Origin of the sequence: Mesorhizobium sp. C372A (genome assembly GCF_030323245.1) — a bacterium.
GTDB lineage: Bacteria > Pseudomonadota > Alphaproteobacteria > Rhizobiales > Rhizobiaceae > Mesorhizobium.
The window spans coordinates 5,942,526-6,398,623 of sequence record NZ_CP100475.1; the positions used below are offsets into that span (position 1 = coordinate 5,942,526).

The 456,098-nt window shown below is 63.5% G+C and carries 429 protein-coding genes and 8 pseudogenes (1 of these 437 only partly in view); 214 read left to right on the top strand and 223 right to left on the bottom strand.

The window, feature by feature from the left end; translation table 11 throughout:
• The 6 genes from NLY42_RS28700 to NLY42_RS28725 form a co-directional block, all read right to left on the bottom strand.
• Nucleotides 1-338 carry the 5' portion of a DUF1801 domain-containing protein gene (locus NLY42_RS28700; RefSeq protein ID WP_023735570.1) on the bottom strand. 121 nt of this gene lie to the left of the window's left edge, so 338 of the gene's 459 nt are visible here — the first part of the coding sequence; the start codon lies at nt 336-338; the stop codon falls past the left edge of the window.
• A gap of 3 nt (nt 339-341) precedes the next feature.
• Entirely contained in the window at nt 342-563 is a 222-nt protein-coding gene (locus NLY42_RS28705) for a hypothetical protein (RefSeq protein ID WP_023668396.1), read from the bottom strand.
• Between the two features lie 26 nt (nt 564-589).
• Nucleotides 590-982 (bottom strand): VOC family protein, encoded by a 393-nt coding sequence (locus NLY42_RS28710; protein WP_023668397.1) that lies wholly within the window; start codon nt 980-982, stop codon nt 590-592.
• Nucleotides 983-1,039: 57 nt separating this feature from the next.
• Complete coding sequence (locus tag NLY42_RS28715) at nt 1,040-1,465, bottom strand: SRPBCC family protein (protein WP_023668398.1); 426 nt, start codon at nt 1,463-1,465, stop codon at nt 1,040-1,042.
• The gene (locus tag NLY42_RS28720; protein WP_023668399.1) at nt 1,462-1,785 is read right to left on the bottom strand and encodes an ArsR/SmtB family transcription factor; all 324 of its coding nucleotides are present in this window, start codon (nt 1,783-1,785) and stop codon (nt 1,462-1,464) included. The genes NLY42_RS28715 and NLY42_RS28720 overlap by 4 nt, the downstream gene beginning before the upstream one ends.
• 199 nt (nt 1,786-1,984) lie before the next feature.
• The gene (locus tag NLY42_RS28725) at nt 1,985-2,716 is read right to left on the bottom strand and encodes a hypothetical protein (protein ID WP_023687159.1); all 732 of its coding nucleotides are present in this window, start codon (nt 2,714-2,716) and stop codon (nt 1,985-1,987) included.
• A gap of 128 nt (nt 2,717-2,844) precedes the next feature.
• Between NLY42_RS28725 and thrC the strand changes: the two genes are divergently transcribed.
• The 4 genes from thrC to NLY42_RS28745 are packed head-to-tail and all read left to right on the top strand — an operon-like array spanning nt 2,845 to nt 9,052.
• A complete protein-coding gene (gene thrC / locus NLY42_RS28730) occupies nt 2,845-4,242 on the top strand; it encodes a threonine synthase (protein WP_023754850.1) in 1,398 nt (465 codons plus the stop codon).
• 14 nt (nt 4,243-4,256) lie between these two features.
• Entirely contained in the window at nt 4,257-5,549 is a 1,293-nt protein-coding gene (locus NLY42_RS28735; RefSeq protein ID WP_023668402.1) for a M16 family metallopeptidase, read from the top strand.
• A gap of 14 nt (nt 5,550-5,563) precedes the next feature.
• Nucleotides 5,564-6,160: a GNAT family N-acetyltransferase gene (locus tag NLY42_RS28740; RefSeq protein ID WP_023668403.1), complete on the top strand. Its 597-nt coding sequence runs from the start codon at nt 5,564-5,566 to the stop codon at nt 6,158-6,160.
• 3 nt (nt 6,161-6,163) lie between these two features.
• Nucleotides 6,164-9,052: an EAL domain-containing protein gene (locus NLY42_RS28745; RefSeq protein WP_023754851.1), complete on the top strand. Its 2,889-nt coding sequence runs from the start codon at nt 6,164-6,166 to the stop codon at nt 9,050-9,052.
• Between the two features lie 195 nt (nt 9,053-9,247).
• Here NLY42_RS28745 and NLY42_RS28750 read toward each other — a convergent pair whose 3' ends face one another.
• Nucleotides 9,248-9,856 carry a YqgE/AlgH family protein gene (locus NLY42_RS28750; RefSeq protein ID WP_023698524.1) on the bottom strand — a complete coding sequence of 203 codons (609 nt, stop codon included), beginning with the start codon at nt 9,854-9,856 and terminating at the stop codon, nt 9,248-9,250.
• A gap of 215 nt (nt 9,857-10,071) precedes the next feature.
• On the opposite strand from NLY42_RS28750, the gene NLY42_RS28755 reads away from it, so the two are divergent.
• The 3 genes from NLY42_RS28755 (at nt 10,072) to NLY42_RS28765 (ending at nt 12,039) form a co-directional block, all read left to right on the top strand.
• The gene (locus tag NLY42_RS28755; protein WP_023706670.1) at nt 10,072-10,878 is read left to right on the top strand and encodes a protein-disulfide reductase DsbD domain-containing protein; all 807 of its coding nucleotides are present in this window, start codon (nt 10,072-10,074) and stop codon (nt 10,876-10,878) included.
• Nucleotides 10,879-10,989: 111 nt separating this feature from the next.
• Nucleotides 10,990-11,472 carry a peroxiredoxin gene (locus NLY42_RS28760; RefSeq protein ID WP_023698522.1) on the top strand — a complete coding sequence of 161 codons (483 nt, stop codon included), beginning with the start codon at nt 10,990-10,992 and terminating at the stop codon, nt 11,470-11,472.
• 87 nt (nt 11,473-11,559) lie between these two features.
• Complete coding sequence (locus NLY42_RS28765) at nt 11,560-12,039, top strand: DUF2938 domain-containing protein (protein ID WP_023687155.1); 480 nt, start codon at nt 11,560-11,562, stop codon at nt 12,037-12,039.
• Nucleotides 12,040-12,111: 72 nt separating this feature from the next.
• Here NLY42_RS28765 and NLY42_RS28770 read toward each other — a convergent pair whose 3' ends face one another.
• The 13 genes from NLY42_RS28770 to coxB all read right to left on the bottom strand — a co-directional run bounded on the left by NLY42_RS28770 (nt 12,112) and on the right by coxB (nt 22,051).
• Complete coding sequence (locus NLY42_RS28770; protein ID WP_023698521.1) at nt 12,112-12,696, bottom strand: histidine phosphatase family protein; 585 nt, start codon at nt 12,694-12,696, stop codon at nt 12,112-12,114.
• A gap of 29 nt (nt 12,697-12,725) precedes the next feature.
• Nucleotides 12,726-13,271, bottom strand: coding sequence for a ribonuclease HI (gene rnhA / locus NLY42_RS28775; RefSeq protein WP_023698520.1), 546 nt, complete (start codon nt 13,269-13,271; stop codon nt 12,726-12,728).
• Entirely contained in the window at nt 13,268-14,230 is a 963-nt protein-coding gene (locus NLY42_RS28780; RefSeq protein WP_023698519.1) for a homoserine kinase, read from the bottom strand. Before NLY42_RS28780 ends, rnhA begins: the two co-directional genes overlap by 4 nt.
• 7 nt (nt 14,231-14,237) lie before the next feature.
• Complete coding sequence (ispH, locus tag NLY42_RS28785) at nt 14,238-15,248, bottom strand: 4-hydroxy-3-methylbut-2-enyl diphosphate reductase (protein WP_023692071.1); 1,011 nt, start codon at nt 15,246-15,248, stop codon at nt 14,238-14,240.
• Between the two features lie 161 nt (nt 15,249-15,409).
• Nucleotides 15,410-16,165: an SURF1 family protein gene (locus tag NLY42_RS28790; RefSeq protein WP_023692072.1), complete on the bottom strand. Its 756-nt coding sequence runs from the start codon at nt 16,163-16,165 to the stop codon at nt 15,410-15,412.
• Nucleotides 16,162-16,548, bottom strand: a complete 387-nt coding sequence (locus NLY42_RS28795; RefSeq protein ID WP_023685423.1) for a DUF983 domain-containing protein — start codon at nt 16,546-16,548, stop codon at nt 16,162-16,164. The genes NLY42_RS28790 and NLY42_RS28795 overlap by 4 nt, the downstream gene beginning before the upstream one ends.
• Before the next feature lie 13 nt (nt 16,549-16,561).
• Nucleotides 16,562-16,702, bottom strand: a complete 141-nt coding sequence (locus NLY42_RS28800) for a hypothetical protein (protein WP_023698518.1) — start codon at nt 16,700-16,702, stop codon at nt 16,562-16,564.
• Nucleotides 16,703-16,778: 76 nt separating this feature from the next.
• On the bottom strand, nt 16,779-17,660 hold the full coding sequence (locus NLY42_RS28805) for a cytochrome c oxidase subunit 3 (RefSeq protein WP_023668416.1): 882 nt from the start codon (nt 17,658-17,660) through the stop codon (nt 16,779-16,781).
• Between the two features lies 1 nt (nt 17,661).
• A complete protein-coding gene (locus tag NLY42_RS28810) occupies nt 17,662-18,288 on the bottom strand; it encodes a cytochrome c oxidase assembly protein (RefSeq protein WP_023754852.1) in 627 nt (208 codons plus the stop codon).
• Between the two features lie 8 nt (nt 18,289-18,296).
• On the bottom strand, nt 18,297-18,452 hold the full coding sequence (locus tag NLY42_RS28815; RefSeq protein ID WP_023668418.1) for a cytochrome c oxidase system small membrane protein: 156 nt from the start codon (nt 18,450-18,452) through the stop codon (nt 18,297-18,299).
• Complete coding sequence (locus NLY42_RS28820) at nt 18,449-19,393, bottom strand: heme o synthase (RefSeq protein WP_023668419.1); 945 nt, start codon at nt 19,391-19,393, stop codon at nt 18,449-18,451. Before NLY42_RS28820 ends, NLY42_RS28815 begins: the two co-directional genes overlap by 4 nt.
• 70 nt (nt 19,394-19,463) lie before the next feature.
• Entirely contained in the window at nt 19,464-21,116 is a 1,653-nt protein-coding gene (ctaD, locus tag NLY42_RS28825) for a cytochrome c oxidase subunit I (RefSeq protein ID WP_023668420.1), read from the bottom strand.
• Between the two features lie 38 nt (nt 21,117-21,154).
• On the bottom strand, nt 21,155-22,051 hold the full coding sequence (gene coxB / locus NLY42_RS28830) for a cytochrome c oxidase subunit II (protein WP_050485823.1): 897 nt from the start codon (nt 22,049-22,051) through the stop codon (nt 21,155-21,157).
• 363 nt (nt 22,052-22,414) lie between these two features.
• On the opposite strand from coxB, the gene NLY42_RS28835 reads away from it, so the two are divergent.
• The 5 genes from NLY42_RS28835 (at nt 22,415) to NLY42_RS28855 (ending at nt 25,697) form a co-directional block, all read left to right on the top strand.
• Nucleotides 22,415-22,999: an invasion associated locus B family protein gene (locus NLY42_RS28835; protein WP_023754099.1), complete on the top strand. Its 585-nt coding sequence runs from the start codon at nt 22,415-22,417 to the stop codon at nt 22,997-22,999.
• A gap of 69 nt (nt 23,000-23,068) precedes the next feature.
• Entirely contained in the window at nt 23,069-23,266 is a 198-nt protein-coding gene (locus NLY42_RS28840) for a hypothetical protein (RefSeq protein WP_155923284.1), read from the top strand.
• A complete protein-coding gene (tldD, locus tag NLY42_RS28845; protein ID WP_245263500.1) occupies nt 23,263-24,966 on the top strand; it encodes a metalloprotease TldD in 1,704 nt (567 codons plus the stop codon). The genes NLY42_RS28840 and tldD overlap by 4 nt, the downstream gene beginning before the upstream one ends.
• 79 nt (nt 24,967-25,045) lie before the next feature.
• Nucleotides 25,046-25,321 carry an AbrB/MazE/SpoVT family DNA-binding domain-containing protein gene (locus NLY42_RS28850; protein ID WP_081725433.1) on the top strand — a complete coding sequence of 92 codons (276 nt, stop codon included), beginning with the start codon at nt 25,046-25,048 and terminating at the stop codon, nt 25,319-25,321.
• Nucleotides 25,308-25,697, top strand: coding sequence for a type II toxin-antitoxin system VapC family toxin (locus NLY42_RS28855; RefSeq protein ID WP_023727489.1), 390 nt, complete (start codon nt 25,308-25,310; stop codon nt 25,695-25,697). Before NLY42_RS28850 ends, NLY42_RS28855 begins: the two co-directional genes overlap by 14 nt.
• 66 nt (nt 25,698-25,763) lie before the next feature.
• Here the strand turns inward: NLY42_RS28855 and NLY42_RS28860 are convergent, their stop codons facing one another.
• Together NLY42_RS28860 and NLY42_RS28865 are read right to left on the bottom strand one after the other, a co-directional pair.
• The gene (locus tag NLY42_RS28860; protein ID WP_023668426.1) at nt 25,764-26,999 is read right to left on the bottom strand and encodes a class I SAM-dependent RNA methyltransferase; all 1,236 of its coding nucleotides are present in this window, start codon (nt 26,997-26,999) and stop codon (nt 25,764-25,766) included.
• Nucleotides 26,996-27,790 carry a TlyA family RNA methyltransferase gene (locus NLY42_RS28865; protein ID WP_023702017.1) on the bottom strand — a complete coding sequence of 265 codons (795 nt, stop codon included), beginning with the start codon at nt 27,788-27,790 and terminating at the stop codon, nt 26,996-26,998. Before NLY42_RS28865 ends, NLY42_RS28860 begins: the two co-directional genes overlap by 4 nt.
• Before the next feature lie 146 nt (nt 27,791-27,936).
• On the opposite strand from NLY42_RS28865, the gene NLY42_RS28870 reads away from it, so the two are divergent.
• The gene (locus NLY42_RS28870; RefSeq protein WP_023692079.1) at nt 27,937-28,338 is read left to right on the top strand and encodes a GFA family protein; all 402 of its coding nucleotides are present in this window, start codon (nt 27,937-27,939) and stop codon (nt 28,336-28,338) included.
• Here the strand turns inward: NLY42_RS28870 and NLY42_RS28875 are convergent.
• The 8 genes from NLY42_RS28875 to NLY42_RS28910 all read right to left on the bottom strand — a co-directional run bounded on the left by NLY42_RS28875 (nt 28,335) and on the right by NLY42_RS28910 (nt 34,954).
• Complete coding sequence (locus tag NLY42_RS28875) at nt 28,335-28,619, bottom strand: hypothetical protein (RefSeq protein WP_023735582.1); 285 nt, start codon at nt 28,617-28,619, stop codon at nt 28,335-28,337. The two genes, NLY42_RS28870 and NLY42_RS28875, sit on opposite strands and share 4 nt — an antisense overlap.
• Before the next feature lie 146 nt (nt 28,620-28,765).
• Nucleotides 28,766-30,679, bottom strand: a complete 1,914-nt coding sequence (dxs, locus tag NLY42_RS28880; protein ID WP_023685414.1) for a 1-deoxy-D-xylulose-5-phosphate synthase — start codon at nt 30,677-30,679, stop codon at nt 28,766-28,768.
• Nucleotides 30,680-30,779: 100 nt separating this feature from the next.
• The gene (locus tag NLY42_RS28885; protein WP_023685413.1) at nt 30,780-31,700 is read right to left on the bottom strand and encodes a pirin family protein; all 921 of its coding nucleotides are present in this window, start codon (nt 31,698-31,700) and stop codon (nt 30,780-30,782) included.
• A gap of 10 nt (nt 31,701-31,710) precedes the next feature.
• Nucleotides 31,711-31,977, bottom strand: a complete 267-nt coding sequence (locus tag NLY42_RS28890) for a DUF2277 domain-containing protein (protein ID WP_023668432.1) — start codon at nt 31,975-31,977, stop codon at nt 31,711-31,713.
• 38 nt (nt 31,978-32,015) lie between these two features.
• Nucleotides 32,016-32,267: an exodeoxyribonuclease VII small subunit gene (locus NLY42_RS28895; RefSeq protein ID WP_023668433.1), complete on the bottom strand. Its 252-nt coding sequence runs from the start codon at nt 32,265-32,267 to the stop codon at nt 32,016-32,018.
• Nucleotides 32,268-32,270: 3 nt separating this feature from the next.
• On the bottom strand, nt 32,271-33,197 hold the full coding sequence (locus NLY42_RS28900; protein ID WP_023754097.1) for a histone deacetylase family protein: 927 nt from the start codon (nt 33,195-33,197) through the stop codon (nt 32,271-32,273).
• A 71-nt stretch (nt 33,198-33,268) separates the two neighbouring features.
• Nucleotides 33,269-34,252: a hypothetical protein gene (locus NLY42_RS28905; RefSeq protein WP_023747549.1), complete on the bottom strand. Its 984-nt coding sequence runs from the start codon at nt 34,250-34,252 to the stop codon at nt 33,269-33,271.
• A gap of 93 nt (nt 34,253-34,345) precedes the next feature.
• Entirely contained in the window at nt 34,346-34,954 is a 609-nt protein-coding gene (locus NLY42_RS28910) for a TetR/AcrR family transcriptional regulator (protein ID WP_023747550.1), read from the bottom strand.
• Between the two features lie 118 nt (nt 34,955-35,072).
• Between NLY42_RS28910 and NLY42_RS28915 the strand changes: the two genes are divergently transcribed.
• Entirely contained in the window at nt 35,073-36,296 is a 1,224-nt protein-coding gene (locus NLY42_RS28915) for an MFS transporter (protein WP_023747551.1), read from the top strand.
• Between the two features lie 323 nt (nt 36,297-36,619).
• Here NLY42_RS28915 and ribB read toward each other — a convergent pair whose 3' ends face one another.
• A complete protein-coding gene (gene ribB, locus NLY42_RS28920) occupies nt 36,620-37,720 on the bottom strand; it encodes a 3,4-dihydroxy-2-butanone-4-phosphate synthase (protein WP_023668438.1) in 1,101 nt (366 codons plus the stop codon).
• Between the two features lie 74 nt (nt 37,721-37,794).
• On the bottom strand, nt 37,795-38,910 hold the full coding sequence (gene aroC / locus NLY42_RS28925; RefSeq protein ID WP_023830036.1) for a chorismate synthase: 1,116 nt from the start codon (nt 38,908-38,910) through the stop codon (nt 37,795-37,797).
• 183 nt (nt 38,911-39,093) lie between these two features.
• Here aroC and NLY42_RS28930 point away from each other — a divergent pair, with 183 nt between their 5' ends.
• The gene (locus NLY42_RS28930; RefSeq protein WP_023685405.1) at nt 39,094-39,348 is read left to right on the top strand and encodes a DUF1344 domain-containing protein; all 255 of its coding nucleotides are present in this window, start codon (nt 39,094-39,096) and stop codon (nt 39,346-39,348) included.
• 82 nt (nt 39,349-39,430) lie between these two features.
• Here NLY42_RS28930 and NLY42_RS28935 read toward each other — a convergent pair whose 3' ends face one another.
• The 3 genes from NLY42_RS28935 to mddA form a co-directional block, all read right to left on the bottom strand.
• The gene (locus tag NLY42_RS28935) at nt 39,431-40,018 is read right to left on the bottom strand and encodes a histidine phosphatase family protein (RefSeq protein WP_023668442.1); all 588 of its coding nucleotides are present in this window, start codon (nt 40,016-40,018) and stop codon (nt 39,431-39,433) included.
• 46 nt (nt 40,019-40,064) lie between these two features.
• Entirely contained in the window at nt 40,065-40,886 is an 822-nt protein-coding gene (gene fabI / locus NLY42_RS28940) for an enoyl-ACP reductase FabI (RefSeq protein WP_023727494.1), read from the bottom strand.
• Nucleotides 40,887-41,110: 224 nt separating this feature from the next.
• The gene (gene mddA / locus NLY42_RS28945; protein WP_023754096.1) at nt 41,111-41,845 is read right to left on the bottom strand and encodes a methanethiol S-methyltransferase; all 735 of its coding nucleotides are present in this window, start codon (nt 41,843-41,845) and stop codon (nt 41,111-41,113) included.
• A 187-nt stretch (nt 41,846-42,032) separates the two neighbouring features.
• Here mddA and NLY42_RS28950 point away from each other — a divergent pair, with 187 nt between their 5' ends.
• Nucleotides 42,033-42,668: a TetR/AcrR family transcriptional regulator gene (locus NLY42_RS28950; protein ID WP_023692089.1), complete on the top strand. Its 636-nt coding sequence runs from the start codon at nt 42,033-42,035 to the stop codon at nt 42,666-42,668.
• Between the two features lie 19 nt (nt 42,669-42,687).
• Here NLY42_RS28950 and NLY42_RS28955 read toward each other — a convergent pair whose 3' ends face one another.
• Nucleotides 42,688-43,617, bottom strand: coding sequence for a DnaJ C-terminal domain-containing protein (locus NLY42_RS28955; RefSeq protein ID WP_023692090.1), 930 nt, complete (start codon nt 43,615-43,617; stop codon nt 42,688-42,690).
• Between the two features lie 124 nt (nt 43,618-43,741).
• The gene (locus NLY42_RS28960; protein WP_023687129.1) at nt 43,742-44,203 is read right to left on the bottom strand and encodes an RT0821/Lpp0805 family surface protein; all 462 of its coding nucleotides are present in this window, start codon (nt 44,201-44,203) and stop codon (nt 43,742-43,744) included.
• A 40-nt stretch (nt 44,204-44,243) separates the two neighbouring features.
• On the opposite strand from NLY42_RS28960, the gene pdxH reads away from it, so the two are divergent.
• Nucleotides 44,244-44,861, top strand: a complete 618-nt coding sequence (pdxH, locus tag NLY42_RS28965; protein ID WP_023754095.1) for a pyridoxamine 5'-phosphate oxidase — start codon at nt 44,244-44,246, stop codon at nt 44,859-44,861.
• Between the two features lie 8 nt (nt 44,862-44,869).
• On the opposite strand, the gene NLY42_RS28970 is transcribed toward pdxH, so the two are convergent.
• A complete protein-coding gene (locus tag NLY42_RS28970) occupies nt 44,870-45,622 on the bottom strand; it encodes a crotonase/enoyl-CoA hydratase family protein (RefSeq protein WP_023754094.1) in 753 nt (250 codons plus the stop codon).
• Between the two features lie 31 nt (nt 45,623-45,653).
• Nucleotides 45,654-47,423, bottom strand: coding sequence for an acyl-CoA dehydrogenase family protein (locus NLY42_RS28975; protein WP_286488915.1), 1,770 nt, complete (start codon nt 47,421-47,423; stop codon nt 45,654-45,656).
• 446 nt (nt 47,424-47,869) lie between these two features.
• On the opposite strand from NLY42_RS28975, the gene NLY42_RS28980 reads away from it, so the two are divergent.
• Nucleotides 47,870-48,982: a glycoside hydrolase family 25 protein gene (locus tag NLY42_RS28980; RefSeq protein ID WP_023723281.1), complete on the top strand. Its 1,113-nt coding sequence runs from the start codon at nt 47,870-47,872 to the stop codon at nt 48,980-48,982.
• Nucleotides 48,983-48,985: 3 nt separating this feature from the next.
• On the opposite strand, the gene purD is transcribed toward NLY42_RS28980, so the two are convergent.
• Together purD and NLY42_RS28990 are read right to left on the bottom strand one after the other, a co-directional pair.
• Nucleotides 48,986-50,272: a phosphoribosylamine--glycine ligase gene (gene purD, locus NLY42_RS28985; protein WP_023754093.1), complete on the bottom strand. Its 1,287-nt coding sequence runs from the start codon at nt 50,270-50,272 to the stop codon at nt 48,986-48,988.
• Between the two features lie 133 nt (nt 50,273-50,405).
• The gene (locus tag NLY42_RS28990; protein WP_023754092.1) at nt 50,406-51,200 is read right to left on the bottom strand and encodes a phytanoyl-CoA dioxygenase family protein; all 795 of its coding nucleotides are present in this window, start codon (nt 51,198-51,200) and stop codon (nt 50,406-50,408) included.
• Between the two features lie 91 nt (nt 51,201-51,291).
• Here NLY42_RS28990 and NLY42_RS28995 point away from each other — a divergent pair, with 91 nt between their 5' ends.
• Both NLY42_RS28995 and ubiA read left to right on the top strand, forming a co-directional pair.
• A complete protein-coding gene (locus tag NLY42_RS28995; protein WP_023668455.1) occupies nt 51,292-52,203 on the top strand; it encodes a LysR family transcriptional regulator in 912 nt (303 codons plus the stop codon).
• Nucleotides 52,204-52,254: 51 nt separating this feature from the next.
• Nucleotides 52,255-53,238, top strand: a complete 984-nt coding sequence (gene ubiA / locus NLY42_RS29000; RefSeq protein ID WP_023754091.1) for a 4-hydroxybenzoate octaprenyltransferase — start codon at nt 52,255-52,257, stop codon at nt 53,236-53,238.
• A 173-nt stretch (nt 53,239-53,411) separates the two neighbouring features.
• On the opposite strand, the gene NLY42_RS29005 is transcribed toward ubiA, so the two are convergent.
• The 3 genes from NLY42_RS29005 to NLY42_RS29015 form a co-directional block, all read right to left on the bottom strand.
• Nucleotides 53,412-53,978, bottom strand: coding sequence for a DUF6101 family protein (locus NLY42_RS29005; protein ID WP_023684357.1), 567 nt, complete (start codon nt 53,976-53,978; stop codon nt 53,412-53,414).
• A 184-nt stretch (nt 53,979-54,162) separates the two neighbouring features.
• Entirely contained in the window at nt 54,163-55,593 is a 1,431-nt protein-coding gene (locus NLY42_RS29010; RefSeq protein WP_023754090.1) for an FAD-binding oxidoreductase, read from the bottom strand.
• An 18-nt stretch (nt 55,594-55,611) separates the two neighbouring features.
• The gene (locus NLY42_RS29015) at nt 55,612-56,577 is read right to left on the bottom strand and encodes an L-threonylcarbamoyladenylate synthase (protein WP_023754089.1); all 966 of its coding nucleotides are present in this window, start codon (nt 56,575-56,577) and stop codon (nt 55,612-55,614) included.
• Between the two features lie 371 nt (nt 56,578-56,948).
• Between NLY42_RS29015 and NLY42_RS29020 the strand changes: the two genes are divergently transcribed.
• Entirely contained in the window at nt 56,949-57,401 is a 453-nt protein-coding gene (locus tag NLY42_RS29020; protein ID WP_023754088.1) for a hypothetical protein, read from the top strand.
• A gap of 159 nt (nt 57,402-57,560) precedes the next feature.
• Nucleotides 57,561-57,950: a hypothetical protein gene (locus NLY42_RS29025; protein ID WP_023754087.1), complete on the top strand. Its 390-nt coding sequence runs from the start codon at nt 57,561-57,563 to the stop codon at nt 57,948-57,950.
• An 80-nt stretch (nt 57,951-58,030) separates the two neighbouring features.
• On the opposite strand, the gene glyS is transcribed toward NLY42_RS29025, so the two are convergent.
• Nucleotides 58,031-60,535: a glycine--tRNA ligase subunit beta gene (gene glyS, locus NLY42_RS29030; RefSeq protein ID WP_023754086.1), complete on the bottom strand. Its 2,505-nt coding sequence runs from the start codon at nt 60,533-60,535 to the stop codon at nt 58,031-58,033.
• A 68-nt stretch (nt 60,536-60,603) separates the two neighbouring features.
• The gene (locus tag NLY42_RS29035; protein ID WP_023754085.1) at nt 60,604-61,005 is read right to left on the bottom strand and encodes an endonuclease domain-containing protein; all 402 of its coding nucleotides are present in this window, start codon (nt 61,003-61,005) and stop codon (nt 60,604-60,606) included.
• 223 nt (nt 61,006-61,228) lie between these two features.
• Between NLY42_RS29035 and NLY42_RS29040 the strand changes: the two genes are divergently transcribed.
• Complete coding sequence (locus tag NLY42_RS29040; RefSeq protein WP_023702047.1) at nt 61,229-61,399, top strand: hypothetical protein; 171 nt, start codon at nt 61,229-61,231, stop codon at nt 61,397-61,399.
• 3 nt (nt 61,400-61,402) lie between these two features.
• Here the strand turns inward: NLY42_RS29040 and NLY42_RS29045 are convergent, their stop codons facing one another.
• Nucleotides 61,403-62,323, bottom strand: a complete 921-nt coding sequence (locus tag NLY42_RS29045) for a glycine--tRNA ligase subunit alpha (protein WP_023696573.1) — start codon at nt 62,321-62,323, stop codon at nt 61,403-61,405.
• Nucleotides 62,324-62,523: 200 nt separating this feature from the next.
• Between NLY42_RS29045 and NLY42_RS29050 the strand changes: the two genes are divergently transcribed.
• Nucleotides 62,524-62,985, top strand: coding sequence for a GNAT family N-acetyltransferase (locus NLY42_RS29050; protein ID WP_023687114.1), 462 nt, complete (start codon nt 62,524-62,526; stop codon nt 62,983-62,985).
• A gap of 368 nt (nt 62,986-63,353) precedes the next feature.
• Here NLY42_RS29050 and NLY42_RS29055 read toward each other — a convergent pair whose 3' ends face one another.
• The 5 genes and pseudogenes from NLY42_RS29055 to NLY42_RS29075 form a co-directional block, all read right to left on the bottom strand.
• Complete coding sequence (locus NLY42_RS29055) at nt 63,354-65,129, bottom strand: tetratricopeptide repeat protein (protein ID WP_023754084.1); 1,776 nt, start codon at nt 65,127-65,129, stop codon at nt 63,354-63,356.
• A 191-nt stretch (nt 65,130-65,320) separates the two neighbouring features.
• A complete protein-coding gene (locus tag NLY42_RS29060) occupies nt 65,321-65,737 on the bottom strand; it encodes a DUF1284 domain-containing protein (RefSeq protein WP_023740684.1) in 417 nt (138 codons plus the stop codon).
• 109 nt (nt 65,738-65,846) lie between these two features.
• Complete coding sequence (locus NLY42_RS29065; RefSeq protein ID WP_023754083.1) at nt 65,847-66,437, bottom strand: biotin transporter BioY; 591 nt, start codon at nt 66,435-66,437, stop codon at nt 65,847-65,849.
• A 352-nt stretch (nt 66,438-66,789) separates the two neighbouring features.
• Nucleotides 66,790-67,457, bottom strand: a pseudogene (locus NLY42_RS29070) (GntR family transcriptional regulator).
• Nucleotides 67,458-67,544: 87 nt separating this feature from the next.
• The gene (locus NLY42_RS29075; RefSeq protein ID WP_023668471.1) at nt 67,545-68,561 is read right to left on the bottom strand and encodes a polyprenyl synthetase family protein; all 1,017 of its coding nucleotides are present in this window, start codon (nt 68,559-68,561) and stop codon (nt 67,545-67,547) included.
• Between the two features lie 221 nt (nt 68,562-68,782).
• Between NLY42_RS29075 and NLY42_RS29080 the strand changes: the two genes are divergently transcribed.
• The 7 genes from NLY42_RS29080 (at nt 68,783) to NLY42_RS29110 (ending at nt 73,056) form a co-directional block, all read left to right on the top strand.
• Entirely contained in the window at nt 68,783-69,007 is a 225-nt protein-coding gene (locus tag NLY42_RS29080) for a putative signal transducing protein (protein ID WP_023692106.1), read from the top strand.
• On the top strand, nt 69,007-69,801 hold the full coding sequence (locus tag NLY42_RS29085) for a tRNA1(Val) (adenine(37)-N6)-methyltransferase (protein WP_031244562.1): 795 nt from the start codon (nt 69,007-69,009) through the stop codon (nt 69,799-69,801). The genes NLY42_RS29080 and NLY42_RS29085 overlap by 1 nt, the downstream gene beginning before the upstream one ends.
• Before the next feature lie 120 nt (nt 69,802-69,921).
• Nucleotides 69,922-70,779, top strand: coding sequence for a S49 family peptidase (locus NLY42_RS29090; RefSeq protein ID WP_023668474.1), 858 nt, complete (start codon nt 69,922-69,924; stop codon nt 70,777-70,779).
• Nucleotides 70,780-70,851: 72 nt separating this feature from the next.
• Nucleotides 70,852-71,037 (top strand): NfeD family protein, encoded by a 186-nt coding sequence (locus tag NLY42_RS29095; RefSeq protein WP_023754082.1) that lies wholly within the window; start codon nt 70,852-70,854, stop codon nt 71,035-71,037.
• A 26-nt stretch (nt 71,038-71,063) separates the two neighbouring features.
• Nucleotides 71,064-71,957 (top strand): 4-(cytidine 5'-diphospho)-2-C-methyl-D-erythritol kinase, encoded by an 894-nt coding sequence (locus NLY42_RS29100; RefSeq protein WP_023754081.1) that lies wholly within the window; start codon nt 71,064-71,066, stop codon nt 71,955-71,957.
• Nucleotides 71,944-72,498 (top strand): molybdenum cofactor biosynthesis protein B, encoded by a 555-nt coding sequence (moaB, locus tag NLY42_RS29105; RefSeq protein WP_023692108.1) that lies wholly within the window; start codon nt 71,944-71,946, stop codon nt 72,496-72,498. Before NLY42_RS29100 ends, moaB begins: the two co-directional genes overlap by 14 nt.
• A 126-nt stretch (nt 72,499-72,624) precedes the next feature.
• Nucleotides 72,625-73,056 carry a GFA family protein gene (locus NLY42_RS29110; RefSeq protein ID WP_023754080.1) on the top strand — a complete coding sequence of 144 codons (432 nt, stop codon included), beginning with the start codon at nt 72,625-72,627 and terminating at the stop codon, nt 73,054-73,056.
• Here the strand turns inward: NLY42_RS29110 and NLY42_RS29115 are convergent.
• Nucleotides 73,046-74,020: a hypothetical protein gene (locus NLY42_RS29115; protein ID WP_023754079.1), complete on the bottom strand. Its 975-nt coding sequence runs from the start codon at nt 74,018-74,020 to the stop codon at nt 73,046-73,048. The two genes, NLY42_RS29110 and NLY42_RS29115, sit on opposite strands and share 11 nt — an antisense overlap.
• A gap of 252 nt (nt 74,021-74,272) precedes the next feature.
• Nucleotides 74,273-74,776: a glycosyltransferase gene (locus NLY42_RS29120; RefSeq protein ID WP_023684377.1), complete on the bottom strand. Its 504-nt coding sequence runs from the start codon at nt 74,774-74,776 to the stop codon at nt 74,273-74,275.
• A gap of 150 nt (nt 74,777-74,926) precedes the next feature.
• On the opposite strand from NLY42_RS29120, the gene NLY42_RS29125 reads away from it, so the two are divergent.
• Together NLY42_RS29125 and rnhB are read left to right on the top strand one after the other, a co-directional pair.
• Nucleotides 74,927-76,081, top strand: a complete 1,155-nt coding sequence (locus NLY42_RS29125) for a PA0069 family radical SAM protein (RefSeq protein WP_023754078.1) — start codon at nt 74,927-74,929, stop codon at nt 76,079-76,081.
• A gap of 154 nt (nt 76,082-76,235) precedes the next feature.
• Nucleotides 76,236-76,934 (top strand): ribonuclease HII, encoded by a 699-nt coding sequence (gene rnhB / locus NLY42_RS29130; protein ID WP_023726390.1) that lies wholly within the window; start codon nt 76,236-76,238, stop codon nt 76,932-76,934.
• Nucleotides 76,935-77,187: 253 nt separating this feature from the next.
• On the opposite strand, the gene NLY42_RS29135 is transcribed toward rnhB, so the two are convergent.
• From NLY42_RS29135 to NLY42_RS29165, 7 genes are all read right to left on the bottom strand, one after another.
• Nucleotides 77,188-77,679, bottom strand: coding sequence for a F0F1 ATP synthase subunit B (locus tag NLY42_RS29135; protein ID WP_023754077.1), 492 nt, complete (start codon nt 77,677-77,679; stop codon nt 77,188-77,190).
• Nucleotides 77,680-77,689: 10 nt separating this feature from the next.
• Entirely contained in the window at nt 77,690-78,289 is a 600-nt protein-coding gene (locus NLY42_RS29140; RefSeq protein ID WP_023754076.1) for a F0F1 ATP synthase subunit B, read from the bottom strand.
• Nucleotides 78,290-78,381: 92 nt separating this feature from the next.
• Complete coding sequence (locus NLY42_RS29145) at nt 78,382-78,606, bottom strand: F0F1 ATP synthase subunit C (protein WP_006206606.1); 225 nt, start codon at nt 78,604-78,606, stop codon at nt 78,382-78,384.
• Between the two features lie 68 nt (nt 78,607-78,674).
• Entirely contained in the window at nt 78,675-79,433 is a 759-nt protein-coding gene (locus NLY42_RS29150) for a F0F1 ATP synthase subunit A (protein WP_023668485.1), read from the bottom strand.
• A 65-nt stretch (nt 79,434-79,498) separates the two neighbouring features.
• Nucleotides 79,499-79,891 carry an AtpZ/AtpI family protein gene (locus tag NLY42_RS29155; RefSeq protein WP_023756381.1) on the bottom strand — a complete coding sequence of 131 codons (393 nt, stop codon included), beginning with the start codon at nt 79,889-79,891 and terminating at the stop codon, nt 79,499-79,501.
• 265 nt (nt 79,892-80,156) lie between these two features.
• Nucleotides 80,157-81,341 (bottom strand): cell wall hydrolase, encoded by a 1,185-nt coding sequence (locus tag NLY42_RS29160; RefSeq protein ID WP_023668487.1) that lies wholly within the window; start codon nt 81,339-81,341, stop codon nt 80,157-80,159.
• Nucleotides 81,342-81,478: 137 nt separating this feature from the next.
• Nucleotides 81,479-82,774: an MFS transporter gene (locus NLY42_RS29165; protein WP_023754075.1), complete on the bottom strand. Its 1,296-nt coding sequence runs from the start codon at nt 82,772-82,774 to the stop codon at nt 81,479-81,481.
• A 117-nt stretch (nt 82,775-82,891) separates the two neighbouring features.
• Here NLY42_RS29165 and NLY42_RS29170 point away from each other — a divergent pair, with 117 nt between their 5' ends.
• Nucleotides 82,892-83,800, top strand: a complete 909-nt coding sequence (locus NLY42_RS29170; protein ID WP_023732130.1) for a LysR substrate-binding domain-containing protein — start codon at nt 82,892-82,894, stop codon at nt 83,798-83,800.
• Nucleotides 83,801-84,033: 233 nt separating this feature from the next.
• On the opposite strand, the gene der is transcribed toward NLY42_RS29170, so the two are convergent.
• Both der and NLY42_RS29180 read right to left on the bottom strand, forming a co-directional pair.
• Nucleotides 84,034-85,464, bottom strand: coding sequence for a ribosome biogenesis GTPase Der (gene der / locus NLY42_RS29175; RefSeq protein ID WP_023668490.1), 1,431 nt, complete (start codon nt 85,462-85,464; stop codon nt 84,034-84,036).
• A 76-nt stretch (nt 85,465-85,540) separates the two neighbouring features.
• A complete protein-coding gene (locus NLY42_RS29180; protein WP_023754074.1) occupies nt 85,541-86,203 on the bottom strand; it encodes a tetratricopeptide repeat protein in 663 nt (220 codons plus the stop codon).
• 193 nt (nt 86,204-86,396) lie between these two features.
• On the opposite strand from NLY42_RS29180, the gene NLY42_RS29185 reads away from it, so the two are divergent.
• Nucleotides 86,397-87,401 (top strand): polysaccharide deacetylase family protein, encoded by a 1,005-nt coding sequence (locus NLY42_RS29185; protein ID WP_023756380.1) that lies wholly within the window; start codon nt 86,397-86,399, stop codon nt 87,399-87,401.
• 26 nt (nt 87,402-87,427) lie between these two features.
• Here NLY42_RS29185 and sbmA read toward each other — a convergent pair whose 3' ends face one another.
• From sbmA to NLY42_RS29200, 3 genes are all read right to left on the bottom strand, one after another.
• Complete coding sequence (gene sbmA / locus NLY42_RS29190; RefSeq protein WP_023687099.1) at nt 87,428-88,696, bottom strand: peptide antibiotic transporter SbmA; 1,269 nt, start codon at nt 88,694-88,696, stop codon at nt 87,428-87,430.
• Between the two features lie 115 nt (nt 88,697-88,811).
• Nucleotides 88,812-89,969 carry a YbfB/YjiJ family MFS transporter gene (locus NLY42_RS29195; RefSeq protein ID WP_023754073.1) on the bottom strand — a complete coding sequence of 386 codons (1,158 nt, stop codon included), beginning with the start codon at nt 89,967-89,969 and terminating at the stop codon, nt 88,812-88,814.
• Nucleotides 89,970-90,050: 81 nt separating this feature from the next.
• Entirely contained in the window at nt 90,051-90,266 is a 216-nt protein-coding gene (locus NLY42_RS29200; protein ID WP_023668495.1) for a hypothetical protein, read from the bottom strand.
• A 94-nt stretch (nt 90,267-90,360) separates the two neighbouring features.
• Between NLY42_RS29200 and NLY42_RS29205 the strand changes: the two genes are divergently transcribed.
• From NLY42_RS29205 to NLY42_RS29215, 3 genes are all read left to right on the top strand, one after another.
• Complete coding sequence (locus NLY42_RS29205) at nt 90,361-91,275, top strand: LysR substrate-binding domain-containing protein (RefSeq protein ID WP_023754072.1); 915 nt, start codon at nt 90,361-90,363, stop codon at nt 91,273-91,275.
• Nucleotides 91,276-91,361: 86 nt separating this feature from the next.
• Nucleotides 91,362-92,618 (top strand): aminopeptidase, encoded by a 1,257-nt coding sequence (locus NLY42_RS29210; RefSeq protein WP_023754071.1) that lies wholly within the window; start codon nt 91,362-91,364, stop codon nt 92,616-92,618.
• 17 nt (nt 92,619-92,635) lie between these two features.
• Nucleotides 92,636-92,992, top strand: coding sequence for a DUF488 domain-containing protein (locus tag NLY42_RS29215; RefSeq protein WP_023716129.1), 357 nt, complete (start codon nt 92,636-92,638; stop codon nt 92,990-92,992).
• 136 nt (nt 92,993-93,128) lie between these two features.
• Here NLY42_RS29215 and NLY42_RS29220 read toward each other — a convergent pair whose 3' ends face one another.
• A complete protein-coding gene (locus NLY42_RS29220; protein WP_023754070.1) occupies nt 93,129-93,476 on the bottom strand; it encodes an ArsC family reductase in 348 nt (115 codons plus the stop codon).
• A gap of 164 nt (nt 93,477-93,640) precedes the next feature.
• On the opposite strand from NLY42_RS29220, the gene NLY42_RS29225 reads away from it, so the two are divergent.
• Entirely contained in the window at nt 93,641-93,997 is a 357-nt protein-coding gene (locus NLY42_RS29225) for an ArsR/SmtB family transcription factor (protein WP_023687094.1), read from the top strand.
• On the top strand, nt 93,994-94,473 hold the full coding sequence (locus NLY42_RS29230; RefSeq protein ID WP_023668501.1) for an SRPBCC family protein: 480 nt from the start codon (nt 93,994-93,996) through the stop codon (nt 94,471-94,473). The genes NLY42_RS29225 and NLY42_RS29230 overlap by 4 nt, the downstream gene beginning before the upstream one ends.
• A 91-nt stretch (nt 94,474-94,564) precedes the next feature.
• On the opposite strand, the gene NLY42_RS29235 is transcribed toward NLY42_RS29230, so the two are convergent.
• A complete protein-coding gene (locus NLY42_RS29235) occupies nt 94,565-94,918 on the bottom strand; it encodes a nuclear transport factor 2 family protein (protein WP_023754069.1) in 354 nt (117 codons plus the stop codon).
• Nucleotides 94,919-95,105: 187 nt separating this feature from the next.
• Here NLY42_RS29235 and NLY42_RS29240 point away from each other — a divergent pair, with 187 nt between their 5' ends.
• On the top strand, nt 95,106-95,810 hold the full coding sequence (locus NLY42_RS29240; RefSeq protein WP_023668503.1) for an SOS response-associated peptidase: 705 nt from the start codon (nt 95,106-95,108) through the stop codon (nt 95,808-95,810).
• 440 nt (nt 95,811-96,250) lie between these two features.
• Here the strand turns inward: NLY42_RS29240 and NLY42_RS29245 are convergent, their stop codons facing one another.
• The 6 genes from NLY42_RS29245 to NLY42_RS29270 form a co-directional block, all read right to left on the bottom strand.
• Nucleotides 96,251-97,336: an ABC transporter ATP-binding protein gene (locus tag NLY42_RS29245; RefSeq protein ID WP_023668504.1), complete on the bottom strand. Its 1,086-nt coding sequence runs from the start codon at nt 97,334-97,336 to the stop codon at nt 96,251-96,253.
• Nucleotides 97,326-97,925, bottom strand: a complete 600-nt coding sequence (locus NLY42_RS29250) for a helix-turn-helix domain-containing protein (protein ID WP_023668505.1) — start codon at nt 97,923-97,925, stop codon at nt 97,326-97,328. The genes NLY42_RS29245 and NLY42_RS29250 overlap by 11 nt, the downstream gene beginning before the upstream one ends.
• Before the next feature lie 279 nt (nt 97,926-98,204).
• A complete protein-coding gene (locus NLY42_RS29255; RefSeq protein WP_023668506.1) occupies nt 98,205-99,311 on the bottom strand; it encodes an ABC transporter substrate-binding protein in 1,107 nt (368 codons plus the stop codon).
• Between the two features lie 25 nt (nt 99,312-99,336).
• On the bottom strand, nt 99,337-100,164 hold the full coding sequence (locus tag NLY42_RS29260; protein WP_023709184.1) for an ABC transporter permease: 828 nt from the start codon (nt 100,162-100,164) through the stop codon (nt 99,337-99,339).
• Complete coding sequence (locus NLY42_RS29265; RefSeq protein WP_023754068.1) at nt 100,161-101,042, bottom strand: ABC transporter permease; 882 nt, start codon at nt 101,040-101,042, stop codon at nt 100,161-100,163. The genes NLY42_RS29260 and NLY42_RS29265 overlap by 4 nt, the downstream gene beginning before the upstream one ends.
• Before the next feature lie 96 nt (nt 101,043-101,138).
• Nucleotides 101,139-102,416 (bottom strand): NAD(P)/FAD-dependent oxidoreductase, encoded by a 1,278-nt coding sequence (locus NLY42_RS29270; protein ID WP_023754067.1) that lies wholly within the window; start codon nt 102,414-102,416, stop codon nt 101,139-101,141.
• A 176-nt stretch (nt 102,417-102,592) separates the two neighbouring features.
• Between NLY42_RS29270 and NLY42_RS29275 the strand changes: the two genes are divergently transcribed.
• The 7 genes from NLY42_RS29275 (at nt 102,593) to NLY42_RS29305 (ending at nt 110,739) form a co-directional block, all read left to right on the top strand.
• On the top strand, nt 102,593-103,750 hold the full coding sequence (locus NLY42_RS29275; RefSeq protein WP_023740667.1) for a fumarylacetoacetate hydrolase family protein: 1,158 nt from the start codon (nt 102,593-102,595) through the stop codon (nt 103,748-103,750).
• Nucleotides 103,751-103,887: 137 nt separating this feature from the next.
• Entirely contained in the window at nt 103,888-105,432 is a 1,545-nt protein-coding gene (locus tag NLY42_RS29280) for a sugar ABC transporter ATP-binding protein (protein ID WP_050591081.1), read from the top strand.
• Nucleotides 105,429-106,457 (top strand): ABC transporter permease, encoded by a 1,029-nt coding sequence (locus NLY42_RS29285; protein WP_198022180.1) that lies wholly within the window; start codon nt 105,429-105,431, stop codon nt 106,455-106,457. Before NLY42_RS29280 ends, NLY42_RS29285 begins: the two co-directional genes overlap by 4 nt.
• A 296-nt stretch (nt 106,458-106,753) precedes the next feature.
• Complete coding sequence (locus NLY42_RS29290) at nt 106,754-107,686, top strand: substrate-binding domain-containing protein (RefSeq protein WP_023687083.1); 933 nt, start codon at nt 106,754-106,756, stop codon at nt 107,684-107,686.
• Nucleotides 107,687-107,794: 108 nt separating this feature from the next.
• Nucleotides 107,795-108,781: an ABC transporter permease gene (locus NLY42_RS29295; RefSeq protein ID WP_023696604.1), complete on the top strand. Its 987-nt coding sequence runs from the start codon at nt 107,795-107,797 to the stop codon at nt 108,779-108,781.
• A 4-nt stretch (nt 108,782-108,785) separates the two neighbouring features.
• Nucleotides 108,786-109,580 (top strand): ATP-binding cassette domain-containing protein, encoded by a 795-nt coding sequence (locus NLY42_RS29300; protein WP_023668515.1) that lies wholly within the window; start codon nt 108,786-108,788, stop codon nt 109,578-109,580.
• Nucleotides 109,581-109,716: 136 nt separating this feature from the next.
• Nucleotides 109,717-110,739, top strand: coding sequence for a LacI family DNA-binding transcriptional regulator (locus NLY42_RS29305; RefSeq protein WP_023668516.1), 1,023 nt, complete (start codon nt 109,717-109,719; stop codon nt 110,737-110,739).
• A gap of 336 nt (nt 110,740-111,075) precedes the next feature.
• Here NLY42_RS29305 and NLY42_RS29310 read toward each other — a convergent pair whose 3' ends face one another.
• Nucleotides 111,076-111,657 carry a TetR/AcrR family transcriptional regulator gene (locus NLY42_RS29310; protein WP_023668517.1) on the bottom strand — a complete coding sequence of 194 codons (582 nt, stop codon included), beginning with the start codon at nt 111,655-111,657 and terminating at the stop codon, nt 111,076-111,078.
• 242 nt (nt 111,658-111,899) lie between these two features.
• On the opposite strand from NLY42_RS29310, the gene NLY42_RS29315 reads away from it, so the two are divergent.
• The 8 genes from NLY42_RS29315 (at nt 111,900) to NLY42_RS29350 (ending at nt 122,203) form a co-directional block, all read left to right on the top strand.
• Nucleotides 111,900-112,160, top strand: coding sequence for a hypothetical protein (locus NLY42_RS29315; protein ID WP_023668519.1), 261 nt, complete (start codon nt 111,900-111,902; stop codon nt 112,158-112,160).
• On the top strand, nt 112,154-115,342 hold the full coding sequence (locus tag NLY42_RS29320; protein WP_023687080.1) for an efflux RND transporter permease subunit: 3,189 nt from the start codon (nt 112,154-112,156) through the stop codon (nt 115,340-115,342). Before NLY42_RS29315 ends, NLY42_RS29320 begins: the two co-directional genes overlap by 7 nt.
• A 14-nt stretch (nt 115,343-115,356) precedes the next feature.
• Nucleotides 115,357-116,511, top strand: a complete 1,155-nt coding sequence (locus tag NLY42_RS29325; protein WP_023740662.1) for an efflux RND transporter periplasmic adaptor subunit — start codon at nt 115,357-115,359, stop codon at nt 116,509-116,511.
• A 180-nt stretch (nt 116,512-116,691) separates the two neighbouring features.
• Nucleotides 116,692-117,399, top strand: a complete 708-nt coding sequence (locus tag NLY42_RS29330) for a GntR family transcriptional regulator (RefSeq protein WP_023709916.1) — start codon at nt 116,692-116,694, stop codon at nt 117,397-117,399.
• A 17-nt stretch (nt 117,400-117,416) separates the two neighbouring features.
• Complete coding sequence (locus NLY42_RS29335; RefSeq protein ID WP_023754063.1) at nt 117,417-118,520, top strand: mandelate racemase/muconate lactonizing enzyme family protein; 1,104 nt, start codon at nt 117,417-117,419, stop codon at nt 118,518-118,520.
• Between the two features lie 161 nt (nt 118,521-118,681).
• A complete protein-coding gene (locus tag NLY42_RS29340; RefSeq protein ID WP_023709918.1) occupies nt 118,682-120,004 on the top strand; it encodes an NAD(P)H-dependent oxidoreductase in 1,323 nt (440 codons plus the stop codon).
• 20 nt (nt 120,005-120,024) lie between these two features.
• Nucleotides 120,025-121,512, top strand: a complete 1,488-nt coding sequence (locus NLY42_RS29345; protein ID WP_023754062.1) for a xylulokinase — start codon at nt 120,025-120,027, stop codon at nt 121,510-121,512.
• Nucleotides 121,513-121,669: 157 nt separating this feature from the next.
• A complete protein-coding gene (locus NLY42_RS29350; protein ID WP_023754061.1) occupies nt 121,670-122,203 on the top strand; it encodes a hypothetical protein in 534 nt (177 codons plus the stop codon).
• 17 nt (nt 122,204-122,220) lie between these two features.
• Here the strand turns inward: NLY42_RS29350 and NLY42_RS29355 are convergent, their stop codons facing one another.
• Nucleotides 122,221-123,183 carry a sugar-binding transcriptional regulator gene (locus tag NLY42_RS29355; protein WP_023668527.1) on the bottom strand — a complete coding sequence of 321 codons (963 nt, stop codon included), beginning with the start codon at nt 123,181-123,183 and terminating at the stop codon, nt 122,221-122,223.
• A 287-nt stretch (nt 123,184-123,470) separates the two neighbouring features.
• Between NLY42_RS29355 and NLY42_RS29360 the strand changes: the two genes are divergently transcribed.
• The 11 genes from NLY42_RS29360 (at nt 123,471) to NLY42_RS29410 (ending at nt 135,151) form a co-directional block, all read left to right on the top strand.
• Entirely contained in the window at nt 123,471-124,454 is a 984-nt protein-coding gene (locus tag NLY42_RS29360) for an ABC transporter permease (protein ID WP_050589004.1), read from the top strand.
• 129 nt (nt 124,455-124,583) lie between these two features.
• A complete protein-coding gene (locus tag NLY42_RS29365; RefSeq protein ID WP_023668529.1) occupies nt 124,584-125,522 on the top strand; it encodes a sugar ABC transporter substrate-binding protein in 939 nt (312 codons plus the stop codon).
• Between the two features lie 29 nt (nt 125,523-125,551).
• Nucleotides 125,552-127,060 (top strand): sugar ABC transporter ATP-binding protein, encoded by a 1,509-nt coding sequence (locus NLY42_RS29370; protein WP_023696615.1) that lies wholly within the window; start codon nt 125,552-125,554, stop codon nt 127,058-127,060.
• 106 nt (nt 127,061-127,166) lie between these two features.
• Nucleotides 127,167-127,931 carry an SDR family oxidoreductase gene (locus NLY42_RS29375; RefSeq protein WP_023754060.1) on the top strand — a complete coding sequence of 255 codons (765 nt, stop codon included), beginning with the start codon at nt 127,167-127,169 and terminating at the stop codon, nt 127,929-127,931.
• A complete protein-coding gene (locus NLY42_RS29380) occupies nt 127,909-128,727 on the top strand; it encodes an SDR family oxidoreductase (protein WP_050588669.1) in 819 nt (272 codons plus the stop codon). Before NLY42_RS29375 ends, NLY42_RS29380 begins: the two co-directional genes overlap by 23 nt.
• A 425-nt stretch (nt 128,728-129,152) precedes the next feature.
• Complete coding sequence (locus NLY42_RS29385) at nt 129,153-130,127, top strand: ABC transporter substrate-binding protein (protein ID WP_286488922.1); 975 nt, start codon at nt 129,153-129,155, stop codon at nt 130,125-130,127.
• Between the two features lie 69 nt (nt 130,128-130,196).
• Complete coding sequence (locus NLY42_RS29390; RefSeq protein WP_023754058.1) at nt 130,197-131,276, top strand: quaternary amine ABC transporter ATP-binding protein; 1,080 nt, start codon at nt 130,197-130,199, stop codon at nt 131,274-131,276.
• Nucleotides 131,273-133,252: an ABC transporter permease gene (locus NLY42_RS29395; RefSeq protein WP_023754057.1), complete on the top strand. Its 1,980-nt coding sequence runs from the start codon at nt 131,273-131,275 to the stop codon at nt 133,250-133,252. The genes NLY42_RS29390 and NLY42_RS29395 overlap by 4 nt, the downstream gene beginning before the upstream one ends.
• 7 nt (nt 133,253-133,259) lie before the next feature.
• Nucleotides 133,260-134,060 (top strand): hypothetical protein, encoded by an 801-nt coding sequence (locus NLY42_RS29400; RefSeq protein ID WP_023726365.1) that lies wholly within the window; start codon nt 133,260-133,262, stop codon nt 134,058-134,060.
• A gap of 4 nt (nt 134,061-134,064) precedes the next feature.
• The gene (locus tag NLY42_RS29405) at nt 134,065-134,202 is read left to right on the top strand and encodes a hypothetical protein (protein WP_023726364.1); all 138 of its coding nucleotides are present in this window, start codon (nt 134,065-134,067) and stop codon (nt 134,200-134,202) included.
• A 154-nt stretch (nt 134,203-134,356) separates the two neighbouring features.
• Complete coding sequence (locus NLY42_RS29410; RefSeq protein WP_023754056.1) at nt 134,357-135,151, top strand: hypothetical protein; 795 nt, start codon at nt 134,357-134,359, stop codon at nt 135,149-135,151.
• A gap of 41 nt (nt 135,152-135,192) precedes the next feature.
• Here the strand turns inward: NLY42_RS29410 and NLY42_RS29415 are convergent, their stop codons facing one another.
• Nucleotides 135,193-136,551, bottom strand: coding sequence for a trimethylamine monooxygenase (locus NLY42_RS29415; RefSeq protein ID WP_023754055.1), 1,359 nt, complete (start codon nt 136,549-136,551; stop codon nt 135,193-135,195).
• Between the two features lie 265 nt (nt 136,552-136,816).
• Here NLY42_RS29415 and NLY42_RS29420 point away from each other — a divergent pair, with 265 nt between their 5' ends.
• Both NLY42_RS29420 and NLY42_RS29425 read left to right on the top strand, forming a co-directional pair.
• On the top strand, nt 136,817-137,527 hold the full coding sequence (locus NLY42_RS29420; RefSeq protein ID WP_023687066.1) for a helix-turn-helix domain-containing protein: 711 nt from the start codon (nt 136,817-136,819) through the stop codon (nt 137,525-137,527).
• 154 nt (nt 137,528-137,681) lie between these two features.
• A complete protein-coding gene (locus tag NLY42_RS29425) occupies nt 137,682-138,053 on the top strand; it encodes an endonuclease domain-containing protein (protein ID WP_023701508.1) in 372 nt (123 codons plus the stop codon).
• Between the two features lie 117 nt (nt 138,054-138,170).
• Here the strand turns inward: NLY42_RS29425 and NLY42_RS29430 are convergent, their stop codons facing one another.
• From NLY42_RS29430 to NLY42_RS29445, 4 genes are read right to left on the bottom strand one after another with little or no spacing between them, the layout of a single operon-like run.
• Nucleotides 138,171-139,211 (bottom strand): heme-dependent oxidative N-demethylase family protein, encoded by a 1,041-nt coding sequence (locus NLY42_RS29430; RefSeq protein WP_023754054.1) that lies wholly within the window; start codon nt 139,209-139,211, stop codon nt 138,171-138,173.
• Between the two features lie 9 nt (nt 139,212-139,220).
• The gene (locus NLY42_RS29435) at nt 139,221-140,186 is read right to left on the bottom strand and encodes a PDR/VanB family oxidoreductase (RefSeq protein ID WP_023754053.1); all 966 of its coding nucleotides are present in this window, start codon (nt 140,184-140,186) and stop codon (nt 139,221-139,223) included.
• Nucleotides 140,183-140,779: a dimethylamine monooxygenase subunit DmmA family protein gene (locus NLY42_RS29440; RefSeq protein WP_023754052.1), complete on the bottom strand. Its 597-nt coding sequence runs from the start codon at nt 140,777-140,779 to the stop codon at nt 140,183-140,185. The genes NLY42_RS29435 and NLY42_RS29440 overlap by 4 nt, the downstream gene beginning before the upstream one ends.
• A 41-nt stretch (nt 140,780-140,820) precedes the next feature.
• Nucleotides 140,821-141,954, bottom strand: coding sequence for an aminomethyl transferase family protein (locus NLY42_RS29445; protein ID WP_023684428.1), 1,134 nt, complete (start codon nt 141,952-141,954; stop codon nt 140,821-140,823).
• A gap of 284 nt (nt 141,955-142,238) precedes the next feature.
• Between NLY42_RS29445 and NLY42_RS29450 the strand changes: the two genes are divergently transcribed.
• The 16 genes from NLY42_RS29450 to NLY42_RS29525 all read left to right on the top strand — a co-directional run bounded on the left by NLY42_RS29450 (nt 142,239) and on the right by NLY42_RS29525 (nt 160,075).
• The gene (locus NLY42_RS29450; protein WP_023668544.1) at nt 142,239-142,526 is read left to right on the top strand and encodes a hypothetical protein; all 288 of its coding nucleotides are present in this window, start codon (nt 142,239-142,241) and stop codon (nt 142,524-142,526) included.
• Between the two features lie 28 nt (nt 142,527-142,554).
• Nucleotides 142,555-142,932: a hypothetical protein gene (locus tag NLY42_RS29455; RefSeq protein WP_023668545.1), complete on the top strand. Its 378-nt coding sequence runs from the start codon at nt 142,555-142,557 to the stop codon at nt 142,930-142,932.
• Between the two features lie 27 nt (nt 142,933-142,959).
• Nucleotides 142,960-143,121 carry a hypothetical protein gene (locus NLY42_RS29460; RefSeq protein WP_023668546.1) on the top strand — a complete coding sequence of 54 codons (162 nt, stop codon included), beginning with the start codon at nt 142,960-142,962 and terminating at the stop codon, nt 143,119-143,121.
• A 14-nt stretch (nt 143,122-143,135) separates the two neighbouring features.
• On the top strand, nt 143,136-144,530 hold the full coding sequence (locus NLY42_RS29465) for an APC family permease (protein ID WP_023668547.1): 1,395 nt from the start codon (nt 143,136-143,138) through the stop codon (nt 144,528-144,530).
• A gap of 42 nt (nt 144,531-144,572) precedes the next feature.
• Nucleotides 144,573-145,262 (top strand): hypothetical protein, encoded by a 690-nt coding sequence (locus tag NLY42_RS29470; RefSeq protein WP_023754051.1) that lies wholly within the window; start codon nt 144,573-144,575, stop codon nt 145,260-145,262.
• On the top strand, nt 145,259-145,576 hold the full coding sequence (locus NLY42_RS29475) for a hypothetical protein (protein WP_023668549.1): 318 nt from the start codon (nt 145,259-145,261) through the stop codon (nt 145,574-145,576). The genes NLY42_RS29470 and NLY42_RS29475 overlap by 4 nt, the downstream gene beginning before the upstream one ends.
• Before the next feature lie 84 nt (nt 145,577-145,660).
• Nucleotides 145,661-146,557, top strand: a complete 897-nt coding sequence (locus NLY42_RS29480) for a class II glutamine amidotransferase (protein ID WP_023668550.1) — start codon at nt 145,661-145,663, stop codon at nt 146,555-146,557.
• A gap of 4 nt (nt 146,558-146,561) precedes the next feature.
• Nucleotides 146,562-147,290, top strand: a complete 729-nt coding sequence (locus NLY42_RS29485; protein WP_023668551.1) for a GltB/FmdC/FwdC-like GXGXG domain-containing protein — start codon at nt 146,562-146,564, stop codon at nt 147,288-147,290.
• 6 nt (nt 147,291-147,296) lie between these two features.
• Nucleotides 147,297-148,625: an FMN-binding glutamate synthase family protein gene (locus NLY42_RS29490; protein ID WP_023687061.1), complete on the top strand. Its 1,329-nt coding sequence runs from the start codon at nt 147,297-147,299 to the stop codon at nt 148,623-148,625.
• Between the two features lie 30 nt (nt 148,626-148,655).
• Nucleotides 148,656-149,963 carry a type III glutamate--ammonia ligase gene (gene glnT, locus NLY42_RS29495; RefSeq protein WP_023684436.1) on the top strand — a complete coding sequence of 436 codons (1,308 nt, stop codon included), beginning with the start codon at nt 148,656-148,658 and terminating at the stop codon, nt 149,961-149,963.
• Between the two features lie 36 nt (nt 149,964-149,999).
• The gene (locus NLY42_RS29500) at nt 150,000-151,253 is read left to right on the top strand and encodes a sarcosine oxidase subunit beta family protein (RefSeq protein ID WP_023668554.1); all 1,254 of its coding nucleotides are present in this window, start codon (nt 150,000-150,002) and stop codon (nt 151,251-151,253) included.
• A gap of 15 nt (nt 151,254-151,268) precedes the next feature.
• Entirely contained in the window at nt 151,269-151,544 is a 276-nt protein-coding gene (locus NLY42_RS29505) for a sarcosine oxidase subunit delta (RefSeq protein ID WP_023684437.1), read from the top strand.
• A 199-nt stretch (nt 151,545-151,743) separates the two neighbouring features.
• The gene (locus NLY42_RS29510; RefSeq protein ID WP_023754050.1) at nt 151,744-154,725 is read left to right on the top strand and encodes a sarcosine oxidase subunit alpha; all 2,982 of its coding nucleotides are present in this window, start codon (nt 151,744-151,746) and stop codon (nt 154,723-154,725) included.
• Nucleotides 154,718-155,335, top strand: a complete 618-nt coding sequence (locus NLY42_RS29515; RefSeq protein WP_023754049.1) for a sarcosine oxidase subunit gamma — start codon at nt 154,718-154,720, stop codon at nt 155,333-155,335. The genes NLY42_RS29510 and NLY42_RS29515 overlap by 8 nt, the downstream gene beginning before the upstream one ends.
• A 354-nt stretch (nt 155,336-155,689) precedes the next feature.
• On the top strand, nt 155,690-158,059 hold the full coding sequence (locus tag NLY42_RS29520) for a trimethylamine N-oxide demethylase (RefSeq protein WP_023754047.1): 2,370 nt from the start codon (nt 155,690-155,692) through the stop codon (nt 158,057-158,059).
• A 306-nt stretch (nt 158,060-158,365) separates the two neighbouring features.
• Nucleotides 158,366-160,075: a trimethylamine N-oxide permease gene (locus tag NLY42_RS29525; RefSeq protein ID WP_023668560.1), complete on the top strand. Its 1,710-nt coding sequence runs from the start codon at nt 158,366-158,368 to the stop codon at nt 160,073-160,075.
• Between the two features lie 61 nt (nt 160,076-160,136).
• Here the strand turns inward: NLY42_RS29525 and NLY42_RS29530 are convergent, their stop codons facing one another.
• The 5 genes from NLY42_RS29530 to NLY42_RS29550 form a co-directional block, all read right to left on the bottom strand.
• Nucleotides 160,137-161,492 carry an LLM class flavin-dependent oxidoreductase gene (locus NLY42_RS29530; protein WP_023754046.1) on the bottom strand — a complete coding sequence of 452 codons (1,356 nt, stop codon included), beginning with the start codon at nt 161,490-161,492 and terminating at the stop codon, nt 160,137-160,139.
• A 275-nt stretch (nt 161,493-161,767) separates the two neighbouring features.
• On the bottom strand, nt 161,768-164,905 hold the full coding sequence (locus NLY42_RS29535) for an efflux RND transporter permease subunit (RefSeq protein ID WP_023754045.1): 3,138 nt from the start codon (nt 164,903-164,905) through the stop codon (nt 161,768-161,770).
• 248 nt (nt 164,906-165,153) lie between these two features.
• Entirely contained in the window at nt 165,154-166,293 is a 1,140-nt protein-coding gene (locus tag NLY42_RS29540) for an efflux RND transporter periplasmic adaptor subunit (protein WP_023754044.1), read from the bottom strand.
• A 58-nt stretch (nt 166,294-166,351) separates the two neighbouring features.
• Nucleotides 166,352-166,957 (bottom strand): TetR/AcrR family transcriptional regulator, encoded by a 606-nt coding sequence (locus tag NLY42_RS29545; protein ID WP_023668564.1) that lies wholly within the window; start codon nt 166,955-166,957, stop codon nt 166,352-166,354.
• A gap of 153 nt (nt 166,958-167,110) precedes the next feature.
• Nucleotides 167,111-168,751 carry an acyl-CoA synthetase gene (locus tag NLY42_RS29550; RefSeq protein ID WP_023754043.1) on the bottom strand — a complete coding sequence of 547 codons (1,641 nt, stop codon included), beginning with the start codon at nt 168,749-168,751 and terminating at the stop codon, nt 167,111-167,113.
• 190 nt (nt 168,752-168,941) lie between these two features.
• Here NLY42_RS29550 and NLY42_RS29555 point away from each other — a divergent pair, with 190 nt between their 5' ends.
• The 5 genes and pseudogenes from NLY42_RS29555 to NLY42_RS31870 form a co-directional block, all read left to right on the top strand.
• Entirely contained in the window at nt 168,942-169,913 is a 972-nt protein-coding gene (locus NLY42_RS29555) for a sugar-binding transcriptional regulator (RefSeq protein WP_023754042.1), read from the top strand.
• A 94-nt stretch (nt 169,914-170,007) separates the two neighbouring features.
• Nucleotides 170,008-172,062: a bifunctional aldolase/short-chain dehydrogenase gene (locus tag NLY42_RS29560; protein ID WP_023709180.1), complete on the top strand. Its 2,055-nt coding sequence runs from the start codon at nt 170,008-170,010 to the stop codon at nt 172,060-172,062.
• 214 nt (nt 172,063-172,276) lie between these two features.
• Nucleotides 172,277-172,611: pseudogene (locus tag NLY42_RS29565) on the top strand (D-alanine--D-alanine ligase A); the annotation flags it as partial.
• Between the two features lie 94 nt (nt 172,612-172,705).
• Complete coding sequence (locus tag NLY42_RS29570) at nt 172,706-172,966, top strand: ribbon-helix-helix domain-containing protein (protein ID WP_023704832.1); 261 nt, start codon at nt 172,706-172,708, stop codon at nt 172,964-172,966.
• Nucleotides 172,959-173,129: pseudogene (locus NLY42_RS31870) on the top strand (type II toxin-antitoxin system RelE/ParE family toxin); the annotation flags it as partial. The gene NLY42_RS29570 and the pseudogene NLY42_RS31870, both read left to right, overlap by 8 nt.
• Before the next feature lie 182 nt (nt 173,130-173,311).
• Here NLY42_RS31870 and NLY42_RS29580 read toward each other — a convergent pair.
• The 3 genes from NLY42_RS29580 to NLY42_RS29590 all read right to left on the bottom strand — a co-directional run bounded on the left by NLY42_RS29580 (nt 173,312) and on the right by NLY42_RS29590 (nt 176,992).
• Nucleotides 173,312-174,364 (bottom strand): substrate-binding domain-containing protein, encoded by a 1,053-nt coding sequence (locus NLY42_RS29580; RefSeq protein WP_023692173.1) that lies wholly within the window; start codon nt 174,362-174,364, stop codon nt 173,312-173,314.
• Between the two features lie 46 nt (nt 174,365-174,410).
• Nucleotides 174,411-175,406: an ABC transporter permease gene (locus NLY42_RS29585; RefSeq protein WP_023687048.1), complete on the bottom strand. Its 996-nt coding sequence runs from the start codon at nt 175,404-175,406 to the stop codon at nt 174,411-174,413.
• Nucleotides 175,407-175,480: 74 nt separating this feature from the next.
• Complete coding sequence (locus NLY42_RS29590) at nt 175,481-176,992, bottom strand: sugar ABC transporter ATP-binding protein (RefSeq protein WP_023754041.1); 1,512 nt, start codon at nt 176,990-176,992, stop codon at nt 175,481-175,483.
• Between the two features lie 137 nt (nt 176,993-177,129).
• On the opposite strand from NLY42_RS29590, the gene mtnK reads away from it, so the two are divergent.
• The 4 genes from mtnK (at nt 177,130) to fba (ending at nt 182,043) form a co-directional block, all read left to right on the top strand.
• Nucleotides 177,130-178,398 (top strand): S-methyl-5-thioribose kinase, encoded by a 1,269-nt coding sequence (mtnK, locus tag NLY42_RS29595; protein ID WP_023754040.1) that lies wholly within the window; start codon nt 177,130-177,132, stop codon nt 178,396-178,398.
• Nucleotides 178,395-179,489 carry an S-methyl-5-thioribose-1-phosphate isomerase gene (gene mtnA, locus NLY42_RS29600; protein WP_023754039.1) on the top strand — a complete coding sequence of 365 codons (1,095 nt, stop codon included), beginning with the start codon at nt 178,395-178,397 and terminating at the stop codon, nt 179,487-179,489. Before mtnK ends, mtnA begins: the two co-directional genes overlap by 4 nt.
• Nucleotides 179,490-179,689: 200 nt before the next feature.
• Nucleotides 179,690-180,664: an IS5 family transposase gene (locus tag NLY42_RS29605; RefSeq protein WP_023754038.1), complete on the top strand. Its 975-nt coding sequence runs from the start codon at nt 179,690-179,692 to the stop codon at nt 180,662-180,664.
• Nucleotides 180,665-180,978: 314 nt separating this feature from the next.
• A complete protein-coding gene (fba, locus tag NLY42_RS29610; RefSeq protein ID WP_023687044.1) occupies nt 180,979-182,043 on the top strand; it encodes a class II fructose-bisphosphate aldolase in 1,065 nt (354 codons plus the stop codon).
• 161 nt (nt 182,044-182,204) lie between these two features.
• On the opposite strand, the gene NLY42_RS29615 is transcribed toward fba, so the two are convergent.
• The 5 genes from NLY42_RS29615 to NLY42_RS29635 all read right to left on the bottom strand — a co-directional run bounded on the left by NLY42_RS29615 (nt 182,205) and on the right by NLY42_RS29635 (nt 186,967).
• A complete protein-coding gene (locus NLY42_RS29615) occupies nt 182,205-183,311 on the bottom strand; it encodes an isopenicillin N synthase family dioxygenase (RefSeq protein ID WP_023687043.1) in 1,107 nt (368 codons plus the stop codon).
• A gap of 136 nt (nt 183,312-183,447) precedes the next feature.
• Nucleotides 183,448-184,104 (bottom strand): methionine ABC transporter permease, encoded by a 657-nt coding sequence (locus NLY42_RS29620; RefSeq protein ID WP_023668578.1) that lies wholly within the window; start codon nt 184,102-184,104, stop codon nt 183,448-183,450.
• Nucleotides 184,085-185,173 carry a methionine ABC transporter ATP-binding protein gene (locus NLY42_RS29625; RefSeq protein ID WP_023709948.1) on the bottom strand — a complete coding sequence of 363 codons (1,089 nt, stop codon included), beginning with the start codon at nt 185,171-185,173 and terminating at the stop codon, nt 184,085-184,087. The genes NLY42_RS29620 and NLY42_RS29625 overlap by 20 nt, the downstream gene beginning before the upstream one ends.
• 83 nt (nt 185,174-185,256) lie before the next feature.
• Nucleotides 185,257-186,111 carry a MetQ/NlpA family lipoprotein gene (locus NLY42_RS29630; RefSeq protein WP_023754037.1) on the bottom strand — a complete coding sequence of 285 codons (855 nt, stop codon included), beginning with the start codon at nt 186,109-186,111 and terminating at the stop codon, nt 185,257-185,259.
• Nucleotides 186,112-186,283: 172 nt separating this feature from the next.
• Nucleotides 186,284-186,967 carry an SDR family NAD(P)-dependent oxidoreductase gene (locus tag NLY42_RS29635; RefSeq protein ID WP_023754036.1) on the bottom strand — a complete coding sequence of 228 codons (684 nt, stop codon included), beginning with the start codon at nt 186,965-186,967 and terminating at the stop codon, nt 186,284-186,286.
• A 213-nt stretch (nt 186,968-187,180) separates the two neighbouring features.
• Here NLY42_RS29635 and NLY42_RS29640 point away from each other — a divergent pair, with 213 nt between their 5' ends.
• Nucleotides 187,181-188,296 (top strand): anhydro-N-acetylmuramic acid kinase, encoded by a 1,116-nt coding sequence (locus NLY42_RS29640; RefSeq protein ID WP_023709949.1) that lies wholly within the window; start codon nt 187,181-187,183, stop codon nt 188,294-188,296.
• Here NLY42_RS29640 and NLY42_RS29645 read toward each other — a convergent pair.
• Both NLY42_RS29645 and NLY42_RS29650 read right to left on the bottom strand, forming a co-directional pair.
• Nucleotides 188,293-188,712 (bottom strand): GNAT family N-acetyltransferase, encoded by a 420-nt coding sequence (locus NLY42_RS29645; protein ID WP_023754035.1) that lies wholly within the window; start codon nt 188,710-188,712, stop codon nt 188,293-188,295. The genes NLY42_RS29640 and NLY42_RS29645 overlap by 4 nt on opposite strands.
• On the bottom strand, nt 188,709-189,950 hold the full coding sequence (locus tag NLY42_RS29650; protein ID WP_023754034.1) for an MFS transporter: 1,242 nt from the start codon (nt 189,948-189,950) through the stop codon (nt 188,709-188,711). The genes NLY42_RS29645 and NLY42_RS29650 overlap by 4 nt, the downstream gene beginning before the upstream one ends.
• A 48-nt stretch (nt 189,951-189,998) precedes the next feature.
• Here NLY42_RS29650 and NLY42_RS29655 point away from each other — a divergent pair, with 48 nt between their 5' ends.
• The 6 genes from NLY42_RS29655 to NLY42_RS29680 all read left to right on the top strand — a co-directional run bounded on the left by NLY42_RS29655 (nt 189,999) and on the right by NLY42_RS29680 (nt 198,064).
• Nucleotides 189,999-190,538, top strand: coding sequence for an Lrp/AsnC family transcriptional regulator (locus NLY42_RS29655; RefSeq protein ID WP_023687041.1), 540 nt, complete (start codon nt 189,999-190,001; stop codon nt 190,536-190,538).
• A 98-nt stretch (nt 190,539-190,636) separates the two neighbouring features.
• Entirely contained in the window at nt 190,637-192,040 is a 1,404-nt protein-coding gene (locus NLY42_RS29660) for an SWIM zinc finger family protein (protein ID WP_023754033.1), read from the top strand.
• Nucleotides 192,037-193,470 (top strand): DUF5691 domain-containing protein, encoded by a 1,434-nt coding sequence (locus NLY42_RS29665; RefSeq protein ID WP_023754032.1) that lies wholly within the window; start codon nt 192,037-192,039, stop codon nt 193,468-193,470. The genes NLY42_RS29660 and NLY42_RS29665 overlap by 4 nt, the downstream gene beginning before the upstream one ends.
• 19 nt (nt 193,471-193,489) lie before the next feature.
• Entirely contained in the window at nt 193,490-194,569 is a 1,080-nt protein-coding gene (locus tag NLY42_RS29670; RefSeq protein ID WP_023754031.1) for an ATP-binding protein, read from the top strand.
• Nucleotides 194,570-194,573: 4 nt separating this feature from the next.
• The gene (locus tag NLY42_RS29675) at nt 194,574-196,826 is read left to right on the top strand and encodes a DUF5682 family protein (protein WP_023754030.1); all 2,253 of its coding nucleotides are present in this window, start codon (nt 194,574-194,576) and stop codon (nt 196,824-196,826) included.
• 2 nt (nt 196,827-196,828) lie between these two features.
• Entirely contained in the window at nt 196,829-198,064 is a 1,236-nt protein-coding gene (locus NLY42_RS29680) for a VWA domain-containing protein (protein ID WP_023704819.1), read from the top strand.
• Here the strand turns inward: NLY42_RS29680 and tssH are convergent, their stop codons facing one another.
• Entirely contained in the window at nt 198,065-200,839 is a 2,775-nt protein-coding gene (gene tssH / locus NLY42_RS29685) for a type VI secretion system ATPase TssH (RefSeq protein ID WP_023756334.1), read from the bottom strand. It abuts the gene before it with no gap.
• Nucleotides 200,840-201,164: 325 nt separating this feature from the next.
• On the opposite strand from tssH, the gene tssA reads away from it, so the two are divergent.
• The 18 genes from tssA to NLY42_RS29775 all read left to right on the top strand — a co-directional run bounded on the left by tssA (nt 201,165) and on the right by NLY42_RS29775 (nt 221,281).
• Nucleotides 201,165-202,343, top strand: a complete 1,179-nt coding sequence (tssA, locus tag NLY42_RS29690; protein ID WP_023754029.1) for a type VI secretion system protein TssA — start codon at nt 201,165-201,167, stop codon at nt 202,341-202,343.
• A 6-nt stretch (nt 202,344-202,349) separates the two neighbouring features.
• A complete protein-coding gene (tssB, locus tag NLY42_RS29695) occupies nt 202,350-202,886 on the top strand; it encodes a type VI secretion system contractile sheath small subunit (protein ID WP_023673718.1) in 537 nt (178 codons plus the stop codon).
• A gap of 3 nt (nt 202,887-202,889) precedes the next feature.
• Nucleotides 202,890-204,395 carry a type VI secretion system contractile sheath large subunit gene (gene tssC / locus NLY42_RS29700; RefSeq protein WP_023682611.1) on the top strand — a complete coding sequence of 502 codons (1,506 nt, stop codon included), beginning with the start codon at nt 202,890-202,892 and terminating at the stop codon, nt 204,393-204,395.
• A 52-nt stretch (nt 204,396-204,447) separates the two neighbouring features.
• Nucleotides 204,448-204,897, top strand: coding sequence for an Hcp family type VI secretion system effector (locus NLY42_RS29705; RefSeq protein WP_023673716.1), 450 nt, complete (start codon nt 204,448-204,450; stop codon nt 204,895-204,897).
• Nucleotides 204,884-205,639 (top strand): type VI secretion system baseplate subunit TssE, encoded by a 756-nt coding sequence (gene tssE / locus NLY42_RS29710; protein WP_023673715.1) that lies wholly within the window; start codon nt 204,884-204,886, stop codon nt 205,637-205,639. Before NLY42_RS29705 ends, tssE begins: the two co-directional genes overlap by 14 nt.
• Nucleotides 205,640-205,642: 3 nt before the next feature.
• Nucleotides 205,643-207,517: a type VI secretion system baseplate subunit TssF gene (gene tssF / locus NLY42_RS29715; RefSeq protein WP_023754028.1), complete on the top strand. Its 1,875-nt coding sequence runs from the start codon at nt 205,643-205,645 to the stop codon at nt 207,515-207,517.
• Nucleotides 207,481-208,524, top strand: a complete 1,044-nt coding sequence (gene tssG, locus NLY42_RS29720; RefSeq protein ID WP_023673712.1) for a type VI secretion system baseplate subunit TssG — start codon at nt 207,481-207,483, stop codon at nt 208,522-208,524. The genes tssF and tssG overlap by 37 nt, the downstream gene beginning before the upstream one ends.
• On the top strand, nt 208,521-209,996 hold the full coding sequence (tagH, locus tag NLY42_RS29725; RefSeq protein WP_023754027.1) for a type VI secretion system-associated FHA domain protein TagH: 1,476 nt from the start codon (nt 208,521-208,523) through the stop codon (nt 209,994-209,996). Before tssG ends, tagH (NLY42_RS29725) begins: the two co-directional genes overlap by 4 nt.
• A 3-nt stretch (nt 209,997-209,999) precedes the next feature.
• On the top strand, nt 210,000-210,452 hold the full coding sequence (gene tssJ, locus NLY42_RS29730) for a type VI secretion system lipoprotein TssJ (protein WP_023682615.1): 453 nt from the start codon (nt 210,000-210,002) through the stop codon (nt 210,450-210,452).
• Nucleotides 210,453-210,608: 156 nt separating this feature from the next.
• Complete coding sequence (gene tssK / locus NLY42_RS29735) at nt 210,609-211,943, top strand: type VI secretion system baseplate subunit TssK (RefSeq protein WP_286488924.1); 1,335 nt, start codon at nt 210,609-210,611, stop codon at nt 211,941-211,943.
• Between the two features lie 4 nt (nt 211,944-211,947).
• The gene (gene icmH / locus NLY42_RS29740) at nt 211,948-213,273 is read left to right on the top strand and encodes a type IVB secretion system protein IcmH/DotU (protein ID WP_023754025.1); all 1,326 of its coding nucleotides are present in this window, start codon (nt 211,948-211,950) and stop codon (nt 213,271-213,273) included.
• Nucleotide 213,274: 1 nt separating this feature from the next.
• Complete coding sequence (gene tssM / locus NLY42_RS29745) at nt 213,275-216,811, top strand: type VI secretion system membrane subunit TssM (protein WP_023754024.1); 3,537 nt, start codon at nt 213,275-213,277, stop codon at nt 216,809-216,811.
• Nucleotides 216,793-217,329: a type VI secretion system-associated protein TagF gene (tagF, locus tag NLY42_RS29750; protein ID WP_023754023.1), complete on the top strand. Its 537-nt coding sequence runs from the start codon at nt 216,793-216,795 to the stop codon at nt 217,327-217,329. Before tssM (NLY42_RS29745) ends, tagF begins: the two co-directional genes overlap by 19 nt.
• 5 nt (nt 217,330-217,334) lie before the next feature.
• The gene (locus tag NLY42_RS29755; RefSeq protein WP_023682619.1) at nt 217,335-218,201 is read left to right on the top strand and encodes a DUF4150 domain-containing protein; all 867 of its coding nucleotides are present in this window, start codon (nt 217,335-217,337) and stop codon (nt 218,199-218,201) included.
• A gap of 3 nt (nt 218,202-218,204) precedes the next feature.
• On the top strand, nt 218,205-218,654 hold the full coding sequence (locus NLY42_RS29760; RefSeq protein WP_023682620.1) for a hypothetical protein: 450 nt from the start codon (nt 218,205-218,207) through the stop codon (nt 218,652-218,654).
• A gap of 18 nt (nt 218,655-218,672) precedes the next feature.
• Nucleotides 218,673-219,152 carry a hypothetical protein gene (locus NLY42_RS29765; protein WP_023682621.1) on the top strand — a complete coding sequence of 160 codons (480 nt, stop codon included), beginning with the start codon at nt 218,673-218,675 and terminating at the stop codon, nt 219,150-219,152.
• A 3-nt stretch (nt 219,153-219,155) separates the two neighbouring features.
• Nucleotides 219,156-220,247, top strand: a complete 1,092-nt coding sequence (locus NLY42_RS29770; RefSeq protein WP_023754022.1) for a DUF2169 family type VI secretion system accessory protein — start codon at nt 219,156-219,158, stop codon at nt 220,245-220,247.
• Nucleotides 220,235-221,281 (top strand): hypothetical protein, encoded by a 1,047-nt coding sequence (locus NLY42_RS29775; protein WP_023754021.1) that lies wholly within the window; start codon nt 220,235-220,237, stop codon nt 221,279-221,281. Before NLY42_RS29770 ends, NLY42_RS29775 begins: the two co-directional genes overlap by 13 nt.
• A gap of 33 nt (nt 221,282-221,314) precedes the next feature.
• Here the strand turns inward: NLY42_RS29775 and NLY42_RS29780 are convergent, their stop codons facing one another.
• The 3 genes from NLY42_RS29780 to NLY42_RS29790 are packed head-to-tail and all read right to left on the bottom strand — an operon-like array spanning nt 221,315 to nt 225,255.
• Complete coding sequence (locus tag NLY42_RS29780) at nt 221,315-222,478, bottom strand: hypothetical protein (RefSeq protein ID WP_023704807.1); 1,164 nt, start codon at nt 222,476-222,478, stop codon at nt 221,315-221,317.
• 10 nt (nt 222,479-222,488) lie between these two features.
• On the bottom strand, nt 222,489-222,914 hold the full coding sequence (locus NLY42_RS29785; protein ID WP_023682625.1) for a DUF6484 domain-containing protein: 426 nt from the start codon (nt 222,912-222,914) through the stop codon (nt 222,489-222,491).
• Nucleotides 222,915-222,921: 7 nt separating this feature from the next.
• Complete coding sequence (locus tag NLY42_RS29790) at nt 222,922-225,255, bottom strand: type VI secretion system Vgr family protein (protein WP_023754020.1); 2,334 nt, start codon at nt 225,253-225,255, stop codon at nt 222,922-222,924.
• Nucleotides 225,256-225,525: 270 nt separating this feature from the next.
• Here NLY42_RS29790 and tagH (NLY42_RS29795) point away from each other — a divergent pair, with 270 nt between their 5' ends.
• The 8 genes from tagH (NLY42_RS29795) to NLY42_RS29830 all read left to right on the top strand — a co-directional run bounded on the left by tagH (NLY42_RS29795) (nt 225,526) and on the right by NLY42_RS29830 (nt 239,866).
• Nucleotides 225,526-226,548, top strand: a complete 1,023-nt coding sequence (gene tagH / locus NLY42_RS29795; protein ID WP_023754019.1) for a type VI secretion system-associated FHA domain protein TagH — start codon at nt 225,526-225,528, stop codon at nt 226,546-226,548.
• A gap of 249 nt (nt 226,549-226,797) precedes the next feature.
• Nucleotides 226,798-228,324, top strand: a complete 1,527-nt coding sequence (gene tssL / locus NLY42_RS29800; RefSeq protein WP_023754018.1) for a type VI secretion system protein TssL, long form — start codon at nt 226,798-226,800, stop codon at nt 228,322-228,324.
• Entirely contained in the window at nt 228,321-231,842 is a 3,522-nt protein-coding gene (gene tssM / locus NLY42_RS29805) for a type VI secretion system membrane subunit TssM (protein ID WP_023754017.1), read from the top strand. The genes tssL and tssM (NLY42_RS29805) overlap by 4 nt, the downstream gene beginning before the upstream one ends.
• A 157-nt stretch (nt 231,843-231,999) precedes the next feature.
• Nucleotides 232,000-232,758, top strand: a complete 759-nt coding sequence (locus NLY42_RS29810; RefSeq protein WP_023687014.1) for a PP2C family protein-serine/threonine phosphatase — start codon at nt 232,000-232,002, stop codon at nt 232,756-232,758.
• Complete coding sequence (locus NLY42_RS29815; protein ID WP_023754016.1) at nt 232,755-235,124, top strand: serine/threonine-protein kinase; 2,370 nt, start codon at nt 232,755-232,757, stop codon at nt 235,122-235,124. The genes NLY42_RS29810 and NLY42_RS29815 overlap by 4 nt, the downstream gene beginning before the upstream one ends.
• A gap of 59 nt (nt 235,125-235,183) precedes the next feature.
• Nucleotides 235,184-235,597, top strand: coding sequence for a DUF1036 domain-containing protein (locus NLY42_RS29820; protein WP_023754015.1), 414 nt, complete (start codon nt 235,184-235,186; stop codon nt 235,595-235,597).
• Nucleotides 235,594-237,987, top strand: a complete 2,394-nt coding sequence (locus tag NLY42_RS29825; protein ID WP_023754014.1) for a M23 family metallopeptidase — start codon at nt 235,594-235,596, stop codon at nt 237,985-237,987. Before NLY42_RS29820 ends, NLY42_RS29825 begins: the two co-directional genes overlap by 4 nt.
• A 223-nt stretch (nt 237,988-238,210) precedes the next feature.
• Entirely contained in the window at nt 238,211-239,866 is a 1,656-nt protein-coding gene (locus NLY42_RS29830) for a caspase family protein (RefSeq protein WP_023754013.1), read from the top strand.
• Nucleotides 239,867-239,945: 79 nt separating this feature from the next.
• On the opposite strand, the gene NLY42_RS29835 is transcribed toward NLY42_RS29830, so the two are convergent.
• A complete protein-coding gene (locus tag NLY42_RS29835) occupies nt 239,946-240,482 on the bottom strand; it encodes an OmpA family protein (RefSeq protein ID WP_023682635.1) in 537 nt (178 codons plus the stop codon).
• A gap of 229 nt (nt 240,483-240,711) precedes the next feature.
• Here NLY42_RS29835 and NLY42_RS29840 point away from each other — a divergent pair, with 229 nt between their 5' ends.
• Entirely contained in the window at nt 240,712-241,275 is a 564-nt protein-coding gene (locus tag NLY42_RS29840) for a DUF6931 family protein (RefSeq protein ID WP_023687008.1), read from the top strand.
• A 58-nt stretch (nt 241,276-241,333) separates the two neighbouring features.
• Here NLY42_RS29840 and NLY42_RS29845 read toward each other — a convergent pair whose 3' ends face one another.
• The 3 genes from NLY42_RS29845 to NLY42_RS29855 all read right to left on the bottom strand — a co-directional run bounded on the left by NLY42_RS29845 (nt 241,334) and on the right by NLY42_RS29855 (nt 244,522).
• Complete coding sequence (locus NLY42_RS29845) at nt 241,334-242,578, bottom strand: caspase family protein (protein ID WP_023695269.1); 1,245 nt, start codon at nt 242,576-242,578, stop codon at nt 241,334-241,336.
• 56 nt (nt 242,579-242,634) lie between these two features.
• Nucleotides 242,635-243,741, bottom strand: a complete 1,107-nt coding sequence (locus NLY42_RS29850) for an OmpA family protein (RefSeq protein ID WP_286488929.1) — start codon at nt 243,739-243,741, stop codon at nt 242,635-242,637.
• Between the two features lie 139 nt (nt 243,742-243,880).
• A complete protein-coding gene (locus NLY42_RS29855; protein ID WP_023754011.1) occupies nt 243,881-244,522 on the bottom strand; it encodes a ThuA domain-containing protein in 642 nt (213 codons plus the stop codon).
• A 258-nt stretch (nt 244,523-244,780) separates the two neighbouring features.
• On the opposite strand from NLY42_RS29855, the gene NLY42_RS29860 reads away from it, so the two are divergent.
• The gene (locus NLY42_RS29860; RefSeq protein WP_023754010.1) at nt 244,781-245,425 is read left to right on the top strand and encodes a YjbE family putative metal transport protein; all 645 of its coding nucleotides are present in this window, start codon (nt 244,781-244,783) and stop codon (nt 245,423-245,425) included.
• Here the strand turns inward: NLY42_RS29860 and NLY42_RS29865 are convergent.
• Complete coding sequence (locus tag NLY42_RS29865) at nt 245,422-246,825, bottom strand: FAD-binding oxidoreductase (RefSeq protein ID WP_023754009.1); 1,404 nt, start codon at nt 246,823-246,825, stop codon at nt 245,422-245,424. The genes NLY42_RS29860 and NLY42_RS29865 overlap by 4 nt on opposite strands.
• A gap of 227 nt (nt 246,826-247,052) precedes the next feature.
• Here NLY42_RS29865 and NLY42_RS29870 point away from each other — a divergent pair, with 227 nt between their 5' ends.
• Complete coding sequence (locus NLY42_RS29870) at nt 247,053-248,138, top strand: LacI family DNA-binding transcriptional regulator (protein ID WP_031244422.1); 1,086 nt, start codon at nt 247,053-247,055, stop codon at nt 248,136-248,138.
• On the opposite strand, the gene NLY42_RS29875 is transcribed toward NLY42_RS29870, so the two are convergent.
• The 3 genes from NLY42_RS29875 to NLY42_RS29885 form a co-directional block, all read right to left on the bottom strand.
• A complete protein-coding gene (locus NLY42_RS29875; protein WP_023754007.1) occupies nt 248,126-249,106 on the bottom strand; it encodes an alpha/beta hydrolase in 981 nt (326 codons plus the stop codon). The two genes, NLY42_RS29870 and NLY42_RS29875, sit on opposite strands and share 13 nt — an antisense overlap.
• Nucleotides 249,107-249,120: 14 nt before the next feature.
• A complete protein-coding gene (locus tag NLY42_RS29880; RefSeq protein ID WP_023754006.1) occupies nt 249,121-250,269 on the bottom strand; it encodes a Gfo/Idh/MocA family protein in 1,149 nt (382 codons plus the stop codon).
• Between the two features lie 255 nt (nt 250,270-250,524).
• Nucleotides 250,525-251,286, bottom strand: coding sequence for a DeoR/GlpR family DNA-binding transcription regulator (locus NLY42_RS29885; protein WP_023682641.1), 762 nt, complete (start codon nt 251,284-251,286; stop codon nt 250,525-250,527).
• Between the two features lie 158 nt (nt 251,287-251,444).
• On the opposite strand from NLY42_RS29885, the gene NLY42_RS29890 reads away from it, so the two are divergent.
• The 9 genes from NLY42_RS29890 (at nt 251,445) to NLY42_RS29930 (ending at nt 260,298) form a co-directional block, all read left to right on the top strand.
• Nucleotides 251,445-252,245 carry a beta/alpha barrel domain-containing protein gene (locus NLY42_RS29890; RefSeq protein ID WP_023667906.1) on the top strand — a complete coding sequence of 267 codons (801 nt, stop codon included), beginning with the start codon at nt 251,445-251,447 and terminating at the stop codon, nt 252,243-252,245.
• Nucleotides 252,246-252,248: 3 nt separating this feature from the next.
• Nucleotides 252,249-253,199, top strand: a complete 951-nt coding sequence (locus NLY42_RS29895; RefSeq protein WP_023754004.1) for a PfkB family carbohydrate kinase — start codon at nt 252,249-252,251, stop codon at nt 253,197-253,199.
• 89 nt (nt 253,200-253,288) lie between these two features.
• Entirely contained in the window at nt 253,289-254,434 is a 1,146-nt protein-coding gene (locus tag NLY42_RS29900) for an ABC transporter ATP-binding protein (protein WP_023686996.1), read from the top strand.
• A gap of 115 nt (nt 254,435-254,549) precedes the next feature.
• Complete coding sequence (locus NLY42_RS29905) at nt 254,550-255,797, top strand: ABC transporter substrate-binding protein (RefSeq protein ID WP_023754003.1); 1,248 nt, start codon at nt 254,550-254,552, stop codon at nt 255,795-255,797.
• Nucleotides 255,798-255,936: 139 nt separating this feature from the next.
• Nucleotides 255,937-256,833 (top strand): carbohydrate ABC transporter permease, encoded by an 897-nt coding sequence (locus tag NLY42_RS29910; protein WP_023754002.1) that lies wholly within the window; start codon nt 255,937-255,939, stop codon nt 256,831-256,833.
• 4 nt (nt 256,834-256,837) lie between these two features.
• Nucleotides 256,838-257,680: a carbohydrate ABC transporter permease gene (locus tag NLY42_RS29915; protein WP_023686993.1), complete on the top strand. Its 843-nt coding sequence runs from the start codon at nt 256,838-256,840 to the stop codon at nt 257,678-257,680.
• Between the two features lie 38 nt (nt 257,681-257,718).
• Entirely contained in the window at nt 257,719-258,540 is an 822-nt protein-coding gene (locus NLY42_RS29920) for a sugar phosphate isomerase/epimerase family protein (protein ID WP_023754001.1), read from the top strand.
• Between the two features lie 4 nt (nt 258,541-258,544).
• Entirely contained in the window at nt 258,545-259,270 is a 726-nt protein-coding gene (locus tag NLY42_RS29925; RefSeq protein ID WP_031244424.1) for a ribulose-phosphate 3-epimerase, read from the top strand.
• A complete protein-coding gene (locus NLY42_RS29930) occupies nt 259,270-260,298 on the top strand; it encodes an ROK family protein (protein WP_023753999.1) in 1,029 nt (342 codons plus the stop codon). Before NLY42_RS29925 ends, NLY42_RS29930 begins: the two co-directional genes overlap by 1 nt.
• Nucleotides 260,299-260,376: 78 nt before the next feature.
• Here the strand turns inward: NLY42_RS29930 and frp are convergent, their stop codons facing one another.
• The 3 genes from frp to NLY42_RS29945 all read right to left on the bottom strand — a co-directional run bounded on the left by frp (nt 260,377) and on the right by NLY42_RS29945 (nt 262,074).
• Complete coding sequence (frp, locus tag NLY42_RS29935; protein ID WP_023753998.1) at nt 260,377-260,712, bottom strand: fluorescence recovery protein; 336 nt, start codon at nt 260,710-260,712, stop codon at nt 260,377-260,379.
• Between the two features lie 79 nt (nt 260,713-260,791).
• On the bottom strand, nt 260,792-261,067 hold the full coding sequence (locus NLY42_RS29940) for a hypothetical protein (RefSeq protein WP_023753997.1): 276 nt from the start codon (nt 261,065-261,067) through the stop codon (nt 260,792-260,794).
• 95 nt (nt 261,068-261,162) lie between these two features.
• Entirely contained in the window at nt 261,163-262,074 is a 912-nt protein-coding gene (locus NLY42_RS29945) for a LysR substrate-binding domain-containing protein (protein ID WP_023699792.1), read from the bottom strand.
• 102 nt (nt 262,075-262,176) lie between these two features.
• On the opposite strand from NLY42_RS29945, the gene NLY42_RS29950 reads away from it, so the two are divergent.
• The 3 genes from NLY42_RS29950 to NLY42_RS29960 all read left to right on the top strand — a co-directional run bounded on the left by NLY42_RS29950 (nt 262,177) and on the right by NLY42_RS29960 (nt 264,371).
• Nucleotides 262,177-262,815 carry a DsbA family protein gene (locus NLY42_RS29950; protein WP_023740596.1) on the top strand — a complete coding sequence of 213 codons (639 nt, stop codon included), beginning with the start codon at nt 262,177-262,179 and terminating at the stop codon, nt 262,813-262,815.
• A 52-nt stretch (nt 262,816-262,867) separates the two neighbouring features.
• Nucleotides 262,868-263,476: an NAD(P)-dependent oxidoreductase gene (locus NLY42_RS29955; protein ID WP_023667893.1), complete on the top strand. Its 609-nt coding sequence runs from the start codon at nt 262,868-262,870 to the stop codon at nt 263,474-263,476.
• A gap of 163 nt (nt 263,477-263,639) precedes the next feature.
• Nucleotides 263,640-264,371, top strand: coding sequence for an SDR family oxidoreductase (locus NLY42_RS29960; RefSeq protein ID WP_023753996.1), 732 nt, complete (start codon nt 263,640-263,642; stop codon nt 264,369-264,371).
• On the opposite strand, the gene NLY42_RS29965 is transcribed toward NLY42_RS29960, so the two are convergent.
• Nucleotides 264,322-265,254: a LysR family transcriptional regulator gene (locus NLY42_RS29965; RefSeq protein WP_023753995.1), complete on the bottom strand. Its 933-nt coding sequence runs from the start codon at nt 265,252-265,254 to the stop codon at nt 264,322-264,324. The two genes, NLY42_RS29960 and NLY42_RS29965, sit on opposite strands and share 50 nt — an antisense overlap.
• Before the next feature lie 264 nt (nt 265,255-265,518).
• On the opposite strand from NLY42_RS29965, the gene NLY42_RS29970 reads away from it, so the two are divergent.
• The 4 genes from NLY42_RS29970 (at nt 265,519) to NLY42_RS29985 (ending at nt 270,945) form a co-directional block, all read left to right on the top strand.
• A complete protein-coding gene (locus NLY42_RS29970; protein WP_023692224.1) occupies nt 265,519-266,433 on the top strand; it encodes a dihydrodipicolinate synthase family protein in 915 nt (304 codons plus the stop codon).
• A 235-nt stretch (nt 266,434-266,668) separates the two neighbouring features.
• Entirely contained in the window at nt 266,669-268,531 is a 1,863-nt protein-coding gene (locus NLY42_RS29975; RefSeq protein ID WP_023695248.1) for an ABC transporter ATP-binding protein, read from the top strand.
• On the top strand, nt 268,531-270,417 hold the full coding sequence (locus tag NLY42_RS29980; protein WP_023699801.1) for an ABC transporter ATP-binding protein: 1,887 nt from the start codon (nt 268,531-268,533) through the stop codon (nt 270,415-270,417). Before NLY42_RS29975 ends, NLY42_RS29980 begins: the two co-directional genes overlap by 1 nt.
• Nucleotides 270,418-270,780: 363 nt before the next feature.
• Nucleotides 270,781-270,945, top strand: coding sequence for a DUF3309 family protein (locus NLY42_RS29985; RefSeq protein ID WP_023667887.1), 165 nt, complete (start codon nt 270,781-270,783; stop codon nt 270,943-270,945).
• A gap of 314 nt (nt 270,946-271,259) precedes the next feature.
• On the opposite strand, the gene NLY42_RS29990 is transcribed toward NLY42_RS29985, so the two are convergent.
• Together NLY42_RS29990 and NLY42_RS29995 are read right to left on the bottom strand one after the other, a co-directional pair.
• Nucleotides 271,260-272,441: an MFS transporter gene (locus tag NLY42_RS29990; protein ID WP_023753992.1), complete on the bottom strand. Its 1,182-nt coding sequence runs from the start codon at nt 272,439-272,441 to the stop codon at nt 271,260-271,262.
• Nucleotides 272,442-272,543: 102 nt separating this feature from the next.
• Entirely contained in the window at nt 272,544-272,771 is a 228-nt protein-coding gene (locus NLY42_RS29995; protein ID WP_023729208.1) for a DUF1127 domain-containing protein, read from the bottom strand.
• A 252-nt stretch (nt 272,772-273,023) separates the two neighbouring features.
• On the opposite strand from NLY42_RS29995, the gene NLY42_RS30000 reads away from it, so the two are divergent.
• A complete protein-coding gene (locus tag NLY42_RS30000; protein ID WP_031244425.1) occupies nt 273,024-274,541 on the top strand; it encodes a winged helix-turn-helix domain-containing tetratricopeptide repeat protein in 1,518 nt (505 codons plus the stop codon).
• Nucleotides 274,542-275,068: 527 nt separating this feature from the next.
• A complete protein-coding gene (locus NLY42_RS30005) occupies nt 275,069-276,565 on the top strand; it encodes an aldehyde dehydrogenase family protein (protein WP_023753990.1) in 1,497 nt (498 codons plus the stop codon).
• Between the two features lie 25 nt (nt 276,566-276,590).
• Here the strand turns inward: NLY42_RS30005 and doeB are convergent, their stop codons facing one another.
• From doeB to ehuR, 10 genes are all read right to left on the bottom strand, one after another.
• On the bottom strand, nt 276,591-277,595 hold the full coding sequence (gene doeB / locus NLY42_RS30010) for a N(2)-acetyl-L-2,4-diaminobutanoate deacetylase DoeB (protein WP_023667881.1): 1,005 nt from the start codon (nt 277,593-277,595) through the stop codon (nt 276,591-276,593).
• 5 nt (nt 277,596-277,600) lie between these two features.
• Nucleotides 277,601-278,779 carry an ectoine hydrolase DoeA gene (gene doeA / locus NLY42_RS30015; protein ID WP_023667880.1) on the bottom strand — a complete coding sequence of 393 codons (1,179 nt, stop codon included), beginning with the start codon at nt 278,777-278,779 and terminating at the stop codon, nt 277,601-277,603.
• A gap of 129 nt (nt 278,780-278,908) precedes the next feature.
• A complete protein-coding gene (locus NLY42_RS30020; RefSeq protein WP_023827982.1) occupies nt 278,909-279,901 on the bottom strand; it encodes a cyclodeaminase in 993 nt (330 codons plus the stop codon).
• A 232-nt stretch (nt 279,902-280,133) separates the two neighbouring features.
• A complete protein-coding gene (gene eutB, locus NLY42_RS30025) occupies nt 280,134-281,120 on the bottom strand; it encodes a hydroxyectoine utilization dehydratase EutB (protein ID WP_023753988.1) in 987 nt (328 codons plus the stop codon).
• Between the two features lie 5 nt (nt 281,121-281,125).
• Nucleotides 281,126-281,905 (bottom strand): ectoine utilization protein EutA, encoded by a 780-nt coding sequence (eutA, locus tag NLY42_RS30030; RefSeq protein ID WP_023753987.1) that lies wholly within the window; start codon nt 281,903-281,905, stop codon nt 281,126-281,128.
• 8 nt (nt 281,906-281,913) lie between these two features.
• On the bottom strand, nt 281,914-282,573 hold the full coding sequence (ehuD, locus tag NLY42_RS30035) for an ectoine/hydroxyectoine ABC transporter permease subunit EhuD (protein ID WP_023729203.1): 660 nt from the start codon (nt 282,571-282,573) through the stop codon (nt 281,914-281,916).
• A 34-nt stretch (nt 282,574-282,607) separates the two neighbouring features.
• Complete coding sequence (gene ehuC, locus NLY42_RS30040) at nt 282,608-283,267, bottom strand: ectoine/hydroxyectoine ABC transporter permease subunit EhuC (RefSeq protein ID WP_023667875.1); 660 nt, start codon at nt 283,265-283,267, stop codon at nt 282,608-282,610.
• Nucleotides 283,268-283,473: 206 nt separating this feature from the next.
• Entirely contained in the window at nt 283,474-284,325 is an 852-nt protein-coding gene (gene ehuB / locus NLY42_RS30045; RefSeq protein ID WP_023753986.1) for an ectoine/hydroxyectoine ABC transporter substrate-binding protein EhuB, read from the bottom strand.
• Nucleotides 284,326-284,388: 63 nt separating this feature from the next.
• A complete protein-coding gene (ehuA, locus tag NLY42_RS30050) occupies nt 284,389-285,174 on the bottom strand; it encodes an ectoine/hydroxyectoine ABC transporter ATP-binding protein EhuA (RefSeq protein ID WP_023753985.1) in 786 nt (261 codons plus the stop codon).
• 124 nt (nt 285,175-285,298) lie between these two features.
• Nucleotides 285,299-286,684, bottom strand: a complete 1,386-nt coding sequence (ehuR, locus tag NLY42_RS30055) for a MocR-like ectoine utilization transcription factor EhuR (RefSeq protein WP_023753984.1) — start codon at nt 286,682-286,684, stop codon at nt 285,299-285,301.
• Between the two features lie 82 nt (nt 286,685-286,766).
• Between ehuR and NLY42_RS30060 the strand changes: the two genes are divergently transcribed.
• From NLY42_RS30060 to NLY42_RS30075, 4 genes are all read left to right on the top strand, one after another.
• Nucleotides 286,767-287,255, top strand: coding sequence for an Lrp/AsnC family transcriptional regulator (locus tag NLY42_RS30060; RefSeq protein WP_023686966.1), 489 nt, complete (start codon nt 286,767-286,769; stop codon nt 287,253-287,255).
• A gap of 129 nt (nt 287,256-287,384) precedes the next feature.
• A complete protein-coding gene (locus NLY42_RS30065) occupies nt 287,385-288,878 on the top strand; it encodes an NAD-dependent succinate-semialdehyde dehydrogenase (protein ID WP_023753983.1) in 1,494 nt (497 codons plus the stop codon).
• Between the two features lie 32 nt (nt 288,879-288,910).
• Nucleotides 288,911-290,290 carry an aspartate aminotransferase family protein gene (locus tag NLY42_RS30070; RefSeq protein ID WP_023682678.1) on the top strand — a complete coding sequence of 460 codons (1,380 nt, stop codon included), beginning with the start codon at nt 288,911-288,913 and terminating at the stop codon, nt 290,288-290,290.
• A gap of 9 nt (nt 290,291-290,299) precedes the next feature.
• Nucleotides 290,300-291,409 carry an alcohol dehydrogenase family protein gene (locus NLY42_RS30075; RefSeq protein WP_023753982.1) on the top strand — a complete coding sequence of 370 codons (1,110 nt, stop codon included), beginning with the start codon at nt 290,300-290,302 and terminating at the stop codon, nt 291,407-291,409.
• Between the two features lie 10 nt (nt 291,410-291,419).
• Here the strand turns inward: NLY42_RS30075 and NLY42_RS30080 are convergent, their stop codons facing one another.
• Nucleotides 291,420-291,578, bottom strand: a complete 159-nt coding sequence (locus NLY42_RS30080; protein ID WP_196814892.1) for a hypothetical protein — start codon at nt 291,576-291,578, stop codon at nt 291,420-291,422.
• 178 nt (nt 291,579-291,756) lie between these two features.
• Here NLY42_RS30080 and NLY42_RS30085 point away from each other — a divergent pair, with 178 nt between their 5' ends.
• From NLY42_RS30085 to NLY42_RS30110, 6 genes are read left to right on the top strand one after another with little or no spacing between them, the layout of a single operon-like run.
• Nucleotides 291,757-292,428, top strand: a complete 672-nt coding sequence (locus tag NLY42_RS30085) for an amino acid ABC transporter permease (protein WP_023682680.1) — start codon at nt 291,757-291,759, stop codon at nt 292,426-292,428.
• On the top strand, nt 292,428-293,099 hold the full coding sequence (locus NLY42_RS30090; protein WP_023753981.1) for an amino acid ABC transporter permease: 672 nt from the start codon (nt 292,428-292,430) through the stop codon (nt 293,097-293,099). Before NLY42_RS30085 ends, NLY42_RS30090 begins: the two co-directional genes overlap by 1 nt.
• A 1-nt stretch (nt 293,100) precedes the next feature.
• On the top strand, nt 293,101-293,835 hold the full coding sequence (locus NLY42_RS30095) for an amino acid ABC transporter ATP-binding protein (RefSeq protein WP_023682682.1): 735 nt from the start codon (nt 293,101-293,103) through the stop codon (nt 293,833-293,835).
• Between the two features lie 2 nt (nt 293,836-293,837).
• Nucleotides 293,838-294,764: an isoaspartyl peptidase/L-asparaginase gene (locus tag NLY42_RS30100; RefSeq protein WP_023667864.1), complete on the top strand. Its 927-nt coding sequence runs from the start codon at nt 293,838-293,840 to the stop codon at nt 294,762-294,764.
• 11 nt (nt 294,765-294,775) lie between these two features.
• Entirely contained in the window at nt 294,776-295,567 is a 792-nt protein-coding gene (locus NLY42_RS30105; protein WP_023682683.1) for a transporter substrate-binding domain-containing protein, read from the top strand.
• Nucleotides 295,561-296,583, top strand: a complete 1,023-nt coding sequence (locus tag NLY42_RS30110) for a LacI family DNA-binding transcriptional regulator (RefSeq protein WP_023732245.1) — start codon at nt 295,561-295,563, stop codon at nt 296,581-296,583. Before NLY42_RS30105 ends, NLY42_RS30110 begins: the two co-directional genes overlap by 7 nt.
• An 81-nt stretch (nt 296,584-296,664) precedes the next feature.
• Here NLY42_RS30110 and NLY42_RS30115 read toward each other — a convergent pair whose 3' ends face one another.
• Genes NLY42_RS30115 through NLY42_RS30140 form a run of 6 tightly spaced genes read right to left on the bottom strand, consistent with a single transcriptional unit; the run spans nt 296,665 to nt 301,004 of the window.
• Nucleotides 296,665-297,924 (bottom strand): ABC transporter substrate-binding protein, encoded by a 1,260-nt coding sequence (locus NLY42_RS30115; protein ID WP_023667861.1) that lies wholly within the window; start codon nt 297,922-297,924, stop codon nt 296,665-296,667.
• Nucleotides 297,925-297,960: 36 nt separating this feature from the next.
• Nucleotides 297,961-298,389, bottom strand: a complete 429-nt coding sequence (locus tag NLY42_RS30120) for a hypothetical protein (RefSeq protein ID WP_023667860.1) — start codon at nt 298,387-298,389, stop codon at nt 297,961-297,963.
• Nucleotides 298,386-299,441 carry an aldo/keto reductase gene (locus tag NLY42_RS30125; protein WP_023667859.1) on the bottom strand — a complete coding sequence of 352 codons (1,056 nt, stop codon included), beginning with the start codon at nt 299,439-299,441 and terminating at the stop codon, nt 298,386-298,388. Before NLY42_RS30125 ends, NLY42_RS30120 begins: the two co-directional genes overlap by 4 nt.
• Complete coding sequence (locus tag NLY42_RS30130) at nt 299,438-299,791, bottom strand: TIGR04076 family protein (RefSeq protein WP_023667858.1); 354 nt, start codon at nt 299,789-299,791, stop codon at nt 299,438-299,440. Before NLY42_RS30130 ends, NLY42_RS30125 begins: the two co-directional genes overlap by 4 nt.
• The gene (locus tag NLY42_RS30135; protein ID WP_023667857.1) at nt 299,792-300,280 is read right to left on the bottom strand and encodes a DUF3830 family protein; all 489 of its coding nucleotides are present in this window, start codon (nt 300,278-300,280) and stop codon (nt 299,792-299,794) included.
• Between the two features lies 1 nt (nt 300,281).
• Nucleotides 300,282-301,004, bottom strand: a complete 723-nt coding sequence (locus NLY42_RS30140) for a GntR family transcriptional regulator (RefSeq protein ID WP_023753980.1) — start codon at nt 301,002-301,004, stop codon at nt 300,282-300,284.
• Nucleotides 301,005-301,128: 124 nt separating this feature from the next.
• Here NLY42_RS30140 and NLY42_RS30145 point away from each other — a divergent pair, with 124 nt between their 5' ends.
• Genes NLY42_RS30145 through NLY42_RS30165 form a run of 5 tightly spaced genes read left to right on the top strand, consistent with a single transcriptional unit; the run spans nt 301,129 to nt 305,848 of the window.
• Complete coding sequence (locus NLY42_RS30145; protein WP_023753979.1) at nt 301,129-301,932, top strand: ABC transporter ATP-binding protein; 804 nt, start codon at nt 301,129-301,131, stop codon at nt 301,930-301,932.
• Nucleotides 301,925-302,671 carry a branched-chain amino acid ABC transporter ATP-binding protein gene (locus tag NLY42_RS30150; protein WP_023753978.1) on the top strand — a complete coding sequence of 249 codons (747 nt, stop codon included), beginning with the start codon at nt 301,925-301,927 and terminating at the stop codon, nt 302,669-302,671. The genes NLY42_RS30145 and NLY42_RS30150 overlap by 8 nt, the downstream gene beginning before the upstream one ends.
• A complete protein-coding gene (locus tag NLY42_RS30155; RefSeq protein WP_023753977.1) occupies nt 302,668-303,576 on the top strand; it encodes a branched-chain amino acid ABC transporter permease in 909 nt (302 codons plus the stop codon). Before NLY42_RS30150 ends, NLY42_RS30155 begins: the two co-directional genes overlap by 4 nt.
• On the top strand, nt 303,573-304,556 hold the full coding sequence (locus tag NLY42_RS30160) for a branched-chain amino acid ABC transporter permease (protein ID WP_023692250.1): 984 nt from the start codon (nt 303,573-303,575) through the stop codon (nt 304,554-304,556). Before NLY42_RS30155 ends, NLY42_RS30160 begins: the two co-directional genes overlap by 4 nt.
• The gene (locus NLY42_RS30165) at nt 304,553-305,848 is read left to right on the top strand and encodes an NAD(P)/FAD-dependent oxidoreductase (protein ID WP_023753976.1); all 1,296 of its coding nucleotides are present in this window, start codon (nt 304,553-304,555) and stop codon (nt 305,846-305,848) included. Before NLY42_RS30160 ends, NLY42_RS30165 begins: the two co-directional genes overlap by 4 nt.
• A gap of 130 nt (nt 305,849-305,978) precedes the next feature.
• Here the strand turns inward: NLY42_RS30165 and NLY42_RS30170 are convergent, their stop codons facing one another.
• The 9 genes from NLY42_RS30170 to NLY42_RS30210 form a co-directional block, all read right to left on the bottom strand.
• The gene (locus NLY42_RS30170; protein ID WP_286497578.1) at nt 305,979-306,851 is read right to left on the bottom strand and encodes a molybdopterin dinucleotide binding domain-containing protein; all 873 of its coding nucleotides are present in this window, start codon (nt 306,849-306,851) and stop codon (nt 305,979-305,981) included.
• Between the two features lie 38 nt (nt 306,852-306,889).
• Nucleotides 306,890-308,815, bottom strand: a complete 1,926-nt coding sequence (locus NLY42_RS30175) for a molybdopterin-dependent oxidoreductase (RefSeq protein WP_286497552.1) — start codon at nt 308,813-308,815, stop codon at nt 306,890-306,892.
• A 3-nt stretch (nt 308,816-308,818) separates the two neighbouring features.
• Nucleotides 308,819-309,148 carry a nitrite reductase small subunit NirD gene (gene nirD, locus NLY42_RS30180; protein WP_023686954.1) on the bottom strand — a complete coding sequence of 110 codons (330 nt, stop codon included), beginning with the start codon at nt 309,146-309,148 and terminating at the stop codon, nt 308,819-308,821.
• 5 nt (nt 309,149-309,153) lie between these two features.
• Nucleotides 309,154-311,604 carry a nitrite reductase large subunit NirB gene (nirB, locus tag NLY42_RS30185; protein WP_023708118.1) on the bottom strand — a complete coding sequence of 817 codons (2,451 nt, stop codon included), beginning with the start codon at nt 311,602-311,604 and terminating at the stop codon, nt 309,154-309,156.
• 4 nt (nt 311,605-311,608) lie between these two features.
• Complete coding sequence (locus NLY42_RS30190) at nt 311,609-312,406, bottom strand: ABC transporter ATP-binding protein (RefSeq protein ID WP_023682696.1); 798 nt, start codon at nt 312,404-312,406, stop codon at nt 311,609-311,611.
• Between the two features lie 10 nt (nt 312,407-312,416).
• Nucleotides 312,417-313,307 carry a nitrate ABC transporter permease gene (gene ntrB, locus NLY42_RS30195; protein ID WP_023682697.1) on the bottom strand — a complete coding sequence of 297 codons (891 nt, stop codon included), beginning with the start codon at nt 313,305-313,307 and terminating at the stop codon, nt 312,417-312,419.
• Between the two features lie 94 nt (nt 313,308-313,401).
• The gene (locus NLY42_RS30200) at nt 313,402-314,730 is read right to left on the bottom strand and encodes a CmpA/NrtA family ABC transporter substrate-binding protein (protein ID WP_023667844.1); all 1,329 of its coding nucleotides are present in this window, start codon (nt 314,728-314,730) and stop codon (nt 313,402-313,404) included.
• A 338-nt stretch (nt 314,731-315,068) separates the two neighbouring features.
• The gene (locus tag NLY42_RS30205) at nt 315,069-316,307 is read right to left on the bottom strand and encodes a CmpA/NrtA family ABC transporter substrate-binding protein (RefSeq protein ID WP_031244426.1); all 1,239 of its coding nucleotides are present in this window, start codon (nt 316,305-316,307) and stop codon (nt 315,069-315,071) included.
• 2 nt (nt 316,308-316,309) lie between these two features.
• Nucleotides 316,310-316,912: an ANTAR domain-containing response regulator gene (locus tag NLY42_RS30210; protein ID WP_023667842.1), complete on the bottom strand. Its 603-nt coding sequence runs from the start codon at nt 316,910-316,912 to the stop codon at nt 316,310-316,312.
• A 282-nt stretch (nt 316,913-317,194) separates the two neighbouring features.
• Between NLY42_RS30210 and NLY42_RS30215 the strand changes: the two genes are divergently transcribed.
• Complete coding sequence (locus tag NLY42_RS30215) at nt 317,195-319,483, top strand: mechanosensitive ion channel family protein (RefSeq protein ID WP_023753973.1); 2,289 nt, start codon at nt 317,195-317,197, stop codon at nt 319,481-319,483.
• A gap of 175 nt (nt 319,484-319,658) precedes the next feature.
• On the opposite strand, the gene NLY42_RS30220 is transcribed toward NLY42_RS30215, so the two are convergent.
• From NLY42_RS30220 to NLY42_RS30230, 3 genes are all read right to left on the bottom strand, one after another.
• Entirely contained in the window at nt 319,659-321,146 is a 1,488-nt protein-coding gene (locus NLY42_RS30220) for an aldehyde dehydrogenase (RefSeq protein WP_023753972.1), read from the bottom strand.
• A complete protein-coding gene (locus NLY42_RS30225; protein WP_023753971.1) occupies nt 321,143-322,336 on the bottom strand; it encodes a cytochrome P450 in 1,194 nt (397 codons plus the stop codon). Before NLY42_RS30225 ends, NLY42_RS30220 begins: the two co-directional genes overlap by 4 nt.
• 63 nt (nt 322,337-322,399) lie before the next feature.
• The gene (locus NLY42_RS30230; RefSeq protein WP_023726270.1) at nt 322,400-323,848 is read right to left on the bottom strand and encodes an APC family permease; all 1,449 of its coding nucleotides are present in this window, start codon (nt 323,846-323,848) and stop codon (nt 322,400-322,402) included.
• A 166-nt stretch (nt 323,849-324,014) separates the two neighbouring features.
• Here NLY42_RS30230 and NLY42_RS30235 point away from each other — a divergent pair, with 166 nt between their 5' ends.
• Genes NLY42_RS30235 through NLY42_RS30260 form a run of 6 tightly spaced genes read left to right on the top strand, consistent with a single transcriptional unit; the run spans nt 324,015 to nt 330,466 of the window.
• On the top strand, nt 324,015-324,785 hold the full coding sequence (locus tag NLY42_RS30235; RefSeq protein ID WP_286441247.1) for an IclR family transcriptional regulator: 771 nt from the start codon (nt 324,015-324,017) through the stop codon (nt 324,783-324,785).
• Entirely contained in the window at nt 324,785-326,068 is a 1,284-nt protein-coding gene (locus NLY42_RS30240; protein WP_023740567.1) for a Tm-1-like ATP-binding domain-containing protein, read from the top strand. The genes NLY42_RS30235 and NLY42_RS30240 overlap by 1 nt, the downstream gene beginning before the upstream one ends.
• The gene (locus NLY42_RS30245) at nt 326,065-326,727 is read left to right on the top strand and encodes an HAD family hydrolase (protein WP_023726267.1); all 663 of its coding nucleotides are present in this window, start codon (nt 326,065-326,067) and stop codon (nt 326,725-326,727) included. The genes NLY42_RS30240 and NLY42_RS30245 overlap by 4 nt, the downstream gene beginning before the upstream one ends.
• A 20-nt stretch (nt 326,728-326,747) precedes the next feature.
• Complete coding sequence (locus NLY42_RS30250; protein WP_023708115.1) at nt 326,748-328,097, top strand: aminotransferase class III-fold pyridoxal phosphate-dependent enzyme; 1,350 nt, start codon at nt 326,748-326,750, stop codon at nt 328,095-328,097.
• Nucleotides 328,098-328,130: 33 nt separating this feature from the next.
• Nucleotides 328,131-329,438 (top strand): aminotransferase class III-fold pyridoxal phosphate-dependent enzyme, encoded by a 1,308-nt coding sequence (locus NLY42_RS30255; protein ID WP_023753970.1) that lies wholly within the window; start codon nt 328,131-328,133, stop codon nt 329,436-329,438.
• Nucleotides 329,435-330,466: a phosphotransferase enzyme family protein gene (locus NLY42_RS30260; RefSeq protein WP_023753969.1), complete on the top strand. Its 1,032-nt coding sequence runs from the start codon at nt 329,435-329,437 to the stop codon at nt 330,464-330,466. The genes NLY42_RS30255 and NLY42_RS30260 overlap by 4 nt, the downstream gene beginning before the upstream one ends.
• A gap of 17 nt (nt 330,467-330,483) precedes the next feature.
• Here NLY42_RS30260 and hpaH read toward each other — a convergent pair whose 3' ends face one another.
• Genes hpaH through NLY42_RS30285 form a run of 5 tightly spaced genes read right to left on the bottom strand, consistent with a single transcriptional unit; the run spans nt 330,484 to nt 335,102 of the window.
• Entirely contained in the window at nt 330,484-331,293 is an 810-nt protein-coding gene (hpaH, locus tag NLY42_RS30265) for a 2-oxo-hept-4-ene-1,7-dioate hydratase (protein WP_023756339.1), read from the bottom strand.
• Nucleotides 331,287-332,162 (bottom strand): fumarylacetoacetate hydrolase family protein, encoded by an 876-nt coding sequence (locus NLY42_RS30270; protein ID WP_023753968.1) that lies wholly within the window; start codon nt 332,160-332,162, stop codon nt 331,287-331,289. Before NLY42_RS30270 ends, hpaH begins: the two co-directional genes overlap by 7 nt.
• 29 nt (nt 332,163-332,191) lie before the next feature.
• A complete protein-coding gene (gene hpaD / locus NLY42_RS30275) occupies nt 332,192-333,172 on the bottom strand; it encodes a 3,4-dihydroxyphenylacetate 2,3-dioxygenase (RefSeq protein ID WP_023667829.1) in 981 nt (326 codons plus the stop codon).
• Nucleotides 333,173-333,186: 14 nt separating this feature from the next.
• The gene (gene hpaE / locus NLY42_RS30280) at nt 333,187-334,704 is read right to left on the bottom strand and encodes a 5-carboxymethyl-2-hydroxymuconate semialdehyde dehydrogenase (RefSeq protein WP_023667828.1); all 1,518 of its coding nucleotides are present in this window, start codon (nt 334,702-334,704) and stop codon (nt 333,187-333,189) included.
• An 11-nt stretch (nt 334,705-334,715) separates the two neighbouring features.
• Nucleotides 334,716-335,102, bottom strand: coding sequence for a 5-carboxymethyl-2-hydroxymuconate Delta-isomerase (locus tag NLY42_RS30285; RefSeq protein WP_023686935.1), 387 nt, complete (start codon nt 335,100-335,102; stop codon nt 334,716-334,718).
• Nucleotides 335,103-335,301: 199 nt separating this feature from the next.
• Here NLY42_RS30285 and hpaR point away from each other — a divergent pair, with 199 nt between their 5' ends.
• Nucleotides 335,302-335,697: a homoprotocatechuate degradation operon regulator HpaR gene (hpaR, locus tag NLY42_RS30290; protein ID WP_023704722.1), complete on the top strand. Its 396-nt coding sequence runs from the start codon at nt 335,302-335,304 to the stop codon at nt 335,695-335,697.
• A 10-nt stretch (nt 335,698-335,707) separates the two neighbouring features.
• On the opposite strand, the gene NLY42_RS30295 is transcribed toward hpaR, so the two are convergent.
• Both NLY42_RS30295 and NLY42_RS30300 read right to left on the bottom strand, forming a co-directional pair.
• Entirely contained in the window at nt 335,708-336,217 is a 510-nt protein-coding gene (locus NLY42_RS30295; protein ID WP_023753967.1) for a flavin reductase, read from the bottom strand.
• 6 nt (nt 336,218-336,223) lie between these two features.
• Complete coding sequence (locus tag NLY42_RS30300) at nt 336,224-337,768, bottom strand: 4-hydroxyphenylacetate 3-hydroxylase N-terminal domain-containing protein (protein ID WP_023704721.1); 1,545 nt, start codon at nt 337,766-337,768, stop codon at nt 336,224-336,226.
• Nucleotides 337,769-337,860: 92 nt separating this feature from the next.
• Here NLY42_RS30300 and NLY42_RS30305 point away from each other — a divergent pair, with 92 nt between their 5' ends.
• The 3 genes from NLY42_RS30305 (at nt 337,861) to NLY42_RS30315 (ending at nt 339,991) form a co-directional block, all read left to right on the top strand.
• Nucleotides 337,861-338,730, top strand: coding sequence for a helix-turn-helix domain-containing protein (locus NLY42_RS30305; RefSeq protein WP_023667823.1), 870 nt, complete (start codon nt 337,861-337,863; stop codon nt 338,728-338,730).
• A 266-nt stretch (nt 338,731-338,996) separates the two neighbouring features.
• The gene (locus NLY42_RS30310; RefSeq protein ID WP_023753966.1) at nt 338,997-339,743 is read left to right on the top strand and encodes an IclR family transcriptional regulator; all 747 of its coding nucleotides are present in this window, start codon (nt 338,997-338,999) and stop codon (nt 339,741-339,743) included.
• A 116-nt stretch (nt 339,744-339,859) separates the two neighbouring features.
• Entirely contained in the window at nt 339,860-339,991 is a 132-nt protein-coding gene (locus NLY42_RS30315) for an AraC family transcriptional regulator (RefSeq protein ID WP_245263496.1), read from the top strand.
• An 83-nt stretch (nt 339,992-340,074) separates the two neighbouring features.
• On the opposite strand, the gene NLY42_RS30320 is transcribed toward NLY42_RS30315, so the two are convergent.
• Nucleotides 340,075-340,800, bottom strand: coding sequence for an SDR family oxidoreductase (locus NLY42_RS30320; RefSeq protein WP_023682721.1), 726 nt, complete (start codon nt 340,798-340,800; stop codon nt 340,075-340,077).
• Nucleotides 340,801-340,948: 148 nt separating this feature from the next.
• On the opposite strand from NLY42_RS30320, the gene NLY42_RS30325 reads away from it, so the two are divergent.
• Nucleotides 340,949-341,845: an AraC family transcriptional regulator gene (locus NLY42_RS30325; protein ID WP_023686927.1), complete on the top strand. Its 897-nt coding sequence runs from the start codon at nt 340,949-340,951 to the stop codon at nt 341,843-341,845.
• Nucleotides 341,846-341,915: 70 nt separating this feature from the next.
• Here NLY42_RS30325 and NLY42_RS30330 read toward each other — a convergent pair whose 3' ends face one another.
• Both NLY42_RS30330 and NLY42_RS30335 read right to left on the bottom strand, forming a co-directional pair.
• Nucleotides 341,916-342,935, bottom strand: a complete 1,020-nt coding sequence (locus NLY42_RS30330) for an NAD-dependent epimerase (RefSeq protein ID WP_023667818.1) — start codon at nt 342,933-342,935, stop codon at nt 341,916-341,918.
• Nucleotides 342,936-342,966: 31 nt separating this feature from the next.
• On the bottom strand, nt 342,967-344,247 hold the full coding sequence (locus tag NLY42_RS30335) for a nucleotide sugar dehydrogenase (RefSeq protein WP_023686926.1): 1,281 nt from the start codon (nt 344,245-344,247) through the stop codon (nt 342,967-342,969).
• A gap of 102 nt (nt 344,248-344,349) precedes the next feature.
• On the opposite strand from NLY42_RS30335, the gene NLY42_RS30340 reads away from it, so the two are divergent.
• The 3 genes from NLY42_RS30340 (at nt 344,350) to NLY42_RS30350 (ending at nt 347,875) form a co-directional block, all read left to right on the top strand.
• On the top strand, nt 344,350-344,532 hold the full coding sequence (locus NLY42_RS30340) for a hypothetical protein (protein WP_023667816.1): 183 nt from the start codon (nt 344,350-344,352) through the stop codon (nt 344,530-344,532).
• 179 nt (nt 344,533-344,711) lie between these two features.
• Nucleotides 344,712-345,689 carry a UDP-glucuronic acid decarboxylase family protein gene (locus tag NLY42_RS30345; protein ID WP_023667815.1) on the top strand — a complete coding sequence of 326 codons (978 nt, stop codon included), beginning with the start codon at nt 344,712-344,714 and terminating at the stop codon, nt 345,687-345,689.
• Nucleotides 345,690-345,913: 224 nt separating this feature from the next.
• A complete protein-coding gene (locus tag NLY42_RS30350; protein ID WP_023699851.1) occupies nt 345,914-347,875 on the top strand; it encodes a 3-hydroxyacyl-CoA dehydrogenase NAD-binding domain-containing protein in 1,962 nt (653 codons plus the stop codon).
• Nucleotides 347,876-347,882: 7 nt separating this feature from the next.
• On the opposite strand, the gene NLY42_RS30355 is transcribed toward NLY42_RS30350, so the two are convergent.
• The 5 genes from NLY42_RS30355 to NLY42_RS30375 form a co-directional block, all read right to left on the bottom strand.
• Nucleotides 347,883-349,103 carry a cysteine desulfurase-like protein gene (locus tag NLY42_RS30355; RefSeq protein WP_245259894.1) on the bottom strand — a complete coding sequence of 407 codons (1,221 nt, stop codon included), beginning with the start codon at nt 349,101-349,103 and terminating at the stop codon, nt 347,883-347,885.
• 96 nt (nt 349,104-349,199) lie between these two features.
• Nucleotides 349,200-349,874, bottom strand: coding sequence for an amino acid ABC transporter permease (locus NLY42_RS30360; RefSeq protein WP_023667812.1), 675 nt, complete (start codon nt 349,872-349,874; stop codon nt 349,200-349,202).
• Between the two features lie 150 nt (nt 349,875-350,024).
• Nucleotides 350,025-350,822, bottom strand: coding sequence for an ABC transporter substrate-binding protein (locus NLY42_RS30365; protein ID WP_023682726.1), 798 nt, complete (start codon nt 350,820-350,822; stop codon nt 350,025-350,027).
• 76 nt (nt 350,823-350,898) lie between these two features.
• Nucleotides 350,899-352,098, bottom strand: a complete 1,200-nt coding sequence (locus tag NLY42_RS30370; protein WP_023753963.1) for a pyridoxal phosphate-dependent aminotransferase — start codon at nt 352,096-352,098, stop codon at nt 350,899-350,901.
• A 156-nt stretch (nt 352,099-352,254) separates the two neighbouring features.
• The gene (locus NLY42_RS30375; protein WP_023753962.1) at nt 352,255-353,016 is read right to left on the bottom strand and encodes an HpcH/HpaI aldolase family protein; all 762 of its coding nucleotides are present in this window, start codon (nt 353,014-353,016) and stop codon (nt 352,255-352,257) included.
• A gap of 121 nt (nt 353,017-353,137) precedes the next feature.
• Between NLY42_RS30375 and NLY42_RS30380 the strand changes: the two genes are divergently transcribed.
• A complete protein-coding gene (locus NLY42_RS30380; protein ID WP_286489270.1) occupies nt 353,138-354,229 on the top strand; it encodes an LLM class flavin-dependent oxidoreductase in 1,092 nt (363 codons plus the stop codon).
• Nucleotides 354,230-354,252: 23 nt separating this feature from the next.
• On the opposite strand, the gene NLY42_RS30385 is transcribed toward NLY42_RS30380, so the two are convergent.
• From NLY42_RS30385 to NLY42_RS30445, 14 genes and pseudogenes are all read right to left on the bottom strand, one after another.
• Nucleotides 354,253-354,648: a RidA family protein gene (locus NLY42_RS30385; protein WP_023753961.1), complete on the bottom strand. Its 396-nt coding sequence runs from the start codon at nt 354,646-354,648 to the stop codon at nt 354,253-354,255.
• 54 nt (nt 354,649-354,702) lie between these two features.
• Nucleotides 354,703-355,851, bottom strand: a complete 1,149-nt coding sequence (locus NLY42_RS30390; RefSeq protein ID WP_023753960.1) for an acyl-CoA dehydrogenase family protein — start codon at nt 355,849-355,851, stop codon at nt 354,703-354,705.
• Nucleotides 355,851-356,663, bottom strand: a complete 813-nt coding sequence (locus NLY42_RS30395) for an enoyl-CoA hydratase family protein (protein WP_023753959.1) — start codon at nt 356,661-356,663, stop codon at nt 355,851-355,853. The genes NLY42_RS30390 and NLY42_RS30395 overlap by 1 nt, the downstream gene beginning before the upstream one ends.
• Entirely contained in the window at nt 356,660-357,130 is a 471-nt protein-coding gene (locus tag NLY42_RS30400; protein ID WP_023667803.1) for a MarR family winged helix-turn-helix transcriptional regulator, read from the bottom strand. The genes NLY42_RS30395 and NLY42_RS30400 overlap by 4 nt, the downstream gene beginning before the upstream one ends.
• A complete protein-coding gene (locus NLY42_RS30405) occupies nt 357,124-357,897 on the bottom strand; it encodes an SDR family NAD(P)-dependent oxidoreductase (protein WP_023753958.1) in 774 nt (257 codons plus the stop codon). Before NLY42_RS30405 ends, NLY42_RS30400 begins: the two co-directional genes overlap by 7 nt.
• Nucleotides 357,894-360,188, bottom strand: coding sequence for a bifunctional salicylyl-CoA 5-hydroxylase/oxidoreductase (locus tag NLY42_RS30410; RefSeq protein WP_023753957.1), 2,295 nt, complete (start codon nt 360,186-360,188; stop codon nt 357,894-357,896). The genes NLY42_RS30405 and NLY42_RS30410 overlap by 4 nt, the downstream gene beginning before the upstream one ends.
• A 141-nt stretch (nt 360,189-360,329) precedes the next feature.
• Nucleotides 360,330-360,929, bottom strand: a complete 600-nt coding sequence (locus NLY42_RS30415) for a VOC family protein (protein ID WP_023699864.1) — start codon at nt 360,927-360,929, stop codon at nt 360,330-360,332.
• Between the two features lie 77 nt (nt 360,930-361,006).
• Entirely contained in the window at nt 361,007-361,837 is an 831-nt protein-coding gene (locus tag NLY42_RS30420; RefSeq protein WP_023753956.1) for an ATP-binding cassette domain-containing protein, read from the bottom strand.
• Entirely contained in the window at nt 361,830-362,708 is an 879-nt protein-coding gene (locus tag NLY42_RS30425; RefSeq protein WP_023753955.1) for an ABC transporter ATP-binding protein, read from the bottom strand. Before NLY42_RS30425 ends, NLY42_RS30420 begins: the two co-directional genes overlap by 8 nt.
• Nucleotides 362,705-363,553, bottom strand: coding sequence for an ABC transporter permease (locus tag NLY42_RS30430; protein ID WP_023753954.1), 849 nt, complete (start codon nt 363,551-363,553; stop codon nt 362,705-362,707). The genes NLY42_RS30425 and NLY42_RS30430 overlap by 4 nt, the downstream gene beginning before the upstream one ends.
• The gene (locus NLY42_RS30435) at nt 363,546-364,553 is read right to left on the bottom strand and encodes an ABC transporter permease (protein WP_023753953.1); all 1,008 of its coding nucleotides are present in this window, start codon (nt 364,551-364,553) and stop codon (nt 363,546-363,548) included. The genes NLY42_RS30430 and NLY42_RS30435 overlap by 8 nt, the downstream gene beginning before the upstream one ends.
• Nucleotides 364,554-364,595: 42 nt before the next feature.
• A pseudogene (locus NLY42_RS32040) lies at nt 364,596-364,708 on the bottom strand (endonuclease domain-containing protein); the annotation flags it as partial.
• A gap of 33 nt (nt 364,709-364,741) precedes the next feature.
• Nucleotides 364,742-366,271, bottom strand: a complete 1,530-nt coding sequence (locus NLY42_RS30440; protein WP_023686913.1) for an ABC transporter substrate-binding protein — start codon at nt 366,269-366,271, stop codon at nt 364,742-364,744.
• A 112-nt stretch (nt 366,272-366,383) separates the two neighbouring features.
• Nucleotides 366,384-367,958 (bottom strand): phytoene desaturase family protein, encoded by a 1,575-nt coding sequence (locus NLY42_RS30445; protein WP_023753952.1) that lies wholly within the window; start codon nt 367,956-367,958, stop codon nt 366,384-366,386.
• 119 nt (nt 367,959-368,077) lie between these two features.
• Here NLY42_RS30445 and NLY42_RS30450 point away from each other — a divergent pair, with 119 nt between their 5' ends.
• The 5 genes from NLY42_RS30450 to NLY42_RS30470 are packed head-to-tail and all read left to right on the top strand — an operon-like array spanning nt 368,078 to nt 374,690.
• Nucleotides 368,078-368,869: a cyclase family protein gene (locus tag NLY42_RS30450; protein WP_023753951.1), complete on the top strand. Its 792-nt coding sequence runs from the start codon at nt 368,078-368,080 to the stop codon at nt 368,867-368,869.
• Nucleotides 368,870-368,883: 14 nt separating this feature from the next.
• Nucleotides 368,884-370,455 (top strand): phytoene desaturase family protein, encoded by a 1,572-nt coding sequence (locus NLY42_RS30455; protein ID WP_023753950.1) that lies wholly within the window; start codon nt 368,884-368,886, stop codon nt 370,453-370,455.
• The gene (locus NLY42_RS30460) at nt 370,455-370,937 is read left to right on the top strand and encodes a MarR family winged helix-turn-helix transcriptional regulator (protein ID WP_023753949.1); all 483 of its coding nucleotides are present in this window, start codon (nt 370,455-370,457) and stop codon (nt 370,935-370,937) included. The genes NLY42_RS30455 and NLY42_RS30460 overlap by 1 nt, the downstream gene beginning before the upstream one ends.
• A gap of 44 nt (nt 370,938-370,981) precedes the next feature.
• On the top strand, nt 370,982-373,135 hold the full coding sequence (locus NLY42_RS30465) for a thiamine pyrophosphate-dependent enzyme (protein ID WP_023753948.1): 2,154 nt from the start codon (nt 370,982-370,984) through the stop codon (nt 373,133-373,135).
• Nucleotides 373,128-374,690, top strand: a complete 1,563-nt coding sequence (locus NLY42_RS30470; RefSeq protein ID WP_023753947.1) for an indolepyruvate oxidoreductase subunit beta family protein — start codon at nt 373,128-373,130, stop codon at nt 374,688-374,690. The genes NLY42_RS30465 and NLY42_RS30470 overlap by 8 nt, the downstream gene beginning before the upstream one ends.
• 160 nt (nt 374,691-374,850) lie before the next feature.
• Here NLY42_RS30470 and NLY42_RS30475 read toward each other — a convergent pair whose 3' ends face one another.
• On the bottom strand, nt 374,851-375,747 hold the full coding sequence (locus NLY42_RS30475; RefSeq protein WP_023667788.1) for a LysR family transcriptional regulator: 897 nt from the start codon (nt 375,745-375,747) through the stop codon (nt 374,851-374,853).
• A 228-nt stretch (nt 375,748-375,975) separates the two neighbouring features.
• Between NLY42_RS30475 and NLY42_RS30480 the strand changes: the two genes are divergently transcribed.
• The 4 genes from NLY42_RS30480 to NLY42_RS30495 all read left to right on the top strand — a co-directional run bounded on the left by NLY42_RS30480 (nt 375,976) and on the right by NLY42_RS30495 (nt 378,914).
• Nucleotides 375,976-376,710, top strand: coding sequence for an SDR family NAD(P)-dependent oxidoreductase (locus NLY42_RS30480; RefSeq protein WP_023667787.1), 735 nt, complete (start codon nt 375,976-375,978; stop codon nt 376,708-376,710).
• Between the two features lie 50 nt (nt 376,711-376,760).
• Nucleotides 376,761-377,513, top strand: coding sequence for an SDR family NAD(P)-dependent oxidoreductase (locus tag NLY42_RS30485; RefSeq protein WP_023753946.1), 753 nt, complete (start codon nt 376,761-376,763; stop codon nt 377,511-377,513).
• A 32-nt stretch (nt 377,514-377,545) separates the two neighbouring features.
• The gene (locus tag NLY42_RS30490) at nt 377,546-378,145 is read left to right on the top strand and encodes an NADPH-dependent F420 reductase (protein WP_023753945.1); all 600 of its coding nucleotides are present in this window, start codon (nt 377,546-377,548) and stop codon (nt 378,143-378,145) included.
• Between the two features lie 136 nt (nt 378,146-378,281).
• Nucleotides 378,282-378,914 (top strand): class I SAM-dependent methyltransferase, encoded by a 633-nt coding sequence (locus NLY42_RS30495; protein WP_023753944.1) that lies wholly within the window; start codon nt 378,282-378,284, stop codon nt 378,912-378,914.
• A 269-nt stretch (nt 378,915-379,183) separates the two neighbouring features.
• On the opposite strand, the gene NLY42_RS30500 is transcribed toward NLY42_RS30495, so the two are convergent.
• The gene (locus NLY42_RS30500) at nt 379,184-379,777 is read right to left on the bottom strand and encodes a DJ-1/PfpI family protein (RefSeq protein ID WP_023686902.1); all 594 of its coding nucleotides are present in this window, start codon (nt 379,775-379,777) and stop codon (nt 379,184-379,186) included.
• Nucleotides 379,778-379,936: 159 nt separating this feature from the next.
• The gene (locus NLY42_RS30505; protein ID WP_023753943.1) at nt 379,937-380,635 is read right to left on the bottom strand and encodes a GntR family transcriptional regulator; all 699 of its coding nucleotides are present in this window, start codon (nt 380,633-380,635) and stop codon (nt 379,937-379,939) included.
• Nucleotides 380,636-380,809: 174 nt separating this feature from the next.
• On the opposite strand from NLY42_RS30505, the gene NLY42_RS30510 reads away from it, so the two are divergent.
• The 3 genes from NLY42_RS30510 to NLY42_RS30520 are packed head-to-tail and all read left to right on the top strand — an operon-like array spanning nt 380,810 to nt 384,367.
• Entirely contained in the window at nt 380,810-382,036 is a 1,227-nt protein-coding gene (locus tag NLY42_RS30510; RefSeq protein ID WP_023745680.1) for an iron-containing alcohol dehydrogenase, read from the top strand.
• A gap of 58 nt (nt 382,037-382,094) precedes the next feature.
• Nucleotides 382,095-383,543, top strand: coding sequence for an NAD-dependent succinate-semialdehyde dehydrogenase (locus tag NLY42_RS30515; RefSeq protein WP_245261330.1), 1,449 nt, complete (start codon nt 382,095-382,097; stop codon nt 383,541-383,543).
• Nucleotides 383,540-384,367: an alpha/beta hydrolase gene (locus NLY42_RS30520; protein WP_023753941.1), complete on the top strand. Its 828-nt coding sequence runs from the start codon at nt 383,540-383,542 to the stop codon at nt 384,365-384,367. The genes NLY42_RS30515 and NLY42_RS30520 overlap by 4 nt, the downstream gene beginning before the upstream one ends.
• Nucleotides 384,368-384,700: 333 nt before the next feature.
• On the opposite strand, the pseudogene NLY42_RS30525 reads toward NLY42_RS30520, so the two are convergent.
• Nucleotides 384,701-385,596 (bottom strand): annotated as a pseudogene (locus NLY42_RS30525) (NAD(P)/FAD-dependent oxidoreductase).
• Nucleotides 385,597-385,725: 129 nt separating this feature from the next.
• Between NLY42_RS30525 and NLY42_RS30530 the strand changes: the two are divergent.
• The 3 genes from NLY42_RS30530 (at nt 385,726) to NLY42_RS30540 (ending at nt 388,617) form a co-directional block, all read left to right on the top strand.
• A complete protein-coding gene (locus tag NLY42_RS30530) occupies nt 385,726-386,355 on the top strand; it encodes a TetR/AcrR family transcriptional regulator (protein ID WP_023753940.1) in 630 nt (209 codons plus the stop codon).
• Between the two features lie 527 nt (nt 386,356-386,882).
• On the top strand, nt 386,883-388,058 hold the full coding sequence (locus NLY42_RS30535) for a zinc-dependent alcohol dehydrogenase (protein WP_023667775.1): 1,176 nt from the start codon (nt 386,883-386,885) through the stop codon (nt 388,056-388,058).
• A 10-nt stretch (nt 388,059-388,068) separates the two neighbouring features.
• Nucleotides 388,069-388,617, top strand: a complete 549-nt coding sequence (locus NLY42_RS30540) for a hypothetical protein (protein WP_023667774.1) — start codon at nt 388,069-388,071, stop codon at nt 388,615-388,617.
• 256 nt (nt 388,618-388,873) lie between these two features.
• Here NLY42_RS30540 and NLY42_RS30545 read toward each other — a convergent pair whose 3' ends face one another.
• Entirely contained in the window at nt 388,874-389,098 is a 225-nt protein-coding gene (locus NLY42_RS30545; RefSeq protein ID WP_155922421.1) for a hypothetical protein, read from the bottom strand.
• A 1,123-nt stretch (nt 389,099-390,221) separates the two neighbouring features.
• Here NLY42_RS30545 and NLY42_RS30550 point away from each other — a divergent pair.
• The gene (locus tag NLY42_RS30550) at nt 390,222-390,479 is read left to right on the top strand and encodes a hypothetical protein (RefSeq protein ID WP_245260390.1); all 258 of its coding nucleotides are present in this window, start codon (nt 390,222-390,224) and stop codon (nt 390,477-390,479) included.
• Nucleotides 390,480-390,761: 282 nt separating this feature from the next.
• Here the strand turns inward: NLY42_RS30550 and NLY42_RS30555 are convergent, their stop codons facing one another.
• Nucleotides 390,762-391,229 carry a hypothetical protein gene (locus NLY42_RS30555; RefSeq protein WP_023753939.1) on the bottom strand — a complete coding sequence of 156 codons (468 nt, stop codon included), beginning with the start codon at nt 391,227-391,229 and terminating at the stop codon, nt 390,762-390,764.
• Between the two features lie 416 nt (nt 391,230-391,645).
• On the opposite strand from NLY42_RS30555, the gene NLY42_RS30560 reads away from it, so the two are divergent.
• Nucleotides 391,646-392,245 carry an EF-hand domain-containing protein gene (locus NLY42_RS30560; RefSeq protein WP_023756341.1) on the top strand — a complete coding sequence of 200 codons (600 nt, stop codon included), beginning with the start codon at nt 391,646-391,648 and terminating at the stop codon, nt 392,243-392,245.
• 208 nt (nt 392,246-392,453) lie between these two features.
• Here the strand turns inward: NLY42_RS30560 and NLY42_RS30565 are convergent, their stop codons facing one another.
• The gene (locus NLY42_RS30565) at nt 392,454-392,618 is read right to left on the bottom strand and encodes a hypothetical protein (RefSeq protein WP_023667766.1); all 165 of its coding nucleotides are present in this window, start codon (nt 392,616-392,618) and stop codon (nt 392,454-392,456) included.
• Nucleotides 392,619-393,626: 1,008 nt separating this feature from the next.
• Here NLY42_RS30565 and NLY42_RS30570 point away from each other — a divergent pair.
• The gene (locus NLY42_RS30570; protein ID WP_023686888.1) at nt 393,627-394,286 is read left to right on the top strand and encodes a L,D-transpeptidase; all 660 of its coding nucleotides are present in this window, start codon (nt 393,627-393,629) and stop codon (nt 394,284-394,286) included.
• Between the two features lie 10 nt (nt 394,287-394,296).
• Nucleotides 394,297-394,809 (top strand): OmpA family protein, encoded by a 513-nt coding sequence (locus NLY42_RS30575; RefSeq protein WP_023732303.1) that lies wholly within the window; start codon nt 394,297-394,299, stop codon nt 394,807-394,809.
• A 306-nt stretch (nt 394,810-395,115) separates the two neighbouring features.
• Here the strand turns inward: NLY42_RS30575 and NLY42_RS30580 are convergent, their stop codons facing one another.
• From NLY42_RS30580 to NLY42_RS30625, 10 genes are all read right to left on the bottom strand, one after another.
• Nucleotides 395,116-395,985 (bottom strand): SDR family oxidoreductase, encoded by an 870-nt coding sequence (locus NLY42_RS30580; protein WP_023667763.1) that lies wholly within the window; start codon nt 395,983-395,985, stop codon nt 395,116-395,118.
• A gap of 1 nt (nt 395,986) precedes the next feature.
• On the bottom strand, nt 395,987-396,151 hold the full coding sequence (locus NLY42_RS30585) for a hypothetical protein (RefSeq protein WP_023686884.1): 165 nt from the start codon (nt 396,149-396,151) through the stop codon (nt 395,987-395,989).
• A gap of 25 nt (nt 396,152-396,176) precedes the next feature.
• Entirely contained in the window at nt 396,177-397,943 is a 1,767-nt protein-coding gene (locus NLY42_RS30590) for a thiamine pyrophosphate-dependent enzyme (RefSeq protein WP_023753937.1), read from the bottom strand.
• Between the two features lie 9 nt (nt 397,944-397,952).
• The gene (locus NLY42_RS30595; protein WP_023667760.1) at nt 397,953-398,114 is read right to left on the bottom strand and encodes a hypothetical protein; all 162 of its coding nucleotides are present in this window, start codon (nt 398,112-398,114) and stop codon (nt 397,953-397,955) included.
• An 82-nt stretch (nt 398,115-398,196) separates the two neighbouring features.
• A complete protein-coding gene (locus tag NLY42_RS30600; protein ID WP_245262521.1) occupies nt 398,197-398,496 on the bottom strand; it encodes a hypothetical protein in 300 nt (99 codons plus the stop codon).
• Between the two features lie 32 nt (nt 398,497-398,528).
• Nucleotides 398,529-398,774, bottom strand: coding sequence for a hypothetical protein (locus NLY42_RS30605; protein WP_023686880.1), 246 nt, complete (start codon nt 398,772-398,774; stop codon nt 398,529-398,531).
• Nucleotides 398,775-398,787: 13 nt separating this feature from the next.
• On the bottom strand, nt 398,788-399,003 hold the full coding sequence (locus NLY42_RS30610; RefSeq protein WP_023686879.1) for a hypothetical protein: 216 nt from the start codon (nt 399,001-399,003) through the stop codon (nt 398,788-398,790).
• Nucleotides 399,004-399,190: 187 nt separating this feature from the next.
• Complete coding sequence (locus tag NLY42_RS30615) at nt 399,191-400,318, bottom strand: NAD(P)/FAD-dependent oxidoreductase (protein ID WP_023695155.1); 1,128 nt, start codon at nt 400,316-400,318, stop codon at nt 399,191-399,193.
• 60 nt (nt 400,319-400,378) lie between these two features.
• Nucleotides 400,379-401,920, bottom strand: a complete 1,542-nt coding sequence (locus tag NLY42_RS30620) for an amino acid ABC transporter permease/ATP-binding protein (RefSeq protein WP_023695154.1) — start codon at nt 401,918-401,920, stop codon at nt 400,379-400,381.
• A 94-nt stretch (nt 401,921-402,014) separates the two neighbouring features.
• A complete protein-coding gene (locus NLY42_RS30625; protein ID WP_023692311.1) occupies nt 402,015-402,857 on the bottom strand; it encodes an ABC transporter substrate-binding protein in 843 nt (280 codons plus the stop codon).
• Nucleotides 402,858-403,070: 213 nt separating this feature from the next.
• Here NLY42_RS30625 and NLY42_RS30630 point away from each other — a divergent pair, with 213 nt between their 5' ends.
• Nucleotides 403,071-404,165, top strand: a complete 1,095-nt coding sequence (locus tag NLY42_RS30630) for a LacI family DNA-binding transcriptional regulator (RefSeq protein ID WP_023753936.1) — start codon at nt 403,071-403,073, stop codon at nt 404,163-404,165.
• 177 nt (nt 404,166-404,342) lie between these two features.
• Here the strand turns inward: NLY42_RS30630 and NLY42_RS30635 are convergent, their stop codons facing one another.
• The 8 genes from NLY42_RS30635 to NLY42_RS30670 form a co-directional block, all read right to left on the bottom strand.
• Nucleotides 404,343-405,761, bottom strand: coding sequence for an NAD(P)/FAD-dependent oxidoreductase (locus tag NLY42_RS30635; protein ID WP_023753935.1), 1,419 nt, complete (start codon nt 405,759-405,761; stop codon nt 404,343-404,345).
• Entirely contained in the window at nt 405,758-406,621 is an 864-nt protein-coding gene (locus NLY42_RS30640) for a PfkB family carbohydrate kinase (protein ID WP_023695150.1), read from the bottom strand. Before NLY42_RS30640 ends, NLY42_RS30635 begins: the two co-directional genes overlap by 4 nt.
• Nucleotides 406,618-407,472 carry a sugar phosphate isomerase/epimerase family protein gene (locus NLY42_RS30645; RefSeq protein WP_023686872.1) on the bottom strand — a complete coding sequence of 285 codons (855 nt, stop codon included), beginning with the start codon at nt 407,470-407,472 and terminating at the stop codon, nt 406,618-406,620. The genes NLY42_RS30640 and NLY42_RS30645 overlap by 4 nt, the downstream gene beginning before the upstream one ends.
• 21 nt (nt 407,473-407,493) lie before the next feature.
• A complete protein-coding gene (locus NLY42_RS30650; protein WP_023753934.1) occupies nt 407,494-408,354 on the bottom strand; it encodes a carbohydrate ABC transporter permease in 861 nt (286 codons plus the stop codon).
• Nucleotides 408,351-409,310, bottom strand: a complete 960-nt coding sequence (locus NLY42_RS30655) for a carbohydrate ABC transporter permease (RefSeq protein WP_023682778.1) — start codon at nt 409,308-409,310, stop codon at nt 408,351-408,353. Before NLY42_RS30655 ends, NLY42_RS30650 begins: the two co-directional genes overlap by 4 nt.
• Before the next feature lie 11 nt (nt 409,311-409,321).
• Nucleotides 409,322-410,644 carry an ABC transporter substrate-binding protein gene (locus NLY42_RS30660; protein ID WP_023753933.1) on the bottom strand — a complete coding sequence of 441 codons (1,323 nt, stop codon included), beginning with the start codon at nt 410,642-410,644 and terminating at the stop codon, nt 409,322-409,324.
• Between the two features lie 28 nt (nt 410,645-410,672).
• A complete protein-coding gene (locus NLY42_RS30665) occupies nt 410,673-411,686 on the bottom strand; it encodes an SIS domain-containing protein (protein ID WP_023753932.1) in 1,014 nt (337 codons plus the stop codon).
• Nucleotides 411,687-411,859: 173 nt separating this feature from the next.
• On the bottom strand, nt 411,860-412,882 hold the full coding sequence (locus NLY42_RS30670) for a LacI family DNA-binding transcriptional regulator (protein ID WP_023753931.1): 1,023 nt from the start codon (nt 412,880-412,882) through the stop codon (nt 411,860-411,862).
• A 1,012-nt stretch (nt 412,883-413,894) separates the two neighbouring features.
• Between NLY42_RS30670 and NLY42_RS30675 the strand changes: the two genes are divergently transcribed.
• The 6 genes from NLY42_RS30675 (at nt 413,895) to NLY42_RS30700 (ending at nt 420,795) form a co-directional block, all read left to right on the top strand.
• On the top strand, nt 413,895-414,974 hold the full coding sequence (locus NLY42_RS30675) for a substrate-binding domain-containing protein (RefSeq protein WP_023692318.1): 1,080 nt from the start codon (nt 413,895-413,897) through the stop codon (nt 414,972-414,974).
• Between the two features lie 363 nt (nt 414,975-415,337).
• On the top strand, nt 415,338-416,330 hold the full coding sequence (locus NLY42_RS30680) for a substrate-binding domain-containing protein (protein WP_023753930.1): 993 nt from the start codon (nt 415,338-415,340) through the stop codon (nt 416,328-416,330).
• Nucleotides 416,331-416,410: 80 nt separating this feature from the next.
• Nucleotides 416,411-417,925, top strand: a complete 1,515-nt coding sequence (locus NLY42_RS30685) for a sugar ABC transporter ATP-binding protein (protein ID WP_023753929.1) — start codon at nt 416,411-416,413, stop codon at nt 417,923-417,925.
• A complete protein-coding gene (locus NLY42_RS30690) occupies nt 417,918-418,925 on the top strand; it encodes an ABC transporter permease (RefSeq protein WP_023726211.1) in 1,008 nt (335 codons plus the stop codon). Before NLY42_RS30685 ends, NLY42_RS30690 begins: the two co-directional genes overlap by 8 nt.
• Nucleotides 418,922-419,947 (top strand): ABC transporter permease, encoded by a 1,026-nt coding sequence (locus NLY42_RS30695; protein WP_023753928.1) that lies wholly within the window; start codon nt 418,922-418,924, stop codon nt 419,945-419,947. Before NLY42_RS30690 ends, NLY42_RS30695 begins: the two co-directional genes overlap by 4 nt.
• Complete coding sequence (locus NLY42_RS30700; RefSeq protein WP_023753927.1) at nt 419,944-420,795, top strand: sugar phosphate isomerase/epimerase family protein; 852 nt, start codon at nt 419,944-419,946, stop codon at nt 420,793-420,795. Before NLY42_RS30695 ends, NLY42_RS30700 begins: the two co-directional genes overlap by 4 nt.
• A gap of 203 nt (nt 420,796-420,998) precedes the next feature.
• On the opposite strand, the gene NLY42_RS30705 is transcribed toward NLY42_RS30700, so the two are convergent.
• Nucleotides 420,999-421,532 (bottom strand): ABC transporter permease, encoded by a 534-nt coding sequence (locus tag NLY42_RS30705; protein ID WP_050591080.1) that lies wholly within the window; start codon nt 421,530-421,532, stop codon nt 420,999-421,001.
• A 120-nt stretch (nt 421,533-421,652) separates the two neighbouring features.
• On the opposite strand from NLY42_RS30705, the gene NLY42_RS30710 reads away from it, so the two are divergent.
• Nucleotides 421,653-421,982, top strand: a complete 330-nt coding sequence (locus tag NLY42_RS30710) for a GMC oxidoreductase (protein ID WP_023753926.1) — start codon at nt 421,653-421,655, stop codon at nt 421,980-421,982.
• A 10-nt stretch (nt 421,983-421,992) separates the two neighbouring features.
• Here the strand turns inward: NLY42_RS30710 and NLY42_RS32045 are convergent.
• Together NLY42_RS32045 and NLY42_RS30715 are read right to left on the bottom strand one after the other, a co-directional pair.
• Nucleotides 421,993-422,117, bottom strand: a pseudogene (locus NLY42_RS32045) (aldehyde dehydrogenase family protein); the annotation flags it as partial.
• A 16-nt stretch (nt 422,118-422,133) separates the two neighbouring features.
• Entirely contained in the window at nt 422,134-422,298 is a 165-nt protein-coding gene (locus NLY42_RS30715; protein WP_023704359.1) for a hypothetical protein, read from the bottom strand.
• Between NLY42_RS30715 and NLY42_RS30720 the strand changes: the two are divergent.
• A pseudogene (locus NLY42_RS30720) lies at nt 422,258-422,511 on the top strand (MBL fold metallo-hydrolase); the annotation flags it as partial. The gene NLY42_RS30715 and the pseudogene NLY42_RS30720 overlap by 41 nt on opposite strands.
• Before the next feature lie 23 nt (nt 422,512-422,534).
• Here the strand turns inward: NLY42_RS30720 and NLY42_RS30725 are convergent.
• The 7 genes from NLY42_RS30725 to NLY42_RS30755 all read right to left on the bottom strand — a co-directional run bounded on the left by NLY42_RS30725 (nt 422,535) and on the right by NLY42_RS30755 (nt 430,190).
• A complete protein-coding gene (locus NLY42_RS30725; RefSeq protein ID WP_023686849.1) occupies nt 422,535-423,278 on the bottom strand; it encodes an ATP-binding cassette domain-containing protein in 744 nt (247 codons plus the stop codon).
• Nucleotides 423,279-423,287: 9 nt separating this feature from the next.
• A complete protein-coding gene (locus tag NLY42_RS30730; protein WP_023753925.1) occupies nt 423,288-424,487 on the bottom strand; it encodes an alanine racemase in 1,200 nt (399 codons plus the stop codon).
• A gap of 12 nt (nt 424,488-424,499) precedes the next feature.
• Nucleotides 424,500-425,468 (bottom strand): ABC transporter permease, encoded by a 969-nt coding sequence (locus NLY42_RS30735; protein WP_023686847.1) that lies wholly within the window; start codon nt 425,466-425,468, stop codon nt 424,500-424,502.
• A gap of 35 nt (nt 425,469-425,503) precedes the next feature.
• Nucleotides 425,504-426,565, bottom strand: a complete 1,062-nt coding sequence (locus NLY42_RS30740) for a substrate-binding domain-containing protein (RefSeq protein ID WP_023735717.1) — start codon at nt 426,563-426,565, stop codon at nt 425,504-425,506.
• Between the two features lie 67 nt (nt 426,566-426,632).
• The gene (locus NLY42_RS30745; protein WP_023753924.1) at nt 426,633-427,694 is read right to left on the bottom strand and encodes a substrate-binding domain-containing protein; all 1,062 of its coding nucleotides are present in this window, start codon (nt 427,692-427,694) and stop codon (nt 426,633-426,635) included.
• A 31-nt stretch (nt 427,695-427,725) separates the two neighbouring features.
• Nucleotides 427,726-428,979, bottom strand: coding sequence for a M20 family metallopeptidase (locus tag NLY42_RS30750; protein ID WP_023753923.1), 1,254 nt, complete (start codon nt 428,977-428,979; stop codon nt 427,726-427,728).
• On the bottom strand, nt 428,976-430,190 hold the full coding sequence (locus NLY42_RS30755) for an ROK family transcriptional regulator (protein WP_023753922.1): 1,215 nt from the start codon (nt 430,188-430,190) through the stop codon (nt 428,976-428,978). The genes NLY42_RS30750 and NLY42_RS30755 overlap by 4 nt, the downstream gene beginning before the upstream one ends.
• Nucleotides 430,191-430,855: 665 nt before the next feature.
• Here NLY42_RS30755 and NLY42_RS30760 point away from each other — a divergent pair.
• Entirely contained in the window at nt 430,856-432,202 is a 1,347-nt protein-coding gene (locus NLY42_RS30760; protein ID WP_023667728.1) for a family 1 glycosylhydrolase, read from the top strand.
• Between the two features lie 270 nt (nt 432,203-432,472).
• The gene (locus NLY42_RS32050) at nt 432,473-432,781 is read left to right on the top strand and encodes a MucR family transcriptional regulator (RefSeq protein WP_155923233.1); all 309 of its coding nucleotides are present in this window, start codon (nt 432,473-432,475) and stop codon (nt 432,779-432,781) included.
• A 172-nt stretch (nt 432,782-432,953) separates the two neighbouring features.
• On the opposite strand, the gene NLY42_RS30770 is transcribed toward NLY42_RS32050, so the two are convergent.
• The 7 genes and pseudogenes from NLY42_RS30770 to NLY42_RS30800 all read right to left on the bottom strand — a co-directional run bounded on the left by NLY42_RS30770 (nt 432,954) and on the right by NLY42_RS30800 (nt 439,030).
• Nucleotides 432,954-433,502, bottom strand: a complete 549-nt coding sequence (locus tag NLY42_RS30770) for a hypothetical protein (protein WP_023753921.1) — start codon at nt 433,500-433,502, stop codon at nt 432,954-432,956.
• A 234-nt stretch (nt 433,503-433,736) separates the two neighbouring features.
• Nucleotides 433,737-433,967, bottom strand: a pseudogene (locus tag NLY42_RS30775) (Arm DNA-binding domain-containing protein); the annotation flags it as partial.
• Nucleotides 433,968-434,258: 291 nt separating this feature from the next.
• The gene (gene guaA, locus NLY42_RS30780) at nt 434,259-435,821 is read right to left on the bottom strand and encodes a glutamine-hydrolyzing GMP synthase (protein WP_023732330.1); all 1,563 of its coding nucleotides are present in this window, start codon (nt 435,819-435,821) and stop codon (nt 434,259-434,261) included.
• A gap of 55 nt (nt 435,822-435,876) precedes the next feature.
• Nucleotides 435,877-436,545: a 5'-methylthioadenosine/S-adenosylhomocysteine nucleosidase gene (locus tag NLY42_RS30785; protein WP_023753920.1), complete on the bottom strand. Its 669-nt coding sequence runs from the start codon at nt 436,543-436,545 to the stop codon at nt 435,877-435,879.
• A gap of 127 nt (nt 436,546-436,672) precedes the next feature.
• Entirely contained in the window at nt 436,673-437,131 is a 459-nt protein-coding gene (locus NLY42_RS30790; RefSeq protein ID WP_023753919.1) for a PaaI family thioesterase, read from the bottom strand.
• Nucleotides 437,132-437,215: 84 nt separating this feature from the next.
• Nucleotides 437,216-437,668, bottom strand: coding sequence for a TspO/MBR family protein (locus NLY42_RS30795; RefSeq protein ID WP_023753918.1), 453 nt, complete (start codon nt 437,666-437,668; stop codon nt 437,216-437,218).
• Between the two features lie 72 nt (nt 437,669-437,740).
• Nucleotides 437,741-439,030, bottom strand: a complete 1,290-nt coding sequence (locus NLY42_RS30800) for an RsmB/NOP family class I SAM-dependent RNA methyltransferase (protein ID WP_023753917.1) — start codon at nt 439,028-439,030, stop codon at nt 437,741-437,743.
• A 319-nt stretch (nt 439,031-439,349) separates the two neighbouring features.
• Here NLY42_RS30800 and NLY42_RS30805 point away from each other — a divergent pair, with 319 nt between their 5' ends.
• Entirely contained in the window at nt 439,350-440,027 is a 678-nt protein-coding gene (locus NLY42_RS30805; RefSeq protein ID WP_023681822.1) for an MIP family channel protein, read from the top strand.
• 64 nt (nt 440,028-440,091) lie between these two features.
• Here the strand turns inward: NLY42_RS30805 and katG are convergent, their stop codons facing one another.
• A complete protein-coding gene (gene katG, locus NLY42_RS30810; RefSeq protein ID WP_023753916.1) occupies nt 440,092-442,287 on the bottom strand; it encodes a catalase/peroxidase HPI in 2,196 nt (731 codons plus the stop codon).
• A gap of 140 nt (nt 442,288-442,427) precedes the next feature.
• On the opposite strand from katG, the gene NLY42_RS30815 reads away from it, so the two are divergent.
• Nucleotides 442,428-443,336 (top strand): hydrogen peroxide-inducible genes activator, encoded by a 909-nt coding sequence (locus NLY42_RS30815; RefSeq protein ID WP_023667719.1) that lies wholly within the window; start codon nt 442,428-442,430, stop codon nt 443,334-443,336.
• A 107-nt stretch (nt 443,337-443,443) separates the two neighbouring features.
• Here the strand turns inward: NLY42_RS30815 and NLY42_RS30820 are convergent, their stop codons facing one another.
• The 5 genes from NLY42_RS30820 to hisS all read right to left on the bottom strand — a co-directional run bounded on the left by NLY42_RS30820 (nt 443,444) and on the right by hisS (nt 450,133).
• Nucleotides 443,444-444,547: a calcium:cation antiporter gene (locus tag NLY42_RS30820; RefSeq protein ID WP_023701299.1), complete on the bottom strand. Its 1,104-nt coding sequence runs from the start codon at nt 444,545-444,547 to the stop codon at nt 443,444-443,446.
• Between the two features lie 96 nt (nt 444,548-444,643).
• A complete protein-coding gene (locus NLY42_RS30825) occupies nt 444,644-446,404 on the bottom strand; it encodes an AMP-binding protein (RefSeq protein WP_023667717.1) in 1,761 nt (586 codons plus the stop codon).
• 234 nt (nt 446,405-446,638) lie between these two features.
• A complete protein-coding gene (hisG, locus tag NLY42_RS30830) occupies nt 446,639-447,340 on the bottom strand; it encodes an ATP phosphoribosyltransferase (protein WP_023667716.1) in 702 nt (233 codons plus the stop codon).
• A complete protein-coding gene (locus NLY42_RS30835; RefSeq protein ID WP_023667715.1) occupies nt 447,337-448,455 on the bottom strand; it encodes an ATP phosphoribosyltransferase regulatory subunit in 1,119 nt (372 codons plus the stop codon). Before NLY42_RS30835 ends, hisG begins: the two co-directional genes overlap by 4 nt.
• 172 nt (nt 448,456-448,627) lie before the next feature.
• Nucleotides 448,628-450,133, bottom strand: a complete 1,506-nt coding sequence (gene hisS / locus NLY42_RS30840) for a histidine--tRNA ligase (protein ID WP_023701297.1) — start codon at nt 450,131-450,133, stop codon at nt 448,628-448,630.
• 203 nt (nt 450,134-450,336) lie between these two features.
• On the opposite strand from hisS, the gene NLY42_RS30845 reads away from it, so the two are divergent.
• The gene (locus NLY42_RS30845) at nt 450,337-450,582 is read left to right on the top strand and encodes a hypothetical protein (protein ID WP_023701296.1); all 246 of its coding nucleotides are present in this window, start codon (nt 450,337-450,339) and stop codon (nt 450,580-450,582) included.
• Nucleotides 450,583-450,707: 125 nt separating this feature from the next.
• Here NLY42_RS30845 and NLY42_RS30850 read toward each other — a convergent pair whose 3' ends face one another.
• Nucleotides 450,708-451,346 (bottom strand): DNA-3-methyladenine glycosylase I, encoded by a 639-nt coding sequence (locus NLY42_RS30850; RefSeq protein ID WP_023670545.1) that lies wholly within the window; start codon nt 451,344-451,346, stop codon nt 450,708-450,710.
• A 209-nt stretch (nt 451,347-451,555) separates the two neighbouring features.
• Between NLY42_RS30850 and NLY42_RS30855 the strand changes: the two genes are divergently transcribed.
• Both NLY42_RS30855 and NLY42_RS30860 read left to right on the top strand, forming a co-directional pair.
• Nucleotides 451,556-452,302: a L,D-transpeptidase gene (locus NLY42_RS30855; protein WP_023670546.1), complete on the top strand. Its 747-nt coding sequence runs from the start codon at nt 451,556-451,558 to the stop codon at nt 452,300-452,302.
• Between the two features lie 271 nt (nt 452,303-452,573).
• Nucleotides 452,574-453,494 (top strand): bifunctional 5,10-methylenetetrahydrofolate dehydrogenase/5,10-methenyltetrahydrofolate cyclohydrolase, encoded by a 921-nt coding sequence (locus tag NLY42_RS30860; RefSeq protein ID WP_023670547.1) that lies wholly within the window; start codon nt 452,574-452,576, stop codon nt 453,492-453,494.
• A 4-nt stretch (nt 453,495-453,498) separates the two neighbouring features.
• On the opposite strand, the gene glcF is transcribed toward NLY42_RS30860, so the two are convergent.
• Together glcF and NLY42_RS30870 are read right to left on the bottom strand one after the other, a co-directional pair.
• Nucleotides 453,499-454,824 carry a glycolate oxidase subunit GlcF gene (glcF, locus tag NLY42_RS30865; protein WP_023753914.1) on the bottom strand — a complete coding sequence of 442 codons (1,326 nt, stop codon included), beginning with the start codon at nt 454,822-454,824 and terminating at the stop codon, nt 453,499-453,501.
• Between the two features lie 4 nt (nt 454,825-454,828).
• Nucleotides 454,829-456,040 (bottom strand): FAD-binding protein, encoded by a 1,212-nt coding sequence (locus NLY42_RS30870; protein WP_023704472.1) that lies wholly within the window; start codon nt 456,038-456,040, stop codon nt 454,829-454,831.
• Nucleotides 456,041-456,098 lie beyond the last annotated feature (58 nt).

The window sequence follows — 456,098 nt, forward strand, 5'->3', positions numbered from 1 at the left end:
GGAGGCACAGGATCGAGCGACGTGCCGCGAAAGAAGGCGACTTTGACGTATCTGGTGAAGCAATGCAGGCTGAGGAACCAACCCTCGCCCTCGATGCCATAGAACGGTGAGTTCCACTTCACCGCCTTGTAGACGCCGGGGACGGCGCTGACGATAAGTGCGTCGATCCGGCGCCCGACATCGCTTTTCCAGCCCGGCATGGCAGCAATATACGCCTGCACCGGAGCGTCCCCATAGGCCTTCGGGATCTGCGGGTTGCCGCCCGAAAGCAGGACCGGCTTTTCCGGCTTGTCTGGGGCCGGTTTTGCGACCTTCGATTTTCCCAGCGCCTTGGCCATGTCCTACCCTTGCGCGCCCTGCTCGCCACGCGATCTCGCGACGTAAGGCAGCACGAACATGTAGAGGCCGCTGAACAGCAGCAGGAAGAGCGGCAGCAGCGGCGAATAGACCACCCAGGCCGGAGGTTGCCCGAACGCCATGGTGATGAAATTGGCTGCCACGGTCAGCGTGAAGATGATCGACAGCCAACGATGGGTTTGACGTATCCATTTGCTCAAGTTCATTGCAACCCTCCTCTTGAAACCAGCGCCTACCAACGCGCCAGTTGGGTGATCTGGATGAGATTGCCGCAGCTGTCGTTGAGCTGGGCGATGGTCGAGCCGGTCACTTCTGTCGGCGCCATGGCGAACGCACCGCCGCGTCCCTTGATGCGCTCGTAATCACCCTTGACGTCGTCGGTGAACAGCATGAGCGCGGGCTGCCCCTGCTTGAAGATGGCCTGCTGGTAGGCCTTGGCGGCCGGGTTGTCGTTGAGCGCCAGCTGTAGCTCGGCTCCCTCGGGCTCATCGGGTGAGATGACGGTCAGCCAACGAAAAGGCCCATTGCTGAAGTCGGCCTTCACGGCAAAGCCCAGCACGTCGGTGTAGAAGCGCAGTGCGTTGTCCTGGTTGTCCACATAGACGCTGGTCAGCTTGATCTTCATCGATTTACTCCTTTTTGCATTCGGTGCCCCGCGATCAGGGCATGGTACCGGCAGGCTTCAATCCGGCTTCGCCAGGACCTGCTCCAGCTTGGTGAGGAATTGCTGCCACCCGGCCCTGGCGCCGCCATAGGCCTGCTTCTGGCTCGGATGGAAGCCCGACTGCTCGACGCGCAGATGGGTTCCCGAGCTCGTGGGTGTGAGCGTGAACGTCACCACGCTCGTCAGATTGTAGGCGGCATCCTCATGCGCAAAATCCCAGCTGTAGGACAGCGTCCTGTTTTGCTCGATGGCCAGCACCTCGCAGTCGAGCACGCCGCCCCAGTCGCCGCGAAGATTGAAGCTGTGGCCGACGACAGGCTTGAAATCGTTCTTCATGAGCCATTCCTCAATCAGATGCGGCTGCGTCAACGCGCGCCAGATCTTCTCCGCCGGCCAGGATATTTCACGTTCGACGACGACGGTGCGCAGCTCGGGATTGCTCACTGGTCCATCCTTTTCAGCAGGCTCTCGAGATCATCGAAGCGGCTCTCCCAGAATCCAGTCATTTGAACTGTCCAGTCGGTCAGCGGGCCAAGTGCCGCGGGCTGGGCGCTGTAGTGGGTCTGGCGTCCGGCGTGGCGGTCACGCACCAGGCCGGCCAGCTTCAGGACGCCGAGATGCTTCGACACCGCCGGTTGCGAGACCCCGGACTGCGCCGTCAGCGCCCCCACGGTCTGCTCACCTTGGCGGCACAAGCGCTCGAAGATGGCCCGCCGGGTCGGGTCGGCAAGCGTTCTGAACAAAGTATCGTGGGCGTCCGGCATCGGGATCAATAACCTGCGAGCTATTGATTGACGTATAACCGCCGGGATATGGATGAGTCAAGTGCGCTGGCGGAATGGATCGAGATTAAAGCGCAGACGCGACCTGCCGCAGGCGCACGCCTGCAGGATTACGATCGGATCGTTTGGATCTTTCAAAGAGTTGACCGGCACCGTCGCAGCAGCGGCGGCGCCCAGGCGCTTAGTTCGTCGCCGGAGCGCGCTTCTTTTTCTTGCCGGACTTCTTGTCCACCGCCGCCGGCGCGGTGTCGTCATAGCCGGCATAGACAGTGTAATCCCGGGCGGAGGGTTCGGGCACGACGACGTTGGGATCGGTGAACACGAACTGGGTGGCGGTCGAGGGATCGCTGACCTGGATCTGATAGGGGTGGATCTGCGAATAAAGTACGTCGGGGCCGTGCATGACGGCAATGCGGATCGGCATGGTGATGGTGCCGGGGGCGAACAGCGGTCCCGGCACGATCTTGCCGGCAACCCCAACCTTCATCGTCAACTGGCCGTTGGCACGGCTGCAATCGCGGCTCACATCGCTGATCGAGGCCTGGTAGATGATCTTGGCCGGATCCTTGTTCGGATCGACGATGGAGCCGTCAGGCGCCGTCTGCGCGGCGGCAGCGGCCTCGGCATCCTGTGTTGCATCAGCCTTTTTCTTTTTCGGCTGCGGCGCGCCCTTGGCGTAGGTATTGAAGTATGCGGTGCCGTCACGCACCGTCACTTTCGGGCAGTAGGCCTGCAACTGGCTGGCGAGAACCTTGGGATCCTGAGGCGGTATTGGCGCATTCGGGTCGGTCTTCTTGCCGAAACCGAGATTGAGGATGCCATTGTCGCTGGATTGGCAACCGGCGGCGGCAAGCATAAAGCCGGTTAGCGCCAGACCCGCGACAAAGCGACGGTTGAACTTATGAAACGCCATGAAACTGCACTTCCCTCTCGCAAAGTTGGTGACGTATAGCAACGCCACGGCAAAAATGCGACTGAGGCGGCTCGGAAAATTAACCAATTGCCGTGGATGAAACCGGCGGCAGCAATGGACCTTTGACGATGCGCTATGTGAGTACCCGCGGGGATGCGCCCGTGCTTGGATTTGCCGATGCGGTGCTGGCGGGGCTGGCCCGCGACGGCGGGCTTTATGTGCCGCAGACATGGCCGCAGTTTTCGGCAGCCGAGATCCGCGCCATGCGCGGCCTGCCCTATGCGGACCTCGCCATCCGCGTGCTGACGCCCTTCCTCGGCGGCGAGATCGCCGCACCCGTCTTCGAGCGCCTGGTGCGAGAAGCCTATGCCACCTTCCGCCACCGGGCCGTCTGCCCGCTGGTGCAGACCGGCGCCAACACGTTCATCCTCGAGCTCTTCCACGGTCCGACGCTGGCCTTCAAGGACGTTGCCATGCAGCTGCTTGCCCGGCTGATGGACCATGTACTGACTGAGCGTGGCCAGCGCGCCACCATCGTCGGCGCGACCTCGGGTGACACTGGCGGCGCCGCCATCGATGCCTTCGCCGGCCGCGACCGAACTGACATTTTCGTGATGTTCCCGCATGGCCGCGTCTCGCCGGTGCAGCAGCGGCAGATGACGACATCGACTGCCGCCAACGTCCAGGCGCTGGCGATCGAAGGCAATTTCGACGATTGCCAGGGCCTGCTGAAGGATATGTTCAACGATCATCGTTTTCGTGATCGCGTGTCGCTGTCGGGCGTCAATTCGATCAACTGGGCCCGCATCATGGCCCAGATCGTCTATTATTTTTCCTCGGCGCTTTCGCTCGGCGCGCCGGACAGGCCGGTCTCCTTTACCGTGCCGACCGGCAATTTCGGCGATATTTTCGCCGGTTACGCCGCCAAGAAGATGGGCCTGCCGATCGAGCGGCTGATCGTCGCCACCAACGACAACGACATATTGGCGCGCACTTTCGCGACCGGTGAATACCGCACCAAGGGTGTGTTTGCGACGACGTCGCCATCGATGGACATCCAGGTATCGTCGAACTTCGAGCGACTGCTGTTCGAGGCCTGCGACCGTAACGCAGAGACGGTGCGGCGTTACATGGCCGGCCTCAAGCAATCCGGCGCCTTCACCATCGAAACCGCGGAAATCGACCGGATGCGGTCCGAATTCGACGCCGGACGCGCTGATATGGACGAGGTTGCCGCCACCATCCGTTCAACGCTCGAATCCAGCAATTATCTGCTCGATCCGCACACGGCCGCGGCCGTGCATGTCGCCGCCGGCAAGGCTGACGGTGCAGTGCCGATGGTGGTGCTGGGCACGGCGCACCCGGCCAAGTTCCCGGCCGCGGTCGAAGCCGCCTGCGGCGTGTCGCCGGCCCTGCCCGCATGGCTGGGGTCCTTGATGTCAGCCGACGAAAAGTACACGGTACTTCCATCCGACCTGAAAATGGTGGAAGATTACGTGAGCCGCCACTCAAGGGCAGCGCGTTAGGGAGTACTTGCCATATGGGTGTTGAGGTAAGCCGTCTGTCGAACGGCCTGACAGTCGCCACCGAAACCCTTCCAAGCCTCGAATCCGTTGCCCTTGGCGCCTGGGTCAAGTCCGGCGCCCGCAATGAGCGTGACGACGAGCACGGAATGGCCCATCTGCTCGAGCATATGGCCTTCAAGGGTACGAAAAGGCGGACGGCCTTCGAGATCGCCTCGGAAATCGAGGATGTCGGCGGCGAGATCAATGCCGCCACATCAGTCGAGACGACGTCCTATTACGCCAGGGTGCTGTCCGACGATGTGCCGCTGGCGGTGGATATCCTTGCCGATATCCTGCAGGAGTCCGAATTCGACCCGGAGGAACTGGAGCGCGAGCAGCATGTGATCCTGCAGGAGATCGGCGCCGCGCACGACACACCCGACGACATCGTCTTCGACCGTTTCACCGAGACCGCCTTCCGCCACCAGACGATCGGCCGCTCGATCCTCGGCACGCCGGAAACCGTCAAATCCTTCACCTCCAAACAGCTACATGATTTCATCGAGCGCCAATATGGCGCCGAGAAGATGGTGATCGTGGCGGCCGGCGACATCAAGCACGACAATTTCGTGCGCGAGGTCGAAAAGCAGCTCGGCGGTTTCCGCAGCAAGTCCGACAGCACGATGCCGCAATATGCGCAGTATGTCGGCGGCGATTTCCGCGAGGATCGCGACCTGATGGACGCGCAGATCGTGCTCGGCTTCGAAGGCCGAGCCTATCATGTGCGCGATTTCTACGCTTCGCAGGTGCTGTCGATGATCCTCGGCGGCGGCATGTCGTCCCGGCTGTTCCAGGAGGTCCGCGAAAAGCGTGGCCTGTGCTATTCGGTCTATGCCTTCCACTGGGGTTTTTCCGATACCGGCATCTTCGGCGTTCATGCCGCGACCGGGCAGAGCGACATTGCCGAACTGGTGCCGGTCATTATCGACGAGCTGCAGAAGGCCGGCGAGAATATCCTTCAGGAAGAGCTCGACCGCGCCCGCGCGCAATATCGCGCCGGCCTGATCATGTCGGCTGAAAGCCCGGCCAGCCGCGCCTCGCAGATCGCCAGGCAGCTGCTTCTGTTCGGTCGGCCGATCGCCAAGGAGGAGTTGATGGAACGGCTGTCGGCGCTGACCGTCGAGCGGCTGACCGACCTTTCGTCCCGGCTGTTTTCGACCAAGCCGACGCTGACCGCGGTTGGACCGGTGGGTACGCTCGCGCCCTATGAGGCGATTCTCGATTCGCTTGCGGGCACGCACACCACGGCCCGCAAGCTCGCCGTCTAAGCCTTCAAGCGCCGGTGTTCGCGCTCCCTTTCTTTCGCCGTGACCTGCCGGCACTGAAAGGCGACCGGGTCATGCTGCGCGTGCCCTACACCAACGACTATCGCGAATGGTCAGCGGTGCGCGGCGAAAGCCGTGCCTTCCTCGAACCGTGGGAGCCGCGCTGGACGCCCGATGAACTCGACCGCACCGCCTGGCGGCTGCGCATCGGCCGCTACCGCGAAGACTATGCGCAGGGGACAGCCATCGCCTTCTTCATCTTCGAGAAGGCGAGCGGCAAGCTTGCCGGCGGCATTACGCTCGGCAATATCCGCCACGGCGTCTCGCAAAGCGGCCATGTCGGGTACTGGATCGGGGAGCGGTTTGGCGGCCGCGGCCTGATGACCGACGCGGTCAAGGTGGTCTGCCGCTTCGCCTTCGATACGCTGAGGTTGCACCGGATCGAAGCTGCCTGTATTCCCGACAATGTCCGGTCGATCCGCGTGCTTGAAAAAGCCGGATTCCGGCGCGAAGGACTTCTGCGATCCTACCTCAGGATCAACGGCATCTGGCAGGACCACTACCTCTACGCCCGGATCGCGGACGATCCGCCGGGCGCTGGAACGAAGGACTGATTTTTGACGAATTTCCTGCGAAACGGGTCGCTGTTGGCCTTTGTTCTGGCGGTTGTCGTCACGCTTTGCGCGGCGCTCCCGGCCTTCGCCGTCGAACCGATCAAGATTGCCCGCGACGATGTCGCGCTCGACCTGTCGCGCGCCGTCGAGATTTACCGCAACCAGGGCGAAAACTTCCAGGTGTCGACCGCACCCGGCCCCGATGGCATCGTCCGGCGCATCGAGGTCGAGGCCAATGACGCGCGCTCGAGCGGTGACTGGGCGGTGTTCGCGCTCGCCAACACCACCGACCAGCAGCTTGACCGGCTGATCGTGGCGCCGCATTTCAGGCTGGTGAATTCCGGCATCTTCTGGCCCGATCTCGGCGCCACCCGCATCGCCGCGATCACACCCAGCGAGGGCTTCGCGCTCGACCGCCAGTCAAGCTCCGACGCCGACGTGTTCCGGGTGACGCTGAACCCGGGAACGGTGATCACCTTCATCGCCGAACTCGCCTCGCCGAAGCTGCCGCAGGTCTATCTATGGGAGCCGGAAGCCTACAAGGACTCGGTCAATTCCTATACGCTGTTTCGCGGCATCGTCATCGGCATCGCCGGGCTGCTGGCGCTCTTCCTGACCATCCTTTTCGTCGTCAAGGGGACCTCGATGTTTCCGGCGACAGCCGCACTTGCGTGGGCGGTACTTGCCTATATCTGCGTCGATTTCGGCTTTCTAAACAAGATCATAGAGATATCGCCCGGCAACGAGCAGATGTGGCGAGCGGGAACCGAGGTGGCGCTTGCGGCGACCTTCGTGGTGTTCCTGTTCGCCTATCTCAACCTCAACCGATGGCACGGCCATTTCAGCTATGGCGCGCTGGTCTGGATTCTCGGCCTGGTGCTGATCGCGGGTGTGGCCATCATCGATCCGGCCGTCGCCGCCGGTATTGCCCGGCTGTCCTTTGCCGCCACCGCGCTGACCGGGCTCGGCCTCATCATCCTGCTCGGTCTTCGTGGTTACGACCGTGCGATCATGCTAGTGCCCAGTTGGGTGATGGTGCTGCTATGGCTGTGCGGGTCGTGGATGGCGATCACCGGCATGCTCGACAACGACATCGCCCAGCCAGCATTGGGCGGCGGGCTGATCCTGATCATCCTTTTGATCGGCTTCACCGTCATGCAGCATGCCTTTGCCGGCGGCGCGCTGCATCAGGGCCTGTTCTCCGATCTCGAGCGCCAGGCGCTGGCCGTCGCCGGCTCCGGCGACACGGTGTGGGACTGGGACGTGCTGCGCGACCGCGTCGTCACCAAGCCCGACGTCAGCATCCAGCTTGGCCTCGCTCCCAACAGCCTGGGGGGTGCGGCCCGCAACTGGCTGCCGGTGCTGCATGCCGACGACCGCGACACGTTCCGCACCACGCTCGACGTGGTGCTCGAACATCGGCGCGGCCGGGTCTCGCAGAATTTCCGCCTGCGCGGCGCCGACGGGCACTACCACTGGTTCTTGCTTCGGGCGCGGCCGGTGATCGGCTCGGATGGCGAAGTGATTCGCTGCGTCGGCACCATGGTCGACGTCACCGAGCAGAAAAAGTCCGAGGAAAGGCTGCTGCACGATGCCGTTCACGACAATCTGACCGGCCTGCCCAACCGCGAACTTCTGATGAACCGGCTGGAAGCCATCATCTCGATCGCGCGCACCGAAGAGAAGGTGCGCCCCACCGTCTTCGTCATCGACATCGACCGTTTCAAGCAGGTCAATGACGGGCTTGGCATCTCGGCCGGCGACACCATCCTGCTCACCATTGCGCGCCGCTTGCACCGGCTGTTGAAACCGAAGGATTCGCTGTCGCGCTTTGCCGGTGACCAGTTCGCCCTGATGCTGCTCTCCGAACAGGAACCCTCCCGCATCGCGGCGGTGGCAGACGCCATCAAGCACGCGATCAACAACCCGATCACCTTCGCCAAGCGCGAGATCGTGCTGACTGCCTCGATCGGCCTGATCACCTGGACCTCGGCGCAGACTTCGGCAGAAGACATGGTCAAGGACGCCGAGCTTGCCATGCACCAGGCCAAGCGCTTCGGCGGTGACAGGATCGAGCCGTTCCGGCCGGCCTTCCGCACCGTCGGCACCGACCGGCTGCAATTCGAATCCGATCTGCGCCGCGCCATCGAGCGGCGCGAATTCACCCTTGCCTACCAGCCGATCGTGCGGCTGGAGGATGGCAGCATTGCCGGCTTCGAAGCGCTGCTGCGTTGGGACCATCCGCGCCGCGGCATGATCCCGCCGGGCGATTTCATTCCGGTCGCCGAAAGCTGTGGCCTGATCGTGCAGCTTGGGCTGTTTGCCATGCAGCAGGCGGCCGAAGACCTCGCCGGCTGGCAAAAGCAGATCGGCGACACCCCGCTGTCAGTGTCGGTCAATCTGTCCAGCCGCCAGCTGATCCGCCGCGACCTGGTCAGCGATGTCCGCTCGGTCATCGCCCGCGCCAATCTGAAGCCGCGCTGCTTCCGGCTCGAACTTACCGAATCGCTGGTCATGGACAATCCAGAGCAGACCTCGCATGTGCTGACCAAACTCAAGCAGCTCGGCATCGGCCTGTCGCTGGACGATTTCGGCACCGGCTATTCCTCGCTCGCCTATCTGACCCGCTTCCCCTTCGACACCATCAAGATCGACAAGAGCTTCGTCGACGACGCGACGCCGAAGCGGGCGGTGCTGCTCAAATCCATGGTCAACATGGCGCATGAACTCGGCCTGTCGGTGGTGGCCGAGGGCATTTCCGACGAAAGCGATGCGCTGGAATTGCGCCAGATGGGCTGCGAATATGTGCAAAGCTTCATGTTCGGCGCGCCGATGCCAGGCGACCAGGTGCTGAAGGCGTTGAAAGAGCAGTACCCGATGACGCAGGCGTGATGGGTGAGGCATGCGTCGTGCAGGCGAGTGGTTACATTGAAATGAACCCCGAAAATTAGCTGAAGCGACCGCGCCTTCGTCATCCTAGGGCGAAGCAAGGAGCGCTGCGACGCAGCGCAGACCCTAGGATGACGAAAGTGGCGGGCGGCTTCGGCTAGTCGCGAAGGTTCGGCGGAACGTCGGCGAGGCGAGGCCTCAGGCGTGCCCCGCGGCCAGGCTCAAATGCGCCAGATCAATCCCGATCGATGCCAGGATGCGGTCGTACTTCCGCTCGATGTCGGCGTCGAACAGCAGCTCCGGCGTGGCCGGACAGGTCAGCCAGCCATTCTCAGCGATCTCGGTTTCCAGCTGGCCGGCGCCCCAGCCGGAATAGCCGAGCGCCATCAATGCGCGCCGCGGGCCGCGGCCGGACGAGATGGCGCGCAATATGTCGACCGTCGCGGTCAGGCAGATATCGTCGGAGACGGTGAGCGAGGATTCCACCCGGTAGTCGCCCGAGTGAAGGACGAAGCCGCGGCTGCGGTCGACGGGGCCGCCATTGCGCACCACGAAGTCGCGAGCCTGCGCCGGCAGCCTGATCGCCTCCTGCTCGTTCATGATGCCGAGCTGCACCAGAAGATCGGGAAACAGCATCTGCTGCGTCTGGTTGATGATCAGGCCCATGGCGCCTTCATCGCTGTGCGCACAGATGTAGATGACCGAGCGCGTGAAGCGATCGTCCTTCATGCCGGGCATGGCAATCAGAAACTGGTCGTCAAGAAAGCCGCGTCCACCGGCCGTCTTTTTGTGGCGCAAAAAGTCCATGAACGGGAGCGTAACGCGTTTCCGGGACGCCGAAAAGATGCGCCGCGTGCGATTCGGCCAAACCCCGACGGTTGGAACAACGGATTCCTGGCTGTAAACTTTGCTCGGCCGATTGCTTGAACCCAACTGTTCCTTGCCCGAAGGTCACGCAAATATGATACGCAGAGCGCCATGAAAACATTGCGCGGCCATGAACTGACGATCAAATCAACGCCATGCAAAGCTTGAAAATCCTGCTGCTCGGTATTGCTATCGGATGCGGAGCAGTCCTGCCCGCCGCCGCCTCCTCGTCGGAATGGTACAACAGCGAAGGCGGCAAGGTGCGGCTGGTGACAACAGGCAAGGCCGACGAGGCCGGTCGCATACAGGGCGTGCTCGACATCGCGCTCAAGCCCGGCTGGAAAACTTATTGGCGCGATCCGGGCGACGCCGGCGTGCCGCCGCAGATCGACGTTTCGGCCAGCACCAACATCACCGATGCGGCGTTTTCCTTCCCGCCGCCGCAGCGCCATGACGACGGCTACGGCAAATGGGCCGGCTACAACCATCCGGTCTCGCTGCCGGTGACATTCACTTTGTCGTCGCCTGGGGATGCGGCCGTCATCGATGCCGACATCTTTCTCGGCATCTGCGAGACGATCTGTATTCCGGTGCAGACGCGGCTGAGCGTCGATCCCGCCGCCGATCCCGACAATGCCGAGGATGCGGCGCTGGTGAAGGCTGCACTCGCCACCTTGCCCGCGCCTGCCAAGCCCGATTTCGGGATCAAGGTGCTGCCGGGCGACCATGAGACGCTGATGGTCGAGGCGACTTTTCCCGGAGATCCGGAGGCGGCGGATTTATTCGTCGCCGGGGGACGCGATTATATGTTCGGGGCGCCTGCACGCAGCGAAAAGGACGGCCGGCTGGTATTTACCATTCCGATCCTCGACCGGCCGTCGACGACACCGACCGATGGCGGGTTGTATTACACCCTGACAAGTGCCGAAGGCGCGGTCGAGGGCGTTCTGCCGTTCCCCTGATACCGAACCCGATCCGGGCTTTCCCTTGATCCAGGCCTTGTCGGCGGTTGCGGGAGATGCCCGATTTCGCTATCGCAAGAAACCTTCCCTGCTTTTCACACGAGGACCATCATGACGATTGCCGTTGGCGACAAACTGCCCGATGCGACCTTCAAGGAAATGACCGCCGACGGCGCCAAGGTGATCACCTCGGCCGAGATTTTCGCGGGCAAGAAGGTCGTGCTGTTCGGCGTTCCAGGCGCCTTCACGCCGACCTGCAGCAACAATCATCTGCCGGGCTATCTCGAGAACCACGATGCCATCCTGGCCCGCGGCGTCGACACCATCGCCGTCGTGTCCGTCAACGATGTCCATGTCATGGGCGCCTGGGCCAATTTCACCGGCGGTCAAGGCAAGATCCTCTATCTCGCCGACGGCAATGGCGACTTCGCCAGGTCGATCGGCCTCGACTCCGACTATTCCAGCGGCGGCATGGGATTGCGCTCGAAGCGCTTCTCGATGATCGTCGACAACGGCAAGGTCACCGCGCTCAATGTCGAGACCAAGCCAGGAGTCGACACATCGGGTGCCGCTCACATTCTGAGCCAGCTCTAAACCGCAGCGGCCGCGTCGGCTCATGAGCGCCATGGCCTGACGACCACGCGCTTCCAGCCGGATTGCCTGCTTTGGGGGAAATCGACGATGTTTGACATCATCTGGCGCAGCATTGCGATCGGCATCGGCGCCACGGTGCTGATGGATCTTTGGGCGCTGTTCCTGCATCTGGCGCTCAGCCAGCCGCGGCCGAACTGGGGGCCGCCCGGCCGCTGGGTCTGGCACCTTAGGGAAGGCAAGGTTTTCCACGACGATATCGCCCAAGCCGCACCCTATGCGCATGAGCAGGCGCTGGGCTGGGCTTTCCACTATGTCACCGGCATCGTCTACGGCTTCATCCTGGTGGCGCTGGTGGGCACGGCATGGCTGGACGCGCCGACCTTCCTGCCGGCCTTCATCCTCGGCATGGTCACCATCGGCGCCGGCTGGTTCCTGCTGGCGCCCGGCATGGGCGCCGGCTGGGCTGCCTCAAAGCGCCCCAACGCGATGCAGATCCGCGCCTTCAATGTGATCTCGCACACGGTGTTCGCGCTCGGCCTCTACGGCACGGCCCTGCTGATCCGCTGAGGACAGGTTCTATCCGCTGGTCGCGCGCGGCTTCATCGCCGCTACGGTGTCGATGATCTCCTGACATCCGCTTTAGCGCGGCGCCAGACTGTCTATCGGCCGCCATCCGTGGACGACGCGGCGCGTGCCGACATCATAGGCGAAGTAATTGCCGCCGCCGGCCGGCTGATCCGCCTCGCGGCTGATTGCGCGATCGCTGAGCGAGAGCAGCAAGAGCGTTCCGACGCCGCCATGGCCGACGAAGGCAATGTCGCCGCCATCGGCAGCACCCAGCACCGTTTCGACCTCGCTGACAATGCGTTGCTGGGCATCGATGGCCCGCTCCCAGCCGCGGATGCTTTTGTGCGGGTTGGCGAAGAACTGGTCGGCGACCGCCTCGAACTCCGGCGGCGGCAGGAAGCCGGTTGCCGACCGATCGTTCTCATGCATGCGCTCCCGCACCTCGACCGCGAGGCCGAGGTGTTTGCCAAGAATCTCGGCGGTTTCGATCGCCTTGCGTTCGGCCGACGAGACGACCCGCCGGATCGACCCGACCCATGGCTGCTCGAGCATGGCTGATGCTCGAGCCCGTCCGATCTCGGACAGCCCCCAGTGCGGCACGGGAACGTTGGCATCGATCTGAACCTGGGGATGGGTGATGTAGTATACGATCGGCATGAGTGAGATCCCCTGCCGATAGCTTGAGCTCAATAGCTTTGGGTCGAGCGCCGTGCCCGTGGCGCCGCAGGCTGCTTCTCGGATGCCGCCGGCTTCAGCGCCGCCGCAGGCTTCGGCGCCACAGGTTTTAACGGACTCTTCTTGAACGGCGCCATGCCTTCCCTTGCGAGTTCGTCGGCGCGTTCGTTCTCGGTATGGCCGGCATGGCCCTTGACCCAGTTCCAGGTCACCTTGTGGCGCCGATTGGCCTCATCCAGCGCCTGCCACAGTTCACCGTTCTTGACCGGCTTCTTGTCGGCGGTCTTCCAGCCATTTTTCTTCCAGCCGTGGATCCATTTGGAGATACCGTCCATGACATATTTGCTGTCGGTGTGAAGCTCGACGGAGCACGGCTCCTTCAGCGCATTCAGCGCCGAGATGGCGGCCAGCAGCTCCATACGGTTATTGGTCGTCTCGGCCTCGCCGCCCGACAATTCCCTGGTCTTGCCGTTGAAGCGCAGGATGGCGCCCCAGCCGCCGGGACCGGGATTGCCCGAGCAGGCACCGTCGGTGAAGATTTCAACCTGCTTGGTCATGTCAGTCCGTATTCCGAAGGCGACCTGATCGCGCGGTGGAAGCGCATGCGGCGGATATATTCGGTCGGATCGCGCTTCATGACCAGCCCGCCCTCGGGAACCGTCAGCCAGTCATAGAGCCGGGTCAGCATAAAGCGCAGCGCCGAGCCGCGCGAAAGCATCGGCAGCGCTGCTTTCTCGCCCTCGCTCAAAGGCCGCACGCTCTGATAGCCGGCCAGCAGCGCCGTGCCTTTGGTCAGGTTGAAGGAGAAATCCTTCTCGAAACACCAAGCATTGAGGCAGGTGGCGACGTCATAGGCGTAGAGGTCGTTGCAGGCGAAATAGAAGTCGATGAGGCCGGACAGTTTCTCGCCGAGGAAGAAGACATTGTCGGGAAACAGATCGGCATGGATGATGCCTGCCGGCAGGCCTTGCGGCCAATGGCGTCCGAAGTCGGCGAAATCCGCGTCGACCTCGGCCGCCAGTCCCGGCTCGACCTCGTCGGCGCGGTCGCGCGAGGCGTTCCACAATTTGCGCCAGCCCTCGATGGCCAGTGCGTTGTCACGCGTCATCGCAAAATCCTGGCCGGCGAGATGCAGGGCGGCGAGCGCCTTGCCGACCTCCGCGCAATGCGCCGCTGTCGGCCGCCGGAGCGACAGGCCTTCGAGGAAGGTGATGATGACCGCGGGACGGCCGGCCAGCGTGCCGATGACGGTGCCGTCATGCGCGGTCACCGGCAACGGGCAGGAAATGCCTTTGCGGGCGAGATGGCCCATCAGGCCGAGGAAGAACGGCAGGTCGGCCTTGTCGACGCGCTTCTCGTAGAGCGTCAGTATGTAAGAGCCGCTTGAGGTGTGCAGCAGGAAATTCGAATTCTCCGTGCCTTCGGCGATACCCTTGTAGGACAAGAGTTCGCCGACCGGATATGCCCTCAGGAACGCGCCGAGTTCGCCCTCATTGACGTCGGTGTAGACCGCCATGGGCTGTTCACGCGGCTCCGTTGACGAAGGCCATGTCGGCCCGCGTCAGTTCGACATCGCGCAGAACCCGCATGACTGGAAAATCCTCCGTTTCGGTGGCCGTGATCGCCAGGTCGATGTTCACCTCGAAGCGCTGGCGGAAGGCGTCGATGATCTCGTCGACGATGATCTCCGGCGCCGACGCGCCGGCAGACAGGCCGAGCGTCGAGATATTTGTGATGTCATTCCACGGAATTTCGGCGGCGCGCTGTACGAGAAGCGACATGGTGGCGCCGGCGCGCTCCGCCACTTCGACAAGACGGCGCGAATTGGAGGAATTGGGCGCACCGACGATCAGATAGAGATCGGCGCCGGCGGCGGTTTCCTTGACCGCTTCCTGGCGGTTGGTGGTGGCGTAGCAGATCGATTCGGCGGCCGGTGCATGCAGTTGCGGGAAGCGCTCCTGCAGCACCCGCAATATGCCGGCAGTGTCTTCGACCGACAACGTTGTCTGGCTTACGAAGCCGAGCGCTTCCGGGTCGGCGGGGGCAAAGGTCCCAGCGTCGGCTTCGGTCTCGATCAGCGTGACGGCGCCTTCAGCCAGTTGGCCCATGGTGCCGATCACTTCGGGATGGCCGGCATGGCCGATCAGAAGCACATGGCGGCCGAGCCGCTGATGGCGCATCGCCTGCTTGTGCACCTTGGACACCAGCGGGCAGGTGGCGTCGAGATAGAAGAGCTCGCGTGCCTTGGCGTCGGCCGGCACCGATTTCGGCACGCCGTGGGCTGAGAAGACAACCGGCGACTTGCGGTGCTCGGCCGGGATTTCCGAGAGTTCCTCGATGAAAACCGCGCCAAGGCTTTGCAGGCCCTCGACGACATAGCGGTTGTGCACGATCTCGTGGCGGACATAGACCGGCGCGCCGTATTTCTTCAACGCCAGCACGACGATCTGGATCGCGCGGTCGACACCGGCGCAAAAGCCGCGCGGCTGGCAGAGCCGGATCGTCAGCGGTGGTTTTGTGGCGGTCTGCAGCATGATTCCAGATCGGTTGATCGTATCGTTTGGCGAAATGAGGTGTGCACCCCTGCCCTGTCAAGGGCAGTTGGATCAGGTTGAATGGTCAACCTGATCTAACTCTTTGTTGGAGCATGATCTTGTCCGAAACCGGTTCCCACTTTTCGGGATCATGCTCTGGATCATTCAGTCTTTGCCGGACGGCGCAGCCTGATGATCAGAACCGCGGCAAGAGCCGCCGCCAGGCCATACCAGGTGAAGGCATATTGCAGATGAGAATTCGGCAGGTCGATGATGGTGACGCCGCCGACCGGCAGCCCGCCCGGGTTCGGCGTCTTGTCGGCGTCGATGAAGATCGGCACCAGCACGGCACCGGCCGGCAGGCCGGCACTCGCCGCCATGACGTCACGATCCTTCCAATAGAAGATGTTCTTGGCCACGTCATTGTCGGGCAGCATCATCGACGGCTTGGCCGGCAGCGGGTTGCGCGCCAGGCCGGTGACCGTGACCTTGCCGGTCACCTGCCCTTGCGGGCGCTTGGCGGCATCCTTGACATCATAGGGAACGAAGCCGCGGTTGATCAGGACATAGCGGCCATCGTCGAGGGCCAGCGGGGTATAGACGTTGAAGCCGGCGTCGCCGTCCCATGTGGCGTAGAAATGCCGCTCGCCGGAGTGCAGGAACGTCCCGCTGACGGTGACCGGCGTGTAGTCGACATCACCGGTGGCGGCGAATTCCTTCTCGACGTCCGCCAGCGGCTGCGGCGCTGAATGGGTGCGCTGGTCGATGGTCTGCAGAAGGGCTTCCTTCCAGTACAGGCGCTGCACCTGCCATGTGCCAAGCCCGAGCAGGATGACGAACACCACCAGGCCGAGGCCGAGCAGCAATGCCGTCTTCGGCCGCGAGCGGCCGGCGGGCTTGGTCAGCGCCTCGCTCATTGCCCCTGGTCCAGGCGGCCTTCGGCCGCCTTGTTGGCGTATTGAAGCGTCAGCAGCACCCCCTTGATCAACCTCAGCGCCGTCAGGCACAGTCCCACGGCCAGCGGTATCCAGATGATGAAATGCAGCCAGAGCGGCGGGCTCAGCGTCACCTCCACCCACAGCGCCAGCCCCACGACGATGAAGCCGATGATCAGGATGACGAACACCGCCGGGCCGTCGCCGGCATCGGCGTAGGAATAGTCGAGGCCGCAATTGTTGCAGCGCTTGCCGACGGTGAGGAAGCCGGAAAACAGCCGTCCTTCGCCGCAGCGCGGGCAGCGTCCGTGCAGGCCGGCCGAGATCGGCTCGATGGGTGGCCAGATCGCCCTGTCTTCACTCATGGATAGTCATGCTTTATGGCTCGATTTCGATCAGCGTTCCATCCGGCACCATAGTCCAGATTTCGTCCATGTCGCAGCCGGTAACCCCAATGCAGCCATCGGTCCAGTCGACCAATTGAAGCAGCCAGCCCGACCAGCCGAATCCGTTGGCCATTGATGGGCGCCGAAAAGAAGAAAGGCGACCGCGTTGCCGCGACCGCCCTTCTGATTTGTCGGTTCGGTGAAAGCCGTCAGTGGCCTTCGATCACCGCGCCGACCGATCCCCAGACGTAGATCGATGCGAACAGGAACAGCCAGACCACGTCGACGAAGTGCCAGTACCAGGCAGCCGCCTCGAAGCCGAAATGCTGCTTGGGCGTGAAGTCGCCTTTCCAGGCGCGGATCAGGCAGACCAGCAGGAAGATGGTGCCGATGATGACGTGGAAGCCATGGAAGCCGGTCGCCATGAAGAAGGTGGCGCCGTAGATGGAATCCTTGAAGCCGAACGGAGCGTGCATGTACTCGTAGGCCTGCACCATGGTGAACAGCATGCCGAGGCCGACGGTCAGCACCAGGCCGTTGATCAGGCCCTTGCGGTCGCCATGGATGAGCGAATGGTGCGCCCATGTCACCGTGGTGCCCGACAGAAGCAGGATGATGGTGTTGTAGAGCGGCAGATGGAACGGATCGAGGACTTCGAGACCCTTCGGCGGCCAGACGCCGCCAGTGAAAGCGGTGCGGGCGTAATTCTGCACTTCGCTCGGAAACAGGCTGGCATCGAAATAGGCCCAGAACCAGGCAACGAAGAACATCACTTCCGAAGCGATGAACATGATCATGCCGTAGCGCAGATGCAGCGACACGACGCGCGTATGGTGGCCCTCATGCGCTTCCTTGATGGTGTCCGACCACCAGGCAAACATCGTGTAGAGGACGATGACGAGCCCGATGAAGAACAGCCATGGATTGGCGATGTTGTGGCCGAAAATTGGAAAATCGCCGTTCTTGAGATACTGCATCAGGGCGACGCCGCCGACTGCAGTCACCAGCGCGCCGATCGACCCCAGGAAGGGCCACGGGCTCGGGTTGACGAGATGGTAGTCGTGTTGTGGTTTTGCGTGCGCGTCTGCCATATCAACCCCCGAGATTTGCTTCGGTATCTGAAACTTTGCTGCTGCTGTCCGGCGTCGATGACGCCACCGGCTTGTTCTTTTGGACCGGGAACATCGTGTAGGACAGGGTGATCGTCTTCAAGTCCTTCAGTTCCGGCACGTTGACGATATCGGGATCCACATAGAACACGACCGGCATGTCCAGCGTCTCGCCGGGCTTCAGCGTCGTGTCGGTGAAGCAGAAACACTCGACCTTGTTGAAGTAGGGGCCCGCCAGTTCCGGCTGCACGTTGAAGGTGGCGCGGCCGATAACGGCGCGGTCGAACTTGTTGGTGGCGCTGTAATGCGCCTGCGTGGTCTCGCCGATCTTGATGGTGACCGAGCGGGCGACCGGCTGGAACTGCCAGGGAATGCCGTTGGTGTTGGCGTCGAAGCGCACGGTGATGTCGCGGTCAAGGATGCGGCCGGCATATTGCTTTTCGGCGCGCTGCGTCGTGCCGCCATAGCCGGTGGCCTGGCAGAACATCTTGTAGAGTGGCACCGCGGCGTAGGCCATCCCGATCATGCCGCCGAAAAAGGCGACGCAGACGGCGGCGACGACGCGGTTGGTGTTCTTCTTCCTGGGATCGGTCACGGTCTGGCGGGTCATCATCGGCCTCATCCGGTATGGCCGAATTTCACGATGGTCGCGACGTAGAAGATGACGACCAGAATCGCCAGCGCGACGCCGATCGCCGCCGAACGGTTGCGACGCGCCTTCTTCTGGCTTTCGGTCAGCGTGACCAGTTCAAGCTTCTTGTCGATCATGGTCATGCTCCACCGATGGCCAAAGCGCGACCGACGACACAGTCGGCAAGATAGATGGCGAAGATGGCGAAGAGGTAGAGCAGCGAATAGGCGAACAGAGCCTTGGCCGGCTTCATGACGCGATCGCTATCGGTCATGCACAGCACTTTCCAGGCATACCAGACGAAGCCGGCGCCGAGAGCCACTGATGCGACGCCATAGAAGGCGGTGGTGAAACCGAGCACCCAGGGCAGCACGCCGATCGGCGCCAGGATCAGGGCGTAGGCAAAGATCTGGCGGCGGGTCGAGGCCTGGCCGGCAACGTTCGGCATCATCGGGATGCCAGCCTTGGCGTAGTCGTCGGACTTGAACAGCGCCAGCGCCCAGAAGTGCGGCGGCGTCCACAGGAAGATGATCAGGAACAGGACGAGGCTTTCCAGGCTCACCGTTCCGGTCACCGCGGCCCAGCCGATGACCGGCGGGATGGCGCCGGCGGCGCCGCCGATGACGATGTTCTGCGGCGTCGAGCGCTTCAGCCACATCGTGTAGACGACGGCGTAGAAGAAGATGGTGAAGGCAAGCAGCGCCGCCGACAGCCAGTTGACCAGCACGCCCAGCGTCATCACGGACAGCACCGAAAGCACAAGGCCGAAGCTCAGGGCTTCGCCGGGCAGGATGCGGCCGGAGGGTACCGGGCGGCCGGCGGTCCGGCTCATCACCGCATCGATGTCGGCGTCGTACCACATGTTGAGCGCACCCGAGGCGCCGGCGCCGATGGCAATGGCCAGGATGGCGATCACCGCCAGCAGCGGGTTGATGGTCACGGGCGCAGCGACCATGCCGACAAAGGCCGTGAACACCACCAGCGACATGACGCGCGGCTTCAGCAGGGCGAAGAAATCGCCCGACGTGGCTTCCGACATGCGAAAGCCCGCTTCGTCAATCATTGGGTCGTCGACAAGGGCCATGCGTACATAAGTCCAATCATTCCGTTGGCCGAAACCGCCGGCGGGCCGGCGGTTTCGTATTCGGGCTGCCTTACTTGATCTTCGGCAGCTGTTCCCACTGGTGGAAGGGCGGCGGCGAAGGCAGCTGCCATTCGAGCGTCGTTGCACCCTCGCCCCACGGATTGGCGCCGGCGACGCGCTTCTTCTGGAAGGCCTCGAACACGCCATAGAGGAAGATCACCACGCCGACGGCCGATATATAGGAGCCGTAGGACGACACCATGTTCCAGCCGGCGAACGCGTCGGGATAGTCGATGGTGCGGCGCGGCATGCCGGCGAGGCCGAGGAAATGCTGCGGGAAGAAGATCAAATTGACGCCGACGAAGGTGACCCAGAAGTGGGTGTTGGCGATCACCGGCGAGTACATGTAGCCGGTCATCTTGGGGAACCAGTAGTACCAGCCGGCGAAGATGGCGAAGACCGCGCCCAGCGACAGCACATAGTGGAAGTGGGCAATGACGAAATAGGTGTCATGCAGCGAGCGGTCGAGGCCGGCATTGGCGAGCTGGACGCCGGTGACACCGCCGACCGTGAACAGGAAGATGAAGCCCAGCGCCCACAGCATCGGCGTCTTGAACGAGATCGAGCCGCCCCACATCGTCGCGATCCAGGAGAAGATCTTCACGCCTGTCGGCACGGCGATGACCATGGTGGCGAAGACGAAGTAGCGCTGCGTGTCGAGCGACAGGCCGGTCGTGTACATGTGGTGCGCCCAGACGATGAAGCCAACGGCGCCGATCGCGACCATGGCGTAGGCCATGCCGAGATAGCCGAACACCGGCTTCTTCGAGAAGGTCGAGACGATGTGGCTGATGATGCCGAAGCCCGGCAGGATCAGGATGTACACTTCGGGGTGACCAAAGAACCAGAACAGATGCTGGAACAGGATCGGATCGCCGCCGCCATCCGGGGCGAAGAAGGTGGTGCCGAAATTGCGATCCGTAAGCAGCATGGTGATGCCACCGGCCAGAACCGGAAGCGACAATAGCAGCAGGAAGGCGGTGATCAGAACCGACCAGGCAAATAGCGGCATCTTGTGCAGCGTCATGCCCGGCGCGCGCATGTTGAAAATGGTGGTGATGAAGTTGATGGCGCCGAGGATCGAGGACGCGCCGGCAATGTGGATCGACAGGATCGCCAGATCCATGGCCGGCCCGGGCTGGCCGGAGGTCGACAGCGGCGGATAGAGCGTCCAGCCGCCGCCAACGCCATAGGCGCCGGGCGCGCTCGGCATGAAGGCCGAAGCAATCAGCAGCAGGAAGGCCGGCGGCAGCAGCCAGAACGAGATGTTGTTCATGCGCGGGAAGGCCATGTCGGGGGCGCCGATCATGATCGGCACCATCCAGTTGGCGAAGCCGCCGATCAGCGCCGGCATGACCATGAAGAAGATCATGATCAGCGCGTGCGCGGTGCCGAAGGCGTTGTACATGCTCTTGCCGCCGTCGATGGCGGCATCGCCGTTCATGCCGTAGACCATCTGCGCCAGACCGGTGAAGATCTGGATGCCCGGCTCCTGCAGCTCCATGCGGATGACGACCGAAAGCGCGCCGCCGACGATGCCCGCGAAGATCGCAAAGATCAGGTAGAGCGTGCCGATGTCCTTGTGGTTGGTGGAGTACACCCACCGGACCCAGCCATGATAGGGCTTGTGGTCGTGGTCGTCGTGAGCTGCAGCTTCTGCCATGGTCGGCTCCGTTCCCTAATTCTTGCTAACCCGCGGCATCAATTGCCGGCGGCCGCTACCTTGTTGGTACCGTCGACCTCGGCCATCAGCGCCTTGTTGGCGCCGGGGAGGTCGGTCTTGGCTGCTGCCAGCCAGGTCTTGTACTGCGCATCGGATACGACGCGGACGGCGATCGGCATGAAGGCATGGTCCTTGCCGCAGAGCTGCGAGCACTGGCCGTAATAGATGCCTTCCTTTTCCGCCTTGAACCACGTCTCATTGGTGCGGCCGGGAACCGCGTCCATCTTGATGCCGAAGGCCGGAACGGCAAAGGAATGGATCACGTCGGCTGCGGTAACCAGGACGCGCGTCATGGTGTTGACCGGCACGACCAGCTCGTTGTCGACCGCCAGCAGGCGCGGATAGACCTTGCGGTCTTCCTTGCCGATCGCGGCGCGGTCGGCGTCCTGCAGGATGGCCGAGTTGAAGGAGAGCGTGTTCTCGGTCTGGTACTCATAGTCCCAGTTCCACTGATTGCCCGTTACCTTGACGGTCAGCTTGGCCTCTTCCGGCGGCGTGTACTGCGCCGTCAGCAACTGGAACGAGGGAATGGCGATGAACAGCAGGACGACGACCGGCCCGACTGTCCAGATGATCTCGATCAGCGTGTTGTGGCTGGTCTTGGACGGAACCGGGTTTTTGCTGGCGCGGAACCTGAAGATGCACCAGGCGAGAAGCGCCAGAACCAAAGCAGTGATCGGGACGACGAACCACATCGTGTAGTTCCCGAACCACTCGATCTGCCGCATCATGTCTGTCGCCGGCGGCTGAAAAGTCATCTCCCACGGCTGCGGCTGGGCCGCATGGGCGGAGGCACCGGCGAAAAATGCGGCGGCGGCGCCTGCCGTTGCCATCAATTTGGCGCTTGCTGGGAATTTTCTCATCGCCCTCTTCATCTCCCGGTTCCTCGCGATCGCGACGCAAGAATATCGAACAATGCCGGGATGGGAATCCCGGACAGTCCCAAGGGTGGTTCAAACCATACTCTATTTCCCTCCGCAAGAAAGGAGCGGGCGAAACCGTGCGGCATTTTTGCGCGCAAGTGCTGCCGCGCTGTTTCGACGGCCTCGTGGCCCGCGCGGGTCGTCGACAGACAGGCTATGCGGGCTTGTGTCCGGAATGCGCCCGACGGTCGCAATTCGGGCGAATTTGCTAGGGAAAAGCGCATTATTGCGCCTGCCGGGGCTGACCGGCGGTCGCCCTATCCTTTACTTGGCCTTGGCGCGGCTTAAAGTGCCGTGATTCGCAATGGAGCCGTCATGACCTCTTGGCTTTCGAGAAACGCCTGGCATTCGAAGAGCGCCTGGCATTCGAAAAGCGCTTGGCTTTCGAGAAGCGGGGCGAAGGTCGTTTTTCTCGCCGCCCTGATCGGTATCGGCTCGTCCGCAACCGGCGTCGCCAATGCAGCGCAGCCCAGCGGCACGGTCAAGTCAACGCATGGCGCGTGGTCGATCATCTGCGACACGCCGGCCGGCGCCACCTCGGAACAATGCGTGATGATGCAGAACGTCGTTGCCGAGGATCGCCCGGAAATGGGACTGTCCGTCGTCGTCCTGCGCACCGCCGACAACAAGGCCGAGATCCTGCGCGTGCTGGCCCCGCTCGGCGTTCTGCTGCCCAATGGCCTGGGCCTCAATGTCGACGGCAAGGATATTGGCCGCGCCTATTTCGTGCGCTGCTTCCAAGACGGCTGCTATGCCGAGGTCATTCTCGAAAAGCAGCTGCTCGATACGCTGAAGACCGGGACGTCGGCCACCTTCATCGTCTTCCAGACGCCGGAAGAAGGCATCGGCATCCCCGTCGACCTCAAGGGCTTCGCCGACGGTTTTGCCGCCCTGCCCTGAGCTTGATGCTTGCGAAACCGTCTTTCCTCACAATTCCCACGGGTTTGATCTTTGGCTGTGGGGGTCATCATGCGTGCTTGTTCTTTGCTTTTGTCGACCGGTCTAATCCTGACCGGCGCCGTTTCCGTCGCCTTTGCCGAGGATTCCGAAATCATCACGGCGCCCGATCCGGCCGTCATTTTCGAGCTTGCGAAAGGCTATGGCTCGGCCAAGATGGACAAGGACGACGGGGCGATCCGATGGTCTCGGGCCGGCTTCAGGGCATGAAATATGTCATCTACTTCTATGGCTGCGAAAACCATGAGAAGTGCAAGTCGATCCAGTTCTCCTCGGGCTATACCGACCCCTTCACGGCCGACCAGGCCAATGAATGGAACAAGAAATATCGCTGGGTGAAGGCCTTTTCGGGTGACGGGTCGAACTTCAAGATGGATGTCATGTTCAGGGGCGGGGCTACCCGCTCCTACCTGCTGCGGATCGTCATTGCGGATTGTGCAGGCGCGTCTTCGCGCCTACATCGTGGCAACACCATTCCTCCTGTGAGCGGACCTGCCATGAACAGCCTGACCGGCCAATTCGACATTTCAGACGATCGCATCAAGCGGATCGTCGCCGACACACTGAACGGCGCCGACGACGGCGAACTGTTCCTCGAATACAGCGAGAGCGAAGCGCTGATGTTCGACAATGGCAGGCTGAAGACCGCCAATTTCAACACCGACCAGGGTTTTGGCCTGCGCGCCGTGGCCGGCGAGGCCAGCGGCTACGCCCATTCCAGCGATCTTTCGGAGGCGTCGCTGCTGCGCGCCGCCGACGCGGTCTCGACCGTCAAGGGCGGCTATTCCGGCACGCTTGCCGCGGCACCCGCGCGCACCAACCGCCATCTCTATGGCGAGGAGAACCCGATCCCCTCGCCTTCCTTCGAGGTCAAGGCCAAGCTGTTGCAGGAGATCGACGCATGGCTGCGTGCCGAGGACCCGCGCGTGCGTCAGGTGACGGCCTCGCTCGCGGCGTCCTGGCAGCATGTCGAGATCGTGCGCGCCGACGGCCAGATCGTGCGCGACATCCGCCCGCTGGTCCGCATCAACGTTTCCGTCGTCGTCGGCGACGGCGACCGCCAGGAAAGCGGCTCCTATGGCATGGGCGGGCGCAAGGCGTTCGGCGAGTTCCTGGTCGAGGAAGCCTGGAAGCATGCTGCCAGGGAGGCCCTCAGGCAGGCGCTGGTCAATCTCGAAGCCATTCCCGCGCCGGCCGGAACGTTCGACATCGTTTTGTCCAGCGGCTGGCCGGGCGTGATGCTGCACGAAGCCGTCGGCCACGGGCTGGAGGGCGACTTCAACCGCAAGAAGACCTCCGCCTTTGCCGGCCTGCTCGGCCAGCAGGTCGCCGCCAAGGGCGTTACCGTGGTCGATGACGGCACCATGCCGGAGCGGCGGGGTTCGCTGACCGTCGACGATGAAGGCACGCCTTCGGCCCGCAATGTGCTGATCGAGGACGGCAAGCTTGTCGGCTACATGCAGGACCGCCAGAACGCCCGGCTGATGGGCATGAAAGCCACGGGAAACGGCCGGCGCGAAGGCTATGCGCACCAGCCGATGCCGCGCATGACCAACACCTATATGACGGCAGGCGACATGGAGCCGGACGAGATCATCGCCTCGGTCAAGAACGGCATCTATGCCGTATCCTTCGGCGGCGGCCAGGTCGACATCACCTCGGGCAAGTTCGTGTTCGGCTGCACCGAGGCCTACATGATCGAAAATGGCAAGGTGACGCAGCCGATCAAGGGCGCCATGCTGATCGGCAACGGACCGGACGCCATGCACCGCGTTTCGATGATCGGCAACGACATGAAACTCGACACCGGCATCGGCATGTGCGGCAAGGCCGGACAAGGCGTGCCGGTCGGCGTCGGCCAGCCGCATCTCAGGATGAACCAGATGACCGTCGGCGGCACCAGGGTTTGAGCGAGGAGACGTCGGCGGGCTTGAATAGTTCCCCTCACAGGGATATCTTACCTTTGTCTTACACAAGGGTAATACCGCAATGGGTGCAATAGAAAAGCTTATAACGACCGTCTCGACCAAGGGACAAGTCATCCTGCCCAGCGCTATCCGCAAACGGAGGGACTGGGGCGCGGGCACGCGCCTGCAGGTCGAAGACACACCGGACGGTGTACTTTTGAGACCGGCGCCTGCCTTTGCCCCGACACGACCAGAAGATGTCTTTGGTGTCCTGCCGCACAGTGGCAGACCGAAGACCTTGGAGGAGATGGACGCAGCCGTCCTTGCTGAAGCACGGCGGCGCCATGCTCGCGATTGATACCAACGTTGTCGTCAGGTATCTGACGAACGACGATCCCGAGCAGTCCCCGCGAGCCCGGCGGCTGATCGACGGTCAGCCCGTTTTCGTCGCCGTCACGGTGATCCTGGAGGCTGAGTGGGTGCTGCGCAGCGGCTATGGTTATGATCAGGCCTCGATCGTCAATGCACTGCGGGTGTTCGGCGGGCTTCCCACTATCGAGATAGAGGATGCTGCGATGGTCTCTTCCGCGGTCGATCTAGCCGAGACGGGAATGGATTTCGCCGATGCGCTCCATCTGGGCAAGTCCTCGCACTGCTTAGCATTTGTGTCCTTCGACCGTAAGTTCATCAAGGCCGCACAAGCGGCCGGGTACGAAAGCGTTCGCGAAGGCTAGTTTGCCAGCCGGCTACGTCTTGCGGGGGGCGGCAAACTCAAGCACGGCCTTGTGAAAATCGGCGGATTAACGTCGCCGTTTCGGCTTCTCCAGCAGCGCCACGGCCTCGACATGCGGCGACCACAGGAACTGGTCGATGGGCGTGACGCTCTTCAAGATGTAGCCGCCGTCAATCAGGATGCGCAGGTCTCGTGCCAGCGTCACCGGATTGCAGGAGACGGCGGCGACGAACGGCACATCCGAGCGGGCGATCTGCTTCGACTGGTCCTCGGCGCCGGCGCGCGGCGGGTCGAAGACGACGCCATCGAAAGCATTCAGCTCCTTGAACGTCAGCGGCCGCCGGAACAGGTCGCGGCGTTCGCCGGTTACCCGCTTCAGGCCGGTGGCGAAGCGCGATCCGCGGTCGAGCGCCGAAAGGGCTGCCGCGTCGCCTTCGACCGCGTGGACTTCGGATTTGGCCGCCAGCCGAAGCGCAAAGCTGCCGCAGCCGGCGAAAAGATCCGCGACTTTCCTGGCACGCTTCAGATGTCCGCCAACGAGATCGGCCATCGTCTGTTCGGCGGCTTGCGTTGCCTGCAGGAAGGCGCCAGGCGGTATGGCGACAGCGACGGTGCCGAACATGACCACCGGCTTTTTCGGCTCGATGACAATCTCGTCGTCGATCGAAAGCCGGGCAAAGCCATTGGCCATGATGAAGTTGGAGGCGACCCGGCGCTGGTTCTCGCCCAGCTTGCCCGACTCATAGACAGCGACGTCAAGCCCCGAGCCCGTCACAGTGACCGCCATCCGGAACGATTTGGTGGTGGCGCAAACCAGGTCGGCGACCGACCTCAAGCGATCGAGCGCGGCAACGATCTCCGGCAGCGAGATCGGACATTCCTCGATGGGGATGATTTCCGGCGACAGATGGCGATGGAAGCCAAGCAGCATGCCTGTGTCGGCGCGCCTGGCGGCAAGCACGACGCGGCGGCGTGTGTGTGGCGCACACGGCACCAGGGCGCCGATGTCGCCGGCAATGCCTTTCAAGGCATGCACGACCTTGTCGCGTTTCCATTGCTGGTAAGCGTCGGCTTGCAGATGCTGGACGGCGCAGCCGCCACATTCGGTGAAATGCCGGCAGGCCGGATCGATACGCAGCGGCGACGTCTCCAATACCGCCATCAGCATGGCGCGATCCCTCTCGCGCGCGGCGGTGACGGTCTCGCCGGGCAGGGTGAAGGGAATGAACAGCTCGCCGGTTTCCGTCTCGGCGACGCCGTCGCCCTGCGAACCCAGTCTCTTGATGGTGAAGCCCGTGCTCATCGGTCCTTGGTCCCGGCATCCTTGGTCCCGGCATCCTTGATCCCGGCAAGCAGGAATTCGCGGTTGCCGTCCCCGCCTTCGATCGGCGACATGTGCAAGCCCAATGTACGCCAGCCAGGGACGCCTTCGAGCCATTCCTGCAGCAAGCCGGCCACACGGGCGGCGTCATAAGGGTCTTTCAAAAGACCGCCCTTGCCGATCGCCTCGCGGCCGGCCTCGAATTGCGGCTTGACCAGAAACACCGCACGAGCGCCGTCCCGTGCCAATGCCAACGCCGGTGGCATCGCCAGTTTCAACGAGATGAAGCTGACATCGGAGACGATGAAATCGGGGATACGGCCGCCGAGATCGGCAGCCGCGAGCTCGCGAGCGTTGAGGCCCTCGATCACGGTGACGCGCGGGTCGGACGAGACACCGGGATGCATCTGGCCGTGGCCGACATCGATGGCAGTGACATGGGCCGCGCCGCGTTCGAGCAGCACCTGGGTGAAGCCGCCTGTCGAGGCGCCGATATCGAGGGCTTCACTGCCCGCGGGATCGAGACTGAAATGGTCGAGCCCGGCGATCAGCTTCAGCGCCGCGCGTGAGACATAACCCTGCGCCGGGTCGTCGATGACGATGAGACAGTGCGGCAGAACCGTCTGGCCGGGCTTGCGGGCGACCACGCCGTCGACCGTCACGGTGCCGCGCTCGACCGCGTCGCGGGCGCGCGAGCGGCTCGCAAACAGGCCGCGCTGGACGAGCAATTCGTCGAGCCGCTGGCGTGTGCTGGCTGGCAGAGGGGAGTTCATCGGCCTTCATGGCGAAAGCCGGCCGCGAAGGCAAGGACATTGGCATAGGAGGACGTCGAGACCCGGGCCGCAAGCCAGTCCGCCCGGTTGAATAGCGCAGCCAGTCCGGCAAGATGTAGAGGCTCAGGCAATGCGGAGGAAGACGAATGCTGACGGGAACCTGCCATTGCGGCGCCGCCCACTGGACCCTGGAAGGCGATCCCGGCCCGATCACGGCCTGCAATTGCACGCTTTGCCGCCGCTATGGCACACTCTGGGCCTATGACTTTGTCGACGAGCGTATCCGGCTTGTGGGGCCTGTGCAGTCCTACACCCGCGCTGGCAAGGAGACGCCGTCGCTGGAAATACTGTTTTGCCCGACATGTGCCTGTGTGCTTGCCTGGCGCGGTTTGCGCCGCAGCGACAGCGGCCGCACGCGGATCGCCGTCAATGTCAGGCTGGCACCGCCGGAGGCGGTCGCCGACCTGCCGATCGACCATTTCGACGGGCTGGACACTTATGACGACCTGCCGCGCGATGGGCGCTGCGTGCGCGATATGTGGTTTTAGAAGATCGTCCGTGAGACCTGCCGTTCAACGGCCGGCATCAGGCCGTCGCTTACGTCATCTGAAGCCTGCTTGCGCGGGCGCTCGACAGCAACGACTGGTGCGTCCGGCACGACGACAAGCTGCGGAACCTGCTTGTAGGAAAAAGCGCCCCTGATATCGCCCATCTTGCCGGCGACGATGCCTGCCACCGCCTGTTCGAGCTTGCGGTCATAGCGCGTCTCGGCCATGGCCGGCGCGGCGATGACGGCCAAAAGGGCCGCGCCGCACAGAAGCGTTCGCATTGTTTTTAACTCCCTGCCTGGCTCTCGTTCTAGCAGGGGGGCGTTGAAAAACGGCCAAAAGACACGGTAAGCAAAACGCCAAAAGGAAGCGTTAACACAGCGTTAGGGTTGCTGCCGACAACCGCTTCAGAGGCGTGAGGTTTGATTCAGGCGCGCTGCGCGCGCGCGGAATGGCCGAGCGCGACGAACACGGTGCGCACGATGCCGGCCGCGTCGAGCCCGGCATCGGCATACATTTTTTCCGGCTTGGCGTGGTCGGTGAACTCGTCCGGCAGCACAAGCGGCCGAACTTTCAGACCGCTTTCCAGCAAGCCTTCATGGGCGAGGAACTGCAGCACGTGGCTGGCGAAACCGCCGACAGCGCCCTCTTCCACCGTCACCAGCACTTCGTGCGAGCGGGCGAGACGGCGGATCAAATCCTCGTCCAGCGGCTTGGCGAAACGGGCGTCCGCAACCGTCGTCGAAAGCCCTGCCGCGCCGAGTTCCTCGGCCGCCAGCAGACAGTCCTGCAGTCTTGTGCCAAAGGACAGAAGCGCCACCTTGGTGCCTTCCCTGACGATGCGGCCCTTGCCGATTTCGAGCACCGAGCCGCGCTCCGGCATGTCGACGCCGACGCCATTGCCGCGCGGATAGCGGAAGGCGATCGGGCCTTCGTCATAATAGGCGGCGGTGCGCACCATGTGGCGAAGCTCCGCCTCGTCGGCGGCCGCCATCACCACGAAGCCCGGCAGCGTCGCCAGGAAGGTGGTGTCGAAGGCGCCGCAATGAGTGGCGCCGTCGGCGCCGACGAAACCGGCGCGGTCGATCGGGAAACGCACCGGCAGTTTCTGGATCGCCACATCATGGACGACCTGATCGTAGGCGCGCTGCAGGAAGGTCGAATAGATGGCGGCGAAGGGCTTGTAGCCCTCGCTGGCGAGGCCGGCGGCGAAGGTCACGGCATGTTGCTCGGCAATGCCGACATCGAAGGTCCGGGTCGGAAACGCTTCGCCGAACAAATCGAGGCCGGTGCCGTTCGGCATGGCGGCGGTGACGGCGACGATACGTTCGTCCAGGCGGGCTTCCTGGACCAGGCTTTCGGCAAACACCTTGGTGTAGGCCGGCGCATTGGCCGGGGCCTTGGTCTGCGCGCCGGTGATGACGTCGAACTTGTTCACGCCATGATATTTGTCGGCCGCAGCCTCGGCCGGCGCGTAGCCCTTGCCCTTCTGGGTCACGACATGGATCAGCACCGGACCGTCGGCATGGTCGCGGACGTTCTTCAGCACCGGGATCAGATGCTCGAGATTGTGGCCGTCGATCGGGCCGATATGGTAGAAGCCAAGCTCCTCGAACAGCGTGCCGCCGGTGACGTAGCCGCGCGCATGCTCGACCGCCCGCTTGATGGCGCGATCGGCACGCTTGCCGAGATAGGAGGTCAGTTTCTTGCCGAAGTCGCGCAGGCCAAGATAGGTCTTGCCAGAGGCAAGCCGCGCCAGATAGGCGCTCATGGCGCCGGTCGGCGGCGCGATCGACATGTCGTTGTCGTTGAGAATGACGATCAGGCGAGCATCGAGCGCGCCGGCGTTGTTCATGGCTTCATAGGCCATGCCGGCAGACATGGCGCCGTCGCCGATGACGGCAATGACATTGTTGTGGCCGCCGGAGAGGTCGCGCGCCATGGCCATGCCGAGGCCAGCGGAAATGGAGGTCGAGGAGTGCGCGGCGCCGAACGGGTCGTATTCGCTCTCGGCGCGACGGGTGAAGCCGGACAGGCCGCCTTCTTGCCTGAGCGTTCGGATGCGGTCGCGGCGGCCGGTCAGGATCTTGTGTGGATAGGCCTGGTGGCCGACATCCCAGATCACGCGGTCTTCCGGCGTGTTGAAGACATAGTGCAGCGCCACCGTCAGTTCGACGACACCTAGGCCAGCGCCGAGATGCCCGCCCGTATGCGAGACGGCATCGATCAGCTCGGCGCGCAGCTCCGAGGCCAGCTGCGGCAGCTCGCTTTCGTCAAGCTTCTTCAGGTCGGCTGGAATGCGGACCTTGTCGAGAAGCGGCGTATGCAGCGTTGCGTTCACTGTTAAGGGCCTGCTCAGCTATGATGCGCGTCGATCATGGCGAAATATGCCTGCGTCGCCCGAATGTAAATGCGTGTCAGTGACGCGGGTGATGCTGACGTTAATTGTCCGGTAACGGAATGAACTCTTCCTCATCTCCAGGAACGATATCGAAGCGGCCCGTCTTCCATTCCTGCTTGGCCTGTTCGATGCGTTCCTTCGACGACGAGACGAAGTTCCACCAGATGTGGCGCGGAGAGCCGAGCGAAGCGCCGCCGAAGAGCATGAAATGGGCGCCGCGCTCGGACGACACGACGATCTCGTCGCCAGGCCGGAACACCAGCAGCCGTTCGGCCGGAAAACGGTCGCCCGAGATTGAGACATCGCCGTCCAGCGTGTAGATGGCGCGTTCCTCGGCGTCGGCGGGAATTTTGACGCTGGCGCCGGGCGCCAGCCTCAGATCGGCGTAGAGCGTCTCGGTGTCGGCTCTTACCGGCGAGCGCAGTCCCTGGAAATCGCCGATCACCACGCGGCCGGAAACACCTTCGGCGTCGATCTCGGGCAGAAGGAGCGCGGCCGTGTTCTCGAACACCGGCGCCACTTCCTCCTTGCCGTCGGGCAAAGCCAGCCATGTCTGCAGGCCGGAGACCGACATCGGCGCGCCGCGCAGTTCTTCGGGCGTGCGCTCGGAATGGACAATGCCGCGGCCGGCGGTCATCAAATTCACGTCGCCGGGCTGGATGACCATCTCGGTGCCGAGCGAATCGCGGTGCCTGATATTGCCGTCGAACAGATAGGTGACGGTGGAAAGCCCGATATGCGGGTGCGGGCGCACATCCATCGCCTGGCCGGCGCGCAAGATCGCCGGCCCCATGCGGTCGAAGAAGATGAAGGGACCGACCAGCCGCCGCTTTGCCGTGGGCAGAGCGCGACGAACCTGGAAGCCGCCAATGTCCTTGGCGTTTGGAATGACCATGAGCTCGATCTGGTCGCTGGCGAAGGCATCGCCAGGCTCAGGGTCCTTGCCGGGGAAGAAACTCATCTGGATGTCCTCAGGCGAAGCGGAGCGCCGATTTGGCTTTTGCCTTGGCCGCCACCTCTTCACGATTGCGCGGATGATGCGTGGTTTCCAGCGAATGCAGCAATTCATGCGCCGATTCGGCGATCGCCTCGACGGCACGGTCGAAGGCTGCCTGGTTGCGCTGCGAGGGCCGCGTCGTTCCGCTCAGTTTGCGCACGAATTGAAGGGCGGCGTCGCGGATCTCGTCATGGGTCGCCGGCGGCTCGAAATTGAACAGGGTCTTGATGTTTCTGCACATGCTTGAACTCCTATCTGCTTTATGCCCGCCCCATTCCACTACTCCGCGTCGAGCGGCTCCGTTCCGACCGGTTTGCCATCACGCGACAGCCTGATCTTCTCGACCTTGTCTTCGGCCGCCTTCAGCAGCCGGTCGCAATGGGCCTTCAGCGCCTCGCCGCGCTCATAGATCTTGATCGATTGGTCGAGCGGCACGTCGCCGCGTTCCAGATCATCGACGATCTTTTCCAGCGCGTCGAGTGCCTGCTCGAAGCTCATCGCCTTCACGTCTTCATTTGCTTCGCCAGCCATACTTTACCCCTTCATCAGCCGCCCGACATGGGCGGCGACCGAAAATGCCAGTCCCTGCAGATCGTAGCCGCCCTCAAGCAGGCTGACGAGCCGGTTGCCGCTGTGGCGCCCGGCGCGTTCCAGCAACTGGCCTGTCGCCCAGTCGAAATCGTCCTCGCTGAGGTTGATCTCGGCCAGCGGGTCGCGATGGTGAGCGTCGAAGCCTGCGGAAATGATGATCAGATCGGGCGCGAAATTGTCGAGCGCCGGCAGGACGCGCGACAGCAAGGCATCGCGAAACATGTCCGAGCCGGTCTGCGGCGCCAGCGGGGCGTTGACGATGTTGCCGGCGCCGGTTTCGCTCTTGGCGCCGGTGCCGGGATAGAGCGGCATCTGGTGCGTCGAACAATAGAGCACCGAGGGATCGTCCCAGAAGATGTCCTGCGTGCCGTTGCCGTGATGGACATCCCAATCGACGATAGCGACGCGCTCGGCGCCGTGTTTCTTTTGCGCATAACGCGCGGCAATCGCCGCGGTGTTGAACAGGCAAAAGCCCATCGCCGTGGTCTTTTCGGCGTGGTGGCCGGGCGGACGTGAGGCGACGAAGGCATTGGCGACGCGGCCCTCGAAGACGTCGTCGACAGCGGCGTTGGCGGCACCGATGGCGGTCACCACCGCCTGCCAGCTTTTCGGGCTGGCGCTGGTGTCGGCGTCGATCGAGCCAATGCCGCTTTCAGGGATCGCGGCGCGGACGCGGGCGACGAAATCCTCGGGGTGGGCGTAGAGGATTGTGGCCTCGTCGCCTTGCGGCGCCGTTACCCGATCGAGTGCGGTGAAGGCCTCGTCGTCGAGCACGCGCTCGATAGCGCGCAAGCGGTCCGGCCGCTCCGGATGACCGGGGGGCGTCAGATGTTCGAGGAAGATCGGATGGGTGTAGAGCCTGGTGACCATGACCCGATATAGGCGCGCCCGGCCGCTTTGACCATGGTTTGACGCCTCACCGCCCCGACGTTCAACAGGGATTACACCCCGGGCGCCGGCTGCGTCCAGCGCGAGCCGCCGAAGGAGGCCAGCGCCTTATCCCTGAGTTCCCTGAACTTGGACGACCCCTCGGCCAGCCGCTGGTCCCATTCGGCGTTCGGCACCTGGCCTTCGATGGTCTTGAAATAGACCTGCATCAGGCAGGCTATGGCGAAGGGTTCGATGAAGGCCGCCTTGAAGGCCCAGGCAAGGAGGATGGCGAGCACGAAGGCCCAGCCGCCGAGCTGCCCCGGAATGAACCACATGATGGCGGCGGCCGGCGCCAGCATCAAAAGGAAGATGACGAAGGACACACCCCACATGATGACCGCCAGCCAGACGGCGTTCTTGACCATGGTCTTGCCGTTCTGGGCATAGAGCACGACGCCTTGCCGGGCGGTTTCGAAGGGCGACGACGAGTTGATACGGATGTTGTAGCCGAGGATGATCTCGTCAACATAGGTCAGCGACAGGCGGATGACCGTATTGATGAAAGCGACCAGGCCGCCGAGGCCCGGAATGGGCAGGAAGGCGGCGATGCCGCCGATCAGGCCGGTGATGGCGCGGATGGCGCCCTTGACCAGCTGGTCGACCACGAAAAGGATGTTGGCCTCGGCGAAACGTTCCTTCACCACATCCTTGGCGTAGGCGATCTGGTCCTGGCCATTGGGAATCTCGCGGCCATCGATCAGATGGACCATGACGGCGATATGGCCGGCCTTGACGACATAGAGGATGTATTCGCGGATCCAGTACAGCGCGATCGAAACGACGCCGATGCCGACGATGCCGCCCCAGAGCGCAAAGGACAGCGGCCCGTCGGGATCGGTGGAGACATGGCCGACGCCATAGCCGACGGAGGCGCCGCTGCCGGTCGCCACGATATAGGCGAGCGTGATGCCGAAATAGATGATCATGCGAAGGGCAATGAAAGGCCATGTCCTGATCATGATGGACACCGACCTGCCGATTTCGAAATCCCACATGCGCCCGAATCTCCCCTCAGAGATGGACGGCGAGGATGAACCCGGGCCGGGAATTGTCAATCTCGGCAATGCCGGGGATCGGCTGGCGAGATTTCAGACCGGCTGCGAGTCCTGCTTTTTAAGCAAGCCTTCAAGCAACTGCTGGAAGGCCGCCACCACGGTCTTCGACGTGGCTTCGGGGTCGTTCGAATTGGCGATGCGCTGTGCCGCCTGGCTGCTGGCGCCGTTGATTAGTCTTGCGGCGGTTTCCGGGTCGACGCCGGGGACGACCACCCCCTCCTGCTGCAGCCTGGTCAGATGATCGGTCATTGAACCGACGCAGGCATTGGCATTCGGCCATTGCGCCGGATCGCCGAGCACAGCCGGACCGTCGCGAAACATGATGCGCTGGATTTCCGGCTCCAGCGCCATCTCGATATAGGTCGTGCATTCGTCGACGAAACGCTGCCAGCGGCTTGGCGCCCGCGACGCAATCTCATGGATGCGGACGGCCATCTCGCCATCGATTTCGGCGATGACGGCCTGCAGCAGGCCCTTCTTGTCGCCGAAATGATGATAGAGCGCACCGCGCGTCAGCCCGGCCGAGGCGGTGAAGTCGTCCATCGACGCGTCGGCATAGCCGATCGTGCCGAAAGCGTGGCGGGCCGCCGTGATCAGCTTGGCGCGCGTTTCGGCAATCATCTCCTTGCGGGGTCTGTGCATGGTTCTGGCCTTATTCACATACGCTTCGTATGCCAATTGACATACGTGGCGTATCGACTACCTATATTCATACGCATCGTATGTAATTGTCGAATTGGCCTTTGTCGAGGAACCAGCCATGCAAAACCCATACTCGGAAATCTTTCGTGCCCCTGGAGCCAAGGGGTTTGCCGCCGCGGGCTTCCTCGCGCGGCTGCCGATCGCCATGGCGCCGATCGGCATCGTGGCCATGCTCTCGCAGACGCGTGGCGAATACTGGCTGGCGGGAGCTGTCTCGGCGACGTTCGCGCTGAGCAACGCTTTCGTGGCGCCGCAGATATCACGGCTGGTCGATCGCCTCGGCCAGACGCGGATCGTGATTCCGACCACCATCCTCACCGTGCTCGCCTTCGCGGTGCTGATTGCCGCAGCCAATCAGGACTGGCCGGTGTGGACGCTGTTTGTGTCGGCACTGGCGGCCGCCGCCATGCCCAGCATGCCGGCGATGGTGCGCGCGCGCTGGACCGAGATTTTTCGCGGCCGGCCGCAGATGAACACCGCATTCGCCTTCGAATCGGCGGCGGACGAACTCGTCTACATTGCAGGCGCATCGCTGTCGGTGGGCTTGAGTGCCGCTCTGTTCCCGGAAGCCGGTGTCCTGGTCAGCACGCTATTCCTCGCCCTTGGCTCGGCAGCCTTCATCCTGCAGCGTTCGACCGAACCACAAGTGCGGCCGGTGGACCATGTCTCGAGCGGCTCGGCAATCCGGCTCAGGCCGGTGCAGATCATCACCTTCGCCCTGATCTTCGTCGGCGCCACCTTCGCGACGACGGAAGTGACCACGGTGGCGATCACCAAGGAACTCGGCCAGCCGGGCGCCGCCAGCCTCGTCATCGGCGTCTATGCGCTGGGATCGTTCGTGCTCGGCCTCGTCGTCGGTGCGCTCAACCTGAAAGCGGCGCTGCAGCGCCAGTTGGCCCTCGCGGTCGCCCTCGTCGCGCTCGGCACGCTGCTGCCGCTCACCGCCGACACGGTGCCGCTGCTGGCGCTGACCGTTTTCATCAGCGGCGTGGCGATCTCGCCGACCTTCATCACCGCCTTCGGCCTGATCGAGCGGCACGTGCCGGAAGCGATGCTGACCGAAGGCATCACCTGGGTGATGACCGGCATCGGCATCGGCATGGCGCTCGGGTCGTTTGCCGCCGGCGCGGTGGTGGATGAGTTCGGCGCCAGGAACGGGTTCTGGGTCTCGGTGGCGGCCGGCGTCATCGCATTGGTCACGGTGTTGCTGGGCCAGCGCAGCCTGGCCACCCACACATGCGAGCTGGACGGATGCGACGCTGCCGCCGTTCCCGCGGAGTGAGGATAGGCCTGACGTTGGCTTTGGAGACCACCGCAAACGTTCGGAATTAGGTGAGGCCTCTGGCGTCGTCATCCACGGGCGAAGCGGGAGCGAAGCGGACGCGCAGACCCGAGGAGCCATTCCGTTACCGTAGGGTGCAGCGGAGCAGAATTCTGCACCGTTGCAACGCGTCGAAGTCGCGGCATGGATCCTATGGTCTGCGCCGCGTCGCTTCGCTCCTTGCTTCGCCATAGGATGACGAACGCGTGGAGGCTTCAGCAAATCGCAGAAGCAGGCGACCTGCCCGCGCAATTTTTTCGGCAGCGTCGCTCTTGCGCGACGAACTAGATAATCTCGGTCTTGGCGATATGTATGCCAAAGCCTTCAAGCCCGACATAGTGGCGCTCGCGCGAGGCGATCAGGTTGATCGAGGAAATGCCGAGGTCCTTCAGGATCTGGGCGCCGAGGCCGATTTCTCGCCACTCGTTCTCACGGCGGCGGGCCTCTTCGTGGTCCTCACGGTCGGCACTCATCGGCCGGTTGCGCTCCTGATGGGCGACGCCGACCGAACCCTCCCGGAGATAGACGATGACGCCGCGCTTGCGTTCGCCCATCGCCTTCATAATGGCGTCGAGCCGGTGGCTGGTGCCGAACACGTCGGTCACCACATCCTCCGAATGCAGCCGCACCGGCACGTCCTCGCCGTCACGGATGTCGCCGAAAACGACCGCGACATGGTGCATGGAATCCCAGGGCAGCGTGTAGGTGAAGACCTGTGCCTTGCCGCCGAGTGTGTCGATTTCGGAGCAGGCGACGCGTTCGACCAGCGTTTCCTTGCGCTGCCGGTAGGCGATGAGGTCGGCGACCGAAACCTGCTTGAGGCCATGTTCCTCGGCAAAGCTCGCCACCTGCGGGCCGCGCTTGACGGTGCCGTCGTCATTGACCAACTCCGAGATCACGCCAACCGGCGGCAGGCCGGCAAGTTTGCACAAATCAACCGCGGCTTCGGTATGGCCCGAACGCATCAGCACGCCGCCTTCCCTAGCGATCAGCGGGAAGATGTGGCCGGGCCGGACGAAATCCGAACCGCCGACATTGCCGTTGGCCAGGTTGCGCACGGTCAGCGTGCGGTCCTCGGCCGAAATGCCGGTGGTGGTGCCATGCTTGAAATCGACGCTGACGGTAAAGGCCGTGGTGTGGGCGGAATCATTGTCGGCGACCATCGGCTGCAGATTGAGCCGCTTGGCCTCCTCGCGCGGCATCGGCGTGCAGACGATGCCGGAGGTGTGACGGATGATGAAGGCCATTTTCTCCGGGCTGCAATGCACGGCGGCAACGATCAGGTCGCCCTCGTTCTCACGCCCGTCATCGTCCATGACGACGACGATCTCGCCGCGTTCGAAGGCGCGGATGGCTTCGACGATTTTCTTCTGATCGTATGGCATTGGCTCGCTTCGCTCGCAGGGAATAGGGGTTGGGCAGTAGGAGTTAGGGAAGGAAGGACGGGCTGGCCTATTGCCTAATCCCTACTGCCTAATCCCTGGCCTGTCTGTCCCCGGTGCCGCAGATAATGGTCCGCGATGGCGCAGGCAACCATGGCTTCGCCTATCGGCACGGCACGGATGCCGACGCAGGGATCGTGGCGGCCCTTGGTCATGACGTCGACGTCGTTGCCGTCCTTGTCGATGGATTTGCGCGGCGTCAGGATCGACGAGGTCGGCTTGACGGCGAACCGGGCGACGATCGCCTGGCCGGTCGAGATGCCGCCCAGAATGCCGCCGGCATTGTTGGACAGGAAGACCGGCTTGCCGTCATTGCCGATGCGCATCTCGTCGGCATTCTGTTCGCCGGTGATGCGCGCGGCCTCGAAGCCGTTGCCGATCTCGACGCCCTTGACGGCGTTGATCGACATCAGGCCGGACGCGATGTCCTGGTCGAGCTTGGCATAGATCGGCGCGCCAAGGCCGGCTGGCACGCCGTCGGCGATGATTTCAATAACCGCGCCCACCGAGGAGCCGGATTTGCGGATGCCGTCGAGATAGCTGGTGAAGACCGGAACCGAGGCCGGATCGGGGGTGAAGAACGGGTTTTCGGCGTCACCGATGAAATTCCAGTTCCAGTTGGCGCGGTCGATGGATTTCTCGCCCATCGAGACCAGTGCGCCGCGCACCACCATTCCGGGCACCACCTTGCGCGCCAAGGCGCCGGCCGCCACGCGAGCGGCGGTCTCACGGGCCGAAGAACGGCCGCCGCCGCGATGGTCGCGCAGACCGTATTTGACGTCATAGGTGTAGTCCGCATGGCCGGGGCGGTACTGGCGGGCGATCTCGCCATAGTCCTTGGAGCGCTGGTCGACATTCTCGATCAGCATCGAGACGGGCGTGCCGGTGGTGATCATCGTCTCGCCGTTCTCGTCGAGGATGAAGCCGGACAGCACCTTCACCTCGTCCGGTTCGCGGCGCTGCGTCACAAAACGTGACTGGCCGGGGCGGCGCTTGTCGAGTTCGGCCTGGATTTCGGCCCGTGTGAAGCGGATGCCGGGCGGGCAGCCGTCGACGACACAGCCGAGCGACGGGCCATGGCTTTCGCCCCAGGTGGTGACGCGGAAGAGATGGCCGAACGTGTTGTGAGACATGAATTTTAGCCCTGCCCGGCAGCGGACCGGATCAAAGGTGCGTTCTATTGGCGTTTTCCACAGCGGTCAAACTGTGATCCGGCGGTTTTAGTTTTGACACATTCGGTTGGTTTCTGCTCTCTTCCATCCGCCCGTTGAAAGCTCGCCGCCATCCGTGCAGGCGCAATGACAAAGAGGACGACGATGCGTACCCTGATTGGCGCTGCTGCCGCCATGTTGCTGATTTCCACCGCCGCCTATGCCGGCCAGACCGAAGGCCTGATCAAGAAGGTCGACAAGGACGCGCTGACGCTGACGCTGGAGGACGGCAAGTCCTTCAAGCTCAACGCCGAGACCGATCTCGATTCGCTGAAGCCGGGCATGGATATCGTCATTGCCTATGACGTGACGAATGGCGAGAACGTCGTCACCGATATGGAACTGCCCGACACCGAATAAGACCGACGCCGAACAGGGTCTTGCCGCTCGGCGGAGCCCTGCCCAGATAAACAGGACAGTCGTCCTGTTTATCTGCTCCAACCTAAAGCCAATCCAGACGCCCGTCCTGCAGCCTGAGCACCCGGTCCTGCCGCACTTCCAGGTTTGCCGCTTCGTGTTCGGAAACACCCTTGACCATCCGAAACAGGGTCCGCACGACGCCACCATGCGTGACGCAGACCGTCTGGCGGTCGAGCGCGTCGAACCACGGCTTCACCCGTTCGAGCAGCATCTGGTAGCTTTCGGCGCCCTCGCCCGGCGGCTGGAAATTCCATTTGTTGCGCCGTCGCGCCTTCGCCGAGCCCGGCATTCGCGCATCGAGTTCGGCATAGGTAAAGCCTTGCCAGTCGCCAAAGTGCACCTCGACCAGACGCGGGTCGATGCGGTAGGCATCGGGATCGAGCTGCATCGCCAAGCGCAGCCGCTGCATCGTCTCGCGCGTCCGCTTCATCGGGCTGGCGACAAAGTCGAAATCCTCAGGGTTCTGGATCAGTTCGGCCAGCCGCCGTCCATTGCGGGTCGCCTGCTCGCGGCCGAGCGCGTTGAGATCGGTGTCGGCCTGGCCCTGCAGCCGCGACTCGGCATTCCACTGCGTCTGGCCATGGCGCACGATGTAGACGAGCGGAACCATCAGGTCTTCCGGAAATCAGGACAGGCAGGCGGAAACCGCGGCAGAACTATTCCTTGACGGTCGAAATATCCGGCGCGTCGACCGCCTTCATGCCGACGACGTGATAGCCGGAATCGACATGGTGCACCTCGCCGGTGACGCCACGCGACAGGTCCGACAGGAAATAGACGGCGGAATCGCCGACTTCTTCCTGGGTGACGGTCTGCTTCAGCGGCGAATTGTATTCGTTCCACTTGAGGATGTAGCGGAAGTCGCCGATGCCCGAAGCAGCCAAGGTCTTGATCGGCCCGGCCGAGATGGCGTTGACGCGGATCTTCTTGCCGCCGAGGTCGACGGCGAGATAGCGCACGCTGGCTTCGAGCGCGGCCTTGGCGACACCCATGACGTTGTAATGCGGCATGACCTTTTCGGCGCCGTAATAGGTCAGCGTCAGCAGCGAGCCGCCGTCGGTCATCAGCGCTTCGGCGCGCTTGGCGATGGTGGTGAAGGAATAGACCGAAATGTCCATGGTGCGCAGGAAATTGTCGCGCGTCGTCTCGACATAGCGTCCGGTCAGCTCGTCCTTGTCGGAAAAAGCGATGGCATGGACGAGGAAGTCGAGCTTGCCGCCCCAATGCTTGGCGACATTGGCAAACACCTCGTCGAGGCTCGCCGGATCAGTGACATCGCAATGACCGGCGACAAAGGCGCCCAATTCCGCAGCCAGCGGCTCGACGCGCTTCTTGAACGCCTCGCCCTGATAGGTCAGCGCGATCTCGGCGCCATGGTCGACGCAGGCCTTGGCGATGCCGTAGGCAATCGATCTGTTGTTGGCGACGCCCAGTATAAGGCCGCGCTTGCCGGCCATAAGGCCCTGTCCACCCGCCATGTCAGCGCTCTCCGAAAGATTTTCTGCTTTGGAGTGCCTATCGCACAGGCAGAAAGGCGCATCAAGCGCAGACGGGGCGCGCGTTCAATTCAGACACTCGGCGTGACAACGAATGGGGGATAATAAGGTTGTTGTGAGATTTGAACGCCTCACTGCGGCCAGCGCGCCTTGATGGCCCAGGCCCGGCCGACCAGCCGAATCGGCTGGCCGGCAACGCATCGGCCCTATCCAGCCATTTTGCGCCAGGGAATGAGCATTCCCACCTGCTTGCGGTAGCTTCGGTACTGATCGCCGAACATCGCGACGAGATCGCGTTCCTCGAGGAAGATGCCGAGCAGGATGTAGCCGGTGCTGCCCACCGCGAACAGGAGATGGCCCCATGTCATGGACGGCGTCGCCCAGAAGGCCAGGAGGAAGCCGACATAGAGCGGGTGCCGGACCCATTTGTAGAACAGCGGCGTCCTGAACACGGGCGGCGCCGGTTCGCTCTTGCGCAAAGCGGCGAGAACCTGGCGCAAGCCGAACAGTTCGAAATGGTTGATCAGAAAGGTGCTGGTCAACAATACCGCCCAGCCGAGCCAGAACACGCCATGGATGACGGCGACCCAGACCGGGTTCTCGACCGTCCAGACGAGACCGGGAGTCGGCCGCCATTGCCAGTAGAGCAGCAGCAGGATGAGGCTGGCCAAAAGCACATAGGTGCTGCGTTCGGCCGCGTGCGGGACAATCCGTGTCCACCAGCGCTTGAAAACCGGCCGCGCCATGATGCTGTGCTGGGCGGCGAAAAGGCCGAGCAGCAGTGCATTGACGATGACGGCTTCGACCGGACTTCCAGCGACTCCGGAATCGATCGATTTCGGCACGACCATGTTGCCGACGAAACCGACCGCATAGAGAAACGAACCGAGAAAAATCAGGTATGCGGCAACGCAGTAGATAAGGGTGATTACGCCCGCCATGACTGCCCCTCCATGCAAGCATCAGGATTCGGTCGGTCGACCGAATTCAGCGTCAAAAACCATAAATTTTCTGACGAGTCAACTTGATCGGTCGCTCGACCGAGATAGAGTGGAGGGACGTCCAGCCCCGGACAGGAGAAGCTATGATCCGCCCAGATTGCACCGCTAACAGCGGCAGCCACGCCGCATGACGGACGCTGCCGAAGCCGTTACCCCGCCGCAGAACAAGCAAAAGCGCGACACGCGCGCCGAACTGATTTCGGCTGCCGAGTTATGCCTCCATCGAGGCGGTTATGCCGATCTGTCGACGCGCCGCGTTGCCGAGATCGCCGGCGTTCCGCTCAGCCAGATCCATTACCATTTCGGCTCCAAGGAACGGCTGTTCCTGGCCCTGCTGGACCATCTAAACGAGGGCCTGCTGAAGCGCCAGGCGGAGACTTTTGCGGCACCGATGCCGCTGTGGCAACGCTGGGAGCGCGCTTGCGATTTCCTCGACGATGATCTGGCGTCCGGCTATGTCCGGATCCTGCACGAGATGATCGCGGCAAGCCTGTCGAGCCCCGAGATCGCCAAGGCGGTGCGCCGCGACCTGCGCGGCTGGTTCGAACTTCTGGACGGACTGGCGCAAGAGGCGGAGCGGCGGTTCGGCGGCCTCGGGCCATTCTCCGCCGCCGAAGTAACCAGCCTGGTCAGCGCCGCATTCCTCGGCAGCGAGACGATGATCCTGCTTGAGATCGAGAGCCCGCATGTCCCGGTGCGGCAGGCGTTGCGCCGTTTCGGCGAAACCATCCGGCGGATGGAGGAAGCAGCGCCCGGCAGCTAGCCAGACAAGTCGAGCCGCGTCAGCCTTTGCGGCTGCGCATCAGCGCTTCGAGTTCGCTGTCGCCGCCTTCCGGCAGCATGATGCGGACATGGGCGTAGAGATCGCCATGGCCACCCGCCTTTTCCGGCAAGCCCCTGCCCTTCAGGCGCAGCACTTTATCGGAGCTCGACCAAGCCGGAATGTTGACCGCCAGCCTGCCGGTCGGCGTGTCGACCGGCACCTTGGCGCCCAGCACCGCATCGGCAAGCGCTACCTCCAGATCGGCATGCAGGTCACGGCCCTCGATGCGGTAGCGCGGGTGCCTGCGGATACGGATCTTGACCAGCGCATCGCCCGGCTGTCCCGGCCCCTGCTCGCCCTGGCCCTTCAGCCGGATGGTCTGGCCATCCTCGACATAGACCGGCAGCTTGACCGCGATCTTGCGGCCGTCGGGGAACATCGCCGTCACCTTTTCGGCGGTCGCTATCTCCTCGATGGTGACGTCGAGCGTGACGTTCAGATCGGCGGCGGTCGCCTGCTGGCGGCGGTCGCCTGTTCCGGCGCCGCGCGCGCCGGAAAAGGCGTCGCCGAAGATCTGGCTGAAGATGTCGCTGTTGCCGTCGAACGGATCGCCGCCCGGACGCCCCGATCGGAATTCGAAGCGCGAGCCGCCGGCGCCCTGCTGGCGGCGGAAGCCACCGAACGGATCGCCGCCGCCGGCTGCACCCTCGAAGCCCTGGAATTTCGGCTTGCCGTCGGCGTCGATCTCGCCGCGGTCGAAGGCCGCACGGTTCTTCTCGTCGCCGACGACCTCATAGGCCTGATTGGCGGCGGCAAAACGGTCCTTGGCCTTGGGATCATTCGGATTCTGGTCCGGATGATACTTCTTGGCGAGCTTGCGGTAAGCCGATTTTATGTCCTTGGCCGATGCGTTCTTGGCAACGCCCAGCACCTCATAGGGGTCGCGCATGCGTCCTGCCCTGGAAAATGAGTTAAATCCACGTTGGCCCTTATATGCGCTCCCATAGGAAGAAATTCCAGTGGCGCGCAGGCTTATCGAGGGTTGAAATTGCGATCCCCGCAAACCTCGAAAATCAGAGCGGTTTGAAGTCCTGCATGTGCCAGCCGCCGGCCGCGGCGATGCACAATTGCCCCTTGAACAAAGCGACGCCGTCGAAGCTTTCGCGCGAGGCGGTAAAGCTGCGGCAGGCCTGGCCGTTGTCCTGCACTTCGGCGAGTTCGGTGATGGAGCCCCGCGAGCCGGTGTCGGCATTCGCCCACGGCACGGCCTGGCCGCGAAGCTCCTCGATGTCGGCCGAAGACACCGCATTGCCGATCGTGGTCTGGTCGGAAGCGCTGTCGGCGTCCGTCGATGTCACCCTGGCCGGCGCGCTTGAGGTGACGATGGAACGATCGACCTCGGCCTTTTCCAGGCTGAAGCCGCCCGCGCCGCAGGCGGCAAGCGGCAGTGCGATGATCACGATCACGGCTTTCGAACTGGCCGAAGCGATAACGCTCCATTGCCCGCTGTCAAAAGCTTGCGCGATACGCGACAATCGGCAACCTCCTGAAGCTCGAGACAATTTGAGAAAAACTATGAGTGACACTGAGTTAACAACTAGTGACTTTACCGAAGCCGCCGAGCCGTTCCGGCTCTTTGCTGAGTGGCTGGAGGACGCCAAGAAAAGCGAAATCAACGACGCCAACGGCGTGGCACTTGCAACCGTCGATGCCGACGGCATGCCGGATGTGCGGATGGTGCTGCTCAAGGGTTTCGATGAAAGCGGCTTTGTCTTCTACACGAATTTCGAGAGCGCCAAGGGCCGCGAGATTCTTGGCAGCATGAAGGCGGCGATGTGCTTCCACTGGAAATCGCTGCGCCGCCAGGTGCGCATACGCGGTCCGGTGGAGATCGTCAGCGACGCTGAAGCCGACGCCTATTACGCGACGCGGCCGCGCGGCAGCCGGATCGGCGCCTGGGCTTCGAAACAGTCGCGGCCGCTGGAAAGCCGCTTTGCCCTGGAGAAGGCGGTGGCCGAATACACGGCGCGCTACCCTATCGGCGAAATCCCGCGGCCAAAGCACTGGTCGGGCTTCCGCATCGTGCCGCAGGCGATCGAGTTCTGGCATGACCGGCCATTCCGGCTGCACGATCGGCTGGTCTTTTCGCGCAACGCCGAAGGCGGCTGGGACAAGACACGGCTTTATCCCTGAGGATAAGTTCAGGCCTTCTTCCTAGTCATAAACGCGGTCAACGCGGCGCGCGCTTCGTCGGACTTCAGCCGCTCGGAGAAATGCTCGCTCTCCACCTTGATGCGGGCGACAAGCTCGTCGCGCGGGGCGCGCATCAGGTCACGAGCGATCTTCAGCGCCTGCGGCGGCTTGGCGGCGATCTCGCCGGCCGCGGCGAGTGCCGCGGCTTCTAGCCCGTCCTCCTCGACCACCTCATAGATCAGGCCGGCGGCCTTGGCGCGTTCGGCGGAAAAACCTTCGCCGAGTCCAAGCAGCGCGAAGGCGCCCTGCCTGCCGAGGATGAGCGGCGCCAGCAGGCTGGAGCCCGCCTCCGGCACCAGGCCGAGGTCGACGAAGGGTGTGCGGAACACCGTGCGCGGCGTGGCGAAAGTCAGGTCGCAATGCAAATTGAGCGTGGTGCCGATGCCGACCGCAATGCCGTCGACGCCGGAGACCATCGGCTTCTCCGTTTTGGCCAGCGCCATCAGGAAGTCCCAGACCTCGTTGCCGCCCTCACCGCCGGTGGCGATGACCAGGAAATCGGCGAGATCGTTGCCGGAAGAGAAGGCGCCAGGCACACCGAGGAAGACATGGACGCGAACCGCCGGGTCGGCATCGCCCTCGGCCAGCGCCTTGGACATTGTCGCGTACATGGCGCGCGTCAGTGCGTTCTTCTTGTCGGGACGGTTCATGCGGATGATCTGGATGGCGCCCTGGCGCTCGACGAGAATATGGTCTGTCACGGTCATTCTTCCCTGGTGAGCGCTCTGGTATTCAGGCCGTTATCAGCGCCTTGCCGGCGGTAGCGAGGCTCTCGGCGCCATCGATGACGCGTTCCTTCAAGGCGCTGACTTCGCCGAGCAGGTTTTCGGCGAAAAAGCGGCAAAGGGCGATGCGGCTCTGCTGGGCAAGTCCGCCACGCGCCAGATAAGCGCCGCCGGCAGTAAGCGAGATCAGCCTGAGATAGGGGGTCGCACCGGCTTGCGCTTCGTCCAGACGGCCGTCGGCCAGCAGCTTCTGCAGGAAGCGCGTCGCCTCGGTGAGATCGTCGAACGCCTGGTCAAGCGCTTCGGCCGTGCGGCCGAAGCCCTGCAGGTTCGAGGTCCGCACCTCGTCGGCGATGGCCTTCAGTTCGGCGATATAGCCGTGCACATGCTCGCCGCCGCCAAGCGGCAATTTGCGGGCTACAAGGTCGATCGCCTGGATGCCGTTGGTGCCTTCATAGATCGGCGCAATGCGGGCGTCGCGATAGAGCGCGGCCGCGCCCGTCTCCTCGATGAAGCCCATGCCGCCGTGGACCTGGACACCCAGCGACGCAACGTCGACGCCGATATCGGTGGAAAAGGCCTTGGCCAGCGGCGTCAGCAGATTGGCGCGATCGCGCCAATGCGCGGCCTCCTCGCCTGTCGACACACGCGCGAAGTCGATGGCATAGGCGCAGGAATACGAGATGGCGCGGGCGATCTGGGTCAAAGCCTTCATGGTCAAGAGATTGCGCTGCACGTCGGGGTGATGGACGATCGGCGCCATCCCGGCGCCTGAAAAGTCCGATGCCTTGCCCTGGCGGCGCTCATTGGCATAGGCGATCGCCTTCTGCGTCGCGGCTTCGGCCACTGCCACGCCCTGCATGCCGACGCAAAGCCTCGCGTTGTTCATCATGGTGAACATGCAGGCGAGCCCCTTGTTCTCCTCGCCGATCAGCCAACCGATGGCGCCGGGCGCAGCACCCTGGAACCCGTCGCCATAGATCATGGTGCAAGTCGGCGAGGCATGGATGCCGAGCTTGTGCTCGAGGCCCGAACAGAAGACGTCGTTGCGGGCGCCGAGCGACCCGTCTTCGTCGACCAGGAATTTCGGCACCAAAAACAACGAAATGCCGCGCGTGCCGGCCGGCGCATCGGGCAGCCGCGCCAGCACCAGATGGACGATGTTGTCGGTGAAATCGTGCTCGCCATAGGTGATGAAGATCTTCTGGCCGAAGATGCGGTAGGTGCCGTCGCCGGCAGGCTCGGCGCGGGTGCGCAGAGCGGCGAGATCGGAACCGGCCTGCGGCTCGGTCAGGTTCATCGTCCCCATCCATTCGCCGGAAACGAGCTTCGCCAGATACCTTGCTTTGAGCGCCTGGGAAGCATGCTTGTCGAGCGCCTCGACCGCGCCCATGGTCAGCGTCGGGCCGATGCCGAAGGCCATGGCGGCGGAGTTCCACATTTCGAGCGCGGCAACGCCGAGCATGGTCGGCAGGCCCTGGCCACCGAATTCTTCCGGTCCCGACAGCGCGTTCCAGCCGCCGTCGATCCAGCTGCGGTAAAGCGCCTTCCAACCGGGCGGCATGGTCACGGCTGCATCCTTCAGCACCGCACCGTGCTGGTCGCCGATCTTGTAGAGCGGCGCCACCTCCTCGCTGGCGAAGCGGCCGGCCTCGGCCAGGATGGCGTCGACAAGGTCTTCGCCGAGGTCCCCGAACGCGCCGCTGTCGAGTGCCGGCTTGAGCCCGGCGACATGCTTGAGCGTGAACGAAATGTCGTCGACCGAGGCCTTGTACATGCCGCTTCTCCTCCGCTGCTCCGATCGCTCGATCCTAGGACCCGGGCCGATGCGAAACCATCCGCCTCTGGGCGGCCTCCGACCTTCTTTTTACGTAAACGTCAAACTTTGTCACGCGGATTTTCATCGAACTTCGTCGTCCACAGGTGGAGCGGGAGCGTAGCGGACGCCGAGTACCATGTCGCGACCTCGCGCTAGGGCGCAACGGTGCAGAATTCTGCGCCGTGGCAACGCTTCGAAGTCGCGGAATGCATACTATGGTCCGCCCCGCGTCGCTTCGCTCCTTGCTTCGCCATAAAATGAAGAAGTCGCGAGAGCGACAGGACTCCTGCCCGAAAGCACTTCCTTAACCATACCGGTCCACCATCGGTGTTTGGTCAGCGGGGATCCCCTGTTTGAAAACGCCGGCGCATCTTCTTCGCCGCTCAGCGATCGCTCTCGCGGCGATGATGGCGCTGACGTCAGCGGCTACAGCCTCGGACTTTTCCGAGCCTTGGCGGGATGGCGACCGCGCGCTGGTGGTCGACGCCTATGAATACAATTCCATCGACTGGGCGCAGCTTGCAACCGACAAGCGCATTGTCGGCTTCATCAACAAGGCCTCCGACGGGCTGCCGCCGCCCTATTTCTGCTACGGCGACGAGCCTACGGTCAAACTCTGCAAGACATTGTGGAAACGCTTTGCGGTGACGCGCGAGCTGTTTCAGACGCGCAAGGTGGTGGCCAAGGCGCTCGGCCTGAAATGGGGCGCGTATCATCTTGCCCGCCCCGGCAATCCGCTCGAGCAGGCCAACAGTTTCATCGATTTCGCCGAGCCAGCCCCTGACGATCTGCTCGCCCTCGATCTCGAAGGCAACGACCCCTCGCAATGGATGTCGCTCGAGGATGCCGAGGAATTCGTGCGCCAGGTGCACCGGCGGCTCGGCCGTTTCCCGATCCTCTACACCAACGGCAAGACCGCCCAGTACATCGCCGACAACCGCTACCAATACCGTCTGCTGTCGCGGCTGCCGCTCTGGTATGCGCGCTACAAGCCCGACATCGACGTGCATTTTCCGATGGGCAACTGGCAGGGCTATGCGCTGTGGCAGTTCTCGGCGCAGGCCAATTGCGGGCGCCTGCGCTGCCCCTACCGCGTCGCCGGCACGCCCAACGACATCGACGTCAACGTCGCGCCGATGGACGCGGCGGCACTGCGCCAGCAATGGCCCTTCGGCGGCCTGATCGACGTGCCGCCCGACTACCTCGCCTCAATACCGGTGCCGGTGTCGCGCGCGGCCGGGCTCGCTGGCAAAGTCACCATCACATACGCCGATGTGGCGACGCCACCGACGGTCGAGGAAATGGTGGCGGTGCTCGGCGCGCGCTGGCAGACATTCCGCGCCGCCTTCCGCATGCCGGTGGTCAAGACGGTGCCGCGCCGCGCGCGCTTCGGCATTGCCGAGTATGTCGCCTGGAAGCGGACCACGTATCGTTCGGAGGCTCTGCTCGAGGCCGCCTTCTCGCAGGCCGCCGACCCGGTCAGCACCGCTTCGACGGAACTGGTTCGCGAGCGCTGAGGCTTATGTGGCGGCGCTGGCCTTTTCCCGCGCCACCGCCTGCCAGCCTATGTCGCGGCGGCAGAAGCCTTGCGGCCAGTCGATACGGTCGAGCGCGGCGTAAGCGCGGCTTTGCGCTTCGCCCACCGTCTTGCCTGATGCCGTGACGTTGAGCACGCGGCCGCCATTGGCGACCAGCGCGCCGCCATTGATGGCAGTGCCGGCATGGAAAATCTCAACGCCTTCGCCAGCGGCTTCGTCGAGACCCCGAATGACCGAGCCTTTTTCCGGCGTCCCGGGATAGCCCTGTGCCGCCATCACCACGGTCAGCGCGGCATCGTCGCGCCAGCGGATCGAACTGTGCGCCAACTGGCCGTCGACGGCGGCGTTGAGCAGCACCAGCAGATCGTCCTTCAGCCGCATCATCAGCACCTGACACTCGGGATCGCCGAAGCGGGTGTTGTATTCGATCAGCTTCGGCCCCTTGTCGGTGATCATCAGCCCGGCAAACAGAATGCCGGCGAACGGCGCGCCAAGCTCGGCCATGCCGCGCATGGTCGGCTCGACGATCTCGCGCATGGTGCGCTCGACCATTTCGGGGCTCATCACCGGCGCCGGCGAATAGGCGCCCATGCCGCCGGTGTTGGGGCCGGTATCGCCATCGCCGACGCGCTTGTGGTCCTGCGCGGTGCCAAAGGGAAGTGCGGTCGTGCCGTCGCACAGGCAGAAGAAACTCGCCTCCTCGCCGGTCATGAATTCCTCGACTACTACCTCAGCGCCGGCGTCACCGAATGCGCCGTCGAAACAAGCATCGAGGGCGGCGCGCGCCTCGTCCAGCGTCATGGCGATGGTGACGCCCTTGCCGGCGGCAAGCCCGTCGGCCTTGATGACGATCGGCGCGCCGACCTTTTCGACATAGGCTTTCGCCGAGGCAAGATCGGTGAAGCGGCCATAGGCGGCGGTCGGGATGCCGTATTTGGCGCAAAGGTCCTTGGTAAAACCTTTCGAGCCTTCGAGCCGCGCTGCCCGCTTCGACGGGCCGAAGACGCGGATGCCCTGCTCACGCAGATCGTCGGCAATGCCGGCGACCAGCGGCCCTTCCGGCCCGACGACGACGAGATCGATCGCGTTGTCCTGGCAGAAGCTGGCAACAGCGGCATGGTCGGCGATGTCGAGCTTGACCAGTTCGGCCTCGTGGGCGATGCCCGGATTGCCGGGCGCGGCATAGAGCCTGGTCAAAAGCGGCGAGGCCGCGATCTTCCAGGCCAGGGCATGTTCGCGGCCGCCGGAGCCGATCAACAAAACGCGCATGCCGATGTCCCTTGTCATTTCACGACAGGGACTGCGCTATTGCGCTGCGCAGCGCGGGTCAAGACTTTTGGTCCGCTGCTTGCCGGTTGCGCACGGCAACGTCGCGCCGAGAGCACGGCGTCCCCGGCCGGTATCAGCTCTGGAAGACGACCGGGAACCAGTCCTCGCGCAGTTTCTGGCCGGGCTTCATGTCATGGCCGGGATAGGGCGGCGAGGTACGGCCGGGGCGCTCGACATAGCGCGCATCGTCGCCGACCCAGCGCAGCGACAGCGCCCGGCGACGCGCCGCGGTGGGATTGCCGCGCGCACCATGCGCGGTGCGGAAGTCGAACAGGATGGCGTCGCCCGGCTCCATCTCCCATTCGAGCACCTTCAGCGACGGGTCCTTGTCGGGATCGGGCACGGGGAGGTAATCGCCCTGGCCGGCATAGAAATTGCTGTCATCGAGCCAGCGCACCGGCAGGATCATCTTGTCCCATTTGTGCGAGCCGGCGATCAGCCGCAGCGTCGCTTCCTTGACCGGATCGATCGGAATCCAGAAGCTGACGGTCTGGGTGCCATCGACGAAGTAATACGGGATGTCCTGGTGCCAAGGCGTCGGCTTTTGCGTGCCCGGTTCCTTGACCAGCACATGGTCGTGGAAGAACTGGGCGCTGCGCGACTGCATCGCCGCTGCCGCGAGTTCCGCGGCCGGGGAATTGCGCACCACGTCGACGAATTCGGGAATGCGCTCCCAATTGCAGTAATCGTCGAAGAAGCTGCCCTTGCCGTTGGCGATGTCCGAGGCCGTGGCGCTGCGGTTTTGCATGTTGCGCTCGATGCCGGCGGCGATGGTGCCGACCCAGTCCTTGAAGGCGCCGCGTATGCAGACCGCGCCGTCGCGCTGGTAGTCGGCAATCGCTGCGGCATCAATATGTCTGGCGGCCATCTCATGTCTTCCCTGTTTCGATGACCGACTATCGCAGCCGCCGCACATCGCGTAAAATAATAACTTCTCATCTCTCTTATAGTTTTAGACTATGAATCTGACCCTCACCCAGCTGCGTTACCTCGTCGCCGTCGCACGGCATGGCAGCGTCACCGCGGCCGCGCGGATGCTGAACGTCTCACAGCCGTCGATCTCGGTGGCGATCGACAATGTCGAAGCGACGCTCGGCCAGAAACTGTTCGTGCGCCAGCGCGGCAGCGGCATCGCGCTGACCTCGTTCGGCCGCAGCGCGGTGGCGAAGGCAAAGCAGGTGCTGGCCGAAGCGGACGAACTGGTTGGGCTCGGGACGCGCGACGCCGATGTCGGGGGCGAACTTGTGCTCGGCTGTTTCGAGGATCTGGCGCCCTATTTCGCGCCGGCGCTGATCCGCGCTTTTTCGCAACGCTGCCCGGCGGTCACCGTGGTGGTCCGCGACGAGACCTTCGAGACGCTGGGCCGGCGGCTCGGCGATGCGGCAATCGATCTCGGCCTGACCTACGATCTCGGCCTGCCCTCGCACTTCGCCCGCATCCTGCTGCATGAGCTGCGGCCACACGCGCTTCTGCCGCAAGGCCACGCACTGGCCAGCCAGGCGAGCGTCAGCCTGGCGGAGCTGGCGACCCATCCCTTGATCACCACCGACCAGCCGCATAGCTGGCAGCATATGCTGGACCTGTTCCTCAGCCGCGGCCTGTCGCCGGTCTCGCAATCGACGGCGAGTTCGTTCGAACTGCAGCGCAGCATGGTCGCCAACGGCTTCGGCGTCGCGGTGAGCTACACCAGGCCCTATGGCGACAGGAGTTATGACGGGCTGCCGCTGGTCTGCAAGCCGCTGTCCGATCCGCTGCCGATGCAGCGCATCATCCTCACCCATGACACAAGGCAAAGGCTGTCGAAGGCGGCGCTGGCCTTCACGGAGGTGGCGAAGGAATGGTTTGCCAGCCACGATATTTTCACCGCCTGAGCGACAATGCGGCCGCTTGACGGCGCACGCCGCTGCTGCCACTCCAGCACGATGGAAACCATCCAGTCGAAAGCCGCACAGGGCCGCGTCGCCGACGCGCCGAGCGGCCATTGGGTCTACAAGATATTGCCGCGCTGGCTGTGGCCTTACGCGCAGCTTGCGCGCTGGGACCGGCCGATCGGCTGGCAATTGCTGCTGTGGCCCTGCTGGTGGTCGGCAGCGCTTGCGGCCAGCGCCTATCCCCGCCCGGCAGACCCGTTGCTCACATTGCTGCCGTCGCCGTGGTTCCTGTTCCTGTTCTTTGTCGGCGCCGTCGCCATGCGTGGCGCCGGCTGCACCTATAACGACATTGTCGACCAGGACATCGACAACAAGGTCGAGCGCACGCGCTCGCGGCCATTGCCGGCCGGCAAGGTGACGCGCCGCCAAGCCTGGGCGTTCCTGGTCATCCAGGCCTTGCTGGGCCTCGTCGTGCTGCTGCAGTTCAACGACTTCGCCATTCCGCTCGGCATCGTCTCGCTGGTCATCGTTGCCGTCTATCCCTTCATGAAGCGCTTCACCAACTGGCCGCAATTGGTGCTCGGGCTCGCCTTCTCTTGGGGTGCGCTGATGGGCTGGGCGGTCGAGTTCGGCGATCTCGATGGCCCGGCCATCATGCTCTATATCGGCTCGATCCTGTGGGTGATCGGCTACGACACCATCTATGCACATCAGGACAAGGAAGACGACGCAATCGTCGGCGTGCGCTCGACGGCGCGGCTGTTCGGCGACAACACCAAGACCTGGCTGGTCGGGCTTTATGGCGGCACGCTGGTCTGCTTCGCCATCGCCTTCGCCTCGGCGCAGGCGCCGGTGGTGGCGCTGGCCGGGCTGATCGCGGCCGGCGCCCATATGGCGCGGCAGATAGCGGTTCTGGATATCGACGATCCCGATCAATGCCTGCGGCTGTTCAAATCCAACAACCAGGTCGGCTGGTTGATCTTCATCGGCCTGATCGGCGGTGCGCTGTGGGTGGCGCTAAAGCCGCTGGTGTAGGCTCCCTCTTCCTTCTCCCCTTGTGGGAGAAGGTGGATCGACGCGCAGCGCCGAGACGGATGAGGGGTGCTCCAGCGGAGTGAGGCGTTGGCGTTCCCTGGAACACCCCTCATCCGTCTTGCCGCTTCGCGGCAATCCACCTTCCCCCACAAGGGGGGAAGGAGAAGAGCGCTCTATTCTCTCGAAATAATCTCCTGGCCATCAATAACCAGCCTCAGCCCGAGGTCGCCGGCCCTGCGGCGGGCGAGGAAGCGCGGGCGGCGCGTGGTCGAGACCCGGCCCTTGCGGCGATCCTTGGCCGGCAGCGCCTTGATGGCGGCGCCGAGCGATTCCTCAAGCGTGCGGGCAATGCCGTCGGATTCGATCAGCAGCATCTGCAGCCGGTAGGCGTCGGCCCAGGCGCGCCAGTCGGCGGCGACGTCGTCGAGATCGTCGGCCACCAGCAGCGGCACCGACAGCATCGGGTCGTTGTGCAGGAGTTCGAGGGTTACCGTGACATTGCCTTGCGCATCCTCCATCGCGCGGGCGGCGACGCCGCGAAACGCGTTGGCGGGCAGCGCGATGATCGCCGGCACGCCGCTCATCTCGAGCGTGCGGCGGATGACGGCGCCGCGCTGGTCGATGGTAAAGGTAACGTCGCCATAGTCGTCGCGCGTGGCATAGCTCACCACTTGCGGCAGGCGGAATGGGTCGAGGCGCATGTTGCGCCCGGCCCAGACGGGCTTCAATACACTGTTCATCTGCTGCCTTCCTGTGTTTCTCCTGAGAGCCGCTTTCACGGATCCCACCGGGCCAGTTTTCCCGGCCTCGTTGTGTGAAACATTAGCGCGAGCTTCTGCCGCGCGGCTTAAGAAAGTCAGTTAAATTTTGCTGATCTCAGGCGATGGTTATCGGAATGAGACCAGCCACAAAATGTTGAAAGGATCAGATAACCTTACCGGGATTCATGATGCCGGCCGGATCGAAGACGGCCTTCACCCGGCGCATCAGTTCGATCGCCATTGGCGGCGCGGTGGCGATCAGTTCGTCGCGCTTCAACTGGCCGATGCCATGCTCGGCCGAGATCGAACCGTGGAAGGAGCGCACGACATCGTGCACGGCATGGTTCATGGCGTGGTAGAGGCCGAGAAACGCTTCGTCGTCACCGCCCTCCGGCCGGGAGATGTTGTAGTGCAGATTGCCGTCGCCCATATGACCGAAGCAGACCACGCGCGCCTGCGGACTGACCGAAGCCACTGCACCGGCCGCCTTTTCGATAAACGCCGGGATGGATGCCACCGGCACCGAAATATCATGCTTGATCGAAGCACCTTCGGGCTTTTGCGAATCCGGCAGCACCTCGCGGAAGTTCCAGAACGCGTCGCCCTGCGCCAGGCTGGCCGCGATCACCGCGTCGCCGACGATGCCTTGTTCGAGGCCTGCCGACAGCACTTCTTCGATCAGCCCCCTGGCGTCCTCGGCCGAACGGCCCGACGACACCTGCATCAACACATACCATGGCCAATCCTGCGCCAGCGGCCGCGTGACGCCCTGCGCATGGCGCAGCGTGAAATCATACGGACGCCGGCCGATCAGCTCGAAGGCGGTGAGTGCCGCCCCTGCCCGGTCCATCGCCAGGCTGAACAGCGAAAGCGCTGCTTCCGGCGACGACAGGCCGGCAAAGGCCACTTCGCGCCCCTTGGGCTTGGGAAACAGTTTCAGCACCGCCGCGGTGATGATGCCGAGCGTGCCTTCGGCGCCGACGAACAGGTTCTTCAGATCGTAACCGGTGTTGTCCTTCTTCAGTTTGCGCAGATCGTCGAAGACCTCGCCGGTCGGCAGCACCACTTCGACGCCGAGGCAGAGTTCGCGCGCATTGCCATAGGCGAGCACGCCGGTGCCGCCGGCATTGGACGAGAGGTTGCCGCCGATCTGGCAGGAGCCCTGCGCGGCGAGCGACAGCGGAAACAGCCGGTCGGTGGCATCGGCCGCTTCCTGCAGCGTCTGCAGGATAACGCCGGCCTCGACTGTTACCGTGTTGGACAAGACGTCGATCTCGCGAATGCGGTTCAGCCGCGACAAAGAAAGCACGATCTCGCGGCCGGATGCGTCAGGCACCTGGGCGCCGACCAGCCCGGTGTTGCCGCTTTGCGGCACGACCGGCGTTCCCGTCTCGCTCGCCAACCGCATGATACGGCTCACCTCGTCGACGCTGCCGGGACGCAGCACCAAGGCGGTCCTGCCATGCCACAGACCGCGCCGCTCGGTCAGATACGGCGCAATATCGGCCTGGTCGCGCAGCGCGTATTTGTCGCCGGCGATTGCCGCGAAGCGGTCGATGAGGGTGGGGTCGAGATCGAAGGGGGAGTCGTTCATGGGCGCAAACTATGGCGCTCAGTCGAGCTTGTCACGTGGGGCAGCGGCACGAAACAGCCGATCGTTGATCGCCTCGCCCAAGCCGTCGAACGGGATCGGCTCGACGGCGATCGTCGCCGCGCCGCTGCGGTCGAGTTCCTGCAGATACGCGAACAGATTGCTTGCGGCTTCGCGCAAATCGCCCGATGCGGACAGGTTGCGCAAGGCCGCGGCCGCTTGCCAGCCTTCCGCGCGCTGCTCGCCAAAGGCCAGCAAAGCCTCGCCTTCAGCCACACTCTGTGCATCGAGCCGCACCGATGCGCGCGGCGCATAATGCGACGCCAGCATGCCGGGCGCCTCGATGCCGGCTGTCGCGCCGCGCTGCAGCTTAATGCCGGTGACGGCCTCGATATCGGCGGCAGCGATGCCGCCTGGCCTCAGCAACCGCACGCTGTTGCCTTCGACCTTGACGATGGTCGATTCCAGCCCGACCGGGGTGGCGCCGCCATCGACCACCAGCTGGATTTTGGCGCCGAGATCGGCCGCGACGGCTTGCGCCGTCGTGGCGCTGATCTTGCCCGAAGAGTTCGCGCTGGGCGCGGCCAACGGCCGGCCGAGTCTGGCGATCAGCTCGCCGCCGAACCCCCTGGGCATGCGCAGCGCGATCGTGTCCAGCCCGGCGGTGACCAGCGGATGGATGCCGTTGCCGGGTTGGAGCGGCAGCACCAGCGTCAGCGGCCCCGGCCAGAACGCCTCGGCCAGCCGTTTCGACAGCGGATCGAAGGCCGCAATGCGCTCGGCCATCGCCAGATCGGCGACATGGGCAATCAGCGGGTTGAAGCGCGGCCGGCCCTTGGCTTCGAAGATGCGGGCGACGCCGACGCCATTGGTCGCGTCGCTGGCCAGTCCATAGACGGTCTCCGTCGGGATGGCGACGACGTCGCCGCCCTCAAGCAGCGCCAACGCCTGCTCCATCGCTTCGCCGACGGATAGTATCTCAGCCACTCGCTTCACCTCACAGGCGCCGGACCTAAAGCGCGTCGCGCTGAACCGGATTCATGCGACGCGCTTTAGGTCTTTGTTTGATGCATGTCGTTCTCTCAAAACCGGGGCCACTTTTGAGCGACATGCATTAGAGCGGTTCAGCTGTTCGCTGAAACGCTCTAAGTATTTGTTTTTGCGCAATTCCGGACGGAAAACCGCTACTCACTTTTCCTGGAATTGCTCTAATACGGCAGTGGTTTTCGGGCAAGCCGGCGTTGGCGAATTATCAATGCCTAAAATGCTACGTTTCCCTGCAAGCCGGCATCAATCCACTGGGGTTAAGGCTATTTGCGGTTAGGGCTGGCGGCTTGTCGGGCAAGGGGACGGTTTCGATGTCGATGCGTGTGCTTGGAGCGCTTGGTTTCACCCTGGCGGCGATGACCGGTGGGGCGCACGCCTCGTCGATCGTCTTTCTCGGCGTCTCGACCTCGACGCCATCGGTCATCAAGGTTGGCGGATCCGAACCGGTCAGGATCGCTTCGTCGCCATCGATCGTCGCGCTCGGCGATGCCCAGCCCGATGTGACTTATGAAAAGGTCGCGGCGATCCCCGAAAAGCCTAGGCAGGATCCGATGATCATTCGCGGCGGCGTCGTCGGCGGTGCCTTCGCCGCGCCGGCTCCGGCCAGGGCGAGCACTTCAGCGCCGGCAGCGGAGACGACGGCAGAGACCGCACCAGCAGGAACTGCAACGGCATCGAACGGCAAGCCCGAGTCGGAACCGGCAGCGCCGCAGCCGGCAGCAACACCGCAGCAGCCGATCGAGGGCGTCGGCAAAGCCGAGTAGGCCATTCAGCCAAGACAGTCGGCCAAGACAGTCGGCCGATCCATTCCGCTTGACGCCGATCGACGCCCCGGCGCACGATCGGCTTGGCGGCGGCGGCCCCAATTTCGCCAATCGGGTTTGGCATGAGCGCGCCGGGTTCTAGGAGAGCGAGGGGTTATCATGAACATGACGAAATCTTTGACTATTGCCGGCCTGTTGCTGGCGTCACCTATAGGTGTCGGCGGCGCGCAGGCCGGTGACGAGCTAGGGTCCTACGTCGCGCGCATTTCCGATCGCGACCACCATGCCAGCGACGGCTATGAGCTGAGCAGCGCAGCACAGATGGTGCGGCAGGACCGTGCCAACTGGCACAAGTTCCACCGGCGCGACGCCGACGACCAGGGCGATGACTGGTTCCGCAGCAACGATGATCGCGCGTATCTGGAACGCATGCTGAAGCGCAGTGGCGCGATGAGCTCCTCGACACGGAACGCCATCGTCAATGGCGAGCCGCTGATCCAGGTCGACGTCTATTCAGACAGCGTGCATGTCAGCATTTTGGAGGACTGACGGAGTCAGCCTCGGGAGGACTGAAAACAAGACGGGCGGCGTGTGAACGCCGCCCGTGTTCGGGCTTGTCCGTCCCTTAGCTAGCCAGCTATTCTGGAGAAATCAGCCACCTGGTCGGTGGCCGTGCGGATGCGGGCGAGCAATGCCAGACGGTTGGCGCGCACGGCCTGGTCCTCATCATTCACGAGAACACGTTCAAAGAATGAATCAACCGGTTCGCGCAGCACGCTAAGCGCCAGCATGGCGGCGGAAAAGTCTTCGTTTTGAATCGCTTCGCCGGCTTCTCTCTCCGCCTGATTCACCGCTGCAAACAGCGATTTCTCGGCCTCCTCGCGAAACAGCGCCGGCTCAACAGTCTCGGCGACGCGCGTTTTCTTCTTCTCCTCGGCCGCCAGAATGTTGGCCGCGCGCTTGGTGCCGGCGAGCAGGTTCTTGCCGTCCTCGGTGTCGAGGAAGGACCCTAGAGCTTCGACGCGGCGCACGATCTGCAGGAGGTCGTCCGACTGCGGCGTGATGACCGCATCGATGAGATCGTGGCGGGCGCCCTGGTCGCGGAGATAGACTTTCAGGCGGTCGTGGAAGAAGGCGATGAGGTCGGAGAGAACTTCTAACGAGCCTCGAAACGTATACACCTCCGCGATCTGACCGCTTTCAAAACGTGCATAGTTACAGCCGTCTGTTAGGTAAATCTCCCGACCTTCGTCCGAAAAATCATACTGCCCCCAAAGGGTGTCCGGATGGTCCTCTGGCAATTCAAAGTCCGTCGGATCTATCTCCGTTACCACTAGCTTGCGGCTGTGCAGCCGGTCGTATTGGGCGGTATGAGCAGCTCTTAGCAAACTCAACATTGCCAGCTTGATGCCATTCTCGACCAATATCCTGACTACACCCAGTGCGGCCCTTCTCAGCGCGTAAGGGTCCTTAGACCCCGTCGGCTTTTCATCGATCGCCCAGAACCCGACCAGCGTATCGATTTTGTCGGCGAGTGCGACGGCAATCGACACCGGATCGGTCGGCACGCTATCCGACGGCCCTTGCGGCTTGTAATGTTCCTCGATCGCCGCGGCCACGGACGGATGCTCGCCCTGCAGCAGCGCGTATTTGCGGCCCATGGCGCCTTGCAGTTCGGGGAATTCTCCGACCACTTCGGTGGTGAGATCGGCCTTGGCGAGCACCGACGAACGCCCGGCGAGCGCGGCAATCTCCCCCCTTGAGGGGGAGATGTCGCCGAAGGCGACAGAGGGGGTCGTCTCGCGTGGAGCGCCAACTCCCTCTTTCTTCGAGAGACCGGACGGCGTCGCGGCAGCCGAAGCGACCCCCTCTGGCCTGCCGGCCATCTCCCCCTCAAGGGGGGAGATCGACTGCGCCACTGTTGGCGCCAGCTCTTCCGCCAGCCGCTTGATCCGCTCCACCCGCTCGCCTTGCGTGCCGAGCTTGGCGTGGAAAGTCACCCCGAGATGGTCGAGGCGGGCCATGCGTTGGTCGAGCGGCTTTTTCAGATCGAGCCCGAACTTTTCCGCCGATGCTTCAAGCTGCTCGAGATCGGGCAGATCGCCCTGGTCGGTGCGCCAGAAGTACAGCGCATCCGACAGGCGCGCGCGCACCACCTTGCCGTTGCCGTGCGCGATCTCCTTGCCGCCGTCCTTGGCCTCGATGTTGGCGGTGAGGATGAAGCGGTTGGAAAGGTTTTCGCCGTCGCCCTGCGGCCGGGTGACAAAGCATTTCTGATTGGCGCGGATGGTCAGCCGGACCACTTCTGGCGGAATGGCAAGAAAGGCCTGCTCGAATTCGCCCATCAGCACCACCGGCCATTCGACCAGGCCCGACACTTCTTCCAGCAGCCCTTCGTCCTCGACCAGATCGAGCCCGTTGGCGAAGGCGAGGTTGCGGGCGTCGGCAAGGATGATCTCCTTGCGCCGGTCGCCATCGAGCACGACCTTCGCTGCTTCGAGCTTGGTCACGTAATCGTCGAAGCGACGCACGGTGATTTCACCCGGCGCCATGAAACGATGGCCGTAGGTGATATTGCCCGAGCGGATGCCATCGATCTCGAAATCGACCACCACCGGCTCCTCGGTCTCCGGGCCGAAGGTGCACAGGATCGTCTGCAGCGGCCGCACCCAGCGCAGCGAACCGGGCTTGGCCGAAGCCGGCCCCCAGCGCATCGATGTCGGCCACGGGAAGCTGCGAATGATGGCCGGCACCAGCTCGGCGATGACTTCTTCCGCCGCCCTGCCCGGCTTCGAAATATGGGCGACGTAGAAATCGCCCTTCTTCGGATCGGAATGAACATGCGCCTCGGCAGCCGAGGCAAGACCTGCCTTGCGCAGAAAGCCCTGCACCGCCTGTTCCGGCGCCGTCGTCGACGGCCCCTTGATTTCCTCGTGGATGTCCTTCGAGCGCGCGGTCAGGCCCCTGACATCGAGCGCCAGGCGCCGCGGCGTCCAGTATTCGCGCGCGGCGTCATAGGTCAGACCCGCCGCGACCAGACCGTCGGTCAGCATCTTCCTGAGATCGCCCGCCGCCTTGCGCTGCATGCGGGCGGGAATTTCCTCGGAGCGAAGTTCTAAGAGCAGGTCTGGCATGGTTAAGCTCCCACCCTCCCCTTGATGGGGAGGGTCGGCGCGTAGCGCCGGGGTGGGGTGGCGACCTCTCAGCCGCCGATACCTTCGGCACCATCGCGCAAACGCAGGTGTGATTTTCGTTCTTCCACCGCCGCATAGATCGTATCGAGCACGGAATCCAGTTCGTTTTTGATTTCATGGTTCCAGAAGCGAATGACGCGGTAGCCTTGGCTCTCGAACCATTTCGTTCGACGCTCGTCATGGCGCAGCTGGTCATCGAAGCTGTGACGGGCACCGTCCACCTCAATGATCAGCTTCAGCCGGTGGGAGATGAAATCAGGGAAGTAAACGCCTACCGACGCCTGCCTGCGAAAATGAGTGCCTTCTACTGGAATGCGCCACAGATGCCGCCACAGGATGCGTTCCTCGTCGGTCATCGCCGCGCGAAGCCTTTGCGCAGACTGCAGCTTGAATCGATCGAGTTTTGGCATGGAACGTCGCGCTGTCACCCCCACCCGCCGCTTCGCGGCGACCTCCCCCATCTAGGGGGAGGTAAGAGGGCATAGCAACTCGGCTGACCGCTGTTTCCAGGAATTTTGACCGCCCCTGTCGGGCCGCAACCAGCCCGCCCGTCCTTGGATCAAAGATTTCCATGAACCAAACGCAGCGCTGAAGCGACCAACGCTCAGGCAGGGACCTATTGGCTGAACGACCATGAAAACGGCATCGAGACTTCTCCAGATCATCGCGCTCAGCGCCTGTTTCGCCGCGCAGGTGCATGGCGCCTTCTCGATGCCGGGTGTGCGGCAGGCTATGCGGACCATGGCGGGATCGTCTGGCCAGTTCTCGGCGCCAATCAACATTTCCCCCGAAATGATGAAGTGAGCCTCAGGCGGCGAGCCCGCCGGCCTGGGTCTGCAAAAATGCCTCGCCGCAGGCTTTCGCCAGATTGCGCACCCGCAGGATGTAGCTCTGCCGCTCGGTCACCGAAATCACGCCGCGCGCGTCGAGCAGGTTGAAGACGTGGCTGGCCTTGATGCACTGGTCATAGGCCGGGAAGACCATGCGGTGCATCGGCAGATTGTCGTTCGAAGCCGGGGCGCCGGCCGCGAGCAGCGCCTTGCATTCGGCTTCGGCGTCCTCGAAATGCCTGAGCAGCATGGCGGTGTTGGCATATTCGAAATTGTGCCTGGAATATTCCTGCTCGGCCTGCAGGAAGACATTGCCATAGGTGACTTTTTCGGCGCCTTCTCGGCCATTGAAGTTGAGGTCGTAGACATTGTCGACGCCCTGCACATACATGGCCAGCCGCTCCAGGCCGTAGGTCAGTTCTCCCGCCACCGGCGCGCATTCGATGCCGCAGACCTGCTGGAAATAGGTGAACTGCGACACTTCCATCCCGTCGCACCAGCACTCCCAGCCGAGCCCCCAGGCGCCAAGCGTCGGGCTTGCCCAGTCGTCCTCGACGAAGCGAATGTCGTGCAGCAACGGATCGACGCCGATTGCCTTGAGCGAGCCGAGATAGAGTTCCTGCAGGTTCGGCGGGTTGGGCTTCAGGATCACCTGGTACTGGTAATAATGCTGCAGCCGGTTGGGGTTTTCGCCGTAGCGGCCGTCCTTGGGCCGGCGCGAGGGCTGGACGTAGGCGGCGTTCCAGCCCTTGGGCCCGAGCGCGCGCAGCGTGGTGGCCGGATGGAAGGTGCCGGCGCCGACTTCCATGTCGTAAGGCTGCAGGATGACGCAGCCATAGGCGGCCCAGTAATTGTGCAGGGTCAGGATCAGCCCCTGGAACGAGCGGCTGGGATGCATATGGACTGGACTGTCTGACGTCACGGCGGCCTCGGAAAGCGCTGAAATGATGCCATTCCCTAGTTGCCGGGCCGGTAGGCGTCAAGGCAGCGCCTATCGCCGCCTTGATGAGAGGTTGAACGCTTTGCTTCGGACTGGCCCATTGCCGGACGGTGCCGGTGGCCGTTTGCTCGCCCAGCTTCAACGACAAAGGTTCAGCCATGCAAGGCCAGTTCACCGTACGCCCCGTCACCCGAGAGGATTACGAGCAATGGCTGCCGCTGTGGGACGGCTACAATGCGTTTTACGGCCGCTCGGGCGAGACCGCCTTGCCCGGTGACATCACTGCAATGACATGGTCGCGCTTCTTCGATGCCTATGAGCCGATGCATGCGCTGGTCGCCGAGAGCGAAGGCAAGCTTCTCGGCCTTGTCCACTATCTCTACCACCGCACCACGACGGCGATTTCGCCGAACTGCTATCTGCAGGATCTCTTCACCAATGAGGCGTCGCGCGGCAAGGGCGTCGGCCGGGCACTGATCGAAGACGTCTATACCAGGGCGCAAACCGCAGGCTCCAGCCGCGTCTACTGGCTGACACACGAAACCAACCACACGGCGATGAAGCTCTACGACAAGATCGGCGATCTCTCGGGGTTCGTCGTCTACCGAAAGCTGTTCTAGAATGAGCGCCAACGCTGGAGATTGGCTGAAAGCCTTCCCGACTTCGTCATTCCAGGGCGAAGCAGCCGCGAAGCGGCGTCGCGCAGACCCTGGCATCCATTCCGTGACCTTGATCGAAGAACGCAGCGGAGCAGAATTCTGCACCCTCGCAACCCCTTAAGGTCACGGCATGGATTCTATGGTCTGCGCCGCGTCGCTTCGCTCCTTGCTCCGCCATAGAATGACGATCGCGATAGGGCGTCTCTATCTCTTTGTTTCTGTCGCAATTCCGAACGGAAAACCGCGCACATTTTCCTGGAATTGCTCTAAGACGCCAAGCCGAAAAAACGGGGCTCAGCGAGCCCCGTTTCATCAGAAGTATGGCCCGATCACCCCTTCGGCGCTGGCGGGGTGGCCGGCTTGACCTTCGGGGTTTCCTGCGCCGTGTTGGATTCGATCGGCGGCAGGCCCTTCATCAGCTTCTGCTGCAAAATGGCAAGCACATCGGGATCCGGCTTCAGGTCGCGCGCCTGATTCCACTGGAAAGTGGCTTCGAGCTTGCGGCCGACGCGCCAATAGGCATCGCCGAGATGGTCGTTGAGCACCGGATCTTCCGGCTTGAGCGACACGGCGCGCTCCATTTCGCGCACGGCGTCGTCGAACCGGCCCATGCGGAAATAGGCCCAGCCCAGCGAATCGACGATGTAGCCGTCGCTCGGCCTGAGGTCGACGGCCTTCTGGATCATCGCCAGGCCTTCCTTGAGGTTCATCTTCATGTCGACCCAGGAATAGCCGAGATAGTTCAGCACCTGCGGTTGGTCGGGGAACAGCTCAAGCGCCTTGAGGAAGTTCGGTTCGGCCTTCGGCCATTCCTTCAGCCGCTCATAGGCGATGCCGCGCTGATAGTAGATGTTCCAGTTGGCATTGGTCGGCGTCTTCAGCACCGCGACCGCCTTGTCGTAGAGAGTGGCGGCGGAGCGGAAATCCTCCTTCGAGGCATAGACCCCGCCCAGCGCCAGATAGGCGCGCATGTCATCGGGGTGAGCTTCGACGAATGCTTTGAGATGGGCGATAGCCTCGTCGTGACGGTTGAGATCGGCAAGGTTGAGGCCGAGCTGCAGGTCGGAAAGCTCCTTCAGCGGCGAGGAGGCTGGAATGCGGCTATAGAGCGCAATGGCGCCTTCGCCGTCCTTCAGCTGCTCCGCAACGGCGGCAAGCTGCACCAAAGCGGCGTCGCTGTCGGGCTTGAGCGCGAGCGCATATTGCAGATAGAGGCGCACGAACGGCTCGCCGCCGCCGCGATTGAGCGCGATGGCGAGGTCGAGCAGGATTTCAGCGGCGCCTTCGGAGGGACTGGCGACGAAGGGCTCGATCTTGTCGCCCTTGCTGATCCTGTCGCGAAGCGCCTGGATGTCGAGCTTGCCGGGCGCGAACGCCTCGGCCTTGTCGAGCACGTAGAGCGCCTTGTTCTTGTTTCCCTTGCGCGCCAGGAAAGACGCGTAGGCCTGGGCGTTGCGCATCCATGTCTCGGGCGCGGCACCGCCGGCCGTGACGTCGGTCAGGGTCGCGTCATAAAGCGCGTCGGCCTTGTCCGATAGGCCTGCGGCATCGGCGATCAGCGCGCGGTGGAAGGACTTGAACAGGCCGAACCAGTCAGGCCCCTGCAGTTTGTCGATCGAGGCCATCGCCCCGGTGGGGTCGCCGGCGCCCTCTTGTGCCCAGCCGGACATGACGCCGGAAATCAGCCGGTCGAGATCGGATTCGAGCGACAGCTTGAGCCAGTACTGCGCCTTGGTGAAATCCTTCTTGTGGAAGGAATCGACCGCCAGAGCCAGACGCGAGAAGCGCTCGACGTCGGGAACTGCCTTGAGCTTGTCGGCATAGACCAGCGATTCCTCGAAGCGGCCTTGCGCGATCAGCGACAGCATCAGGCTTTGCTGCAGCGAGGTGTCGCCGGGATTGAAGGCGAGCGCCTGCTTGTAATAAGCGATGGCATTGTCGAGGTCGTTGTCGCCTTCGGCGATGCGGGCGGCGAGATAGGCGCCCGAGAAGGAGGTGATCTTGACCGGGTCGGTCGATTCCTTGGCGTAGGCAGGCAGCGGAGAAATCGCCATTCCTGCCACAATTGCCAGCCCCGCGAGCCAGCGCGCACGTCCTTGCCGCATCGTATCCCTTTCAGCCAAGCGCCATCCCGCGTCGGCGCGGAGAAGCCATAGACTCGATGTTTCCTGACAAAGCATGGCCTTTTTGGGGTCAGGCTTCAATCCGGGCCGAATTCACAATCGGGTCACCCGATTAACAAACCATGGCGACGCAGACACTGTCAGTTCCGACAATAGCAGATCGGGGTTGGGAGCTACAGCCTGACATCGCGATATCCGCCTGCCGCTATCGTGCTGCACAGGCCGGCCCACTCGCAACCCTGGCAGGCCTCACGCGTCACGCCGGCTGAAAAGGCCGCGCGCAAGGCGGCAAGCGTTGCCGCGTCGAGGCTGAAGCGGACGCCGGCCCGGATCGGCCGGGTCAGCAGCTTGCCGACATCGCGTGCTGCCAGTTCGTCCCGGCCTGCGGCGCTTTCGCGCAAGCAGTGGGGCTCGGCCTCGCCGAGCAGCGGCCGACAGATGTCGTCGGGGCCGGAGACGATCAGAATATCCTCGCCCCGGCCCAGACGTTTCGCGATCACGTCATAGTTGGCGACGAAGGCTGCGCTGTACCCTTCGCCGATATAGGTCAGCAGGCAAAGCAGATGGTGGGAGCGCAGCCGGACGGTCATCGGTCAGGACGCGCCAGCGGAGCCTGTTCCATCCCGATGGTATCGGGATGGGGCTCCATCTTTTTGTTTGAGCATGATCTCTTCCGAAAACCGGACTCATTTTTCGGGATCATGCTCCTGCCGGGTCCGCCTTACCGGAAAACAGCTTGAGCGTCGCGGCGCCGAGCGCCGATTTCAGCAGGCCGCCGACGAGGAACGGCAGGAAACCGAAGGCGATGGCCTGTTCGAGGCCGATCATGACGGCGAGCCAGGCCGTTCCGAGAACCAGGCAGGCGAGGTTGCCGAGGACCATGCCGGCGAAGGCGAGCAGCACGCGGTTGCCGTTCCAGCCGCGCTCGGCCAGCCAGCCGACAAGCGCGCCGACGAGCGGGAAGGCGAAGAGATAACCGCCCGTTGCCCCGACGAAATACGACGCGCCCGCTGCCCCTCCGGACAGGACAGGAAAGCCCACGGCGCCCTCGGCGAGCCAGGCGATGATGGTCATGGCGCCAAGCCGCCAGCCATAAAGTGCGCCGACCAGCGTCACGGCGAAGGTCTGCATGGTGACCGGCACCGGCACCATCGGCACCTCGATCTGGGACAACAGCGCCAGAAACAGCGTACCGAGGACGACGGCCGCGGCCTGCCAGCTATGCGAGCGGGTTTGCAGGCGCAACGGGCTGAAGGACGGCTTGGACGGCGAAAAGTCGATGTCGGTCATGGTTGCTTCCTAGCTGGTTTGAAATTATAGATAATTTTGTTGTTCGATCTATTATCGAATCCATATTTGCGCGGGAATGGCAACCCTCACCCTAAAAAGGCTTGGGCTTGCGTGTCGGAATAAAGGACATTTGGAAAGGCTGGCGGGACAGCACCCCCCTCTGGCCTGCCGGCCATCTCCCCCGCAAGTGGGGAGATCGGATGTCGCCTTTGCTTTCGCCAATGGCCGACGTTGCAGGACTAACGCAACGGCAAAGCTGTTGATCTCCCCGCTTGCGGGGGAGATGTCCGGCAGGACAGAGGGGGTGTGAAGGATCGCTACGCGCGGAATCCGACGACTTGTCCCTTCGTCCCTACCCGACGATGGCAAACGCTTCGCGCATCTTGCCCGACGCGGTCTTGACTGGTTTCTGGCCGATCCACTGCACGTGCCGGCCAAGCGTGGCGGCGGCCGATTCGGTGTTGCCTTGCCGCAGCGCGCTGAGGATCGCGCGATGATCCTGGTCGGTGCGGATTTCCCATTCCGAGCGCCAGGCGGCGAACAGGAAGCGGGCGCTTGCTGCGTGCAAATCGTCGATGGTGGCGATCAGCCGCGGCATGCCGCAGGGCGCCAGGATCAGCCGGTGGAAGGTGCGGTTGGCCTCCTCCCAAGAGCGGACATCGCGGGATTTGTCGCCGGCCTTTGTGGCTTCTTCGGCAAGATTGAGAATGGAAGCCGTCAGATGCGGCGCGGCATGGCGCAGCGCCAACACTTCGAGCGCTGCCCGCATTTCGGCGACTTCCCTTACCTCGCCGAGATCGAAAGCAGCGACGCGTACGCCCCGCCTGGGCTCACTGGCCGCCAGCCCTTGCGCCTCCAGGCGCCGAAAGGCCTCGCGCACCGGGACATGGCTGGTCTGGAATTCCTCGGCGATGTGATCCTGCCGCAGCCGGGCGCCGGTTCGATCGCACCCGATATGATGCGATCCGCCAGCACCTTGCTGATGCGCACGGCGATGGTGTCGTCTGCGGTCTTTGCCATGTTTTATAGATAATTTGCGCCGCAACCGATTGTCGAGCGGTGATTGCCCGATTTTGCGTGCAAACTTGCTTTGGCGCCAGGCGCGGGTCAGTTCACCCGGCTGATGCAGAAGTCGATGACGTCGATCAGCGCCGATTTCTGCGGCGTCGCCTCCAGCGGCGCCAGCGCGTCGCGGGCGATCTCGCCGAAATGGCGGGCGCGGCCGATGGTGTCGGCAATGGCGCCATGGCGGGTCATCAGGCCGATGGCCTTTTCCAGTCCGGCATCGTCGGTGACATTGTCCTCGATGGCGCGCTTCCAGAAGGTGCGCTCGGCCTTGGTGCCGCGCCGGTAGGCGAGGATGACCGGCAGCGTAACCTTGCCTTCGCGGAAATCGTCGCCGACATTCTTGCCCAGCTCCTGGCTGGAGCCGCCATAATCCAGCGCATCGTCGATGAGCTGGAAGGCAAGGCCGAGATTCATGCCGTAGGAGCGCAATGCGGCGCGATCGTTGCGCGTCGCCGATGCGATGACCGGACCGACCTCGGCGGCAGCCGAGAACAGCGCCGCGGTCTTGGCCTTGATGACGGCGAAATGCTCGTCCTCGGTGGTATCGAGGTTCTTGGCGGCCGCCAGCTGCATCACCTCGCCCTCGGCGATGATCGAGGCGGCGCTGGACAGGATGTCGAGCGCTTCCAGCGAACCGACATCGACCATCATGCGAAAAGCCTGGCCGAGCAGGAAATCGCCGACCAGCACGCTCGCCTGGTTGCCCCAGATCATGCGGGCAGTCTTTTTGCCGCGCCGCATGCCGCTCTCGTCGACGACGTCGTCATGGAGCAGCGTGGCGGTGTGCATGAACTCGACCGCGGTGGCGAGCTTGACGTGGCCCTCGCCGGAATAGCCGAACATCTGGGCCGCCGCGAGCGTCAGCATGGGACGCAGCCTTTTGCCGCCCGACGAGATCAGATGATTGGCGACCTCCGGGATCATCTCGACGTCGGAGCCGGCCTTGGACAGGATCAGTTTGTTGACGCGCCCCATATCGGCTGCTGTCAGGTCGATGAGATCCTTGATGGAGGCGGGTTCCCGCTTCCCGTTTTCGATGTTGAGAACGACACCCACCAACAAACACTCCCGTCTTTGATCACGCGTGCGACGGCACCCTGGTCCCGCCTGGGACTCTAGGGCGGCACATACGGGCACGGCAAGAGGCGAATTGGCGCGGCTGCGGTGACGGCGTGTCAACCTTAGCGACCGCATGCCGTTGCCCGAAAACCGCTCCACACTTTTCGGCGCCATGCTCCAGCGTTTACATCAACGCTGCAACCTGCGAACTTCGTCCGATGATAGAACTCGTGCGCACCAACGATGCCGTGATCATCTCCTTTGTCGAATCGCTGATGCGCGATGCCGGGATTGCCTGCTTCGTCGCCGACCAGAACATGAGCATTCTCGAAGGGTCGATCGGTCTTTTGCAGAAGCGCGTCATGGTCGATGCCGACCAGGCCGATCAGGCGCGGCGCATCTTGAAAGACGCCGGCATCGAGAACGAAATCCGCCAGACATAATGGCTGAAGCGAGCGCGCTTACCAGCGATACGCCGGCCCATACGGTCGATGCCTTCCATCGCGGCCGCTTCTGGCTTGTCCAGCCCAGGACAGGGCATCGCGCCGGGATGGATGCCATGATGCTGGCGGCAGCAGTTTCATCCGGCTTTTCTGGACGCCTCGCCGATTTCGGCGCCGGCGCCGGTGCGGCGGGTCTCGCCGTGCTGTCGCGCTGCCCAGAGGCGCAGGTCGTGCTCGTCGAACGGTCGGCCGAGATGGCAGGCTTCGCCACAACCACGCTCGCCCATCCCGGCAATGCGCATCTCGGCAATCGCGCCTCGGTGCTGACCGCCGACGTCACGCTGTCAGGCCGGGCGCGGACGCAAGCCGGCCTCGCCGACAATTCCTTCGATTTCGTCATCATGAACCCGCCCTTCAACGCGGCGCAAGACCGCGCCACGCCAGATCCGCTGCGGCGGCAGGCGCATGTCATGGACGACTGGCTGTTCGAAAGCTGGATCCGGAGTGCGGCTGCCGTCGCCAAGCCGCGCGGGGGCCTGGCCGTCATTGCGCGGCCGGAACAGCTTGGCGACCTCCTCGATGCGCTGTCGGGCCGCTTCGGCGACGCCGAGATGCTGGCCGTGCATCCGCGCCCGGAAGCAGCCGCAATCCGCATTGTGGTCAGGGCAGCGCTCGGCGCGCGCGGCAAGCTGTCGATCCGCCCGCCTTTGATGCTGCATGGGCAAACGGGCGACGGCCCGTCGGAACGAACCGAGATGATCAACAACGGACTGGCGTCGCTGTTTGGCGATTGATTTGGGCCCGTCAGTGTCGTTGCCGCAAAACCGGCACACAGTTGGCTGAGATGGATTGCAGCATTGCCGTTGACCGGCAAATCCCTACATGCGTTGAAGCCATTTGGAGACAGCCACCTCGTGAAACGCCTTTTCAACCGCCTGCTGCCGAAATCCTGGCGATCCAGCGTCGTCACCATTCCCGTCATCAGGCTGCATGGCACCATCATGGCCGGCGGCGGCCCGTTCCGGCCGAGCCTGTCCTTGGCGTCCACTGCCGCCCTCATCGAAAAGGCGTTCCTGTTCGATGCGCCCGCCGTCGCCATTTCAATCAATTCGCCTGGCGGCTCGCCGGTGCAGTCGCGGCTGATCTTCAAGCGCATCCGCGACCTCGCGGTCGAGAAGAACAAGAAGGTGCTGGTCTTCGTCGAGGATGTGGCGGCCTCGGGCGGCTACATGATCGCGGTCGCCGGCGACGAGATCTTTGCCGATCCGTCCTCCATCGTCGGTTCGATTGGTGTCGTCTCGGCCTCGTTTGGTTTTCCCGAGTTGATGAAGAAGATCGGTGTCGAGCGCCGTGTCCACACCGCCGGCCAGAACAAGGCGGTGCTCGACCCGTTCAAGCCGGAGAAGAGGGAAGACGTCGAGCGCCTGAAGGCGCTACAGCTGGAAGTGCACGAGACCTTCATCGACCTGGTCAGGGAACGCCGTGGCACCAAGCTGAAGGACGATCCGGACCTGTTCACCGGCCTGTTCTGGACCGGCAAGAAAGGGCTGGAGCTTGGCCTCGTCGATGCGTTGAGCGACATGCGCACGGTACTGAAAACCCGCTTCGGCGCGAAAACCCAGCTCAGGCTGGTCACCGCGCCGCGTGGCCTGTTTGGCCGCATCGGCCTGTTCGGCTCGAACTTTTCAGCGCCCGATATTGCCGCCGCCGCCGCAAGCGGCGTGATCGATGCGGCGGAAGAGCGCGCATTGTGGGCTCGCTTCGGGCTTTGAAAAAGCAGGGAAAGCGTCTAGCATGAGGGCTTGACAGTCTGCCTTGCCGCCTTGCGAGGGAGGAGCTTTGAAATGCCACAGATCATTTTCTTCGCAGTTGTCGGCGCAGCCGCTTATTTCGGCTACCGCACCTTCGTCCGCGAGGCCGAACGTGTGACCGCCAAGGTGCGGCGCACCGAAAAGCAGGCAGCCAACGGCACCAACGGCACGCTGGTCCAGGATCCCGAGACCGGCGAATACCGCCTGGCCAAGGACTGAGCATCATCCCGTCAGCAGCCGACAGTTTGGATGCCGCAGCCCGGACGTGGCTTGCGCCCGCCAAGATAAATCTGGCGCTGCACGTCACCGGCAGGCGCGCCGACGGCTACCATCTGCTCGAGAGCCTGGTCGTTTTCACCCGCTTCGGCGACAGGGTCGAGATCGAGCCTGCCGACGCCGACCGGTTCTCCGTATCGGGCCGTTACGCGACTTCCGTGCCGATCGACGACAGCAATCTGGTGGTGAAGGCGCGCGAGGCGCTGCGCAGGCAGGCCGGCCAGCAGCGCACGCCGCCGGTTGCCATCCGGCTGGAAAAGAACCTGCCGGTCGCATCCGGGGTCGGCGGCGGCTCGAGCGACGCGGCGGCGGTATTGCAGGGTCTTGTCCGGACCTGGGGGCTCGACATCGGTGAGGCCGAACTGAGCCGGATCGGTCTCACGCTCGGCGCCGACGTGCCGATGTGTCTTGCGGCAAAACCGCTGGTTGCGCGTGGCGTCGGCGATGAGCTGTCGCCAATTGCGGATTTTCCTGCGCTGGCCTTGGTGCTGGTCAATCCCGGCGTCGCCGTCTCCACGCCTGATGTGTTCAACGCACTTGAGAAACGCGATAATGAGGGATTGCCGCCGCTGCCGCGTGCATTTGACTTCCACAGTGTCCGCAATTGGCTGGAGATCACCCGCAACGATCTTGAGGAACCGGCGCAAGCAATACAGCCGCCCATCGGCAGAGCGCTTTCCCTGCTGAACAGGGCCGGATCTGGATTCTCGCGCATGTCGGGATCCGGCGCGACATGCTTCGGGCTGTTCGAGACCGGCAATGTCGCCAAGCGCGCCGCCGCCGAGATTCGCAGTCGCGAACCGGAGTGGTTTGTCGCCGCGACACGAAGCATCGCTTCGGAGGGGGCCGATGGCCAAAATTGACGAGAGCCGGCCGTTCATCCCGGTGCGCATCGCGGTGCTGACGGTGTCCGATACGCGCAGCCTTGCCGACGACAAATCCGGCCAGACGCTGGCTGATCGCATCGCCGAGGCCGGCCATGTCCTGGCCGCGCGCGACATCGTCACCGACGACCGGGAGAAAATCCGCGACAAGGTGCTGGGCTGGTCGCGCGACGAAGACATCGATGTCGTCATCACCACCGGCGGCACCGGTTTTACCGGCCGCGACGTGACGCCGGAGGCGCTGGAGCCGATCTTCGAGAAGCGCATGGATGGCTTTTCCGAAGTGTTCCACCGCATTTCGTACGACAAGATCGGCACCTCGACAGTGCAGAGCCGAGCGACGGGCGGCGTCGTCAACGCCACCTTCGTCTTCGTGCTGCCGGGCTCGCCCGGCGCCTGCAGGGACGCCTGGGACGGCATCCTGAAACCGCAGCTCGACTACCGCCACATGCCCTGCAACTTCGTCGAGATCATGCCGCGCCTGGACGAGCATTTGCGGCGCGGCAAGGCCGCCTCGTAAACCAAGGCAAAGTGCCGGCCAAGTGCTGCCTTTGTCAGGCAGAATGGCGGCTGCGCCTTCGAGAGGTCATTTCCTCCGGGTCGTCGGGCGGATAGTCTGTCGCCAAGTCAAGACGGAAGAGATCCAATGAGCGCGCACCGCGGCGGCTGCCATTGCGGCAACATCCACCTGACCTTCGAAACCGGAATTGAGCCGTCCGAGATGGAGATCCGCGCCTGCCAATGCGCCTTCTGCGTCCGGCATGGCTCACGCGCCGCCGCCGATCCGCAGGGGCGATTGATCGTCGCGGCCGAGGACGAGGCCCGGCTGCACCGATACCGGTTCGGATTGCGCACCGCCGATTATCTCATCTGCCGGGACTGCGGCGTCTATGTCGCTGCTGTGACCACCGACGGCGAACCGAGAGCGATTGTCATCGTCAATGCGCTGGATGACCGGCCGCGGTTCAACCGCGAGCCGGTCCCAATGGACTATGATGCCGAGAACAAAGAGGTTCGCATTGCCCGGCGGCAAGCGCGCTGGATGCCGGTCGAGATCCGCTCCGGCCTCAGCGGATGACCGGTTCGCCGTGGAAGCGGCGGCGCGAGGGCGGCGAGACGCCGAAGCCGACCTCCATCATCAGCCGTGGCGTGGTGGACGGCACGGTGCCCATGTGGAAGCCGAACGGGTCCTCGACGAAGCCGAGGCCGGCCTCGCCGGTCAGCGTGACCGGGCTGTCGTCGCCATAGACCTTGAGCACGTCTTGCGCCGGATGGCCGACCAGCAGCGTCAACTGGTGCTTGAGGCTGCGCCTGTTGTGGCTGCCTTTGACATAGACATGCGGGCCGGTGCCGGCATCGCAGGGCTTGAGATAGAAGAAGAATTTCAGCATCCGCCAGTCGTCGAGATCGAAATGATATTTGCCGAGCGAGGCAAGGTTCTTGTCGGCGTCGGAAGCCTCGCCGGTCGGAAAGCTCCACCAGACACGCGTGGTGATCAGCTTTGCCTGCCCGCCCAGATAGTGCTGGGCGATGTCGAGCAGCAGCGGATCGTTTTGGATGGCGAGTGCTGCCTTGCAGCTGAGGATGCGCTCGAAATAGTGGCCGCTGAGCAAAGAGCGGCCGAACCGCTTCTCGGCTTCTGCGTGTTCTCCGGGCATGAATTCGAGCCGGCGGTCGAAATTGCCGAAGCACGGCGTGCTCTGAGCAAAGCTAGCGATCTCTTCGTGGATTGCCTGCGGAAGGACCAGTCCGGAGAACAGGCCATCGGCGCGCAGCGCCGCGACGATCGACTTGAGGTCGACGCCCCTGAACATCGTCGCTCCGGCACTCTGCGCAGGGCGCGCGGCTTTGGCGCCAAGCCAGTGCAGCTTGCGCGCCGGCATGGTGCGGGCAAGCACGAACATCGGCAGCCATGCGGGATTTTCGCGCAGGTCGGACAGATAGGTCGGGATACGCACCGCAATGCGGCGGAGCAGGCTGCCGTTGCGGGCAATGGCTTCCAGACTGGGGGCGCCGGATTTGTCAGGGGACGAAAGGTTCATCGGGGTCCTCAGATATGAACGGCAGCAACGACGACGCGGCGCTTGCTTACCGCTCCGGCACTACCCAAACCCCGATATCCCGCATCAACGGAATGCTAATCCCGCGTCAGCTTTTGTGCAATGCACAATAGCTTTTTGCGGCGAAAAAGAGGGATGGTGCTGCGACCGTGCCAATGCGGATGAGACGCCGACGCTGCCCCTCATCCGCCCTTCGGGCACCCTTCTCCCTGGGAACGGGAAAAGGGAGAAACATCACTTCTTCGGCGCCAGCCAGATTTCGGCGTCGAGCCGCCTGGTGGCGAGACCGCGCGCAAGGGCTTCGGCGCTGTGCGCGTTCTTCGACAGGGCAGCGGCCTGGCGCTTGCTGATGACCAGCCCTTCGGCCAGCGCCCGGTTGCCCGAAAACACCCGTGACAGGAACGGCGTGCGGCTGCCGCGCGCACGGGAAAAGCGCGCCGGCATGGTTTGCCGCGCCGTGTGAGCGACAACGTCGTCGATCCAGCCCTCCGCCAGCCTTGCGCCGGGTTCCAGAAACAGCAGCCAGTCACCCTTCGCCTGCCTGATTCCCGCGGCAATGCCGCCGGCCACGAAGTGGCAGCCGGCATGATCGGCAACCCGATGCGTCTGGTCGGTCGAGCCGGTGTCGCAGACGATGACATCGCGCACCACGCCCTCGACCGCGCCGCCGATCAACGAGGCGAGCGTGCGGGCAAGGCCTTCTTCGTCATCCCGGGTTTCGATGAGAACGCTGAGCATTTTTAGCCGAATAGCGGAAAGCCCGGCGCAGCGCCAGTTTTGCCTGGCCCAACGAAAAAGTTCTTGCTTTGTTCTCATCAGCGAAATAGGATTATTTTCATGAACAGAGCGATTCGACAGCCAGCCGACAGTCCTTGGGAAAGGGCCAAAATGGAACATATCGTGCGTGCGGACATTGCTGCTTTCGGAGCAGGGCGAGCCGAGATGGCCAATGCGATGATCGAACAGAGCGGCATGCGCGTCCGTCCGGATCGCAACCGCGGCCGTTCCGCGGGCATCAACCCGTCCGGCCGGTTCGAGCCGGTCAGCCGGGATGTGTTCGACGACGGCTGGAATTCGCTGGAGGAATTGCCGCCGTTCAAGACCGAAGTGCAGGTCGAGAAGCCGCGCACCATCATCACCCGCAACGAATCGCCCGACATTTCCTTCGACCGCTCGATCAACCCCTATCGCGGCTGCGAGCATGGCTGCGTCTATTGTTTCGCCCGGCCGACGCATTCCTTCATGGGCCTGTCGCCGGGGCTGGATTTCGAAGCGAAGCTGTTTGCCAAGCCGGATGCGGCGCGGCTGCTCGACAAGGAACTGTCGAAGGATGGCTATCAGCCGCGCACCATCGCGATCGGCACCAACACCGATCCCTACCAGCCGATCGAGAAACAATACCGGATCATGCGCGAGATCCTCGAAGTGCTGGAGGCGCGCGGCCATCCGGTCGGCATCGTCACCAAATCCCATCTGGTGACGCGCGACATCGACATCTTGTCGCGCATGGCCGAACGGGGCTTGGCCAAGGTGGCGCTGTCGGTGACAACGATGGACCGCATGCTGGCGCGCACCATGGAGCCACGCGCGTCGACGCCGACCAAGCGGCTTGAGGCGATCCGGCAGCTTTCCGATGCCGGCATCCCGGCCTCTGTCATGGTGGCGCCGATCATTCCCGGCCTGACCGACCAGGAGATGGAGCGCATCCTCGATTCGGCACGCGCCGCAGGCGCCCGCGAGGCCGGCTATGTCATCCTGCGCCTGCCGCTCGAGGTGGCGCCGATCTTCAAGGACTGGCTGCTGCGCCATTATCCCGACCGCTACCGGCACGTGATGTCGCTGATCCGTTCGATGCGCGACGGCAAGGACTATGATTCGGAATGGGGCAAGCGGATGAAAGGCGCCGGCCCCTATGCCTGGCAGATCGGCCGGCGCTTCGAGATCACGGCCAAGCGGCTCGGCCTCAACGCCGAGCGGCGCACGCTCCGAACCGACCAGTTTGTCGCCGCCGCCAAGGCGACCGAGCAGCTGATGCTGCTCTGAGAGTAGCGCTTGCCCTGCCCTCGTGGCTGTCAGGCGACCCAAGAATCCCGTCCGGCCTGTCCCCCGGCCTGCAGACGGTGCCCTCCCGGTCTTGCCCCACTCGACCCTGGAGGGACTTGCGGAGAATCGGAGCCGATGCGAACCTCGCCGCAACATGGCTCGCGCACGTTCCGATTCTCCGCTTCTTTTCGAAATCGTCGAAAAGCCCGATTTCTCCTTCGAGACGAAGGCGATGGCCGAAGGCCTGTGGCCGGTGGCAGGCATGGACGAGGCCGGCCGCGGTCCGCTGGCGGGGCCGGTGGTGGCGGCGGCCGTGATCCTCGATCCCGCCAACATTCCCGACGGGCTCGACGATTCCAAACGGCTCAACCATTTGCAGCGCGAGGCGCTGTTCCTGAAAATCCTGGGGTCAGCGCTCGGCGTGTCGATGGCCTCGGTCAGCGCCGAAGGCATTGACGGCAGCAACATCCTCAAGGCCAGCCTGGAAGCCATGCGCCGCGCCCTTGCCGGCCTGCCGATCCAGGCGAAGCTGGCGCTGGCCGATGGCCGCGATGTGCCGCCGGGCCTCCTCTGCGAAGGCCGCGCGCTGATCAAGGGCGACCAGCGCTCGCAATCGATCGCCGCCGCCTCGATCGTCGCCAAGGTGATGCGCGACCGCATGATGTGCGGCTGCGGCAGCCATCACGAGCGCTACGGGTTCGAGGTCCATATGGGCTACGCCACCGTGCGGCACCGCACCGCGATCGAAGCGCATGGGCCGGTGGCAAGGCTGCACCGGGCATCATTCGCGCCGTTCAGGCTGGGTGGGGTTGAGGTGGTGGAAGAAGAAGGGTTTGTCGGGTTGGACAGCTAATCTCCCCCCTTGAGGGGGAGATGGCCGGCAGGCCAGAGGGGGGCGCGAAGGAACGCGACCTTTCAGTAAACCTGCCGATGCAAGGAATCCGTAACACGAAATAGAAAATCTGGAAACGCCGGCGGGACAGCGCCCCCCTCTGCCCTGCCGGGCATCTCCCCCACAAGGGGGGAGATTGGCGGCTTCGACGCCTCGCCAAACAAAAAAGCCGCCAGGTCACCCAAGCGGCTCGATGTCAGCGAGCTAATCCCGCTCAGTTCAGCTTGGCTTTCACATCCTGCAGCGCGGATTTGAACAGGTCGGCGCCGGCCTTGGCGTCGATCTTGCCGGCAAGCAGCGTGCGGGCCGCCTCGACGGCGATGTCGACGGCGCTGGCGCGCACTTCGGCGACGGCTTCGCGCTCGGCCTGGCCGATCTTCTGCTCGGCAAGCGCGGTGCGGCGGGTGACATAGTCTTCGGTCTTCTTGTGCGCCTCGGCGGCAAGCATGTCGGCCTCGCGCTTGGCGGCAGCGACGATGGCTGCGGCCTCCTGCTCTGCTTCCTTGCGCTTCTTCTGGTATTGGCCGAGCAGTTGCTGGGCCTCTTCGCGCAACCGGCGGGCTTCCGCAAGCTCGTCGCTGATCTTGGTCGCACGGGCGTCGAGCGACTTGGCGATCAGGCCTGGCACCTTGATGTAAACGGCAACGCCGAGGAAAATGACGAGGGCAACCGTTGCCCAAAGCGTTGCGAGAGATGTGGCGTCCATGATGTGCTCCTCACCGGGCCACGGATTTGACCGCAGCCGAGACCTCGGCCTTGCTCGTCTTGCCGCCGACAAGCGCATCGACGATGGCTGAAGCGGTGTCCTCGGCAATCGTGCCGACTTCCTTCATGGCGTTGGCCTTGATGGAAGCAATGCTGGCCTCGGCCTCGCCGAGCTTCTTGTCGAGGGCGGCCTCGACCTTCTTGCGGGCAGCCTCGGCTTCAGCCTTGGCAGCGTCGTTGGCCTGCTGGCCTATCGCGTTGGCCTTGGCCTTGGCTTCCGCAAGTTCCTGCTCGTAAGCGGCAACGGCGGCGTCGGCCTCGCCCTTCAGCCTGGCGGCCTGGTCGAGGTCCTGCGTGATGCGATCGCTGCGGACGTCGATGATGCCGCCAAGGCGCGGCATCACCACCTTCTTCAGGAACAAATAGAACAGCCCGAACGTGATCGCCAGCCACAGAAGCTGGGACGGAAACGTCGCCGGATCGAATGGCGGGAACGTGCCGTGCGCCTCGGCAGGCACGCCGGCGCCGGAATGCGTGCCGCCTTCCGTACCGGTATGGGCGCCTTCAGCGGCGGGTGCGGACTCTTGCGCAAACGCAGATGTCACGAACATGGACTATCCCCTGATATCAGGCATGGCCGCAGGAATGCGGCCAGCCAATTCTTCCCAATGCTCGTCCGACCGATAATTGGCCGAACAGGGGCTCAGCCGAACAGGGCGAGAAGCGCGATGAGAAGCGAGAAAATGCCCAGAGCTTCGGTCACGGCGAAGCCGAAAATCAGGCGGCCGAACTGGCCATCGGCGGCCGACGGATTGCGCAGGGCGCCCGCCAGGTAGCTGCCGAAGATGTTGCCGAGGCCAATGCCCGCGCCGCCCATGCCCAGGCAAGCGATACCGGCGCCGATGTACTTTGCTGCTTCTGCGTCCATTTTAAACTCCTTTGGATCTGTAATTCCGTTGCAATTCCATCCGGCGAAAGATGCCGGAAATTCTAAGGTCAGTGCCCGGGATGCAGGGCGTCGTTCAGATACATGCAGGTCAGCACCGCAAAGACGTAGGCCTGCAGGAAAGCGACCAGCAATTCCAGCGCGGTCAGCGCGACTGCCATGGCCAGCGGCAACACCGAACCGGCAACGCCGACGGCGCCGAGCGCGCTCAGGCTGACGACGAAGCCCGAAAACACCTTCAGGGTGATGTGGCCGGCCAGCATGTTGGCGAACAGACGAACCGAGAGGCTGACCGGGCGCGACACGAAGGAGATCACCTCGATCAGCACCACCAGCGGTAACAGGAACACCGGAACGCCGTGCGGCACGAAGAGCTTGAGGAAGCCCAGACCGTGCTTCGTGAAGCCGTAGACAACGACGGTTCCGATCACCAGGGCTGCGAGGCCGAAGGTGACGATGATGTGGCTGGTGACGGTGAAGAAGTAGGGGAAAAGGCCAAGCAGGTTGGCGACCAGCACGAACATGAACAGCGAGAACACGAAGGGGAAGAACTTCATGCCCTGCGTTCCGGCGGCGTCGCGCAGCATGTTGGAGACGAACTCGTAGCCCATTTCCGAAACCGACTGCAGGCGCCCGGGAACAAGGCTGCGGCTGGAGGTCGAGAGGTACAGAAACGCCGATGCGACGAGCACGGTCGCGACCATGAACAGGGACGAATTGGTGAAGGACAGGTCATAGCCTCCGATATTGATCGGAATCAGCTTGACGATATGGAACTGGTGGATCGGATCGACCTTGTCAGCAGCCATTTACATCCCCGTCAAAACCGCGAGCGGCCTTAAGTGTCCTTGTGCGCCATTGGCGGCGCGCCATTTCATTCTTTCGGATCGTGCGACTTCTCGCTTTTTCCGAATTCCGCCACAACACCTGACGAACGCAGGACATTGAGCACGCCGGCGCCAAAGCCCAGCAACAAGCCGACGACCAGACCCCATGGCGAGGTTCCCGCCACGCGATCCAGAAACCAGCCAAGGCCCACACCCACCACTATCCCGGCGATGAACTCGCTGGACAGCTTGAGCGCCTGGCCATATCCGGCCGTCGCTTTCGCGCCGTCATTCCCCTCGAGCTGATCCGGCCGTCTTGTCGCAAGCGATGCTCCAAGCTCACGCCGGCGGCGTTCGAGATCTTCGTCGCGGATGTCGGCCTCGTGCTTGCTGCCGCGGCCGGTTTCTCCGGTTCCGTCTGGCCCGTTCTTGTCGACCATCGTAACCCCCCTGCCCGGTCAGACCGTCACCGTCCGTCCGCTTCTAAAGTCGCCGGCAACATAGTTAGAGGGTTTGCGCCCGTCAAGCCACGGGCGGGACTTCAAAGCCATGTATTTTTTCTATTGGAATCAATTACTTGGCGAGGTGCGACATCGTGCCCGGCACTATCGGGTCGGCACATGCCCCGAATCCGTCCGGCGACCGCTGTCCGATTTCGGCTTCCAGGGCCTTTGCGGTTCGTTTGCGACAGGCAAGCCGAAGGGCTCAGCTCCAGCCGCCGCCATAGGTGCGGTAGAAGATATGCAGGCCGATCTTGGTCATCTTCTGCATCGTGCGCGCCCAGCCCGGATGGACGTAGTTGGCGTAGTAGTGGGTCGATGAGCCGACTTCGGGAATGAATATCTTGCCGGCGGTGACCGCCATCGCGACGTCCTGCGCGGTCTTGTAATGGGCGGGGCTCTCGATGCGCTTCTTGCGGCCGTCGCAGGCGAAGGAGAACTGGCAGCGGTTCAGCCAGTTGTCGTTCTGGTAGACGACGCCGCAAATCGAGTTCGGATAGGCCGGATTGCGGACGCGGTTGAGAATGACCTGCGCGACGGCGGCCTGGCCGCGCACGGATTCGCCGCGCGCCTCGAAATAGATGCCGTTGGCGAGGCAGGCCTGCTCCTTCGTGGAGAAGACGCTGGCCGGCAGCGGGTTCTGGATCCACGAGTGGTCACCCTTGGCCATCGGCGGAATGAAGCGCCCGCTGCTCGGCTCCTCGTCCTGCAGCAGCGCTTCGAAGGGTGAGGCCTTGGCGTAATCGGGTTCGGCCTGGGCATAGGCGGTGGCCAGCACGTCCGGTCTGTCATTGTTGACCAACGCGGCAAGCATGGCCGGCACGCCGGGATCGGGCTTCTTGTCCACGTTGGTGTGGAAGGCCTGGGCGATCTGGATTTCCTTGCCCTTGATGCCGGGCTTGGCGAAGGCGAGCTTCAGGCCGCTGTCCATGCTCGGCCGCAGCAGCGAGGACGTGCGCTGAAAGATCGAGCCGGCATTGAAGTTCTTCGGCGGCGCCACCGGCGAGACCTGGATGATGCGGCCCTTCTTGTCGGCGCGCATGATGCGGTCCTCGTCGGGCGTGATGCCGGCGACATTGCCCTTGCCGCGAAACGAGACCTTGCCGACGCCGGGCAGGCGCACGCCCGAACCCGAGAGCGAACCGGTGGTGACGGAATCGATGAAAGGCATTTCGGCGGCATGAACCGAGCCGGCGACGGAGCGCTCGACATAAGAGTTCCAGCGGGTGCCCGAGGCTTCGAGGCCGGAAATCAAGCTGCCCATGTCCTGGTAGGCGACGACAGTTGGAAAGCCGATCCAGATGCCGAGCCCGATGACCAATGGCGATACGAAGGAACGTTTTTTCTCACCGGCGGCGGCGGCCAGCCGCTTCAGGACACGTCGATGCACGGGGAACTCTCCAGAAACGCCACTGAGCCACTGGAGAGCCAAAGTGAAGCATTAACCTTGATGCGGGGTTAACGCGGTTGATCGTGTTTTTCCGAAGCGGCCCGAAATGGGACGCCGCTTGCAGGCCGGCCAACCCGTCAGTTCGGCCGCAGGAAAATTGGCCATGCAATCATGGCGCAGAGCGCGCCCACCAGCCAGACGCCAGGCCACGACCAGATGAGCAGCAAAGCCGGAATGGCGGTCGGCACCACGAAGAAGGCGATGAAGACGAAGCTGTTGGCAAGACCGAGCGCGGTTCCGGCGCGGCTGGCGCCGGCAAGCGTGGCGAGTTCGGTGTAGGCGACGCCATGCCAGGCGGAGACCGAAATGCCGGCAACGACCAGCAGCACGTCGATCGCCGGGATCAACGCGGCATGGGCGTCTGGCGTGGCTCCTGCCGCCAGGACCAGCAGGCAGACGGCCGCGAAGCCAAGCGCGCTCGTCATGCTGCAGAGGCGCAGGAACCAGCGGCGGTTGCCATGGCGGTCGGTGAAGCGGCCGCTCCAGACGCGCATCACCATCGCGCCGGTCTGCACCGCGGCAAGGCTGGCGCTGATCGTGAGCGTGGCCATGCCGGCGAAATCGTGCAGGAAGACGGAGGCGAAGGTGAGCACCGCCACTTGCGGAAAGCAGAGCAGGCCGATGGCGGTGGCGATGCGCCAGACCTCGACATTGCGCAGCGGCGCCGGACCGCCCGACTTTGCCATGGCCATGCTGCCGGCATTGTCCAATTCCGGCGGCTGGTGCAGCCATCGCCAGGCAAACAGCGCAGAGACGGCGTTCATGGCGGCCAGCAGCCCGAAGACCGCCGCGAAACCGTGCACCGATGCCAGCGACGGCAGGACCAGCGCGCCGAGCCCGCCGCCGAGCGGCACCGCGGTCTGCCTGATGCTCATGGCAAAGCCACGTTCGCCTTCGTGGAACCAGGCCATGATGGCGCGGCCGCTGGAACCGTTGACGCTGCCGCCGAGCAGGCCGGTGACCAGAAGGCATGCGGCCAGCATTGCGACGCCAGGCACATAGGTCACTGAGGGCACGATGAACAACGCCATCAGGGCGAGCCACGCCGCGGTCGCACCAAGGCCGGTCAATAGCACGCCGCGATCGCCCCAGCGGTCGGTGAGCAGACCCCAGGGCAGTTCGCTCAAGGCAACGCCCAGTCCGAGAAGGCCGAGGACCAGGCCGAGATTGCCATTGCTCAAGTGATAGCCCGACCGCAGAAACACCGCCGCCGCCGGTATGCCGGCGAAGGTGGCGGAGAAACTGGCATTGGCGGCAACGCCGATGCCAAGCACCTTCCAGCGATGATTGGCGCGAAATCGTTCAGCCTTCGACCTGACGGCGGCGGCTCGGCCAACCCGGCCTGGCTCACAATTTGCGTCGGCAATCGACATGGCGGGACTCCTGTTGATGCCCTCTCGGGACCTTGACACCTCGTCTTTACCGCCATAACTTCATCCCGAATATCGGGAATTTTTTGACAATCGTTCCCGAAAAACAGGATCGTTGAGATGCGCCGCGTAACCTTCGACCTCGATGTCCTCCGAAGCTTCGTCACCGGCATGGAACTCGGCAGCTTCGCCAAGGCCGCCGACCGGCTTGGACGCTCGACCTCGGCGGTGAGCGCGCAACTGAAGAAGCTGGAGGACCAGGCGGCGACGCCGATCTTCCGCAAGTCGGGCCGCGGACTGGCGTTGACCGAAGCCGGCGAAACCATGCTCGGCTATGCCAGGCGGCTGCTCGAGTTGAACGACGAGGCGGCCTCGGCCATCCACGACGTGGAACTGGAAGGCTGGGTCAGGCTCGGCCTGCAGGAGGATTTCGGCGAGGCGGTGCTGCCGGAGGTGCTCGGACGCTTCGCCCGCGCGCACCCCAAGGTCAAGATCGAGGCGCGGATCGGGCGCAGCTATGAACTCGCCGAGCGGATCACATCAGGCAATCTCGACATTGCGCTGGCCTGGGACAGCGGCCAGGCGCTGCCTTACAGCCGGCATGTCGGCGGCGCGCAATTGCGCTGGATCGGGCCGGCAAAGCTGATCGAGACCAGGCTGCGCGAGGGCGAGGCACTGCCGCTGGTGGCGCTGGAAGCGCCATGCCTGCTGCGCACAGTGACGACGGAAACGCTCGACCGCGCCGGCCTGCCATGGCGGATGGCCTTCTCCAGCCCCAGCCTTGGCGGCATCTGGGCGGCGGTCGCCGCCGGCCTCGGCCTGACGATCCGCACCGATATCGGCCTGCCGGCCAATGTCAGGGCGATGGCGCCGCAAACGCTGGGCTTACCCGCGCTGCCGACCATGGCGCTGGTGCTGCACCAGAAAGACGCCGAACTGGACCCGGTGGCGGCGCGGCTGGCGGATATATTGTGGCACGCGGCGGTGGCGGCGCTGCCGCAGGACGAGCGGTTGAGAGAGGTCGCTTAGACGGAAGCGGCTGTCCAGCGTAGCGTTCCGTCACACCCCCCTCTGTCCTGCCGGACATCTCCCCCGCAAGGGGGGAGATTGGATCTCGCGAATGCTTTCGCCAATTTTCAACGTTGCAAGAGAGGCTCCAAAGACGAAACGACTGATCTCCCCCCTTGCGGGGGAGATGCCCGGCAGGGCAGAGGGGGGTGCTGTCCCGCCAATCTTGCGGAGAATTCCGCAACCGTCATCGCTCACTTGCGCTTGTTCGCTCTCCCCGCGAACGGGTTGTCCGAAGTCCGCAGCGCTATCCGGATCGGCACGCCGGGCATGTCGAAGGCTTCGCGCAGGCTGTTGGAGAGGTAGCGCACGTAGGATTGCGGCATCGCGTCGGGCCGCGAGCACTGGACGACGAAACCCGGTGGCCGGGTCTTGGCCTGGGTGACATATTTGACCTTGAGCCGGCGGCCGGCGACGGCGGGTGGCGGGTGATGCGCCAGAATGCTTTCCAGCCAACGGTTGAGCTTGCCGGTGGAAACGCGGCTGTTCCACACCTTGTGCGTCTTGATGACGGCATCCATCAGCTTGTCGAGGCTGCGGCCGGTCTCGGCCGAAACCGTCACCGCCTGGATGCCGCGCACCTGCGGCAAAAGCCGTGTGGTCTTTTCGCGCAGTTCCGTCAGCAGTTCCTGCGGATTGTCGATCAGGTCCCATTTGTTGAAGGCGATGACCGGCGCCCTGCCCTCGCGGATGATCAGGTCGGCGATCTGCAGATCCTGCTTCTCGAACGGGATGGTGGCGTCGAGCACGATGATGACGATCTCGGCAAAGCGGATGGCGCGCAAGCCGTCCTGCACCGACATCACTTCCAGCTTCTCGTGGATCCTGGCCTTGCGGCGCATGCCGGCAGTGTCGAACAGTTTTAGCCGGCGGCCATGCCAGTCCCAGTCGACGGAGATGGAATCGCGGGTGATGCCGGCTTCCGGGCCGGTCAGCAGCCGCTCCTCGCCGATCAACGCGTTGATCAGCGTCGACTTGCCGGCATTGGGCCGGCCGACGACGGCGATGCGCATCGGCTTGGTGTCGTCATAGGCGGGTTCGGCGTCGGGATCGGTGATGTCCTCGCCGATCAGCACCTCGCTGGCGGCGACGTCCTCGGCCTCGTCTTCTTCCTCGCCGAAGGCGCGGTCTTTGCCCAGCGCCTCGATCACCGCGTCGCGCAGATCGGGCATGCCCTGGCCGTGCTCGGCCGAGACCGGGATCGGCTCGCCCAAGCCCAGTTCCCAGGCTTCCAGCATGCCGCCCTGGGCGCCCTTGGCCTCGGCCTTGTTGGCGACCAGCACGACCGGCTTGCCGGACTTGCGCACGATTTCGGCAAAGGTGCGGTCGTCGGGCAAAAGCCCGGACTTGGCGTCGATGGTGAAGAAGATCAGGTCGGCTTCGCGGATCGCGATCTCGGTCTGCGCGCGCATGCGGCCGGGCAACGTCGAGGCGGCGGCGTCTTCGAAACCGGCGGTGTCGATGACATCGAAATGCAGATCGTAGAGTTTGGCCGCGTGGACGCGACGGTCGCGGGTGACGCCCGGCGTGTCGTCGACAAGCGCCAGCTTCCGTCCCACCAATCGGTTGAAAAGCGTCGATTTGCCGACATTGGGCCGGCCGATAATGGCGACTTTGAAGCTCATCCGGCTATCCATATCATCGCCCAAACCGCAGCGCGCCCTTGGGTCAGGCCCGAGGGCAGGCTTTGGGCGATGCGTATCATGACGCGCCCGAGCCGCGGATCAATTCCGACATCAGCGTCGCCCGCTGGCGCGCGTTGCGCGGGGCGCCGTCATCGGCGGCGATCTGGTCGAACAGTTTCAGCGCATCCTGGGTCTTGCCTTCCTTCCAGGCGGCAAGGCCGAGCGCTTCGCGCGCTGTGTGGCGCAGCGTGTTGTTGTCGGCGGTCAGCGCCTCGACGCGGCTGGAGACGTCGGCGAAGGAGCCGTGATCGACGAGCAGCAGGGCGGCCCGCAGGCGCGCCATGTCGCGAATGCCCTGCGGAATGGCGGTGTCGGCGGCGACGCCATCGAAATCCGTAGCGGCGGCGGCAAAGTCGCCCTTGTCGGCCTTGACGGTTGCGGCGCGCATACGGGCGAGCAGTGGATAGGCGCCGTAGCCATCCTTTTCCAGCTGTTCGAGTGCTGTCAGCGACTCGTCGCTCTTGCCGTCATTGGCAAGCTTCAGCGCCTGCGAAAACGCATCGCCCGAGCGGTTGGCGCGGGTCTCGTCCCAATAGCGGTAGCCGACGAAGGCAGCGGTGCCGAGCACCACCAGGACGGCGAGGACAAGGATCGCCGGGCCGAAACGATCCCAAAGCACCTGCGCCTTTTCGCGACGGATCTCGTCGTTGACTTCGCGGATAAAACTGTCGTCGGACATCAATCAAAACCATTGCTGCCCCAACAGGGGCGCTTCTTGAGCCCGCGTTTTAGCGAAATTTCGCGGGCATGGAAGGGGCTCGGCAGGAAAATCGGCTAATCGCCGGGCGCATAGCTCCCGACATTGATCGCACCCACGCCACATTTTGCCGATAGCCGGCTTGGACTGCCTCCAGATCAAGCCCAGATTGCCGATGCCACGTTTGTCCCGCGTTGTTGCGTTTTCCTCAGCCGTGCTTGGCATGGCGGGCACTGCTTTCGCCGACCCGCCGGCGCCGCCTGCCCCGGCAAAGCCGAAGCAAATCGTCATCATCTCGTTCGACAGCGCCCGGGAGATCTCGCAATGGCAGCGCAGCCGGGCACTGGCCAAGCGCACCGGCGCGCATTTCACCTACTTTCTGTCCTGCGTGTTCCTGTTGTCGCAGCAGACGCGCGCCGAATACACCGCGCCGGGCAAGTCCGCGGGCAAATCCAACATCGGTTTTGCCGCCTCGAAACAGGAAGTAGCCGATCGGCTCGACCAGATCGGGCTTGCCGCGGCGGAGGGCCACGACATCGCCAGCCATGGCTGCGGCCACTTCGACGGCAAGGACTGGAGCAAGGCCGACTGGCTGAAGGAATTCGCCTCGTTCGGGCACATTCTGGAGAACGCCTATGCGATCAACGGCATTGCGCCCGAGCCGGCAGGCTGGCGCGCTATCGCCCATGCCGTTGTCGGCTTTCGCGCACCCTACCTCTCGACCGGCAAAGGTCTCTACGAGGCCCTGGCTGAAGCCGACTACCACTATGACGCCAGCGGCGTTTCGAATGGCCCGGTCGAGCCGCCGACCGGCGGCGGCCTGACCCGCTTTTCGCTGCCACAGATCCCGGAAGGCCCGAATTCAAGGCCGGTGATCGCCATGGACTACAATCTCTATGTCCGGCATTCCGGCGGCTTCGAGCGGCCGAGCCAGGCAGCCGAGTTCAGCGATCGGACCTACCAGGCGTTCCGCGCCGCCTTCGACAAGCAATATCAGGGCAAGCGCATCCCGCTGGTGCTGAGCTTCCATTTCACGCTGATGAATGACGGCGCCTACTGGAACGCGCTGGAGCGCTTTGCCGACGAGACGTGCGTGAAAGCCGACGTCGAATGCATCAGTTTTCGCGATTATGTGCAGCGGCAACGTGGTAGCGAGAGGCAGGCGGCGGTGGGCGGCTGAGCCGCCAACCGTCTGTGCAAATAGGATCAAGCCGGGTCGGGTTCCTTTGCCTGTTCCTGACGCTCCATGAAGTGGCGGTCAATGTCGGGCAGCGGCTCGCCGCGAATCGTCGCCTCGAAGGCGCGAAGGCGCTTGTGAACTGACAGAAGCTCGACAATCGTCGACCAAGAATTGACGAGATACTGGAATGAGTTGGTTACCTGACTGAAGGCTGAACTGACCTGGTTGATGAGACCCAGCGTCAGCGTTCCAGCGATCATGGAAGGCACCATCAGGAAGTAGGAGAAGACGTTGTTGGTCTGAAGATAAAGATAGCGGACCACGTTGAAATACACATAGTGGAAATACAGGCGAAAGTAGTTTTGCCGCACACTCGCAAACAGCTCCGCGACGGTCTGCGGCTGCGCCCGGGCCGGATCGTCCTCACCGTAGACGAGTTCCTTGCGATATGCTGCCTCGACGCGCTGGTTACGAAACTGCAAGCCAGGAAGCTTGATGCCTGCGGTCGCAATGATGACTGTACCGAAGACTGCCCAGAAGATCGCAGCCAAAACCAGCGGCTGAGGAACATGACCGATCAATGGCAACTCTGTGACATGCTTAGAATAACTGAGCAGGATCGGCATGAAAGCGATAAGCGTCATGATGGAATCGACGAAGCTAGTGCCAAGGTCTTCCATTATCTTGGAAAACCGCATCGTGTCTTCCTGCACACGCTGTGCAGCGCCCTCAATATGGCGCAGCTTCGGCCAATAGGACATGTAGTAATTGTTCATCGCAGTGCGCCAGCGAAACACCCAGTGGCTGACGAAGAAGTTTGTCAAAACGAACACGGTAACCGCGACAAGAGCGATACCGAGGAAAGTGATTATTTGAGCGTAAAGATCAGCCTCGGTTGCCTTGACCGTTTTGCTAACGATGCCCTGAATGAGGTCCCAGAATGGTCCATACCATGCGTTGATCGCCACGCTTACCTGCACCTGAAAGTAGGTCGTGAACAGGAGCAGCGAACTGCCGAGGATAGACCATTGGTCCCACGGGTGCGGAGAATACCAGTGCCAGAAGCCATAGAATATCAAAACGCCAAGCGCATAGTAGATGTAGAACCAGAGGAACGGAGGCGACCAGAACACCGAGACGCCTATGATGGGCGGCGCGTCGGCAAGAGCCGGAGGCAAGCCGAGAAACGCGCCAAGCTGGTCAGCACCGAGGAACCAGGCTGCCACGAGAACCGCAGTCCAGACGACGGCCGAGATGAAAAACAGCTTCGGCTGCGGGAAGAAGGATACGAACACTGTGGTGAAATCCTCGGTCGGTGCGCAAATCAGCGGGGTTCGGCGGGCATAAAGTCACACATTAGGTGGAAAGCAAATGCCCGTACCCGATGCCCGGCATCGAGCAAGACCACAATCATGGCGATTTTGGCGCGGCCGACCAGGTGATCCCAGCAGATACCAGCAATACGCCAGCAGCGACGATCGAGGCCAGGAAGAAGTTGCCCGAGGCTTGCGCCAGCAGTCCGGCGACGATCGGGCCGACGATCTGGCCGATGCCGAAGGAAGCGGTCATCAGCGCAAAAATCCGGCGCGGCGCCTCCGGCACGAGCTGCCTTGCCGTCTGCAGGCCGAGCGCGGTGATGGCGATGAAGGTGCCGCCGAGCAGGACGCCCGCCAGCAGCGGCCCGGCGGTGCCGCCGATGGCGACGCTGGCGGTGACGCCGACCACCTCGACCAGGCAGCCCACGGCATAGGCGGTATAAAGCCCGATCCGTGCCGCTACCTTCTGCCACAGCCAGACCGAGGGAAAGCCGGCAAGGCCGGTGACCATCCAGACGCTTGCCTCGAAGACGCGGCCGCCGCCGCCCTGGCGCACGATGGCGACCAGGAAGGTCGCCGTCACCACATAGCCGAAGCCGAACAGGCCGTAGGCAACGATGACTTTTGCCAACGACCGGTCCCTCGGCAGTGCCGGTTCGCGGTCGGCCACGCCGCGGCCAGGTGCGGTGCCGCCGGCGAGCAAGGCGACCATCGCAAGGCCGCCGGCGGAAATCGCTGCCGACCACAGCCAGCCCGAAGCCCAGCCGGCATGTTCGGTGACCAGAACCGCCATCAGCGCTGAGGATGCCGCGATGCCGAGGCCGACGCCGCCGAAATGCAGCGCCTGCAGGTCGCTTCTGTTGGCGGCTGCCAGGTGACCGAAGACGATCGAGGCCATGAACACCATGACGAAGGCGCTGGCGAGACCGGCAAGGAAGCGGAGGACGACAAAGGCGGTCATCGTCTCACTCAGCCCCATCAGGGCGGCGAGCGCAGCACTGGCGGCAAGGCCGCCAAACATCAGCAGGCGCTCGCGCCCATGCGCCCAGCCGCCTGCCGCCGCAAGCGCGCCGACGAGGTAGCCGAGATAATTGGCCGACGCGATCCAGCCGGCATCGGCCGGCGACAGATGCAGTTCTTCCATCATTCCGGGCAGGATCGGCGTGTAGACGAAACGGCCAATGCCCATGGCGACGGCCATGGCGATCATGCCAGCGAGAGCAAGGCGCAAGGGTGATGGAGCGGCGTTCATTGCAGCGCACCATAGAATTGGCGACCGATGAAACAATCCGCTTTGTGTTGGGCCAGCGGGCGCGACTAACGCCCCCGCATCTCAGCCGCAGCCGACCGCCCCGGTCTCGTAGGCGGTGCGGCGCGCCGTCAGCCGGAACGGGATATCTCCGAGTTCGCGTTCCGACATGGTGTCCAGCACCGGATGCGACAATGGGTCGGTAACCCAGTCGATGACATCGCCGCCGTGCATCCCATCATAGCGGTCCGGCCGGAGGCCGGCAGCGGCTAAGATCTTGAACAATGATACGATCGTCATCCTCGCCTCCTCGGTCTGACTGTCCCACTAAAATCTGCCTTGTCGGGCTGTCTTTCAATTGAGATTTCAGCCGCGCCGGTTTAGAAAAACTGGAATGGCTATGCTGAACCGCGTCCATCTCAACGGCCTGCGCGCCGTCGAAACCGTCGCCCGCCTCGGCTCGCTGGCGGCCGCTGCCGGCGAGCTCAACGTATCCGTCAGCGCCGTCAGCCAGCAGATCAACCGCACCGAAAAGCAGCTTGGACAGGCGCTGTTCGAACGAACGGCGAGCGGGCTGGTGCTGACCGAGTTCGGCACGGTTTTTTCCGCCCGGCTGGGCGCCGGTTTTCGCGAGCTGGCGCAAGCGGTGGCGCTGGCCGACGAGGCAAGCCAGTGCACGCTGGTGGTTTCGGTGGCGCCGGCCTTCGCTTCGAAATGGCTGCTGCCGCGATTGTCGCGGCATTTCGACCGCCATCCCAACGTGCTGCTGCGCATCGACGCCTCGGTGCGGCTGGCCGATCTCGAGCGCTCCGACATCGACATCGCCATCCGGCTTGGCGACGGCAAATGGCCGAGCGGGCGGGCGGAGCTGCTTCTGGCGCAGGAAGTCTTCCCGGTCTGCGCGCCGGTGATCGCCGAGAAACTGAAATCGATCGAAGACCTCGCGCAGACCTGCGCCATCACCGACGAGCGGGCGATGATCAACTGGGAGAGCTGGTTCAAGGCTGCCGGGGCCGAGCCGGTCAGCTTCCGCAAGGGCGCGCGCTTCACCGACCCGATGCTGTGCCTGGAATCGGCGATCGCCGGCCATGGCGTCATGCTCGGCTGGCAATTGCTGGCCGCCGATGCGCTGGCCGACGGCCGCCTCGTCGCGCCTTTCGGCGTGCGGGCGCAGAGCGGCCTCGGCTACTGGCTGGTGACCTCGGCGACCAAGACCGAAAGCCGCAAGGTGCGCGATTTCAAGATCTGGATCCGCGAGGAAATCGCGGCGACCGTGGCGCAGTTCAGCGCGCTGGAAAGCGCTGCCTAGGGCTGTCCGTCGCGACAGTGCTGGAAAGCACAGCCGCGCCGATCTATGTTGGAAGCTTCACCCCCTAGACCAAGACAGGCAGGATCATGACCACACATTCGCGCGGCGTTTCCGCAACGATCGACCCGGTGAAGCTCGACAGGCTGGCGGAAGTCGCCATCAAGGTCGGGCTGCAATTGCAGCCGGGGCAGGATCTGGTGCTGACCTCGTCGATCGCAGCCCTGCCGCTGACCAGGCGCATCGTCGAGCACGCTTACAAGGCGGGCGCCGGGCTGGTAACGCCGATCTTCAACGATGACGAGATCACGCTGGCGCGCTTCCGCTACGGGGCGGATACCGGCTTCGACCGCGCCGCCGGCTGGATGTATGAAGGCATGGCGAAGGCCTTTTCCAACAATGCGGCGCGGCTTGCCGTGCGCGGCGAGGACCCGTCGCTGTTGTCGGCGCAGGACCCGGCGAAAGTGGCGCGCGCCAACAAGGCGAACTCGATGGCCTACCAACCGGCGCTGGAAAAGATCACCGGCTTCGACATCAACTGGAACATCGTCGCCTACCCGGATCTCGCCTGGGCCAAGCAGGTCTTCCCCGGCGATGCCGACGATGTCGCCGTGGTCAAGCTTGCCGATGCGATCTTTTCGGCATCACGGGTCGATGTGGAAGACCCGATCGCAAACTGGACGGCGCACAATGCAGCGCTGCGCGGCCGCACAAAGTGGCTGAACGAGCACAATTTCCATGATCTGCATTTCAGCGGCCCGGGCACCGACCTCACCGTCGGGCTGGCCGATGGCCATGAATGGATGGGCGGCGCCTCGACTGCCAAGAACGGCGTCACCTGCAATCCGAACATCCCGACCGAGGAGGTCTTCACCACGCCGCATGCACGGCGCGTCTCCGGCCATGTCTCCTCGACCAAGCCGCTGTCCTACCAGGGCACGCTGATCGACGATATCTCGGTGCGCTTCGAGGACGGCAGGATCGTCGAGGCCAAGGCTTCGAAGGGCGAGGACGTGCTGAAGAAAGTGCTCGACACCGACGAGGGTTCGCGCCGGCTCGGCGAGGTGGCGCTGGTGCCGCATTCCTCGCCGATCTCGGCCAGCGGCCTGCTGTTCTTCAACACGCTGTTCGACGAGAACGCCGCCTGCCACATAGCGCTCGGGCAGTGCTATTCAAAATGCTTCGTCGACGGCGCCTCGCTCAGCCAGGACGAAATCGCCCAGCGCGGCGGCAACAAGAGTTTTATCCACATCGACTGGATGATCGGCTCGGACAAGATCGACATAGACGGCGTCCACGAGGATGGCCGCAAGGTGCCGGTGATGCGCAAGGGTGAGTGGGCGTAAAGTTCGCGGAGGGGCGGATGGCCTTCGACTTGACGGTCAAGCGAATTTACGAAGCACCCGCGCCCGATGACGGGCAGCGGGTGCTGGTCGATCGCATCTGGCCGCGCGGCGTCAGCAAGGAGGATGCCGCGCTGACGCTGTGGCTGAAGGACATCGCGCCGAGCGATGAATTGCGGAAGTGGTTCGGACATGAGCCGGCGCGGTGGGCGGAGTTTCAGGTGCGGTATTCGGTCGAACTGGATGGGAATAGCGAAGCGGTGGCGCAACTGCGTGGCTTGCTCGGCAAGGCCAAGGTGACGCTGCTTTATGGCGCACATGACGAGGCGCATAACAATGCGGTGGCGTTGGCGGGGTATTTGCGCGGGACGGGTTGAGAGACAGCGAACCGCTGCATACGCCGCAAGCGAAAGCCTTCACAGTTAGCGATCGCCCCACGCGTTCGTCATCCTCGGGTCTGCGCTGCGTCGCTTCGCTCCTTGCTACGCCATAGGCTGACGAGGCAAGGCTACGCTACTTCACCACCCCTTCATAAGCCTTCGGCTTGAACCCCACCAAAATCTCATCCCCGACCTCGAGCACCGGGCGCTTGATCATCGTCGGGTTGGCCAGCATCAGCTTCCTGGCCTTCTTCTCGTCGAGCCCTTGCTTGTGCTTGTCGGGCAGTTCGCGGAAGGTCGTGCTGCCCTTGTTGAGCAGCTTTTCCCAGCCAACCTTGCCGATCCATCCATCCAGTCTGCCCACCTCTATCCCCTCGGCCCGGTAGTCGTGAAAACGGTAAGGCACATCGTGGCCCTCCAGCCAGGTGCGCGCCTTCCTGATCGTGTCGCAGGTGGTGATGCCGTACATGGTGATCGTCAAAACGCACTTCCTTGGGCTGGTGGTCGAATCCGCCGGACAGCCTAAAACCGTCCTTCCCGCTTTGCCAGCACCCCGGTCACATCAGCCCATTTTTAGGGCTTGCCAATACTAAGGAATTTTCCTAAGTATCTTTCCATACCCGTCGACGGACCTCAGGATCGCCCATGCCAAGCCTCCACGCCCCAACTACAAGTCTCCCGCCGATCGACGGCATCTTCCGCGCGCTGGCTGACCCGACGCGGCGGCGCGTGGTCGAGCGGTTGAACCGCAGTCCCGCCTCGGTCAGCGAGTTGGCGCAGCCTTTCGAGATGGCGCTGCCTTCCTTCATCGAGCATCTGAAAGTGCTGGAAGGCTGCGGACTGGTGCGATCGGAAAAAATCGGCCGCACCAGGACCTATCAGCTGGCGCCCGAACCGCTGCAGCTCGCCGAAAACTGGCTGGCCGAACAGCGCACGCTGTGGGAGCGCCGACTCGATCAATTTGACGCCTATGTGATGAGCCTCAAGGAGCAAGAAAAGTGAGCTATCCCTTCAAGCCCGACCCCAGACTGGACCTTGTGCTGGAGCGCAAGCTCGACGCGCCGCGCGAACTCTTGTGGAGCGCGATGACGGTGCCGGAGCATGTCAAGCAATGGTTCACGCCCAAGCCCTGGCTGATCACCGATTGCGAGATCGACCTTCGTCCGGGCGGACTGTTCCGGACGCGCATGCAATCGCCCGACGGCAAGGAGGTCAACGACCGCCATTGCTGCTATCTCGAGATCGTGCCGAACGAGCGGCTGGTGTGGACCGATGCGCTGCTGCCGGGCTATCGGCCCTCGGGCGAGCCCTTCATCACCGCAGTCATTTCGCTTCAGTCGGATGACAAGGGCACGCGCTACACGGCAACGGCCATCCATCGCGACGAGGCTACCCGCAACAATCATGAAGAGATGGGGTTCTTCGACGGCTGGGGCACGGTGGCCGATCAGCTGGCGCAGTATGTGAAGACCATTTGAGCTTTTCCCACTGCGGCCAGGACTTTGTCCCGGCCGCCTGGTTTTTGGGTCGTGCAGCGAAGCGCGCGCCGGAACCCGACGGCACCCGGGCTCAGTAGTAGAAGCGCTCTTCGGTGATCTTGCCGTTCTTGACCGTGTACAGGCCAACCTCGTCCATGGTGACCCGTTCGCCGGTGGCCTGGGGCGTTATGTCGAACTTGAAGCGCACCGCGAACTGGTCGCCGTTGACATAGGGGCCTTCGACAGAGCCGCCATGGACTTCGTGGTTCGCTTGCCACCATTCGCCCTTTTGCCTGAGAGCCTCCTTGCCACGGGCGATGGCCATCGGCCCCTCCATGGCTTCGAGGCTGACGATATCATCGGCATTGTACTTTTCACCAGCACCCAGGTGATCCCCCTGCTGGAGCATTTCGGTGAAATCCTTGGCAACATCCGCGATGGTCATGTGTGTTCCTCCTGTTCAGACTGGTTTGAAGTAGGGAAGCGCTTGCCGGCCCGCCACCTTTACCCGCACGACAGCTGACACGGTGTGTCAGGACGATGGATATAGCGCGGCTGTGTGACGACGATTGCGGCGGCGTCGGACAGCGACTTCGGTTGCAGACAAAAGCCAATTCCGCAATGCTGGGTGCATGTGCAACCTCTACAACATCACGACGACGCAAGAGGCGGTCCGCCAATGGACCCGCACATTGCACGATATCAGCGGCAACCTCGAACCTTCGCTTGATGTCTATCCCAATCAACCTGGGCTTGTCGTTCGCAACAGGGCGGATGGGGAGCGTGAACTGGCGAAACTGCTTTGGGGTTTGCCAACGCCGCCCGAGCGCATGAAAGGTAAGGCCGACTACGGCACCACCAACGTTCGCAATCCGCAATATTCGCACTGGCAGCAATATGTGGGGGTCGAGCACAGATGTGTCGTGCCGGTGACCAGCTTTGCCGAGCCCAGCCCTGCGGCGAACGATAAAGACCCGGAAACAGGAATCCAGCGAAATTACTGGTTTGCCCGTGGCGAGAGCCGGCCGTTGTTCTTCTTCGCTGGTTTCTGGACGTCTTGGCAGGGCGTGCGAAAGGTCAAGGACGGTCCCGGCGACTTCGAGCTATACGCCTTCATGACCACCAAGCCTAATGCTCTCATTGCGCCGATCCATGAGAAGGCTATGCCCGTGATCCTCACCACGCCGGAGGAAACCGAGGCTTGGCTGACGGCGCCATGGTCGAAAGCACGGCATTTGCAGCGGACGGCGCCCAACGACGCGTTGGTGATCGTTGAGAAGCCAGCCACACAGATCAAGTTCCCACCACAGGCCCCGGCCCAAGGGTCTCTGTTTTAGCCCGAAATCGGCTCTCCTCAATCGTCGTCTCGCCAGATTACCCGGCGAACCATGCGGATTTCGACAAGACGTCTGACGCGAATTTTAAGGCGTTCAGCAGCGCTTGGCAGAATGATGCCTGCATCGAGCTCACGACCTTTGCAGCGCTCGCACCGCATGTGCCGCTCCACATCCCAAAAGGGGATATCACCAACCAGCTTTGCGAGATCGCCAGGCAGATAGTGTCGAGTGATGTTGCAGTTCCGACATCGAACACGAATTAGCTGCCCGACTTGATGCGCCAAGCAGAGGGTTTGCACATTTCGGCGCGGTCGGGTGCTTAGTTCGGGCATCCCGCAAAGTAGGAATATGTTCCTTTGCGAGTCAATTCACACTTAATTCCACCTTGGCGATCTTCACAGCAGGTTAAATCCAACCGTCGATGAAGGGATTGGGTTGGATCAGCTTGGCAGCATAGGGCAGTTGGCACCACGGCGCAGGCTGATATGCGCCACGTCGCCGACGCTGAATTGAAAGCCCTCGGCCTGGCGCGGCGCATCGATCACCACCGGCAATCCCTGCCCCAGCTCAGCATGCAGCCGCAGCGTGCGGCCGTGGAAGACGATGGAGTTGACGCGCGCCGGCGCGGTGCCGGCGGCGGCATCGGTGGTGGCCAGCAAGTCCTCGGGGCGAACGCCGATGGTGCGCTCAGTGCCTTCGCCGGGTGTGTCGCCGGTTTCAGATGTTGCTTCCAGCGAAAGCCCGCCAGCGGCGAAGCGCAGGCGGTCGCCGTCGCGGCCGATGAAGCGCGATTGCAAGAGGTTCATGGTGCCGATGAAGCTTGCGACGAATTTCGTCGCCGGCCGGTCGTAAAGCGTAGCCGGCGGCGCGATCTGCTCGATGCGGCCCTTGTTCATGACGACGATGCGGTCGGAGATCGACAGCGCTTCGGTCTGGTCGTGGGTGACCATGACGAAGGTGGTGCCGAGCCGCGACTGCAGCCGCTTCAGTTCGACCTGCATCTGTTCGCGCAGATGCGCATCGAGCGCCGACAGCGGTTCATCGAGCAACAGAACGCGCGGCTCGCAGACTATGGCGCGGGCGAGCGCGACGCGCTGGCGCTGGCCACCCGACAGTTCGGAAACGCGGGCGCCGAGCTTGTCGGCGAGGCCGACCATGTCGAGGGCTTCGCGGACGCGCTTTGCCTGCTCGGCGCCGGACAGTTTGCGCAGCGACAGGCCGAAGCCGACATTCTCGGCGACCTTCATATGCGGGAACAGCGCATAATCCTGGAACACGGTGTTGACGGGACGGTCGAACGGCCTGAGCGCGGTGATGTCGCGACCATCGAGCAGCACCTTGCCGCTCGACGGGCTCTCGAAACCGGCAATGACGCGCAGGCTGGTGGTCTTGCCGCAGCCCGAGGGCCCGAGCAGGGTGATGAACTCGCCGCTGATAATGTCGAGATCGACGGCGTCGAGCCCGACAATGCCGCCGGGGAAAACCTTCGAGACCGTGTCCAGGCGTACCAGCGCATCAGGCGCCATCGCGAACCTCGGACGGCTTGGTGGTGTTGACCCAGAGGATCTGGCAAGGCTCGGTGCCGGGATTGCGGAAGGCGTGCAGAAGCGTGCTCTTGAAGGCAAAGGAGTCGCCGCTCTTCAGCACGTATTTTGTCGAGTCCACCACCAGTTCGACCTCGCCCGACAGGACATAGCCGAACTCGTGACCGATATGCGCATAGGCTTCCGCCGTGCCGCCATCGGCTTCCACGGTCACCAAGAGGCCGGTCAGCGCCGCGCCCGGCGGCGACAGCAGCGCCTTGGCGATGCCTTCCGACTTGACCGGGAGCTGCCGCCTTTTGTCGGCGCGCACGCAATAGAGATCGTTGGCGGCTTCGTTGCCGTCGGTGATCAGCGCCAAAGGCTCGATGTCGAGCGCGGCCGCAAGCGGCCAGATCACCTTGACGCGCAGCGAAGACAGGCCGCGCTCGATCTGGCTCAGCGCACCAATGGAGACGCCGGCTTTTGCTGCCAGCTCGGCCAACGACAAATTGCGCTCCAGCCGCAGCGCCCGCACGCGCCGGCCGACGCGAATGTCGGCGTCGGCCTTTGGTTTCGCTTCAAGCATGTCCATCAGTTGGTCCTTGTTGCAGTCTTTGGCGCGGCGGCAAGACCCGCGGCTTCAGGAGATTAGTCACAATTACCTGCCGTCGGCGCTGCCCTCATTGTCCTGCCGGACATTTCTCCCCGTATAGTGACGGGGAGAAAGCGGCTGGTCGCAAACTCGGCGCCATTTCTGCAACGTTTGCGATTTGCGAAATCGCTGGTGACAGCGCCCCTCTCCCCGTCACTATACGGGGAGAGGATGCCGGCAGGCAGGTGAGGGGCAGCGCAACCGTCGGCGATGGATCCCTCACCCGCCCGCCTTCACTTTCTCGAACATCTTCGCCACATCGTCGTTCTGCTTCATCGGGCCGGTGAAGATGGTGGTCTTCAGCATCACCTCCGGGTCCGCCGGCAATTGCAGCTTGTCCAGTTCGTCCTTCGCCACGCCGGCGAAGGCGGTGCTCAGCGAGCTGCCATAGCCGTAGGCCTGGATCAGGTACTTACCCGAGTCGGCGTCGAGCCGGCTGTTGATGAAGTCATAGGCGAGGTCGACGTTTTTGGCGTCCTTGAGCATGACGAAGCCGCAGGCCCAGGTCAGCATGCCCTCCTTCGGCTTCATGAACTCGACCGGCACGCCCTGCTTCTTCAGCGAGGTTGCCGACGCGTTCCAGGTCATGGCGGCGACCAGCTGGCCGCTGGCCAGCGCCTGTTCGACCGAGGTCATGTCGGTGGTGTAGTTGGAGAGCAGCGGACGCTGCTCGCGCAATTTTTCCGCCACCTTGTCCATCTGCTCCGGCGTCATATCGAAGGGGTTTACGCCGGCCAGAAGTGCTGCAACGATCGGCGTGTCATGCACGGCATCGATGGTCGCCATGCGGCCGGCATATTGCTTGTCCCACAGAAGGTTCCAGCTCGCTTCCGGGTTCTTCACCAGATCGGTGCGGTAGAGGATCGAGGTGTTGCCCCAATCCCACGGCACCATCCAGACCTTGCCGTCGCCGGCCTGGATGTCGGGCAGGTTCTTGAACACCGGGAAGATCGAATCCCAGTTCTTGATGCGCTTGGTATCGATCGGCTGCAGCAGGCCTTCCTTGTTCCAGCGCGCCACCTTGTCGTAGCAGGGATGGGCGATATCGGGGCGGAAGCCGGCCTTGACCTTGGTGAAGGCATCGTCGTCGTCGCCGAAGATCGAGGCCTCGACGCCATCGGGATGGGCCGTCAGGAAGCTCTTGTTGAAGTCTGGCAGTTCATAGCCGGACCAAGTGAAATATTGCAGCTTGTCGGCGGCGAAGGCGACAGTCGACGACAGGACGATTGCAAGCGCGGCAAGCCCGGTGCGGGCTGTCTTTGCAGTGATCGATTTCGGGCCAGTGATCGATTTCAGCCCAGTAATTGATTTCGGGTCGAATGCCATTTCGGTTCTCCTCTTTTGTTATGGTTCAGGCTGGACTGGTGGGCGCCGTCCGACGGGCTGTGCTCAGCCCGCGATGGCGCAGGATTTCGGCGATGCCGGCGATGATGACTGACACAGCAAGGATAGCTGTCCCCAGCGCCATCACGGTCGGCAGCGAGCGAGGAAAACGCAGTTGGCTCCAGATGTAGAGCGGCAGCGTCGGCTCGGTGCCGGCGAGGAAGAAGACGACGATGAACTCGTCGAAGGAAATCAGAAAGGCCAGCATGAAGGCCGAGACGATGGCCGGCAGCGAGAGCGGCAACATCACCCGCCGGAAGGTCGTCCAGTCGGAAGCGCCGAGATCGAGTGCGGCCTCGCGAATGGTTTTCGGAATTGCGGCAAACCGGCTGCGCATGATCACCACGGTGGTCGGCAGCGCCACCAGTATGTGGCCGAGAACGATGGCGATGCGCGACGGGCCGAGGCCGATGAGATTGACGAGGATCAGCAACGATATGCCGACGATGACGCCGGGGATCAGGATCGGCAGCCTGGAGATGGCGCTGATGGTGGCGGCGAGCGGCGAACGACCGTAGAGGTCCATATAGGAGACGGTGATGCCGCAGAGCGTGGCGCCGGCGGCGGCCACGACGCCAATGACGAGACTGTTCAAAAGCGCGCCGGACAGCGCCGGATTGCCATAGAGCGTGGCATACCATTCGAGCGTGAAGCCCTGCAGCGGAAACGCGGCCTGGATGGAGTTGTTGAAGGAAAACAGCGGGATCAACAGCACCGGCAGATAGAGGAAGACGAGATAGGCAAGCACATAGACGCCGAGCCAGCCGCGGCCATCATCTCTCCGCGCGGCGCTCATGTGCGGCTGCCGAATCTGCGGTCGGCGCCGCGTGCGACCAGCACCACGCAGAGGATGACCAGCATCACGCAGACTGAAAGTGCCGCCCCGAACGGCCAGTCATTGGCCTTGCCGAACTGCGACTGGATCAATGTGCCGATCATGGTGCTGGCGGGACCGCCGACCATGGCCGGGGTGACATAGTCGCCGACCGTCGGCACAAAGACGACGAGGGCGGCCGCCAGAACGCCCGGCATCGAATTGGGCAAGACGACGCGGCGAAACGCCGTGAACGGTCTGGCGCCGAGATCGGAGGCGGCTTCGAGCAGTGATTTCGGGATGGTGTCCAGCGCCACATAGATCGGCAGGATGGCGAAGGGCGCATAGGCATGCGCCAGCGTGACGACCACCGCCGCCGGCGTGTTGAGGAAGGCCAGCGTCGGCTCCGACCAGATGCCGCTTTCGATCAGCGCCGAGTTCAAGACGCCGTTGTAGGCGAGCACGATCTTCCAGGCGAAGACGCGCAGGAGATAGCTGGTCCAGAACGGCAGGGTCACCAGAAACAAAAGCAGGCTGCGGCGGCGGCCGGCATGGAAGGCGAGATAGTAGGCGACGGGATAGGCGGTGACGACGGTCGCCAGCGTCACCAGGCCGGCGATCACCAGCGAGCGCAGCGTCACCGTCCAGTAGAGCGGATCGGAGACCACGGTGATGAAGTTGCCTGCCGTGAAGCCGACGCCGAGCAGCGAGCCGTCATTGCCGCGCAAAGCGAGGAACAGCACCAGGCCGAGGGCAAACAGGATCAGGAAGAAGGTGACCAGCCCGCCCGGCAGCAACATGGCGAAGCGGAAGCCCCGGGCGGAGCCTGCTGGCGCTTCAGACGCAACGACGGTCGACATCAGGCTGCTCAATGGAAATATGAAATCGACTTAGCTTTTTTCATATTCATGAAACTGTCAAGCTGAATCCACGAGGCCTAAACGGCCGGCGCGCAATCAGCGCTCGAAGGCGTCGAGCATGCGGTACCAGGCGATCGTCGCGGCGACGCCGATCTGGCGAAAGGCGTGGAACGGAATCGGCCGGATCGGCGACAGCGGGAACGGCAATTGCGCTGCCTCACCGTTTGCCAAATAGCCCGCCATGCGTTTTCCCAGCGCGGTCATCAGGCCGACGCCCCTGCCCTGGCAACCGACCACGGCGAGCAGGCCCTTTTCAGGTTCGTGGATGTGCGGCAGATGATCCGGCGTCATCGCCACGCGACCGAACCAGCGTTTCTCGATGGCGACATCGGAGAGCGCGGGATAAAGCCGCACCAGCGCGCGCTGCAGATGCGCCCAGTCGGCCTCGCTCCTGGGAAGCGCCATGCGGCCACGGCCGCCAAGCACCAGCCGGCCGTCGACGGTCTTGCGGTAATAGACGAGGATGCGGCGCGAGTCCGATACGGCTTGTCCCTCGGGCAGGATCGTTGCCGCAAGGTTGGATGACAGCGGCGCGGTGGCGACCTGGAAGGAATGCAGCGGCACGATCGTTTCGGCGAGGCCCGGAAGCAGTCCATCGGTATAGGCGTTCGTCGCCAGGACAATCGCTTTCGCCCGCACCTCGGCGCCGTTTTCGGTTGAAACACGCCAAAGGCCGGCCTCCTTGCGGAGTTTCACCACCTTCTGCCGCTCGGCAATGCTGGCGCCGGCGGCGGCAGCGATGCGCGCCAGTTCCACTGTATAGGCGAGCGGATCGATGACGCCGGCGCGGCGGTCGAGCCAGCCGCCGAGATAGCCTTGCGCGCCGGTCATATCGGCGATCTCGCTTTCATTCAGAAGCCGGACATCGGCGCCACGCGCCCGCCATTGAAGATCCCTGTTCGCCGCCGCTTTCAATGCGGTTTCGGTATGCGCGGCCTGGATCCAGCCCTTGCGCGTGAACGGCACCGCCAGCTTTTCGTCGCGGATGAGATCGAACACCGTATCCGCCGCCGAGGCGGCGAAATCGACCAGCGCCCGGCCACGCTCGGGGCCGAAATGCTCGAGCAGCCATTCGGGATCATATTTCAGGCCGGGAATGACCTGGCCGCCATTGAGGCCCGAGGCGCCCTGGCCGATCCCGCCGGCCTCCAGCACCTGTACACCGAGACCGAGCCGGGCTGCGTGCAAGGCGGTCGACAGGCCCATGAAGCCGCCGCCGACGATGGCAACGTCGACCGGCGCAGTGACGAGCAACTGGAAGGCGGATGCGGTCTGCGGCTTCTGCCAGATCGGAACGGAAAACGGTGTGGGCAAGGCTTCACCTGGAGTATGCGGAAAATGAAAATTCTAGTGCTAGTTTCATTTTTTTGAAAGAGCGGGCCTCATGTCAGAACCGACAATTGCCTGCGCCACGGGATAGACCTTTGGCGTGAATCCGGTGAAAGTGCCGCGGCCCAGCTGCCATCTCGATCATCAAAGGACCGTAAGCCATGACGAACCCAACGCAGCTTCCCGCCGACGGGCTCTTCATCGGCCGAGCCAGGGCAAGCGATGCCTCGCATCCTCTGGTGGTCACCGTGCGCGACGGGATCGTTTTCGACGTCACCTCGACCACCGCACCCACAGTGCGCGACATCTGCGAGATGGCCGATCCGGCCGGACACGTGCGCTCTGCCAAGGGCGAACCGATCGGCTCGCTCGACGCGATCGCCGCCAACAGTTTTCAGGCCACCCGCGATCCGGCAAAACCCTATCTGCTCTCGCCTGTCGACCTGCAGGCGGTGAAGGCGTCGGGCGTGACCTTCGTGGTCAGCCTGCTCGAACGCGTCATCGAGGAGCAGGCGCGCGGCTCGGCGGAAAAGGCCGACGCCATCCGCGCCGACATTGCCGGGCTGATCGGCCACGATCTGTCGAAGCTGAAGCCCGGCTCACCCGAAGCGATTGAGATCAAGGCCAAGCTCATCCAGCGCGGCGCCTGGTCGCAATATCTGGAAGTCGGCATCGGCCCCGACGCCGAGATCTTCACCAAATGCCAGCCGATGGCGTCCGTCGGCTTCGGCGCCGATGTCGGGCTGCATCCTGTCTCCACCTGGAACAACCCCGAGCCGGAGATCGCCATGATCGCCGCCAGCACCGGCAAGATCGTCGGCGCGACCATCGGCAACGACGTCAATCTGCGCGACGTCGAGGGACGCTCGGCGCTGCTGCTCGGCAAGGCCAAGGACAACAATGCCTCGGCCTCGCTTGGGCCCTTCATCCGGTTGTTCGACGCAAGCTTTTCCATCGACGATGTCAAGCGCGCCACTGTGCGGCTGAAGGTCGAGGGCGAGGACGGGTTTTCGCTGGAGGGCGCGAGCTCGATGGCCGAGATCAGCCGTTCGCCCGAAGAGCTGGTCGCGGCCGCCATGGGGCCGCACCACCAGTATCCCGACGGCTTGGCGCTTTATCTCGGCACCATGTTCGTGCCGTCGAAGGATCGCGGCGAGAAGGGCAAGGGATTCACCCACAAGATCGGCGACATCGTTACCATCTCGTCGGAGAAATTCGGCGCGCTGGTGAACCGCGTGCTTCTGTCGCCCGATTGCCCGCACTGGACCTACGGCGCCAGCCATCTCATGCGGGACCTCGCCAAGGCCGACCTGATCTGATTTCGGAGCAGCGGGACGAACGGATAGCCGATAAACGTTCCTATCCGGTCCCTGTAAGCCGTTTGTTAGCGGAATCCGGGTGACTGTATCGGAAATTCGCTCCAGGATCGGGGCGCGGTCTGTGGGGGCCGAATCGCATGCTCGGTTTGCCGATGATATCGGTGCGCAATCTCGCCATGCGTTATGGCGGCGTTGTCGCGCTCAGAGATATGAACCTGTCTGTCGGACAGGGGACCATCCATGCTGTCGTCGGTGAAAGCGGCGCCGGAAAGTCGACGCTGGTAAAGGTGCTTGCCGGCGTGCTCCGGCCCAACAGCGGCACCATCCGCGTCGGCGACCAGATGGTCACCGTCGACAGCCCGATCGCTGCACGCAAGCACAGCTTCGGCGTCGTCCACCAGGGGCTCGGCCTGTTTGCCGACCGCTCGGTGCTGGCCAATCTGTTCGTCAATCGCGAGCCGTTGCGCAATGGCTTCGTCTCCAGGCGCGAGATGGAGGCACGCAGCCGCACCTTGCTTCGGCAACTCAAGCTCGACGTCGATGTCCACGCTCCTGTGGGACAACTCGGCATGGGCGAACGGCAATATGTCGAACTCGGCCGCGCAATTCTGGAAGGCCCGAGGCTGCTGATCCTCGATGAACCGAATTCTGCGCTCGACCGGCGCCAGACCGAGCACCTGTTCACCGTACTAAGTGACCTCAAGGCCAAGGGCACGAGCGTGCTCTATGTCTCGCACCGGCTGGAGGATGTGTTTGCGATCGCAGACCAGGTCACCGTGATGCGCAACGGCCGTGACGTGCTGACAAGTGAGCGCTCGGCGTTGAGCGAAGCCGATGTGATCGACGCCATGATCGGCCAGCAGCGCGGCAGCCTGTTCCCGCCTGCACTGCCGGCCAATGCCAGCACGATAAGGCCGCGGATCACGGTGGAGGGTCTGAGCGGCGGCCGGATTTCCGGCGTCAGCTTCACCGCCCGCTCCGGCGAGATCCTCGGCTTGGCCGGGCTTGAGGGGTCAGGCGTTGAACACCTGTTCGAGATGCTGTTTGGCCTGCGCAAGGCGCAAAGCGGCAGGGTGCGGCTCCCCGACGGCTACGGCTTGCCTGGAAATCCGACCGAAGCGGCGCGGCGCGGCATCGGCCTGGTGCCGGCCAACCGCCTGTGCAACGGCCTGATGCCCGACCGGTCGCTGGCCTTCAACATAGGCAACATCGCTACCGGCGCCCGCAACTGGGGGTCGCGCCGCTACTCGCCCAAGGCCGCGCTCGCCGCCGCCGCAAGGCAGATCGATGCGCTGCGCATCAAGGGCCTGCCGGACGCGCCGGTGAATTCGCTGCTGGCCGGCGATCAGCAGAAGATCGTAATCGCCAAATGGCTGGAGACGGCGCCGCAAGTGCTGCTCCTAGACAATCCGGCTGGCGGTATCGAGGCGGCTGCCAAGCGCAAGATCTATGCGCTGATCCGGCAGATGGCAGCCAATGGCTGTATCGTTTTGCTGCGTTCGGTCGAGCCGTCCGAACTGACCAACCTCAGCAACCGCGTCCTTGTCTTCCACCGCGGCCGGGTCGCCGGCGAGCTGTCCGGCGCCGAGATGAAGCGAAGGACAGTGCTGCAACTGACCACCACCGGCGAGATGCCGGAGGCGGAGCGGCCGAAAAAGAAACTCGTGGGAGCCATGGCATGACACGATTGGATCCCATGCTACAGCTTGCCGGTTCGGCTGCCCACCCGAAGCGCAGCCTTCGCCTGCCCGTCGAACTCAGGCCGCTCATCGGGCTCGTTGTCCTTGTGGCGATTACAGGCTTTGCCCGGCCGGATTTCCTCGACGAGGCCAATGTGCTGTCGTTGCTGGAAACCGCTGCGTATCCCGGCATGCTGGCGATCGGCATGGTGTTCGTGCTCGCACTCCGCGAGATCGACCTTTCCGTCGGCTGGATATTCCATCTCGCGGCCCTTCTCACCGCATTCCTTCTGGCCGCCGGCATCGACCCGTGGCTTGCCGCCCTTGCCGGCGTGCTGCTCGGCGCCGGGCTCGGCCTCGTCAACGGCCTGCTGGTGGTGGCGCTGCGACTGCCGGCCATCGTCGTTACGCTGGGCACCTTTGCAATGTTCCGGGGCCTGGCGGCGGTGGCCGTCAAGATGCAAGCGACAGCTCCGGCCAGCCCAGGCGGCGACTTCTTTGAGATCGTTCACGGCAAGCTGTTCGGCCTTGTGCCGACGGCTGTCTTTGTCTTCGTCGCAATGGCGGTGGTGATGCACCTCGTGCTTCACCGCAGCCGCTTCGGCTACCGGATCCAGGCCGTCGGCAGCAATCCGCAGGCGGCGCTCTATGCCGGCATCCCGACAGGTGCTGTGCGGCTGCAGACGCTGGTGCTGATGGGCGTCGTCTCGGGGCTGGCGGGCGCGCTGTGGCTTGGCTCTCCCGTTACCGACGTCGACCAAGGCGGCGGTTTCGTGCTGATGGCGATTGCCGCGGCGATCATCGGCGGCACCTCGCTTTCCGGCGGGCGCGGCACCGTCTTCGGTGCGGTGATCGGCATGCTGATCGTCCAGGTCATCTTGAGCGGCGTGACCCTGTTCGGCATCGACGCCGCATGGAGCCCCTTCGTGATCGGCGCGGTGATGGTGCTGGCGCTCGCGCTCGACCGGCTGGCCAAGGTGCTGCCCAACCGCCAGGCCGAGCGCTTCCAGGAAAATCCGCGCGCCTGAGTTTAAGCCCCGCCTGCTTGCCGGGAAATATCTCTATCTCATGGTTGACGCAATTCCGGACGGAAAACCGTTTCACACTTTTCCTGGAATTGCCCTCTAACTGATGCGATCTGATGGGATCGATGATGGCGCGTTGCATCGCGCCACCATCCATTGGGCGGATAGAGGCTTGCCATCGGCCGCAAAAGAAGATGCTCTGCGCATCCGGGTCGGCGCTGGCAGGAGGAGAGGATCAAGGGCATGGCCCGGATCATCGCCGGACGTGGAGGTCGTTTTTCAACATGGGAGGAAAGCAAATGCTGACGAGGCTACGATTACTCGTGCTTGGCTTGATTGTGGCGCTGGCCGTTCCGGCGGCGGCACAGGCCAAGACGTTCTACTGGATTTCGCATGGCGGCCCGGCCGACCCGGTATGGACCTACTTCCTGGCCGGCGCCAAGCAATGGGCGAAGGACACCGGCAACACCGTCAACACTTCGTTCCACAATGGCGACGTTGCCTCGCAGCAGGAGGCCGTGCGCGCCGCGATCTCGGCAAAGGCCGACGGCATCGTTACCACCAGCCCCGATCCGGGCAGCCTGATCGAAATCGCCAAGGAAGCCAACACCGCCAAGATCCCGATCATCAACTTCAACACGCCCGATCCCAAGGCAAGCTTCGACGCCTATGTCGGCGGCGACAACGTCACCTTCGGCAAGCACTGGGCGCAATATCTGGTCGACAAGGGTCTGGTGAAGAAGGGCGACTTCGTCTGGATGCCGGTCGAAATCCCCGGCGCCACCTACGGCGTCCAGGAAGAGGAAGGCATCAAGAGCGTCTTCGAACCGCTGGGGATCACCTATGAGATCACCGAAGCGACGCTCGACCAGGCCGAAGCCATCAACCGCATGGTCGACTATCTCACCGCGAACAAGGCCAAGGTCAAGGCAATCATCGGCCTCGGCGATCTGGTCACCGGCTCGATCAAGCGGGTGTTCGACCAGGCCGGCATCAAGCCGGGCGAAATCCCGGTCGTCGGCTGGGGCAACTCGCTCGACACCACCCAGGAAGTGCTGACCGGCTACGTCAATGCCGGCCAGTGGCAGGACCCGCAGGCGACCAGCTACGTCGCGCTGTCGCTGGCCAACATGGCGGCGTCAGGCATTCCTCCGGGCTTCAACGTCATCACCGGCGCGCTCTATGAAAAGGACACCGCGCAGGTCTACGACGACATCCTGTCCGGCAAATAACCCAGACCTTCAACAGTCGCGGCCGCAGCCGCGGTCGCGACTGTCTTTCGCCGAGCCCTTCGCGTTGCGCGCTGGGCTCAGCCTTCCCCTTCCTGTCGCAGGTTATCAGTGGAAAACCGTTCGCTCATCCAACGCCAGATCGCGAGGCCGGAATTCGGGCCCTTCGTTCTGCTCATCGTCGAAATCGCGGTGTTCTGGAGCATCAACCACGATTTCCTGTCGCCGCAGAACATCTCCAACACGCTGGCCTTCACCGTCGAGCTCGGGCTGATCGCGCTGGCGATGACGCTGTTGATGACGTCGGGTGAATTCGATCTGTCGGTCGGCTCGCTGTTCGGCTTTTCGCCGGTGCTGATGTGGACGCTGTTCAACAGCGGCCTGACCTCGCTGGAGGTCGGCTTCCTCGCCGCGCTGCTGATCGCGGCCTTCATCGGCCTGGTCAATGGCTGGTTCGTCACGCAGCTGAAAATCCCATCCTTCCTGGTGACGCTCGGCATGCTGCTGGTGGTGCGCGGCACCGCGCTGTTCGTCACTGACGGCTTTCCGCAGCGGACGTGGAGCGCCGAGGGCAGCTGGCTGGCCGAAGCGCTGGTCGGTGATTTCTTCATCGGCCCGTTCCGCATCTACATGTCGCTCTTCTGGTTCATCGCGGCGGCCATCGCGCTGGGCTACGTGCTGACGCAAAGCCGGACCGGCAACTGGATCCAGGCAGCCGGCGGCAATCCAGGCGCCGCAAGGGCGCGCGGCGTCAACGTCAGCGGCGTCAAGATCGGCCTGTTCGTGCTGTCGTCGGTGATGGCTTCGCTTGCCGGCGTCATCTCGTCGCTGCGCACGTCGGCCGCCAACCCCAACAGCGGCACCGGCTACGAGCTCGAAGTCATCGCCATGGTGGTGATCGGCGGCACGGCGCTGACCGGTGGGCGCGGCACCATCATCGGCACCGTGCTCGGCATCCTCATCCTGCGCGTCATGCGCAACGGCATCGTGCTGATCGGCGTGCCCGGGCTGGCCTACAACATCTTCATCGGCGCCATCATCCTCGGCATGATGGCGCTGCACTCATGGCTGGAACGCCGGCATCAGGCAGGGACCTAGAACCATGGCTGAACCGCTCATCCGCATGTCCAACATCAAAAAGTCCTACGGGCGCGTGCAGGCGCTCGAAGACGCCAATTTTCATGTCAACGAAAGGGAGATCGTCGGCCTGCTCGGCGACAATGGCGCCGGCAAATCGACGCTGATCAAGGTGTTGTCGGGGGCGGTGCCGCTGACCAGCGGCGACATTTTCATCCGCGGCAAGAAGGTCAATCTGCGCAGCACCAGCGACGCCATCGCGCACGGCATCGAGACGATCTACCAGGATTCGGCACTGGTGACGCAGCTGTCGATCGCGCGCAACCTGTTCCTCGGCCGCGAGCCGATCAAACCGCCGCGCTTTTTGAACCGCATGGACCAGGAGGCGATGAACAATGTCGCCCGCGACCTGTTGAAACAGGTCGGCATCTCCAAGAACATCCCGCCGACGACGCCGATCGGCTCCCTGTCCGGCGGCGAGCGGCAGGCCGTCGCCATCGCGCGCGCCATGCACTTCGACAGCGACCTGATCATCCTCGACGAGCCGACCAACAATCTCGGCGTCGCCGAGACGCAAGGCGTGCTGAGCTTCGTGCGCAACGCGCGCGATTCCGGGCATTCCTGCATCTTCATCGCCCACAACATCCACCATGTCTTCCAGGTGGTTGACCGCATCGTCGTCATGCGCCGGGGCAAGGTGGTGGCCGACGACATCGACCCGAAGAAGACCAGCGTGGCCGAGGTCGAACGCATCATCACCGGGATGTCGGACAAGGAGATCCGCGACGCCATCATCGAAGGCGGGCCATCGCACGGCTGAACCGTCTTCGCGCCGTCTGGCACGGAAACGCATCCGCTCTAACTCGTTGTAGAGCATGACCTTTTGACAAAACGGTTCCCGTTTGTCCGAGAAAACCGGTTCCCACTTTTCGGGATCATGCTCTATGACTGCAGCCATGAAAGCCACCGTTGCCGACATAGCCAGGAGCTGCGGCCTGTCGACCGCGACCGTCGACCGGGTTCTGAACAACCGGGCCGGCGCGAGCGCCGCCAACCGCCAACGGGTGATGGAGGCGGCCAAGCAGCTCGGCTATTTGCCGGTGGTCGATCAGGTGACGCTGCCGTCGCGGCCGGCGCATCTTGAATTCTTCCTGCCGATCGGCGCCAACGGTTTCATGATCGACCTCGCCGGGCACATCGAGGACTATGCGGGACGCCTGCCGCTGGTCGCCTCGTGCCGGATCCACAATCTCGGCGGCATCTCGCCGGCAGCGCTGCAGGCGGCGGTTGAAAATCTGTCGCTGAAGGCCAATGGCGTCGGCGTCATTGCCGTCGATCATCCGCGAACGCGCAACATATTGCGCGATGTGGTCGAGGCAGGCATCCGCCTTGTCACCCTGGTCTCCGACGTTCCAGCCGCCCCGCGTTCGGCCTATGTCGGCATCGACAACCGGGTTGCCGGACGCACGGCGGCGCTGTTGATGGGGCGCTTCCTCAACGGCCGCCAGGGTCATCTGGCGATGGTCGTCGGCTCGCGTTCCTATCGCGGGCACGAGGAGCGCGAAATGGGTTTTCGGTCGGTGCTGACAGAGGAATTCCCCAATCTCACGGTCTCGAGTGCGGTCGAGATCAATGACGAACCCGAAGGCAGCTACACAGCAACGATGCAGGCGCTGCACAACGAGCCGGAACTGCTCGGCATCTATTGCGTCGGGGCCGGGCGCTCAGGTGTGGCGAGAGCGCTGCTCGAGGCCAAGCCAAAGAAGAAGCCGGTCTTCATCTGCCACGACCTGACCAAGGAAACGCGCGGCTATCTCGTCGACGACCTCGCCGATGTCGTCATCGACCAGAATGCGCGGCTGATCGCGGAGCAATCTGTGATCCGCCTGCTCGGCTCGATCGCGTCCGCCGCGCCCTACCTGACGAAGAAGTTCATCGAGCCACGGCTGATCTTCAAGGAAAACGTGCCGGTGCAGTGAAGTCGCGCCGTGGCGGTTTCTCCGATTTGTACGACAAGTCGGGGTAGATGCCGCAAATCTGCACAGCAGCCATGCAACTTTCATTGTTGCCGAATCATTGGGCAACCCGTACTCATCTGGGTGTCGGCCATCTACTCCTCCCAGATGCGATGCCGACGCTGAGCGCGGTGCACCTCCTCCCGCATCTCGCTCGAAATCGAGCCCGCTGCCACCTCCTCCCGGCAGCGGGCTTTTTTCATTCTCAAATGAATCTAAATTAAAGTTGACGGGCAAGTTCGGAGAATAGCCAAAAGCCCCGCCGGATGATGGGGACTCCTCAACTCCGAAAGCTGGAATTCAGCGCGCCCTGAAAGAGCTGATCAGGCCTTCAGCCATGCGCACGAACTGCGTGCTGGGGCCCTGGCAGCCCATGGTCTGCACGCTGACGCGCGCCCCTTCGAACAGCAGCGACAGCGTATCGGCCAGAAGCTCGGCCTGACCGATGCCCGCATCCCGGCACAGCGCAACGAGGCGATCGCGCTGAGCGCTCTTGAGCTCCTTGATCACGCTCCTGGCGGGATGGTCCGGCTCGGTCAATTCGGCGGCGGCATTGGCCATGTCGCAGCCGCGACCGTCAGCCGCCAGGCAAGCAGCGGCCATGCGAATCCAGGCATGCAACTGGGCGAGCTTGTCGCCGGGATGCTCCGCCTCGAATTGGTCCCACATCGCGGCCCCTTTAGCCGCCGACGCGCGCAGGCACTGGACGATCAGTTCGTCCTTGGACTCAAAATGACGGTAGAGCGTCATCTTGTTGGTGCCGGCGGCTTCCGTGATGGCGTCGACACCGACGCCCTTGATGCCATGCTTGTGAAACATGTCCTGCGCCGTCTCCAGGATTCGATCCCGGGGGCGCACACGATCGGTAATGCCGTCTGCCATCGCAGTCTCCTTGTCTCCCTAAAAATTCGGTTCACCTCTTGACTAGGGTGTTACCGGTCTGTAACTATCCGAATGTTACTTACTGGTAACACCTATGTGGCCTTCCGTCAATAACAAGGCCGTGAACTGGTCCTGCCAGATCACACGGGGTGAAAATTGCAGGTCATGCGGCTCCGGCCGGTGAAGAGATGAAAACCGGTTCGCGATCGTCCGATGCGGGCCGCTGGAATGGAGACGCTCCAATGTCGCAGCGCAAGGATTTGACCATCGATGAAGCCATCCGGGATCCGATGATCCGGCTGGTGATGAAAGCGGACCGCGTCAACCCGCGCGCCTTCGAAGCGATGCTGAGGACCGTTGCCGATGAGCAGGGCCTCAGCGGCGCGGCGCCGTCTTCGTATTTTTTGCAGGACCCGGGTTCGGTGCGCAGCAGGCGGCTGTCCCGGTCTGCCCATTCTTTTAAAGAGGCCGGTTCTTCTAAAGAGGTTTGCGTGTCGTGGTAAACTTTTTCATCCATCGTCCGATCTTCGCCTCGGCCATCGCCATCATCATGGTGCTCGCCGGGACGATTTGTTATTTCCTTTTGCCGGTTTCGCAGTTTCCCGACATCACGCCGCCGCAGGTCGTGGTCAGCGCCCATTATCCGGGCGCCAGCGCGCAAGTGGTCGCCGATACGGTGACGACGCCGCTGGAGCAGCAGATCAACGGCGTCGAAGGCATGACCTACATGTCGTCGTCGAGCTCCAATGACGGCTCCTCGACCATCACCATCACCTTCGATGTCGGCTATTCCTTGAGTACCGCGGCCGTCGACGTCCAGAACCGCGTCTCGCAAGCGGCCTCCTCGCTGCCGGCGATCGTCAACCAGGGCGGCGTGACGATCAAGAAGCAGAACCCAAATTTCGTCCTCATCGTCAACCTGACCTCGCCCGACAGTTCGGTCGATCCGGTGGCGCTGAGCAACCTCGCCTATCTGCAGGTCGTCGATCCGCTGAAGCGGCTGCCTGGCGTCGGCGACGTCCAGATATTCGGCGAGCGCCGCTACTCGATGCGCGTCTGGCTCGACCCGGACAAGCTCGCCAATCTTGGCATCACCGCCGTCGACGTCCAGAATGCCATCTCGGAACAGAACGTCCAGGTGGCCGCCGGCAAGATCGGCCAGTCGCCGGCGCCCGCCGGCACCGCCTTCGAGATGCAGGTCAACGCCGTCGGCCGCCTGAGCGACCCCAAGGAGTTCGGCGACATCGTCGTGCGCGCCAACACCGGCACCGGCTCGCTGGTGCGGCTCCGCGACGTCGCCCGCATCGAACTCGGCGCGCTGCAATATTCGTCGTCGGCCTTCTTCGGCAAGGACCCGACGGTGGTGCTCGCCGTCTACCAGATGCCGGGTTCCAACGCGCTCGATCTGCAGCAGCACGTCAAGGACAAGATGCAGGAACTGTCGGCCCGTTTTCCCAAGGGCGTCAGCTACGCCATGCACTACGACACCACGCGCTTCGTGTCGGCATCGATGCATGACGTGCTGATCACGCTTGGCGAAGCGCTGGTGCTGGTCGTGGCCGTGGTGTTCATCTTCCTGCAGAGCTGGCGCACGACGATCATCCCGACCATCGCCATTCCGGTGTCGCTGGTGGCGACGATGGTGGTCATGGAAATGATGGGCTTCTCGCTCAACATGCTCTCCCTGCTCGGCATGGTGCTGGCCATCGGCCTCGTCGTCGACGACGCCATCGTGGTGGTCGAAAATGTCGAGCGACAATTGGAGGCGGGCCTCAAACCGCTGGCGGCGACCAAGGCCGCGATGGCCGAGGTCACCGGACCGATCATCGCCACCACCGCAGTGCTGATGGCCGTCTTCGTGCCCGTTGCCTTCATTCCCGGCGTCTCCGGCAAGCTCTACAATCAGTTCGCGCTGACGGTGGCGATTTCGGTCGGCATATCCGCCTTCAACTCGCTGACGCTCAGCCCGGCGCTGAGCGCCGCCTTCCTGCGCCATCGCGGCGAGACGCAGTTCGCCCCGTTCCGCTGGTTCAACACGGGCTTCGACAGACTGTCGCATGCCTATGCGCACGGCGTGCGTATCCTCATCCGGCTGCGCTGGATCATGCTCGGCCTGTTCGCGGCCGGCCTGGTGGCCACCTACTTCGTCTGGCAGAAGTTGCCCTCGACCTTCCTTCCGGTCGAGGACCAGGGTTACTTCTTCGTCGTCATCCAGCTGCCTGACGGCGCCTCGCTGGAACGCACCGATGCGGTGGCGCAGAAGGCGCGCGACATCCTCCAAGCTACGCCCGGAGTCGAGATTGTCGGTTCGATCAGCGGCCTGAACTTCCTGACCAGTGCGGCGCAGTCGAACTCGGCTGTCGAGTTCGCCATCCTGAAGCCGTGGGAAGAGCGCGGCCCCGACCAGAGCGCGTCGAAGCTCGTCGCCGACGTGCGCGGCAAGCTGATGCAGATTCCGGAAGCCTTCGCGCTGTCCTTCGATCCGCCTTCGATCCCGGGTATCGGCACCACGGGCGGCTTCGAATTCGTCGTCGAGGACCTCACCGGGCGAGGCAGTTCAGCCCTCAACGACGCGACGCAAGCCGTGATCGCCGAGGCGCGCAAGCAGCCGGAAATCAACCCGCAGCAGCTGTTCTCGCCGTTCTCGACCTCGACGCCGCAGTTCAACTACGACCTCGACCGCAGCAAGGCCAAACTGCTCGGCCTCAACCTGCCCGACGTCTTCAACACGCTGCAGATCTATCTCGGCTCGCTCTACGTCAACGACTTCAACCTGTTCGGCCGCACCTTCCGGGTGACCATCCAGGCCGACAAGGATGCACGTGCCGACGCAGGCGACCTTTCGCGGCTCTATGTGCGCAACGCCTCCGGCGGCATGGTGCCGCTGAGCACACTGGGCAAACTGGTGCCGTTCGTCGGCCCGGAAACCGTGCCGCACTACAACAACAACGCCTCGGCCACGATCAATGGCGGCGCAGCCCCCGGCTTCTCGTCGGGCCAGGCGGTTGCCGCGATGGAACGGGCCGCCGCCACCGCTTTGCCCAGGGATTTCGGTTTCGAATGGACCGGCATCACCTTCCAGGAGCTCAAGGCAGGATCGATCGCGTCGGTCGTCTTCGGCCTCGCCATCGTCTTCGTCTTCCTGATCCTGGCGATGCAGTATGAGAGCTGGGCGATGCCGTTCATGGTGCTGCTGGCGGTGCCACTGGCCCTGTTCGGCGCCTTCGCAGCCCTGTTCCTGCGCGGCATGCAGATCGACGTCTACTCGCAGATCGGCTTCGTCATGCTGATCGGCCTCGCCGCCAAGAACGCGATCCTGATCGTCGAGTTTGCAAGGCGGCGGCGCGAGGAAGGCTTGAGCATTGTCGACGCGGCGATGGAAGCCGCGCGGCTGAGGCTGCGGCCGATCCTGATGACGGCCTTCGCCTTCATCCTCGGCGTGCTGCCGCTGATGTTTGCGACGGGTGCGGGTGCGGCAAGCCGGCAGTCGATCGGCACCACCGTGTTTGGCGGCATGGTCGCGGCGACCATCCTGTCGCTGGTGTTCGTGCCGGTCTTCTACGCGGTCATCGAGCAGCTGCGCGAAGGCCGCGTGCGCAGCGAACCGAACGCCGCTCATGACCAGGACAATAATGAACCGACTGCCGAACCAGCGCCGATGCGCCTGGCCGAAGCAGCCGAATAGAATTGGAGACCAAAATGCGTAAATGGAAAATAGCTTTGGGAACGGCCGTCGCCCTGGGAGCGATCTCGGTGGCAAGCGTCCACTTCCTCGACATGGGCAATCTCAGCCTCAATGCCGGCACGGCGGCAGCGACGGCAGCACCTGCGGCATTCGTCATGCCGGTGCCGGTGACGAGCGTGGTCAAGAAGACGATCCCGATCTACCTTGACTACGCCGCCCGCATCGAGGCGATCCGCAGCGTCACCTTGCAGGCCCGCGTGCCCGGCTATCTGCAGGAGCAGACGGCTAAGGACGGCGCGGATGTGCGCCAGGGTGATCTGCTCTACAAGATCTCGCCTGACGACTTCAAGGCGGCTCTCGACCAGGCCAAGGCCGAAGTGCAGCGCGACCAGGCGAGCCTCGACTATGCGCGCTCCAATCTCGGCCGCGGCTCCGAACTCGCCAAGAGCGGCTATCTGGCCAAGGATGGGTTCGACCAGCGTACGAGCACCTTGCGCCAGGCCGAAGCGTCGCTTGCCGTCAACCAGGCGGCGGTGCGCACGGCCGAGCTCAATTTGAGCTACGCCGAAATCCACGCTCCGTTTGCCGGCCGCGTCGGCCGCAACCAGGCTTCGGTCGGCACGCTGGTCAGCGTCGCCGGCACGGTGCTGAACACGCTGGTGCAGCTCGACCCGATCTACGTCACCTTCAATCCGAGCGAGACGGACCTGGCCGAAATCGAACAGGCCCGCGCCGCCGGCCCGATCGAGGTCGAGGTGCTGCTGCCCGGCGAGACCGAAGCCAGCCAGAAGGGCGAACTCACCTTCATCGACAACACGGTCGACCACTCGACCGGCACGATTACGGCGCGCGCCACCATTGGCAATGCGAAGTTCTCGCTGCTGCCGGGCCAGTATGTCCGCGTGCGGCTGCACATCAAGCAGCTGCCCGACGCGCTGATGGTGCCGCAGGTGGCGCTGGGTTCGAGCCAGCTCGGCAAATATGTCTATGTCGTCGGCAAGGGCAACACGGTCGACCAGCGCATCGTCTCGCTTGGCGCGACCAGCGGCGACCTTGTGGCGGTCCTCAGCGGCGTTGCCGAAGGCGACCAGGTGATAACGGGCAATCTGCAGAAGATCGGACCAGGAATGCCGATCTCGCCGTTGCCCCAGGAGAAACCGGCCAGCTGATAACCCCCATCAGCCCCGGTCCTGCGGCGCCTTCGGCTTCCACGCCGAGGGCGCCGTTTTTTTATGGAGCGCCGCACGCCGTTTTTGGAGTAACCGCAAGGCACAAGAATCCGGAATAGACATATTGTAGGATTGTCGACAATCTGCTTGTCTGTTTCCGGCTCTCACTGGAGTGACGGAATGGCCAAGCTGGACTTCAATCCGATCGCGGATACGACACGCCGAGCCGAGATCGTTGCGCTGTTGCGGCGGGCGATCCTGATCGGCCAGCTGGAACCCGGCCAAAAGCTGAGCGAGCTGAGGATCGCTGAGCAGATGCGGGTCAGCCGCGCGCCTTTGCGCGAAGCTATGCGCGAGCTGGTGCAGGAAGGCATCCTGACCAGCATTCCCTATGCCGGCACCTTCGTCATCGATGTCACCGCCAAGGACATTGACGACGCCTACTCGCTGAACAAGGTGCTCGATGAATTCGCCATGGAGCGGACATGGAAGCTGCGCGACCAGCGCTTCTTCGATGAACTCGACCGCCGCCACGAAGCGGTGAAGCAGGCAACGCGCGCGCGCGACACCACCCGCCAGATCGAAGCCGCGCTGCAATTGCACGGGCTGATCTATGAATGGGCCGACAATTCGGTGCTGCTGGAAACCTGGCAGCGGCTGACCAGCCGGCTGCAGATGTATTTTGCCCTGCACCAGCGGGCCCGCAACGAGCCGGTGCCGGCCGAAGATCTCCACGAGACCTATGTGCGGTTCTTGAAGGGCGCCGACATGCGCGCTGCCCAGCGCCATGCGCGCGAGCATATCGACCTCGATTTCGAAGAGCTGCTTGCCTATGCGCGTGGCCTCGAGCAGCGGAACATCGAAGGGCTGACCCTCCTCAACACCTAGAGACAACGGACAGACAAGTGCAGATCAAATCCATCAAGGCCTATCGCGTCGTGCAGCCCTTCGTGGACGGGCCTTACCGCATGTCCAAGGGGCGTGTGGCCGACTGTTTCGACGCGGTGATCGTCGCCATCACCTCCGACAGCGGCGTGACCGGCTGGGGCGAGATGGCGCCGCTCGGCAATTTCTATTCGGCCGCGTTTCCGGCGGGAACGCGCGCGGGCGTGGTCGAGATCGCGCCGCACCTGATCGGCCAGGACCCGCGTGCTCTCGCCGGCATCGGACGGCTGATGGATACGGTGTTCAAGGGCCATCCCTACATCAAGTCGGCGCTCGACATGGCCTGCTGGGATCTGGCCGCCCGCGCCGCCGACGTGCCGCTTGTGACCATGCTTGGCGGCCGCGAGAGCGACATGGCGGAGACCTACCGCGTCGTCACCCACGGCACGCTCGACCAGATGGCGGCACTGGCCAAAAGGATCATCGCGGAAGGCTGCCGCCGGCTGCAGGTCAAGGTCGGCGGCAATGTGCATGAAGACATCGAGCGGGTGAGCGCAGTCGCTTCGGCCGTGCCGAAAGGCACGGTGATTTTCTGCGACGCCAATGCCGGCTGGACACCCTACCAGGCGCGGCAGTTCGCCGACGCCACGCGCGGCATCGACTACACGTTCGAGCAGCCCTGCACGTCGATTGAGGAGAACATGTCGGTGCGCCGCATGCTCGACAAGCCGATGGTGCTGGACGAGAGCGTCATCTCGCTCGAGGCGATGCTGGAAATCCACCGCCTGGGCGCCGCCGACGGGCTGACGCTGAAGATCTCGCGGCTTGGCGGCGTAACCAGGACAAGGCAAATCCGCGACGTCGCCGTCGATCTCGGTTTCATGATCACCGTCGAGGATACGGGCGGCGCCGAGATCGACACGGCGGCGATGGCACATCTGTCGCTGTCGACGCCGGAAGAACGCCGGCTGCACGCCATCGCCTTCCATGAGTGGGTGACGGTGCGCACGGCCTCCAACGCGCCACCGGTCACCGGCAGCCACATGGGCATTCCCGACGGGCCCGGCCTCGGCGTCGATGTCGTGCCCGACCTGCTCGGCAAGCCTTTCCTAGAGATCGGCTGAGATCAAGCCCAGCATGAAGCTGTCACCCGACGAATCCTCCGTGGGAGGTTTGGCCCTGCAGCCATTCTCCGATTTGCGGGTTGAAATATTTTTCAAATGGAAATAGGAATGTTCAAAATGATGATTTGACGCTGCGGCGCGTCATGACTGGAGGAAGCGATATGGCCCATCCGCAATTTGCAGCGGAACTTCTGCAGCGCGCTGAAGCCCAAGGGCCTATCACCATCGGACTCGCCGGCGCCGGGCAGATGGGCACCGACATCGTCGTCCAGGTGGCGCTGATGCCGGGCATGCGGATCGGTGCCATTTCCGAGGTGCGGCCGCAAGCGGCGATCGATGCCGCACTGCTCGCCGGCCATGACCGCTCCGGCATCGTCCAGGCTGCGAACGCCTCTGCCATCGACCGCGCCATCGAGGCCGGCAAGATCGCTGTCACCGAAGATCTGCATGCGCTGGCCGCGGCCGGCCGCATTGATGTCATCATCGACGCGACAGGCAATCCCAACATCGGCACGCTGTTTGCGCTCGAAGTGATGAAGAACGGCAAGCACATCGTTATGCTCAATGTCGAGGCGGACATTACGATCGGCCGCTTCCTCAAGGAGGAAGCGCGCAAGGCCGGCGTGGTCTACACCGGTGCGGCCGGCGACGAACCCGCCTGCACGCTGGAGATCATCGGCTTCGCCAAGAGCCTCGGCTTCAACATCATCGCCGCCGGCAAGGGCAAAAACAACCCGCTCAAGATCGACGCCATGCCCGCCGACTACGAGAAGGAAGCGGCCGAGCGCAACATGAATGCGCGCATGCTGGTCGAGTTCGTCGACGGTTCCAAGACGGCGATCGAGATGGTGGCTATCGCCAACGCCACCGGGCTGGTGCCCGACGTGCCGGGCATGCACGGCCCGACGGCGACGCTGGAGGAACTGGCCAGCGTGCTTTGCCCGCGCGAGGATGGCGGCGTGCTGCATCGCAAGGGCGTGGTCGACTATTCCATCGGCAAGGGCGTGGCGCCCGGCGTGTTCTGCATCATCGAAACGAGGCATCCGCGCGTGCTGGAGCGCATGGTCGACCTCAAGGTCGGCAAGGGCCCCTATTTCACGATCTACCGTCCCTATCACCTGACAAGCCTTGAAGTGCCACTGTCGGCGGCGCGCGCCGTGGTCTACAAACGCGCCGACATGGAGCCGCTCGACCACCCGGTGGCCGAAGCGGTGGCGGTGGCCAAGAGCGATCTCGGCGCGGGCCAATCGCTCGGCATGATCGGCGAGAACGACTATCGCGGCTTCGCCATGACCTGGGAGGACGCCCGCGCCAAGGGCGCGCTGCCGCTCGGGATTGCCGAACGCGCCAAGGTGGTCAAGCCGGTCAAGACCGGCGACTTCCTCACCTATGAAAATTGTGTACCCGACGATTCGATGGTGATAACGCAGATCCGCCGCCGTCTCGACCAGTCGGACGGACAGTTTGTGACCAACGCCGCCTGAACCTTCGGGATCTCCCTGTGATGGACGATGTCGTTATCGGGATCGATGCCTCGACGACGGCGGTGAAGGCAATCGCCTTCACCCGCGACGGCGCGGAGCTGTTCCAGGCGCGCGAGGCCTATCCGCTGGCCAATCCGAAGCCCGGCCATTTCGAGCAGGATGCCGAACATTGGTGGGCAGCCCTCATCAGTGCGCTGAAGCAGGTCGCCGACAAGGTCGGCGCCGCGCGCGTGGCGGCAATTGCCATAGCCCATCAGCGCGAGACCTTCACCCTGATCGATCAGGCCGGCACGCCGCTCATCCCGGCGATCCTGTGGCTTGACGAGCGCGCCCGGCCTCAAGTCGCCAAGCTGTCGGCCGAGCTTGGCCGCGAGACGATCCGCGACTGGAGCGGCAAGCCGCCGGATCCGACGCCGGCGCTCTATGCCATCGCCTGGCTGGCGGAACACCAGCCGCAGGTGCTGGCCAACGCCGCCGCCCTGGTCGATGTTCATGGCTTCTTCGTTCACCGGCTGACCGCACGGCTGGTAACCAGCACGGCAAGTGCCGACCCGCTCGGCTTGCTCGATGTCGCGACAGGCGAATGGCACGCTGAGCTTGTGGCGGCTGCAGGGCTGCAGCCACGGCAGTTGCCGGCGCTGATCGGCCCAGGCGAAATCTGCGGCGGCCTTGCCGAAAGCATTGCCCAGCTGACTGGCCTCAAAGCGGGCACGCCAATTGTCGCCGGCGCCGGCGATGGCCAGGCCATGGGTCTCGGCATGGGCGTCTATGGTGCCCGCAAGAGCTATCTCTCGCTCGGCTCCGGCGTCGTCAGCGGCTGCTATTCCGGCACGGTCACCACATCGGACGCGTTTCGCACGCTGGTCTCGCCCACCGGTTCGGGCTTCATGCTGGAAACCGTGCTGCGCTCGGGCATGCAACTGGTCGACTGGATCGTGCGCACCACCGGCGCGTCTTCCGCGGCAGAACTGGAGAAGGGTGCGGTCGATGTTGCGGCCGGCAGCGACGGTCTTTTGGTCATGCCCTATTGGGCCGGCGTCATGAGCCCCTATTGGGATGGCGCGGCGCGCGGCGCCGTTGTTGGCCTGTCGCTCGACCATGAGCCCAGGCATCTCTTCCGCGCCACGCTGGAAGGCATCGCTTTGGAGCAGGCCATCGCCAGCGAGGCGATGGAGGCCGAAAGCGGCGGCAAGCCGGGAGAGATGATTGCCGCCGGCGGCGGCACCAATTCGGCGCTGCTGATGAAGATCATGGCCAGCGTGCTGGAGCGGCCGCTGTTCGTGTCGCCGGTCAACGAGGCGGCGGCCCTTGGCGCGGCGATGCTGGCGGCTTCGGCGATCGGCTGGTTCGCCTCGGCGGAAGACGCCGCCAAGGCAATCGCGGCGGCGCCGGCCAGGCGTGTCGATCCTGACATGACGCTGGTGCCGGCTTACCGGGCGCGCAAGGCGATCTACCGCGACCTCTATCACGCGACACGCGACATCCACGCGCGGCTCGGTGCGATCTGAGTTCAAGCGCAGCTTGCCTGCGTGAGGCTCCCATGCCCAACCTGCCCAGCTTGCCGATTTTGCGTCCTGCCCGGCCAATGCTAGACTCATCGGGCTAATGAAAGCAGTATTTCACCTTGCCGCCCTGCCCTGGATTGTCGCGCTTGCGGCAGCTCCAATGACGGCGCGTGCGCAGGACGAGCCGCCCTTCGAGGTCACGCTCGACATGGACAATGACGGCAGGATGGATCGGGCCGCGATCGCGGCGGATTCCGACAGCGGGCTGGCGGATCTCTCGATCCATCTGGCTGCCGGCGAAGGAAAGCTCGATCCTTCGCGCAAGCCTGACTTCGTCAAGAAGGCGCTGACGCAGGACCGTATTCTCGGGCTCGAAAGCAAGGGCAAGGGATCGCTTGTCGTCACCTCGTGCTTCGGCTGCGGCGCCAACAAATCATGGGATACAACGCTGACCATCGTCTGGCGCGGCGGTAAATTCCTTGTCGCCGGCTACAGTCGCGACTGGGACTGGAATGTGCAGAAAGCCGACGGCTCGGTCGAGACGACGCTGGGCGGCTGCGACATCAATTTTCTCACCGGCAGAGGCGTTGCCTCAAAGGACCTGGACGACGGCAAACCGGTCGCGGGAAAATTCGTGCCGATCGCACTGGCCGACTGGTCGGACGACAGTCGTCCGGAGCCCTGCGAATTCTGACCGACGCCGGACAGCGCTCAACGATTGAGCAGGCCTTTGGCCGCATCCTCATCGGTGATCAGCACCGAAATCCTGGTGTTGGCCAGCGCCGCGCGCATCACAGCGACCTTCTCCTGACCACCTGAAACCAGTATGATGCTCGGAATATCGGACAAATCCTGCAGCGGATAGGCGCAGACGCGGCGGTTGACCTCATGGTCGACCGGGTGGCCCTCGGCGTCGATGAAATGGCACAAGAGGTCTCCGACCGCGCCGGCGGCCTGCAGTTCCTCAAGTTCGCTCGGCTTGATGAAGCCGTAATTGGCGATCGGGCTGTCCTTGGAAAACGAGCCGACGCTGAGCACGGCGATGTTGGCGCGGCGCGCGCGGAAGACGACATCCTGGACGCTGCGCTGGCTCATGAAGGCATCGCGCTGTTCCGGCTTGTCGGCATAGACCGGCACCGGCAGCAGGAAACATTCAGCGCCGATCTTTTCGGCGAACTCCCAGGCGCTTTCGGTCGGGTTGAGCGGCTGCGCATGGGTGAGGCCGCCGAGCATCGAGACGACCGTCGTCCTGGCGATCGGCCGCCTCGGCAATTCGTTGATGGCGAATTTCAGCGTGCGGCCCCAGCCCAGCGCAATGACGTCGCCGGCATTCACATTGTCGGCGAGATAGGCGGCAGCCGCGTGGCCGATCATCAGCGGCGCGTTGCTGCGATCAGCGGCTGATGGCACCACGACCGCCTGGCTGAGCCCGAAACGCTGCTTCAGGCTCTCCTCGAGCTGCACGCATTCGACGACACTGTCGCGAATGCGGAACTGCACGATGCCCTCCTCTCGCGCAGCGGAGAGAATGCGGTGCACCTTGATGCGGCCGACGCCGAGGATCTCGGAAATGCGCTCTTGCGTCAGACCTTCGACATAGTAATGCCAGGCGGCCCGGGCCTTGAGCTCGGCATCGGGGAAGCGCGAGGCCTTCTCATTTTCGACGGTCGCCATGCTCGTGCTCTCCCGCGGCAGATTTCGGAAATCTTTTCCGCAAAGCGCCGCCCCCTGGCCTTCCCTAGGACAAACCGCCCGGTGGCGCAAACCTTCGCCGAATGGCGCAACGGCTCTTGACAATTTTCTAATGAACAGTTTAGCTGAACAAAATTGCATATCAAAGATAAATTGTTCACAGGGAGGTGCCTGGTGAACAAGAGCGGACGGCAGGCCATCGTCGTTTCGCTGACGGAGGAGACGAAGTGGCCGTGAGTAATGATGCAAGCGAGTCGAAGGCTGGCGAGTTGAAAGCCGCGCCCGGCGCTCAAGGTGCGACGGCCGCGAAGCTTTCGGCGCTGTTTGCCGGAACCATGGGGCCGCTGATCGGGCTGCTGCTGCTTTGCCTGGCGCTGACGCTGACCACCGACACGTTCCTCACCGTGCGCAACATCCTCAACGTACTTGACCAGATCACGGTGCTCGGCATCATGGCAATCGGGATGACGCTGGTGATCCTGATCGGCGGCATCGATCTCTCGGTCGGCTCGGTGCTGGCGCTGGCCGCCATGGTGATGGGCTTTGTCTCCCACCCCGACTATCTCAATCTCGGCCTTGCGGCCGGCGTCGTCGCAGCACTGGTCGTCGCCGGCCTTTGCGGACTGGTGTCCGGCCTGCTGGTGACCGTCACCCGGCTGCCGCCGTTCATTGCGACGCTGGCGATGATGTCGGTGGCGCGCGGTCTTGCCAACATGATCACCGACGGTTCGCAGATCGTCGGCTTTCCCGACTGGTTCACCAGCCTGTCGATCATCCGCCATTTCGGCTTCCTGTCGGTCACAGTCGGGGTGATGATGGTGCTGGCGATCGTCTTCGCCATCTTCCTCAACTACCGCGCCACCGGCCGCAGCCTTTACGCCATCGGCGGCAGCGCCGAGGTGGCGCGGCTCTCCGGCATTCCGGTGAAGTCGCTGACCAACTGGGTCTATGCCATCTGCGCCGTGCTTGCGGGTCTTGCCGGCATCGTGCTCGCCGCGCGGCTGGATTCGGTGCAGCCGAGTTCCGGCCTGGGCTATGAGCTCGACACCATCGCGGCGGTGGTGATCGGCGGCGCCAGCCTGTCGGGCGGCATCGGCTCGATCGGCGGCACCGCGGTCGGCGTGCTCATCATCGGCGTGCTGCGCAACGGGCTCAATCTGCTCGGCGTCTCGCCCTTCATCCAGCAGGTGGTGATCGGCGTGGTGATCGCGCTGGCGGTCGCCAGCGATACCTGGCGGCGCAGGGCGCGATAGAGAACGGGGCACAATTGAGAATTCGCCCGGAGCGTCCGGGCGATAGACGGATCGGTCGATCCGAAACTGGGATGTTCCAAGGGGCGCGATGCGCTGGCGGGACAGTTTGACTATCAACGGAGGAAACACATGCTGACCAAACGTTCATTGCTGCTTGCCGCTGCCGCCATCATTCCTATGCTCGGGCTGACCGACATGGCCTCGGCCAAGGAGGCCAAGAAACTCGGCCTCGCGGTGGCCAATTTGCAGGCCGACTTCTTCAACCAGATCAAGCAGTCGGTCGAAGCCTACGGCAAGGAGAAGGGCATCGAGATCGTCACCGTCGACGCCAAGGGCGATTCAGCGACCCAGGTCAGCCAGGTGCAGGATCTGATCACGCAGAACATCGACGCGCTGATCTACATTCCGGCCGGCGCCACAGCCGCCACCGTGCCGACCAAGACCGCCAAGGCCGCCGGCATTCCGGTGGTCAATGTCGACCGCAACGCAGACGGCGCGCCCGGCGACACCTTCATCGCCACCAACAGCGTCGCCTCGGCGCAGGCGGTGTGCGACTACATCGCCAAGCAGGCCGGCGGCAAAGGCGAACTGATCATCATCCACGGCCAGAAGGGCACGACGCCGGAAGTGGATCGCTCGAAGGGCTGCGGCGAAGCGCTCAAGGCCTATCCCGATATCAAGGTGGTCGGCGAATTGTGGAGCGAAGGCTGGCACCAGGACGAAGGCTTCAAGCTGACGCAGGACCTGCTGCAGTCGCATCCCGATGTCTCCATCGTCATCGGCCAGGCCGATGCGCTGGCGCTGGGTGCGGCACAGGCGGTCAAGGTCGCCAATCCCGGCCACAAGGTCTGGGTTGCCGGCTTCGATGGCGACGTGGCCGCACTCAAGGCGCTGAAGGACGGCGTGTTCGACGTCACCGCGACGCAGCAGACGCAAGGCATGGGCCGGCTCGCCGTCGATGCGGCGATCAAGCTGGTGGCCGGCGAAAGCGTTCCGGCCGAACAGCTGCAGGATGCGACGCTGACCACCAAGGACAATGTCGAGCAGTTCATCGCCAAGCATCCGTAACGACCGGCACCGCTTAAGAGAGCGCCACGATGTCTCCTGATCCTCGCCACAGCGAAAGCCCGCACAACGGGCTCTTCGTCAACGGCCTTTGCAAGAGCTACGGACCGGTCCAGGTCCTGGCCGATGCAAGCTTTGAGGTGCGGCCGGGCGAGGTTGTGGCGCTGCTCGGCGAAAACGGCGCCGGCAAGTCGACGGTGTCCAATATCATCGCCGGCTCGACCCGGCCCGACGCGGGCACCATCATCTGGCGGGGGAAGCCCTATTCCCCCGCCTCGCCCGCCGCGGCAATCGATGCCGGTGTGGGCATGATCCATCAGGAACTGAAGCTGCTGCCGGATCTGTCGGTGGCGGAAAACGTCTATGTCGGGCGCCTGCCGATGCGCGGCGGTCGCATCGACCGCGCAGCGATGAACGCCAAGGCCTCGGCGCAGTTGAAGCGGCTTGGCCTCGACGTCTCGCCCGAGCGCAAGGTGGGCACACTGCGCATCGCCGCCCAGCAACAGGTCGAGATCGCCAAGGCGTTGACGCTCAATGCCGAATTGCTGATCTTCGACGAACCCACCGCAGCGCTCGGCGGCGAGGAAACGGAGCTTTTGTTCCAGCAGATCCGCAAGCTCAAGGCGGAGGGCATGTCCTTCATCTACATCAGCCATCGTCTCGACGAGATCGCGCAGATTGCCGACCGCGTGGTTGTGATGCGCGACGGACGCATCGTCGCCCGCCACGAGCGCGCCGATATTCCCGTGCGCACAGTGGTGGAGCAGATGGTCGGCCGCTCGGTCGAGCGGATGTTCCCGCATCTGTCGCCACCGCGCGAGGAGACGCTGCTCGAGGTCGACAACCTGTCTTCGCCGGAGAAAAGTTTCAACAACGTTTCCTTCTCGGTCAAAGCAGGCGAGATCCTCGGCATTGCCGGGTTGATCGGCGCCGGCCGCACCGAACTGGTGCGGGCGATCGCCGGCGCCGATCCGATCTCGTCGGGCTCGGTGCGCGTTGCCGGCAAACCGGTGCATCTCAGCGGGCCGGCGGCAGCCATCAAGGCCGGCGTCGTGCTGGTGCCGGAAGACCGCAAGGCGCAAGGCGTCGTGCTCGACCAGACCATCGGCGAGAATTTGGCGTTCGGCAATTTCGACCATGTCGCGCCGAAGGGCTGGGTGTTTCCGAAAGCGGTGCAGAAATTCGCCGAAGCCGGCATCGCAAGGCTCGGGGTCAAGGGCAAACCTGGCCAGGCGGTCAGCAAGCTTTCCGGCGGCAACCAGCAGAAGGTGATCATCGCCAAATGGGTGTCACGCCCGCCGAAGGTGTTCATCCTCGATGAGCCGACGCGCGGTATCGATGTCGGTGCGCGCGCAGCGATCTACGACGTCATCGCCGACCTCGCCCGTTCCGGCATGGCGGTGGTGGTGGTGAGCTCCGACCTCGAGGAGGTGCTGGGTCTGTCGCACCGGGTGCTGGTGCTGAGCCGCGGCCGCCAGCGCGGCATTCTCGGCCGCAGCGAGGCCAGCAATGTCGCGGTGATGGAACTCGCCACGAGCTGAGGACAGGAGTCGGAACAAAGCGCAGCAGGTGGTATCCTCCCAAGGACCGGACCGCGCGGGGCGCCAGCAAAGACTGGCGCCCCTTCATTTCAGGAGGGGGAACAACATGAAACTATTCGATCTCAGCGGCGACGTAGCGCTGGTAACAGGCGCCGGCAGCGGCATCGGGCAAGCGATCGCCATTGGATTGGCCGAAGCCGGCGCCGATGTCGTCTGTTTCGGCCACACCTCCAAGGGCGGGCTGGACGAGACGGCGCACAAGATTTCGGCACTTGGCCGCAAGGCGCTGGTGCTGACCGGCACGGTGACGTCGGAGGCCGATCTCGCGTCAGCGATCGAGCGCACCGAGAACGAACTCGGCGCGTTGACCATCGCCGTCAACAATGCCGGCATCGCCGGGGCCGAGCCGGCCGAGACGCTGCCGCTGGAGACGTGGCAGAAAATCTACGACGTCAATGTCAGCGGCGTGTTCCTGTCCTGCCAGGCCGAAGCGCGCGCCATGCTTTCACGACGCAAGGGCTCGATCATCAACATCGCCTCCATGTCGGGTTCGATCGTCAATCGCGGCCTGACCCAGGCGCATTACAATTCGTCGAAGGCGGCCGTTATCCATATGTCGAAGAGCCTCGCCATGGAATGGGCCGATCGCGGCCTGCGCGTCAATGTGGTGAGCCCCGGCTACACGCTGACGCCGATGAACAAACGGCCTGAGGTCGCCGAACAGATCAAGATATTCGAGCGCGACACACCAATGGGCCGCATGGCGACGCCGGAAGAGATGGTCGGGCCGACCGTGTTCTTGGCCAGCCGCGCCGCGAGTTACGTCACCGGCATCGACCTGATCGTCGATGGCGGCTTTGTCTGCTGGTAGGAGAAGAAAAGTGCAGAAGCGTTTTGAAGGCAAGACTGCGGTCATCACCGGCGCGAGCGGCGGCATCGGCGCGGCGATGGCGAAGCGCTTTGCCGAAGAAGGTGCGGCGGTCGTGGTCAGCGCCATCGATACCCGCGTCGAGGACGTCGCCGCCGGCCTGAAAGCGGAAGGCGCCAAGGTCGCGTCGATGCGCATGGACGTTACCAAGAAGGATGAGGTCACCGCGCTTTACGACCTCGCCGAGAAGGAATTCGGCCGCGTCGACATTTCGGTGCAGAATGCCGGCGTCATCACCATCGCCCGGATCGAGGCGATGACCGAAGCCGAGTGGGACAAGGTGATGGCGGTCAACACAAAGGGCGTGTTCCTGTGCTGTCAGGAAGCGATCGCCCGCATCCGCAAGCATGGCGATGGCGGCCGGCTGATCAACACGGCATCGGGCCAGGCGCGGCAGGGTTTCATCTACACACCGCACTACGCGGCGTCGAAGTTCGGCGTCGTCGGCATCACCCAGAGCCTGGCCAAGGAAGTGGCCAAGGAAAAGATCACCGTCAACGCCATCTGCCCCGGCATCATCGACACGGACATGTGGGCCTATAATGACGCGGCGTGGGGCAAGCTGATGGGCGACTACAAGCCCGGCGAGCTGATGGCCGAATGGGTGAAGAACATCCCGATGGGCCGCGCCGGCAGCGGCGAGGATGTTTCCGGCCTGGTGAGCTTTCTCGCCAGCAACGACGCCACCTACATCACCGGCCAGACCATCAATGTCGATGGCGGCCTGATCATGTCGTGAAGTCCGCTCCGGCGGTTGGCAATCGACCAGTCTGAAATTCGGCGCAGCACAGGGCATCAGCCGTTGCGCCGCATGAACGTTGGTATATATAATTTCATCCCATGAAACGGCCTTGGCGAGGACGGGGCTCGCCGGCCGAGATCATGGGACCTTGATGGCTCGCACGTCTGAGAGCGCCGCTGGAGCGGCGATCGATCTGTTGACGATTGCTCACGCAGCAATCCATCCGATGCCATGACGCGGGCCCGCCCGGCATCACATAAACACCAAGTCGAGCAACCATTTCGCCTGCGCAAGTTGCGGCCGCGGCACTGGCTTGGTGCGAACGAGCTTGCGTAACGACCCCCCCTTTCCAACACAATCAAGAAAAGACGCAAGAAGGGAACGATCAAGAAATTTCCACATGGTTTGACAGGAGAACAAGCATGTCATTTCGCAGTGTGATTTCGAACCTATCAATGGGAGCCTTGGCGCTTGCCACCGCAAGTGCGCTTACATCACCGGTCCACGCAGCAGCACCTGAATCCAACGACCCGATCAAGATCGCGCTGTTCGACTGGACCAGCGTCAACCTCAACGCCAAGATCCTTGGCGGTATCCTCGAAAAGCTCGGCTATACCGTCGAATATCCGACCGCCGACTACCTCTCCAGCCTGACCACCGGCCTCACCAATGGCGACCTCGATGTCGGCCTGGAGTTCTGGGACACGACGGCCGGCGAGGCGATGAAGGCTTCAGACGCCACCGGCCAGACCGAGCGGCTCGGCAAGCTCGGGCCGAAGGCCAAGGAGGAATGGTGGTTTCCCGAATATATGAAGGAGAAATGCCCCGGCCTGCCCAATTGGGAAGCGCTGAAGGACCCGAAATGCGCCGAGGCGTTCTCGACAGCGGAGACGGCGCCGAAGGGCCGCTATCTCGGCGGCCCGGTAACCTGGGAAGGCTTTGACGACGAGCGCGTCGAGGCGCTGAAGCTGCCCTTCACCGTCATCCATGCCGGCACCGACGCGGCGATGTTCGCCGAGTTGGACTCGGCCTATCAGCGCAAGGCGCCGATCATGCTGTGGATCTATTCGCCGCATTGGGCGCCGGCCAAGTACAAGGGCGAGTGGGTCGAATTCCCGGAGTATACGCCCGAGTGCTACACCGACCCGAAATGGGGCACCAACCCGGATGCCAAATACGATTGCGGCAAACCGCATGGCGAGATCTGGAAATACTCCTGGTCCGGCATGAAGGACAAATGGCCGATCGCCTACAAGGTGACCAAGGCCTACACGATCGACACCGATGAGCTCAACAAGATGAGCGGCGAGATCGATCTTGGCGGCAAGACGTCGGAAGACGTTGCCGCCGCCTGGATCGCTGCCCACGAAGCCGACTGGAAAGCCTGGGCGCAGTGATCGCCTGACTGGAAGCCGGACCCGGCCTAGCGGCCGGGTCTTATCTCCATTTTCCAGAAGGACCATTGGATGACGGAAGCGACTGAACCGCAGGCAGTTGGCACGCCAAAGGATGCGCGGCCGATAAAGCTTGCTTGCCGCAATGTCTGGAAACTGTTCGGATGGAACGCGGCCAGCTTCATCCGCGAGCGTGACGGCAAGGCCAGCATGGCCGATGTCGCTGCCGCAGGACTGGTGGGTGCGGTGCGCGCCGTCGATCTCGAAATACGCCAGGGCGAGATCTTCATCATCATGGGGCTATCCGGCTCCGGCAAGTCGACGCTGGTGCGCTGCATGTCGCGGCTGGTCGAGCCGACCCACGGCAAGGTCGAATTCGAAGGCAACGACCTGCTCAAGATTTCCGATGCGGCGCTGATCGAACTGCGGCGTCATCGCATGGGTATGGTGTTCCAGAATTTTGCGCTGCTGCCGCATCTTAACGTGCTCGACAACATTGCCTTTCCCCTGAGCATCCAGGGCCAGGACCGACCGACGCGCGAAGCGAGAGCGCGGGAGGTGATCGATCTCGTGGGCTTACGCGGCCGCGAGCATTTCTATCCGCGCGAACTCTCCGGCGGCCAGCAGCAGCGCGTCGGCATTGCCCGCAGCCTCGCGACCAAGCCGGAGATCTGGTTCCTCGACGAGCCGTTCTCGGCGCTCGACCCGCTGATCCGCCGCGAGATGCAGGACGAGCTGATGCGGCTGCAGACCATGCTGCACAAGACCATCGTCTTCATCACCCATGATTTCGACGAGGCGATCAGGCTCGCCGACCGCATCGCCATCATGAAGGATGGCGAGGTCATCCAGATCGGCACGCCGGAACAGCTGGTTGTCAACCCGGCGACCGACTATGTCGCCGAGTTCACTAGAGACGTCGACCGCGCCAAGGTGATTTCGGCGCGCAGCCTGATGCGTGCCTGCGATGGCGCCGAACATGGCGGCACGGTTTCGCCCGACGCCAGGATCGCCAGCTTCTCGGCCAGCATCGTCGCTTCGGGAAAACCGTTCGCGGTGGTCAACGGCAGCGGCAAGCCGATCGGCGAGGTGACGCCGCAAGCCGTGATCGGACTGCTGGCCGGCATCGACAAGCAAAGAGCTGGCGCATGACGGTCACGGCAAGCGCCAGCCAATCGAGGCCGCCGGTTCAGCGCTGGCTGCTGGTCTGGGCGCTGGCGCTGGCCGCCGTGCTGGTGGTATTCCTGCTGCAGGAGAGGCTGCCATGGGCGGTCGACTATCCGGCCGAGGCGGTTATCCCGGTCGCCGACTGGGTCAGTGCGCTGATGCGCTGGATCAAGTCGAACTTGTCCTGGCTGACCCGCTCGATCACCGCGGTGCTCGGCGTTCCCCTCGATTTCGCGCTCGACCTGCTGGCCAAGAATTTCAAGATTGGTCACGGTGCCGATGCCTATGTCCTGCCGCGCCTGTCCTGGATCGGCGTCTGCGTAGCCGCCTTCATCGCCGGGCACGCCGTGGGCGGTAGAAAACTCGGCATGCTGGTCGGCGGCTGCTTCCTCTACACCGCGCTGTTCGGCCAGTGGACCAGCGCCATGCTGACACTGGCACTGATTTCCATCGCGGTGCCGTTCTGCATCGTCACCGGCCTGTTCGCCGGCATCTGGGCGTGGCGCAAGCCATGGGCCGAGCGGCTGATCATCTCCCCTGCCCTCGATTTGATGCAGACCATCCCGACCTTCGCCTATCTCATCCCGATGCTGCTCCTGTTCGGCAACAGCCCGGTCTCGGCGATGATCGCCACCGCCATCTTCGCCACGCCGCCCATGGTGCGGGCAACGATGCTGGGTCTGTCGCGGGTGCCCTCCGAGATCGACGATTTCTCAGAGATGGCCGGCTGCACGGCGCGGCAGAAATTGTGGCGCGTGCAGCTGCCGTCGGCGCGGCCGACACTGATGATCGGCGTCAACCAGGTGATCATGCTGGCGCTGAACATGGTGATCATCGCCTCGATGATCGGCGCCGGCGGCCTCGGCTATGATGTGCTGCTGGCGCTGCGTGCGCTGAAGGTCGGCGAAGCGATGGAAGCCGGGCTCGCCATTGTGGCGCTCGCAATCGCGCTCGACCGGCTGAGCCAGGCGATCGCGCATAAGCAGGCAAAAGGCCACGTTCAACGGCAGGCGAACCAGAGCGTTTGGCGGCGCTATCCCAATCTGTCGCTGGCCATCGCCATCCTGGTCGTGACGACGCTGCTCGGCCTGTTCGTACCGGCCTTCGCAGCGGTGCCGAAGGAGATCACCTTCACCACCGCGCCACTGTGGAAGGCGGCGGTGAGCTGGGTGACGATCAACTTCTTCGACGTGATCGAAGCGTTTCGCGTGGCGCTCATCCTCAATGTACTGAACCCGCTGCGCGCCTTCTGCGAAGGCTTTCCGTGGCTCGGCGCGGTGGCCCTGCTCGGCCTCGCCGGCTATCAGCTCAGTGGCCTGCGTTTGGCCGCCCTTGTCGCGGCGCTGACCGCCTTCTGCGCCGTCACCGGCCTTTGGGAAAAGACTATGGCCACAGTCTATCTCTGCGGCATCTCGGCCTTCATCGCCTGCCTGATCGGCATTCCGATCGGTCTCGCGGCCGCCCGCAGCGACCGCTTCGAAAAGATCGTCACGCCCATCATCGACACGCTGCAGGTGCTGCCGTCCTTCTGCTTCATCATTCCCGTGGTGATGCTGTTCCGGGTCGGCGACGTCACCGCCATGATCGCAACGGTCGCGTTCGCCGTGGTGCCAGCGATCCGCTACACCAATCACGGCATCCGGCAAGTGCCGCCGGCGCTGATCGAGGCGGCGAAGGTTTCCGGCTGCACGCCGCGCCAGACCTTCTTTCGCGTGCAATTGCCGCTGGCGCTTCCCGAAATCATGCTGGGCGTCAACCAGACGATCCTGATGGCGCTGGCGATGATCATCATCTGCGCCATGGTCGGCACACGCGACCTCGGCCAGGAAGTCTTCATCGCGCTGTCCAAGGCCGATTCCGGACGCGGCATTGTCGCGGGTCTCGCCATCGCTTTCATCGGCATCGTCGCAGACCGGCTGTTCAATGCCTGGACGGCGAAGGCGCGGGCAAGACTAGGATAATTGTTGAATGTCCAATCCCGGCGAACCGCCTTTTGCCGTACTCGTCTTCGACATGGCCAAGACCGGCGAGCCGGACGGGGAGCACGTAGTTTCGGGGTTTGAGACGCTGGAGGCGGCGACGTCCTACGCCATTGCGCGGGTTCGCGCCTCGGTGGAGGAGTTGCGCAAGCCCGGCATCGCCACTGCTGAGCTTCGCCAGCTCTGGCACCTCTATGGCGAAGACTGTTCGGTGCTGAACGCCGGAGTGCGCGGCAGCGATCTACTCGACGATTTCATTGCGACGCCGTCGATGCCGGCCGAATGCAACTGGCAAGTTCTCGCGCCAAGGCTGCGCCGCTTCCGCGCCTCGCTGCTGATCTCCAACGGCAACAACGAATCCGTCTGGGCGGGCGGCTTCTTTCGCTCGACCTACAGGCTGACGCGAGACGGCCTCCTCGAGCGCTTTGGCGACGACGCCATTGCCGCCTTCAAGGCCAAGGGGATCGAGCCGGCGGAGCCGACGAAGCTCATGGTCGCCAATTACTTCGAGCTTCCCGACCCGCCCTACCCGCCGCCAGGCGTGACGCTGCGATCCTGGAAGGTCGAGGTCGGTTTTGTCTGCCATGACGTGAAGTTCGGCGGCGACGCCGCCGGAATCTTCGCCTGGCCGCAAGAGCCCACCGACTGGGCGCTCAGAACCATGCAGTTCCTGCTGATGGCCGACATGATGGCCATGCGCGGCGATGGCCCCGACTGGGCAAACGACTGCGAGATACTAACCGCCAAGGTGACCGAGACGGAGGCGCCTCCCGACTATCCGCTGGATTGAAGTGATGATCATCACCTGCCCCGTGGCCGGCACACGCGATCTCGGCCAGGAAGTGTTGGTCGCACTGTCCAAAGTCGCGGCATTGTCGCGGGCTGGCAACAACCTGCCATCGACATCATCGCGGTCGGTCTTCGACCCCTGAGCCGCGAAAGCTCAAGCACGGCTCGGATAGACGGTTTCGCCTCTTCTGGAGTTCGCCTCTTCTGGAAATGGCAGGCCGCGCTCCAGCTCTTGACTTTGACGCATTTTCGCGCGGAAAGCTGCTTCATCCTCGACCAGCCTGAGCTTGCTGCCGAATGCCCGATCAGCGCAAACCGCCTTTTACTGTCGTCGTCTTCGACATGGCCAAAACCGGCGAGCATGTGGTTTCGGGGTTTGAGACGTTGGATGCGGCTACGTCCTACGCGATTGCTCGGGTTCGCGCCTCGGTGGAAGAGCTGCGCAAGCCTGGCATCGCAGCAGCCGAGCTCCGGCGGCACTGGCATATCCATGGTGAGGATTGCACGGTGCTGAACGCCAATGTGCGCGGCAGCGATCTGCTTGACGATTTCATCGCGACGCCGGGGACACCGGCCGAATGCGACTGGCGGGCGCTGGCGCCACGACTGCGCCGTTTCTACGCCGCTGTGAACGTCTTCAACAACGATGGCAAATCTATCCGGGTCAGCGGCTTTTTCCGCGCGACCTACCGGTTATGGCACGCTGGCCTGCTCGCACGATTTGGCGACGACGCCATCGCCTCCTTCAAAGCCAAAGGCATCACGCCGGCAGTGCCGACGAGAGTCTCGGTCGACCATCACTTCGAGCAGCCCGATCCGCCGCGCCCGCCGCTCAGCGATATCAGGCCGTTGCTGTCGTGGAAGGTCGAGATCGATTTCGGATGCACCGATGTGAGGTTCGGCGCCAAAACCGACGGCGTCTTCGCCTGGCCCGAGGAGCCGACCGGCCGGGCACTCAACGACATGACACATCTGCTGATGGCTGACAGGCTGTCTATGTACGGCACCGGCCCGGAGGGTGCCTATTATAGCGAATTGGTGTGGGTCAAGGTGACGGAGACCGATGCGGCTCCCGACTACCCTCTGAATTGAAACTGGGCCGGTGCCGGCGCATTGTTTTGCATCACGCCGACCTATTCCGCCGCCACGCCCTTCACCTGGAGATAGCTTTCCATCGAGTCGTCCAGCGCCTGCAGCCAGGGCGTATGGTGCAATGGCGCCATGGTGCCGGTCATCAGCGAGCGGTAGGCGTGGTCGCGAAAGCTCATAATGTCTTCCGCCTTGTGGTGCTCCCATTCCATGAAGGTCTGGTTGACCGCCTCGACGTCGAAGCCGGGATAGTCGGTCTGGTCCATCAGTTCCTTGGTGTAGTCGCCCTGGAACCAGATCATCTGCTCGGCGTCTTCCAGCGTCTCTTCGCGTGCCCGCCACTTGGCGCCGTGCTCGGCCATCGCCTGTCCCGACGGCAGCTTGATGCGGCCCATGATGACGTCACGGGCGAACCAGGCCTGGGCGTCGAACATGTTGAAAGTGTAGAACTGGTCCTGCATGCCGATATAGGACAGTTTCGGGTTCTTCTCCCACACGACGCCCTCATAGAGCCCGTCCGGCCACATGCGGTTGGCGGTCTTCAGCTTCAGCTCTTCCGTGAGGAACGGGAAGGAATGCAGATAGCCGGTGCACAGGATGATGGCGTCGACGTCCTTGGTGGTGCCATCCTTGAAGTGCGCCGTCTTGCCGACGACCTTCTGCAGCAGCGGCACTTCCTTCCAGTTCTCCGGCCATTTGAACCCCATCGGCTTGGAGCGGTAGCTGGAGGTGATAGATCTGGCGCCGTATTTGTAGCATTGCGAGCCGATGTCCTCGGCAGAATAGGAGCGGCCGATGATCAGTATGTCCTTGCCCTTGAACTCCATGGCGTCGCGAAAATCATGGCTGTGCAGGATGCGGCCGTTGAATGTCGAAAAGCCTTCGAAATAGGGAACGTTGGGAACGGAAAAATGCCCTGAGGCGACGACGACATTGTCGAACTCCTCGGAGTAGGTGACGTCGTTGGTGCGGTCATGCGCGGTGACGGTGAATTTCCTCGTCTCGTCGGAGAAAGTCACCATGCGCACCGGGCTGTTGAAGCGTACCCATTCGCGCAGGCCTGATTTCTCGACGCGACCCTTGATGTAATCCCACAGCACCGCGCGCGGCGGGTAGGATCCGATCGGGCGGCCGAAATGCTCCTCGAACGTGTAGTCGGCGAATTCCAGGCACTCCTTCGGTCCGTTCGACCAGAGGTAGCGGTACATCGAGCCGTGGACGGGATCGCCGTGCTCGTCGAGGCCGGTGCGCCAGGTGTAGTTCCACAGGCCGCCCCAGTCGGACTGCTTTTCGAAGCAGACGATTTCGGGTATCTCGGCGCCCTTGTCGGCAGCCGACTTGAAGGCCCTGAGCTGGGCCAGACCGGATGGCCCCGCTCCAATGACGGCAACGCGCGTTTTCATGGCAGGCCTCCCGGTGTCATTCGATTTTTGGAATTGCTCTTACGAAACAAATTTCACTCACAGGACAGTAATTGCCTCTTGGATGCTGTCAACAGGCCTTGTGGAGAAACCGCGTTTCGCCCCAGAGGATTTCCGGAAACGGATGACGGCGCAAATCCGGTGCGGACACCATTCGACTTAACGGGCTTGCTGCGCGGTTGCGTTTCTGTATCGGCACCGAATATCTTCACCTGGAGTGAAATAATCATGGGGATTCGGGGGCGAGATGGCGAAGACAAGTTCCGACTCCAAGACTGCTTCGACAAGGGCAAAGCCACCGGCGAAGGCATCCGTGGACGGGAAGACCATCCGCGCGCCGCTGACGCAGAACCCGCATGCCATTCGCGACACCCGCGAAAAAGTGCTGGAGGTGGCGATCGGGCGCGAGGTGCGCGCCTTCCGCAAGAAGCTCGGCATCACCGTCGCCGATCTCGCCGTCGCCACCGATATTTCGCTGGGCATGCTGTCGAAGATCGAGAACGGCATCACCTCGCCGTCGCTGACCACACTGCAGGCGCTGTCGAGGGCGCTCGGCGTTCCCGTCACCGCCTTCTTCCGCCGATTCGAGGAAGAGCGCAGCGCCGTCTTCGTCAAGGCCGGCGAAGGGCTAGATGTCGAACGCCGCGGCACCCGCGCCGGCCATCAATACAATCTGCTCGGCCATATCGGCTCCAACACCAGCGGCGTCGTCGTCGAGCCCTATCTGATTACGCTGACCGAGGATTCGGATGTGTTCCCGACCTTCCAGCATGAGGGCATGGAATTCCTCTATATGCTGGAGGGCGAGGTGGTGTACCGGCACGGCAGCAACCTCTATCCGATGAAGCCGGGCGACAGCCTGTTCTTCGACGCCGACGCGCCGCACGGGCCGGAGCAACTGACGAAACTTCCGATGCGGTATCTGTCGATCATTTGCTATCCGCAGAGCGCGGGGTAGGAGTTCGATCTTCCCTTGATCCTCTCGTGCGGAGATCAGTAGTTCCGCGACGGCCCCCCCTTTGCAACATCGGCGATCGGCGAAAGCCGACGTGACATCCGATCTCCCCACTTGAGGGGGAGATGTCCGGCAGGACAGAGGGGGGCGAACCGCGATGACGCATAATCTGGTTTCCGCCAACAACCGCCGCAATGCCCGCAGGATGCGCAAGGTGATGACCGATGCCGAACTCAAGCTTTGGAACGAGATCAGGGCACACAGGCTGATGGGACTGAAGTTTCGGCGCCAGATGCCTATCGATGGCCATATCGTCGATTTTGCGTGCCCGGACAAAAAGCTGATCATCGAGCTTGATGGTTCCCAGCATGGCCAAGCCGAAACGTCGGAATCGGACGCCGCAAGAACCGCCAAGTTTGAAGCTCTGGGCTGGACGGTCCTGCGCTTCTGGAACGACGATGTCATTCGCGATATCGACAATGTCTGCCAGCATGTCGTGATTGTGGCTGGGCTGAGCGGCGCGCCGTGAGCTTCGCCGAAGCGCTGGGATGGACATTGGGCAAGGGCCGGCACTCTACGGCGCCCCCCTCTGCCCTGCCGGGCATCTCCCCCTCTTGGGGGGAGATCAGCAGCTTTGTGGGCATCTTTAGTCCGGCCCGAACCCCGGTGACGTCGCACTGCCATCATCCAGCTTCGACAGCCATTCCACCAATGTCGGCCGATACCGCGTCAGGCCCTTGTAGGTGGCCAGCTCTTCCGGCAAATCCCGGATCACCCGGTGCAGTCGTCTTGCCCATTTCGGCTGTGTCACCAGTTCGTCCATCTTGATGAGATAGCAGCGGATCGGGAAGACGATGCCGTTCGAGCGCGGCAGCCGCCAGAAGCTTTGCAGTTCGACGCGCAGATGCACCTTGTCGCCGACATTTTCGGGCGTCACCGTCGCGCGGTCCGGGCCCCATTTGTGGTAATTCTCCGGGCTGGTGTCGAGGCGCGGGTTGATGGTCATCGTCCAGTTGAGACGCCGCGCCGGCTTGCCCTGCTGGATGTTGGTGAGGAACTTCAGCGCCCTGACGAAAATCCCCTTCTCATGCGCCAGCGGCACCGGCGCGTGCCATTCGAAGAAATTCATGCCGATGTCGAAATCGAGCGACCAGTCGGCCTGGGTGGTGACCATGCCGGCGTCCATCCACAGATTGCCGTCGCGCTGATCGAGGATGCAGAAATCGCCCTGGCTCTGGCGGGTGATGTACTCCATCGGCCCGTAAGGCAGTGTCGAGGTGTCGCCGAAGGTGAAGGTGTCGTCGATGCCGAGCGGTCGGTTGATCCAGCGCCAGCGGTCGCCGTCGCGGGTCAGGGTGAAATGCTCGGGATAGCCAAGTGCCTGTTGCTCCATCAAAAGTTCGAGCAGGTCCCAGCCGGCCAGCGTCATATGCGGCAGCGACTGGCAGCGCAGCGGATCCTCGGCCAGCACCAAAGCGCGGTCCTGCATCTCGGCGACATAGTGCTCGTCGACGTCTATCAGGTTTTCCAGCACGCTGCCCTTGGGACCGACGACATGCGGCTCGATGTTGACCGCGTACATGTAGGCGTCTTCGTGGAACGGAAACGGAAACCGCCTGATGTGCTCCGGGCTGTTGTTGAAGGTGAAATCGTCGCGAAACGTTTCCTTGCGAAAGGTGATGCCCAAGCTCGCCTCCTATCTTTCCAGGACCAGCGACTTGCCTTCGAAGCGCGACACGCACGGCATGATCTTGCAGCCGGAACGGTGGTCTTCCTCACTCAGCCAGTGGTCGTTGTGGATGAACTTGCCGTCATGCGAGATGACGTTGGTCTCGCACTGGCCGCAGACACCGCCGCGGCAGAGATAGGGCGGATCGACGCCGGCGGCCTCGATCGCTTCGAGCAGGCTCTGCTGCTCGCCGACGCGGATGGTCTTGCCGCTGACGGCAAGTGTGACGTCGAACGGCAGGCCGGGCTGGGGTGCCGCGAAATGCTCGTAGTGCACGGTCTCCGCCGGCCAGCCGAGAGCCGCAGCGCGCTCGCGCACCCAGTTGATCATGCCGGTCGGGCCGCAGACATAGAGATGGGTGCCGAGCGGCTGCGAGGACAAGAGACGGTCGAGTTCGATGCGCTCGTCGCGGTCGTCCTGATAGAGCCGGACGCGACGGCCATAGCGCTCCTGCAGCACATCGGCATAGGTGCCGAGCGAGGCGGTGCGGCAGGTGTAGTGCAGCTCGAAATTGCCGCCGGACCCGGCGAGCTGCGAGGTCTGCGCCATGAACGGCGTGATACCGATGCCGCCGGCAAGCATCAGATGCTTCTTGGCCCTGAGGTCGAGCGAGAACAGATTGACGGGGTAGCTGACCACCATCTCCAGGCCGGGGTTGACGCTCCGGTGCATGAACAACGAGCCGCCGCGGCCGACATCGTCGCGGCGCACCGAGATGGTGTATTCGCGGGTGTCGAGCGGCGATCCCATCAGCGAATAGGGATTGAGCCTTGTGCGGTCGCCATCGCGCATCTCGACCACGACATGGGCGCCGCCGGAAAAGGTCGGCAAAAGCTCACCGTCACGGCGGCGGAAATGGAAGCGCGTCACCAGTTCGTTGACCGGGACGACGTCGCTGACGACGACATCGAGCTTGGTGGTGCCGGTGCTCATGGGAAGACCTCCTCCATGGGAGGAATCTCCGAGCGATCCTCGGCATTTATGCAGACGCCCTGGAATGCTGCCAGCCGTCGCGAATAATGATCGCGCACCAGAAGCAGCAGGCCGCAATGCGCGCAGGTGGCCGGCTGCGTCGTCACATTTTCGGTGATGCCTTTGCAATGCACGCACTGCATGCGCCGCGCCAATGAGCCGCGATGCTCGGTCTGCATGGAGGTATGATCGATGCCGGCTTCGAGCGCCACCTGCATTGCCTGGCCGATCAGCCCTTCGGTGCCGGCGAGATAGAGGCGCAGGCCCATATGCGCGTTGGCAAGCGTCTGCTTCAGCCGGGGCAGCAGGCTGGCGAAGGTTGGCGCGACATGAAACTGCGCGGACTTCAGTGCCTCAAGAGCGGCAACGTGCTTGCCGTCGGCCCCGGGAATGAAGTCGATTTCGGCGCCGTCGAAGAAGCCGGGGGGCGACGTCCTTGCCATATCGACGATCGCCAGCGCGCCTTCCGCATCCGCCACGAAAAGATGATGCTTGCCGGGCTGCGGGGACAGGGTTCCGTAAATGGGCCGGCTGATGATCGTTTTGGCTGCCATTCTCTACTTCGTACCTCGAAACCCTCGCTGTCGATTGTGCCTCAGCCTTTCGCCGTGCGCTTGGTTTTTTTGGGATCGTCGAAGGGCAGAGGCTGCGCCGTCGCCCTGATCGAACCGCTCTTGTTGCGGATCTCGAGCCTGGTGTCCTTGACCGCGCAGTCGACGTCGAGGCGGGCGATTCCCATCGATTTCTCGACCAGCGGCGAATACATGGCGCAGGTGACCACGCCGACCTTTTTGCCGTCGCGATAGACCGGCGCGCCCTCATCCGCGGGTTGCTTGCCGTCGAGCAGCACGCCGTAGATCTTGAAGCGCTCCTTGCCCTTGAGGCGGTAATGCTCTTCGGCGCCACGAAAGCCGGTCTTGCCGGGGCTGACGGTGAAGTCGAGGCCGAGCTCCCACAGCGTGTCGCCGGGGCCTTCGTTCTCGAACGGATATTTCTGCGAGTTGTCATAGGGATAAAACAGCAAATAACTTTCGACGCGCAGCATATCGAGCGTGGTGAAGCGGCACGGAATGATGCCGGCGCTCTTGCCCTCGTCGAGGATCCTGTCCCAGATCGTGCCGGCGTCCTGGCCGCGGCAGAATATCTCGTAGCCGCGCTCGCCGGTATAGCCGGTGCGCGAGATCATGACGGGAAAGCCGAACAGCTGCGTCTGCATATGATGGAAATAGTTGAGGTCGCGAATGCCCGGCACATGCTTTGAGAGATAGTCGACCGCGGTCGGCCCCTGCAGCGACAGATCGTGCAGATTGTCGTCGAAGCGCAGCGATACGTCGCGGCCGACGGAAGCGCGCTGCAATTCCTCATGGCCGGTGCCGGAGCCGTGCACCACCATCCAGGCGTTCGGCCCGGTGCGGTAGAGGATGCAGTCGTCGGTGAATTTGCCGGCCTCGTTCAGCATGCAGGCATAGGCCGACTTGCCGGGATAGATCTTCTCCACGTCGCGCGTCGTTGCCAGGTCGATGAGGTGTGAGGCGTGCGGCCCGGTGATGTGAACCTTCTTCAGGCCCGACACATCCATCAGCCCGGCCCTGGTGCGGATGGCGGTGTATTCCTCGTCGGCGTCCTTGTCGTAGGTCCAGGCGGTGCCCATGCCGCTCCAGTCTTCGAGCTTCGAGCCTAACGCGCGATGGCGATCCGCCAGGGTCGAAAATCTCCAGGATGCCGTCATCCGCAAATCCTCCGTTCGAAAATTCTATTGTGTTCCCGGCTCCCTGCGCGGAGGCGGGAGCATTTGGTCGAATATTGATCGCAAACGTCCTGATGCCGCAATACCCGGAAGCAAATAATTTCATTGTCAGGCAAAATTCGCGGCTGGGGACAAACGGTTAACCCAACGTAAAATCGGCTTGACAATTGCTGGATTCGGCCCGAATTTATGAAAAAAATTTCACTCTGTTGAAAGAGGGCAGCGGGCGGCCAATTCGGGGTCGGGCGCTGGAAAAGGGGAAACCGATGTCAGACCTGCAGCAGCGCATCGAAGCGCTGTACCGTTCCGACCTGCGCGGGTCCGCGCTCCTGATCATCTGCCTTTGGGCGACGATCCTCTTCGTGCTCGTCATGACATGGCCCTACATCCCGGACACCGGGATCAAGATCGTCGTCGCCATCGCTGCCGCCGCCGTGCTGATCTTCAATACGGCCGCCATCCTGGCGATGGTCAATCACTACAAGGAAGACAAGGACTTCATCTACGGTCTCGACATCAAGAACGCCGACGCGGCCCGCAACCGCAAGTCCTGAAAACAGAACGTCCTGAGGGGTAGAAGTCATGTCGCGCTACACGCCGCCGGAACAAGGCAAGGCCGGGCAGATTTTCGATATCGTGGTCGTCGTGGTCGCCATTTTCGTGGCGCTGTGGCTGCCATTGAAACTCGGCCTGGCGGGTGCGGCGAAATCCATCGACGCGCTCGATGCCAAAACGTGGGAAGCGTTGGGACAGAACCCGACCATGGCCTCGATCTGGGAAAAGCTCGGCTATACGCCGGAGACCGCGCACGACATCATCCAGAACCGCTTCCACTACATCATCGACTGGCCGACGCTGATCATCATGGCGGCGGTGCTGATCGGCTATTTCGTCTTCCTGTTCCGCGCCTCCGACCGCGAATATCGCGACGTCATCAACGAAAAGTTCGACGACAAGTAACGCCAGAGATTTTGGGGAAGCACGCTCATGTGGGTCGCACTCTCTTACGCATCGTGGGGCATCTCGGTCGTGCTTGCGCTGTGGATGCTCTACGACTGGTTCAAGATCGACACGACCTATTCCGAGGAGGTGCTGACTTCCTCGCGCGAAGGCGAGCTTGAAGCCGCTTCCGAAAAACACCGGATCTGAGTGGGGATTGAACAATGACGATCACGCTTGAACCGGCAATACACGGCGACAGGGTTTCACTGCTACGCGTGCTCGGCCCGGCCCATGTCTGGGCGCTTGGCGTCGGCATCGTGCTGGTCGGCGAATTCACCGGCTGGAATTTCTCGGCCGACAAGGGCGGCGCACTGGCGGCGCTGATCGTCTGCTGGGTGGTCGGGCTCTTGTATACTTCGGTCGCCATGATCGACTCCGAGGTGACATCGACGGTTGCCGCCGCCGGCGGCCAATACGCGCAGGCCAAGCACATTGTCGGGCCGCTGATGGCCTTCAACGTCGCGCTGTTCCTGGTCTTTGCCTACACCATGCTGGAGGTTTCGGACGCCATCCTGCTCGGCGACACCATCGTCGCCAAGGCCGGCGTCGAAGGGCTCACCCACAACTCCTTCATTGCCGCCACCATCGTCGTGCTGGCATGGCTGAACTATCGCGGCGTGCTGATGACGCTCAACGTCAACTTCGTCATCACGGCGATAGCCTATGTCTCGATCGTTATCCTGTTCTTCTCGGTCAGCCCCTGGACGCAGGGTGCTGTGCTGAAGCTCAACGAACTGGTCACCCCCGGCAATGCGCTGCCCTATGGCTGGATCGGCGTCATCGCGGCCTTCCAGTTCGGCATCTGGTACTATCTCGGCATCGAAGGCACCACGCAGGCCGCCGAGGAAGTGCGCTCGCCGGCGCGTTCGCTGCCTTACGGCACCATGGCCGGCATGATCACGCTTTTGATCGCCGCCGCCATGACCTGGTATGTCTGCGCCTCGCTGATGCCCTGGGAGTACCTCGGTATCACCTATTATCCCTTGTGGGACGCCGGCAAGCTGACCGGCAGCCCGCTGCTGGAAAACCTGTTGTTCGTCGCCACGCTGCTCGCGGCACTGGCGTCGGCCAATGGCTGTATCAACGATGCGGCCCGCGCGTGGTTCTCGCTTGGACGCGACCGCTATCTGCCGACATGGTTCTCGGCCGTGCACCCGAAATACCGCACGCCCTATCGCTCGATCCTGTTCCTGTTGCCGATCGCGCTCGCCTTCGCCTTCATCGCCGACCTCAACCAGGCGATCACCTTCTCAATCCTGTCGGGCGTGCTGCAATACACCTTCATGAGCATAAACATCATGATGTTCCGCAAAAAGTGGCCGCTGGGCACGATCCGCCGCGGCTATACGCACCCGTTCCACCCGATCCCGGCGATCGTGCTGTTTTGCCTCTGCGTGGTGACCTTCTTTGCGATCTTCCTCGGCTACGGCACGCAGCTGATCGCCATGGTCGCCTTCTACTTCCTGATCTCGCTGTGGTTCCACTTCTACCGTTACCGCTATGTGCGCCGCGGCGACCAGTTCACCATGCCGTGGCCGAAGCCGCAGGGCTATTGACAGGAGAGGGCCTGCCGGTCTGGGCGGGCATGGCGTGACGAGGTGTCTGACGTGACGACAGCATTGCTGGCCGGGGCGGTCGCCGTGGCTCTCGTCCTGCACCTCGCCTGGCATACGCGCGCCAGCCGCAAAAAGGCCAAGGCTGATCTTGCAGCCGAGGCAGCCAGCATCCGGACCGTCATCACAGATGCCGTTGATGTCTCCGATGGCACAGCCGGCGTTGTCACCTGGGCCGGCACATGGAACGGACAGCGCGTGCAGCTGCGCACCATCGTCGACACGCTGGCAACGCGAAAGCTGCCGGCGCGATGGTTGAGTGTCACGATCACAGAGCCGGTTGCGGTGCCGGCGACCTTCGACATGATGATGCGACCGGGCTCGCCGACGACCTTCTCCAATTTCGATCATCTTCAGCATACGCTGCCGAAGGCTCCGGGATTTCCGGCTGAAGCCGTGCTGCGAACCGACCTCAGGGCGGCGCGCTTTCCGCAGAACCTGATCGCCAGCCATCTCGACATCTTTGCCGAAGGCCGCGCCAAGGAACTCTTGATCACCCCGGACGGCGTGCGCATCGTCTGGCTGCTGGCCGAGGCCGAGCGGGCGCGCTACGGCGTGTTCCGGCAGGCCGCATTCGGCGGCGCAAGGCTGGATCCAACGCTGGTCGAGAGACTGCTGACCTCGGCCTCAGTGCTGCGCGATGCCATCAACCGACAGGAAAGGCAGGTCGCATGAGCGCACCCGCACCGACAAACCCGTATCTGGTGCTCGGCGCTGCCATCGTCTTACCGGCCAGCGGCCACGTCATTCTGGGCGTGCCCGTGCGCGGCCTGCAGTTCCTGTTCTTCATGGTGATCCTCGCCTGGGTGACGGCCAAGATCGCGCCGGCCGATGCCAGCTTCGTCGGCCGCCACGCCGGCGGCTTCCTGATCTATGCGCTGTCGATCCTCGATGCCTACAGAATAGCCCGCATCCGCACCGCCACATGGATTCACAGCGCCCGCGACGGCGGCGATAGTTCACAAGGCCGCATCGAGCCGGATACGTAACTACAGGAATATTTTTTTCATACGATTGAATTCGCACGACGCATTCGATACATCATCGTCTAGTGGTAACGTCGGGAGGCTGACATGTGTGGAATCGTCGGACTTTTTCTGAAAGACAAGTCGCTTGAGCCGCAGCTCGGCTCGATGCTGTCGCAGATGCTGATATCGCTCAGCGACCGCGGCCCCGACAGCGCCGGCATTGCCATCTATGGCGCGCCTTCCAGGAATGAAGCCAAGATCACCATCCAGTCCGCGAAGCCCGAGCGCGATTTCCGCGGCCTCGACGCCGAACTCGCGAAGGCCATCGGCGCGCCGGTGAGCATAGCGGTGAAGTCCACCCATGCAGTGTTGAGAACCGCGCCCGACAAGGTCGATGCCGCGCGCGAAGCGCTGCAGTCAATCCGCCCCGACGTGCGCATCATGGGCGCCGGCGAAGCGGTGGAAATCTACAAGGAAGTCGGTCTGCCGGAAGCGGTCGTCGACCGCTTCGACGTCCGCTCGATGACCGGCACGCATGGCATCGGCCATACCCGCATGGCGACGGAATCGGCCGTCACCACTATGGGCGCGCATCCGTTCTCGACCGGCGCCGACCAGTGCCTGGTGCACAATGGCTCGCTGTCCAACCACAACAATGTGCGGCGTGAGCTGGTGCGGGAGGGCATGAAATTCGAGACCGAGAACGACACCGAGGTCGCCGCCGCCTATCTCTCCTCGCAGATGGCGCATGGCAAGAACCTCGGCGAGGCGCTGGAAGGCACGCTGTCCGACCTCGACGGCTTCTTCACCTTCGTCGTCGGCACCAAGAACGGTTTCGGCGTGGTGCGCGATCCGATCGCCTGCAAGCCCGCCGTCATGGCCGAGACCGACCAGTATGTCGCCTTTGGCTCGGAATATCGGGCGCTGACCAAGCTGCCCGGCATAGACAATGCGAGGGTCTGGGAGCCGGAACCCGCAACCGTCTATTTCTGGGAGCATTGAGCCCATGCCGGCAACCAAACTTTCGAAGGCGGCGCAAGACCAGGCGTCCCGGGTCTTCGATCTTGATGTGTCGTCGCTGCGCGAGCTCAACCAGGCGCTTCACAATCTGACGCCCGGCTCCAACGAAACGGCGTGGGAAGTGCTGCACCCGAAGGGCAGCCATTCGGTTGCGGTCGGCGTCGACCAGCCTGTCAGCATCGATGTGCGCGGCAGCGTCGGCTACTACTGCGCCGGGATGAATGACGGCGCTGCCATCACCGTGCACGGCTCGGCCGGACCTGGCGTCGGCGAAAACATGATGTCGGGCTCGATCGTCATCAAGGGCGACGCCAGCCAGTATGCCGGCGCCACCGGCAAGGGCGGGCTGCTCGTCATCGAGGGCAACGCCTCGTCGCGCTGCGGCATCTCGATGAAGGGCATCGACATCGTCGTGCACGGCAATATCGGCCACATGTCGGCCTTCATGGCGCAGTCCGGCAATCTGGTGGTGCTGGGCGATGCCGGCGACGCACTTGGCGATTCCATCTACGAAGCGCGGCTGTTCGTGCGCGGCAAGGTCGAAAGCCTGGGCGCCGACTGCATCGCCAAGGAGATGCGGCCCGAGCATATCGAACTGCTGCAGGGACTGCTCGACCGCGCCGGCGTCACCGGCGTCAAGCCGTCGGAATTCAAGCGCTACGGCTCGGCGCGCACGCTCTACAATTTCAATATCGACAACGCCGACGCGTATTGAGGCAGCATGACCTACAAGAACCCGCCGACGACGCCGCGCAAATCCGCGACCTTCGACGACTACACGCTTTCCGAAATCCGCCGCGCCGCGGCGACCGGCATCTATGACATCAGGGGCGCCGGGGCCAAGCGCAAGCTGCCGCATTTCGACGACCTTTTGTTCCTCGGCGCCTCGATCTCGCGCTATCCGCTGGAAGGCTATCGCGAGCGGTGCGACACGTCGGTCGTGCTGGGCTCGCGCTATGCCAAGAAGCCGATCGAGCTGAAAATCCCGATCACCGTTGCCGGCATGAGCTTCGGGTCGCTGTCCGGCCCGGCCAAGGAAGCGCTCGGCCGTGGCGCTACGCTCTCAGGCACGTCGACCACCACGGGCGACGGCGGCATGACCGAGGAAGAGCGCGGCCATTCCAAGCAACTGGTCTACCAGTACCTGCCGTCACGCTACGGCATGAACCCCAGGGATTTGCGCCGTGCCGACGCCATCGAAGTCGTTGTCGGCCAGGGCGCCAAGCCCGGCGGCGGCGGCATGCTGTTGGGACAAAAGATTTCCGACCGCGTCGCCGAAATGCGCACGCTGCCGAAGGGCATCGACCAGCGCTCGGCCTCACGCCATCCCGACTGGACCGGGCCGGACGATCTCGAGATCAAGATCCTCGAGCTGCGCGAGATCACCGACTGGGAAAAGCCGATCTACGTCAAGGTCGGCGGCGCCCGCCCCTATTACGACACAGCACTTGCGGTGAAGGCCGGCGCCGATGTCGTCGTCGTCGACGGCATGCAGGGCGGCACGGCGGCCACCCAGGAAGTATTCATCGAAAATGTCGGCCAGCCGACGCTTGCCTGCATCAGGCCGGCGGTGCAGGCGCTGCAGGATCTCGGCATGCACCGCAAGGTGCAGCTGATCGTGTCGGGCGGCATCCGCAATGGCGCCGACGTCGCCAAGGCGCTGGCGCTCGGCGTCGACGCGGTGTCGATCGGCACGGCAGCGCTCGTCGCGCTCGGCGACAACGACCCGCGCTGGGAGGCCGAATACAATGCGCTCGGCACCACCGCCGGCGCCTATGACGACTGGCACGAGGGTCGCGACCCCGCGGGCATCACCACGCAGGACCCCGAACTGATGAAGCGGGTCGATCCGATCGCCGCCGGACGGCGGCTGGCGAACTACCTCAAGGTGATAACGCTGGAGGCGCAGACCATTGCGCGTGCCTGCGGCAAGAACAGCCTGCACAATCTCGAGCCCGAGGATCTCGTAGCCCTCACCATCGAAGCCGCCGCCATGGCTGGCGTGCCGCTGGCCGGCACCAACTGGATACCGGGGAAAAACGGCTTCTAAAAAACACATCAAAATAAGCGAGGAACTATAATGGGGAACGATCTCGCCGCATTCGCCAAAGAGAACGGCGTCAAATATTTCATGATTTCCTACACCGACCTGTTCGGCGGCCAGCGCGCCAAGCTGGTGCCGGCGCAGGCGATCGCCGACATGCAGAAGGACGGCGCCGGCTTCGCCGGTTTCGCCACCTGGCTCGACCTCACGCCGGCGCATCCTGATATGCTGGCGGTGCCGGATCCGGATTCGGTGATCCAGCTGCCGTGGAAGCCCGATGTCGCCTGGGTCGCCGCCAACTGCATCATGGACGACAAGGAAGTCGAGCAGGCGCCGCGCAACACGCTGCGCCGGCTGATCGCGGAAGCCGCCACTGACGGCATGCATGTCAAGACTGGCGTCGAGGCAGAGTTCTTCCTGATCTCGCCGGACGGCAGCGTCATCTCCGACAAATACGACACGGCTTCAAAACCCTGCTACGACCAGCAAGCGGTGATGCGCCGCTACGATGTCATCGCCGAGATTTGCGACCACATGTTGGCGCTGGGCTGGAGCCCCTACCAGAACGACCATGAGGACGCCAACGGCCAGTTCGAGATGAACTGGGCTTTCGACGATGTGCTCGCCACCGCCGACAAGCACTCCTTCTTCAAGTTCATGGTCAAGTCGGTGGCCGAGAAACACGGCCTGCGCGCGACCTTCATGCCAAAGCCTTTCCAGGGCCTGACCGGCAATGGCTGCCACGCCCATATTTCGGTCTGGGACAAGGCCGGCAAGGTCAACGTCTTTGCCGATAACGCGATGGAACTCGGCCTGTCGGCCAAGGGCAAGAATTTCCTCGGCGGCATCATGAAACATGCCTCGGCGCTGGCCGCCATCACCAACCCGACGGTGAACTCCTACAAACGCATCAACGCGCCGCGCACCATTTCGGGCGCCACCTGGGCGCCGAACACGGTGACCTGGACCGGAAACAACCGCACTCACATGGTGCGCGTGCCCGGCCCCGGCCGCTTCGAGCTGCGGTTGCCGGACGGCGCCGCAAACCCTTATCTGCTGCAGGCCGTCATCATTGCCGCCGGTCTCGACGGCATCCGCTCCAAGGCCGATCCCGGCAAGCGCTACGACATCGACATGTACCAGAACGGTCACACTGTGAAGGGCGCGCCGAAGCTGCCGCTCAACCTGCTCGACGCGCTTCGCGAATACGACAAGGACAAATCGCTCAAGGCGGCGCTGGGTGAGGAATTCTCGTCGGCTTATCTAAAGCTGAAGCAACAGGAATGGAATTCCTATGCTTCGCACTTCACGCAATGGGAGCGCGACCACACGCTGGACATATAATCGTCCTAGCGGTGCGAGCGACCTCGGAATGACCTGATGAAATATTCGATCTTCTCGCTCGCCCGTGCTGCCCTTTCCGGCCACAAGAACTGGCAGCGCACCTGGCGCGATGCGGCGCCCAAGGACCACTACGATGTTGTGATCATCGGCGGCGGCGGCCATGGGCTCGCCACCGCCTGGTTCCTCGCCAGCGAGTTCGGCATCAGAAACGTCGCCGTGCTGGAAAAGGGCTGGATCGGCTCCGGCAATGCCGGCCGCAACACCACCATCATCCGTTCCAATTACGGCCTGCCCGGCAATACCGGCTTCTACGAGCTTTCGATGAAGCTTTGGGAGCGGATGGAGCAGGACCTCAACTATAACGCCATGGTCAGCCAGCGCGGCGTCCTCAACCTCTATCATTCCGATGCGCAGCGCGACGCTTATGCGCGGCGCGGCAACACCATGCGCATCAATGGCATCGATGCCGAACTGCTCGACCAGGCGGCGCTGAAGAAGATGCTGCCGTTCCTGAATTTCGACCATGCGCGCTTTCCCGTGCAGGGCGGCCTCCTGCAGCGCCGCGGCGGCACCGCGCGGCATGACGCGGTGGTCTGGGGCTATGCCCATGCGGCGAGCGAACTCGGCGTCGACATCATCCAGAACTGCGAGGTCACCGGCTTTGTCCGGGACGGCAACGGCAAGGTGACTGGCGTCGAGACGTCGCGCGGCAAGATCGGCGCCGGCAAGGTCGGCATGGCAGTCGCCGGGTCATCGTCGCGTGTCGCAGCGATGGCGGGCATGCGCCTGCCGATCGAAAGCCATGTGCTGCAAGCTTTCGTCTCGGAGGCGATCAAGCCGCTCATCCCCGGCGTCATGACCTTCGGCGCCGGGCATTTCTATGTCAGCCAGTCGGACAAGGGCGGGCTGGTCTTCGGCGGCGACATCGATGGCTACAATTCCTACGCCCAGCGCGGCAATTTGCCTGTCATGGAAGATGTCTGCGAAGGCGGCATGGCGCTGATCCCGATGATCGGCCGCGTGCGGCTTCTGCGCCAGTGGGGCGGTATCATGGACATGTCGATGGATGGCTCGCCGATCATCGACAAGACACCGGTCGACGGGCTCTACCTCAACGCCGGCTGGTGTTATGGCGGCTTCAAGGCGACGCCCGGTTCCGGCTTCGTCTTTGCCCATCTTCTGGCGCGTGACGAAACGCACAAGGAGGCGGCGCTGTTTCGGCTCGACCGCTTCCAGCGCGGCGCCATGATCGACGAAAAGGGCCAAGGCGCCCAACCGAACCTGCATTGAGGCGGCCGGAACAAGATGCGTATCACCTGTCCTTTCTGCGGCGAACGCGAACTCGGCGAGTTCAGCTATCTCGGCGATGCCAAGCCTGTACGGCCGGCGGCGGATGCCGGCGAAGATGCCGTCTACGACTATGTCTATCTGCGCGACAACATCGCCGGCGTGATGGCAGAGAACTGGTATCACGGCGGTGGCTGCCGGGCCTGGCTGAAGGTCACCCGCAACACGCTGACGCACGAGATCTCGGCGGTGGAACCGGCGGCGGGGGCTGGTGCGAGCCAGGTGGAGACATGAGCTATTCTGTCGAGACCACAGCCGTCGCGAAAAGCGCCAGCCCCCTACCTCCCCCTTGTGGGGAGGTCGGACCGCAGGTCCGGGTGGGGGTCGGTGCCGCACCCCCACCCCGCTGCTGCGCAGCGACCCCCCCCACAAGGGGGAGGGTGAAGAGCGCGACGGTCCCGCCTGGCATTGGATCGATGAGAGGCCGGCCATCGTGAGTTCCAGCCAATCCCATCGTCTCACATCCGGCGGTCTCATCGACCGCTCGGCGCCGCTCAACTTCCGCTTCGATGGCAAGAGCCTCTCCGGCTTCCAGGGCGACACGCTGGCGTCGGCGCTGGTCGCCAATGGCGTCAAGCTGGTCGGCCGCTCGTTCAAATACCATCGTCCGCGCGGCATTCTGACTGCGGGCTCGGAAGAACCCAACGCGCTGGTCGAACTGCGCACCGGCGCACGGCGCGAGGCCAACACCAAGGCCACGACGGCCGAACTCTATGAAGGCCTCGAAGCGGCCAGCCAGAACCGCTGGCCGTCGCTGCGCCACGATGTGATGTCGGTGAACCAGCTGTTCGCACCGATCTTCGTCGCCGGCTTCTACTACAAAACCTTCATGTGGCCGGCAAAATTCTGGGAAATGGTCTACGAGCCGGCGATCCGACGCGCCGCGGGTCTGGGTCGCGCGGCGGTCACCCCCGATCCGGATCACTACGACAAGGCCTGGGCGCATTGCGATGTGGTGATCGCCGGCTCTGGTCCGGCCGGTCTCGCCGCCGCACTCGCTGCAGGCCGCAGCGGTGCGCGCGTCATCCTGTGCGAAGAAGATTTTGCGCCCGGCGGCCGTCTGTTGTCGGATGGCGGCACGATCGACGGTCTGCCGGCCGCGGAGTGGCTGTCGCGCACACTGGCCGAGCTCAGCTCGATGCCGGATGTCCGCATCATGACCCGCACGACCCTGTTCGGCGTCTATGACGGCGGTACCTATGGCGCGATCGAGCGGGTCAACGATCATCTGCCGGTGCCGCCCGAGCATCAGGTGCGCCAGCGCCTGTGGCGCACCGTGGCCAAGCGCTGCGTCGTCGCCGCCGGCGCGATTGAGCGTCCCATCGTCTTTGCCGGCAATGACACGCCCGGCGTGATGATGGCGTCCGCCATCCGCACCTACGTCACACGTTATGCGGCGACGCCGGCAAAGCGGATCGCGCTGTTCACCAACAATGAGGATGGCTGGCGCACGGTCGAGACGGCACTCGGCGCCGGGCTGCAGATCGCGGCGGTGATCGACGCGCGGGCTGACGTCACGCCTGCCCATCGTTCTCTCGCTTCCAGGAACGGCTTCACCGTGCTGCATGGTTCGGTCAGCGGCGTCGACGGCGGCAAGGACGGCGTAAGAAAAATAGCGGTGTCGCTGACCGGCGGCGCGCGCGCCGAGGTCGAGGCCGACGGGCTTGCCGTTTCCGGCGGCTGGAATCCGGCGGTCGGGCTCACCTCTTACCATCGCGGCCGGCCGAAATGGCGAGACGACATCGCCGCCTTCGTGCCGGACGGCGCGCCGCCCGGTATGGTCGCGGCAGGTGCCGCCAACGGTGCCTTTGGCCTCGGCGCCTGCCTGCGTGAAGGTTTTGAAGCTGGTGCGGCGGCCGCACGCGAAGCGGGGCGGTCGGGCAGCGCTGGATCACCGCCGACCGCCAGCGACGAGGCCTTCTCGCTGACGCCTCTCTGGCACGTCGCCGGCAAAGGCAAGGCTTTCGTCGACCAGCAGCATGATGTCACCGCATCCGACATCGAGCTGGCGCAGCGCGAAGGCTTTGAATCGGTCGAGCATCTGAAGCGCTACACCACGCTCGGCATGGCGACCGACCAGGGCAAGACGTCCAATGTCGCCGGCCTCGCCATCATGGCGGCGGTGTCGGGCAAATCCATTCCCGAGACCGGCACGACCATCTATCGCCCGCCCTACGTGCCGGTCGCCATCGGCGCTTTTGCCGGCCACCATCGCGACGAAAATTTCCATGCGACGCGGCTGACGCCGTCGCATCACTGGGCGGCCGAACAGGGCGCGATCTTTGTCGACACCGGCCTGTGGAAGCGCGCGCAATGGTATCCGCGCGCCGGCGAGAAAGACTGGCTGGAATCGGTCACCCGCGAGGTCAAGGCGGTGCGCGGCGGCGTCGGCTTCTGCGATGTGTCGACGCTGGGCAAGATCGATGTGCACGGCCCCGATGCCGGCGCCTTCCTCGACCGCGTCTACATCAACACCTTCTCAAACCTTGCCGTGGGAAAAGCCCGCTACGGGCTGATGCTGCGCGAGGACGGCCTCGTCTATGATGACGGCACGACCTCGCGGCTGGCCGATGACCATTATTTCCTCACCACGACCACGGCGAAGGCCGGGCTGGTGATGCAGCATCTCGAATTCTGCCGGCAGGTGCTATTCCCCGAACTCGACATGCAACTGACCTCGGTCTCCGACCAGTGGGCGCAATTCTCGATTGCCGGGCCAAGGACGCGAGACCTGTTGAAGGAAATCGTCGACCCTGCCGAGGACCTTTCGAACGAAGGTTTTCCATTCATGGGCGTGCGCGAAGTCGCTTTGCGCGGCGGCATCAAGGCGCGGCTGTTCCGCATCTCCTTCTCCGGCGAGATGGCGTTCGAGATTTCGGTGCCGGCGCGTTACGGTGAAGCGATGGCACGCAATTTGATGCTGGCGGGAAAACCGTTCGGCGTGACGCCGTATGGCACAGAAGCCCTCGGCGTCATGCGCGTTGAAAAGGGCCATGTCGCCGGACCGGAACTGAGCGGCACGACGACCGCCGCCGATCTCGGCCTCGGCAAGATGATGTCGACCAAGAAGGATTTCATCGGTCGCGTCATGGCCGGCCGCGAGGCGCTGGTGGCGCCGGACCGGCAGGTCGTGGTCGGCATCAAGCCGATCGACAAGGCGCGCCGCCTGCGCTCCGGCGCGCACATCATCCCGAAGGGCCAGACGCCCGGGCCTGATAACGACCAAGGCTACGTCACCTCGGTCTGCTTCTCGCCGACGCTCGACCAGTGGATCGGTCTCGGCCTTGTCGAGCGCGGCCGCGAACGCATCGGCGAGATCGTCCATGCGCATGATCCGCTGCGCGGTGAAGACTATGATGTCGAGCTCTGCAACCCCGTCTTCTACGATCCCGATGGAGGGCGCCAGCGTGGCTGATTTTTCCTGGGATGTTCGTAGCCCGCTCGAGCGCGCGCTCGCTCCTGGCGCTTACGGCGTGCAAGGCGATGCCGGTGTGTCGTTGACCGAGATCCGCAATTTCGACCTCGTCCAGGTGATGGCACGGCGCGGCAAGGCGGGTGATTTGGCCGAGGCCGCGAACGCTCGTTTCGGCGTCGCGGCTCCGGAAACGCCGAAGGCGGTTGGCACCGCGGATGCGACGCTGATCTGGTCGGGACCGGATCAGTTTTTTGTCCTGTCGAAGGGTGGCAGGACTGAGGTGCTCGCTCAGACCTTTGCATCTTCCGCCTCACTATCCGACCAATCGCATGCCCGCGTGCTGATCAGCGTCTGCGGCCCCAAGGCGCGCGCCATGCTGGCGAAACTGTTGTCGATTGATTTGCATCCCGATGCGTTTCCGGTTGGCGCTGCTGCCGCGACTTCGATGGATCACACCAGCGTCACGCTCTGGCGTGGTGGTGACCAGGCGGATGGGCAGGCGGTGTTCAACCTCCTGGTGTTTGCGACGTTTGCCGAAAGTCTGTGGCACACGATGTTGGATTCGGCTGCGGAGTATGGTGTGGCTATCGGGCATTCCGAGGAGCTTTAGCTCGATAGTTTCAGATGTTGGCGCCGCCCCTCATTGCCCTGCCGGGCATTTCTCCCCGTATAGTGACGGGGAGAAAGAAGCTGGTCGCAGCCTCGGCGCTCGTCCTGCAACGCTGGCGATTGGCGAAACCGGCGACGACAGCATCCTTCGCCCCGTTTACGAGGAGAAGATGGCGGCAGCCAGATGAGGGGCGGCGCTGGCGTTCGGAAGATGGGTTTGATTGGAAGGGTCTAACCTGCAGCGACCGCGTCGAGAACGCCACCTCCACCTTGCCAAACCCAACCGCGCTGCTATTCTTGCTGCTAAAATAATTTTACACACAGGCAAACATGTTTCTCTAACCGCAAGGCTGAGATGAGCCAGTCGCCCTACCCTTCAGTGACAGCTGGGCCGCCGCGGCCGAGCCTCGTCGTGAGGCCCGGACAGATCGCGCTGCCGCCGGGCATGGAGCGGTATACGATCCAGGGCAATGGCGCGGTGCTGATCGAGGTCGAGGCCGGCGATACGTTCACCGTGCGCAATGTCGAGGGCGGGCAGGCTTGCGAGTTGCTGGCCTGGGACAGGACCGGCGCCACCGATCCTTCCATCCTCGGCGAAAAGTCCAACAGCAATGCCGCCGGGATCAAGGCGCTTCTGGCCGAGGGCGATGACAGCCTGGCTTCCGTCCGTCGTGGCCTTGAGCGCCGCCAGGTGCAGCTCGACGAGCCCAAGGCGGTGCGTGTGTTCGGCGGCGCAACGCCTGCCGGCACCGAGCAGGCATTCACGGTCAGGCGCGACGGCGCGATGCTGATTGCCGCACCCGGCGGGCCGATGCTCGTCGACAGCCATGATACGGCAACGCCGCTCACCGTCATGGTGCGCCGCGCCACCGTGCGCCTGAAGACAAAGTCGCAGCTGGCCGATCCGCTTGCCGATCCGGTGCTCGATCTGCGCGTCCATTCGGCGACAGCCGAATCCTATTTCGTCAAGGCGGGCGACTACCTGCAGATCATCGATGTCGACGGCCGCCAGTGCACCGATTTCCAGTGCTTCTCGGCGCGCAAGCTGGACAAGGGGCTGGACCATCCGCTCGACGTAACGACCACGCGCACGCTGATGGGGTCGAGCTACCCGATGCCGGGCCTGCATTCGAAATATTACGACCAGGACATGGAGCCGCTGGTCGAGGTTATCCAGGACACATGCGGGCGACACGACGCATTCGCGCTGGCGTGTGCCGCCAAATATTACGATGACATCGGCTATCCCGGCCACACCAACTGCTCGGAGAACTTCAATCGCGCGCTGGCCGACAAGGGCGTGACGCCCCGCGCCGGCTGGATGGCGATCAACTTCTTCTTCAACACGGAGATCGACGCCCATGGCGTGATGGTGTCGGACGAGCCGTGGTCGCGGGCGGGTGACTATGTCCTGCTCAGGGCGCTCACCGACATTGTCTGCGTCTCCTCCGCCTGTCCCGACGACACGACACCGGCCAATGGCTGGAACCCGACCGACATCCATGTGCGAACCTATTCCGGCCAACACAAATTCTCGCGAGCGATCGCCAGACGCATGACGCCCGATTCGGAACCGAAAATGACCCGCGAGACCGCCTTCCATTCCAGCTTCGCCAAGCACACCCGCAACTTCGTGGAATACCGGGGTTATTGGCTGGCCAATTCTTTCGCCAAAGAGGGGCCGATCGCCGAGTACTGGGCCTGCCGGCAGGACGCGGTGATCATGGACCTGTCGCCGCTGCGCAAGTTCGAGGTCACCGGTCCCGATTCCGAAGCGCTGCTGCAATACACGCTGACCCGCGACGTCAAGAAGCTCGGCGTCGGCCAGGTCGTCTATTCCGCCATGTGCTACGAGCATGGCGGAATGATCGACGACGGGACGCTGCTGCGGCTCGGCAAGGACAATTTCCGCTGGGTCGGCGGCGACGACCTGTCCGGCGAATGGCTGCGCGACACCGCGAAAAAGCTTGGCCTCAACGTGCTGGTGCGTTCCTCCACCGATCAGATGCACAATGTCGCTGTCCAAGGGCCGAAGAGCCGTGACATTTTGCGAGAGGTGGTCTGGACCTCGCCGCTGCAACCGTCGATCGACGAACTCGAATGGTTCCGCTTCGCTGTCGCGCGCATCGGCGGCGGCAATGGCATTCCGGTCGTGGTGTCGCGCACCGGTTATACCGGCGAGCTCGGCTACGAAATCTGGTGCCACCCACGCGACGCCGAAAAAGTGTTCGATGCCATCTGGGAGGCCGGCCAGCCGCACGGGCTGAAGCCGATGGGCCTGCAGGCACTCGACATGGTGCGCATCGAAGCCGGGCTGATCTTCGCCGGTTACGAATTCTCCGACCAGACCGACCCGTTCGAGGCGGGCATTGGCTTCACCGTACCGTTGAAGGCCAAGACCGACGATTTCATCGGCCGCGAGGCTCTGATAAGGCGCAAGGAACATCCGCAGCACAAGCTCGTTGGCCTCGACATCGACAGCAATGTCGCCGTCGGCCATGGGGATTGCGTCCATATCGGCCGCGCCCAGATCGGTGTCGTCACCTCGGGCATGCGCTCGCCGGTGCTGAACAAAAACATCGCTCTGGCGAGGCTTGACGTCACCCACGCGGCAATCGGCACAGAGGTGGAGATCGGCAAGCTCGACGGTCATGCCAAGCGGCTGCCGGCGCGCGTCGTGGCCTTCGCCCACTACGATCCGCAAAAGACCAGGCCGCGATCCTGAGGGTTGCACCCCCGGCCCTTCGCAGGCTCAGGGCGTTCGAAGCTCGAAAGCAATTGGCTTTCCGTCCGCTACCGCGGACCGCTTCTCACCCCACAAGGGGAGAAGGACAAAGCGAGCGTTTCGCAACCGTGATGTGCACGACGCCACAAATCACTTGACGTGAAAGCGCGCCGGATCAATCTTCACTGTTAAGAAAAAAATACGACTGAGTGGAAACACTGGAGTCGTGCGGTCATGTACCGGGGAACAAGCTTCGCGAAGCCGAGGCATCACCGGCCGGGAACACAAAATGGGGAATTCAGACAGATGAGCACGATTACCACTGCCCTGGAGCAGCCCGCTGAAGGCAAGCTGCTCCGCAACATCGACTGGCGCGGCGCCTTCTGGGTGGCGAGCGGCGTTCCTGCCCTTGTCCTGTTTTCGATCGGCGGCATTGCCGGAACGACGGGAACGCTGGCCTTCGGGATCTGGATCGCTTCCATGATCATGGGCTTCCTGCAATCCTTCACCTATGCCGAGATCGCCGGCCTGTTCCCGAACAAGTCGGGCGGCGCCTCGATCTACGGCGCCACCGCCTGGCTGCGTTATTCCAAGTTCATCGCGCCGCTGTCGGTGTGGTGCAACTGGTTCGCCTGGTCGCCGGTGCTGTCGCTGGGCTGCTCGATCGCCGCCGCCTATATTCTCAACGCGCTGGCGCCGGTGCCGCTGTTCACCGAGGCGTCGCCGGACGTCGTCGCCTATATCGCGGCGCATGCCGGAACGGTGCCTGCCGACGCCATCGCCGCGGTGACCGCGGCGGCCACGCCGGCCATCCGCAACTGGACGCTGTTCAGCCACACGCTAGGTCCTGTCTCCTTCACCCTCAATGCCACTTTCTTCATCGGCGCGGTGCTGATGCTGATCATCTTCTCGATCCAGCATCGCGGCATTCTCGGCACCGCCAATGTGCAGAAGTATATCGGCCTCCTGGTCATCATCCCGATGCTGATCGTCGGTGTCGTGCCGATCGTCACCGGCCAGATCAACTGGGCGAACTTTTCGCCGCTGGTGCCGCTGGCGGCGGCTTACGCGCCGGAGCCCGGCTCGTGGAACATTGCCGGCTGGACGCTGGTTCTAGGCGGCATGTTCATCGCGGCGTGGTCGACCTACGGCTTCGAGACCGCCGTCTGCTACACATCGGAGTTCAAGAACCCCGGCACCGACACGTTCAAGGCGATCTTCTATTCCGGCCTGCTCTGCATGCTTCTGTTCATCCTGGTGCCCTTCACCTTCCAGGGCGTGTTGGGCCTCAACGGCATGCTGGCGACGCCGATCGTCGACGGCTCCGGTGTTGCCGATGCACTGGCCGGCATGGTCGGGGGTGGCGCATTGATCCACAGCCTCTTGGTGATGCTGATGATCCTGGCGCTGGTGCTGTGCATCATGACGGCAATGGCCGGCTCGTCGCGCACGCTCTACCAGGGCTCGGTCGATGGCTGGCTGCCGCGCTATCTCAGCCACGTCAACGAGCATGGCGCGCCGACGCGCGCCATGTGGACCGATCTCGTCTTCAACCTGATCGTGCTGGCCATCGCCTCGGCCGACGCGACGAGCTTCTTCTTCATCCTCGCCGTGTCGAACTGCGGCTACATCATCTTCAACTTCCTCAACCTCAATGCCGGCTGGATCCACCGCATCGACAACGGCCACATCAACCGGCCTTGGAAGGCGCCGAGCTGGCTGCTCGGCCTCGGCGCCATCTTCGCCTATGTAAACGCCATCTTCATGGGCGCCGGCGCCAAGGTGTGGAACCCGATGGCGCTCTGGGCCGGCCTGATCACAGCCGCCTTGATCATCCCGGTGTTCTGCTACCGGCACTACGTCCAGGACAAGGGCAAGTTCCCCGACCACATGCTGGCCGACCTCGGCATGGCGGGCGCAGACCTCTCGGTCAAAAAGGCAGGCATGCTGCCCTACCTGACGCTGGTCGCCGGCCTGGTGGTGATGCTGCTCGCCAACTGGTACTTCGTCATCTGAAAGTGATGGCTTGAAAAGAATGGGCGCGCTTCGGCGCGCCCGTTTCTTTTTGTGGCAGACGTCAGCCGGCCTTGCGGATGACCGCTTCGGAGCCTTCGAAGAACCGGTTCGGCGGACGCTTCAGGCCGAGATTCTCGCGCAAGGTGGTGCCCTCATACTCGCGCCGGAAGAGCTTTCGCCGCTGCAGCTCGGGCACCACCTTCTCGGCGAAGTCGTCGAGCCCGGCTGGCAGATAGGGGAACATGACGTTGAAGCCGTCTGACCCTTCGGCAAACAGCCATTCCTCCATCGAATCGGCGATGGTTTTCGGCGTGCCGACGAAAGCAAGGCCGGAATAGCCGCCGAGCCGCTGCGCCAGCTGGCGGACGGTCAAAGTCTCTCGGCGCGCCAGCTCGATGACGCGCTCACGGCCGCTCTTGGAGGCATTGGTCTCGGGGATTTCGGGCAAGGGCGCGTCGGGATCGAAGCCGGATGCGTCGTGCCCCAGCGCGATCGACAGCGAGGCAATGCCGCTCTCGTAATAGACCAGGCTGTCGAGCTTGGCGCGTTTGGCCTGTGCTTCCTCGACGCTGTCGCCGACGATGACGAAGGCGCCGGGCAGGATCTTGATGTCGTCGCGCGAACGGCCGAGCTTCTCGGCCCGGCTTTTGACATCGGCAAAGAAGCGCTGCCCGGACGCCAGATCGGAATGGGCGGCGAAGATCACCTCCGCCGTTTCGGCTGCCAGCTGCCGCCCGGCCTCAGATGCGCCGGCCTGGACGATGACCGGCCAGCCCTGCACCGGCCGCGCAATGTTGAGCGGGCCGCGCACCGAGAGATGCTCGCCCTTATGGTCGAGCACATGCAGCTTCGCGGGATCGAAATAGAGCCCGCTCTCGGCGTCGCGGATGAAGGCGTCGTCGGCAAAGCTGTCCCAGAGGCCGGTCACCACATCGTAGAATTCCCGCGCATTGTGATAGCGCTCGTCGTGCTCGACATGCTCGTCGAGGCCGAAGTTCAGCGCGGCGTCGGGATTGGATGTGGTGACGATGTTCCAGCCGGCGCGGCCGCCGCTGATATGGTCGAGCGAGGCGAAGCGACGGGCAATGTGATAGGGCGCGTCGAAGGTCGTCGATGCGGTGGCGACAAGGCCGATATGATCAGTGACGGCGGCGAGCGCCGACAGCAGCGTGAACGGCTCGAACGAGGTCACCGTGTGGCTGCGCCGTAGCGCCTCGATCGGCATGTTGAGAACGGCCAGATGGTCGGCCATGAAGAAGGCGTCGAACTTCGCCGCCTCAAGCGTCTGCGCAAAGCGCTTCAGATGGGCGAAGTTGAAGTTGGCATCGGGATATGAGCCGGGATAGCGCCAGGCCCCGGTGTGAAGACTGACCGGACGCATGAAGGCGCCGAGCCGCAATTGCTTATTGTCTACCATGGGATGATCACCTGATGCGAACGAGGGTTGCCGCTCCGATATGTAAGCAGGATCGGACGGCTTTGCCGTCCTGGGAAGGAATTCTGTTTTGCAAAACCGGCGCCGCGAAGCATTTTCATACAGGTGGCCGTTCAACCTATTTTGATGAACCCGCCTGGTGTTGAGATACTTGCCTGGGTGCTCGGTGCCACCGGCAAGGAGAAAGCCAGAACGCCGCACGTCAAGCGTACGGCGTTCCAGCATTTTCCAAGGAAGATCCTGTGCCCCAGCAGCGCCTACTCGGCGGCCAGCGCCAGTGGCGGCCTGTCATTGTCCTGCACGGCCTCATCAGCCGGCTTCCTGCCTTTCTTCGGCTCGCGGCCGAAGAACAGCGCGTAGCCTGCCGGCAGCACCAGGATGGTGAGTACGGTGGCGACGAGGATGCCGCCCATCATGGCGTAGGCGAGCGGTCCCCAGAACACCGCACGCGAGATCGGGATCAGCGCCAGCACCGCCGTCATCGCCGTCAGCACGATCGGCCGGAAACGGCGCACGGCCGAGCCGATGATGGCCTCCGATCGGTCCATCCCCCTGGCGATGTCCTGATCGATCTGGTCGACCAGGATGATCGAGTTGCGCATGATGATTCCGAGCAGCGCGATGACACCAAGGATGGCGACGAAGCCGAACGGCGCGCCGCTGATCAACAGAGCCGCCGCCGCACCGATGATGCCGAGCGGACCGGTGGCCAGCACGAGCATCGCCTTGCCGAAATGCTGCAGCTGGATCATCAGGAGCACGACGATGACGGCCAGCATGATCGGCGCCTTGGCGGCAATCGAGGCCTGGCTTTCGGCGGAATCTTCCGCACCGCCCTGGATCTCGATCTTGTAGCCGGGCGCCAGGCCGGCGCGCATGCCCTGCATGTCATTGTAGAGCTTGGTGACGACGTCGTTCGACTGCACGCCATCCGGCAGCGTGGCGCGCACCGAGATGGTCGGCAGGCGGTCGCGCCGCCATTCGACGCCCTGCTCGAGCACCGGCACCACCTTGGCCACCTGCGACAGCGGCACGAAGCCGCCGAAATCGGTCGGGATATAGACCGAGTCGACCGAGGACAGCAGGCTGCGGCTGGCGTCCGGTTCGCGGGCGACGATGGAAACCGTCTCCTCGCCATCACGGAAGTCATCGAGCGGCGCGCCGGACATCGCTGCCTGCAGCATCTGGCGGATGCGCTGCGAGGTGACGCCAAGCGCACGGGCGCGGTCCTGGTCGATGACCAGCTTCATCGCCGGTACCGGCTCCAGCCAGTCGTCATGGACGGCGCCGAGGAGCGGATTTTCGGCGAATTTCGCCTTCACCTGGTCAGCTATGCGGCGCACCTCCTGGCGGTCCGGACCCATGATGCGCATCTGCACCGGCCAGCCGGTCGGCGGGCCGAGGAACAGACGGTCGACCTTGGAGCGGATCGAAGGGAAATCCTGCGCCAGGACTGAGCGCAGCTTGAGGATCAGCCGCTCACGTGCCGGCTCGTCATTGGCCATCACCAGAAGCTGCGCATAGTTCGGATTGCGCAATTGCTGGTCGAGCGGCAGGAAGAAGCGCGGCGCGCCTTCGCCGATATAGGTGGCGATGAAGCGCTTGTCCTTGTCGTCCATCATCCGGGCTTCCAGCGCTTTGGCCTGCGTCTCGACCTCCTTGATCGAGGTTCCCTCAGGCAACCAGAGATCGACGAGGATTTCCGGCCGCGAGGATTGCGGGAAGAAGTTTTGTGGGATGAACTGGAACGCCCACAGGCTGGTGGCGAAGGTGACCAGCGTCATCACCAGAACGATGATGCGGTGGCGCACCGCCCAGCCGACCGTGGCGCGCAGCCGCCGGTAGAAGCCGGTGTCGAAGGCGTCATGATGGTTGCCGGCGTGTTTGCGCTGCTTGAGGATCATGTAGCCCAGCCACGGCGTGAAATAGACGGCGACGAACCACGACACGACCAGCGCGATGCCGACCACATAGAACAGCGTGCGCACATATTCGCCTGCGGTCGAGGCGGCGAAGCCGACCGGGATGAAGCCGGCTATGGTGATCAGCGTGCCGCTCAGCATCGGGAAGGCGGTCGAGGAATAGGCGAAGCTCGCCGCCTCGATCTTGACCAGCCCCTCCTCCAGCTTGCGCTCCATCATCTCGACGACGATCATGGCGTCGTCGACCAACAGCCCGAGCGCGATGATCAGGGCGCCGAGCGAAATGCGCTGCAGATCGATGCCGAGCTCGTACATGATGGCGAAGGTGGCGGCCAGCACCAGCGGAATGGCAATGGCGATGACCAGGCCGGAACGCCAGCCGATCGACAGCAGCGAGACAGCAAGCACGATCAGCAGCGCCTCGCCGAGCGCCTCCATGAACTCGTTGACGGCGTCCTTGACAACCTCGGGCTGGTTGGAGATCTGGTCAACCGCAACGCCGTAGGGCAGCGCTTCCTCAAAGCGCTTGTAGGTCGCCTCGACATCCGTGCCGACGTCCCTGACGTTAAAACCCTTGGCCATGACGACGCCGACCTGGACGCTTTCGTGGCCGTTGAAGCGGTACTTGCGCTGATAGGGATCTTCGAGACCGGAACTCACGGTGGCGATGTCGCCAAGACGTGTCACCTGACCACCGGCGCGCAGGCGCAATTCCCTGATGTCGGCAGCCCTGGTGACATCGCCCTCGACCGAGATGCGCACCGAGCGCAGGCCGGTGTCGACGGAGCCCGCCGGATCGACATTGTTCTGGCCCTTGATGGCGTTCTGCAGGTCGGTCAGCGTCAGGCCGCGTTCGGCCAGGGCCTTGGACGAGACGTCGATATAAAGCTTCTCCGGCTGGTCGCCGATGATGACGGCCTTCTCGACGCCCGGCGTCGTCAGCAGCATGTCGCGAGCCTGGGTGGCGAATTTCTTCAGCTCCGGATAGCTGTAGCCGTCGCCGCCGATCGAGTGCAGGGTGATGAAGGTGTCGCCGAACTCGTCGTTGAAATAGGGCCCGAGCAGGCCTTGCGGCAGGTCGCCGGAGATGTCGCCAACCTTCTTGCGCACCTGGTAGAAGGCGTCCTTCACCTCCTCTGCATTGGTGTCGCCCTTGATCTGGACGGTGATGATGGCGCTGCCGGCGCGGGTGTAGGAACGGACGAAGTCGAGGTGCGGCGTTTCTTGCAGCTTGCGCTCGATCTTGTTGACGACCTGGTCTTCCATCTCCTGGATCGAGGAGCCCGGCCAGATCGCCTGGACGACCATGACGCGGAAGGTGAAATCGGGGTCTTCCTTCTGGCCCATGCGCATCAGGCCGAGCGCGCCGGCAATGATGATCAGACCGAACAGGAAGCGCGCGATCGAGGGATGGCCGATGGCCCAGCGCGAAAGATTGAAAGGCTGCTTTTCAGTGCTGTCGGTGGCGGTCATCGGCGTCAGTCCAATTCGTTGATCGTGCGCGCATACGCTTTGCATGCAGCTAGGATATTCCGATGCTGGCTTCCGGGCGGCGAGGCTTTCCGAGCGGAGAGACACTCATCGCGGTGGGACGCGCGGATCGATGCGGAGGAACTCGATCTTGGCGTCTCGACCATCGGGCGCTCGCCGCCCGGAAACCCTGAATTCGCTTGCCCAGCCCTTTCGCCGAAGCGACGATCAAGCCGGCTTCATGCCTGCGGTCAGCGCAGGGCCTTTGCGGCATCGCCTTCCGCAGAGGCGGCCTGGACCGCATCGCCGGTCAGCTTGACCTTGAGATTCTCGGTCATGAACTGGGTGCCGGCGGCAACGACGACATCCCCCGGCTTGAGCCCGTCGGCGACGCTGACGCCGTCGGCGGTGAACTCCGCAACCTTGACCAGGCGCTCGTGCACCGTCTCGCCGGCGCGGTCGACGGTCCAGACAATCTTGCGACCATCCTTTTCCGCAATCGCGCTGAGCGGGATCGACACCATCTCCTGCTTCTTGGCCACCGAGGCCTCGATGTTGGCGGTCATGCCGAGCAGCACGCGCGGGTCGTCGGGCAGCGAGACGCGGACGGCAAAGGTGCGCGACTGCTGGTCGGCGCTGCCGGCGACTTCACGCACTTTGCCGGAGAGCGCCAGCGCGTCATCGGACCAGAAGCTGGCCTTGACGTCCTTTCCCGGCTTGAAGGCGGCGATGTCCATTTCGGGAACCGCGATCAGCACTTCCTTTTCGCCGTCGACGGCAACGGTCATCACAGGCGTTCCGGCGCCGACCACCTGGCCGACATCGGCCGAGACCGCCGTGACGATGCCGTTCTCGCTCGCCTTGAGATCGGTGTAGACGACCTGGTTCTGCGCCTGGGCAAGGGTAGAGCGGGCGGCATCGCGCGTCGCTACCGCCTGGTTGTAGCTCAGCGTCGCCTGTTCGAGCTGCGACTTGGAGGTGAAGTTCTTGGCAAAAAGCTGTTCGGCGCGCTTGCGGGACAGATCGACCGTCTCGACCTGCCGCTCGGCGGCGTCGAGGCTGGCCTTGGCGCTCTTGACCGACAACTCATAGTCCGTGGGATCGATACGGGCTAGCACATCGCCTGTCGTCACATGCTGGCCGATGTCGACCAGACGCTCAGTGACCTTGCCCGAGATGCGAAAGCCGAGGTTCATTTCGGTACGGGCTCGCACCGAGCCGGAATAGGTGAGTTCGCGACTCTTTTCGGCCTGGCCGATCTCGACCACCTTGACCGGACGGATGATGTCCTGGACCTCGGTCTTCTCCTGGCTGCAGGCGGCGAGCCCGAGCGTGGCGACGATCAGGCCGGCGACCGGCAGCTTGCGGATGATGGAACTGGACAAAGACACTTTCGTACTCCCGACTGGAGATGAACGGTCGACACCGGCGCCCGGCGGGCGGCGGCTATTACTTCAGAGCCTTGATCGCGTAATCGATGAGATCGTCGGGCATCGCCCGATTGGTCTTGGCAAGGCACTGCGCCACCATTTGCGGGTGGCACAGAATGACGGTGGCGGCGCCGAAGCAGCGCGATGCGATGACCGGATCCTGGTCGGCAAACTCGCCGGCCTCGATGCCCTCGCGGATGACCTCGGCAAACAGGTCGTGAATGCTGTCGATATGCTTGTCGATGACGCCCCAGTCGCGCTCGAGCGCGACGATGACCATTTCGTGGACCTTCTGGTCGTCGAGCATGACTTCCAGCGTCATCTTGTACTGCGCATGCACGTAGCGGCGCAGCCGCTCCTCGGCGCTGATCGGCAACCGGGAAATCTCGTAGGCCATGTTGTAGCTGGCGAGGAGCATGCGGCCGCAGACGGCCTGGTGGATTTCGACCTTGGAGGCGAAGAAACGGTAGATATTGGCCGGCGACATGCCGAGTTCGCGGGCGATGTCGGCGACATTGGTCTTGCCGTAACCATAGTGCCGGAACAGGCGTTCGGCACAGTCGAGAATGCGGGTGACATTCTCCTGGCGGGTGGAGTCGGCCATTATGCTGGCGGCTTCGGACATGGCTCTCTGTCGATTTATGAGTGACGAATTTCAACTTTCGTCAGTCGTAAATCGAAAAGAGGGAAGTGTCAATGCGAATTCGACGTACGCGTATAATTTGGTGACAGAGGGTGTGCGCGAACTCGACCTTGCGCGTGCCGTTGCGCTCTGGAACTAAGATCCCTTCGCCATTTCCCGCAGCTGAAACTTCTGGATCTTCCCCGTCGATGTCTTCGGGATCTCGGCAAAAATCACCGCCTTCGGCACCTTGAAGCGGGCGAGCAGCGCGCGGCAGTGTTCGATGATCTCGGCCTCGCTTGCCACCTTGCCGGGCTTCAGCTCGACATAGGCGACCGGCACCTCGCCCCATTTGTCGTCTGCCTTGGCGACGACGCCGCAGGACGCCACGGACGGGTGTTTGTAGAGGGCTTCCTCGACCTCGATCGATGAAATGTTCTCGCCGCCGGAGATGATGATGTCCTTGGAGCGGTCCTTGAGCTGGATGTAGCCGTCGGGATGCATGACGCCGAGGTCGCCGGAGTGGAACCAGCCGCCGGCAAAGGCCTCTTCGGTCGCCTTCCTGTTCTTCAGATAGCCCTTCATGACGATGTTGCCGCGAAACATGACCTCACCGATCGTCTCGCCGTCGGCCGGCGTCTTCTGCATCGTCCCCGGGTCCATCACGGTCAGGCCTTCGAGTGCGGCATAGCGCACGCCCTGCCTTGCCTTCTTCTGCGCCTTCGATCCCTTGTCTAGATCGTCCCACGCGTCGTGCCATTCGTTGACGACCGCCGGGCCATAGGTCTCGGTCAGCCCGTAGAGATGGGTGACGGCAAAGCCGGCATCGGCCATGCCCGACAGCACCGCTTCCGGCGGAGGTGCTGCCGCCGTATTGAAGGTCACCGTCTGGGAGAACGTCCGCTTGTCTTCGTCCCTGGCGTTGATCAGCACCGACATGACGACCGGCGCACCGCACAGATGGGTGACGCCGTGGTCGGCGATGGCATCGTAGATCGGCTTCGACCGCACCCAGCGCAGGCAGACATGGGTGCCGGCCTGGACGGCCAGCGTCCACGGGAAGCACCAGCCATTGCAGTGGAACATCGGCAGCGTCCACAGATAGACGGCGTGCTTGGCCATGCCGGCATGGATGGTATTGGTGTAGGCCATCAGGGCAGCGCCGCGATGGTGGTAGACGACGCCCTTCGGGTTACCGGTGGTGCCCGAGGTGTAGTTGAGCGAGATGGCGTCCCATTCGTCGTCGGGCATCGACCAGGCGTAGCCCTCGTCACCGCCGGCGACGAACCCCTCATAGTCGATCGCGCCGATGCGCTCGCCCTTCGGATAGGGTGCATCGCTGGCATAGTCGGGATCGTCATAGTCGATGACCAGCGGCTTCACCTTGGCCAGTGCCAGTGCCTGTTTGACGACAGCAGCGAATTCGCGGTCGACGATGAGCACCTTGGTCTCGGCATGGTCGAGCTGGAACGCGATGACGGCGGCATCGAGCCTTGTGTTGAGCGAATGCAGCACCGCTTTGGCCATCGGCACGCCGAAATGCGCCTCCAGCATCGGCGGCGTGTTCGACAGCATCACCGTGACGGTATCGCCCTTGCCGATGCCGCGCTTCGACAGCGCCGAGGCGAGCTTCAGCGAGCGCTGCCAGAAGGTGCGATAGGTGATGCGCTGGCTGCCATGGATGATGGCGACATGATCGGGATAGGTGCTTGCCGCCCGCTCCAGATAGGTGAGCGGCGTCAGCGGCTGATGGTTGGCGGCGTTCTTGCCGAGATCCTGCTCGTAGGGACTGCCCATCCCGTGCTCCCCGAATTTTCATTGTTGAGAACTTCTAACCACAGGTTCCCGCCACGTCACCATCGGCGATTCCCGACCGGGCACATTTGGCGCAATGATCGTCCAGATTCGATGGCCAAAAAGGTATCGTGTACCCACGCCAATTTGACTTTTGTCGAGAGCCGTGAATAATGTCAGCCGAGGAGACGGCATGGCGATCCGACCGGCAGAACAGCTTATCCACAAGGCCGCATGGCTCTATTATGCCCATGGCCTGCGCCAGGACCAGGTCGCCAGCCAGCTTAACATCTCCCGCGCCTCGGTCGCCATGTATTTGCGCAAGGCGCGCGAGACCGGCATCGTCAACATCTCGACCTCGACGCAGCTGTTCACCGACGACGTATTGGCACGCCAGCTCGAGGACGCGCTCAAGCTTGATGCGGTGTGGATCGCGCCGGAGAATGCCTATGTCGTCGACCCTTCGACGGACGTTGCGGTGCTGGCGGCGGGCGTCTTTCTCGAACTGGTCAAGAAGGGCGACCGGATCGGCGTCGCCTGGGGCCGCACCGTCTACACTATCGCCGACGTCATGTCCTATGCCGACCTGCAGGACGTCACCGTTGTGCAGCTCTGCGGCAATCTCGGCGCGCCCTACTCCTACCGTCCCGACCAGTGCACGATGGAGATCGCCCGGCGGCTCAACGCCAAGGGCCTCAATTTCTACGCGCCGCTGGTGCTGACGACAGAATTGCTGGCGCATGGGCTGCGCGCCGAACCGGTGATCCGCGAACAACTGGCCGATATTGCCAACTGCGATCTGGCGCTCTATTCGGTCGGCACCGTCGACGCCGACAGCCATGTCGTCAAATGCGGCGCGCTCAGCCCCGGCGAGATGGGGCTGTTGCGCGAAGCGGGCGCCGCCGGCGTCGTTGCCGGCCAGATCATCGATGCCACCGGCAAGGCGCTCGACTGCAGCTACAACCGCCGCGTCATCTCGGCCTCGCTGTCGTCACTGCGCCAGATCGAAAAGCGGCTGATGGTGGTGCAGGAAGACAGCAAGTTCGAACCGCTGCTCGCCGCGCTCGCCGGCGGACTCTGCACGCATCTCGTCGTCGGCGCCAGCATGGCGCGGCGGCTGCTCGACCATGCCGGAGCCAGTGCGGGGGCAAAAAAGGCTTCCTGACCAACGAAATCCCAGCAGCAGGCGCATTGTCATCAAGGCGTCGCGGCACTCCTGTTCACAGCAACATCAAAGACAGCAAAGCGGACATAGCGACATGAAGAACCTTTGGAATGACGGCGACGCGGAAAGACTGGTTGCCGACTATGCGAAAAAGGGCGTTGCCCGCGACCTCGCGCTGCGCGTCTACACGACCCGGCTGCTCGGCGGCGAGCCGCGGCTGGTGCTGCATGGCGGCGGCAACACCTCCTGCAAGACCAAGGCCACCGATCTCGTCGGCGACGAATGGGATGTGCTGTGCGTCAAGGGCAGCGGCTGGGACATGGGTGTGATCGAGCCGCAAGGCCTGCCGGCGGTCAAGCTCGGCGCGCTGCTGAAGGCGCGTGCGCTGGCCAGCCTCGCCGACGAGGACATGGTGGCGCTGCAGCGGGCGAACCTCATCGACCCCGCCTCCCCCAATCCATCGGTCGAGACGCTGCTGCACGCCTTCCTGCCGCATAAATTCGTCGACCACACGCATTCGACCGCGATCCTCGCCATCGTCGACCAGGCGGACAGCAAGCCGCTGATCAAGACCGTGTTCGGCGACAAGATGGGGTACGTGCCCTACATCAAGCCGGGCTTCGACCTCGCCAAGGTGGCCGCCGATGTCTACGACGCCGACCCCAGCGTCGAAGGCCTGATCCTCGACAAGCATGGCATCTTCACCTTCGGCGACGCTGCGAAGCAGGCCTATGACCGCATGATCCATTATGTGAACGTGGCCGAAGACTATGTGGCGAAGAACGGCAAGCCGAAGGCAGCGAAAGCCGCACTGCCGGCCAAGCTCGCAACGCCGGCAGCGATCGCGCCGATGCTGCGTGGCGCGGTGGCGGTGGCGCGTGGCGAAGGCCGCTTCGACCGCATGATCAGCGACTTCCGCACCTCGGATGCCATTGTCGATTTCATCAATTCGGCCGGCATTGCAGACTATGCCGGACGCGGCGTGTCGACGCCCGACCTGTCGATCCGCATCAAGACCGGACCGATGGCGGTTCCGGCGCCAGACGCCGACAAGATTGGCGACTACAAGGCCGTCATCAAGAGCCATGTCGACGCCTTCGCCAACGACTATCGCGCCTATTTCGAAACCAACGATGCGCTGGACGACGTCCAGCGCACCATGCTCGACCCGATGCCGCGGCTGACGCTGGTGCCGGGCCTCGGCATGTTCGGCCATGGCCGCACGCTGAAGGATGCGAAGATCGCATCTGATGTCGGCGAGATGTGGATCGAGGCGGTGCGCGGCGCCGAGGCCGTCGGCAGCTTCCATCCTCTATCGAAGGCCGACCTCTTCCCGCTGGAGTACTGGTCGCTTGAGCAGGCCAAGCTCGCCTCCAACAAGCCGAAGCCGCTGACCGGCCAGGTGGTGCTGATCACTGGCGGCGCCGGCGCGATCGGTGCTGCGACGGCAAAACTGTTCGCCGCCAATGGCGCGCATGCCGTCGTCGTCGATCTCGATGCGGCCAGGGCGGCCGAGGCGGCAAAGGCAGCCGGCAACAATTCGATCGGCGTCGGCGCCGACATCACCAACCCGGCCGAGCTGCGCGCCGCCTTCGACAAAGCTGTCGCTGTCTATGGCGGCGTCGACATTCTGGTCTCCAACGCCGGTGCCGCCTGGGAAGGCCGCATCGGCGAGCTCGACGATGCCCTGCTGCGCAAGAGTTTCGAGCTCAACTTCTTCGCCCACCAGTCGGCGGCGCAGAACGCGGTGCGCATCATGCTGGAACAGGGCACCGGCGGTGTGTTGTTGTTCAACACCTCCAAGCAGGCGGTCAACCCGGGTCCGAAATTCGGCGCCTATGGTGTGCCGAAGGCGGCGACGCTATTCCTGTCCCGGCAATATGCGCTCGACTACGGCGCGCACGGCATCCGCTCCAATGCGGTCAACGCCGACCGCATCCGCTCCGGCCTGTTGACCGACGCCATGATCGCCAGCCGTTCCGGCGCGCGCGGCGTGTCGGAGAAGGAATACATGTCGGGCAATCTGCTCGGACAGGAGGTGACGGCAGAAGACGTGGCGCAGGCCTTCCTGCACCAAGCATTGGCCGAACGCACCACCGCCGATGTGACGACGGTCGACGGTGGCAACATCGCCGCAGCGCTGCGCTAGACATAGACCTGGAGCGGTTCATCGTTCACCAAAACGACGAACCGCTCTCCCACCTGAAGGACTCCAGGCGGAGAACTGCTTTTGCAGGTCGTGCTGAAAAACTGCTCGAACTGGTCAAAATCCACTCCAATCCTTGGCCTATTGCTCGACCACTTTAGGGCGCGCCTTGTGTTTCGCATGCGAGCTCCGACCCTGATCCTTGGTGGAGTTGTCGATGGCTGCGAAGAGACTTCGTGTCGGCGTGCTGTTCGGCGGGCGCTCCGCCGAGCATGAGGTTTCGCTGCTTTCGGCAACCATGTCATGCGTACTCTGGATCGGCGAAATACGACTCCGTTCCCACCTTCGTCACCCGCGAAGGCCAATGGCTGCTAAGCGATTTCAAGGACGGCGCGCTGGCGACACCGTCTGATGGGACGCAGCTTTGCCTGCCGCCGGGCGGGCATGGCGGATGCTGGCGATCCCGCCAAGGGCGCCGCATGACCTGCCTGCCATCGAATATGGTGTTCCGGTGCTGCACGCCTGCATGGCGAGGACGGCGCGGTGGCTGGTGCGCGTCGGGCGGTCATGATGCAGGGGCATATTCCTAACAGATATTGTTAGATCTTGTTGGCTGCATTATAATGTGGGTATGAAAAACGAACCTATGCGCACCCTCACCATATCCCTTACCGCGCAGCAGATAGCTCGCCTGCAAAGCGCTATCGAAGGTGGCGGTTATGCTTCCAACAGCGAGATTGTCCGCGACGCCCTGCGCTTATGGGAGCAGCGCGAGGAATTGCGCACGCTCGAACTCCAGCACTTGAAGCGGGCCTATGCCGACGGGATGGGCAGCGGCAAGCCAGTGGCTGTCGACCACACCGAGTTCATTCGCAGCCTGAAGGCAGAACGCCGCGCCCGTGGCTAGCCATCGGCTCACACCGCGCGCTTCGCAGGATTTGCGAGACATCTGGCACACCATCGCCGCCGACAATGAAAAGGCAGCAGACAGACTGTTGATGCGCATTTTCGAAAGACTGGAGCTGGCGGCGCAGCACCCCAAGATGGGCAGCGCACGGCCCGAGTTAAGCGCAACGGCCCGCGTGCTCGTCGAAGGCCGTTATATCATCATCTACGAGCCGCAGCCCGATGGTGTCTGTGGCGATTGTCCACGGGATGCGCGATCCAGACCATTGGTTGTAGGCCGGCAGGCTTACGATCAATATGAAAAGAGCGGCCCATGCCGCCCTTCGCATCTATCAGACGACCGATCCTACTTCGCGTTCGGGTTCGGCATCCAGGCCGGCATGGCGACATCGGCATGGGCGAATTGCGGCAGCTTGGCCGACAGGTCCTCCATGTTCTTGATGTCCTTGTCGATCAGGTCCTTCTGGGTGATCAGCGTCGGCGGCACGATGACGTTGTGGCCGGGATCTTCACCGGCGAGCAGCTGCGCCAGCGCGCGCACCGAGACCTGGCCGACGACGGCAGGGTTGGTGGCGGCGGTGGCGGCCCAGGCGCTGTCGGTCTCGCGCATGGCCGCGATGTCCGAGGTAGAGATGTCGGCGGAGTAGATCTTGATCTTCTTGTTCAGCCCCGCCTCGTCGACGGCGATCTTCACACCCTTGGCGAACTCGTCATAGGGCGCGAACATCACATTGATGTCGGGATGCGCCTGCAGCACCGACCGCGCCTGGTTGGCGACCGAGTTGGCGATCGGGTTGTCGAGCGTGCCGAACATCGCGACTTCCTTGATGCCGGCATGTTTCTTCTTCACGTCGACCCAGGTCTCGTTGCGGCGGTCGAGCGGCGCGATGCCAGCGACATAGACATAGCCGGCGTTCCAGCTCTCGCCATTGTCCTTGACCGCCTGCTCGAGCGCCAGGCGCGCAAGGTCCTTGTCGGACTGTTCGATCTGCGGGATCTTGGGGTTTTCGACATTGACGTCGAAGGCGACGACCTTGATGCCGGCATCGACCGCGCGCTGGGCGGCGTCCTTCATCGATTCCGTCAGCCCGTGCTGGATGATGATGCCCTGCACGCCGAGTGCGATGGCCTGGTCGACCATGTCGGATTGAAGGGCGGCGTCCTGGCGGCTGTCGAGCACGCGCAGATCGATGCCGAGCGCCTTGGACTGGGACTCGACGCCCGAGAGATAGGCCTGGAAGAAATCGCCGGTCGAGAGATAGCGCACCAGCGCGATCTTGACGCCGGGCTTGTCGAACGGCGCCGGCTTGTCGGCGGCAAAGGCCGGGACCTGCATCAGCATTGTTGCGCCGGCCAATCCGAGCGCGACCTTCCCCAAAAGTCGTCTTGTGATGTTCACGTTCTTTCCTCCGTTTGTTGAACCCAAAACTGTCCCGGCAGCCATTCTATCTCCTGCCCCGGCCGGAAAGGGCGAAGGTAAAGACAAGGGCGACGACGAGAACCACGCCCTTGACGAAATCCTGCGTGTAGTAAGGCGCGTTCATCATCGTCAGGCCTTGCAGCAGGATGCCGACGAACAGCGCGCCGATGGCGGTGCCGAAGGCGTTCGGCTTGGCGGCGCCGAGCACCGCGTAGCCGATCAGCGCCGCGGCAACCGCATCGAGCAGCAGATTATTACCCGACGCGATGTCACCGCGTCCAAGCCGTGCGGCCAGCAAAATCCCGCCGATCGAGGCAAAAACTCCTGAAATGACGTAGGCCCAGATTTTGTATGCCTTGACAGGCGCGCCGGCGAGTTCGGCGGCCCGTTCATTGCTGCCCACCGCATACATCATGCGGCCGAAGCGTGTGTATTCGAGGAAGAACCAGATCAGCACGGCGAGCACGATCAGCACGACCACCGAGACCGGAATGAGGTTCGGGATGAAGAAGTCGAAGCGGTGGCGGCCGAGCGCCAGGAAGGCGTCGGAGAATTTGCCGTTGGCGACCGAGCCGTCCGGCATTGTCATACCGGTGGCGATGGAGCGTCCTTCAGTCGGGATGCGCTGGAGGCCGACGAGCAGGAACATCATGCCGAGCGTCGCCAGCAGATCGGGCACGCGCATATAGACGATCAGCCAGCCATTGATGAGGCCGACAAGGGCGCCGATGAGCAGGCAGATGAGGACAGCGACGACAACGTTCTGCTCCAGCACCACCATGACATAGGCAGCCGCCATCATGGCCGATGTGGCAACCGAGCCGATCGAGAGATCGAAGCCGCCGACAACCAGTGTGGCGGTGACGCCCAGCGCCAGCACGCCGGTGATGGCGACCGACTGGAAAATGAAGACGGCACTTTGCGGCGAGACGAACCCGTCGGCGGCGATGGCGAAATACGCGATCAGCCCGAACAGAAGCACGATGAACCCGTAGCGGATAGCGTAATCGCGCAGCATCATTCAGCGCCCGCCGTCAATACCCAACTCAAACCCGTGCACTCCATTCCAACCCTCAGTTCTTCAATCATCGTGGCTCAGGCCGCACTGTGCAACGGCCCGCCCGCGACTTCGGCCAGCAGACGGTCGAGATCGACATCGGCGTTGCGGTGTTCGCCGACGATGGTCTGCTCGGACATCACCAATATGCGATCGGCCGTCTCCAGTGCCTCGTCGAGTTCGGTGACGAACAGCAGCGTGGCGCGGCCATTGGCGCTGGCCCTCAGCTTGGCGGCGATGTCGCGCCTGGCGGAGATATCGACGCCCTGGAACGGTTCGTCGAGAATGAACAATCGGGCGTCCTGCGCCATCCAGCGGGCCACCATCACCTTCTGCTGGTTGCCGCCCGACAGAGTGGTCATGTCGCCCTTCTCCGAGCGGCAGACGATGCCGAGATCCTCGATCTGCCGGCGGGCAATAGTGCGTTCAAGGCCGCGTTTGAGAACTGAAAAGCGCGACATGCGCTTGTGGAAGGGCAGGCTGATGTTTTCCTGGATGTTGAAGCCGCCGACGATGCCGTTTTCGCCACGGTCCTTGGCGACCAGAAATACGCCGGCGGCGATGGCTTCGCCCGTCGACCCAGGCGCATAGGGCTTGCCATATAAAGTCATCGTACCGGACAGCGGCTTGCGCAGGCCGAACAGCGTCTCGGCGAGCGCTGTCTTGCCGACGCCGACGAGGCCGGTAATGGCAACGACCTCGCCGTCGCCGAGAGTCAGCGAGAATGGCCGGGCACCAGGGGCGATGCGGAAGGCAACGACGGTCAGGATCGGCTCGGCAGAACTCCTGGCTTCGATGCGGTCAAGATGGATCTTGCGGCCGAGCATGGCGTTAACGGCGCCCTCATAGTCGAGAGGCTTGCTATCGAAGACGCCTGAGATGACGCCATCGCGCATCGAGACGATGCGGTCGGCCAGCCGCCTGATATCCGACATGCGATGCGAGATGTAGAGGATGGCGACGCCCTGCTCGCGCAAGCGGTCGAGCAGCGCAAACAGCCGGTCGGCCTCGGCGCTGGACAGCGACGAGGTCGGCTCGTCGAGGATCAGCACTTTCGGCTGGTGCGCCATGGCGCGCGCGATGGCCACCATCTGGCGATCGGCCAGCGACAGGTCGCTGATGCGGGCCTTGAGGTCGATGGCGAGCCCCATGCGGTCGGCCACCGCTTTGGCTTCGCGGCGCACCCGGCCGGGGTTGAACAGCAGCGGCGCGCCCTTGCCGCTCAGCCGGTCGAGCGTCAGATTGGTGGCGACATCGAGATCGGCGACGACGCCGTCATTGATGTTTTGGTGCACGGTAACGACACCGGCGCGGATCGCCTCTGCCGGCGTGTTCGGCGCAAAGTTGCCGCCAGCGAGGTGCATGATGCCGCCGTCATGGTCGTAGACGCCGCTGATGATTTTGACGAGGGTGGACTTGCCGGCGCCATTGGCGCCCATCAGCACAGTGATCTCACCGGCATGCAATTCGAGCGAGACGCCGCCAAGCACCTCGATATGGCCGAAGGATTTCCTCAGCCCGTCCACTCGGAACACGGCATCATTGCCCATTCGTTCCTCCCTGACGATGACGCTATGGGCTACGTCATCAATTGTCAACTCGATTGACAATTGCCAGTCAGCTTCCTAGCTTGGCCTCACCGCCATCGCTCCACTATGATTGGAGCGAGCAAGCGGGAGGGTGAGGAATGACTGCGAAATTGCCGTTTGAAGCACTGTCGGTGGAGACGCTTGCAACGCGCCTCGGTACGAACGAAGCGCTGTGCGCCAAAATCGGCAAGGGCCCTTGGAAGGTGCGCGAGGTCGGCGACGGCAATCTGAACCTCGTCTTCATCGTCGAAGGCGGCTCGGGTGCGGCGGTCGTCAAGCAAGCCCTGCCCTATGTTCGCCTCGTCGGCGACAGCTGGCCGCTGCCCTTGAAACGTTCCTTCTTCGAATATCACGCGCTGACGCGGCAAGAGGCGCGCGCGCCGGGTTCGGTGCCGGCGATCCTCCATTTCGACGAAGCCCAGGCGCTGATCATCATGGAATATCTGGCGCCGCCGCACATCATCCTGCGCCGTGCCCTGATCGACGGCCGCGAGTTGCCAAATATCGCCCGCGACATCGGCCTGTTCATGGCCCGCACTTTGTTCTGCGGCTCTGATCTCTCCATGCCGACCAAGGACCGCAAGGCCGACCTGGCGCTGTTTGCCGACAATGTCGAACTCTGCGGCATCACCGAAGACCTGGTGTTTTCCGATCCCTATTTCGACGCCAAGCTGAACCGGCACACCTCGCCGCAGCTCGACGGTCTGGTTGCCGAACTGCGTGCCGACCGCGACCTCAAGGTCGAAGCGCAGCGGCTGAAGCATATCTTCGCCGCCAATGCCGAGACGCTGCTGCATGGCGACCTGCATTCGGGCTCGATCATGGTCACCGACACCGAGACGCGGATGATCGATCCGGAATTCGCCTTCTACGGTCCGATGGCCTTCGACGTCGGCATGCTGCTCGCCAATTTTTGGATGTCCTACTTCTCGCAGCGCGGCCATGAACAGAAGGGCAAGCGTGACGCCATGCGTGCCTATCTGCTCGGGGTGACCAACGACACCTGGACGGTGTTCCGCGCCGAGTTCTCGCATCTATGGCGCACCGAGCGCACCGGCATGCTTTACCAGAAGAGCCTGTTCGAGGATCAGGGCGACATTCTCGCCTCGGAGCAGGCGCTCGACCATGTGCTGCACCAGATCTGGACCGACCTCTTGGGCTTTGCCGGCATCGAGGTGCACCGGCGCATCCTCGGCCTCGCCCACAATGCCGATTTCGAGACCATCGAGGACGAGGATCTGCGAGCCTCCTGCGAGGCCAAGGCGCTGAAATTCGGCCGTCACATCGCCGTCAACCGGCGCCAGATTCACGGCATGGACGAGGTCAATAATCTGGCCGCTTTGATCGAACGGGAGAGCAGGATTTGAACGTCGGCGAGCGCCACTACCGCACCATCTGGCTGAGCGACGACCAGCGTTCGGTCGAGATCATCGACCAGCGCTGGCTGCCGCACGAGTTCCGGGTCGAGACGATCGGGAGCGTTGCCGGCATCGCCACCGCGATCCGTGACATGTGGGTTCGTGGCGCGCCGCTGATCGGCGTCACCGCGGCCTACGGCGTCGCCATCCAGATGGCGGACGATCCGTCTGACGAAGCGCTCGACGCGGTCTGGGAGACGCTGCACAAGACGCGGCCGACTGCGATCAATCTACGCTGGGCGCTGGACGAGATGCGGCGGTTCCTCAAGCCGATCGTATTGGGACAGCGCGCGGAGGCGGCCTATAAGCGCGCTGCCGAAATCGCCGACGAGGATGTCGATCTCAATCGCGCCATCGGCGAGAACGGGCTTGCCATCATCAAGGAGATCGCGGCACGCAAGAAGCCGGGCGAGCCGGTCAACATCCTCACCCATTGCAACGCCGGTTGGCTGGCGACGGTCGATTACGGCACCGCCACGTCGCCGATCTATCTCGCCATCGAGGCCGGCATTCCGGTCCATGTCTATGTCGACGAGACGCGCCCGCGCAACCAGGGCGCCCAGCTGACCGCCTGGGAGATGGCCGGCCACGGCGTGCCGCACACGCTGATCGTCGACAATGCCGGCGGCCATCTGATGCAGCGTGGCGCGGTCGACATGGTGATCGTGGGCACCGACCGCACCACGGCCAATGGCGACGTCTGCAACAAGATCGGCACCTATCTCAAGGCGCTCGCCGCCTCCGATAATGAGGTGCCCTTCTACGTCGCTCTGCCCTCGCCGACCATCGACTGGACGGTGGGTGATGGCCTCACCGAAATCCCGATCGAGGAACGCTCCGGTGACGAGGTGTCGCTGGTCTGGGGCAAGACGGCGGACGGCAAGATCGCGCAGGTTCGGGTTTCGCCCGAAGCGACGCCGGCGGCAAATCCGGCATTTGACGTGACGCCGGCACGGCTGGTGACGGGGCTGATCACCGAGCGCGGTGTGGCCAAGGCTTCGCGCGAAGGGTTGAAGGCGATGTTCCCCGAACGCGGATAATCTCCCCCCTTGAGGGGGAGATGTCGCCAAAGGCGACAGAGGGGGTCGGCGCGTCCTGACGCGACCTCCCAGCACCGACAGATGACGCTAGCGCTCCAGTCGAACCGACCCCCTCTGGCCTGCCGGCCATCTCCCCCTCAAGGGGACTGTTGCAAAATTGGGTGGATGTGATTCCCTGTTTTTGAAACGGGGATTTTGCGATGACGACAAAGCCGAGCGGTCAGTTCAGTTTTGTAGAGGCTCTGCTGCCGCAGGGTCTTGGTCGGAGCGGACGACTGGACCGGCTGTCGTCGCTGGTGAAGTGGTATCGCTTCGAGAAGATCCTGGCGCGGCTGCGCTCGCCAACTGGGCCGGGGCGGCCTGCGTACAATTCGCTGGTGATGTTCAAGGCGCTTCTGCTGCAATCCTTGTATGGGCTGTCGGACAACGAACTGGAGGAGGCGCTCGCCGATCGGCTGTCGTTCCGCCGCTTCGTTGGACTGACGCTCGAGGAGACGGTGCCCGACCACACCACGCTCAACCGCTTTCGCAATCTTCTCGTGGAGGCCGGGCTTCTGGAGAAGCTGTTTGGCGAACTGGACCATCAACTGGACAAGGCCGGGCTGATCCTGCGGCGCGGCACGATGCTCGATGCCACGGTGATCGAGACGGCGGCGGCACGGCCGCCCAGTGGGGCCGCGCACGAAGCGGGCGATGCCGGCGATCCCGATGCCGGCTTTACACGCCGGCAGGGCAAGCCTGGCTCCTCCTACGGCTACAAGGCCCATGTCGGCGTCGACCAGGGTTCTGGTCTGATCCGCCGGGTGAGGACGACAGCAGCCAACGTCAACGACACGGTCGAGGCGGATCATCTGATCTGTGGCGACGAAGGCGCGGTGCTGGCGGATGCGGCCTATCACACCAAGGCGCGCGAGCTGTCGCTGAGGCAGCGCGGGATCAAGCCGCGGCTGATGCGGCGGGCCAACAAGCATCATCCGCGCCTGCCGGCGCGCCTGAAGCAGTTCAACCAACTGATCGCCCGGCAACATTTTGCCGTCGAGACGACCTTCGCCACCTTGAAGAACCGCATGCGACTTTGCGCCATCCGCTATCGCGGTCTGGCCAAGGCGGCAGGACAGGTTCTCATCGCCGCCATGGCCTTCAACATGCGTCGCTGGGTGACGCTGGCGACCTGATCTAGGGTCGCACTGCGCCCGAAATCCGCCGAATACGCCAACTCCTACCCCCATCTGGCCACAAACCAGCGCCGGAAACCACCTCGCAGCCCTTGCCGTCTCTCTCCACGCCCAAAGCCTATAACGCAACGGGCCCTCAAGGGGGAGATTGGCGCCTCACCGGCTGGCTACCGGATTTTGCCCCTGCAACAAGAATTGCGGCCTCGATGGCGGCTGACGGTTGCGGTTCTGGCGAAATCCGGCCAGAAGCATCTAGGCCGGCAACCGGCCGGCCCGCGACGTTGCGCTTGAAACCAGATACGGGAGACTATTGGGTGGCTCGCATAACACTGAGACAATTGCTCGACCACGCCGCCGAATACGGCTACGGCGTACCCGCCTTCAACATGAACAATATGGAACAGGGCCTCGCCATCATGGAGGCGGCCGAGGAGACCAAGTCGCCGGTCATCCTGCAGGCCAGCCGCGGCGCCCGCGCCTACGCCAATGATGTGGTGCTGGCCAAGCTGATCGACGCGCTGGTCGAAATCCACCCCGACATCCCGGTCTGCATGCATCTCGACCATGGCAACAACGAAGCCACCTGCGTCACCGCCATCCAGTACGGCTTCACCTCGGTGATGATGGACGGCTCGCTGAAAGAGGACGGCAAGACGCCGGCCGACTATGCCTACAATTCCGGCATCACCCGGCGCGTCGTCGACATGGCGCATTGGGGCGGCGTGTCGGTGGAAGGCGAGATCGGTGTGCTCGGTTCGCTTGAGAGCGGCGGCGGCGAGCAGGAAGACGGCCACGGCGTCGAAGGCGCCATCAGCCACGACCAGCTCTTGACCGATCCGGAACAGGCGGTCGAGTTCGTCAAGGACACCCATGTCGATGCGCTGGCTGTCGCCATGGGCACCAGCCACGGCGCCTACAAATTCTCACGCAAGCCGGACGGCGCGGTGCTGGCGATGAACGTCATCGAGGAAATCCACCGCCGCCTGCCCAACATGCATCTGGTCATGCACGGCTCGTCCTCGGTGCCCGAGGACCTGCAGGAAATCATCAATAGATATGGCGGCCAGATGAAGCCGACCTGGGGCGTGCCGGTGGAAGAGATCCAGCGCGGCATCAAGCACGGCGTGCGCAAGATCAACATCGACACCGACAACCGCATGGCGCTGACCGGCGCCATCCGCAAGGTGCTGACCGAAAACCCGAGCGAGTTCGATCCGCGCAAATACCTGACGCCGGCCATGGCCGCGATGCGCAAACTGTGCAAGGAGCGCTTCGAGCAGTTCGGCACCGCCGGCAATGCCCAGAAGATCAAGCCGCTGCCGGTAGCTGAGATGGCCAAGCGCTACAAGTCGGGCAGCCTTGATCCGAAGTTTGGGTGAAGTCCCCTGGCGCCTCTTCCTTCTCCCCTTGTGGGGAAGAAAGAAGAGCTATTGACATAAAAAAGGCCGGGCGCGAAAGCAGCCCGGCCAAAAGAAGGTCAAGAACCTTCAGAGGGGAACACCGTTCGGTGGAATGGGAGGAAACCGCCGAACGATAATTCCTATATGCGCGCATTCGCTGCGGTTGGCGACGAACGGCTTTCTAAAACAATGCGGGATGCGGAAATTTCGTTCTTGTCTTCCAAGATTTCAGCCGGCTGAGCGCCGGTTTCCAGGAGATCGGCGTAGTGCCGGCGCGCCACGTCGGGATGCGAGCGCAGGCGGCTCTTCAGCACATTGGTACCGACATTGCGAAACAGCGGATTGTCGGGATCGCTGGCCGGACCCCGCGCCTCGGCCGCCAGTTCCTCGGGCAGGTTGAGCAGCGGGATCGTGGCGTCGAGCCGGGCGCTGAAGAAGAAGGGCACCGAAATCCGCTCGACACCGGCCGGTGGCGTTACCACGCGGTGGACCGTTGCTCTCAGATACCCGTTGGAGGCCAGCTCGAGCAGTTCGCCGATGTTGATCACCAGCGTGTCGGGCAGCGGATCGACGTCGACCCAGGCACCGTCATATTCGACCTGCAGCCCCTTGCTCTCGTCCTGCAACAGAAGCGTCAGGAAACCGCCATCCTTGTGCGCGCCGACGCCTTGGTTGTCGCCGGTGGCGTCGCGGCCGGGGTAGCGCACGATCTTCATGCGATGGTTGGGCTCGGCCCGGTAGACGGGATCGAAGGCGTCCTCGGCCTGATCGAGCGACAAAGCGAAGGCCCGGAGCAGCCGGATCGCCACCGCCGTCGCCTTGGCCTGCCATGCGAGTAGCGCCGGCTTCAGCTCGGGCAGCGTGGCCGGCCACTGGTTGGGCCCTTGCAGCCGCGTCCAGGCGGGCACGCCGGGGCCTTGTTCGATGGCCGGGCGTTCGACGCCGATGTCGAGCTGTTCGCGCCAGTCGGCCTTGCCTTTGGTCAGCTCGCCGCCGGCGCGCGTATAGCCGCGGAACTGCGAGGACTTCACCATTTCGATCGCCAGTTTGTCGGCTTCCGGCAAGGCAAAGAACCGGCGCGAGGCGTCGAGCACTTCTGCGGTATCCGCAGCCGATATGCCGTGGCCGGTCAAATAGAAGAAGCCGACATCGCGCGCGGCCGTGCGCAGGTCGAAGAGAAACGTTCGCCGCTCGGAAGCGCCCTGTTCGAGACGGCCGAGATCAAGCACGGGTACGATCCTGGGCATGGTCAAGCTCCTTGTTCCGCTGTCACGGTGGCACGCAGGCCGGTCCGATCAAAGCAACGCGCAATCCAATCTCGGCGCCGATAGAGAAAGCCGGCGCTGCGTTTGGCAGCCTGCCGGCAAATAACGTTCGTGGCGCTCATCCGCGCCGGTCCAGCCTGGCGACCAGCCGGTCACCGACCCACTGGATGCCGCAAACGAGGATGATCAGCACAATGACCACGGCGACCATGACGCTGGTCTCAAAACGCTGGTAGCCGTAGCGGATGGCGAGGTCGCCAAGCCCGCCGGCACCGATGGCGCCGGCCATGGCCGAGGCGCCGATCAGCGTTACCAGCGTCACCGTGAAACCGGCGACGATGCCGGGCAATGCTTCGGGCACCAGCACCTCGCGGATGATGGTCCAGCGGTTGCCGCCCATGGCGCGCGCCGCCTCGATCAGGCCGCGATCGACCTCGCGCAGCGACACTTCGGCGATGCGGGCATAGTAGGGCGTCGCCGCAATCGACAACGGCACGATCGCCGCCCAGGTGCCGATCGAGGTGCCGACGATCAGCCGCGTCACCGGGATCAGCGCCACCAGAAGGATGATGAAAGGCACCGAGCGGAAGCCGTTGATGACGGCGCCGAGCGCGCGGTTCACCCACAGGCTTTCGGCAATGCCGCCGCGCTCGGTGGCAATCAATGCCAGGCCGAGCGGCAGCCCGAAGACGAGCGAGATGAGGCCCGATGCCGCCGTCATCAGGACCGTCTCCCAGATCGAGCGCAGCAGAAGTTCAAACAGAACCGGCGACATGGCCAAGCACCTCCACCCGTGCGTCGCGGGCCTTCAGGAATGCGATTACTTTGGACAGATGTTTCGGATCGTTGCCCGCGACCGCAAGGAACAGCGTGCCGACCGGCTGCTGCTGGACATGGTCGATGCCACCATGGACGAGGCGGAAAGGCCCCGGCACGGCCACCGCAAGATCGGACAGCAGCGGACCGCGCGCGGCCTCACCTGCGACGTCGACCCTGAGGATGAGCTCGGCGCCGCCTCCGGAAGCAAGCCGGCCGGCAATCTCGGCCGGCAGTTGCGGGCGGATGCCGCCGAGCAGGCTCCTGGTGATTTCGGAACGCGGCTCGGCAAAGACCGACCACACCGGGCCTTGTTCGACGATGCGCCCGGCATCGATCACCGCGACGCGGTCGGCGATCGAGCGGATCACCTCCATCTCGTGGGTGATAAGCAGGATGGTGAGGCCGAGCTGCCGGTTGATGTCTTTCAGCAAGGCCAGGATGGAGCGCGTCGTCTCCGGATCGAGCGCTGAGGTCGCCTCGTCGGACAGCAGCAGCGCCGGCCGCGCGGCCAGCGCCCTGGCGATGCCGACGCGCTGCTTCTGGCCGCCCGACAGCGAGGACGGATAGGCCTTCGCCTTCTCCGACAGGCCGACGAGGTCGAGCAATTCGGCGGCGCGCGCCAGCCGTTCGGCCTTTGGGCGGCCCTCGATCTTCAGCGGCAGCGCGACATTGTCCTCCACGGTCTTGGCCGACAGCAGATTGAAGTGCTGGAAGATCATGCCGATGCGACGCCGCAGCGGCTGCAATTCACGCTCGCCGAGCCGGCCGATCTCGCGGCCCTCGATGAAGACGTCGCCGGAGTCCGGCCGCTCCAGCCCGTTGAGGCAGCGGATCAGCGTCGACTTGCCGGCGCCGCTGCGGCCGATGATGCCGAGGATCTCGCCCTTCTTCACCGTCAGCGAGACGCCGTCGAGCGCAGGCGTCGCGCCAAAGCGGCGCTTGAGGTCGACCAGGCGTACGACATCTTCTTGCCCGGCCGATATATTGACCGGACCGGATGCCTCGGCCGTGACGTGCTGGTTCATCTCACTGTCCGTTTCAACGCTCGACAAATGCGACAGCGGCCCGCTCAACAGCGGGCCGCCTGCTCCTGACAACCAGGCGCCAATCAATAGGCGCTGATCCCGGTGCCCTTGTAGACCTTGTCGAACTCGGCCTTGACCGCCTCGTTCTGGTAGGACGCGACCAGCGTCTTCACCCACGCCTCGTTCTCGTTGCCGGATTTCACGGCGATGAAGTTGCGGTAGGGGTTGTCGGCCACTGGCTCCTGGGCGATGCGGTTGTCCGGGCCGAGACCGCTCTTCAGCGCCCAGTCGGTGTTGACGACAGCCGCGTCGAGATCCTCGACCGAGCGCCCGACAATGCCGGCATCCAGTTCCTTGATGACGACCTTCTTCGGGTTCTCGGCAATGTCGGCGGTGGTCGCCAGGATGCCGGTGCCGTCCTTCAGCTTGATCACGCCTTCCTTCTGCAGAACGCGCAACGCGCGGCCCTCATTCGAGGGGTCGTTGGGCAAGCCGATGACGGCGCCTTCGGGCAGGTCGGCAACCTTGGTGTATTTCTTGGAGTAGAGGCCGATCGGCCAGACGCCGGTGTAGCCGACGCGCACGATGTGGTACCCTTGGGTCTTGATCTGGTTGTCGAGATAGGGCTGGTGCTGGAAGGCGTTGGCGTCGATCTCGCCGCGCTCGAGCGCCTCGTTGGGCTGGGTGTAGTCGTTGAACACCACGGTCTCGACGGTCAGGCCTTTTTCGGCGGCCTGGGCGACGACGACGCGCCAGACATCCTCATCCTCGCCGCTGATGATGCCGACCTTGATAGACTTCTTGTCCTCGGCGAAGGACGGCGTCGGCTGAGCCAGACCGGCAAGCGTGACGGCCGAGGCAAAAAGTGCCGCAAGGGCAGCTCGCCGGCTGATGGCTGAAAAAAGAAGAGAGCTGGAAGCGTTTCCGCGTTCGGACATTGTCGATCCCTCGTAATCCTGAAGTCATTGCGGCGAGGTGGAATACCAAGCCTTGACGACATCATCGGCAATGCTGCTTGCCGGATCAAAGAACCGCATTTCTTCTCAAACACGAAGCCGGGAATATTCTCTCAAAGATTTCGCAATTGCGAGAACGGTCACGCCGGACCGGTCAGAATGTCTCGACAAAGGGCCGCAGCTCGACCTCGAAGCTCCAGGCGCTGCGATGCTGGCGATGGGTCGCGAGATAGGTCTGCGCGATCGCATCGGGCGACAGCTGGCTGTCCGGTCGCTCGGGCTTCGTCCCGACCGGCTCGATCTGGCCGTCGATAATGAAATGGGCGACATGGATGTTCTTCGGGAAGAGTTCGCGCGCCATCGACTGAGCCAGACCGCGCAGGCCGAATTTCGGCATGGCAAAGCCGGCGGAGTTGGGAAAGCCCTTGATGCTGGCGGAGGCGCCGGTGAAAAGAATCGAACCGGAGCCGCGCGCAAGCAGCCGCCGCGCCGCTTGCTGGCCGACCAGGAAGCCGCCATAGGCGCCGACAAGCAAGGCTTGTTTGACCGCATCGGGATCGACCTCGGCGATCGGGCCGCGCGTGCGGCCGCTGGCATTGAAGACGGCAAGGGCCAGCGGGCCTTGCTTGTCGGCGGCGTCAAACAGGCCGGCGACGGAGGCCGGATCGGCGACGTCGGTTTCGACGGCCAGCGCGCCGGTTTCCCCGACCAGCGCCGCGAGTTTGGCCGTGTTGCGGGCGGCCAGCACCACACCATAGCCTTCCGTGGTGAGAAGGCGTGCCAAAGAGGCGCTCAGGCCCGCACCCGCGCCGGCGATCACTGCGACTTCGGATGCCATGTCGTTTCTCCTTGGCGATGACGTGTTCGTCTCATAGCTGGCGTCTTGAGCGGCGAGACGCAAGAACGGCGTTGCTCGATTTTCGCTGTTCGGTGAAAAACCCTGCCGGCAGGTTCGGAGCAATCGACCGCGGCCAGGGTCTTGCCTGGCGAGACAATCCGTCCGACAGGTGATTGCGTTGGAATCGCAAACGGTGTCGCAAGGGAGTCGACCGTGGAACCAATCTGGGCCGTCGGCCTGATGACCGGCACCGTGCTTGACGGCAATATCGACGTGGCGCTGATCAAGACCGATGGCGAGCGGATCGCCGATTTCGGCACCTATACGCTGGCCCCCTACCCCGCAGCGATCCGTGCCTTGCTGGAGGAGACGCTGCGTCAGGCCCGGGTGTGGAATTTCGACGGGCCGGAGCCGGCGATCTTTGCCGAAGCCGAGGAGGCGCTGACGCGGGCGCAGTCGGCGGCGGTGAAGGACCTTGTCGAAAGCTACGGCCTGACCATGGGCGATATCGGCGTGGTCGGTTTTCACGGCCAAACCGTGCTGCATCGTGCCCCGCAACCCGGGCGGCGCGGCGATACGCGCCAGTTGGGCGATGGCGCGCTGATGCATTCCATTTTGGGCGCCAAGGTCGCCTATGATTTCCGCTCGGACGATGTGCGCGCTGGCGGCCAGGGCGCACCACTGGCGGCTGCCTACCACGCGGCGCTTTTGAGGGAAGCCGACGCCAGCGGGGACACCGCTGTGCTCAATCTCGGCGGTGTCGGCAACGTCACTTGGTGGGACGGCAAGGACAACATCGTCGCCTTCGACACTGGCCCGGCCAACGCGCCGCTCAACGATTTCATCAAGGCAAACGGCCTCGGCGAGATGGACCGCGACGGCGCACTGGGCGCGGCCGGCACCGTCGATGAAGTGCGGCTGGCCAAATTGCTCCAGCATCCGTATCTGACCAAGCCCTATCCGAAATCGCTCGACCGTTTCGACTTCGGCGCCGCCATGGCCGACGGCCTCGGCGCAGAGGATGGGGCGGCGACGCTGACGGCCTTCACCGTCTCGGCCGTCGGCAAGGCGCTCGATTTGTTGCCGCGCCGGCCGAAGCGGCTGGCGGTCAGTGGCGGCGGCCGCCGCAACCCGACGATGATGGCGATGCTGGCGAGGCGCGCCAACGTCGAGGTTGTGCAGGCCGAGACACTGGGCTGGAAAGGCGATGCGGTGGAGGCCGAATGCTTTGCCTTCCTTGCCGTGCGCGTGCTGCGCGGCCTGCCGATCAGCTTTCCCAGCACCACCGGCGTGCCGCGGCCGATGCAAGGCGGGCGGCTGGCAGGTTAGAGCTTCTTCTGCAGGAAGATGCGGCTGCGGCCGATGGGAAAGTCAGGCAGCTCGCCGAAACGCCGGTAGCCTTGCCGCTCATAGACTTTGGCCGCTGTCGGATTGAACGTGTCGATCCAGGCGTTCTGGCAGCCCCGGGCGACTGCTTCGCGCTCGGCAGCGTCCAGCATGTCGCCGGCCATATGCTGGCCGCGCAGGCGTTCGTCGACCCACAGCCATTGCACATAGAGCCAGCCCCAGGCGGTGTATCCCGAAATGCCGGCGACGACAGCGCCGTGCTCGCCACGAACGAAGACCGCGATCGGCTTGCGGCCGGAGGGGCCGACATCGCCGTCATTGAACGCCGTCAGCCGCTCGGCCAGGAAGGCGAGGTCGTCTGACGAGGGGTCGGCAGTGGTTTCAAGCGTCGTCTTCATCCGGGCGGGGCTCGCATGGCAAGCCAAGCTCTAGCGAAGGACGGGATGAGGACGCAAGCTTTACGGCTTGATGGGCGGAGGCGACCGCCATGACCCGCTGCTGCCGCAACCAGCATCAGCACGGCGGCGACGATCGCGCAGATGGCAAAGCCGAACGATGAATAAAGCGGCCCGAAGCTGGTGGTGCCGATGAAGACGGCGAGGTAGGTGACCGAACTGTTCAGGCCCATGATGGTGCCACGGCGCGACGGATCGAGCGCGGTAAGGCGCATCACCAGCACGTTCAGGCCGAAATGATTGGCAAGGCCCCATATGGCGATCATAGCCAGGATCAGCACGAAATTGCTGCTTGCGAGCGCGATGGCGACATAGACGACGGCGACCAGCAGATAGGCGAAGGGCATGACGCGCCGCGCGCCGATGCGGTCGATGACGCCGTCGAGGAAGGCCGCGGCGCCGAAGCCGGCGCCATAGGCGAGCGCGGCCAGCGCATTGGCGCTGACGGGCTCGCCCAGATCCTGGTGCAGATGATCGCCGAGATAGCCGTAGACGCCGTAAAAAGCGGTCATGAAGGCGGTGCAGGCGATGAGCAGCGGCACGATCCCCGGAATGGCCAGCGCAACGAACGGCGACGGTGCCGGGCCGCTCTTCCTGACGTCGCTGAGCGAGGTCATCGACAAGGCAGCAAGCGCAATGGCGGAAAGCACCGCGACGGCGGCGAAGACGGCGCGCCAGTGCACGAGATCGGCAAGCACGGCCGACAGCGACACGCCGGCCACCATGGAGACCGTCCAGCCGGTCAGCACGACGCCGATCGTGCCGCTTTCGCGGCCGGGCGGCGCAATTGCCGCTGCACTGGCATAGATGGCCGGCATGGCGACGCCGGCGGCGATGCCGGCGACGGCCTGGGCCGCGACCAGCATGATCACCGTCGGCGCCAGCGCGCTGGCGAGAAGCCCGACGGCCAGAAGAAGCAGCGCGCCCTGCAGCATGCGGCGGGCGCCGACGCCGTCGATATAGCGGGCGAGGAACAACGCGCTGGCCGAAGTGCCGAGGCCGAAGGCGGCCGACGCGGCAATCACCGCCGGCACGCTGGTGCCGAAGGATGCGGCGACTGCCGGAGCAATTGGACCCAGGACCAGCGAGTTCGAGCCGATGACGGCGATGCAGCCGGTCAGGAGATAGGCCAGCGCCGGGATCGGCTGATGGAGCGTTGCAGCTTGATGCGCGTTCGTCATCGGGTCATAATGGCCGAACTGAATTCCGCGACAACAAGGAATTTCGATATGGATGAAGAAACAGATGGGGTTCTGCAGAACAAGGTAGCTCCCCGAGAGCTCGACGCAATCGACCGAAAAATATTAGGCGTGCTGGTCGAGGATGCGACGATCAGCTACGCCGAACTTGGCGAACGCGTCTGCCTGTCGCCGCCGGCGGCGCATGAGCGGGTCAAGCGCCTGCGGCGCAGCGGCGCCATCCGCGGCACGGCTGTGATCATCGACCCGAAGGCGGTGAAAAAGCCGCTGCTCACCTTCGTGCATATCGATACCAAGGGCTGGGGCAAGACACCGGAGCTGATGGCCGTCTCCCAATATCCTGAGGTCGAGGAAATCCATTCGGTGGCCGGCGACACCTGCATGCTTCTCAAGGTCCGCACCGAGGACACCAGGGCGCTCGAAGGCCTGCTGGCGCGTCTCTACGAAACGCCCGGCGTCACCTCGACGCGAAGCTATGTCGTGCTGTCGACTTATCTCGAGCGCCCGGTGCAGCCCGAGATCACGGCGCAATGGCCGACGCCCCGGCATATGGCCACGCCGTTGTACTGATCTGCGCAATCTTCGTCTTGCCGGGGCCACAACAATCCTTCACAAACGGCACCCTATATTGATGCCAGGCATTGATTTGGGGTGACGAGAGGCGCGGCTTGGAATTCGAACTGAAAACCATCGAGGCGCTGGCCCCCGATCAGGCGTCGCTAAGCGCCGCCTCGAAGCTCACCAAGCGCTCGAACTGGCCGCGGCTGGAGAAGAACGAGCAGCAGGCGCTGATCTGGGGCGAATGCCAGGGCTCGGGATCCAACCCCTATCGCACCGTCGTCGACACCGGCGACCACGGCTACAAATGCACCTGCCCGTCGCGAAAATTTCCCTGCAAGCACACGCTGGCGCTGATGTGGATCGCCGCCACGGCGCCGGCCAGCTTCACATCAGCCGAAACAACGCCGGAATGGGTCAATGACTGGCTTGGCCGGCGCAGGAAGAGTGCGCCCCCGCCGGTCGACGCAAAGTCTGGCAGGGGCGCGTCTGGCAAGAGCATTGGCGAGGCCTCGCAGGCAGAGGAAAGCACCGTCGATGACGCCGCCGCGACGGAGCGCCGCGAGACGGCGCAGCGCAAGCGGGCGGAAGATACGCGCACCGCGGTGGCAGGCGCGCTGGACGAACTCGATCAGTGGATTGCCGACCAGCTGCGGCTCGGCCTTTCCGCCTTTGCCGACGCCAGCAGCGAGCGCTGCCGCCGCATTGCCGCCAGGCTGGTCGACATGAAAGCAACGGCGCTTGCGGGACGCATCGACGAAATCCCGGCCCGGCTAATGGCGCTGCGCAGCGAGGAACGGCCGGACGCGGCGATCCGCGAACTCGGCAAGCTGGTGCTGCTGACCAAAGCCTGGCGCTCGGCGCCCGACGATCCCGAGCTGAAGCGACTGGTGTCGGCGTCCGAAACCCGCGACCAGGTTCTGTCCAGTCCCGACGCGAAGCAGGTCGACAGCCATTGGGAGGTCGTCGGCGAGAAGATCGAGACCCGCCGCGACGGTCTCGTCAGCCATTCGACCTGGCTGCTCGATCTGAAAAGCCCGACGCCGCAGTTTGCGCTGCTGCTCGATTTCTTTCCGGCTTCGGCCGGCCGCCGCTCGGCGGCGTTCACGCCCGGTGACCGGTTCCACGCCCGCCTGGTATTCTACCCGTCGCGCCAGCCACTGCGGGCCTTGGTGGCGGAGCGCAAGGGCGATGTCGTGTCGGGCGCCTGGCCGGATTTCGGCCTCGGCATTGTCAAGGATCCGCTGGCGGCGCATGCGGCGCACCAGGACGCAGCACCCTGGTCGACCGATAGCCCGCTGATGCTGCCTGCCGGCGCGATCCTGCTCGATGAGCGCGGCACCGCCTGGTGGCAAGCGGCGCACGACCCGCAAGGGATCGCCCTGCCTGTCGCCGGAACCGTCGATCAAACCGTGCTCGGTCTCGACCTTTCGGCAACGGCAGCCCTGTGGAACGGCGCGCGGCTCGATCTGCTCGCCGCGCAAAGCGGCTTCGGGAGGCTCGATCTGTCATGAACGAGCTCGAGCAAACCGGCCTGGCGACGATGCGCGACTGCTGGATCACCGGCGGAACTGCGTTCGATCTGGCGCCAGCCGCGTGGAAGGAAATCGCCGGCGGCGCAAGCCCGGACGAACGGGAGCGGCTGTTGCTGGCCATCGCCGCGCAGGCGCTCGATGTGGGCTTAAGGCCAGCCGCGCCGAAGTCGCTGAAGCGGCGCCCGCCGCTGCCGAGGCTTGGCCTGCCGCTGCTGCCGGAGCGGTTGCGGCCGCTGTTGCGGGCTGCCTTGAAGAACACCGTCGATGCGCGGCGCAAGGCGCGCGTGGCGACGCTCGTCGCCGGCCGTGGCTACGTGCTGCATCCGATGGACTGGATGCCGTCGGCATCAGACCAGAACAGCCCTGACATCTATGCGCCGTGGATCGACTGGCAGGCCAGCGTCGAGGGGCTGAAGATTGCGCCGCAGGAGCAACTGACGGTGCAGAACTGGGATGACTTTTACCCCGCCGCGCGCCGTATCGCGTTGACCGAGATGCGCCGTCGCGATCCGGCCACGGCCCGCAGCCTGATGGAAGCGAAGGCGCCCGGCGAGCCGGCGGAAGTCCGGCTGGCACTGATCGAACTCATGCATTTCGGCCTGACGCCTGAGGACGCGCCGTTCCTGAAAAGCCTGGCCACTGACCGCTCCGGCAAGGTGCAGGAACTGGCGAGCCGGCTGCTGGCGAGGTTGGGCGAGCACGGTCGTGTTGGTGGCGGTGCCGACGATCCCGTTGCCGAACTTGCCGCCTTCATCGCAGAAGGCAAATCCGGCTTTATCCGCCGCCGCACCACCTACACGCCGGCAAAGCTCAAATCGCCGGCGCAGGAAAAGCGCCGCGCCGAACTGTTCGAGACCTGCAATCTGGTCGACCTTGCTTCCCGATTTGGGGTCAGCGAACCCGATTTCATTGCAGCCTGGCAGTTCGGTGCCGACAACAATGCGGACATCCAGATCTCACGAATGGTCGCAGCGTCGGGCAGCGACGCTGCAGTAACGCAGATGGCCGACACGCTGATCGCCGAGGGTGGCAAGCCGGCACTGTTCGTGCTGCACCTGACACCGCGCCTGGATAGCCGCAGGAAGCGTGTCCTGGTCAGACTGATCCTGAAAGATACGCCGCAGTATGTTAGCACGCTCACCCTTGCCGAGGGCTTCGAAGCCAACTGGCTGGATTGGCCCGACCTGACGAACGGCCAGAGCTTGGCGGTGTTGCGTTCGGCTGTCGCCGGCAATGATGACGCGATGAAGCGAACCGTCGACGACCTGTTGGAAACTTTGGGCTTTCTGGCCACTGCGGCGACAGCGGAAAAATTGATCGAGCATGTCGTTGCGGCCGGCATGCCGCCGGCGGCAGCCTCGCTCGCTTTCCTGCGCCTCAACGCGGCCCTGACGGGAACCAACCCATGACAATCCGGAGAACAGCACCATGAACGCAGCCATCCGCCTCCCCGTCGAGCAGGCCTATGCCGCTGAACTGCAGGCGCTGGCGCGCAATGACGACAAGCAAAAACCTGCGGGATGGAGCCTGTCGCCAAAGGCCGTTCTGACCTACCTGCTCGGCGGCAAGGCAAGCGACGGCACCGTGATATCGCCAAAATATATCGGCCGCCGCCGGCTGATGGAAACGGCGGTGGCGACACTCGCCACGGACCGCGCGCTGCTGCTGCTCGGTGTTCCCGGCACCGCAAAATCCTGGGTGTCGGAACATCTCGCCGCCGCCATCATGGGCAATTCCACGCTGATCGTGCAGTGCACGGCCGGTACCGACGAGAACCAGGTCCGCTACGGCTGGAACTATGCGCAGCTTTTGGCCAAAGGGCCGAGCCAGGAGGCGCTGGTGCCGACGCCGCTCTACCGCGCCATGGAGAGCGGCAAGCTATGCCGCCTGGAAGAGTTGACGCGCATGGGCTCCGATGTACAGGATACGCTGATCACCGTGCTGTCGGAAAAGATGATGCCGATCCCGGAACTCAACACGTCGCTCTATGCCCAGCGCGGCTTCAACATCATCGCCACCGCAAACAACCGCGACAAGGGCGTCAACGAGCTGTCCTCGGCGCTGAAACGCCGCTTCAATGTGGTGGTGCTGCCGCTGCCCGAGGACATGGCGGAAGAGGTGGCGATCGTCTCCAAGCGGGTCGACGAGATGGCCGGCGGCCTCGACCTGCCGGTGCCGAAAAATGTCGGCGAGGAGATTGCGCGCGTGCTGACCATTTTCCGCGAGCTGCGCTCGGGCGCAACCGCTGACGGCAAGGTGACGCTGAAGACGCCTTCGGGTTCATTGTCGACCGCCGAGGCGATCGCCACCATGGTCGGCGGCCTCAGCCAGGCGGCGTGGTTCGACAGCGGCAAACTCGGCGCCGAAGGCCTCGCCGCCAGCCTTGTCGGAGCGATCGTCAAGGACCCGGTGCAGGACAAGGTGGTGCTGGAGGAATATCTCGAAACGGTGCTCAAGAAGCGGCCGGACTATGCCGGCTATTACGCGGCGCTGAACGCAGCGATCTGAGGTCATGAGCGACGTCGCCTATTTCGGCATCCGCCATCACGGGCCGGGCTCCGCCGACAGCCTGGTGCAGGCGCTGCGGGACTTGCAGCCGGTCGCGGTGCTGATCGAAGGGCCGAGCGACGCGTCCGCCCTGCTGCCATTGCTGGCGCGCCCGCAGATGCAGCCGCCGGTGGCGCTGCTCTGCTACCCCGAGGACGACCCGGCCGCGACAAGTTTCTGGCCATTCGCCGAGTTCTCGCCGGAATACCAGGCGGCGGTGTGGGCGGTGGAGAACAAGGCGGCATTGCGGTTCATCGACCTGCCGTCATCGGCACGGTTCGCGGCACCGGCAACCGACGACACCGACAAAACGGCTGACGCCGACAAGCCCGAACCCAAGGACGAAACCGGTGAGGATGGCGAGCCCGCATCGCATCGCGACCCGATCGGCACGCTGGCTGCGGCCGCCGGCTATGAAGATGGCGAAAGCTGGTGGGCCGACATTATCGAGCAGAATCCGCAGCCGGGTCCAATCTTCGCTGCCATCACCGATGCGATGACGACGCTGCGCGACGGCGAAGGTGCGATCGCGCCGTTCGAGGCCAAGCGTGAAGCGCATATGCGATTGGAAATCGCCGCCGCGCGCAAGGAATTCGCCGGACCGATCGCCGTCGTCTGCGGCGCATGGCATGTGCCGGCCCTGCAGGCCGCGCACACGCAGAAGAACGACCAGGCGCTGATCAAGGGAATTGCCCGGCGCAAAAGCATCATGACATGGGCGCCATGGACCGGGCCGCGTCTTGCGCTGGGCTATGGTTATGGCGCTGGCGTCGTCGCGCCCGGCTGGTGCAAACATCTGTGGCTCACACGAGGGCGGCGCGACGCCGCGACGCTGTGGCTGGCGACGATCGCGGCGGTGCTGCGGGCGAAGGGCCATCTGGTGTCGACCGCGTCGCTGATCGAGGCCGAGCGGCTTGCGCGCACACTGGCTGCCATTCGCGAGCGGCCGAAGCCCGGCTTCGAGGAATTGCGCGATGCCGCGATCGCGGCGCTGTTCAACGGCGAAGCGGTGCTGTGGGCGCTGGTCGAGGCCGAGCTGCTTTTGGGCGCGGATGTCGGCGAGATTCCGCCCGACACGCCGCTGGCGCCGCTGATCGAGGACCTGCAGCGCAACCAGAAGGCGGCGCGGCTGAAGCCGGAGGCGCTGGAACGCGAGCTGTCGGTCGATCTGCGCAGCGAAAGCGGACTGTTTCGTTCGACATTGCTGCACCGGCTGAACGTGCTTGGCGTGCAATGGGGCAGGCTGGCCGACGCCGGCCGCAGCCGCGGCACCTTTCGCGAAAAATGGACGCTGGCCTGGGAGCCGGAATATGCCGTGCGCCTGGTCGAGAACCTGATCTACGGCCCGACTATCGAAAAGGCCGCCAATGGCCGCCTGATCCAGATGCTCGGTGCGGCCGCGAGCCTCGACACGCTTGCCGCCCTTGTCCAGAGCGCCATTACCGCGGATCTGTCGGAGGCCGCGAGCGCCGGCCTTGTAGCGTTGGAGGCGCGCGCAGCGCACAGCAGCGAATGCCTGGAGATGCTGGCCTCGATGCCGCCGCTTGCCGACATCATCCGTTACGGCGAGGCGCGCAAGACCGAAACTAACCGGCTGTCCGGTTTGTTGGAACGGTTGATCGTCGAAGGCGCGATCGCGCTGCCCTATGCGGTGCGCGACCTGGACGAGCAGGCCGCCACCACGCTGGTCGGTGCTGTGCGCAAGGCCGACACGGCCATCCGGCTGGTCGAGCCCGGCGAAGGCGTGCTCGATGCATGGCGCAACGGCCTGACCGGCGTGCTGGAAGGTCCGGGCTCGACGGCGCTGCTCGCCGGCTGCGCCGCGCATCTGCTCTATGAAGCCGGCCAACTGTCGGCAGAGGACGCCGCCGGGCTGCTCGGACGCAGGCTGTCGCCGGGGACGCCGGTCGCCCAGGCAGCGGGGTTCTTCGAAGGTTTCTTCAGCACTGCCGGCCAGCGGCTGATCTACGACGAGGGCCTGCGCGGCGCCGTCGATGGGTGGCTGAAATCGCTCGACGAGGACGCTTTCATCGCGCATCTGCCATTGCTGCGCCGCGTCTTCTCCAATCTGGACTCGATGGAGCGGCGGCGGTTGATCGAGGCCGTGCTCGGCCGCACCGCAAGGTTGCCGGCCGGCCTGACGCCGGCGCCGGATGGCGGCGAGGGCTGGCGCCGTCACCTGGAGCGGCTTGGGCCATTGCTGGCGGGCGGAGTGTGACAATGGATGACGAAGCCGAAGTGCCCGAACCCGGCCCAGCATCCTCCGATAGCGGGCGCGAGCGCCGCTGGCGGCTGGCGATCGGCGCCGATGACGAGGCTTCCTCCGCCCTTTCCAGTGATGACAAAAAACTGTCTTCGGCGCTCGATGCGCTTTACGGCGACGGCGCCAATGCCGATGCCGACCCGCGCAAGCGGCGCGGCGGGCTCGGCCGCTCGGCGCCACGCGTGGCGCAATGGATGGGCGATATCCGCTCCTTCTTTCCCGCCCAGGTGGTCCAGATCGTCCAGAAGGATGCCTTTGAGCGGCTGAACCTGAAGCAGATGCTGATGGAGCCGGAATTCCTCAAGGCGATCGAGGCCGACGTCAACCTCGTCGCCGACCTGATCTCGCTGCGTTCGGTGATGCCGGCCAAGACCAAGGACATCGCCCGCACCATTATCGCCGACATCGTTGCCAAGCTGATGCAGCGGCTGGAGCAGAAGACCGCCGAGGCGATCCGTGGCGCGCTCGACAAGTCGCGACGCACCAACCGGCCGCGCCAACGCGACATCGACTGGCCGCGCACCATCTCGGCCAATCTTCGCCACTACCAGCCTGAGCACAAAACCGTCGTGCCGGAAAAACTGGTCGGCTTCATGCGCAAGCAACGCCGGCTGGTCGATCTCGACGAAGTGGTGCTGTGCGTCGACCAGTCCGGCTCGATGGCGAGCTCGGTGATCTACGCCTCGATTTTCGCCGCGGTGATGGCGTCGCTGCCGGTCGTGCGCACCAAGCTGGTCTGTTTCGACACGGCCATCGTCGACCTGACCGAAGAGCTCAGCGACCCGGTCGAGGTGCTGTTTGGCGTGCAGCTCGGCGGCGGCACCGACATCAACCAGGCGGTCGCCTATTGCGCCGACCGCATCGAGCGGCCGACCAAATCCCACTTCGTGCTGATCACCGACCTCTATGAGGGCGGCAACGGCCAGGACTTGCTGCGGCGGCTTGCGGCGCTGGTCCGGTCCGGCGTCAATGTCATCGTGCTGTTGGCGCTGACCGATCAGGGCCGGCCGGGCTATGATCAGGCGATGTCGGCTTCGGTCGCGGCACTTGGCATACCGGTCTTCGCCTGCACGCCGGACCTGTTTCCCGACATGATGGCGGCGGCGTTGCGGCGCGAGGATATCGGCGCCTGGGCAGCCGGCGCCGACATAAAGCTGATCCGCGCCGAGACGGAGCCGAGCAGTCAGGCCTGACTATTCGAACGAATAGGCAAACCCGTCAGTGGAAGCGCTGACGGTCACCTTGGTCATCTTCTCGCCGTCGAGCGACCGGTTCAGCACGCCGCGGCTGAGTTCCGGCAACAGCGTGTTGGTGAGGATGGCGTCGATCATGCGGCCACCAGACTCGATTTCGGTGCAGCGCGCCTTGACCAGCGCCATGACGCCGTCGCCGATCACCAGTTCGGCGTCGTGGCTGGCGCGCAGCCGCCGCGCGATCTTGCCGAACTGATGGCGGGTGATGGCCTCGATCATCGAATCCGAGAGCGGATAGTAAGGGATGGTCACGACGCGGCCGAGGAAGGCCGCTGGAAACACCTTCAGCAGTGGAGCGCGCAGTGCAGCATCGAGGCCGTCGAGCCCTGCCCTCACCGTGCCGTTGCCGGTCCGCTCCATGATGACTTCGGAGCCGACATTGGACGTCAGCAGGATCAGCGTGTTCTTGAAGTCGATGCGCCTTCCCTCGCTGTCATCCATCATGCCCTTGTCGAAGACCTGGAAAAAGATCTCGTGGACGTCGGGATGGGCCTTCTCGACCTCGTCGAGCAGGATCACCGAATAGGGTTTTCGGCGCACGGCCTCGGTGAGAATGCCACCCTTGCCGTAGCCGACATAGCCGGGCGGTGCGCCCTTGAGCGTCGAGACGGTGTGCGCCTCCTGGAATTCGGACATGTTGATCGAGATCAGGTTCTGCTCGCCGCCATAGAGCGTCTCGGCCAGCGCCAGGGCCGTCTCGGTCTTGCCGACACCTGAGGGGCCGCAGAGCAGGAACACGCCGACCGGCTTTTCCGGCGCTCCGAGCCCGGCGCGGCTGGTCTGCACGCGCTTGGCAATCATCTCCATGGCGTGATCCTGGCCGACGACACGTTCGGACAGCGTGGTGGCCAGCTTGAGCGCCTTTTCGGTCTGGCTGGACAGCATCCGTCCCGTCGGGATGCCGGTCCAGTCCTGGACCACGGCAGCGACCGCATTGCGGTCGACCGACGGCAGGATCAGCGGCGTCTCGCCTTGCGCGGTGGCAAGCTCGGCCATGAGTTCACGCAGCCGCGCCAGATCGGCGACAGGATCTGACGGCGCAGCTTCGGCCGCCGGCGCTTCGGTCTCGGACGTTTCGGCCTTGGGCGTCTCGGCCTTGGGCACCTTGGTCTTTTCTTCGTCCGGCGCTGCCGGTTCGGCATCGGCCTCAGCTGTCGCCACCGCATCGAGCGGGACGCCGTCGCCGCGCAGCCGCGCGCGCAGTTCGAGGATCTCGGCAACCAGCGCCTTTTCGCGCTCCCAGCGCTCCTCGGCGGCGGCGAGCATGGTCCCCGTCTCAGTGAGCCCGGCCTCGACCCGCGCCTGCCGGTCAGTTACTTCGATGCCGATCGCTGCCTCGCGGCCGATGATGCCGCTTTCGACTTCCAGCGCCTGGCGGCGCCGCAAAATATCCTCTACTTCGGCCGGCGTCGCATGCTGCGAGATCGCGACCCTGGCGCAAGCGGTGTCGAGCAGGCTGACCGCCTTGTCGGGCAATTGCCGCGCCGGGATGTAGCGATGCGACAGGCCGACCGCCGCCTCGATCGCCTCGTCCAGGATCTGCACTTCGTGATGCTGTTCGAGCACGCCGGCTACACCGCGCAGCATGAGCACGGCGACCGCTTCCGACGGCTCGTCGATCTTGACCACCTGGAAACGGCGGGTCAGCGCCGGGTCCTTTTCGATGTGCTGCTTGTACTCGGCCCAGGTCGTTGCCGCGATGGTGCGCAGTTCGCCGCGCGCCAGCGCCGGCTTCAAGAGATTGGCGGCATCGCCGGTTCCCGCCGCACCGCCGGCGCCGATCAGCGTGTGCGCCTCGTCGATGAATAGGATGACCGGCGTTTCGGAGGATTGCACCTCGTCGATCACCGCCTTCAGGCGCTTCTCGAACTCGCCCTTGACGCTGGCGCCGGCCTGCATCAGGCCGACGTCGAGCATGCGCACGCTGATGCCTTGCAGCGGCGGCGGCACGTCGCCCTGGGCGATGCGCAGGGCAAAGCCCTCGACCACCGCGGTCTTGCCGACACCGGCCTCGCCGGTCAGGATCGGGTTGTTCTGCCGGCGGCGCATCAGGATATCGATGATCTGCCGGATCTCCGGGTCGCGGCCGACGACCGGGTCGATCTTGCCGTCATGGGCGCGCTGGGTGAGGTCGGTGGCGTATTTGGCCAGCGCCGAATCCCCGCCCGGAGCGCGCCGCGGCGCCTCCGCGGTGGGAGCCACTGCTGCCATGGCGCCGGCTTCGAGCGAGCCCTCCACCACCTCGGCAAAGCGGGCGATGACCCCGTCGGCGTCGATCTTGTCGAATTCGCCGCTGATCTTCGCCATCAGGCCTTCCAGCACCGGCGTCTTCAGGCAGGCGAGCACGATATGGGCGCTGCGGACCTCCTCCATGCCAAATTCCAGCGTCGCCAGGTTCCAGGCCTCCTGGATGGCGTGGAAAATGTGGTCGGAAAATTCCTCGATCGAGGTGGCGCCGTAGGGCAGCTTGTCGACGGCGCGGGTCATTTCGCTGGTAAGCCGGCTGGCATCGACGCCGGCATCGGCAATGATCATCTGCACATCCGAACGCTCGGACAGCACCAGTTGTTCTATGAAATGGACGAGTTCGACGTAAGGATTGCCGCGCAGCTTGGCGCTGTCGGCGGCGGCCTTGAAGGCGCGCAGGCAGACCGGATTAAGCTTGCCAACCAGTTCCTTGCGTTTGAACCCCTGCGACGACCGGCGCTGTTCCATCGAACGTGCTCCTGCAATCTGCCCCGTCGACAGCCTGCCACATAAGCAGCCGCTTGACAAAGCGCTTGATGCAGCCGGCCTTTTCCCTTTGTGGAGAGTCCCGCGCCGCCAAATGCAGACAACCACGATTTTTTCTAATCCTATGCGATGCGCTTCACATACGAGGTTGGCCAAGCACGCCATGAATTGCGCCATCCGAGACGCAGTTGCACCGACATTCATTAGCGCTCGTTAACTTTTGAGCGGATGGCGAATTGTGGGAATATGCAACCGTGTGCTAACGTTAGGTCACGTACGGTTTTAGAGCCGGTCGCCGGGGGTATCTGTGATCGATCTCGCACTCTGGCTTGCTCCGCTGGACGGTGAAAATCCGTCAGGCGAAGACTTGCGCAACGATCCGGCTTTTCATGAGCTGGAGCGGCTCACGGAGCCGCAGGTCAAGGTCGTCCATGACGGGCGCAACAAGCCAGCCGCGCAATCGACCATTCCGGTCGACTGGCCTGCCGTGCTCGGCAAGGCCGAGGAGTTGCGTTCGCATGGCCGCGACCTGCGCCTGCTTGTCATTGTCGCCCGGGCGCTGGCCAATGAAGAGGGATTGGCCGGACTGGCACAGGGCCTGACCCTGATTGCAAGGACCTTCGAGACGCATTGGGAGACGATGCACCCGGCGCTGCGGGCCAGCCCCCAACCACGCGAGGCCGCCTTGCGCCGCCTCAACGCGCTCGCCGACCTGCAGAACGGCCAGGAAGGCCTGCTGGCGAACCTCAGGCAAATGGTCTTCTTCGCGCCGCGTCCCATCGGGCCGATCAGCGGACGCGATCTCGAACAGGGTGCGCTCGACGATCGCGTCATGCTTCAGGAAGCGGCGTCGGGATTGAATGCCACGGAGAAGGCAGCGCTGGTCAGCGCGCACGGACAGCTCCTGAACCGGGTGGGCAGCGGTTGTGCCGCCCATCAGGACCAGGCCGGTGAACAGATGACAGCGCTCATCGCCGGGGCGCACGCAGCGATCGAGGCGCTCGACGCGGTCGATACGGCCCTGAATGCCCGTCTTGACAGCAACGGGGCTGCCGTCCCGGACCTGAAACGATTTTTGCAGCGCGTGCTGACGACGCTGGAACGCAACACGGCGGTCGAGACCACGGAAGAGGCAGCGACGAAGGGGGCTGCCAGCCCGGCTGCTCCCCCGGCAAGCCCGGCCGCGCCGGTCAGAAACGGTCATGGAGCCGAGATGATGGCAAGCTACGCGGAGACCGGTGCGGGGCTCCCGGACAGGATTTCCTCGCGCGACGATGTGGTGAAGTGCCTCGACCTTGTGGTCGCGTTCTACGACCGCACCGAGCCGTCGAGTCCGATCCCGCATCTCGCCCGCCGGGTGCGCAGGATGGTGCACATGGATTTCGTTGAACTGATGGAAGACCTCGCCCCGTCGGGGCTCAAGGAATTCCGGCTGCTCGCCGGCGTTCCCGACGCCAAGAAGACTGCCCAGAAGGATGAAAGGTAGCAACACATGCCAGCCGAAAGCAAAGCGAAGGTCATCGAGCGAAATCGCGCCCCGCGCGTGCAGATCGCCTACGATGTCGAAACCTACGGCAGCCCGACGACGATCGAACTGCCGTTCGTCATGGGCGTGATGGCCGACCTGTCGGGCGCATCGCAGACCAGGGAAGCGTCCAAGACGGTGCTCGACCGTTCCTTTGTCGAGACCGATGCCAACCGCTTCCCCAAATTCATGGAAGCGCTGGGACCCAGGGTCAAGGCGCGGGTGAAGAACACGCTGCCGCAGGCCGAGGGACAGGAGCGCGACGAAGAACTGGCGCTCGACCTGACCTTCACCAAGATGGGCGATTTCGCCCCCGACAAGATCGCCGAACAGGTCCCGCAACTGGCCGAGATCCTCAAGATGCGGCGCCAGCTCGAGGAGCTGCTCGGCTTCATGGACGGCCGCGTCGATGCCGAAAAGCGCATCGCCCAATTGCTGAACAACCAGCCGCTGCTTGGCCAGATCGCCGCCCAGGCGCTGTCCGACGACAAGGGTGAGGAATAGATCATGGCCGAACAGCAAAAGACCGCAGCATCCGTCGCCGAGGCCGAGGCCGTCGATCTCGGCGAATTCAGCCAGCTCTTAGAGAAGGACTTCAAGGTCAAGAAGGACGACAGCGAGAAGCTGCAGCAGCTGGTTCGCAACCTGGCTCTGGCGGCGCAGTCGCGCTCCGAGACGACGACGATTTCGTCCAACTCGATCAAGTCGATCAAGTCGTTGATCGCCGGCATCGACAAGATGCTGACGACCCAGGTCAACGAAATCCTGCACGCGCCGGAAGTGCGGCAGATGGAAGGCACCTGGCGCGGCCTCTGGTACCTCATCAACAACACCGAGACGGATCAGAAGCTGAAGATCCGGGTGATGAACATTTCCAAGGAGCAGCTGGCCGATACGCTCGAAGACTATGAAGGCCAGATGTGGGACCAGAGCCCGATCTTCAAGAAGGTCTACACCGACGAGTATTCGATGCTCGGCGGCGAACCGATCGGCTGCGTCATCGGCGCCTACGAGTTCTCCAACCACCCGCGCGACGTCGGCCTGTTGCGCAACATCTCCGGCATCTGCGCCTCGGCGCACACGCCATTCATCGCCGCCGCCTCGCCACGGCTGTTCCGCATGGACAGCTGGCAGGAACTGCCCAACCCGCAGGACCTGCAGCAGATCGTCTCCAACCCGGCCTACGCCTCGTGGCAATCGCTGCGCGAGAGCGAGGATGCGCGCTATATCGGGCTGACCATGCCGCGCGTGCTGGCGCGGCTGCCCTACGGCTCGGAGACAGTCCCGGTCAAGGGCTTCTCCTTCGAGGAGGAAGTGCAGGGCGATCACAACAAATATGTCTGGATGAACGCTGCCTTCCCGATGGGCGTCAACATCAACCGCAGCCACAAGCTCTATGGCTGGGGCACCCAGATCCGCGGCGTCGAAAATGGCGGCACTGTGCTTAACCTGCCGGTGCACTCCTTCCCGACTGATGACGGCTCGATCGCGATGAAATGCCCGACGGAAGTCGCCATCGACGACCGGCGCGAGGCGGAACTGGCCAAGCTCGGGCTGATGCCGATCCTGCACCGCAAGAACACCGATCTCGCGGCCTTCATCGGCGCCCATTCGCTGCAGGACGATGAGACGCGGGCGGGCCGCCTGGTCGACCCCGACGCCCAGTCCAACGAGCGGCTCTCCGCCAACCTGCCCTATCTGTTCCCGGTCTCGCGCTTCGCCCACTACCTCAAGGCGATTGCGCGCGACAAGGTCGGCTCGTTCAAGGAACGCACCGACATGCAGATCTGGTTGACCGAATGGATCAACCGGTACGTGCTGGCCAACCCGGCCTTCGCCGACGACAAGGCACGCGCCAAGCGTCCGCTTGCCGCCGCCGAGGTGCAGGTCGACAGCGTGGAGGGCCGGCCGGGCTACTACAACGCCCGCTTCTATCTGCGCCCGCACTACCAGCTGGAGGGCATCAACGCCTCGCTCAGGCTGGTGTCGGAATTGCCGTCCGTGAAGACCTGATTGCAGCAACCAAACCTTTGTTTGAAAGCGGTGGAGAACGAAAATGCCCACAATGAAGATCGACGGTTTTCTGAAAGTTCCGGATATCAAGGGGCCTAGCACACGCGACGGCCATGACGACGAGATCGAAATCCATGGCGTCGATTACAAGATGGTCGCGCCCTACGACCCCAATTCCCTCTCGCGCCGAGGCCGCGTGTCGATGGGCATGATCAAGTTCACCAAGCACTATGACAAGGCCTCACCCTATCTGGCCAAGGCCCTGTTCGAAAACAAGGCGCTGGACGAGGTCAAATTCTCCGCGCGGCGGACCATCGACGGCGAGAGCAAGGACTATCTGGTCGTTACCCTGACCGACGCCTCGATCATGGAATACGACATGTCGCAGGCCGATGATGAAGCCGACCTGATCCAGGAGGAAGTCTCCTTCGCCTACAAGAAGATCAAGTTCGTCTATGACGACAATGACGAAGCCGAAATGGATGTCTATGTCGGCAAGTGAGGGGCGAGCAAAGCGCCCTGCCGCCGACAAGGTACAGGCGGGCGGTTCACGGGCCAAGCGCGAGGCGGTACAGCCTTCGCTGTGGGACCGCCTCGTCAACGATCTGCCGGGCCTGAGCTCGGAGATAGACGGGCTCAGGCAGGCTCTGCAGGAGGAGCTTGGCGCAGAGCGCCTGGACGAGCTGCTGGCAGACGGACCGAGGCGCATCGACGCCGATGACGCATTGAACCCCGATCAGAAGCGCCGGCTGCACCGGCTGGCGTTTCAGAACCGGCACCGTGGAGAGCTTGAAAGCCGAGGCATCGTGGTGTCGCCCGATGTGCTGCGCGAGGCCGTGCGGCGCGACATCGAGGCGCTGTTCAACACCGAGCGTTTCGAATCCGCGCCGCTGCTATCCGATCTCGAGGCCGAGCAGATGACCGACAGTCCGACATCGCTGGCCGACTTTCCGGAGGTGCGCCGCAGCGTTGTCAATTATGGCGTGCCGTCCTTCTCCGGCCGGTCGTCGCGCGACTTCGATCGCGATGTTCTGGCACGCGAGATCCGCGCCGTGCTCGCCGCATTCGAGCCGCGGCTGAAGGAGAGCGCGACGAAAGTCACGGTCAACCTGGGCGACAAGACCGGCCTGAAGATCGAGATCGACGCCGTGCTGATCATGACGCCGACGCCCGAGCGCATGCGCCTGCGCACGACGATCAATCTCGACAACGGACTGGCGCGCACCGAGTTCAGGGAAGCCTGAGAGATGGACCGGGTCTTCGTAGAATATTACGAGGAGGAACTGTCCCACATACGCGGGCTGGCGGCGGAGTTCGCCGACATGCATCCGGCGGTTGCCCGCAATTTGTCGCTGGATACGGTGCCGTGTCCCGACCCCTATGTCGAGCGGCTGCTCGACGGCGTCGCCTTCCTCGCCGCGCGCACGCGCCTGAAGGTGGATGCCGAGCGCTCGCGGTTTTCGCGCAGCATCCTCGACGTGCTTTATCCCGATCTCGTCACGCCGGTGCCGGCAACCGCCATGGTGGTGCTGAAGCCCGGCCAGCAGGTGCAGACAATGCTTGCCGGCCACGTCGTCAAGCGCGGCACGCGGCTGGTCTCCAGCCTGCAGGCTGGCCTGTCGACACGCTGCACCTTCACCACCGCGCAGGACATGACGCTGTTTCCGATCGCGATCAGTTCGGTCGGCTATTTCCAGGACCGCAGCGCGCTTGCCGCCGCCGGCATCGGCCCGATCGCCGGCAAGGCCGGCGAAGCGGCACTTCGCATCACGCTGGCGCGGACCGGCAAAGGCAAGCTCGACGAACTGGCGCTCGACCGGCTCGACTTCTATTTCGCCAACCGCACCAAGGCGCCGCTGATCTTCGACGCCATCTTCGGAGTCTGCTCTGGTGTCGGCGCTCGACCGGAAGGCAAGACCAATCCATTGTCGCCGCTACCGCCGCCGGAGATGGTCGGCATTGCCGATGCCGAGGCGCTGATGCCGCGCACGCGGCCGACCTTCGAAGGCTACCGCCTGCTGCGCGAATATTTCATGATGCCCGAGCGCTTCCATTATGCGCGCGTCACCGGCTTGCTGCCGGTCGTGCGTAAATGCCAGGCCGGGCTCGAAATCGTCTTTTTGTTCAGGCGTCCCGTGCCCGAGCTCGCCGACCTGACGCCGGCGGATTTTGATCTGTTCGCGACGCCGATCATCAATCTCTTCGAGCGCGAGTGCAACGTCATCGAGCTCGACCAGCGCAAGACGCGGCAGGTGTTGCATGCCGACCGTACGCGGGCGCGCGACTTTGAAATCTACCGGGTCATCCGCGTCGAGGACGCCGATGCCGAGGGGCCCGATGCCGAGATACCGGAGCTGTTCAGCCTCGGGCAAAACCGCGGCAGCGGCTGGGTCTATTCGACCGAGCGGCGGCCGCGCCGGCCAACCGAGGACGAGCGGCGCCAGGGGGTGACCCGCACCTCCTATGCCGGGGACGACGTCTTCCTGGCGATCTCGCGCCCGGTCCACAGCCAGGCCAACAGGCCGCTCAAGCGCGTCGATATCATGGCGCTTTGCACCAATCGCGACCTGGCCATCCTCGACGACACGCCGACCCTGACGCTGGAAGCCGGCGACCCTGTGGAGACGGTCCGGCTGCTCGGCGCATTGCGTTCGCCGCAGCCGGCGATCCCGGCAGCGCTGCCGACCGGCGCCGACGGCGAGTCGCGCGCCGACGACCTGGCCTGGCGACTGGTGTCACAGCTGGCGCTCAACTTCCTCAGCCTGGCCAAGGAAGGCCGCGGCGTCGATCCGCTGCACGCGCTGCTCGATCTCTATGCCGAGCGCGGCGACCCCGGGCTCGCCCGCAATGTGCGCTCGATCGTGCGCATCGACTCGCGCGCGGTGATCGAAAGGCTGGCGATCGAAGGGCCGATGTGCTTCGGCCGCGGCACGGAAGTGACGCTGCATGTCGACCAGTCGGTGCTGGCGGGACAGAGCACTCTGCTGCTGTCGGGCCTGCTGTCGCGGCTGTTTGCCCGCCATGCCGGCATTAACGGGTTCGTGCGCACGCGCACGCGGTTGCTCCAGAAACAGGAGGATGTGCCATGGCCGATGACGCCCGGCAATCGCTACCTGATCTAGAGCGAGCCGCAACCCTGTCCGAGAGTTTCGACTTTTTCGAACTGCTGCGCCGGCTCGAACGGCAAGGCGGCCTGTTCGGCCATTCCGGCCGGCCGGACCGCGAGCCGGCAAGGCTCGGCCAGAATGTGCGGCTGTCCTTCGCAGTGCAGGACGTGGTGGATTTCCGCGAGCCGACGGACAAGTCGCCGGCACGCGTCACGGTCAACAATCTCGGCCTGCTCGGACCCGAAGGGCCGATGCCACTGCATCTGACGCGCTGGGTGCTCGATCGCCTGTCGCAACGCTGGTATGCCGGCGCCGAGGCGCGGCAGACGAGCGACACGACCTTCGTCGATTTTGTCAATATCCTGCAGCACAGGATGATCGCGCTCTACTATCGGGCCTGGGCGGATGCGCATCCGGCTGTGCAGGTCGAACGCGGTGTCGGCGGCCGCGTCCGTTCCATGCTGGAAGCGATGGCCGGCATCGGGCTGCCGGGCACGCAGGATGCCGAACTCGATACAGTAAAACTTCGCCAGGCCGCCTCGCTCGCTGCCCAAGTCGACGGCCCCGAGCGACTGACGCTGTTCCTGGCCGAAGCCTTCAAAGTGCCGGTGGTGCTGAAGGAGTTCGTCGCGGCCTGGATGACCATCCCCAAGGCGCTGCAGACGCGGCTTGCCGGCAGCTATGCCACGCTCGGCCGCAGCGCCACCATCGGCCCGCGCAGCTTCAGCCGGCAGAGCCGCATCGAGCTGCGCATCGGCGCGCTCAGCTATATCGATTACAAGGCCTTCCTGCCGGGCGGTGAGCGGCTGAAGCTGTTGAAGCAGGCGGTGCGCGACCTGATCGGCGAGACCATCGATGTCGATCTCAGGATCGTGCTTGCGGCAAAGGCAGTGCCGCCGGCGAAGCTCGGCACCGTCCAGCTTGCCCGCACCACCTGGCTGGCGCGACCGGTCGAAAAGGGGGACGCCGACGACATGCGGTTGCGGACCATCGTCGGCTGGCGGGAAGAGGTGGCGGCATGAGCCTGCTTCTGACTCTCGAACAGGGACCACGCGCGCAAGTCACGCGGCAGGCGCGGCTGGACGAGGGCGAGCTGGTAATCGGCCGCAGCGCCGACGCCGACTGGCAGATTAACGATCCCGACATGTTCGTCTCGCGCGCCCACTGCAAGATCACCAGCAAGCAGGGCGGCTATTTCGTCACCGATACCTCCAGCAGTGGGTTGTTCATCGACGATGCCGCCAGCCCGCTCGGCGCGGGAAATACCGCGCGCCTGCAAAGCGGCATGCGACTGCGACTGGGCGACTATGTGGTGTGGGTCGATTTGCAGACGGCGAAGACCGAGGCGCCGGCCTCCAGGCCTTCAGCGCCTGCCAGTAAGCCGGCGGCGTCGCGGGCGCCGGTCAGCCTCGGCGGCGACGATTTCTTTTCGTCCACCACGGAAGAAGAGCCGGGACGGCCACGCCCTGCCAACCTGCCCGATCCATTCGAAAAGCCGGTGCCCGGCGCATTCGCGCGTGCAGATGAACGCAGCTCGCAGGCGTTCGATGATCCATTCAGCCTCGACCCTGTGGCGACGCCTGCGCCCGAGACCGCCCCCGGCAAAAGCGGCGGCAAGCCGCTGTTCGACGACCCCTTCGGCCTCGACTCCGCGCCGCTGTCGAGAGAGCCTAGCAGATCCAATCCTGAGAAGCCGCCGGCCTTCGATGACGGGTTTGGTTTCGGCCCTGCCGAGTCCACCAGCCTCGACGCCGGCGTGACGGATGGCGGCGCAGTGGATGCGCCCTCGCCTGCCCCGGCGCCCTGGGATCTGCCGGTCCGCGCTGCCGAGCCATCGCCACAGCGGCCACCGCCAGCCCCGCCTCCACCGCCACCACGCGCGCCTGTCCGGCAAGCTGCGGCGCGGCCATCGGCCGGACAGGCGGACGCGGAATTGCGCGCCGCTTTCCTGCGCGGCATGGGCATGGACGAGGCCGATTTTCCCGGCAGCGATCCGGTGGCCGACATGGAGAAGTTCGGCCGCGAATACCGGCTGATGATGGAAGGGTTGATGCAGCTTTTGCGCAAGCGCGCCGAAGAGAAGGGCAACGCCCGCGTCGCCCAGACCGTGGTTGGCGCGTTCGAGGTCAACCCGCTCAAATTCCTGCCTTCGGTCGACGATGCTCTGGTGACCATGCTGGCCGAGCGCAGCCCCGGTTTCCTCGGCGCCGAAGCGGCGATCAAGGACGCGGTGCGCGATCTGGCGCAGCACCACGTTCGTGCCTGGCGCGGCGTGCAAGGCGCGCTCAAGCGCATGATCGACCGCTTCGATCCGGCGGCGATCGAGCAGGAATTGAAGTCGAGTTCGGCGATCGGCAATCTGCTGACCGGCGGGCGCGGCGCCAAGCTCTGGGAATTGTACCAGAAACGCCACCGTGAAATCGCTCACAGCGCCGAGACGCGTTTTCTGGGCGAGATCGGCGCTGATTTTCGTGATGCATATGAGGAGGACTGAGACATGATCGACAGACGCGAATTTATCCTTGCCATCGGGGCGACGGGACTGCTGACGGCTTGTCAGAGCGGCCCGCCCAAACCATCCGTCATCACAGTGAATCTTGCCGGTGGGGCCGGCATGAACCCGGGACCGGGCGGCGGCGACAGGCCGGTAACGGTAATGGTCTTACGGCTGAAGAGCACCGGCGCCTTCAATTCGGCCGATTATTTTGCCCTGCAGGGCGGTGCCGGCGCGGCACTTGGCGGCGATCTCATCGGCTCCGACACGGTTTCCGTCGGACCCGGCAAGACCGCATCGAAGACCATCACGGTCGAGCCAGAAGTGGCAGCACTCGGCTTCGTCGCGCTGATCAGGGAACCCGGCGGACGCAACTGGCGCACGACCAAATCGGTTTCGCCGGGATCGAAGTTCACGGTCAATGTGAAGCTCGGCAGCGGCGGGATTTCCGCCTAAAGCGCGTCGCGTTTGAACGGATCCAGGCGACGCGCTTTAGGTCTTTGTTTTTATGCATCGTTCTCTCAAAACCGTGACCACTTTTGAGCGACATGCATTGGCGGCAAAAGTCCGCAAGCCGCGCAACATGATGAGCAGGAAGCTGAGAGTGCCGGCATGAGCGATGCAAACAGGGTGCTGTGGTCGGAGGGACTGTTCCTCCGCACCCAGCATTTCCAGCAACAGGACCGCTTCTTCGAAGCGACGGTGCGCGGCGCCTTGCAGGCCGGGCATCTGCATACGTTCGGCTTTCGAACGCTGACGCTCGATCAGGCACAGCTCGATGCCGGCCAGATCTCGGTGCTCTCGGCACGCGGCATCTTTCCAGACGGGACGCCGTTCGCGATCCCCGAGACGATGGATGCGCCGCGGCCGCTGGCCGTGACGCCGGAGATGGGCGCTGGACCGGTGCTGATAGCGCTGCCGCTCGAGCCGCCAGGCGGCGTCGGCTTCGACCCCGCTCACGCCGAGCCGTCCGGCGCGCGCTATCGCGGCCGGATCGTGTCGGTGCGCGACGCCGTGCATGGCGGCTCCGATCCCGAGGAAATCGAGATCGCACGGCCGCAGGCGCTGTTGCTGGCGCCGGGCACGGCCGTCGGCGGCTACACCGCGCTGCCGGTGGCCGAACTCAAGGGCGTGCGCGCCGATGGCGGCGTGGCCCTGGACGACACCTTCCTGCCGCCGACCTTGGTCATCGGCGCGGCGTCCTGGTACAGCCGGCTGCTGCAGGAAGTGGTCACCGGCGTCGACCAGATCGCCGAGGCGCATGGCAAGATGGTGCTGGGCGGCCCCGGGCGCAGCGTCGAGGATCTTCTGATCCTCAATTTGGTCAACGCCGCGCGGCCGCGGCTGGCGCACATGCTGGCGCAGGATGTCTTCCATCCAGCCGAGGTCTATATGGAGCTGGCTGGCTTAGCCGGCTCGATGGCGACCTATGGCTCGAGCGCAAGGCGGCTCGGCGAACTGCCTGTCTACGACCACATGGCGCCCGGACCCGCCTATTCGGCGCTGGCCGATGCGCTGCGTTCGCTGATCCTCAGCCTGCGCTACATCGAGCCGAAATCGCGCGCCCTGCCGGTCATGCGCCATGCCACCAATGTGTGGAAGATCCGCATCGACAACCCGAAACTTCTGGTGGCGAGCCGCATCGTGGTGCGGATCGGCTCCGAACTGTCGGAGGATGCCTTGCGCAAGATTTTCGTCAACCAGGCGACCGTCGGCTCGGCCAGCGAATTCGAAGGGCTGTGGAAATCACGCCTGCCCGGCATTCCGCTGAAGCCCCTGCATTCGCAACCGCGCGAAATTCCCTATGACGGCGACCGGCTGTGCCTCGAACTCGACCAGAAAAGCGAGCACTGGGCCTCGCTGCTCGAAGCGCCCGGTTTCGTGATCGGCGTTTCGGGCGTGCTGCCCAGCGAACCGCAGGTCGACTGCTACTCGGTCAACAGGTGAGATGATGAGCAGGGACGATCCATTCGGACTGTCCGAGGATCGGGAGCGGACGCGCATTCGGCTGAGCGGAGCGCCAACGCCGCGCGCCATGCCGCTGCCGGCGTCAGGGGTGACCGCGAAACGCTCCGCGCGCGCGCATCCGAACGTGCTCGTCAACGCGTTCTCGCCGCTGCTGGAATTTGCACCCGAACTGGAAAACGCGCAGCCGCCGGAGAACCCGGAAGCCCTGCGCACCAGGCTGCTCGACGAACTTGTGCGCTGCCGCGACGCCACCATGGCGCAGGGCTCCTCGCTCGAGCGCGCCGACCAGGCGGCATGGCTGGTGGCTGCGTTGCTCGATGATCTGGCGCTGAATACGCCGTGGGGCGGAGCCAGCGCATGGCCACGCCAGCCGCTGGTGGTGATGCTGCGCGGCGACGTCGATGCCGGCGCGCAGTTCTTCGCCCGGCTCGAAGAGCTTGAACGCCATCCCAATCGCGACCGCGAAATGCTGGAGTTGCAATATCATTGCATGGCGCTCGGCTTCCGCGGCAAATATCGCGTGCCGGGCCGCTCCGGCGACCGTTCGCTCAATGCGGTGCGGGTGGCTGCAGCGCGTTTCCTGCGCGACAGCGACGCCGAAGGCGCACCGCTGTCGCCCAACTGGAAGGGCGTGATCGCCTCCGACGAACCGCAGCGCTTCATCGTGCCGATCTGGGTGATGGTTGCGGCGGCGGCGGTGATCGCCACCGCCATCCATATCGGCCTGTCGATGAGCCTGAGCAGCCAGGCGGTCGAGCTTTCGGCGCTGGTTCGCGCCTTGCCGCCGCCGACGCGTACGGATGTCACCCGCGCTTCGCCGAAGGTCGACGCGCCGCCGCCGGTGGCGGTGGATTTCGCGCTGCTGCCGGAATTCCAGGCGGCAGCACCCGACGAGCTCAAGAGAGCGCTGAGCGGCACGGAGAGCGTGTCGCTGGCGCGGCTGGTCATCCAGGCCTCCAATCCCGAACTCTTCCAGTCGTCGCGCGCGCAGCTGACAGACGGCTTCGATCCGCTCATCGCCTCGGTCGCCAAGGTGATCCTCGAGAACCAGGAGCTGATCGGCGATATCACCGTGGTCGGCCACACCGACGGCGTTCCCTTGCAAAAGACCAACCCACTGTCCACCAACCAGCGGCTGTCGGAAGCCCGCGCCGCGGAAATTGCCGATATCCTGATTCAGAACGGCGTGCCGAAGGAGCGCGTGCGCTCCGAAGGCCGGGCCGCCACCGATCCGGTGGCCGACGACGGCACACGCGAAGGCCGGGCCTTGAACCGCCGCGTCGAAGTGCTGGTCGAAAAGAGGCTGTGACATGTTCATCCTGCGCTTCCTCTGGGCGGTCCTGACTTCGCGTTTCCTGTGGACGCTCATCGGCCTGGCGCTGCTGTCGCTGATCATCTGGGTATTCGGCCCGATCGTACGGGTCGGCGACTATGTGCCGATGGCGTCGGAGACGGTGCGCATCGTCATCATCGCTCTTCTGGTGATCTTCTGGCTGATCTGGCTGATCGTCGCGCAGCGCCGCGCGATCCGCGCCAACCGCATGTTCGTCGCCGAGATTTCCGCCCCGGTCGAGGAAAAGCGGCTCAGCCCGGGCGAGGAAAACGTCGCCGCGGTCGGCGCCAAGTTCCAGGACGTCATGGTCGAGTTGAAGCGCCGCAAGCTCGGCGGCCGCAAGTTCCTGCGCGAGATGCCGTGGTATGTGATCGTCGGCCCGCCGGCGACCGGCAAGACGACGGCCTTGCGCCAATCCGGCCTCAACTTTCCCATCGACCTGACCGACGATCTGCAGGGCATCGGCGGTACCCGTAACTGCGACTGGTTCTTCTCCGAAAACGCAGTGATGATCGACACCGCTGGCCGCTATGTCCAGCAGGAAAGCCAGCCCGATGTCGACGCCGTGGAATGGCTGGGCTTCCTCGATCTGTTGAAGAAGCATCGTGGCCGTCGTGCGCTCAACGGCGTCATCGTTGCGCTTGGGATCGACGCGCTGTCCGAGGGCGACGAAGCCGTCAAGGCGCATGGCCGCAAGATCCGCAGGCGCTTGGCCGAGCTCGAAGAGCGGCTGGAAATCCGCTTGCCGGTCTATCTCATGCTGACCAAGGCCGATCTGATCAGAGGCTTCGAGGCTTTCTTCGGCGGCCTGTCGACGGCGGCGCGCGAACAGGTATGGGGGACGACCTTCCCGCTCGACGCGCGCGTCGATGCCAAGGCGATCGCGGGTGAAGTCACGACGCTGTCGAGGGAGCTGGAAAAGCGGCTGGTGCCACGGCTGGAGGATGAGGACAAGCTGGCCGAACGGGCCGAGATCTTCCGCTTTCCCGCACAGCTGCAAAGCCTGTCCGAGCCGATCCAGGTGCTGGTCGAGGCGATGTTCGGCGAGAGCCGCTACGAGGAGGCAGCCTGGCTGCGCGGCCTCTATCTGACCTCGGCCACCCAGGAAGGCGCGCCGATCGATCGGCTGACCGCAGCGCTGGCCTCCTCCTTCGGGCTGCCGGCACGACGCACGATGCCGGCGCAGCGCTTCGAGAAGCGCAGCTTCTTCCTCAAAAACCTTTTGACCGAGGTGATCTTCAAGGAGGCCGGGCTCGGCACCTTCGATCCGCTGGCGCAGCGCCGCCGCAGCTGGATCTGGCGCGGTGCCGCCGCTGCCTGCGCGGCTGCGGCCATACTCGCCGGCGGCCTGTTCACCTGGTCCTACTACGACAACCGCAACGCCATCGCCGCGCAAGCCGGCCAGTTCGAAGCACTGCAGGCGCCGCTGACGTCGACCGCCGCGACGCCCGCCTCGGTGCTGCAGCCGGCTATGGACGTTGCCCTGACCGCCATGGACGAAGTCGCCAATGCCAGGACTGCGCCTCCGAACAAGGCACAGGACCTGCTCGGACCATCGGCTTCGGCCGAGATGATGCGGGCGCAGACCGACACCTATGACCACGCTCTGCGCAACGTGCTGGAGCCGCGGATGGTGGCGTTGCTCGAAGCGACCATGTGGCGGCAGATCCGCGATCCGGACTTCATGCTGGGGGCGCTCAAGACCTACCGCATGATGACCGGTCTGTCTCAGATGGACTCCGACTTCGTCGAGAATTGGTGGGTGAACGACCTGCCCGAATTCGCGCCGGCCGCGCCCTTCCCGACAGCCGATGCGGAAGAACACCAGCTGGCAGCGATCCGCCGCATGGCGGTCGACGACAGCTACATCGCGCCCGACCAGGCGCTGGTCGCCGAAGCGCTGAAAACGGTCTGCACGATCTCGCTGCCGGCGCGGGCCTACAAGCAATTGCTGGCCGATCCGGCGGTGGCCGGATTGAAGGAATGGATCCCCGCCAATTTCGCCGGGCCGAACGGCGCCAAGGTGTTTTCGCGACGCTCCGACAAGACGCTGCGCGTCGGCATATCAGGCGCCTTCACCTATGACGGCTTCCACGATGCGATCCTCGACCGGGTCGAGGATGTCGCCGCCCAGGCGGCACTCGACCGCGCCGTGTTTGCCGGCGGCTGCTCGGAAAATTCCGAGACGTCGGTGTCGGCGCTATCGGAAGATATCCTGAAGCTCTACTATGACGATTACATCGCGCAGTGGGACAGTTTTTTGCGCGACATGCGGCTGGCGCCGCTCAGCGACCTCAACATTGCCAGCGAGAATCTGAAGGACCTTTCCAGCGCCGATTCCGCGCTCAAGCGGCTGTTGACGGCGGTGGTCCAGGAGGTCGACCTCACCCGCTCGGACGAGGCGCCGACCGACGACAAGGCGGCGGCGAAGGGCGGCTCGAAACTACTGGGCAAACTCGGCAAGCTGGGCAAGATCGTCAAGACCGGCGCCAAGCTGTTGCCGCGCGCAGGCTCGGCGAGCGAAGTCGACCTGACCGGCACGCTGGTGGCCGAGCACTTCAAGCCGCTCAAGAGCACGATTGCCGAGGTCGACGGCCAGCCGCCGGCGCTCGATGCCGCGGTCGTTGCGCTGACGGCGCTGTCCAATGTGCTGCAGACGGTGACCGCCAATCCCGACCCGCAGGACGCGATCAAGAAACAGGGCGGGCTGGCCGAACTGACCGGCGCCGTCGCCCGCCAGGCACAGATCCTGCCCGACCCCGTGAACACCTGGCTGAGCGGCATTGCCGGCGACACCAGCGGGTTGACGCAGAAGGCCGTCGCTTCCGAGCTCAACGCCATCTGGCGCGCCGACATCCTGCCCTTCTGCCAGGCCGCGCTCAACGACCGCTATCCGTTCAGCCCCGACAGTGCCGTCGACGTCAACGTGCGCGACTTCGCCCGCCTGTTCGGACCGGCAGGGATGATCGACGGCTTCATCAACGACCATCTGATCGGCTATGTCGACACCTCGGCGCAGCCTTGGAAATGGCGTGCCGATTTCGGCCTCGACCCATCGGCGCTCGCCGCCTTCGAGCAGGCGCGGCGCATCCGCGACGATCTCTTTCCCGGCGGTCAGGGCCCGGTGATGGCCTTCACGCTCGAGCCGACCGACCTGTCGCCCAACGTGACCCGCGTCACGCTCAACCTCGATGGCCAGAACCTGGTCTATTTCAACAATGCGACGCGGCCGCAGCCGATGACCTGGCCCGGCAAGGACGGCACCGGCGTTATCTCGCTCGCCTTCCAGCCGATCGACGGCTCGCCCGAAATCATGCTCAACGAGACGGGAAGCTGGGCGTGGCTGAGGATGCTGCGCGGCGGCCGCTTCACCGGGACGTCGCTGTCCGATGTCTACAGCCTGCGGCTGGGGACGAAAGGCATGTACGCCGATTTCAAGCTCAAGGCGGCGAGCGTCGAAAATCCCTACAACCTCCAGATGTTCAAGAAATTCTCATGTCCGCCGCAGATCTGAACATCGGCTTCTTCGGCAAGATTCCGGCGACCGGAGATTTCGTTGCCGTAAACCTGCCGCGGACCTTCATCGACCGCTGGGACCGCTGGATGTCGATGGAGTTGCGCGAGAGGCCAGACGAGGGGGAATTGGATTCGCGTGTTTGGCGCTTCATCGTCAGGAGCGGCATTTTCGGCGACCGGCCCTGTGCCGGCGCATGGCGCATGAGCGAGGACCGCGTGGGACGCCGCTATCCGTTCGCGATCATCGGGATTGGGGCTACACCGGCACCTGACGATGCATGGTTCGACGGCGTTGCGTCAATCGTTGATGAAGCGGTCGAATTGCAGAGGACGCAGTCCTGGATAGCCGAAGGCTTGGCCAACCTTGCCGCGCCCAGCAACAGCCATGGCGATCCGAACCGGATTGGCTTCTGGCTCGACGACTGGTCGGTGCATGAGTTCGCGTTCTCGGATATTCACGACCTGGCGGCCAACGCCCTGCCGAAAATGCGCGCCCCGCGCCCTGAGACGGAATAGCTCTGATGGGCAGCACAGTCTTTGCTGAAGGCATGGGCTTCTTCCACAAAGGAAGCGGCGGCAAGGGCGTGGCGCCGGGAGATGTGTGCTTGAGCCCGCCTTCCCCGCCGGCAGGCCCGGTTCCGGTTCCATACGTCAACATGCTGTCTTCCAGCGATCTCACCAAAGGCAGTAAGAGCGTAAAGATCGAAGGCAATCCGACCGCGCTCGAAAGCTCGTCGGAGGTTGCGACCAGCACCGGCAACGAGCCGGCCACCCAAGGCCTCGGCGCGGGGGTCATAACGCACAAGATCAAGGGCAAGGGAGTGTTCAAGCTCTGGTCGTTCGTCGTCAAGGTGGAGGGTAAGGGTGTCTGCCGCCATGGCGACACCATGGAGCAGAACACGGCAAGTCCACTCCCGAACACCATCGATACCGCCGCCTTGGTCAACTTCCGCAATGCTCTTCTGGTGAAAGAGAAGAAGAAATGCACGACCGATTATTGCTACGACGATCATTACACCCAGCCAACAGGCCCGCAGAAAGCCAAGGTTCAGAACCGGCCATGCTGGGAATGCAAACGTAACCTTGACAGGTTGAAGAAACGCACGACCGGCAAGAACAAGACCGCGATCAAGCGACTGGAGGCCAAGGTCAACCGGCAAATTTCGGGGAAGGAAGCCCCGCTGATCGCCGATCACCAGCCGACGCAGAAGGCAGCGTGGTACGCGGGTGGATGCAATATAGAGATCGTCCCACAAGGCTTCAAGGATGCGATGAAAGCGCTTTACGTCAGGCCGCATTGCTCCAGCCACAGCAACAGCCAGCCGGGCCGGCAGTCGAAGGTGGACAACAAGGCGATTAGGAAGTTCATGAACGCTCGGGGGATCTAGGCGATGAGTGCAACGGGTTTTGCCGATCTCGACGCTGACTATACGGCGATAATCGATGCGTGGACCGCAGAGCTCCACGCCGTCATGCCGGCGATCGAGGAATGGTGGGGCGCACTGCAGCAGCGCCTGAACGCCTCCGGTGAGAACATAGCCAATCTGCATTGGCCCGCCGGGCTGGTGGCCCATCCACGGATTCTGGCGATCTACCGCAAGCACTACTTCAAGGTTCACGGCCTGAACCTTGAACGGTACGCCCGACAGACCGATGATGACGACGAGGACGATGAATCGAACTGGGGTGAGGATGGCGACGAAGCGGACGCCAGCGGTCCCGTGCCGCCCAATCTGCTGCTGGTCGAAATGATGTCCGAATACGACACGGAACTATTCAAGTACTTCAAGTACTTCGTCTATGTCCCGATCGGCGAGGATCCATCTCTCGAAATGTGCTGAGGCTAGAAGAAGATGGCAATGCGGATTGATCATAGTGTCGAACTCGGCCTGAACCGGCTTCTCAACGCACCCCAGGACGTTGTCGGTCCCGATCATGGAATCCGCCTTTCGCGCCGCGAGGCCTCTGCTGCCTATAGGTCCCTGTTCAAGGCCTACCTCGCTGACTTGCAGGAGACGTTCGAGGTGGCTTCCGAGATCTGGGAAGCTGGCCTCGACGAACTGGTCGATGGCGGCCTGACCGTCAATCAAGCGATCACGGCCCAGCTGGATGATGCAGCGGCCGGCCCGGCGAATCATCCGGCGGTGGTGTGGCTCGTGCGGGAATACTGGCTGCGATGCGTTGCGGTGGGGGAAACGCTGCCCGCGGCCGACCGCCTCGCGCCTGAGGTGTTCCTGCTGCAATGGGTCGTCGATGAAGGCAACAAGGAATATGTAGAACTGCTGACGGCCATGCCCTATTGGCCGATCGGGCTTGATGAAAACGGCCGGTGGTGCTGAACGATGGCCTTCGATGTCTGGCTGGAAAACAGGACACCCTTCGCCGCCGCGACGCACGTCCAATTGAATGCTGACGGCCAAGAAACTCTGATTGTCATGCTATCGGCAAGTTTCACGGCGACGGATGAAGGAAAGGAATTCCAGCCAGCGGCCGAACAGGTGCCGGTGATCTTTGGCGATGAGCCTTTTGGCGATCCGGCCCTTTCATCGACCCGCTACGAAGCGGACATCGCGCCCGTCAAGCCTGGCGCCGAGGTGATCGTGAATGGCGTCGCGCACGCGCCGGATGGAAGGCCGGTACGCGAGATGCAGGTTGGCCTGCGTGTCGGTAACTCGATCCGCAAGGTAATGCAGGTCGTCGGGGACCGGATCTACGACTCCGGCGGCTACAGCGCACCGGCGCCTTTCCGGACCATGCCGATCGTCTATGAACGCACCTATGGCGGCACTTTGGAAGACTTGCGCACGGACCAGCGCAACCCAGTCGGCGTGGGGTACCATAACGCCCGGTCTGCAGATCCTGCGGTCAGAACCGAGGCGCCCAACGTCATGTATCCGGGCGAAGCGCAAGCCCGACCTGGGGAATCCCTGAGGCCGGCGGGATTCGGGACGATTGGCCGGGGCTGGCAACCGCGCCTGGCTTTCGCCGGAACCTACGACAAGGCTTGGCTCGAATCCCAATGGCCGCTCGCTCCCAAAGACTTCGACACGCGGCATTATATGTGCGCCCCAGCCGATCAGCAGATGGCCGGCATCGGCAACGGCGAGGATATCACGGTGATCGGCATGACGGCTTCGGGCAGATGGGATTTCCGCCTGCCGCGCATCACGGCCCCGCTTCGGCTCATTTATGACGATCGTGTAGAAGAAAACGCGTTCAAGCCTGACACCGTGCTCATCGAGCCTGACTTGAAGCGCGTGACCCTTAAGGCTCGTTTGGCAGTGGTAATCCGGCGCAACGTGCCGGCGCTGCGGGAAATCGCCTTCGGCCACATTTCTCCTGTTTGGATCAATGCGCGCCGCAAGCGAAAACTCTATCTCAATCTTCTCGGCGGCGACGGGGCCCTGCGCGATCGCTCGGCGTGGCAGCCGTGAAGCGGCCGCTCTACATCTCGGTTGGTGGCGCCGTCACGCCTGCTGGATTGAACGCGCGCCAGACCATCTCAGCCATTCGCGCCAACCTGTCAGCATTTCAGGAGGTGCCTCTTTCAGAGCCGTTTCCCACCACACAGATCGTGGCACGCATTCCAGCCAAGGCGGGCCTGCGACGCAATGACCGGGTATGGCTCGCCAGCATGGGCGCCCGCGCTCTCAAGGAGGCGATGCTCGACAACAAGGCAACGCCGGACCAGACCGCTGTTCTGCTCGCGCTGCCGGAGAGTTTCCGCGACCATCCGGCGTATGAAGAGGTCGAGCGGGGGCGCCTTTTGAATGCCATTTTCGAGCGATGCGGCCTGCGCTTCAATGCCGGCTCGCGCGTATTTGACGGCGGTGCCGCAGCCAGCGCCGGACTGCTCGACTATGCCGGCGACATGCTAGAATCCGGGACCGTCGCGCAGGTGCTGCTGGGTGGTGTGGACAGCCTCGTCAACGGGACCGACATTGCGCGCTTGATGCGAGCCAATCGTCTGAAATCCGAAAACAATGCTCAAGGGGCAGTCCCTGGCGAGGGCGCTGTCTTCGTGCGCCTGACGCGAGCGCCGGGGAGCGGGCCGGCTGCAATGATTTGCGGGGCGGGCCTGGCTCAAGAGATCGACAGCGTTCTTTCCGAACGCCAGAGTCAAGGCCGTGCGATGGTGGCTTCGCTGCTTGCTGCCTTCAGCGGGTCCGGACCCAAGGAACCCGATATCGAGTTCCTTGTCAGCAATGGAAACGGGGAACGGTACAGCGGGCTCGAACAACTGGTCGGTCGCTCGCGCTTCTACCGCACGCACCGCGAGATATTCCCGACAGCCTACCCTGCGATGACGGTCGGCGACATTGGAGCCGCTAGTGCGGCACTTGTTCTGATGCTGGCGGCCGACAGTTTTATAAGCGGTTACGCGCCGGGCCGCGTCGCAGCCTGCGAGCTTGCATCCGAGGGTGGCAACCGGTCGGCGATCGCGCTTACCGACCTCCGCCAACGCTGAACGGAGGGACAAGCCTTCCCTCGGCGAAAGCGATCACATCCACGCCGGGAACTTGCGTGTCCTGCGCCAGTCTGCCAGCGGCGCCTCGGGCGTGGCGATCGCCGCGCGCAACGCATCCACCCTGAGCCTGCGCATCGAACGGAACAGACGATGGTTGCGCCCGCCGCGCCCTTCGTCCCACCATGCTTCGACGCGATCGGCGGCCGGCAGCGAGCTGTCGTCGAGTTGGGCAAAGCCCTCGCCAAGAACAGCTGGATCGGCAACGAAAAGGTCGGTGTCGCCGAAGTCCACCTCGAACAGATCGCGAAGTGCTGCACCCGCTGCGGATGCCAGTTCCGGCTCGCGCATCTTCTCGATCAGCCACGGCACCACCGCTTGGTCGCCGAGCAGCCCGATCGATGCCGTGGCCGCGATGCGCAAGACAGGCTGTCCGAGACGTGATTGCAGCCAGGCCTTGCCGGCCTTCGGCGGCGTCGTCAGCAGGCGCAACTCGATCGCCGCCTGCGCATGGTCCGTCTCCGTCAGCACGATCTTGTCGATCACCGAGTGCGCGGACCGAGCCTCGCCAAGCAGGCAAGCAGCGAAGGCGGCCGCAAGACGTTCTTTCGTTGTCTCGCCGTCAAGCCCAGCCAGGACTTCCGGAAGCAGGTCGCGCCGCCTGAGCACGCCGGCGAGCCGGACGGCGCGCCAACGCACGTTCGCATTGGAATGGCTGGCCAGATCATGCAGGCGCTGTCCCGGATCGACGCGATGATGCCAGAGCGCAGATAGCCCAAGACAGCGCAGCCGCGCGTCGCGCGTGTCCAGCCACTGCGCCACGAACGGGCGCAGGTTTTCGCCCGGCGTGCGCGCGATCGCGGCAGACAGGCTCGATATGCCGGCGTCACCTAGGCTTGCGCCCGCGTCGATTGCAGAGGTCACCAATTTGGCATCGCTCCAACGCATTGCCAGAGTGCCAAGCACGAAAATCTCGCCCGGTTCGGCGTAGTCGGCGAAGCGCGCTTGAGCAGCTTCCCAACCGGCCTTGCCGGCTGCCATGAGCCCTTCGAGATTGGCTTCGAGACGCTGGTCGATGCGGCCGATATCGGTCTCGTCGAGGATTGGACCGTCGATCTCCAGACGACGTCGAAGCCACAGGAACGCCGCGTCCTCGGCGTGTTGGTCCACGATCGCCGCAATGGTCGCGATGCTGTGCATCGGCAATGCCTCAGTTAAGATGCACGGCCCCGCCGCGGATGCGGTTGGTGCCACTGGCCTGGCTGGTCAACTGGGTGCCACGAATGGTCACGCGTCCATTCTTCTCCAGAATGATCGATGCCAGGCCGCAGCGCAGTTCAATGCGCTCATCGCCGTTGATGACGACACGTTCGCCGTCGCGGACGACTTCGAGGCTCCTGCCGCGGGGCGCAGGATCGACGATGCGCCCGACCACCAGCGGCCGCGCCGGGTCGCCGCCCTCGAAGAGCAAAGCCAGTTCGGATCCGACGGCCGAAACGTCCAGCTCCGTCAGGCTGCGCGCCGCTATCGCGGTCTCGCGCGGATTGCCGACGAAGACAACCAGCGGCGCCCCGCCTTGGAAGCCGATCAGCAGGCCGATCACGACGCCGTCGATACGCTCCAGCACTTCCATGATGATGCCCTCAATTGTTGTTGATCGTGCTGCCCTTGACGATCACCTCGCCGTCGGCCTTGACGGTGATCTTGCCGCTGCCCTTGAGGGTAATATCCTTCCCATCAGCGACAATGGTGCCATCCTTTTTCATCGTGATCGAGGCCGAACCGCATTTGAGCGTGATCGAGTCGGCCGCCTCGATCATCAGATTCTTGCCGACCTTGATCACACTGTCTTCGGCTATCTGGATTCCGCTGCCTTTGCCGACCTTGAGCGCGTGCCCGCCGCCGACATCGGTTGCGTCGTCCGCAGCGATTTTTGCCGACCTGCCCTTGCCGATCTGCGACGACTGTGCCCCGCCGATGGTGAAACTCTGATCGGCGCCAACATTGACGCTTTGCGCCGCCGCGATGTTCCAGCTATCAGCCGCGCCGATATCGTGGCTCTGCGCAGCACCTACGGTGACCGACCGCGTCGCACCGATCGTGTTCGTCTGCGGACCGCCCACAGTTCGGGTCTCGGATGCTCCGACCGAATCGACCCGGGCCGCGCCAACGGTCACCGTCTGGACGATTGCAACCGTCTGGGTGTGGTTGGCACCTATGGTCTCCGTGGAGTTCGAGCCGATGTTGATCGTCTCATCGACCCCCACCGTCAGTGAGCGGTTCTTGCCCACCGTCTCAGTGTCGTTCGACCCGATATTGGTCGTCTGGTCGACGCCGACCTTGACCGTCTTGTTGTTGCCGACGTCCTCGTCGAGGTTGTGGCCGACGGAGTGCTTGGCGTCGTGGTCGATGCGGTCGGACTGGTCGTGCTGCACCGTCTTGTTGCGGTCGTGCTTGATCAGAAGGTGGTGGTCCTTCTGCGCCTGGAAGTTGACCAGCTCCGAGCCGGCCTTGTCTTCGAACATCAGTTCGTTGTAGCCGCCACCGCCCTTCGACGAGTTGGACTTCCAGCCCGACTGCGTGGCGTTGCCGGGCAGTCCGTAGGGCGGCATCTGCGAGGCGTTGTAGACCCTGCCGGTGATGATCGGCAGGTCGGGATTGCCTTCGATGAAATCGACGATCACTTCCTGGCCGATGCGCGGGATCTGGATGAAGCCCCAGCCGCTGCCGGCCCAGGTCTGCGACACACGCACGAAGCAGGAGCTCTTCTGGTCCTTCTTGCCGAGGCGGTCCCAGTGGAACTGCACCTTCACCCTGGCATATTTGTCGGTGAAGATCTCCTCGCCGGACGGACCGACCACGGTCGCCGTCTGCGGCCCGCGCATGATCGGCCTTGGCGTGATGCGCGGCGGCCGATAAGCAACTGAAGTCGGCGCCAGGCCGAGCACGACCTTGAAATTCTCGCCATCGGTGTCGACGCCGGCGCGGTAACCCGGATCGAACAGCCGGTATTCGGCGCTGACAACCAGATAGTCCTTGTTCTGGTCGTCGCGCGGAAAGCCGTCGAGCTTGAAGGTGCAGCCTGAGAACAGGCCCCGCACCGTGCCGACGGCGGCGATGCGCATGTGCGGCGCTTGGATCTCCTCGCGCCTGATCGTCGCCAGGCTGTCGCCGCGGCCGACTTCGAGATGCGCACCGGGATGGCGATAGTTCTCGCCGGCCGCCTGCTTGTGGCCGAAGGGCTGCGCCGACTTCGCCATCAGGTCGGCGGCGGGTTTTTCGAAGTCATAGTCGGTGTGGGCATAGGCGCCGGGGCGCACCGCGCTGCCTGGAATCCAGTCGGTGATGTACTCGACGTCGCGGCGCGAGCCCTGCCCTTCGAACTGATATAGCACCGTCTCATAGCCCGGCGCCGGCTTCAGCTTGCTCATGGCGTCGGCCAGGATCAGCGTGTGCTCGCCCTCGGCATGCTCGAAGAAGTACATTATGCCTTCGTGCTCGAGCAGCCGCTGCACGAAATCGAGGTCGCTCTCGTCATATTGCACGCAATATTCGCGCGGCGGATAGGAGCCCTGCAGGCGCTTCTCGAACTTGGCGATGCCGCCATATTTGGAGAAAATCTCCTCCACGATCTCGACGGCGGTCTTGTCCTGGAAAATGCGGCAGTCGGTGGTATTTCCTAGGAACCACAACCACGGCCTGACGACCGCCTCGTAGTGAGCCAGCCGATCTTCGATGCGGGTAAGGCGAAACTCGGCGATGAGGCCGCTGAACCAGCGCTTGGGGTCGGCCTCGCCTTCGATCGAAACGGCGCCGCCCAGCATCTTCAGCGGGTCGATATCGGCATTGGTCGAAACAAATCCAACGGTGTAGGCAAGGCAGCGGCTGATCTCGTCGCGGCCGACGAGATGCGTGAAAGTCAACAGTTCGGCGCCGACCGGCGTCTGCACAAGCGCGGCGCGTTGTTCACTCGGCATGGGTCGTGCCCCTCCTGAGCGCTAGTGTGGCAGGTTCGAAGCCCTTCTTGTGTTAACGACCTCACGTTCAGGGATATTTCGCAACTTGCCACCCAAGCCATGTTGAGCCTACCACATGTTCTATGGCAGACCAAAGAGGACAAGCGGCAGGCCGTTGCTGTTGCGCCGCTTTCGCCAGTGTGAAACGCCGCTCTCCCGCTGTGCCCGCAAGCTGCTAGACTGTGGCACATCGGATCAATGGAAACGGCAGCGGTCGACGGTCCATAGCGCATGTTCATCAGTCTGCAGATCAGCAATGTCGATGTCCTGCCTGCCGGGCTGCCGCCCGGCTACGCATCGCGCGATCGCGGCTTCGAGATCGGGCGGGAGAACTGCGCCTGGACCTTGCCAGATCCGGACAAATTCATCTCCGGCCGGCACTGCGAAATCCGCTACGAAGGCGGCGCCTTCTTTCTCTACGACGTCTCGCGCAACGGAACTTTCGTCAACGGCTCGAGCCAGCGCCTGACCGGCCCGCACCGGCTTGCGCAAGGCGACCGGCTCCGGATCGGCCGCTATATCGTCTCGGTGTCGATCGATGACGGGAACCCAGCCTTCGGTGGCCACGGCTCGACGCAACGGCAGATGCCCGTTGCCGGATCCTTTCCAGACCATGCCGCTTCGCCACGGCCACTGACCGCGCCGCCCGCTTCGGTCTCCAGCCGGCCGCAGCAAGCCGACGAGATCCTGCGCGCGATTGCCGCCGGCGCCGGCATCCCGCCGGAAGTGCTCCTGCTGCGCCAACCGCAGAAGGTGGCCGGCGAGATCGGCGCGGTGCTGCGCATCGTCGTCGACGAGCTGGTGTTGCTGCTGAAGGCGCGCGCCGCTGCAAAAGTCCTGGCCAAGACCAGCGATCGAACCATGATCAACGCCGCCGACAACAATCCGCTGAAGTTCGTGCCCGGGACAGACGAAATCCTCGACATCATGTTCGCGCGGCGCAGGGCCGGCTATCTCGATGCCAGGCACAGCATCGAAGACGCTTTCCACGACCTCAAAACACATGAATTCGCCACCTTCGCCGCCATGCAGGCAGCGCTGTCGCGGTTGCTTGACGATCTGTCGCCCGAGGCGATTGCGAAAAAACTGCCGCCATCCTCCTTTGCCTCGAAGAAGACGCGCGCCTGGGACGCGCTGGTCGCGACCTGGCGGGCCAAGGAGGAAGCGCACGAGAACGGCATGCTGGACATATTCCTCACCTATTTCAGTGAAGCCTATGCCAAGGCCGCCAAACAGAAGACCGGCAAGGGCTAAGCCCGCGCACCGCTGAAGACACCGTGAAGCGACCCGAGCACGGGCCGGCCACCAAAATTGCGCCGGGTTTCCATCGCAACCTTCTGAGACTACGATCACATACGACGATTGAGCACGCGGGTACGGTTGGTCGACCTCGGGGGTCTGCGGCACATGTCATGTCACGGCGAGATAGCGTCCTGCGGTCCGCGTTTGCGCGGACATGGCGCTGTGCGTCGCGGCGCGCGGGCGTAGAGGCAGGGATCGGCGATGAGCTCGAAGGATGATCCTTTCGATCCGACCGGCAAAACCGTCATCCGCCCCAGCCGCCCCAATCCCGGCCGCAAGCAAAAGACGGTTCTCGCCCGCGATGCGCCGGCCCCCGGCAGTACGGTGATCGCCCCTGCCAGCGTCCCGGAACCCACGGTTTTCGATCCCAACGCCGGCCGCCAGCCGCCGTCCGACGTCACGGGGACGGTGATCTATCAGGGAACGCCCTTCGCCAACGCGCCGGCCGATCCGCCCGTTCACGGCTCAGCCGGGACGGCGGGGAAAACGCCATGGGATGCGCTGCTCGGCGCCAGCGATGCCGTCGATTATGGCGCGGCCAACCCGATCGTCGCTGCCGCGGCGCCCTTGCTGATGCTGCTTGGGCATCTGCGGCTGATGGCTGTCGAAAGACCGGCCGAGAAGCTGGCGCAGCATGTCGCCGGCCTGATCGAGGATTTCGACCGCAAGATCGCCAGGACCGATACCTCGGAAGAGGATGCGCGAATCGCCAGCTATGTGCTTTGCGAAACCGCCGACGATATCGTCGCCAATCTGCCCGGTTCCAGCCGGGATGCTTGGGCGCAGCAGGCCATGCTGCAGCGCTTCTTCCAGGTCAAACCCACCGGCGCCGGTTTTTTCCAGGCGCTGAACACGGTGCTGGCGACGCCGGAACCACATCGCAATCTCATCGAGCTGATGCATGTCTGCCTGTCGCTTGGCTTCGAAGGCCAGTATCGCGGCCAGCCGCGCGAGAGCCTCGAACGGGTCCGCCGCGACGTCTACGAGACATCAGCCTATTTCCGCGTCCTCGGTGACGACGACATCTCGCCGCGCTGGCAAGGCTTGTCGGTCACATCGGCGCAAGGCTCCAGGCGGGTTCCGCTCTGGGCCATAGCCGCTGCAACCGCAGCAGGCCTGACCGCAGCCTTTTTCACGCTGCGGGTCCTCATCACCAATGATGGCGAGGCTATTGCCGGCGAGTTGCTGGCGCTCAATCCGGCGACGCCGGTCACCATCGAGCGCACCGGCTTCGTCCCGCTGACCGAGGAGGTGAAGGTCGTCGCAGCGCCAACGACGATTGCGCAGGTCGATCGCATCCGCACTGCCTTGGCCAAGGAGATCGAAGCCGGCGGCGTCAGCGTCGGCACCAAGGGTGATTTCATCATCGTGGAAATCAGCAACGCCCTGCTGTTCCAGTCGGGACGAGCCGAGGTCAAACCGGAGTTCGAGCCGGTGGCCGCCAGCATCGCGGCGGCTCTCGATGCGGAGCGCGGGCCGATCCGGATCGTCGGCCACACCGACAACGTCAAACCGAAGAAGACCAGCGCCTTCAAATCGAATTTCGACCTCTCCGTCGCACGTGCCCAGTCGGTGGAAAAGATGATCGCAGCGCATTTCAGCGATCCGTCGCGGACAAAGGTCGAGGGCAAGGGCGAGGACGAGCCCATCGCCGACAATGCAACGCCGGAGGGCCGCGCCAAAAACCGCCGTGTCGATGTAATGATCCCGCGGGAGGAGATGCTGTGACCGGCTGGCTGCTGCGCATCTTCAGCGCGCTCGCGCTCGCCGGCTTTGCAGCCGCGGTCTGGTACGCCGGCCCGTTAATCCGCTTTGCCGGCGCCCGGCCGTTGGATCCCATCTGGCTGCGGGCAGCGATCATCGGCATCGTCGTCGGAACGGTGGCGATCATCTATGCAATCCGGTTCTGGCGCAGGCGCAAGGCGCAGAAGGCGCTGGAGGCCGCCATGGCCAGCGCCGAGGATGACGGCAGCGATGCAAAGGTGCTGGAAGCTCGCATGAACGAAGCGGTCGCGACGCTCAGGCAATCGAGCGGCAAGCGCAACTTCCTCTACGACGTGCCCTGGTACATCGTCATCGGCCCGCCGGGCGCCGGCAAGACCACCGCGCTGGTCAATTCCGGCCTGAACTTTCCGCTTGCCGGGTCGGGCCAGGCGCAGCCGGTGGCGGGTGTCGGCGGTACGCGCAATTGCGACTGGTGGTTCACCGACGAGGCGGTGCTGATCGACACGGCCGGGCGCTACACGACGCAGGATTCCCATGCACGGACCGACAGCAAAAGCTGGCTGGCGTTCCTGTCGCTGCTCAAGCGGCACCGGAGGCGTCAGCCGATCAATGGCGTCATCCTGGCGATCAGCCTTGCCGATCTGATGGCGGACGGAGAGCAGGCGGCCCGTGTCGCCGAGATCCGCAGCCGCCTGCAGGAAATCCACGAGGTCCTGAAGGTCCGCTTTCCCGTCTACGTGCTGTTCACCAAGGCCGACCTGGTCTCCGGATTCATGGAATATTTCGGCGGTTTCGACGAAGCACGCCGGCGCAAGGTGTGGGGCGCGACCTTCCAGACCGCCGAGCGCGGCCTGAACATGGTCGCAGAAGCGCCAGCCGAATTCGACGCGCTGGTGAAGCGCCTGACCGAAGAGATGAGCGAGCGGCTGCAGGCGGAGACCGATCCGGTCGCGCGCATCGCCATTTTCGGCTTCGCCGCGCAGCTCGGTGCGCTGAAAGGCCGGATCGTGAATTTCCTCGAGGGCGTTTTCGAGCCGACGCGCAAGCAGCTGAACGCCCCCCTGCGCGGCCTGTATTTTTCTTCCGGCACGCAGGAAGGCACGCCGATCGACCAGTTGCTGGGCAGCATAGGCCGCAGTTTCGGCAGGAATGCCCAGGCGCATCTTTCCGGCACCGGCAAAAGCTTCTTCCTGCACGATCTGTTGAGCCGCGTCATTTTCGCCGAGTCCGGCTGGGTGTCCTATGACAGGGCGGCCGACAGGCGCGTTGCGATCGCCCGCTACGCCGGCCTGACAGCGATCACGGCCATAGCGATCGCCGCGCTTGGCGTTCTCGGCCTGAGCTTTACGACCAACAAATCGCTGGTCGCCGCGACCGGCCAGGCGGCAGGCCAATACCGCGCGACAGCCGCGCCGCTGCTGGCCAGCACGACGGTGTTGGATGCCGACCTCGAAACCGTCATCGGCGCGCTCGATGCGCTGCGCGGCCTGCCGGCCGGCTACGATACGAGAGACCAGCCCACCCCGGCCACGGCGACGTTCGGCCTCAGCCAGCGTGAGCGTATCCTTTCGGCTTCCGAGACTGCCTACCGGCAAGGGCTGGAGCGGATGTTCCGCTCGCGCCTGCTGTTCCAGCTCGAACGCACGATCGAGGCCAGGATGGCCGATCCGATGGCGCTGTACGAGCCGTTGAAGATTTACCTGATGCTGGGCGGCAAGGCGCCGAAAGTGGATGACGAGCTGGTCGTCACCTGGCTGAAGCGGGACTGGGAACAGAACCGCTATCCCGGCGCCCACAATCGCGACGGCCGGGCGCAACTGGAGAAGCATTTGCGCGCCATGCTGGCGCTCGACGATGACCAGGATCCCTCGTTCGAACTCAACCGCGCGCTGGTCGAATCCGCCCAGCGCTCGCTCGGCCGCATGAGCCTTGCCGATCGCGCCACCGCGCTCATCCAGTCGGCCACCTATGCGGCGGCGCTGGACGATTTTTCGGTGTCATCGCAAGCCGGCGCGGAGGCGCCGATGCTGTTCGAGCGCAATGACGGAAACGATCTCGCCGGCCTTCGCGTCCCCGGTCTCTACACCCATGCCGGCTTCGACTTCTATCTGGCGCAACTTGCCAGGAGCGCGCAGGCGCTGGTCGACGATCAATGGGTGATCGGCTCGAGCGGCGAGCAAGGCGGTTTCGACCAGGAATTGCTCAAGCTCGGCCCGGAGCTGCTCGATCGCTATGGCAAGGGCTTTGCGGCGGCGTGGAACGAGGTGCTCGACAGGTTGAAGTTCAAGGCAATGGCCGCCGACAAACCGCAATATCTGGCGCTGTCCGCAGCGGGATCACCGAGTTCGCCGCTGATGCAGCTGTTCGAGGCGATCGCGCGCGAAACAGCTTTGACGCAAGAGCGCAATCCGGCTGCGCCGTCTCAAGACAGCGGCCAGGAAATCGCGGCACGCGCCAAGGGCCTCGCCCGCATCGGCATCGAGCTTGCAGCGCGCAAATCGCAGAGCAGGGCCGGGGCCGCCTTTGTCAGTACGCAGAACCAGGATCCCGGCGCCAACATCGAAGCCCAGTTCCGGTCTTTCCAGGCTTTGGTGGCCGGGGCGCCGGGGCAGCGGCCGCTCGACGCTCTCACCCAGAATTTCCGCGAAATCTATCAGAGCGTGCGGCTGGCCGCCGATGTCCCCGCCCAGACGGACCAGGCCAACGCCAATCTGCAGCTGCAGATCTCGACGTTGCGCGCCAATGCTTCGCGGCTGCCGAAGGCGCTGGCCAGGATGGTGAGCGCGGCGGCGGACGATTTCGAGGGCACCGTCGCCGAAACATCGACCACACGTCTCAACGAGATGCTGGAGGAGACCGTCGGCCGTCCGTGCGAAGAGGTGATTGCCGGGCGCTTTCCATTCGCCCCCGCCGGCACCGACGATGTCGCCATGGCGGATTTTGCCAGATTGTTTTCTCCGGGCGGGGTTCTCGACCGGTTTTTCGCGCAGAACCTGGCGTCGCTGGTCGACATGAGCGGCCAGGACTGGGACTGGAAACAGGACACCAGGTTCGGCCGCAATCTGGCGAAATCGACGCTGAAGAACTTTCAGCTCGCGGCACAAATCCGCGCGGCTTTCTTTCCGCTCGGCGGGCCGGTGCCGTCGATCAACATCACCTTCACGCCGCTGTCGCTGCATGGCGATGCCGACATGGCGCTGCTCAATATCGACGGCCAGGTGCTGCAGGCCACCCAAGCCGGCAACACGCCGGGCCTGATTCCGTGGCCGGGCAAGACCGGTTCGGCCAGTCTCAGCCTGACGCCGGAGCTGCCCGGCCGCGAGTCCGCAATCAAGTTCGACGGTCCCTGGGCGTTGAAACGATTGCTGGACAAGGGGCAGGTCACCGCCAATGGCGACAGTCTCGAAGCGCATTTCCTCATCGGCGGGCGCGATGTCGCCTACACGATCAAGACCGGGGAGGACGGTAATCCGTTCACGCTGCCGGCGCTCTCCGCATTCAGCTGTCCGAAGGCTTTCTGATGGGGAATTGCATGGCAGGACCAAAGATTGCAGGACGCAGAGACAGCGGCGGCACCACACCGTCCGTCATCAGCGGCTTAGATTTCGATACTCTAATGAATGGGGCTGTGGCAGACTGGCCAGGCACGTCAGCCAAGGCGTTGCGGAGCGTAGGCCAGTGAACGATGCCGCCTTTGAGAGCTACGGCGTGAGCCACAAGGGCTGCGTGCGCGACCACAATGAGGACAGCTTTCTGGTCGAGCCGCAGATCGGCCTCTGGGTGGTGGCCGACGGCATGGGCGGGCACGAGGCCGGAGAAGTCGCTTCGGCAAGCATTGTCGAGCATCTGGCGACGATCGGCATCGCCAGTTCGGCGCCGGATCTGCGCGCCCGCTTTGAGGATCGGCTGAACCGGGCGCATGCCGAGATTCGCCGGATTTCGCGCTCACGCGGCGTGACCATCGGCTCCACCGTTGCCGCACTGCTGGCCATGGACGGCAGGTTCGCCTGCCTGTGGTCGGGCGACAGCCGCGTCTATCTCGTGCGCAACGCCGCGATCTCGCAGATTTCGCGCGACCACACCGAGGTGCAGGAACTGCTCGACAGCGGCGCGATCAGCGCAGCCGAAGCGGAGAACTGGCCGCGCCGCAACGTCATCACCCGCGCCATCGGCGTCAACGACGAAATCGCCATCGACTTCCAGCAGGGAGAGACCCTTGCCGGCGACATCTTCATCCTCAGCACGGACGGGCTGACGGCGCATGTCAGCGACGCGGAAATTGCGGCAGCAGTGCTCTCGGCAGCGCCGCAGGCTGCCTGCGAAAAGCTGCTTTCCATGGTGCTTGAGCGCGGCGGCACCGACAACGTCACCATCGTTCTGGTCAAGATCAGAGACAAAGGCAATGGCCTGTCCCGAGCAGGAGGCCACGACCGATGAGCTCCGACGACAAGACCCGGCTATTGCCCAACATGGCGGATACCAGCGTCGGCACGCAGCTCAGCGGCATCTACGAGCTCGACGAACGCATCGCGTCGGGCGGCATGGGCGAAGTCTATCGCGGCCACAACATCCAGACCGGCGATCATGTCGCGATCAAGATCGTGCTGCCGGAATTCGCCCGCGATCAGACGATCCTGTCGCTGTTTCGCAAGGAAGCCTCGATCCTCAACCATCTGTCGCATGACGCGGTCGTGCGCTACCACGTCTTCACCATAGATCCCGGCATCGGGCGGCCCTATCTGGCGATGGAATTCGTCGACGGCCAGTCGCTGTACGACGTCATGCGCGGCGGGGCGATGGCGACTCCGGATGTGCGCAAACTGTGCCACCGGCTGGCCTCGGGCCTGAGCGCCGTGCACCAGGCCGGCGCCATCCACCGCGATCTGTCGCCCGACAACATCATCCTGCCGGGCGGCCGGGTCGAGCGGGCAAAGATCATCGATTTCGGCATTGCGCGATCGGCCGCGGTCGGTGGCGAGACGCTGATCGGCGGCAAGTTTGCCGGAAAATACAATTACGTCTCCCCCGAGCAGCTCGGGCTCTATGGCGGCGAGGTCAGCGAACAGTCCGACATCTACAGCCTGGGGCTGGTGCTGGCGGCGGCGCTGCGCGGCAAGCCGATCGATATGGGCGGCTCGCAATACGAGATCGTCGAAAAACGGCGGACCGTCCCTGATCTCTCCGGCATCGATGCCGATTTCAGGGACATTGTCGAAGCGATGCTGCAGCCTGACCCGGATGATCGACCGGCCAGCATGGCCGAAATCGCCCGGTTGACGCGCGACGACAGCGACGCGACCTTGCCGCCGGCATCGCTCGCGCCCCGGCCCGGTCTGCCGCGAACCGGGCAGACCGCAGGGCCTGTCTCGAAGGTCGGGGACTCGCCGGCCCAAGGCTTCGGTTCGGCCCCGCCAAGCGGCACGGCGGAGCCGTCTTTCGTGCCGCACGTGCGCCCGGCGCACCTGTCGCAGCCGAAACCGGCTGCTGAAACTCCCAAGCGAGCAAGCACACCGCCGAAGCGTGCTACTACAGGCAGAAATCTGACGATCGCGGTGCTGGCGGCGGTGGTCATGGTATCGCTTGGAGGGCTCTATGCATCGGGTATCGTGGGATTCGGAGACCGGCCTCGCCTCACCGACACCGGCAAGCCGCTCCAACCCGAACTGACAAAGCCGATCGTCGCTGACAAGCCCGCTCCGGCCACTGCGCCGGTCGAGAAGACGGTGCCAAAGCCGCAACCAGCGGAGACTGCGGCTGAAGATCAGGCCAAAGCGCCGGTCGAGCCGCAGCCGACGCCGCCAGTCGCGTCGAGCGCTACGGCCCCGCAGCCGGCCGAACCAACCGACAAGACCGTTGCGCTGCAACCGCCATCCGGCCCGTCGAAGCCCGATGCCGCGAAGAACCCCGAGCCTGTCAGTCCGCCGGTAGAGCCCAAGGCGACAGCGCCAGCCACGCAAACACCTGAACCGACGGCCGAGGCCCCCAAACCCACAGCACCGACGCCGGAACCCACCGCTCAAGCGCCCGAGCCCAAGGCGCGGGCGCCTGAACCGACCGCGGAGCCTAAGCCGAGCCAGCCCGATATCGCCAGCGGTGAGCAGGCCGACAAGCCGGCAGAGCCCGACATTGCCATGAACGTGCCCAAGCCGGAGGTGCCGCCACCGGCCGATGCGGCCGCGGAGCGGGTCACCTGGGTACGCGCCTTCAATGGTGGTGATTGTTTTTTTGCGACGGTGACGTCGGCCGCCGACAAGGGTGTCGCGATCGAGGGCTTCGGCACGTCGGTGCCACCCTTCGAACAGTTGCTTGGGGAATTCCAGGCGAAGTTCCATGTCGAGCCGGATATCAGCGTCCGCCTTATCCAGCCCCCGCAATGCGGGATCACCGGCTTCCTGCGTTTCATGGGCGCGAGCACGGCCGACAGGCCGCAGCTTGTCCTCGACCAGACATCGGTGCCGGACGGCTCGCCGATCGACGGCACGCTGATGACGCATGGCGGGCTGGTGTCGAGCGTGTTCCTGATCGACCACAGGGGCATCGCCTTCAACCTCGACGATCATGTTGTCGTACAAGCCGACAAGGCGATCTTCTCGATCCCGATCGGGCTCGGCGCCGCCGACAAGGCGGCAGGCAAGGCGTTGCCGCAGATCATCATGGTGATCACCGGGCCGCAGGACATAAAGGCGGCGGACTTCACAACGCCGACGCCGGCCTCGGTGCTGTTGCCCAGGATACTCGACGAGATCGGCGCCAGGAGTTCGGCATTTTCGGCGACCGCCAAATATTTCCGCCTCGGCGGGTAGCACCGACGCCGATGCAACGCCGTCGCCGTGATCCCGTCCTGCTTGCCCGGAACGTGCGGGTGAAGCTCTCCGCGAGCGCGGTCGCGACGCTATTGCTGGCGCTTCTTTCCACCGGGCAGGCGCGCGCCGAATTCACCGTCTGCAACCGGACGCTCGACGTCGTCAATCTTGCCGTCGGTCAGAAGGTCGACGATGCCGACCAGACCGATGGCTGGTGGACCATCGGCGCCAATCAATGCGTCAACGTCATTCGCGAGGAGCTGACCAACCGCTACATCTACATCTACGCGACGGATGTCTTCGGCCACGCCATCCTGGCAGGCTCCACCGACATGTGCATCGAGCGGCGGCGGTTCTCGATCCGCGGCATCGATGAATGCTGGCAGCGCGGCCATATCGCGGCGAAGTTTCTCGAAGTCGACACGCAGGAACAGGTGCGCTGGACCTTCTTCCTGACCGGAAGCGCACCGTGACGCACAGCATCGACACCAGCTTCAAGGCAAAGAAGCAGGCGCGCGCCGCGCTGCGCAGGCGCAGGATCTGGATCGGGCTGGCGGCTGGCCTGGCGACAATCGTCCTCGCCGCGATTGCCACCGGCTTTTATCTTACCGCCGACTACTGGTCGTTCGGCGACGAAGACGAGGAACTGCACGCCGTCGAAGGCTCGGACGACGTGCCGGCCGACGCATCGGTCTACGTGCCGGCCATCATCGACCTTGCCGGCGACCCGATGTGGATCACACTGGCGCCGGAGGCGGGCGCCGCCAAGAGCCGCGGGATGCCGCGCCCGACGGAGCTCGACCAGGCCGGCATCTCCCCTCAGATCATGGTTCTCTCCGACGTGATGCTGAGCGCCAGCGAAAAATTCATGACGACGATCCCCTCGACGCAGGAGGATTTCGCCTTCTTCCAGGCGCAGCGGAAGACCGCGGTCGCGCCACCCGCCGAAACCGGCGATCCGCAGAATGACCTGCAGAACGATCTGAAGCCATCGCCCGGCGCGGACGGGGCTCCGGCGGCCTCCGGCCCAGCTCCTGACCCGCAGGTCGCTCCGGGTGCATCGACGGCGGCCGATGACCCCGAGGCCGGCTGGGGCGAGACCATCGATGAGGGCGAAGCAGCACTCCCCGCCTTTCAGAAGACAGCGGTCGAAAACAACACCAGCGTTGCCAACGTCAGCTCGGAATACCAGCGCTTCGAGGCGACCCAGGACATTTTCGTGAAAATCCTCAATGACCGCAGCCTGGACAGCGTGGCGCTCGATGCGCATTTTTCCGCCGACGACGCAAAGCTTGCCGGCGAGGCGCTGAAGGCGCTGTTCGACAAGAACGGCCTGCAGCCTGGTTATGTCGTGGCGATGCGCGGCTTTAGGCCGACGCGCGAGACCACGACGATGTCGCTGATGCAGGTCTCGATCTACGCCAGGAACGTCTTTGTCGGCACGCTGACACGCAACGCGGCCGGTGCCTTCGTGTCGGGCGTCGACCCGTGGGTGCGCGAGGACCTGTTCAATTATTCGGGCGCCGAGACCGAAGGCACGCAGAAACGGCAATACCGCCTGCTCGACGCGATCTATTCGACGGCGGCCCGCAACAATGTGCCGAGCGGCATCATCGGCGAAGCCATTATGTATCTGTCGCGCGGACAGGATCTGGATGCTTTCGCCAGCGAGGACCAGCGCCTTGTGCTGATCTATTCGCAGACGCCGCGCGGCAAGAACGAGACCGACGGACGGGTGCTCTATGTCGGTATACAAGGCACGCAAAAGAGCTTGGATTGTTTCGTTTTCCAGCAGGGCGACGGCCAGTTTTCCTGCGTCTCGGGCGATGACCAGGTGCGCTCGCTGACGGTGGCTAACGGCATGGTGACGCCGGTCAACGGTGTCATGACGTCGACCTTCGGGCCGCGCAAGCATCCGATCCTGGGCGTTGTTCGCATCCACAAGGGCGTCGACTGGGCAGCACCCGTGGGGACCCCGATCGCAGCAGCCTTCGACGGCGAGATCATCTTCCAGGGCGACGGCGGCGGCTACGGCAATGTGGTCAAGATCGCCCATGGCGGCGGCCGCGAGACGCGCTACGCGCATATGTCGAAATTCGCCATTGCCAGCGGTGTCGGCACCAAGGTGAAGGCCGGCGACATCATCGGCTATATCGGCACCACCGGCCTGTCGACCGGGCCACATTTGCATTTCGAACTCTATCAAAGCGGTCAGGCGATCGATCCGCTCGGAACAGTGACCGCTGCAATCGCCGTCACTTCCAGCGATCCCGCCGTCGAAACGCTGACCGACCGTATCGTCCACGTCGAATCGGGCGGTAGCGCGCGGGCCAAGAACCCGCTGTCTTCGGCGACAGGCGCCGGCCAGTTCATATCCAAGACCTGGATCCGGATGATGAACACCTATCGTCCCGAACTGGCGCGCTCGCTGTCGACCGCAGACCTGCTCGCTTTGCGCTACGACGCTACCATCTCGCGTGAGATGGTGCGCAATCTGGCGCGCGAGGGCGAAGCCTATCTCAAGGCGCGTGGCCACCAGATCACCGCCGGCCGGCTCTATCTCTGCCATTTCCTCGGCATGGAAGGCGCCCATCAGGTGCTGGCGTCGCCGGGATCGGCGCAGTTGAGCGCCGTGCTCGGCTCGTCCGTTATCCAGGCCAACCCGTTTCTTGCCGGCAAGACCGCCAGCTACGTCGTCGACTGGGCGGAACGGAAGATGGGCCGCAAATTGCCGACGCCCGCCACCACCGATGCGGGCCAGCAGACGACGGAAGTCCGCCAGACATCGCCGGAGTTCGAAAAATACAAGCAGGCGATAACGGCACTGGTCGGCTCGACCCAAAATGCGCTCGAGCCGGGCTAGAGCGGGCAGTTTGCCCCGGTTTTCGCCAAGCCGATTGGTTTTGAGGCCGGCGAATGGTATGTTTGCGGATATTTGGGAAGGTTTTTGGGTCCTTGTGAACCAAAACTGTGGCTGGGATCACATACGCCCAACAGCCATTTTGGCAGAAGCGATACAGTCGCTGGTGAAATTTAGCATGCGCAGCCATCAATAACGCGCCCCATTGGGGCGGAGGGCCGATCCCATGAAAGCGTTTGCCGTCCTTTTGAGCGGAATTGTTCTGTTAGTGCTGACCGCGCTTGGCACCGTCCAGGCGGCGGCGCCGGATGCCGGTGGCGTCAAACGCGTCGCGCTGGTCATCGGCAACAGCAAATACGTCCATGCCGTCGAGTTGCCCAATCCGGCCAATGACGCGCATCTCATCGCATCGACGCTGCGCAATGCCGGCTTCGAGGTGATCGAGGGCGTCGACCAGGACAATGCCGGCATGCACAGCCTGATCAGCAAATTCACCGAGCAGTCCTACGATGCCGACCTCGCCGTCATTTTCTATGCCGGCCACGGCATGCAGGTCGACGGCAAGAACTTTTTGATCCCGGTCGACGCCGAACTGACGTCACCTGCCTATCTCAAGACCCGCACCGTCCAGATCGACGACTTCATGGCCGCACTGCCGCCCGACCCGGCGGTCGGCGTCATCATCCTCGATGCCTGCCGCGACAATCCGCTGGCACGCACACTGGCGGCCGCGATGCCGAAGACCCGCTCCACCGCGCTGGGCACCGGCCTGGCGCCGATCGACCCTAAATCAGAGGGCGTCGGCACCGGCGGCATCCTGATTGCCTATGCCACCGACCCGGGCGCCATCGCCTTTGACGGCAACGGCGTCGACAGCCCCTACTCGACCGCGCTCGCCAGGCACCTGACCGAACCCGGCGTCGAGATCCAGAGTGCGCTGACGCGGGTGCGCGGCGAAGTGGCCGAGACCACGCAAGGCCGCCAGCGGCCATGGCACAACGCATCGCTGGGCCGCGAGGTCTTCCTTGGCAAACCGGCCGCCGAAGCCGCACCGATGGTAAAACCGGCCGCCGATGACGCGAACGCCGCGGCAGCGCCCGCTCCTGCTCTCGTCACCAGCGAACCGCCTTCGTGGGAAGTCGAGCAGCGGCTTTGGGACGAGGCCTCGAAGCGCAACACCGCGCCATTCTACGAAGCCTATCTCGAACAGTTCCCGAATGGCCGCTTCGCCACGGTGGCGCGGCTCAACATCGATGCGCTGAACGATCCGAAAGCCCAGGAACGGCAGGTGGCAGCGCTCGATGCCGACGAAGCGAACTCGGGTTCTGCCGTGCGCACCTCGGTCGGCATTTCGGACGACATGAAGAAGGTGCTGGGCACCGAGGCGACGGAGAACGCGATCGGTCTCGATCGCCAGGGCCGCATCGACCTGCAATTGCGCGTCGAGGCGCTGGGCAACGAGCTTGGCCGCGTTGACGGCAATATCGGCGCCAAGACCCGGCAAGCGATCGGCGACTGGCAAGAGGGGAACGGGCTGCCTCCGACCACCTTCCTGACGCGCGAGCAACTGGCATTCCTGGTTATCCAGACGGATCCGATGATGGAGGCCGTGCGTGCCAAGCATGAGGCCGACCAGACCGGCGTGGACAAGCCGAAAAAACAGATGGTGCAGAAGGCCCGCACGCTGAAGCCGGTGGCGGAAAAGCCACGCAAGAAGCAGTACGCCCAGAAGCCGCGCCGACAACAGCAGTTCGTGCAGAAAAGGCGCAACCGGGAGGTCGTGCGCGAGGATGAGCCGCCGCCGCGGGACAACAATGATTTCCTGACCAAGGCGCTGATCTTCGGCACCGGCGTAGCGGTCGGCGGCGTGCTCAAGAACTGATCGATCACATCGAACGACAAAAACGCCGCGTGTCCGTTGGACGCGCGGCGTTGATGGCCGGAAAACGCAGCCGGCGACGCTACTGCGCCTTGATCCGCATCTCGACCCGGCGATTGACGGGATCGTAGGGGTCGGGGTTGCGTGGATTGGCCTCGCCGAGACCGACCGCCTTGATGCGGGTGGCTTCGATGCCGTTGGATTCGAGGAAGGCCGTCACCGACTGCGCCCTGCGCTGCGACAGCCCCTCATTGTAGGTCGCCGAGCCGGATGCGTCGGTATAGCCTTCGACGACGAAGGACAGCTTGCTCAGCCGATCGTCCTTCAGCGCCTTGGCGAATTCGTCGAGTTCGCTGCGCGCCTTGGCGTCGAGCTCGGACGAATCCAGGCTGAAATTGATCAGCATATCGAGGCCGGTCTTCTCCGGAGGCTTTTCTTTCTGGCCGGTCTTGCTCTTGCACTCGTCCTCGGTGCCGACACAAATCCCGCGTGCCGCGCCGTGATCGATCGTGCCGGCAAAGAACTTCACAATGTCTTCCGATTTCTGAAGTGGGTCGGCATAGACGTGAGTCGAGAAAAGCACGGTCGCCAATGCCAAGACTGAAATGTGCCGCTGCATAACGGTTACTCCCGTTTCGAGCATCCGATTTTCACTCAGGCCCGATCCATGGATCCGGGCCAACTCTTCCTGTTCGACAATGATCTGTCGAGATCACGGTCGGCTGTGGAATATACCAAACCGTGAGGCGTTTGTCTGTGAACAACGTCATGGACATGTGGTGGTCGACAGACTTGACCCGCGCCTCGCAGGCGGGTTGAGTGAGGGCTGGGGGAGGATAACAGCAGCGATGGTCAACGGGCTTCGATTCCAGACCGCACGCGATCTCTTCGCCGCGAACACGGCTGTCGCCCGGGACATGACGGCCGTTCCGACCGACCAACCCTCGCTCGAGTTCTGCCGCCGGCTGATGGCCGGGCGCATCCCCGAGGAAGCGATTACCTTTTGCGCCTATCTCCTGCCTGACCGGGCCGCAATCTGGTGGGGCCATGAGTGCCTGGGGCATCTGACCGAGCTGCTCGAAGAGCAGGACCTCGCAACGCTGACACTGATCCAGGAGTGGGTCGGCGACCCCAACAATGCAACCCGCCGGGAGGCTGTCGCCGGGGCGGCGATGACGCAGCAGCACACGCCTGCCGGCTGGATCGCGCTAGCGGCGCAACGGCACATCAATGGCCTGACGCCGCAGACCAACGGGTCGAGGCTGCGGCCGCTGCCGGCTGCGCATGCCGTCAATGCCGGCATACTGGCCGGACTGGCGCGGGTTGCGGTGGCGGACCGTTTCTCCGTGCTCACCGCCTTTGTCGAGATGGGCATCCATCTGGCCGAAACCGAGGCGCTGCGCCGAGCCTGATTGCTCTGGATCGTGATGAGATTTCATTGAAATCTGATCCAACCCATTGTTGGCGGTCTCATTTGCAGCCGTTTTGCGCCCATTTGCCGAGTGCCACCTTGAAGCGCGTGCCCAGCGGGTGTTGCAGGCGCAACACCGAGGCATCATTGGTGACGTAGGTCTTGGCCTGGTCGCACAGCCGCTCCTCGGTCCATTGATGACAGTTGCTGCACTGGTTGTCCCAGACGGACTTTTCCAGGCCCTCGACCGGACTGAAGTGCGGCTTGCCCTGGATGAGTTGGGCGATGCTCTTGCCGTCGATCGCCGGGTCGCCGAAATTGACCGGAACATCGAAAAGGATTGGCGCGTCCGAGCCCAGCTTCGGAATTTCCTCACGCAGCTGTTCCAGCGCCTGCTCGCCGGCGTCCGTACCCGGCGGATTGGCGGCCGCGCCGGTGCGCGCCTGCGTATCGCCTTCGGGCGCAGCCGGGCCGGAATCGCCGACGATCAGCGGCGCCTTGAGATCGACCTTGTGAAGCACGACATCGGTGGTCAGCGAAACGTTGATCCAGGGCCGCTGGCGTCCGGCTGTGGCCTTGAACACATCCGACGTAACCCGGTTCATCGCTTCGGTGATCGAGACGTTGACCTCGCCGATATGGGCAAGCAGCGCCGCCGAAAATGGCGAGTGCTCGCCCGGTCCGTCATAGGCGAGCTGGTTGGGACTGGCAGCGAAGGCGACCAGCGTGCCGGCGCCGCCATTCTCGATCGGTATTTCGGCAAGGCCGCTGCTTGCCGTGCTGTCGCCGCCAGTCTCCTTGGCAAGCACATCGGCGAGCGGGTTGTCGCGGCAGGCGTCGAGGAACACCAGCCTGATGCTGGTCTCGCGCGACATCTGCCGCAGGATGAAGTCCACCTGCACGGCTTCGAAGTCGAGCGAGGTCTCGTCCTCCAGCGCCGCATCGACAGGCAGCAGGTAATTCCTGCCCGAGACCTGCAGGCCATGACCGGCATAGAAGAACAGCGCGATATCGGCGCCACGCACCTGCCGCGCGAATTGCGCGATCTTTTCCTGCGTCTGCGCCTTGGTGAGATCGAGGCCGGAGACGATTTCGAAGCCCAGCCCCTTCAGGCGATCGGACATTGCCTGCGCATCGTTCACCGGATTGGGCAGCACCGGCGCGTTCCGGTAATGGGAATTGCCGAGCACCAGGGCGATGCGGCGTTCGGCACTGGCCGCGGTCATGGTAATGGTCATGGTCAACGCAAGCGCCAGCACGGCGAGGCCGATGCCGCGCATGAAGTTGCCGCAACTTGCAATCATGTCCAAACGCACCGGATTCCTTTTCGGTTGACGGGCCTTCTCAGTTAAGGACCGGCTCAGTTGGAGAGCGGCGTGGCGGAGAACTCGATCCGCCGGTTCAGCGCCTTGTTCTTCGGCGTATCGTTCGGCGCCACCGGCTTTTCCTCGCCATAGCCGGAAGCCGTGATCTGCGCCGATGGAATGCCCGCAGCGATGATCGCGTCGGCGACCGCCTTGGCGCGCCGTTCCGACAGGTTCTTGTTGGCCGTCGGCGAGCCGTCGGAATCGGTATGGCCCGAAACCTCGACCTTCAGTTTCGGACATTTGCCGACGACGCCGACCACCTCGGCCAGCAGCAGGCGGCTCTTTTCATCGAGCCGAGCGCTGGCTGGGCGAAAATAGACGGCGCCGGTGCGCGACAGCACCTCGAACCTGTTCAGGCATTCATCGTCGCTGAAGGACGTCTTGCCTGCATCTGTGGCGACCGGCCCGGCATCGGCTGGGGCTGCGGCCGCGACGGCAGGCGTGGCCGCAGGCTTGGCGCCATCAGCGGCGAAGACGAAGTCGAACGACACCGAAGCCGTCGGGACGATGCTGCTGACATTGGCCGCCTGCTGGAGTTTTTCGATGTTGGGCAACAGGCCGAAATCCTCGACATGCACGGCGACCGGCGCCTCCGAGGCGATCGACACCATGCTGTCGGTGATCATAGTGACCACGACATTGGCCTCAAGGTCCTTGTCGACGCCGTGCAGGCTCAGGCGAAACGGGATATGCGCGCTCATGCGCCGTTTGGTGGCGAGATCGGCAAAAGCGGCGGGATCGACTTTCGCCGTCACTTCCGCCGTCGGGAATTTGAAGGTTTCGAAGAACAGGAAGCGCATGCGGACATTGCGAAGGTCGATACCGGTGTCGACCGAGTTGAGGTCGAACGTGACCTTGGCGGCGCCATCCGATGTCAGCGTGCCCGAGAGGTTCCTGATCTTGTTGGTTTCGACAATGGTGTTCTTCTTCACCGATTGATAGGTGAGTGTCGAATTCGCCGGATCGAGCGTCCAGTTCAGCTGCGCGTTGGCCGCCTGCGGCGCAAGCAGCAACAGACCGAACACCACGACCACCAGAGCGGGCGGACGCCAGCGCTGCGACGACTTTCCATGCCTTACTAATCCGACGACCCCGAACATGCATGTCCCCCGTGACAACACATTTCAGTTGCGATGACGGCGGTCGAACGCCGTGACCTCAGCCAGCATAGAGCGTTAGCCGCGGCTTAGCGAGTAGCGGAGGCGTGATATCGCCGTTGCTTGCTCGGACAGGCCCCGGTTACCGGCTGGCCCACAACGCCCCGCGCTCGAAGATGGTGCGCATTTGCGGCACGGAAAACTCATCCGCCGTGTGGCCGAGCGCGCTGAAGAAGACGCGGCCCTTGCCGTAGCGGCGCTTCCAGACCACGGGCATGACGACGCCGTCGATGAAGTCGAGATGCTCACCGCTGAACGTCGTCGTCGCCAGCACCTCGTTGCTCGGGTCGACATGCATGTAATACTGCTCGGAATGGTAGGCGAAACCCTCGATACCCCTGACGATCGGATCGTCGCTGATGATGTCGACACGGTAGTCGATGATGTCGCCGGGGTGCGCGACCCATTGGCCGCCGGTCATGAACTGATAGTTCGGCTCGTTGCGAAAACTGTCGCCCATTGTGCCGTGGAAGCCGGCAAGGCCGGTTCCGCCGCTGACGGCGGCGGTGAGGTTTTGCAGCTCCGGTTTCTCGATCGTCGACATGGTGATCACCGGCACGATCAGATCGATGACCGGGAGCTGCGGATCGGCGAGCGCGGATGTGCCCTCTTCTGTCCGCACCTCGAAGCCATGCCCGGTCAATATCTCGCTGACGACAGCGGCGCTGCGGGCCGGCGTGTGACCCTCCCATCCGCCCCAGAAAATCAGTGCCGTCTTGCTCATGCTCGTCTCTCCTTTGGTCGGCAATATTGATAGGCAAGCGGAACGCTTTTGTCTTCCCTTCCATGATGGGCATTCTGGGACGGGCATTTCTGGTCGGAAATCACGACCCGGCGATGAATTCCGTGGATGAGGACCGATTGGCCGCGCTGGCGTCTTGTTTCAATGCCGGGCTGCACTCAAATCGGCTGTCTTCGCGTTTGCGCAGACATCGGTCCGATGCGCCCGCAACCAGCCGGAGCCTTCCGGGGAGACCGCTCTATGAGTTTCGACCAGACGACTGTCGCCGCCTATCTGGAAGTCATCACCATCAACCTTGTGCTGTCTGGCGACAATGTCGTGGTGATCGGCATGGCGGCCGCAGGCCTCGCCAAGGCGTTGCGGCAGAAGGCGATCATCGCCGGCATTGCCGCGGCGGCGGTGATCCGCATCGTCTTTGCGGTGATCGCGGTGCAGCTGCTGGAAATTCCTGGGATCATGCTGGTCGGCGGCATGCTTTTGTTCTGGGTGTGCTGGAACATGTTCCAGGAGTTGCGCTCGGCCGGCGACGGCGAGGACGTCGACACTGAAGCCGCAGCACTTGCGACGGCGCGGCCGGCCAAGGCGCTGCGCACCGCGATCCTGCAGATCGTCGTCGCCGATGTCTCGATGTCGCTGGACAATGTGCTGGCCGTGGCGGGCGCCGCCGCCCACGACATGAATGCGCTGGTGTTCGGTCTCATCCTGTCGGTGGTTCTGATGGCGGTCGCCTCGACGCTGGTGGCGGCGCTGCTTGCCAGGTATCGCTGGATCGGCTGGCTCGGTCTGGCGATCATCGTCTATGTCGCGGGAAATATGACTCTGGACGGCATCGAGCAGATGAGAACGGTCGACTTCCACGCGCTGCTCTCGCCAGCTGCAAGTTAGATCCCTCCTGGCGATCGAACGATATCGAAAATCCGCCCGGGATTGAGGATGTTGTGCGGATCGAACGCCGCCTTCAGCCGGCGCATGGCCGATATCTCGGCGTCGCTGCGCACGAGGTTCAGCCATTTCTTCTTGTCGAGGCCGATGCCGTGCTCGGCCGAGACGGCGCCACCGCATGCCGCCACGCCGCGATAGATAATCTCATAGGCGGCCGCCGGTTCCGTGGTGTCGACCTGATAGTGCAGATTGCCGTCGCCGAGATGGCCGAAGACGTAGATCTCGGCGCTGCTGTCGACGGCGTGGATCGCGGCTTCGGCGTTGCGCAGGAAATCCGCCATGGCCGCCAACGGGATGCTGATGTCGACGCCGATCATGCCCTCGATCGCAAACAGGAAGCGGTTGGCCTCTTCGCGCACATCCCATAGCGCACGGAATTCGCGCGGCGACTGCGAGACGACCACGTCGGCGACGATGCCGTCCTCGACCGCCTGCATCAGCACCGAAGCGAAACGCTCGCCGTCCAGCTCGGCCTGGTTGCCCTGGATCTCGGCCAAAACATAAACCGGCGCGCCGGCAGGCAGCGGCGCCGGCGCGGCCATGCCGGCAATCATGGCGCCGTAGAGCGGCGAGAAGTTTACCTCATAGGCCGAAAGCAAGGGCCCGAGCCGCTGCTTGAGCAGGTCGAGCAGCGCAATGGCCGCCTCCAGCGAGCCAAGGGCGCAAAAGGCGGCAACCTCGGTGGCGGGCTTGGGATGCAGCCGCAGGCAGGCGCGAGTAACCACGCCCAGCGTGCCTTCGCTGCCAATGAAAAGCTGGTTGAGATCGTATCCCGAATTGTCCTTGGCCAGGCCACGCAACGAAGTCAGGATCGAGCCGTCGGCAAGCACGGCCTCCAGCCCCAGCACCTGGTCGCGGTACATGCCGTAGCGCAGCACGCGAATGCCGCCGGCATTCGTGGCGATGTTGCCGCCGACCGTCGCCGTGCCGCGCGCGCCGATATCGACGCCGAACATCAGGCCGGCTGCATCGGCCGCTTCCTGCACCATTTGCAGCGGCGCGCCGGCCTCTGCGATGATGGTTGCCGCGGCGCGGTCGGGCGCTCCGACCGCGGTCATGTGCTCCAGCGACAGCACCGCTTCGCCCGGCTGCACGCGCGCGCCGCCTGCCAGCCCGGTGCGGCCACCATGGACGACCAGCTTCTGGCCGATACCACTGCATAGGCGCAGGATTTCGGCGACGTCGGCGGCGTTGCGCGGACGCAAGACCAGTTCGGGCTGGCCGCCGCCCTTGCCGGAGAGGTCGTCGCTGTAGCGCGGATCGATAGCATCGCCGATCACAACCGCGGCGGCATCGAGCCGACGATAAAGCTGGGAAAGAAGCCGATCGATCTGTTGTGTCATGGTGCCTGGACTGTTTCAGCGCTCTTTGTGACCGAGACTTTGATGCGCGACAATTTTCGCGTCAATTGAACAAATTTACGCACGGTATAATCTGTCATTGCGCGTTGAACCCACTGACGTTTCCTGTAAATTTCGTCTGCCGTTGCGTGGCGGACGCGCCGGCTGCAGGACCCTGGGCAGCGTCAAGGGATGACCGAGGTTCTGGCGCGTGCCAGACGAGGGATTGAATGCCGATGACGCACAAGACGATGGAGGATTTCGCCCGCTCCTGCGGCGTCTCCAGGCCGACGCTGTCGAAATATTTCGACGATCCGACCAGCGTCAAGCCGGCAACGCGCAAGCGCATCGAAGAGGCGTTGCGCTCATCCGACTACCAGCCCAATCTGTTTGCCCGCAACCTCAACCGCAAGCGCACCCGCGCCATCGGCATTGTCGTACCGACGGTCACCGACCCCTTCTATTCCGAAATGGTCAGCCGCATCGAACTTCGGCTGCGCGACGAGGGCTACTGGCCGATCGTCATCTCCTCGCATGGCTCGACCGAGCTCGAAATGGAGGCGACACGTACCATCCTGTCGCTGAAAGTTTCGGGCGCGCTGATCGCGCCGCTCGGCTTGCGCTCGGACCGGCGCACGCTGGAGAAGCTGACTCAGACAATGCCGGTCGTCTATTTCGATACCTATCTCGAAGGCGGCACGCCCTTTGTCGGCAACAACAATGCCCAGAGTGTCTCGACCATCGTCGACTATCTCTGCCGCTCCGGCGACGCCCCGATCTATTTCGACATCCCGCATGTCAATCACAATTCGCCGGAGCGCCTGAACAGTTACGTCGCCGCGATGCGTCAGCTTGGCCAGGAGCCGGTGGTTATCGGCGACACCCGAGACTACACATGGGATTTCGAGCGCATCGGCTACGAGCAGATGGAACAGATGCTCGGGGCCAGCGGCCTGCCGGGCAAGACCAGAGGCCTGCCCGGCAAGACCGGGGGTCTGCCCGGCAAGACCGGGGGTCTGCCCGGCAAGACCATACTGTGTGCGAATGACCGCCTGGCCTTCGGCGTGATGGCGGCAGCCTTCGCGAAAGGGCTGAAGATCGGCCGCAAGGCCGATTGCGACCTGCGTATCGCCGCCCATGACGACCATCCGCTGAGCCGCTACACCTGCCCCGCACTGACCACCATCGCGCAGGATTTTGCCGCCATGGCGGGGCGCAGCGTCGAGACACTGCTCGCTTTGCTCAACGAGGATAGGGCAAACGTCGCGCCGAAGGTCAGCCTCGACGCCGCCCTGGTGATGCGTCAGTCCGCTTGAGCCTTTCCAAAGGCAGGATCGAAGCTTCGCCACGCGGCAATGGCGGCGGCAACCGCCTGTCTCGCTGCCGGGCCGTGACGGCCCATCGAGACGAAGCCGTGGATCTGACCGGGCCAGTGTTCCAGCACGACCGGCACGCCGGCCTGCTGCAGACGCCTGGCATAGGCCTCGCCTTCGTCGGCGAGGATGTCGTGACCGGCGATGGCGATGAAGGTGGGCGGCGCACCGGCGAGGCTTTCCGCCTTCAGCGGTGAGGTACGCCAGTCGCCGATGTCGGCGGCATTGCGGATATAATGGTCGCGGAACCAGGCCATGGTCGAGGCGGTCAGGCCAAAGCCTATGGCGAAGCGGCGATAGCTGTCCGTCGTCTGCCCGGCATCGGTGTTGGGATAAAACAGCAGCTGCGCTGCCGGCGGATTTTTGTCCCCCCGCGTGAGCAGGCCGAGCACCGTAGCGAGATTGCCGCCGGCGCTGTCGCCGGCAACCGCAATGCGGGCAGCCTCGATGCCGAGCTCGTCCGCGGCGCTTTGCATGTAACCAAGTGCCGCTCGGCAATCCTCTATTGCCGCCGGGAACTTGTGTTCCGGCGCCAGCCGGTAGTCGACGGAAACGACGACAGCGACTGCCTCGTTGGCGAACCAGCGGCAGATCTCGTCATGCGAGTCGAGATTGCCGATCACCCAGCCGCCGCCATGGAGATAGAGCAGCGCCGGAGCGCCTGCCGAAGGCGCGCCCTGCCCGCGATAGATCCTGAGCCTCAGCGGACCGCCGGGTCCTGCAATGATGCGCTCGCTGATCGACGCGACCAGCTCGCGCTCGCCTTGCAGGGTCGGGAAGCCTTCATTGTAGGCACGGCGCGCCTGCTCAGGCGTTCCCGTTTCGAACGGCGGCGCGCCGGCCTGGCTGCCGAGCTCGAGCACATGCCGGGCCTCCGGATCGAGTGTCGACGGGGACGGTGGCGATGTCACGGACGAATCTCCCGTCAGGCAAGCAGGGTTGCGGCTTCGTCTTCGCCAAGCAGCGGCGGCTGGTCGACCGTGCCGTTGACGGCAACCGAGCCACGGCTTTCGCCCGAAGCCAGGATCGCCTCCATGATCTCAAGCACATGCAGCGCCAGCTCACCGGAGGCGCGCGGCTTTCTGCCCGTGGCTAGCGCGCGCGCCAGATCGGCGACGCCGAGCATGCGGTAATTGGCGCGGTCGGGCGCCGCATAGGGCCAGTTGCGGGCGCCGTAGAGTTCGCTCTCGCTGGCGAAATCGGCCCAGTCGGCGCCACGTTCCGACAGCGAGACCGTGCCGCCGAACGTGTCGGGATCGGGCAGCCTGAGCGAGCCTTCGGTCCCGTGCAGTTCGATCGGATGGTTGGAGTGTTTGAACACATCCCATGAGGCGCCGAAGGTGACGGTGGCGCCCGAGCGGAATTCGAGCAGCGACATTATGTTGGTCGGCGTGCCGACCTTGAATGTCGTGTTCTTGAACGGCCCGTCGGCCGTGATCAGCCTCTCCTCCTGGCCGCGCGTCGCCATCGCCATGACGCGCTCGACCGGCCCGAGCAGATTGACCAGCACGGTCAGGTAATAGGGACCCATGTCGAACACCGGACCGCCGCCGGGCTGATAATAGAATTGCGGATTGGGATGCCAATGCTCCATGCCGCGCCCCATCATGAAAGCGGTGCCGGTCACCGGCTTGCCGATGGCGCCGGCATCCATCAGCCGGCGCGCGCGGCGGCCGGCTGCACCCAGGAATGTGTCCGGCGCCGAGCCGATCAGCAGGCCGCGCTTGGCCGCCTCGGCGACAAGCCGGCGGCCGTCGGCGGCAGAGGTTGCCAGCGGCTTTTCGGTGAAGACATGCTTGCCCGCCGAGAGCGCTGACAACGAAATGTCGAAATGCGCCGCCGGGATGGTCAGGTTCAGCACGAGGTCGATGTCGGGGTCGGCGAGCAGCGTGTCGACGCCAATCGCTCGGATGCCGTATTCGCTGGCGCGCAGCTCGGCCATGTCAGCGGAAATGTCGGCGCAGGCGCGTAGCTCGACACCACCGAAGAGAGCTGCATTGCGCAGATAGGTCATCGAGATGTTGCCGCAGCCGATGACACCGATGCCGAGCTTTGTCTCTGACTTTCCGTGCATTTCCAGCTTTCCTCCGAAGCCAAGGGCATGCTGCACGAACCGTTGCAGTTCCCACGCCCCCCCGCAATCCGCTATACAGGATTTTAAATGTTGACGCGCGTAAGATTTTTATAGAGCTTATGATAATTCTGGCGCGCATTGGGAGGCCGCCAGCGCGAGGAGGAGAACATGACCGGCATGAAAAACGGCCGACGGCCGCTGCGAAGCCCGTGGGTCATGCGCGTCTTCCGTCGCGCATCAGAGACCGGGACGGCTTCAGGCATAGATCACCTTGGCCCCGACCCTATCAAGCTCACCGCGTATTGGACCGGGCAGGCCATCGTCGGTGATCACCACATCGACGGCCGACAGCGAAAATGCCTTGGACGTCCCGCTGACGCCCCATTTGCTCGAATCGGCGAGCAAGACAACGCGCCGGGCCATGCGAACGAGGTTTCGCTTCGTCCGCGCCATGTCTTCGTTCACGTCGACCACATCCAGTGACGAGTCTATCGCATGCGCCCCAACAAAGACCTGGTGCGCTACCAGGCCGCCGAGAGCCGTATCGGCATCGGTGATCAGCGTGCTCACCGTGTCGGGATAGACCCGGCCGCCGATCATATGAACGTCGAGCCCGGGACGATGCATAAGATGCTGCACGATATTCATGGCCGTGGCCGCGACCACGACATTGCTGAGCGGCGGTAACTGCATGGCAAGCTGCATCAAGGTCGAGCCACCGTCGAAGATGACCGATTGGTTGTCCTCGAACAGGTCCAGCGCCGCCCGGGCGATGCGCTTCTTTGCGTCGAGGTTCGTTTGCATCCGGCGGGCGAACGCGGCCGTCGTCGAATCGGTAGTCCGGGTCACCGCTCCTCCACGGGTCTTGGTCAGCAGTCCCTTGCGGTCCAGTATTTCGAGGTCGGAGCGCACCGTTACCTCCGACACGCCAAACCCGTCCGACAGGTCCTTGATGCGAACCTGTCCGCTGCGTTGCACCTCGCCCAGGATCGATTGGCGTCTCTGCTCCGACAACATTGCCCGGCCCTTGCCTGCGCCGAGCAATCGCGCCGGCCTCGGCTCACCTTACCGGAAATATGCAGATTCGAAAGCTTTCGAAAGATTGTTTTTCCTTTTTCTTTCGGAAACACTGGATTGAGCTTTTTTAAATCAACCGATCAGGGAATTTTGGACTCATGAGCCTAGGAACCAAGGTGCGTCTCGCGCGCCTCTTCTCGCATCCATCGGGGAACCTTTTTGGCGGCGCGGTCGACCACTTCGTCGGCTATGGCGACGTGCGCAAAGGCGGCCTTGCCGACCTGCCGGGTGCGCTCGCACGCGTCATGGCGGGCAAACCCGACTACGTCAGCATCCAGCCTGGCACCGCGCGCCATCTGTGGCCGCAATATGCGGGCAAAGCTTCCCTGGTGATTCAGGCGGGCTGCTTCACTGCGGACGATCGCATCAGCGAGTTGATCGCGACGCCCGAGGATGCGGTGCGGGCGGGCGCCGATGCGTTGGCCGTGGCCATTCCGGTGCGCGGCGCGACGGAGGGCAAATACATACGCTGGCTGACCGATTCGGTGAATGCAGCAGCCCGCTACGGCATGCCCGTGGTGGCGCATATCTACCCTCGCGACTTCACCGATGGGGCAAAAATCGTCTTCACCCCCGACGAGATCGCCTACGCGGCGCGCATCGGCTACGAGTCCGGCGTCGACGTGATCAAGATCGGCTACACCGGGGATTTCGAGTCATTCAAAGAGACCGTCCGGACCTGCCCGGTGCCGGTTGTCATCGCGGGGGGGCCAAAGACCGATACGCTGCTCGGCGCGCTTCAGCAGACGGCGGACGCCATCCGTGCCGGCGCGCGCGGCGCCGTGGTAGGCCGCAATCTCTGGGGGCACGGCGATCCGGAGAAGGCAGCGCTTGCCTTTCGCGGCGTCATCCATGACGGCCTTTCGGCGCAAGACGCCTTGGCGAAGGCGGGCGCCTGAACGATGCCCACCATCCCCGCCACCCTCGGCTTCGGCGCTATTGCGATAGACGACATCGTCTACGTCGATCAGCCATTGTCGGCGGGCAAGGGTAAGGTTCTGCAAAGTACCCGCGCTTTCGGGGGAAATGTCGCGACGGCGCTTGCCGCCGTCGCGCGGCTCGGCGGAACCGCCGGTTTCGTCGGATGGCTGGCCAGTGCCGCGGACGACGCCGTTCTGCTCGATCTCGTGGCGAGCGGTATCGAAACCGCATTCGCGCCGCGCCATCCCGACGCGCGCCCGGTGCACTCGCGGATCACCGTCGGCTCGGATGGGGAACGGTTCATCGCGTATGACGACGATGCGATGCTGGGCACCGCTCCGGACTTTCCGGACGATATCCTCAGCCGCGCGACCGTCCTGATCGTCGATAGCTATGCGACCGGGTCGCTGGATGTCGTGGCTCGGGCTCGCGATCTCGGCCTTGCGATCCTGGGCGACATCGAATGGAGCAGCGGTCCCGCCACGGAACGGCTGATCGCGCTCTGCGACCATCTCATTCTTCCACTTAGCTTTGCACGGACTGCCACGGGGCGCCGATCGCCTGCCGAGATGCTCGATGCCTTGTGGTTGCCATCGCGATCCGCCGTGGTTCTGACCGATGGAGGCAGGGGTGTGTACTATCGCGGCCGTGAAGAGACAGGTCTCTGGCACCTGCCCCCGCACCGGGTTGCGGTCGTCGACTCCACGGGCGCGGGTGACTGCTTTCATGGCGCCTATGCCCATGCGTTGACGCGCGGAGCCGACACCGCGGGCCGGATCGCATTCGCGGCCGCGGCGGCGGCCGTTTCGATAACGGGGCGTGGCGGGCGCGAGGCGCTTCCGACCGAGGACCAGGTCACGCAACTCCTGGCATCGGCGAACGCGCCGTCAGCAGTCGACCTGAAAAATGCGCATGTGGATGCTGGAGTATGACCTGAAACGATCCGACGAAACATTTCGCAGGCGAACACAAGCCCAGGAGAATCATAAAAATCAGGGCTTATACTTGTGGAGGCAGGAATATGGCAGAAGTCATTCTTGAGAAGATCTGCAAAACCTACGGGAACAGTTTTCGCGCAATCGACCAGTTGAACCTGTCGGTCAAGGACGGCGAGTTCTTGATCCTCGTCGGGCCTTCCGGCTGCGGCAAATCCACGGCGTTGCGAATGATCGCGGGGTTGGAAGACATCACCAGCGGCAGCCTTCGGATCGGCGGGGTCGACGTCGTCGACATGCCGCCCAAGGACCGCGACATCGCGATGGTGTTCCAGAGCTACGCGCTCTACCCGCATATGACGGTATCCGAAAACATCGCCTTTTCGATGCGGCTGGCAGGCAAGCCGAAGGCCGAGCGCAAGAAGCGCGTGGACGAGATCGCCAAAACTCTTCAGCTGACGTCTTTGCTGGACAGCAAACCCGCGAACCTGTCAGGCGGGCAGCGTCAACGGGTTGCCATGGGCCGCGCCATGGTGCGCGAGCCGGCCGCCTTTCTCATGGACGAGCCGCTTTCCAATCTGGATGCGAAACTGCGTGTGCAAATGCGCGCCGAAATCACCAGCCTGCAAAAGCAGCTCGGCGTCACGACCATTTACGTGACCCACGATCAGATCGAAGCGATGACGATGGGCGACAGAGTCGCGGTGTTGAAAGGCGGTGTGCTGCAGCAGGTCGACACACCCAAGAGGCTCTATGAATCGCCGGTTAACGCCTTCGTTGCCGGCTTCATCGGCTCTCCTTCGATGAACCTTTTCGAGGCGACCCTGAAGGGCGGCGAGCTCGCTTTTCGCGACTTCGCCGTCCGGCTGCAGGATGCAGCCTTCGTGCGCAGGCCGGCCTTGAGGTCGTATGCGGGGCGCAAGGTCGTGTTCGGGATCAGACCGGAGGATCTTTATGACAGCAGCCTTGAATCCGGTCGCAAGTATCAGACGATACCGGCCAGGGTGACCTCGATCGAGGAACTCGGCTCCGAACAGATCGTCCACATGAACATCGACGCGGTCCGGGTGGACTCCGGCGATCCGGATGCGGTGGACGATTTCGGCCTGGCGTCGAACGCGGTGGCGAGGTTCGAGCCGATCAGCGCCGTCCGCTCCGGCTCGGAAATCCGGTTGGCCGTGGATGATGCCAAGTTCCATTTCTTCGATCCCGAAACGCATCTGGCGATCTGAAGATCTGCGGAAGACCGCGGGCGGGAGCGAGGTGCCTGCGGAAGATACAAGAAGGCTTCTGAATGAACAGACGATCGTCCGCATTGTGCGGCCGACCTTGAAGAAGGAGGAGAAAATGATGTTTCGGATACGACCCGCGATGCTGAAAATAGCCGCGGCCGCATGGTTGCTTGGTGCAACCGGCGCCATGGCGGACACGACGCTGGAATTCACCCAATGGTGGGAGCCCGAATTGCCGGCGGGATCGCTCAGGGCAATCATGAACGACTTCGAGGCTGCAAACCCCGGCATCAAGGTGACGCTGGTCAGCGGTCCCTATGCGACTACGCGAGACCAGATCTCGGTCGGCGCCGCAACCGGAACGCTCAGCGACGTCGTCGGTCTCGACGGCGCCTGGGTGAACATTCTGAACGCGCAGGGTGCGCTGGCCGACATGAACCCGATGATGGATGCGAGCGGGTTTGACAAGACCCAGGTCGCGGATATCATCAAGGTGGACGGCAAGGCGGTGATGTTTCCCGTGGCTTCGTTCGTCTATCCGGTCTTCGTCAATCTGGACCTCGCCGCCCAGGCAGGCGTCACCAAGCTGCCGTCGACCCGCGCGGAGTTTCTCGAAGCCGCCAAGAAGATGACCCATGCCGACAAGAACCAGTATGGCTGGGTGCTGCCCCTGTCGCTGCAAACGCCGTCCGGTGTCCAGAACGACCTGATGTCGTGGGTCTGGGCCTCGGGTCAATCGATGATGGTTGAAGGCAAGCCGGCTCTCGAGGGCAAGCCGGTCGTCGATATGCTCACTTTCGTCAAATCGCTGAACGACGCCGGCGTCATCTCGCCCGGCATTGCCACCAAGACCGAGCAGGAAAAGGTCGAGGAATTCGTCAACGATCGGGTCGGAATGATGATCGACTCGCTCGCGCATGTGAATCTCATCCGCAAACGCAATCCCAAGCTGAACTTCGACCTCATCCCGGTCCCGGTCGTGGCGGACTACAACGGCAAGCGCGGCCTTCCCTATGCCTCCTGGGGCATCGGCATCTCCGCCGCCTCGAAACATCAGGATGAAGCCTGGAAGCTCGTCCAATATCTGATGAGTGAAAAGGTGAATGCCAAGCTCGTGTCGCTTGCAAACGCCTTCCCGGGCAACGTCAACGCCAAGCCCGATTTCGTGACCTCGGACAAGGCTTTCGCCAAGGCTTTCGAAATCTTCAAGACCGGCTATCTCGCCAACGAGTTCACGGGGCTGCCGGTGGCCGAAGACCTGATGACTAAGTTCGATGTGGAAGCCCAGAAGATGCTCGCCGGCGAGCAGTCTCCGGAACAAGCCGCAGCCAACGCTCAAAAGGGCTGGGTGGAGAAATTCTGAGCTGCCTGTTCCCGTTTGCTATCTTCCGCCGGGTGGCCCGGCCTCGGCCAGGCCACCCGTCAACAACGGATCGGCAATTTGAGATGGACCTGTTTGCGAAGCGCACCTTCCTCTTGAAGGCATACCCCAGGGGTGGCACATGACCGGGCAGAAGCGCTCCCACGATCGACTGAAACGAGCGGTCGCACCCTATCTCTATCTGTCACCCTCGCTCCTCATGATCGGCCTTCTGATGCTGCTGCCGATGGTGACGGTGATTGGATATTCGTTCCAGAACAGCGCGGTGCTGCGTCGCGACCCGTCCTTTGCCGGATTGAAACACTACCAGGCGATCTTTGCCGATCCGGTGTTCTGGGCCTCGCTGTGGCACACGCTCTACTTCACCTGCATGAGTGTCGTCTTCCATATGACCATCGGCATGCTCTTCGCACTCATGCTGAACAGCGACCGCATCAATCCGACGCTGCGCAACATCCTGCGCGTGCTGTACATACTGCCCTGGCTGTTCACCGCGGTGATTATCGCGGTGATCTGGCGCCTTCTGCTTGAGCCGAATGGTGTCGTGAACAGTGTTCTCATGCAGATCGGCATCATCGGTTCCAAGGTCGAGTGGTTTTCCTCGCCCGCGACCGCGCTGCACGCCGTCACCTTCGCCAATATCTGGGCGGGCTACCCGCTTTTCATGGTCAGCCTGCTCGCAGGCTTGCAGGGCATTCCCAAGGATTTCTACGAGGCCGCCGATATCGACGGCGCGAAGGCCTACCAGAAGCTGATCTTCATCACCATTCCGCAGCTGATGCCGATCATCATCAGCATCTCGCTGCTCGACTTCATCTGGACCATGCAGGTCTTTCCATTGATCTGGATAACGACGGGTGGCGGTCCGATCTACTCGACCGAGGTCCTCAGCACCTACACGTACAAGCTGGCGTTTTCGAGCTACAACCTGTCGCAGGCCTCGGCGAGCGCCGTGGTCATCCTGCTGATCTCTCTCGGCCTGACGCTGTTCTACATCCGCTATCAAAAGGCTCGGTAGTCACATGAGGAAAATGCACACGCCCAAAGACAGGCTGATCACCGCCGCGCTCCATGTCGCGCTTGCCGCAGGGCTCTTTTTCGCGGCCTTCCCGATCTACTGGATGCTGAGCAGCTCGTTCAAGTCGAACACCGAAATCTTTGCCCTGCCACCAACCGTCCTGCCGAAGGCCTTCACGCTGGAAGCGTATGCGGCCATCCTGGGCGACCCGGTAAAGCTGCGCTTCTTCTTCAACAGCTACTTCGTGGCCGGAGCGGTGACCGTGCTGACGGTGCTGATCGCCTTGCTGGCGGCCTATGGGTTCAGCCGTTTCAATTTCCGCGGCAAGGGCAGCCTCAACACTCTCATCATCAGCACGCAGACGATCCCGCCGATCACGCTTTTGATCCCCTTTTTCGGGCTTGTCGTCTCGTATGGCATCTTCGACACCTATGTCGCGCTGATCCTGACCTATCTGGTGTTTACGCTGCCCTATGCGATCCTGCTGATGACGGGATATCTGAACACCTTGCCCCGCGACCTCGATGAAGCGGTGGCTGTCGACGGCGGCACCAGTTGGACCGCGCTGTGGCGGGTGATCGTGCCGATTTCACTGCCCGGTATCGTGGCGACGTCGGTCTACACCTTCCTGTTGTGCTGGAACGAATTTCTCTTTGCGCTGACGCTGACGAAGTCAACGTCCATGCGCACCGTCCCGATCGGCATCCAGCTGTTGATGGGACAACACGCCTTCGAATGGAACCAGATGATGGCGATGAGCGTGCTCGGCTCGCTGCCGCTCCTGGTCATCTACCTGGTTGCCCAGAGATTCTTCCTCGCCGGCATGACCGCAGGGTCGGTCAAGTAGGATGTCCCTCCAACGAGGTGGAATCAAGGAATGAAAGGATGACCGTGAAAGACCTGAAAGTCGGCTGCCAGACCTTTACCTGGGAAATGCTGGGCGACCGCTTCGCCGGCGGCCCGGACGATCTGCTCAAGGCGATCGCCGATGGCGGCTATGCCGGCATCGAGATCACCGACACGATGATCGGCCGCTATGCCGGCAAGCCAACGGAGTTCGCCGCCGCGCTGAAGTCATCCGGGCTGACGCTCGTCTCCTTCGCCTTCGGCTCGAAGAGCGGTTTCACGCTTAGGGATGAGATCGGCGCCGACCTCGATACCGCCAAACGCTGGATCGACTTCGCCGCCGCCTTTCCCGGCGCGCTGGTGTCGATGGGCTCGGCCACGATCGTTTCCGACGGGCCGCGCGACCACAAGTTTGCCATCGCCGCCGAGGTCTACAACAAAGCCGGCGAGCTCGGGCGCGAGGCCGGCGTCCAGGTCGCGGTGCATCCAAGCTCGCATCACAACACGCTGCTGTTCGACCGCGCCGACTACGACCGCATCTTCGGGCTGCTCGACGCCTCGCTGGTCGGCTGGGTGCCCGACACCGGCCACATCTTGCGCGGTGGCCAGGACTGGGCGGATACGCTCACCACTTATCGCGACCGCATCCGCTATGTGCATCTGAAGGATGTCGACGCGAATGGAACCTGGGCGATGCTCGGCCAGGGCGTCTGTGACACGGCGAAGGTGATCGAGATCGCTGGTGCTGCACCCAATTTTAACGGCTGGCTGGTGCTGGAGGAAGAGTCCGAAACGGCCGCCGCCGACCCTGCCGGCGCCGTCAAAACCAACCGCCAGACAATGCGCGGCTACGGAGCCTGAGACGATGACGACGAACAAGCCCCTGTCCGGCCCCGCCGCATTTGCCGCCCTGCCGCGCAACCGGCTTATCGGCGAGTTTTCGCTGTGGTCGGCCGACCTCGCCAATATGGAGCGCGATTTGAAGCGCATCGAGACCCATGCCGATGTTCATCATATCGACGTCGCCGACGCCCGATTCACCCCTGGCTTTCTGTTCTTCCCGGACCTGGTGGCGCGCATCGCCAAGCTCACCGCGAAGCCTATCCATGTCCATTTGATGGTCGAAGCCGAGATCGTCGAGGAACAGACGCGCCAGTTCATCGAGGCCGGCGCCGACCTGATCAGCGTGCATGCCGAAAACGGCGAGACCGGTCTGCGGGCCGTGCGGCTGGCGCGTGAACTCGGGGCCGAGGCCGGCGTGGTGCTGCGGCTGGAAACACCGGTCGCGGCCGTCACGCCCTTCCTGCCGGAAGTGGCGTTCGTGACGCTGCTCGGCACTTCCATCGGCGTCAAGGGCCAGAGCCTGTCCGATCAAGCGTGTCCGCGCCTGATCGAGGCGCGCGCGCTGATGCGCAAAGCCGGCCGCGAGGCCGACATCGTGCTCGCCGCCGATGGCGGCATCCGCCATGAGACAGTGCCTTTGCTGCGCGCCGCAGGTGCGCAGACCGTGGTGCTGGGCTCGCTGGCCTTCGGCGATCCCGACCTTGCCCGGCGCATGGCCTGGCTGCACGGACTGGAGGTCGCCGCCTGATGAACAAGATTGCGCTCGCCTTCGATCTCGGCGGCACGGCGCTGCGCGGTGCGCTGGTCGAAAGCGATGGCAATATCGTCGCCCATGCTTCAGCGCCGACGCTTGCCGGTGCGGGATCGGAGGCGGTGATCGGCCAGATCGTCGCTCTGGCAGGCACGCTGCTTAGGGAACACCCGCAGGCAAAGGTCGCCGGCATCGGCGTCGGAGCACCGGGACCGCTCGACCCCAAGGCGGGGATCGTGATTGCGCCGCCGACGCTGGCCGGCTGGCACGACGTGCCGCTGATCGACATTCTGGGGCAGCATTTCGGCTTGCCGGTGCGGCTGGAGAATGACGCCAATGCGGCGGCGCTCGGCGAATGGCGTTTTGGCGCCGGACGCGGCAGCGGATCGCTGGTGTTCGTGACCGTATCGACCGGCATTGGCGGCGGCGTCGTCGCCGATGGCCACATCTATCACGGCAGGCGCGGACTGGCGGCCGAGATCGGCCACATGACCATCACCGGTGAAGGCGACCGCTGCTTTTGCGGCGCCATCGGCTGCTTCGAGGCCGTTGCCTCCGGAACCGCGCTCGGCCGCCGCGCCACGCGACTGACCGCGCCGGGCGACGGCTCGCTCTTACGACGGCTGTCAAATGACGGTGACGTCTCGGCCAGGCATGTCGTAGAGGCTGCCAAGGCCGGCGACGCCAACGCTCTCGACCTGATCGAGGCGGAAGCACAATGGCTGGGCATCGGCTTCACCAACCTGCTTCATCTCTATTCGCCCGATCTGATTGTCATGGGAGGCGGCGTTTCCAACGGGTTCGACCTTCTCGCACCGTCGATCAGAGCGGTCATCCAGCAGCGGGCGATGCCGGCCTATCGCGACGTGCCGATCGTGCAGGCTGAACTCGGCGACCGCGCCGGGCTGATCGGCGCCGCCAGCCTGATCCTGTGGGAAGGCGAACCGGGTGCGCCGCTGGCGATGGCGCAGGACGACAAGGACAGAGGCGCGACCGCCGATGCCACGGAGGCACGCCATGGCTGAACTCGAGCTGCGCGGCGCGCGCGAAGATGGTGAATGGTCCAGTTTTGAATGCAGCGCCAAGGTCCCCGAAGAGGACCCCTACCCTTCGCGATTCCAGCTGGCGTATTTTCGGATCGTTTGCCGCTTGTCTTCCGACAAGCCAACAAGGAGACTCTCCTCGAGATAGCCTTGCCGGATGAGATTGGCGAAGACCTGTATTAGCTGTGAATAGCGATAGTCGAACATCTGGTCGATCTTCCGTCGCTGCTGCCGCAGAAAGTCTTCGACATCCCACATTTCGGAAGGCGTTGCCGCAACGTGGGCCCTGCTCTTGAGTTCAGCCAGTGTCTTGTCGAGCGCCACCTTCAACGCTGTGTCATAGGCAGTGCGGGCGACTTTCTTTTCGGACGGAGACCATTTCTTATCAGCGGTCATCGACTGTCTCTATCGAGTTCGCGGCGGCCGTCAGCCGGTAAAACCTGCGACGCAGGACAACCCCGCCGTTGGGACCAATCTACTTTCCGCAATGGTGATCGTTGACCTTGTTCAGCGCATTCGCGTCCGGCCCGACCCGGTCGTAAGAGCACGGGCCGGCCGCCGTGGTGATCAGCATTTTGTCATAGTAGCGCGGGCCGCCGAACAGGGCGTAGATGATGTCGCGATGGGCGGGGACGTAGCGTTCGGGTTCTGGCTGACGATGGCGATGCTTGTCCTTGGCGACAGCCGCTGTGGACAGGCTGCAGCCGACAGCGAGAGCGAGCATGCAGGTCGCAAAGATCTTGGTGGTCATCGGCAGTACCCCTTCTGACGGTTCGGAATCGCAGCATATCCAAAAGCGCCTGCCGAACAAAGGTTCCCTCGCCGGCATTGCCGCCGGTGCCGAAATCAGCCCGCACTGCGCGCGCGCCGCCGTTCGGCTGCAACCAGGAGGTCGACGAAAGCGCGCACCTTGGCCGGCCTGAAGCGCGCCGGCGGGAAGACGGCATGGATGCCACCGGACGGCAAGGTCCAGTCCGCGAACACCCGCACCAGCCGGCCGCGCGCAATGTCGTCGGCGACACTGTAATCCGGAAAGATGCCGAGGCCGATGCCGGCCAGCACGCAGGACAGCACGCCTGGTGTCTTGTCGCAGCTGACGACGGGGTTGAGTTCGGCCAGCACCGTTTCCGTGCCCCTCGAGAACAGCCATTGGCCGACCCCGCGCAACTGGGCGTTGCCGACCCAGGGCAGCGACTTCGCCTGCCTGGGGCTGGCTTCCCCAGGCAGCCTGGCGGCCAGTTCCGGGCTGGCGACGACGAATTGCTGCAGGCTGCCCAGCCGCCGCGCCAGATTGCTGGAATCGGCAAGCCAGCCGACGCGGATGCCAAGATCGATCTGCTCGTCGACCAGGTTGCTGACCGCATCGTCGAAGATCGTCTCGACCCGCATTTTCGGGTATTTTCTGATGTAGGCGGCGATGGTCGGCGCCACGACCTTCTCGCCATAATCGAGCGGCGCCGTCAGCCGCAGCGTCCCCGTCGGCTGCGCCGCTCGCTGCGAAATGTCGCCATAGGCTGCCTCCGCCTCGCGCAGGATGATCGCGGTCCGGTCATAGAACAGACGACCCTCTTCGGTCGCCGTCACGCGCCGGGTCGTGCGCCGCAACAGCGTGGCGCCAAGCTCTTCTTCGAGCTTGCCGACCTGATGGCTGACCACAGCCTTGGCAACATCGAGACGGTCGGCAGCGGCCGTGAACGAGCCGGTCTCCACCACGGTGGCGAAGTAGACGAGCCGATTGAGATTGAGGAGTTCGGTCACAGGCCACTCATTGTCTGATTTTATCAGACAGTTTGTATGATTGATCGCTATTTTTCGCAAGCGGTCCAGCTGTCATCTATCGGGCAACAGAATGAGGCCGCCATGACCAATGCAACCCTAACCTATCTTTTCGACCCGCTCTGCGGTTGGTGCTATGGCGCCACGCCGATGCTTGATCGACTGGCCGCCGGCGGGACCGCGCTCCAACTGCTGCCGGTGGGGCTTTTCTCCGGTGCCGGCGCGCGGCCGCTGGATACAGGTTTTGCCGCCCACGCCTGGGACAATGACCAGCGCATCGCGCGGCTGAGCGGACAGCGCTTCAGCCAGGCCTATCTCGACAATGTGCTCAATGTCAGCGGCACCTTGCTCGATTCTTCCGCTGCCACCATGGGCATCAACGCCGCCGGGCTGGACGACTGGCGCCAGGAACTTGCGGCACTGAAGGCGATCCAGCATGCGCGCTATGTCGACGGCCGCGATATTGTGACGGTTGACGGCGTCGCCGCGGTACTGACCGACGCCGGCATGAGCGACGCGGCAAAGCTCTTGAAAGCGCCGACGCAGCCGTTTCTGGCGAAGCATCACGACCTGGTCAGCCGCGGGCGGATGTTGTTCCAACGGCTGCATGCCAATGGCGTTCCCGCGCTGGCGGTGATCGGCCAAACGGCGCCGCGCCTGATCGGCGCCAACGCGCTGTTCGGCAGCTACGACAATCTCGTCGCTCACATCGAGGCGGCGTAATCCCAGAAATTCTCCCCAGATGAAATTCTCCCCAGACGAAAGGAAAATCCCCATGAAAATCGCACTTATCGGCGCGTCCGGCCAGGTCGGCTCCCGCCTGCTTAAGGAACTCTCCGATCGCGGGCACAGCATCACCGCCATTGCCCGGCATCCAGACAAGATCGCGGCACTTCCGGGCGTGACTGCCAAGAAGGGCGACGTCTTCGACAAGGATGGCCTTGCCGCCCTGATCAAGGGTCATGACGCGGTGATCTCCTCGGTTCATTTCCTCGACAGCGATCCCGATACGCTCATCGCAGCCGTGCGTGCTTCCGGCGTCAAACGCTACCTCGTCGTCGGCGGCGCCGGCAGCCTTGAGGTTGCGCCCGGCAAGCGCCTGGTCGACACGCCGACCTTCCCTGATATCTACAAGGCCGAGGCGCAGAAGGGCGCCGACTTCCTCGACACGCTGCGGACGGTCGACGATCTCGACTGGACCTTGCTGTCGCCTTCGGCGCTGTTCGTCGCCGGCGAGCGGACCGGCAAATACCGCATCGGCAAGGACACGCTGCTGACGTCCGACAAGGGCAGCAGCATTTCCTTCGAGGACTACGCCATCGTCATGGCTGACGAGATCGAAAAGCCGGCGCATATCAAGCAGCGCTTTACGGTCGGCTACTGAGCGCACTTCATTGACAGGCGGGCACTCGACGGAGCGGCCCGCGTCGGTTCCTATCGACGATAGTGCCATCGGAGCCTCCGATGGCACTATCGCTTTCTTCCGTTTCCACTCCTGCCGCCGGTCTGCGACTCTCGCCGGAGCGGTTCAGGACAGGAACGGAAACATGGCAGACATCGCAAAATCGAAAATCGCTATCATTGGCGGCAGCTCCGGAATGGGGCTGGCGTTGGCAAGGCGGTGCCTGGACTCAGGCGCCGAAGTCATCATCGTCAGCCGCAGTGAAGCCAGGCTCAAGCGTGCCGGCGAGGCGCTGCAGAACCCTTCCGCTTTGAGCGCCGTCGCGGCCGATATCGCCAGGGAGGATCAGGTCGCTGACCTGTTCAAGCGAATTGGCCGGCTCGACCATATTGTCAGCACCGCCGCCGACATCGAAGGCGCCTATGAGCTATTGCCTTCAGTCGACCTGAAGGCGGCGCAGCGGGTCGTCGAAAGCAAATTCTACGGGCCGCTGCTGCTCGCCAAGCATGGCGCGCCGCAGCTTTCGGCCAACGGCTCCATCACCTTCACCTCAGGCATTGCCGCCTACCGGCCGGCGGCGCGCGGCTCGGTCGTTGCCGCTGTCAACGCTGCGCTGGAAGGGTTGGTGCGGGCGCTGGCGGTCGAGCTGGCGCCGGTCCGTGTCAACGCCGTCTCGCCGGGCTGGGTCGACACGCCGATCTGGAGTTTTGTGGCCGGCGACAAGAAGGACGAGACGCTCGATGCAATGGCCAGGCGCCTGCCGGTCGGCCGCGTCGGACAGCCGGACGACATTGCCGATGCCATCGCCTTTCTGATGGGCAACGGTTTTACGACAGGGACGGTTCTGCATGTCGAGGGCGGTCATCGGCTGATCTGAGCGCAGCGAAATTCCTGGCCGCGGCCGCCAGCAGCAGTTTCAGCGCCGGCGGCTGAACCCGCCGGCGGCGCCAGACCATGACCAGCGACGCCGTGCGGGCCGACCCCGGCCACGGCAATTCGACGATCTCGCCGCGATCGAGCGCGTCGGCAACGGCCAGCCGCGGCACCAGGCCCATGCCGACACCAGTCGCCACCAAGCCCGCAATGGCGCCGATGCTGCCCGCTTCGGCGGCAAGTTCTGGCGCTGCCATCTCGGCAAAGGCAGTGTCGAACAGATGCCGGTAGACGCATCCGGTTTCCGTCACCACGAAACGCATCGCGGCGAGCGCGGCCAGGTCGTTCTGTCGCGATGCGGCCGCATCTTCGGGCGAGGCGACAAGGACCAGCGGCTCGGCCGATATCGTGCGCCTGGCCAAGCGTTCGTCCAGACCGCTCTTGTCGAAACAGAAGGCGACGTCGATCTCGCTCTCTTCGAGCTGGCGCAGCAGGGCGTCGCTGCCGGCGATTTTCAGCCGCAGACCGATCTCCGGGTGGTCGCCTCGAAAGGCCGCCAGCCATTGCGGAAGTTTGACAGTGGCAATCGTCTCCAGCGCGCCGACCGTAACCGTTCCGGCGGTCATTCCCGTCGTTGCCTCGACGGCAATACGCGCCTCCTCCGCCAGTTGCAGAATCTCTTCCGCATAGGGTTTCAGCGCGTCGCCGGCCGTCGTCAGGTCGAGGCCGTGGCGCGAGCGGATGAAGAGGACGACGCCAAGTTCGCTTTCCAGCGACTGGATCTGGTCGCTGACGCTCGACTGCGCCAGATGAACCTCCCGCGCTGCGCGGGTGATATTACGGTGCCGCGCCACGGCGAGGAAGGTCTTGAGCAATCGTGGGTGCATGCCGTTTCCGGATCTGTCTCTGTTCGACATTTCGGGCTTGGCTGGTCCACTTGCAACCCTGGTCCATTTGCAACCCCGGTCCATTTGCAACCCATTGACGCCGGCGTCATCTGGTTGCGGCAGACCGAAGGGCCAGAATTTCGCGGCAATGACCCGCAAGTTTTCCCACGGCCGGCGCGGTGGCCCAAGAGATCGCCTCTGGCAGATCGCATCGTACGTATGCTCTATGCCAAGCTGATTTCCAGCACCGATGGAAGGACCGACATGCCCCGCCCGCAAGGAACCATCGCCCCGATCCTGACGCCGTTCGAGAACGATGGCCGCATTGCCCGTGACTTGTGGATCTCACATGCCAAATGGGTGCTGGGCCAGGGCGCCCATTTGCTGTCGCCGTTCGGCACCACGGGCGAGGCACTGTCGCTCTCGCTCGACGAGCGCATGCAGGCGCTGGAATGGCTGGTTGCATCAGGCATTTCGCCGGGGCGCATGATGCCCGGCACCGGCGTCACCGCACTGCCCGAAACCGTCGAACTGTCGAAGCACGCGGTCGGCCTCGGCTGCGCCGCCGTGATGGTGCTGCCATCGTTCTTCTACACGGCCGCCGGGGACGATGGCCAGGCGCGCTACTACAGCGAGCTGATCGAAAGGGTGGCCAACCCGGCGCTGAAGATGATCCTCTACCACATCCCGCAGAACTCCGGCGTGCCGGTAAGCCCTGCCCTGACCGCCCGGTTGAGCGCGGCGTTTCCAGAGACGGTCGTCGCCTACAAGGATAGCGCCGGCGACTGGAACAACACGGCGGCGGTGATTGCCGCCGCACCCGACGTCGCGGTGTTCCCCAGCTCGGAGGCGCAACTGACCAAGGGGCTCGCCAGTGGTGCTGCGGGCTGTATCTCCGCGACCGTCAATCTCAACGCTGCGGCCATCCGCGCCCTCTACGACGCGACGATCGCTGGCCAAGACGTCACGGAAGCGGACGCCGCGATCAGGGCGTTCCGCAAGGTGATCCAGGATGCAGGCCTGATCCCGGCAATGAAGGCCGTGCTGGCGGTGCGCTCCGGCGACAAACGCTGGCTCAACCTGCGCGCGCCGCATGAGAATGCGACGCTGGAAAGCGGCAAGGCGCTGCTCACTGCGCTCGGTCCCGCAGCCGATCACATTGGCCGAGGTCACGCATGATGGCGGTTGGCGCAACCCACATGCTCGCATCTTTTCAATCGGCCTAAAGTGACGAGCCTGCCGCCTCTAACGCCGACACGGGCTTAAGCGGTCGCGGACGATCAGCCCCTTTCAGGCACAGTGCGATGCCGCCATTGGCCCTTGAACGGTCAAAATGGAGGCGTACCATCGCGGCATCTGAAACTGAGTCTTCTTCATTCGTCTGGGCTAATGTCCGGACCGGATTGGATATTCCTTGGCAAGGGACGCAACCAGCGGCGCGGCGAAGCGCGGCAAATCGTTTGCCCATGTGGCGGAGGCGTCCTGGGGCAAGGGCCTCAGCACGCTGCTGCGCATCGTGCGCATGACGCTGCGCCATCCTTGGCAAGTTGCGATCACCATCGCCTCGACCTTCATTGCCGCGACGCTGCAGCTGTTCATCCCGCGCCTGCTCGGCCACGCCATCGACCAGGCGCAAGGCGTGATGGCTGGAGGCGGCGGCGCGGCGGCTGAGCAGGCGCTGTGGACGACGGCGATCACCTTGCTCGTCGTCAGCATTCTGCGCGGCCTCTTCACCATGGCGCAGAATTATTATGGCGAGGCCGTTGGCCACCGCACCGGCTATGAGCTGCGCCTGGCCTTCTACGAGAAGATCCAGCGGCTGAGCTTCTCCTTCCATGACCGGGTGCATACCGGCGACCTGATTACGCTTGGCCTGCTCGACCTCGACGGCGTGCGCATGTTCTTTTCCACCGGCATATTGCGCGTGGTGCTGCTCGGCGTGCTGATCGGCGTCGGCTCCTATCTCCTGATCAGCACCGATCTCGAGCTCGGGCTGCTCAGTCTGAGTTTCGTGCCGTTCGTCGCCTGGCGCTCCTCGGTCACACAGCTCAGGCTGCGCAGCACCTGGCTGACGCTGCAGGAGCGGCTGTCAGTGCTGAGCCGGGTGATGGACGAGAACCTCGGCGGAATCCGCGTCGTGCGCGCCTTTGCGGCGCAGCGGCATGAGCTGGAAAAATTCGACCGCGCCAAGAAGTCGGCGCTGGAGCTTGCCGACCAGCGCGTCGACATCCGCGTCTCTAACACCAGCGCCATGAATTTTTCCTTCCTGGCGGCCATGGGCCTGGTGCTGTGGTTCGGTGGCCAGAAGGTGATCGCGGGCCAGATCAGCGTCGGCACGCTGGCGCAGTTCCTCACCTTCATGACCATCCTGCAGATGCCGGTGCGCCAGCTCGGGCTGATGGTCAACTCGTTCGCCCGCGCCTCGACCTGCGGCACAAGGCTGTTCGAACTGCTTGACGCCGAACTTGACATCGAGGATGCGCCTGATGCCAAGGATCTCGTGGTCACCGAAGGCTTGCTGCGCTTCGACAATGTCGGCTTCCGCTACGCGGGCGCCGGCGGCCGGCCGGCGCTGTCGGGCATTTCCTTCGAGGCCAGGTCCGGCGAGACCGTCGGCATTGTCGGCCCGCCGGGCAGCGGCAAGTCGACCATCGCGCATCTGATCCCGCGCTTCTACGATGTGAGGTCAGGCGCGATCACCATCGACGGGCAGGATATACGCGAGGTCACGCTGCAATCGCTGCGCAAGGCGGTCGGCGTCGTGCAGCAGGACGCTTTCCTGTTCACCACCTCGATCGAAAACAACATCGCCTATGGAAATCCCTGGGCGCGCGAGACCCGCATCGGGCAGGCGGCTGAATACGCCCAGCTGCACAATTACATCATCGGGCTTCCGGCCGGCTACACCACGGTCGTGGGCGAGCGCGGGTCATCGCTTTCCGGGGGCCAGCGGCAGCGCCTGACCATCGCCCGCACCCTGATGCTGCGGCCTTCGGTGCTGGTCTTCGACGATTCCACCGCGGCTGTCGACGCCGGCACCGAGCAGCGAATCCGCACCGCGATGAAGCGCTTCGCCAAGGACCGCGTGACGCTGATCATCTCGCACCGGCTGAGTTCGCTGATGCATGCCGACCAGATCCTGTTCATCGAGAATGGCCGCATCGCCGAGCGCGGCACGCACCAGGAATTGCTGGCGCTGGGTGGTCGCTACCGCGCGCTTTACGACCTGCAGCTGCGGCCGGACGACGATTTGCCGGTGGCGGTGGGAGCCGCATAATGTCGACACCGGGTCACGACGAAAAAGAAGACACCAGCCGGCGGCCCACCAGGGCCGTCGTCGGTTCGCACCGCGACGAGGAAGAGGTCTTCGGCAAGGTCTACGATCCGCGCATCGTGCGCCGCATCTGGAGCTTCGTGAGACCGTACCAGGGCCGGATCTTCATCTCGGTGGCCGCCGTTTTGGTGTTCACTCTGACGCAATTGGCGATCCCGCTGGTCATCCGTTACGCCATCGACCACGGCATGGCGGCGGGCAAGGCCGACAGCTCCGTCATGAACTGGGCGATCGGTGCCTTCGCCCTGATCATCCTGATCAACTATGCCGCCAGCTATGTCCAGGAAAGCGTCGTCGGCAAGGTGGCCGAGAATGTGCTGTCGGATTTGCGCCGCGCCATGTTCAGCCATCTGCAGCGCGTCTCGCTGAGCTTCATGGACAAGACCGAGGTGGGCCGGCTGATGTCGCGCCTGCAGGGCGACGTCAATTCCATGCAGGAATTCCTCGAGACCTCGGTGATGTCGGTGGGCGACATCGTGCTGCTGTTCGGCATCGTCAGCGTTCTGTTGTGGCTCGATTTCCGGCTCGGTCTGCTGACGCTGTCGACCATGCCGGCGTTGTTCATCGTGCGCCTGTTCTGGCTGCCGCGCGCCAAGATCGCCTTCATGGCCGCGCATGAGACCAACTCGATCGCCAATGGCGCGCTGGCCGAAGGCATCCATGGCGTTCGCACGGTGCAGAGCCTGGAGCGCCAGCACGTCAATTTCGACCTTTATGACGAGAAGGTGCTGGCCAATCTCAGGGCTCACCTGACCTCGGCCAAATATGCGCAGGTGATGGTGCCGATCGTCGACACGCTGACCGGCATTGCGATGGCAACCGTGATCGTCGTCGGCGGCTCGATGGTGCTGTCGCACAGCCTCGACATCGGCGTCATGGTGGCGTTCCTGTTCTATATCCAGCGCTTCTTCGACCCGATCCGCTCGCTCACCATGCAGTACTCGGTCATGCAGCGCGCCATGGCGTCGGGCCAACGCATCTCCGAAGTGCTCGACGTACCGGTCGACGTCAGCGACAGACAGGGCGCGGTGACGCTGACGCGCGACATGGACGGTTCGGTCGAGTTCAGGAACGTCACCTTCGGCTACCGGCAGAACCAGCCGGTGCTGAAAAACATCTCCTTCCGCGTCAATCCGGGCGAGACGGTTGCGCTTGTCGGCCCCACCGGTTCGGGCAAGTCGAGCTGCATGGCGCTGGTGCACCGCTTCTATGATGTCTGGTCGGGCGAGGTGCGGGTCGGCGGCCACGATGTGCGCGACGTGACGCAGGATTCGCTCGGCGATCAGGTGGCGATGGTGCTGCAGGAGCCGTTCCTGTTTTCCGGCACGGTGCTGGAGAACATCCGCTACCACAAGACATCGGCTACCAGCGAAGAGGTTGTGCGCGCCGCGCAAGCCGTTGGCGCGCACGACTTCATCGAGCATTTGCCTGACGGCTACGACACCGAGCTCGAACAGCGCGGCGGCAATCTGTCCCTCGGCCAGCGCCAGCTGATCAGCTTTGCACGCGCACTGGTGGCGGATGCGAAAATCCTGGTGCTGGACGAGGCGACGGCGAGCATCGATTCCTACACCGAGATGCTGATCCAGAAGGCACTGGTCACGCTGCTGGAAGGCCGCACCGGGCTGGTCATCGCGCACCGGCTGGCGACCATACGCGGCGCCGACCGCATCATCGTCTTACAGAACGGCGAGATCGTCGAGAGCGGAAATCACGAGCAGCTGATGGCGGCCAAGGGCCTCTATGCCAGGCTCTACAACATGAACTACGCATCGTTCGACGATATTGCCGAGGAAGACATAGGCGCGCCGGCCGGCAAGGCGACGTGAGCTGCTGCCGGTTCAGCTCGACTGGGAATGGTGCGGGGCCAAAACTCGTCGTCGACCAATTCGGCTTCAGATGACGACACGTTTCAGCTCGCCTTCCAGCGTAAGCCCGGCGTCACGCCTGCCGCGCGTTCAGGTGGAGGAGCGGCCGGCCGCCTAAAGGGCAATCCCGCGTAAATTCTGAATTCTACGCGCCGCCTGGCGCGCGATGCACGCGCAGCTTGCGCCTGAACCTCAGCAAACGCCGTCATGATGGCTTTCGTTCCTTAGCCGTCGGATGAAAATCGCCGGGGAACAGGAAGGCTTGCTGGGAGTTTAGTTCTTCGAGCCGCGCCGTGAACGGCGCGGCAGCGAAGGAGACGGCATATGGGCCTGGGTACCATTCTTATTATCATCCTGATCATCGCGTTGCTCGGCGGCTTCAGCGGCCTCGGCGGCGGCCCGTTCTACGGCACTGGTTACTATGGCGGCGGTGGCCTCGGGCTGGTGCTGATCATCGTGATCATTCTGGTTGTTCTCGGGCGAATATAGCGTCGCCATTGGCGGCCGCCGAGTTTCTACGGCGGCCGCGTTTTCGCCTGACATCGAGGTTTGAAGACATGGCAGCTGAAGACATTGCTGGTCCGGACTGGGCCGGCGTCGGCGCGAGCGAGAGCGAACGCGACGAGCTGGGATATCCTAATGGTGGCACTATCCGAAGGCGGCGGGCGTAAGCTGCAGACCCCGACACCCGCCTGGCGGCCGTGGCGTTCATCGAGGCGGATCGGACGCTTCGAGAAACCCAGGACGGCGACGAGGCGGGTCAAGGGCAGCATCGGCCTGAAGGCCGCAATGGCAGGCACGCCTTACGCCTGAACGCGGTCAACCCGCCGTAACTCCGCCAGCAGAAACACCACCAGCACGCAGCACAGCAGGCCAAGCGACAATGGCAGTCCCTGATGTCCGGTCAGTTGCATCGCCAGCCCGGCCACGGGTGAGCCGACGATGCCGCCTACCCCCCATACGAACGCGAAGGCGGCATTGCCGGCGATCAAGGCTTGACCGGTGAAACGCTCGCCGAGCTGGATCAGCGACAGCGTGTAGATCCCGAACGAGACCCCGCCCCAGACGAAGAAGAGCGGCCAGACAAGCCATGTAGCGAAGAGCAACGGCAACAGAAAACAACCGGCCAGGCAAGCCAGGACACAGAACAGCATCATCGGCTTCGAGCCAAACCGTTCGGCGGCGCGCCCAAGCACGACCTGCAGCACGGCATTGCCGGCGATGAAACAGGTGATGAGCGAAGCGATGCGCTGCTCAGTGCTGCCGAGCGCGGCACCATAGACCGCGAACAGCGAAAGCAGGACTTGCTCGAAGGCGGCAGCCGTGAAGACTGCGAACAAGAGCAGCGGCGCCAGCGCGAAGAAGCCGCCGACCGACACCGCTTCGCCCTCACGCGGCATGTCGGGCAGGCGTGGCGCGACGGCAAGCACGATCAGGCCGCAGACAAGGAAGGCCGCGCTGCCGATGATGAAGGGTGGCCATCCTTGCGTGCCGACCAAGCCTAGCGACAGCGGGCCGAGGCCAAAGCCGGCGGAAACGATGGAGGAGTATAGGCCCATGATGCGGCCTCGGCGTGCGGCGGGTGTGATCGAGACCAGCCAGGTTTCACTGATCACGTAAAGCGGATTGGCAAAGAAGCCGAGCAGGAAGCGCAACGGCATCCAGGCCCATACATCCTGCGTCCAGGCAATCGCGATCAGGACGGTTGCTGCCAGGATCGAACACACAACCGCAAAGCGCGCCGCGCCCACCCGCCGGACCAGCGCCGGCGTGAAGAGCGACGATATAATGAAACCCAGAGGCGTCATCGCGGCCGAGAGGCCGATAAGGCCCGGTGTCGTCCCTTGCCGTTCCAGGATGAAGCTGAGCAGCGGATACGTCAGCCCCTGTGCTATGGCGAACACCGTAACTGTCGCGATGATGCCGGCCATCGCGGCCCATGCGATGTGGTTCTCCGGCGGTGACGTCGCGTCTTCGGCGCTCATGCCGACTTCGAAGCAGGATCGGCACGTTCCGGCAAGTGCAAATGCCGGCAAAACGCCGCGGTACGCCCAAACAGGCGGGCGGGTCTTATCCGCGACATCAGCTCACACTTGCCAGAAGCGTTTGACGATTTCGGCCTCGACCTGGCGTCTGGTCAGACCGATATCGTCGATCAGGTGCGGATTGGTCTCCGCCATCTGCTTGAGGTCCCAGCGAAAGCGTATCCGCTCGCGCCAGGCCGCGATCATGCCCCGCGGGCCCGTCGGACGCCGGCCCGATGACACCGCCTTTTCCGGCAAGGCTGCACGAGCAGAAGCAAGGGTATCGTTCATGGCAACCTCCATTCGGTTTGAGGGGCGACAGCCCTCGGCTTGAAAGAGGTTGAATTCTGCCGCATGCGGACGGCGCCGTAATTAAGCGCAGCCAAATAGTTCTCAAAAGTTCCAAACTGGCTAGAGCACCTCGCCGTTTCATGGAAACGACGAGGCGCTCAACTCTTTGTTTTGACGCCATACGTCCGTGAAGCGCTCCGCGCTTTCCCGTGGGAAAACCGCCTTCACACCTTTCCTGGAATTGCTCTATAGATGCGCGTTATGCAGGGATCGCGCTTTGCCTTTGGTCCGTTCGTGCTTGATCCGGGTGCGGGAACGCTCCTTCGGGACCAAGTTCCCGTAGCCGCCGGCCACCGCGGACTGCAGCTGCTGGCGGCGCTCGTCGCCCGGCCCGGCGAGATCGTGGCCAAGGCCGAGTTGATGGATGCGGCATGGCCAGGCACCGCCGTTGAGGAAGGCAACCTCACCGTCCAGATTGCACAATTGCGCAAGCTGCTGGGTCCGGCCACGAACGGCGGAGAATGGATATCGACCGTTCCGCGCGTCGGCTATCGCTTCGCCGGCGCCATCGAACAGCTCGGCGACGAGAAGCGACAGGCTTTGCCGCTGCCCGCCAAACCGTCGATAGCCGTGCTGCCCTTTGCCAATTTCAGCAACGACCCCGAGCAGGAAGCCTTCGCCGACGGGTTGACCGAAGACCTGATCACCGACCTGTCGAGGATTGGCGGCCTGTTCGTCATCGCGCGCAACTCGACCTTTGCCTACAAGGGCAAGGCGGTGGATGTGCGCGAGGTCGCCAGGGAACTTGGCGTGCGCTATCTCTTGGAGGGCAGCGCCAGACGCGCCGCCGGGCGCGTGCGCATCAACGCCCAGCTGGTCGACGCGCTGAGCGGCGAGCATTTGTGGGCAGACCGCTTCGATCGCGGCCTGGAAGATATTTTTGCCGTTCAGGACGAGGTGACGGCTAAGATCGTCGAGGCGCTGCTTGGCCGGCTGCGCGCGCCGCTGCCGCGCAACCGGCCCCAAAATCTCGAGGCCTACGATCTGTGCGTGCGAGCCCGCAACCTGATCGACGTCTCGCCGGAGACGGCGCGCGAAGCGCATCTGTTGCTGACGCGCGCGCTTGCGCTCGATCCGGACTATGCCGAAGCCTATCGCTGGCTTGCCATGAACCACTGGATGGGATGGGTGCATTGGGGAGAGCCCATTGAGCCTGCCCGCGGCCTTGCCCTGGAACTGGCGCGCAAGGCTGTGGCGATCGATCCCAACGATGCCGGCTGCCACTGGGTGCTTGCTAACCTGCTTGCCTATGAGCGCAGATTCGACGAAGCGGATGTGGGATTTGCCAAGGCGTTCGAACTCGACCCGAACGAGGCCGATGCCTGGGCGACATTGTCCGACATCGCGGTCCTGGCCGGGCGCGTCGAGGACGGCCTCGACTATATCAGCAAGGCGTTCCGGCTGAACCCGTTTCCGGCAAGCTGGTACTACCTGACGCTCGGCCAGGCGCAATATGCGGCGCGCGACTATGAAGCCGCGGTCGAGACGACGCGCCGGGACGAGACGTATCGGACAAGCTCGCGCCGTTTCCTTGCGGCAAGCCTTGCGCAACTTGGCCGGATCGATGAGGCGCGCGCCGAGGTCGACCTGTTCCTTGTCGCGAACCCACATTTCACCACCCGCCACTGGGTCGAGACGGAGCCGTTCCGCGACACTGCCACGCTCGACCATTTCGTCGATGGCTTCCGAAAGGCCGGACTTCCGGAGTGACGGACCGGCGTGCTCGATCGATGCAGGCACCGTCGGTTGCGGCTCAATCTGCCAGTGTTTGCAAGTCGCGAGGCCACTGACCGATCTTGCTTCCGCGAGCAGTCATCCAACAGCGATTGCAGCGAAGCGGCGCGCGAAACCTCTGTCACGGTGAAGCCGGCTGGAACGGCCAACGATCGATCCGGCCGCGGGTGAGCGCTGGGTGGCGGCGGGCGACTACCTGTTGCGCTCTCGTCTGCAATGCCGGCATCGCGGTCGCCGTGGGCAATGATCGGCTTGCCTCGTTGAGCTTTCGACGCGCTCCGACAACTCGCGATGATTTTTCTAGATGCCGGATGATTTTCTAGATGCCGTTTGTCGAAGCATGATCTTTTCCGAAAACCGTTTCCCACTTTTCTGGATCACGCTCTAGCGGCTGGCGTGATCGGGCAGTCCGCACAACCTGATTATCTGAGCGCCCTTTAGCTTTCCTTGTTTGAGGCCGGCGGCGGGAGTAATAGTCGCCACGGAATTGCGAGGAGGAAAAGATGACGCTGAACTTCGACCCGAAGGCGAAGGCCACGGCGTTGTACCATGGCGAATTCCGACCGATGTTCATTGGCGGCAAGTGGGTCGCGGCGCAGTCCGGCCAGGGCATGCAGGCACTCAATCCGGCAACAGGCGAGGTGCTGGCGACAGTGCCGCGCGGCGGGGCTGCCGATATCGACTCGGCGGTGGCCGCCGCGCGCGCGGCCTTCGAAGGCCCATGGTCCAAATTCTCGCCCTACGAGCGGCAGTGCGTGCTGCTCAGGATCGCCGATCTGTTCGAGACGCATTGGGAAGAGCTCAGCGTTTCCGACACGCTCGATATGGGACTGCCGATCACGCGCACGCTCGCCAACCGGCGCCGCGTCATCGGCATGCTGCGCTTCTATGCCGGCATGGCGACGGCGCTGCATGGCGAGACGATCGACAATTCGATTCCCGGCGAGATCGTCACCTTCACCCGGCGCGAGCCGGTGGGCGTCGTTGGTGCGATCATTCCCTGGAACGCGCCGACCGCCGCCTCGATCTGGAAGATCGCGCCGGCGCTGGCGACAGGCTGCACCATCGTGCTGAAACCGTCCGAGGATGCGTCGCTGACGCCGCTGCTGATCGCGCAACTGATGCAGGAATCCGGCGTGCCCGACGGCGTCGTCAACGTCGTCACCGGCACCGGGGCCGAAGCCGGTGCGCGGCTCGCCGAACATCCAGACGTCAACAAGATCGTTTTCACCGGATCGACGCTGACCGGCCAGGCCATCGCGCGGGCAGCCGTGGCCAACCTCAAACGCGTTTCACTGGAGCTCGGCGGCAAGTCGCCGATCATCGTCTGCCGCGACGCCGACATCGACAAGGCTGTTCCGATCGCGGCGATGGCGGTGTTCGTGCATTCGGGCCAGATCTGCATTGCCGGCTCGCGGCTGTTCGTGGCGCGCGAAATCCATGACGAGTTCGTCCGCCGGCTCGCCGATTTCGCGGGCAGACTGCGGATCGGCCATGGCATCGAGGCAGAGACGGAAATCGGACCGCTCATCAATGCCAGGCAGGCAGGCAAGGTGGAGGGCTATATCAGGGCCGGCAGCGACGAAGGCGCCGAACTGGTCGCCGGTGGCTCGCGGCTGACCGGCGAGCTCTACGATGGCGGCAACTTCATTGCGCCGACGGTCTTCGGCGCCGTGTCGGACCAGATGACCATCGCGCGCGAGGAGATTTTCGGCCCGGTCATTTCGGCGATGCCCTTCGACACGCTCGACGAAGCGGTGGCGCGTGCCAATGCGACGCCCTATGGCCTGGCCGCCGGCATCTTCACCACGCATCTGGGCACCGCGCACAAGCTTGCGCGCCGGGTCAAGGCCGGCTCGGTCTGGGTCAACATGTACCATGCCATCGACCCGGCGGTGCCGTTCGGCGGCATGAAGATGTCGGGTTATGGCCGCGAGGGCGGCATCGAACATCTGCACGAGTATCTGGAGACCAAGTCGGTCTGGATCCAGACCGACTGATATTCGCGCGGCGTACTCTGCGAAATCACGATGAAACCACAACGGCCAGGACGGCGGCGCAGTCACCGGCTTTGACCAGGCCGGGGAAATGCCGCGCGGCCAGAATGCCGGACATTTTTGCCCGGATTTCCTGCGGAGCGATGCCGGTGCGGCCGGTGGAATGGATGCGCCCCAGCACCGAGCCTTCTTTCACAGGCTCGCCGAGATCGACCATGGTTTCGATCATGCCGTCGTCCTCGGCGAAGGAGAAGCAATCGCCCGACGGCATGTCGAGCCACTGCGTCGGGCTCTTCTCTACTGCACCGGCGACAATGCCGGCATGACGCAGCACATTGCTGATGCCGCGCCGCGCAATCCGCACCGTCTGTGCGCGCGAGGTGCCGCCGCCGCCAAGCTCGGTGCTGACGAAGACCTTGCCCATTTCCTCCGCCGCCGTGTCGTACATGCCGACGGAGTCGATCTCGATCATGCGCATGGAGAACGGAGCCGCGAATGCGGCGACCGCGTCGAAGGCTTTCTGCTCCAGTGCCTTGTCGGGCACCGTGTGCGCGGCACAGAAGGGCACGAAATCCAGCGTCCTGCCGCCGGAGTGGAAATCGAAGACGAGGTCGGCGCGCGGCAGCAGTTCGCGTTGAAAGTAGTCGGCGATCTTCTCGGTCACCGTGCCGTCGGGGCGGCCGGGAAAGCTGCGGTTCATATTGCCCTTGTCGATCGGCGACGTCCGCGTGCCGGCGCGGAAGGCCGGATAGTTCATCGCCGGCACAATGATCACCGTGCCGCTGACCTGTTTGGGATCGAGCGTGCGGGCAAGATCGTAGAGCGCCAGCGGCCCCTCATACTCGTCGCCATGGTTGCCGCCGGTGAGCAGCGCGGCCGGCCCCTTGCCGTTGCGGATGACGCAGATCGGGATCATCACCGAGCCCCAGGCCGAGTCGTCGCGGCTGTAGGGCAGGCGCAGGAAACCATGTTGCACGCCGTCCTTGTCGAAATCGACGGTCGGCGCGATCGGAGATGGGCGGAGGCTAGGCATCGGGCTCAATTCTTCACCACCAGTTTGCGCGGTACATTGGCGAGGCACTCTACACCGGTTTCGGTGATCAGGATGGATTCGGTGATTTCCAGTCCCATCGTCTCCAGCCACAGGCCGGTCATGAAATGGAAGGTCATGCCGGGCTTGAGTTCGGTGCGGTCGCCGGGGCGCAGGCTCATGGTGCGTTCGCCCCAATCCGGCGGATAGGATAGGCCGATGGAATAGCCGGTGCGGTTGTCCTTGACGATGCCATATTTCTTCAACACGGCGAAAAAGGCGTTGGCGATGTCCTCACAGGCATTGCCGGGCTTTGCCGCCGCCAGCCCCGCCTCCATGCCTTCCAGTGTCGCCTTCTCGGCATCGAGGAATTCCTGTGTCGGCTTGCCGAGAAAGACGGTGCGCGACAGCGGGCAATGGTAGCGGTTGTAGCAGCCGGCGATCTCGAAGAAGGTGCCCTCGCCCGACTTCATCGGCTGGTCGTCCCAGGTGAGATGCGGCGCCGAGGCGTCGGCGCCCGACGGCAGCAGCGGCACGATCGCCGGATAGTCGCCGCCGACGCCATCGACACCGCGCGTGCCGGCATCGTAGATCTCGGCGACCAGATCGCATTTGCGCATGCCGACCTGGATCTTGTCGACGATGCGCTGGTGCATGGCTTCGACGATGCGGGCCGCCTTGCGCATATAGTCGATTTCAGTCGGGCTCTTCACCGCGCGCTGCCAATTGACCAGCGCTGTCGCGTCGACGAAGCGGGCGTTGGGCAGGTGCTTCTGCAACGCGGCGAAGGCGGCAGCCGAGAACCAGTAATTGTCCATCTCGACGCCGATGGTCAGCTTGCCCCAGCCGCGATCACTGAGCACTCTGGCCAAAAAATCCATCGGGTGGCGCTCGGTCGACTGCACGTAGTGGTCGGCATAGCCGACGATGTTGTCATGCGCGAGATAGGCGGTGCGCTTGGCGCCATTGGCATCCTGGCCGCGACCGTACCAGACCGGCTCGCCCGATGGTGGCACGATCACCGCCTGATGCACATAGAACGACCAGCCATCATAGCCGGTCAGCCAGGCCATGTTGGATGGGTCGCTGATAACAAGCAGATCGACGCCTTTCCCCTCCATGGCTTTTCGCGTCTTGGCGAGGCGATCCGCAAATTCGCCACGCGAGAATTTTAGGTTCGGCTGCATTGTTCTTGGTCCTCGTTTGTTGGGCCTGGAGCCTGTTTCAACTTTGTTGGAAACAGGCTCGTCGTTCTTGTTTGAACGTGATCTCTGGGAAAAACCGGGTTCCACTTCCGGATCACGCTTTGGCCAGCATCAGCTTTCAAAAATGGTTCCGGCATTGGCCGCCCGCGCCCGGTTGCGAGCGAGCGTGGCGATCGCCGTATCCTGCACGCCGGTGCCGGTGAGGTCGGCGATGGTGATGTCGCTGGGTGAGCGCCTTCCGTGCCGTTCGCCGGCGATGATCTGGCCGAGTTCGGTGACCGCGGCATCGGCTCCCATCACGCCCGATGCGATGGCGTGATGCAGTTCTCCCAGACGCCGTGTCTGCTTGGCGCTGTCGGCGACATAGAGATCCGCCATGCGCAGGATCGCCGGCGCGATCTCGTTCTTGTGTTCGGCATCCGAGCCCATGGCGGTGATGTGCTGCCCGGCAACGACAAAGCCGGCCTTGATCAGCGGCTCGGTCGACGGCGTGGTGGTGACGATGATGTCGGCGCCGATGGTTGCTTTGGCTGCATCCGGCTCGGCGCGCACGAGAATGCCGAGCTTTTCGCGCAGCGCGCCTGCGGCCGTCTCCGCCTTGACCGCATCGCGCGCCCAGATGCGTGCCTCGGCGATCGGCCGCACCAACATGAGCGCTTCGAGTTGCAGCCCGGCTTGCACGCCGGCGCCGAAGATTGCGGCGACGGACGAATCCGGCCGCGACAGATGCTTCGCCGCGACGGCGCCGGCAGCAGCGGTGCGGACATCTGTGAGATAGCCATTGTCCAGCAGCAGCGCCTCGACCACACCGGTTCTTGCCGAGAGCAACACCATCATGCCGCCCCCGCTGGGCAGACCGAGCTTCGGATTGTCGAAGAAGCCGGAGCTTATCTTAACGGCGAAACCGTCTATTCCAGGCACATAGGCCGACTTCACATCGACCTCGCCGCGCTGCTCGTGAATGTCCAACCGCAGGATCGGCGGCATCGCCACCGGCAATGTGGCGAGCGCGCGGAAAGCGTTTTCGACGCAGGCGACCGCGTCGAGATCGAGCGGCACGATTGTGCGCAGTTCCTTCTCGGTGAGGATCGTCATCCGGCTCATGCGATGCGCTCCGCGAAGGCGCGCACTGCGAAGGATAGTGTTCCTTCACACCCCCCTCTGTCCTGCCGGCCATCTCCCCCGCAAGGGGGGAGATTGGACTGCACTCCTGCCTTCGCCAATCTCCAGCGCAGCAAGAACAGCGACCGCATCGAAGCTGCCGATCTCCCCCCTTGCGGGGGAGATGTCCGGCAGGACAGAGGGGGGTGGGCGGGAATTCGGCGTGGGAGAGTTTTCATGCCGCGCGCTCCGCGATTGCGTCACCGCAGACGATCTTGCGATGCGTGTTCATGTCGATATTGCGGCCCGAGAGAAGAACGACCACCGGCCCGGTCGCCTTGACCTTCCCGGCAAGCAGCGCGGCGATGCCGACCGCGCCGGCGCCTTCGACGATCTCGCGCTCCTGTTCATAGGCATGGCGGATGCCGGCGGCGATCTCGTCCTCGCTGAGCAGGATGACGTCGTCGAGCAGATCGCGGCACATGGCGAAGGTCAGCCGGTTGCCGAGACCGATGCCGCCGCCGAGCGAATCCGCCAGCGTCGGCAGTTCTTCCACCTCGACCGGGCGACCGGCATCCAGGCTCGCCTTCATCGCAGCACCACGCGCCATCGAAACGCCGATGATTTTTGTCCCGGGGCTGACGCCCTTGACGGCGGCGGCGATGCCCGAGGCGAGTCCACCACCGGAGAGTTGCACCAGGACGAGAGCGGCATCCGGGACCTGCTCGATCATCTCCAGTCCGAGCGTGCCTTGCCCGGCGATGATGGCCGGGTGGTCGAAGGGCGGCAGCATCACCAGTCCCTCCTGCGCCACCAGCCGTTCGACCTCCTGCTGCGCCTCGTCCTGACTGTTGCCGATGATGCGGACATCCGCGCCAAGCCGACGGATTTCGTCGAGCTTGTTGCCCGGCACCAGTCGCGACATGCAGATCACCGCACGCATGCCTTCGAGCTTCGCGGCATGGGCCAGCGCACGGCCATGATTGCCGGTCGACGCCGCGACCACGCCGCGCGCCTTCTCCTCGGCGCTCAGCGAAGCAATGGCATTCGAGGCGCCGCGCAGCTTGAAGCTGCCGGTGGTCTGGCGGTGTTCAAGCTTGAGGTGGACGGGGATGCCCAGTCGTTCGGAAAGGCTGTGAGATAACCCTGTCGGCGTGCGTTCGATTTTGCCGGCAATTCGCTCCCGGGCGGCACGAATATCGTTAAGGGTGACTGTCGTCATGATCGTCAATCGCGCGGCAAAGGCAGCGTCATCAGACGGCCAAATTCGGGATGCGACGTCCCGTCGCCACACAACCGCAAACAATTCCAGGCGCTGGCCTGATTGCTGGTGACGACCGGGCGGTCGATCGCCTGTTCCATCCCGGGAACCGCGAGCGCTCCGCGCAATGCGGTGCAGGACACGAACAGTGCATCGGCCTGCGCATTCGTCGCCTCACGAGCCAGGTCGGCGATCGCTGCCGGCGCAATGCGCGCCATCTCGCGATCGTCCTCGAAGCCGAGGCAGGTGAAGCTGACGATCTCAAAGCCGCGCTCGGCGAAATACGTCGCCATCGGTCTGGAGGTTTCTACCGTGTAAGGGGTGAGGATGCTGATCTTCTTGGCACCCAGCGCCTTCAGCCCGCGGACGCCTGCCATGGGCGGCGTGACCACAGGAACCCCTGATTTGGCAGACTGGATCGCGGCCTCGATTTCAGCGTCGCCAATCACTACCGAGGCCGAGGTGCAGGAGTAGCAGATCGCGTCGAGGTTTTCGTCGGGCAGGATCAACGCCGCACCCGCCGCCAGCTCGGGCTGCATCTTGCGAAGGTTTTCCGGCGTCGTCGGATTCTTGTAGGGAATGCGCGCGACATAGACGCCGACCCGCTCGCTCGCCACCATGCGGCGGAAATCCGGTTCGCTGGTGTGGTCGGTGGCAAGGATGATCAGGCCGACGCGCTTTTCCAGCGGGCGCGCATCGAGCGCCGGCCTTGTCGGCATCAGCCTGATTTCGGGCAGCGGTTTCATCTTGAGAATTACCTTTCGATCTTGCCGTAGCGATGTTCCAGCCAGCGCAGCAGCACGACCGAGAAGAGGCTGATGACGAGGAAGAAAGCGCCGACCAGCGTGATCGGTTCGATGTAGCGGTAGTAGGTGTTGGCGACGCTCTTTGCCTGGTTCATCAGCTCCAGCACGGTGATTGCCGATAGCAGCGGTGTCTCCTTGAACATGGCGATGAAATAATTGGCCAGCGCCGGGATCATCGGTGGGATCGCTTGCGGAATGATGATGTTGGTCCAGGTCTGCGTGGCGCTCAGATTGCAGGCCTTGGCCGCCTCCCACTGGCCGCGCGGCACGTTGTCGATGCCGGCGCGATAGACTTCCGCCGTGTAGGTGCCGTAGTGCAGGCCGAGCCCGATGACGCCGGCGACCAGCGGCGGCAACAGGATGCCGAAATCCGGCAGGACATAGAAGATGAAATAAAGTTGCACCAGAAGTGGCGTGCCGCGGATGAATTCGGCCGCCCAGCCGATGCTGCGCGACAGCACCTTGTTGGGCGAGCGTCGCGCCAGCGCGATGCCCAGACCCACAATCGCGGCCAGCACCGAGCCGAGCAGCGTCGCCAGGATGGTGATCTTCACGCCCTGGATCAGCGTTGGCAGGATTTCCCAAACGAAGTTCCAATCCCAATCCATCAGGAAGCCCAATTTATCAGAAGGGCATTGGCCATCAGACGCGCACCCCGTCGAGGCCGCGCGCCATGCGGCGTTCCAGAGAACGCACGCCCCAGGAGATGATCAGCGCCAGGGCGAAATAGATGATCAGGATGGTGGTGAACGGCGCCAGCGTGTTGCCGGTCTGCGAGCGCACGACCTGCGCCTGAAAGGTGAGATCGGCGAGCGAGATCAGCGACACGACGGAGGTCGCCTTGAGCAGTTCGATGGCATTGTTGCCGAAGGTCGGCAGCATGACCAGTAGCGCCTGCGGCAGGATGACGTGGCGCATGCCTTGCCAGCGGCCGAGGTTGAGCGCGATGCAGGCTTCATATTGTTCGCGGCCGACCGACTGGATGGCGCCGCGTACCACCTCGGCCGCATAGGCGCCGACATTGAGGCCCAGCGCCAGCACACCCGCCTGCAGCGGGGTCAGTTCGAGGCCGATCAACGGCAACACGAAATAGGCAAAAAACAGCTGCACGAAGATCGAGGTGCCGCGGAAGAATTCTATATAGGCGGTGGCCAGCCAGCGCAGCGCAAAGAAGCGCGACACGCGGCCCATGCCGGCGAGGAAGGCCATGATCAGGGCGAGCACCGACCCCATCAGCGTCAGCTCGATGGTGACAAGCGCTCCCTGCAATATCAGGCCGAGGTAGCCGGACCACTGGGTCATTCGGGTTCCAACGTTGGCGGTTAGCTTCCTTCTCCCCGTTCACGGAGAGAAGATGCCAGTCCACCCTCCGAAGCTGCAGCGCAGCTGCTGCGGAGGACGGGCAGGCAGATGAGGGGCAGCGCTAAATTCTCAGAACCTGGCGCCGCCCCTCATCCGGCCCTTCGGGCCACCTTCTCCCCGTGAACAGGGAGAAGGCAAAAACGGCGCTATTTCGCCGCGCAGAGCTTGTCCCGCGTGGTCGACATCGCGGCTGCGGCCGAGAAGCCGTAGGGCTCGATGATCTTGGCGAACTCGCCGGATTTCTTCAGCTTGGCGAGCTCGACATCGAAGGCATCGCGCAGGGCCTCATCGCCTTTCTTGAAGGCGGCGCCGTCGCAATAGACCGGCGCGCCGACCACCGGGGCGATGACTTCGAGGTTCGGATCGTTGGCTTTCTTGACGAGGTCGTTGATCGACAGGACGGGAAGCGAATAGGCATCGATGCGACCGTCCTGCAGCATCTTCAGGCCGCTCTGGCCGTCCGGCACGACGATGACGCGCTCGCGCGGCACGCCGGCGTTGAGCGCCAGCTTCTCCTCGGTGCCGCCGCCCGGCGCGCCGATGGTGGCCGACGTGTCCTTGGCGACATCCTCGTAGCTCTTGAAGCCCTTCGGATTGCCCTTCTTGACCAGCATCGCCTCGGCGTCGCACAGCACAGGTTCCGAATAGACCACCGCCGCGCAGCGCTCAGGCTTCATGAACAGGCCGGCGGTGACGACGTCGAAGCGGCCGGCCTGCAGGCCCGGGATCATCGCGCCATATTCTGAGATCGAAGCGACGATGTCGCCAACGCCAAGACGCTTGAAGACCTCGCGGGCCACGTCCGGCGCCGCACCTGAAACTTTGCCGTCGGCGGCGACCGCAGTGTAGGGCGGCTCGTTGGCGATGGCGACGCGGGCAAAGCCCTGCGCCTTCAATTGCTCGAGCTTGCCGTCATCGGCCGAACCGGTGCCCGACGCGGCGAGCACCACCGTCAGTGCGAGACCGGCGACACCGGCCAGAATGCCAAGTTTCTTCATTGTTCCCAACTCCTTGTTGTCTTCTTGGTTTTGTCTGGGGCGGTCTTCCGCCCCGCAAAGCGGTCAGACACGATGTCCGGCCGCGATGATCTTCTTCAGGAAGCCTTGCGTGCGCTCCTGCTTTGGATGGCGGAAAATCTCGTCTGGTTTGCCCTCTTCGACGATCTTGCCGCGGTCGAAGAACAGCACGCGGTCGGCGAAGTCGTGGGCAAAGCCCATCTCGTGGGTGACCAGCAGCATGGTCATGTCGGTCTCTGCGGCGAGCTTGCGCATGACATTCATCACCTCCTCGACCAGCTCCGGATCGAGGGCCGACGTCACCTCGTCGAACAGCATGATCTTCGGCGACAATGCCAGCGCACGGGCAATCGCCACGCGCTGCTTCTGGCCGCCGGACAGCTGCGCCGGCATCGACTTCGCCTTGTCGGCCATGCCGACCATGTCGAGCAGTTCCATGGCCCGCTTTTCAGCGGCGGCGCGAGGCGTGCCCTTGGTCAGCATCGGCGCCAGCGTGACGTTATCCATGACGCATTTGTGCGGAAACAGATTGAACAGCTGGAAGACCATGCCGATCTTCTGCCGCATCTTGGTCAGGTGCCGCTCGTCGGCGGGCAGCAGCTGGCCGTTGCGCTCCATGTGGTAGAGCTGCTCGCCATCGATCTGGATATGGCCGGCGTCGATCTTCTCCAGCGTCATCAGGATGCGCAGGATCGTCGTCTTGCCCGAGCCGGACGGGCCGATCAGCGCCAGCTTCTCGCCGGGCATGACCTGCATCGACAGGCCGTCCAGTACCTTGAACGAGCCGAAGCTCTTCGAAATGGCGTCGACCTTGATGATGGGTGAGGACAAATGAATTTCCCCTGCTGGAGAAGCCTGTGCCCTTAACGATGCGGAACGCGCCAAATCATGTCAATTGGGAAAATAAAATCATGACAATATTTCCGGCACTGAGTGATTCCAGAGCAATTCCCGCTTAGATTGCGAGCAACAGATGCTCCGGATCGCCAAGCAGCAGCTTGGTGACAACGCCTAAGCCGGCGCGCAGTTCCCCCTCGGTGGTCGAGCCTAGCGAGATGCGCACCGCCGGATGCCAAGGCGCATCCGAAATGCGAAAAGAGGTGCCGGGCGCGATCGCCACGCCTTGCAGGCGGGCCTGGGCGACGAAGCTTTCCTCGGCACGGTCCGCGGGCAGTTGCAACCAGACATGCAGCCCGTCGCGCCTGGCGCGATAACCAACCCCGCCCAGCACCTCGGCTGCGATGTCCTGGCGGCGGCGCAATGCCGCGCGCTGCCAGCGAACGAGTTCCATCGCCGTGCCGTCGGTCACCCATTTGGTGGCGATCTCGGCCACCAGCGGCGTCGCCATCCAGTTCGACACCAGATGCCGGTTGGCAACGGCGGCGACATAGCGGTCGGGCGCCGCGAGATAGCCGATGCGCAGGCCAGGTACGGTGATCTTGGTGAAGGAAGTGACGTAGAGCGTGCGCTCCGGCGCAAAGGCGGCGACCGGCGGCGGCCGGTCCTCGACCAGCGGACCCAGCACATCGTTCTCGATGATGGCGATGTCGTGCTTGCGCGCGACCGCGGCGATCTCTTCGCGCCGCCGAGCGTCCATCAGCGTCGCCGTCGGGTTGATCACCGACGGTTGCACGAATACCGCGCGAATGTCGGTGAGCCGGCAGACCTCGTTCAACGCCTCCGGGATCAGGCCATTGCCGTCGATCGGCAGGCCTTCCAGGTTGAAGCCGAGATAGCGCGCCAGCGGCACCAGCGTGTGGTGGCCGATAGCCTCGGTGGCGACAGTCGATCCCGGCGGCGCAACGCTCATCAGCGCCACGGTCATCCCGGCGGTCGCGCCATTGGTCAGGCTGATATTCTGTGCGGAGGTGTCGAGCCCACACAGTTTCAGCCATTCGACAGCCACCGCGCGGTGACGCGGGAACACCATGTTGGGCCGGAACGACAACGCCGAACTGGATGGCAGGTTTTCGGCCAGCCAGCCCAGCGCCTGCTTCAGCCGCTCCAAATGCATCGGCTCGCAGACCGGCTTCAGGATTGACAGATCGATGACCTCGCCGAGGCGCTCCGGCAGATAGGGCGGCTCCGGGTCGCGGCGCTGCGTCTGGACAAAGCTGCCACGGCCGATCTCGCCCGAAATCAGGCCGCGCCGGATCAGTTCTTCGTAGGCGCGGCTGACCGTCTGCACCGACAGTTTTAAATCGTCTGCCAGCCTTCGATGCGTTGGAAGCCGCGCGCCGTTGGCCAGCCGCCCGTCATGAATGGCGCGGGCGAACTGGTCGGCCAGCGTTTGATAGGCTGGCCGGCGGATGAGCGCAGGGTCGGGTTGCCATAATGTCATGACTTAATAGAGATCGAAATCAGTGCAATTGACAATCGAAATAATGCGCCGTCATGGTGATGCCGACAAAAAGCGGACGCCGATGACATCGAAACTCGACGCGGTCGACCTCAGGATACTCGACGCCATCCAGCGCGACGGGCGCATCACCAAGCTGGCGCTGGCCGAACAGGTCGGGCTGTCGCCGACGCCGTGCTGGATGCGGCTGCGCAAGCTGGAGAAGGCAGGCATCGTCTCGGGCTACCACGCCAGGATCGCCATGCGCGTGGTGGCGCCGGTCGCCACCGTGTTGATGGAGGTGACGCTGGCCAGCCATCGCCAGGCCGATTTCGACCGCTTCGAACGCGTCATCCGCGACATCCCCGAAATCGTCGCCTGCTGGTCGGTGGGCGGCGGCGTCGACTATGTGGTCAAGGTGATGACGCGCGACATCGACGCCTATCAGCGGCTGGTCGACGACCTGCTGGAGCGCGAGATCGGCATCGACCGCTACTTCACCTACATCGTCACCAAGACGGTGAAGGACGAAATCGTGCTGCCGATAGCCGATCTGCTGCCGGCGTCGGCATAAGCCCGGAGAGAATGTCTGTCGGGACGGCACAATAGAGAGAGTCTCTCTCCTTCAGGGCGTCGAAACAGTCTCTCTGTCTGCATGTGACGGATAGTCTTCCCGCATCGTCCGAACCGGGAGGCCTCGACCATGTCCGCGCATTTTGCCCGCTCGCATCGCCATGAGGCGCTCGACCGCCTCTCCGACCGCCGGCTGCTGCGCGAGCTTGCCTATGTCGATGGGCATTGGACCGCGAGCGAAGCGGCCGAAAGCTTTGAAGTCACCGATCCGGCCACAGGCGCGACGGTCGCGTTTGTCGCCGCGCTCGATGCGCAGCAAACGACAAGGGCAATCGGTGCCGCCGCGCGTGCCTTCCCGGCTTGGCGGTCACTGCTGCCGCAGGAGCGGTCCAGAATTCTGCGAAAATGGTTCGAGCTGATCGTTGCAGCCAAGGATGATCTGGCCCTGCTGATGACACTGGAACAGGGCAAGCCGCTGCAGGAATCGTTTGGCGAAATCGACTACGCCGCCTCCTTCGTCGAGTGGTATGCCGAAGAGGCAAAGCGCCTCAACGCCGAGAGCGTCACCAGCCATCTGCCCAAAGCGGAAATGATGGTGCGACGAGAGCCGCTCGGCGTTGTCGGCGTCGTCACGCCCTGGAATTTTCCGGCGGCGATGCTGACCCGCAAGGCGGCGGCCGCCCTTGCCGCCGGCTGCACCATCGTCGCGCATCCTTCATCCGAGACGCCGCTGTCGGCGCTGGCGCTGGCGGAACTTGGCGAGCGCGCCGGCATCCCCGCCGGTGTCTTCAACGTCATCACCGGAAAGGCTGCAACCATCGTCGGCCGCATGTGCGAAGACCCGCGCGTTCGCGCCATAAGCTTCACCGGCTCGACCGAGATCGGCCGGCTGATCGCGGCGCAAAGCGCGCCGACGATGAAGCGGCTGGTGATGGAGCTTGGGGGCCACGCGCCGCTGATCGTCTTTGCCGATACCGATCTGGACAAGGCGGTGAGCATCGCCATCGATGCCAAATTCGCCACCTCCGGCCAGGACTGCCTCGCCGCCAACCGCATCTATGTCCAGCGCCCGATCTACGATCGCTTCTGCGCCGCTTTTGCCAGGCGTATCGAGGCGCTGCGCACCGGCAACGGCCTTACCGACAAGATCGACATCGGGCCGCTGATGCATGAGCGTGCCGTCGCAAGGGTCGAAGAGCAGGTCGCCCATGCCATCGCTCGTGGCGCGCGCTGTCTCACCGGCGGCAAGCGGCATCAGGCCGGGCCGCTGTTCTACCAGCCGACGCTGCTGGCCGATGTCAGCGACGAAGCGCTGATCATGCGCGAGGAGACCTTTGGGCCGGTCGCCGCCGTCACGCCGTTCGACAGTGAGGACGAAGTGATCGCCCGTGCCAACGCCACAGAATATGGCCTGGTTGCCTATGTCGTTACCGAGAACGGCGCCCGCCAGCAGCGCCTGGGCCGCGCGCTCGACTACGGCATGGTCGCTATCAACCGCGTCAAGATCACCGGCGCGCCGATCCCATTCGGCGGCGTCAAGCAATCCGGCATCGGCCGCGAAGGCTCGCGCCATGGGCTCGAAGCTTTCGCCGATCTGAAGTACCTCTGCCTGGACGTCGCATAAGTCCGTCCGGCCATCTCTCAAGGAGTCAAAAAATGCTCGACCAATCCAACGAACTCAATGCCTGGGATCGCGACCACTTCTTCCATCCTTCGACCCATATGGGCACGCATGCGCGGGGTGAATCGCCGACCCGCATCATGGCCGGCGGCGAAGGCGTCACCGTCTGGGACAACAATGGCAGGAAGAGCATCGATGCCTTTGCCGGTCTCTATTGCGTCAATGTCGGCTATGGCCGCCAGAAGATCGCCGACGCGATCGCCACCCAGGCGAAGAACCTCGCCTACTACCACGCCTATGTCGGCCACGGGACCGAGGCCTCGATCACGCTGGCCAAGATGATCATCGACCGCGCGCCGAAGGGCATGTCGAGGGTCTATTTCGGCCTCTCGGGTTCGGATGCCAACGAGACCAACATCAAGCTGATCTGGTACTACAACAACGTGCTTGGGCGGCCGGAGAAGAAGAAGATCATCTCGCGCTGGCGCGGCTATCACGGTTCGGGCGTGATGACGGGATCACTGACCGGGCTCGACCTGTTCCATAACGCCTTCGACCTGCCGCGCGCGCCGGTCCTGCACACCGAAGCGCCCTACTATTTCCGCCGCGCCGACCGCTCGATGAGCGAGGAGCAGTTCTCGCAGCATTGCGCCGACAGACTGGAAGAGATGATCCTGGCCGAAGGTCCCGAAACCGTCGCCGCCTTCATCGGCGAGCCGATCCTCGGTACTGGCGGCATCGTGCCGCCGCCGGCCGGCTACTGGGAGAAGATCCAGGCGGTGCTGAAGAAGTATGACGTGCTGCTGGTCGCCGACGAGGTGGTGACGGGCTTCGGCCGTCTGGGCACCATGTTCGGCTCCGACCATTACGGCATCAAGCCAGACCTCATCACCATCGCCAAGGGGCTGACCTCGGCCTACGCGCCGCTGTCGGGCGTCATCGTTGCCGACAAGATGTGGCAGGTGCTGGTGCAGGGCTCCGACAAGCTCGGTTCGCTCGGCCATGGCTGGACCTATGCCGCGCATCCGATCTGCGTCGCCGCAGGTGTCGCCAATCTCGAACTGATCGACGAACTGGACCTGGTGACGAACGCCGGTGAGACCGGCGCTTATTTCCGCGCCGAACTGACCAAGGCTGTCGGCGGGCACAGACACGTCGGCGACGTGCGCGGCGATGGCATGCTGGCGGCGGTCGAATTTGTCGCCGACAAGGACGACCGGGTGTTCTTCGACGCCTCGCTCAAGATCGGGCCGCAAGTGGCGACAGCACTTGCCGCCAGCGGCGTCATCGGCCGCGCCATGCCGCAGGGCGACATACTAGGCTTCGCGCCGCCGCTCTGCCTGACGCGTGAGGAAGCCGACATCGTCGTTTCGAAAACCGCCGATGCCGTCAACAGCGTGTTTTCCAATCTCTGAGATCGACCCATGAATGCCATGACCAAGACCCTCCCCGCCACCATGGCCGCCGTGCTGCTCACCGGGCATGGCGGACCGGAAAAGCTCGTCTATCGCAGCGATGTGAAAGTGCCTGTGCCTGCCGCCGGCGAGGTGCTGGTTAAGGTCAGCGCTTGCGGTATGAACAACACCGATGTCTGGGTACGCCAGGGCGCCTATGGCACGGAGGAGGACGCTGCCGCCGTGTCGACGTGGCGGCGGCAAGGCAACACGCTTACCTTCCCGCGCATCCAGGGCACCGACACGGTCGGCACCATCGCTGCCGTCGGCGAAGGCGTTTCCCCGGGCCGTATCGGCGAACGGGTAATGGTCGATTTTTCGATCTACAACCGCGACGACGATTCCCTCGCCGACATTGACTATATGGGCCACGGTCGCGACGGCGGGTACGCCGAGTACCAGACGGTGCCGGGCGAGAATGCGCATTTCGTCGATACTGACATGAGCGACGTCGAACTCGCCACCTTCTGCTGCGCCTACCTCACCGGCGAACAGATGCTGGAGCGCGCCGGGCTGAAAGCCGGCGAACGCGTGCTGGTCACCGGCGCCTCGGGCGGCGTCGGTTCCGGCATCGTGCAGCTGGCGCGGGCGCGCGGCGCCATTCCCTATGCGGTCGTCGGCAAGGGCAAGGAGCAGGCGGTGCGCGACATCGGCGCCGAAGCGGTCATTACCCGTGGGGTTGCCGATCTTCCCGCCGCCGTGAATGAAGCCACTGGCGACCAGCCGATCGATGTGGTCGCCGATCTCGTCGGCGGCGCGATCTTCAACGACCTGCTGCGCATCCTGCGACCTGAAGGCCGGTACACCACCGCCGGCGCCATCGCCGGCCCGGTCGTGCAGCTCGATCTCAGGACCATGTATCTCAAGCAGCTGCAACTGCACGGATCGAGCCAGGGCACGCGCGCCGACTTCCGCCGCATCATTGGATACATCGAAGCGAAGAAAATCCGGCCGCTGGTCGGCGGCGTCTACAGGCTCTCCGATTTTCACAAGGCGCAGGCAGACTTTATTGCCAAGGACTTCGTCGGCAAGCTGGTGATCGTGCCGGACGCCATGTGGAACCCGAATATCCGCACATAACGCCCCTACGTCAGAGCTCGTCGTAAACGGCATCATCAACACCTTGCGGCGTGGAGTCGTCGAAACCCAGCATGCGGTTGGTGACGTAGCCGAATCCGACACCGGCGCCGGGATCGGCAAAACCGAGGGCGCCGCCCCAGCCGCCATCGCAGCGACGCGCGGCTGGCATAGGCGGCGTCGTCGAGTTGAAAGCCGGCGGCGAATTGTCGGCGCTTGAGACATAGCGCGCATGAGGCGAACCGGAATCATCGCAACGAATGCAATCCACAGGCCGGCAACCAGACCCTGCATCTTGACAGACGAGGCGAAAGCCAAAAGAGTGAAACCGGTTTCACTGGGGACCGCCGGTGCATTTCGATCTGTCCACTCTGCTCCCGCATCTGGGTTTTCTGGCGCGCGGCGCCGAACTCACGGCCGCGGCTTGCGCGCTGTCGCTGGTAGGAAGCGTCTTCATGGGCGCGTTGGTGGCGATCGCACGCACCTCCGCCTCGGCACTGCTTCGACGGATCGCCTTCGTCTATGTCGATCTCTTCCGCAATGTGCCGTTCATCGTCCAGCTGTTCTTCTTCTATTACGGCCTGCCCGAGCTCGGCATTTACATCGATGCCTTCACCACCGGCGTCGTGGCGCTTTCGATTGCCGGCGGCGCCTATGCCTCCGACATCATTCGCGCCGGCATCCTCGCCATCGACCAGGGCATCATCGACGCCGCTGAAGTGAGCGGCCTGTCCAGGCGCAAGATCTTCACCCGCATCGTGCTGCCGATTGCGCTGCGCACCTCCGTGCGACCGCTCGGATCCGTGCTCATCAACATGATCCTTACGTCCTCGATCCTCTCGACCATCACGCTCAACGAGCTCACCGGCTCAGCCCAGATCGTGGTCTCGCAGACCTATCGGCCCTTCGAGGTCTATATGGTGCTGCTCTGTGCCTATGCGGCCCTGACCTATCTGGTCTCGCTGGGCGTCACCCTGCTCCACCGCCATCTCAATCGGGACATGATGGAGGCGGTCGACTGATGCGGTTCAGCGACTTCACCTCCTACGACCTGATCCTGCTGGCGCAAGGTCTCGGCACCAACGTCGCGCTGTTTCTCATCACGTCGCTGATCGGACTGCTGATTGGCCTGAGCTGGGCGCTGGTGCGGTTCTACCCTGTGCCGGTTCTGGCCCAGATCGTCACCTTCCTGTCGGAGCTGTTGAAGAACTCGCCGGTGCTGGTGCAGCTGTTCCTGGTGTTCTTCGGCCTGCCGGCGCTGCTGCATATAAGGGTGACGCCGGTCACCGCAGCGACCATCACTCTGTCGGCGAACACCGCGGCATTCGTCTATGTCATCGCGGTCTCGGCGGTCGAGTCGATCGAACGCGAGCAGGTCGAGGCCGCGCGTGTCTTCGGCCTGACCCGGTGGCAGGTCCTGCGCCATATCGTTTCGCCCCAGGCTGCCGCCTTCGCGGTCGGCCCGCTCGTCGCGCTGCTGGTCAACCAGCTTCAGGTGACGTCGCTGATTTCTGTCATCGGCGTCGTCGACCTGACCAAGATCGGCCACATCCTCAACATGCGGACCTTGAAGCCGTTCGTGGTCTGGACCGTCGTCGGACTGCTCTACTATGGCGCGGCAAAGCTGGTCGCCCTGCTTGGCGAGCGTCTTGAAAACCGCCTGCGGGCGCACAGCGCCTGGCGGGGGCTTTAACATGCTCAAGATCGAAAACGTGCACAAAGCGTTCGGCGAGGTCACTGTGCTGGACGGCGTCGACCTGACGATCGCGCCCGGCGAAGTGGTCTCGATCCTCGGGTCGTCAGGGTCCGGCAAGTCGACATTGATCCGTTGCATCAACGGCCTCGAAAAGCTGAAGTCGGGCCGCATCACGGTCGACGATTTCGATGTCAGCAAGCCGAAGGAGCTGGCCGAGGCGCGCAAGCGCTCAGGCACCGTTTTCCAGCTGTTCAACCTCTATCCGCATATGAGCGCGCTTCAGAACATTACGCTCGCCCCGATCGAGGTGCTGAAGATGCCGCGCCCTGAGGCCGAGGCGCTGGCGCGCAAGCTGCTCGAGTCCGTCGGCCTTGCCGATCGGGCCAACGCCTACCCGGCGCAGTTGTCGGGCGGGCAGCGCCAGCGTGTCGGCATCTGCCGGGCGCTCGCCATGCAGCCGCGCTATCTGCTGCTCGATGAAGTGACCAGTGCGCTCGACCCGGAAATGACGGCCGAGGTGCTGGCCATCCTGGCTAATCTCGCCGCGCAAGGCACGACCATGCTGTTCGTCACCCACGAGATCGAATTCGCGCGCGAGATTTCCAACCGCATCGTCTTCCTCGACAAGGGCAGGCTGGTGGTCGATCTGCCGACGGATCGTTTCTTCGCCGCGGACGGCGGCCGGGCGCAGCCGCGGGTTGCGCAGTTTCTCTCCAGGATGCGCAAGGACTAGGAATGCTGCTGTTAGCCAACAACGAAGCATGGCCGGGATTCGAGACCTCGGTGCAAATGCTGCGCGATGGCGCCGTCAGCCTGGACGCGATGGTTGCCGGCATCGGCATGGTGGAGAAAGAGGTCAAGGTTCGCAGCGTCGGCTATGGCGGCTGGCCGAACATGCTGGGCGAGATGGAGTTCGACGCCGGCGTCATGGATGGCAATACAAGAGAGGTCGGTTCAGTCGGCGCTGTGCCAAGGACCTTGGCGGTCGCTGCCCTGGCCCAGCAGGTGATGAAGCGCCTGCCGCATGTGATGCTGACCGGCGAAGGGGCGCGGCGCTTTGCCAGCGAAATCGGTTTTGCCGAAGACGAAGTCTTGTTCGAGGACAGCAAGCGCGTCTGGTGGGAGCGGCTGCAACAGGAACTCACACCGCAACAGCTGGCGAAATTCCCCGATATCGATCTGGCGCCGCTCAGCCGTACTATCACCGATCCCGAGCGGGTCCGCGACACCACCGTCTTCCTGTCGGCGGATGCGCGGCGCGGCGTCCATGCCGCGAGTTCGACCTCGGGCTGGGCGTGGAAATATCCGGGCCGGCTCGGCGATTCTCCCATTCCCGGCGCAGGCTTTTACGCCGACAGCCGCTATGGCGCGGCGGCGTGCACCCATACCGGCGAGATGACGATGCGCTGCGCCACCGCACGGACCGTCGTGCTGGCCATGAAGCTTGGCCGATCCCTGTCGGATGCGGTCGCGCTGGCGGTCGAGGAACTGGCTGAACTCGACACCGGCTTCCTGGCCGGAGTGGTCATCCACGCCGTCGACGCCGAGCAGAACCACGAGGTGGTGAATTTCAGATGCGAGGGCGAGGTCCGCTACTGGCTCTGGAAGGATTCCATGCCCGCACCCGAATTGCGGGCAGCAAAACGCGTCACTAGAAAATAAGGAGAGGAACCATGAAAACCGTAGTGCGTGCCTTCGCCGCGCTGGCCATCGTGGCCGGTTCGGCATTTCCAGCCCTTGCCGGCATGATTGACGACATCCGCTCACGCGGCACCATTCGCATCGGCGTATCGCTCGGCGGCGAGCCGATCGGCTTTCGGGATGCACAAAACAACCCTGTCGGCTACGATGTCGATGTCGCGACGCTGCTGGCGCAAAAGCTCGGCGTGCCGGTCGAGTTCGTCGACGTCTCGGGCGATGCGCGTATTTCCATGCTGGTGTCGGGACAGATCGATGTCGCGGTCGCAAACACCTCGGCAACGCTCGAGCGGGCCAAGACCGTCAACTTCACCATCCCCTACAACCGGGCCGGGCTGCGCGTCATCGTCCAGAAGGATGCCGGGATAACCGACCTCAAGGGGCTCGCCGGCAAGAAGGTTGTCGTCGGCCGCGGCACCACGGGCGAAACCTTCCTCAAGGCAGCCGTGCCGGACGCAGAGCTCGTTTATGTCGACCAGTTCGCGCCCGACGGGGTTCTGCAGCTGCAACAGAAGCGCGTCGATGCGGCGATCGAGGATTCCTCACTGCTCGATTACCTCGCAACCAAGACACCGAGCCTGGTGACGCTGCCTGGCCTCTATTCCAACGATCCGATCGGCATCGCGGTCGCCAAGGGCGATCCCGAATTCGTCCGCTGGCTCGACATGTTCGTGTCCGACTTCATCCAGTCGGGCACCTACGAGGCGACCTACAAGAAGTGGTGGGGGCCGGGCTCCAACCCGCCGGCGCTCAACCCGCTGTGGTGACACCCACTACCGGCAACCGATCGGCGCACACTCGAGGCGCCGTCGCAACGATCGCCGATGTCGCGCGGCTGGCAGGCGTGTCGCGTGCCGCGGCGAGCCGTGCGCTGTCGAGCGGACCGCGACCGGTCTCGGCGGACAAACGCGAACGTGTCGTGCAGGCCGCCGCGCAGCTCGGCTACAAACCCAATCTCCTGGCGCAAAGCCTGACCACCAAGACCGTCAATCTGGTTGCCGTCGTGGTCAACCACATTCACGACCTTTCAGATCTCGACCTGTTCGACCGTCTGCTCGACGCAATCCAGTCGATCGGCAAGCAGGTCATCCTCATCCGCATCGGCTCGGCGGAAGGGGTCGAGGATTTTCTGCGCAACGGCGTTGCCTATCATGTCGATGCCGCCGTGGTGTTCTCCGACTTTGCCGATGCAGCGACGGTGCGGCGCATGTTTCGCTCGGACCTGGTCATCATGCTGAACGGACTGCATGACGATCTGTCACCCACCGTCATTCCCGATGAAGGCGTCGGCATCGCCGAGGCCGTGGCGGATGCGGCGGCCAAGCGCGCGCGCACGGCCAGCCTGCTGACCGGCCGTTCGTCCTCGCGGGTCGAACAGCTGCGCATCGGCCACTACCTCGAAGCGTTCCGGCATCATGGAATTGAACTGCTGCAGACGGTCCAGGGAGACTATTCCTACGAGTCGGGCTATGCGGCAGCCGCCGGCCTGACGGGACGCGGCTGTCCCGATGCGGTCTTTTGTACGTCCGACGCGATGGCCATGGGTGTTCTGGATGTCTGCCGGGCGGATTTCCCCGACAACCGGCCCAGCCGCTTCCGCCTCTATGGCTTCGACAATGTGTCCCTGACCAATTTCGACGCCTACCCGATATCGTCAATCGGCTACGACAAATCAGACTATGTGGGTCATATCGTCGGCGCCCTCTCCAATCCGCAGGTCTTCATGCCCGGCCAGCCGCCTGTCGTTATATTGACCCGGCTGATTTCGCGCTTGACCGCGTAACTAGCGCCGATGTTGGACTGCTTGTCCGGCGTCGATCTCCCAGAGCTCGAACGGAGATCGCGCCGGACAATGTACCGGCGCCTACTGCAATTTCGCCTGCAGCGCGTTGACGTCGTCGGTTGTCATTTCACCGTCGGTCGTCACCTTGCCGTCGACGATCTTCCACAGCCGGAACGGACCGGTGATGTCGCCATATTTGTCGAAGCTGACCGGACCGATGACGCCTTCATAGCGGATCGGCCTGCCGTCCTTGATCAGGCCGAGCGCCTTGGCGAACTCGTCCTTGCCGGCATAGATCGGTGTGCCGGCAGGATCGACCGCCTTGTACATGGCATCCTTGATCTTGGCTGGATCCTCGGAGCCGGCAATGGCAATGGCGAGACCGACAATGGCGCCGGCATCATAGGAACGGTCGGCTGCCGGGTTCGACGGTTCGATGCCCGAAAACTCCTTGTAGTTTTTCAGGAAATAGTCGGTGGATGCCGTCGGGCTGGTGCCGGAAGAGGTACCATAGGCATCCTTCAGATAATCGGCGCCGACGGATTCGATGAAGTCCGGGCTGTTCATGCCGTCATTGAGCAGGAATTTCTGCACGCCGCCCTGCGATATCCAGGTGCGGGCGACCGTTGCGCCGTCGACCGGCGTGCTGACGAGGTAGAGTCCGTCCGGCTCGCCTCCCATCGCCGCCGTCACTTCCGAAGCATAGCTCGACTGCTTTTCATTATAGGGCGTGTCGGAGACGATGGTGCCGCCGAGCGCTTTGTAGGCACGCGAGAATTCGGCCACCATGTTGACGCCGAAGTCGTTGTTGACATGGATGATCGACAGTTTCTTGAAGCCCTTGTCGATGGCGTATTTGGCGGCGGCCACGCCTTGCAGCGCATCCGACGTGATGGTGCGGAAGAAGATGCCGTTGGTCTTGCCGTCGCGGCCAAGGGCGGTCAGCGTCGGCGAGGACGAAGCCGGCGACACCTGCACGATCTTGGCCGGCCCGGTGACCGAGGTCAAAATCGGGATCGACACCGAGGAGATGATGCCGCCGATGATCACCGGCACCTTCTTGACCTGTACCAGCTGGGTCGCGGCATCGACCGCGATATTGCCCTGGCTCTGGCTGTCGCGCGTGTCGGTTGCGAGATCGCAGCCGCGTACGCCACCGGCTTCATTGATGTCGCGGAAGGCCATTTCGACGGACTTCGCGCCGGCCTGGCCGTATTCGCCGGCCGGGCCGGTGAGCTCCATGACCAGGCCGACGGTGATCTTGCAGTCCGCTGCGTGTGCGGCGCCGGCCATCGTCACGAGAGCCAGTGCTGTGGTGATTTGAAGTATCGTCTTCTTCATTGCCGTTCCCCTTTTCTTGTTTGAACTTTTGCCTGTTCAGCCTTCCGGCGCCTGCAGCCAGGTCTCATGCAGATGCCGCCATTCGACGCCGTTTGGTGCCGATGAACTGGTGGTGAAGACCGCACTGGACTGCCGGCGACTGTGTTTGCCGGCGCGCAGTTGCGCCTCGATGTAGAAGATGACGATCGTGTCCGCGTCCTGCCAACCCGGCCTGATGTCCTCGATCGATATGGCAAAACCGTCGTCGCAAGTGGCGCGGCTTGTCCGGACATGATCTACGACCGCGTCGCGATCGAGGATCTGGCCATTCGGCGCCACCATGGTGAGGCCTTCGCCCATGACAGCCTCGAAGCGGCCGAACTCCACAGCGTCGGCTCGCGCGGCGACAAACCAGTCGACGAAGAAGCGATGCAGGTCGATGATTTCAGCGCTGGCACGCGAAAAAAGGGAAGGCTCTCCGCTCATTTCTTCCCCGCATTGAGGTTGTAATGCATGATCGAGCCGTGGCGGCCATGACGGTCGCGCTCCAGCGCGTAGACATCGCCCGCGAGGCCGGTGCCTTGTGCGATGGCGGCAGCAATCCGCGCGCGATCGTCGGCGTCGAGCGCGACGTCCATGATTTTCGTATTGGCCAGCGCATGTGCCTGGTTGCGCGCACCCACAATGACGGCCGCGACCTGCGGCTGCTCGAGCACCCATGCCGAGGCGATGGTGGCAATGTCGACGCCGTGGCGATCGCCGACCGCTTTCAGCGCCTTGAGCAGGGACTGGAACAGCTCCCAGCCGCCGAAGTCGTCGATGATCAGCTTGTATTTGACCAGCGAGCGGTTTTCGAGCGGCGTGGAGGGCTCGGCCACGCCAAGCCATTTGTCGCTGAGGAAGCCGCCCGCCACCGAGCCGTAGCAGAGGAAGCGGACACCGTTCTTAGCGGCAAGGCCCGCAAGGCTGTTTGCCGGCCGCTGGTCGAGCACTGAATATTGCAGTTGCTGGCTGACCAGCGGGATGCCCGCGGAGAGGATTTCGGCTAGCCTCGGCGTATCGAAATTGGTGGTGCCGAGATTGCGCACCTTGCCTTCCAGCCGAAGCTCGTCGAGCCAACCCATCGCCTCGACGTAACGAGGCTGGTCATAATCCCACCAGTGAAACTGCACGAGGTCGATCCGCTCGGTCTTGAGCCTGCGAAGCGACTGATCGACGATGCCCCTGATGTAGTCGCGGCTGATGCCTGCCAGTCGTTCGAGGTCCGGCACCAGCTTGGTGTGCACCTTCATCCTGGCCGCGACATCGAGACCGCGCTCGCCGGCCAGCCGCAGGCGCGCGGCGCCGATCAGTTCCTCGACGCCGGTGTAGATGTCGGCGCAGTCATAGGTCCAGATGCCGGCATCGAAAGTGGCGATGAGGTCGGTCACCGCCTGGCTGCGGTCGACGGCGCCATGCCCGCCGGCCAGCTGCCAGCCACCGCGGATGACTCGCGAGATCCCATAGCCGGGGCTGAGTTCGATGGTCCTGGCGGTCATCCCTTGTCGGTCTCCTTCGGCAGCGGCACGGCCGTGGTTTCGGCATGGCTGAACCGCCGCTTGGCAAGCCTGACGATGCGGAGCCGGCTGGCGCAATTGGGATCGGGACAGGCGATCTCGGCATCCGAGGTCATCCAGTCATTTGCATGCGTCGGGCGCTGCTTTGCCGCCAGGAGCGGCAACACGGCCGAGATCGAATAGATCGAAAAACCCTGCCCTGCCGGCAGCGAGAGCATTTCGCCCTTGAGTTCGAAATAGTCGCCGGCCCTGGCGCCGCAATAGACCGGCTTGCCCTCGGGGATGACCGCTTCGACGCGCAGATCGAAGAGTTCGAAACTGTCGTCGGCCATTCAGGCCTCCACCAGGCTGAAGGTGATGTCACAGGCGCCGTTGCGGCGGATGACGCCGCAGGCGGCGGCAAACTGATCGCGCTCTCCGGCAAGCACTTGCGCGACCACGCTGCCGGCCAGCCAGCCGATCGGGAACAGCAGCCGCGCCCCCTGCCCGTAGTACAGGCCGATATCGAAGATGGCATTGGGATTGCCGCCCCACACGCGTGGCGGCACATAGGACAGCACGATATCGCCGGGCTGCGGCGTCAGCGTTGCATTCTCCGGTGGCAAAGACTGGGCATAGGCCTGGCCGTGGAGATCGGCTGACGGAACCGGGCACGAGATTTCCGGTCCTGTCCACATCGCATGGATGCCTGGGATGATGCGTGGCTGCGCCAGATACGCCAGCAGGAAGGCGGCATTCTCCGGCGCCTTTTCGGGCAATAGCAGCGCCGTCACGGAAAGCTTCGAGCGTGGTTCTGTGATGCCGATGGCGGGCTTGGGCATGTCAGTCCTTCGCCGATTGAAGTTTGTCGCGCAGGAAGGCGAAGGGGCGGCTGATGTCGGCTACCAGCGCCTCGCGCGCCGCTTGCGCATCCTGTTTGGCAAGTGCCGCGACAATTCGACGATGATAGTGGGCGGTATCAACCTCGCCTGCCTCGGAGAAGGCATAGATGGCGACGCGGATGCAGGGACCCGATTGAAGCCAGAGGCTTTCGATCATCGGGATCAGCACAGCCGAGCCGCAGCAGCGGTAGATCTCAAAATGGAAGCTCTGGTTGAGCGTCGCTTCGCGATCGATATCCTTCTTGTGCTTCAGGGCCCGCATCTCGTCCCACTCGCCCAGCATGGCTTCGATCGATGCGATCTGGCGCGGGCTCATACGCGTGGCGGCAAGCGCGATCGCTTCGCCTTCGATGAGTGAGCGGGCGCGCAGGAGGTCGTCGATGCGCTCCAGCGTGATCGGCGGCACGCGCACCGAGCGGTTGGGCAGCGCCTCCAGCGCCTTTTCCGTGATCAGCCGGCCGAGCGCTTCGCGTACCGGCATGGTCGAGGTGACCAGCGCATCGGCAAGACCGCGGATGGTCAGCACCTGGTTCGGCTCGAAAAGGCCACCGATCAGGGCACGGCGCAGCTCGGAATAGACGCGATCCTGCACGGTCTCGCGGCCGACCGGCGTAAGCTGGGCTGCGATCGTCTCGTTGTTCTTTTCGATGGCAGCCTTCTGCATTACCGGCATTTGCCCCGTTTTCGGCTTGCGAATGAAATTAAAGCCGAATATCGTGATCAAAGCAAGTGTGATCACAAATCAAAAATCAGGAGGCGACAACGATCGTCTTCGGCCAGAGGGTTTGATGAGCGATGCAGCGGAGCGCCAACGGCAGGAGACCCGTGCGCCGGTTCTGACGGCACGAAACGTCGTCAGGCGTTTTGGCGGCCTTGTCGCCGTCAACGATGTCTCGTTTGATGTCAAAGCGGGCGAAATCCTCGGCCTGATCGGGCCGAATGGCGCCGGCAAGACGACGATGTTCGATCTGTTGGCGGGCAGCATATTGCCAACCAGCGGCGATATCCTGCTCAATGGCACGCGCGTCTCCGGCGAAGCCGCTCATCTGCGTATCGGCCGTGGTCTTGGACGCACCTTCCAGATCCCACGCCCCCTGCCCAATCTGACGTTGATCGAAAACATCATGCTGGCGGCACAGGGCCAAGCCGGCGAAAAATTGCTCGCCAACTTCGTCACGCCTTGGCGGGTCGCAGCACAAGAAAGGGCTGCCAGGACAAAGGCGCTCGAGCTGCTGGAGTTGGTCACTCTCACCCATCTCGCGCACGAGCCGGCACGCGTGCTTTCCGGCGGCCAGCGCAAGCTGCTCGAACTCGCCCGCGTCATGATGGCCGATCCGGCGATCATCCTGCTCGACGAACCGGCGGCCGGCGTCAACGCGACGCTGCTCGAGATCATCATCGACCGTATCCGCGACATCAACGCGCGCGGCATCACCTTCCTGCTGATCGAGCACAATATCGACATGGTGACGCGGCTCTGCCACCGCGTGCTGGTCATGGCGAGCGGCCAGTTGCTCAGCAAAGGCACTGCGGAAGAGGTCGCCCGCGACCCGCGCGTCATCGAGGCCTATCTCGGAGCCCAGCATGAGTGAGACGGTCGTCGACGTGCGCAACCTCGAAGCCGGCTATGAGCTTGGCGTGCCGATCGTGCGCGGCGCCTCGATCACCGTCGGCAAGGGCGAGATCGTCGTCGTGCTCGGTCCCAACGGCGCCGGCAAGTCGAGCTTCATCAAGGCGATCGCCGGCCTTGTCCCGATCACCGGCGGCACCGTATTTCTGGACGGCAAGGACATTACCGCCGCTCCCGCGCACACCATGGTTCGGCTCGGCCTGGCCTTCGTACCGCAGACGGAGAACATCTTCCCGCTGATGTCGGTCGAGGACAATCTGAAGGTCGCCTGCGGCATCCTCGAGCGACGCGAAATCCCTGCCCGCATCGAGGAAATGTATGCGGCCTTCCCCGACCTCGTCCGCCAGCGCCGCACCGCCGCCGGCAATCTGTCGGGCGGACAGCGGCAGATGCTCGCCGTCGCACGTGCGCTGATCGTCCATCCCAAGGTGCTGCTGCTCGACGAGCCGTCGGCCGGCCTGTCGCCGAAATTCGTATCGATGGTGTTCGAGATGCTGGCCGGCATCCGCAGGTCCGGCGTCACCATCCTGCTGGTCGAACAGAACGCCAAGGCAGCGCTGGCCATCGGCGACCGCGCCTATGTGCTGGTCGAAGGCAAGGACCGGCACGAGGGTGTGGCGTCCGAATTGTGGAACGATCCTGTCGTCGCCGAACTCTATCTCGGCCAACGCCCTCACGCCGGCAAGGGAGGCGCGGCATGAGCCTGCAATTTGTCGTCGATGGGTTGCTGACCGGTTCGATGATCGGCCTCGGCGCCATTGGCGTGACGCTCACCTATTCGATCCTGCGCTTCTCGAACTTCGCCCATGGCGACTTCATGGCCTGGGGCACCTATGCGACGCTCGCCGTCGTCAGCACCATCGGCGCGATGTTCGGCAAGGTGGCGCCCATTGGACCGCTGTCCTTCGGCTGGCCGCTGCTGGTTGCGCTGGTTGTCGGCATGATTTTCACTGCCCTGCTGGCGCTGTTGCTCGACAAGGTGCTGTTTTCGCGGCTGCGCTCGCAGGGGCAAGCCATCATCGTGGTGATGGCGAGCTTCGGCGCCTCGATGGCGCTGCGCAGCCTGCTCGAATTCACCTTCAGCTCACGGCCGACCTATTTCAGCCGCGCGATCCAGATCGCCATGCCGGTCGGCTTCGGCATCCGCATCACGCCCGATCAGATCGCGCTTCTGCTGCTGACCGCCGTGCTGGTGCTCGGCGTGCATCTGTTGATGACACGCACGCAGACCGGCCGCTCCATGCAGGCGCTGAGCCAGAATGCAGCGCTGGCCCGCATCGTCGGTATCGACGTTGCCTCCGTTGTGCGTGTCACCTGGATCATCGGCGGGGCGCTGGCCTGCGTGGCCGGCGTGATGATCGGCATTCTGGTGCAGATCCGCCCGTTCATGGGCTTCGACATGCTGCTGCCGATGTTTGCAGCAGCCATCCTCGGCGGCATCGGCAGCATTCCGGGCGCCGTGCTCGGCGGCTTGATCATCGGTCTTGCCGAAGCCGGTGCGGTGCAGCTGATCGGCGCCGAATGGCGCGCCGCAATCTCCTTCATCATCCTGATGGCGGTGCTGTTCGTTCGGCCGATCGGCCTGTTTGGTGTGAGGGAACGCTGATGGACCTGCTCGGCTACGGCGCCTTCTTCCTGACCACCGCACTGATCTTTTCGCTGGTCACACTGGGGCTCAATCTGCAGTGGGGGCTGACTGGCCTTTTCAATGTCGGCCTTGCCGGATTCGTCGCCATCGGCGCCTATACATCGGCGCTGCTGACGACCCCGGACGATGCCGCGCGCTTCGGCGGCTTCGGTCTGCCGATCCTGGTCGGCTGGGCGGGCGCCATGGTCGTCGGCGGTATCGCCGCAGCACTTACCGGCATGGCCACGCTGCGTCTGCGATCCGACTACCTGGCGATCACCACCTTCGGCGTCGCCGTCGTCGTGCAGCTGGTCGCGCTCAACGCGCAGAAACTCACCGGCGGCCCGTTCGGCATCGGTTTCATCCCGCGCCCGTTCGGCGGCCTTGCCGAAACGCCGCTGCTGTTCAACCTGTCGAACCTCGCCGTCGTTTCGGCTGTGACGCTGATCGCCTATCTCGCTCTGGAGCACCTGTCGCGCAGCCCCTGGGGCCGCGTGCTCAAGGCGCTGCGCGAGGACGAGCGAGCGGCGATTTCGCTGGGCAAGAGCGCGCGCTTCTACCGCGTCCAGGCCTTCGCCGTCGGCGGCGCTATCATGGCGCTGGCCGGCGCTTTGCAGGCGCATTTCACCGGCTTCATCGCGCCCGATAACTATCTGCCGATCCTGACCTTCCAGGTCTGGGTGATGCTGATCGTCGGCGGCTCGGGCAGCAATGCCGGCGCCGTTGCCGGCAGCATCCTGGTCTGGGCGATATGGGCGGGGTCGGGCACGCTGACCAGCGTGCTGTTTGCGCCCGAGCAGCAGGCACGCGCGGCCTCACTGCAGATCGTCGCCATCGGCGTCATGCTCTGCGTCATCCTGCTGATCCGGCCTAACGGATTGTTCGGCGACCGGCCGCGCCGACCGAAGCCCGGCACACAGACAAAGGCGGCGGCCAACGAGAACGAGGCCGGATCATGAATGCCATGATCCGGCAGCAAGCGTATGGCGTTTCGCTCTGGCATGCCGTCAGCCGCAACCGCCGCGACCGGGGCGCGCTGCAAGGCGGACTCGACGTCGATCTCGCGATTGTGGGCGGCGGCTTTTCCGGCCTGTCGACGGCATTGCATGCCTCTGAGAAAGGGCTTTCGGTCGCGGTCCTCGAAGCCGAATTCATCGCTTGGGGTGCGACCGGCCGGAATGCCGGCTTCGTCGTTCCGAACTTCGCCAAGCGGGATCCAGACGACATCATCACCGAACTCGGACCCGAGCGCGGCGGGAGGCTGATCGATTTCGCCGCGGGAAGCGCTGACCTGGTCTTCGGCCTGATCAAGCGGCATGGCATCGAATGCGACGCTGTGCAGAATGGTTGGATCCAGCCGGCGCATTCGTCCGCCGCGCTGGAAAAGACGCGATCGCGCGCCGAGCAATGGGCGGCGCGGGGCAGGCCGACCGTAACGCTCGATGCCAAGGCGGTCACGACGCTCACCGGTATCGGCGGCTACGCCGGCGGTTGGATGGATAACTCGGGCGGCGTCCTCAATCCGGTCGAGTATGCGCGCGGCCTGGCCGATGCCGCCGAAAAAGCCGGCGCGCGGATCTTCGAGCAGACGCGCGTCGCTTCCATCGACCGCGCTGCGGATGGCTGGACCTTGACGACCGCATCCGGCGCCGTGCGTGCGGGCAAGGTGGTGATCGCCACCAACGCCTATGGCGGGGCACTGAACCGGACACTGGCGCGGACCTATATCCCGCTGAAAGTCTTCCAGATCGCCACTGCGCCGCTGCCGCGCGCCATACGCGCGCGCCTGCTGCCCGGCGGCCAGGGCGTTGGCGACACCAGGCGCAACCTGTTCACGTGCCGCTTCGATGGCCAGAACCGGCTGATCAGCGGCGGCATGCATGTCGTCGGAGCCGGCGCTGAGACGCGCATGCCGCAAACGATTTGGCGACGGCTCGCCAGGCATCTCGATTTGCCTGACCTGCCGCCGCTTGCCTACAGCTGGACAGGCGTGGCGGCGGTGGTGCCGGATTTCCTGCCGCGTCTCATCGACCTCGGCCCGGGCCTGATCGCCGGCTTCGCCTGCAACGGTCGCGGCATCGCCATGACCACGGCAATGGGCAAAGTGCTGGCGGACTGGGCGAGCGGAACGGACGCCCGATTTCTGCCGCTCCCCTTCGCACCGCCAGCGCCGATCCCGCTGCACAACCTCGTGCGCTATGCACCGAATATGCTGCTCCCCTGGAGCATCCTGCGCGACCGGCTGGATTAGACAGCCAAGCCAGGTGATCCCCCTGCCGGCGCGCTCATAGTGGCCCGAAAAGGACCGCCACCACCTTCCGCAATCGATGGCCTTGGTGCCCAAGAGGGTATCTTCAGATCCCCTCCCCATCCAGCCGCATCTACTCCGCAGCCTGAACCCGATTGGCCTGGATGACCGCCCGGATCTCGGACCGGCAGGAGCCGCAATTGGTGCCGGCCTTCAGGGCGCCGCCTATGGCTTCGACTGTCGCGCACCCGGCTGCCACTGCCGCCGCGATCTGGTTGACCCCGACGCTGAAACAGGAGCAGACGGTCGCGCCCGAATCGGGCCGATCGGCGCCGGCGCGACCGGCGACGATCCTGAAGCGTTCGCGCTGGCTGGTGTGAACCTCCTGGAGTTGCTGTGCCGCCCAACCCCGCGAAACCGCCACCGGTCCCGACGCGATAAACAAAGCCCCGGCGAGGTGCTGGTCGTCGAAGGCAGCAATACGATGCTGGCCGGTATCGCGGTCGTGATAAGCGAGCGTATCGGCTACGGGAACATCGAAAAGCGAACCAGCAAAACCAGCCCAGTCGATGTCGTCGTCAGCAAAGGCAAGCTCCACCCGCCAGCCGCCCTTGCATTTGGCCACGGCCCAGTAATCTGCTGCGACCGCCACCGGCTTGCGGCGCACCACGGCGAAGCCGAAGGCTCTCGCGGCGAACTTCTCGATGCGGGCGCCGACATGTTTCAGCGCAGGCTGACCGGAAACCGGATCGGTCAGAGGCGCGGTCAGCGTGTCGAGCCGGCCTTTTGCCGAAAACTGGTCAGTCCAGTGCATCGGCGCAAACACGCTCCCCTGGCGCTGGCGTGCCGTCACCAGCGCGCGCACCAGCACATCGCCGCGCGGGCTGGAGACGCGCACGATGTCGGCGTCGCCAATGCCGTGATGCGTGGCATCCGCCGGGTGGATCTCGACGAAGGGCTCGGCCATGTGCTGGGAGAGACGTGGGCTTTTGCCGGTGCGGGTCATTGTGTGCCAATGGTCGCGAACGCGGCCGGTGTTGAGGATCAGCGGATAGTCCGGGCTGGTGCGTGTCTCGACGATGGGACGAATGGCGATGAAGCGGGCCTTGCGGTCGGGATTGTAGAAATTGCCGTTGGCGAAGAAGCGGGTGTTGGAAGGGTCAAGTCCCGCTTGAACACCCCCCTCTGTCCTGCCGGACATCTCCCCCGCAAGGGGGGAGATTGGCAGCTTTGACGCCGGCATATCTTCTGCATCGTTGGTAATTGGCGAAGGCCGAGGCGACGGCTGATCTCCCCCCTTGCGGGGGAGATGGCCGGCAGGCCAGAGGGGGTGGCTGTGCTCGGCGCCGGCCACTGGAACGGAGCCAATTCTTCATAGGCGTCGGCATCGATCGCACCATAAGCGCCGATATCGAAATCCCGCGCGCCGTCATTCTCGAAACCCGACAGCGCGGCGTGTTCGGCGAAAACCTCCGCCGGCGTCACATGCGCAAACGCCTCGCCAAACCCCATCCGCTTGCCCACCTCGGCAATGATCTGCCAATCCGGCCGCGCCTCGCCGGGCACCGCAAGAAAGCTGCGCTGGCGCGAGATGCGGCGCTCTGAATTGGTCACGGTGCCGTCCTTCTCGCCCCAGGCGGCGGCGGGTAGCCGCACATGGGCGTGACGCACGGTGTCCGTGCTCGCCAGCACATCCGAAACCACGACAAACGGGCAGGCCTTGATCGCCGCCTCGACGGCATCGGCATCCGGCATCGAGTCGACCGGGTTGGTGGCCATGATCCACAATGCCTTGATGCGGCCGGCGGCGATCGCCTGAAACATCTCGACCGCCTTCAGACCGGGCTTTGGGGCGACGGCCGGCGCATTCCAGAAACGCTGCACGCGGTCACGGTGCTCGGGGTTTTCGATCTCCATATGGGCGGCCAGCATATTGGCCATGCCGCCGACCTCGCGGCCGCCCATGGCGTTGGGCTGGCCGGTCACTGAAAACGGTCCTGCCCCAGGTTTGCCGATGCGGCCGGTGGCGAGATGGCAGTTGATGATGGCGTTGACCTTGTCGGTGCCCGAAGACGACTGGTTCACTCCCTGGCTGTAGACAGTGACGGTTTTCGCAGTCGCGGCGAACAGGTTGTAGAAGCGGGTGAGCTCGTCCTCGCTCAGGCCGGTGGCGGCGGCAATGCCGGCAAGGTCGAGCGCCGATGCGGCGAAGAGAGCTTGGCCGAAGCCGGTCGTGTGTGCGGTCACATAGCCGCGGTCGAGTGCGTTGTGCTGGCCGAGCCAGGCGAGCAGACCAGTGAACAAAGCAACGTCGCCATCCGGCGCGATCGCCAGGTGAATGTCGGCGATATCAGCGGTCATGGTGCGGCGCGGGTCGACCAGCACGACCTTCATCTCCGGTCGTTTTTCCCGGGCCGCCGCGATGCGCTGGAAGAGCACGGGATGGCACCAGGCGAGATTGGAGCCGACCAGCACGATCAGGTCGGCGAGCTCGAGATCCTCGTAGGTGCCGGGCACGGTGTCGGAGCCGAAGGCGCGGCGGTGGCCGGCAACCGAGGAGGCCATGCATAGCCGCGAATTGGTGTCGATGTTGGCCGAGCCGATGAAGCCCTTCATCAGCTTGTTGGCGACATAGTAGTCTTCGGTCAGCAACTGGCCGGAGACATAGAAGGCGACGGAGTCAGGACCGTGCTCGGCGATGGTTTGCGAAAAGGTCGAAGCGACGCGGTCGAGCGCCTCGTCCCAGCCGGCACGGCGACCGTGGATTTCGGGGTAGAGCAGCCTGCCGTCGAGGTCGATGGTTTCGGCCAGGGCCGAGCCCTTGGAGCAGAGCCGGCCGAAGTTCGCTGGATGGTCGGGGTCGCCGCGGACGCTGACTTCACCGTCCGCGGCGACTTTCGCCAGCACGCCGCAACCCACCCCGCAATAGGGGCAGGTGGTCCTCACCTCGCGCGCTTCGCCCAGTTCCATGCTTCAGGCCGCGCGGCTGGCCAGCGCTTTCAGCGCAATGAACAGGAGCTCGCCCTCGATCCGCACAGGAATGGTGCGCACGGCGCCCTCGTCGGCGCCGAGCGCCTTGCCCGTCTCCAGCGAGATGACCCAATTGTGCAAGGGACAGGTGACGGCGGTGCCGTGGACGATGCCTTGGCTCAGCGGCCCACCTCTGTGCGGGCAATGATCGTCGATGGCATAGACCTGATCGTCCTGCGTGCGGAAGACGGCGATCTTGCCCTCGGGTGTGTCGACGCAGCGCGCGCCACGCCGCGGGATGTCGGAGAGTGAGCCGATCGATATCCAGTCCATTTTGATCACTCCGCCGCCTGCGCAAACCCGACAGAAGCCATTGGCCGGAACTCGTGCTTGTCCTTGCCGGAGACGCGTTCCGACCACGGGTCGACCTGGGCGAATTTCTGGCTGAAGACGAAGCGCTCGTAATAGGCCTTGCGCTTTGCACCGTCGTCCATGATCTGGCGCTTGATCTCGGGGATGCCGATGCGCTTGGCCCATTTGTAGATGCGCTCGAGATAGCGGCCCTGCTCGCGATACATCTGCGTCAGCGCCACGATATGCTCCAGCGCCTCGTCCTCGGTCTTGACCAGGCCAAGCACTTCGGTGCCCTTGATGTCGAGGCCGGCGGCGCCGGCGAAATGGATCTCGTAGCCACTGTCGACACAGATCACGCCGACATCCTTGCAGGTCGCCTCGGCGCAGTTGCGCGGACAGCCCGACACCGCCATTTTGACCTTGGCCGGGGTCCACGAGCCCCACATGAATTTCTCGATGCGAATGCCGAGGCCGGTCGAATCCTGCGTGCCGAAGCGGCACCAGTCGGAGCCGACACAGGTCTTCACCGTGCGCAGGCCCTTGGCGTAAGCATGGCCTGAGACGAAGCCGGCCTGGCCGAGATCGGCCCACACCGCCGGCAGATCCTCCTTGCGGATGCCCAGCATGTCGATGCGCTGGCCGCCGGTGACCTTGACCATCGGTATCTCGAACTTGTCGACGACGTCGGCGATGGCGCGCAGTTCGGCGGCGTTGGTGACGCCGCCCCACATGCGCGGCACCACCGAATAGGTGCCGTCCTTCTGGATGTTGGCGTGGACGCGTTCGTTGATGAAGCGCGACTGATAGTCGTCGGCGTAATCGTTCGGCCAGTCGCAGACGAGGTAGTAGTTGAGCGCCGGCCGACATTTTGCGCAGCCGCAGGAGGTCGTCCATTCCAGCTCCTGCATGACGGCGGGAATGGTCTTCAGGCTCTTGGCGATGATCAGCCGGCGCACCTCGTCATGGCCGAGCGTGGTGCAGCCGCACATCGGTTGCACGGCGGCCGGGTTGTATTTGTCGCCGATGGTCAGCACCATCAGCTTCTCGACCAGCCCGGTGCACGAACCGCAGGAAGCCGATGCCTTGGTGTGGGCGCGCACGTCGTCGAGCGAAGCCAGGCCCTTGGCCGTGATCGCGCCGGTGATCTTTCCCTTGCAAACGCCGTTGCAGCCGCAGATTTCCGCATCATCCGGCAAGGCTGCAACGGCCGCCATAGGGTCCAGCGGGGCACCCCCCTGGTAGGACTGGCCGAAGATGAGCGTGTCGCGCATCTCCGATATGTCGGTCTGCTTCTTCTTGAGATCGTTGAACCAGGCCCCATCCGCCGTCTCGCCATAAAGCACGGTGCCGATGATGCGGTCGTCCTTGAGCACAAGGCGCTTGTAGACGCCGGCGGCGGCATCGCGCAGCACGATCTCCTGGCGGTCCTCGCCTTCGGCGAAGTCGCCAAGCGAGAACAGGTCGATGCCGGTGACCTTGAGCTTGGTCGGCGTGTCCATGTGGACGAAGGCCGCTGCCTCGTTGCCGGCCAACTGGTTCGCGGCAACGCGCGCCATCTCGTAGAGCGGCGCGACCAGCCCGTAGACCTGGCCGTTGACCTCGGCGCATTCGCCGAGCGCGTAGACGTCGGGGTCGTTGCTGCGCATGCCGGCATCGACGACAATACCACGATTGACGGCTATGCCGGCCTCCTTGGCCAGCGCCGCATTCGGCCGGATGCCGACCGCCATCACCACCAGCGTTGCCGGGATGATGGTGCCGTCGGCAAGCTCCACCTGCCCGACCTTGCCGTTGCCGGTGATCGCCTGGGTGTTGGCCTTGGTGATGACCTTGATGCCGCGCTGTTCCACCGCGCGCTGCAGGAGATAGCCGGCGGCTGGATCGAGCTGACGCTCCATCAATGTCGGCATGACATGCAGCACGGTGACGTCCATGCCTTGGGCGTTCAAACCTGCTGCCGCCTCCAGCCCGAGCAGGCCGCCGCCGATGACCACGGCCTTGGCGCGCGACTGGGCGGCAAGCATCATGGCCTGAACATCGTCGAGGTCGCGATAGGTCAGCACGCCCGGCAGATCGTGACCGGGCACCGGAATGATGAAAGGCACTGATCCGGTGGCGATGACGAGCTTGTCGTAAGGCTCGGTGACGCCGTGGTCGGAGGTGACGGTCTTGGCCGCCCGGTCGATGGCGACGATCTTGTGACCCTTGTAGAGGGTGATGTTGTTGGCGATGTACCAGCCGTCGCCGTGGATGATGATTTCCTCATAGGCCTTTTCGCCGGAGAGAACCGGCGACAGCATGATGCGGTCGTAGTTCACCCGCGGCTCGGCGTTGAAGATGGTCACGGTGTAGCGGCCCGGCGCCTGTTCGAGCAGATGCTCCAGCATGCGCCCAGGGGCCATGCCGTTGCCGATGATGACGAGCTTTTCGGTCATGGCGTTACTCCGCGGCTTCGACGAAGCGATGACGTTCATAGAGGAACTTCAGCACCGCTTCGCGGCAGCGCAAAAAGGTGCGGTCGGAAGAGAGTTCGACGCGGCGACGCGGCCGTGCCAGCGGCACCGCAAGCACCTCGCCGATGGTCGCCGCCGGACCGTTGGTCATCATGACGATGCGATCGGACAACAATACCGCCTCGTCGACATCGTGGGTGATCATGATCGTCGTCGAGCCGAGCCTGGAATGGATGTCCATGACCGCGTCCTGAAGATGGGCGCGCGTCAGCGCGTCGAGTGCACCGAACGGCTCGTCGAGCAACAGGATCTTCGGCTCCATGGCAAGCGCCCGGGCAATGCCGACGCGCTGCTTCATGCCGCCCGATATTTCGGCCGGCCGCTTGTCCTTGGCATGGGCCATCTGCACGAGATCAAGATTGCGCATGATCCAGTCATGCCGTTCGGTCCTGCTCTTGGAACGACCAAAGACTTTCGACACCGCCAGGCTGATGTTTTCGTAGACGGTGAGCCATGGCAGCAGGCTGTGGTTCTGGAACACCACGGCGCGCTCGGGTCCGGGGCTGTCGACCTCCTTGTTTTCAAGCAGCACGGCGCCGGCGGAAACCTTGGTCAGCCCGGCGATCAGATTGAGCAAGGTCGACTTGCCACAGCCGGAATGGCCGATGATGGAGACGAATTCGCCCTTGTCGATGGTCAGCCTGATGTCCTTGAGCACCTCGCTGACCTGACCGCCGCGGGCAAAGGATTTGTCGATATGGTCGAGCTTCAGATAGGCCGTCATCGCCCTCTCCTCACTTTGCCGTTGTGCCGCGGGTGACGAAAGCGCCGACCGCAGCGACCAGGCGGTCGAGGCAGAAACCGGTGACGCCGATATAGGCGAGCGCGACGATGATGTCGGGCAGCCGCGACGAGTTCCAGGCGTCCCAGATGAAGAAGCCGATGCCGACGCCGCCGGTCAGCATTTCGGCGGCGACGATGGCGAGCCAGGACAGGCCGATGCCGATTCTGAGGCCGGTGAAGATGTAGGGTGCGGCGGCCGGAACCATGATCTTGACGAAGAATTCGAACTGGTTGAGCCGCAAGATGCGTGAGACGTTGCGGTAGTCTTCCGGAATGTTTCGCACGCCGACGGCGGTGTTGATGATGATCGGCCAGATCGAGGTGATGAAGATAACGAACAGCGCCGACGGGCTGGAATCGCGGAAAGCAGCCAGCGACAGCGGCAACCAGGCCAGCGGCGGCACGGTGCGCAGTATCTGGAACACCGGATCGAGGCCACGCATGGCCCAGATCGACTGGCCGACCAGGGCGCCGAGCGCGACGCCGACGATCGCCGCCAGGCCGAAGCCGATGGCGACGCGCTGCAGAGAGATCAGCACCCGCCACGCAAGGCCGATATCCTGCGGGCCGTTGTTGAAGAACGGATGCGCGATCAGGTCATAGGCCTCGTTCCACACCTGGCTGGGCGGCGGCAGGCTGGCGGTCGGCGACGAGCAGGCGATCTGCCACACGACCAGCATGAAGGCGATAACGATGACCGGCGGCACCAGGGCGGTGGCCAGCCTGCCGGCGATCGCGATCGGGTCGAAGCGGCGCCGCGCTTTGGCGGTGAAAGCGATGACCGCGGCAGGCTTCGCGGGGAACGCCTTCACCGTGGTTTCCTCAATGGCTTGGATGGACATGTCTGAGTATAACTCCGGGGTCGATGCGGGCGACAAGCGGCGAAGCGCCGTTGCGCTGGGGGCGACAAACGGCGCAACGCGCCGTTTGCGCCGGTCAAGCCGATGCCTTGATCTTCAGGCTGTCGAGATAGGCCGACGGGTTGGCCGGGTCGAAAATCTTGCCGTCGAAGAATGTCTCGACGCCACGCGACGACGAGGCCGGAATATCGGCTGCGGCAACGCCGAGATCCTTCGCCGCCTCGCGCCAGATATCCTCGCGATTGACCTGATCGACCAGCGTCTTGATGTCGGTGGTCGGCGCGAATTTTCCCCAACGGATGTTTTCGGCGAGGAACCAGCTGTCGTGGCTCTTGTAGGGATAGGAGACGCCACCCTTCCAGAATTTCATGTAGAGGTCAGTGCCGGTGGCCACGCGGCCATTGCCGTAGTTGATGTCGCCCTTGAGGCGGCCGATAATGTCGGCGACAGGCACGTTCATCCATTGCCGCTTGCCGATGATGGCGGCCATCTCGTCCTTGTTCTCCGTGGCCTCACACCATTGCTGGGCCTCCATGACGGCCATCACGATCGCCTTGGTGGCGTTCGGGTATTTGTCGATGAATTCGGCGCGGAGGCCGAGCGCCTTTTCGGGATGACCCTTCCACAGTTCGCCGGTGGTGGCGGCGGTGAAACCAACGCCCTGGTGGACGAGCTGTTCGTTCCACGGTTCGCCAACGCAGAACACGTCCATGTTGCCGACTTTCATGTTGGCGACCATCTGCGGCGGCGGCACGACGATGGTCGAGACGTCCTTGTCGGGATCGATGCCGCCGGCGGCCAGCCAATAGCGCAGCCACAAATCATGCGTGCCGCCCGGGAACGTCATGGCGGCCTTGATTTCCTTGCCGGCCGCCTTCTTGGCGGCGAAGGCGTCCTTCAGCTTGGAGGCGTCGAGGCCGACACCGGTGCCGGCGTATTCCTGCGCAACCGAAATGCCCTGGCAGTCGTAGTTGAGCCGCGCCACGATAGCCATCGGCATCGGCTGGTTGTTCTGCGTCACCTTGCCGGTGTGCATGAGATAGGGCAGCGGCGTCAGGATGTGAGCGCCGTCGATGCCGTTGGCTTCGCCGCCGAGCATCAGATTGTCGCGCGTCGCGCCCCAGGAGGCCTGCTTGATCACCTCGACGTCGGGCATGCCGAACTTGGCGAACAGCCCCTTCTCCTTGGCGATCATCAGCGGCGCCGCGTCGGTCAAAGCGATGAAGCCGAGCTTGGCGCCGGTGACCTCCGGAGCGGTCGTGGCGGCATAGGCGCCCGAGGGGAAGAGCTTGCGGGCCGCCACGAACAGGCCGGCCGTCATGGCGCTGCTGACAAGAAAATCGCGGCGCGTCACATCCTTGAGCGATGTTCCCGTCCCGATCCATTTCCCTATTTTTTCTTTCATCGTGATCTCCGGTTGAACGCTTCGTCGAGTGGCCCAAAACAAAAAAGCCGCCGTCCAGGCCTCGCGCGTCCGTACATCCGGGATCGCGTCGTTGACCTGAGCGGCAGCTTTGCCTGTGGCGCCCGCCATTGGACGCCTGTTCCGTGACCCGCGAAGGGTCTGGCTAATTCAAAGCAGGAACCGTGCCAGTTCTGAGTGAAACGAAAAACCTAAATGAAATCAACATTACGCGCCAGACGCCGGCACGCGAGGCGACATCGCAAGCAGGTCAAAGATTGTTCATTACAGCAATCGCACGCACATTTTTTGTGCAATGCACAAGAATGGCGCGAGAATGATCAGGCTTCCGCGCGAGCGACTTTCTGGCGCGCTATATAGCCGTCGATGTCGTCGGGGTCGAAGGTCTGACCGTCGAAGAAGCCGTCCGGCCCAAGCACCAAGCCTGCCCCAGTCGCACCGACAGCCGTGGCGACCTTAAGCGCGCCCTCGACCTTCGCATTGGCGCCGGGAAGTGCAACGCCAAGCGGCTTTAGCGCCGAGCGGTAGAGGTCCGGACGGTAGCAGTCACGGGCGATAGCAAGGTTTTCCGGCGTGTGCTCGACATGCCCCCAGCGCACCATCTGCGTATAGAACCACAGCGCATGGCTCTTCCACGGAAAGTTCGCCGCCTTGTCGAAGGGCAGGAAGAAGTCGTCGACATCCAGTTCGGCGCCGCCGCCCAGTTCAAGATGGCCGGTCAGGATCGGCATCTGGACAGCTGGTGGCAGGCCGAGGAAGCCAGCTTGAGCCATCACACCTGCCAGTTCGGCGTGGTTGCCCGGATCCTGGCACCAGCGCGCCGAATGATGCAGCGCGCGCAGCAATGCTGCCAGCGCGACCGGGTTCTCCTGCGACCAGGCCTTGCGCACGCCGATCACCTTCTCCGGACTGTTGCGCCACAGCAGCGCCTTGATGGTGACGATATGGCCGGTGCCGGCGGCGACCGAGGCGCTGTTCCAGGGCTCGCCGACGCAGTAGCCGTCGATCCGCCCGGCGACCAGCGCATCGGCCATGAAGGGCGGTGGCACGATGACGATCTCGATCTCGCGCTCCGGATCGATGCCGCACCCGGCAAGCCAGTAGCGCAGTTCGTAATTATGCCCCGAATGCGGGTGCACCACGGCAAAGCGCAGCGGATCGCCGCCAGCCCCGGCGCGGTCGCGAATGAAGGCACCGAGGGCTGCGCCCGCGCGCGCGGGCTCGAGATCGGGTATGGCGCCGTGTGCCGCCATGCCTTCCCAGACAGCGTTGGAGATGGTGACGCAATTGCCGCCAAGCCCGAGCGAAAACGGCACGATGGTCTCGGAAGCAAGCGGCGTCAGCCCGAGATTGCAGGCGAGCGGCATCGGCCCCAGCATGTGCGCCAGGTGGAAATGGCCGATGGCGATGCGGTCGCGGATGTTGGCCCAGGAGGTCTCGCGGTGCAGTGTGAGATCGATGCCCTCGCGTGCGGCAAATCCAAGCTCACCCGCCGCAACCAGCACGGCACTGTCGAAGAGCGGCATGAAGCCGGCGGTGATCTGGTGCTCGGCGCTCATGCTCATTCGTCCTCCGACGGCCCGAGCAGCCCGGCGGCAGTCACCAGGCTCTGGGCAATGTCGCCGATCTTGCGGTTCTGGTTCATCGCCGTCTTGCGCAGCAGCGTGTAGGCGGCCTCTTCGGTCAGGCCGCGCGACTTCATCAGGATGCCCTTGGCACGGTCGATCACCTTGCGGCTCTCAAGCTCCCCTCGAACCTCTTCCAGCTCGCGCGCCATGCGCGAGAAAGCGTTGAAGCGGCTGACCGCCATGTCCAGGATCGGCTTGACGCGCTCTTGCCTGAGGCCGTCGACCACATAGGCCGAAACGCCGGCATCGACCGCCGCTTCGATCGATGCCTGGTCCGATCGGTCGACGAACATGGCGATCGGCCGCTTCACCGCACGCGACAGCTGGAACATGTTTTCCAGCATGTCGCGGTTCGGGTTTTCCAGATCGATGACGATGACGTCCGGCTCGATCTCGGCGATGCGCCGCGCAATGCCGGTCACGTCGTGGATGACGGTGACCCGCTCATGGCCGGCCTCGCGCAAACCTGCCTCGATGATCGCGGCGCGGATACGGTTTTCGTCGATGACCAGGACGGCGAGTGAGCTGCGGACCATGCGTGCATTGTGGGCAAGGTCGCAAAATTGTGCAATGCGGCATGGTCACAGGCTCCCGCCGCGGAGCAACCCCCGACCGACAACGACCCGGTCTAGGTGGTCGGGACAAGGAATGCAGCGCAACGCTGGCACTGGTGATGACAGCCTTGCCGGTCGCCTGGTGCCCTACCCAACGGTCTAGGTGCGATGAGACTTGCACCGCAACATCGGCTTGTTAAAGGTGGGGGCAACGACGGACATAGCTGTCCTTGCTCGCCGATCTGACCGGAAGGTTACCGCACGATGCTGCTCATGAATCGACGATTGGGAGCCAGCAAGCTGGCGCGCCCGGCACGGCGTCTCGGAGGCCTGACGACGAAGTTTGCCCTGATTGCCGGGCCGTTCGTCCTTGGGATCGCCCTCCTGCTGGCTGGCCCGGCACAGGCGCAGTCACCGGCCGCCGTCGCGCCCGACAAGGTCAAACAGCTGTTCGAGCTTCTCGACGATCCGTCGGTGAAGGCCTGGGTGGCCGAGCAACGAAATCCGGCCGCTGGATCAACGGAAGCGCCTGCTGCGGCTGGCGCTCCGCCGGCCGACGCCGTGGCCGCACCGAGCCAGATGAATACAATGGCATCCTCGACGCTCGATCGGATCAAGCATCACATCGAGAAAATCGTGCGAACCGTGCCCACACTGCCAGGCCAGTTCGCGCGCGTCCGGGCCCAGACAATGGACGATATGTCCAGCAAGGGCCCCGTCAGCATATTGGTGCTGATTGCGATCTTTATCGCTGCCGGCCTGGCGCTCACCTGGGCAATATACAAGCTCACCCGTCCATTTCGTCTTTGGATCATCGCGCAACCCAGAGATACGCCCATCGGGCGGGCCAAGAAGATCGGCGGCCGCACGCTTTATTCCAGCATGATGATCGGCTCGTTCGCGCTGGGCAGCGCCGGTGCGTTCATGCTGTTCGACTGGCCAGCGCTCATCCGCGAGATTGTGCTGACATTTCTGATGGCTGCGGTCTTTACGTGGGCTGTGCGCCTATACGTGATGGCCACGCTCGTCCCTTCTTTCATGGAGGTCGAGCACGCCATCGAGGTTCGTGCCCTGCCGATCACCAACGGAGCTGCTGACCATTGGGCTTATTGGCTGCCCCGGATCGTCGGCGTTTTCGCCTTCTTCGCCGCCGCGTTTGTCCTCTTGCCGGGTCTCGGCATAGACCAGGACGGAATGATGGTCCTGTCGGTGGGCGCCGATTTCATCCTGCTGTTGCTCTTCCTGCTGGCCATTTGGCGTCGGCCAAGAACGCAGCGAGACGGCGCGCGCCACAGCGGTCACACGTCAGTGACATGGTTGTTGACGGCTTACTTCGTCGTTCTGTTCCTCGAACGCATTGCCGGCCTCTACACATTCTTCTGGTTTACCTTCACCGCATTCTTCCTGCCTTTGGCAATTGTGCTGACAGAGCGCGGGGTTAATTTCGTCCTGCGGCCCGGTTCGGAAGATGCCGGCCGGCCGACGATCCCGGCGGTGACGATCGCTGTCATCGATCGCGGTATCCGGATGATTTTCATCCTCGCGGCGGCTTACCTTCTCGCACGCGTACTGGGCCTGGACATGCAATCCATGCGCGGCAGCGATACGACCACCATGCTCATATTGCGCGGCTTGATCAACGTCGTGGTCATTGCCCTTGCTGCCGATTTCGGCTGGTCGATCATCAAAGCCTTGATCGAACGAAAGCTGGGCGTCGCGATACCGCAAGCGGTGGTGAGCGAAGAAGACATCCTCACCCTCGATCCGCATCAGGCGCGGCTGCACACGCTGTTGCCGATCATCCAGAACATTCTGCTAGCAGTGATCATCGTGATGGCGGTGCTGATGATGCTCGCTTCGATCGGCATCCAGATCGGCCCGCTGATCGCCGGCGCCGGCGTCGTCGGCGTCGCCGTGGGTTTTGGCGCGCAAACCATCGTCAAGGACGTGATTTCTGGCGTGTTTTATCTGCTCGACGATGCTTTCCGTGTCGGCGAATACATTTCATCGGGCAGCTACAGGGGTACGGTGGAGAGCTTTTCGCTGCGCTCGGTGAAGCTGCGCCACCATCGTGGTCCGCTGTTCACGATACCTTTCGGCGAACTCGGCGCCGTGCAGAACCAGAGCCGTGACTGGGTCACCGACAAATTCAACATCACCGTTGGCTATGACACCGATATCGACTTTGCTCGCAAACTGATCAAGCGAATTGGCCTGGAACTGGCGGAAGATCCGGAGTTCAAACACTGGGTGATCGAACCGATCAAGATGCAGGGGGTGCAGGAGTTCGGCGAGTACGGCATCGTCTTGAGGGTCAAGGTCACGACCAGACCTGGAGGCGCCTTCAGCATGAAAGGCAGGTTCTTTTTGCGCCTCCGCCAGGCCTTCAAGGAGCAGGGCATCGAGCTCCCATTCCCGACCGTCCACGTCCAGGGGCTGCAAGACCCGCATGGGACAGAGAATGCGCGTTTGGAGGTCACACCTGAATTACGAATGGCCGTCGCCCAGTCGCACACCAATCGGCGCAGAAAAAAAGCCGGCACAACGGAGTAGGACGCTGTGATACCCGCCGGTCGCAACACGGCTTTCCGCGCAAAGCCTGGACCCGCGACACCACGCTAGTCGAGCTGCCGATAGCGACGACCTGATCGCCGCCAACCAGCACCAGCGTGGCGTTCTGAGGCCAAGCTTGACGAAAAGAGCAGATATGCTGGCCTTTCCGCGAGGCTCAGAGCGCAATCCAGGCGGTCTTGAGGTCGACAAATTTCTCCAGCGCATGCAGCGACTTGTCACGGCCGAAACCGGACTGTTTGACGCCGCCAAGCGGCACGGTGATATCGGCTCCGCCATAGGTGTTGACGTGGACGACACCGGCGTTGATGGCGCGCACCATGCGATGGGCCGTGGAAAGATTGGCGGTCCACACCGCCGAGGCAAGTCCGTAGACAGTGGAGTTGGCCAGATGCACCGCCTCCTCCTCGGTCTCGAAGCGCATCACGCCGAGCACCGGTCCGAACACCTCCTCGCGCGCCAACTGCATCTCTTGCGTCACGTTCTCGAAGATCGTCGGCGCCATGTAGCTGCCGCCGGTCTCGGTCAGTATCCGTTCGCCACCGGCGACGAGACGGGCGCCTTCGGCTTGCGCCATGGCGACGAAGCCGAGATTCTTGTCCAGCTGTTCGGCGCTCGATACCGCACCGATATCGCTGGCGAGATCGAGCGGGTCGCCGACCTTGAGCCGCGTGGTTGCCGAGACAAGTTCGTCCATGAAAAGATCATAGACCGACGACTGGACGAGCAGACGCGAGCCCGCCACGCAGACCTGGCCTGAATTGCGAAAGATGCCGTTAGCCGAGACGACCGCCGCCTGCTTCAGGTCCGGAGCGTCGGCAAAGACGATGTTGGGCGACTTGCCGCCAAGCTCGAGGAAGACCCGCTTCAAATTGGAACGGGCGGAGTATTCGAGCAGCCGCCGGCCGACCGGCCCCGATCCGGTAAAGGCGATGGCGTCGACATCCATATGGAGGCCAAGCGCTTCGCCGGCGACAGCACCATGACCGGTAACGACGTTGAACACGCCTTCGGGAAGTCCAGCCTCGCTTGCGAGTTCGGCCAGCCGCAGCAAGGTCAGCGAGGCGATCTCCGGCGGCTTGACGACGACGCTGTTGCCGGTGGCCAGTGCGGGCGCAATCTTCCAGGCACCGATCATCAGCGGGAAGTTCCACGGCACGATGACGCCGACGACACCGAGTGGCTCCCTGTGGATCAGCCCGAGCACATTGTCGGCCGTCGGCGCGATCTCGCCATAGACCTTGTCGATCGCCTCGGCGTAGTAGCGGATGGTGCCGGCCGCCGACAGCGGCTCGGCCTTGTAGGCCATGCCGATCTCGGTGCCGTTGTCGCGCACGCCAAGCACGGCCAGCTCATCGACATGTTTTTCGATCAGCTCGGCAAATTTCGTCAGCACCTTCTTGCGAAAGGCAGGGGCGGCGCGCGACCATGAACCCTTCTCGAATGCTTTTCGCGCCGATCGGACCGCGCGATCGATGTCAGCGGCATTGCCTTCAGCGATGCTGGCAAAAGGGCGGCCGTCGATCGGCGAAATCACCGCCAGCGTCGCGCCGCTCGTCGCTACGGCCTGTACGCCGTCAATAAACAAGCCCCGCTCGCCGATCTCCGTCTTGCGCAGCGCGTCGATGGCATTCTGGCTGATCATTGGTGGCGGACTCCCAGGGAAACATACAACGTGGTTGGCGCGCGGAATTCCCAGCCGCGAAACACCGGCACCTTGCCTGGCACCAAGCTGAGATCGGGGAAGCGCAGGAGCAGCAGCCTTAACGCAAGGCACATCTGCTCGCGCGCGAAAAACCGGCCCGAACAGAAATGATGACCAAAGCCGAAGGCGGCATGATTGCCTTCCCTGCGGTTGATGTCGAAGCGGTCTGGATCGGCAAAGCGGCTCTCGTCGCGGCTTGCCGAGGAGACAAGTGCAGCGACCGCGGCGCCGGCAGGGATGGTTACGCCGCCAAGCTCGACCGCCTGCGTCGTCTGCCGCGTCTGGGTTCCGATCGGCGCCACCCAGCGCAAGCCTTCATCGACAGCCCTGGGCACAAAGGTCTCGGGATCGGCGAGCACCTGCCGCAATTGTTCGGCATGCGCAAGCAGGCCGGCGAGGATCGAACCGGCACCATGTCCGGGCTCCTGCATGCCGCCAAGCAGAATGACCTTGATGCTCGGCATCAAGAAATCGATCGGCCGCGTCGTGCCTTCCGGCATGCCGTCATGCAGCATATGCGACAGCGCCGAGCCGTCGGGGGCGCGCGCAAGTCTATCCAGAGTCGGCCGGATGGCTGCGCCGACCTCGGCGCTGATCGCGTCGGCGATCTCTTGCCGCTTCGGGTCGTTCTCGAAATTGATGGCGCCCTGCGCAAGGCCATAGAACCAGCGGCGCAGCGTCGGCATGTCGATGTCGGCAAGGCCAAGCGAGCGCGCCAGGCTGAGCGTCGACACCGGCTCGAAATAATCCGCCATCAGCTCGGCGGAGCCTTGTTCGGCGATCCGGTCGAGAAAAGGTTCGGCAATCGACCGTACGAGATCGCCGGCATAGGCGGCGACGGTGCGCGGCCGGTATTTCGGATCGACGCCTTGGCGCAGCTGTCTATGCGTTTCGCCGTCGGTGGTCATGATGGTCGGCTTGCCGAACGAGCGTTCGACCGGAGACGTACCGACGACGGCGGAGAAGATGTCGGGTGACTTTGCGACGGTCTCGACGTCCTTCCAGCGGGTGACGAACCAGAGATTGACCGCCGGCACGAAAGCGACAGGCGCGCTGCGCCGCAGTTTCGCATAGATCGGATACGGATCGGCTTCCAGCGCCTCAACGGTGATGCTCTCGGCAAAGCTCAACGCCGTTACTCCCTTGCGATGGAAAGGGGCGGCGCCGAACGCGCTACCCCCTTGTCCTTTGTCCTAGTCCTTCAGCGGCACGCCGAGATTTTCGAAGGCAACCGGATCCCGGCTCTTCAACGCACCGGCAAGCAGCAGGCCGACCACCGCGGCAATCAGCACCAACCCCGGCAGCAACGCGCCGAGGAAGCCGCTGGCGCCCGACAGGCCACCGAAATTAATGACGATCAGGTAGATGATGACGACGAAAGCGATGAAGGCCAGCCCAGGCAGGATGGTGGTCTTCAGCGCATTCTCCTGCGTCGACGGGTTGGCGCGGAAGTACATCACCACGGCGAGCGAGGCCACCGCCATCATGACGATGACTCCCAGCGTCGCGACATTGGTCAGCCAGGAAAACAGCGCCAGAACCGGATCGAGGCCGAGTATCGCGAACAGTCCGATGACGATCGCTGCCAACACGCTCTGGATGACGGAAGCGACATGCGGGCTCTGGTGCACTGAATGCGTCACGCCGATCGCTTCAGGCAACAGCTTCTCGCGGCCCGAGACGTAGATGTAGCGGGCAACCGCGTTGTGGAACGCCAGCACGCCGGCAAACAGGCTCGACACGAACAGGATGCCCATGGCGTGCGACAGCATGGTTCCGGCGTAGCGGTCGGACAGGCCGAACAGGAAAGTCGTCGGATCCTGAAGCGCCTGCAGTGCCGGCAACAATTTGTCGACGCCGGCGCCGACCGCCATCAGCCAGGCCGTGACCATGTAGAAGACGCCGATCAGCAGCACGGAGAAATAGGTGGCGCGCGGAATGGTCACCTTGGGGTCGCGGGCTTCCTCGGCGTAGATCGTCGTCGCCTCGAAACCGATGAAGGCGGCGAAACAGAACAGGATGGCGATGGCGGGCGAGCCGCTGACGATCTGGCTCCAGCTGAACGGCGCCGCCGAGAGGCCGCTGTCGCCACCGGTCTTGAGGATGGCGAGGTCTAACACCAGCACCACGATGTATTCGCACAGCACCAGCACCGTCAGGATCTTGGCCGAGAGGTCGACCTGGCGGTAGCCCAACACCGCGACGATGGCAACGGCGATGAAGCTCCACACCCACCAGGGCAGGTCGATGCCCCAGCCGGCGAACAGGCCGGCGGTCGCGGCCCCCAGCAGGCCCATGACCCCGATCTGCATGGCGTTGTAGGACAGGATCGCGATGATTGCGGTTGCGCCGCCGGCAAAACCGCCGAGCCCGCGCGCGGCATAGGCATAGAAGGCGCCGGCATTGCCGACATGGCGCGACATGGCGACGTAGCCGACCGCAAACAGCAGCAGCAACACGGTCACGATAAGATAGGTTCCGGCAAAGCCCGCCCCATTGCCCATAAGCATGCCGAGCGGCGTGCCGCCGGCGACCGCGGTGAGCGGCGCCGCCGCCGAAATCACCATGAAGGTGATAGCGCCGACGCCAAGACTGTTCTTGCGCAGCCTGTTGGCGGGCGCCTGTTCCGAAACTGCTGACATTTGTCCCTCCAGTTTTACGAACCCGTGGGTTCGCGGCCGCTCGGCCTGCTCCCTGAATGCCATCGGTTCATTATTTGAACCCTTATTTTGAATATAGACTTGCAAAGAATGCGGATGCCTGTCAAGTTAATTCACACATTAAGTTTCTATCCGAGCGGGAGGCTGGATGGGTACGGTCGGCAAGGCGATTTCACTTCTGGAGCTGTTCACGGCGGACGAGCCCGAGCTCGGACTTTCCGATCTCGCGCGGCGGTGCGCCTTGGACAAGGCGACGACGCGGCGGCTGCTGATGGCGCTGGGCGGCCATGGCTTCGTCGAGCAGGATGCCGGCACGCGGCACTATCGCCTCGGCGCCGGCCTGTCGCGGCTGGCGCGTATCCGCGAAGCCTGCTTCCCGTTCCTGCAAACGGCAATTCCCGTGGCGCAGGATTTGGCGGGTTCGACAACCGAGACGGTGCATCTGTCGGAATTCGGCGTCGACAGGCTGATCACCGTCCATGTCGAGCATTCAAGTTGGGCAAACCGGGTGAACATCGATGTCGGCCAGCTTCTGCCGCTGCATTCCACCGCCTCCGGCATCGCCTATCTCGCCTTCGCCGACAACGCGACCGTGAAAGCATGCCTGACAGGTTCGCTTGAGGCCTTCACCGATCATACCCTCGTCGAGCCGGCCGCCATTTCAAAGTCGATCGGCGAGGCGCGCGACCGCGGCTATTCGATCTGCGACCAGGGCCATGAGGACGGCGTGATCGGCGTCGCGGCTGCAATCCGCGCCGCCGACGGACTTGCGCTGGGGACAATTGCGGTGGCAGCCCCGAAGGCCAGGACGACACCGGCTGCGATCGTGGAACGAGGGCTTGCGGTTGTGACCGCGGCACGGGAGATTTCGATGCGCCTCAATGGCGAAAACCTGCAAACCCTGAGGAGGCAGGCCTGATGTCTGCAGATATGGCGACGCCCCGCATCCTGGTCATCGGCACGGGCGACACCAAGACCGACGAACTGCTGTTCATGAAAGCGTGTATCGAGGCATCCAGTGGCCGCGCCGTGATGATGGATGTCAGCGTGCTGGGCGCCCCCGCCTATAGTCCCGATCACGACAAGCATGCCGTTGCGCGGGCCGCTGGCGTGACGATGGCCGAAATCGTCTCGAGCGGCGATGAAAACACCGCCATGACATTGATGGCCGTCGGCGCCGTTCAGCTGGTGCGCCAACTTCACCAGCGCGGCGAGATCGACGCTTTCATCGCCATCGGTGGTTCGATGGGAACCGATTTGGCGCTCGATGTCGCGCTGTGCCTGCCGCTCGGCGTGCCGAAATTCGTCGTCTCGACCATCGCCTACTCGCATCTCATTCCGCCCGAGCGTGTCGCGCCCGACCTGATGATGATCCTGTGGGCAGGCGGGCTCTACGGCCTCAACACCATCTGCAAGCTGGTCCTTTCCCAGGCCTGCGGCGCGGTCGTCGGTGCGGCGAGGATCGTGCTTGCATCCCGTGCTTCGGCCCCGGCGGTCGGACCGACCATCGGCATGACTTCGCTGGGCAGCAGTTGCCTGCGCTATATGAAGACGCTGAAGCCGGCGTTGGAGCAGCGCGGCTATGATGTCGCGGTCTTTCACACCACCGGGATGGGCGGCCGGGCCTTCGAATCGATCGCCAGCCAGGACCATTTCTGCGCGGTGTTCGACTTCAGCCTGCAGGAGATCACCAATCATCTTGCCGGCTCGGTCGTCAGCTCCGGCGCCGACCGGCTCGAGAATGCCGGCGCCCGCGGCATTCCGCAGATCGCAGCCCCTGGCGCCGTGGACATGGTCGATTTGCCGACCTGGCAGGCGCTGCCGACAAAGTTCGCGCAGCGGCCATTCCATGCTCATAACAGGTTGATCGGCTCGATCACCGTCGATGCCGCCGACCGCCGTGAAGTCGCCAGGACCATCGCCGCCAAGCTCGGTGCGTCGAAGGGGCGCTCCGCTTTCATCCTGCCCTCCGGCGGCATCCAGGAATGGGATGCGCAGGGCGAGCCGCTGTACGAACCCGAAGCCCTCGCGGCGTTCACCGATGAGATGCGCAAGACCATTCCCGCCGGCGTCGAGTTCCACGAGATCGACGCCCACATTAACAGCGACGAGTTCGTCGGCAAGGCGCTCGAAATCTTCGACCGCTGGGTCGAGGAAGGCATCATCCCGCGCGGCATGCCGGCCAAGGGAGTGGCTGCGTGAGCGCTGTTCCTGCCCAGGCGCTCGTCCTCGATTTCGGCGGCGTCGTCACCCGGACCCTTTTCGAGACCCATGCCTTGACCGAACAGGCGCTCGGCCTCGCGCCGGGAACGCTGCAATGGTACGGGCCGTTCGACCCGGATTCAGATCCGCTGTGGCGCTCAATGCAGGCCGACGAGATCAGCGAGCGCGATTATTGGCGCACCCGCACCAGCGAAGTCGGCCGGCTCGTCGGCGAGGACTGGCAGGCGATGGAGACATTCGTCCAGCGCGCACGCGGAGCCGAGCCGGAAAAGATCGTGCGGCCCGAAGCCGTCCGCGCAATCCGGACCGTGCATGCGGCGGGATTTCGCCTGGCGATCGTGTCCAACGAGCTAGATCTGTTCTATGGCGCCGGCTTCCGTCAGCGGCTGCCGCTGCTCGAGCTGTTCGACACCATCGTCGACGCCACTTATACCGGCATCCTCAAGCCCGATCCGCGCGCCTATGCCTTGGTGACCGAGGCGCTTGGCCTGCCTTCCGGCGCCTGTGTGTTCGTTGACGACCAGCAGCGCAATGTCGATGGCGGCCGTGCCGCCGGCATGCGCACGGTTCATTTCGACGTCGCGCGACCGGCACTTTCCTATGCCGAGGCCCTCGGCCATTTCGACCTCATCTCCTGAGACATTTGCGGAGCCTTGCGATGCGCGACATCAATTTCCTCACCGAGAAAAACGCCAAGCCGATCTGGCATCCGATGGCACACCCGGCCGAGATGCGGGCCAACCCGCCAAAGGTGATCATGAAAGGCGAAGGCGTGATGGTCACAGACATCGACGGCAACACCGTGCTCGATGCGGTTGGCGGCCTGTGGAACGTCAATCTCGGCTACTCCTGCGACCCCATCAAGAAGGCCATCGCCGACCAGCTCAGCGCCCTGCCCTACTATTCCGGGTTTCGCGGCACGTCGACCGGCCCGTCGATCGAGCTCGCTTACGAACTCAGCGAATGGTTCGAACCGGAAGGCATGGTGCGGACCTTCTTCACCTCGGGCGGCTCGGATTCGGTCGAAACCGCACTGCGGCTCGCCCGCCAATACTGGAAGATCCGCGGCCAGGGCGACCGGACAAAATTCCTCGCGCTGAAGAAGGGCTATCACGGTACCCATTTCGGTGGCGCGTCAGTCAACGGCAACGCCAATTTCCGCCGCAACTATGAGCCGCTTATGCCCGGCGTCTTCCACATTCCCGCACCCTGGACCTTCCGCAATCCGTTCGATGAGACCGATCCGGCGCGGCTGGCCAAACTGTGCGCCAAAGCGCTGGAGGACGAGATCGCCTTCCAGGGCGGCGACACCATTGCCGCCTTCATCATGGAGCCGGTTCTCGGCGCCGGCGGCGTCATCGTTCCGCATGACAGCTTCATGCCGCTGGTCCGCGAGATATGCGACCGCCACGAAATCCTGCTGATCGCCGACGAGGTGGTCACGGGCTTCGGTCGCACCGGCGCCTGGTCGGGTTCGCGGCTATCCGGCGTGAAGCCGGATTTTATGACCATCGCCAAGGCGATCACCTCGGGCTATTTCCCGCTCGGCGCCACCTTGATCGGCGCCAAGGTGGCCGACGTCTTCGAGGCCGACAAGACCAGCTTCGGGGCGATCGGTCATGGCTATACCTATTCCGGCCATCCTGTCGGCTGCGCGGCAGGGCTGGCTGCACTTGCCGAGACCAAGCGGCTTCGCCTGGACGAGAACGCAGCCGCGCGCGGCATCGAGCTCGCGGCGACGCTGGAGGGGCTAAAAGCCAAGCACGCGATCGTCGGCGACATCAGGTACAAGGGCCTGATGGCTGCGCTAGAGCTGGTCTCCGATCGCACGACGAAAAAGCCGGTGGACAAGAAGACCATGGCCGTGGTTTCGGAAGCCACTTATGACGCCGGCGTCATGCTGCGCGTGTCCGGCAACAACATCATCCTGTCGCCGCCGCTGATCATCGGCGCCGCCGACGTGGCAAAGATCGGCGAGGCCATCGATGCAGGTCTGTCGAGGGCCTGATAGACCCGCTGACGCAATGGAGTTTGGTACGCAATGACCCAATCTGAGAAGAACCCGAGCGAGGAAGCGCTCGTCAAGCGGCGTGCCCGCCTGCTCGGCGCCAAATCGCAATTGTTCTACGACGAGCCCGTGCACCTGGTGCGCGGCGAAGGCGTCTGGCTCTACGATGCCCACGGCCGCAAGTATCTCGATGCCTACAACAACGTCGCCCATATCGGCCATTGCCACCCGCATGTGGTCGAGGCCTTGTGCCGTCAGGCAAGCCTGCTCAACACCCACACACGCTATCTGCACACCGCAATTCTCGACTATGTCGAGCGGCTGACGGCGACCTTCAATGCAAGCCTCGCCACCGCAATCCTGACCTGCACCGGCAGCGAGGCCAACGACATCGCGCTGCGCATGGCGCAGGCCGCCTCCGGCAATATGGGCATCATCGCCACCGACGCCACCTATCATGGCAACACGACGGCGGTTTCGCAGCTGAGCACGCGCATGCCTCCGATCCGCGGCCGCGCCCCCCATGTCAGGCTGGTGCCGGCCCCCGACAGCTATCGCCATCCCGATGCGATGGCCAATGGCAAGGCCTTTGGCGACGCCGTGCGTCAAGCGATCGCCTCGCTGGCACAGGATGGCATTGGCCTGTCTGGCATCATCTTGTGTCCGCTGCTCGCCAATGAAGGTTTCCCGGCTCTGCCCACCGGATTTTTCGACGACGCCTTGGGGGCCGTGCGCGAAGCCGGTGGTCTGGTCATCGCCGACGAAGTGCAGCCCGGCTTCGGCCGCACCGGCAGCCATTTCTGGGGCCATCAGCGCGCCGGCTTCGTCCCCGACATCGTCACCATGGGCAAGCCGATGGGCAATGGCCATCCGATCGCGGCCGTGGTCACCACCAAGGAGATACTGGCGACCTTCCGCGACGCTTTCCGCTACTTCAACACCTTTGGCGGCAACCCGGTCTCCTGCGCAGTCGCCAATGCCGTCCTCGACGTCATCGAACAGGAAAACCTTGTCGCCAACGCGCAAGACGTCGGCGCCTATGCGCTTGGCCTGCTGCGCCCGCTGGCCGATCGGCATGAGTGCATAGGCGAGGTCAGGGGGGCCGGACTGTTCTTCGGCGCCGAGCTGGTCCACGACCGCGACACGCGCGAACCGGCGCCCGACATTGCCGAGCAGGTCGCCAATCGCATGCGCCATCGCGGCGTGCTGATGGGCAAGACCGGCATCCACGGCAATGTGCTCAAGATCCGCCCGCCCATGCCGTTCTCGCGCGACAATGCCGAGTTCCTGATCGGCCTGCTGGACGAGGTGCTGGGCGAAGTCGGCGGAGTGCCGGCGTGAATTCTGTTTCCACCCAATCCGAGCCCGAAACGGCCGCCGATGTCACGGAGCTTGCCAGGCGTGCGCTCGAACATTGGGGCGTCCGCAATTTTGAGCCGGAACTTCTGAAGCACCGCGAGAACGCCGTCTTCCGCGTGCGGCTGCCGGATGGCCAGCCGGCAGCCATGCGCATCCACCGGCTCGGCTACCACACGGACGCCGCGCTGCGTTCGGAACTGCAATGGATGGGCTTCCTGCAATCCGCCGGCGTAGCCACGCCGTCTTGCGTCGCAACACAGGCCGGCGATCCGTTCGTGCTTGTCAGCACGGCCACCTCGGAGCAGCCCCGGCAGGCCGATTGCCTGAGCTGGCTGGAGGGCCGCGCCGTGGGCGCACGCGGCGTGCCACTGGTCTACACGCCCGACCAGTCGGTCCAGATCTTCACGGCGATCGGGCGGACCATTGCCCATATGCACAATGTCACTGCCTCCTGGACGCCGCCCGCGGGCTTCGCGCGCCATGCCTGGGACTTCGACGGCTTCTTCGGGGCGAACCCGGTCTGGGGCCGGTTCGAGACCTCGCCCTTTCTCGATGGTCCTCGCCGCGCGCTGGTCTTGCAGGCGCGCGACAACGCAGTGAAGGCGCTGTCGGAACATGAGCGCAGCGCGCGCAATTTCGGCATCATCCACGCCGATCTGGTGCGCGAGAACGTGCTCATCCATGACCGTGCCGTACGCATCATCGACTTCGACGATTGCGGCCATGGCTGGCACATGTACGACCTTGCCGTCGCCCTCTACCAGAACCGCGAGGAGGCGATCTACCCGCTGATCGAAACCGCTTTGCTTGACGGCTACCAGCAAGAGCGTGCGCTGACCCCGCAGGACATCGCCGCATTGCCTCTATTCGCCGCCTTGCGTGCCTTCGCGTTCCTTGGCTGGGTGCAAAGCCGCGTCGAAGGCGACATCACCAGGGATGTCGGCTTGCGCATGTCGACCATCGCAGCCGATGTGGTGATTGACTACTTGCGCGGCGAACAGCCCAACTGACGAGCCGATGAGAGCCGTCAGCTCTTGGCGAAATGGATGCTGACCGTTCCCGAGCTGCCGAAGTCGGCGACGATCGTATCGCCGGGCCGCGCCTCGACCGGGCGCACGAACGATCCGGACAGCACCACCTCGCCGGCCGCGATGGACATGCCGTAGCGGGCGAGCCTGTCCGCCAGCCAGGCAATGCCCATCGCGGGATGGTTGAGCACGCCGGCGCCAAGCCCGGTCTCCTCGACCTCCGCATTGCGCGAGACGATGGCGCCGATCCAGCGCATATCGGCTTCATCGGGTCGTTGCGGCCGGCCGCCGATGACAATGCCGGCATTGGCGGCGTTGTCGGAAATCGTATCGAAGAAAGTGCGCGCCTTCTTTGTCTCGGCATTGACGCGTTCGATGCGCGTGTCGAGGATTTCGAGCCCCGGCGTGATATAATCGGTGGCGTTGAGCACGTCGAAGATGGTCACGCCTGGACCCTTCAGCGGCGCCTTCATGACGAAGGCTATCTCGGCCTCGACGCGCGGCTGGATGAAGCGGCCGACGGGTATCGTCGCGCCGTCGTTGAAGAACATGTCGTCGAACAGCACGCCCGAATCCGGCGTGTCGATGGCGAGCGCATATTGCATCGCCTTCGATGTCAGGCCGATCTTCCAGCCCTTCGGGGTCAGCCCGGCATCGGTCTTGCGTTTCACCAGCGCTGCCTGGACGCGATAGGCATCCTCCATCGTCGCGTCGGGAAAATCGAGGCTGAGCAGACGGATCTGGCGGCGCGAACGCTCGGCTTCGAACAGCCTTGCCGCGGCATCTTCAACTTGCTCGGGGGTCACGATGCTGTCTCGTCGACGACGCCGTTGCGGAGCACGCCGATGCCGTCGCCTTCGACTTCGATCACGTCGCCCGGCTTCAGCCAGATCGGCGGGTCGAAGCGGGCGCCGGCGCCGGTCGGCGTACCGGTGACGATGATATCGCCTGGCACCAGCGTGGTGAAGGTGGAGACATAGGCGATGATCTTGCGGAACGAGAAGATCATCCGGCTGGTGCGGTCCTGCTGGCGCAATTCGCCATTGACGCGGGTGGTCAGCGCGATGTCGGCAATCTGCGCCTCGTCGGTGAACGGCACCAGCCACGGACCGAGCGAGCCGGTGCGGTCGAAATTCTTGCCCTGCGTGACGTTGAACTTGGCGTGCCGTACCCAATCGCGAATGGTGCCTTCGTTGCACAGGGATAGTGCCGCGATATGGTCAAGCGCATCCCTCTCGGCGATGCGTCGTCCACCCTTGCCGATGACGATGACGATCTCGCCCTCATAGTCCAGCTGCGGCGATTCCGGCGGCCGCACCAGCGGCGCGTTGTGGCCGACGAAGGAGCGGGGGAAGCGGATGAACAGCGACGGGTTCGAAGGCGCGGCCTGGCCGTCTTTGTACTCTTCGTTGCGGTCCGGGTAGTTGACGCCGACGCAGATGATCTTTTCCGGCGACGGCACAGGGATTTCATAAGCGATGGCGCCGACTGGAAAATCGACGGCGTAGGCTTCGGCCTCTTCCGCCAGCCGCCGTAGCACGCCGGCCTCGATCACTTCGCGCAGCGTCGGCCACTGGCTGTGCCGCGCCGACAGGTCGACGACGCCCTTATCTGTGACCACGCCATAGCGCGTCTTGCCGCCGACGGTGAAGGTGGCGAGCCGCCCATGTGCAGTCATCCCGGTCTCCGTCAGGTTCGCGTCTGTGGTCACGGTGCGATGATCGGCGACGCCGTCAAATCCGGTTGGCGTGCGGCCGCGCCGGCAAAGGTGCTGCCCTCCTCGAACCAGCTTTTCGGCGCCGGCGCGCCCCATAGCGTCTGGCGCTGCGGGTCCTTGAGGTCCCATTTGATCGGCTCCAGATCCGGATCGACCGTCTGGTAGTCCGAGCAATAGATCTCGATGCGGTGATTGTCCGGGTCGCGGACATAAAGGAAGAAGGCGTTGGAAATGCCATGCCGGCCTGGGCCGCGCTCGATGTTTGCGAGGTAACCGGTCGTCGCCATCAGATCGAGCAGGTCGATGATGTTGAGCGGTGTCGGCACCCAGAAGGCGACGTGATGCAGGCGCGGACCCACACCGTTGGTGAAGGCGATGTCGTGGACACCGCCCTTGCGGTGCGTCCAGGCCGCCCACAGCTTTCCGCTACTGGCATCCTCGGTGTATTCGGTGACGCGGAAGCCAAGCTCGTTGTAGAAGGCGACGGACTCGTCGACATTGGGCGAGAAGCAGTTGAAGTGGTCGATGCGCAGCGGCTTCACGCCCTTGTAGAGCGCATATTTCTGATGAATCGGCGGCAGCCTTTCCATTTGGGCAAAGAACTCGAGCGGAATGCCGTGCGGGTCGCGGGTGCGGAAGGTGCGCGACTGGTACGGTCGCTCGACCCACTCGACCGGCAGGCCTTTTGCCTTGAAGAAATGCTCGGCCTTGTCGAGATCCTCATCCGAAAAAACCTTGAAGCCGAGATCGCGGGCTTCGGCGCTGCCGGCCTTCTTCAGCACGATGCAGTGGTGTCCGCGCTCTTCCAACGCCCTTAGATAGATGGCTTCCGATGTCTCGTCGGTAACCTGCAGGCCGAGCGTGTCGACATAGAAGGCGCGGGATTTCGCAAGGTCGGTGACCGCCAGTTCGACATGGCTGAGGCGCACGATGTTGAAGGCGGGATAGAGGTTTGGTTTGGGCAGTGGCATCCGATGTCCTCCGGTCAGCCGCCGAGTTTCTGGATCGCGTGCGCTGAAGTGGCGAAGGCGATGTTCTTCGTCTCCATGTAGAAATCGAAGGAATGGTCGCCGCCGTCGCGGCCGATGCCGGAATTCTTGACGCCGCCAAACGGCGTCGGCAAATGCCGCACATTCTCCGAATTGACCCAGATCATGCCGGCGTCCAGCGCATCGGTGAAGCGGAAGGCGCGGGTAACATCCGACGTCCAGAGATAGCCGGTCAGGCCGTATTGGGTGTCGTTGGCCAGCGCCAGCGCTTCGGCCTCGTCCTTGAAGGAAATGGCAGTCAGCACCGGCCCGAAAATCTCTTCCTGGGCAATGCGCATCCTGTTGGTGGCGCCGGTAAACAGCGTCGGGCTGACATAGCAGCCACCGCCCGGACCGGCGAACTTGCCGCCGCCGGCGGCTACCACCGCACCTTCCGATTTGCCGATCTCGATATAGGACAGCACCTTTTCCTCGTGCACCGGATGGATCAGCGGACCGACCACCGTTTTGGGATCGAGCGGATGGCCAACCTTGATGCGCTTTGCCTTCTCCGCGACCAGATCCGTGAATGTGTCGTAGACCGAGGCTTCGACCAGCAGCCGCGACGATGAGGTGCAGCGTTCGCCGTTGAGCGAGTAGATCATGAACACGGCCGCATCCGCCGCACGTTCGAGATCGGCGTCGGCGAAGACGATCACCGGGTTCTTCCCGCCCAGTTCGAAATGCACGCGCTTCAGCGTATCGGCGCCCTGTTTCATGATCATCGAGCCGGTGCGGCTCTCACCGACAAAACCGATCGCCTTGATGTCAGGGTGCTCGGTCAGCGCCTTGCCGGCGTGCTCGCCGAGGCCGTTGACCAGGTTCCACACGCCTTTCGGCAGGCCGGCCTCCTCGGCGATCTCGACCAGCAGGCGAGCGGTCAGCGGCGAAAATTCGGCCGGCTTGTGGACGACGGTGCAGCCTGCCGCCAGCGCCGGCGCGATCTTCCATGTCGACAGCATGAACGGCGTGTTCCACGGCGTGATGATGCCGACCGGGCCGATCGGCACGCGCGTGGTGATGTTGACCTGGCCTGTCGTGCGCAGCGTCTCGCCGTCGCGCGCTTCCGGCGCGCGGTCGGCGAAGAAGCGGAAATTCTCGGCGCCGCGCAGCGCGGCCTTGGCCATGAATTTCAGCGCCTGGCCGGTGTCCATGCACTCGACGAAGGCGATCTCCTCGGCGCGCGCTTCGATCGCATCGGCTATCTTGTGCAGCAGCTTCTTGCGCCCGTCGCCCGGCATGGCGGCCCAGGCCGGGAACGCCGCCTTTGCCGCCTTGGCGGCGCGGTCGATATCGGCGGCACTGCCACGCGCGACCTTGGCCAGCGGCTTGAGATCGACCGGCGACATGCTCTCGAAGGTCGAGCCATCCACCGCCGGCACCGCTTCGCCGCCGATCTGGTTCAGCACGCCGTCGCGCTTGAAACGGGCCAGATAGGCCTCGGCCTTTTTCAGATTGCCTTCGAGGTCGGACATATCAGCTTCCGTCACTTGCCGCGCAGTCGCGGATGGATTGCGTTTTTCTTCCAGCTCAGTACCGGGTCGATCTCCCTGATCTCCAGGGAAAGAGCGAAATGCGGGGTCTCGAACAGGGGGCCAAGGTATTCGCTCACCGCGGCGAAGACCGCCTCCCCGGTTCGTTTCTTGTCCTGGGCGCTGCGCCCGGTTCCAATGCGAAACGACATGTCGAGGAAAGCGTTTTCCGGCAGGCTGTCGGCGATGGCATAGGCTTCCGCACGGAAGGCCCGCACCCGCACCGCGCCGGTTTCAAACAGCCCGGTGCCGAGCACGGTGCGCAACACCAGCGCGCACAATTCGCTCATGTCGACCTTGGCATCGAGGTTGGCCGAATACTCGATGGAAAAGTGAGGCACCGCGTCTCGCCCCGGATTGTTCCACTGTTGTAGTTAACGCGTTAATTACATGCAGCATCACTGAAGTCAAGCCTTGCATCCAAGTTGAGGCGACGATACGGGATGGAAAGGTCAGGTTTTGGCGTGCGGTCCCGCCGACCGCCCGCATCATTGGGGACGCTGCTTCTTGCTGCCTGAAAACACCCGTCGTTCTCTGCCGATGGCGCTGCTCCATGCCCGCGAAGTGGTGATGGCGCGGTTTCGCCCTATGCTGGCGGCGCATGACGTGACCGAACAGCAATGGCGTGTGCTGCGCGTTCTGAGCGAGGCCGGCCCTGTCGAGGCGACGGAACTTGCCGATCGCGCTTCGGTGCTGCCGCCCAGCCTGACACGCATCATCAAGACGCTCGAGGGCCGAAAATTCATCACCCGCAACAAGGCGGAAGGCGATGGCCGCCGTGTCGTTCTGACGATCGCCCCGGCGGGCTCCGCCCTTATCGATGCCTTGTCGCCGGAACGCCTCGTCATCTACCGCGACATCGAACAGCGCTTCGGACATGAGAGGCTCGAGCAATTGCTCGATCTGCTGGAGAGCCTGATCGCCGGCGAGAGCTGATTGCTGCGGCTCAGCCGCCAAAGCTGCCAAGCCGCGTCGGCTGCGTGTAATTGCGGTCGACATAGAGCAAGGCCGAGCCGCCGCTGCCGTGCCTGACATCGATAACGCGGCCGATCATGACATTATGCGTGCCGACGATGTGCACATCCTCGATCTCGCAATCGAAATTGACGATCGCATCGGACAGCGCCGGCGTGCCTGAGGCCAGCGTTTGCCAGCGCGCCGCCGAATAGCGTGCCTCCATGTCCCTGGTCGCGTCGGCGAACTTGCCGGCTAGGTGCATATGGTCATGCGTCAGCACGTTGACGCAGAAGCGCCGGTTGGCGAGGAACATGGCGGCCTGCGTCGAGCGGCCGTTCATGCACACCAGCAGTGTCGGAGGTTCGTCCGACACACTGCACATGGCGGTGGCGGTGAAGCCGCCGCGCCCGGCCGGGCCATCTGTCGTGACGATGTTGACCGGCGCGCAGACCCTTGCCATGGCGTCGCGGAAATCGGCCTTCGAAATCTGCGTGGCCATCTGACATCACCCCGCCGATGAAGCGAGCGGATTGAGCCAGGTATCTCCCGTCCAGCCATTCTCGTCATAGTCGGCCATGCAGGTATCGACCAGTTCTTCCATGGCCTTCAGCCGGCCGCCGCGTTCGGCGCCCTTCAGCACCTGCAGCCGCACCTCTTCCGGCGCACCGGCATAGTTGAGTTCGTAGAGCGCGTGGCGGCCGCCGAACTCGGTGCCGGTCGCGTCCCACAACAGTTTCATGATCTTGATGCGCTCGACATGGCCCATGTCGTTGGAACCGCGCACATACTGCGCGAGGTATTTGTCGATCTCGGGATTGTTGAAGTCGCGCACCGATGACGGCAGGTAGATCAAGCCGGAGGCGATCACCCGGCGCACCGTGTCGATGACGCGCGGATAGGCTTCCGACATGAAAGTCCGGTAGGCAAGGGCTGCTTCCAGGTTGGGCAGGACAGCGCCATTCGCCCAGGGGATCGGATTGTAGGCCATGGCGTTGGAAAAGCTCCAGAACATGTGCCTGAGCGCGATGACCTCGCCCAGCGCCGCCTGGTTGCCGCGGAAGGCATCGCCGCCGGTGGCGCGCAGCGCCTTTGCCAGCAGGCCGGCGAGGAAGTCGAGCTTGACGGCAAAGCGTGTGCAGCCCTGGAAGCAATAGCCATGCATGAAGCCCGAAGCCGGATGGAAGGACAGGATTTTCTGCGCCTCGCGCAGCACCAGCACGTCCTCCCAGGGGATGAAGACATTGTCGAGCACCAGGATGGCATCGTTCTCGTCGAAGCGCGACGACAACGGATAGTCGAACGGAGCCGCCGCCGTGTTGGCCGTCTGCTCATAGGAGACGCGGCAGAACATCTTTACCCCCGGCGCATTCATCGGCACGATGAACATGACCGACAGCGACGGATCTTCGGTGACCGTCGCCGAACTCTGCGCCAGGAAATTGTAGTGGGTCAGCGCCGAGGACGTCGCCACCACCTTGGCGCCGGAGACATAGATGCCGGCGTCGGTCTCCTTGGTGATGTGGACGAAGACATCCTTCACCTGTTCGGCCGGCTTGTGGCGGTCGATCGGCGGGTTGACGATGGCGTGGTTCATGAACAGCACGGCTTCCTGCGCACGCTTGTGCCAGGCGAGCGCATTGTCCTTGAACGGGCCGTACCAGTCGGCATTGGCGCCGAGCGTGTTCATCAGTGCCGCCTTGTAATCGGGCGTGCGGCCCATCCAGCCATAGGACATGCGTGACCACTCGGCGATCGCGGTCTGCTGGGCCGCGAGTTCGCCGGAGGATTTGGCGACGCGGAAATATTTGTGGGTGTAGCCGCCCGAACCGGTATCGGTAGGCGAGGTCAGCGTGCCCTGCCGCTTGGGATCGTGCAGCGCATCATAGAGGCGCGCCAGCGACCGCGCCGAATTGCGCATCGCCGGATGGGTGGTGACATCGGCGATGCGCTCGCCGTTGATGTAGACCTCGCGGCCGTCGCGCAAGCTCTCCAGATACTCGGCCCCGGTGAACGGGCGCCCATTGTCGGCACGAAAGTCTTCCGATCGCATGATGTTCCTCCACTTATGGCATCAACTCTAGCGCTCCTGGCAAGGATCGGTTAGGACGTAACGGCAAAACCGATTGGACTTTTTCCGGCGCCATGAGCCTCAATTCCATTCCTGATTTCTTTGTCTATGGCGAGCCGGTGCGGCCGCTTGATGTCGGCTTCCTGCATGTCGAGACGGTGCTTGCGCGCAGCAACATTCATCTCGGCCAGGTTGCCGCGCACAAGCATCCGCAAATGGGCCAGATCACCTACTGGACCAGCGGCTCCGGCACCTACCGCATCGAAGACCAATCCTGGGACTTTTCGGCACCGGCCGTCAGCTTCGTGCCGAGCACCATCGTGCATGGCTTCTCGATCGGGCCCGGCACCGACGCCATCGTCGTTTCGGTCGCCGATGATGCGCTTGCGGCAATAGCCGCTCACAGCCTGCTGCCATTGGACCGGCCGGTCTTTGCCGATAGCCTTCCTCAGCACGTCGCGTGGAAAAGGCTGGCGGCGGTGCTGGAGATGATCGCCGCCGAATATGCCGAGGCGCAGGCCGGCAGTGACAAGACCCTGCCGGCGCTGATCGCCGTCGCGCTCTCGCACATCGCGCGCCTTGGTCCCGAGGTAATGGATGCCACCGGTTCTTCCGATGCTGCATTGGCGCGCGGCTTGCGCCGTCTGGTCGATGCGCATTTCCGCGACAACTGGCCCGTCGACCGCTACGTCGGGGCGCTGGCCACGACACCGCATCTTCTCGACAAGGCCGCCCATACGGTGCTTGGCAGCGGCGTCAAGCGGCTCATGGGCGAGCGACGGTTGCTGGAGGCCAAGCGGTTGCTGCTGTTCACCGTGCGCACCGTCGAGGACATCGCCTACGAAATCGGCTTCGAAGATCCGGCCTATTTCTCACGCTTCTTCCGGGAGCGGGTTGGCCAGGCGCCCGCCGCCTGGCGCCGCGCGCAGCTGGGGCAGAGTTGAAGCTTCCGCGCCGGCCAGGATCAGGCGTTTGGGCCGACACGCCGGCCAGGCACGGCGCCGCCGAGTTGATCCACCTGTTGATAGGTGTTGCCGCGCAGCATCACCCCGCGCACGGCGCGGCGCATCGAGATTGATGTCGCCGCGAAACTTGCTGGTTTTTTGTCGCTTCCAAACGGTTCGTTATTTGAACCACAATTTTATGTGCTATGAGCGGACTGCAAGGTGGATTGGCTTCCGTCCCATGCGAAGTATCTTGAGGATGCACGATGAGCACAGTCGGCAAAGCGATATCGCTGTTGGAGCAGTTCACGCTCGGCGAACCGGAGATCGGCCTGTCCGAGCTCGCCCGCAAAACCGGCCTCGACAAGGCGACGGCGCGGCGCCTGCTGATGGCGCTGGCCGACCACCGCCTGATCGAACAAGAGCCGGCAAGCCGCCGCTACCGGCTCGGCGCCGGCCTGTCGCGGCTGGCCCGCTTTCGCGACGCGCATTTTCCCTTCGTGCGCGTGGCAGCACCTATGGTTCGCGAGCTGGCGCTGGAAACAGGCGAAACGGTGCATCTGTCGGAATTCAGCGCCGGCGCACTGCTGACCGTCCACGTCGAACTCTCGGCAAAGGCCAACCGGGTCAATGTCGATGTCGGCCAGGTGCTGCCCTTGCACGGCACCGCCTCCGGCATCGCCTTTCTCGCCGCTTCGCCTCAGGAAGCGGCCGAGGCCTATGTCGACAAGCCGTTGCCGACCTTCACGCCACACACGGTGACGCAGCCCGACAGGCTGATGAAGGCGATCCGGCTTGCCGCCAAGCGCGGCTATTCCTCGAGCTCCCAAGGCTATGAAGAAGGCGTCCACAGCATAGCCGCGGCAATCCTCGGCTCCGATGGCCGTCCTTTAGGCACTCTGGCGGTGGCCTCGCCTGTGTCACGCGCCGATGACAGCATGGCAGCCAGCCAGGGCGAAGCGGTGATCCAGGCGGCGCGGCTGATTTCAGCGCGCCTGGCCGGCGAAGCCTGACATCTCTACCGTCGCAGGGGAGATGATTAGCGGGTTCCCAGCGGCGCACCGGCCTTGCCGCGAGACCGGAACGCTTCGTCTGGGACAGGCGGCTGGAGCGCAGCAAGGAAGAATTGTTGTCGCCCGCCCGAGCGTCGCCCACGATCTCGGAAATCGCCTTTGCTTGCGGGTTCAATTCGAGTGCGCATTTTTCGCGCGCGTTCGAGAGCCGGTACGATGTGGCCCGCGGGAGTTGCGCCAGAGGCTGAGGGCGGGTGCATTAAGTGGTGGGCCGTTTGCCGATCTCGGAGAGCGCCCTAGCTCGCCGAAAGCCGGCATCCGGCAGCAAGTTCTACATATTGGCAGCGGTTGGCCGCACGATCACTTCGTTGACGTCGACGCCATCGGGTTGATCAAGCGCAAAACGGATCGCCCGTGCAATGGCGTCCGGTGTGAGCGACTTCTGCCGCCATTCTTTCAGAGCCGTGGCGACCTGAGGATCGCTGATATCGTCGCCTAGTTCGGTTGCGGTCACTCCGGGGGAGATGATCGTGGCGCGGATGTCGTCATGCTCCTGCCGCAGCCCCTCGGTGATTGCCCAGACGGCATATTTCGTGCCGCAATAGACCGCCGCGGTGGGCAGCACGATATGCGCGCCGACCGAGGCGACATTGACGATATGCCCATTCTTCTGGGCGACGAAGCGCGGCAGCACCGCGGCGATCCCGTTCAGCACGCCGCCGATGTTGACATTGATCATGCGAGACCACTCATCGCGCTTCAGCGCGGCAAGCGGCGACAGCGGCATGACGCCGGCATTGTTGACCAGCACATCGATCTGCCCGAATTCGGCATGAGCGGCATCGGCAAAGGCGTCGAAATTCGCCGCGTCAGTCACGTCGAGTTCGCGCCACGCGACGCCTTTGCCTATTTCTGCGGCCAGCGCCTTGAGCCGCTCGGTGCGGCGGGCCCCGATGAACAGTCTGGCGCCGGCACCGGCAAGTTCCCGAACCGTCGCTTCGCCGATGCCGCTGGAGGCGCCGGTGATGAGTACAACCTTGTCTTTAAGTCCCGTCATGATCGTTCCTTTTTCGCTGCGGTGACGGGGAGATAGATGGCGGCGAACCGGCAAAGGGCGGTAGCGTGATCGTCCAAAGAGTTTGCACGATCCTCGAAATGAACTCGAAATGCCTTGCAACATTTCGCGCCATGAAGATTTATGCGGCATGGAGAAAATCAATGAACTCGCCGAGCTGATCACCCGCTTTGCGCCGAAATCTGGCATGGCCGGCACTGCGGTGCCGCGGCTGTCGCTCATTCGCGCCAACCAGCCCAGTGCACCCGTGCCTGCGGTCTACGAGGCGTCGCTTTGCATAATCGCCCAAGGATCGAAGCGCGTCTCGCTGGCCGACCAGAGCGTGGTCTATGACGCATCGAGCTACCTGCTCGTCTCGGTCGACCTGCCGCTGGTCGGGCATGTGTTGGAGGCGAGCCCGGCGGCGCCCTACCTCTGTTGCAAGATAGATTTTGATTCCACCGCGCTGGCCGAACTGCTTGTGAAAGAAGGACGTGCATCCCCCAGCAGGGATCTGCCGGTGTTAGCTGCCTATCCAAGTGACCCCGACCTGATCGATGCCGCCTGTCGGCTTGTCAGGCTGCTCGATCGCCCCGAGAGCATCACCGTGCTGGCGCCGCTGATCGAACGCGAAATCCTTTACCGGCTCCTCACCGGACCGCACGGTGACACGCTTCGCCAGATGGCGTCGGTGGACAGCCACCTGAACCAGGTCAGCCGCGCCATCGCCACGATCCGCAATCATTTCCAGGCACAACTGCGCATCGAAGAGATTGCGGCGGCATCAGGCATGAGCGCGTCGTCCCTTCATGCCCATTTCAAGGCGATTACGCGCATGACCCCGCTCGAATACCAGAAGCAGCTGCGCCTGCAGGAGGCGCGAAGGATTATGCTTGCCGGCGGCGCAAACGCAGGCACGGCCGGGTTCGCGGTGGGCTATGACAGCCCTTCGCAGTTCAGCCGAGAATATCGTCGCCTGTTCGGTGCGCCGCCCCGGAAAGATATTGACCGCCTTCAGGCGACACCCAGTTCGGCTGCGGCTTATTGAGTTTTCCGAGCGGCATGCGCCAGCCATGGCTGGTCAGGAGCCAGCCGCCTCCAGGTGGCGAAGCGTCCGATCATGCTCGGTAGAACTCCCGGTACCATTCGACAAAGCGCGGAACCCCTATTTCGATCGGGATTTTGGGCTTGAAGCCGGTCGCCTCCTCGAGCGAGCTGACATTGGCGAAAGTTGCCGGAACGTCGCCTGGCTGAAGTGGCCTGAGGTTGCGGTTTGCCTTGCGTCCCAGCGCGTCTTCGAGCACCTCGATCAATCGGTTCAGTTGAACGGGCGAATTGCCGCCGATGTTGTGAATCCTGAACGGGGCGTTGCTGGTCGCTGGGTCTGGCGCGACACTTTTCCACTCAGGATTGGGTGTCGCGGGTTGCTGCATGACGCGGATAATACCTTCGACAATGTCGTCGATATAGGTGAAATCCCGCTGCATGTTGCCATAGTTGAAGACCTCGATCGGCTCGCCGGCGAGGATAGCCTTGGCGAAGATGAACAGCGCCATGTCCGGCCGCCCCCACGGACCATAGACGGTGAAAAAACGCAGCCCGGTGGTCGGCAGTCCAAACAGATGGCTGTATGTGTGCGCCATCAGCTCGTTCGCCTTCTTGCTTGCGGCGTAAAGGCTGAGCGGATGGTCCGCCGGATCGTGCACGGAAAACGGCATGCGGGTGCTGCCGCCATAAATCGAACTCGACGATGCATAGACCAGATGGCCGACGGACGCCTGCCGGCATCCTTCCAGGATGTTGACAAAGCCGCTGAGGTTGCTTTCCACATAGGCGTGCGGATTGCTGATCGAATAGCGTACGCCGGCTTGCGCCGCGAGATTGACGACAACCTCCGGCGCGGCCGAAAGGAAGAGCTCCGAAATACGGTCCCGCTCCGTGAGATCGGCATGCTCGAAACAAAAATTCGAAAACGCTTTCAGCCGCTCGAGACGAGCCTGCTTCAGGCTGACGTCATAATACTCGTTCATGGAGTCGAGGCCGATAACCTGGCCTCCTTCGGCAAGCAGCCTCAGGCAAAGATGAAACCCTATGAACCCGGCTGCGCCGGTGATCAGTATCGGCCTGCTTGATGTCACTGCATATCCTAGCGTTAATTTCAGGCGAGCTTTACAAGCTCCAGTATTTTATGTTGTCGGGAACTTCATTGGGCTTGATGGCCGACTTGACATCGAACAGTGTCCCCCCCGGCCTGATCATTTGAAAAAGACGCGCTCTTTCGTTGGTGAGATATTGCCTGTGAGGCACCGCCAGAACAAGCGCCTGCAAATCGTTTATCTCATCGAGCGGCAGGATTGTTTCGCCGTGATCACGCCGAGCGGTTTCGACATCGGCAAGGGGATCATGGACTTTGGGGACAATTCCGAACTGCCTTAGTTCCTTGACCATGTCGAAAACGCGGCTGTTGCGCAAATCCGGCACGTCCTCCTTGAATGTCAGCCCGAGAATGCCGACAGAAGCCCCTTTGACGGGCGTGTCAGAACCAATCAGCCGTTTGACAACCTGCTGGGCGACGAAGGCCCCCATGCCGTCATTGATGCGACGTCCGGCGAGGATGATCTGCGGATGGTAACCTTCGGCCTCGGCCTTGGCGGTCAAATAATATGGATCGACGCTGATGCAGTGGCCGCCGACGAACCCCGGTTTGAAGGGAAGGAAGTTCCATTTCGTCGACGCAGCATCAAGAACATCCTGCGTCCGGATATCGAGCCGCTCGAAGATCATTGCCAGTTCGTTCATCAGCGCGATGTTCAGATCGCGCTGGGTGTTCTCGATAACCTTCGCTGCCTCGGCCACCTTGATCGACGGGGCGCGGTAGACGCCGGCATCGATGATACGGCCATAAACGTTCGCGACGCGCTCCAGCGTCTCGTTATTCTCGCCGGAGACGACTTTGACGATCTTTTGCAGCGAGTGTTCCCGATCGCCGGGGTTGGCGCGTTCGGGCGAATAGCCGAGGGCAAAGTCGCGGGGATGTCGCAGGCCGGAAACCTGCTCGATGATCGGCCCACAGAAATCTTCGGTCACACCTGGATAGACTGTCGACTCAAAAACGACGACGGCGCCTTTGCTCACCGCCTCGCCGACGAGTTCGGACGCCAGTTTCAAAGAAGCTAGATCGGGAGCGCGATTTGCGTCGATAGGGGTTGGCACGGCGACGATGAAGAAAGTAGCGCCTTTCAACATCTCCCGGTCGGTGGTCAGCCCTATCGAGGTCTCCTTGAGCGCCGTTGCGTCAACTTCCCCCGTACGATCGACGCCGCCACGCAATTCCCCGATCCGACGCTCGCTGATGTCAAAAGCTATGGTGCCGGGGAAAACCTTCCCAAAGGCAATGGCTACCGGCAGGCCGACATAACCCAGGCCGATAACTGCAATGCGTTCGGACATCCGTGGGGTTCCTCGAGCCACCTGTTGAGCCGACGTGCTTGTATGGCAGGCTGTTGGCCAATTCAACGATGCTCTATCGCGAAGAGGAATGTCTCACGAAAAATGGTCGTTGCCATTTTCATGTTGCCATCCGCCGATGCCATCGATGTTGTGGATAAAATCCAGCAGGACCGGGTTTCGAGCCACTCTCTGCTGCGGATTGGGGTGAACCGTCAGGTTCTGCCGGCCATCTACGCAGCGGCGGCCCTGACGACAGGGCTGATATTCTCTGCTGCCAATCCATAGGCCACTATCGGCCTCAATCGTGCCTTCTGATCAAACCAAATGCCGGGATCGGAATTCGCATCGGCACCGAGCGGATCTGCGAAATTTCAGTTTGGTCCTTGTGCATTGGCTGCGGACACGTCGTATCCTGCGTGTGGCGACCGATATCTGGTCGATCAGCATTTGCCTGGGAGCAGAAATTGGCCAGACTCTATGACAGCCGCAGACGCATTCTCGTTACCGGGGGCGCAGGGTTTATCGGCTCGCATCTTATTGACCGCCTGTTGGAACGAGGCGACGAAATCTTGTGTGTCGACAACCTTTTCACCGGATCAAAGCGCAATATCGACCATTTGGCCAAGCATCCCCGCTTCGAATTCATGCGCCATGACGTGACCTTTCCGCTCTACGTCGAAGTCGATGAGATTTACAACCTGGCGTGTCCGGCCTCGCCTGTTCACTACCAGTACGACCCGGTTCAGACGATCAAGACCGCCGTGCACGGCGCCATCAATGTTCTTGGATTGGCAAAGCGGCTGAAATGCAAAGTCTTTCAGGCCTCCACCAGTGAGGTCTATGGTGACGCGTCTGTGCATCCGCAGCCCGAGAGTTACTGGGGCAATGTAAACCCGATCGGGCCGCGCTCATGCTACGATGAAGGCAAACGCTGCGCCGAAACGCTGTTCTTCGACTATCACCGACAACATGGCTTGTGGGTCAAGGTCGCGCGGATTTTCAATACGTTCGGGCCGCGCATGCACCCGGCAGACGGCAGGGTTGTCTCAAATTTCATCGTGCAGGCGCTTCGTGGTGAACCGATAACCATTTTCGGCGACGGCTCACAGACAAGGTCGTTTTGCTACGTCGACGACCTGGTGAGCGGCATGCTGCGCCTCATGGATACGGGGCCGGAGGTGACCGGTCCAGTAAACATCGGCAATCCAAGGGAAGTAACGATCAGGCGCTTGGCCGAACTGACGACGCAGATGACCGGATCAGGTTCGGATATAATTTACCGCGATCTTCCGCAAGACGATCCGCGGCACCGCCAGCCCGATATCACCCTTGCCAAAAGGCTTGTCGGCTGGGAGCCGACGGTGACTTTAGAAGCCGGGCTGCAACAGACGATCGACTATTTCAAAGCCCTGCTGCCGAAGGTTTCCACAAACTCGCCTTGACCCGGCACCGCAGTGCAACCGTCAAGTCTGACCGATCACCGTCGTGGTAGCGACGCCTTTTGCAGTCGACTCCGGTAGGCTTGAAGTTTTTCGAATTCTAATTATTTTAAGCTTGAAATTATTTTGAAGATCCATGGCGCTTCATCCGTCCGAGCCGGGACACCGGCATTTGGCGGAGAGCAGAAGGAGGAGGAAGATTTGCCGTTGTTCCGGAATAAAACTCCATGAACACAGCACGATTTTCCGAGAGTGTCACAGGCAAGATCGTCGATGGCGTTCTCATCGTCACGATCGAAAATCCGCCGGTCAACGCGCTGTCCCTCCATGTCAGGGCCGGACTGATGGCTGCGCTTGGGCGTGCGGCGTCGGATGAAGTGTCTGCCGTGGTGCTGACCGCCATTGGGCGCACCTTCATCGGTGGCGCCGATATCAAGGAATTCGGCAAGCCCGCTATCGGGCCCACACTGCCTGACGTGATCGAAGCGATGGAGAGCTTCGCCAAACCGATCGTCGCGGCAGTAGGCGGCGCGGCGCTCGGCGGCGGCTGCGAGATTGCGCTGGCCTGCCACTACCGGGTGGCCAGCAAGGCGGCCAGCTTCGGCCTGCCCGAGGTCAAGCTCGGGTTAGTGCCCGGGGCCGGCGGAACCCAACGCCTGCCCCGCCTCATCGGCACGGTCGCCGCAATTGACCTGATCGGCACGGGTCGGCCCGCAAATGCCGACGAAGCTCTCGCTCTCGGTCTGATCGATACCATTGCGGACGATCTTCCCGAAGGCGCGCTCGATGTCGCCCGCCGTCTCGTTGGCCAACCGCTGCGGCGCACGGGTGCGCTTTCCGTCCCGCGCTCGCAACCTGAGGCCGACGCGGCAGCCGCAAGAAAGGTGCTTTCCCGCAGCCGTGGACAGATCGCGCCTGCAGAGGCCGTGAGACTGGTCCGGGCCGCGTCCACGGCCAGACTTGAGGACGGTCTTGTGCACGAACGCGCGACCTTCCTGCGCCTCCGGGATTCTCGCGAGGCGGCAGCGTTGCGCCACGTCTTCTTTGCCGAGAGGCAAGCCAGCAAAGTCGACAGGCTGGAGGGTATCACGCCTCGCAAGGTCGAGACCGTCGGTATCGTCGGAACCGGCCTGATGGGTGCAGGCATCGCGGTCTCGGCCTTGAATGCCGGCTATCGCGTAATCGGCATCGAGCAGAACGACGACGCCGCGGCAAAAGGATACGAGCGGATCGCCGGCCTTCTCGACAAGTCGGTCCAATCCGGCCGACTCACCGATCATGCCCGCAGGGAGGCGCTGAGCCGGTTTGAAGCGGCCAGTGACGCCGGCAGGCTGGTGCAGGCCGATCTGGTCATCGAGGCAGTGTTCGACGATCTCGCGGTAAAAACCGAACTCTTCCGGAAGCTTGATCGTATCGTCCGCCCCGACGCCATACTGGCGACCAACACCAGCTACCTCAACCCCGACGAGATCGCCTCGGCAACCGCCCGGCCCGAACGGATCGCCGGCCTGCATTTTTTCTCCCCGGCCAACGTCATGCGGCTCACCGAAGTGGTGGATTGCGCGGCGACGGCGCCCGATGTGCTCGCCTCGGCTATCGCGTTCGTCAGGAAGCTCGGCAAGCTGCCTGTCGTGTGCGGCGTTACCGAGGGTTTCATCGGCAACCGCCTCTATTCGGCCTACCGCCGCGAGGCGGAGTTCATGGTGGAGGATGGCGCAGCACCGGAAGAGGTGGATGCCGCGCTGGAGGCCTGGGGCTTCCCGATGGGGATCTTCGCGGTCAACGACATGGCTGGGCTGGAGATAGCCTGGGCGCGGCGCAAGCGACAGGCGGCGATGCGCGATCCGCAAGCACGTTATGTCGAGATCGCCGACCGGCTGTGCGAGGCCGGCCGCTTCGGCCGCAAGACCGGGCGCGGCTGGTACGATTATTCCGACGGCGAGCGCAGGAGCGACCCGCAAGTGGCCGCGCTGATCGAGGCCGTTCGGGCGGCCAAGGACATCGTGCCGCGCCGCTTTTCGCCCGATGAGATCGTCACGCGCTTGCTGGCGGCAATGGCCGACGAGGGCAAGGCATTACTCGCCGAAGGCATCGCGGCGCGTGCCTCCGACATCGATCTGGTGATGATCAACGGCTATGGCTTCCCGGCCCACAAGGGCGGGCCGATGTTCCGCGCCGGAGAGGTTTAAGGACCAGCTACGACAGCCTTGCGATGACGGCGCGCAGTGCCTCGCCGAAACGCCTGACCTCGTCGACCGTGTTGTAATGGACCAGCGAGGCGCGGATGGCGCCGCTGTCCATCGACAGGTTGAGACGCTTCATCAGCCGGGGCGCATACATATGGCCGTCGCGGATGCCGATCTGCATGTCAGCCATTTCCTCGACGATCCGCTGCGGCGACAGCTTGCCGATGTTGAAGCAGAATGTCGGCACGCGTTCGTTGATGCGGGCTTCCTCGGCGACGCCGTAGATCGTGGCATTGCATCCCTTGAGCACGGCGAGCATCTCACGCGCCAGGAGCACTTCGTAATCGCGGATGGCGCCCATGCCGGCAACGATGTTGTCGCGCCGCGAGCGGTTGTTGGAGGGCGCCAGATTGCGGCCGATCAGTTCCAGGTACTGCACTGCGGCATCCATGCCCGAGACGTTCTCGTAGATGAAGGTGCCTGCCTCGACCTTGTAAGGCGGCTCGTCGGGGATGAAATCCTCGCGGAAGGTCGGCAGCCGCTTCAGCGTTTCGAAGCGGCCCCACAGAAAGCCCATATGCGGCGAGAAATTCTTGTAGCCGGAGCAGACGAGATAATCACAGTCCCAGGCCTGCACGTCGATCAGCCCGTGCGGTCCGTAATGCACGCAGTCAAGGAACACTTCGGCGCCGGCCGCATGCGCGATCGCGGCCACCGAAGCGACTTCGACGATCGAGCCGATCGAATGCGCGGTCACCGTGCAGGCGACGAGACGGGTGCGATCGGAAACCAGCGGCTTGAGGTCGTCGACATGCAGGTTGCCGTCCTCGCGCATGCGCCACCATTTGAACTTGGCTCCGGCGGGCTCCAGCGCCAGCCACGTGGCGATGTTGGCGTCGTGGTCCATATCGGTGATGACGATCTCGTCGCGCTCTGTGTCCTTGGCCAGCATCTGGCCGATGCCGAGGCTGACCAGGCGAATGAACGAGGTGGCGTTCATGCCGAAGCAGATTTCCGACGGACTGTAGGCGTTGATCAGCAAGGCCACGCTCGTCCGAGCATCCGCAACCGATTGGTCGACCGTGACCGAGCGCCCATAGCGACCACCACGCTGCACATTGTGCGAGACCAGGTGATTGGTCACCGCGTCGAGCACGCTCTGCGGGATCTGCGCGCCGGCGGCGTTGTCCATGAAGATGAAATCACCGGCGCGCTGCAAGGCCGGAAACATGGCGCGGATGGTGTCGACCGGAAAGCCGCCGGCGGCTTGGGAATTGCTCAACTGTATCTCCTGCGAATGGCTTGGGAAGCGGGACGGTTGATGAGGTCAGCGCGTCTTCTCGGTCTTGAAGCGGTCTTCGAGCAGGCTGACGAGGCGGACCATGGGCCAGAGGAAGATGAGATAGACCAAAGCGGCGCCGATCAGCGGCGAGGGATTGGCATAGAGCGATTGCGCGTTGGTCGCTTCCTTCAACAGTTCAGGCAGCGCAACGGTGGAAGCGAGCGACGTGTCCTTGAACATCGAGACGCAATTGCTGGTCATCGGCGGGATGACGACGCGGATCGCCTGCGGCAGCACCACCTTGCGCAAGGTCAAAAGGAAAGGCAGGCCGAGCGCCTGTGCTGCCTCGAATTGGCCTTTCGGAATGCTCTCGATGCCGGAGCGGAACACTTCTGCTGAATAGGCCGACATGATGATGGCGAACGCCGTCACGGCGGAGGCCCAGGACGACAGACGGATGCCGAGGAAGGGCAGCGCATAATAGATCAGGATCAGCACCACCAGCACCGGCAGGGCACGGAAGATGTCGGTGTAGCCGACCGCCAGCCAGCGCAGCGGCTTCGGCGCATAGAGCCGCAACAGGCTGATCCCCAGGCCAATGGGAATGCCGATGCCGATACTCAAAATGCCGAGCAGCAGCGTGTTCAGGAAGCCACGCAACAGCGCCGGCAGGCTGGACATGATCACGTCAGGATTGAAGAAGGTGTCGATCAGCGACATGGGAGCGTTCCCGAACCCCAGAGCAAAGGATGCTCAAGCTAAAACCAATCGACCTTGCCTCCGATGAGGCTATCCGTGTGGCAGCAGGCGCCGGAGCGTGAAATGAATCGTGCCGGCCTGGGAGCCGGCACGATTTAAGTGCATTGCCGGTCAGGCCTTGGGCAGCGGCATTTCCTTGACCGTCGAGGAATCGGCTGGCGCGTCGCTGCCGAACCACTTCTTGTGGATCGCGGCCAGCGTTCCGTCCTTCTTCATCGCGGTCAGCGCGTCGTTCAGCTTGCCGAGCAGCGGATGGTCCTTGCTCATCATCAGGCCGTACTGTTCGCCGGTCTTGATGCGCTGCTTGACCTTGAGGTCCTTCATCTTGGTGAAGGAGTATTCCATGCCCGGAATATCGCTGACGGCGGCGTCCACGCGGCCCGCGCTGAGGTCGAGCAGCAGGTTCTGCTGCGTGTCATAGCCCTTCACGTCGCTGTAGCCGTCAGCCTCCTGATGCGCCTTGACCCAGGTCTCGCCGGTCGAGCCTGAAAGCACGCCGACGATCTTGCCCTTGAGGTCGGCCTCGGTGTTAACAGCGCTATCGGTCTTCGTCGCAATGCCCATGTCGGAGTCATAATAGGGCTGGGTGAAGGACAGCGTTTTCAGTCGCTCCGGCGTGATGGTGATCGAGGAGATCGCGACATCGATGCGGTTGGAACTGACAGCCGCGAACAGCGCCTGGAAGCCGAGGTCGGCAATGTCGGTGGTCATGCCGGCACGCTTGGCCGCTTCGTTGACGATGTCGACTTCAAAGCCCTCGAACGTGCCGCTCTCGTTCTTGTATTCGAAGGGCGGATTGGTCGGGTAGGCGCCGACATTGAGCACATCGGCGGCAAAGGCGGTGGCCGGGCCGGCAGCGATGCCGATCGTGGCGGCGAGAAGAAGCAGGTTGCGACGAGTGAAGCTCATTTTGTGTTCCCTCTGGTTGTGATCGGGCGGGTTTGCTCCCGCACGGTTTGTTGCCGTCCCACCTCCCAGCGGGGCGTCAATTCATGGCGGCGACCATGCGCTCGAGCGCGGTCGCTATCTGGTCGCGTTCACGGCACACGCACATCCGCAGGAAGGCCGCTGCCGAATTTCCAAAGAGGTGGCCGGGAGCCAGCCCGACGCGCGCCGTCTCCAGTATCCTGGCGCAGGCCTGCCGGGCGTCGCTTTCGCCGTCCATGGCAAAGAAGGCATACATGCCTCCGCGCGGTTTCGTCGGCAGGATGATGCCGGGAATCTGGGCCAGCCTGTCATAGGCAAGGTCGAGGCCGGTTTTGATCCGCTGCCTGATCTCCTCGACCAGCGGCTCGCCTTGGCGGATGGCGGCGACAGCGCCTGCCTGGATAGGCGCGGCGGTGCCGCTGTTGATGTACTGCGTCATGGCGCCAAGCTGGTCGGCCACCCCCGACGGATGCGTCAGCCAGCCGATGCGCCAGCCGGTCATCGCCCACGCCTTCGAAAAACTGTTGACCGACAGCACCCGGTCGCCATCCTCGGCGATCTGCAGGATGGAAGGAGCAACATTGCCGTCGAAATAGAGCCGGCCATAGACCTCGTCGGAGATGATCCAGATGCCGGTGCGCCGGCTGAAGTCGAGCAGCGCCTGCATCTCCTCGCGCGACGCGGTCCAGCCGGTCGGGTTGGACGGCGTCGACAGGAAGATCGCGCGTGTGCGCGCATAGCAAGTGGCGAACAGCCGGTCGAGATCGAGATGCCAGTCGCCCTTGAAGTCGAGCGAAAACGGCCTTGGCTCGCCGCCGATCAGATGGATGGCGTTGTGGATGTTGGGCCATTGCGGCGCGACATAGACGACGTTGCTGCCGGTATCGACCAGCAGTTCCAGCGCCAGGTACAGCGCCTGCATGCCGCCGGGCGTGACCGTGGTGCGCGCAATCGGGATCGTCCGGCCGTGAATGCGCGTTTGGTATTCCGACAGCGCCTCGTTCAGTAGGGGGTGCCCACGCATGTTAGGGACGTAGAACGTCTGGCCTTCATCGAAGGCGGCCTTCGCCGCGTCGCGGATGAAAGCGGGCGTCACCATGTCGCCTTCGCCGTACCAGAGCGCGATCACGTCGCCCAGTTCTCGGGCGCGCACGGCAAGGTTGGCAATGTTTTCGGTGTGCAGGTCACGGATCTGGGCACGTACGCCGTCGAAAGCATAACGCGCGCTGGACGATGACTGGGGCAGTATGAACGACAAGGACTGAAACCCCTCCCACCCGGAGCACCGCGACGGACTGCCCGGCAAGCCCCACCGGCACGACAGTCGCCATCGAGTTTGGATGCTATCCAATGTGCTGCGCTTTTCAAGGAAAAAGTTTTAAGCTTAAAAAGTTTTTGCCCGATCCGGCCCGTCTCACCCCAGCACGGCGCGCGCAGCGGTGCAGTTGGCCGCAGCGCCGGCGCCAAGAAACATCGTATCGCTGGCCAGGACGAAGAAGCTCGCGCCGATAGCGGCCCACTGGCTGATCGTCTGTGGGCTGGCGCAAAATATGCCCGACGTCCTGCCGTGCGCGACAGTCGCGCGGATGATCCTTGTGATCGCCTTATTGAGCTTGTCCACGCCTTTCGGCCCGATCGCATCGATCGACACGGAGAGATCGCCGGGGCCGACGAAGACCACATCGACACCGTCGACGGCAGCGATCGCCTCGATGTTGGCCAGCCCCTCCGATGTCTCGACCTGGACCGCGACGACGATCCTGTCATTGGCCGCGGCCAGATATTCGGGGATGCGATAGCCATAGCCGGCCGCGCGGCCAGGCCCGACGCCGCGCTCGCCCAGCGGCGGATAGCGCGAGGCTTTCACCGCCGCCTCGGCCTGAGCAGCGGTCGAGACGCGCGGCACGAGCACGCCTTGTGCGCCGCTGTCGAGCGCCGCCTGGATAGCTTCCGGCGCATGACCGGGAACACGCACCATGGCCGGCACGCGATGCACGTCGGCCGCGCGCACCATGGTTTCGATCGTGTCGCGCGCGATCTGGGCATGTTCCCAGTCGATGCAGAGGAAGTCGAGGCCGGCGAGCGCCATCACTTCGACGGCGACGGGATGGGGAATAGCGGCGAAGGAGCCGACGAGATTGGTCTTGCCGATGCACTTCTGACGGAACGCGCTCATATTCATCCCCTTTTTCCCCTCCAAATTCATATCCGCAATCGGCGGCGAGGCGAAGCTATTTCAGGCTTGAAATATCTTTGCGCGGGCCTAGCGTGTCGGTCTCCCGCCACGAGTTCCCATGATGATCAAAACGCATCCCCTGCACGGCTCGAACAAACTGAAGCTCGGCGTCTTTTCGACCAATGCCGATGGCGGTCTGGCCATCACCGATGTGCCGGAACGCTGGACGGCAAGCTGGCAGGACAATCTGACGGCGGCCCAGATCGCCGACCGCGCCGGGCTGGAATTTATGCTGCCGATCGCGCGCTGGCGTGGCTTTGGCGGCCGCAACAAGGTGCGCGAATGGTCGTTTGAGACCTTCACCTGGGCGGCAGCGCTGGCGGTGGCCACCGAGCAGATCGGCCTGTTCATGACCGTGCATGTGCCGCTGGTGCATCCGCTCTATGCCGCCAAGGCGCTGGCAACTGTCGACCATATCAGCTATGGCCGCGCCGGTCTCAACATCGTCTGCGGTTGGAACCCGAAGGAATTCGGCATGTTCGGCACGCCGCTGGTCGAAAAGGGCTACGACCAGGCCGCCGAATGGATCGAAATCCTGGAAAAGCTTTACGCCTCGGACCAGCCTCTGGACTACGAGGGCACCTACTATCGCCTCAAAGAGGCGGTGAGCCGGCCGGCCAGCGTGCAGCAGCCGCGACCGGTGACGATGAACGCGGCTTTCGGTGGCCCCGGCCGCGATTTCGCCGCCGCCCGATGCGATTATCTGTTCACGACCTTTGCGGAAATGAGCGACGCCGGCAAGCATGTCGCAGACATCAGCGAACGGGCCGACAAGGTTGGCCGCAACGTCGGCGTCTACACGGCGGCGCATGTCGTCTGCCGTCCAACCGTGGAAGAGGCGCAGGCCTACTACACGCGCTATGCCGTCGATCTGGCCGACCACGATGCGGTCGATGCTCATATGGCAGGCAAGAAGGAGTTCTCGCAGTCGCATGACTCGCATGCCTATGACCGCTACCGGCAGCGTTTCGCCGGCGGCGCCGGCACCTACCCGCTGGTTGGAACGCCAGAGACGATTGCCGCCGAGATGGCGGCAATAGCCGGGCATGGCTACCAGGGCATCGCGCTGTCGTTCGTCAACTACACCCAGGAATTGCCCTATTTCTGCGACCATGTGTTGCCGCTGCTGAAGCGGGTGGGGCTGCGCTGCTGATCAATCAGAGAATAACGAATTCGTTAATCCGGAATAACGGCGGTGGCCTGAATCTCGATTTTGGCGCGATCTTCCACCAGCGCCACCACCTGCATGGCGGCCATCGCCGGAAAATGCCGGCCGATCACCTCGCGATAGGCTTCGCCTATACCCTTGAGATTGCCGAGATATTCGGCCTTGTCGGTGAAATACCAGGTCATCGCGGTGATGTGCCGTGGCTCCGCGCCGGCTTCCGCCAGCACGGCGACGATGTTTTGCAGCGTCTGCCGCACCTGGCCGGCGAAATCGTCGGTCTCGAACTGGCACTGCCCGTTCCAGCCGACCTGTCCGCCCACGAAGACGAGCCTGCCGCGCGCAGCAATGCCGTTGGCGTAGCCGACCGGTTTCGCCCAGCCCTCCGGCTGCAGGATCTGGTGCATTTTCAAGCCTCCCCGGTATTCTTAAAGATCAATCTCAAATCAAATACATCGCCGTCAGGCCGCGCCCATCACCTGCCGTGCGATCACCACCTTCTGCACGTCGGAAGCGCCCTCATAAATGCGCAGCGCGCGGATTTCGCGATACAGGCTCTCGACGATGTGGCCTTTGCGGACACCATCGCCGCCATGCAGCTGCACAGCCTTGTCGATCACCTCTTGCGCCTTGTCGGTGGCGAACAGCTTGGCCATCGCCGCCTCGCGGGTGACCCGCCCGGCGCCCATGTCCTTGGTCCAGGCAGCGCGGTAGACCAGCAGCGCCGCCGCATCGACGTCCAGCGCCATGTCGGCGATATGGCCTTGCACCATCTGCAGCTCTGCCATCGGAGCGCCGAAAAGTTTGCGCTCGGCCACCCTGCTGATGCTTTCGTCCAGCGCCCGGCGGGCAAAGCCGAGTGCCGCCGCGCCGACCGTCGAGCGGAACACGTCCAGCACCGACATGGCGATGCGGAAGCCGTCGCCTGGCTTGCCGATCAGCGCCGAAGCCGGCACCCGGACCTGATCGAAGGAAAGCCGCGCCAGCGGATGCGGCGCGATCACCTCAAGGCGCTCGGCGATGCCAAGCCCCTTGGCGTCGGCGGGCACGAGAAAGGCGGAAAGTCCCTTGGCGCCCGGCGCCTCGCCGGTGCGGGCAAAGACGACGTAGAGATCGGCGATGCCGCCATTGGAAATCCAGGTTTTCTCTCCGCTGAGGATATAGAAGTCGCCATCGCGGCTCGCCGTCATTTCGGTGTTGGCGACATCCGACCCCGAGCGTGGCTCCGACAGCGCGAAAGCCGAGATTGTCTTGCCGGCCCTGGTCTTTGCCAGCCATTGCTGCTGGTCGGTCGTGCCGAACAGGCTAAGCGCGCCGGTGCCGAGCCCCTGCATGGCGAAGGCAAAGTCGGCCAGCCCGTCATGGCGCGCCAACGTCTCGCGCGTGATGCACAAGGTGCGGACATCGAGCGGTCCCGGATTGTCGGTATCGAGCGCCGTCGGCTTCAGCCAGCCGTCGCGGCCAAGTTTGGCCACCAGTTCGCGGCAGGCGGCATCGACGTCATGGTGATCGACGGGCAGGTTCCTGGCGCACCAGGCATCAAGGCGTTCGGCGAGTTCGCGATGCCGGTCTTCGAAAAACGGCCAGCGGAGGAAACTCCTGTCTGCCATCAATTGCCCTCGAACACCGGTTTTTCCTTGGCCACGAAGGCCCTGTAGGCGCGCTCGAAGTCACGCGTCTGCATGCAGATCGCCTGCGCCTGCGCTTCTGCTTCGATCGCCTGGTCGAGGCCCATCGACCATTCCTGGTTGAGCTGTGTCTTGGTGATGCCGTGCGCGAAGGTCGGACCCGAGACGATGCGCGCCGCCATCTCGAGCCCGTCGGCCTCGAGCACTGCGGCATCGACAAGCCTGTTGTAGAAGCCCCAGCGCTCGCCTTCCGCCGCCGTCATCGTGCGGCCGGTGTAGAGCAATTCGGCGGCACGGCCCTGGCCGATGATGCGCGGCAGGATCGCGCACGCGCCCATATCGCAGCCGGCAAGCCCGACGCGGGTGAACAGGAAAGCGGTCTTGGCCTCCGGCGTGGCGATGCGGATGTCGGCGCTCATGGCGATGATGGCGCCGGCGCCGACCGCGACCCCGTCGACCGCCGCGATGATCGGCTTGCCGCAATTGAGCATCGCCTTGACGAAATCGCCGGTCATGCGGGTGAAGGCGAGCAATTCCTTCATGTCCATCTTGACCAAGGGGCCGATAATGTCGTGGACATCGCCGCCCGAGGAGAAATTGCCGCCATTGGGCAGGAACACCACGGCGTCGACGTCGTCGGCATAGACGAGATCGCGGAACGTGTCGCGCAGTTCCGCATAGCTGTCGAAGGTCAGCGGATTCTTGCGCTCCGGCCGGTCGAGCCGCACCTTGGCGATCCTGTCTTCGACTTCCCAAAGGAAGTGCTTCGGCTTGAGGCCGGCCATCGAACTCATTCGCGTCCCTCCCAGTTGCTGCGGAACGAGGTCAGCATGCCGGTCAGCCGGCGCGCATCCTCCTCGCTGACCTTGGCCAGCAATTCTCCGATCCAACCCTCATGCGCCGCGGCCATTGCGGCAAAAGATTTGGAACCCTCGTCGGTCAGTCGCACCATGGATGTGCGGCGATCGCCATTGCGGCGCGCGCGCGCGACCACCCCTTCCGAAACCAGCCGGTCGACAATGCCGGTGACATTGCCGTTGGATACCAGCAGGAAGCGCGACAGATCGCTCATCAGCATGCCTTCCGGCGCGCGGTAGAGGGCGGCCATGACGTCGAAACGCGGCAGTGTCGTATCGAATTCCTTCTTCAGGCGCTCGCGCAGCTCGGCCTCGATCGTGCGCGAGGCGCGCAGCAGCCTGATCCAGAGACGCAGCCGGTCCTTGCCGGGTCCCGACGGCGCGGGCAATGGGCCGGCTACCATGTTTCGCCTCCTGAGATCGAAATCGCTTGTCCGGTAATCGACGCAGCCGCATCGCCGCACAGCCAGAGCACCGTCGCGGCAACTTCCTGCGGCTGGATGAAACGGCCTTGCGGGTTGGTCGAGGCAAGGCTCGCCCGCGCCTGCTCGACTGAGCGGCCGGTCTTTTCGACGACGCGCTGAATGGATTCCGCCAGCATGTCGGTCTCTACGAAGCCCGGGCAAACGGCGTTGACGGTCACGCCGGATTTCGCCGTCTCGGCCGCCAGTGCCCGCATCAGCCCGACCACCCCATGCTTGGCCGCCACGTAGGGCGCGACATAGGCGTAGCCTTTCAGCCCTGCGGTCGAGGCGACGAAGACGATCCGGCCCGCCTTGCGCGCGGCCATGCCGGCCAGCGCCGGCTTCACCGTCAGGAAGGCGCCGGTCAGATTGACGTCGAGCGTCCGCTGCCAGTCGGCAAGCGAGGTCCTGTGCGTCGGCGTGCTGCCGGCCATGCCGGCATTGGCGACGACGATGTCGAACGGGCCGCGCACGGCTTCCGCTTGCGCGTAGAGCGAAATCATCGCCGCCTCGTCGGTGACATCGGCTGACATGGCGTGGATGCGGTCGTTCTCGCCGGCCAACTTGGCAAGCTCGGCGTCGCGCCTCCCGCATATGGTCACCTCTATGCCGACCTCGGCCAGCACGAGCGCGATGGCCCGGCCGACGCCGGAGCCGCCGCCAGTGACCAGCGCATGTTTGCCTGAAATCGCCCAGGCCGTCGTCATACTTTCAGCCCCGCCGCCGCATCGCGCTCGGCCAGCCGGTAGATCTGGTCGCGTCCGGGCAGATAGGGATCCGGCCATTTGACACCACGATCACCGAGCGTCACGGCCGCATGCAGCGTCCAGTAGGGATCGGCGAGATGCGGCCGTGCCAGGGCCACCAGGTCGGCGCGGCCGGCCATCAGGATCGAATTGACATGATCCGGCTCGTAGATGTTGCCGACCGCCATCGTCGCCATGCCGACCTCGTTGCGGATGCGGTCCGAGAACGGCGTCTGGAACATTCGGCCATAGACAGGCTTGGCGGCAATCGAGGTCTGGCCTGCCGAGACGTCGCATATGTCGACGCCGGCTTCGTGCAGCATCCGCGCGATCTCCACCGCATCGGCCGGCGTCACACCTTCGATGCCGACCCAATCATTGGCCGAAATGCGCACCGAGATCGGCTTTCGCGTCGGCCAGGCGGCGCGCACCGCATGGAAGATTTCCAGGGGATAGCGCATGCGATTTTCCCGCGAACCGCCATACTCATCCGTGCGCTGGTTGGTGACCGGCGTGATGAAGGACGACAGCAAATAGCCATGCGCGGCATGGATCTCGAGCATGTCGAAACCGCAGCGATCTGCCATCTCGGTGGACGCGACGAACTGGTCACGCACCTCGTCCATGTCGGCGCGGTCCATGGCTTTCGGCACCTGATTCTCAGGCGACCATGCAATCGCCGAGGCCGCCATGACCGGCCAATTGCCCGAGGCGAGCGGCACGTCGGTGCCCTCCCAGCCGACACGGGTCGAGCCCTTGGCCCCGGAATGGCCAATCTGCGCGCAGATTTTCGCCTCGGTCTCGGCGTGGACGAAATCGACAAGCCGCTTCCACGCCACCTCATGTTCCGGCGCATAGAAACCGGGACAGCCGGGCGTGATGCGTCCTTCCGGGCTGACGCAGGTCATCTCGATATAGACAAGCCCGGCGCCGCCCTTCGCACGCTCGGCATAGTGGGCGAAATGCCAGTCGGTCGGGCAGCCGTCGACGGCCTTGTACTGCGCCATCGGCGAAACGACGATGCGGTTGTTGAGCTGCATGTCGCGCAGCTTGAACGGCGCGAACATCGGCGCCCGGCGCTGCCTGTTGCCGCCTGCCCCTGCCTGGTGCTGGAACCATTCCTCGGCGCTCTCAAGCCATTTGGCATCGCGCAGCCGCAAATTCTCGTGGCTGATGCGCTGCGAGCGGGTCAGCAGCGAATAATTGAACTGCACCGGATCGAGGCCGAGATAGCGCTCGACCTCCTCGAACCACTCCAGCGAATTGCGCGCCGCCGACTGCAGCTTCAGCACCTCGGTGCGGCGCGCATCCTCATACTTGCGGAAGGCGGCGTCGAGGTCCGGTTCGGTTTTGACATATTCGGCCAGCGCCACCGCGCTTTCCAATGCGAGCTTGGTCCCGGAGCCGATCGAGAAATGTGCCGAGGCCGCCGCGTCGCCCATCAGAGCCAGGTTCTTGTAGGACCAGCGTTCGCACAGCACGCGCGGGAAATTGATCCAGGCCGAACCTCTGATGTGATTGGCATTGGTCATCAGCGCGTGGGCGCCGAGATGTTTCTCAAAGATGCGCTCGCAGACGGCGATGGATTCCTGCTGCGACATGGCGCCGAAGCCGAAGGCAGCCCAGGTCTGTTCGCTGCACTCGACAATGAAGGTCGCTGTCTCGCTGTCGAATTGATAGGCGTGCGCCCACACCCAGCCATGCTCGGTCTTCTCGAAGATGAAGGTGAAGGCGTCGTCGAATTTCTGGTTGGTGCCGAGCCAGACGAATTTGCATTTGCGGGTGTCGATGTCGGGCTTGAAGACTTCGACGAAGGTGTTGCGCGCCCTTGAGTTCAGCCCATCGGCGGCGACGACCAGATCATGCGTCTCCATATAGGGCTGAGGGTCGGCGATATCGCTCTCGAACATTAGCCTCACGCCAAGTTCGCGCGCGCGTCGCTGCAGCAGGACCAGAAGCCGCTTGCGGCCGATGCCACAGAAACCGTGGCCCGACGAGACCGTGCGCACGCCGTCATGGATGACGGCGATGTCGTCCCAATAGGCGAAATGCTTCTTGATCCAGACAGCGCTGACCGGGTCGTTTTTGGCAAGGTTGTCGAGTGTTTCGGCCGACAGCACGACGCCCCAGCCGAACGTATCGTCGGCGCGATTGCGCTCGAACACCGTGATCTCGTGGGCGGCGTCCCGCAGCTTCATTGAAATGGCAAAGTAGAGGCCGGCTGGTCCGCCACCGAGAACCGCAACCTTCATCCGTGCGATCTCCTCTTCGCTTGCTGCATATCAAGTATCGCGCCGGAGATAAAATATTTCAAGCTTAAAGTTTCATGTTGGAACGATTGCTGGACACGGGTGGCGCGCCTGCGGGCTGGCCCCGCAAGCGCGCTCTGGAAATCACTTGTCCGGGTTCTTCGGGCTCCACAGCACAGTCTCGGCACCCTTCTCATAGGCCATCCCATCGGGATAGCTGATCGCCTCCAGTTGCAATCCCCATGGCGCCTGGAAATAGAGAATGGTCTGGCCGGCCGCCGGACCTTCCTTGACCGGCAGCGGACCCATCCGCGTCTTCACCCCCTTGCCGTCGAGATAGGCTTTCGCCGCGGCGACATCATCGACATACATGGCAATGTGGAAGCCGCCGATATCGCTGTTCTTCGGAGTCAAATCCTTCTGGTCAGGCGCGGTGTACTTGAACAGCTCGATGTTCGATCCATAACCGCAACGCACCATGGTGACCTGCTCGATGACAGCCTTCGGATCGACGCCCAGAAGATCCTGCATGAAGGTGCCCTTGTCATCGGCGAACGGACCGAACGACATCGCCTTCTTGCAGCCGACGACTTCGGTGAAGAAGTCGACTGCCTGCTTCATGTCGGGCACCGTGATGCCGGTGTGGTCGTGGCCGCGCATGCCGGGGATCGCATCGGCCGAAGCCGTTCCCATCGAGCAGAACAGGATCGCGGCAAGCATCGTGCCGCGGGCTGCGTAATTCATATTACCCTCCGTTCGCGGGCTGATTTTGCCCTCATGCACGTCCGAAGCCCGCTGTTCGGCGTGGTGGGTGAACAGTCCTATGCCGGCGCTTTCGTTGCTGGCCGCAACCAGTCCGCGTCGATCTCAGGCAGTGGGATGGCGGCAAGCAGGTCGCGCGTGTAGGTCTCCCTGGGATTGTCGAACAGCGCATCGGTGGCGCTCGCCTCGACGATCCTGCCCTCGCGCATGACGATCACCTGTTGGCAGAGCCGCCGGATGACCGACAGGTCGTGGCTGATGAAGGCGACCGTCAGCCCCATCTCCGCGGCCAGTCTCTCCAAAAGGGTGAGGATCTGCGCCTGCGTCGATACGTCGAGGCCGGAGACGATCTCGTCGGCCAGCACGAATTTCGGCGAAAGCGCCAACGCGCGCGCAATTCCGACGCGCTGGCGCTGCCCGCCCGACAGTTCATGACGATAGCGACTAGCGAAGCTTTGCGGCAGGCCGACGCGATGCAATGCCTCGGCGACGCGTTCCCTAAGCCTGTCGCCAAGCCCATTCTGCTTGAGCGGCGCGGCAATGATGCGGGCGATGGTGCGACGCGGGTTGAGCGACGACATCGGGTCCTGGAAGATCATCTGCAGGTCGCGGCGCAGAGGTCGCAGCTCTGCATCCGGCAGATGGGCGATATCGCGGCCCTCGAAATGGATGCTGCCGACGCTCGGCTCCAGAAGTCTGACAAGCGTGCGGCCGAGCGTCGATTTTCCGGACCCGGATTCACCGACGATGCCGGTCACCGAACCCCTCGGCAAATCGAAGTCCAGGCCTTTCAAAATCTCGGCCAGCGGCGCGCGGCCGATCAGCGGCTTGCGGGTCATGTCGGGCAGCGCCACCTTCAGCCCGCGCACGGAAAACAGCGGCTCAACCATGCGGCCGCCTCCACGCCTGGTCGGAGGCGGCGATCTCCGCAGCGAGTCCTGCCAGCACCGTCTCATCCACCGGCTTCAGCGAGGCAAAGGGATCCGTGTAGCGCGGCGTAGCGGCCATCAATGCCCGCGTATAGGGATGCTCAGGCGCGGCGAAGAGAGCGGCTGTGTCAGCCTCTTCCACCACCTTTCCGGCGTAGAGCACAGACACTTGCTGGCTGATCTTTGCAACGACGCCGAGATCGTGGGTGACGAACAGGATCGCGGTGCCATGCTCGCGCTGCAGCTCGGCGATCAGTCGCAGGATCTGCTTTTGCACGGTAACGTCGAGCGCGGTTGTCGGCTCGTCGGCCACGATCAGCCGTGGCTCGGCGGCGAAGGCGGCGGCGATCAGCACGCGCTGGCGCATGCCGCCGGACAGCTCGTGCGGATAGCATTTCAGCACCCGGTCGGGATCGCGGATCTGCACCTCATCCAGCAATTGCCGGATACGCTTGTCCGCCTTGTCACCGTTCCAGCCGAGAATGCGCACCAGCCGGTCAGTCATCTGCGGACCGATGCGGCGCGACGGGTTGAGCGCAGTCAACGGATCTTGCGGGATCAGCGCCGTGCGAGCGCCGATCAGCGTGCGCCTTGCCTTGGGCTGCAGCCTGCCGAGGTCTTCGCCTTCGAGCTGCATGGCGCCTTCGACGATGCGCACGCTTGACGGCAGCACACCGAGCACCGCCTTGCCGATCATCGTCTTGCCGGCGCCGCTCTCGCCAACAAGAGCACGCACCTCACCCGGCTGCACGGAGAGCGACACCGACCGCAGCACGCGCTGGCCGTTCGGCAGCACGGCGCTCAGATTGGCAATATCCAGGCAAGCGCTCATCGCAGCACCGGATCGAAGCGTGTCTTCAGCGCCTCACCGAACTGGCTGAACGACAGCACGGTGAGGATCAGCGTGACAAGCGGAAACACCAGCACCCACCAGGCCTGATGGATCGACAGCCGGCCCTCGGCGATGATGCCGCCCCAGGTCGGATCGTCGGTCGAGATCGACAGATTGACGAAGGACAGGATGGCCTCGACGATGACGGCGATGCCCATCTCCAGCGACAGCAGTGCCACGATCGACGGCACCACATTGGGCAGCACCTCGCGCAGCATGATGCCGATGCGGCCATAGCCGGCGATGCGGGCGTTCTCGACATAGTCCATGCGCGACTGGCCCATCGCTTCGGCGCGGATCACCCGGCAGAAGCGCGTCCAGTCGATTGTGACGATGGCGAGGATGACGGAACTGAGGCCGGTGCCGAGCACCGCGACCAGCAGGATGGCGAACAGCACCGGCGGGAATGCCATCCAGACGTCGACGATGCGTGAAATGATGCGGTCGGCCCAGCCGCCGAAATAGCCGGCGACCAGTCCGAGCGTCGAGCCGACAAGGCAGGCGGCGATCGCCGCCGCGAAAGCGACGATGAAGGCGATACGGCCGCCGAAGATCAGCCGGGAGAGGAGATCGCGGCCGAGGCTGTCGGTGCCCAGCCAATAGCCGGATTCCGCACCACTCATCCAGAATGGCGGCAGCCGTTCCAGCATCAGGTCTTGCGCCAGCGGGTCCTGCGGTGCGACCAGCGGCGCGAAGATCGCGGCCAGCAGCGCCAGCAGCAGCCAGCCGCCGGCCAGCCACAGCCTCGGGCCGAGTGCGCGCCGGGCGATGCGTGCCTCATCCATGGCGCAGCCTCGGATTGAGCAGCGCGTACATCATGTCGACGCCAAGATTGATCAGCACGAACAGCAGCGCGAACACCAGCACGATGCCTTGGATCAGCGGCAGGTCGCGGTTGATGACGGCATCGATCGCCATGTTACCGAGCCCTTCGTAGGAAAACAGCCGCTCGACGATGACCGTGCCGCCGATGAGGAAGGTGAACTGGACGCCGACGAGAGTCAGTGTCGGCAAGGCAGCGTTCTTCAGCGCCTCGCGCAGGATAACCTGCGTTTCCGAAAACCCCTTCACCCGCGCCAGCACGACATAGTCGAGGTCCAGCACTTCCTTCAGCGACTGTTTCAGCAACTGCGCGATGATTGCGGCCAGCGGCAGCGCCAGCGCCACAGCCGGCATCAGCATGTGCTTCAGGAGATCCCAGGTCAGGTCGAGGCGCAGCCGAAGCAAGCTCTCGAAGATATAGAACTGGGTGACGAAGGGCAGGTCGAGCTGCGGCGACACGCGGCCGGAAATGTCGAAGATCGGCACCAGCACGCCAAACAAAAGGATCAGCACGAGGCCCCACAGGAAATCGGGAATGGAAAGGGCGCCACCGCTGGCGATATCGATGCCGGCTTCGACCGCCGTGCCACGTTCGCGGGCGCCGAGGATCGCCGTCGTGCCGCCGAGCCCAACCGCCATGATCAGCGCGACGATGGCGAGTTCCAGCGTTGCCGGCAAGCGGTTGAAGACGAGGCTGAGCACATCTTGCCTGAGCGAAATCGAGGTGCCGAAATCGCCCCTGACGACGCCGGACAGCCAGATGAAGAATTGCTGCACGATGGTCTTGTCGAGCCCGTAGAGTGCACGCAGCCGGTCGATGTCGGCATCTGTCGCACCGGGGGGCAGCATCATGGCGATCGGGTCACCAGGCGCGACGCGGATCACGACGAAGACGACGACAGCCACGCCGAACAGCGTGATCAGCATCGTCAGCAGACGGATCAGGAATCGTTGCAGGAGCATTCTGGTGTTGGCCCAGTGCGTTTCTAACGAAGAGCCCCCTCATTCGTCCGCTTCGCGGCCACCTTCTCCCCGAGGGGAGAAGAGGTCACGGACAGCTGAGCTGGTCTCTTCTCCCCAGCGGGGAGAAGGTGGCCCGAAGGGCCGGATGAGGGGGCCGCTCAGCGAAGGGTGGCGCCCACAAGCCGATATCAGGCCGGGGTCATCAGCGCCGGCAGCAGCGCGCCGGACACATGCTGCACCACGTTGACGCCCTTGGCATGCACGATAGGTTGCGCATACTGAATCAGCGGCAGCACATAGGCCTGCTCGGCGATATACTTGTCGACAGCCTTCCAGCCGGCGATGCGCTTGGCCTCGTCCTTCTCGCCCCAGAGCGGATTGATCATGTCGATCAGGTCCTGGCTGTCCCACACCGAGTGCGGGCTCGGCCCATACATGGCAAAACCCGTCGACGTCGTCGGGTCGCCGATGGCGTTGCCCCAATTGTAGAAGGCGGCCGGCGCCAGCTTGTCGGCGGCGCGCAGTTCATAGTGCTTGGCGATCTCGTAGACCTCGATCGTCGCCTCGATGCCGACCTTGCGCCACATGCCGACGATCGCCTGGATCATCTCATAATCCTTGGGCTTGAAGCCCTTGGTCGTCTGGATGGTGAACTTGACCGGTTTTTCCGGCGAATAGCCGGAAGCCGCGAGCAGCTCCTTGGCCTTTTCCGGATTGTGCTCGACCTTGATCGACGCATCGAAGGCCGTGTACTCCGGGGTCTCCAGCGTAGCGATCGGTTGGCCATAGCCGCGCAGCAGCCGTTTGACCAGAAGCTCCTTGTCCACAGCCATGACAGCGGCCTGGCGGACGTTCTTGTCCAGCATCGCTTCGATGTCATTGAAGAAGATCATGCCGATGTCGGAAACGGGCTTGCACGAGCCGGCAAGCCCGTCCTTGGCGATCAGCCGGTCATACTCTTCATAGGGGACCTCCAGCGTCACCTGCGAGGAACCGGATTCGATCTCGGCAACGCGGCTCGCCGCGTCGGTGACGAACTTGATCGTCACATTCTCGAAGGCCGGCTTGTCGCCCCAATAGTGCGGGTTGGCCTTCAGTCGGAGGAAAGCATTTCGCTCGAATTTTTCCACCATGTACGGGCCGGTGCCGATCGGCGCCTTCTCGAAACCTTCCGCGCCAACCTTCTCGTAGTAGGCCTTCGGCAGGATGTAGCCGGTCAGGAACGACATCCATTTGAAATAGACCGGATCGAACTGCACGACGTCGCCGGTGATCTTGTTGCCGTCGATCTTGAAATTGTTGACGTTCTTCCAGACGAACTGGATCGGATTGCCGGTCTTTTCGTCGCCCGCCCGCTGCAGCGACCAGACCACGTCCTCGGGCGTGAAGGGCGAGCCGTCATGCCAGGTCACGCCTTCGCGCACCGTCATCGTCACCTTGGTGCGATCCTCGTTCCAGCCCCATTCGGTGAGCAGGCCAGGCGCAAAGGACAGGTCCGGCTTTTGCGGAATGAACTGGTCGAACACCGACTGGTAGAGACCCTGGATCGTCGGGTTGACCGCCGAAGGTCCGGTGGTCGGATCCCAGGACGGCAGGTTGACGTTATAGGCGATGGTCAGCTCGCCCGCTGCCGCCTTGGCGATCTCAGGCAGGCCGATCGCCGCCACCCCAAGTGCCGCGGCACTGTATCCCAGCAATTCTCGTCTGTTGATTGTCATGGTCGTTCCCCTTGTTGGTTTTGTTGTCTTTGCGCGGCACTATCAGTTTATCGATCCGGGCTTCGTGGGCAGCAGCGCCTTGCCTCTCGTCGCCTTCATGAAATCTTGCGAGCTACCTCCCGCCAAGCTGTTGCGCGAGCATGAAGCCGGAGGCCGCGCCGGTGCCGGCGCCGGGCCATGTCGCGGCGCCTATGAGATGCAGATTGCCGACCGGCGTGTTCCAGCCGGCATAACCGCGCGCCGGGCGGAACAGGAAATTCTGTGCCAGATGGTGGCTGCCGCAGACCTGGTCGCCGCCGACGAGATTGGGATTCTCGCGCTCGAGGTCGATGGGTGAGAACACCGCGCGGCCGAGGATTTTTGTACGCAGGCCGGGCGCGTAGGTCTCGATGATGTCGAGCACGCGCTCGGCGTAGACGTCCTTGACCTGATCCCAATGCGCGGGCGCGATCTTGCCGGCCGCATCGCCCAGGATTTCGGCGGGCAGCATGCGCACCTGCACCCACAGCACATGCTTGCCCTGCGGCGCGCGTGACGGATCGACCGCTGTCGGCTGGCCGACGACCAGCACCGGTTCGTCCGGCAGCATGCCCGCCATCGCCTGCTGATAGGTGCGCGACATCGCGTCGAGCGAGGGCGACAGATGCACATAGGCGAACTGCCGCAGCTCGGCCCCGGCGCGCCAGTCCGGCAGGTCGTCGAGCGCCAGATGGATCATCATCGTGCCCGGCGCGTGCCGGAACTTCTGCATAGCCGTGTCGAAGCCGGTGTCGCCGGAACCGTTGGGCAGCAACTTGCCGGTCAGCGCCCTGGGCGCGACGCCGGCAATGACCGCCTTCGTTACCGTATGCGTCTCACCGGACGCAAGCCGCACGCCGGTCGCCTTGCCGGCGGAAACGGTGATTTCGGCAACCTCTGTCCCTGTGACGATCTTGCCGCCCGCCGAGGTGACCATACCTGCCAGCGCCCGGATGATCGTGTCGGCGCCGCCCTTGCCTAGCACCATGCCAAAGGTCTGGTTGGCCATGGATTCCAGATAGGGGAACACGGCGCCGCCGGCGATGTCGGGTGCAAAGTCGAGATGCATGCCCCAGGTGGCAAGCGTTGCCCGCACATGAGCGGACTCGAAATTTTCCTCCAGCCAGGCGCGCGGCGATGACAGCAAAAGCCGAGCGGTGTCGAATGCGCCTGACATGCCCTTCTTGCGCCACAGGTTCCAGGCGGTGCCGGCAAGCGCGCGGGCACTCATCGGCGAGCCCAGCAGCCGGAACAGATGCTCGGCCTCTGCCGGGAAGGCAGCGACCAGTCTGCGCCATGTCGCGGCATCGGCAGCGGAGAATGCGGCCATGCGGCTGGCAGTCTTTTCCAGGTCATTGCTGACGCCAAACCAGCGTCCGTCCGGAAAGGCGCTGGCGAAACAGTCGGCGACCGGCGCGAACGCCAAACCCTGCGCTTTCAATTCATTTGCATATTTCCGGTGGAAGGCGGAGCCGGCGAACAGGCTCAGATTCATCGCACCGAAATCGTGGCGGAAGCCGGGAAGCGTATATTCGTGTGTCTGGACGGCGCCGCCGATTGCTGCACTGCGCTCGAAAAGCCCGGTTTTCCAGCCCTTGAGTGCCAGATGCGCAGCGCATGCCAGACTGTTGTGGCCCGCCCCGACAAAGATGGCGTCGAACTCGCTCACGCCCCGTTCCCATTTCCTTTATGCTTAAAGATAATTGCAGATGCATATGTTTTCGTCTAGTAGGATATTAAGGGCCGAGACGAGCCTTGATCATCACCGACAAGAGGGAACTTCAGACCATGGACACGCAAAAACTCCTCGGCGAAGTCGCCGGCCAACTGCTTTCAGGCGCCATCAAGGTGGTCGACCTCTCTGCGCCGCTCGGACCCGACACGCCGCTGATCAAGCTGCCGCCGGAGCTTGCCGTCGACACGCCGAAGGTCGAGATCCACAACATCTCCCGCTACGACAAGAACGGTCCGTGGTGGGCATGGAACTGGCTGAAGCTCGGCGAGCATTCGGGCACGCATTTCGATGCGCCGCAGCACTGGATCAGCGGTAAGGACTATCCGGACGGCGCCACCGACACCATTCCGGCGGAGAATTTCGTCGGCCCGGTCAACGTCATCGACTGCTCGAAGGAAGCAGCCGCCGACCACGATTTCCTGCTCACCGTCGACCACATCAAGGCATGGGAAGCCAAGCATGGCACGATCAATGCCGGCGAATGGGTGGTGATGCGCACCGACTGGTACAAGCGCAACGGCTCGGAAGCCGAGTTCCTCAACGCCAACGAGACCGGCCCGCACACGCCAGGTCCGACGGCCGAAGCCATCCAATTCCTGATCAGCAAGGATATCAAGGGCTGGGGCTCGGAGACGATCGGCACCGATGCCGGCAAGGCCGGCGGCATGGAGCCGCCATTCCCGGCGCACACGCTGATGCACAAGGCCAACCGCTATGGCCTTGCCAGCCTCTGCAACCTCGACCAGTTGCCGCCAAAAGGCGCCATCCTGATCGCCGCACCGCTCAAGATCGAACATGGCACCGGCAGCCCGATCCGCGCGCTGGCACTGGTGTCGAAAGGCTGAGAAAGCACGCTGAGGTGAGCCAGCCGGATCACATCATCGTCGGCAGCGGCATCAACGCGCTGGTCTGCGCGGCGATGCTTGGCGGCAAGGGCGCGAAGGTGCTCGTCCTCGAGCGCAACGACCGCATCGGCGGCTGCTTGCGTACCGAGGAGATCACCGCGCCCGGCTTCATCCATGACGTGATGGCGACCACCTTCGTGCTGTTCATCACCTCGCCGGCCTTTGCGGCGTTGGGCGGCGATCTCGCGCGGCACGGGCTGGAGTTCTGTCACACCGGCACGCCAACCGGCGTGCTGCGGCCGGACGGCAGCCATGCCGTGCTCACCACCGACCGCGCCGCCAACGTCGCTGCAATCAATGCGATCGCCCCCGGCGATGGCGACCGGCACGCCGACGATGTCGGCAGCATCGAGCGCAATGCCGGCCTGCTGTTCGGCCTGCTCGGCGGCAGCCTGTGGTCTTATCCGACAGCCAAGCTGTTGGCCGGCGATGCCTGGCGGCGAGGCCCGCGCGGGCTTGCCGCTTTTCTGGGTGAGGCACTGGTGCCGGCGCGCAGCTGGCTGGAAAGCACCTATCGGTCCGAGACAATCCGCGCGCTGTGGGCGCCCTGGGTGCTGCACGCCGGGCTCGGACCGGAAGATGCCTTCTCAGGGCAGATCGCCAAGGTCATTGCCTTCGCGCTGGAAGCGGCCGGGGCGCCGATCGTCAAGGGTGGGGCGAAGACCCTGCTCACTGCCTTCGAAGCTCTGATAAGGGAACGTGGTGGCGACATCCGCACCGGCGCCGATGTCGCCTCGATCGTCCAGAGCGGTGGCCGCGCGACCGGCGTACGGCTCGCCTCGGGCGAAACGATTACAGCAAACAAGAGCGTCATCTGTTCGGTCACGCCGACGCAGCTTTACCACCGGTTGCTCGGCAGCGAGGCTCCCAAGGCCGATGTCGAAGCGACACAGAAATACCGCTACGGCAAAGGCAATTTCCAGATTCACTATGCGCTGAACAAGCCGCCGGCATGGCGCGGTGATGGCCTGGACCAGGTGGCATTGTTGCACCTGACGCCGGGGCTCGATGGCGTCTCGAAAGCCTGCAACGAGGCGGCGCGGGGCATGCTGCCCGAAGTGCCGACCATCTGTGTCGGCCAGCCACATGCGCTCGACCCATCGCGCTGCCCGCCTGGCAAAGCAATACTGTGGCTGCAACTTCCCGAGGCGCCCCGTCACATCAAGGGCGATGCTGCCGGCACGCTCCAGGCACCCACCGACGGGCAATGGACCGAGGCGTTGCGCGAAGCCTATGCTGATCGTGCCGAAGCCATCCTGGCCAACCACATCGATGGTTTCAAGGACAGCGTGATTGCGCGGCGCGCCTATTCGCCGGCCGATCTCGAAGCGATGAATATCAATCTGGTCGGCGGCGACCCCTATGGCGGGTCCTCGACCATCGACCAGTCGTTCCTGTGGCGGCCGTTCAAGACCAGCCGCAACCATCAGACCGGCATCAAGAACCTCTATCACATCGGCGCGTCCACCCATCCGGGCGCGGGCCTCGGTGGCGGTTCCGGCTTTCTGCTGGCGGGGAGGCTTTGATGGAGCAGAAGGTTCCGGAAAAGCGCCAGCGCATTTCGACGCTTGGCCAGATCGGCCTGCAGCAATTCGCGCCCTATCTGATGAACCGCATCATGGGGCGCTACAACGCCACCTTGCGCGACGATTTCCGCAAGCAGGGCCTGACCATTCCGCAGGTCCGCACGCTGGCCGTGCTGTCGGTCACCGACGGCGTCACCGTCAACGACCTCTCGGTCTACACCGTCATCGAGCAGTCGACCTTGAGCCGCACGCTCGACACGCTGGAGGGGCAAGGCTTCGTGCGGCGCGAGCAGGGCGTTACCGACAGCCGCATCCGCCATGTCTTCCTGACCGACGAGGGCCGCGCCGAGTTCGCGCGCGCCTGGCCGGCCATGCATGACGCGTTCGAGGCGATGTTCGACGATGTCGACGACGCCGAATACACGGCGCTGATCGCCACATTGCAGAAGATGCTGAAGAACATTCGCAAGCACGACATCTAGACGTTAGGCGCCGGCCGCACCGCCGGCAACGGAAGGTTGGAAAAATGGCCGAACGGTCTTTTGCCAAGGAAGTCGAAAAACTCAGGCTCGGCGCCGGCGAGGAATTTGCGGGCGAAGGCATTCTCGCCATCACCAAGGCGCTGCTGCAATGCGGCGTCGGCTATGTCGGCGGATACCAGGGCGCGCCGATCAGCCATCTGATGGACGTGCTGGCCGACGCACAGGACATTCTGGGCGAACTCGGGGTGCATTTCGAGGCGAGCGCCTCGGAAGCCACCGCCACCGCCATGCTCGCTGCCTCGGTGCATTACCCCATCCGTGGCGCGGCGACCTTCAAGTCGACTGTCGGCACCAATGTCGCGTCCGACGCGCTCGCCAACCTTGCCTCCGGTGGCGTTACCGGCGGCGCGCTGATCATCGTCGGCGAGGATTATGGCGAGGGTTCCTCGATCATGCAGGAGCGCAGCCATGCCTTCGCCATGAAAAGCCAGGTCTGGCTGCTCGACCCGCGCCCGAACCTGCCTTCGATCGTCAAGGCGGTCGAGGATGGCTTCGAGCTGTCCGAAGCGTCCAATACGCCGGTGATGCTGCAGGTGCGCATCCGCTGCTGCCACGTCCACGGCCACTTCATAGCCAAGGACAACAAGCGCCCGCCGATGACGGTGGCCGATGCGCTCGACGCGCCGCGCCGCGACACCGGCCGCATCGTGTTGCCGCCCGCCTCCTTCCTGCACGAGAAGGAGAAGGTGCAGAAGCGCTGGCCGGCGGCGGTGGAGTTCATCGCCAAGAACAAGATCAACGAATTCTTCGGTTCGGACCATGGCTCGGTCGGCATCGTCATGCAGGGCGGCATGTACAATTCGGTCATCCGCGCCTTGCAGCGGCTCGGCCTTGCCGACACCTATGGCGAGACGGATGTGCCGCTCTACGTTCTCAACGCCGTCTATCCCCTGATCGATGACGAGTTCCTCACCTTCTGCGAAGGCAAGCAGGCGGTGCTCGTGGTCGAGGAGGGCCAGCCCAACTACATCGAGCAGGCCTTTGCCGCCATGCTGCACAAGGCCGGGCGCGGCACCAGGCTGGTCGGCAAGGAGTATCTGCCGATGGCCGGCGAATATACCGGCCAGGTCATGCTGGACGGCATCGGCGCCTTCCTGCGCGCCGAGGCCCCGCATCTCTTGCCGGGTGAGGTGCGCGCGCCCAACAAGGTCGGCGACGGCGTTGACGCCGCGGACCTGATCAACGTCGTGCCGGGACGTCCGCCAGGCTTCTGCATCGGTTGCCCGGAGCGGCCGATTTTTGCCGCGACAAAGCTGGTCGAGCAGGAACTCGGGAACCACCACATCGCATCCGACATCGGCTGCCATTTGTTCTCGATCATGCCGCCTTTCGAGCTCGGCGCCACCACCATGGGCTACGGGCTGGGGCCGGCATCGGCTTCGGCCTTCAATTCGCCCGACGCCAAACGGCGGTCGATCTCTTTCGTCGGCGATGGCGGCTTCTGGCACAACGGCCTGACCTCCTCGATCGGCAACGCGGTGTTCAACAAGAACGACGGCGTCATCGTCATCGTCGACAACTTTTACTCCGCCGCGACAGGCGGGCAGGACATATTGTCGTCGCGCGCGGGCAACAAGACCAAGTCGACCAAGCATCCGATCACCGAAGCGGTGAAGGGCATGGGCGTCAAATGGCTGCGCCACATCGACCGCACCTACGATGTCGGCAAGATGCAGGACACGCTGCGCGAGGCGCTGACGACGGAGGAAAAGGGACCAAAGGTCATCGTCGCCTCTTCCGAATGCATGCTCAACCGCCAGCGTCGCGAAAAGCCGCTGGTCGACAAGGCGATCAAGGGAGGGACCCGTGTCGTCAAGCCGAAATTCGGCGTCGACGAGGACATCTGCACCGGCGACCACGCCTGCATGCGGCTGTCCGGCTGCCCGTCGCTGTCGGTGAAATCGCTCGACGATCCCTTGCGTGACGATCCGGTGGCATCGATCGACCAGAGCTGCGTCGGCTGCGGCAATTGCGGGGAGGTGGCGGACGCCGCCGTGCTGTGCCCATCCTTCTACCGCGCCGATGTCGTGCACAATCCGGGCCGCTGGGACCGTTTCCTGGAAAGCGCTCGCCGCGCCGTGATCGGCCTGATGCAGCGCCGCCGCGAGAGCCGTAGGTTGACGTTCGCCGATGCTTGACCAGGCTTCGCCCTTGCGCCCGAAATCCGGTGCCGCCGATACCGAGCCGGTGATCAAACTCGCTTTGCTCGCGGTCGGTGGCCAGGGCGGCGGCGTGCTCGCCGACTGGATCACCGATGTCGCCGAGCGCAATGGTTACGTCGCGCAATCGACCTCCGTCGCCGGCGTCGCCCAGCGCACCGGCGCTACGATCTATTACGTCGAGATGGCCCGCGACACCGGCCGGCTGCCGGTCTTTGCCCTTTCGCCTTCGCAAGGCGACGTCGACATATTGATCGCCGCCGAGCTGATGGAAGCCGGCCGCGCCATCATCAGGGGCTTCGTCACGCCCGATCGCACCACGCTGATCACCTCCTCGCACCGTATCGCCGCGGTGTCGGAAAAGATCGAGCCGGGTGACGGCCGGGCCTCGTCTTCGAAGGTACACGCGACGGCGGAAGCTGCATCGAAACGCTTCATCGCCTTCGACATGGAAAAGATCGCCGCCGATAATGGCTCGATGATTTCCGCCAGCCTCCTTGGCGCGCTGGCAGGCTCCGACGCATTGCCGTTCAGGCGTGAAAGCTATGAGCAAGCGATCGGCGCCGGCGGCCGGGGCGCGAAAGCCAGCCTCGCTGCCTTCGCCGTCGCCTACGACCGCGCGCGCGGTACGACCGTCCCCGCGCCAGAGCCGGCAGAACCGGCCACGGTCGACCCCGCTCCGGGTGCAGGGCGCGTGAGCGGTCCGCAGAACCTGCTGCAGGGTTGGCAGGCACTGGCCGCCCGCATCGACCTGATGCCCGCGGCGGTGCGCGACATGGCGCTCCGGGCGCTGAGAAAGGTCGTCGACTATCAGGACATCTCCTATGGCGGCGAGTATCTCGACCGGTTGGACAAGGCCGTTGCGCTTGATGATCCCGGCCACGCCCATGCATTGTCCATCGCCGCCGCCAAGCATCTGGCCAACGCGCTGTGCTATGACGACATGATCCGCGTCGCCGATCTCAAGACTCGCTCGACCCGCGACCAGCGCGTGCGCCGCGAGGTCGGCGTCAAGAACGGCTCGATCCTGCAGGTAACCGAGTATTTCCATCCGCGCATCGAGGAGTTCTGCGGCACTTTGCCGGCGGGGTTGGGCAGCTACATTGAGAACCGGCCGAAACTCGCTGCTTTCCTTGATCGTCGCATCAACCATGGCCGGCGCATTCGCACCGACAGCTTTGCCGGCTTTGCGGTCCTCTGGTTCATCGGAGGCCTGCGCCGCTGGCGGCGGCGCCTGTTGCGCCACAAGGTCGAGACGGCGCATCTGGAGCGCTGGTATGCGCTGGCGCTCAGCCACGCGCCTCAGGACTACGCGCTCGCCGTCGAAATCCTGAACTGCCGCCGGCTGATCAAGGGCTACAGCGACACCCACCTCCGCGCCCAGTCCAAATTCGATCGCGTGCTGTCGGCGCTCGATCTGGTCAAGGGCCGCGATGACGCTGCCGACTGGATCAGGCGGTTGCGCGAAGCTGCGCTGAAAGACGAGAAAGGGGACATGCTCGATGGCGCGCTGAAGACGGTGGCATCGTTGTGATCATGGTGTCGGAGGAGGTCGAGCTTAGGCTGGTACCTCTACGCTACTGCCGCCGTTTCCCTACTCCCACTGGATTCGCGGATTGAACACGCCGCTTCAAGCGATCGCAGCTCGGCTTCCACCCGGATTGCGGGAAGCGTTGCCGGCCGACCTGCGGGCGTCAGTCGCGCGATATGGACAGCCCCGAGAGAAGCGGAGCGTACGCGGCGAGCCTGCGGGATACGAACTCGGTGAAGAGCCGCACCCGCTTCGTCTTGCGTGTCTCGCCTTGCGTGAGAAGCCACAGTGTCCCATGCATGGGCACGTCGATCCCCGGCACCCTCACCAGCAGGGGGTCGGCATCTCCGACGAAGCACGGCAGTTTCGTTATCCCAATCCCTTGGTGCGCCGCGATGATCTGCGTCTCGGCGTCAGGTGTCCTGAACGGTACTCCCGTGACGTGAACTTCTCCCTCGCGCGCCCAGTCCGGAATTCCATGATTGTCTATGCCTATCCACCGGATGGGATCAGGCGTGCCCGCACGCCACGCGGCTAGTCGATCGCGAGACATGTAGACGCCGCTGAACAGCTCCGGTCCCTTCAGGCCGTGAAGATTGAGCGGCAGGGTCTTGCGGTCGGCGACAATGCGGATCGCGACGTCGGCCTCTCGGTTGGTCAGATTTGCCAGCTCACCGGACGACAAGATTTCCATCTCGATGTCGCGATGCAAACGCGCGAAGTCGGCGAGATCCGGCATGAGCAGGTGTGTGGCGAGGAACGGTGGAAGCGTCACCCGCAAAAGCCCGCGCGCGCTCTGGTCACGACCGAAGACTCGCGTCTCCAGTTGGTGCGACGACGCTTCCATCTGGGTCGCGAGATCGAGGACCTCCTCGCCCGCAGCCGTCAAGCGGTAGCCGGAAGGCAGCTTTTCGAACATCTGCGCCCCGAGGCGTTCCTCGAGCTGAGCGATGCGCCGCAGCACGGTCGAGTGGTTCACACCGAGGTGTGCGGCGGCAGCACGCACCGAGCCTACGCGCGCGGCGGCAAGAAAGTAGCGAACGTCATCCCAGTCGATCATGGTGCATTCCTGCGCAGCGAAGTGCGGCTTGCAAAGCCCATACTAACACGATCAGCCGTAGTTCGTGCGGTCGCCGCGGCGTTCAATCATCTAGCTGGATCGTTTTCGCACCAGCGATGTGCGCGATTGCGCACTCACCGCCCGACTTCGGCGAACCCATCTTGAGGCTCTCGCGGGACTTTCCCGTACAGCCAAAGATACGAGACGGCGAAACGAAGGATGCATGACATGAACAGACTGAATGGAAAGACCGCTGTAATAACTGGCGGCGCTACGGGCATCGGTCGCGCCGCAGCCAAGCGCTTTATCGAGGAGGGCGCCTTCGTCTTCATCTTCGGCCGCCGGCAGGAAGCGCTCAACGCCGCCGTGGCTGACCTTGGGCCTAGTGCCCGCGCGGTTAAGGGCTCGGTCTCGGATGAGGCCGACCTCGACCGACTCTACGCTGCGGTGAAGGCCGAGCGCGGAAGCCTGGATATCGTCTTCGCCAATGCCGGGGCGGGAAGTCCGCTTCCGCTCGGGCAGATCACCGCCAGGCACATTGACGAAACCTTCGACACTAATGTGAAGGGTACGATCTTCACGGTCCAGAAGGCGCTGCCGCTGATGAGCCAGGGCGGTTCGATCATCCTGACCGGCTCGAGCGCCGGCACCACGGGCGCTCCGGGGTTCACTGCCTATAGCGCGAGCAAGGCGGCAGTGCGCAACCTGGCGCGGACCTGGGCGGAGGACCTGAAGGGCACCGGCATCCGGGTAAACGTGTTGTCGCCCGGGGCGACGGCGACCGAACTCGCGAAGGAGGCGTTGGGCGAGGAAGGCCAGAAGGCCTACGGCGCGATGACTCCGCTCCAGCGCATGGCCAATCCGGCGGAGATCGGGGCCGTGGCCGCCTTTCTCGCGTCGCCGGACAGCAGCTTCATGACCGCCAGCGAAGTCGCCGTCGACGGCGGCCTGGCTCAACTCTGACCCCCAGCGCGGTCCGTACCTGGGCCGCGCGCAACGAAAGACAAAGAATTATGAAAAAACTCGAAGGCAAGATCGCAGTCATCACGGGCGGAAGCAGCGGGATCGGATTGGCCACAGCCAAGCGCTTCGTAGAAGAAGGAGCGCACGTCGTGATTACCGGGCGAAGAGAGAAGGAGTTGAAGGAGGCCGCAGCCTTCATCATGAAAAACGTTACGACGGTCGTGGGTGACGTGTCGCTCCTGGAAGATCTGGATCGCCTCTATGCCGTCGTGAAGGTGAAACATGGTCATATCGACATTCTCTTCGCCAACGCCGGCGCGGGGACGATCGCACCGCTCGCCGTCGCTACCGAGGCACATTTTGATCAGACCTTCGATGTGAACGTGAAGGGTCTGTTCTTTACGGTGCAGAAGGCCCTTCCCCTGTTCAAAGACGGCGGTTCGATAATCCTGAATTCTTCAGTGTCGAACGTGTTGGGGCTTCCAGGGTTTAGTACCTACGCCGCGAGGAAGGCGGCTGTACGCAACTTCGCGCGCGCTTGGACACTGGAATTCAAAGACCGCAAAATCCGCGTCAATGCAATGAGTCCGGGACCAATCGAGACGCCGGCCTTGGAGACAACGACTGGCCTTACCCCTGAGCAAGCCGAGCAAGCGGCCGCCCAGTTTGCGTCACAGATCCCAATGGGTCGCAGGGGCAAACCAGAGGAAATCGCGGCTGCCGTAACGTTCCTCGCCTCCGATGAAAGTTCTTTCGTCACCGGCGTGGATCTCGCCGTCGACGGAGGCATGGCGCAAGTCTGACCCCGGCATTAGCACCAGATCGGAGAAGTACTATGAACTATGCAATCGTAGGATTCGGCAATATCGGACAAGCCCTTGCCAAGGCGTTTGCCCGAAACGGCATCGAAGTTTCCGTTGCAACCACACGCGACCCGGAAAGCTTTGCCGCCGATGCGGCCGCGATCGGACCCACGATCATCCCCAAAAAACTGGCGGAAGCCATCAAGGCGGACATCATCTTTTTGGCTGTCCGCTTCGAGGCGCACCCGAATGTCGCGAAGGCGCTTCCCACATGGCAGGGGAAGACGATCATCGATGTGACCAATGCCTATGGCGTGCCCCCTGAGGAACTGGGAGGACAACCTTCTTCCAAGTTCATCGCGCAGGCCTTCTCTGGCGCAAAACTGGTCAAGGGCTTCAACCATCTGGTCGCCCCGGTGCTTGATCAGGATCCGGCCGTACATGGTGGCCGGAGGGTCGTGTTCCTGGCAAGCGACGATGACGCTGCCGCAACACAGATTGGGGAGCTTGCGGAAAATCTCGGTTTCGCGCCGATCAAGCTTGGCGGGGTGTCGGAAGGTGGCCTGCTGGTCCAGGCGCGCGGAGACAGCTGGGGTCATCTGATCTTTAAGGACTTGGTCAAGTTCGACTGACGAGCACGACGTCCACACCCGCAAAGAGACGACGCAGGCGATCGGAGCTCGGATCGGATCAAGCGCGATCCGATCCGAGCAAATGGAGAAATCACTATGTGCACCGAGAAGAATATCCACTCCTAAGGAGATTTCGATGTACGACCAATCCAAGGTATCCGAGTTAATCCGGTTCGCACGAATCGAGGCGGGCTCCACCGTGATCGAAGTCTACCCTGGCGACGGAGACTGGACGCGCCTCTTCTCCGACATCGTCGGATCAGAGGGGCGGGTCTACAGCTTTGTGCCGGCCGAAGTCGCCCACCTCAAGAACGATCCGGTCGGCCTCATGCGGACGCTCGCGAAGGAGCCGGGCCGAGAGAACGTCGAAGCCGTCTCGGCGGACCTCGTGGCGATGCCGGAGATTACGCAGCCAGCCGATGTCGTGTGGTTGCACCTGTTCTACCACGATCTTCACACCGCCTTGATCCAGAAGAAGGGTGCGACGGCGGCCGACTTCAATCGAGCTGTCTACAAGCGGCTGAAACCCGGTGGGTCCTACGTCATCGTCGATCACGCCGCCGCAGCTGGGTCGGGCACGAGCGACACCCAGTCGCTGCATCGGATCGACCCTGCATTCGTCCGCGAGGAGGTGGAGGCGGCCGGCTTCGTACTGGACGCGGAAGGCACCGTGCTCTTGAATAGGGATGACCCGCACTCGATCAAGGTGTTCGATCCATCGATCAAGGGCGAGACCGATCGCTTCGCGTTCCGGTTCGTGAAGCCCTGACAGCTCCCGGGCGCCGACTTCATGTCGACCGCCCCATTGAGTCCACCAACTCGGGTTCGGACCCGTCAAGCTGGGAAAGGTCAACGAGGATGGCGCGCTGTGCACGCACGCGATGCGGCAGCGCCTTGAAGGCGTCCGAGGTGATGATGGCCACAGGTTCTGGAGCACACCTGCCGCAGGTTCCTGATCTGAACCTGATGAAATGACGGAAGTCGCCGCGCCGTTTAGGGAGCCGGCGCATCCCCTCAGGATGCGCCGGGACAAACGGTTCAAGAATGGTGGATTTCCGTTCCCAGCACCTTCAGGCATTCACGGATGAATGCCGCAAGCGCGGTCCAGCCTTTGGCTGAAACCATGGTCCCATCGACATAGGCGTCGGTGGGAGACAAATCGATATAAGTGCCGCCGGCAAGCGTCACCTCCGGCTCGCAAGCGGCGAGCGCCGCCACCTTCTTGCCGCGCACGACGCCGTCCACCGCGATCAGAATCTGGACGCCATGGCAGATCGTGAAGATCGGCTTTTTTGCCTCGTGGAAATGGCGCACCATCGCTTGTATCCGCTTGTCGGTGCGGATGTATTCGGGGCCACGACCGCCGGCGCAATAGACAGCGTCGTACTGGCTTAGCTGCCTCTCGGCGTCGGCGAAGGTCTTGTTGATCAGCGCATTGTGGCCGGGCTTTTCGGTGTAGGTCTGATCGCCCTCGAAATCGTGCAGCGACGTCTTGATCATGTCTCCGGCGCTTTTGTCGGGGCACACGACATGAACGGTGTGTCCCACCGCTTCCATCGCCTGCTGATAGACGAAGATTTCATACTCCTCGGTGAAATCACCGGTCAGCATCAGGATTTTTTTGGCTGGCATGTCTTTTCCTCTCGGCTTGTTTCAGGGGGAGGTGCACTGCGCGCCTCCTTCCCGGTATCGAAATCGGCTCAGAACGGGGAGTAGAATTCGTAGGCGGCAGGCTGGGCGAACAGCGGCGCGCCGCGCTTGAGGGTGCCTCGGGCAAGCAGCATCGCCAGGCTACTCGAACGCAGGCAGGAGCCTGTCCCGCGAATTTTCGATGTGCGCACGCATGCCTTTTTCGGCGGCGTCCGGATCGCCCGCGGCAAAGGCAGCGAGAATAGCCTCGTGCTCGTCGAGCGCCTCTTCGGTCACCCTGGAGTGATACATCAGCCGGAAGATATGGAAGTGGGTATGCTGGTGATTCAGTGTCTCGCGAATGAGTTCGTTTTGGGCGAACTCGACGATCTTGTCGTGGAAGATCGCATCCTGACGGGCGAAGTTCGAATAGCGCAGGCGTTCGTCTTTCCCCACCCGTCGGGCCATGACGCCAGCCGCCTCCTGCAGCGCGGCAAGGCGCTCGCCGTCCATTGTTGCGGTGGCTTTGGCCGCGGCGGCAGGTTCAAGCAATAGACGCAGCTCGTAAAGTTCGTCGAAGCGCCGGCGGGTGATTTGTGGGGCGGCGCGATAGCCGATCAGGTGGGTTTTCAGAACCAGCCCTTCCCCCTCCAGCCTGCCAAGCGCTTCACGAATGGGGGTATGTGAGACGTTGAATTCCTTGACGAGATTGTCGACGGTGATGCGCGATCCCGGAGCAATCCTCAAGGACATGAGCTGCGCGAAGATTGCTTCGTAAACGTCGCCGGCCAGACTGTTGGCGCGCTGGATACGACCCCTGGCACGGGCTTCATTGTCAACCGTCAGGTCCGTGTTCTGCATCGTTTGCCTCTTGACAGAACCACCCACTAACACGATGCTCCGCGAAACTCAATCCTATATCCTATACGATTTTATTAGAGGACATCGCATGATCATGACCTGCAGCGCCGAGGTCGGCCTCTGGCACGAAGCCAAGCCTGTCGGCTTCCAACCCGTCTTCGCAGGATCTTGTGCATGAGCTTGTTTGCAGCGGCGCGCCTGCCGAGCGAGATTCTGTTCGGCAAAGGCCAGCGCCATGTCCTGCCTGCCATCGCCGCCAAATATGGGCGCCGCGCGTTCGTCTGTACCGATGAGCGCTTCGCGGCGACGTCGCAGTTCGCCGAGATTCTCGCTGGCTTGCACAACGCGGCGATCGAGACGTTGGTCTTCGACCGAACGCTGCCGGATGTGCCGCGCGACAGCGTCGCCGCCTGCATTGCGCAAGCGAAAGATTTCAAGCCGGACATGGTGATCGGCATCGGGGGCGGCAGCTGCCTCGATATGGCCAAATGCGCTGCACTTCTGCTCAGCCATGGCGGCAAGCTCGAGGACTACTATGGCGAGTTCAAGGTACCCGGCCCTACCCTTCCGGTGATCGCAGTGCCGACGACGGCTGGAACAGGCTCCGAGGTGACCCCCGTCGCCGTGATCTCCGACCCGGATCGGACGCTGAAAGTGGGTATCGCCAGTCCGCATCTCATCGCAGCAGTGGCGCTTTGCGATCCGGATCTGACGGTGACCTGTCCACCGTCCTTGACGGCGATCGCCGGCGCCGACGCGCTGACGCACGCAATCGAGGCCTTCACAGCGGCCAAACGCGGCGCGGACCCTCATTTGCCGCAACAGCACGTGTTCATCGGCAAGAGCGCTCTGACCGACCATTTCGCGCTTCTGGCCATCAGGCTGCTCGGCCGCAGTCTCGAAAAGGCATATCGCGACGGATCGGACGAGGATGCGCGAGCCGACGTCATGATGGGAGCGCTGGCCGCCGGTTGCGCCTTCGGTACGGCGGGAACGGCCGCCGCCCATGCGGTGCAGTATCCCGTCGGCGCGCTTACCCACACCCCGCATGGCCTGGGAGTGGCCACCATGCTGCCCTATGTGATGACCTACAATCTGGCCGCAGCAGCCGCGGAGATTGCGGAAGTCGGCACTGCTCTTGGCCTTTCCCTTCAGGGCGGCGGCGCCGATGCCTTGGCGCACGCCACCATCCGTGAGGTGAGCCGGCTGTTTGGCGCCATCGGCATCACACCGACATTGGCCGAACTGGGTCTTCCCGAAGACAAGATCGACTGGACGGCTGAGCAGGCGCTGGGCATCGACCGGTTGATCAAGAACAATCCCCGCCCGTTCGACCTTGCCGCGATGCGACAGCTGGTCAGGGCTGCCTATGACGGCGACATGTCCGCCACCATGATGTGACCGACCAGGAGTTCATCCAATGAACATTGCCGCAGGCATATCCGACGAGGATCAAGATATGTTCGACTACGCCACGGTCTCGCACGGTCTCTACATTGGCGGACGCTGGCGGCCTTCATCGGAGGGTCGCGTGATCGAAGTGGTCGATCCCTCGACCGAAGCCGTGATCGCTGCGGTTCCCGACGCCACGCTCGCCGACGCCACCTCCGCCGTCGACGCGGCCGCGAAGGCGGCGGCCGGCTGGCGCGAGACCCCGCCACGCAGGCGATCGGAAATCCTGCGACGCTGCTTCGAACTGATGACGGAACGGGCGGAGACGTTGGCCGCGCTGATCTCGCTGGAGAACGGCAAGGCGCTGCGCGATGCGCGCGGCGAAGTCGCCTATGCGGCGGAGTTCTTTCGCTGGAACGCCGAGGAAGCGGTCCGCATCAACGGCGAGTTCGGCCTTGCGCCCTCGGGCGCGAACCGGATCATTGTCGACTACCAGCCCATCGGCATTTGCGTGCTCATCACACCATGGAATTTCCCAGCCGCCATGGCGACACGTAAAATCGCTCCGGCGCTGGCGGCCGGCTGTACGGTGGTCCTGAAGCCCGCCAGCGAGACACCGCTGACGGCCTATGCGCTTGCGGCGCTCTACGAGGAAGCCGGCGTGCCGCCCGGCGTCGTCAACGTCCTGACGACCTCGACCCCCGGACCGGTGACGGCGGCCATGCTGGCCGATCCGCGCGTGCGAAAGCTGTCCTTCACCGGCTCGACCGGCGTCGGGCGCGTGCTGCTGGCCGAAGCCGCAAAGCACGTCATTTCCTGTTCCATGGAGCTTGGCGGCAACGCACCCTTCATCGTCTTCGACGACGCCGACCTGGAAGCAGCCCTCGACGGTGCGATGGTTGCCAAGATGCGCAACGCCGGCGAAGCCTGCACGGCCGCCAACCGGCTTTACGTCCAGGCCGGCATCCATGATGCTTTCGCGGAAGGCTTGACCAAACGCATGGCGGCACTCAACCTGGGCCCGGGCACAGACTCAGACACAGAATGCGGGCCGATGATCACCAGGAAGGCTGTGCACAAGATCGACCGGCTTGTGCAGGACGCCGTTGCCCGCGGCGCCAAAATCCTGTGTGGCGGCGGCGTATCTGAAGGCAGAGGCTTTTTCTATCCGCCAACGGTGCTCAAGGACGTGCCGGCCGACGCCGCCATGCTCCACGAGGAGATATTCGGTCCGGTGGCGCCGATCATGCGCTTCGACAGCGAGGCGGATGTCATCGCCAAAGCCAATGACACCGAATACGGTCTCGCTGCCTACATCTATACGCGCGACCTGGCCTGGGGGATGCGCGTGGCATCGAAGATCGAGTCCGGCATGATCGCGCTCAACCGCGGCCTGATGTCGGATCCGGCGGCGCCTTTCGGAGGTGTCAAGCAGAGCGGGCTGGGCCGCGAAGGTGGCCAGAAGCATGGCGTTGCCGAGTTCATGGAGGCGAAGTACATCGCCGTGACCCTGTGAGCGGACATCCCGCCAAAGATCCGTTTCGCATTCGCGATCATGTGGTCGAGTTCGACGACATCGTCGCCGAGATCGTTCGCAGAAGCGAGGAGACCAGGGCGAACGTTCCCATGGTCGCCGATGTCGCCTACGGGGCTGACGCCACCGAAACCATGGATCTGTTCTTTCCCGAGGGCAAACGGGACCGCCTGCCGGTGCACATGTTCATCCACGGGGGCTATTGGCGCATGTTCTCCAAGCGCGACTATTCCTACGTCGCCGAGACCGTTACGAACGCAGGTGCGATCGCGGTCATTGTCGACTACGCGCTGATGCCTACCGTCCGGATGGCCAGGATCGTCGACCAGGTGCGCCGCGCCAAGCGATGGGTATTTGACAATATCGCACACCATGGCGGCAATCCCGGCCTGCTGACCGTTAGCGGTCATTCCGCCGGTGCCCATCTGGCAACAATGCTTTTCGACGGTGACGAGCGGCCTTCCGGCATCAAAGCTGCGCTGCTGCTTGGCGGCCTTTACGACCTGAAGCCATTGCAGATGTCGTTCCTTGGCGCCGAGATCGCGATCACCGACGAGGAGGCCCGCCGATTCTCGCCGATCGACCACAGTTTCGATCCATCCGTGGGCGTAGATATCTCGGTCGGCGCCGATGAAACGTCGCCGTTCCACAGCCAGGCCGCACTCTTCACGGACCACCTTGACACACAGGGACTGACTGTTTCGCGCATCACCCTTGGTGGGGCCAATCACATGAGCAGCGTCCGTGACCTTGGCTTGGCTGGTACCGAGGCCGCGTCACTGCTGGCCCGCGTCGTGGCCGCCTGAGACTTCCGCCAGAAGCGCTGCTGGGCGCGACCGTTCTTCGCAGTAGCGTCGCAGCATCGAGGTGCCGACCGCGGTGGCGAATCTTCCGCCACCGGTCCCCATACCGTAAGCCCGCCGGCGATGTCGACGTCGACGTGGTTCATGCTTTCCAGCGTGATTGAGCTTGATAACCGATGTCGGCGATCGCCGTCATGCAGGCAGCCCAGTTGAGTTCTCAAGGCTGGCCGGCCAAAGACGCCCCTCAGGGGAGAGCGGGCCGACGTTCCGCAACACCGGCCCGCAACCTTCAGAATACGATAGCCCGCGGCACCCCGGAGAAGGGAATCTGCGCTCTCACACCAGCATCGACTGCTGGGCGAAGATGCCCGCCATCGCGCCGTGCGATATTGCCAGGGTGACCGATGGCGGCGTGAGGGGGTTGGCGAGGTCGCCCGCGGCGTAGATGCCGGGCATGCTGGTTTCGCGGCGCTCGTCGACCTTGAGGATTACGCCGAGGGCGTATCGACCGTGGCGAGGCCCAGTGATTCATGCAGGCTTGCGGACGGCTTGTTGCGCGGATGCGCGAACAGGATGTCGACCGCGACCTTGGGGCCGGTATCGAGCTTGACGGTGGCGTTATGCCCCCCGTGATGGGCGATCTCGCTGATCCGGCCGTCGACGACAGGTATGTTGCGGCGCGCCAGACCGGCCCGGATATCGGGCGGAATGTCGTGACCATCGGCAAAGACCGTCAACCTGTCGGTCCAATCGTGGAACAGCCTGACCTGATTCATCGACTGTGGGCCGGACCAGACGAGGCCCCAATGCTGGCCGGCGACTTCAAAGCCGTCGCAATAGGGGCAGGGCACGATGGACGTGCCCCAACCTTCGGCAAAGCCCGGAACATCAGGCATCTGGTCGGCGACGCCATAGCTCAGGATCAGGCGGCGCGCGCCGAGGCTTCCGCCATCGCCAGTGAGGACGGAGAAATCGTCGATGGCGCCGGACAGGCTGTCGGCCCGGGCATTGACCAGCTTGATCGTGGGATAGCGCGCCAGCTGCCGCCGCGCCTCGGCCAGGATGTCCAGCGGTGGCTTGTGATCGTGGCCGAGCAGGCCATGCGAGTGGCCGGCGAAGCGGTTGCGCGGCAGGCCGGTATCGAGAACGGTGACCTTACGGCGGGCACGGCCGAGTTGCAGGGCACCGGCGAGACCGGCAAAGCTGCCGCCGATGATGATGACGTCATCCATAATGGGCTCCGTGTTGTGGATGAGGGGCTGGTTGGACCTGGTTGAAACCTACCCATCGGCTTGCGCATTTCAGAAACTACATGGTATCGTAATCCAAGAATTAGGATACTGTCAAGGACTGGAATTGTCGTGACCGAAAATAGCCAGGGCCGGCGCGGCCGGCCCGCCAACGAGGCGCTTGGCCAAACGATACTCGACGCTGCGTCCGAACTCTTTGTGGAATTGGGTTTTCAAGCGACCACATTGGACAAGGTCGCCCAGCGGGCGAAGATATCCAAACTCAGCATCTATCGGCACTTCGAGAACAAGGAGGCGCTGTTCAGCGCGGCGATGGCGGCCGGCTGCCATCAGTTGTTTGCGCCACAGGCCCTTCTTGAAGGCGTCGGCGGTTCGGTCGAAGATCAGCTCATGGCGGTGGGATCGTCCCTGCTTCGCACGCTGTTGAGATCAGACGTCCGCAGTTTCGAAGCCATGGTCATGGCCGACCAGACGAATCCAAGGTCGTTAAGCAAGCTCCATTTCGAAGCCGGCCCCGCCCATGTCATCGCCCAAATCGAGGTCCTGTTGCGTCAGTTGCACGCGAAGGCGGTTCTGAACGTGCCCGATCCTCTCCGGTCCGCCCGCTTGTTTGCCGCGCTTTTCAAAGGATCCGATCTTTTGATTATCGCACGCTTCGATCAGGCGAGAGCGGCGGACGACAACGAAATCGAATCCTATTGCCGGTCGGCCGTCGCCATGTTCATCGCTGCGCACGGCTAGCACTCTGCCCTGCCCGCTAATCATTGTATTTCTGCGAAATACTCCGCTAGAGCCGCCGTCGCGATGGCGCCCATCCACCTCATGTCGATCGCGTCGGGGTCGGACTGCGCGCCCGCCGGTGAGCGGCATCTCCTACCTGCTCCGGTCACAGCGCTGCTTCGGCCGACCCTGTGCGGGCGAGGAAGAGAATGCCGGTTATGGCCCGCGAGAATCGAGCAGATGGGGTGTCAGCCGCCGCGAAGGACACCTGCGGACGGAACCTTCTTTGGTACACTTGAGTACGTCCATTCGTGGCTCGGGCTCCAGCGGTTCGTGCCCCGACGCGCCTGGGAAGGCCGCTGGTGCCCGCGACAGATCCTTCCAAGGTGCAGGTCTGGAATGGCCCAAAAATTCTCTCGAGCTCCCGGAACATCGGTCCGCCCCTGTGGTTCGACAAGCAGCGGCACAGTCGATCCAACCAGGCATCGGCCCGCTTAGGACAGGCGCGAGGTCCCTACCCACAGATCTTGCGAAAATAGGAGCAAGCTATGCGAGCGTTGGTCTGGCACGGCAAGGAAGACATACGCTGCGATCAGGTTTCGGACCCGGGAATTGAGGATGAACGTGACGCGATCATCAAGGTGACGAGTTGTGCGATATGCGGCTCCGACCTTCACCTCTACCACAACTATGTGCCAGCCATGCTGCCCGGCGACATCATGGGCCACGAGATGATGGGAGAGGTCGTCGAGGTCGGCAAGGGCGTCAACGGCGCTCTGAAGGAGGGAGACCGCATCGTCGTGCCGTTCACCATAATCTGCGGTGAGTGCGACCAGTGCAAGCGACAGAACTTTTCGGTTTGCGAACGCACAAACCGCAAGAAGAATCTCGGTGACAAGGTGTTCGGGCACACCACCGCGGGTCTGTTCGGCTACACTCATTTGACCGGCGGCTATCCCGGGGGACAGGCGGAATACATGCGTGTGCCGTTCGCCGATGCCACGCACGTAAAGGTGCCTGACAGCCTTACCGACGAGCAGGTTCTCTTCCTCGGCGATATTTTTCCTACCGGATGGCAGGCGGCGGCACAGTGCGACATTGAGCCCAACGATACGGTTGCGGTGTGGGGCTGCGGCCCAGTCGGGCAGATGGCCATACGCAGCGCCCTGCTGCTCGGCGCGAAACAGGTGGTGGCGATCGATTGCCTGCCGGAACGGCTTTCCATGGCCGCGGCCGGCGGCGCCATCGCCATCAATTTCGCCGAGGAAAGTGTCGTCGAACGACTGCGGGAACTCACCGGCGGAAAGGGCCCGGAGAAGTGCATCGATTGCGTCGGCATGGAAAGCCACGTCTCGCTGGCCCAGCCCGATACCGTCTACGATCGCGCAAAGCAGTTGATGCTGATGGAAAATGATCGACCGCACGTTCTGCGTGAGATGATCTATGTCTGCCGGCCGGCCGGCGTGATCTCGATCCCCGGCGTCTACAGCGGGCTGGTCGACAAGATTCCGATGGGACAGGCAATGAACAAGGGGCTCACCTTCCGAATGGGGCAGACCCATGTCAACCGTTGGACCGAGGATCTGTTGCGCCGCATCGAAGATGGCCAGATCGACCCATCCTTCGTCATCACCCATACCGTGGGGCTCGAGCAGGGACCCGAGATGTACAAGGTGTTTCGCGACAAGCAGGACAGCTGCATCAAGGTTGTATTGAAACCGTAGGGAAATCGTCATGAACGTGATTGCCAAACTTACCAACATCACCCGATCGCCTGGCGATCCCAAAGTGCTGAAGACTGGGCAGAGTGCGGTCGGGGCATCCGATGGCCTTGCCCGCAAGCTCGGCTGGTTCAGCATCGCGCTTGGCGTCGCCGAGCTGGTTGGCGCCGAGCGGATTGCCGGCGCGCTCGGCATGCGCGGCAAGGAAGATCTGATCCGCGCTTATGGGGCGCGGGAAATAAGCAGCGGCATACTCTCGCTTTCAGTGGACAAGCAAGCTGGGCTGTGGAGCCGGGTGGCCGGCGACGGCCTGGATATCGCGACATTGCTGACAGCGTATCGGCCTGGCAACCCAAAGCGCGATAATGTAGGCCTTGCGCTTGCCATGGTCGCCGGCATCACATTGCTCGACATCATCGCTGCGAAAAGCGTGACCGCGCGCCACTCTCGGAGCGGGACCAAGCCACGCGACTACAGCGATCGAAGCGGCTTTCCCGGAGGCACTGCCGCAGCCCGCGACCGTGCCCGCTCGCAGCGCAGCCAGGAGGCCGGCGCAGCCTGATAGAGATTGCCGAACCCCTGGCGCCATGCGACCTGGACAGGTGGCATCTCGTCAGGCCCTAACGCCAGAGGTGGTAGCTCTCGGCGAGCCGAGTTTGCTGGAACAGAGTGGACCGTCGCGCGGCCGTTCTCGCCGTCTCCTGGGTCACCGCCGCGCATGGGTTGTGTGGCCGGTGCGTTAAAGGCACGAAGCAAGCAGCGATCCGACCGGCGTCGAGCCTTCCATGTCTCTTGCCTTGGCAAGGTTCCGGCGATCCTCAGGCCGAGCCGCGTTCGGGAAGCTCGGTCTCTTCCGCCACCCCTTTCCGCAGGTCTCGGCGCAAGCGTTCCGCTTCGTCGGAATTATTATCGTCGTCTGTCCGCTCGAGTTCGCGATCGATTGTCTCGCGCGACCCCTCTGCCGGATCCTGTTGCGGAGATGTGTTCGGGCCGGTTTCGATCTTGCCGTCGCCGGGAACGGTGCGGTCGCGAGACTTCGTCATCTTCAGCTTCCCTTTCATCTGTCATCTGCCTCGGCATCTCCGATGGCATGAATTTTGGCCGCTTCCTGCCGAACCGGATCGTCGACGCTTTGTTCCGGGAAAGCCCCCGCAGGTTCGTGCTGGTCGGCCCGGGGCATTGGTCGATGCCCATGCCGGGAAGCATCCTATGCCAACGAGGTCGGCGGCAGCCTCATCGATGTCGTTATCAACATGTGGGCTGTTTCGGCCCGGACACGCGAGCACGCCAGGCCCGCGGCGAGTTTTCGAACCGAAGCAGATGCGCAACGTAACAACTGGATGTATACGGAAAAGGCTGCCTCATCCACATCGCGCTTCGGGAGGGCCGGCGGCATGCTCGCCTGGGCGGTCCGGCAGCTGGTAGCGAACTGGTCATAGGCCTTTGCAAAGCCGCGTCGATGAAGCGGGTGCGGTAGCGCTGGTCGGTGTAGCGTCGAGGCATCTGTCAATCGGAGACAAGCGCGACCACTTTTGGGACCTCACTGTTTTTTCCACCGGGACTCGACATCTCACTATCATAGTTGATTGTGGCTGCCGGTGACCCTGCGTAATGGATAGCCATTCCAACTCTCCAACAGGAAAACGGTATGTTGTATCCGGGTCGGTTTTTGGGGCCAAGCGAGATTGAGATGCTCGCCCAGGTTTGTCACACGGTCTGCAAAGAGCGCGCCCTACCTCTTGCTTCGCAGAACGGAGAGCGCATAGCTGCCCATATACTCAGGCTGTTTATGAATGGCTTGATTGAGCAGAATGAACTGCTCGATGCTGAGAGGAACTGGGCTCTTCGGCTTGACCGTTCGGTCCAGCAGACGATGTCAACTACGCGCACATGAGAGGCCGCGGGACCCAGTTTGGTTCTTACAGCCGAACACCCGCCGCTATCTGAGATATGTTGCGGGGTTTTCTTCGCCGCGGAGTGATCCGATACAGTGCGCGGAAATCATGGCAATCCTGTTCGCAGTGATTCTATTGAGTGTAATCGCAGTCGCATTCTTGGTCGTCGGAAAGCCGCCAAGGCCAGTTGGGAACAAACCTGACGTTTAAGCGTTTGTAGAGCCCTTCCACCGGGCAACTCACCGAAATGCTTCTTGCCGTGCATGATGCGATGTCGACGGCCGTTTTGGCGGGCAGGAGCGCCAATGCGGAAATAGTAGGCGTGGTCGACCTCACCAACAAAGCTGAGGTCGACATCGGCATCACCAGCTTGGGAAGAGCCATCCAGTTCGTGGCCAACGCCTCGGTGCTTGGATACGACATTCGCGGCGCCATGGTCTTCTATGGCGCGCCCGGTACCCCGAGCCTAAGGGCGAGAGAGTGCGAGCGCTTGTGGGCGCAGTTTGGCGGCGCGCTTCTACAGCCGTAGCTCTATCAGGACGTTCGCCCCGCCCGTTCTTGGTATGAACGCGTACGGAACTGAGGCGCTACCCAGCCGCAGCGGGAATGGCTCAGTGGTAGCTCTAGCTGGCGACCGCACTAAGCGGCTTTTCGGTGATGGGCTTTGAGCGGCTGAGCCAGCGTGAGAACGTTCGGCCGTATATCTGCCGGTGCCTGCTTTCATGTGACTGGGCGAGGCTATTGGGGAGCCGGGTTGACCACTGGCCCTTAGCCGAGGGAAACACAGTACGGCAACCTCGCTCTTTGCTGGCTAACATCCTTCCGCTCTCAGGGACCGGACCATGCGCACAACAACAGGGTCATACGGTTTCTTTTCGGATTTCCGATAATTCATTGTGAAAAGCGCGGCACGCCGGTTGCAAACCATAATTGCACGGACGTAGCGAATCTCGCCATTCTTGACCCCGGAGTAGCTGGCCCATTTCGGGGCTAGGCGCCGATAGGTCAGTCGCCAACCGGCCTTTTCGTCCTCGATCATGCGATGTTCGATCTCGGCGCGAAAACTTGCTTTGCCCAGTCGCGCGCCCCAAACGACCAGAAACGCGTCTCTTGGGCCCTGAAAAGCCGCGCCCTGCTCCGAATTCTGGGTCAGGACGAAATTCGGAGGAATATCGAAACTAAAGCCAAGCTGTCGGACGCCGAAGGGCTGCCACGCCTCGGCCTGAAGCAACGTGGTCCAAAAGAGAAAAACTGTAAGTCCCAGCAGGAGGCGTCGCATTGCTCTGATTTAGCGCTGGCTAACATGGTGTCCAGACGGACAGAGGTCCGTGACATAAAAAATATGCATCATGGCCGCGCAGCATATGGACGCGGGATTCGCGATTGACGGCGTGCGGTCGAAACGGCTTCCGTCCCACGAAAGGAGAGGACGCAGAGGGAATTGGTGCGTCGGTATGATCGACTGGCAGAAAATTGGCGAGGCCGAATGTCCAACGTTCATTGCCCGCAAAAATGGGCGCCGGCTTCCTCTTGTGCCTAGGGAAGAAGAGCCGAAATTATTCCCTGACGAAGACCCTGATCTACCTCAGACGGGGGGCATGCCCTGTAACTTCGCCGTGACCTGATCCCCTTCGGGGAACAATCAGATCGAGCTCCAGTTTGGCTTTCCAAGCGAAAGCACTGATGGAGCATGCCATGAGATTTCCACACAGCAAGACGGCCGCGGCCGCCGTTTTCATTGCCCTGACCTCCCCCGCGCTCGCCCAGACAAGCGGAACACCATCACCCTCGACACCTGCACCCGCTCCGGCAACCGAACCGCCGGCCGCCGGACAGTTGCCGGATGCGACCGGACAAGCGGATGGACCAACACGCGAAATGATCCGCCAGATGGTTGAGCAAGCTGTCCGTGAGCGACTGCAGCAGGATCGCGGTTCCGAAGAGGGTTTCCGCCAGGAAGATAGTCGCAACTATCAAGGCGATCGCAACGAGGATGCTGACCGCCACGATGAAGATGGCGACCGTTGGCAGAACCACGGTGACCGCGATCGTGGACACAGAATGGCTGGACGCTGGCATCATCAGATGATGCGCGGTGCCGGCATGCGACTGATGTTCGGGCTGTTGGACACCGATGGCGACGGATCGGTGTCCGAGGACGAGGTTCAACGCGCGGTGGGCAGGATGTTCAGTAGCATTGACGAGAATGGTGATGGCAAGATCGATGCGGACGAGATCCAGTCCTTCATGCATGGCTCCAGCATGCGTGGCACTGATAGCGAGGACACGCCGTAGCTGTCTTCAAAGGGAATGCCCTCCCTCGGACAAAGCGGGCGCGTGGCGGCCGATCCCGAAGCGGTGTCTCTTGGCTGTTAGGCGCCCGGCGGCCCTAGTCAGCACCCTCTAGGCTTGAGCTATTCCCGCAGTCCCGCGAGACGCCAGCCGTGACAAAAAAGGCTTCGCATTGCTGATCGAGGAACGATCGAAGCCGACCAACGCAGGGTCACTCGGGCGCTCGGTCTTCCAGCAGAACGAAGGATGCGGCGATCAAGTCGTCGCCATTGATACGTCCTTGGCTGTCCTCCAACATAGTTGCAACCTTGTGGAAGGCCATCATTTCACCCGCGTCAATCTGCGCTTCACGCATCTTGGCTGTGAGATCAGCCACGCGATTTCCTAACGAGTGTGATTTTGCAGTCTCGCAATTCGACATGACTAGTCATCCTTTGCCTTGGGGTTTCACGCTGCCGAACGCAATGCTTCAGCGGATGTTCCGAATTTGGCCATCAGTCTTATGGGACAGGACTTGCGTCTGATTGCGGTTGGAAGAAGCCCGAACGGCGCAACACGCAGCCGGAAGCCGAATTGGAAACCGACCGTCGATCGAAGTCCCTTGTCGCCGGTTGAGATCCCGCCATCTTCACTGTCGAGAGGGTGGCGGGATCGCCTTCCGAGGAGCGAGCACATATGAGAGCAATAGGTATTCGCAGATGTACTCACGGCCATCCTGCTCGCCTCTTTTGTCTGCGCATGCTCATTCTTTTCGGGAAACCCCATCTCTCCAACAACACGCAACACCGCGCTGCTACCCATGATTGATGCGATGATAACTGCATCAACAAAGCAAAGCCTCTTCGCCTAAGGTGCGATTGCCGCGGGCTTTTCGACTGGAAGGTCGTCCAAACGCGCCCGGTGGTCAGCCATGGCGTTCAGCAGGAGCTAGGTAGACTCATCGCGAAAATCCCGCAGCGGGCATGTCGCAAGTCCTCCTCGCCGCGTGCGGATACTGGAATCCGCCTGGCTCGTTGTGACAGGCATGCGAAGATGAGTGTCGGCGCATGGACGCGGAAAAACCCGCCAGCTTGAGCCAGCGGGCCTTGTGATGGGATGGCCCGCGCGTGCGGTCAAGGCTGCGCGGGCCGACCATGATGAATGAGGGGACATCTTGGTCACCGGCACGACCGATGAAGAACGAGCCGGGTGTGACAGAACACCCTTGGAGCGAGCATGTTCCCGTCCGCCCAAAAAAACCCGCCGGCGTGAGCCGGCGGGCAGCCGCTATTTTGCCGTCAAGAGGACAGACCGCTTGCGGCCCACCCACTGCAGCATTTTTCCACTTTGAGCCGAAATCATTCTCAACTATGGTTCGCCAGGCTTAAGGCATGGGGGATTGCCGATGGTTTTATCACGCAGGGGTGTCGTGCTCGGCGGTCTGGCGCTGGTCGCGGTAGGTGGAACCGGCAATATTGTTCAAGCCGCGGCGGCAAAATCCTTTTTCGCCGGTACCGCAAGCGATAACGATTTCGTCTATCGCAAGACCAACTTCGCCAAGATCGACAAGAGATGGCATCGCCAGATCGTCAAGTATTTCAGCAGCGAGCCGGTCGGCACCGTCGTGGTCGATACCCGCCACCACTTCCTCTACCTCATCATGGAAAACAAGACTGCCATCCGCTACGGCGTCGGCGTCGGCAAGGAAGGCTTCAAATGGTACGGCCGCGCGACGATCGATCGCCGCGCGCTGTGGCCGCAATGGGTCCCGCCCCCCGAAATGCGTGAGCGCAAACCGGACCTGCCGCCCATGATCGCAGGCGGCGCGTCCAACAATCCGCTCGGGCCGCGCGCGCTCTATCTGTACCGCGACGGCGCCGACATCGGCTACCGCCTGCATGGCACGCTCGAGCCGTGGAGCATCGGCACCGACGCTTCCAGCGGCTGCATCCGCATGTTCCCCGAAGACATCATCGACCTCTACCAGCGGTGCCCGATCGGCACCGCGGTGGAGGTCCTGCCGCACATCGCCGACCAGGCGCCCGCTTCCACCACTGTCGAATGATTGGCGCATCATGAACCGCATGATTGAAAACACGCGCCGGCTGCTCGCCGCCGGCCTGCTGGTTCTGGCCGCATCCTGCTCGACCAGCAACACGCTGGCCCCGTCGACGCCTGACGTCACCAACGCCGAGATTGCCGGCTTCCAGAACGTGCAGCCGGGCAGCGAGGAGGATTTTATCCTCAATGTCGGCCGCCGCACCTACTTCACGAAAGGTTCGGCCGCGCTCGATTCTGTCGCCAAGGCCACCCTCGACACCCAGATCGCCTGGTTGACAAAGCATCCGCGCTGGCTGCTCAAGCTGCAGGGTTTCGCCGACGATCCCGGCGCAAGTGAAACGGCGCTGTCACAGCAGCGCGCCGATGCGGTGATGGACTACCTCGCCGCCGGCGGCATAGACCGGAACCGCATGTGGGCCAAGGGCTACGGCAAGGACAGGCTCGTCCGCGACTGCCCCGACTCCGCCTGCAGGTCGCAGAACCGCCGCGTTGTGTCTAATTTGCGCGATGAGAGGGACGAGTCGTAGAGGCTACTGTTTTGCTGGTCGCCAAATCAGTCTCACAACGCGACGGCGGCATGGCTGCAATGCGCCTATCGGGGACATTCACCCAGCGTTTGCCCCTCTCCGGAAGCTGACGCTCCGGTTGAACCCGGAGTGAAGTCAGCTTCCCGTCTACCAACCTCCGGTTCAGGGTCTGGTGGGAGGCTTCGGCATCCGCCTCGACCAGTTTGCGGACGTGGCGGTTGTCCGCGATCCTGATCGCGCATGAGCCTCGCCACATGTCGGTGTGCTACCGGGAGTGGGCGCCGTGGAGCTGGCAGGTACGCTCGCTCAAAGCATCGGCCGTCCACCGGTGACCTCGTAGAGTGCGCCGGTGGTGTAGCTCGATCCTTCCGAGGCAAGCAGCACATAGGTCGCTGCAAGCTCTGCCGGTTGCCCGGGACGCTTGAGCGGTGTGTTCTTCCCGAACTCCTTGACCTTCTCAGAGGGCATTGTCGACGGGATCAGCGGCGTCCAAATCGGCCCGGGAGCGACCGCGTTTACCCGAATGCCGCGTTCAGCTACCAGTCCTGCAAGTCCGGCGGTGAAGTTGGCGATCGCTCCTTTGGTAGTGGCGTAGGCAAGCAGTGCCGGCGAGGGACTGGTCGCGTTGATTGAGGATGTGTTGATGATGGTCGAGCCGGGTTCCATGTGCTTCACTGCTTCCTGGGACAGATAGAACATCGCATAGACATTGGTGCGAAAGGTGAGATCCCATTCCTCCGCGCTGATGTCCTCCAGCTTCTCGAACGACGCCTGGTGGGCTGCATTGTTGACGAGGATGTCCAGGCGCCCGCATTCATCGATAGCTCGCTGCACAAGCGACCGCGCGAAGATTTCGTCCGAGATGTCGCCGGGTGCGAGCACCGCCTTGCGCCCCGCTTCCTCGACCAAGCGCGCCGTCTCCTGCGCATCTTCGTCCTCTTCAAGATAGGAGATCATGACGTCGGCGCCTTCGCGTGCAAACGCGATAGCCACCGCCCGGCCGATGCCCGAGTCCGCGCCGGTGATCAGCGCGACGCGGTCCGTCAGCTTACCGCTGCCGCGATAGCTCTCCTCTCCGTGGTCGGGCCGTGGATCCATCTCGTCGGTGTAGCCGGGCATGTCCTGCTGCTGTTCGGGAAGCGGCGGCCGAGGATATTTCTGCTGGGCATCCTGCATGTCAGCTCCTTTTTTGGCTGGAGTTGCGGTTGTGTCGATCCGGTTCCGTGATCGGTCCCTTGGCGGCTTTCGAGCCACCGCCCCATTCCTCGGACTCGCACGCTTGGTCGCCGCCCATGAGGTCCGGCGAACCGCGATTTGCGGTGCCGCTGTCCGTCTTCTTCAACTCGTGCTCCTTCTTGCGTGGCTCGTCATTCTTTCTCGCCAGCGGTAATCATCGACCTCAGCGGCTCTTGCGCCACATTCGCCTCGATTTCCGCGCGTCCGGGGGTATCCGGTAGCGCCTTGCGGAAATTTTTCGCATAATCCGGCGGCATCTTCGGTGGCATCATCGGTTCGTACGGGTCGACCACGGCCTCGATGACCACCGGACCCTCAGCAGCCAGGGCAGCGTCGAGAACGCCTTCCACCTCCTCGGAGCGAGAGACGCTGTAGCCAATGCCGCCCATGGCTTCGGCGGCCATGGCGAAGTCGATGGGCTGGAGTTCGCAGGCGAATTGCGGGTTACCGAGGAACATCATCTGCTCCCAGGCGATCTGATTGAGCATGCCGTTCTTGAGCACGAGCACCTTGAGTGGGACCCGGTACCGAACTGCCGTCGAGAACTCTCCGAGCTGCATCGCGAGACCGCCGTCGCCGACGACCGCAAAGACCGGCCGGCCGGGAAAGGCCAGGCCCGCGGCGATCGCGTAGGGCAGTCCGCATGCCATCGAGGCCAGCGCGCCCGAGACGCCGAAGGCCTGCCCGTCACGCAGCTCGATATGGCGGGCCGCCATCTCGGTGTTCTGGCCGGAATCGGCAACCAGGATCGCATCATCGGGCAACCGTTTCCCAAATGCGCGTGTAACCACCTGGGGCTTGAGCGAAGTGGCGGCCTTTTGCTCCGACTGCGCCATCATCTCGCGCCAGCGTCGCATGCCCGCCTGCGCCTTCTCGAGGAAGCTGCGATCATCCTTGCGCTTCAGGCGCTTGTTCAGCAATCGCAGCGTCACGGCGGCATCGCCGGCAAGGCCTGCCTCAACGGGATAGCGCAGGCCGATGCGCTGCGGGTCGCGCTCGATCTGCACCCCGCGCGCCTGTCCCGGCTTCGGGTAGTATTCGATGTAGGGAAAGGTCGAGCCGACGACGAGCAGCGCGTCACATTCCTCCATGATTTCCTGCGACGGCAGCGTCCCGAGAATTCCGATGCCGCCAGTCGTCAGCGGGTGATCGTCGGGCAAGGCAGCCTTACCGAGTAAGGCCTTTGCGACGGGGGCACCAAGCAGCTCCGCCGTCTCTTCCAACTCGTGCCTGGCACCAAGCGCGCCCCGACCGGCGAGGATCGCGACCTTCGTCGCGCCGTTCAGGAACTCGGCGGCTTTCGCAAGTTGTTCTTCGTCGGGAAGCCTGCTTCCTTCGAACCAACGATCCGGCGTATGCGACGGTTTGTTGCGCTTCGAGCGCTTGGCCTGGTCAAGCGTGTGCTCCTGCACATCGCTGGCGATCGAGAGATGCGCAACACCGCGACGTGCCAGCGCCGACCTGCAGGCGAGACCGGCCAGGCTTTCCATATGCGCCGCGTCGGAGACCTGCGCGTTGAAGACGGCGACATCGCTGAAGACGCGCGTCAAGTCGACATCCTGCTGGGTGAAGGTCTCGATGAGGTCGTGGAACTGCATGCCAGTAATGGCGAGCACCGGCGCTTGGTCGAGCTTGGCATCGTAGAGTCCCGTCAGGAGGTGTGTGCCGCCAGGGCCGGAAGTTGCGAGGCAGACACCGAGCTTGCCTGTCCATTTTGAGTAGGCGCACGCCATGAACGCCGCGGATTCCTCGTGCCGCACCTGAATGAAGCGGATACGGTCCTGCCGCCTGCGCAGCGCCTCCATGATGCCATTGATGCCATCGCCCGGCAGGCCAAAGATGATATCGACGTTCCAGTCGATCAGCGTCTCGATGAGGATGTCCGCGGCGGTCGGCATGTCTCAGTCCTACCGCGATGCGGATCCCGCCGCCTGGCTGCTCTTGTTCGCGGTCTTGTCAGTCTTACGCTGGTCTTTGTTGCCGCCGCGATTGCCGCCATGCAACTCGTCGGAAGATTGAGCGGTCTTGCCGTCTTCCAAATTAGTGGCCATGCGCAAAGCTCCCTTCATCCGGCCTGCCTAACCAGAAAGTCGGTGAGATGTTCCGTGCCCGAAGGCAAGGCCGCCTACTCAGGTGTCCAAGGGAAACGTGTCAGGTATTACCACTCGATGAGGCGTGTTCGGCAGTCAGCGGCTGAACAGGCGAGGTGCGATCGAACCAGACGAAGGCATCGAACTGTTGCGAGGCCGAGGATTGCACGTAGTGGCCGAGGCTGCCTGATCGCCAAAAGCGCTCGCGGCAGAGCTGGCCGATGTTCAGGTCGCGTCTTCGCAGACGAATTTCCCGCGCGGGATTCCGCCTCAGTGGCGAAAGGACTCGTTCGTCGCGCACACCGCGGCGGGCGATGTGCGCTTCGACCATGCGGTGCCTGGCGTGCCGGTAGTCTGGCATGGCTCCTCGATAGCTTTAAAAAGACGGCAGGCTTAGTCGTCCTGCCTGCGCTTGTGGTGCTCGCTCTCCTGGTTTTCGCCGCGGATCATCTGGCGATCGTCCTTGTCGGTCAATTCCACGCCCTCGTCGCGTAGATTGGCGCCGTCTTGCCGCGCCTCGCGCTCCTGCTTGGATCTCTTCAGCTCATCCTCGGCATTGAAATCGTCGCCGGCATTGCTGGAGTTCTCGCGCTTTTCGATGATGCGCAGCTGCTGCTCGTGGGTCTTCCGGCCGGCCATGGCAAGGTGCCTCCTACTTGTTCGTGCGTCCGGTCTGGTCAGGGTTGATGCCGCCCTGAGGCGTGACGTCGTTCTCGACATCGCCTTCGAACGTATTGTCCCCATCGAGAGCATCGCTCTCGTCGAGCATATCGCCGCCCTTGACCGCGCCCTTCGAGGTGCCGATTCCCGGGTTGTCTCGCAGATCCTTGTCCGTGGGCTGTTTAGTCTTGGGGTGTTGGTTGGTCATGGAATTTCTCAGCGCTGGTTGAGCTTGGACGAACGACGGTCCTGGCGCTGTCCAACTTCAACGTGGAGAAAATGTTCCGGAACATATTCGCTTGTCAGGTGCGCGTAAGCGGCCAGGCGGCCGCCGTCTCGGCTAGCGAAACTCCAAGCATGCCACATTACATCCCATTCCGAGGCGAATTGGCAGGCTAAAGTGAAAATCGAGACGGTCGAAAGCTTGCAAGGAGTGGGTGCTCTGTTCCGGTGGCGATCTCGGTTGCAAGCAGTTCGCCGGCAATCAAGCCAAGTGTTGCGCCGCTGTGGCTGAAGGCGACGTAATACCCCTCGATCTCCCGCAACTGGCCGAAGACCGGCTCGCCGTCTCCGGGGATCGGCTTGGGCCCGACACCGTAGCTCTCCAATTCCAATTTCGGATGACCGTCGAGAACATTCGACGCTTCGTCGAGAAGCCCTTGGATGGTCGATGCTTTTACGCGATAAGTCCCGTCCGGATTGACTACCACCTCTTCTTCCGACCAGGCAGAATCGAGCGCGAGGGCGCCATCAGGCGTCGGCCGGATGGCGACGCGCGGCGTGTTGAGCACGGCGCGTAGAGGCAAGTCGACTGGCTTGGTCCTGACCAGCAGCGCGATTGGTGTCCCATCGGCAATACGCTGACCGGCCACGGCGACCATTCGCGGCACATCCGCACCGGTCGCCAGAAGCACCGCGTTGGCGGCGAAGCTGATCCCGCTGGTGGTGGTGACGCCGGTGGCGCGGCCGTTGGCGACGGTGACGGTAGCGCTTCCGGCCTCGGTGACCACCTGGCCGCCCCGCTCCACGAATTCCGCGATCAATATTTCGATCAGCGACGGCAGGTCGACCCAGCCCTCGCCCGCGTTGAAGATCGCGCCTTGAGGCGTGACAGCGCTTGCGCAGACACCCGGCGTGACCAACCTTATGGCGTCCGCGGACAGATGCTGCGCATCATAGCCGAGACGTTTTTCGTGAGCGAAGACATCGGCGATCTCGTTTGAGGCATCGTCCGCATCCCACGTCAGGCCACCGTCGAAACGCAGCCAGGCGGCATCCGGGCATCGCGCCGACAAACTGCGGTAGCGGTCGATACCGATCATGCGCAGGCGATGATATTCAGCCGAGCGCCTGCGCGCCGAATTGATCCAGGCGAGCGAGCGGCCGGAAGCTCCCTTGGCGAGCGGTCCATCATTGACCAGCACGGTCTCGATGCCGAGCCTTGCAAGATGAACGGCCGAGGAGACGCCAAAAATGCCGCCGCCGACAACAACGACCTTGGAAACCTGATGTGATGCAGCCATGAGATATCTTTCACTGGTGGAGGTTGGTTTGGGCGGCCGTCTTGAAGGGCTCATGCGTGATCAAAGCACTTCGGCAAGGAAGTGCTTCAGACGCGGGCTTTTCGGCGTGTCGAAAATCGCGGCAGGCGTGCCGGCCTCGATGATGCGGCCTTCATCCATGAAGACGACCTGATCGGCGACCTTGCGGGCGAAGCCCATTTCATGCGTCACCACGACCATTGTCATGCCGCGCCGGCCGAGATCCGCCATGAGGTTGAGCACACCCTTCACCAGTTCTGGATCGAGTGCGCTCGTTACCTCATCGAACAAGATGACCTCCGGGTCCATCGCCAATGCACGAGCGATTGCCACACGCTGCTGCTGGCCACCGGAAAGGCTCCCTGGACGATGGTGTTTGCGGGTCGCAAGCCCGACGTCGGCAAGGCGCGCCTCGGCGATGCGCTCAGCTTCCTGTACAGGGAGCCCCTTTACCTTGGTCAGCGACAGCATGACGTTTTCGAGCGCGGTGTGGTCGGGAAACAGATTGAACTGCTGGAAAACCATGCCGACACGCCGGCGCAGTTTTTCAGGCTTCATCGCCAGGATGCTCGCACCATCGAGCAACACCTCACCGCCCTTGGGCTCGACCAGGCGGTTGAGGCAGCGCAGCAGGGTCGACTTGCCCGAACCTGATGGGCCGATCACGCATGTGACCGTGCCAGGCTTGACTGCCAGGCTGACGCCTTTGAGAACATCGAGGTCGCCATAGGCCATGTCGAGATCGGTAATGGCGAGACTGCCGCCCTTGAAGCGGGGCAGCGCTGAGCGGGCATCAGAGCCGGCCTCCGAAAGTGCACTGCCGGTGGCGCCCTCCAGTTCGCTCACTTCGGCCAGGCCGCTGATGACGAGGCCTGCCTTTTGCTTTCCGACCCGCAGCGAGTTGTCGATGTAGTTGACCACATGGGTCAACGGCACGGTGATGACGAGATAGAACACGCCGGCCAGAAGCAATGGCGAGAGATTTCCGGTGACCACTGCCTGGTCCTGACCGACACGGAAGATCTCGCGCTCCGAGGCGAGCAGACCGAGGAAGTAGACAAGGCTTGAATCCTTGACGTTGCCGATGAACTGGTTGACGAGGGCCGGCAAGACGCGGCGGATGCCTTGCGGGATCACGATCAGGCGCATGCCTTGGCCGTAGCTCATGCTGAGCGCCCTGCAGGCCTCCATCTGCCCGCGCTCGACGCTCTGGATGCCCGAGCGGAAGATTTCGCCGATATAGGCGCCGGCGATCAGGCTCAGCGCAAGAATGCCGAGCGGAAAGGGCGAAGGGCCGAAGATTTCACGGCCGATGCGGGCAAAGCCCTGGCCTATCAGCAGGATGGTGACGATCGCCGGCAGCCCACGGAATATATCCGTGTAGACCCGCGCCGGAATGCGCAGCCAGCGCGATTGCGAGATGCCCATGACCGCCAGGATCATGCCGAGGATGACACCCAGCACCGTCGACGCGGCGGCGAGGATCAACGTGTTCTTCAATCCGATGGTGATCATGCTGGGCAGCACGTCCGCCATGGCCTGCCAGTCGAGGAAACTGCGCCGCAGGTTTTCGAGCCAGTTCATTCGCCCCCCTTTCGGTTGCGCTATTCACATCGTCCGCATCAAGGACGGCGGCGTAATCCGGCCGCCGGCATGAGAGCCAGCGGCCGGGTACGGTCTACTTCTTGGGAAGATACTGGTCGGGCATCGGCGAGCCGGGGAACCACTTTTCATAAAGCGTTTTCCAGGTGCCGTCCTGCATGGCCGCGTGAAGGGCGGTGTTCAGCGCATTGCGGAGCTTGTCGTTGCCCTTGCGCAGGACGAAGCCGGCCGGCGCGTCAAAGGAAGGAATATTGACCGCGATCTTCAGGTTCGGATAGCGAACGCCATAGTCCTTGGCAGCCTCGTAATCGAGGAAGTGGGCATCCACGGTTCCGTTGTTAAGCGCCGAAACGGCGGAGTTGTTGTCGGGGAATTTGACGAGATCGGTTCCGACAAAATTCTTCGCCGCGTAGATTTCCTGGAGCGTGCCTTGCACGACGCCGAGACGTTTGCCCTTGAGCCCGTCCGCCGACGTGATCGCCTTGTCGGCGGTAAGCACGGAGAGATAGCCTGCGATATACCCGTCGGAAAAGTCGACGGTCTTCTTGCGTGCTTCCGTCGTGCCGATTGCCGCGACCGCGACATCGAAGCGCTCGTTTGCAACCGAAGGCATAAGCGCCGAGAATTCCTGGCCGGTGAAGATCACCTGGTCGGGCTTGAATCCAAGGCGGCTCGCCACGTTGCGGAACAATTCGATGTCGAAGCCGGTGAACGACCCATCGGCCTGGGTGAAAGCGTAGGGTTTGGCATCGCCCATGGTTCCGACGCTGATGACCTTCGCATCAATGAGGCCATAGGGATTGTCATCCGCGGCGGCCGCTCCTGAAACCAGCCCAGCGCCGACGCACATCGCCATAAGAGCCATTGCGCCGGTTCTGACCGGGCACATCAACGACTTGAGAATTTCTTTCCTGCTCATGTCTTTCTCCACTCTGAAGGTCTGTTCTTCTTGGTATTTCCGTCGAGCCGCCATCTGGCGCGCCGACATGCCCTTGCCGAAATCACGGTCCGTCACGCCTCTCGGCTCCACTCCTTTCAAAGAGACCGGTCTCATATTGCGTGAGACCGGTCTCTTTGTTAATCGTTATCGCCACGTTGACCTCCCGTCAACAACTCTTGTAGTCGTCATCCGATGAAAAGAACCGCCCCCAAGACCCCGTCGATAACGGTCAGCGACGTCGCCCGCGCGGCCAATGTTTCGAAAGCGACAGCCGCGCGCGTGCTCGGCGGATACGGCGTCGTCAGCGACATGATCCGCGCGGAAGTCATGGCCGCGGCCAAGGCCTTGGACTATCGTGCGAACGAGCTCGCCCGCAGCATGACGACCGGCCGCTCCGGCATCATCGGCGTGGTTGTCGGCGACATCGAGAACCCGTTCTTCAGCCTCGCGGTACGCGGCATCAGCGACGCGGCAAAGGCAGCCGGGTTCAACGTCATCCTGGCCAATTCCGGCGAGAAGATCGAGGCGGAAAAGGCGGCCGTGAAACTGCTCATCGGCAAGCGCGTCGACGGGCTGATCGTCACGCCGTCGGAATCGCGCGACATCGCGCACCTGCGCGATATCCACCGTTCGGGCCGACCGCTTGCCCTGCTGGATAGGGCGCTGGCAGATCTGGATGTCGATACGGTCACGACCGACGATCGCGGCATCGCCATGCTGGCGACCCGCTTTCTAGCCGATGCCGGCCACCGCAACATCGCCTATGTGACCGCGGTCGACGCCGAAGGGCACGAGTACCGCGATCTCGGGCAGATCTACACCTCGTCGGTCCGTGAGCGCATCGACGGTTTCCTCACCGTGTGCCGAGAGGCCGGACTTGATCGGCCAGAACGCTTTGTTCGCCTTGGCGCGACAAGCCCCACCGAAACGCGCAGGGTTGCCGGCGAGATGCTGTCGGCGCCGGATCGGCCGACGGCGATCCTCGCCTCCGACAGCGTCATTGCGCTGGAGATCTTCAAGGTGACCCGCGAGCGCGGCCTGCGGGTTCCCGACGACATTTCGCTCATCACTTTCCATGATGCGGACTGGACGAGCGTCACCACGCCGCCCATCACCGTTATCGACCAGCCCGTCTACGCGCTTGGCAAGAGCGTCGCGGAATTGCTCATCCGGCGATTGAAGGGAGATTCCCGCCCGGCGGAAAAGCTCGTTTTGCCGACCGCCATCATTGCACGCGGATCCGTTGGCCCGCCCTCGGATGGAAAGCCGCAAGTGCGCCAAGCATAGGTGTGACGGCGGTACGGCCCACATGAATACGTTAGAACAAGGTCGACGCACTCCGCTTTAAGAATGTACGTCGATCAACCCAGCAAGCACCCTGATCGCAATGCCACGTCCACCGTCATCGGGACGGCACGTGCCGGCTCATGGTTTGAAGAGCGTGACGATGAGCCAGATGCCCGGCTACTTCTTGCGCCTGCCTGGCTTCAGGGCCGCCAAAAGACTGCTGATCCTGCCGGCCTTGCGGTTGCGGATCTCGGCCTCGTTCTTGCGGCGCACCGCGGCGCGGACAAGTCTGGCGCCGAGATAACGCAAAGGCTCGGGCGGCAGCGACATGCGCCGCTCGATGCCGACCAGACCGCTTTCGCTCCAGCGATCCTTTCGCTCGAGCACCAGGCTCGCCAGAATGCGTCCGGCTATCGGCGTCTGCGCGATGCCGGTGCCGTTAAATCCCATGCCGTAGAAGATATTGGGATAATCGCGCAGGTGGTCGAAGACAGGAACGTGTTCAGGCACGCAGTCGATCGGCCCCGACCAGTCATATTCGATCGCCACACCGCGCAGCGACGGGTAGACCCGATGCAGCTCTCGCATATTGTCGCGGCCGTGCTCCGGGCTGCGGTTGAAGCTTGCGCCGAAATTTCCACTGAAGGCGACGTTGCCGCTGCCACGACCGAAGACCACCCTGCCCCCGATGGTGCGCTGGTAGTAGAGCACCTGGGCCTGGGAATCGCAGATCGAGGCACCGTCGCGCCAGCCGATGCTGTCGAGCAGTTCGGGAACGGCGGCAGTGGCAATCACCTCGCTGCCGACGACATAAAGATGTCGCCGCAGTTCCGGCAGCGCGGAAAGCCAGGCGTTGGCGGCAAGCACGATTTTGTCAGCCCGTACCGCGCCATGCGCCGTGCGCACCGTGCATGTCATGCCGGGTTCGATGGCGAGGACCGGGCTGCGCTCATGGATGATGACGCCGCGTGCCAGTGCCAGCTTGCGCAATCCGATGGCAAGTTTGGCGGGATGGACCGTGCCGGCAGTGGTCTCGACGACGCCGACATAGGAGGCCGATGAACCGGTGCGGCGTTGAATGTCCTCGGCTGTCAGCGGGCTGAAACGGTTTTCTCCAACAACCGCCGTCAAGGCCACGGCGGTCTCCCAGGCGCCTTCCTGCGCAATGGAGCTTGCTGTCCACAACCATCCGTCCAGCCTCAGGTCCATGTCTATGGTGCCGTTTTGCTGCAGCGTCTTCAGCTCCGCGATCGATGCCACCGTGTCGGCGCACAGCAGGCGCGCTTCCTCGAGACCGACGACCGCACTGATCTGGTCGATTTCGGCGAACCATGAATGGACCTGACCGCCGTTGCGCCCCGAGGCCCCCGATCCGCACAGATCGGCTTCAAGGATCACCACCCGCGTTTGCGGCGCAAGTTCAAGGATCCGCAGCGCCGTCCACAGACCGGTATAGCCGCCACCGACGATCACCACGTCGGCGCGCTCGTCGCCTCGCAATGGCTCGGTCGCAGGGGCGGCGGCAATGTCCTGCAGCCAAAACGACCGGTCAGATGCAAGCGCGACCGCAGGCTGCCGCAAACGAATTGTACTCACGCTTGGGCTCCCTGCGCATCGACAATGAAGCTGGCATATTTGGCTGGCAGCCAATCGGGTATCGGACGCGGTCTCTGGGGAAACCCGCCAAGATGGGTGCAGGTCTGCGCCGCCGCGATCGACGCCCTGTGCAATGCCTCCAGGGCGCCGAGGCCGCCGAAATGGAAGCCGGCGAGGAAAGTGGCAATGAAACTGTCGCCGGCGCCACACGTATCCACGACATCGACAAGCGTCGCCGGCGCATGCACGACATTCGTGCCATCGTCGAAGTAGGAGCCGCGTCGACCACAGGTCAAAACTACCTGCCTTGCGCCGGCCGCCCTGAGCGCGCCCAGCGATGGCTCGATGGGAACATCGACATCGTCCGGTCCGGACGCAAACAAAAGCGGGACACCGTCGAGCGGCAGCGCCATATGGGCGGTCGATAGATCGATGCTGAACGGCACATGGTCCGCCACCAATCGTTGAACAAGGTGCTTGTTGGCGTTGGTGCCGAGATGCACCCAGTCGGCCGCGGCGATGACCGCATAATGCGCGGGCGCCGGCATGTAGTTTTCGCCCACACCGAAGGATTCGTGCAGGAACTTCCGGTCGCCGGATTCATCGCGCAGCAAGGTGACGGCCGTATCGCCGGGACGCCGTTCGACGTCGTCCGGAGATAGGCCGGCACCTTGCAGTTCGGCAAGCACCACGTCGCCTTCGGGATCGTTCCCGACGGCGCCGAAATAGCGCGCGGACCAGCCGTTGCGCCGCCATTGCGCCGCGACATTCAAGGCATTGCCGCCCACCGTCATCAAGTTGTTGGTCAAATAGGCATCAAGGCAATTGTCCCCGACCGCGATAAGCTTTTTCGACCTCATGCCGGCACCGTTGCGCGATCGATATACGGCGCGATGGCGCCAAGGCAGCGTGTCCAGGCTTTTACCGGATCGAGCGCGTAGGAGCCGTTGCCGAACGGCTCGAAGGTGAACTTACCGGCATAGCCGAGGCGCGCGAGTTCGCTGACATAGTGGTCGAGCGGCAGCGTGCCCTCCCCCCACACCAGATGCCCGCCTGGCGTGCCGTCGACCAGATGAACATGCGCCAGCCGCGAGCCGAACAGGTCGACATAGCCGGCCACGGTGTCGCCGGCCGTGGCCATGGCGACAGTGTCGAGCACGATATCGATATTGCCGGCGCCCACCTCATCCAGCATTTGGCGCAGGCCTGCCGCATTATTGACGAGGTTGCTCTCGAACCGCTGCAACGGCTCGAGCAGGCAGCGCACCCCGTTTGCGGCGGCGCGCCGGGCGATCTCGCCGATCGAACCGACCGCGCGGTCCCATGCCGGTTGCCGGGGTTCGCTCTCGTAGCCCCGGCCGGGCGTCAGGAAGAGATAGCGGGCGCCAAGCGCCGCGCAGATGTCGGCTGCACGCCAAAACCGCTCGATGCTGTCCTGGCGCAGTGCGGCGTCGCCGGAGGCAATGTTGATTGGATACAACACCTGCTCAGGCGTAAAGCACCAGGCCGACAGCTCGTTGTCGGCGAGTACCCGGCGAACGGATTCGACACGTGCGTCCGTGGCGTGGAACAGGTCCAGATGCTGGGCAATCCCCCACAGCTCGATCTCGCGCAGGCCAAAGCCTCGGATCGTCCTGGCGACCTCATCGAAGGGGAAGTGCTGGAAGCTGAAATTGGCTCCGATCAGCTGATGAGCAGCGAGCTGCGGCATGAAGGCTCCTTTCGGGAATTGTTATTTGCCGATGCCTTCGGCCAAGCCACGGATGAAGTAGCGTTGCGCGCCAAAGAACACGATCACGATAGGCAGCGCCGAGATCGTCATGGCCGCGAACACCACGGCATAGTTGGTCCCGTGGGTTGCCATGATCGACGTCAGTCCGACCGGCAGCGTCTGCACATCCGAGCCGCTCGTGAAGATCATGGCGAAGAGATATTCGTTCCAGGCGAACAGGACGTGCAGGATGACGCAGGAAATGATGATCGGCCGGCACAGCGGCAAGGTGATGCGCCAGAAGATCTGACCCTCGCTGGCGCCATCCATCGTCGCCGCCTCGTCGGTGTCTTCAGGCAGATCCAGCATGTAGGCGCGGATGAGGAAGGTGGTGAACGGCACACGGAACGCCGTGTAGAGAATGATCAGCGCCCAGTAGGTGTTGTAGAGACCGAGCGCCTGCAACATCTTCACCAGTGGAATGATCGCCACCGTGGGGCTCAGCATCAAGCCGCCCAGAACGATGGCGATAACCAGCGGCTTTGCCGGCATCTTGGTGCGGGTCAGGCCGAAAGCCGTCCAGGCGCTGATCAGCACGGTGCATATGGCCGAAGCGACGGTCACCAGCACCGAGACTGTCACGTAGCCACGCACGCCCTGGTTCCACGCTTGCACGTAATTGTTCCACGACCAATGGGTGGGCAGGGCGAAGGGATCGCCGAAGATCTGCGCATTGTCCTTGAAGCCGCTCAGCGCCATCCAGATCAGCGGATAGATGACGACGACACCAAGGCAGACCAGGAATGAATAGAGCAACGTCCTGGCGATGACCGACCACACATTGACGTGCCGGCTGCGACCGGCTGCGACCATCGCACTCATAGCTGCACCCGGCGGCGCTTGGTGTACCAGAGCTGTGCCGCACCTGTGAGCATGGTCAACATGAAGATGACGGCGGCGATCGCCGCGCCATAGCCGAAATTGTCCTCGATGAAGGCCTTCTGGTAGAGCCACGTGCCCAGCACCTGGCTGCTGTTGTTGGGCCCGCCTGCGGTCATCACCATGACCTCGTTGAACACCTGGAACGCGCCCGTGATGGTGACGATGATCATCAACCCCGTCATTTCCCGGGTCAGCGGAAAGGTGATGCTCCACAGGCGGCGAAGAGGACCCGCGCCGTCGATCGTTGCGGCATCGTAGAGGTCGCGCGGGATCTTCTGGATGGCGATGGCGAACAGCAGCGTCGAATAGCCAAAACCCTGCCATTGGCTCATGGCGATGATGGCATAGATGGCGGTGTGCTCATTGCCGAGCCAAGGCATGACGAGCTGGCTCAGTCCAACACGGCTGAGCGCGGCATCCAGCAAGCCGATCTGCGGCTGGTAGATGAAATAAAACAGCAGGCCGGTCACCGTGATCGAGATTGCCGACGGCACGAAATAGACGGCGCGCCACAGCCGGCGCCAGCTTTCGCTTTTCAGGTCCTCGATAATGGCCGCCAGCAGGAACGCGCCGAAGACCTGGAAGATGACGGAGATGAGAGCGTAGAGGCAGTTGTTCCACAGCGCCAGCAGCACGACCGGGTCATGCAGCAGCCGGTCGTAGTTGGCGAGGCCGACATTGGTGACCTCGCCGGTGTAGATGTCCTGGTCGGTGGTGCTGACGATGAAATTGTCGACGATCGGATAATAGACGAACCAGCCGATGAGGATGAGCGCGATCGCCGCCCATCGCAACGACAACAGGTTGGCGAAGCAGGCCCGCCGGCTCTTTGGCCGTTGCGGCCTGGCGACGCCGATGTCGGCGCCGCTGTCCACTGTGTCCGAGGCCCTTGCCATGCTCGCCTGCTTTATTTGGCCGCGGATGCGGCTTTGCGCACCTCGTCCATCACTTGCTCGGGCGTCATCGAGCCGCCCGCCAGCGCCTGCAGGCTGGACAGCCAGACGGCGGCGACGCGCGGTGGGTTGGCCGTATCCAGCCAGGGCATGAGGTATGAGGCGGCGTTGATATCCTTGAGGCCATCGACCACAGCCGCGCTCATGTTCGATTCCGAGGCGCCGCCGATGGTGGCGCTCGGCTGGCCATAGGATGGCGCAGACAAGACCTGCGCATTTTCCTTCGAGGTCACGAACTTCATGAAATCGATCGCCAGCGGGATGTTCTTCGATGCCGCATTGATCATGTAGCCCTCCGGCGCGCCCTCGATCGACTTGGCGTCACCCTTGGCGCCGGCGGGCACCGGCAGCCGGAAGAATCCGAAATCGGCGGGCTTTAACGCCGACTCCGGCGTGGCGGCCTGATCGAACTCGATGATTTCCTGGTAGTACATGGCCGACTGGGCGTTGGTGAAGGCCTGGAGAGCCGAGGCATAGGATGTGCCGTTGACGCCGGCGCCATCGGTGCAGCGCTCGACAAGCTGGCTGAACTGCTTGAGTGCTGCGACATAGCCTGGATCGCTGTATTGGGCGGTGGCCGGATCGAAGTCGCGTTCCAGCGTTGCCTGCGGCACGTTGTAGGCGAGCAGCTGGCCTGCAAAGTGGATCGCCGGCCAAGCCTCCTTGTTGCCGAAGGAGATCGGTGTCACGCCGGATTTGCGGATGGCGTCGCAGCTGGTCAGCAAGTCCTCGAAAGTGGCGGGTGCCTTGAGGCTGAGCTTGGCGAAGATCTGCTTGTTGTAGCCCATGAACTTGGCATCCTGGTAAAGCGGAATGCCATAGAACTTGCCGTTGTACTGGAACGCCTTGACGGCGGCTGGAGACAGCGACTTGCCCCACTCGGTATCGGCAGCAATGACGGGCGTGAGATCAACGGCGCGATTGCCGCGCACGAAATTGCCACCCCAGCTGCCTGTCCAGGAGAAATAGATATCGGGCAGCGAGTTGGAAGCGACCAGCGTCTTGGTCTTGCCCTTCACGCTGTCGTCGCTCTCCTGGATAAGTTCGACCTTCACATCCGGATGGAGCTTCTCATAGGCCTGTGCCAGGTTGACGAAATAGGGCGACAGCTGTTGCAGCCCGAACTTGGTCAGGACCGAAAGCGTGCCGGTGTATTCCACCTTGGCGTTTGGGTCGGCCGTGACAGCCGGCGAAGCGGCGGAACTGCCGCTTATCGACAACCCCAATGATGATACCGCGGCCACCGTGACCGCCACGACTTGCAGCGAACGTTTCATGGATAGCTCCTTCAGAGGTAAGAGGGGATCAATATTCCACGCGTTTGTAGTAGCGACGGGTGGTCAGCGGGTGGTTGCGCAGCACCTCGAGATGGGCGCTCAGCCGCTCGAGCAAGGTGGCGAGCAGAACCGGCGAGATCATGCCGCGGACCTTTGCGGAGATGCCCGGCAACTTGACCGAGGCCGCGTCCAGCGTGCGAACGCGGTCCGTGTAGCGCCTGGCGAAGTTCTCGACCCGGTCGGCCAGGGGCCGAAGGGCATCTTCGCCCTTGAACACGAAAACGCTGACGCCCGGCTCGACCAACTCGAGCGTACCGTGGAAGAAGTCGGCGGCGTGCACCGGGCGGGTGCGAATCCACTGCATCTCTTCGAGGATGCACATGCCGTAATAGTGTGCCTCCGGCCACACCGAGCCGGCGCCGGTGAAGATGTGATAGGTATCGTCCTTGATTGTATGGGCCAGTTCGGCCGCCCTATCCTCAAAGGCAGCCTTGGCGTCGGCAAGCAGATCCGGCAGCAGTTTGAGTTCGGCGACAGTGCCATCAAAATCATCATATTCGCCGCGCTCTTCCAGCAGGGCCAGGACGATCAGCAGCGTCTGCAGGTAGAAGGATTCCGACGAGGTGTCGTCTTCGGCGAAGTTCGTGAAATTGTGGTCAGCCTCCCGTGCGATTGGCGTATCCGAATGGCCGGTGAGCGAAATCGTGCGCACACCACGTTTTTTCAGAAAGGCCATGAGCTCGACGCCTTCCTTGGTCGTGCCCGACAAGGACGGGATGACCACCACGTCCTTGCTGTCGAGACCGGCGGGCGGATCGATCACGACCTGCGCCGGATAGGCACCGCTCACCGGGAAGGTAGAACAGCGCTGCGCCAACTCGATCGCGGGCAAGGTTAGAAGCTGCACGCCGCCGGTGCCCATGAAAAACAGCCGCTCGACGCCATCTGCCAGCAGTGTGCGCATGAGTGAGCGAACCTCACCTGCGACGGCGACGGCCCCGCTTTGGATCTTCACGAAGCGGTCCCTATCGAAGTTCAGCATGACGTTTTCCTTGTATTTCGCATGTGACAGGCCTCTAGCCCGCCTTAGGCGTCGGTGGGCCGTCTAGCTCGTTTTTCCGATGTGAGATCGATCTCACAAGCAATAATGGGCACGCAATTTCGCCAATGGCAAGTCCTTTAGACGAAATTCTCCGAAATCGAGGGGTTTGCTCTTTAGCGCACAGCGCGCCGGGCAACCGATCCGCGTACGATCAAGCGGGTCTGAAATCGGGTACGGCGCGGTGCAACCTTTTTGCCGGCAAGCCGCTCCAGCAGATATCTGGCGGCGAGCGGTCCGATCTCGGAGATGGGTTGCGCCACGACCGTTATCTGCGGATCGGTGAACGTGGCGAGGTTGAAGTCATCGAAGCCAACCACCGACACATCATGCGGAATCGAGAGCCCCATTGAACGCAGGCCAAGAAGCGCGCCTTGCGTCATGAGGCTGTCCACCGTGAACAGTGCGGTCGGGCGATTGCGCCGGCTGAACAGGCGGATCGTGGCTTCGATGGCGTGCTCGACGGTCGAGCGCGATACGCCGATGAGCGCTTCATCGATTGCGATCCCATGCGAGTGGAGCGAGTTTTGGTAGCCAGCCAAGCGTTCCTGTGCCGTAAAGATGCGTGACTCGTCGCGCAAAAGACCGATCCGGTGGTGACCGTTGCCAACCAGATAGTCCACTGCCTCGCGTGCCCCGCCCTCGTTGTCGACGACGACGCTGTCGCATTGCAGGTCCTTTACCACGCGGTCGATGAGCACGATCGGTGCGCCTTCGCGGGCCAGTTGCACGATATGGTGGCTGTCGGTTGCAGACGTTGGGGCAAGGATGAAGCCGCGAATGCTGAGCGAGCGAAGGCTCTCAAGCAGTTCTTTCTCCTGTTCTACATTCTCCTCGCTGCTGGCAATCAGAAGATTGTGGCGGTGCTTGCGCAGTTCCACCTCTATGTCGTGCGCGATTCGGGCGAAGAACGGATTCTGGATATCGCCGGGCACGAAGCCTATGATCGGCAATTGTCCGCTGCGCAGCGCCTGCGCGACGAGGTTGGCCCGATAGCCCAGCCTTTCGGCTGCCTCAACCACGCGGAGCGCCGTCTCGTCGCCAACGTAACCATAGCTGTTGAGCGCCCGGGCGGCCGTGGCGCGCGACACCTTAGCCGCTGCGGCAACGTCCTTTAGTGTGATTCCTTTCTGGGCCACAGGTAACCGTCCTTCTTGGATCTGAACATTGCGTCAGATCATCCTCGGCTCGTCTTGCCGGCATCGTTGTGCGGCATATCGGACGATTCTCAAACTGCGAACATAGCTTTCGCAACTCCTTGCCACCTAATCGAGATACGCGCGCTGTTTGGCTATCTGGAAATTTGATCCACGAATGCACCTACATGTTGTGCAGTCAGTTCATTGCCTTGCACTGCCAGCATACGGCAATGAGTTCACGCCATGGTCCAGGCGGCCTCCCTGGCATCGATCATAACACCGATGGAGACGACTAGCCTTGCCGCCAAACTCGTCCAGCGATTGGAGGCGAGCTTTCAAAAAGGTCGAGCCAGACGCTCAAGGCCCGCTGCACGGAGAGCCATAGGCTGGGAGACTCTGAGCAAATCGGGAATCTGAGTCGCTTGCTCTGAACCGTCGGCATCATGCTGCTAACCGGTTTTGATCCTCCGGGGCTCCGCATTGGCAATAGCGACGAAAATGCTGTCGAGCAGACCCTTGTCGCGGAAGGAACTTGCCAAGCAAGGGCACCTCGGCCAAGTACGCAAACAACGCCCGGAGACGAGGCGCATCCGGCAGCACCCTTTTGGGGCCAGATAGAGACTCAGAAACCCAAAGCTTTCATCTTCCCGCTATTAAAACGGAGGACTCGATCGTGACGCGTGCGCCCGACCATCGCCAACGGTGGGCTCCAAACTGATCGAAACTTCTCGTCGACCTTTGCAAGGTGATTGATCATCGGGGAGACCAAAGCCGAAACACTGGGGTTGGTGTCTCCAGTGACGCTGAACGAAGCTTCAGGGAAAATCCCAAATCTGCCGATTTCCCTGGCGCTGTCATTGCAACGATCGAGACAATCAGGGAGACCGGACCGGAGGCACGAGACGCCGCGTCCTTCCGTGGGGTCGCTCCTCCAAACCGTTTGACGCAATTTAGAGATGTTGCCTTGACCCCGCACTAGCGTCTACTGCATCTCCCAGCGGGAGCGTCACCAATGGCGAGAAAGTCTGTCCGACGCAAGTCAACGATTTATGATATCGCGGTGGCGGCAAAGTCGTCCCCGACCGCCGTCAGTCTCGTCCTCAATGGCTCGTGGCAACAGCACCGGATCAAGGCGGAAACCGCAGCGACCATCCTCGATTGGGCTGAGCGGCTTGGCTATGCTGTCAACCTCAAGGCACGAGGATTGCGGCTTTCCCGATCCGGACTCGCTGGAATGATCTTGCCACATTACCGCAATCGCTTCTTCGCCGGATTGGCCGAAGCCTTTGAAGCGGAATCCCGCGTCCACCGCTTGTGCCCGATCGTCGTCAGCACCCATCGCAATCCTGATAACGAGTTGAGTGTGACGGAAACCCTGCTGGCTCAGCAGGTGGAATTTCTCTTCCTTGCGGGCGTTCGTGACCCCGATCCGCTGAATGATCTGTGCCGGGCAGCGGGCGTCCGGTGCATCAACATCGATCTGCCAGGCCGCCGGGCTCCCTCAGTTGTTTCTGACAACTACGGGGGCGCCAAGGCGCTCACAGAGATCATTGTTCAGAAATTGAAAGAACGAGGGGGCTCCACCGAAGATCTCTTCTTCTTTGGCGGGGTCAGCGATGATGACGCAACACGTAGCCGTTTGCTGGGTTTTCACGATGCGCTGGCAGCGCATGGGATTGTTACGGGCCCGGGCACGATTGACTGCTGCGGATACGCACCGACCAACGCTGCTCGGTCTCTCGCTGCACGATACGCTCAGCTTGGGCATCTGCCCTCAGGTATGTTCGTCAACGGCGTGACCGCTCTTGAAGGAACATTGCGGTTCACTTCGACACTAGCCTCAAGTGAGCTTGGACGGGTTGTTGTCGGAAGCTTCGACTGGGATCCATTCGCGGCGCATTTGCCCTTCGATGTGACCATGGTCCGACAGAATGTCGAGGTGATGATTGCTGAAGGATTTTCGCTTCTCGAGAATTATTCGATAGACCACTTTCCGCTGGTGACCGTACCGACCAGCTTTGGGCGAACCGGAGAGCATGACGGCGCCCAAGAAGATTGGGATTCGGCATCCAAATCGAGCATCGACCACTAGCAATTCTTTGTCACGAGACATCGTTGCAGAAGTTCAACTCCGTTCATCAGCACCTCGGATCTGGGTAGCACCGCCTCCACCCAAGGCTCGCGGGCGATCGCATGTCGTTCTACGGGTGCAGCCTGAGTGCGAGGGGCGGATCGTTTACATCAATCGAGAAATGTTTTTAGACGCTGGTGGCGTGACCGCCTTGCTAAATCTATTTAGCACCTTGACCGGCCGGCATTCAAAGTCTTTTATGGCGCGTTCTGGGAGGAATGCGGCGCCGAGTGCGTCAATGCCGTCGGGCACAAAGGGGTGGGCCAAACAAAGCCGACATGGGCAATAGGCAACTGAAAAACTCGTCAATTAGGGAGGAATTAAATGTTAGCAAAAACTATACTCGCGGCAGCGTTCGGCGCAGCCCTTTCGGTCGCCACAATGAATGCTGCGCTGGCAAAGGACGTCAAGGTTGGAGTTGTCGTGAAGATCGGCGGCATTCCCTGGTTCAATGCCATGGAAACGGGAATAAAGGAAAAGTCGAAAGAGCTTGGCGACGACGGCTTCATGGTCGGGCCGACCAGCGCCGACCCGGCACTTCAGGTCCGCGCGATCGAAGACCTGATAGCTCAGGGCGTCAGCGTAATTGGCGTCGTGCCGAATGATGCAAACGTTCTCGAGCCGGTTCTAAAAAAGGCGCGCGACACGGGCATCAAGGTCATAACCCATGAATCGCCAGACCAGGTGAACGCTGATTGGGACTTCGAAATGGTCTCGGCCGTTGGTTTCGGTGAGGCCCATGCCAAGCTATTTGCCGAGAAAATGGGCGGCAAAGGCAAGTACGTTGTGTACGTAGGTTCTCTTACTGTGCCCGCACACAATGCCTGGGCCGATGCTGCAATCGCCTACCTGAAGAAGAACTTTCCCCACATGCAGATGGTTGGCGACAGATATGGCGTCGCCGAGAGCGCCGATGACAGCCGAAAGACGGCTCTGGATGTGCTTGCCGCCAATCCTGACCTCGGCGGCTTCCTGACGTTCGGCAGTCAGGGACCGATCGGCGCCGGACGCGCGATCGAGGAGCAGAAGCTTGGTGACAAGGTGGTTCTTGTCGGTTCATTCTCGCCTAGCCAAGGCAGCGCAATGCTCAAATCCGGCATTATTGACGGCGGCTATATGTGGAATCCTCTGGAAGCGGGCAAAGTATTCGTAACGATGGCTGATTTTCTGGCGGGCGGTGGTGAAATTACCGACGGCATGACGATCGAAGGTCTGGGTGTCGTTCACCCTGACTTCAAAACCGGCACCATCATCGTGGACGCTGTGCAGCCTATCACGGTCGAAACGGTCGATGGTCTTGCAGCCCTAGGGCTTTAGATGGCGGACCATGGCTGGCGTGCCGGGGTGGCAAATCAATCCCGGCACGCCCCATCCTTGTCATTTCAGAAGGGCCCGCCGTGAACCTCGTCGCGTCTACGACGCAGGACCTCCCATCGGTTCTGTCGTTTAGCAACATAAGCGTCACATTTGGTGGCGTTAGAGCCCTCCAGGATGTCGCCTTCGAGGTTCTCCCGGGTGAAGTGCAATGCATCGCCGGTGAGAACGGCAGCGGCAAGAGCACCCTGATCAAGGTAATCACCGGCGTTTGTCAGCCGCTAGCCGGCGCAAACATGTCGATCGCCGGAAAGTCTGTCGACATCATGTCGCCGGCTGCGGCGCGCAGCGCCGGGGTGGAAGTCATCTGGCAGGACCTCGCACTGTTTCCTGAAATGACAGTCGCGGAAAATATCGGGATCAGAACTGTCCTCGGCAACATGCCTCGGCTCGTCGATCATTCGCGCATTCGCGAGGTGGCGCGAGGGCTGTTGGCGCGGCTTGGCGCCGCCCTCGATGTCGACGCGCCTCTGCGTAGCTTTGCAATCGCCCAACGTCAGATCGTCGCCATCGCCCGGGCGCTCGCCGGCGATGCGAAGGTTATTTTCATGGACGAGCCCACATCGTCGCTTACTCAATCGGAAACAGACCGGTTGCTCGCGATCGTTCGAACACTCTCGAATGAAGGCATGGCCATCGTCTTCGTCAGCCATCGCCTTGCAGAAGTTCTGGAGATCTCAAGTCGCGTCACCGTTCTGCGCGACGGTAAGGTCGTTGGAGTGTTCCCGACCGCCGGAATGACCCAATCACGCCTCACCGAACTAATGACCGGCAAGACTTTCGACCAAACCGTGAGCACGAGAAACCTTAGTGGATCACCCGTCGTGTTGAAGATCGATCGATTGACCCGCGCAGGCGACTATGACGACGTTTCGCTGACAATACGGCGAGGTGAAACGCTTGGCCTGACCGGGCTACTCGGCGCCGGTCGCACAGAACTCGCGCTTTCTATTTTCGGCATGCTGCGCCCAGACGGCGGCAGCATCGCACTCAACGGGACGGTTCTTCATCTGAACTCCAACCGCGACGCAATCCGCGCGGGTATTGGATATCTCTCCGAAGACCGCTTGTCCCTTGGTCTCATACAAGCTCAGTCCATCGCCGACAACGCCGTTATCCCGGTGCTCGACAAGATCCTTGATCGAGGGCTGATCTCCTCGGAGAAGAAGGACGCGCTCGTCAATCATTGGATCGAGGAATTGGCGATAAAAGTCGGGCGGCAGACCGATGCGATTTCCACGCTCTCGGGCGGCAACCAGCAAAGGGTGGCCATCGCCAAATGGCTGGCGGTCGGCCTGAAACTGATCATTCTTGATTCGCCAACCGTGGGGGTGGACGTTGGCGCGCGGGCCGGCATCTTCGAGATTGTCGCCAAGCTCGCTGCCGAAGGCCTGGCGATTCTGCTGATATCCGATGAAGTGCCGGAGGTCTATTTCAACGCCGATCGTATCCTTCATATGGCTGCGGGCAAGATAGTCGCCGAATACGATCCGCACGCCATCCCGCTCGGTGACCTGGAAGCTGCCGTCTATGCGTAACCGCGGCAAGCTCTTCCGGGCTCATCCCACCGAGACATGGCTCGTTGTGGTTCTTCTCATCATGAGCGCAGGTCTCTCGGTTGCGAGCGACAAATTCTTCACCATTGCCAATCTCTTCAACCTGCTCAACACAAGCTCGACAAATCTGATCTTCGCGGTTGGGCTGCTGGTGGTGTTGATCGCGGGAGGCATCGACATCTCCTTCGCTGTGGCCGCGTCAGTGGTTCAATACGTCGTGGCGCTGGCTCTAGCCCAAATGGGAGGTGGTGATTGGTTCATCGGCCTCACCTTGGCGGCAATTGTCGGGATCACCCTGGGTGCGGTGAACGCCGGCCTCATCTACTATTTCCAGATCATTTCAATCGTTGTCACCATCGCCACCTTCAATATTTTTTTCGGCCTGCTGATGTTCTTCACGCACGGTGTATCGATCTACAATCTGCCTGCATGGTGGACGCATCGCACTGTGCTTTTCGAGTTCAAACAGGCGAATGGCAATTGGGCCGAGCTAACACTGCCGGTTGCGATCATGGCGGTCTGCGTCGCCGCCACCTGGGGGCTTATCCGGTATACCACCACGGGACGGCAGCTATACGCTTTTGGCGACAACCCGGAGGGCGCCCGTCGCCTCGGTATCAACATCGCGGCGATGCACTTCATTGCCTTCGGCTGGCTTGGTTTGATGGCCGGGATCGCGGGACTTGTGCAGGTGCACTATTCCCAGGAAGTCGTGCCCAACGCATTGGTGGGGCGCGAGCTGGACGTGCTGGCAGCGGTAGTCCTTGGCGGTGCCAGACTGGGTGGCGGGCGCGGCACCGTGCTCGGTTGCATCCTTGGCGTGTTTCTTGTGTCGGTGACGCAAAACGGGCTGAACCTCCTCGGCATCTCTCCCTATGCTTTCAAGATGATCGTCGGGGCGATCATCTTGATTGCCATCACGCTGTCCAACGCGCCGCTCGGGCATATCCTCGCGGGCTTGCGGCAGAGGATGGGTACATGACGCAGCGCGTGCTCGAAACTGGAGCGCTACGGCACGAATTCTTGCGCCGTCTTGCCGGCACGTTGGGCGCCGAGAATATCGGACTTTTGCTGGCATTGATTTTGGTGATTGCATTCTTCGGATCTCTCTCGCCGCGATTCCTGTCCAAAGCTACCTTTGAATCGGTGGCCTTCCAGTTGCCTGAACTTGGACTGCTTACGCTCGCGATGTTGATGCCGATCATCTCGGGCGGCATCAATCTCGCCGTGACGTTCACGGCCAATCTCTGTGGCCTCACGCTCGCCTGGGTTCTTCAGGCCAACGGAGGACCGGACGCAAGCATCTATGCCTTTCTACTCGGTTCCGTTCTTGCGGTCGGCGTTGGCACGGCAAGCGGCTTGGTCATGGGCCCGGTGATAGCCTATACCGGCGCGCACCCCATCCTCGTTTCGCTCTCGGTGATGATTTTCCTGCGCGGCCTTGGCGAGTTTCTGACCCGCGGCGCCGATATTTCGGGCTTTCCCGAATTCATCCAGCCCCTGGGTCACGGCAGCATCGTCGGCATTCCTGTCCCGCTGCTGATACTGCTCGGCGCAGTCATCGTCTGGCATGTCTTGATGACCCGAACCAGGCTTGGCTTTTCCAACTATATGGTCGGCTCCAACATCGAGGCGACGCGCTATTCCGGCATCTCGACGCGACGCGTGATCATTCTGATCTACGCGCTGTCTGGCGCCATGTGTGCGTTGGCCGGCATTATCATGATGGCACGATTCAATTCCGTCCGTGTCGGCCATGGCGAGTCCTATGTGCTGATTACGGTGCTTGCCTGCTTCTTGGGCGGGGTGAATCCGTTTGGCGGCTTCGGCAAGGTCGTTTCGGTCTTCCTAGCCCTCATCGTTTTGCAGTTGCTTTCTTCGGGACTGAATCTCTTGGGCGCCAGCCAGCACCTGGCCACAGCCATTTGGGGCATCATGCTGATCGGCGTCATGATCTTGCGGTGGGCTGCCGGGCAGCTCAATTTCATGAGGATAACACGATGAAGGGTTTTGGCGTTCATACGAGCATGTGGACGAGTGGTTGGTCCGTAGAGGGCGCCGAGCACACTGTAGCGGCGGTGAAAAAATACGATCTCGATTTCATTGAAATTTCGCTGGCCGATCCATTTTCTTGCGATGCCGATCACACCCGCAAGCTGCTGGCGGCAAATGGCATGCAGGCGGTGTGCTCGCTAGGGTTGCCCGAACATGCTTGGGCATCGCGCCACCCACAGGAAGCGATTGACTTTCTCAAGGTGGCTATCGACAAGACGGCCGACATCGGAGCCCAGGCGCTGTGCGGCGTAATCTATGGCGGCATCGGCGAGCGTACTGGCGTGCCACCTACGCAGGACGAACTTGATAACATTGCGAAAGTGATGACGTCCGCCGCCGCGCAAGCCAAGTCTCGCGGCATCGAACTCGGTGTCGAAGCCGTGAACCGCTACGAGAACCACATCATCAACACCGCGGCTCAGGCGGTGGCTTTGATCGAACGAGTGGGCGCCGACAATATGTTCGTGCACCTTGATACCTACCACATGAATATCGAGGAAAAGGGCATGGGCAACGGCATTATCACCGCCCGCGATTACCTCAAATATATCCATCTCTCCGAGTCTGATCGCGGCACCCCAGGCGAGGGCAATTGCAATTGGGATGAGACGTTCGCAACGCTGGCCGCGATCCGCTTCAAGGGCGGGCTCGCGATGGAGAGCTTCATCAACATGGATCCGCGTCTGGCCTTTGGCCTCAGCGTGTGGCGTCCGGTGGCCGAGAGTGAAGCGGTTGTAATGGGCAACGGTCTGCCGTTCTTGCGCAACAAGGCACGGCAGTACGGGCTGATCGCATAAGTTACATCGCCATGCGAGATCGAAACTCGGCACATCATGAGCCGACTGCATCGACATTGCGGCGACTGCCTTCGAAGCAGGAGCCGCTCGAGAGGCAATATTGCGGCGTTTTAGATCCCGGCCTTCGGCTGCCCCCGGGCGCAAGCAGCCAACCGGTCGGCGATCGCAACTGCCGTGAACAACCTATTTCACCGGCTCGGGCATCACAGCCTACCTTCGGCGGTTGCGAGCCGGCCCCGCATCAATTCGCGGCGCTTTCGAAACTCTGTGTATTCCTGGTCGGCCAGTACCCCGATCTGGATCACCGATCCACTCACGGCAAAGTTGAGTGAGGAGGGAATGCCTAGAAGATTGACAAGGTTCTGAAGCACCTGCAGCAAGATCGTTCCAAGCACCACACCAATGATTGAGCCTTCCCCGCCCCGCAACGAGAACCCTCCAAGGACGGCGGCGGCGATCGCGTAGAGCTCGTAGAAATTGCCGTGCGAGCTAGGCAGGATCGAGCGTGTGTACATTGCGAGAAAGATGGATGACAGCGCCGTCAGCCCGGCGCAGATCACATAGGCGCAGATGATAACCCGGCCGGTACGGATTCCCGAAAACCGCGCGGCCTCTTCATTTTTGCCGACGGCGTAGAGGTATAGTCCGAAGGCGGTACGGTGCAGAACGACCAACATCACCGCCGCCAGGACAAGCAGGAAGACAAAAGAATGAGGAATGGGAATGGAGGTAGGCATTGTTGGTAAGAACCGAAACCAGATCGGTGCGACCGGTGGTGAGATATTCCAGATCCTCGAAGCGGGTTTCGTAGGGAAAGCCTGCCGTCGCATCTTGGTGTTGCCCTGCTGCTCGCCGGCATGAAGATCGCCCGCACCATCCTGCGTCAGCCGGCCCTGCAGGCGGTGATCGCCGAGGAGCTGTCGCCGGGCGGGGCCGCCGACCTTTCCGATCAATCCATAACAGACCACATCCTCGAACATGCCAAGACGGTCTATCACCCCTGCGGCACCTGCCGGATGGGTAGCGATGACCAGGCGGTGGTCGACCCGCAATTGCGCGTGCGCGGCGTGCCGCGCCTACGCATCAGCGACGCCTCGATCATGCCGCGTCTCATCAGCGGCAACACCAACGCGCCGGTGATCATGATCGCCGACCGCTGCGCCGATTTCATCCTCGGCAGCGCTTAGCGAGAAACGGTCAGCCGAGAGAAATCCAGGCTGTTTTGAGAGGGTGTATCTGTCCAGCGCATGCAGCGACTTGTCGCGACCGAAGCCGGACAGCTTGACGCCGCCGGGCGGCACGGTGATGTCGGCGCCGCCATACATTGCATAGGTCCTATCAAATCGAGACTGGGATAGCGGTGCCAACGCGCTGCTGTTGGCCGCCAGAAAGCTGGTGCGGATACGCCTGGAGAAATTCAGGCGATGCAGGCAACTTCACCAGACGCAGCAGCTCCAGCAGCATCCATGACGGCGCCGAAGTCGCGCCCGGCTTCCAGATCATCGCTGCGCCGGCCACACGCCCGGCCACTCGGTCTACCTCGCAAACTACGGCAAGGAACAGCGCATGATTTCGGCCGACACGATGTATGTGCCAGCGCTGCTGGCGCCGCATCCGGAGTGGCAAGGCAGCTACGACCAGGACGGGCCGATGGCGATCACCACGCGGCACAAGCTGATCGATCGCGTGATTGCCGACAACATCCGGATCTCGGGCGGGGGCTCTCAGAGAGGTTCCTGCTATTGCTGCTGCAGGCCGGTGATCATGGCAATGATCTCGTTCTTATCGGTCTTCGCGGTCTCGCGAATTCCAATCTGCTTGCCACGCCTGAGAACACAGATGCGGTCGGAGAGCTTGAAGACCTGGTCGAGGCTGTGGCTGATGATCAGGATGCCGACATTGCGCTGCTTCAGCGACTGGACGATAGCCTCCACCCGGGCGGTTTCGGCAACGCCCAGCGCCGCCGTCGGCTCATCCAGCAGGATCAGCTTGCTTGCCCAATGCGTGGCGCGCGCGATCGCAACGCCCTGGCGCTGGCCGCCGGAGAGATCGCGGATAGTGGCGTGGGCGGAGGGGATGCGCACGTCCAGTTCCTTCACCAGTTTCTCGGTCTCGTCGATCATGCGGCGGCGGTCGAGCAAACCGAGGCGGTTCAGCGGCTCGCGGCCGAGGAACATGTTCATGTAGACCGTCTGCTGGTCGGCCAGCGCCAGGTCCTGGTAGACGACCTCGATGCCGTGCGCGCGCCCCATGGTGGCATTCGACATCGTCACCGGTTTTCCTTCGATGACGATGGTGCCGGACGAGGGCGGGTGGACCCCCGAGACGATCTTGACCAGCGTCGACTTTCCGGCGCCGTTGTCGCCGACGAGTGCAACGATCTCGCCCGGGAAAACCTCGAGCGAAAAACTCTCGATCGCGGTGATGCCGCCGAAATTCTTGCGAATGTCGTGCAGCTGAAGGATGGGCGCGCTCACCGTCATGTGTTTCTCCTAGACTGGCCAGGCATAGGGTTCACCGAAGCCGTTCTCGATGGTTTCCACTTTCGGATTGTCCGTCGAAATGCCCGACACGCCGACAATATGGGCGCGGGTGACGAAGGCCTGGCCACGGAAGCCGAACACGGCGCTGTCGCCAGGCTTCGGCGCGTTCGCGCCGGCGGCATCGATCATGGCGTAATAGTCGATCGCCGAGGGCGGCGGCACCTCGACGCTGCGCAGTGCCGAGCCTGCCGTTGTCGGTTCAGCCGAGACGATCGCCTTGACGTCGTAGTCGGGGAAGATCGGATCGATGTAGAAGCCGCCGCCAAGGCAATAGGCCTTGCCGCCGGAGAGATGCGAGACCTCGGCGAGATAGAGCACCGCCGGCAGCTCCGGCAAATCTTCCATGACATGCAGCGCGGTGGTGCCATGTAGTCCATTGCCGGGCTCGCACTGCGTCGCGCCGGCCTCGGCGAGTGCCGCCAGCATAACGCTCGACGTGGTGCCCGGCGCGTTGATCTCAATGTCCTTGCGGCCTGCCTTAGCCAGCGCTTCCGCAGCTTTCGCGAGCGTCGCCAGATTGGGGGTCGGCAGCACTTTTCGCGAAGCATGGTCGAACAGCAGAGCAGGGAAAGTGGTGATGCCGGCGAAACGGCCGCCTTCGACGGCATCCAGCCGGTCGGCGACATCGATAATGTCGGCGGCATTGAAACCGCCTTCATGGCCGCGATAGAAGATATCGCCTTCGGCGGCGATGCGGGCCAGCAGATGCTGCACATAGCCGGCCGCCTTGGCGCCTGTTGCCGCTTCCCCAGCCTTGGTATCATTGAACACGGTCCAGTAGTCCGGCTTGAAGGTTTTCGCCGCAGCCGCCGCTTCGAATTTTGCGACCTGCTGGAGATGGCCGAGATGGCCAAGCTTCATGCCTGCCTTGTGGGTGGCGCGGGCGCAAGCCATGTCGACGGCGACCGCGCGGTCAATGCCGCCGCGCATCACAGCCCGGCAGAACGACGAGGAGCGGCCGACCTGCTTGGTCATGGCGAAGATCTTCAGGCCGTTGCGGTTGGCCTCGCTCTTGAGAACCCACGCATTGGCCTCAACCGTGTCGAGATCGAGCACATAAGCATTGGCCGGCAGCTTACCTTGCTGGTGCAACCGGATAGCTGATTCGATGAAGGCGGGGTTGCGGCGGCGCAAAATGTCGAGAAACATGGATGGCTTCCTTCAGCGGTTCTTTTCGCGCAGCGACACGGCGACTGCGGTCAGGATGATGAGGCCGCGCACGATCATCTGGTCGGAGACCGACAGGCCCATCAGGATCAGGCCGTTGTTGAGCATGCCCATCATCAACGAGCCGACCAGCGCGCCGACCACGGAGCCCTTGCCGCCATTGAGCAGCGTGCCGCCGACGATGACGGCGGCGATGACCGTCATCAGGTCGGTTTCGCCGAGAGTATATTTCGCCGCCTGCAGGCGACCGGCATAGAGCAAGCCGGCAAGACCGGCGAGCCCGCCGCTGATGGTCAGCACGGCGAGCCTGATCCTGGGCACGCTGATGCCCGATACGCTTGCGGCGCGGGCATTGTCGCCGGTCGCCAGCACATGCGCGCCGAAACGGGTTTCGCGGAACACCAGGTGGCCGATGGCCACGGCAATCACCGACCACCAGACGAGTGAGGGGACACCGAGCAGCGAGCCGGAACCGAAGAAGCCGGTGAACGCTTCGTTGGTCACCGAGATCGAGCGAAGGTCTGTCATCGAACGCGAAACGCCGGCGAACAGGCCGAGCGTCGCCAGCGTCACCAGGAAGGAGGGCAGCCTGACATACGCCACCAGCACGCCGTTGATGACGCCGATCAGCAGGCCGGCGCCGAGGCCGGCGACTATCCCTGCCGGCATGCCGTACGCGTTGATGGTGACGGCGGCTGCAAGGGCCGCCACCGCCACGATCGAGCCGATCGACAAATCTATTTCGCCGGCCGACATGACGAAGACCAGGCCGATGGCCATGATCGTCACCGGCGTCGTCTGCAACACGATGTTCGATAAGTTTCGGACGGTGAGGAAGCCGCTGTCCCTCAGCACAATGGCGAAGAACAGGAAGATCGCCAGGAAACCGAGGTAGACGACATATTGCTGCAGATTGAAGCGGCTGGCGAAGCTGCTACCGGCGCTGGTGTTGGCACTGGACATTTTATTCCTCCGGTGGTGAGCGCTTCGCCTCGAGCCTATTTCACCGCGTCCGCGATAGCCGCCGGTACGTCCCTGTTGAGGGACTTCTTCCAACCGTCCTTCACCGTGTCCTTGGTGACGGCGATGGAATCTACGGCATAGAATGGTTCGGCCTTCTTGCCGACCAGAGAACCTGCCGAGGCGCGCGCCAGCGTCACGCCAATGCTGTAGGCCTCGTCGGCGACGAGGGCCGCGATGTTGCCGCCCTTGACCATGTCGAGCGCGGCAGGCTCATTGAGGTCGAGCGTGACAATCTTGGTGTGCGTGTTGCCGGCACCGCGCAAGGCCGAAAGCACGCTCAGCGCCGGTTCGGCCCAGGTGACATAGATGCCGTCCAGGTCCGGATGCTGGGTGATCATCGCCTGGGCGATGTCTTCGCTGCGCGCCGGGTCGGCCATGCCGGCCTCGGCCTCGATCTTCATATCGGGATAGTCCTGCTCGATGGTCTTCTTGAAGGCCTGGTCGCGCTGGTTGGTGACGTAGAAGTCGGCATCGTGGAAGATGTAGCCGACCTTGCCTTTCTTGCCGAGCGCCTCGGCCATGGCGATGCCGGCCTTGTTGCCCATCTGAAAGAGATCGTCGGAGACGATGGTGACATAGTCCCTGCCCTGCTTGTAGCCGGCCGGGGAATTGTCGACGAAGCCGAGCTTGACGCCGGCCTGTCGTGCCGGATCGTAGACCGAAGCTGCAGTCGCCGGATCGACGGGAAGCGACAGGATGATCGACGGCTTTTTGGCCATCACCGTCTCGATATCGGCCTTCTGTCGCGCGGCGTCGAAACCGGCATCGGTCTGCGCCACCACCTCGATGCCGAGGCGCTTGAATTCGTCATGGGCGCCGGCATTGACGGCGTTGGTGTATTCGCTCATCTCGTGCCAGACGAGGGCGGCGGTGAACTTGCCGTCCTTGATCTGCTGCTCTTCGGCTGGCGTCAGCGTAAGACTGCTCGCCGGCACCGGCTTTTCACCATTCGGTCCTGTGGTGACGCCTTCGGCGGCGAAGGCGTGCATGGCTAGCAGGCTCGCCACCGTCGTTATGATTGCAGATGCTATGCGCATGTCCCGATTCCCCTTTTTGTTGTCGAAGAAAAGCTCCGGTGCGGCGGGCCGCGCCGGAGCGAGAGCCTTACTTGAACGCGTCGAGCACCGGCTGCGGCGCGTCGCGGTTGAGCGAGTCCTTCCAGCCCTGCGCGACATTCTCCTTGGTGACGGTCAGGGCCGGGGCGACGACGAAGGCTGGTGTCGGCTGGCCAAGCAGCGACTTCATGCCGGAAGCAGCCATGGCGCGGCCGAGTTCATAGGCCTTGTCGGCGACGAGGGCTGCGACATTGCCGCCCTTGACCATGTCGAGCGCGACCGGCTCGGCGAGGTCGAGCGTGACGATCTTGGTCCTGGCGTTGCCGGCGCCGCGTAGCGCCGACAGCACGCCGTCGGCCGGCTCGGCCCAGGTCACGTAGATGCCGTCGAGATCGGGATGCTGCAAAAGCATCGCGTTGGCCAGTTCCTCGGCGCGGGCCGGGTCGGATATGCCCTGTTCGGCGACGATCTTGATGTCGGGATACACCTTCTCGATGGTGGTCTTGAAGGCTTGGTCGCGCTGGTTGGTGACGTAGTAGGCAGCGTCGTGGAAAATGTAGCCGACCTTGCCCTTGCCGCCGATCGCCTTGGCCATCGCGTCCGCAGCCTGCTTGCCCATCTGGAATAGATCGTCAGTCACGATCGAAGCGTAATCGGTGCCCTGCTTGTAGCCCTTGGGCAAGTTGGACAGGAACACCAGCTTGGTGCCGTCCTTGACCGCCTGGCGGAAGGCTTCTGCCGAGGTGACCGGGTCGAGCGGCAGCGCCAAGATGACGTTGGGCTTGGCGGCCAACGCCGTCTCGATGTCGCTGCGCTGGCGGGCGGAGTCGAACTGGGCATCCGTTTTGACCGCAATGGTGACGCCGGCGCGGGCGAATTCGTCGGTGGCGCCGGCGGTTACCGCATTGGTGAAATCGGACGAGGTGTGCCAGAGCAAGGCAGCCTTGTAGCCCTTGTCCTTGAGCGCGGCGATGTCGGCATCGCTTAGGATCACGTCTGCACTTGGCGTGGCGCTCTCGCCCTGCGGGCCGACCGTCTGTGCGAAAGCTGGGTCGGCGGCAAGCATCAATCCGCCGGCAAAGGCGGCGGCGATCAGTGTCTTCATCGACATGTCAGTTCTCCCATTTTGCTTCGTTGGTGGTTCAGTCGGCCACGCCACAGTAGCGGGCCATGAAGGCGGCGAAGCCGACTATGCCGGCGAAATATTCCTCGACATCCACGTGCTCCTCGAATGTGTGGCAATTCCTGATGTCGCCGGGCGCGCAATAGACGGCAGGAATACCGAGCTGATTGATGATGAAGGGGGACTCCGACCAGAACGGTGCGCCCTCGATGACGCCGCGTCCGCTCATTGCGCCAGCCATCGCGTCGGACAGCATGGCGACTTCCGCCCGCGTTTCGCCGATCTCGGCAGCGGTGCCGCCCAGCCTGTGGTCGCGGCCGGCGGGGTAGGCGAACTCTACCGAAATATCCGGATCGGCGATCGCGCCGCGCACGGCAGCCTCGATCTCGGCAGCGGCGGTGTCGAGGTCTTCGCCAGGCAACAGCTTGCGGATCAGCGAGAGCGTGCAGCGCTCGGGAACGGCAATGTAGCCGCCGCCGGCAAGCCCGGTGATAAGCAGGAAGCCGCGCCCGACCAGTTTGTGCTCGGCGCGCGCGGCGACCTCATCCGAATGCTTCCAAAGCGCCGTCATCGCGGCATGGCTTGCACGGAGCGCATCCTTGCCGAGTTCTGGCACACCGAAATAGGCAGATTTGCCGGTAATCGAGATATCGGTGATGAAGAAGCCGATCTGCGCCGCATAGACGGCCAGGCGGGTCGGCTCGACATAGACGCTGAAATCGGGTGCTGTGACCTCGCCGGTCTCGATGCGTCCGACGAAGTGCTTGATCCCGGCTGAAATGCCGGTGCCGGGCTGGCCGCTCTCCTCGTCGCCGACGAAGGCAAAGGCGACGTCGCCCTTGAGGCGAACGCCGGCCTTGTCGAGCAGCGCGAGTGCCGCAAGCGAAGCAATGATGCCGGCCTTGAGGTCGCCGGAGCCTCGGCCCCAGACAGCACCATCAATGATCGGGGCGGCGAACGGATCCTCACGCTCGGTGCCTGCCCAATGCTCGCGCCAGCCGTCGACATGGACGGTGTCGGTATGGCCGATGAACAGCAGGCGCTTTCCCTGGTCGGCCCCCTTGCGCTCGCCCCAGATGTTGGGCCGCCCGGGAAGGAATTCCGTCCTGGTCAGGCCGCTGAGGTCAAGGTCGCGCATCCTGGCTTCTAGGAAGTCGACGAAGTTGGCTTCGTTGCCGGTGATGCTCTCTCGGCCGATGGCGCGGCGAAACAGCGTTAGTGCGTCGTCGCGGTCGAGCGCTGCCTGCAGGCGGGCGGCAATATCGTGAGTCATATCGCGGCCTCCTTCAGGGCGGCGGCCTGGGCAGGCGGCAGCGAAATCCGGCCATCAGGCGCGTCGACGCCGAACAGCGTGTTGTGCAACTGGCCAAGGCCGATTGCCGCCGCGCCGATGAGGGCTGCGCGTGCGCCGAGTTCGCTCGCCTCGACCCTGACCGGATAGGGGAAGCATAGCGGCAGAAGCGCCTGCACCCTGGACAGGATTTCGGGCCGCAACCCAATCGAGCCGCCGAGGATAAACTTTTCTGGATTGGCGATCGCCGCGATTGCCGCAACGCCTTGCGCCAGATGGCGGGCAGTTTCGTCGAGCACGGTGAGCGCGTCCTTGTCGCCACGCGCGGCATTCTCGAATATTGCCGGCACGGAGACCTGCCTGCCGGCGAGGGCGTGGTAGCGATCGGTCATGGCGTGGGTGGCCACCGCGCGTTCGAATGCGCCGGTGCGCAGTGATTCCTCGGCGAAGGGATCGGCCCCGATCGGCATGAAACCGATCTCGCCGGCGGCGTGCCCAGCACCCCGCACCAGATGACCGCCCAGCATCAGCCCGCTGCCGATGCCGGTGCCGAGCGCGATGTAGGCGAGATTGTCGATGCCCTGGCCTTGGCCGAGCCAGTTCTCGCCAAGCACCGCGAGATTGACGTCGTTCTCGATCATCACCGCGACGCCGAGCGCTTCTTCAAAGGCATCCAGCACATTCATTGTGTCGAAGCCGGCAATGTTCGGCGCCATTAGAATGCGGCCGGTGGCCGGGTCAGGAGCGCCAGGCGCGCCGATGACGGCCAGGCGTATCTTCTTGCGCGCGACGTGCTGTCTGGCCGCGGCATCGAAGGCCAGCGCTGCAATCTGATCGACGACGAACTGGCCGCCACGCGGATCGGTCGGTGTGGCGGCTTCGGCAAAGATCTGACAGGCAAGGTCGGTCAGCGCGACCCGCACCTTGGTGCCGCCAAGGTCGACGGCGATTATATAGGCTGCGTCGTGGACCAGTTCGTAGGTGACGGCGGTGCGCCCGACATGGCCGCTGGTGCGGCCGGTTTCCTGGACCCAGCCCTCCTGCTCGAGCCCGCGCATGATTTCGGAGATGGTCTGCTTCGACAGGCCCGTCAGCTTGGCGATCGAGGCGCGGGAGATCGGCCCGCCCTGGACGATCGCTTCCATCACGGAGCGCTGTGAGAACTGACGGGATATGCGCGGCAGGTCAGTCACATTGAACTCCGGTTAATTCGTTCTATGACCGAACTTATTATCCGGAACTGGACCTGTCAATGTATGTTCGCGAGCGGCCGTTTTTGCGTACGCGAACATTGATCTGGAGGCAGGATTCAGGCGCGTTGCTGCCGTTCGGCAGAAGATAAATGCGGTCAGCGAGTGGCTGGATCAGCTTCTTGAATCAATTGGGCGAACAGCTTCGTAACGCATTGACAAATGCTAGTCTTGAGGGTCACTGTTTTCTACAGGAGATCAATACAGCGGATGGTCGCCGGTCCATATCTCTCTGTCGAACCAAAGGACTTGGCTTCGAGAATATCGGTGATGTACCGCGGGTCTGCCTCCCAGTGAATGGCTCAAATGGGGCCGGCAGCGGAACGTCCGTTTGCAGTTTGCAAACGTGGATAACTACCATACCGCCTTAACTCGCAAAGACCCGTTTGACGCCAACTGGGCTGGCCCGAAGCCGACATCTCCGTCCAGCATAGTCCGACCATGTTCGGCGCAAGCTGCTCGCTTGAACCGTGGGATAGAATTCCGCCAATTTCAGGCACGTGGTTGTCAGGCGCCCACCGAACTTGACAAGCAGTCTTGCAGGAACTGCGTCGAGCACTGAACGTTTGACCAAGCGCGGGCATCTCCGCCTTGGCTAAGGACCATCAATGTTCACGTTCATGTTTGCCACCGGCATCGAGAACAGCACCCCCACCATTCGACAAGGCCGGGAGCGCGTCGACGAAATGGAAAAATGCCGCTTCTACGAACGATGGCGTACCGACTTCGAACTGGTCCAGGATCTCGGGGTGCATTTCCTCCGCTACGGACCGCCCATCCACAAAACGTGGCTGGGTGACGGACGGTACGATTGGGCATTCGCCGATGAGACCTTCGCGGACCTGAAGGCGAAAGACATTCTTCCGATCGTCGACCTTTGCCACTTTGGCGTGCCGGACTGGATTGGCAACTTCCAGAACCCGGACTTTCCGACACTATTCGAGCACTACGCCAGGGATTTCGCGATGCGCTATCCGTGGATCCAGCTCTTCACCCCAATAAATGAGATGTTCATCTGCGCCACCTTTTCGGCCCGCTGGGGATGGTGGAACGAACAACTGAGCAGCGACACTGCCTTCGTCACCGCCCTCAAGCACATCGTGAAGGCGAACGTGCTTGCCATGCGGGCGATTCTCGAGGTGCGGCCGGACGCCATCTTCATTCAGAGCGAATCCTCGGAATACTTCCACGCCGATTCTCCCGAGGCGGTCGGCAGAGCGGAACGGTTCAACAGCGAGCGTTTCCTGTCGCTTGACCTCAACTACGGTCATGACGTCGACGCGCACACCTATCGCTATCTTCTCGAAAACGGGATGACGGCCGAAGAATACAGTTTCTTCCTGGAAAGCCATCTGCGCAGGCATTGCGTGATGGGCACCGACTATTACCAGACCAACGAACATCGGGTTTGGGCAGACGGAACGACGTCCGGGTCCGGCGAGGTGTTTGGCTATGACGAGATCACGCGGCAGTACTTCAACCGCTACCGGCTTCCCGTAATGCATACGGAGACCAACATCAGCGAAGGCCCCAATGGAGACGAGGCCGTCTATTGGCTGTGGAAAGAGTGGGCCAACGTGCTGCGGATCCGCAACGATGGCATCCCCATCGTAGGCTTCACCTGGTACTCGCTGACGGATCAGGTGGACTGGGACAGTGCGCTTCGGGAGAACAACGGACGGATCAATCCGCTCGGCCTCTATGACCTCGACCGAAATCCGAGGGCGGTGGGGCGCGCTTTCAAGGCGCTGATCGCGAACTGGAACAAGCTGTTGGCCACACAAAGTGTCTGCCTTGCTTTGCCGGTCTTTCTTCCCTCACAGCAAGACGATGCCATTGTTCGCGCGCAACAGGATTATGCGCGCAGCCTGCTGAGCGTGGATCGGGTCGCTGAAGGCTGGACTGAACCACTTGCTGCTCCCCAGAAAGAGGTCGAACCCGATGCGCCTGGATAACAAGACTGCATTGTAACCGGTGCTGCAAGCGGCATTGGACTGGCCATCGCCATGCGGTTGGGCACCGAAGGTGCACGGGTGAGCCGACGTGGGTGGAGGCAAGGTCGAGAAGGCGCGCATCGGTTCGACAAGGGGCGCGCCGGGGAGGCCGCTATCACGGTGCTGTCGACTTGCGCTCACGCGTTCGGCAGGTTGGTAATAATCGTCAACAACGCGCCGGCCTGATAATCTTTAACCATTGAGGCATTCACTAGAGCGGGCTGGCTGAAGGTGCTGAGCGTCGACCTGCTGGGAGCAATTTATTTCGCCGGAAAGGCATTCGCTCATATGACATCTGGGGGCGTCATCGTAAAACATATTGAGTGTGCGCGGTCGAGACGAGCTCCGCATGTCGAGCTATACGCCGCGGCAAAGGCCACCCTCCTGTCTCTAACCGAGACCCGACGCAGTTCGCACCTTGGCCGACTGGGCATGAATCCGGACGATTACCGAACCAAATGGAACCTGCCTCGCAATTACCCGATGGTGGCACCCAACTATTCGGGAAGCGTTCCGCATATCGCCTCTAACACCCAGTAGCGGACAGCTCTCGCCTGAGGCGTCAGTCGTCGTTGAAGCGCTCCGGCATCGCATTCGAGGCCAAGGCTGGTGCACAAGGATCATGACATCGAATTCCACTCTTTACAGGAACAAGTGCCTTTCCTCGGGATTAGGATTCGACGCCGCAACGGCGTCGAACCCCAAAGGAGACTCACATGAAACGTAAGATTTTGACAGCTACAGCGATCTCTCTCTGTCTCGCCACCGCGGCCTTGGCGCAGTCGTCGGGAACATCCAGCGGCACGAACGGAACGTCCGGCTCATCGGCCGGGTCCAGTATGAGCTCTACGTCCGGCTCCGGCCAAAGCGGTATCCCGAGCGGCTGGGACAGCAAGCTCTCCGGCTCATTCTTCAGCGACGCCAATTCGGGAAGACTTCTGTCGCAGGATGAGATCCGCAAGAACTGGTCGTCCCTGAGCTCTGAACAGCAGGCACAGGTTCGCTCCGACTGCTCGAGGATGACGGCCAGTAACGGCACTGGCTCTGGCACAATGACCGGCACGTCAGGTAGCTCGGCTTCGACCGGCAGTGATACAACGGCGAGTATCGGCACCGGCTCTGGCACAGCCACCGGCACTTCAGGCAGCTCTGGTTCGACCGGCAGTAACACCACGGCCAGCAACAGCACTGGTTCGGGTACAACCCCCGGCACGTCGGGATCCTCGAATACAGCTGGCGATACGACCGCCAGCACCAGCACGGGTTCGGGCGCGAACTCGGCTGCTCAAATGGCTTCGATGCGGCAACTCTGCACTCAGGTTCAAGGGATGTGAGTGAATGCGGCGCTCCGGGCCGGCTTGGCCGGAATAAGAAGAGGCCTTGAAGGCCCGGGCATCGCTTTGGTTTGGTAGCCATTTCGGCGCTGAAGTCGGCCGGAGACCGGGGTGACAACTCGGCGCTTGTCGCGCTGCTTTTCTATCGCCGGCGACCGTCACTCGCCAATAGCGCGCTTCGCGTCGAGACACTTCTCCCGGCTGAGGCAAGCGAGATTCCGTCCCGTCCATACCTGCCAAGATAGACCGTCTCGCGGCCTCCGTTGAGCCTGTAATCCAGCCGAAAGGAGATCGCGCCACTAGGCATGACGCGAACATACATGCCGTCACGGTCCGCAATCTTGTAGATTTCTCTTTTGGTTCAGGGCTTTAAGGGCGACGTCCGTCAGCATTCCCCGGTACCTCCTGAAAAGTACCGTCAGTACAATTTCGAGGCTCTTCGGCAGAACATTCGTTTTATCTCCAGTGCCTTAAGGCATCAAAAAACACCGTCAGAGCCTCATTGGATCTGACGGTACTTCGAAAAATCTGAGCTAGCAATTTGCGGAAGGTCCGTCAGCCGGTCCGTCAAATCCAATCTCCGCACCGATTGTCGCTGATTGTCTCCGAATGGATTTATACGTGTTATCAAATGGTTGTGGCGTACAATGGCGTGTTTTCGGCGGCGTTTGAGTGGGCCTGAATCATTCCCACTCGATGGTGCCTGGCGGCTTTGACGTCACGTCGTAGACGACGCGGTTGATGCCGCGGACTTCGTTGATGATGCGGGTGGCCGCCGCGCCGAGGAAAGCCATGTCGTAGTGGTAGAAGTCGGCGGTCATGCCGTCGACGGACGTCACGGCGCGCAGGGCGCAGACGAATTCGTAGGTGCGGCCGTCGCCCATCACACCGACGGTCTGCACCGGAAGCAGCACGGCGAAAGCCTGCCAGATGGCGTCGTAGAGGCCGGCCTTGCGGATCTCGTCGAGATAGATGGCGTCGGCCTCGCGCAGGATTTCGAGCTTTTCGCGGGTGATACCGCCGGGGCAGCGGATGGCAAGGCCTGGTCCGGGGAACGGATGGCGGCCAATAAAACTTTCGGGCAGGCCGAGTTCCTTGCCCAGTGCCCTCACCTCGTCCTTGAACAGTTCGCGCAGCGGCTCGACCAGCTGCATGTTCATGCGCGCCGGCAGGCCGCCGACATTGTGGTGCGACTTGATGGTCACCGACGGGCCGCCGGTGAAGGAGACGCTCTCGATGACGTCGGGATAGAGCGTGCCTTGCGCCAGGAAATCGGCGCCGCCGAGTTTCTTGGCCTCTTCCTCGAACACTTCGATGAACAGCCGGCCGATGGTCTTGCGCTTCTTCTCGGGGTCGGACTCGCCTTCCAGCGCCGAGATGAATTTTTCCGACGCGTCGACCAGGATCAGCGGCAGATTGTAGTGCTGGCGGAACATCGCCACCACGCCGGCGGCCTCGTCCTTGCGCATCAGGCCATGGTCGACGAGGATGCAGGTCAGCTGGTCGCCGACCGCTTCGTGGATCAAAAGTGCGGCGACCGAGGAATCCACGCCACCCGACAACGCGCAGATGACCTTGCCCTTGCCGACCTGCTTGCGAATGGTTTCGACCGCATGCTCGCGATAGGCTCGCATCGTCCAGTCGCCTTCGATGCCGGCGATGTTGTGGACGAAGTTCCGGAGCAGCCTGGCGCCATCCGGCGTATGCACCACCTCCGGATGGAACATGATGCCGTACATCTTGCGCGCGACATTGCCGAAGATGGCGAAGGGCGAGCCTTCCGACTTGCCGAAGACTTCGAACCCCTTGGGCAGCGAGATGACGCGGTCGCCATGGCTCATCCACACCTGGTGACGCTGGCCGGGCGCCCACAGGCCTTCGAACAGCGGGCTGTCCTTTTCGATCTCGACGAAGGCGCGGCCGAATTCGCGATGGTTAGAGCTTTCGGCGACGCCGCCCATCTGCACGCACATGGCCATCTGGCCGTAGCAGATACCGAGCACCGGCACGCCGGCATCGAAGACGATCTGCGGCGCGCGCGGGCTGCCGATGTCCGATGTCGAGGCGGGACCGCCCGACAGGATCACGGCTTTCGGATTGATGCGCTTGAAGGCAGCTTCGGCCGATTGGAACGGCACGATCTCGGAAAACACGCCAGCCTCGCGGATGCGGCGGGCGATGAGCTGCGTAAACTGGCTGCCGAAATCGACAATCAGGACTGTATCGGGATGATTGGCTGTCGTCATGGCGAGCCTTTAGAGAAAGAAACGAGTCGGCGCAATGGGGTGCGCAACCCGACTTTCAGAGCGGCGCCGACTCTTGCCCAGGCTGCTCCTTGTGTAGCGTGCCGGAGCCGATGGCCTGTTCGAGGCGCATGACCGCATCGGCCAGCTTCTCGTCGATGACATGGAGGTATTCGGTCCAGTCGCCGACATGCCTGAGGTCGGCAGCGCCGTCGGATATGCCGCGCAGGCCGATCAGAGGGACGGCGAACAGTTGGCAGGCGCGCAGGCAGGCGAAGGTTTCCATGTCGACCATATCGGCGGCGATGGCGTCGTAGGCGGCGCCCGTGATGATGGCGCCGCCGGTCGACAGGCTGGCTTCTTTAATGCCCGGTATCCTGAACGGCAGCGGCACTGTCACCGGCAGGTCGAGAAACGGCGTAACCCCTTTCTCGAAGCCCAGCGGCGAAGCGTCGATGTCGCGATAGCTGACCGAGACCGCCTGGTAGATTTCCGTCTGCTCCAGTGTGCGGCTGCCGGCGGAGCCGAGCGAGACGACGAGATCGGGCAACGCCTGCTCGGATTTCAGCCATGACAGTTCGGCGCCGAGCCGCACACCTGCCTCTACCGGGCCGACGCCCGTCATCAGGGGCGTGAACAGTTTTTGCAGATGCGGACCGTACTCGGCCTGCGCCGCCATGACGAAAAGAACGTCCTTGCCGCCAATTCGCGACACTTTGCCGGTCATGAATTCGACTCCCTCGGCTGCGGAACAGAAAGGGCGGTGCTCTCGTCGCCTGCCGGCCCGTCGCTATGGCTCCGGGTCGCTCGAAAAGCCAATTTGGGGGCTTTTCGTCCGTTACACGGACCACTCCTCATCCCGCTATCCCGTCACGGCCAACCACCGTCATCATTGTGCCGGTCATGGTCGCGATCAGCTTGGCCTCGCCATCGGCGGCAAAGGCGTACGCCTGGCCATCGGCGACAATGATGGTGCGGCCGGGTTTGGTCACCGAGCCGCGGAACAGGAAGCGTTCGCCCCGGCCGGGCGCCAGGAGGTTGACCTTGAATTCGATGGTCAGCACGCCGGAATTTTCCGGCATCAGCGAGAACGCGGCATAGCCGCAGGCCGAGTCCAGCGCCGTCGAAATCACCCCGGCATGGAGGAAACCGTGCTGCTGGGTCAGTGCCTGGGAATAGGGCATTTCGATCTCGATGAGGCCCGGCGTCACAAGGGTCAGCTCGGCGCCAATGGTCGCCATCGCCTGCTGGCGGGCGAACGACGCCCTGACGCGGTCCTCATAATCGGGTGCGGGTACGATCTTTGCTGCCATGGCCATCGCCCTGATTTATCTGCAAAGCTTATCGCAGACGCCTGAACGCCACGCAAATGCTTTTGCTGCACTGCAGCAAAGCACTCAGTTCAACAGGAGCAGCGACGCGTTGAGCAAGGTGGCGAAGGCCACCCATAGGGCATAGGGCGCAAACAGCCAGCCGGAAACCCGGTCGCGGTTCCACACCGTGGCGATGAACAGCGCAATGCTGGCGAGAAGAGCCAGGATCACGACCAATGCCGGCCCCATCAGTTTTGCGCCGAAGAAAGTCGGCGACCACGCGAAGTTCAGAACAAGCTGGAGGGCCCAGATCTTCATCGCGGCGCCTGCTCGTTCCCGCTCCCATGTCCGCCAGCCGGCTACGGCGATCAGGACATAAAGGAGCGTCCAGGCGGGCGCGAAGACCCAGTTGGGCGGATTGAAGGGCGGCTTGGCGAGCGAGGCATACCATTCACCCGGCAGCGTCGCATAGCCGATCAACAGGCCGCCGCCGAACACCAGAATGAGGAAAAGCAGAAGCGACACATATCTTTGCAAGAATTCTACCCCGTCTGGCGGCCGACCCCGCGCATCTGCAACTGGCGCTATGTCAGCCTGTCAATCGCAGCGTCAATTCGCCCGACGCAGCGCACAGAAATAGAACCCGTCGGTGCCGCTGAGCGCCGGCGACAGCGAGATATCGCTTGTCTTGTCGATCCGGGCGGCCGCTGCGTGACCGGGGAAGCTGACATCCCAGAGCGCGCGATGATCGACCGGAACGAAGCCCTTGTGCCGTTCGCGAAAGGCGGCGACCTGCTCGCCATTCTCCTCGTCGAACACCGAACAGGTGATGTAGACCAGCAGGCCGCCCGGTTTGACATAGGCATTCGCCGCATCGAGGATCGCCGACTGCTCGCCCTTGCGGGCATCGAGCTGTCTTTGCGTCAGCCGCCATTTGGCGTCTGGACGGCGCCGCCAGGTGCCGCTGCCGGTGCAGGGCGCATCGACCAGCACAATGTCCATGTGGCCTGCGAGGGGGCTGAGCTCAGCCGGCTTGGTGACAACCTGGACGTTGCGGTTTTCCGAACGGCGGATGCGGTCGAAGATCGGCGCCAGCCGCGCCTTTTCGGCATCATGGGCGAAGACCTGACCTTTGTTGGCCATCGCCGCAGATAGCGCCAGCGTCTTGCCGCCGGCGCCGGCGCAGAAATCGAGCACCTGCATCCCGGCTTGCGCGCCGGCAAGGGTTGCAACGATCTGCGAACCCTCGTCCTGAACCTCGAACCAGCCCTTTTGGAAAGCCGGCTCGGCCTGTACGTTGGGGTGCCGGCCGTCGCCGTCGATGGGCGGGATGCGAATGCCTTGCGGCGCAATAGCAGCTGCCTTGGCGCCGGTGTCGGCGAGTTCCGCCAGCACTTTGGCGCGGTCGGACTGCAGCGTGTTGACCCTGATGTCGAGCGGCGGGCGGGTCGCCAAAGCCGCCCCTTCCGCAACCCAGTCTGCGCCAAAGGCTCGTTCGAACAACGGCGCGCACCAGTCGGGTACGTCCGCCCGCACTGCCTCCGGCGCGTCTTCAGGCCGGCGCTCGGCCAGCGCCTGCAACTCGGCGGCGCTGAGCAACGGTGGCGCGAACTTGTCGCCCTCGAGCGCATCGTTGAGCGACTGCGGCGTCTGGCCCCATTCGATGAGCAGCGCGCCGAAGCCGATGGCGCGGGGCGTGTCTTCACCCAAAAGCCAGCCGGCGGAACGTTTGTGGCGCAGCGCGTCGTAGACGATGTTGCCGATCGCCGCGCGGTCGCCGCCGCCCGCAAAGCGATGCGACAGGCCCCAATCTTTCAGCGCATCGGCCACCGGCCGGTGGCGCCGGCCAATGTCGTCCAGCACTTCAATGGCTGCCGCCAGCCGTCCGCCCAGTCGCATTCGTCATTCCATCTATCGAGCACAGTATCTTTCGGCCTGCTCTTAGAGCGTTTCGCGTCGAGATTGAACCCCGCTTGAATTTCGCGGCGACGAGGCCTTCCGCTCGCGGCCGACGATTTTCCCCGCCGGCAAATGTCTGCACGCCGGCGATAACAAATCTCAAATATATGCAAGGTCTCTAATGTTGGTAACTGGCCGCCGTAAGCACGATCTGTGGCGCAATTGCTCTGCTTTCCAAGCTTTTGCGTTGGGAATACTCTTTGCGCCATGATTCGCGGCGCGGAAAAGCGGACCGACGGATCGATACGAGGAGAGGGCAATGAAAACGTATCTTGCGGAAGTTCTAGGGACATTTCTATTGGTGTTTATCGGCACGGCGTCGGTGGCGACGGGTGGCTTTCTCGCCGACTTGCCGCTGGGCCAGGAAGCCATCGGCCTGGCGTTCGGCATCGGCCTGATTGCGGCGGCTTACGCGGTGGGTCCCATCTCAGGCGCACATCTCAACCCGGCCGTCACGCTCGGCGTCTTCCTTGCCGGCCGGCTGCCGGCCAAGGATGTCATTCCTTACTGGATCGCGCAGATCATCGGCGCCATTCTGGCCTCGCTGGCGCTGTGGATCATCGTCTCCGGCCAGACCGGCGGGCACACCACCGGTTTCGGCGCCAATGGCTGGGACGTGGCGAAATGGGGGACGAGTTCGGCCTTCCTATGGGAGCTGATCGGCACCTTCACCTTCGTCACCGTCATCCTTGGCGTCACCGCCGAGAAGCACTCGACGGCGTTCGCCGGCCTGGTCATCGGCCTGACGCTGGCCGGACTGCACTTCGCAATGATCCCGGTGACCGGCACCTCGCTCAATCCGGCGCGTTCGATCGGCCCGGCGCTGTTTACCGGCGGCGCAGCCCTCAGCCAGCTCTGGCTGTTCATCGTTGCGCCGCTGATCGGCGGCGCAATCGCTGGCGTCGTCGCCAAGGCACGCATCTTCGAAAAGGACTGATTTCGAAGCCTGCGAAAACGAAGGGCGCGGGCCTCGGCCCGCGCCCTTCGTTTGGGAGGTTGTATCAGGCAGCGATGTCGAAACGGTCGGCGTTCATCACCTTGGTCCACGCCTTGACGAAATCGCCAACGAAATTCTGCCCGGCATCCGCCGACCCGTAGACCTCGGCCAGCGCGCGCAGCTGCGCATGCGAGCCGAAGATCAGGTCGGCGCGTGTGGCGGTCCACCTGACTGCCCTGGTCTTGCGGTCGCGTGCTTCATAGACCTCATGCGAGCCCGGCTCGGAGGCCGGATCCCAGATGGTGCTCATCGAGAGCAGGTTGACGAAGAAGTCGTTCGTCAGCGTGCCCGGCCTGTCGGTCAACACACCATGCTTCGAGCCGCCGGTGTTGGCGCCGAGCACGCGCAGGCCACCAACCAGCACCGTCATCTCCGGCGCCGCCAGGTTGAGCAGTTGCGCCCGGTCGACCAGCATGGCTTCGACCGACATCGGCGGTTTGCCCCTGACATAGTTGCGGAAGCCGTCAATTTTCGGCTCGAGCGCCGCAAAGGAATGGACGTCGGTCTGCGCCTGCGAGGCGTCGGTGCGGCCGGGCGTGAAGGGAACCTTCACCGGATTGCCGCCATCCGTTGCGGCTTTCTCGACCGCGGCGACGCCGCCGAGCACGATGAGGTCGGCCAGCGAGACCTTCTTGCCGCCTGCGTTGAACTCGTTCTGGATGGCTTCGAGCTTCGCCAGCACGGTAGCCAGTTCGACAGGCTGGTTGACCTCCCAGTCCTTCTGCGGCGCCAGGCGAATGCGCGCGCCATTGGCGCCGCCGCGCTTGTCGGAGTTGCGGAAGGTCGAGGCCGATGCCCAGGCGGTCGAGACCAATTGCGAAACGCTGAGGCCCGAAGCCAGGATCTTGGCCTTCAGCAATGCGATGTCCTGGTCGCTGACCAGCTCATGGTCGACGGCCGGAACCGGATCCTGCCAGATCAGCTCTTCCTTCGGTACCAACGGGCCGAGATACCGCACGACCGGCCCCATGTCGCGATGGGTGAGCTTGTACCAGGCACGGGCGAAGGCATCGGCGAACTGCTCCGGATGCTCATGGAAGCGGCGCGAGATCTTCTCATAGGCCGGGTCGGCCCGCAGCGCGAGGTCGGTGGTCAGCATTGCCGGCGCATGACGCTTCGAGGGATTGTGCGCGTCCGGCACCGTAACCGCGCCAGAGCCGCCCTTCGGCGTCCACTGATGGGCCCCGGCCGGGCTCTTGGTCAGCTCCCATTCGAAGTTGAAGAGATTGTCGAAGAAGTTGTTGCTCCACTTGGTCGGCGTCGTCGTCCAGGTAACTTCGAGGCCGGACGTGATCGCATCGCCGGCAATGCCGGTGGCATGCTTGCTCGACCAGCCGAGGCCCTGCGCCTCGATGCCCGCGCCTTCCGGCTCGGCGCCGACCAGTGTTGCATCACCGGCGCCATGGGTCTTGCCGAAGGTGTGGCCGCCGGCGATCAGCGCCACGGTTTCCTCATCGTTCATTGCCATGCGTCCGAAGGTCTCGCGGATGTCGCGGGCCGAGGCCAGCGGATCCGGCTTGCCGTTCGGCCCTTCCGGGTTGACGTAGATCAGGCCCATCTGCACCGCGCCGAGATGGCCGTGCAACTCACGGTCGCCGGAATAGCGCTTGTCGTCGAGCCACTTGGTTTCCGAACCCCAGTCGACATCCTGCTCGGGCTCCCAGACATCGGCGCGGCCACCGGCGAAGCCAAAGGTCTTGAAGCCCATCGATTCCAGCGCGACGTTGCCGGTGAGAATCAACAGGTCGGCCCAGGAGATCTTGCGGCCGTATTTCTGCTTGACCGGCCACAAAAGCCGGCGCGCCTTGTCGAGATTGGCGTTGTCCGGCCAGCTGTTCAGCGGCGCGAAACGCTGCTGGCCCGCACCGGCGCCACCCCGGCCGTCGCCGATGCGATAGGTGCCGGCGCTGTGCCAGGCCATGCGGATGAACAGCGGCCCGTAATGGCCGAAATCGGCCGGCCACCAATCCTGCGAATCCGTCATCACCTTGTGCAAATCCTCGATCACCGCGTCGAGGTCGAGCGTCTTGAACTCCGCGGCGTAGTCGAAAGCTTCGCCCATCGGGTCCGAAAGGCTCGACTGCTGGTGGAGAACGCCGATGTCGAGCTGGTTCGGCCACCAGTCGCGGTTGGTCCTGGCGGAGGTTCCATGCGCGACCGGGCATTTGCCGGCGCTGTTGTCGTCGGTCATCGCGTCCATCTTGGCCTCCGAATTGCTGATTTATGTGTTGTTTTTTCCGGGCCGGCCGGGAGCCGCGCCACTCTGGAATGGTTCCAGACTAAGCCGTCTCTTCGATAAAAACAAATTGCCTTTCCTGTTTGTTGCGATAGGCTTTCCTTATGATTGGCTTGACCGTGCGGCAGATGCAATATTTCGAGGCTTTGGCGCAAACGCTGCATTTCGGCCGCGCCGCAAAACTCGCCGGCGTCAGCCAGCCGGCGCTGTCCGCGCAAATCGCCGAGATGGAGCAAAGGCTGAACTGCCGGCTGTTCGAGCGCGGCGGCAAGACGGTGCGGATGACGGAAGAGGCGCAAGCGCTGCTGCCACGCATCGAGCGCATCCTGCGCGACATCAGTGATGTCGAGACGACGGCCCGGCGCGGCCGCCCGGCCATGGAAGGCCGCTTCCGGCTGGGCATCATCCCGACCGTGGCGCCGTATCTTTTGCCGCATGTGCTCCCGGAGCTGAAGCGGCATTTTCCGTCCCTGCAGCTCGAACTGCGCGAAGCAGTGACGGCATCACTGGTCGAGGACACGGCAACCGGACGGCTCGACGCCTTCATCGCCGCGCTGCCGCTCGAGCAGCCGGGCCTGGTCACCGAGGAACTGTTCGCCGACCGCTTCTTCCTCGCCGTGCCAGCCGGAGATCCAGCCTTCGCCTCGCCACCGGTGCCGCCGGAAAGCCCGGCGCTGGAGCGGTTGATGCTTTTGGAGGAAGGCCACTGCCTGCGCGAACAGGCGCTGGCCCTGTGCGGCAGCGTGCGTCCCGTAGCGATGGCAAGCTACGGCGCCACCAGCCTGACGACGCTGCTGCAGATGGTGGCGCATGGTCTCGGCGTCACGCTCATCCCCGAAATGGCGGCAAGGCCGGCCAGCGCCATGCCGGACCTCAAGATCGTGCCGTTCCAGGAGCCAATGCCGCAACGCACGATCTGCCTCGCCTGGCGCCGCAACAAGGTGCGGCATGATGAATGCGTCGAGTTGGCGAAGATCATTCGGGGGTTGGATGCGGCGGTGCTGGGGGTGTGAGTCGTTTGGGTCTTGGATGTCGCCTTGGGAACCCCGAAAAGAAACTCAAATCAGGCGCGTTCGCGAATACCCGCATTGATGGCTGGTCGCCAGACCGCACCAAAGCCTCAAGGGATAAATACCAGAAAAACATACGTAAAAAATACAACGGCATGCACGATTCCGGTCAGGAAGGTCGTCCTTTCGTTGCTAAAGCTTACGCCGCATATGAAAAGCGCTAAAACCAAAAGTACTGCGTCAGCTTCCGGGAGCCCCAGGGTCAACCCTCGTCCCGTAAGCAGGCTGGCTGCTGCGACCGCAGGTATCGTCAAACCAATCGTGGCGCAAGCCGAACCCATTGCGACATTCAGGCCGCGCTGCAGCTCATTGTTGAGTGAAGCGCGAACCGCCGAAATGGCTTCCGGCATCAAAACCAGACCCGCGATCATTGCCCCCACAATGCTGTCAGCCTGGGTCACCTGGTAAGCAACGAGCGCATTTTCAACACTTGCGGCAACCTGCTCGGCGAGCATGACAATTCCGATCAGTCCGATTGCCAGGAGCAGAGCGCTGGAATAGATGCTTTTGTGAGGGGCGGTTCGCGCCGAAAGGTCGTGTGCCAGTCCTTCGATGAAGTCGTCCCGGTGCCGGACGGTTTGCGCGAACACAAAACTTGCATAGAGCAGCACGGAAAGTACGCTCACAAGGCCAAGCTGAGCTGCCGAAAATGTGCCGGGATCGGTGGTCCGCGTGTAGGTCGGCAGGATAAGCGTCATGACGGTCAGTGCGGCCAGAACCGCCAGATATGCGCTTGTCCCTTGCCGGACAATTGCCTGCTTGCGATGACGCCAGCCGCCAAACGTGAGACACGTCCCCACAACGCCGGTGGAGGCAATCATCACCGTCGAGAAGACGGACTCACGTGCAAGCGTGGGGTTGTTCTCTCCATGCAGCATCATGGAAACGATGATCGACACCTCGATTGCCGTTACGGCAAAAGTCAGCACCAATGTGCCGTAGGGTTCCCCCACACGGTGGGCCACCGCCTCGGCGTGATCGAGCACCACGAAAATAGTGATGAACATGATCGCACTCGAGAGCGCTCCGACGAGAATCCTGACGCTCGGCGAACCTTCGTCCACCGGTAGCCCGCTGGCTCTGACCGCAACGGCCAGTGCCAGCGCGGCCAAAGGCATCGCATAGGAAGTCGCTGATCGTGCGAAACCAGTCATTCAAGCCCCAATGCGTTCGGCGAACCTTGCGGAAGCCTGTCGAGCACCCCAGTGTCGTTTCGAAGCCGGGCAGTCCCGTCCCCCGGCGTTCAACCCTCAAGCCGTCTTCTGCACCACCAGCCCCAGTTCCTCCACCATCGCCTCGCGCATCAGAAACTTCTGCGGTTTTCCCGTCACCGTCATCGGCAGTTCGGTGCGGAAGCGGATGTAGCGGGGGATTTTGTAGTGGGCGATCTGGCCGGCGCAGAAATTCTTGATCTCCTGCTCGGTGGCGATCTGGTTGGGCTTCAGCACGATCCAGGCGCACAGCTCCTCGCCATATTTGGCGTCGGGAATACCGAACACCTGCACCTCCTTGACCTTGGGATGGCGGTAGAGGAATTCCTCGACCTCTCTGGGATAGACGTTTTCGCCGCCGCGGATAACCATGTCCTTGACCCGGCCGACAATGTTGCAATAGCCCTCGGCATCTATGGTGGCGAGGTCGCCGGTGTGCATCCAGCCATCGGCGTCGATCGCCTCGCGGGTTTTTTCCGCGTCGTCCCAATAACCCTTCATCACGGAATAGCCGCGTGTGCAAAGCTCCCCGGGCGTGCCGATTGCGACGGTGGCGCCATCGGCGTCGATGGCCTTGACCTCGACATGCGGGTGGATGCGGCCGACCGTGGAGACGCGCTTTTCCAGCGGGTCGTCAACGCTGCTCTGGAACGACACCGGGCTGGTCTCGGTCATGCCATAGGCGATGGTCACCTCTTCCATATGCATCAGCGACACCACCTTCTTCATCACCTCGATCGGGCATGGCGAGCCCGCCATGATGCCGGTGCGCAGGCTGGAGAGATCGAAGCCGGCGAAGTCGGTGTGGTCGAGCATGGCGACGAACATTGTGGGAACACCGTAGAGGCCGGTGCAGCGTTCCTGCGCCACCGCTTTCAGTGTGGCGCCCGCGTCAAAACCCTCGCCCGGAAAGACCATCGTCGCGCCCTTGGTGACGCAGCCCATCGTGCCCATCGACATGCCGAAGCAGTGGTAGAGCGGCACCGGGATGCAGAGCCGGTCGTCGACGGTGAGCTTGGTTGCCGCGGTGACGAAATTGCCGTTGTTGACGATGTTGGTGTGGGTCAGCGTCGCGCCCTTGGGCGCGCCCGTCGTGCCCGAAGTGAACTGGATGTTGATGGGTTCGCCCGGCTTCAGCCCTTCGGAGATGCGGTCGAGGCTGTCATGCTCGTCGCGGCCGGCCATCGACAGCACATCGGCGAAATTGAACATGCCGGGCGAGTTGTCATCGCCCATGCGGATGACAATCTTCAGCGTCGGCAATTTCTGCGCCTTGAGCTTGCCGGGGGTGGCCTTGGCGAGCTCCGGCGCCAGCGTCTCGATCATGCCGAGATAGTCGGAGGTCTTGAAACTGGCGGCGGTGACCAGCGCCTTGCAGCCGACCTTGTTGAGGGCATACTCGAGCTCCGTCAGCCGGTAGGCCGGGTTGATGTTGACCAGGATCAGGCCGATGCGAGCGGTGGCGAATTGGGTGACCAGCCATTCCCAGCGGTTGGGCGACCAGATGCCGACACGGTCGCCTTTTTCGAGGCCGAGCGCCAGGAAGCCGGCGGCGAGCGTATCGACCGTGTCCGACAGTTCGCTCCAGGTGAAGCGCTTGTCCTGGCCGACGAAGACGGCAGCATCCTGCGTGGCGTATTTGCTGACCGTGCCGGAGAAAAGCTGAGGGATCGTCTTGTCGAGCAGCGGCACCGAACGGTCGCCCGACACATGTGCCCGGCCGTCGAGCGGAGCGATGAAAGCCCTGCCGCGCCCGCGCAGATTGGTGGCGTTCTTAAGCTCGTCGAGATTGATCGCCATCGCCGTTTCCTCCCGGGATATGGCGAGCCTATCAGCCTGATTGGATGGTGGAAAGTAGAGGCGGTTCCCCTCCCCCTCGCGGGGAGGGTGCCTCGCGAAGCGAGGCGGGTGGGACCCTCGGCGAAGTGCTCGACTTCCTTGCTCACGGTCGACCCGGCTTGGGTCGTCTCGCGTCGAGCACTGCCGGAGCGACCCCACCCGTCCATCCGCCTTTGGCGGCTGTCCTCCCTCCCCTCAAGGGGGAGGGAGCGCGCTCATCTTCGCGGCTATTTCCCGCACTAGCGCCTCATCCGCAGCAGCACGATCTTTCCGGGCAGCCACGAGGCAGGCCTGCGACTTCAGCACAACCCCATCGGCCAGCACCTTGAGATGGTTGGCGCGCAGGGTCGAGCCGGTGGTGGTGATGTCGACGATGACATCGGCAAGGCCTGCCGCCGGCGCGCCTTCGGTGGCGCCGAGGCTTTCGACGATGCGGTAGACCTGGATGCCGTGCTTTTGCGAGAAGAACTGCTGCGTGAGCCGCCAGTATTTGGTTGCGATCCTCAGCCGCCTGCCGTGGCGCTGGCGGAAATCGGCGGCGACATCGTCGAGATCGGCCATAGTATCGACGTCGAGCCAAATGCCGGGCACCGCGACCACGACATCGGCGTGGCCGAAGCCGAGGCGAGCGACGATTTCGGCGCGCGCCTCCCAGTCGGCGAGGTTTTCGCGCAGCAGATCCTCGCCGGTAATGCCGAGGTCGACCGAACCTTGGCCGATCTCGCCGGCAATTTCGGACGCCGACAGAAACGCCACCTCGATACCTTCGGCATTGTCGATGCGGGCGCGGTACTGGCGCTCGTCACCGGGCAGGCTGACGGCAAGCCCGGCTCTGGCCAGAACCTCCAGCGCCTGCTCCTTGAGCCGGCCTTTCGACGGGATCGCCAGCGTGATCATTTGGGCTCCCCCCGCAGCGCTTCGATGCGGTCGAGCCAGACGGAAAAGCCGACGCCGGGGATCGGCGTCTTGGCGCCGAGCAGCGTGAGCAGCCGGTCGTAACGGCCGCCGCCGGCCAACGGCCGCTCGCCGTTCTCAGCCGCGATCTCGAAGACGATGCCGGTGTAATAATCCAGCGGACGGCCAAAGGCGGCGTCGTAGCGGATTGTCCTGGTCGGCAGGCCATGCGCCTCGATGGCCTTGGCGCGGGCGGCGAATTTTTCCAGCGCCGCGCCCAGCGAAAGCCCGGCAGAGGCCGCAAAGCTTTCGAGCGCAGCGCTGGCGCCGTCGAGCGGCACGTCGATGGCGAGAAAATCCCTGAGTGCTGCAAAGGCCTCGTTCGACAGCCGCACGCTGCGCAGTTCGCCCTTTTCGATCAGCCGTCGGGCAATGTCGACCGGCGCGCGTCCGCCGGATGCCAGCAGGCCGGCCTCTTCCATGCCGCCGGCAATGTGGGCGGAAAGCGCTTCGAGATCGCCATCTAGGACAAGGGCCGCGACTTCGCCGTCAAGCTGACCGTTGCGTGGCGGGTTGGCGAGATCGGACAACGCTGCCTGCAGCATCGGCGCCGAACCGAAGGCGCGCGCAAGTCGCATGCGCCAGCCGCGCGGCAGGCCGAGGGCCGCCAGCACCGCCTCGAAGATGGTCTGGTCGCCGAGCGTGATCGCCAGAGGTTGCGCCGGCAGAACCAGCTCAAGCAGCGCATGCGCATCAGCCAGCGAACGGGCATCGGCCTCAGCCATGTCGCGGTCGCCGAGATCCTCGATGCCGGCCTGAAAGAACTCGTTGCCGCCCTCGCGGCGCTGGCGGAACACTTCGCCGAGATAGGAATAGCGGCGCGGCGTGCCGGCCTGCGAGGCGATGTGGTCGAGGCAGACGGGGATGGTGAATTCGGGCCGCAGACACAGCGTCTTGCCGGTCTCGCTTTCCGTGAGAAAGATGCGGCGGCGCAGATCCTCGCCGGCCATATCGAGGAATGGGTCGGCCGGCTGCAGCACCGCGACCTCGACCGCATGGGTGTTGCGGGTGGCGAAGAGCTTGGTGATTTCCGTCGCGATTGCGGGGCGGGAGGTCATGGGCGGCGCGAGGCACCCCCCTCTGGCCTGCCGGCCATCTCCCCCTCAAGGGGGGAGATTGGCAGCTTGCGGCGCAGCGCCTCTTCTTCACCGGCGGAGATTGGCGAAAGCCTACGCAACATCCAATCTCCCCCCTTGAGGGGGAGATGGCCGGCAGGCCAGAGGGGGGCGTTCAAGCGCCACCCTTCGCACGGTCAGCGGCCTGCGCAGCCAAAATCTTCTTCACCTCGGCGACCAGCTCAGCCTCCGGCACCGTGACCTGTGCCGGTCTTGCGGCGCGCCATTCGGCGTTGTCGGCGATTTCAGCGGACATGCGCGCGCCTTCGATCAGATCCTTGATCTGCAGCTCGCCCTTGGCGCGCTCGTCGCCGCCCTGGATAACGGCGACCGGGCTGCCGCGGCGGTCGGCATATTTCAGCTGCGCCTTCATGCCGGCGCCGCCGAGATACATTTCGGAGCGGATGCCGGCCGCGCGCAGATCGGCCACCATCTTCTGGTAGCGACCGAGGCTTTCCGTATCCTTGTCCATCACCAGCACGACGACCGGCGCGATGACATCGGTGGTGTCCAGCTTGCCGAGGTTCTTCAGCGCCGTCATCAGGCGGGAGACGCCGATCGAAAAGCCGGTCGCCGGCACCGGCTCGCCACGGAAGCGCGAGACCAGCCCGTCATAGCGGCCGCCACCACCGACCGAACCGAAGCGCACGATCTGGCCGTCTTCGTTGGGGATTTCGGCCAGAAGCTCGGCCTCGAAAACCGGGCCGGTGTAGTATTCGAGGCCACGAACGACGGAGCGGTCCATGGCGATGCGATCTTCGCCATATCCGGCCGCCCTGACCAGGGCTTCAATCGTCGCGAGCTCGCCGACGCCTTCTTGGTAAGTCGGGTTCGAGCTCACTATGGAAACCTGGTCGACCTGTGCGTTCCTTGCCGTGGCGAGGAGAACTGCTTCAGCTTGCCCGTCGTCCAAACCAGCGCCCTTGGCGAAGTCGCCCTCGCCTTCCTTGCCGCCATCCCATCGGCCCGGCCCAAGCAGAAGCTTCACGCCTTCCGGCCCGAGCTTGTCCAGCTTGTCGATGGCGCGCAGCACGGTCAGCCGGCGGCCGGCATTGTTGTCACCGCCAAGGCCGATCGCCTCCAGCACGCCATCCAGCACCTTGCGGTTGTTGACCCGGATGACGTAGTCGCCACGCTTGATGCCAAGCGCTTCCATCACGTCGGCCATCATCATGGCCATCTCGGCGTCGGCTGCGACGCCCGGCGTACCGATCGTGTCGGCGTCGAACTGCATGAACTGGCGGAAGCGGCCCGGGCCGGGCTTTTCGTTGCGGAACACCCAGCCGGAGCGGTAGCTGCGATAGGGTTTCGGCAGCTTCTCAAAATTCTCGGCGACGTAGCGCGCCGTCGGCGCGGTCAGGTCGTAGCGCAGCGACAGCCACTGCTCATCATCGTCCTGGAAAGAAAATACGCCCTCATTAGGCCGGTCCTGGTCGGGCAGGAACTTGCCCAGCGCATCGGTGTATTCGATCAGCGGCTGGTCGGCCGGCTCGAAACCGTAGAGCTCATAGACCGAACGGATCGTCGCCATCATCTTCTCGACGGCGCGGATATCGTCGGCGCTGCGGTCGGCAAAGCCGCGCGGCAGCCGCGCTTTCGTCTTTTCCGATTTGTCGGCCATGGGATGGGTCTTTTCGCTAAGTAATCGATAACTTATTTGGAGTCGGCGTGTCCTAACCGAAGCGGCTTGGTGCGGCAAGGGTTTGCGCTCTTTCCTTCTCATTCGAAACAAAACGCACCAAAAGGAAACAATTCCGCCATCGGCGCGGCATCGTGCCGACACAATCAGAGCCGATAAGCGCGCCGAAACAAGGGGGTGGGCCCATGACCACGGCGGAACGCAAATTCGATATTGGAGACGAGGGCTCGTATGAAGTCCGGCTGCGGCCGGCCGAGAGCCGTGCGCAGGTGACGGCGAGCCCCGGTCCGTTTGAGGTCACTGCCGACGAGCGCAAGGGCTCCACCGTGCGCGAGGCGCTGATGACTGGATTGCTGGTGATTTATCCGGCCTTTGCGGCACTGGCGGCGATTGTCGCCGGGCTTTTTCTGACGGGCGCCAGCGGGACGTGAGTTCCTTACCCTCCCCCTTTTGGGGAGGGTCGACGTAGCGTCGGGGTGGGGGTGCGGCGCCAAGATACCCCCACCCGCGCCTTCGGCGCGACCTCCCCACAAGGGGGAGGTAGGGGGACAGCGCCCTACTTCGGCCTCTTAAAGGCCTTGCGTTCCTTCTCCACCTGCTCCCGGCACACGCAGCCTTCGAGATGGTCGTTGACCAGACCCATCGCCTGCATGAAGGCGTAGACCGTCGTCGGGCCGACAAAGGTCCAGCCGCGCTTTTTCAACTCCTTCGAAATCCTGATCGAGACCCCTGTCGTCGGGTTGGCGCGTAGATGCGCCATGTCCACCACCGCCGGCCGCTCCTTCGGCCCCGGCTCGAACTTCCAGAACCAAGCGGCCAGCGAGCCGAACTCGTCGACCATTTCGCACGCCCGTTTGGCGTTGTTGATGGTCGAGACGATCTTGCCGCGGTGGCGGATGATGCCGGCATTGGCGACCAGGCGCTCGACATCCTCGTCGGTGAAGGCAGCGACCTTGTCGAAGTCGAAACCGGCGAAGGCCTCGCGGAAATTCTCGCGCTTGCGCAGAATGGTCAGCCAGGACAGGCCGGACTGAAAGCCTTCGAGGCAGATCTTTTCGAACAGCCTGCGGTCGTCGGCGACCGGCCGGCCCCATTCATGGTCGTGGTAGTGCAGATAGTCCGGCAGATTGCCGTGCCAGAAGCAGCGCGTGATCCCGTCGGAGCCGGTAAGCAGTCCGGTGTTGTCTTGCGCCATGGCCAATCCATCCGTTAACGCGCTTTCGCGCTGCATTTACCGCGGCTTTACCAGATTCCTGAACCCGGCGGTAACCACACCAAAAGGTTTACTGACAAAGCGGCATTTTACGCATTCCGATTCATGTTTCGGTTGTGGCTTCGCGCCAAGGATCGCGCAACCGGGGGCAAGTTCCGCCTCCGTCCGTTCGACGATCAAGGTGCGTTCCGATGAAGATCTTTTTGCGTTCCGTGCTCGGCGCCGTGGCCATTCTGGCCGCCGGCGTCACCTCGTCTGCCGCCAACGACCGCTATGCCGACAGGCCGCCGGTGATGGTGAGCCCCGACCTTTCCGCGCCCTGGGTGCTGCAGCTTGGCCGCGCGCCCGGCATCGTGCGGCAGAGCCGCCAGTTCGTGCAGCAGCAGCCACGCCTTCGCTATGCGCAGCCAGCGCGACCCGATCGGGTGCGCACTGCTTCCGTGCAGGCGCCGGCCAAGCGCGTGGTGATGCGGCCGCAGATCAATCCGCTCTATCTGCCGCAGGAAGTCGCCTATGACGGCCCGCAGAAGCCGGGCACGATCGTCATCGATACGACGCAGAACTTCCTGTTCCTGGTCGAGAAGAACGGCAAGGCGCGGCGCTATGGCGTCGGCACCGGCAAGCCTGGGTTCGAATGGTCTGGCACGCACAAGATCACCAACAAGCGCGTCTGGCCGGACTGGCGCCCGCCAGCGGAGATGATCAAGCGCGAGGCTGCCAGGGGCCGCTACCTCCCGACCTATCTGGCCGGTGGCGAAGAGAATCCGCTCGGCGCCCGCGCGCTCTATCTCGGCACGACGGAATACCGCATCCACGGCACCAACCAGCCATGGACCATCGGCGGCTCGGTATCTTCCGGCTGTATCCGCATGCGCAACGAGGACGTGGTTGACCTTTACGAGAGGGTCAATGTTGGAACGACCGTGGTCGTGATATAGTCGGCTACCGAATCATCTGGTTCAGAAGGCTAGACCTTCAGGGATCGGGAAGAGTTTACGGGGGACGGGCCGTGTGGGGATGCGGCCAGTCAGGAAAGGGCAGCCCGGGAAACCGCGCTGCCCTTTCTCTTTGCGGCTATAGCTGAGCCAGGCTGCGCCAGAACGTCGCGCCAGGGGGATGACGGTTCGCTTTCACGCTGCCTTGCCGCATTTCCCCTGCTATAGGGACGGCCAAACTCCCCTGCGCCAAACTCGCTGCAAAGGTTCAGCCATGTCTCCGCCAGACGATAGCCGCTATCTCCGGGGCGGCCCGGTCGCCCAGCGCATCATGGCATCCGTGCGCGAGGATGCCGCCATCGCCACCGCCGAAGGTTTTCCGCCCAAGCTGGTGTCGATCACCGTCGGCGATACCGCTGCCGTCGATGTCTATGTGCGCAACCAGCGCGCCAAGGCCGCGCTTGCCGGCATCGGTTTCGAGGAGCGGCGGTTCCCCGCCGACATCAGCGCCGGCGAACTCGAGGCGGCGATCCACGGCCTGAACGCCGACCCGCGCGTCACCGGCATCATCATCCAGCGGCCGGTGCCGGCGCATATCCCGATCAAGACGCTGCAAGCGGCGGTGCATCCACTGAAGGACGTCGAGGGCATGCATCCGGCGTCGATCGGCAATATCGTCTACAACCAGCTCGACCTCGCGCCTTGCACGGCTGCGGCCTCGGTCGAGCTGCTCAAGGAAACCGGCCTCGACCTCAAGGGGCTCGAAGTCGTCGTCGTCGGCCATTCCGAGATCGTCGGCAAGCCGATTGCCTTCCTGCTGATGAGCGAAGGCGCAACGGTGACGGTGTGCCATCACATGACGCGCTCGGTGGCGGCACATGCGCGCCGCGCCGATGCGCTGTTCGTCGCCGTCGGCAAGCCGCGGCTGATCAAGGCCGACATGGTGAAGCCCGGTGCGGCCGTCATCGACATCGGCATCAATTCCGAGATCGGCCCGGACGGCACGAGCCGCATCGTCGGCGACGTCGACACCGAGAGCGTGAAGGAAGTCGCGTCCTGGATCACGCCGGTGCCGGGCGGCGTCGGCCCGATCACTGTGGCGATCCTCTTGCGCAACACAATGGTCGCGCTCAGCCGCCAGCGCGCGCGCTACCAGGCGACGTATGGCGTGGTGGACCGGCTGGCAGCGGAATAGCTGCTTACTCGGCGGCGACCAGGTTTCCTTCGGAGACGCCCTCCGGCTTCGGACCACCATAGGCCCAGTCGAGCAGCTTGATCGTGTGCACCACCGGCAGCTTCGCGGCGGAAGCGATCTGGGTGATGCAGCCGATGTTGCCGGTGGCGACGATTTCGGCGTCGGTCGCCTCGATGTTCTTCACCTTGCGGTCACGCAACCTTGCGGAAATCTCCGGCTGCAGGATGTTGTAGGTGCCGGCGGAGCCGCAGCACAGATGCCCCTCGCGCGGTTCGCGCACGACGAAGCCCGCCTTGGACAGCAATTCCTTCGGCTGGCGGATGATCTTCTGACCGTGCTGCATCGAGCAGGCGGAGTGATAGGCGACGACGGTGCCGGGTTTGCGCACCGACTCGGGCAGGTCGAGGCTTGCGAGATATTCGGTAATGTCCCTGGCCAGCGCCGAGACCCGCGCGGCCTTGTCGGCATAGGCCGGATCGAGGCGCAGCATGAAGCCGTAGTCCTTGATCGTTGTGCCGCAGCCGGACGCGGTGATGACGATGGCATCGAGCCCGCCCTGGTCGATGGCACGCGTCCACGCATCGACATTCTGCCGGGCCGAGGCAAGGGCTGCTGCCTCGCGGCCCATATGATGGACAACCGCGCCACAGCAGGCTTCGCCCTGCGGCACCACGACCTCGACGCCAAGCCTGGTCAGCAATGCAATCGTCGTCTCGTTGATGGCGGGGTCGAGTACCGATTGGGCGCAGCCGGTGAGGATGGCGACGCGGCCTCTCTTCGTCCCCTGCCCGGCATGAATGCCGGAAGAGGCCATTGGCGAGACCGTCGGGATCGAGGCCGGTGCCAGCTTCAGCATCGCGCTGAGCGGCTTCAGGGCCGACACCTTTTCGAACAGACGAATGAATGGCTTGCCGAGTCTCGCCAATTTCAGCGCGGCGCGAAAGCGCGCGGGATAGGGCAGCACGAAGGCCAGCATGGCGCGGGTGAGCCGGTCGAGCAGCGGCCGCTTGTAAGTTTCCTCGATATGGGCGCGGGCATGGTCGACCAAGTGCATGTAATTGACGCCCGACGGGCAGGTCGTCATGCAGGCGAGGCAGGACAGGCAGCGGTCGATATGGGTGACGATCTCCTTGTCGGCCGGGCGGCCGTTCTCCAGCATGTCCTTGATGAGATAGATCCGCCCGCGTGGCGAATCCAGCTCGTTGCCCAATGTCACATAGGTCGGGCAAGTGGCGGTGCAGAAGCCGCAATGCACGCATTTGCGCAGGATCTTCTCCGATTCCGCGACATGCGGATCAGCAAGCTGGGCAAGGGAGAAGTTGGTTTGCATTATCTTAGCCTTGGGCCATGCGGCCTGGGTTCAGGATGGTCTTAGGATCGAACTCGGCCTTCATGCGCGCCGACAGTGCGGCCAGATGCGGCGCCTGCGGCTCGAACACCGGAACGGCGGCGCGATACGAAGGGGTGGCGCGCACCAGCGTCGCGTGGCCGCCGCGATGCTTTCTGATCAGCCCGCGCAGCAGGGCGGCCTCGGGATCGCCCTGCTCCATGCGCAGCCAGACCAGCCCGCCCTGCCAGTCGTAGAAGGCGCTGACACCGATCTGCATGCGCAGCGTCAGCACCATCTGATGGGCCTGAGACGGCGCCATGGAGACGCGCCAGACCGGCTTTTCGCTACGGTCGGCGAATGGCGTGCAGTCCCTTATGTCACGCCAGAGGGTATGCGATGTCTCGCCTGCGATCTCCTGCAGCGGGCCGGCATTTTTCAGCAGGGTCTTCAGTGCCTCGATGCGATAGGCGACCGATGGGCCAAACCCTTCGACGCGCAGCAGCGTTGCAGCGTCAGTGCCTAGACTGCCCCCGGCAACGCGCGCGGCGATGCGTTCGGGCAGATGGGCCGCGCTCGACACTTCGGCGCTGGAGCCGAGCGCCAGCGCCATGGCGGCAGAGGCGGCATCGTCGAGTAGGCCGCGCATGGCAAGCGTCACCTCGGTCTCGGCCGCCGGCAGCACCTTGAAGGTGACATCGGTGAACACGGCCAGCGTGCCCCAGCTGTTGGCCATCAGCTTCGACAGATCGTAGCCGGTGACATTCTTGACGACGCGGCCGCCGGACTTGAAGGCCTCGCCGCGTCCGGCAACCGCATTGATTCCCAGAATATGGTCTCGTGCACCCCCCGCCTTCAGCCGGCGCGGGCCGGACAGGTTCGCGGCGAGCACGCTGCCGATCGTGCCCTTGCCGGGCTCGCCGCCGAGTAAAGGACCGTAATCCATCGGTTCGAAGGCGAGTTGCTGGCCGCTTTCGGCGAGCAGGTTTTCGATCTCGGAAAGCGGCGTGCCGGCCTTGGCCGACAGTACCAACTCGGCCGGCTCGTAGAGCGTGACGCCGGTGAGCTTCGAAAGATCGAGCGTGTGTTCGCTCTGCTGTGGCCGGCCGATGCCGCGCTTGGAGCCGTGGCCGATGATTTCCAAAGGTGACTCTTCCGCCGCCGCCCATTGGACGGTGGAGAGGATCTCGGCCGATGTGGTGGGGGTGAAGGTCGTCATGGCGAAGATGGGTCGAGTTCCTTCGCGCCCCCCTCTGTCCTGCCGGACATCTCCCCCA

Bases quoted from the DNA above. Each gene is read 5' to 3' on its own strand.
- NLY42_RS29960 (WP_023753996.1), top strand. From the start codon at position 263,640: ATGGCAGACATCGCAAAATCGAAAATCGCTATCATTGGCGGCAGCTCC.
- NLY42_RS30250 (WP_023708115.1), top strand. From the start codon at position 326,748: ATGCGCGACATCAATTTCCTCACCGAGAAAAACGCCAAGCCGATCTGG.
- hisS (WP_023701297.1), bottom strand. From the start codon at position 450,133: ATGGCCGACAAATCGGAAAAGACGAAAGCGCGGCTGCCGCGCGGCTTT.
- NLY42_RS29505 (WP_023684437.1), top strand. From the start codon at position 151,269: ATGCGTATCACCTGTCCTTTCTGCGGCGAACGCGAACTCGGCGAGTTC.
- NLY42_RS29885 (WP_023682641.1), bottom strand. From the start codon at position 251,286: ATGTTGTCGGAGCAGAGACGCCAATCGATCCTGGGCGAGGTGCAACGC.
- NLY42_RS29535 (WP_023754045.1), bottom strand. From the start codon at position 164,905: ATGACCGCCACCGACAGCACTGAAAAGCAGCCTTTCAATCTTTCGCGC.
- NLY42_RS30600 (WP_245262521.1), bottom strand. From the start codon at position 398,496: ATGCCAGACTACCGGCACGCCAGGCACCGCATGGTCGAAGCGCACATC.
- NLY42_RS29460 (WP_023668546.1), top strand. From the start codon at position 142,960: ATGTGGGTCGCACTCTCTTACGCATCGTGGGGCATCTCGGTCGTGCTT.
- NLY42_RS29370 (WP_023696615.1), top strand. From the start codon at position 125,552: ATGTCTCCTGATCCTCGCCACAGCGAAAGCCCGCACAACGGGCTCTTC.
- NLY42_RS30820 (WP_023701299.1), bottom strand. From the start codon at position 444,547: ATGACTGGTTTCGCACGATCAGCGACTTCCTATGCGATGCCTTTGGCC.
- NLY42_RS30305 (WP_023667823.1), top strand. From the start codon at position 337,861: ATGAGCCTCAATTCCATTCCTGATTTCTTTGTCTATGGCGAGCCGGTG.
- NLY42_RS30615 (WP_023695155.1), bottom strand. From the start codon at position 400,318: ATGGCTGCATCACATCAGGTTTCCAAGGTCGTTGTTGTCGGCGGCGGC.
- NLY42_RS30860 (WP_023670547.1), top strand. From the start codon at position 452,574: ATGTCTCCGCCAGACGATAGCCGCTATCTCCGGGGCGGCCCGGTCGCC.
- NLY42_RS29115 (WP_023754079.1), bottom strand. From the start codon at position 74,020: ATGAACCTTTCGTCCCCTGACAAATCCGGCGCCCCCAGTCTGGAAGCC.
- NLY42_RS29245 (WP_023668504.1), bottom strand. From the start codon at position 97,336: ATGGCGCCTGATGCGCTGGTACGCCTGGACACGGTCTCGAAGGTTTTC.
- NLY42_RS29210 (WP_023754071.1), top strand. From the start codon at position 91,362: ATGACCACACATTCGCGCGGCGTTTCCGCAACGATCGACCCGGTGAAG.
- NLY42_RS30745 (WP_023753924.1), bottom strand. From the start codon at position 427,694: ATGTCGATGAAGACACTGATCGCCGCCGCCTTTGCCGGCGGATTGATG.
- NLY42_RS30710 (WP_023753926.1), top strand. From the start codon at position 421,653: ATGAAGATCGCCCGCACCATCCTGCGTCAGCCGGCCCTGCAGGCGGTG.
- tagF (WP_023754023.1), top strand. From the start codon at position 216,793: ATGTCCGCCGCAGATCTGAACATCGGCTTCTTCGGCAAGATTCCGGCG.
- NLY42_RS30590 (WP_023753937.1), bottom strand. From the start codon at position 397,943: ATGCCGACCGCCGCGGACATCCTCATCGAGACGCTGATCGACTGGAAC.
- NLY42_RS30450 (WP_023753951.1), top strand. From the start codon at position 368,078: ATGGACACGCAAAAACTCCTCGGCGAAGTCGCCGGCCAACTGCTTTCA.
- NLY42_RS30065 (WP_023753983.1), top strand. From the start codon at position 287,385: ATGTCCGCGCATTTTGCCCGCTCGCATCGCCATGAGGCGCTCGACCGC.
- NLY42_RS29205 (WP_023754072.1), top strand. From the start codon at position 90,361: ATGGCTATGCTGAACCGCGTCCATCTCAACGGCCTGCGCGCCGTCGAA.
- NLY42_RS29380 (WP_050588669.1), top strand. From the start codon at position 127,909: ATGGCGGCTTTGTCTGCTGGTAGGAGAAGAAAAGTGCAGAAGCGTTTT.
- doeA (WP_023667880.1), bottom strand. From the start codon at position 278,779: ATGCAGCCGAACCTAAAATTCTCGCGTGGCGAATTTGCGGATCGCCTC.
- NLY42_RS29555 (WP_023754042.1), top strand. From the start codon at position 168,942: ATGGCGATCCGACCGGCAGAACAGCTTATCCACAAGGCCGCATGGCTC.
- NLY42_RS29915 (WP_023686993.1), top strand. From the start codon at position 256,838: ATGAGGAAAATGCACACGCCCAAAGACAGGCTGATCACCGCCGCGCTC.
- tssH (WP_023756334.1), bottom strand. From the start codon at position 200,839: ATGGAACAGCGCCGGTCGTCGCAGGGGTTCAAACGCAAGGAACTGGTT.
- NLY42_RS29185 (WP_023756380.1), top strand. From the start codon at position 86,397: ATGCCACGTTTGTCCCGCGTTGTTGCGTTTTCCTCAGCCGTGCTTGGC.
- NLY42_RS29355 (WP_023668527.1), bottom strand. From the start codon at position 123,183: ATGGCGACCGTCGAAAATGAGAAGGCCTCGCGCTTCCCCGATGCCGAG.
- NLY42_RS29850 (WP_286488929.1), bottom strand. From the start codon at position 243,741: ATGTTCGGGGTCGTCGGATTAGTAAGGCATGGAAAGTCGTCGCAGCGC.
- NLY42_RS30610 (WP_023686879.1), bottom strand. From the start codon at position 399,003: ATGACCAACCAACACCCCAAGACTAAACAGCCCACGGACAAGGATCTG.
- NLY42_RS29395 (WP_023754057.1), top strand. From the start codon at position 131,273: ATGACGGTCACGGCAAGCGCCAGCCAATCGAGGCCGCCGGTTCAGCGC.
- NLY42_RS28835 (WP_023754099.1), top strand. From the start codon at position 22,415: ATGACCTCTTGGCTTTCGAGAAACGCCTGGCATTCGAAGAGCGCCTGG.
- NLY42_RS28870 (WP_023692079.1), top strand. From the start codon at position 27,937: ATGCTGACGGGAACCTGCCATTGCGGCGCCGCCCACTGGACCCTGGAA.
- NLY42_RS29225 (WP_023687094.1), top strand. From the start codon at position 93,641: ATGCCAAGCCTCCACGCCCCAACTACAAGTCTCCCGCCGATCGACGGC.
- nirB (WP_023708118.1), bottom strand. From the start codon at position 311,604: ATGACCGAAAAGCTCGTCATCATCGGCAACGGCATGGCCCCTGGGCGC.
- NLY42_RS30000 (WP_031244425.1), top strand. From the start codon at position 273,024: ATGCGCGTTATGCAGGGATCGCGCTTTGCCTTTGGTCCGTTCGTGCTT.
- NLY42_RS29410 (WP_023754056.1), top strand. From the start codon at position 134,357: ATGCCCGATCAGCGCAAACCGCCTTTTACTGTCGTCGTCTTCGACATG.
- tssJ (WP_023682615.1), top strand. From the start codon at position 210,000: ATGATCGACAGACGCGAATTTATCCTTGCCATCGGGGCGACGGGACTG.
- NLY42_RS30310 (WP_023753966.1), top strand. From the start codon at position 338,997: ATGAGCACAGTCGGCAAAGCGATATCGCTGTTGGAGCAGTTCACGCTC.
- der (WP_023668490.1), bottom strand. From the start codon at position 85,464: ATGAGCTTCAAAGTCGCCATTATCGGCCGGCCCAATGTCGGCAAATCG.
- NLY42_RS30125 (WP_023667859.1), bottom strand. From the start codon at position 299,441: ATGACCGCCAGGACCATCGAACTCAGCCCCGGCTATGGGATCTCGCGA.
- NLY42_RS30870 (WP_023704472.1), bottom strand. From the start codon at position 456,040: ATGACGACCTTCACCCCCACCACATCGGCCGAGATCCTCTCCACCGTC.
- NLY42_RS29170 (WP_023732130.1), top strand. From the start codon at position 82,892: ATGCGCCGCGTAACCTTCGACCTCGATGTCCTCCGAAGCTTCGTCACC.
- NLY42_RS29665 (WP_023754032.1), top strand. From the start codon at position 192,037: ATGAACGAGCTCGAGCAAACCGGCCTGGCGACGATGCGCGACTGCTGG.
- tssM (WP_023754024.1), top strand. From the start codon at position 213,275: ATGTTCATCCTGCGCTTCCTCTGGGCGGTCCTGACTTCGCGTTTCCTG.
- NLY42_RS29990 (WP_023753992.1), bottom strand. From the start codon at position 272,441: ATGAGCGCCGAAGACGCGACGTCACCGCCGGAGAACCACATCGCATGG.
- NLY42_RS30665 (WP_023753932.1), bottom strand. From the start codon at position 411,686: ATGCTGAACTTCGATAGGGACCGCTTCGTGAAGATCCAAAGCGGGGCC.
- NLY42_RS29255 (WP_023668506.1), bottom strand. From the start codon at position 99,311: ATGGCATTCGACCCGAAATCAATTACTGGGCTGAAATCGATCACTGGC.
- NLY42_RS29560 (WP_023709180.1), top strand. From the start codon at position 170,008: ATGAAGAACCTTTGGAATGACGGCGACGCGGAAAGACTGGTTGCCGAC.
- NLY42_RS29045 (WP_023696573.1), bottom strand. From the start codon at position 62,323: ATGCATCCCAGCCGCTCGTTCCAGGGGCTGATCCTGACCCTGCACAAT.
- NLY42_RS30655 (WP_023682778.1), bottom strand. From the start codon at position 409,310: ATGGCAAGGGCCTCGGACACAGTGGACAGCGGCGCCGACATCGGCGTC.
- hpaE (WP_023667828.1), bottom strand. From the start codon at position 334,704: ATGTCCGACCTCGAAGGCAATCTGAAAAAGGCCGAGGCCTATCTGGCC.
- moaB (WP_023692108.1), top strand. From the start codon at position 71,944: ATGGCCAAAATTGACGAGAGCCGGCCGTTCATCCCGGTGCGCATCGCG.
- NLY42_RS28780 (WP_023698519.1), bottom strand. From the start codon at position 14,230: ATGGCGGTCTACACCGACGTCAATGAGGGCGAACTCGGCGCGTTCCTG.
- NLY42_RS30800 (WP_023753917.1), bottom strand. From the start codon at position 439,030: ATGCGACTGGGCGGACGGCTGGCGGCAGCCATTGAAGTGCTGGACGAC.
- purD (WP_023754093.1), bottom strand. From the start codon at position 50,272: ATGCGCGTTTTGTTGATCGGCTCCGGCGGCCGCGAACATGCCCTGGCC.
- katG (WP_023753916.1), bottom strand. From the start codon at position 442,287: ATGGACGCGATGACCGACGACAACAGCGCCGGCAAATGCCCGGTCGCG.
- NLY42_RS29655 (WP_023687041.1), top strand. From the start codon at position 189,999: ATGGATGAAGAAACAGATGGGGTTCTGCAGAACAAGGTAGCTCCCCGA.
- NLY42_RS30115 (WP_023667861.1), bottom strand. From the start codon at position 297,924: ATGAAGAAGACGATACTTCAAATCACCACAGCACTGGCTCTCGTGACG.
- NLY42_RS29900 (WP_023686996.1), top strand. From the start codon at position 253,289: ATGGCAGAAGTCATTCTTGAGAAGATCTGCAAAACCTACGGGAACAGT.
- NLY42_RS29930 (WP_023753999.1), top strand. From the start codon at position 259,270: ATGAACAAGATTGCGCTCGCCTTCGATCTCGGCGGCACGGCGCTGCGC.
- NLY42_RS29590 (WP_023754041.1), bottom strand. From the start codon at position 176,992: ATGGGCAATGATGCCGTGTTCCGAGTGGACGGGCTGAGGAAATCCTTC.
- tldD (WP_245263500.1), top strand. From the start codon at position 23,263: ATGAAATATGTCATCTACTTCTATGGCTGCGAAAACCATGAGAAGTGC.
- NLY42_RS30170 (WP_286497578.1), bottom strand. From the start codon at position 306,851: ATGACCCGCACCGGCAAAAGCCCACGTCTCTCCCAGCACATGGCCGAG.
- NLY42_RS29585 (WP_023687048.1), bottom strand. From the start codon at position 175,406: ATGATGCTGCGCGATTACGCTATCCGCTACGGGTTCATCGTGCTTCTG.
- glyS (WP_023754086.1), bottom strand. From the start codon at position 60,535: ATGCCAGACCTGCTCTTAGAACTTCGCTCCGAGGAAATTCCCGCCCGC.
- NLY42_RS30650 (WP_023753934.1), bottom strand. From the start codon at position 408,354: ATGAGTGCGATGGTCGCAGCCGGTCGCAGCCGGCACGTCAATGTGTGG.
- NLY42_RS29760 (WP_023682620.1), top strand. From the start codon at position 218,205: ATGAGTGCAACGGGTTTTGCCGATCTCGACGCTGACTATACGGCGATA.
- NLY42_RS29955 (WP_023667893.1), top strand. From the start codon at position 262,868: ATGAAAATCGCACTTATCGGCGCGTCCGGCCAGGTCGGCTCCCGCCTG.
- ctaD (WP_023668420.1), bottom strand. From the start codon at position 21,116: ATGGCAGAAGCTGCAGCTCACGACGACCACGACCACAAGCCCTATCAT.
- NLY42_RS29435 (WP_023754053.1), bottom strand. From the start codon at position 140,186: ATGAGCACCGGCACCACCAAGCTCGATGTCGTCGTCAGCGACGTCGTC.
- NLY42_RS29145 (WP_006206606.1), bottom strand. From the start codon at position 78,606: ATGGACGCAGAAGCAGCAAAGTACATCGGCGCCGGTATCGCTTGCCTG.
- NLY42_RS30375 (WP_023753962.1), bottom strand. From the start codon at position 353,016: ATGAGCGCGTTCCGTCAGAAGTGCATCGGCAAGACCAATCTCGTCGGC.
- NLY42_RS30855 (WP_023670546.1), top strand. From the start codon at position 451,556: ATGAAGATCTTTTTGCGTTCCGTGCTCGGCGCCGTGGCCATTCTGGCC.
- NLY42_RS30510 (WP_023745680.1), top strand. From the start codon at position 380,810: ATGAGCTTGTTTGCAGCGGCGCGCCTGCCGAGCGAGATTCTGTTCGGC.
- NLY42_RS29645 (WP_023754035.1), bottom strand. From the start codon at position 188,712: ATGAAGACGACGCTTGAAACCACTGCCGACCCCTCGTCAGACGACCTC.
- NLY42_RS29120 (WP_023684377.1), bottom strand. From the start codon at position 74,776: ATGCTCAGCGTTCTCATCGAAACCCGGGATGACGAAGAAGGCCTTGCC.
- NLY42_RS29845 (WP_023695269.1), bottom strand. From the start codon at position 242,578: ATGATTGCAAGTTGCGGCAACTTCATGCGCGGCATCGGCCTCGCCGTG.
- NLY42_RS28810 (WP_023754852.1), bottom strand. From the start codon at position 18,288: ATGACCCGCCAGACCGTGACCGATCCCAGGAAGAAGAACACCAACCGC.
- NLY42_RS29970 (WP_023692224.1), top strand. From the start codon at position 265,519: ATGCCCCGCCCGCAAGGAACCATCGCCCCGATCCTGACGCCGTTCGAG.
- NLY42_RS29165 (WP_023754075.1), bottom strand. From the start codon at position 82,774: ATGTCGATTGCCGACGCAAATTGTGAGCCAGGCCGGGTTGGCCGAGCC.
- NLY42_RS29375 (WP_023754060.1), top strand. From the start codon at position 127,167: ATGAAACTATTCGATCTCAGCGGCGACGTAGCGCTGGTAACAGGCGCC.
- ispH (WP_023692071.1), bottom strand. From the start codon at position 15,248: ATGCTGCAGACCGCCACAAAACCACCGCTGACGATCCGGCTCTGCCAG.
- NLY42_RS30340 (WP_023667816.1), top strand. From the start codon at position 344,350: ATGGTCGTTGCCATTTTCATGTTGCCATCCGCCGATGCCATCGATGTT.
- NLY42_RS29135 (WP_023754077.1), bottom strand. From the start codon at position 77,679: ATGGACGCCACATCTCTCGCAACGCTTTGGGCAACGGTTGCCCTCGTC.
- aroC (WP_023830036.1), bottom strand. From the start codon at position 38,910: ATGTCTCACAACACGTTCGGCCATCTCTTCCGCGTCACCACCTGGGGC.
- NLY42_RS29110 (WP_023754080.1), top strand. From the start codon at position 72,625: ATGAGCGCGCACCGCGGCGGCTGCCATTGCGGCAACATCCACCTGACC.
- NLY42_RS29835 (WP_023682635.1), bottom strand. From the start codon at position 240,482: ATGCAGCGGCACATTTCAGTCTTGGCATTGGCGACCGTGCTTTTCTCG.
- NLY42_RS29005 (WP_023684357.1), bottom strand. From the start codon at position 53,978: ATGAACAGTGTATTGAAGCCCGTCTGGGCCGGGCGCAACATGCGCCTC.
- tssB (WP_023673718.1), top strand. From the start codon at position 202,350: ATGCCAGCCGAAAGCAAAGCGAAGGTCATCGAGCGAAATCGCGCCCCG.
- hpaR (WP_023704722.1), top strand. From the start codon at position 335,302: ATGGCGCTGCTCCATGCCCGCGAAGTGGTGATGGCGCGGTTTCGCCCT.
- NLY42_RS29050 (WP_023687114.1), top strand. From the start codon at position 62,524: ATGCAAGGCCAGTTCACCGTACGCCCCGTCACCCGAGAGGATTACGAG.
- NLY42_RS30390 (WP_023753960.1), bottom strand. From the start codon at position 355,851: ATGGCAGACAGGAGTTTCCTCCGCTGGCCGTTTTTCGAAGACCGGCAT.
- NLY42_RS30790 (WP_023753919.1), bottom strand. From the start codon at position 437,131: ATGGCAGCAAAGATCGTACCCGCACCCGATTATGAGGACCGCGTCAGG.
- NLY42_RS30135 (WP_023667857.1), bottom strand. From the start codon at position 300,280: ATGCCCAAGCCCGCCATCGGCATCACAGAACCACGCTCGAAGCTTTCC.
- NLY42_RS30240 (WP_023740567.1), top strand. From the start codon at position 324,785: ATGTCTGCAGATATGGCGACGCCCCGCATCCTGGTCATCGGCACGGGC.
- NLY42_RS29065 (WP_023754083.1), bottom strand. From the start codon at position 66,437: ATGACCGACATCGACTTTTCGCCGTCCAAGCCGTCCTTCAGCCCGTTG.
- NLY42_RS29025 (WP_023754087.1), top strand. From the start codon at position 57,561: ATGAACATGACGAAATCTTTGACTATTGCCGGCCTGTTGCTGGCGTCA.
- NLY42_RS30410 (WP_023753957.1), bottom strand. From the start codon at position 360,188: ATGAAGGTTGCGGTTCTCGGTGGCGGACCAGCCGGCCTCTACTTTGCC.
- NLY42_RS29920 (WP_023754001.1), top strand. From the start codon at position 257,719: ATGACCGTGAAAGACCTGAAAGTCGGCTGCCAGACCTTTACCTGGGAA.
- NLY42_RS30630 (WP_023753936.1), top strand. From the start codon at position 403,071: ATGAAAAGAACCGCCCCCAAGACCCCGTCGATAACGGTCAGCGACGTC.
- NLY42_RS30815 (WP_023667719.1), top strand. From the start codon at position 442,428: ATGATTGGCTTGACCGTGCGGCAGATGCAATATTTCGAGGCTTTGGCG.
- NLY42_RS30550 (WP_245260390.1), top strand. From the start codon at position 390,222: ATGTCGACGGCCGTTTTGGCGGGCAGGAGCGCCAATGCGGAAATAGTA.
- NLY42_RS29085 (WP_031244562.1), top strand. From the start codon at position 69,007: ATGGCTGAAGCGAGCGCGCTTACCAGCGATACGCCGGCCCATACGGTC.
- NLY42_RS30705 (WP_050591080.1), bottom strand. From the start codon at position 421,532: ATGCCTACCTCCATTCCCATTCCTCATTCTTTTGTCTTCCTGCTTGTC.
- NLY42_RS29670 (WP_023754031.1), top strand. From the start codon at position 193,490: ATGAACGCAGCCATCCGCCTCCCCGTCGAGCAGGCCTATGCCGCTGAA.
- NLY42_RS29275 (WP_023740667.1), top strand. From the start codon at position 102,593: ATGACGAACCCAACGCAGCTTCCCGCCGACGGGCTCTTCATCGGCCGA.
- NLY42_RS30335 (WP_023686926.1), bottom strand. From the start codon at position 344,247: ATGTCCGAACGCATTGCAGTTATCGGCCTGGGTTATGTCGGCCTGCCG.
- NLY42_RS30715 (WP_023704359.1), bottom strand. From the start codon at position 422,298: ATGATCTGGAAGCCGGGCGCGACTTCGGCGCCGTCATGGATGCTGCTG.
- NLY42_RS30625 (WP_023692311.1), bottom strand. From the start codon at position 402,857: ATGAGCAGGAAAGAAATTCTCAAGTCGTTGATGTGCCCGGTCAGAACC.
- hpaD (WP_023667829.1), bottom strand. From the start codon at position 333,172: ATGCCACTGCCCAAACCAAACCTCTATCCCGCCTTCAACATCGTGCGC.
- NLY42_RS30220 (WP_023753972.1), bottom strand. From the start codon at position 321,146: ATGATCAGCCAGAATGCCATCGACGCGCTGCGCAAGACGGAGATCGGC.
- NLY42_RS30835 (WP_023667715.1), bottom strand. From the start codon at position 448,455: ATGACCTCCCGCCCCGCAATCGCGACGGAAATCACCAAGCTCTTCGCC.
- NLY42_RS29870 (WP_031244422.1), top strand. From the start codon at position 247,053: ATGCCGATGACGCACAAGACGATGGAGGATTTCGCCCGCTCCTGCGGC.
- nirD (WP_023686954.1), bottom strand. From the start codon at position 309,148: ATGGACTGGATATCGATCGGCTCACTCTCCGACATCCCGCGGCGTGGC.
- NLY42_RS28995 (WP_023668455.1), top strand. From the start codon at position 51,292: ATGAATCTGACCCTCACCCAGCTGCGTTACCTCGTCGCCGTCGCACGG.
- NLY42_RS30760 (WP_023667728.1), top strand. From the start codon at position 430,856: ATGTTCACGTTCATGTTTGCCACCGGCATCGAGAACAGCACCCCCACC.
- NLY42_RS30020 (WP_023827982.1), bottom strand. From the start codon at position 279,901: ATGAGCCGGATGACGATCCTCACCGAGAAGGAACTGCGCACAATCGTG.
- NLY42_RS28900 (WP_023754097.1), bottom strand. From the start codon at position 33,197: ATGGTCACCAGGCTCTACACCCATCCGATCTTCCTCGAACATCTGACG.
- mtnK (WP_023754040.1), top strand. From the start codon at position 177,130: ATGACTGCGAAATTGCCGTTTGAAGCACTGTCGGTGGAGACGCTTGCA.
- NLY42_RS29530 (WP_023754046.1), bottom strand. From the start codon at position 161,492: ATGGTAGACAATAAGCAATTGCGGCTCGGCGCCTTCATGCGTCCGGTC.
- NLY42_RS30005 (WP_023753990.1), top strand. From the start codon at position 275,069: ATGACGCTGAACTTCGACCCGAAGGCGAAGGCCACGGCGTTGTACCAT.
- NLY42_RS30430 (WP_023753954.1), bottom strand. From the start codon at position 363,553: ATGGATGAGGCACGCATCGCCCGGCGCGCACTCGGCCCGAGGCTGTGG.
- NLY42_RS28755 (WP_023706670.1), top strand. From the start codon at position 10,072: ATGCAAAGCTTGAAAATCCTGCTGCTCGGTATTGCTATCGGATGCGGA.
- NLY42_RS29180 (WP_023754074.1), bottom strand. From the start codon at position 86,203: ATGTCCGACGACAGTTTTATCCGCGAAGTCAACGACGAGATCCGTCGC.
- NLY42_RS29400 (WP_023726365.1), top strand. From the start codon at position 133,260: ATGTCCAATCCCGGCGAACCGCCTTTTGCCGTACTCGTCTTCGACATG.
- NLY42_RS29950 (WP_023740596.1), top strand. From the start codon at position 262,177: ATGACCAATGCAACCCTAACCTATCTTTTCGACCCGCTCTGCGGTTGG.
- NLY42_RS30235 (WP_286441247.1), top strand. From the start codon at position 324,015: ATGGGTACGGTCGGCAAGGCGATTTCACTTCTGGAGCTGTTCACGGCG.
- NLY42_RS28990 (WP_023754092.1), bottom strand. From the start codon at position 51,200: ATGGCCGCCAGACATATTGATGCCGCAGCGATTGCCGACTACCAGCGC.
- NLY42_RS30210 (WP_023667842.1), bottom strand. From the start codon at position 316,912: ATGGTCCGCAGCTCACTCGCCGTCCTGGTCATCGACGAAAACCGTATC.
- NLY42_RS30230 (WP_023726270.1), bottom strand. From the start codon at position 323,848: ATGTCAGCAGTTTCGGAACAGGCGCCCGCCAACAGGCTGCGCAAGAAC.
- eutA (WP_023753987.1), bottom strand. From the start codon at position 281,905: ATGAAACCGCTGCCCGAAATCAGGCTGATGCCGACAAGGCCGGCGCTC.
- NLY42_RS29290 (WP_023687083.1), top strand. From the start codon at position 106,754: ATGCTGACGAGGCTACGATTACTCGTGCTTGGCTTGATTGTGGCGCTG.
- NLY42_RS28885 (WP_023685413.1), bottom strand. From the start codon at position 31,700: ATGAGTTTCTTCCCCGGCAAGGACCCTGAGCCTGGCGATGCCTTCGCC.
- NLY42_RS29860 (WP_023754010.1), top strand. From the start codon at position 244,781: ATGAGTTTCGACCAGACGACTGTCGCCGCCTATCTGGAAGTCATCACC.
- NLY42_RS29570 (WP_023704832.1), top strand. From the start codon at position 172,706: ATGCGCACCCTCACCATATCCCTTACCGCGCAGCAGATAGCTCGCCTG.
- NLY42_RS30360 (WP_023667812.1), bottom strand. From the start codon at position 349,874: ATGTCGCTGATCGACACCTTCTTCAATCCTGACGTGATCATGTCCAGC.
- NLY42_RS28905 (WP_023747549.1), bottom strand. From the start codon at position 34,252: ATGTGGGATTTCGAAATCGGCAGGTCGGTGTCCATCATGATCAGGACA.
- NLY42_RS30505 (WP_023753943.1), bottom strand. From the start codon at position 380,635: ATGCAGAACACGGACCTGACGGTTGACAATGAAGCCCGTGCCAGGGGT.
- ehuC (WP_023667875.1), bottom strand. From the start codon at position 283,267: ATGACCCAGTGGTCCGGCTACCTCGGCCTGATATTGCAGGGAGCGCTT.
- NLY42_RS29405 (WP_023726364.1), top strand. From the start codon at position 134,065: ATGATCATCACCTGCCCCGTGGCCGGCACACGCGATCTCGGCCAGGAA.
- tssF (WP_023754028.1), top strand. From the start codon at position 205,643: ATGGACCGGGTCTTCGTAGAATATTACGAGGAGGAACTGTCCCACATA.
- hisG (WP_023667716.1), bottom strand. From the start codon at position 447,340: ATGATCACGCTGGCGATCCCGTCGAAAGGCCGGCTCAAGGAGCAGGCG.
- ubiA (WP_023754091.1), top strand. From the start codon at position 52,255: ATGGAAACCATCCAGTCGAAAGCCGCACAGGGCCGCGTCGCCGACGCG.
- NLY42_RS30320 (WP_023682721.1), bottom strand. From the start codon at position 340,800: ATGACGGGACTTAAAGACAAGGTTGTACTCATCACCGGCGCCTCCAGC.
- guaA (WP_023732330.1), bottom strand. From the start codon at position 435,821: ATGACGACAGCCAATCATCCCGATACAGTCCTGATTGTCGATTTCGGC.
- NLY42_RS28955 (WP_023692090.1), bottom strand. From the start codon at position 43,617: ATGCGCGACCCCTATGAGGTGCTGGGCGTTGCCAAGAACGCATCGGCC.
- NLY42_RS29525 (WP_023668560.1), top strand. From the start codon at position 158,366: ATGAGCACGATTACCACTGCCCTGGAGCAGCCCGCTGAAGGCAAGCTG.
- NLY42_RS30440 (WP_023686913.1), bottom strand. From the start codon at position 366,271: ATGACAATCAACAGACGAGAATTGCTGGGATACAGTGCCGCGGCACTT.
- NLY42_RS28930 (WP_023685405.1), top strand. From the start codon at position 39,094: ATGCGTACCCTGATTGGCGCTGCTGCCGCCATGTTGCTGATTTCCACC.
- NLY42_RS30385 (WP_023753961.1), bottom strand. From the start codon at position 354,648: ATGCACCAGATCCTGCAGCCGGAGGGCTGGGCGAAACCGGTCGGCTAC.
- NLY42_RS28935 (WP_023668442.1), bottom strand. From the start codon at position 40,018: ATGGTTCCGCTCGTCTACATCGTGCGCCATGGCCAGACGCAGTGGAAT.
- NLY42_RS29280 (WP_050591081.1), top strand. From the start codon at position 103,888: ATGCTCGGTTTGCCGATGATATCGGTGCGCAATCTCGCCATGCGTTAT.
- NLY42_RS28705 (WP_023668396.1), bottom strand. From the start codon at position 563: ATGAACTTGAGCAAATGGATACGTCAAACCCATCGTTGGCTGTCGATC.
- NLY42_RS30080 (WP_196814892.1), bottom strand. From the start codon at position 291,578: ATGCCAGCCGCGCGTCGCTGCGATGGCGGCTGGGGCGGCGCCCTCGGT.
- ntrB (WP_023682697.1), bottom strand. From the start codon at position 313,307: ATGTCCATCCAAGCCATTGAGGAAACCACGGTGAAGGCGTTCCCCGCG.
- NLY42_RS29455 (WP_023668545.1), top strand. From the start codon at position 142,555: ATGTCGCGCTACACGCCGCCGGAACAAGGCAAGGCCGGGCAGATTTTC.
- doeB (WP_023667881.1), bottom strand. From the start codon at position 277,595: ATGCCTAGCCTCCGCCCATCTCCGATCGCGCCGACCGTCGATTTCGAC.
- tagH (WP_023754019.1), top strand. From the start codon at position 225,526: ATGTTCATCAGTCTGCAGATCAGCAATGTCGATGTCCTGCCTGCCGGG.
- NLY42_RS29630 (WP_023754037.1), bottom strand. From the start codon at position 186,111: ATGTCCGAACGCGGAAACGCTTCCAGCTCTCTTCTTTTTTCAGCCATC.
- NLY42_RS29815 (WP_023754016.1), top strand. From the start codon at position 232,755: ATGAGCTCCGACGACAAGACCCGGCTATTGCCCAACATGGCGGATACC.
- glnT (WP_023684436.1), top strand. From the start codon at position 148,656: ATGGGGAACGATCTCGCCGCATTCGCCAAAGAGAACGGCGTCAAATAT.
- NLY42_RS30395 (WP_023753959.1), bottom strand. From the start codon at position 356,663: ATGAGTTCGATGGCCGGCCTCAAGCCGAAGCACTTCCTTTGGGAAGTC.
- NLY42_RS30580 (WP_023667763.1), bottom strand. From the start codon at position 395,985: ATGCAGGATGCCCAGCAGAAATATCCTCGGCCGCCGCTTCCCGAACAG.
- tssL (WP_023754018.1), top strand. From the start codon at position 226,798: ATGAGCTCGAAGGATGATCCTTTCGATCCGACCGGCAAAACCGTCATC.
- NLY42_RS29195 (WP_023754073.1), bottom strand. From the start codon at position 89,969: ATGAACGCCGCTCCATCACCCTTGCGCCTTGCTCTCGCTGGCATGATC.
- NLY42_RS30535 (WP_023667775.1), top strand. From the start codon at position 386,883: ATGCGAGCGTTGGTCTGGCACGGCAAGGAAGACATACGCTGCGATCAG.
- NLY42_RS29140 (WP_023754076.1), bottom strand. From the start codon at position 78,289: ATGTTCGTGACATCTGCGTTTGCGCAAGAGTCCGCACCCGCCGCTGAA.
- NLY42_RS29905 (WP_023754003.1), top strand. From the start codon at position 254,550: ATGATGTTTCGGATACGACCCGCGATGCTGAAAATAGCCGCGGCCGCA.
- NLY42_RS29445 (WP_023684428.1), bottom strand. From the start codon at position 141,954: ATGACGGCATCCTGGAGATTTTCGACCCTGGCGGATCGCCATCGCGCG.
- NLY42_RS30470 (WP_023753947.1), top strand. From the start codon at position 373,128: ATGCTTGACCAGGCTTCGCCCTTGCGCCCGAAATCCGGTGCCGCCGAT.
- NLY42_RS30730 (WP_023753925.1), bottom strand. From the start codon at position 424,487: ATGTTTCTCGACATTTTGCGCCGCCGCAACCCCGCCTTCATCGAATCA.
- NLY42_RS30415 (WP_023699864.1), bottom strand. From the start codon at position 360,929: ATGAATTACGCAGCCCGCGGCACGATGCTTGCCGCGATCCTGTTCTGC.
- NLY42_RS30145 (WP_023753979.1), top strand. From the start codon at position 301,129: ATGAGCGATGCAGCGGAGCGCCAACGGCAGGAGACCCGTGCGCCGGTT.
- NLY42_RS28800 (WP_023698518.1), bottom strand. From the start codon at position 16,702: ATGGCCAACGGATTCGGCTGGTCGGGCTGGCTGCTTCAATTGGTCGAC.
- NLY42_RS29250 (WP_023668505.1), bottom strand. From the start codon at position 97,925: ATGGACATGCTTGAAGCGAAACCAAAGGCCGACGCCGACATTCGCGTC.
- NLY42_RS28890 (WP_023668432.1), bottom strand. From the start codon at position 31,977: ATGTGCAGAAACATCAAGACCCTGTTCAATTTCGAGCCGCCGGCGACC.
- NLY42_RS30365 (WP_023682726.1), bottom strand. From the start codon at position 350,822: ATGAGCTTCACTCGTCGCAACCTGCTTCTTCTCGCCGCCACGATCGGC.
- NLY42_RS29035 (WP_023754085.1), bottom strand. From the start codon at position 61,005: ATGCCAAAACTCGATCGATTCAAGCTGCAGTCTGCGCAAAGGCTTCGC.
- NLY42_RS29940 (WP_023753997.1), bottom strand. From the start codon at position 261,067: ATGACCACCAAGATCTTTGCGACCTGCATGCTCGCTCTCGCTGTCGGC.
- NLY42_RS29650 (WP_023754034.1), bottom strand. From the start codon at position 189,950: ATGACGAACGCGCATCAAGCTGCAACGCTCCATCAGCCGATCCCGGCG.
- NLY42_RS29605 (WP_023754038.1), top strand. From the start codon at position 179,690: ATGACGACAAAGCCGAGCGGTCAGTTCAGTTTTGTAGAGGCTCTGCTG.
- NLY42_RS29055 (WP_023754084.1), bottom strand. From the start codon at position 65,129: ATGCGGCAAGGACGTGCGCGCTGGCTCGCGGGGCTGGCAATTGTGGCA.
- frp (WP_023753998.1), bottom strand. From the start codon at position 260,712: ATGACCGCTGATAAGAAATGGTCTCCGTCCGAAAAGAAAGTCGCCCGC.
- NLY42_RS29780 (WP_023704807.1), bottom strand. From the start codon at position 222,478: ATGCACAGCATCGCGACCATTGCGGCGATCGTGGACCAACACGCCGAG.
- NLY42_RS29755 (WP_023682619.1), top strand. From the start codon at position 217,335: ATGGGCAGCACAGTCTTTGCTGAAGGCATGGGCTTCTTCCACAAAGGA.
- NLY42_RS30485 (WP_023753946.1), top strand. From the start codon at position 376,761: ATGAAAAAACTCGAAGGCAAGATCGCAGTCATCACGGGCGGAAGCAGC.
- NLY42_RS29450 (WP_023668544.1), top strand. From the start codon at position 142,239: ATGTCAGACCTGCAGCAGCGCATCGAAGCGCTGTACCGTTCCGACCTG.
- NLY42_RS30165 (WP_023753976.1), top strand. From the start codon at position 304,553: ATGAATGCCATGATCCGGCAGCAAGCGTATGGCGTTTCGCTCTGGCAT.
- NLY42_RS30205 (WP_031244426.1), bottom strand. From the start codon at position 316,307: ATGAGCGCCGAGCACCAGATCACCGCCGGCTTCATGCCGCTCTTCGAC.
- NLY42_RS30060 (WP_023686966.1), top strand. From the start codon at position 286,767: ATGACATCGAAACTCGACGCGGTCGACCTCAGGATACTCGACGCCATC.
- NLY42_RS28765 (WP_023687155.1), top strand. From the start codon at position 11,560: ATGTTTGACATCATCTGGCGCAGCATTGCGATCGGCATCGGCGCCACG.
- NLY42_RS29150 (WP_023668485.1), bottom strand. From the start codon at position 79,433: ATGGCTGCTGACAAGGTCGATCCGATCCACCAGTTCCATATCGTCAAG.
- NLY42_RS30270 (WP_023753968.1), bottom strand. From the start codon at position 332,162: ATGACTGCACATGGGCGGCTCGCCACCTTCACCGTCGGCGGCAAGACG.
- icmH (WP_023754025.1), top strand. From the start codon at position 211,948: ATGAGCAGGGACGATCCATTCGGACTGTCCGAGGATCGGGAGCGGACG.
- NLY42_RS30500 (WP_023686902.1), bottom strand. From the start codon at position 379,777: ATGCCAGCCAAAAAAATCCTGATGCTGACCGGTGATTTCACCGAGGAG.
- NLY42_RS28850 (WP_081725433.1), top strand. From the start codon at position 25,046: ATGGGTGCAATAGAAAAGCTTATAACGACCGTCTCGACCAAGGGACAA.
- NLY42_RS30850 (WP_023670545.1), bottom strand. From the start codon at position 451,346: ATGGCGCAAGACAACACCGGACTGCTTACCGGCTCCGACGGGATCACG.
- NLY42_RS29260 (WP_023709184.1), bottom strand. From the start codon at position 100,164: ATGAGCGCCGCGCGGAGAGATGATGGCCGCGGCTGGCTCGGCGTCTAT.
- NLY42_RS30700 (WP_023753927.1), top strand. From the start codon at position 419,944: ATGAAGGGTTTTGGCGTTCATACGAGCATGTGGACGAGTGGTTGGTCC.
- ehuR (WP_023753984.1), bottom strand. From the start codon at position 286,684: ATGACATTATGGCAACCCGACCCTGCGCTCATCCGCCGGCCAGCCTAT.
- rnhB (WP_023726390.1), top strand. From the start codon at position 76,236: ATGGCTCGCGCACGTTCCGATTCTCCGCTTCTTTTCGAAATCGTCGAA.
- NLY42_RS30380 (WP_286489270.1), top strand. From the start codon at position 353,138: ATGATCAAAACGCATCCCCTGCACGGCTCGAACAAACTGAAGCTCGGC.
- tssC (WP_023682611.1), top strand. From the start codon at position 202,890: ATGGCCGAACAGCAAAAGACCGCAGCATCCGTCGCCGAGGCCGAGGCC.
- NLY42_RS30420 (WP_023753956.1), bottom strand. From the start codon at position 361,837: ATGGTTGAGCCGCTGTTTTCCGTGCGCGGGCTGAAGGTGGCGCTGCCC.
- NLY42_RS29095 (WP_023754082.1), top strand. From the start codon at position 70,852: ATGCCACAGATCATTTTCTTCGCAGTTGTCGGCGCAGCCGCTTATTTC.
- NLY42_RS29300 (WP_023668515.1), top strand. From the start codon at position 108,786: ATGGCTGAACCGCTCATCCGCATGTCCAACATCAAAAAGTCCTACGGG.
- NLY42_RS29020 (WP_023754088.1), top strand. From the start codon at position 56,949: ATGTCGATGCGTGTGCTTGGAGCGCTTGGTTTCACCCTGGCGGCGATG.
- NLY42_RS29440 (WP_023754052.1), bottom strand. From the start codon at position 140,779: ATGGCAGCCAAAACGATCATCAGCCGGCCCATTTACGGAACCCTGTCC.
- NLY42_RS28855 (WP_023727489.1), top strand. From the start codon at position 25,308: ATGCTCGCGATTGATACCAACGTTGTCGTCAGGTATCTGACGAACGAC.
- NLY42_RS29680 (WP_023704819.1), top strand. From the start codon at position 196,829: ATGGATGACGAAGCCGAAGTGCCCGAACCCGGCCCAGCATCCTCCGAT.
- NLY42_RS30480 (WP_023667787.1), top strand. From the start codon at position 375,976: ATGAACAGACTGAATGGAAAGACCGCTGTAATAACTGGCGGCGCTACG.
- NLY42_RS29910 (WP_023754002.1), top strand. From the start codon at position 255,937: ATGACCGGGCAGAAGCGCTCCCACGATCGACTGAAACGAGCGGTCGCA.
- NLY42_RS30215 (WP_023753973.1), top strand. From the start codon at position 317,195: ATGCTGCTCATGAATCGACGATTGGGAGCCAGCAAGCTGGCGCGCCCG.
- NLY42_RS30105 (WP_023682683.1), top strand. From the start codon at position 294,776: ATGAAAACCGTAGTGCGTGCCTTCGCCGCGCTGGCCATCGTGGCCGGT.
- NLY42_RS28895 (WP_023668433.1), bottom strand. From the start codon at position 32,267: ATGGCTGGCGAAGCAAATGAAGACGTGAAGGCGATGAGCTTCGAGCAG.
- NLY42_RS29925 (WP_031244424.1), top strand. From the start codon at position 258,545: ATGACGACGAACAAGCCCCTGTCCGGCCCCGCCGCATTTGCCGCCCTG.
- mddA (WP_023754096.1), bottom strand. From the start codon at position 41,845: ATGGCGGGCGTAATCACCCTTATCTACTGCGTTGCCGCATACCTGATT.
- NLY42_RS29675 (WP_023754030.1), top strand. From the start codon at position 194,574: ATGAGCGACGTCGCCTATTTCGGCATCCGCCATCACGGGCCGGGCTCC.
- NLY42_RS28710 (WP_023668397.1), bottom strand. From the start codon at position 982: ATGAAGATCAAGCTGACCAGCGTCTATGTGGACAACCAGGACAACGCA.
- NLY42_RS30155 (WP_023753977.1), top strand. From the start codon at position 302,668: ATGAGCCTGCAATTTGTCGTCGATGGGTTGCTGACCGGTTCGATGATC.
- thrC (WP_023754850.1), top strand. From the start codon at position 2,845: ATGCGCTATGTGAGTACCCGCGGGGATGCGCCCGTGCTTGGATTTGCC.
- NLY42_RS29365 (WP_023668529.1), top strand. From the start codon at position 124,584: ATGCTGACCAAACGTTCATTGCTGCTTGCCGCTGCCGCCATCATTCCT.
- NLY42_RS30295 (WP_023753967.1), bottom strand. From the start codon at position 336,217: ATGGCCACGCAGATTTCGAAGGCCGATTTCCGCGACGCCATGGCAAGG.
- NLY42_RS30740 (WP_023735717.1), bottom strand. From the start codon at position 426,565: ATGCGCATAGCATCTGCAATCATAACGACGGTGGCGAGCCTGCTAGCC.
- NLY42_RS30100 (WP_023667864.1), top strand. From the start codon at position 293,838: ATGCTGCTGTTAGCCAACAACGAAGCATGGCCGGGATTCGAGACCTCG.
- NLY42_RS30545 (WP_155922421.1), bottom strand. From the start codon at position 389,098: ATGACGAAGTCTCGCGACCGCACCGTTCCCGGCGACGGCAAGATCGAA.
- NLY42_RS29500 (WP_023668554.1), top strand. From the start codon at position 150,000: ATGAAATATTCGATCTTCTCGCTCGCCCGTGCTGCCCTTTCCGGCCAC.
- NLY42_RS29420 (WP_023687066.1), top strand. From the start codon at position 136,817: ATGGCGAAGACAAGTTCCGACTCCAAGACTGCTTCGACAAGGGCAAAG.
- NLY42_RS28815 (WP_023668418.1), bottom strand. From the start codon at position 18,452: ATGACCATGATCGACAAGAAGCTTGAACTGGTCACGCTGACCGAAAGC.
- NLY42_RS29200 (WP_023668495.1), bottom strand. From the start codon at position 90,266: ATGACGATCGTATCATTGTTCAAGATCTTAGCCGCTGCCGGCCTCCGG.
- NLY42_RS30575 (WP_023732303.1), top strand. From the start codon at position 394,297: ATGAACCGCATGATTGAAAACACGCGCCGGCTGCTCGCCGCCGGCCTG.
- NLY42_RS30785 (WP_023753920.1), bottom strand. From the start codon at position 436,545: ATGACCGGCAAAGTGTCGCGAATTGGCGGCAAGGACGTTCTTTTCGTC.
- coxB (WP_050485823.1), bottom strand. From the start codon at position 22,051: ATGAAGAGGGCGATGAGAAAATTCCCAGCAAGCGCCAAATTGATGGCA.
- NLY42_RS29385 (WP_286488922.1), top strand. From the start codon at position 129,153: ATGTCATTTCGCAGTGTGATTTCGAACCTATCAATGGGAGCCTTGGCG.
- NLY42_RS30495 (WP_023753944.1), top strand. From the start codon at position 378,282: ATGTACGACCAATCCAAGGTATCCGAGTTAATCCGGTTCGCACGAATC.
- NLY42_RS30595 (WP_023667760.1), bottom strand. From the start codon at position 398,114: ATGAAGGGAGCTTTGCGCATGGCCACTAATTTGGAAGACGGCAAGACC.
- NLY42_RS29330 (WP_023709916.1), top strand. From the start codon at position 116,692: ATGGCCAAGCTGGACTTCAATCCGATCGCGGATACGACACGCCGAGCC.
- NLY42_RS30300 (WP_023704721.1), bottom strand. From the start codon at position 337,768: ATGCGATCGGAAGACTTTCGTGCCGACAATGGGCGCCCGTTCACCGGG.
- NLY42_RS29965 (WP_023753995.1), bottom strand. From the start codon at position 265,254: ATGCACCCACGATTGCTCAAGACCTTCCTCGCCGTGGCGCGGCACCGT.
- NLY42_RS30070 (WP_023682678.1), top strand. From the start codon at position 288,911: ATGCTCGACCAATCCAACGAACTCAATGCCTGGGATCGCGACCACTTC.
- NLY42_RS29790 (WP_023754020.1), bottom strand. From the start codon at position 225,255: ATGCCGAGTGAACAACGCGCCGCGCTTGTGCAGACGCCGGTCGGCGCC.
- NLY42_RS30805 (WP_023681822.1), top strand. From the start codon at position 439,350: ATGAAAACGTATCTTGCGGAAGTTCTAGGGACATTTCTATTGGTGTTT.
- NLY42_RS30555 (WP_023753939.1), bottom strand. From the start codon at position 391,229: ATGCGACGCCTCCTGCTGGGACTTACAGTTTTTCTCTTTTGGACCACG.
- tssK (WP_286488924.1), top strand. From the start codon at position 210,609: ATGAGCGATGCAAACAGGGTGCTGTGGTCGGAGGGACTGTTCCTCCGC.
- NLY42_RS30425 (WP_023753955.1), bottom strand. From the start codon at position 362,708: ATGAGCGCTTGCCTGGATATTGCCAATCTGAGCGCCGTGCTGCCGAAC.
- NLY42_RS30825 (WP_023667717.1), bottom strand. From the start codon at position 446,404: ATGGCGATCAATCTCGACGAGCTTAAGAACGCCACCAATCTGCGCGGG.
- NLY42_RS29995 (WP_023729208.1), bottom strand. From the start codon at position 272,771: ATGAACGATACCCTTGCTTCTGCTCGTGCAGCCTTGCCGGAAAAGGCG.
- NLY42_RS30645 (WP_023686872.1), bottom strand. From the start codon at position 407,472: ATGCCGCAGCTCGCTGCTCATCAGCTGATCGGAGCCAATTTCAGCTTC.
- NLY42_RS29265 (WP_023754068.1), bottom strand. From the start codon at position 101,042: ATGTCGACCGTCGTTGCGTCTGAAGCGCCAGCAGGCTCCGCCCGGGGC.
- NLY42_RS29485 (WP_023668551.1), top strand. From the start codon at position 146,562: ATGCCGGCAACCAAACTTTCGAAGGCGGCGCAAGACCAGGCGTCCCGG.
- NLY42_RS28840 (WP_155923284.1), top strand. From the start codon at position 23,069: ATGCGTGCTTGTTCTTTGCTTTTGTCGACCGGTCTAATCCTGACCGGC.
- NLY42_RS30095 (WP_023682682.1), top strand. From the start codon at position 293,101: ATGCTCAAGATCGAAAACGTGCACAAAGCGTTCGGCGAGGTCACTGTG.
- rnhA (WP_023698520.1), bottom strand. From the start codon at position 13,271: ATGACCAAGCAGGTTGAAATCTTCACCGACGGTGCCTGCTCGGGCAAT.
- NLY42_RS30325 (WP_023686927.1), top strand. From the start codon at position 340,949: ATGGAGAAAATCAATGAACTCGCCGAGCTGATCACCCGCTTTGCGCCG.
- NLY42_RS29855 (WP_023754011.1), bottom strand. From the start codon at position 244,522: ATGAGCAAGACGGCACTGATTTTCTGGGGCGGATGGGAGGGTCACACG.
- NLY42_RS30405 (WP_023753958.1), bottom strand. From the start codon at position 357,897: ATGACGACGGCCTGGGCGATTTCAGGCAAACATGCGCTGGTCACTGGC.
- NLY42_RS30120 (WP_023667860.1), bottom strand. From the start codon at position 298,389: ATGAGCGGAGAGCCTTCCCTTTTTTCGCGTGCCAGCGCTGAAATCATC.
- NLY42_RS29770 (WP_023754022.1), top strand. From the start codon at position 219,156: ATGGCCTTCGATGTCTGGCTGGAAAACAGGACACCCTTCGCCGCCGCG.
- NLY42_RS30660 (WP_023753933.1), bottom strand. From the start codon at position 410,644: ATGAAACGTTCGCTGCAAGTCGTGGCGGTCACGGTGGCCGCGGTATCA.
- NLY42_RS30640 (WP_023695150.1), bottom strand. From the start codon at position 406,621: ATGAGGTCGAAAAAGCTTATCGCGGTCGGGGACAATTGCCTTGATGCC.
- NLY42_RS28910 (WP_023747550.1), bottom strand. From the start codon at position 34,954: ATGCACAGACCCCGCAAGGAGATGATTGCCGAAACGCGCGCCAAGCTG.
- NLY42_RS28725 (WP_023687159.1), bottom strand. From the start codon at position 2,716: ATGGCGTTTCATAAGTTCAACCGTCGCTTTGTCGCGGGTCTGGCGCTA.
- NLY42_RS30075 (WP_023753982.1), top strand. From the start codon at position 290,300: ATGAATGCCATGACCAAGACCCTCCCCGCCACCATGGCCGCCGTGCTG.
- NLY42_RS30435 (WP_023753953.1), bottom strand. From the start codon at position 364,553: ATGCTCCTGCAACGATTCCTGATCCGTCTGCTGACGATGCTGATCACG.
- NLY42_RS29285 (WP_198022180.1), top strand. From the start codon at position 105,429: ATGACACGATTGGATCCCATGCTACAGCTTGCCGGTTCGGCTGCCCAC.
- NLY42_RS28795 (WP_023685423.1), bottom strand. From the start codon at position 16,548: ATGAGTGAAGACAGGGCGATCTGGCCACCCATCGAGCCGATCTCGGCC.
- NLY42_RS29625 (WP_023709948.1), bottom strand. From the start codon at position 185,173: ATGAACCAGCACGTCACGGCCGAGGCATCCGGTCCGGTCAATATATCG.
- eutB (WP_023753988.1), bottom strand. From the start codon at position 281,120: ATGACGACAGTCACCCTTAACGATATTCGTGCCGCCCGGGAGCGAATT.
- NLY42_RS29620 (WP_023668578.1), bottom strand. From the start codon at position 184,104: ATGTCGCCGGTTCTGTTTGAACTTCTGCTGCGCTCGATCTGGGAGACG.
- NLY42_RS30190 (WP_023682696.1), bottom strand. From the start codon at position 312,406: ATGACGGCCTATCTGAAGCTCGACCATATCGACAAATCCTTTGCCCGC.
- NLY42_RS28770 (WP_023698521.1), bottom strand. From the start codon at position 12,696: ATGCCGATCGTATACTACATCACCCATCCCCAGGTTCAGATCGATGCC.
- NLY42_RS29865 (WP_023754009.1), bottom strand. From the start codon at position 246,825: ATGACACAACAGATCGATCGGCTTCTTTCCCAGCTTTATCGTCGGCTC.
- NLY42_RS29325 (WP_023740662.1), top strand. From the start codon at position 115,357: ATGCGTAAATGGAAAATAGCTTTGGGAACGGCCGTCGCCCTGGGAGCG.
- NLY42_RS29350 (WP_023754061.1), top strand. From the start codon at position 121,670: ATGACGGCGCGTGCGCAGGACGAGCCGCCCTTCGAGGTCACGCTCGAC.
- NLY42_RS29980 (WP_023699801.1), top strand. From the start codon at position 268,531: ATGTCGACACCGGGTCACGACGAAAAAGAAGACACCAGCCGGCGGCCC.
- NLY42_RS29390 (WP_023754058.1), top strand. From the start codon at position 130,197: ATGACGGAAGCGACTGAACCGCAGGCAGTTGGCACGCCAAAGGATGCG.
- NLY42_RS30750 (WP_023753923.1), bottom strand. From the start codon at position 428,979: ATGACTCACGATATTGCCGCCCGCCTGCAGGCAGCGCTCGACCGCGAC.
- NLY42_RS30680 (WP_023753930.1), top strand. From the start codon at position 415,338: ATGTTAGCAAAAACTATACTCGCGGCAGCGTTCGGCGCAGCCCTTTCG.
- NLY42_RS28760 (WP_023698522.1), top strand. From the start codon at position 10,990: ATGACGATTGCCGTTGGCGACAAACTGCCCGATGCGACCTTCAAGGAA.
- NLY42_RS28915 (WP_023747551.1), top strand. From the start codon at position 35,073: ATGCAAAACCCATACTCGGAAATCTTTCGTGCCCCTGGAGCCAAGGGG.
- NLY42_RS30465 (WP_023753948.1), top strand. From the start codon at position 370,982: ATGGCCGAACGGTCTTTTGCCAAGGAAGTCGAAAAACTCAGGCTCGGC.
- NLY42_RS29615 (WP_023687043.1), bottom strand. From the start codon at position 183,311: ATGCCCAGGATCGTACCCGTGCTTGATCTCGGCCGTCTCGAACAGGGC.
- NLY42_RS30605 (WP_023686880.1), bottom strand. From the start codon at position 398,774: ATGGCCGGCCGGAAGACCCACGAGCAGCAGCTGCGCATCATCGAAAAG.
- NLY42_RS28865 (WP_023702017.1), bottom strand. From the start codon at position 27,790: ATGAACTCCCCTCTGCCAGCCAGCACACGCCAGCGGCTCGACGAATTG.
- NLY42_RS28750 (WP_023698524.1), bottom strand. From the start codon at position 9,856: ATGGACTTTTTGCGCCACAAAAAGACGGCCGGTGGACGCGGCTTTCTT.
- ribB (WP_023668438.1), bottom strand. From the start codon at position 37,720: ATGCCATACGATCAGAAGAAAATCGTCGAAGCCATCCGCGCCTTCGAA.
- NLY42_RS29480 (WP_023668550.1), top strand. From the start codon at position 145,661: ATGTGTGGAATCGTCGGACTTTTTCTGAAAGACAAGTCGCTTGAGCCG.
- NLY42_RS30475 (WP_023667788.1), bottom strand. From the start codon at position 375,747: ATGATCGACTGGGATGACGTTCGCTACTTTCTTGCCGCCGCGCGCGTA.
- NLY42_RS30560 (WP_023756341.1), top strand. From the start codon at position 391,646: ATGAGATTTCCACACAGCAAGACGGCCGCGGCCGCCGTTTTCATTGCC.
- NLY42_RS29060 (WP_023740684.1), bottom strand. From the start codon at position 65,737: ATGACCGTCCGGCTGCGCTCCCACCATCTGCTTTGCCTGCTGACCTAT.
- NLY42_RS29705 (WP_023673716.1), top strand. From the start codon at position 204,448: ATGAAGATCGACGGTTTTCTGAAAGTTCCGGATATCAAGGGGCCTAGC.
- NLY42_RS29040 (WP_023702047.1), top strand. From the start codon at position 61,229: ATGAAAACGGCATCGAGACTTCTCCAGATCATCGCGCTCAGCGCCTGT.
- NLY42_RS28875 (WP_023735582.1), bottom strand. From the start codon at position 28,619: ATGCGAACGCTTCTGTGCGGCGCGGCCCTTTTGGCCGTCATCGCCGCG.
- NLY42_RS29305 (WP_023668516.1), top strand. From the start codon at position 109,717: ATGAAAGCCACCGTTGCCGACATAGCCAGGAGCTGCGGCCTGTCGACC.
- NLY42_RS29830 (WP_023754013.1), top strand. From the start codon at position 238,211: ATGAAAGCGTTTGCCGTCCTTTTGAGCGGAATTGTTCTGTTAGTGCTG.
- NLY42_RS30675 (WP_023692318.1), top strand. From the start codon at position 413,895: ATGGCGAGAAAGTCTGTCCGACGCAAGTCAACGATTTATGATATCGCG.
- NLY42_RS29635 (WP_023754036.1), bottom strand. From the start codon at position 186,967: ATGGCATCCGAAGTCGCAGTGATCGCCGGCGCGGGTGCGGGCCTGAGC.
- NLY42_RS29080 (WP_023692106.1), top strand. From the start codon at position 68,783: ATGATAGAACTCGTGCGCACCAACGATGCCGTGATCATCTCCTTTGTC.
- NLY42_RS29125 (WP_023754078.1), top strand. From the start codon at position 74,927: ATGGAACATATCGTGCGTGCGGACATTGCTGCTTTCGGAGCAGGGCGA.
- NLY42_RS29895 (WP_023754004.1), top strand. From the start codon at position 252,249: ATGCCCACCATCCCCGCCACCCTCGGCTTCGGCGCTATTGCGATAGAC.
- glcF (WP_023753914.1), bottom strand. From the start codon at position 454,824: ATGCAAACCAACTTCTCCCTTGCCCAGCTTGCTGATCCGCATGTCGCG.
- pdxH (WP_023754095.1), top strand. From the start codon at position 44,244: ATGAGTGACACTGAGTTAACAACTAGTGACTTTACCGAAGCCGCCGAG.
- NLY42_RS29490 (WP_023687061.1), top strand. From the start codon at position 147,297: ATGACCTACAAGAACCCGCCGACGACGCCGCGCAAATCCGCGACCTTC.
- NLY42_RS29465 (WP_023668547.1), top strand. From the start codon at position 143,136: ATGACGATCACGCTTGAACCGGCAATACACGGCGACAGGGTTTCACTG.
- NLY42_RS30570 (WP_023686888.1), top strand. From the start codon at position 393,627: ATGGTTTTATCACGCAGGGGTGTCGTGCTCGGCGGTCTGGCGCTGGTC.
- NLY42_RS28820 (WP_023668419.1), bottom strand. From the start codon at position 19,393: ATGGCCCTTGTCGACGACCCAATGATTGACGAAGCGGGCTTTCGCATG.
- NLY42_RS30090 (WP_023753981.1), top strand. From the start codon at position 292,428: ATGCGGTTCAGCGACTTCACCTCCTACGACCTGATCCTGCTGGCGCAA.
- NLY42_RS30140 (WP_023753980.1), bottom strand. From the start codon at position 301,004: ATGCAGAAGGCTGCCATCGAAAAGAACAACGAGACGATCGCAGCCCAG.
- NLY42_RS28975 (WP_286488915.1), bottom strand. From the start codon at position 47,423: ATGTACAAGGCCTCGGTCGACGACATTTCGTTCACGCTCAAGCATGTC.
- NLY42_RS30130 (WP_023667858.1), bottom strand. From the start codon at position 299,791: ATGGCCGACGACAGTTTCGAACTCTTCGATCTGCGCGTCGAAGCGGTC.
- NLY42_RS29315 (WP_023668519.1), top strand. From the start codon at position 111,900: ATGTCGCAGCGCAAGGATTTGACCATCGATGAAGCCATCCGGGATCCG.
- NLY42_RS29545 (WP_023668564.1), bottom strand. From the start codon at position 166,957: ATGTCCGAAGCCGCCAGCATAATGGCCGACTCCACCCGCCAGGAGAAT.
- NLY42_RS29840 (WP_023687008.1), top strand. From the start codon at position 240,712: ATGGTCAACGGGCTTCGATTCCAGACCGCACGCGATCTCTTCGCCGCG.
- NLY42_RS30725 (WP_023686849.1), bottom strand. From the start codon at position 423,278: ATGACGGTGAGCGCGCCCATCCTTCAGCTGCACGACATTCGCAAGAAT.
- NLY42_RS28790 (WP_023692072.1), bottom strand. From the start codon at position 16,165: ATGAGCGAGGCGCTGACCAAGCCCGCCGGCCGCTCGCGGCCGAAGACG.
- NLY42_RS29890 (WP_023667906.1), top strand. From the start codon at position 251,445: ATGAGCCTAGGAACCAAGGTGCGTCTCGCGCGCCTCTTCTCGCATCCA.
- NLY42_RS28735 (WP_023668402.1), top strand. From the start codon at position 4,257: ATGGGTGTTGAGGTAAGCCGTCTGTCGAACGGCCTGACAGTCGCCACC.
- NLY42_RS28980 (WP_023723281.1), top strand. From the start codon at position 47,870: ATGATGGCGCTGACGTCAGCGGCTACAGCCTCGGACTTTTCCGAGCCT.
- NLY42_RS30690 (WP_023726211.1), top strand. From the start codon at position 417,918: ATGCGTAACCGCGGCAAGCTCTTCCGGGCTCATCCCACCGAGACATGG.
- NLY42_RS30175 (WP_286497552.1), bottom strand. From the start codon at position 308,815: ATGGAACTGGGCGAAGCGCGCGAGGTGAGGACCACCTGCCCCTATTGC.
- NLY42_RS29765 (WP_023682621.1), top strand. From the start codon at position 218,673: ATGCGGATTGATCATAGTGTCGAACTCGGCCTGAACCGGCTTCTCAAC.
- NLY42_RS28950 (WP_023692089.1), top strand. From the start codon at position 42,033: ATGACGGACGCTGCCGAAGCCGTTACCCCGCCGCAGAACAAGCAAAAG.
- ehuB (WP_023753986.1), bottom strand. From the start codon at position 284,325: ATGAAGAAACTTGGCATTCTGGCCGGTGTCGCCGGTCTCGCACTGACG.
- NLY42_RS30460 (WP_023753949.1), top strand. From the start codon at position 370,455: ATGGAGCAGAAGGTTCCGGAAAAGCGCCAGCGCATTTCGACGCTTGGC.
- NLY42_RS29345 (WP_023754062.1), top strand. From the start codon at position 120,025: ATGGACGATGTCGTTATCGGGATCGATGCCTCGACGACGGCGGTGAAG.
- NLY42_RS29235 (WP_023754069.1), bottom strand. From the start codon at position 94,918: ATGACCATCGCGGATGTTGCCAAGGATTTCACCGAAATGCTCCAGCAG.
- NLY42_RS29310 (WP_023668517.1), bottom strand. From the start codon at position 111,657: ATGGCAGACGGCATTACCGATCGTGTGCGCCCCCGGGATCGAATCCTG.
- tssE (WP_023673715.1), top strand. From the start codon at position 204,884: ATGTCGGCAAGTGAGGGGCGAGCAAAGCGCCCTGCCGCCGACAAGGTA.
- NLY42_RS28720 (WP_023668399.1), bottom strand. From the start codon at position 1,785: ATGCCGGACGCCCACGATACTTTGTTCAGAACGCTTGCCGACCCGACC.
- NLY42_RS28805 (WP_023668416.1), bottom strand. From the start codon at position 17,660: ATGGCAGACGCGCACGCAAAACCACAACACGACTACCATCTCGTCAAC.
- NLY42_RS29475 (WP_023668549.1), top strand. From the start codon at position 145,259: ATGAGCGCACCCGCACCGACAAACCCGTATCTGGTGCTCGGCGCTGCC.
- NLY42_RS30400 (WP_023667803.1), bottom strand. From the start codon at position 357,130: ATGGTAGCCGGCCCATTGCCCGCGCCGTCGGGACCCGGCAAGGACCGG.
- NLY42_RS29215 (WP_023716129.1), top strand. From the start codon at position 92,636: ATGGCCTTCGACTTGACGGTCAAGCGAATTTACGAAGCACCCGCGCCC.
- NLY42_RS30845 (WP_023701296.1), top strand. From the start codon at position 450,337: ATGACCACGGCGGAACGCAAATTCGATATTGGAGACGAGGGCTCGTAT.
- NLY42_RS30355 (WP_245259894.1), bottom strand. From the start codon at position 349,103: ATGTTTCCGGCCTTGCAGCGCGCCGGTGATTTCATCTTCATGGACAAC.
- NLY42_RS29880 (WP_023754006.1), bottom strand. From the start codon at position 250,269: ATGCACGGAAAGTCAGAGACAAAGCTCGGCATCGGTGTCATCGGCTGC.
- NLY42_RS29415 (WP_023754055.1), bottom strand. From the start codon at position 136,551: ATGAAAACGCGCGTTGCCGTCATTGGAGCGGGGCCATCCGGTCTGGCC.
- NLY42_RS29985 (WP_023667887.1), top strand. From the start codon at position 270,781: ATGGGCCTGGGTACCATTCTTATTATCATCCTGATCATCGCGTTGCTC.
- NLY42_RS29340 (WP_023709918.1), top strand. From the start codon at position 118,682: ATGGCCCATCCGCAATTTGCAGCGGAACTTCTGCAGCGCGCTGAAGCC.
- NLY42_RS30620 (WP_023695154.1), bottom strand. From the start codon at position 401,920: ATGAACTGGCTCGAAAACCTGCGGCGCAGTTTCCTCGACTGGCAGGCC.
- NLY42_RS29155 (WP_023756381.1), bottom strand. From the start codon at position 79,891: ATGGTCGACAAGAACGGGCCAGACGGAACCGGAGAAACCGGCCGCGGC.
- NLY42_RS30255 (WP_023753970.1), top strand. From the start codon at position 328,131: ATGACCCAATCTGAGAAGAACCCGAGCGAGGAAGCGCTCGTCAAGCGG.
- NLY42_RS30200 (WP_023667844.1), bottom strand. From the start codon at position 314,730: ATGAAAGAAAAAATAGGGAAATGGATCGGGACGGGAACATCGCTCAAG.
- NLY42_RS29010 (WP_023754090.1), bottom strand. From the start codon at position 55,593: ATGAACGACTCCCCCTTCGATCTCGACCCCACCCTCATCGACCGCTTC.
- fabI (WP_023727494.1), bottom strand. From the start codon at position 40,886: ATGGCGGGTGGACAGGGCCTTATGGCCGGCAAGCGCGGCCTTATACTG.
- NLY42_RS29425 (WP_023701508.1), top strand. From the start codon at position 137,682: ATGACGCATAATCTGGTTTCCGCCAACAACCGCCGCAATGCCCGCAGG.
- NLY42_RS30515 (WP_245261330.1), top strand. From the start codon at position 382,095: ATGTTCGACTACGCCACGGTCTCGCACGGTCTCTACATTGGCGGACGC.
- tagH (WP_023754027.1), top strand. From the start codon at position 208,521: ATGAGCCTGCTTCTGACTCTCGAACAGGGACCACGCGCGCAAGTCACG.
- NLY42_RS30540 (WP_023667774.1), top strand. From the start codon at position 388,069: ATGAACGTGATTGCCAAACTTACCAACATCACCCGATCGCCTGGCGAT.
- ehuD (WP_023729203.1), bottom strand. From the start codon at position 282,573: ATGGATTGGGATTGGAACTTCGTTTGGGAAATCCTGCCAACGCTGATC.
- NLY42_RS30490 (WP_023753945.1), top strand. From the start codon at position 377,546: ATGAACTATGCAATCGTAGGATTCGGCAATATCGGACAAGCCCTTGCC.
- NLY42_RS30150 (WP_023753978.1), top strand. From the start codon at position 301,925: ATGAGTGAGACGGTCGTCGACGTGCGCAACCTCGAAGCCGGCTATGAG.
- NLY42_RS30735 (WP_023686847.1), bottom strand. From the start codon at position 425,468: ATGTCCAGTGCCAACACCAGCGCCGGTAGCAGCTTCGCCAGCCGCTTC.
- NLY42_RS29520 (WP_023754047.1), top strand. From the start codon at position 155,690: ATGAGCCAGTCGCCCTACCCTTCAGTGACAGCTGGGCCGCCGCGGCCG.
- tssG (WP_023673712.1), top strand. From the start codon at position 207,481: ATGGCCGATGACGCCCGGCAATCGCTACCTGATCTAGAGCGAGCCGCA.
- NLY42_RS29240 (WP_023668503.1), top strand. From the start codon at position 95,106: ATGTGCAACCTCTACAACATCACGACGACGCAAGAGGCGGTCCGCCAA.
- NLY42_RS29550 (WP_023754043.1), bottom strand. From the start codon at position 168,751: ATGGGCAGTCCCTACGAGCAGGATCTCGGCAAGAACGCCGCCAACCAT.
- NLY42_RS30350 (WP_023699851.1), top strand. From the start codon at position 345,914: ATGAACACAGCACGATTTTCCGAGAGTGTCACAGGCAAGATCGTCGAT.
- NLY42_RS30695 (WP_023753928.1), top strand. From the start codon at position 418,922: ATGACGCAGCGCGTGCTCGAAACTGGAGCGCTACGGCACGAATTCTTG.
- NLY42_RS28860 (WP_023668426.1), bottom strand. From the start codon at position 26,999: ATGAGCACGGGCTTCACCATCAAGAGACTGGGTTCGCAGGGCGACGGC.